Origin of the sequence: Variovorax sp. LjRoot290 (assembly GCF_964253985.1) — a bacterium.
Taxonomy (GTDB): domain Bacteria; phylum Pseudomonadota; class Gammaproteobacteria; order Burkholderiales; family Burkholderiaceae_C; genus Variovorax.
This window is the reverse complement of record NZ_CAXURW020000001.1, coordinates 5,400,880-5,843,969: the sequence shown is the minus strand read 5'-3', so window position 1 is coordinate 5,843,969 and position 443,090 is coordinate 5,400,880. Positions and strand designations below refer to the sequence as shown.

Below are 443,090 nucleotides of genomic sequence, written 5' to 3'. Positions count from 1 at the left end.
GGGTGCTCTGAAATGTGGTGTGTCCCTCGGCCATTTTTCGTTTTGTGTTTGTGGATAGTCGCACCCGTGATGGGTCGTCGATTCTAACTTGTCAAAACCTTATCCACACCGTTGCGGCGAGCACGAAAACGGCGTGAAAGCGGCCTCGGATTGTTGTTCGGCAGAATGTTTGCGATAATCGCGGGTTTCCCTGAAAACCTCTTTGTGTGTTTCGGGGTATGAGCTGCGACTAGCAGCACTTTGCAGCACCACCCCGGACCCCTGGATCGGAAAACCGGCCTCCGGGTCAAGCAGGAAAACCATCATGAAACGCACTTACCAAGCATCCAAAGTCCGCCGCGCCCGTACCCACGGCTTCCTGGTCCGCATGAAGACCCGCGGCGGCCGCGCCGTCATCAACGCGCGCCGCGCCAAGGGCCGCAAGCGCCTCGCCGTCTAACGGCGACTGTAGTTACCGTTGCCAGTCGTAGCGCTGCCGCCGTCATCGTCCGTCGGCGCTTTGCGCTTGGCTCCCATGCAGCGGCTCAAGACCCGCGCGCAATTCCAGGCCGTCCTCGCAGGTGCTACCGTGGCGCGCACCGCCCACTTCGCATTGCACCGTTGCGCGCTCGATGCGCAGCCGGGTGCCGCGCCACTGTTTGAAACGCAGGACGTCTGGCTCGGCGCAATGGTCCCCAAACGCTGGGCCCGCCGTGCGGTCACCCGCAACGCCATCAAGCGCCAGATCTATCAAGTGAGCGCCGCCTCCGAAGCTTTCTTGCCGCCCGCAGCGCATGTCGTGCGCCTGCGTTCTGCTTTCGATCGCAAGGAATTCGTGAGCGCGACCTCCGACAAGCTCAAGGCCGCCGTCCGCGCCGAGCTCCAGCAATTGCTGGAGCGGGCCGCCGCGGCGCGCGCATGATGCGGCGCCTGTTGATCGGCCTCGTGAAGGCCTATCGCCTGTTGCTGAGCCCGTGGCTTGGGTCATCCTGCCGCTTCGAACCCACCTGTTCCGTCTACGCCATCGAGGCGCTCGAGCAGCACGGCGCAGCCGCCGGCAGCTATCTCACCCTGCGCCGCCTCGTCCGCTGCCAGCCCTGGTGCCAGGGCGGCCACGATCCGGTTCCCCCCAAGGCGCAGCGCCAGACCCCGGCTTCGGGCTCGCTGTTCTCCTTTCTCTCTTCCGACGACAAGAAGTCTTCTTCATGAACGATATCCGCCGCACCATCCTGTGGGTGATTTTTGGCTTCTCGCTGGTGCTGCTGTGGGACCAATGGCAGGTCTACAACGGCAAGAACCCCACCTTCCTGCCGTCGACCAAGCCTCCCGTGAGTGCGACGGCACCGGCAGCCCCGCCCGCCGGCGCGGCTTCCGGTGCGGTGCCGCCGGCCAGCGTTGCGGCGGCCGGCAGCAACAGCACCGGCGCCGCAGCCGTTCCGGGCGGCACGACGACGGCGCCTGCGGCGGGCGAGAAAGTCGTGGTCAGCACCGACGTGCTCAAGCTGACCTTCGATACCGAAGGAGGCTCGCTGGCGCAGAGCGAGTTCATCCAGCACGACGACCTGACGGAGAAGGACAAGCCTTTCGTCCTGCTCGACCAGAGTCCGAACCGCTTCTATGTGGCGCAGACCGGCCTGATCGGCGGCGCCTTCCCCACGCACAAGACACCGATGGCCTTCACCGGCGAGCGCGCGCTGAAGGACGGCGCCAATGAACTGGTGCTGCGCTTCGAATCGCCCGACCTGGGCGGCGTCAAGCTGATCAAGACCTGGACGCTCAAGCGCGGCGCCTACGACATGACCGTGCGCCACGAGATCGTCAACACCGGCACGGCGCCGGTGTCGCCGCAGCTCTATCTGCAGCTCGTGCGCGACGGCAACAAGCCGCCGGGCGAGTCGTCCTTCTATTCGACCTTCACCGGTCCGGCCGTCTATACCGAGGCCAAGAAGTTCCAGAAGATCGAGTTCAAGGACATCGAGAACAACAAGGCCGACTTCGTGAAGGAGTCGACCAACGGCTACGTGGCGATGGTGCAGCACTACTTCGCCAGCGCCTGGCTGCTGAAGGACGGCGTCCAGCGCGACCTGTTCGCGCGCAAGGTCGACACCAACCTTTACGCGGTCGGCATGATCACTTCGGCCGGCCCGGTCGCGCCGGGCGCCAGCAAGGCGATCGACGCTGACTTCTTCGTTGGTCCGCAGGCCGAGAAGACGCTCGAGGCCGTCGCGCCGGGGCTGGAGCTGGTCAAGGACTACGGCATCTTCACGATCATTTCCAAGCCGCTCTACTGGCTGCTCGACAAGCTGCACGGCATGCTCGGCAACTGGGGCTGGGCGATCGTTGCGCTGGTGGTGCTGCTCAAGGCCGCGTTCTACTGGCTCAACGCCAAGGCCTACGCCAGCATGGCGAAGATGAAGGCCATCAATCCCAAGATCATGGAAATGCGCGAGCGGCTCAAGGACAAGCCGCAGGAGATGCAGCAGGAGATGATGCGCATCTATCGCGAGGAAAAGGTCAACCCGATGGGCGGCTGCTTCCCGATCGTGGTCCAGATCCCGGTGTTCATCGCGCTCTACTGGGTGCTGCTGTCCTCGGTCGAGATGCGCCACGCGCCGTGGATCGGCTGGATCCACGACCTGTCGGCACCCGACCCTTGGTTCATCCTGCCGATCGTGATGACCGCGACCTCGCTGTTCCAGACCTGGCTCAACCCGACGCCGCCCGATCCGATGCAGGCCAAGCTGATGTGGATCATGCCGTTGGCGTTCAGCGTGATGTTCATCTTCTTCCCGGCCGGCCTGGTGCTGTACTGGATCACGAACAACGTGCTGTCGATCGCGCAGCAGTGGTTCATCAACAAGCGCCTGGGCGTGCTGGGCAAATAGCCGCTGCCGAGCGCCGATTTCGAACAAGGGCCGCGGAAGCGGCCCTTTTTGCTGAAAGAATCCTCACCCATGCTTGCGCGCACCACCGATCCGATCGTCGCCGTCGCCACGGCTTCGGGCCGCGGCGCGGTCGGCATCGTTCGCGTGTCCGGCGCACGGGTGGCGCCATTGATCGAGGCCGTCTGCGCGAGAAGCCTCAAGCCGCGCGAAGCCACCTACCTGCCCTTCCGCGATGCCGGCGGCGCGGCCATCGATCACGGGCTGGCCATCCACTTTCCGGCACCGCACTCCTTCACCGGCGAAGACGTGCTCGAACTGCAGGCACATGGCGGGCCGGTGGTGCTGCAACTGCTGCTCGCGCGCTGCCTGGAAGCCGCCACCGAAACCGATCCCGCGACTGGCCGGCCGCGGCTGGCGGGCCTGCGGGTCGCCGAGCCGGGCGAGTTCAGCCAGCGCGCCTTCCTCAATGGAAAGATCGACCTGGCGCAGGCCGAGGCCATCGCCGATCTGATCGATGCGAGCACCGAGGCGGCGGCGCGCAGTGCGGGTCGCTCGCTCTCGGGCGCGTTCTCGATGGAGATCCATGCGCTGCGCGATGCGTTGATCCGCCTGCGCATGCTGGTCGAGGCGACGCTCGATTTCCCCGAGGAAGAAATCGACTTCCTGCAGAAGGCCGATGCCCAGGGCCAGCTGGTGTCGCTGCAGACGCAGCTGAGCGTGGTCCAGCAGCGTGCGCGCCAGGGTGCGCTGCTGCGCGAAGGGATCAAGGTCGTGATCGCGGGTCAGCCTAACGCGGGCAAGAGTTCGTTGCTCAACGCGCTGGCCGGAGCCGAGCTCGCCATCGTGAGCTCGATTCCGGGCACCACGCGCGACGTGGTATCGCAGACCATCCAGATCCAGGGCGTGCCGCTGCACGTGGTCGACACGGCAGGCCTGCGCGACAGCGCCGACGAGGTCGAGCAGATCGGCGTCGCGCGCGCGTGGGGGCAGATCGAGGGTGCCGATGCCGTGCTCTTCCTGCATGACCTGACGCGCGCCGAGCGGCCGGAATACGCGCAGGCGGACGCCGAGATCATGCGCCTGCTGAGCGAGAAGCTGCCTGCGAGCGTGCCGGTGCTCGATGTATGGAGCAAGCAGGACGCGGCGCCTTCGGCCGCAGCGCATACCGGCATCAGCCTTTCTGCCAGGACAGGGTTCGGCATCGAGACGCTCAGGCGCCGCCTGCTCGAGGTCGCGGGTTGGCAAGCCGTGCCTGAAGGCGTCTACCTCGCTCGGGCACGCCACGTGCAAGCGCTGTCGCGGGTCGAAGAACATATCGCCGTGGCGGCCGAGCATCTGGCGGCGCGCGCGCAGGCGCTGGATCTTCTGGCCGAAGAGCTGCGTCTTGCGCAGAATGCGCTCAACGAAATCACTGGGGAATTCGGCGCGGATGACTTGCTGGGCGTGATTTTTTCCCGGTTTTGTATCGGAAAGTAGACGAAAAGTGTTAGTGCTTGTGACTTCTGTCACCGCAAATTAGAGCGATCGCAGATACTCCAGGACGCACAGCAGGGTTTGCAACATGTCATCGAGCATTCAGGATCTTTGCCGCGCCATTGCGCAGAACACCAGTTACGACGCTTTTGCGCCGGCTTTCAACCCGCAGCAGTGGGAAACGCTGGCCAGCTATCTGCAGCCGTTCGACTTGGCCGCCGGCCAGGTGCTGATCGACCAAGGCGCCAACGATCGCACGCTCTTCTTCATCGAGAGCGGCGCGCTCAGCGTGCACCTGATCGGCGACAAGGGCCAGATGCGGCTCGCGATCCTCAATCCGGGATCGGTGGTCGGCGAAGGAGCCTTCTTCTCCAGGCTGCCGCGCTCGGCCAACGTGGTGGCCACGGGCGCCGCCCGCGTCTGGCGGCTGACGCCCATCCGCTTCTCGGAAATGTCGAATCGCCAGCCCAACCTCGCGCTGGAAATGGCATTGGCGCTCGGCGCCGTCATCGCCAGGCGGATGGTCAACCGGCCCAAGCGCGTCGCGGTGACTTGAAGCTTTTCGCATCGGAGTCGCTGTAGATGGCCGTGGTGTGCGCTTCCTGTCATACGGAAAACCGTGACGGCGCGAAATTCTGCAAGGGTTGCGGCCACAGGCTGGTCTCGCAGCCGGCGCCCGGTGCACCCGCACCCGCCGAAGAGCGTCCCTCCGGCAATGACGGGTGGCCCATCACCGAGCGCATGCCGCTGTCGCCGGCGCCCGCGGCGGATGAAGTCACGGTCGTGATGGGCACGGTGGCCTCCTCGCCGCCGCCGCCTGCGCCCAAGGCCGCGCCCAAGCCCAAGCCAAAGCCTATCCCGCGACCACCACCCGCCGTGCGGGCAAGCGCGCCGAAGGCGGCGCTGCATGCAGCCGCACTCCCCGTCGCGCGCAAATCCAAAGGCGTCTGGATGGGTGTCTTCGGTGTGCTGATGGTGGCCGTGCTTGCGGCAGGCGGCTGGTACGCGTACGGCCAACGAAACGCCAGCTCGCCGCCTGCGACGCAGCAGGCCGCCGCGCCGACGCCGGTCGTCGTGCCGTCCCCCGCGCCCGCGCCTGCGCCCCCGCCTGCGCCCCCGCCTGTATCCGCGCCCGTCGCCGAGGCGCCGGCGGCCGAGCCCTCACCGCCGGCTGCTCCCGTTCCGCCGCTGGTGGAGCAAGCCGTGCCAACTCCGCGGGCCGAACCGGCCAAGCCCACGGCCACCGCTGCACCCAGGGCACGCAAAGCTGCGCCGATTGCACCGGTTGCCGCGCCGCCGTCCGCTGCCGTCGCGCCTGCACCCGTCGTGGCGGCAGCACCGGTTGAACCCACTGCACCCGCGAGCCCGGAAACGGCATGCGCAGGCCAGGGCTTCTTCGGCCGTGCGCGCTGCATGGTCGCGCAGTGCGCCAAGGCCGAATACAGGGCAAGCGCCCAGTGCGATGCCGTGCGGCGCCAGCAGCGGATCGACGAAGAGAAGCGCAATCCGAGCCTGCTCAACTGAAGGCCGGCCTGCGCGGGCAGTGTTCTCAGCCCTTCTGCAGCATCTCGATCGCCACGGCGAGCGCGCCCGGCTTGCCCGAGAGCACCAGCGTGTCGCCGTCCGCCAGCACCGTGTCGTCGCGCGCCTCCTCGGCCTTGCCGTCGCGCCGCCGCAAGCTGGCCACCCGCACGCCCACCGCCTGCAGTGCTGCCCGATCCAGCGGCTGGCCCACCGCGCGCGCGCCGGCGGTGAGCGTGAAACTGTTGAGCCGCTCGTGGTCGAGCTCGTCGGCGTTGTCGTCGTCGGCGCCGTGGAAGTAGCCGCGCAGCAGGTTGTAGCGCGCGTCGCGCTGGTCCTGCACCACGCGGATCACGCGCCGCATGGGTACGCCGACCAGCGCCAGCGCGTGGCTTGCCAGCATCAGAGAGCCTTCGATCGCTTCGGGCACCACCTCGGTCGCGCCGGCGGCCTGCAGCTTTTCGAGATCGCGATCGTCCTGCGTGCGCACGATCACCGGCACCTGCGGCGCATGCGCGCGCGTGTTGGCCAGCACCTTGAGCGCGCCCGGCACGTCGAGATAAGTCACGACCACCGCGCTGGCGCGCGCCAGGCCGGCCGCCATCAGCGCCTGCAGCCGTGCCGCGTCGCCGAAGACCACCGAGTCGCCGGCCGCGGCGGCCTGGTGCACGCGATCCGGGTCGAGGTCCAGCGCCAGGTACGGAATGCCCTCGCGCTCCAGTACGCGCGCCAGGTTCTGCCCGCAGCGCCCATAGCCGCAGATGATCACGTGCTTCGCGGTGTTGATGGTCTTGCGCGCGATCGTCGTCATCTGCAGCGACTGCTGCAGCCAGTCGCTCGCCACCAGCTTTCGCACGATGCGATTGCTGTACATGATGATGAAGGGCGTTGCGAGCATCGACAGCACCATCGACGCGAGCACCGGGTTCGCGAGCCACGACGGCAGGAGCTCCTGACCCTGCGCCAGCGTCAGCAGCACGAAACCGAACTCGCCCGCCTGCGCAAGGTAGAGCCCGGTGCGCAGCGACACGCCGGCCGTCGCCCCGAGTACGCGCGCCAGCAACGTGACCAGAATCAGCTTGAAGGCCAGCGGCAAGACGAGCAGCCCGGCGACCAGGGCCCATTGCTCCACCACGATGTGCCAGTCGAGCGACATGCCGATCGTGATGAAGAACAGCCCCAGCAGAACGTCGTGAAAGGGCCGGATGTCGGTTTCGACCTGGTGCTTGAATTCGGTTTCCGACACCAGCATGCCGGCGACGAAGGCACCCAGCGCCAGGCTCAGGCCCGCAAGCTCGGTCAGCCACGCCAAGCCCAGCGTGACGAGCAGCAGGTTGAGCATGAACAGCTCTTCACTGCGCCGGCGCGCGACGATCGTGAGCCACCAGCGCATCACGCGCGGACCGCCGTAGAGCAGCACGGCGACCAAGAAGCTGGCCTTGAGCCAGGCGAAGGCGAGCGCCTTCAGCATCGTCTCCGGCGGCGCCCCGAGCGCCGGAATCAGCACCAGCAAGGGCACCACCGCGAGATCCTGGAACAGCAGCACGCCCACCACGCGCTTGCCATGTTCGCTCTCGAGTTCGAGCCGCTCGGCCATCAGTTTCACGACGATCGCAGTGCTGCTCATGGTGAGCGCGCCCGAAAGCGCCAGCGCCGTCTGCCAGCCCAGGTGCCAGGCCGGCGGCAGCCAGGTGGCGAGCCACAACGCGCCCACGGTCGCGATCGCCATCGTCAGCATCACCTGGAGCAGCCCGAGGCCGAACACGTGCTTGCGCATGGCACGCAGCTTGGGCAGGTTGAACTCCAGCCCTATGACGAACATCAGGAAGACGACGCCGAACTCGCCCAGGTGCCGGATGCCCTCCGAGTTCTGCGCGAATGCCAGGGCGTGCGGTCCGATCAGCACGCCGGCCCCCAGGTAGCCGAGCATCGGCGGCAGCCTGAGGTACCGGCAGACGACCACGCCGATTACCGCAGCCAAGAGGTACATCAGCGTGAGATCGAACGAGGACATGGGCCGATGCTACTGAATGTGAACCCCTCAGTTCAGACTGGCGAAGCCTTGACCGATAAAATCCCGCGATGAGCTCCCGCCCCGACCTGGCCTCTGCGGCCGAACCCGACGCGATGCTCGCGCGGGCGCGCATTACTTTCGATATCGAAGCAGAAGCCGTGCTCGGCCTCAAGCAGCGCGTGGGCGCGAGCTTCGTCGACGCCGTTCGAAAAATCCTCGAAGTGCGGGGCCGCGTGGTCGTCATGGGCATGGGCAAGAGCGGCCATGTCGGCCGCAAGATCGCGGCCACGCTCGCCTCGACCGGCACGCCGGCGATGTTCGTGCATCCGGCGGAAGCGAGCCACGGCGATCTCGGTATGATCAAGGCGGTCGACCTCGTGCTCGCGATTTCGAACAGCGGCGAAGTCGAGGAGCTCACCACCATCCTGCCCGTGGTCAAGCGCCAAGGCGTGCCGCTGATCGCGATCACCGGACGGGCCGACTCGACGCTGGCGCGCCATGCCGACATCGTGCTCGACAGTGGTGTCGAGAAAGAGGCTTGCCCGCTCAATCTGGCGCCCACCGCCAGCACCACCGCGCAGATGGCGCTCGGTGACGCGCTCGCCGTCGCCTTGCTCGATGCGCGCGGCTTCGGCACCGAAGACTTCGCCCGTTCGCATCCGGGCGGCGCGCTCGGCCGCAAGCTGCTCACCCACGTGGGCGACGTCATGCGCTCCGGCGACGACGTGCCGCGCGTCGGGCCCGGCGCCAGCCTCAGCGAGATCATGCGCGAGATGAGTTCCAAGGGCCTCGGCGCGACGGCCGTGGTCGATCCCGATGGCCGCGCGATCGGCATCTTCACCGACGGCGATCTGCGCCGGCAGGTCGAGACCGGCGCGGACCTGCGCGCCATGACCGCGGCCGATGTGATGCATCGGGGCCCGCGCACGCTGCGTGCCGATGCGCTGGCGGCCGAGGCGGCCGAGCTGATGGAGCAGCACCGCATCACGAGCGTGCTGGTGGTCGACGCCGGCGGCATTCTGATCGGCGCGCTCAGCATCAACGACCTGATGCGCGCGAAAGTCATTTGATGGCGCTCGAATTCAAGGCGGAGGCCTTGCTCGCCGCGCAGGACATCCGCGTCGCCTTCTTCGACGTCGACGGCGTGCTGACCGACGGCGGCGTCTACTTCAGCGAGCAGGGCGAAACCCTCAAGCGCTTCAGCATCCTCGACGGTTACGGCCTCAAGCTGCTGCGTGCCGCGGGCATCACGCCGGCGGTGATCACGGGGCGCGACTCGAAGCCGCTGCGCGTGCGCCTGCAGGCGCTGGGCATCGAGCACGTGCGCTACGGCACCGAAAACAAGCTGCCGGCCGCCGAGGCCATGCTCGCAGCGCTGGGCCTCGACTGGATGCAGACCGCCGCTATCGGCGACGACTGGCCCGACCTGCCCGTGCTGACCCGCGCCGCATTCGCCGCCGCGCCTGCCAACGCCCATGCCGAGGTGCGCGCCATCGCGCACCACGTGACCGCGGCGCGCGGCGGCGAAGGTGCGGCGCGCGAATTCTGCGACCTGCTGCTCACGGCGGGCGGCCACTACCGGCGGCTGCTGGACGGCGCACGGGGCCCGGCGGCATGAAGGCGAAGGTAGTCTGGAATCTGCTGCGGGACGGCTTCGATCGCCTCACCATCTACCTGCCGATCATCCTGACGGCCACGCTGGCTCTGGGTACCTATTGGCTGGTGCGCAACGCGCCGAAGCTGCTCGAGCCGGCGGCCAAGGAGGCGCCCAAGCACGAGCCCGACTTTTTCATGCGCGGCTTCGTGATCAAGAATTTCCTGCCGAACGGCGAATTGCGCAGCGAGCTGTTCGGCACCGAAGGCCGACACTATCCGGACAACGACACGATGGAGGTGGACCAGGTCCGGCTGCGCTCCGTTTCCCCCGAGGGACTGACGACCCGAGCGACCGCCAACCGTGGCTTGTCGAACGGCGACGGCAGCGAGATCCAGCTCTTCGGCAATGCGATCGTGGTGCGCGAGGCTGCCGTCTCGGCCGGCGGCAAGCCCATACCGCGCCTGGAATTCCGCGGCGAATTCCTGCACGCCTTCCTGGACACGGAGCGCGTCAAGTCGCACAAGCCGGTCACCCTGATACGCGGTGCCGACCAGTTCACGGCCGACTCGCTGGACTACGACAACCTGACGGGCGTCGCCAACCTGCAGGGCCGCGTGCGAGGCCTGCTGATGCCTTCGGCGGCAGCGCCCGGGGCGAAGCATTGACGCGGCTGGCTTTCATCACCGGTGCGTCGAGCGGCATCGGCCAGGCGCTGGCCGCGCGCTTCTACCAAGCTGGCTATAGCCTCGCGCTGGTGGCGCGGCGCACGGCCGAGATCGAAACCTGGGCCGGCTCCGCCAAGATCGATGCCCAGCGCTACCGGATCTACGGTGCAGACGTCGCGTGCACCGACAGCATCGTCGCAGCGGGCGCTGCCTGCATCGCGCACCAAGGTGTCCCGGATGTGGTGATCGCGAATGCCGGCATCAGTGTGGGCATCGACACCGAGGACCGCGGCGATCTCGACGTGCTCGCGCAGACATTTGCGATCAACAACGTCGGCCTGGCCGCGACCTTCCATCCCTTCATTGCCGCGATGAGGGCGCGCGGCAGCGGCCGGCTGGTCGGCATCGGCAGCGTCGCGTCGATTCGCGGCCTCCCCGGCCACGGCGCGTACTGCGCCAGCAAGGCGGGTGTGGTGGCCTACTGCGAGAGTTTGCGCGGTGAGCTGCGCGCCGGCGGCGTCAAGGTCGTCACCCTTTGCCCTGGCTACGTCGACACCCCGCTGACGCAAGGCAATCGCTACGGCATGCCCTTTCTGATGCGAGCCGACGACTTCGCCGATCGGGCCTTTCGTGCGATCGAGGCCGGCGCCAGCTACCGGGTGATTCCGTGGCAGATGGGTGTGGTCGCCAAGCTCATGCGCCTGCTGCCCAACGCCTTGTTCGACCGCGCGGTGCAGGGGCGCGGGCGCAAAAAGCGGCGTGGCGAATGAGCCTGGAGCTGTCTGTCGCATCACCATCAAAAAAGGCTCCCGAGGGAGCCTTTCTTCTGCTGCTTGTGGGGCGCGGAATTCAGTAGCCGCTGTTGCCACCGTTGCCGCCGCCACCACCGCCCCCGCCGTAGCCGCCGCGACCACCGCCGCGCGGACCGGCGCCGTACGGGCTGCGGAAACCGCCATCGCCGCCGCCACCACCACCACCGCTGCGGCCACCGCCGCCGTAACCACCGCCGCCGCCGCCGTAACCGCCACCACCGCTGCGACCGCCGCCACCACCACCGTAGCCGCCACCGCCGCCGCCATATCCGCCGCCACCACCACCGCCGTAGCCGCCGCTGCGCGGCGGACGGGCTTCCATCGGACGCGCTTCGTTCACGACGACGCTGCGGCCGCCCATGTCCTGGCCGTTCATGCCCTTGATGGCCGCTTGCGCTTCTGCATCGCTGCCCATTTCAACAAATCCGAAGCCCTTGGAACGCGGGGGGCTGGAGTCGCGCTCCATCATGACCTTGGCGCTTGCCACGGTGCCGAACTGGCTGAAGGCGTTGTGGAGATCATCGTCGCGTGCCGAATAAGGCAGGTTACCGACGTACAGTTTGTTGCCCATCAAGGGACTCCTATAAACACATCAAGAAAAGCGATGGAGTCCCGAGAGCACCACCCAAACGAAATCCGTCGAGCCGCGCGAAACTGACCGATCACCGAATCACCGCCCCGAAATCTGAAGGGAGGCTCGTGCATTATGTGTGAAATGCTTCGAGCGCAAGTAGGAATTTGCCCGCAACCGCGCCGCGCTCGAAATTTTTCGAAAGCTAGCGCACGCTTACAAGCATCCTCGGTGCTGCACTACAATCGCGCGGTCATTGGGGAGTAGCCGCCTTCCATCGCGAGAAGGGTTTGCGTCAACAGACTTGTCCTGCCCCGTGCAGGACATGGCGCAGGCAGTGTTCCACCTGGCGAGACCTTTGACCGTGCAACTTCGGATATGGCCGAAGGCGTTGCACGGTCAATTGCGTCCTCGTCCTTCGGCCCAAGGAACCCCTTTCTCGTGGAAGCTTTTCTCGTTGCGACCGGCGTGGTCGCGCTCGCCGAAATGGGCGACAAGACCCAATTGCTCTCGCTCGTGCTCGCCGCACGGTTCCGCAGGCCCTGGCCGATCGTGCTGGGGATCTTCACCGCGACCGTGCTGAACCACGCACTCGCGGGCGCGGTGGGCAACTGGGTCACGCACACGCTCGGGCCCGATGTGCTGCGCTGGATTCTGGGCGGCTCTTTCATCGCGATGGCGCTCTGGATGCTGATCCCCGACAAGCTCGACGAGGACGATATGCCGAAGGCTTCGCACTTCGGCGTGTTCGGCACCACCGTGACGGCCTTCTTTCTCGCCGAGATGGGCGACAAGACGCAGATCGCGACCGTCATGCTCGCCGCGCGTTACGTGAGCGCCTATGTCTGGGTGGTTCTGGGCACCACGTTCGGCATGATGCTGGCGAATGCGCCGGTCGTATGGCTCGGCGAGCGCATCGTGAAGCGCGTGCCGATCCGCCTGGTTCACGGCGTCTCCGCCGTGCTGTTCCTCATGCTCGGCGCTGCCGCGTTGATAGGCTGGGGCTGAGCCGCATATACTCGTCGGACGCGCCGATTTGCTCCAGCTTGCGGGCGCTTAACAAATGCAGCTAAAGACGGATGCCGGACCCGGCTCGTTTTTGGCGAGGCCGGGTCTTTTTCATTCATGTCGTTGGTCGTCTCCTCGCAATCGATGCCGTTCGCAGGCCCGCTGCCTCTCAGCAGCGGCGCATCGATTGCCAACTACATCTTGGCCTACGAAACCTACGGCACGCTCAATGCCGAGCGCAGCAACGCGGTGCTCGTCTGCCATGCGCTGAACGCTTCGCACCATGTCGCGGGCGTCTACGCGGGCCAGGATAAATCCGAGGGCTGGTGGGACAACATGATCGGCCCCGGCAAGCCGGTCGACACCGACCGCTTCTTCGTGATCGGCATCAACAACCTCGGCTCCTGCTTCGGCTCCACCGGGCCGATGCATGTCAACCCTGCGACCGGGCGTGTCTATGGCGCCGATTTCCCGGTGGTCACGGTCGAGGACTGGGTGCGCGCGCAGGCTGCACTGCTCGATGCGCTCGGCATTCGGACGCTCGCTGCGGTGATGGGCGGCAGCCTCGGCGGCATGCAGGCGCTGTCGTGGGCGCTGCAATATCCCGAGCGCGTGCGCCATGCGGTGGTGATCGCCAGCGCGCCCAGCCTGACGGCGCAGAACATCGCGTTCAACGAAGTCGCGCGCCGCGCGATCGTGACTGACCCCGACTTCAACGGCGGTCACTTCTACGAGCATGGGGTGATCCCCAAGCGCGGCCTGCGCATCGCCCGCATGATCGGTCACATCACCTACCAGAGCGACGACCTCATGAACGAGAAGTTCGGTCGCGCGCTGCGCAGTGCGGTCGAGGGCGAAGTGTCGAGCGCGGACTTTCTCTACTCGACCCAGGAGGTCGAGTTCCAGATCGAAAGCTACCTGCGCTACAACGGCGACAAGTTCAGCGAGTACTTCGACGCCAACACCTACCTCCTGATCACGCGCGCGCTCGACTACTTCGATCCTGCGCGTGCGTATGGCGGCGATCTGCGCGCCGCGCTGGCGCAGGCCACGGCCAAGTTCCTGCTCGTGAGCTTCAGCACCGACTGGCGCTTCGCGCCGGCACGCAGCCGCGAGATCGTGAAGGCCCTGCTCGACAACCGCCGCAACGTGAGCTACGCGGAAATCGATGCGCCGCACGGACACGACGCCTTCCTGCTCGACGACGTGCGCTACATGAGCGTGGTGCGCTCCTACTTCGAGCGCATCGCGAAAGAGGGAGCGGCCGCATGAGCCGCCGGGCCGTTCCCAAGGCGAATACCGCAGCGCGCAGCGCGGAGGTTTTCCAATGAGCGATCTGGACACCCAGCGCGTGATCGCCCGGCTCGTCCCCGAGGGCTCGCGAGTGCTCGACCTCGGCTGCGGCGACGGCGCGCTGCTCGACCTGCTGCAGCGCGAACGCGGCTGCAGCGGCTACGGCGTGGAGATCGCCGACGGCAACGTGCTGCAATGCATACGGCACGGCGTCGACGTGATCCAGCTCAACCTCGACGAAGGCCTCGCGATGTTCGACGACGCCTCCTTCGACGTCGTGCTCCAGATCGATACGCTGCAACACCTTCGCAATGCCGAAGTGATGCTGCGCGAAACCGCGCGCGTCGGGCGCATCGGCATCGTCGCCTTCCCCAACTTCGCGCACTGGCCGAACCGCATCAGCATCGCCCGCGGCCGCATGCCGGTCACGCGACGCCTGCCTTACCAGTGGTACGACACGCCCAACATCCGCGTCGGTACCTTCAAGGATTTCGAGGTGCTCGCGCGCAAGAACCGGCTGCGGGTGCTCGATGCCTTTGGCCTGCAGGAGGGCGCCGAGGTGCGCTGGCTGCCGAATGCGCGCGCCAGCACGGCGGTCTTCAAGTTCGAACGCGAACGCTAGCGGGCGAACGATGCCCTTCACGCTCGCCGCGCCGCAGCACAGCGAGCTGCTCGTCAAGAAGAGCCGCTTCATCGGCTGCGTCCAGCCGGTCGCCGATCGTGCCGCGGCGCAGGCGGTCGTCGATGCACTGCGCAGCGCGCATCCCGGCGCGACCCATGTTTGCTGGGCACTGATGGCCGGAGGGCAATCCGCGGCCAACGACGACGGCGAGCCCGGTGGCACCGCCGGCCGGCCGATGCTGGAAGTGCTGCGACATCACGAACTCGAAGGTGTGCTCGCGACGGTCGTTCGCTACTTCGGCGGCATCAAGCTCGGCGCGGGCGGGCTGGTGCGTGCCTACACCGACAGCATCGCGCAGGCGCTCGCCGGTGCAGTGCTGGTGCCGCTGGTGCGCCAGTGCGGCTTGCAGTGCGCCGTGCCGTACGCGCTCGAAGGCGCGCTGCGCCGCGAGATCGCGGCGGCCGGCGCCACGCTGGTCGAAGTTCGCCACGACAGCATGGTGCACTTCTCGCTCACGCTGCCCGAGCCCCAAGCCGCCGGCTTCATCGCCAGGGTCGACGATGCTGCGCAAGGGCGCGCCGTCTGGCAGCGGGCGATCACGCCATAGAAGTTCGTCGCGCGAGGATGACGACCGTCACGCTCGTGACAATCACGGCGATCAAGATCAGGTCGAACAGCCGTCCTGCGCGCGATTCAGAGTCTGAAGTGAGGAGCGCTGACATTGTCGAGGCGCCCTTCACGCAGACGAAAGTTCCCAACGACGCGTGTTCGAGACGTATTCAGTTACGCTTCTTGCGCAATGAAGTGCGAAGCGCCGTAAGCGCCTTCTTACGATAGCCCTTTTGAGGAGCTCCCCATTGGCCACACAGTCCCCCTTCTTCGGCAAGCGTGATCGCGACGCCGACTCCCTCCCCTCCCGTCCCGCGCCGCTGATGGGTTCCGGCACCAACCTTTCGGGCACGCCGGTCAATCCTTCGAACCTGTCGGCCCAAGCGGCCAATGCGGCAGCGAGCACCGCCAAGGAAGGCGGAAGCAAGCTCACCGTCGGCCCCAACATCAAGCTCAAGGGTGTCGAGATCACCGACTGCGACACGCTCGTGGTCGAAGGCCTGGTCGAAGCGACGATGGATTCGCGTGTCATGCAGATCGCCGAACAAGGCGCGTTCAAGGGCTCGGCCGAAATCGACATCGCCGAGATTCGCGGCCTCTTCGACGGCAATCTCACCGTGCGCGAGAAGCTCGTCATTCATTCCACCGGCAAGGTCACCGGCAAGATCCGCTACGGCAAGATCGTGGTCGAAGAAGGCGGCCAGCTGTCCGGCGAGATCAGCTTCGGCGCATCCGCCGGCAGCAGCAGCAGCAGTGCCAAGCCGGCACTGCAAGCCGCCGCCTGACGCGACTTCAGTTCAGCCCAGGCGCTGAATCAAGGCACCTGCTGCGGCCGGTGCCTTTTCTTTTGCGCCGTTGATGAAGTAGATGAACACGTCGCGCGCCGCGGCAGCCTTCGGCGCGGCCTTCTCGACGCGCGGCAACGCAGCCGGTGAACCGCCCTCGGCCCAGGTCTTGGCTGCCTCGGCCCATGCATCGAGCGCCTTCGGTGCATAGCCGCTTTTCAGTTTGGCGTCGCTCATCATCAGGCGCGCATAGACGAACTCGCCGGTCAGGTCGGCGAAGGACGGAAACTTGTCGGCGTCGGTGAAGACCGTCGCGGCCTCGTACTTGCGCGCGAGCGCCAGGTACTCCGGCGTCATGAAGCTCTCGTGCCGGACATCGAGCACGTGGTGCAGCGTGCGGCTGCCCTCCTTCTTCGGAAGCAGCGCGAGAAAGCCCTCGAAGTCCTCCGCATCGAAAGCCTTGGTGGGCATGAACTGCCAGACGATCGGCCCCAGCTTGTTGCCCAGTTCGGCGATGCCGCTCTCGACGAAACGCGCGATCGACTCGCCGGCCGCCGACAGCTGCTTGCGGTTGGTCGCGAAGCGCGATGCCTTGAGCGAGAACATGAAATCGTCGGGCGTCTCGTCATGCCACTTCTTGAAGGTCGGCGGCTTGAAGCTGCTGTAGTAGGTGCCGTTGACTTCGATCGCCGTGAGCTGCCGGCTGGCGTAGCTCAACTCCTGGCTCTGCGGCAGCCCGGCGGGATAGAAATTGTTGCGCCAGGGCTCGTAGGTCCAACCTCCGATGCCGACGCGGATGCGCTTGTTCGTACTGCTCAAGATCTCGCCTTTCGAAAAAGCTGCCACTCTGAAGCAGCGGCGAGATTAGCCCAAGGCCTGCGGGTTTGGCGAGCTGCGCCCATAATTCGCCACTCCCCTTCTCACACGCGGAGACCCCATGAACGCTCCCCTGCACCGCGAAATGCCCTCTGGCCTGCTCGATGCCGAGCGCGCCTTGTCAGATGTCTCGTCCAAGTGGGACCAGGACATCCTCAGGCAACTCACCGGCTACATCGCGATTCCGGCCAAGTCGCCCGGCTTCGACAAGGACTGGGTGCAGAACGGCTATCTCGAAACCGTTCTTCAGAACGCGGCCAGATGGGTCGAGGCGCAAAAAGTCGAGGGCCTGAAGTTCGAGATCGTGCGACTCGAAGGCCGCACCCCGGTGCTCTTCTTCGAAGTGCCGGCCACCGGCACCGAGATGAAGGAAACCGTGCTGATGTACGGCCACCTCGACAAGCAGCCCGAGTTCACCGGCTGGCGCAACGACCTCGGGCCGTGGACGCCGAAATACGAAGACGGCCTGCTCTACGGCCGCGGCGGCGCCGACGACGGCTACGCGGTGTATGCGAGCGTGGCGGCGCTGCAGGCGCTCAAGGCGCAGGGCGTGGCGCATCCGCGCATCGTGGGCCTGATCGAAACCTGCGAAGAATCCGGCTCCTACGACCTGCTGCCCTACATCGACGCGCTGCGTCCGCGCCTCGGCGAAGTGGGCCTCGTGATCTGCCTCGATTCGGGCGCCGGCAACTACGATCAGCTGTGGCTCACCACCTCGCTGCGCGGCATGGCGAGCGGAACGCTGAAGGTGGAGATCCTGACCGAGGGCGTGCACTCCGGCGATGCCTCCGGCCTCGTGCCCTCGAGCTTCCGCATCATGCGGCAGGTGCTGGACCGCCTCGAAGACAGCAAGACCGGCCGCCTGCTGCCGGAGAGCTTCCATTGCGAGGTGCCGGCCGAAAGGCTCGCGCAGGCGCAGGCCACTGCAGCCATCCTCGGCGACGAGGTCTACAAGCGCTTTCCGTGGGCGCACTACGACTGCGGCGGCGCGACCGCGTTCGCGTTGCCGACCACCAGCGACCCGGTGGAGGCGCTGGTCAACCGCACCTGGAAGCCGACGCTCTCGGTGACGGGTGCCGAAGGCTTCCCGGCATTGAAGGATGCGGGCAACGTGCTGCGTCCTTACACCGCCTTCAAGCTTTCGCTGCGCCTGCCGCCGCTGGTCGATGCCGATCAGGCGGTGCAGCAGCTCAAGACACTGCTCGAAGACAACGCGCCCTACCAGGCCAGGGTCACCTTCGACAGCAACGGCGGCGCCACTGGATGGAACGCGCCCGGCACCGCACCCTGGTTCGAGCGTGCGCTCAATGCCGCGTCGCAGGCGCACTTCGGCGCCAATTGCGGCTACATCGGCCAGGGCGGCACCATCCCGCTCATGAACATGCTGAGCGTCGGCTTCCCGAAGGCGCAGATGATGGTCTGCGGCGTGCTGGGGCCCAAGAGCAATGCGCACGGCCCCAACGAATTCCTGCATGTGCCCTATGCGAAGAAGCTGACCGCGGCGGTGGCCGAGGTGATCGCCGCGCTGCCGGCGGCGCACGCCCTCGCCGCTTGAAGCCGCAGCCCACGCAGAACAGCACGCTGCGCACGCCGGACGGCGAAACGTTGGCCGTCCACGAGTGGCCGCTGCCCTCCGACCTTCCTGCAAAGGCCATCGTCCTGCTGGTGCACGGCATCGGCGAGCATGCGGGCCGTTACCGGCGCGTGGCCGAGCGGCTCAACGACTGGGGCTTCGCGGCGCGTGCCGCCGACCACCACGGCCACGGCGCATCGAGCGGCCCACGCGGCGGCTTGCCCAGCGTGATGCGGCTGGTCGACGATCTCGCGCTCGTGGTCGACGACACGCGGCGCAGCCATCCCGGCCTGCCGCTGGTGCTGCTGGGCCATAGCCTCGGTGGATTGGTCGCCGCAAGCTTCGTGGCGCGGGCGGTCCGCAAGGTCGATGCGCTGGTGCTTTCATCGCCGGGGCTGGATCCGGGCCTCGGCGCATTCCAGAAATTCCTGATCGCGCTGCTGTCGCGCGTGGCGCCCGATCTGCGCGTGGGCAACGGGCTCGACGACCACTACCTCTCGCACGACCCGGCCGTGGTGCAGGCCTACCGCGACGATCCGCTGTGCCACGATCGCATCGGCGCCCGGCTCGCGCGCTTTCTGGCCGACGAAGGTACGGTCGTTCAGGCGGCCGCGCCGCGATGGCAGGTGCCGACGCTCCTGATCTACGCGGGCGACGATCGCCTCGTGAAGCCTGCGGCCAGCCGCGCCTTCGCGGCCGCCGCGCCGGCTTTGGTGCTCAGCGCCACCTGCTTTCCGGCGCTCTATCACGAGATCTTCAACGAGCGCGATGCGACGCCGGTGTTCGAGACGCTGGAGCGCTGGCTCGGCGAGCGCTTCCCGTCTGCCTAGACGGTCGCCGCCGCGGCTGTACTCCGCTGTCGACGTGCAAGCCACAGCAGCGCCGCACCCGTCAGCACCACCGGCACCAGCGAGCCGAAGTTCAGCAGCCGCCAGCCTTGCGTGGTGACCAGCACGCCCGAGGCGAAGGAGCTCAGTGCCAGTGTCGCGAATATGCAGAAGTTGAGTGCGCCCTGGGCGCGGTCCTTTTCTTCGGCCGTGTAGGCCGACAGGGACAGCGTCGTGCTTCCGGTGAAGAGGAAGTTCCAGCCCACGCCGAGCATGAACAGCGCGATCAGGAACTGATGCAGATCCACGCCCGAGAGTGCCACTGCGATGCAGCCGAGGTTCAGCGCGAGCCCCACGCCCATCACGGGCAGCGCGCCGAAGCGGCGGATCAGGTGGCCGGTGAAGAAGCCCGGCGCGAACATGCCGATCACGTGCCATTCGAGCACCAGCGCGATGTCGCCGAAGGGCAGGCTGCAGATCTGCATCGCGATCGGCGTCGCGGCCATCAGCAGGTTCATGACGCCGAAGCCGAGCGCACCCGACACCGCCGCGACGATGAACACCGGCTGGCGCGCGATCTCGGCCAGCGAGCGGCCGCCGGTGGTCGTGCTCTTGGGCGGCGGAGCGGCAAAGTCGATGAAGTGCATCAGGCCCATCGCGAGCAGCGCCACCGCTGCGAGCGCCAGATAGGCGCCCGCGAAGGGCACCGGGAACCAGTCGCGCGTGACGGCCGCGAGGTTCGGGCCCGCCACGGCGCCGAGCAGCCCGCCTGCCATCACCAGCGAGACCGCCTTTTCGCGCCCGTCAGGAGCGGCCAATTCGGCGGCGGCAAAACGGTAGAGGCTGGCGTTCGCGTTGTAGTAGCCGGCCACCACCGTGGCGAAGCACAGCAACCAGAAGTCTTTCCAGACCGCGGCTTGCGCGCACAGCAGAGCCGAGCCCAGCGCCACCGCAAGGCCGATCTGGAACGAGTGGCGCCGCCCGAAGCGCTGCTGCGTGCGCGCCACCAGGCCGGTAGCGAGTGCGCCGCCAACCACGTAGCCCATCACGGGCAGCGTGGCCATCCAGCCGCGCGGTGCGAGCGCCAGGCCCACGAGGCCGTTGATCGCGATGAAGGTGACGTTGTTGGTCAGGAACAAGCCCTGGCAAACGGCGAGCAGCCAGAGATTGCGCTTCATCGAGATCTGTTCAACCCTTCTGCAGCAGGCCGCTCAACGAGGACAGCAGGTCGTCCTGGTTGCCCAGCCCCTCGGCCGGCACCTGGCCCTTCGGCGTGAGCTGATCGATCAGCGTGGGCAGCAGCGTGGCCAGCATCGGCAGCAGCGTCGCCGCGTTGATGCCGAGCTTTTGCGCGATGCTCGAGATCACGTCACTGCCCAGCACGTCCTGCAGCTGCCCGCCCGAGATCGGTGCGTTCTCCCCCTTGCCGACCCAGGAGCCGATCACGTCGCCCATGCCGGCCTGCTCGAACTTCGAGACCAGGCCGCCCAGACCGCCCTGCTCGCCATTGTTGGCGAGCAGCCCGCCGAGCGCACCCGCGAGGCCGCCGAGATCACCGAGTCCGCCGCCCATGCCGCCGCGGCTGCCTATGCTGCCGTCCTGGGCCTGTGGCTGTGCACCGCCGAGCACCTGTCCGAGTACCGAATCGAGCAATCCCATGGTGGGCTCCTGAAGTAATGGGGGAGATGGCCTACTTCGACCGCGGCGCACGCTTCGGCAGCAGGGGCTCGCTCACGCCTTGCACGCCGACCAGCCCCAGCACGGTCGCCAGGGAATTCTGCGCGCCCTTCCACCCGTCTGTCACGTCGATCCATTCGGAGAGCGCGTGAAAGCCGCCGGTCTTGCCGCCGCCGCCGATGATGATGGCCGGGATGCCGAGCGACATCGGCACGTTGGCGTCGGTGCTCGCGCCGCTCAGCAGGGTCTTGTGGCCGAAGGCGCTGTTCGAGCGGATGGCCGCTTCGACGATCGGCGAATCCGAGGGCGTGCGCCCGCCCGGCCGATCGCCGATCATCTTGTTGGACACGGCGAGCGTCGTCACATTCCAACGCTTGTTTTCCTCCGCCACCGCTTCCTCGAACGCGGCCAACACCTTCTTCTCGGTGTCGAGCAGCGCACCCATCTCGTCGGAGCGGATGTCGACCGCCATGCGCGCGTCGGGTGCAATGGTGTTGACCGACGTCCCGCCGCCGACGGTGCCGACGGTGAAGGTGGTCTTCGGAAAGCTGGGCGTCTTGATCTCGGCGATCTTGGCGATCGCGCGGCCCATGCCGTGGATCGCGCTGGGCACCTGGCCGAAGGCGGCATAGCTGTGGCCGCCGGGTCCCTTGAAACTCACTTCGTAGCGATGACTGGCGGTGCCGAGGACCAGCACGGTGCCGTCGGGCGCGGGCTCCACGCCCACCATGCCGTCGATGTCGAGGTGGTCGCGGAAGATGGCCTTCATGCCGCGCAAGTTGCCCAGCTCCTCTTCGCCGACGTTGCCGACGAAGAGCAGGTCGCCCACGGTCTGCACCTTGTTGTCGTTGAGCACCTTGAGCCACGACAGGAGCACCGCGAGGCCGCGCGTGTCGTCCGAGATGCCGGGCGCGTGGAGCTTGCCGTCGCGCTCCTTCACCTTGACGTCGGTGCCGGCGGGAAAGACCGTGTCGAGATGGGCCGAGACCAGGAGCTTGGGGCCGTTGCCCGTGCCCTTGCGCAGGCCCACCACGTTGCCCTCGCTGTCGATGCGCGCATCCGCGAGCCCCAGCGCCTTCATGCGGGCGAGGAAGGCCTCGGCGCGCTTCTGCTCCTTGAAGGGCGGCGCTTCGATTTCGGTGAGCAGCTTGAGGTCCTCGATCGAACGCTCGTGGTCGGCCTTGACCGCATCGAGCAGCTGTTTGACGGCGGGCGCGGCCAGGAGTTGCGTGTAGGCCTGGTCGACGGCCGGCTTCACCTGCGTGGGCGTCGGCGCCACGGCCGTGCCTTGCGCATGGACGGCGCCGGCGGCGCAAAGGGCGGCAAGCAGAACGGGCGCGAGGCGCGACGGAACGGAATGGAGGGAAGACATGCGTTGGCGGCCTTGGGCTCGATGGGGTGATGGGGTGATGGGGTGATGGGGGAAAGGAAGAAATTCTGGTCACTGGCTCGCAAGCAATGCAAGCGCCGCGAGGGCCGCAGTCTCGGCGCGCAGCACGCGCGGCCCGAGCGTGAGCGGTGCGAAGCCGCGCGCGATCGCATCCTGCTCCTCGGCGGCGCTCAGGCCGCCCTCGGGGCCGCTCAGAACGCATGCGCCGCGAAGCGCGGTGACCGACGCCCGCTCGCGGATCTCGCGCATGTCGCAGGTGCCCTCGGCCAGGCTCAGGACGAAGCGCTCCGCATCGTCGATCGGCGGCGTGTCGATCCAGCCGGCCAGGGCGCGCACCGGGTGGATCAGCGGCAAGCGGTTGCGGCCGCATTGTTCGCAGGCGGCGATGGCGATCGCCTCCCAGTGCGCGCGCTTCTTGTCGGCGCGCTCGCCAGCCAGGCGCAGCACGCCATGGGCGGTCATCAGCGGCTGGATGCTCGCCACGCCGAGTTCGGTGGCCTTCTCGACCAGCCAGTCCATGCGCTCGTTGGCCGGCATGCCGATCGCCAGGTGCACGGCGCGCGGCGCCTCCCGCTCGACGGCGATGTGATTGTCGACCTGGACCGTCACTTCGCTGCGGCCCATGCGCTCCACCGTGGCGGCGTACTCGCCGCCGCTGCCGTCGAACAGCGTCAGCGCATCGCCCGGCTGCATGCGCAGCACCTGCACGTGGCGTGCGGCGCCGGGCGGCAGCGCCAGCGCGCTGCCGGCGGCCAGGGTCACGGCGCAATGGAAGCGCGGCGTCACATCCGCCCGTACGCAAAGCCGGTGGCGGCCTGCGTGCCTTCGACCTCGTCGATCACGCGCAAGAGCGGCGTGAGTTCGCGGTAGCGGCCGGCGGTCGCGCGGATGTAGGCGATGAAGCGCGGGGTGTCGGCCAGGTACCTCGGCTTGCCGTCGCGCAGCGTCAGCCGCGCGAAGATGCCGGCGACCTTCAGGTGGCGCTGCAGGCCCATCCACTCGACTGCGCGGTAGAAGGCGCCGAAGTCCTCGTCGACCGGCAGCCCGGCCTTGCGCGCCTGTTCCCAGTAACGCACCGTGATGTCGAGAACGAAGTCTTCGTCCCAGCTCAGGAAGGCATCGCGCATCAGGCTCGCGATGTCGTAGGTGATCGGGCCATGGACCGCGTCCTGGAAATCCAGCACACCCAGCGTGGGGCCACCGGTGATCATCAGATTGCGCGGCATGAAGTCGCGGTGCACGTAGACGCGCGGCGCGGCCAGGTTGTTCTCGACGATCAGCTTGAAGCTGCGTTCGAGGCGCTCCTGCAGCTGGCCTTCCACGCGCAAGCCGCGGTGCCGCGCGATGTACCACTCCGGAAAGAGCGCCAGCTCGCGCTCCAGCAACGCCCGGTCGTAGGGCGGCAGCACGTCGGGCCTGGACGCCAGCTGCCAGCGGATCAGCGCATCGATCGCCTGGGCGTAGAGCGGCCGTGCCGCATCCGCATCGGCCGGGTCGATCACCTCGAGCATGGTCTGCCGGCCGAGGTCGTCGAGCAGCAGGAAGCCCTGGGCCTCGTCCCATTCGAGCACCTGCGGTGCGGTCAGGCCGGCCGCGCGCATCAGCTTGGCGACGTGCACGAACGGGGCGCTGTTCTCCTGGGCAGGGGGCGCGTCCATCACGATCCGCGTCATCGCGGCGTCGCTGGTGTCGATCCTGAAGTAGCGCCGGAAGCTCGCGTCGGCCGAGGCGAGGCGCACGGTCGCGGGCAACAGCCGATGCCGCTCTGCGATGTGTTCAAGCCATTGCGCGAAAGCCTTGGCGCGCTCCGGATCGCTCCAGCTGAACGGGTAGGAAGGCGTCGCGGCGCCGCTGGCCGGGGGCGGGGAAGCTGTCATGGATAATCGATTCTACAAATCCGCCCGGCGCGGACCTCCGCAACCCGCCAGCCGCTGGCGCCAATTCCCCGAAGACCTCTCCGTTCCGTACCGATGCCTGACCTGACCCGAGCTGCCTGGCGCCGGTGCCGCCCGCCTTTGCCGCTGGCCGTGCTGTCGCTGGCACTGCTGCAAGCGCACGGCGCGTCGGCACAGGACGCCGGTCTGGACGCGCCGCTCACTCTCAAGCGCACCCCGCAACTCGTCGAGACCATCCCGCAGGCGCAGCGCGGCCAATTGCCGAGCTTTGTCGACGGCGACCGCATTTCCGGGCGGCCCGATCTCGAAACGGTGGTCGAAGGCAACGCCTCCCTGCGCCGCGGCGAGACCGTGATTCATGCCGACCGGCTCGAGTACTACCAGCCCGACGACCTCGCCAAGGCGCGCGGCAACGTCCGCGTCAACCAGGCCGGCAACGTCTACGAGGGGCCCGAACTGGAGCTCAAGCTCGAGACCTTCGAAGGCTTCTTCAACAACGTGCGCTATCGCTTCCTGGCGACGGGCGGGGGGGGCGATGCCGAGCGTATCGACTTCGTCGACAGCAATATCTCGGTCGCCCGGCGCGCCACTTACACCACCTGCCGGCGCGAAGACTATCCTGGCTGGATGCCTGCCTGGCTGCTGAGCGCCGCGACCCTCACGACCGACACCGAAGAGAACGTCGGCGTCGCCACCGATGCGCGCCTGAGCTTCATGGGCATCAGCACCCCGCCCTTTCCGTCGCTGAGCTTTCCGCTCGGCAACGACCGCAAGAGCGGCTGGCTGCCGCCGACCATCGGCATCGACAGCGTGAACGGTGTCGACATTACAGCGCCGTACTACTGGAACATCGCGCCCAATCGCGACGCGACCTTCTACCCGAACCTGATGAGCAAGCGCGGCGTGAATCTCGGCACCGAGTTCCGCTACCTCGAGGAGAAGTACAGCGGCGAGGCCCGCGTCGACTACATGCCGACCGACAGCCTGCGCAACCGCAAGCGCTGGGGCATCTGGACGCACCACCAGCAGACCTTCGATGCCAAGTCCTACGGCCTGGACTCGCTGGGCGCCACGATCAACTTCAACCGCGTGAGCGACGACGATTACTGGCGCGACTTCACGCGCACACCCTCGCTGACGCAGCGCCTGCTGTCCAACGATGCCTCGCTCAACTGGAGCAAGGGCGACTGGAGCGGCGCCGCACGCACGCTGAGCTACCAGACGCTGCAGTACGCGCCCTCGCCCATCCTCCCGCCCTACGACCGGCTGCCGCAAATCACTGCCAACTACAACAAGTACGACTGGCACGGTTTCGATTTCTCGCTCAACACCGACTACACGCGCTTCCGCGCCGACCCGGTGCAGCAGGGCCAGCCCAACGGCGAGCGCGTCTTTGCGCTGGCGTCGCTGAGTCGGCCCTTTCTCACGCCCGGCACCTTCGTCATCCCGAAGGTGCAGCTGCATACGACCTCCTACCAGTTCGAGGCACCGCTCGCCAACGGCGCGAGCTCGGCCAGCCGGACGGTGCCGACCTTCAGCCTCGACAGCGGCATGATCTTCGAGCGCGACGCCAACTTCTTCGGCCGCGCGTTCCGCCAGACGCTGGAGCCGCGCGCGTTCTACGTCTACACGCCCTACCGTGACCAGAGCCTGCTGCCGAATTACGACTCGGCGTCCAACGACTTCAACTTCGCGACCGTCTACACCGAGAACGCGTTTTCCGGCAACGACCGCATCTCGGACAGCAACCTGCTCACGCTGGGCGTGACGACGCGCCTGATCGATCCCGAAAGCGGCGCCGAAGCCGCGCGCTTCGGCATTGCCCAGCGCCTGCGCTTCAGCGACCAGCGCGTCACGCTGCCCAATACCACCGCCGTGACCGACCGGCTCAGCGACGTGCTGCTCGGTGCCCAGATCAACTGGACGCCGAAATGGAGCGTGGACACCACGCTGCAGTACAACCCTGACGACCACAAGTCGACGCGGACGGCGATCAGCGCGCGCTACAACCCCGGCTCGTACCGCAACATCAGCGCGGCCTACCGCTACCAGGCGAACAGCACGCCGACCGCGACGGACGGCAACAAGTCGATCGACGTGAGCTGGCAGTGGCCACTGAACGACCTGTGGGGCGACAAGGGCCAAGACCTCGGTCCGGGCCGCGGCCAGGGCGGCGGGCGCTGGTACGCCGTCGGCCGTCTCAACTACAGTCTGCAGGACCGCAAGCTCACCGACGGCGTGCTCGGCTTCGAATACGACGGCTGCTGCTGGATCGGACGCGTGGTGCTGGAACGCATCAGCACTGGCCAAATCACGGCCGCGACGCGCATCATGTTCCAGCTGGAGTTCGTCGGATTCGCCGCCATCGGTTCGAGCCCGAAGCGCACGCTGACACAGAACATCCAGCGCTACCAGCCCCTGCGTCAACCGGTGGCTGCACCGAGCCGCTTCACCAATTACGACTGAGCTTCTTGCCATGAACCACATCCGCTCCATCCTCACCCTGGCGTGCCTCGCAACGCTGGCCGCGGCGGCCGGCGCGCAAGGACAAGGGCAGCGCCCCGGCCTCGGCATCACGGACATCATGCGCGCAGGTCCGCGCCTCGCACCGGCGCCCGCCGCACCGCGCACCGCCCCGCCGGCAGCGCCGGCAGCGCCGGTGCAGCGCTCGGCCGAATACATCGTGGCGTTGGTCAATTCGGAGCCCATCACCAACACCGAAGTGCAGACGCGGGTCGAGCGAATCCTGAAGGAAAACGCCGAGGCGCAGCGCGTGCCGCGCGCCGAGCTCACGCGCCTGGTGCTCGAACGGCTCATCGCCGAACGCGCCCAGCTGCAACAGGCCAAGGAAGCCGGCATCAAGGTCGACGAACTCGCGATCGACCAGGCCGAACAGACGGTGGCGCGCCAGAACCAGATGAGCCTGGTCGAGCTGCGCAGCCGCGTCGCGGCCGAGGGCATCTCGCCGCAGACCTTCCGCAACGACCTGCGTGACCAGCTCCTGCTCACGCGCCTGCGCGACCGCGAGGTCGAGGCCAAGGTCAAGGTCAGCGATATCGAGGTCGACCAGTTCATCCGCGACCAGCGGACCTCCCCCAATGCCGCGACGCAGAACATCAATATCGCCCAGGTACTGGTCGCCGTGCCCGAGAGCGCGAGCGACGCGCAAGTCGCTTCGCTGCAGCAGCGTGCGCAGGGCGTCGCGCAGCGTGCCCGCGCCGGTGAAGACTTCGCCAAGCTCGCGCAGGAATTCTCCGATTCGCCGGATCGCGCCGTCGGCGGTGCGTTGGGCATGCGCAGCGCCGACCGCTACCCGAGCCTGTTCGTCGACGCGACGCAATCGACGGCGGTCAACGGCATCGCAGGGCCTATCCGCTCGGGCGCCGGCTTCCACGTGCTCAAGGTGCTGGCCAAGAGCCAGCCCGGCGCCGCCGATGCCGTCGTCACGCAGACCCAGGTGCGCCATATCCTGCTGCGCAGCGATGCCAAGCGCAGCACGGCGCAAGCCGTCGCCCAGCTGGCCGAGTTCAAGGAGCGGATCCAGAAGGGCACCGGCGACTTCGCCGGCCTGGCGCGGGACAACTCGCAGGATGCCAGCGCCAAGGAGGGCGGCGACCTGGGCTGGTCGCGCCCCGGCCAGTTCGTGCCCGAGTTCGAAGAGGCGATGAACCGGCTGGCGCCGGGCCAGGTCAGCGATCCTGTCGTTTCGCGCTTCGGCGTGCACCTGATCCAGGTGGTTGCGCGGCGCGACGCCAAGCTGAGCCAGGCCGAGCAGCGCGAAGCCGCCCGTGCCGTGCTGCGCGAGAAGAAGGTCGAGGAAGCCTTCGAAACCTGGGCGCAGGAAATCCGGGCGCGGGCCTACGTCGAATACCGCGAGCCGCCGCAGTCCTGACGCGGTGACGCCCTGAGGTGAAACACATCGCGCGCAAGCGCTTCGGGCAGCATTTCCTGTCCGACGCGGGCATCATCGACGCGATCGTGCGCGAGATCGCACCTGAGCCGGGCGATGCCATGGTCGAGATCGGGCCGGGCCTCGCGGCGCTCACGCAACCGCTGGTGGAGCGCCTGGGGCGGCTCACAGTGATCGAACTCGACCGCGACCTGGCGCAGCGGCTGCGCGCCCATGGCCAGCTCGAGGTGATCGAGTCCGACGTCCTGAAGGTGGACTTCGCTGCCCTGGCGGCCAGCCTGGTCAAGCCCCCGGCAGCGGCCCTGCGCGTGGTGGGCAATCTGCCCTACAACATCTCGACGCCGATCCTGTTTCATCTGCTGGGCTATGCGCACCTGATTGCCGACCAGCATTTCATGCTGCAGAAGGAAGTCATCGACCGCATGGTCGCGAAGCCGGCCACCTCGGACTACAGCCGCCTCAGCGTGATGCTGCAGTGGCGCTATGCGATGGACAACGTGCTGTTCGTGCCGCCGGAGAGCTTCGAGCCGCCGCCGCGCGTTGACAGCGCGGTGGTGCGCATGGTGCCCTTTGCTGCGCCGCCGCAGGTCGATGCGGCGCGGCTCGGCGAGATCGTGCAGGTCGCTTTCAGCCAGCGCCGCAAGCTGCTGCGCCACACCTTGGGCAAGTGGCTGGAGCAGCACGGCTTTGCCGGCACCTTCGACACGCAGCGTCGCGCCGAGGAGGTCCCAGTGGATGAATACGTTGCGCTCGCACAGGCCGTCCCGCCATGAAAAAAGCCCGTCGAAGACGGGCTTTTTCTTGGCGTGGTGCGGTCAGGCTGCGGCGAGCCAATAGCCGGCGTTGAAGGGGCTGCTCATGCGCAGCGCCAGGGGGGACACGTCGACCAGTTTGTCGGTCGGCATCTTTTCGGCCGCCGGGTCGGTGGGTGGGAGATCGATGCCGGAAACCGGAGCGGCAGCGTTCTGTTGAGCCTCGTTAGCCCGTTCTGCTTGGCTGGTGTGTGCAGAACGGGCTACAGAAAAGAATAGAAGCACCTGAACGGTATCTTCCGGTCCCCCCAGTAGTCGGCGGCGTCGCGGAAGATGTCGAGCAGTTGCTCGCGGGCTTCCTTGTCGAACTTGGCATTGGCCGGAATCTGCTCGAGCACGATGACGAAGCCGGGCTGCGGGCCCGATTTATGCAGCGGGTCGGTCATGCAGTCGTACAGCGCGTCGAAGTTCTTGCCGAAATGCTGCGGAAAGGTGAACTGCTGAGCGATCAGATCGAGCACGTCCTGCTTGGTCTGGGCATTGCCCAGGTTGGCGTAGAGGAAGTGCTGGCCCGCCGCATGCGCCGCCTCCTGCAGGTCGCTCACGCGAAAGGCGCGAATCGACTGCACGATGTTAGGTCGCACGGAACGAAGGGATAGGGTCATCTCCGCTGGTCTTTCCATAGTTGTCGTCGTCATCATTTCTTCTGAGCGCTTGGGTGCGCCGCTCCAATCCAATTCATTGCTCATGGCACGATCCGTCTGAAACTTGCATAGTGGTCTGCCGTGTACCAGCACATCGCCGGCGCCGTGCGCTCGCCTCCGCAGACGATGCGCCGTGCACCACGATCGCGCGAGCCGGGTGTATCGACCGTGTACTCTCGGTAGTGGCCTCGTCGCTCTCGCGGCAACAAGCGTTCGCGGTTGCCGAACACCGTGCCGTCTTTCTCATGCCGGAAGGGACCACCGTTCAATATGGCCCCATAAGTGCGCTGGCCCTGCACCGGCAATTCGGCCAGAGCGACCGTTTCCTGTGCCGGCTGAACGGCGTGGGTGCCGGACCATTCACGGGCCTGGGCTCCGGCAGTGAGGGCTACGAGCATCAAGCTAGTGAGCACAAACTTGGAGACACGGGACGTGATCGAGGCGTAAGCCGCCATGGGGCACCAGAAGGAAAAGAGCGAGGGCCGAATCGGGGGGCAACCTTCGGGTTAACCCGCAAATTCAAGGCCGCAAGTGTGCACCAGGGGCGCACAAATAGCAAGCGCCTGCTCAATCTTTGAGCAGGCGCCAGGGTCTATGCGGGTCTTTGAAGTTAGCGACCGCTGTCGCGTTTGCGCCTATCGTTCGGCGTTTGCGTCGGCAACTGTGAGGGCTGTCATATTCACGATCCGGCGAACAGTCGCGCTCGCCGTGAGAATGTGCACAGGTTTGGCCGCGCCGAGCAGGACCGGGCCGATGGCGATGTTGCCGCCTGCCGCCGTCTTGAGCAGGTTGTAGGAAATATTGGCCGCATCGATGTTCGGGAAGACCAGCAGGTTGGCGTTGCCGGCCAGCGCGCTGTGCGGCATGACGGCGGCACGCTGCTTGCCGTCCAAAGCGACGTCGCCGTGCATTTCGCCGTCGACTTCCAGCCATGGCGCTTGCACACGCAGCAGATCGAGGGTCTGGCGCATCTTGACCGCGCTGGGCTGGTTGCTGCTGCCGAAGTTGGAATGCGACAGCAGCGCCGCCTTCGGCTTGAGGCCGAAGCGCATCATTTCCTCGGCCGCCATGGTGGTGATCTCGGCGAGCTCCTCGGGCGTCGGGTCGTAGTTGACGTGCGTATCGACCAGGAACACCTGCCGGTCGGGCAGGAGCAGGCCATTCATGCAGGCATAGATCGGCACGTCCTGCGGCGTGTTGGGACAGCCGCCCGGGCGCTTGCCGATCACCTGGTCGATGTAATGCAGGTGGATGGCGGTGGTGCCCCAGGTGCCGCAGATCATGCCGTCCACGTCGCCCTTGTGCAGCAGCATGGCGCCGATCAGCGTCAGGCGGCGGCGCATCTCGATCTTGGCGGTCTGCACCGTCGTGCCCTTGCGCTCGGTCATGCGGTGGTAGGTCTGCCAGAAGTCTCGGTAGCGATGGTCGTGCTCGACGTTGACGATGTCGTAGTCCAGCTCTTCCTTGAGGCGCAGGCCGAACTTCTCGATGCGCTGGGCGATGATGGCCGGCCGGCCGATCAGCGTGGGACGGGCGAGGCCTTCGTCCACCACGATCTGTGCCGCCCGCAGCACGCGCTCTTCCTCGCCCTCGCAGTAGGCGACGCGCTTCTTCGGCGCGCGCTTGGCGGCGTCGAAGATCGGCTTCATCGTGGTGCCCGAGGCGTAGACGAAGCTCTGCAGCTTGTCGCGGTAGGCGTCCAGGTCCGCGATCGGGCGCAGTGCGACGCCGCTCTCGGCCGCGGCCTTGGCCACGGCCGGCGCGATTTTCATCATGAGCCGCGGGTCGAAGGGCTTCGGAATCAGGTACTCGGGACCGAAGCTGAGCTTTTCGCCGACATAGGCGGCAGCCACGCGCTCGCTCTGCTCGGCCTGCGCGAGTTCGGCGATGGCATGCACCGCTGCGACTTCCATCTCGTCGGTGATGGTGGTCGCGCCGCAGTCGAGCGCGCCGCGGAAGATGTAGGGGAAGCACAGGACGTTGTTGACCTGGTTCGGGTAGTCGGTGCGCCCGGTGGCCATGACCACGTCGCTGCGCACGGCATGCGCGTCCTCGGGCGAGATCTCGGGGTTGGGATTGGCCAGCGCGAAGATCACCGGCTTGGCCGCCATCTTCGCCACCATCGCGGGCTTGAGCACGCCGCCGGCCGAGAGGCCGAGGAACACGTCGGCGCCTTCGATCACCTCGGCCAGCGAGCGCGCCGAGGTCTTTTGCATGTACTGGCGCTTGTCGTCGTCCATCAGCTCGGTGCGGCCTTCGTAGACCACGCCGGCGAGATCGGTCACGAACACGTTCTCGCGCTTCAGACCGACCTTCAGCAGCAGGTTCAGGCAGGCCAGCGCCGCGGCGCCGGCGCCCGAGGTGACGAGCTTGACCTGCGAGATGTCCTTGCCCACCACCTTCAGGCCGTTGAGCATGGCGGCCGCCACCGTGATCGCCGTGCCGTGCTGGTCGTCGTGGAAGACCGGGATCTTCATGCGCTTGCGCAGCTCGCGCTCGACGTAGAAGCAGTCCGGTGCCTTGATGTCTTCGAGGTTGATGGCGCCGAAGGTCGGCTCCAGCGCGGCGATGACCTCCACCAGCCTGGCCGGGTCCTTCTCGTCGATCTCGATGTCGAACACGTCGACGCCGGCGAACTTCTTGAACAGGACGCCCTTGCCTTCCATCACCGGCTTGGCGGCCAGCGGCCCGATGTCGCCGAGGCCCAGCACGGCGGTGCCGTTGGTGATGACCGCGACGAGGTTGCCGCGCGCGGTGTACTTGAAGGCGTTGACCGGGTCCTTGACGATTTCCTCGCAAGGTGCCGCCACGCCGGGCGAGTAGGCCAGCGCCAGGTCACGCTGGTTGAGCATCTGCTTGGTCGCCGCGATCGCGATCTTGCCCGGGACCGGAAGCTCGTGGTATTCGAGCGCGGCCCGGCGCAATTCGGCGCGCTTGTCTTCGGGCGTGGAAATCGGGGAGGTCAGATCTGACATGTGCCTTGGCTCCGTGCAACGCTTCTTGTGAGGGGCGCCGATTGTAGACCTCGGGCTCCAAGGGCACAGCCCGAGGCGCAGGGCGGCAAAAAGCGCCGAGGCGTCAAGCCGATGTGGCAATATGCCCAGCTCAGAAAAACCTGACGAGGAGCGACCATGGCGCTGATGGATTTCATCAAGAAACAGTTCATCGACATCATCCAGTGGACTGAGACCGGCGACGGAACGCTGGCCTGGCGCTTCCCGATGGCTGAGATGGAAATCCAGAACGGCGCCTCGCTCACCGTGCGCGAGTCGCAGATCGCGGTGTTCGTCAACGAGGGCCAGGTGGCCGACGTGTTCGGTCCGGGCATGTACAAGCTCACGACACAGACGCTGCCCGTGCTCACCTACCTCAAGAACTGGGACAAGCTCTTCGAGTCCCCGTTCAAGAGCGACGTCTACTTCTTCAGCACGCGCCAGCAGGTCGACCAGAAATGGGGCACGCCCCAGCCGATCACGATCCGCGACAAGGATTTCGGCGCCGTGCGCCTGCGCGCCTTCGGCAACTTCAGCTTCCGCATCGGCGACGCCAAGCTGTTTCACACCGAGATCTCGGGCACGCGCGACATCTATTCGGTGGCCGATCTCGACGGCCAGTTGCGCGGCCTGGTGCTGCAGAACATCAGCAACGCGATCGCTTCCAGCGGCGTGCCTTTTCTCGACCTGGCAGCCAACCAGATCCAGTTCGCGCAGGCGCTCGCGGCGCAACTGGTGCCCGAGTTCGCCAAGATCGGCATCAAGCTCGAGGCCATCACGGTCCAGAACGTCTCGCTGCCGGAAGAGCTGCAGAAGATCCTCGACCAGAAGATCGGCATGGGCATGGTCGGCAACGACATGAGCAAGTTCATGCAGTACCAGACGGCGCAGGCCATCCCGAAGTTCGCCGAGGGCGCCGGTGGCGGCAGCGGCATCGCGGGCGACGCGATGGGTCTGGGCGCCGGCGTGGCGCTGGGCCAGGTGCTGGCGCAGAACCTCGCGCAGGGCCTGAGCCAGGGCGCGCCTGGCGCACCGGTCGCTGCGCCGGCGCAAGCCGCGGTCGCGGTGGTCAGCCCGGCCGACGTGATGACCACACTCGAGAAGCTGGGCGAACTGAAGACCAAGGGCATCCTCACGCAGGAAGAATTCGACGCCAAGAAGGCGGATCTGCTGAAAAAGCTGGTCTGAGCCCGTTCCGTTCGGGCTGAGCTTGTCGAAGCCTCTTCGACGAGCTCGCAGCGAGCGGGCCCCTGCCGTCGCCTTTCGTGGCCACCGACTCCTCCCAGCAGCGTTACTACCGCGCGCCCTGCCCGGGCTGCGGCGCGCCGGTCGAATTCCGTTCGGCGCAGTCGACGCACGCCGTCTGCCCCTATTGCCAGAGCACCGTGGTGCGCCAGGGCGACACGCTCGCGCGCACCGGCAAGATGGCGGAGCTGTTCGACGACTTCAGCCCGCTGCAGCTGTTCGCCGCCGGCCGCATCCAGGAGCAGCCCTTCACGCTGGTCGGGCGCCTGCAATACAGCTACGACGGCGGGCGCTGGACCGAGTGGATCGCGGCACTCGACGGCGACCGCACCGGCATCCTGAGCGAGGACAACGGCGCCTTCGTCTTTTCGCTGCCCTTCGAGCTGCAGCGCGAGGCCCCGGATCCGGCCGAGCTGCGCGTCGGCGCCACCACCGCCTTCAACGGCCAGAGCTACACGGTGGCCTCGAACGAGCAGGTCAGGCTGGTCTCGGCGCAGGGCGAGCTGCCACGGCTGCCCGAACTCGGCCGGCCCTTCGCGGTGGTCGAGCTGCGCAGCGACAAGGGGCTGGTGCTCAGCCTCGACTACGACACCCAGCCGCCGGGCGCCTACCTCGGCCGCGCGGTGCAGCTCGAAGACCTGCAGCTCACCGGCTTGCGCGACGAATCGGCCAAGGACGAGAAGGGCCGCAGCTTCAATTGCCCGAACTGCGGCTCGCCGGTCACCGTCAACCTGGCGGACAGCAAGAGCATCACTTGCCGCGCCTGCAACAGCATCATCGACCTGACGCAGGGCATCGGCGGCGAGCTCAAGCATGCCGTACAGGACGAGCCGGTCCAGCCGCTGATTCCGATCGGCACCGTGGGACAGTTCCAGGGTGCGCAGTGGCAGGTCGTCGGCTTCCAGCACCGCATGGGCGTGGCACCCGGCGACGACGAGCATTTCGGCTGGAACGAGTACCTGCTCTACAACAAGAAGCGCGGCTTCAGCTTCCTGGTCGATGCCGAAGACGGCTGGAGCATGGTCAAGCCCACCACGGGCGCGCCGACCATGGCCGAGAACGGCGCGCGGGCCACCTACCTCGGCAAGGTCTATCAGCAGCAGTACGCCTACAACGCCGAGACCGGCTACGTGGCGGGCGAGTTCTACTGGCAGGTCGAGCGCGGACAGAAGAGCTTCAATCGCGATTTCGCCAGCGGCAGCGCGCTGCTGTCGATGGAGCGTTCGGCCAAGGAGCTGACCTGGTCCTCGGGCAGCAAGGTCGACAGCGCGGCCGTGGCCGCCGCGTTCAAGCTCGACGGCAAGAAAGACATGTTCAAGCGCAGCGATGCGCTGCCCGTGAGCGCAGCCTCCAGCCTCGGCTGCGGCACGATCATCCTGATCATCGTGGTGATCATCATCCTGTTGATCATCCTGAGCACCTGCAGCAGTTCGAGCGGCGGTTCGCGCAGCTCGGGAGGCTCTTTTGGCGGCTATTCAAGTGGCGGCGGCCACAAATGACGTTTTTTTCCGGAGGTCCTCATGTTGGGAATTGAATGGTTACGGCCCGCGGCCTTCCTGGGCTCGCTGCTCTACGCGGTCGTCGGCGTGCTGGTGTTCTGGGTCACCTTCCTGATCATCGACAAGCTCACGCCTTATGACCTGTGGCAGGAGATCGTCGAGAAGCAGAACGTGGCGCTCGGCTTGGTGGTGGCCGCGATGAGTCTCGGCATCTGCGTCATCGTGGCCGCAGCGATCCATTGAGCCCCCCGGCTTGCCACAACGTGTGCTTCGCCACCCCCCGCGGGGGAGGCTCGGCCGCCTTGGGGCGGCCCGGCGGCGACCGATGAACGAAGCGCCCATGTCCGCGCGCCCCGCTGCGGGGAGTGGCCCGCAGCCCGTCGAAGTCGCGCTGCTCGCCAGCGTGTTCGTGGTCGCGGCCTGCGGGCTGGTCTACGAGCTGAGCGCGGCGGCGCTGAGCTCCTACCTGCTCGGCGACTCGGTGCTGCAGTTCAGCACCATCATCGGCACCTACCTGTTCGCGATGGGCGTGGGCTCCTGGCTCTCGCGCTACTTCGAGCGCCAGCTGCCAGCGCATTTCCTGCGCATCGAGCTGATGGTGGCGCTCGTCGGCGGCGCGCTGCCGGCCCTGCTCTTCATCGCCAACGCCTACGTCCCTGGCGCCTTCCGCCTGCTGCTCTACGGGCTGGTGCTGGTGGTCGGCACGCTGGTCGGGCTCGAGATCCCGCTCGTGATGCGCATCCTGCGGCGCAACGTGATGCTCAAGGAGCTGGTCTCGCAGGTGCTGACCTTCGACTACCTCGGCGCGCTGGCGGTGTCGGTCGCCTTCCCGTTGGTCCTGGTGCCGCAGCTCGGCATGATCCGCACCGGCCTGCTCTTCGGCCTCATGAACGCGGCGGTGGCGCTGTGGGCGCTCTGGCTGTTTCGCCATGAGCTGCGCCGCGTCGGCGCGCATGCGCTGGCCTGCGTGCTGGCGCTGGCCGCGCTGGCCGGCGCCTTCGTGTTCTCCGAGCACATCACGACGCTGGCGGAAGACAAGTTCTACCAGGATCGCATCGTGTTCAGCGCGAGTTCGCCCTACCAGCGCATCGTGGTCACGCGCGGCGCCGCCGGACATCGCCTGTTCCTCAACGGCAACCTGCAGTTCGCGGAGCGCGACGAGTACCGCTACCACGAGGCGCTGGTGCATCCTGTGATGGCCGCGCACGGTGCGCCGAAGAAAGTTGCCGTGCTCGGCGGCGGCGACGGCATGGCGGTGCGCGAGATCCTCAAGTACCCCTCGGTGGAAAGCATCACGCTGGTCGAGCTCGATCCCCACATGACGCGGCTTTTCAGCGAGCACGAGACCCTGGCGGCGCTGAACGGCGGTGCGCTGAAGTCGCCGAAGGTCCGCATCGTCAACACCGACGCCTTCCAGTGGCTGCAGCAGAACAGCGAGATGTTCGACGTGATCGTGGTCGATTTTCCCGACCCGACCAACTTCGCGATCGGCAAGCTCTACACCAACTCCTTCTATGCGCTGCTCGACAAGCGGCTGTCCGCGAGCGGCTATGCCGTAGTCCAGACCACCTCGCCGCTGGTGGCGCGCAAGAGCTTCTGGACCGTGGCCGCCACCGTCGAATCGGTCGGCCTGCTGGCGACGCCCTATCACGCCCATGTGCCGAGCTTCGGCGAGTGGGGCTACATCATCGCGAGCCGGCGGCCCTACCGACTGCCCGATGCCTTGCCCGAGGGGCTGCGCTTTCTCGCGTTGTCCGCGGTGCCGCAACTGTTCGAGTTCCCGCGCGACATGGCGCGCGTGCCGGCCGAGGTGAACCGGCTGTCGAACCAGACGCTGGTCACGACCTACGAGCAGGAATGGGGCAAGGTCACGGGTCACTGATGGAACCCACCCCCAGGCTTGCCCACTTCGTGTGGCCGCCAACCCCCTTTCAGGGGGCAACACCAGCGGCCCGGCAAAGCCGGTTGCGCGGTGTTCCCCGAACAGGAGCTGCTGGATGAAGCGCCGCGAATTCCTTGCAGCTACGGCTGCCGGGGCCGCAGCCCTTGGAGGCTGCGAGGCGCCACACGTGATTGAAGGCGGCTTCACCGGCATCGATGTAGAGCGCGGCCACGCGTTGCGCGATGGCGCCTGGCGCGCCGGCGCGCCTGCCGGCGTGCGCCGTGCGCGCGTCGTCATCGCCGGCGGCGGCGTGGCCGGCCTCGCCGCCGCACGGGCGTTGCGGCTCGCCGGCATCGAGGACTTCGTGCTGCTCGAACTCGAGGACACGGCCGGCGGGAACAGCCGCGGCGGCCAGGTCGGCGGCATCGCTTGCCCGCTCGGCGCGCACTACCTGCCGGTGCCGGGCGACGAGGCGCATGAAGTGCAGGACCTGCTCGAAGAACTGGGCCTGCGCCGGCGCGTGGCGGGCCGCTGGGAATACGAGGAGCGCCACCTGTGCCATAGCCCGCAGGAACGCCTGTTTTTCCAAGGCACGTGGCAGGACGGCCTGTTGCCCGTGCAGGGCGTGGGCGAGGCCACGCTGACGCAGTACCGCCGGTTTTCGCAGCGCGTGGAGGCCTTGCGGCACACGGCGCGTTTCTCGATACCCGTGCTGCGGGCGCAACCTGCGCCGCTCTTGCTGGCGCTGGACGCCGTCCCCTTCGGAGTCTGGCTCGATCGCGAAGGCTTTACCGATCCGCATCTGCGCTGGTACCTCGATTACAGCTGCCGCGACGACTACGGCGCCGGCATCGCCCAGGTCTCGGCCTGGGCCGGCATCCACTACTTCGCCAGCCGCCATGGCTTCCATGCGCCGGGAGACGATGGCGCCGAGCGCGATGCGGTGCTGACCTGGCCCGAGGGCAACGGCTGGCTCACGCGCCGGCTCGCCGACCCGCTCGGCGATCGCTTGAAGGCGGGCCATGCCGTCGTGCGCATCGCGCACACCCGTTCCGGGGTCGAGGTCGATGCCTTCGATGTCGCCACCCGGTCGCGCGTGCGCTGGCAGGCCGAGCGCTGCATCGTTGCGTTGCCGATGTTCATCGCCGCGCGCGTGGTCGAGAACCCGCCCGAGCTGTTGCGCCACGCGGCCGCGCACCTGAGCTACGCGCCGTGGCTGGTCGCCAACGTGCATCTGCGAGCTCCACTGGCCGACCGGCCCGGCGCGGCGCCGAGCTGGGACAACGTGATCTACGGCACGCGCGGGCTCGGCTATGTCGACGCGCGCCACCAGGCGCTGGACCCCACGCCGGGTGCCACCGTGCTGAGCTGGTATCGCCCGCTCGGCCCCAGTGCCTACGATGGGCCGGACGGCCGCCGCCGGCTGCTCGATCGCCCATGGACGGCCTGGCGCGACGACCTGCTGGCCGAACTCTCGCGGCCCCATGCGGACCTCGCCGGGCTCGCCACCCGCATCGAGATCACGCGCTACGGCCATGCGATGGCGATACCGGCGCCCGGCCTGCTCGGCCAGCTCGGCGCGCGTGAGCGCGTCGCCGCCGGCCGGCTCGCCTTCGCGCACAGCGACTGGTCGGGCTATTCGATCTTCGAAGAAGCGTTCACGCGCGGACATCTGGCAGCGGCCGGTGGAGCCGCTGCGTGACGTGATTTTGCGGATTGGCGCAAAATGCGCCAATCAGGAGTGAAACCATGTCCACGGCAACCCCCTTTGCTTCCGTCAAGCTTCCGGCCGCGCTGGTCGACAAGGCGCGCAATGCGGCGCAGCCCATGCGCCGGTCGGTGGCCAGCCAGATCGAGTACTGGGCCACCCTGGGCCGCGCGCTGGAGCAAGCGGGCCTGTCCACGCAGGACAGCCAAGCGCTGATTGCGCGCGAGGAATCGGCGGCCTACGCTGTCGAGGTCAACGTGCAGCCCGCCCTCTCACCCGAACTCGACGCCTTGCACGGCCACGTGCTGGCTTTGGCGCAGTCCGGCGCGTTGGCTGAGCGCGCCAAGGTGGCGGTGGCCGAGAACCGCGCCAAGGCAGCGCCTCGTGCGCGTGGCCGCAACGCGGCCTGATGCCGGTTCTCCACCTGATCGCCGGCCCCAACGGCGCCGGCAAGTCGACGCTCTACCGTTATCTGATCCAGCCGCGCTATCCGCAGCTGCCCTTCATCAACGCCGATCTGTACGAGCGCGAGCAGCTCGGCCATGTCCGTCATGCGGTCCGGCGCTCCGAGGCCGCCCGGGCCTGGGCCGATGCGCAACGCGAGGCGCATCTGCGCGCCGGGCAGTCCTTCGTCAGCGAAACCGTCTTTTCGCACCCTTCCAAGCTGCAGCTCATCGCCAACGCACGCGCGCTCGGCTTCGAGGTGGTGCTGTACATCGTGTGCCTCGACGAGCCGCGCCGGCTGCTGGAACGCGTGCGGCAGCGCATTCACGAAGGCGGCCACAGCGTGCCCGCGGACAAGATCCTGGCGCGCTATCCGCGCACGCTCGAGAACCTGCGCCAGGCCGTGCGCGAGGTGCAGCTCGCGATGCTGTTCGATGCGACGGACACCGACGCGGGCGGCCCGCACCTCGTGGCCTCGGTGGTCGCGGGCCAGCTCCAGCCGCATGGGCCGTGGCTGCCCGGCTGGGCGCGCAAGGTGCTGAGCCCGCTGGGCGATGCGGCTTAGGGCGGCTTAGGGCCGCATCAGCGCCTCGATCTCGTCGGCCTTGACCGGCACGCCGCGTGAGATCAGCTCGCAGCCGGTCTCGGTGACGATTGCGTCGTCCTCGATGCGAATGCCGATGTTGTGGAACTGCTCCGGCACGCCCTCGCCCGGACGCACGTAGATGCCCGGCTCGATGGTCAGCACCATGCCCGGCTTCAGGATGCGGCTGGGCCGGTTCTTGATGACTTCGTTCGACAGCGGGTCCTTGCGTTCGCTCACCTCGCCCACCTGGGTCGGCTCGACGTAGCTGCCGCAGTCGTGCACGTCCATGCCCAGCCAGTGGCCGGTGCGGTGCATATAGAAAGGGAAGTAGGCGCGCTGCTCGATCACGTCGTCGACGCTGCCCACCTTGTTGGCGTCCAGCAGGCCCAGGTCCAGCATGCCCTGCGACAGCACCTTCACGGTGGCCTCGTGCGGATCGTTGAAGCGCTGCCCGGCCCGGGTGGCCGCGACTGCCGCGTCCTGGCTCGCCAGCACCAGGTCGTACAAGGCGCGCTGCGGGCCGGTGAACTTGCCGTTGGCCGGAAAGGTCCGCGTGATGTCGCTGGCGTAGCCGTCGAGCTCGCAGCCGGCGTCGATCAGCACCAGTTCGCCGTCGCGTACCGGTGCTGCGTCGGCACGGTAGTGCAGCACGCAGGCATTGGCGCCCGCGGCCACGATCGAGCTGTAGGCCGGGTATTGGGAGCCGCCGAGGCGGAATTCGTGCAGCAGCTCGGCGTCGAGGTGGTACTCGCGCACGTCCTTGCCCTCGCGCAGCATGCGCGCCGACAGCTGCATGGCGCGGATGTGGGCCCGGGCGCTGATCTGCGCGGCGCCGCGCATGGTGTCCTGTTCGCGCGCGTCCTTGACGAGCCGCATCTCGTCGAGCGGCCCGCACAGGTCGCGCTGCTCTTCGGGGCACAGCGCACCGTAGCGCACCCGGGCGCGCACTGCCGACAGCCAGCCGTCGATGCGCGATTCCAGCCCCTTGTGCGTCGCGAAGGGGTACCAGACGGTCGACCTGTTCTCCAGAAGCCGCGGTAAACGGGCGTCGAGTTCGTCGATCGCAAAGGCCTCGTCGACGCCGAGCGCGGCCGGCGCTGCCTCCGGCCCCAGCCGGTAGCCGTCCCAGATCTCCCGTTCCAGATCCTTGGGCGCGCAGAACAGCGTGGCACGACCTTCGCTTGTGAGTACCAGCCAGGCATTCGGCTCGGGGAAGCCCGTCAGGTAATAGAAATAGCTGTCGTGGCGGTACAGGAAGTCGGTGTCCCGATTGCGTGGCCGCTCGGGCGCGGTGGGAATGATGGCGATGCCATCGGCGCCCAAATAAGTAGAAAGATGTAATCGGCGGGCGGCTTGATGATTTGCGGTCATAACGTCACTATGCAATACCTTTGTAACTTCACTAGGGGAGAGTGGAAACACATAAGGAAAAGATTTGCAAGAAGGGTTGCCCGGTAGGACTGCACCCACGTACAAACGCACATCTTTGTCATATTGGAGGTGTTTTTGTTGAAATTTATCCATAAAAGCGCGCTTCTCCTGGTTGTTGCCGCAGGCGCGTTATCAGCTTGTGGAGGTGGGGGTGGTGGTGGCGGTGGTGGCTTTGCGGGCCTCGCCGCCGTGAGTGACCCGGGTACGGGCACGACGACCGGCAGCACGCCGATTCCGAATGATGTGGTCGACAGCTCCGGCAATCTGGCTGCCGACGCCTACAAGGCGACTGCCGCCCAGTTCGCGAAGGATGCAGGCATTGCTTATCGCTATGGCAACGCGCCGGCCGTGAACAACACCGGCATCCCGACCCTGGCAACCCGGCCGGACCAGACGATGAGCTATCACGCCGGTACTTGGCAGGTTGGTGGCCCGCTTCTCGGCGAGGCTGGCCTGTATTCGACCAACCAGGCGCACGTCGGCTTCGTCGCCGACAACACGGCTGCGCGCGTTGGCGTGGGCGATCTGCAGATTTCCGCGATCGATCACAACACCTTCGCGCAAGCGCCGCAGCTGCCCTGGCAGGAAGCGGCAGCCTGGGATGGCAGCGCCGGACGCGACAACTACAACATCAGTACCTACAAAGCTGCCGGGCAGGTGACGGGCGAACCGGTGGCGGTGGCGCGTTGCGGTGGTCGCACCGGCTTCTGCGCGACTTCCCTGGTGGCTTTCCAGAACGGCTTGATCGGCACCGCCGGCACCAACACCGCCAACAATCGCGTCTCGGTGAAGCTGCCCGCCAACAAGGTGCCCACCGGCATGGCCGTCACCAACACCAGCGAATACGCACTGGTGACCGTGTGGGACACGACGGCGCTGAAGGGCCAGGTGGCGGTGATCTCGCTGGCGGGTCTGTGCAACAACTGCGACCCCTACAACCCCAATGGCGGAAACGCGACGGGCATTCGCGATACGAAGTACAGCGCCTGGTACGACTGGTGGCATGAGTGGATGGGCGTGTACCCCGGCCTGCCTAACATGGGCAACACCGCCTTCATGAAGGTGCTGGGCTACATCGACCTGCCGGGCATGAACGCCCCGACGGAAATCGCCGTCACTACCGGCTTCGATCAGTTCCAGACTTCCTTGCCGGAGAAGAACGGCGAGTTCATGGGGCAGACCTATTCGCCGCTGACGGACGCGGCCAAGCGCGCCAGCTTCAGCAGCTCGGGCAGCAATGCCAACCGGTACGCCAAGGCGGGTGTGGCGGTGGTCATCTCCAAGTCGGAGAAGAAGGCCGCCTTCATCGACCTGAAGCCGCTGTTCAGCTACGTCAACAGCGTCTACTTCGGTACCGGTCCGACGGAGTTCACCAACCTGGGTCAGGCCGACAACCAGTGGCCGTACACCTTCGCCAACAAGCCGCAGCAGACGCCGACGGTGATCTCGACGGTGGCGCTGGATGACCGGCCGACAGCGGTCAGGACCACGCTGTTCGGCAGTGTGCACCGTGCCTGGATCGCCACCGAAGCAGGCTCGCTGCGCATCTACGGCCTGGGCAATGTGCCCACCGGCACCACGGCCGCGGATATCACTGAGAAGAGCCGCGTGGCCATCGGCAAGAATCCGACTTCGCTCGCCATATCCAAGATCGATCCGGACGACACCAGCTTCGAACCGCTGAACCGTCAGGTGCTCGTGGCTTCACGCGGCGATCGCAAGGTCCAGTGGGTAAGGTTCGCGGCCGATGGCAACAGCGGCAGCGTGGTTCGCGAATTGGCGGACAGCCGTATCGTCGACCCTATCTCGGTTGAAGACGCCGACAACTTCTCGAACGTGGGCCATGTGCTGACGATTGCGGACTACACCGGCAAAAAGGTATCCAACTACCGCTATGGCCCGGTGTTCTTCTCTGATCGTGGTGGCTCCTGGACCTGCCAGCCGCCGGGCGGATGCCCAGTCCAAGCGACTGGAGACGTCAAGATCGAGTTCGGCGGCAGCTATACGATGGAAGGCAAACCCTTCCAGCTCAAGACTGCCAACGTGCCTTGATCGGCTGAGAACTGCGCTCAATTGAACTGCGGCCCGCTCCATGCGGGCCGCTTTTTTTGCGCTCCAGTCTGGCGGCCGCAGCGTCCAGGTCCTTTTGACCGCCCATATGACAGTAAGAAGTAAGACAACACCGGAGTGCCTGGATTTGCGTTGAAGTCGTCACCAAGCACAACCTTGGTAACACCGCCCTAGGGAGCCGGAAACACACAGGAAAGGAAGTGCAAGAGAGGTTGCTCGCACCGGCCAACCCCCGTAAAAACCCCAACTTAACCAATTTGGAGGGATTTGCGTGAAAGTCACAGATAAAAGCGCGCTTCTGCTGTTTGTTGCGGCAGGAGCGCTCGCTGGTTGTGGAGGTGGGGGAAGTGGCAGCAGTGGCGGGGGAGGCTTTGCTGCCCTGGGCGCTGAAACATCGACTGCTCCGGCTGCTGCCGCGCCGGCAGAAACTACCGCGACCAAGGAAGCAGCGCCGATCAGCAAGCTCGATTCGAGCTGGACCAAGGTCGCGGACGAAAATCAAAGCTTCGTGCTGAGCTCGGCGCAGGTCGTGCAGTACGGCGCGAACGACACCTACACGAACAAGTCGCTGTCGGGCACGGTTGCCTGCAGCAATGCGACCTTTGGCGACCCGCTGCCATACGTGGCGAAAGCGTGCTACGTGCAGACCGCGACGGCACCAGCGCCGGCACCCGCACCCGCACCCGCCCCCGCCCCCGCCCCTGCAGCAGGAACGCGGCTCGCCGGTGAGGGTTCATCATTCAGTGTCGCCTCTGCAACCTTGGTGCAGTACGGATCCGGATCCTCGTGGGTTCAAAAGACGGTCACCGGCACCGGCAACTGCACGAATGAATTCTTCGGCCGCGATCCTGTGCCCTTCGTCGTGAAGGCTTGTTATTCGCTCGGTGCGGCAACCGCACCGGCTCCCGCGCCGGCTCCGGCTCCGGCGCCCGCCCCGGCGCCGGCACCCGCGCCTGCTCCGGCGCCCGCCCCGGCCCCTGCGCCGGCTCCGGCTCCGGCTCCGGCTCCGGCTCCGGCACCCGTCTCCGGCGACGTCGTCGACAGCGCCGGCAACGTGCAAGCCAGCGCGTACCGCGCCATGGCACCGGTTCTCGCCAAGGCAGAAGGCATCGCCTACCGCTATGGCAACGCCCCGGCGGTGAACAACACCGGCATCCCGACGCTGTTCAAGCGCGCGGACCAGACGATGAGCTACCACGCCGGCACCTGGCAGGTGGGCGGTCCGGTCCTCTCCGACGCAGGGCTTTACTCGACCAACCAGGCGCACGTGGGCTTCGTCGCCGACAACACGACGGTGCGCATGGGCGTGGGCGACCTTCAGGTCTCCGCGATCGACCACAACACCTTCGCGCAAGCGCCGCAACTGCCCTGGCAGGAAGCGGCCGCGTGGGACGGCAGCGCCGGACGCACGAACTACAACGTCAGCACCTACAAGGACGCCGGCCTCACGACCGGCGAGCCGGTGGCGGTGGCGCGTTGCGGCGGGCGCACGGGCTTCTGCGCGACCTCGCTGGTGGCCTTCAACAACGGCCTGATCGGCACCGCCGGCAGCAACACGGCGAACAACCGCGGCTCGGTGAAGCTGCCTGCCAACAAGGTGCCGACCGGCATGGCCGTCACCAACACCAGCGAATACGCGCTGGTGACGGTGTGGGACACGACGGCGCTCAAAGGCCAAGTGGCGGTGATCTCGCTGGCGGGGCTGTGCAACAACTGCGACCCGTACAACCCCAATGGCGGAACGCCCACCGGCATCCGGAGCACGACTTACGACCGCTGGTATGACTGGTGGCATGAGTGGATGGGCGTGTACCCCGGCCTGCCGAACATGGGCAACATCGCCTTCATGAAGGTGCTGGGCTACATCGACCTGCCGGGCATGAACGCACCGACCGAGATCGCCGTCACCACGGGCTTCGACCAGTTCCAGACGGCACTGCCGGAAAAGTACGGCGAGTTCATGGGCCAGACCTACTCGCCGCTGACCGATCCGGCCAAGCGTGCGACGTTCTCGGGTTCCGGCACGAACGCCAATCGGTACGCCAAGTCGGGTGTGGCGGTGGTCATCTCCAAGTCGGAGAAGAAGGCCGCCTTCATCGACCTGAAGCCGTTGTTCAGCTACGTCAACAGCGTCTACTTCGGTACCGGTCCGACGGAGTTCACCAACCTGGGTCAGGCCGACAACCAGTGGCCGTACACCTTCGCCAACAAGCCGCAGCAGACGCCGACGGTGATCACCACGGTGGCGCTGGACAGCAAGCCGACCGCGGTGAAGACGACCATCTTCGGCAACGTCCACCGTGCCTGGATCGCCACCGAAGAAGGCTCGCTGCGCATCTTCGGGCTGGGCAACGTGCCCACCGGCACCACGGTCACGGACGTCGTCGAGAAGGGCCGTGTCGCGATCGGGAAGAACCCGACCTCGCTGGCGATCTCGAAGATCGATCCGGAGAACAAGACCATCGAACCGCTGAACCAGCAGGTGCTCGTGGCCTCCCGCGGCGATCGCAAGATCCAGTGGGTGAGGTTCGCAGGCGACGGCAACAGCGGCAGCGTGGTTCGCACCCTGCAGGACTCGCGCATCGTCGACCCGATCGCGGTCGAGGATGCCGACAACTTCGCCAGCGACAACATGGTGCTGAGCATTGCGGACTACACCGGCAAGGCGGTGTCGAACTACCGCTACGGTTCCGTGGTCTTCGCGGGCGGCGGGGCCTGCTCGGCGTCATCGGGCGGCTGCCCGGTGCAGGGCACCGGTGGCATGAACATGGAGTTCGGAGGCAGCTTCACGATGGAGGGCCGGCCCTTCACGCTCAGGTCGGCCAACGTGCCCTGATCGCCCAGACCGTGATCTAGCCTGTCTACGGCCCGCCTCGTGCGGGCCGTTTTTTTTGATTCAGCGCAGCCAGGCGCTCGGGCGTGCCGACGTCGGTCCAGTTGCCGGCGTAGAGCTCGGCGCCGACTTGCTCATCCTTCATGGCGGCGCGCAGGATGGGCGCGAGCGGCGCCTTCGCGCCGTCGGGATTGCCGGCGGCAATGGTGCAGTACGGCGGCGCGAACAGCGCCGCGCGGTACAGGCCGATGGTCGAGAAGGTGTGCTTCAGCGGCGCGTCGTTCAAGGCCAGCCCGGCCGGCGAAATCCCGAAGTCCCCGCGCAGGTTGTGCGGCGGATTCGGCACCAGCCACAGGTGGGCAAGCCGTCCGCTGGCCGCGAAGCGGTCGACCGCTTCCCGCGTGAACGCGAACTGCGGCGCGAACACGTCGCCCGCCAGCACCCAGAAGATGTCGCCCAGAAGCGGCAGCGCACGCACGATGCCGCCCGCCGTCTCGAGTGCACCACCAAAATCGCGGCCCTCGTGCGAGTAAGAAATGGCGGAAGCCGCATGGCGGTGCCCGAAGCGAAGCGGGATCTGCTCGCCCAGCCAGTCGGTATTGACCACGAGCTCGGTGAAGCCGCCCGCCGCCAGCGCCTCGATCGGCCACTGCATCAGCGGCTTGCCTTGAACCTCGAGCAATGGCTTGGGCGTGACATCGGTCAGCGGCCGCATGCGCACGCCGCGCCCGGCGGCGAGGATCATTGCCTTGATGCTCACGCTGCCTCGGCCTTCTCGATCGCGCCGCGCTTCAATGCGTGCCTTTCCGCGTGGCCCGGCACGAACAGCGCCTCCAGGGCCTCCATCACCGCCCTCGCCTTGGCCGAGTGGTCGGCGCCAAAGTTGCACACGTAGACATCGAGCGTCACGCCGCGCTGTTCGGGCCAGGTGTGGACGCACAGGTGCGACTCCGCCAGGAGCACGGTCGCTGTCACGCCGCCCGGACCCAGCGGCGTGGCCGCAAAGGTGTGCAACAGCGTGCCGACCGCCTGCAGCCCGGCAGCCTCCACGGCCTTGACGCAAGCCGCGCCGATGGCCTGGGCGTCCACCAGCCAATGCGTCCCGCAGCGGCAGTCGTGGAGGTCGGCGGTGAGATGCAAGCCATGCATGGGCGGCACTCTAGCAGCCCGACCTCTGCCCCGGACGGCCCCCCCGAAGCTCGCCCGTTAAAATACCGGATTCCCCCTAACCTGCCCCCCAGAAAGCCGATCAGATGGCCAACCAAGCCTTGATGGCCAACGCGATTCGCGCGCTGGCAATGGATGCCGTACAACTTGCAAACTCGGGGCATCCGGGCGCGCCGATGGGCATGGCCGACATGGCGGTTGCGCTGTGGGGCGAGCACCTCCAGCACAACCCCGTCAATCCGCACTGGTTCGACCGCGACCGCTTCGTGCTGTCCAACGGCCATGCCTCGATGCTCATCTACGCCGTGCTGCACCTCACGGGCTATGCGTTGCCGGTCGAGGAGCTCAAGCGCTTTCGCCAACTGCACAGCAAGACCGCCGGCCATCCCGAAACGGGCGTGACGCCCGGCGTCGAAACCACCACCGGTCCGCTGGGCCAGGGCATCACCAACGCGGTCGGCTTCGCGCTGGCCGAGAAGCTGCTGGCCTCCGAGTTCAACCGCAAGGATCACGCGATCGTCGATCACTACACCTACGCCTTCCTGGGTGACGGTTGCCTGATGGAAGGCATCAGCCACGAGGCCGCGGCGCTGGCCGGCGCCTGGAAGCTGGGCAAGCTGATCGCGCTGTACGACGACAACGGCATCTCGATCGACGGGCGGGTCTTGCCCTGGTTCATCGACAACACCGAAGAACGCTTCAAGGCCTACGGCTGGAACGTGATCGGCCCGATCGACGGCCATGATGTGAAGGATGTGTCCAAGGCCATCGAGAAGGCGAAGAAGCACACCGACCGCCCGACGCTGATCATCTGCAAGACGCAGATCGGCAAGGGCAGCCCGAACCGCGCCAACACCGCCAAGGCGCACGGCGAACCCCTGGGCGCCGACGAGATCGGCCTCACGCGCACGGCGCTGCAATGGGCGCACGAGCCCTTCGAACTGCCGCACGCCGTGTACGAAGAGTGGGATGCCAAGGCCGCCGGCGCCCAGCGCGAAGCCGCGTGGAACGACAAGTTCGCCGCCTACGCGAAGCAGTACCCCGACCTGGCAGCCGAGTTCACGCGCCGCATGAAGGGCGAGCTGCCGAAGAACTTCCATCAGACCGCCTTCGACACCGTGGTCGCCGCCCACACCAAGGGCGAGACCGTGGCTTCGCGCAAGGCCTCGCAGCTCGCGCTCGAAGCCTTCACCGCCGCCCTGCCCGAACTGCTGGGTGGCAGCGCCGACCTGACCGGCTCGAACCTCACCAACACCAAGAGCACGCCCGCCCTGCGCTTCGACAAGGACGGCGCCGTGGTCCGCACCGAAGGCAACGAACAGGTCCCCGACGGCCTGCCGGGCCGCCACATCAACTACGGCGTGCGCGAGTTTGGCATGGCGGCCATCATGAACGGCGTGGCGCTGCACGGCGGCTTCATTCCCTACGGCGGCACCTTCCTCACCTTCAGCGACTACAGCCGCAACGCGATCCGCATGGCGGCGCTGATGAAGCAGCGCGTGATCCACGTCTTCACGCACGACTCCATCGGCCTGGGCGAAGACGGCCCGACGCACCAGTCGATCGAGCATGCCGCCTCGCTGCGCCTGATCCCGAACCTCGACGTCTGGCGCCCCGGCGACACCGCCGAGACCGCGGTGGCCTGGGCCGTCGCGCTGCAGAACGCCGACCGCCCCACCGCGCTGCTGCTGTCGCGCCAGAACCTGCCCTACTCGCCCAAGAAGGACCTGAGCGACATCAGCAAGGGCGCCTACGTGCTGGCCGAGCCCGAGGCCGTCGGCCTCAAGAACAAGAAGCTCAAGGCCGTCATCATCGCCACCGGCTCCGAAGTGCAGCTCGCGCTCAAGGCCCAGGAGCTGCTGGCGGCAAAGAACATCGGCGTGCGCGTGGTCTCCATGCCGTCCACCACCACCTTCGACCGCCAGGATGTGGCGTATAAAAAGAGCGTGCTGCCCAAGGGAACGCCGCGCATCGCGGTCGAAATGGGCGCCACCGACGGCTGGTGGAAGTACGGCGTCGCAGCCGTCGTCGGGATCGACACCTACGGCGAATCGGCACCCGCCGGCGTGCTGTTCAAGCATTTCGGATTCACGGCAGAGAACGTCGCTGCCACGGTCGAAGCGGCGCTCAAGCGCTGACATCGACTGCATCACCCAGTTTCAACCCTCCAGGAGCAAGGCACATGGCTATCAAACTCGGCATCAATGGCTTCGGTCGCATCGGTCGCAACGTTCTCCGCGCGGCGGTGCAGAACTTCAAGAACGACATCGAGATCGTTGCCATCAACGACCTGCTCGAGCCCGACTACCTGGCTTACATGCTCCAGTACGACTCGGTGCACGGCCGCTTCCAGGGCGAGATCAACGTCGAGGGCAACACCCTCATCGTCAACGGCAAAAAGATCCGCCTGACGCAGGAACGCGATCCCGCGCAACTCAAGTGGAGCGACGTCGGCGCCGACATCGTGCTCGAATCCACCGGCCTCTTCCTGACCAAGGAAACCGCGCAGAAGCACATCGACGCGGGTGCCAAGAAGGTGATCCTGTCCGCGCCCAGCAAGGACGACACGCCGATGTTCGTCTACGGCGTGAACGACAAGAAGTACGCCGGCGAGGCCATCATCAGCAACGCCAGCTGCACCACCAACTGCCTGGCGCCGCTGGCCAAGGTGCTGAACGACAAGTGGGGCATCAAGCGCGGCCTGATGACCACCGTGCACGCCGCCACCGCGACGCAGAAGACCGTCGACGGCCCGAGCAACAAGGACTGGCGCGGCGGCCGCGGCATCCTGGAAAACATCATTCCCTCCAGCACCGGCGCTGCCAAGGCGGTGGGCGTGGTGATCCCCGAGCTCAACAAGAAGCTCACCGGCATGAGCTTTCGCGTGCCGACCTCCGACGTGTCGGTGGTCGACCTCACGGTGGAACTGGTCAAGGAAGCCACCTACAAGGAGATCTGCGCCGAAATGAAAGCGCAAAGCGAAGGCGCGCTCAAGGGCGTGCTCGGCTACACCGAGGACAAGGTGGTCGCCACCGACTTCCGCGGCGACCCGCGCACCTCGATCTTCGACGCCGAGGCCGGCATCGCGCTGGACGGCACCTTCATCAAGCTCGTGAGCTGGTACGACAACGAGTGGGGCTACTCGAACAAGTGCCTGGAAATGGTGCGGGTGGTGGCGAAGTAAATCGCTTCAACCTCAAGCAATGGCGCGCCTTCGGGCGCGTTTTTGTTATCAAGCCGCTTGCAACAGTCGCTTGATCGTTTGCCGCGTCGTCGACGCCACGAATCACCGACCCGTCGTGCCGCGCGGCCGCACCACCACCTCGAGGCCGAGCAGTTGCAGCACGTCGAGTGCCTTCTGCAATTGCACAGTCGGCTTGCCTGCCTCCAGATCCACGATGAAGCGGTTCCCCGTGTTGCCCAACCCGGCGATATCGAGCTGATTCAGTTGCAGAGCGCGGCGACGTTGGCGGATCAGCTCGCCCAGTTCGGTGGTGGAATGCACGACGGTGCCGTTCAAATTACCGACAGGTAAGTTCGAGGCTGATTCGGTCATGGATCTCTCGGTAATTTTGTGTCTTGAGCCAGAAAGTCAAGAAATAATGACCGCTCGGTAATTCAAGGTGTCACACCGGCTCCAACACGTGGATGACCCGGTTCTCGGTCCACTCCTTCACCTGGGCGCCGTAGGCCGCCATGTGCGGCGCGGCGGCATGGGCCTGCAGCGCAGCCAGCGTTTCCCACTTCTCGATGACGACGAAGGTGTCCGGGCCGAAGGAGCCGCGTGAGGGCGGCATGCCGGCTGCGTCCACGGTGGCGTTGTATTCGATGCAGCCCTGTTCGGCCAGCACCGCGGGTCGGTTGGCGCGGAAGGCTTCGAGGATCCGATCGCGTTGGCCGGGCTTGGCCGTGATGACGGCGACGACGTGAATCATGGGCAGGTGCTCCTCTTGGAATGGAGCATCGAATTTAGAGCCAAGAAGCCGTTCGCGCCTGTCGCGTCGGGAGCGGCCCTCGTCAAGCCCTGGCGCCCACCGGCCCGGCCGGGCGCCACCCGCGCTCGGGCATGTCGTGGGCGTGGTGGAGTTGCATGCCTTGCGTCACGAAGTTCATGACGCCGCGGCGCCGAAGGGCGTCGGTCACGATCTTGTGGTCGAAAGGCGTCGTGTCGCGGCCCGCGGAAATGAAGGCGGACTTCGTGTCGCCGCGCTGGTCGCGGGGCTGGCGCTCTCCCACGATCCGATCCAGCACACGGCTCGAGAGGTTGTCGGGCCTGCCCTGGTGGGGCACTCTGCGCCGCATGACGCCCTACGCGCCGGCCCGCGCCGCCCAGCGGCCGACCTGCTCGGCCAGCCAGGGCCCGTCGTCCAGCGGCAGGTCATGGCCGGCCGTGGGATGTTCGACCAGCTCCACGCCCCACTGCCGCGCCAGGCGCCGCGAGCAGCGCACGTCCACCAGGGCGTCGCGCGCGCTGCCGAGCATCAGCAAGGGCACGGCCGGCGCCTGCAGCGGCGCACGGTAGCGCGCCGCGGCCAGCAGCTGCCGCAAGGCGTTGGATGGCGACACCGGCCGGGCTTCGCGCAGCGCCGTCCAGTCCTCGATCACGGCCGCGTCCGGCTGCAGGTGGCGGCTGGTCAGGCGCAGGATCGTTTGCTCGCGTCCGCGCGCGGCCTGGCGCGCGAACAGAAGACCGAGCAAGGCACCGTAATTCGCCGGACGCAGGCGCCGATACCAAGGGCTGAAAGGGCGCAGGCTGGTGTTGATCAGCACGCAGCCGGCGAGCTCCTGGGGATGCTTCGCGGCCCAGTCCACCGCGACCATCGCACCGAGCGACATCGCGAGCAGATGCCAGGGCGGCCCGACCCCAAGGGCTAGCAGCTGCCGACGGCAGTCTTCCATCGTCGCCTCGATCCGCGCCGGGCTGCGTGCCTGGTTCAGGCGCCCGTTGCCGGGGAGGTCGAGCGCCACGATCCGAGCCCCCGGCAGCCGCTCCCGCAGAAGCTCGGGGAAGTGCCCCCAATGGCCGCTCTCACGCGTCAACCCGCGCAGCAGGACCCAGGTGCTCATAAGGGCTGTCGTCCGTACCACCTGGCCATCGCCTGCTGCCGGTGATGCGCTCTCTGTTCGCCGCCAGGCAGCCATCGTTCGTAGCTGCACACGGCCCGGGTGATGAAGTCAAGCCAGCCGATGTGCCGGCGCAGCACGCGCTGCTGCCGGTGCTCGATCATCGGATTGAAGATGCCGTGGCGCGAGAAGATCTGGCGCGGGTTCTTCTTGATCCACAGCCACGAGCCCATTTCCAGCGTCACCGGCAGGAACACCGTGTCCGGCCGGTTGGTGGCGCCGAGGTACAGGTGGTCCCACAGGTCGCCGTGGGCCAGGTACTGGCGGCTCTGCGGTTCCAGCACGTAGCGGTGATGCAGCAGCGTCTGATCGAGGATTTCGCACAGCGCATGCATCTCGGGAAGATGCGCGATCGGGCGGGAGGTGTGCGCGTAGGGAAACCAGATGCGGTCGGTCAGGCCGAAGCCGGAGTGGCAATCCACCGCGACGCTCAAGGGCCGGCCCAGCAGCTCGGTCTCGACCAGCGCGCACAGCGCGGCGCTCTCGCATTCCATCGGCTGGCCCTGCGCGCCGCGGTACCACGGCAGGCCGGCGCTGATGCGCTGGCCGCCGACCAGGTAGGGCACCCGCTCCTTCGACTCGACCGGCGCATTGCGCATCAGGTCGACGCCGTTGGGGTTGGCGCGCGTGCCGAGCCACAGCCCGCCCGGATTGACCAGCGGCATGAACACCAGGCGCATGGCTTCCAGTTGCCGGTGCAGCGTCTCGTCCCACGCGAGCCGCATCACGATGCTGCGCAGGTAGGCGATCGTCACCTCGGCGCCGATGCGCTCCAGGCCGTGCACGCCGCCGAAGAAGCCGACCGCCGGCGCATCCGCTCGCGCGCTGCCGAGCACGAAGGCGTGGACCGGAAAGCGCTGCTCGCCGGCCACGACCTCACACAGCACGCGCTGCTCCATCAGCGGGCCCGCCAGCTGGGCGAGCCTCTGCAGCGCCAGCAGTTCAGGCAGATCCGTCGGATTCACTCGTCAAATGGAAGTCGGGTGAACCCAGGATAGCGGCATTGCATGCCATCAACGTGTCATATGACGCTCTTAGGGTGGGACCATGCCTCACATGCTCTGGCCCACCACGACTCATTCCATCCGCGCACTCGGCGGCGCCCTCGTCTGGGGCGTGGTCGAAGTGGTCGCTCTGGCGCGCTCGCGCTGGAGCGCCCGCAGGCACACCAGCCACTAGCGCCGGATTGCCCTAGTCCGCCAGCACCATCCACGACACGCCGAAGCGGTCGGCCACCATGCCGAAGGCCGGCGAGAAGAAGGTCTTGGCCATCGGCATCTGCACCTGGCCGCCTTCGCTCAGGGCCGCGAAGAGGCGCCGGGCTTCGGCTTCGTCCTTTGCGGTGAGCGCGAGCGAAATGCCCTCGAACTTGGGTTGTCCCGCGGCCATGCCGTCGGAGGCCAGCAGCTCGGTCTCGCCGATCTGGAAGGACGCGTGCATCACCTTGTCCGGCGAGATGGGCGCGCCGGAGCCGTTGCCGCATCCTTCGGCGCCGGCCGGGTCGGGGTTGTCCTTGAAGCGCATCAGATCTTTCACCTTGGCGCCTAGCTTGCTGCTGTAGAACTCGAGCGCCTCTTCGCAGCGGCCGTCGAAGAAGAGATAGGACTGGACTTTCATTTCGGATCTCCTTGGGGGTGGGTGGGGGGATATCGCCGATTCCGGCTTCAGCTCTTGGGAAAAGCGCTCATGTCCATGTACGCCAGCTCCCAGAGATGACCGTCCAGGTCCTCGAAGCCGTGCTGGTACATGAAGCCGTGGTCCTGCGCCTTGTTGGGCGTGCTGCCGCCGGCGGCCACCGCCTTGGCGACCTGCGCATCGACCTCGGCGCGGCTGTCGCACGAGAGGCACAGCAGCACCTCGGTGCTCTTCTTGGCGTCGGCGATGGCCTTGGGCGTGAAGGTCTTGAAGTAGCTCTCGACCAAGAGCATCACGAAGATGTCCTCGCTGACGATCATGCAGGTGGCGTTCTCGTCGGTGAACTGCGGGTTGAACTTGAAACCGAGCGCTGTGAAGAACGCGACCGATTTGTCGAGGTTCTTGACCGGCAGGTTCACGTAGATCTGGGTCGCCATGCGTGTCTCCTTTGGAAAGTGCGGTGGGGTCGGGGGAAAAAAGTCACACGTTGTGTACAACGTCCACAAGAAAGATAGCAGACATAATGGACGCTGTCCACATGGAATTGAAAATGAGTGTTCCCAGCCCCGTCCCGCCTGCACGCAGCACCTATCGCCATGGCGATCTGCGGCGTGCGCTGCTGGAGGCGGGGGTCGAGTTGGCGCGCAGCGGCGGGCCCGAAGCGGTGGTGCTGCGCGAGGCCACGCGGCGCGCCGGCGTGGTTCCCAATGCGGCCTACCGGCACTTCGCGAGCCGCCAGGCGCTCTTGCAGGCGGTGCGCGCCGCCGCGCTGGCGGCGGTCGCGACCGCGATGGAGGCCGAGCTCGCGGCGCAGCGCACCGATGGTGACCCTGCCGAAGCCGCCCGCGCTGCGGTGCGCGCCATCGGCGCCGGCTACCTGCGCTTCGCGCAGACCGAGACCGGGCTGTTCCGCACCGCCTTCGGTGCGCCGGTGGATGTGGAAGACGCGCCGCCCGAGGCCAAGAGCGGCCAGAGCGGGCTGAATCCCTTCGAGCTGCTGGGCGCCGCGCTCGATCAGCTGGTCGCGGCCGGGGTGCTGCCGCCCGAGCGCAGGCCCGGCGCGGAATTCCTGGCCTGGTCCGCGGTGCACGGCCTCGCGCTGCTCATCATCGACGGGCCGCTGCGCGGCATGCCGCGCGAGCAGACGGACGCGCTGGGTCAGCAGCTGCTGGACATGGTCGAAAAAGGTCTCTAGCGACCATGACCGGGATGCGCCGCGTGAAGCCCCATCGCCCGCTTGCCGCGGCTGCCGCCATCGACTTCGCCGCGCCCTCGCATGAGGTCGCGCGCCTGTTGATCGGCGTCACGCTGCTGGTCGACGGCGTCGGCGGCCGCATCGTCGAGACCGAGGCCTACGATCGCGACGACCCGGCCTCGCACAGCTTCGGCGGCCCGACCCAGCGCAACGCCGCGATGTTCGGGCCGCCGGGGCGCGCCTACGTCTATCGCTCCTACGGCATCCACTGGTGCCTCAACTTCGTCTGCCGCGAGGAAGGGCATGGCGCCGGGGTGCTGATCCGCGCGCTGGCGCCGGCGATGGGGCTCGAACTCATGCGCGAGCGCCGCGGGCTCGAGGACATCCGCCTGCTCTGCGCCGGCCCCGGCCGCGTCGCGCAGGCGCTGGGCATCGACGGCGCCTTCAACGGCCGTGCGCTGGACCGCCCGCCCTTCGTGCTGCTGGCCGCGGCGCACGATCATCCGGCCGTGATGGTCGAGACCGGGCCGCGCATCGGCATCTCCAAGGCGCCCGACGTGCCATGGCGCTTCGGCGAGCGCGGCTCGCGCTTTCTCAGCAAGCCCTTCCGTCGGGCAGCGCGAGGCGCGATCAGTGCGCCCCCAGGTTCTCCTCGCGGGCGACCTGCTGCAGGCTCTCGTAGATGAGCCGGCGCGGCGCGACCTTCCACCCCAGCAGCGCCTCGATGGCCGCCACCGAGCGCATGGCCATGAGCGAGTGCCCGCCGAGATCGAAAAAGTTGTCGGTGCGGCCGATCTTCTCGACCCCCAGCAACTCCGACCAGATGCCGGCGATGACTTGCTCGCTGTGGGTGACCGGCGGCACGTAGCTGCGCCCGTCGGCCAGCACGATGTCGATGACCGGCGCCGGCAGCGAAGCGCGGTCGACCTTGCCGTTCGGCAGCATCGGCATCGCGGCGAGCGCGACGAAATGCTGCGGGATCATGTAGTGCGGCAGGCGCGTGCGCAGGTGCTCTCTGAGCAAGAAGGGCGTCGGCGCCGTGCCGATGCGCGCCACGCTGTAGGCCACCAGCCGCACGTCTTCTTCGCTCTGCGCGTGCGTCACGGTGACGCAATGCGCAAGATCCGGATAGTCCAGCAGCGCGGACTCGATCTCGCCCATCTCGATGCGGTAGCCGCGCAGCTTGACCTGGTGATCGGCGCGGCCCAGGTGCTCGAGCACGCCGTCATGGCGCCAGCGGCCGAGGTCGCCGGTGCGGTAGAGCTGTGCCTCCGCGTCTTCGCTGAAGGGGTCGGGCACGAAGCGCTCGGCCGTCAGTGCGTCGCGGTGGTAGTAGCCGAGGGTGACGCCGGCGCCGCCGACGTACAGCTCGCCCGGCACGCCGATCGGGCAGGCATGGCCATGCTCGTCGAGCACCCAGACCGTGGTGTTGTCGATCGGCCGCCCGATGGCGATGCCATCGCGCGGCGACTCCACCTTCCAGGCCGTGGTCCAGACGGTGGTTTCGGTCGGTCCGTAGATGTTCCAGAGCTCGGCGCTGCGCTCCATCAGCCGCTCCGCCAGGATCGGCGGCAGCGATTCGCCGCCGATCAGCGCGCGGAAGCCGGGCGATCCGGCCCAGCCGGTTTCGATCAGCCCGCGCCATCCCGAGGGCGTGGCCTGCAGCAGCGTGACGCCATGCCGTTCGAGCAATGCGCGCAGCGCAGCCGGCTCGTGCACCTGCTGCTGCGAGGCGATGACCACCTTCGCGCGCACGACCAGCGGCAGCAGCAGGTCGAGCACCGAGGGGTCGAAGGACGGGCTGGTGATCGCCAGCACACAGTCATCGGCCGCGAGCCCCGGCATCTTCACCATGCCGGCCAGGAAATTGACCACGCCGCGGTGCGGCACGCGCACGCCCTTGGGCTGGCCGGTGGAGCCCGAGGTGTAGATCAGGTAGGCCTCGTCGGCCGGCGTGGCATCGAGCTCGGGCTGCGGCTCGAGCGCGTCGCCTGAGCTGCCGGCCGTCAGCCGCTCGTCGTCGACCCGCAGCATCGGCACGTTCAGCCCGTCGAGGATGGCGCTCGCGCTGCGCTGCGTGAGGATGGCAGACAGGTCCGCGTCGGCCGCCATGAAGCGCAGCCGTTCCACCGGATAGTCGGGGTCCAGCGGCACGTAGGCCGCGCCGGCCTTCATCACCGCCAGCTGCGCGATCAGCATCGCGGGGCTGCGCTCGATACACAGGCCGACGCGCTGGCCGCGCGCGATGCCGCGCGCGCGCAGCACGCGCGCCAGCATGTTCGACTGCGCTTCGATCTCGCCGTAGCCGAGCGTGTCGCCATCGGCGTCGATGACGGCCACGCGCGTGCGAATTTCGGGCGCGCCCAGGTCCAGGTAGCGGTGCACCAGCTGCTGCGCGGGCAGCGGCGCCCTGGCACCGTTCCAGCCGTGGCGCAGCAGGCTCATCTGCGCCGGCGAGAGCATCTCGTGCTCGGACAGGTGGCGCTCGGGCTGCGCGAGCAGCCGCTCGACCAGCGACAGGTAGTTCTCGAGCATGCGCGCGGCGCTGGCCGCGCTGTAGAGGTCGGTCGCGTATTCGAGGTGGATGCGATGCGCGAACTCGGTGTCGATGTGCATCGACAGATCGAACTGCGCGGCCGTGCGCTCGAAATCGAACTCGTCGACCTCCAGGCCGAACAGCTCCGGCTTGCCCACCGGCGCATTCAGCACGTTGAAGAGCACGCGCACCGGGCCTTCGGGACGCAGCGCGCGGTCGTGTCCCAGCGCATCGATCAGCTCGTCGAAGGGCGCCTCCTGGTGCGTATAGGCCTCGAGCGCGTTCCTGCGCACGCGGTGCACGAGTTGCGTGAAGCTCGGGTCGCCCGCGAGGTCGGTGCGCATCACCAGCGTGTTGACCAGCGTGCCGACCAGCTGCTCCGCGGCGAAGCGATGCCGGTTCGCGATCGGCATGCCGATCGCGACGTCGTCGCTCTTGGCCTGCCGCGACAGCATCAGCACGAAGGCCGACAGGTAGATCACGAAAGGCGTGACGGCCTCGCGGCCACCGAATTCGCGCATCGCCTCGCGCAGCCGCAGCGGCAGCTCGGCCGAGACGCGCGCGCCCTTGGCGCTGGCCTTGGCCGGACGCGGGAAATCGGTGGGCAGGTCGAGCTCCGGCAAGTCGCGCAGGCGTTCGAGCCAGTACGCCAGGTGCGGGCGCCGCGCCTCGACCGATTCGGGCCGGCGCTGCCAGGCGGCGTAGTCGGCATAGGCAATCGCGGGCGGCGCCGATTCCGGCCTGCGACCGGCCGCCAGGGCGCCGTACGCCGCCAGCGCTTCGCGCATCAGCAGCGCGCCGGCCCAGTTGTCGGTGATCGCGTGGTGCAGCAGCCAGAACAGCACATGCTCGCGCTCGCCGAGCCGGATCAGGGTCGGCCGGTGCAGCGGCGCCTGCGAGAGATCGAAGGGTTGCGCAATGCGATCCGCCAGCAGCGCGCGCGCCTGCTCGTTGCCCTCGCGGCCGGGCAGATCGCTCAGGTCGATGAACTCGATCGGCACCGCGAGCTTCGGCGCGATGGATTGCATGGGCTCGTCCTCGCCCATCACGAAGGCCGTGCGCAGGCCTTCGTGCCGCTCGACCATGAGGTCGAGCGCCTGCTGGCACAGCGCCGGGTCGAGCGCGCCGCGCAGCCGGATCGCGATTGGCACGTTGTAGGCGGTCGATGCCGGGTCGAAGTGCTGGATCACCCACATGCGGCGCTGCGAGAGCGAGGCCGGCAGCGGCCCGCTGCGCGGCACACGCTCGATGCCGCCGTCATGCGCGGCGGCTGCCCCGCCGCCCGATGCGGCCTGCCGCGCCACCTGCGCCGCCATCGCGGCGACGCTCGCATGCTCGAACAGCTCGGCGAGCGGCAGCTCGACGTCGAAGCGCTGCCGGATGCGCGAGAGCACCTGCGTCATCCGCAGCGAGTTGCCGCCGAGCTCGAAGAAGCTCTCGTGCACGCCGAAGGCGCGCGTGCCCAGCACTTCGCGCCAGATGTCCCAGACGGCCTGCTCGCGCGCGTCGCGCGGCAGCACGGCGCCGGGTCGCTCCTCGGGGGTGGCCAGTGCCTCCTCGTCCAGGGCCATCGCCTCGTCGCCGCCGGTATCGAGCGGCGCCGCCAGCGGCAGCTCGTTCGCAAGAAAGGCCTCGCGGCAGCGGTGCCGCTGGATCTTGCCGCTCGAGGTGCGCGGCAAGGCGCCGGCGCGCACCAGTGCCACTGCGTGCACCGGCAGCCCGTGCTCCACCGCGATGGCGCGGCGCACCGCGCTGAAGACCGCCTCGGTGTCGGTGGGGACCGGGCGCCGCTGGAGTTCCAGTGCCAGCACCACCGCTTCTCCGCCCGGCGTATCGACCGGGAAGGCGGCGCCGTGGCCCACGCGCAGGTCGGGATGGGCGCGCTCGGCGCTCCATTCCAGGTCTTGCGGATAGTGGTTCTCGCCGTGGACGATGACCAGGTCTTTCAGTCGCCCGGTAACGAACAGCTCGCCGCGGTCGAGAAAGCCCAGGTCGCCGGTGCGCAGGAAAGGCCCGGCGCCATTGGCCAGGTGGCCGCCGAAGACGGCTTCGCTGGCCTCGGGCTGCATCCAGTAGCCTTCGCCGATGCTCGGCGAACCCACCCATATCTCGCCGACCTCGCCGTCGGCACACGGGCGCCCGGCTTCGACGACCAGGAGCTCGGTGTCGGGCATCGCCCGCCCGCAGCCGACCAGTCGGCGCGCGTCGCGCGATGTGTCCGCGGCGGGTTCGAAGCGATGGGCCAGCAATGCGGCCGCATCCGCCGAAACGATGCGAGGCGGCGTGCCCGGCGTCGTCGAACTCACGCCCAGCACGGCCTCGGCGAGGCCATAGGACGGCGCGAACGCATCGGGGCGCAGGCCGGCGGCGCCGAAGACCGCCAGCACGCGCTCTACCGTGGCGGCGCGGATCGGCTCGGCACCGCAGGTCAGCGACACCAGGCTGTCGAGGCGCATGCCGAGCGCCTTGTCGCCCAGTGCCTGCAGGCAGGCGGCGTAGGCCGACTCGGGTGCGCCGCTGTGCGTGATGCGATAGGCCGCGATGGCTTCCAGCCAGCGCAGCGGCCGGCGCAGAAAAGCCACGGGCGACATCAGGTAGCCGGTCGCGCCTGCGATCACGGGCGCCAGCACGCCGAACACCAGCCCGTAGTCGTGGAAGTGCGGCAGCCAGCTGAGCGCCCGGCTGGCGTTGTTTCCATGATTTGACGCGATCACCGCGCGGATGTTGGCAATCACGTTGGCATGCGTCAGCCGCACGCCGCGTGGCGCCGAGGTGGAGCCGGAGGTGTATTGCAGGTAGGCGAGGCTGGCGGGCTCGAGCGCCGGCGACGCGAAGGCTGGCGTCTCGGCGCTGTCCAGCGACGCCGAATCGGGCAGCGCCATCCAGCGCGCCATCGCGAAGGTGGCCGGGTCCAGCGTGGCGGCCGCCGCATCGAGCAGCGATGCGCTGGTCAGCACCAGCGCGGCGCGCGAATCGGCGATCAGGCTGCGCAGGCGCGGCGCCGCATGGTGCAGCCGCACCGGATCGGGCGCGGGAACCGGCACCGCCACCCGGCCCGAGAGCACGCAGGCCCAGAACACGCGCACGAAGTCCAGCCCGGGCCCGAAGGCGAGCAGCACGCGGTCGCCCGCGTGGGTCTGGGCCGACAGCCAGGCGGCGATGCCGTGGACATCGGCCTGGAGCCGGCCATAGCTGCTCTCCTGCGCGACGCTCAGGTCATCCTTGAGAAAGCCGTAGGCCAGCTTGTTCGCATGCGCTTCGCACTGCACGTCGAACAGCGATGCAAGGGTGTCGGGCAACACGCGGGGAACAGCGGCGGACAAGGCGGTCTCGGTCGAAGAATGAAACATGGATGGACTTGCCCCTGAGAAGACATCACGCCGGTTAGAACCAAAGCCTTCGCCATTATGTTGCGGTGCAGCGGAATGTCTTTCCTTGCGATCCCGTCGCGGTGTAGGCCAACGCCTATCCGGCACGGGGTCCCGGGTGCGGGTCAAGCGCGATCGAGCACCCGCAGCACACGGCCGTCGCCGACGAAGGACTCGTCGACCAGCATCCGGAACACGGCGTCCCGCGGGAAGCGCGGCAGCGCGAGCGCCGGTGCCAGGAACTCGACTTCGAGCGCCTGCGCCGTTCCGCGCCGGAACGCGCGGCCCGGTGCCACCAACCATCGAGCCGAGAAGCCTTCGTTGTCCACCACCAGCGCGCAGCGGTGCTCGCCTTCCGCAATGGGCACGTCCTGCGAAGGCAGTTGCGACGCGCGCATCGTGAGTTCGACCAGGGCGTGGGGATGGAATGCGCTTCGGGCCTCGAAACCCGACGAATCGGCGGCCCCGGGCGCCGTACGCCGCAGCTTCGCGAAGAGCCAGGCGACGACGCTGCCGATGACCGGCAGCCACAGCACCATCAGCAGCGTGCCGACGTCGCGCGCGGTCGATCCCGGCGCCGCGAAGTGCCGCAGCAGCGCGCCGCCGGCGGCCACGCACAGCAGCACGATCACGATCAACCTGCGCCGTGCCTGGATGGTCGTCATGGCGCGGCCGAATCGGGGCCGGCGGCCGGCGCGTCCGCGGGCCGGCTGCGGCGATGGCCGGGCTTGGCCAGGATCTCGGCATAGAACTGCGCGCCGCCCTCTTTCGCCACGCCGTCGACCAGCGCCGTGAGCGCGGACAGGTGAACCGGTTCGGCCGCTTCGGGCGTCGGGCCGAACTTGCAATCGAAGTCCCAGAAGTCCGCGCCTTCGGGCAGATCGCGCCGCCGTTCGCGCTTGACGTATTTGCGAAGCTCGTGCTTGACGGCATCCAGAACCCGGTCGGGGTTCTTGCCTTCGATATGGAGCTGGAATGTCTTTTTCATGGGCGATCCTAACGCGCCGGCGGTGCCGTACGCCCTCCGACGCAGTGACATCGCGGCGCGAAATGCGCGATCATTCGCGCCATGGAACCCATCACCTCCATCGATCGCTACGTACCCGACTACGCGCACGCCTGCGAGGTGTGCGGTACCACGCCGGTGGTGGCCGGCATGAAGGCCGAGAGGCTGGTCTATCTCGCCACCATGTGCGGCCCCTGCCTGTGGAACGAGCCCAAGGCGGTGGACCCGGCGACCTGGAACGAAGCGCCTCCCGATTGATGCGCGGCGCGCACTGAATGGACATCAGGATTCGCACCCTGCGGCGCGGCGAGATGCCCGTCGTCATCGAATTCGCGGCGCGCGAAGGCTGGAACCCCGGGCTGCATGACGCCGACCCCTTCCACGCGGCGGACCCCGGCGGCTTCCTGGTCGCGGAGCATCAGGGGCAGGCGGTAGGCTGCATCGGCGCCGTCTCCTATGCGGGGCGCTTCGGCTTCATCGGTCTGTACATCGTGGCGCCGGACTGGCGCGGGCGCGGCATCGGGCGCCGGCTCTGGGCCAAAGGCATGGCGCGACTGGCGGGCCATGTGGTCGGGCTCGACGGCGTGCCGGCGCAACAGGACAACTATCGCAAGAGCGGCTTCTCCCTGGCATGGCAGAACATCCGCTTTGCCGGTACGGCTCGGCGCAGCGGGCGCACCGGCGACGCGCCGATCGTGCCGCTTCGCGACGTCGACTTCGCGGCGCTTTGCGCCGACGAGCGCCGCATCTTTCCCGCGCCGCGCGAGGCCTTTCTGCGCGCCTGGATCGCGATGCCGGAGGCGACGGGTCTGGCCTGGATGGATCAGGGCCGGCTCGCCGGATGGGGCCTGATCCGGCGCTGCCGCGAGGGCCACAAGATCGGCCCGCTGGTGGCGGACCGCCCGGAGGTAGCGAGCACTCTCTACGCCGCGCTGTGCGACAGCGTCCCCGAAGGCGACCGCGTCTACCTCGACGTTCCCATGCCCAACGCCGACGCATTGGCGCTGGCGCGGGCGCTGGGCTTGCGCAGCGTGTTCGAGACCGCGCGCATGTACGCGGGCACGGCACCGGCCTGCGAACTTCAGCGCCTCTACGGCATCACGAGCTTCGAGCTGGGCTGAACAATGCGGCCTCGGCGCGACCGATGCCGGGAAACTCGACCACCACAGCCTCCCCGCGCGCGACCGGCAGCACGCCGACCCAGGAACCGGTCGTGACCACGGTGCCGGCCGGCACGACGGCGCCGTTGCGCGTCGCATGCCGCAGCCAGGTCGGCAGCAGCCAGGCCGGGTCGCCCAGCGGATGCGTGCCGGTGCGCAGCACGGGCTCGCGCGAACCGATGCGCGTCTCGCAGCGCTGCGAGGCCCAGTCGCGCGCGGCATAGGGCACCCATGCGCCCAGCACCAGCGCGCCGTGCGACTGCTGGTCGGCGAGGCGCAACCAGGCCGACGCAAGCGCCGCGTCTTTCCAGCGCGAATCGACGATCTCGATGGAGACGGCCATGGCATCGACCAGCTTGCCGGCGGTCTCCGGCGTCAGTGCGGCGGCCTGCGCCGGCGTCACGCTTTGGCCCAGCCGCAGCGCGATCTCGGCCTCGATGCCCGGTGCGTTGAAGCGCACGTCGCCGAAGTCCGCGGGGCTCGCCCGCACGCCGGCCGGCGGCAGCGGCGCATGCGTGAGCACCGCCTCGCGCGACGGGCCGCCGGACTTCCAGTGCTTGGGTACGGGCGTGCCTTCGAACCATTCCATCGCTGCCGCCACGCGCTCCTGCACCCGGTAGGCCTCTGCCGCGTCGCCCACCTTGTCTTGCCATGCGGCGGCGTCGAGCGCGCGGCCCTCGCGCCAGGCCGAGGCCAGCGCCTGCGTCACGTCCGTCATGCGTCGACCTTCACCTTGCCGTCCTTGACGACCTTGGCCCACTTCGTGATTTCGCTGGCGATGAATTGCCTGAACTTCTCGCGCGAGCCGCCGCCGTCCTCGGCGCCGTAGGTGTCGAGCCGTTCCTGCACGTCGGGCATCGCGAGCACCGTGTTGACGTCGCGGTTGATCTTGTCGGCAATGCCGGCCGGCAGCTTGCCGGGGCCCGCGAGGCCGTACCAGGTGGTGGCCTCGAAGCCGTCGAAGCCCTGCTCCTGCATCGTCGGTATGGCCGGGTGGCCCTTGGCGCGCTTCATGCGGGTCTGCGCCACGCCGATCACCTTGCCGCTCTTCACGTGCGGCGTGGCCGCGGTCATGGTCTCGAAGCTGTACTGGATCTGGCTGCCCATGAGGTCGGCCAGGAGCGGCCCGCTGCCCTTGTAGGGCACGTGCAGCGCATCGACCTTGGCCTGCAGCTTGAACATCTCCAGCGCCAGGTGCTGCGCCGAGCCGGCGCCGGCCGAGCCGAAGCTCACCTTGCCGGGCTCCGCGGCGCACAAGGCCACGATGTCCTTCACCGTCACCGCCTTCTGCGTCGGGCTCGCGATCAGCAGGTTGGGCGTCACGCCGACCAGCACGATGGGCACGAAGTCGCGCTCCACGCTGTAGCGCAGCTTGGGCTGCAGGCTGGGCGCGAGCGCGTGGCTATTGATGTGCGCCATCAAGAGCGTGCTGCCGTCGCTCGGCTGCGTCGACACGTACTCGGCCGCGAGCACACCCGCCACGCCGCCCTTGTTCTCGACGATCACCGACTGGTTCCACATCGTCGACAGCTTCTGCGCCACCACGCGCGCCAGCGCATCGGTGCCGCCGCCCGGCGGAAAGCCGACCACGATGCGCACCGGCCCGTTGGGCCATTCCTGCGCGAACACGCGCGGCGCGCCGAGCGTGACTGCCGCCGCCGCGCCCGCGGCCTGGATGAGGGAACGTCGTTGCATGAGTCGCGGTCTCCTTGTTGGTGTATGAATGGGCTCAGGCGGCCTTCTGCAATGCCGCCGGCGCCGCGTGGCTCGCGAAGTGGTCCATCGTGGCCTGCACGCCGCTCGCGGCGAGCTTCACGCCCGAGAGCTTGAGCCCCATCTCGACGCCGGCCACCATCGCGACCAGCGTGAGGTCGTTGCTGTCGCCCAGGTGGCCCATGCGGAACATGCGGCCCTTGAGCTTGCCGAGGCCGGTGCCGAGCGAGAGATCGAAGCGCTGGTGAATGAGGCGCCGCACCGCATCCGAATCGACGCCCTCGGGCGTGATCACGCCGGTCAGCACCGGCGAGTAGACGGCCGGGTCGGCGCACTGGATCGGCAGGCCCCAGGCCTCGACCGCGGCGCGCACGCCGGCGGCCCAGCGCTGATGCCGCGCGAACACCTTGTCCAGGCCCTCGCCGAGCAGCATGTCCAGCGATTCGGCCAGGCCGTAGAGCAGGTTGGTGTTGGGCGTGTAGGGCCAGTAGCCGTCCTTGTTCATCTCGACGATCTCGTCCCAGGCCCAGAAGGCGCGCGGCAGCTTCGCGCTCTTCGATGCTTCCAGCGCGCGCGGCGAGAGCGCGTTGAAGCTGATGCCCGGCGGCAGCATCAGGCCCTTCTGCGAGCCGCTGATGGTCACGTCCACGCCCCACTCGTCGTGGCGGAAGTCGGCGCTCGCGAGGCCCGAGATGCTGTCCACCATCAAGAGCGCCGGATGGCCCGCCGCATCGATGGCCTTGCGGACCGCGGCGATGTCGGAGGTGACGCCGGTCGAGGTCTCGTTGTGCACCACGCACACGGCCTTGATCTTCTTCTCCGTGTCCTTGGCGAGGCGCGCCTCGATCAGGTCGGCCTGCACGCCGCGGCGCCAGCTCGGCGCATGCGGCAGCTGCTCGTCGCTGCCCGACCAGGCCAGGAACTCGGTCGACAGGCCCAGGCGCGCGGCCATCTTCTGCCACAGCGCGGCGAAGTGGCCGGTTTCGTACATCAGCACGAGGTCGCCGGGGCTCAGCGTGTTGGCAAGCGCCGCTTCCCAGGCGCCGGTGCCCGAGGACGGGTAGATGACGACCGGATGCTTCGTCTTGAAGATCTTCTTGATGCCCGCCAGCACCTGCAGCCCGAGGGCGCCGAACTCGGGGCCGCGGTGGTCGATGGTGGGCAGGCTCATGGCCCGCAGGATGCGGTCCGGCACCGGGCTCGGGCCGGGGATCTGCAGGAAGTGCCTGCCGGTGGGATGGAAGTCGAGTTGAAGCATTCGGGACCGTCCTTTCTTTTTCAGTTTTGCATGCAAAATTCGATCTGTCGTGCTCGTTAACCCCTAGTCTCCTCGATTGAGCGGGCCACTATTTGCATTCAAAATGCATTCCATGGCGGAAATCATTGAAATCTCTCGGCTCGCGCTGCATGACCAGGTGGCGTCGCGGCTGCGCACCATGCTGGTCGAAGGCCAGATCGCACCCGGCGCCAAGCTCAACGAGCGCGAGCTCAGCGCGCAGCTGCGCGTCTCGCGCACGCCGCTGCGCGAGGCCATCAAGCTGCTGGCGGCCGAAGGCCTGGTGGACCTGCTGCCGAACCGCGGCGCGGTGGCCGTCAAGCTCACCGAGGCGGACGTGGTCAACACCTTCGAGCTGCTCGCCATGCTCGAAGGCATGTCGGGCGAACTGGCGGCCCAGCGCATCACCGAGGAGGAGCTCGCCGAGCTGCGCGCGCTGCACTACGAAATGATGGCCTGCTTCGCACGCCGCGATCTCTCGGGCTACTACCGCATCAACGCGCGCATCCACACCGCGATCAACGACGCGGCCAGGAACCCCGTGCTCGCGAGCACCTACCGCTCGATCAATGCCCGCGTGCAGTCGCTGCGCTTTCGCACCAACCAGAACGAGGCCAAGTGGAAGAGCGCGGTGGCCGAGCACGAGCGCATGGTCGAGGCCCTGGCCGCACACGACGCGGCCGCGATGCGCACGCTGATGATCGAGCATCTCAACCGCAAGCGCGACACCGTGCTGGAGCTGCTGCGCGCCGGCGAGATCTATCCCGCCAAGGCCCAGGCGGCCAAGAGCTGAATCGACGAGAACCCATGCGCATCGAGCCCGCGAGCCATCTCCAGCCAGCCGGTACCGTCTTGCCGCCCAACGAAACCTGCGAAGCGCTGGCACGGCGCCTCGCCGCCGAGACCGAGGGCGAGGTGCTGTTCGACGCCGCCTCGCGCGGCCGCTATGCGACCGACGCTTCGATCTACCAGATCATGCCGGCCGGCGTGCTGGTGCCGAAGACCGAGCGCGACATCGCGACCGCCATCGACATCGCGCGCGACCTCAAGGTGCCGGTGCTCGCGCGCGGCGGCGGCACCAGCCAGTGCGGCCAGACCACGGGCGCGGCGCTCGTCATCGACAACAGCAAGCATTTTCGGCGCGTGCTCGATCTCGACGTCGAGGCGCGCCGCGCCACGGTGGAGCCGGGCATCGTGCTCGACCACCTCAACGCGCGGCTCAAGCCGCACGGGCTCTGGTTCCCGGTCGACGTGTCGACCAGCGCGCAGGCCACGCTCGGCGGCATGGCCGGCAACAACTCCTGTGGCTCGCGCTCCATCGCCTACGGCAACATGGTCCACAACGTGGCGGGCGCGAGCGCCTGGCTGTCCGACGGCGAGCTGGTCGACTTCGGTCCGGTCTCGGAGCTCGGAGCGCGCGCGTCCGACATCGCGCTGCACGTGCAGCAGCTCGCCAGGCAGCACCGACACGAGATCGCCGAGCGCTGGCCCAAGGTGATGCGGCGCGTCGCCGGCTACAACCTCGACATCTTCGACAACCAGAGCGAGAAGCCCTACACCGCCGACGGCAGCGTCAACCTCGCGCACCTGCTGATCGGCGCCGAGGGCACGCTGGCCTACACGCGCAGCCTGACGCTGAAGCTCGCCGAGCTGCCGCGCGCCAAGGTGCTCGGCATCGTCAACTTCCCGAGCTTCCATGCGGCGATGGACGCGGCGCAGCACATCGTGAAGCTGGGGCCGACGGCGGTCGAGCTGGTCGACCGCACGATGATCGAGCTGAGCCTCGCCAACCCCGCGTTCAAGTCCACCGTCGAAACCGCGCTGATCGGCCGGCCCGCGGCCATCCTGCTGGTCGAGTTCTCGGGCAGCGAGAAGGCCTGGCTGCTGCCCAAGCTGAAGGACCTGGCCGACCTCATGGGCGACCTCGGCCTGCGCGGCAGCGTGGTCCAGATGCCCGACGACGCGGCGCAGAAGAACCTGTGGGAAGTGCGCAAGGCCGGCCTCAACATCATGATGAGCCTCAAGGGCGACGGCAAGCCGGTGAGCTTCATCGAGGACTGCGCGGTGCCGCTCGAGCACCTGGCCGAGTACACCGATGGCCTCACCGCCGTGTTCGCCAAGCACGGCACCCGCGGCACCTGGTACGCGCACGCGTCGGTCGGCACGCTGCACGTGCGCCCGATCCTCGACATGCGCACCGACGGCGCCGCGAAGATGCGCGCCATTGCCGAAGAGGCGAGCGAGCTGGTGCGCAAGTACAAGGGCGCCTTCAGCGGCGAGCATGGCGACGGCCTGTGCCGCGGCGAATGGATCGAATGGCAGTTCGGCCCCGCGATCAACGAGGCCTTCCGCGCCATCAAGAACAAGCTGGACCCGCTCAACCTCTTCAACCCCGGCAAGATCATCGATCCGCCGAAGATGGACGACGGTGCCCTGTTCCGCTTCGCGCCGCCCTCGGCGCCGAGGCCCTACAAACGCATCCCGCTGGTGCCCGTGCTCGACTGGTCGGCCTGGAACGTGCAGGCCGACCCGGTGACCGAGGAGACCACCGCGCCCGGCACCGGCGGCGACGTCAGCGGCGGCTTCGCCAAGGCCGTCGAGATGTGCAACAACAACGGCCACTGCCGCAAGTTCGACGCCGGCACCATGTGCCCGAGCTACCGCGTGACGCGCGACGAGAAGCACCTCACGCGCGGCCGCGCCAACACCTTGCGCCTCGCGGTCTCCGGCCAGCTCGGGCCCGAGGCCTTCACCAGTGAGGCCATGTACGACACCATGGACCTCTGCGTCGGCTGCAAGGGCTGCAAGCGCGACTGCCCGACCGGCGTCGACATGGCGAAGATGAAGATCGAGTTCCTGGCCCACTACAAGAAGAAGCACGGCCACACACTCAAGGACCGGCTGATCGCCCGGCTGCCCGACTACGCGCACGCCGCGAGCCGCTTCCCCTGGCTCATGAACCTGCGCAACAGCGTGCCGGGCGCGGCCTGGCTCGGCGAGCGGCTGCTGGGCCTCTCGGCCAAGCGCTCGCTGCCCGCATGGCGCAGCGACACCTTCTGGCGCGCCGGCGATGCCTCGATGTTCGTGAATCGCGACATGGCCATCGCCGCCGCCTGCGTGGGACGCAAGGTCGCGGTGCTGTTTGTCGACACCTTCAACGGCACCTTCGAAAGCGAGAACGCATTCGCTGCGGCGCGCGTGCTCAAGGCCGCGGGCTACATGCTGCACACGGTCGAGAAGGACGGCGGCCACCACTGCTGCGGCCGCACCTACCTCGCCAATGGCATGGTGGATGAAGCCAAGGCCCGCGCCGGCGCGCTCGTCGATGCGCTGCTGCCGCTGGCCGAAGCCGGCATCGCGATCGTGGGCCTCGAGCCTTCGTGTCTGCTGACGCTGCGCGACGAAACGCTGGTGATGGGCTTGGGCGCGAAGGCCGAGACGGTCGCGAAAGAAGCGCTGCTGTTCGAGGAGTTCATCGCGCGCGAAGCCAAGGCCGGCCGCTTCAAGCTGGGGCTCAAGCCTGCCGGCAAGCCGATCCTGCTGCACGGCCACTGCCACCAGAAAGCCTTCGGCGCGGTGAGCCCGATCCTCGATGTGCTGCGGCTCATTCCCGACGCGAAACCGGAGTTGATCGAAAGCTCCTGCTGCGGCATGGCCGGCAGCTTCGGCTATGAAGCCTCGCACTACGAGGTGTCGATGCAGATGGCCGAGGCCAGCTTGCTGCCGGCAGTGCGCGAGAACCCCGACGCGATCATCGTCGCCGACGGCACCAGCTGCCGGCACCAGATCGCCGACGGTGCGCAGCGCGAAGCGGTGCACGTGGCGCGGCTGCTCGACGCGCTGAGGGGCTGACCCGACGGCTTAGCGGACGGTCGACATGACCGTGGCACGGCACCTGGGTTGTTCACGCGGCGCCAGCAGGACGCAGTTGTCCAGCGCGCGTCGCTGCATGTCGCTCAGCCTTGGCCGCTCCACGGGGCGTGGACCATACCGATAGTCCGGCTCGTAATAGACCGGCGGTGGCGGTCCGTAGTACCTCGGCGCCGGACGGTAGTAAGCGGGCGGCGGCGGCGGCTCGTAGTAAGTGGGGGGCGCTGGTTGATAGTAGACCGGCGGCGGGCTCGAGTAGACGGGTTCCGGCTCGTAGTAAGTCGGGGCGTCGATCCCGATGGACCAGCTCACCTCGGCATGGGCCGCAGCGGAAGCCGAGAGTGCGGCGGCCACCACGGCGGTTGAAAAGGCGCCTTTGACAAATGCACAGCGATTGAAGCTCACGGGATTCTCCGAAAGAAGGGCGAAAGCGCCTGCGGCAGTCCCAAACGCTCCATCCGCAGGCTTCGTGGACACGATGATGCTCCTGCAACCGCTGTTCGAGCGGCGTCAGCGCGCGCCCTGAAGGGACGTCGTCGAAGCCTGCGGGCTCAGTAAGTAACCTCCGCGCTGCGCGCTGCGGTATTCGCCTTGGGAACGGCCCGGCGGCTCATGGCCCATTGCACGGCGAGAATGCTGACCGGCACCGCGACCAGCCCCACGAGCGACAGCCCGCGCATCGCCTGGCCCAGTAAGGCCCAGCCGAAGATCACTGCCGTGAGCGGGCTCAGCAGGCCGAGCGAGGACACCGCCACCGGCGACAGGCGCGCGATGCCGCGGAACCACAGCGCATAGGCCAGCAGCGCGCCGACGATCGAGAGATAGGCATAGGCCGCGACTTGCGTGCCGGTCAGCTGCGGGAGCGGCGGATCGATGGCCCAGGTCATGGGCAAGAGAATCAGCCCGCCCAGCAGCAACTGCCAGCCGGTGAGCGCCAGCACCGGCATCGCGGGCTGCCAGCGCCGCGTCAGGTAGGTGCCGGCCGCCATGCAGGCGGCGCCGGCCAGGGCCGCGGCGATGCCGACCGGATCCCACACCGAACCCGGCGACAGCAGCAGCGCCGCCATGCCGGCGATGCCCAGCACCGCGGCGCCGACCGCCAGCTGCGGCGGCCGGCGCTGGTCGAGCGCCCAGGCAAGACCCATCACCAAGAGCGGCTGGATCGCACCGACCACCGCGGCCAGTCCGCCGGGCAGCCGGTAGGCCGCGACGAAGAGCAGCGCCTGGAAGAAGCCGATGTTCAACGCCGACAGCACGATCAGTCGGCCCCATTCGCCGCGCGCCGGCAGGCGCCGGCAGTACAGCGCCAGCAGCAGGCCGGCCGGCAGTGCGCGCAGCAGGGCCGCGGTGAAGGGCCGGTCGGGCGGCAGCAGCTCGGTCGCGACGATGTAGGTCGAGCCCCAGATGGCGGGGGCGAAAGCGGTCAGGAGGACGTCGGTCCAGGCAATCGAGCCTTGTGTGTTGCGCATCGCATTTATCTCTACGTCAAGATAAATGGAGCCTAGCAGATAATCTTGACTTCAAGATAAATGGGTTTTGCCGATGGGTGCGAAGAAGCGACCGGCGGATGCGGTGGACGCGATCCTCGATCAGTGGCGCCGCGAGCGCCCGGACCTCGACGTGGGCGCGATGGGCACCATCGGCCGCATCAAGCGCTGCGCGGCGCTGCTGCAGCGCGAACTGGACCGATGCTTCTCGGACTTCGGCATGACGCGCTGGGAGTTCGACGTGCTGGCCACGCTGCGGCGCTCCGGCGCGCCCTACTGCCTGGCGCCGACCGCCCTCTTCTCGTCATTGATGATCAGCTCGGGCACCATGACGCACCGCCTCAAGGGGCTGGAGTCGCGCGGCCTCGTGAAGCGCGTGGCCAACCGCGAAGACGCGCGCAGCATGCTGGTGCAGCTCACGCCCGCCGGCTTGAAGCTGATCGATCGCGCGGTGGGCGCGCATGTCGAGAACGAGCAGCGGCTGCTCGCCTCGATCAAGTCCGCAGACCTCGCCGCGCTCGATGCGCGGCTGGCCTTGCTGCTGGCCGCGCTGGAGCCTCGGGAGTGATCGATGCTGCTCGATGACACACTGCGTGCCCTGATCGCCGGCCGGCTTGGCGGCTTCGAGCGGCAGGCGCTGAGCGCCCCCGGCTCGAAGCGTGCGGCCGTGGCGTTGGCGCTCGTCGAGGAAGGCTTCGGCGCAGCGCTGCCGGGGCTTCGCACACCTGCGGCTTGGAGTCAGGACGCCGCCGTGCTCCTGACCCGACGCCCGTCCCACATGCGCAACCACCCGGGGCAATGGGCGCTGCCGGGCGGCAGCATCGACGGCGCCGAGTCGCCGGAAGAGGCCGCGCTGCGCGAACTGCACGAAGAAGTCGGCCTTGAGCTCGACGAGGGCGCGATCCTCGGCCGCCTCGACGATTTCGTGACCCGCTCCGGCTTCGCGATCACGCCGGTCGTCGTCTGGGCAGGCGCCGCACGCGCGCTGGTGCCGAGCGAAGCCGAGGTCGCCAGCATCCATCGCATTCCCCTCACCGAGTTCATGCGCGCGGATGCGCCCCTGCTCGATCCCATCGAGGACAGCGAGCACCCGGTGCTGCGCATGCCGGTCGGAGACACCTGGATCGCGGCGCCGACGGCGGCCTTCCTCTATCAGTTCCGCGAGCTGTGCATCGCCGGGCGCACCGTGCGCGTCGCGCATTTCGAGCAGCCCTTGTTTGCGCGCAAGTAGGGGCTGCGCAGCGATGGACGAATGCAGGCGCACCGCCCACAATCGACCGATGAACAAACGACACTTCCTTGGCACCGCCACGCTCGCCGGGCTGTTGCCTGCAATTCACGCATCGGCTGCGGAGCCGACCCGCAAGAGTCCGGGTCTGTTGACCGTCAGCGGAGCGATAGCCAAGTCCAACCGAGGCCCCGTCGATCCGGCGCTCGACCAATTGATGGCGAAGCACGGCGTCAAGTTCGACAAGGCCTATGTGTTCGACTCCGAGGCATTGCGCCGCCTGCCGGTCGTTCGAATCAAACCGACGCTCGAGTACGACGCCAAGGCGCATTCGCTCGCGGGCCCGCTGTTGACCAGCGTGGTGGAGGCGGCGGGTGTGGCCGGCGACGCGATGCTGGCCCTTCGTGCGGTGGACGGCTACGTCGTACCGCTGCGCATGGCCGACGCGCGCAGCTATCGGATGATCGTTGCCACCGAGATCGACGGCGCTCCGCTCGCGCTGGGAGGGCTGGGCCCGCAGTGGGCGATCTATGAGGCCGATACGCTCGCCGCGTTCAAGGACAAGCCGCTCAAGGAACGATTCGCCCTCTGCCCCTGGGGGCTCTACAGCATAGAGGTCACGCGCGGTTGATTGTTGGCGAAGGTGCGTGGGCTTCGGTGTCGGCCGTGGAGAAAAGAAGCGTACTCAATGCAAGAGCAAAGCATGCGAGCAGCACGGGCCAGCCAAAGGCAAGGACCAATGCCAACGTCGCAAGGGGGCTGAAAAGGAGGGCGGCAGATCGCATACGTGTCTCCGAATTTGATTCCTACTGACAGACCCGTCGCGTCAATTCGAGTGGCGGGCCTTGCCTGGGGCCTCAATGTAGGCGTGAAGGCAAACGTGGACATGAGCGCTGCGCCCTTGTTTGAGGAGGACAGAACGCTTGTCTTCGTGCTGCTTCAGGCATGACAAAACGCTTACCAAGGTGCTCGCTGCCTTCGGCGAGCGGCCGGCACCACGCGCGGGCCGCTAGGCCGCGTGTTCCTTGCGCAGCACCCTGGCCGCCGCGACCATCGCGCGCAGCTTGCCAATGGCCGCGTCGCGCGGCAGGTACTTCATGCCGCAGTCGGGCGCGAGGATCACGTTCTCGGGTTTCACGTAGGGCAGCGCGCGCTGGATGCGCTCGACGATGGTGTCGACCGATTCGACCTCCGGCGTCGAGAGGTCGACGCAGCCCACCATCACGCGCTTGCCGTCCAGCGCGGCCAGGGCCGAGCAGTCCAGGTGCGACTGCGCGGTCTCGATCGACACCTGCTTGCAGCTGCACTGCGCGAGCTCGGGCAAGAAGGAATAGCCGCTCGGCCGCTCGTGGATGATGGCCGCGTAGCCGAAGCAGATGTGCACCGCGGTCGTGCCGGTGATGCCGTCGAGCGCGCGGTTCAGCGCGTTCAAGCCGTACTGGCGCGCCTTCTCGGGCCGCGCCTGCATGTAGGGCTCGTCGATCTGCACCACGTCGGCGCCGGCGGCGAAGAGGTCGCGGATCTCGGCGTTGACGGCCTCGGCATAGTCCATCGCCGCCTCTTCCTCGCTGCCGTAGAAATCGTTCTGCGCCTGCTGCAGCATCGTGAACGGCCCGGGCACGGTGATCTTCACCTGGCGGTCGGTGTGGGCGCGCAGGAACTTCAGGTCGTCGACCTCCACCGCATGGCGGCGGCGGATGCGGCCCACGATGCGCGGCACCGGGTTCGGATGGCCCGAGCGGTCCAGCGCCGTGCCGGGGTTGTCGAGGTCGATGCCGTCGAGCGCGGTCGCGAAGCGGTTCGAATAGCTCTCGCGCCGGATCTCGCCGTCGCTCACGATGTCGAGGCCCGCCTCTTCCTGCGCGCGGATCGCCATCAGCGTGGCGTCGTTCTGCGCCTCCTCCAGGTACTGCGGCGGAATGCGCCACAGCTCGCGCGCCCGCACCCGCGGCGGAAAGCGCCCCGCCAGCTTGGCGCGGTCGATCAGCCACTCGGGCTGCGGGAAACTGCCGACGATGGTGGTGGGGAACAGCATGGGTTTCTCCAGTTGAAAGGGGTTCAAACGCCCAGGTAGGCGCGCTGGATCTCGGGCCGCGCCAGCAGCTCGTCGGGCACGCCCTCGGCCACGACGCGGCCTTCCTCGAGCACGTAGGCGCGCTGCGAGACCTCCATCGCCATCGCGACGTTCTGCTCCACCAGCAGCACCGACATGCCGTCCGCATTGATGCGCCGGATCGCCGCGAACATGTCGCCCACGATGCGCGGCGACAGGCCGAGCGACGGCTCGTCGAGCAAGAGCAGCCGCGGCCGCGCCATCAGCGCGCGCGCGATCGCGACCATCTGCTGCTGGCCGCCCGAGAGTTCGCCCGCCGGACTGGCGAGCTTCTCGCGGATCACCGGGAACAGCTCGATCACCTGCGCCAGCGTCTCCTGCCGCTTCGCCTTGGCATGCGGCAGGTAGCTGCCGAGCTCGAGGTTCTCCTGCACGCTCATGCCGGTGAAGAGGCGCCGGCCCTCGGGCACCAGCGCGATGCCGGCCTCGCAGAAGCGGTGCGCGGGCAGCTGCGTGATGTCCTGCCCGTTGAGCACGATGTGCCCGCTGCGTGCACGCAGCATGCCGGCGATGGCATTGATCAGCGTGGTCTTGCCGGCGCCGTTCGGCCCCACCACGCACAGCAACTCGCCGGGCCGCACCTCGAGCGACACGCCCCACAGCGCCTGCGCCGCGCCGTAGGCCACTTGCAGATCGCGTACCTCAAGCATGGGCGGCCTTTCCCAGGTAGGCGGTCATCACCTCGGGCCGCTGCATCACGTCGGTGGCCGCGCCTTCGGCCAGCAGCTCGCCGTGGTTGAAGACCACGATGCGGTCGGTCAGCGCCATCACCGCGCGCATCACGTGCTCGACGAAGACGATGGTGGAGCCCTGCTCGCGGATGCGCCGGATCAGCGCCACCGCGCCGTCGATCTCGTGCGGCGTCAGGCCGCACAGCACTTCGTCGAGCAGCACCAGCCGCGGCCGCGAGGCGAGCGCGCGGGCGAGCTCGAGGAACTTGCGCTGGTGCAGGTTGAGGTCGTCGGGCCGGGCATGCGCCTTGTCCTCGAGGCCGGTGAATTCCAGCCAGGTCCGCGCCTGCTTCGCGGCCGCCGTCGGGTCGCGCACCGCGCCGCCGAACATGGTCGCGATCGCCACGTTCTGCAGCACATTCAGGTGGCCGAAGGGCCGCGGGATCTGGTAGGTGCGCGCGATGCCGCTGCCCGCGATGCGGTGTGCCGGCAGCCCGTTCATGCAGCGGCCCTCAAACCAGATCGCGCCGCCGGTGGGCGCGTAGTGGCCGCTGACGACGTTGATGAAGGTCGACTTGCCCGAACCGTTGGGCCCCAGCAGGCCGAGGATCTCGCCGCGCCGCACGTCGACGTCGACGCCGCCGAGCGCGCGCACGCCCTTGAAGGCCTTGCTCAAGCCCTGCACGCGCAGCAGCACGTCGCCCTGCGCGACCGCGGTTGAAGTGCGGACCGGCACTTCGGCCGCTGCAGGCAAGGCCGGCTTCGCGGCCGGTGCGCGCCGCAAAGTGCGTCCCAAGATGCGCCGCAAGCGTTCCAGGATGCCGTCGGGCATGAACAGGATCGCCGCGATCAGGATGACGCCGATCAGCGCCTTGCCGGCCACTGCATGGTCGGCGGCCGTGAAGCTGTAGAGCAGCCCGGTGATCGCGACCGCGCCGATCGCCGGCCCGGCCCAGTGGCGCGTGCCGCCGAGCACGCTCATCAGCACCACCGTCAGCGGCACCGTGATCGTGAACACCTCGCCCGCCGTCACGTACGAGAGGAACAGCGCGTGGATGCCGCCCGCCACGCCGGCCAGCGCGCACGAGACGGCCAGCGCCATCAGCTTGTAGCGGTAGGTCGGCACGCCCATCACCTCGGCCGCGTCCTCGTCGTCGTGGATCGCGAACAGGCCGGCGCCGAACTTCGACACCTGGATGCCCCACGCGATCAGCAGCGTGCCGATCGCTGCAGCAAGCGCGAGCAGGTAGAAGGTCGACGACGGCGTCGGCCCGATCTTCGGCACCGGCACCGCGGCAAGCGAGACGCCGTTGCCGCCGTCCAGCGGTGTGTTGACCACGATGGTGCCGATCACGAAGGTGATCGCCAGCGTGAGCAGCGCGAACAGCTCGCCGCGCACGCCCTTGACGCGGAACACCACCGCACCCAGCGCCACGCCCAGCACCGCGGCCACCAGCGCAGCCGCGGGCAGCGTCCACAGAAAGGGCCAGTCGTAGCGCGCCATCAGGTTCGCGCTGGTGTAGATGCCGGCGCCGAAGAAGGCACCGTGCCCGAAGGAGAAGTAACCCGAGTAGCCCGACAGGATGTTCCACGAGGTCGCGAGCACGATCCAGTGCAGCATCAGGTAGAGCAGCGAGTCGTAGAAGGCCGGCAGGCCGAGCTGCGGCACGACGGCCAGCGCCACGCCCGCGGCGAGGATGATCAGTGGAGTGCGTTTCATCAGCCTGTCTTCCCCGGCCTGAAGATCAGGATCACGATCAACAAGGTGAACGAGACGATCGGCGCCCACGAGGGCGCGGTCACCGCCATCGTGATGGCCTCGCTCACGCCGATCAGCGTGCCCGCGACCAACGGCCCGAGCGCGCTGCCCAGCCCACCGAGCATCACGGCCGCGAACACCACGCCGACCCACGCGTACATCTGCGAAGGCGCGAGCGTGAAGCTCAAGGCCAGGCACACGCCGGCCACGCTGGCCAGCGCGGCGCAGGTGCCGGCCAGCACCAGCCCCAGCGCCTTCTGGTTGACGCCGAAAGCGGCGGCCACCGGCGCGTCTTGCGCGGCGGCGCGCATCGCGCGGCCCAGGTCGGTGAAGCGCAGCACCGCCCACACCGCGAAGGCGAGGCCCACGGCCAGCACCAGCGTGATGAGTTCGGGCACCGGCAAGAAGAGCCCGCCGATCCTGAACTTCTCCTCCCCGTAACTCGATTCGAGCTTGCGGAAGTCGGCGGTCCAGATCGACTGGATCACGCTCTCGGCGATGCCGGTGAGCCCGAAGGTCAGCAAGAGCGAATTGAAGGGCGTCACCTTGAAGCGCACCATCACCCAGTGCAGGCCGGCGCCGAGCGCGAAGAAGAATGGCACGATGACGACGAGCGTCAGCAGCGGGTCCATGCCCATCGTCGCCATCTGGTAGCAGAGGTAGGCGGCGAGAAAGGCAAAGGCGAAGTGCGCGAGGTTGATGAGCCGGAGCAGGCCCCAGCTCAGGCTGAGGCCCAGGCCCATCAGCCCGTACAGCGCGCCGACGAAGATGCCCGAGAGGATGGACTGGGACAGCAGCGAGATGCTGGGCAGCGTGAAGCCCGACATGTCAGTGCGTGATCAGCTTGGCGCCGCCGGAGGTGACCTCCTTGGGCCACACCACCACCCACTTGCCGCCCTGGATCTGCTTGATGCGCATCAGGTCGTCGCCGAAGTTGCCGGTGCCGTCGAAGCGCAGCTTGCCTTGCAGCGTGTCGACCTTGTTCGCCTTCAGCCAGGTGCCGATCGCCTTGTCGTCCAGGCTCTTGGTCGCGACCACGCCGGCCTCGAGGATCTGCCACGCGGTGTACGAGGCAGCGGCCTGGGTCTCGACCGAGGTGTCGGTGAAGCCGGCCTTCGCGGCTCGCTCGGCGTAGAGCTTGACGAATTCGGCCGCGCCGAAGTTGGAAGTGAAAGGCGGCTGCGCCTCGAAGATCGTGGCCGAGAGCGCGTTCTTCGCATCCGGCGACGCGAGCAGCGGCCCGGGCGCGGGGTACAGGTAGAAGTGCTGCGGCGGCGAATAGTCGATCTTCTTCATCGCGTCGAGCAGCAGGTTGCCCTCCAGGCCGATGGCGCCGACCCACACGAAGTCGGGCTTGGCGTCCTTCACGCGGTTGGCGATCGGGCCGAAGTCGCGGTTGCCGAAATCCCATTCGAGGAACAGCACTTCGGTCAGGCCGCGCTTCTTGATCACCTCGCGCGCACCCGCGCTCATGAACTGGATCGAGGGGAACTTGCTTGTCACCACCGCCACCGTCTTCGGCGGCTTGGGCGAGGCGGCGAGCGCGTCGAACAAGGTGTTGGGCACGGTGGTCGCCGGATCGGAGCCGATCGACCAGGCGGGGAACTGCATGTCGTACTTGGCGAGCGAGGGAATGCCCAGCGTGTGGTGCACCAGCACCTTGTTGTAGCGCTGCGCCACGCCCATCGCCGAGAGGATCGCGCCGGTGGCGTAGGGCCCCATCAGCAGGTCGACCTTGTCGGCGGTGACGAGCTGCTCGTACAGCGTGCGTGCCAGGTCGGGCTTGGACTGGTCGTCCTTCACCACCCACTCCACCGGCCGGCCCAGCAGGCCGCCGCGCTTGTTGAGCTGCTCGATGTAGATGTCGCCCACCACCTTGTGGATCTGGGCCGTGGCCGAGAGCGGCCCGGTCAGTGCCAGCGTACTGCCGATGCGGATCGGCGCACCCGTTGGCTGCTGTGCCAGCGCGAAGCCGGCCGCGGCCAGTGCGATGGCGCCCATGGCGGTGCGCCGCCCGATGCCTCTGAGGTTCTGCGTCTTCATGGTTCCTGTCTCCTTTGGGTTCTTGTGAGCGAAACGAACGAAAGCTGTCAGTCGACTTGCGCACCCGAGCGCTTGACCAGCCCGGCCCATTTGCCGAGCTCGGTCTTGTTGAAGGGCTGCATCTCCTCGGCGCGCATCGGCCGCGACTCGATGCCCTGGTCACGCAGGCGCGCCATCACATCGGGTTGCGCGAGCGCGGCGGCGCTGGCCGTGCGCAATTGCGTCAGCGTGGCGGCGGGCGTGGCGGCCGGCGCGTACAACATGAACCACGCAACGAGGTCGAAGTCGGCGATGCCCTGCTCCATCAGCGTCGGCACATCGCTCGCCGCCGCGCTGCGCACCGCACCGCTGGAACCCAGCGCGCGCAGCTTGCCGGCCTTGATCTGCGGCATCACCGCGGCCGGGTGATAGAACATGAAGTCGACCTGCGACGAGATCACGCCCGTCAGCGCCATCGCGCCTTCCTTGAAGGGCACGTGGAGCATCTTGCCGCCCAGGCGCTGCGCCAGCAGCTCGCCCGCGAGGTGCCCCGAGGTGCCGTTGCCGGCCGAGGCGAAGGTCACGCCCTGCGGCCGCGCGGCGGCCTGGGCCAGGTCCTTCAGCGACTTGAGCGGCGACTCGGCCGCCACCACCAAGAGCGTGGGCGTATAGCCGATGAAGGCCACCGGCGCGAAGTCGCGCATCGGGTCGTAGGGCAGCTTGCTGAAGAGCGCGGCGTTGATGGCGTGCGTGCCCACCGTGCCCATCACCAGCGTGCGGCCGTCGGGCGCCGACTTGGCGACCATGTCGCTGCCGGTCGAGCCGCCCGCGCCCGCGCGGTTGTCGACGATCACCGTCTGCTGCAGCGCCTTGCCCAGCCCCTCGCCGACCACGCGCGCCACCGTGTCGGTGGTGGTGCCGGCGCCGAAGGGCACGACCATCTTGATCGGCCCCTTGTCTTGCGCCTGAGCCGTGCCCAGCATGAGCAGCACGCCCGCGGCGAGCAGGGTGCGCATCGTTGTCTTGATCGTCATCGCTTGTCTCCGTTGTCTCTATTTATCTACTTGCGTTTCAGCGCGGCACGTATCTCGTCGCTGTGCTCGCCCAGCATCGGCGGCGGCCGCACCTCGAGCGCGCGCTCGCCATCGAAGCTGACCGGTGAACGCACCGTGCGAAACAGCCCCATCACCGGATGCTCGGCCGAGGTCATCAGCTGCAGATGCTTCGCCTGCGGGTCTTCGAGCGCCTCGCTGGTGTCGTACATCGGCGCGTTGGGCACGTCCTCGCGCTGCAGGCGGCGGCACCATTCGTCGCGCGTCCGCGTGCGGAAGCGCTCGCCCAGCAGCGCGATCAGCGCCTCCTGGTTGTCGATGCGCGCGTCGCGGGTCGCGAAGCGCGGGTCCTGGAAGATGTCGGGCTGCTCGATCGCCACCGCCAGGCCTTGCCAGAACTTCTCGGGCGAGGACATGTGCAGCGCGATCCACTTGTCGTCCGCGCAGCGCAGCACGTAGGACTGCGACACGCTGGGCCGGCTGTACGGCCCCATCACCTCGTCGACCTGGAAGAAGTGCGTGAAGGCATCGAGGTTGAAATGCGCCATCGCCTCCAGCATCGACACCTCGACCTTGCGGCCGATGCCGGTGCGGCTGCGCTCGTACAAGGCGCCCAGCACGCCGTAGGCCGCGTAGAAGCCGGTCAGCGAATCAGCAATGGCAGGGCCGACCACGCGCGGGTTCTCGGGGTTCACCAGCAGATTGAGAAACCCGCTCGCCGCCTGCGCGACGGTGTCATAGGCCGGCCGGTTGGCGGCAGGCCCGGTGGCGCCGAAGCCGCTGATCGCCACGTAGATGAGCTTCGGGTTCAGCGCCTGCAGCCGCTCGGCGCCGACGCCCAGCTTCTCCGCCACGCCGGGCCGGAAGTTCTGGATGTAGACGTCGGCATCGGCAATCAGCGCGTCGAGCACTTCACGATCGGCGCTGTCCTTGGTATCGAGCGTGATGCTGCGCTTGTTGCGGTTGTAGGTCTGGTAGTGTGGGCTGTACAGCCCGTTCTTGAAGGCGCGGAAGGGGTCGCCCGTCTTCGGCTGCTCGACCTTGATCACGTCGGCCCCCAGGTCGCCCAGCAGCATGCCGGCCGCCGGCCCCGTGATGAAGGTGCCCTGCTCGATGACCTTGAGGCCTTTCAATACAGGGATCATTCGTGCTTCCCGAAGCCCGGAGGCAGCTCGCCGTCGTATTCCATCTCGCGCGTCGCCTGGTAGGAGAGCGCGAAGCCGATCGGCTGGCGGATCTCCTCGACCATGTGCGCGATCAGCCCCGCGGTGCGCGCAAGCATCGGCACGCCCTTGAGCCCTTCGACCGGAAAGCCCGCGCCCAGCAGCACCGAGGGGATCGCGCCCGACACGTTGAGCTTGAGCGGCTTGCCCAGCACCTCGGGCAGCAGCCTTTCGCATGCTTCCGCGATCTCGACGAAGCGCAGGTCGGTGCCCGCCGCCTTGGCCACATCGAACAGCGCGCCCACGCGCTCGTCGCGCTCCTTGTGCAGCGGATGGCCGTAGCCGGGAATCGAACGGCCCGCCGCGCGCCAGGCCTTCATCACCGAAAGCGCCGCCTCGTCGAGCGCGCTGCCGGCCTGTACCTGCTCATCGATCTCGACATACATGCGCCCCGCCGTCTCCGACGAGCCCAGGACCACCGAGCCGCAGCCGAGGATGCCCGCCGCCACCGCGCCCTGCATCGCATCGGGCGCCGCGGCGAAGGTCATGCGCGCGGCCTGCACGCTGGGCACCAGCCCATGCTCTGCGATCGCGACCAGCGTGGCGTTGAGCACCGCGGCCTGGCCCGGTGTCGGCATCTCCCCGGTGAGCAGCAGGAAGAAATGGTCGACGAAGGAGAGCTTGCCGATCAGCTCCTTCGACAGGTCATGGCCGCGAATGACGATGGTGTGGGCGTCCGAAGTGCAGATGGACGTGCGCGGCACGGTGGCCTTGCCGATCTTCATAAAAATCCTTGTAAAAAAAGAAGAGAAGTGGAGTTCAGGCCGACACCGGCGCAAGCCGCACATCGAAGCTCGCCGAGTGGTACGGCACGCGCATCTCGCGCCCGTCCACCGCCTTGCCCGGCGCATGCGTCTCGAAGTCGACCACCAGGCTGTCGCGCTTGCCGAAGACCGCGTCCTGGTCGATGTAGGGGCTGCCGCCCACGAACACCTGCGTCGTCAGCGTCACATGGCCCGGCGCCGAGACCTGCAGGTGGATGTGGCCGGGGCGGTAGATGCTGCGCTCAGTGGCATGCATCATCTGGCCCACCGGGCCGTCGTCGGGAATCGGGTAGTAGGCGGGCCGGATCGACCAGAACCAGTAGCGCCCCTGCGCATCGGTGCGAAAGCGCCCGCGCGCGGCCATCGTGGGCTCGCTGCTCAGCTGCACGTCGTACTTGCCCTCGCCGTCGCCCGACCACACGTCGAGCAAGGCGCCTTCCAGCGGTGCGCCGTGCACATCGGTCACCCGACCCATGTAGAAGGTCGGCTCGCCGCGCGCGCTACCGCTGATGTCGGCGCCCAGCGGCATGTCGGGCGCGCCGGGCCAGTAGAACGGGCCCTCCACCGTGGCCTCCGTCGCCTCGGTCGCGCCCTGTGCGCCGCCGCTGGCGCGCGCCTGATCCAGCGCCACCACCATCATCGACAGGCCCAGCGTGTCGGAGAGCAGGATGAACTCGGGCCGCTTGTCGGCCGAGATCTGCCCCGTGGCTTCGAGAAACTTCATCGCCGCCAGCCACTCGTCGGGCTTCAGGTCGACCTCGCGCGCAAAGGCGTGAATGTGCTTGACCAGCGCCGTCATCAGCTCGCGCAGGCGCGGGTCGGGCGTCGCCGCGAAAGCCTCGAGCACGTCCTGCGTGATGCTGTCTTGGTTGTAGTCCGCCATGTCTTGTCTCCTGGTTCTGGCCGGACGATAGGCCGCGCAGGTGGCCCCGACAAATGATGAATTTCCATGGATATGATCGATGGCATCGATCATTCGCGGGGGTTTGTATGGAGATGAGGCATCTGCGCTACTTCGTCGCGCTGGCCGATTGCCTGAGCTTCACGCGCGCGGCCGAGCGCGTGCACGTGACCCAGTCGACCCTTTCGCACCAGATCAAGCAGCTCGAGGACGAGCTGGGCCAGCCGCTCTTCGAGCGCATCGGCAAGAAGGTGGTGACCACCGAGGCCGGCGAGCTGCTGCGCGGCTACGCCTCGCGCGCATTGAAGGAGGTGGACCAGGGCGTGGCGCTGCTCAAGCCCGGCGCCGGCAACCTCACGGGCAAGGTGCGCATAGGCGCCACGCACACCTTCAACATCGGCCTCATCCCCGAATGCGTGGCGCAGTTCCTCGCGCGCCATCCGACCGTGCGCATCAGCGTGGAGGAACTCGCCGCGGAAGTGATCGCCGCACGGCTTAGGGACGGCGAGATGGACCTCGGCATCTCCTACCGACCGCAGGACTCGGCCGGCCTGTGGTTCGAGCCGCTCTACAACGAGGAGATGGTGCTGGTCGTCTCCACTCACCATCCGCTCGCCGGCCGCAAGCGCATCCGCATGGTGGAGCTGCACCGGCAAGACCTGGTGCTCGTCTCATCCGCCTTCTCGACCCGCACCATGCTCGACGAGTGCTTCCACGCCTGCGGCGCCGAGCCGACCGTGGTGGCCGAGATGTCGACCGTGGCGCCGATGCTCGCGCTGGTGGCGCGCACGATGATCGGCTCGATCGTGGCGATCAACGCGGTGCCGGAGGCGATGGCGGGGCTGAAGGTGATTCCGCTGGAGAGCCCGACGCCGATACGCACGCCAGGGATCTTGTGGCGGCTGAAGGAGGCGAAGCCGGCTGCCGTGCAGTCGTTTGCTGTGATATTGAGGAAGACGGCGTTGAGTAACAGCCTCAGGCGCGAAGGGCCGGGGTAAGGGAGGCTGCCGGTGACGAGCTAGATGGAATCCCTTTGCTTCTCGATTGGGATGACGTGCGGCAGGCTCTAGTGCGATTCCGCCCCGGCGCGCTTACTCCGGCAAGGGGTTTGCAAGGCGCTTGTATTCGTTGCGCTTCATGGCGAGATAGTCGTCCCGCTCCACTTCGTGCAGTTGTCGCGCATAGCGCTCCGTGCTGTCGAACCATGCCGCGAGGCGCGGCGCCAGTTGTTTGGGGGCGTCCATGTAGGCGTCGATGGCGAGGTAGTAGCGCATGGTGTTGCGCTCCACCACGCCGCGCACGCCGCCCACGTATTCCGGCTGGCCCGCCGAGTCCTTGCCCATCGCGGTGAATCCCACCTTGTCTGCGCCGATGGTCGCGAGGTAGCCCCGCATCGCGATGCGCGCTGCCACCCCGTAGGCATAGGCGTAGCCGAGATGAATGAAGGTCTTGCCGTTGCCGAGCGGCGTCGCCTCGAGTTCGATGCGGTAGTCGCGGGTGGACAGCGGCCCCTTGTCGGCGCTCAATCGCACGCTGAGGTAGTCGTCGGTGATGGTCGGCGGCTGCCAGACGAAGTTGACGCGCTGCGCCTCCGAAAGCGGCTGGTCGAATTTGCGGCCGACCGAGACGACGAGTGTCCTGGCACTTTCTGTCCCGCGCACCACACAGTACTTGGTGTTGAGGTGCAGCATCAGCACATCGCACCAGACGACGGGCTGGCTCAGCGAACTGTTCACCTGGTCGACCGGGTGATTCAACACTGCGAAGATATCGCCGCTCAATTGACCGGCGGCTTCCGTCGATTCGAGCACCAGCGGTCGCCCAAAGGCGTTCTGGTCGAACTGCGACTGAACGGCGTCATATTTGGCCCGCAAGGCAGCGGCGCTTCCGAGCTGTGCCTGCGCCTGGGCGAGCACCGGCAGGATCAGGAGCCAGACCCACAGCGCCAGGCGGCGAAGTGTTGTCGCGCGTTTCATGATGTTGCACATTGTCATCCCGCATCGGGAGCCTGGCTAGTTGTTGAGTTGCAATAGGTTGTTCGCGCTGGGTCATCGCATGATCAGGTGACCAGCGATTCGGCCGCGAGCCGGTCTTCCAGGCGCTGCCGGTCAGCCAGGAGCCGTCCAGCCACCAAGGTCACCACCTCGAATCCAAAGGCCGGGTTCTGGAAATAGAGCGACTTGAAAGTCATCTCGTCCATCTGCAGCACGGTGCAGTTCGTGGCGCAGCGGGCGGTCAGCGTGCGTTGCTTGTCCGGCGCAAAGAACCCAATCTCGCCGAACAAGCGGCCAGGCTCCATGGTCTGCCCGATCTCGACAAACTCGATCTGCCCTTCAGCGAGGAAGTACAGGCGCTTTGCCGCATCGCCTTTGCGGAACAGGATTGCATCTTTCTTCAGTCGCCGCCGGCGCATGTAGGGGCGCAGCCAGACGCCGGAAAAGTCGCTCGACGCCGCCGCGACCTGCACGCGGCGCGTGAGGCGGACCATCTGGGCTGCGCGGAAAATGTTGATCGGCAGCAGTGCGCCGTGCAGGAGCACCAGGATCAGCGACGGATGCAGTGCGCCGTAGATCAGAAAGCCCAGGTTGCCACCGATCGCAAGGCAGCGCAGGGGGATCATGGTCTTTACGAAGGAACTCACGATCACCAGCGTGCCGGCGGCCCCAGCCGAGCAGAGCGCAACGATGCCGGACGGAGTGGCCAAGGCCGAGGTCAAGCCGGCAACCGCGGTGTCGAACAGTGCGAGCGTTGACATGAGCTTTCCCTCTCGGTGCGGTCCTGGACGGTGTGATGATGAACCAACTGAGCGTTGGTGGACGTTCAATTGCAATCCGAACTCACCCCGAGCTCTTCACACCCACTGCTGCAGCCACTTGAGGCCGAACGCGCCGGGAGCCAGGATGCCGGTCGCCCACACGATAGCTGAAGCGATGTTGGCAATCTGAAACGTAGACGCGGGCATTTCGCAGATGCCTGCCACCAATGGCACAGACGCGCGAAGGGGGCCGAGGAAGCGCCCGAAAAATACGCCGACCACTCCCCAGCGTTCGAAGAGCCTATGACCGCGCGGGATCAGGTCCGGATGGCGAGACAGGGGCCAGTGGTTGCCGACATTGCTCTTCAGCCGTCCGCCGATCCAGAAGGACAACCAGTCCCCCAGGACGGCCCCGACGACGGCCGCGCACCACAGCGGCCAGAACGCAATGCCGCTCCCCCCGATGAGCCAGCCGACACCAAACAAGATCACGGTCGCCGGCAACAACAGGGAAATGAACGCCAACGATTCCCCGAAGGCGAGGGCCAGCACGATAGGAGCGCCCCAGGCCTCATGCGCGCGGATGAAGGCGATGGTTGCCTGAGTGATTTCGTCAAGACTCATTGGCCGCACGGCACCGCGAATACCTCGACCGGTGATGCCTTGCCAATCTGGTCGCTTCGCAGCTTGACGTTCTTCGTCGCCATTCTCAGACTTCCTTCTGCCTCTCAATGTCTGGTCTTGGCCGCGCCCTGCCTTCAGCCCGACACGGCGGCCAGCGCCGCGTTGAACGTTGCGCTCGGCCGCATCACCGCATCGGTCTTGCGCACATCCGGCAGGTAGTACCCGCCGATGTCGGCCGGCTTGCCTTGCACGGCGGCGAGCTCGTCCACGACCTTCTGCTCGTTGGCGGCCAGGGCATCGGCGAGCGGCTTGAAATGGGCGGCCAGTTCCTTGTCTTCGGTCTGCTCGGTCATGGCCTGGGCCCAGTAGAGCGCCAGGTAGAAGTGGCTGCCGCGATTGTCGAGCTGACCGGTCTTGGGCGAGGGGCCCTTGTTGTTGTCCAGCAGCTTGCCGGTGGCGGTGTCGAGTGACTTGGCCAGCAACTTGGCCTTGGCGTTGCCGGTCTTGATGCCCAGTTCCTCCAGGCTCACGGCCAGCGCGAGGAACTCGCCCAGCGAATCCCAGCGCAGGTGGTTCTCCTCCACCAGCTGCTGCACGTGCTTGGGTGCCGAGCCGCCGGCGCCCGTTTCGTACATGCCCCCGCCAGCCATCAGAGGGACGATGGACAGCATCTTGGCCGAGGTGCCCAGCTCCATGATGGGGAACAGGTCGGTCAGGTAGTCGCGCAGGATGTTGCCGGTGGCGCTGATGGTGTCCAGCCCGCGGATCACGCGCTCCAGCGTGTAGCGCATGGCGCGCACCTGGCTCATGATCTGGATGTCCAGTCCGGCGGTGTCGTGCTCGTGCAGGTACATCTTGACCTTGGTGATGAGCTGCGCCTCATGTGGGCGGTAGGCGTCGAGCCAGAACACCACCGGCATGCCCGAGTTGCGCGCGCGCGTGACGGCGAGCTTGACCCAGTCGCGGATGGCGGCGTCCTTGACCTGGCACATGCGCCAGATGTCGCCCGCTTCCACGTTCTGGCTGAGCAGCACCTCACCCGTATCGAGATCGGTGATGTTGGCCACGCCGTCCTCGGGGATCTCGAAGGTCTTGTCGTGTGAGCCGTATTCCTCGGCCTGCTGCGCCATCAAGCCGACGTTGGGCACGGTGCCCATGGTCTTGGGGTCGAAGGCGCCGTGCCACTTGCAGAAGTTGATGATCTCCTGGTAAATGCGGGCAAAGGTGCTCTCGGGCATCACGGCCTTCACGTCCTTCAGCCGGCCGTCGGCACCGTACATCTTGCCGCCGTTGCGGATCATCGCGGGCATGGAGGCGTCCACGATCACGTCGTTGGGCGAATGGAAGTTGGTGATGCCCTTGGCGGAATCCACCATCGCCAGCTCGGGGCGATGCTCGTGGCAGGCGTGCAAGTCGCGCCTGATCTCATCCTGCGTACTTTCAGGCAGCGTGGCGATCTTGTTGTACAGGTCGACCATGCCGTTGTTGACGTTCACGCCCAACTCCTCGAACAGCTTGGCGTGCTTTTCGAAGGCGTCGCGATAGAAGATCTTGACGCAGTGGCCGAACACGATGGGGTGCGACACCTTCATCATGGTGGCCTTCACGTGCAGCGAGAACATCACGCCTGTCTTGTGCGCGTCCTGGATCTGCCGCTCGTAGAAATCGAGCAGGGCCTTCTTGCTCATGAACATCGAGTCGATCACCTCGCGCTCGAGCAGCGAAACCTTCGGCTTGAGCACGATGGCCTTGCCGCTCTTGGTGATCAGTTCCATTTTCACGTCGCGCGCCTTGTGCAGCGTCATCGACTTCTCGCCGTGGTAGAAGTCGCCGTGGTGCATGTGCGAGACGTGCGAGCGCGACGCCTGACTCCACTCGGCCATGTGATGCGGGTTCTTGCGCGCAAATTCCTTCACTGCCTTGGGCGCACGGCGATCGGAGTTGCCCTCCCGCAGCACCGGGTTCACCGCGCTGCCGATGCACTTGTTGTAGCGCGCGCGGATATCCTTCTCCTCGTCCGTCTTCGGGCTTTCGGGGAAGTCGGGAACCTTGTAGCCCTTGTCCTGCAGTTCCGTGATGGCGGCCTTCAGCTGGGCCACCGAGGCGCTGATGTTGGGCAGCTTGATGATGTTGGCTGCGGGCCGCAGCGTCAGCTTGCCCAGCTCTGCCAGGTTGTCCGGCATCCGCTGCGTTTCGGTCAACACCTCAGGAAACTGACCCAGGATGCGGGCCGCCACCGAGATGTCGCTGGTGGCGACGTCGATGCCCGCCGGCGCGGCGAAAGCTTGGATGATGGGCAGAAGCGAGGCCGTGGCCAAGCGCGGCGCCTCGTCGGTGAGGGTGTAGATGATTTGGGAGTTTCCGGCGGTCATGGTGGCTTTCGGGCGGGCTGAACAACAAGGCAATGCCACGAGATTGACGGCGTGGCGAACGGGCGCAAACTTTAACAAGTTGAGGCGCGGCGCGCACGGCATTGTGGGGGCTTGGGCCGTGTCGCCGGTGCCGGGCAACTGTTGAGGCGCCGCCGTTCAAGCCGGTGTATAGGCCAGGTTCACGGTGGTGAAGAACTCCTGCGCATGACTCGCCTGGCCGCGCCCGCGGCGATAGCGTGAAGGTGCTTGGTCAAGAGGACGGCTGCAACTTCAGAGAGGTGGGCAACAACGATGGCCCGCTGCGGATAGCTCGTCTTGAGCACGCCACCGACCGACCGGTCTTGGGTGAATTCTGCGGCGTCATCGAAGGCCTGGTCCTGGCCGACAGCAGAAGTCTAAGTGTGGGGCCCCGGGCCTGCCCGAGACAGACAGCAGGTCCGGCGCGCGAGGTGGCGTTCTCAGATCTGGTTGCTCCAGGCCTGCTGCTGATGGGTCTTCAGCATGTCCTCAATGGCCTTCGGCACGACATTGCGGAACTTGCCGGTGTCGGCGGGGACGATCTCGATCATGCAATCGATCATCTCCCGCGGGTCCATGCGGCCCTCGGGTGTCGCGAAGAAGTCGTCGAAGCCCTTGCGCAGTTCGGCCCGCTTGGTGAAGTTCTTGCTGTCGCCCAGCCAGCGGAAAGCGTTGTCGGCCATGGTTTCGTTGTAGCCGGTGTAGTACGCGCCCGGATTGATCGTCTGGACCTTGATGCCGTAGGGACTCAGTTCCTGTTGCAATGCCTCGGCGATCGACTCCAGCGCGTGCTTGGTAGAGACGTAGGTGCCCCAATTGGCCGGCGTGAAGAGTCCTCCCATGGACGAGGTGAACACGACCTTGCCCTTCTTCTTGTTCGCAATCCACTTTTGAACCACGCCCTGCGTCAGCAGCAGAGGCAGGAAGACGTTGATCTCATAGTTGCGGCGAACGAGATCGATGGGTATCTCCCAAACCGGCCCACTCTCTCCCTGGCCGGCGTTGTTCCACAGAACGTCAAAGTCCCACGTCTGGGCCTGGGCGATGTCGTAGGGGTCGGTCAGGTCGAGGCGCTCGACCCGGAAGTTGCTGAGGCCGAGCTCCTTGGCCTTCGCGCGCAAAGGCATGACCTGCGGAGATACCTGCACTGTCGCAATGACGTTGTGGCCATTCTTGGCAATGCCGATGGCGGCGGCCTCGCCGAAGCCGGAGCCGGCACCAGTGATGAGGATGGTCTTGGGCATGGTCTGCGTCCTTAGGGAGTGGCCGATTCGGCCGGTTGAGAAAACGATCAGCGCACCAGCGCGGCGACGGCGGCCTCGGCGATCTCGACATCCTGCGAGACCGCACCGCCGGAAATTCCCACTGCGCCCATGAGTTCGCCCGCGGGACTGCGCAGCGGGATGCCGCCGCCGAAGGGGGCGAGGCCGCCATTCGTGAGTTCGAGTCCCGGGGCCGGTGCGCCTGGCTTGCAGTACTCCCAGACCACATCGCTGTTGCACTCGAAAAGGACAGCGGTGCGAGCCTTGCGCATCGCCACGTCGATCGACCCGAGTACCGCGCCGTCCATACGCACGAAAGCCTTGAGGTTGGCGCCGGCATCGAGCAGGGCAATGTTGACGGCAATGCCAAGGCCCGCGGCCCGCGTCTTGGCGGCGGCGACGACATCTTCGGCTTGGCGGGAGGTGATCATGCGGTGCTCCGATTCATTTCGCTGTCGATGCCACATGTTCATTGGGCGCGGAACGTTGGTCCAGTTAATCCGCATCAATCGTTGTATACGGGGGCGCTTAACGCCGCGGATCGTCCAGGAAGGCAACCGCATCGACTGCGCCACTCGCGATGGCCTCGCGCGCGCTGTCCGCATCGAAGCCGCCGGCAGCGATCACCGCGCCTCCAAAGCTGGCGCGAACCAACTGCGCCATCCGCGCCATGCCGTCGCCGGCACTCGGCACCACCACATGCACGTAGGCGAGCTGCTCGTCATGCATCCTGGCGAGCACGTGTGAAAGCAGATCGTCGGGCACCGAGCCGTCCATGCGCACCCCGATCCTGGCCGGCCCCCAGACCGCGCAAAGCGCCTGCACCGCGTCGACAAGGAACCGGACACGGTTCTCGATCGAACCGCCGTACCGATCCGTCCTGATGTTCGACCACTCCTGAAGGAACTGATCCGCCAGGCACCCATAGGCACAACTCATCTCGACGCCGTCGAATCCCGCGTCGGCGGCGTTCTCTGCCGCACGACGGTATTGGTCGATCACGTCGTCGATTCCGTCATCGTCCAATGCCGACGCACTGATGGGTTGCGTCCCGGCCTGTGCCGATCGTGTAAAACGGCCGGCATGCCATAGCTGCGCGACGATCAACCCTCCGCGCCGGTGGACCTCATGGGTGACGAGGCTCCAGGCATTCACGTGCTTCGATTCGAAGATGCCCGCGGTCCCGGCCTGCGCGATGCCCAGGGGCGACACGGCAATCGACTCGGCAACGATGAGGCCGCCATCGGTCGTGCGCAACGCATAGTGCTCGATCGTCCTCTTCGACGGCACGCCGTCTGCGGCAGTTGCCAGCAAACGGTTGAGCGGTGCCATCACGACGCGATGGTTGAGCATCCATGCGCCGACTTTCAACGGTGTGTGCAAACCGGGCTCCGCCGGATCCGCGCCTGATGAGAGGGTGGCCAAGAATTCTGCCTTTGCCTGATTCCCTCTCAGGTTGCTTGCGCGCTGCTCCATATTCAAGTTATGCGGCGGCTAGACTGCAACGATTGACAAGGATTAACGCGCCATCGCGCAATGACGAACGATCATTGAGATCCATAACGGCCCGGAGTCATCGTGACAGGGGATGCGACACACGAGTTCGTTCGCCGGCTTGCTCGCAGTCTGGCATTGCGTTGGCTGGCGCTGGCCTTCGCCGCGTCAGGCACGGCCGGTTGCGCATCGTTGCCGGCGCCGGCGGGCGTGGAGCCATCCTTCGCCATACCGGCAAGCGCTGAGACCTTTCTCGGGCGACTGGCGAAGAATTCGAGCCCCGATCCGACGCTGACCGGCGTGCGACTGTTGCCGACCGGGCCGTATGCGCTGAGCACCCGCATCGCCCTCGCCGCTCGTGCCGAACGCACGCTCGACGTCCAGTACTACTTGCTGCAGAACGACGCCACCGGGCGCTATTTGCTGCGGCTGATGAGAGACGCCGCGGCGAGAGGCGTGCGCGTGAGACTTCTGCTGGATGACATGTACACGGCAGGCATGGACGACATGCTCATCGGACTCGCCGCGCATCCGAACATCGAGGTACGTCTGTTCAACCCGTTCTCGGCAGGAAGAGGCCATGTGCTGACACGCTTTGCCGCCTCGGCGCTCGATTTCTACCGCGTCAACCACCGAATGCACAACAAGCTCTTTGTCGCGGATGGCGCGATGGCGATCGTCGGCGGGCGCAATATCGCGGACTCCTATTTCACGCGAGACCCGAACCAGAACTTCGCGGACGTCGACGCACTGCTGGTGGGGGCGGTGGTCGAGCAGTTGTCGAGCGCATTCGACGACTACTGGAACAGCGAGTTCGCGATTCCGCTCGCCTACTTCGCGCCCACATCAACGTCCGCCGAGGAGCGCCGGCGAGCCTTCGACGACGTCACGGCGCGAGACGCCCTGCCGACGGAGGTCGTCGAGGAGAAAACGGACGTGCTGGGCTATGGGCCCATCGTCGAGGAAATGAGCGATCCACGGATCGGACTGATCTGGGGCGTTGCCAGTGCATGGGTCGATCCGACGGCCAAGGTCTGGAACTGCCGGCCGGTTCCGGAAGGGAGCACTGCGCCGCACCTGCACACGGCCCGTCTGCGCGTAGAAGGCCTGCTGCGAAATGCGCGAAGAGAAGTCACGTTGAGTTCGCCGTACTTCGTGCCTGCGGAGGACGGTATGGCCATCTTCGGGCAAGGCGTTCGCGAGGGTGTGAGCTACAAGGTGCTTACCAATTCGCTCGCCGCGACCGACGAGCCGCTGGTCCACTGGGGGTACATGCGCTATCGCAGGCGGATGTTGCTCATGGGAATGGAACTCTACGAGCTCAGTCCGACCCGGGCCAGTCGAGATCGCGGATTCGGACTGTTCGGAAGTCGAACGCTCGGCACCCTGCATGCCAAGACGGCCGTGATCGACAGGTCGACGGTGTTCATCGGATCCATGAACTTCGATCCCCGATCGGATGCTCTCAACACCGAGATCGGCATCGTGATCGAGAGTCCCCAGCTCGCCAGGGAGATGCTGCGCCTGATGAACCTGGACAAGCTCCAGAGTTCGTACCGCGTGCGCCTTTCGCCGGAGCATGGCAGGCTCGAATGGATCGGCATCGACGATTTCAATGAAGTCGTCCACAACGACGAACCCGATGCGGACTTCCGCACGCGCATGTACCTTCGCCTGGTGGCGCCCTTCGTGTCCGAGGGGATGCTCTGACTTCCAGCCGATTGGAAAACGGCGCACGACTCACTAGACTTCGTGGCCTTGTCCTTTTCCGGAGCGACCATGATGTCCCAGTGCGGCCATTGCCCATCATCGGCGGCGATCTTCCTGCTCGCCTTGGGAGCTGGGTCAGCTGTTGCTGCGGCGGACGGTTTCCCCAACAGGCCGATCAGGCTCATCGTTCCATTCGCTCCAGGTGGAACCACCGACATCGTGGCGCGCCAGCTCGCGGACAAGATGGGCGCAGCGCTCAAGCAACCCATCCAGGTGGAAAACCGCAGCGGCGCTGGAGGGGCGATCGGTGCCGATGCCGTTGCGAAGGCCAGGCCGGATGGGTACACCGTCGGCGTTGCGACGGCATCGACGCACGAATTCACGCCTGCGTGCAACAAGGATTCGCCCTATCACCCGGTGAACGACTTCGAGATGATCGGGCTCGTCTCCACGTCGCCGGCGATGGTGTACGTCAAGGGCGATTCGGCACTCACCAGCTTTGCCGAGATCCTTGCGGCATCCAGGAAAGAGCCGGGCGCCTACACCTGGGGTACGCCAGGCGTTTGCAGCAACACGCATTTCCTGGTCGAGCTCGTCAATAGAAGCGGTGGAGGCAAGATCACGCCGGTGCCGTATCGCGGCAATAGCGCGGCCACCGCAGACCTCATCGCAGGACGCCTCACGCTGGCGAGCGATGCGGTGAACCCCGCATCGGTCGGCTTCGTCAACTCGGGCGTCATCCGACCGATCGCGATGATCGGCAAGTCCGACGTTGTTGCACTCAGGAACGTGCCGACCTTTCGCGACCAGGGTCTGGACGTGGGGGCGTTCAACGTCTGGCAGGGGCTGGTCGCCCCGGCGAAGACGCCCTCGGCCATCGTCGCCGCGCTGAACGCCGCGCTGCGCGATGCGCTTGCCGATCCGGACCTGCGACGACGCTGGCTGGACGATGGCATCACGCCGTCCCCCGACACCGGTCCTTCCAGGATGAGAGCGCAAGTGCAGGCAGGCTACGAGAGTTCGCGCAAGCTGGCGGAGGAAATGGGTCTCTCGCCCAGGTGAGTGGGGTCAGCCTCCGCCACGCAGAGCCATCGCTTCGAGGAAGGCCGCGCGGGCGGCAACGACATCGCTGGAGTCAAGGCCCTCACTCGCCAGGGCCAGAATCTTCTCGAGCAACCGGACTGCATCGTCCGCCTTGCGCTGCCCGGTCCAAAGGCGAGCCAGGCTTGTTGTCGCTCGCAAGGCCCAAGGCAGGGTTTCGTCATGCAATGCCAGCTCCAGCGCACGGGTCAGGAGTCGTTCGCTGCCTTCGGGATCCGATTCGCGCACTCGCTCTGCACGTACCCGCAGCAGCTCGGCCCGACACCAGCCTGCCATGCCGGCTTCGCCGATTTCAAACACGCGATTCGTCACATAGTCCGGATGAAAGGTGGCCATCAACTGGGACAGCTGCGGCAGCACTGCGACCGAAGGCGGCAGCGGCGGCGGATGTCCAGGCGCACCGGACTCGTGCCATCTGATGTGCGCTTCAAACGCAAGACCGTAGTCCCGCCATACCGTCAGGGCACGCTCGGCCGTCAGTCGAAGCAGACGGTCCACCCGCTCGCGAGCCAGTTCAACCCTCCCTGCCCAGATGGCGAGCGGGCATGCGCTGAAGGCCAGCGCAGTCGCAAGCGCCACAGGCTCCTGCTCCCGCTCCGCCGCCTCGATGGCCCGGAGAACGGCGCGCTCGGCCTGCTCCGCCAGGCCGAGCAGCCAGAGCACGCGCGCGTGGATGCAACCCATGGAGACGCGCCGGTCGATCCTGACGCCCATCAGGAAGGGGACGCGAATCACGGCCGGGTCAGCAAGGCCGCGCTCGCAGCAGGCGAGCGCTTCGCGTTGGCTGCCCAGGAGATGCCATGTCGGGGCGAGGATGCGGTCCCGATGGAGGGCGCACGCCAGATCTGCGGTGCCCGATGTGAGTGCAGCGTACTGCTGTGCATGCACCAGCATGAGCTTGGGATTGGAGGTCTGGTAGGCACCCATCCATTGCGCGCTGCTTGCCATGGCCATCAGCTGGGCATCGCCAATCCGATCCGCAAGCTCCGCCGCCTTGACGAAGACGCGATCGCGTGACGGATGCAGGCCGTGCGCATTGAAGATGATGATGCCGGCGACGGCGCTGAGTTCGAATTCCAGCCGCGGGTCGATCTCGATGTCCGGCGCCGCACTGTATGCCAGCGCCCGCTCGATGTACTGGCGATGCTCGTCCGTGAACGACATCTGGAAGAACAGCGGCGCCGCCTTGGCAACCAGCGCCACGCCGAGCGCACCGTCGCCTTCTGCGCCGAAAGCCCAGTCCAACGCTGCACGAATGTCATCGATGCAGCGGCCGAAAGCGGAGATGAATTCGGGTACTGGCATCGATCGCCACGCGATCTCCGCGCGTTCGAGCAAGGACAGGAAGTACTTGGCGTGGCGACGGTGCAGCCTGACGGATTCTTCGCCGAGCGCGGCGAGGTGCCCCGCCGCATACGCTCGCGTCGTGTCGAGCAGCCTGAAGCTGAGTTCTTCCCCACTCGGGTCGGAGTTGAGCAACGATTTCGAGATCAGCTCCGAGACCGCATCCACCGCCTGGTCCGAAGGCAGGTCGTCGCTGACGGCGACGGCTGTCATGGCATCGAGAGTGAATGCGCCTGCGAACGCGGACAGCCGCACCAGCAGCCGCCGCTCGGTTTCCGATAGCAGCTCGAAGCTCCAGTCGAGCGTCGCACGAAGCGTCTGGTGCCGTGGCAGCGCCGTTCGCCGCCCCTTGTTGAGCAAGGCAAAGCGGTCGTCGATGGCCTCCGCCACCCCCTTGAGTCCGAACGAGCCGACGCGCGCGGCTGCCAGTTCGATGGCCAACGGCATGCCGTCGAGCCGCCGGCAGATGACGCCGACCGCTGCCGCATCGGAGTCGTGCAGGCTGAACTGGTCGACCAAGGCCGCACAACGATCCACGAAGAGCTCCACGGCGGAGAACTGCATCAGCTCCTGCGCGGTCAGCCTGGCGCCCGCGGGAGGCACAGCGAGCGGCTGCAGCCTCTGGATCCATTCGCCCTCCGCGCGCAGCGGCTCGCGGCTCGTCGCCAGCACGTGCACGCCGGGTGCTGCCCGAAGAATGCTTTCGATCAGGACCGCAAGAGGGGCGACCAGGTGTTCGCAGTTGTCTAAGACGATGAGTGCGCTCTTGTCGTGCAGAAAAGCGATCAGGCTGCCCGAGGCGTCGCCCACCACGGACCCGAGGCCCAAGGCCAAGGCCAGGGCCGCGGGGACCAGGCTCGGGTTGGTATGCGATGCCAGATCGACGAAGTGAATGCTGCTCCAGCGCGAATGCATCTCGCCGTTCGTCGCGGCCCCCACGGCAGCCAGCGCGACCGTCGTCTTGCCGATGCCGCCGGCGCCGACGAGCGTCACCAATCGCCTGCTCGCAATCCGCCGGCCCAGGGTGTGGATGGCGTCCTCCTGCCCGATGACCCGGATCAGCGGCGTGGGTATCCAGGCGCCCGCAGCCGGCCGCGGCGCGCGGTCGGGAGGCGCTTGCACGACGGCGAGTTCGACGCTCCGCGTGGTGACCTCGCCGACGAAGCTGTAGCCCCGATTGGGTGCGTTGACGATGTACCGACGGCCTTCCTGGCCATCCCCGAGCGCCTTGCGCAGGCCCGCGATATGAACTCTGAGATTGCCGTCCACGACGACGTTTCGCGGCCAGACTCTTTGAACAATCTCGGCGTTGCTCACGAACCTGCCGGCGTTCTCTACCAACAACAACAGGATCTCGAGCGCACGGCTGCCGAGCCGCACCGGCCGCCCCGCATCCTGGAGGATGTGTGTGGTGGGCGACAGACTGAACGGACCGAAGTGGATCAGATCCTCCGAAGAGGTGCCGGCGGGCGCGTGACGCCGTTGCAGCGGGCTGAGGGCATCGGCCGATTCGACGGGCCACATTCTCACGTTGCTCATCTCGGTTTCTCCGCGACGCCCGCATCGCCGTTGATACGGGCAGAAACGCAATTAAACCTCAGCCATCGGACATTGCCGTGGAAGCGAAGCGGACGCTCGCATCACCGCATCGAACGTCCGCCCGCTACGTATTTCCCCTCACGGGCTGGTCAGATTCCGATCAGTGGCAAGGCAGGACCATTCGCGCCGGTCAGCAACTGCCACACCGGAGACAAACATCCCATGATCGATCGAAACCTCGCCCGAGGGCTCTTCCTCATCGCGATCTCGCTGGCCTTCGGGCTCCAGTCCCTGCGCTACCCGATCGGCGATTTCAGCCGCGCGGGGCCGGGCCTCTTCCCTGCCCTGGTCAGCTCCCTGCTGTTCCTCGTCGGCCTGGCGACCGTGATCCGTTCGCGTTTTGTCGAACGCGTGCAGCTGGACCTCAACCTCAAGAACATTGCCATCATCCTCACGAGCCTCTGCGGACTGGCCGTGATCTCGATGTACGTGAACATGATCGCGGGCATCGTCTTCATGGTGTTCTGCTCCACCCTGGCCGGCACCTCCTACTCATGGGTGCGCAACGTCAAGATCGCCGCCGGCCTGGTCACGATGGCCTTGGTCCTCCAGAAACTGCTCGGCCTGAACCTGCCGCTCTACTGATGGACGTCCTGCACAACCTGGCGTTCGGCTTCTCGCACGCCCTCACCCTCCAGAACCTGATGTTCTGCGCCCTCGGCTGCACCGTGGGCACGCTCGTCGGCCTGCTGCCCGGCCTGGGCCCGCTGGCCACCATCAGCCTGCTGCTGCCGCTGACCTATTCCATCCCCACGGGTGGCGCGCTCATCATGCTGGCCGGCATCTACTACGGCGCGCAATACGGCGACAGCGTGAGCGCCATCACGATGAAGATCCCGCACGCCAGCAGCATCGTGGCCTGCATCGACGGCTACGCGATGACGCTCAAGGGCAAGACCGGCCTGGCCCTGTTCACCGCCGGCGTCTCCAGCTTCATCGGCGGCACGATCGCCATCGTGGTGCTCGCATGGCTTGCGCCCGTGCTCGGCGAAGTGGCCTTCCTCTTCGGCCCCGCGGACTACTGCGCCATGATGATGGTCGGCTTCGTGTGCGTGAGCTTCGTCACCACGGGCAGCCTGCTCAATGGCCTTGCCATGTGCCTGATCGGCGTGCTGCTCGGCCAGATCGGCACCGACGTGAATAGCGGCACCGCGCGCTTCACCATGGACCTGCCCTTCCTGATGGACGGCGTCGGCATTGTGAGCATCGCGCTCGGCTGCTTCGGCATCGCCGAGATCACCAAGAACCTCGACGCCCGCGAGGAGCGCTCGCCTTTCAACGGCAAGATCAACCTGATCCCGACGTGGGCCGAGTTCAAGCGGATCATCCCCAGCGCCTTGCGCGGCGGCGCGATCGGCTCCTTCCTGGGCATCCTGCCCGGCGGCGGCCCCACCATCGCGCAGTTTGCCGCATATGCGATCGACAAGAAGGTCAGCAAGTACAAGCACGAGATCGGCACCGGCTGCATCGAGGGCGTGGCCGGTCAGGCCGCGGCCGACGAAGCGGCAGCGCGCACCAGCTTCATCCCGCTGATGAGCATCGGCATCCCCGAGAACGCGGTGATGGCGCTGATGCTGGCCGCCTTCGTCATCAAGGGCATCCAGCCCGGGCCGAACATGATCGCCAGCCACCCCGACCTGTTCTGGGGCCTGGTGGCCAGCATGTGGGTGGGCAACGTCTTCCTGCTCGTGCTGAACGTGCCGCTGGTGCGCTACTGGCTGTCGGTGTTCAAGATCCCGTACAGCGTGCTGTTCCCGTCCATCCTGTTCTTCTGCTGCATCGGCACCTACAGCGTGAACAACAGCATGGAAGACATCTTCATCACGGCTGCGTTCGGCTTCGTCGGCTACATGTTCATGCGGCTGGAGCTGGATGCCGCCCCGCTCATGCTCGGCTTCATCCTCGGCCCCATGCTGGAAGAGAACTTCCGCCGCTCGCTGCTCCTGAGCCGCGGGAGTTTCACCATGTTCTTCACCCGGCCCATCAGCGGCACCCTGCTTGCGTTGATCGGCGTGTTCGTCGCGTGGCAGGTGGTGGCGTTTGTGTTCCATGCGCGCAAGCGGGGTGTGCTTCAGCAGCCGGTTGCGTAGTGGACTTTGAATCGAGAAAGCTGGTAAGCATGTCGTGCGTTCAGTCGTCTTCGTGCTGCTGCTTCCTCCACATCAACAACGAGGCGCAAGACGAGGCATTTCACTCAACGCCCGCGTCGAGAGTCATGCCTGGTGACGAAGCGCTCGTAGAGCAACTGCAGCGTCGCGGCCAGCGGACCGCCGATGCATGAGCCAGTAGGCGACCAGTGGAGTGCGCTGTCTTCCAACGGCAGCACGCAACGGATCAATCCCTCGATGGACATGCCTTCGCGGGCGCGCACCTCGGAACACCGGGCGGCATCGATAGCGTCGAAGCACGCCTGCAGGCGCGTCATGCGGGCGAGAAGGATCTCGGTTTCCAGAGACGGAAAGGCACCCTTGGCGCGGCGGTAGTCGGTGTTGAACTTCGCCGCAACGCAGGGCGCATCGCACGAGGCGACAACGACACCGACGTTGATGAACTCGGCCGTGCCGACGTCGTGCACGTAGCGGAGGACTCTGTAGGTGTAAGGGCCTTCCATCACTCGATCGTGGACGAGCGCCAATGCGTTTGCTCTACGAATAACGTAGACAAGCTACGGGACCAAAACCTCAACTAAAGTTGAGGCCGAGAGGTCCCGATGAAATCCAAGCCAGAACCCATAGATCGTTCCGCCACGCTTTCCGTCGGCGAGGTCGCGCAACGCAGCGGCGTCCCGGTCTCCACCCTTCATTTCTACGAATCCAAAGGCCTCATCGCGAGCCATCGGGCGCCGAGCAACCACCGTCGCTATGCGCGTGAGGTGCTCCGGCGTGTGGCGTTCATCCGTGTCGCGCAGCGGGTGGGCATCGCGTTGGCCGACATCTCCGATGCCCTGGCGACCCTCCCCACCTCGGCGGCGCCCAGCCGCGCGGACTGGGCGCGGCTTTCCGCCGGCTGGCGCGCGGAGCTGGACGAGCGCATGGCTCAGCTCAAGAAGCTGCGCGACACCTTGGACGACTGCATCGGCTGCGGCTGCCTGTCCATCGACCGCTGCCGGCTGCGCAACCCTGGCGACAAGCTGGCATCGCAAGGACCCGGCGCACGCCGCCTGGTGGTCATCCAGCGCGCGGAGGGCTGAGGGCCTGCTGTCACCCCGCGTCGATGGGGAGCAGCAGCGACATCAGCTCGCTCTTCTCCACCGAGTTCATCGCGCGCGCCAGCCGGCCGAGCTGGGCCTGGTAGCAAGGCAACATCAACGCCGCGGTCAGCGCGTGGACATCGTTGTTCCGCGTGAGATGGTCACTGCACGCGGCAATGCTGCGATGGATTTCGAGCGCGTGCGCGACGCGGCCTGAGGGTTGGGAATCACAGTTCATGCGCCGCACTGTGATCCCTCAACCTAACTTGAGGTCAAGCGGAAATTTAATCAGAAGGCAAGAAGACAGAGCCCGCCACGTCGTGGTGGCTGGCCGCCGCACTTCGAGTTCAGGCGGCTGCCGGGCGCCGGTCGCCGATGCAGTGCGAAACCGTAAGGCCACGCTGACCGAGAAGCGCGGTGAGAAATGCGACGCCACCGGCTACGACTGAAGCCCAGAATCCCTGGCCAGGGCCGAATGCGTCGATGACCCAGCCGGAGGCGAACGAGCCGATGGCCATGCCGATGCCGATCCCGGTCATCACCCAGGTGATGCCTTCGGTGAGCTTGGCGGCCGGGACGAGCCGTTCGACCAGGCCGAAGGCCGTGATGAAGGTTGGCGAGATCGCTGCGCCGCTGATGAACAGGGCGAGTGCCAGCATTCGAACGTTGCCTACGAACAGCAGCGGCACGGTCGTCGCCGCCGCGATGGCGATCGCGATGGCGAATTGGCGCGAAAGCGGCATTCTGGGCTTCAAGGCGCCGAACACCAGGCCGACGAACATGGAGCCGAGGGCATAGCCGCCAAGCACCAGGCTGGCCGCGGCCGCGTTGCCGAATTCGGCCGTGAGCGCAATGACGGTCACCTCCGCCGTACCGAAGATCGCGCCGATGGCCACCATCGCGAAGGTCAGGATCTGGACCGGGCGCAGTTTGATGGTCGGCGCGCCGCCGCTCTTGGCCGTCGGCTGCACCTTGGGCTCGGTACCCTTCTGCAGGACGAAGGCTGCGGAGCCGACGGCCAGGAACAGGGTCGAGGCGAGCGGGCCGGCCTCCGGGAACAGGGAGACGCTGAGACCGACGGCCAGGGCCGATCCCGATATATAGACAAGCTCGTCTGCGACCGACTCGAAGGCGAAGGCCGTGTTGAGCTGGGGTGTGCCGCGGTACAGCTGCGTCCACCGCGCCCGGACCATGGCCGGCATGCTGGGCATCGCGGCGGCGAGCAGCGCGAATGCGAACAGCGTCCAAGCCGGCCCGCCGAAATGCGTCGCGACCAACAGACCGATGAAGCCCGCCACCGAAAGCGTCGTCGCCGGCGTCAGGATGCGACGTTGGCCGAGCCGGTCCACGAGACGGGAAATCTGCGGCGCGACGAGCGCGTTGGTCAGCGCGAACGTGGCGGCGACCGCACCCGCGAGCCCATACGCGCCGTGCGTCTGGGACAGCATGGCGACGATGCCGATCGTGGACATGGCAACCGGCAGGCGGGCGATGAAGCCGGCCGCCGCAAAGCCCTTGGCTCCCGGCGGCTTGAAGATCTCGCTGTAGAGGTTGAGCATCGGGAAACACCTCGCAAATGAGCAGTGGCACAATGACATACGCAGTGTATGTCAAAAACATACGCCGCGTATATGAAAGGAAAAGCAATGGCACACAGACCGCGCAAGGAGATGCTTGCCGAGACACGGGCAAAGCTCGTGGATGCGGCGCGCCAGGCGTTCGGTTCGGTCGGCTACGCGGCCGCGTCGATGGACGACTTCACGGCCGCAGCCGGTCTGACGCGTGGCGCCCTCTATCACCATTTCGGTGACAAGAAGGGGCTGCTTCAGGCGGTCATCGCCGAGATCGACGAGGAGATGTCGCAACGTCTGCGCGCCATCGCTGCCAAGGCGAAGGACCCGTGGCGCGGCTTCGTCGATGAAAACATCGCCTACATCGAGATGGCCCTGGAGCCCGAGATCCGGCGCATCGTCATGCGCGACGGCCCCGCGGTGCTCGGTGATCCCTCGACCTGGGCGAGCCAGAGCGAATGCAACCGCTCGATGACCGAGAGCCTCAAGGCGCTGAAGATAGACGGCTACATCATCGACGTCGATCCGGAGGGTGCCGCCCGTCTGCTCAGCGGCGCCGCGCTGCACGCGGCGCAATGGATCGCCAATGCGGACGATCCGGCCGCCACGTCCAAGCGCGCGGTGAAGGCGTTCAAGGCGTTGCTGAACGGGCTTCTCGTCGAGGGCGCGAAAATGTCGCGGCGGCGGGTCAGTAGGACGTGCTGACGGCGGCGGAGTTTCTTCGCAGTGCTATTCAAACCGTATCTCGGCCACCGTCGGGGCATCGGGCCCCTTGGTATTTGAGTTCGCGATGGCGCCGTCTTTCGTGAACCAGTAGCGGCAGCCGGTTCGCATCACCATCGTGACGCACATATAGCCATCGGCGTTGAGGATCCACGTGCCCGACGCGCTGCCGGGGCCGCTTCGATTGACGAAGTCGACGTGGCCGTCCGAATGGAATTCCCAGCGCGAGATCATTCCGGTCGCAAGATTGTTTGAAACTATGGCCCTGCCGATCAAGGTTCTCTCGATCTCGTCCTTGCTCAGAAACACGCGATCCTGGGCTGGCATCGGCTCTTCGGAGATGGCGGGCATGGCCGCGATGGCGGCGATGCACAACAGCATGCGGACGATGCAACGGGTGAACATGACGGCCCTCGGCGCCTATTCATAGGGGTTACACCGCAGTAACCAAAAAGTTCTACTTCTCTGCGTCCCAGGCGCGAGCCATGCACGCGAATCCAGCCTGCTCTGTCCAGCGACGGCGGTGCTCTCTTCGAGCCCGTGAACGTCAGGCGGCTTCCCTGATACCAGCTGGCCAGAAATGCGTAAGGACACGATCTGTGCTCCGGTTGCCTCTCTGCGAGTGGCCGAGAGACGGCGTGAGATCACTCTGCCTGCCCCTTCGACGTCGCATGTACTCCGGATGTAAGCAGCAAACATCGTCCTCCGAGCGTTGTGCCGAAAGTGCAATCTCTCGTCCGCACTGCTCCTACGTCGCGCATCCCTCGGCGCTGACACGCGAGCTGGGGCGCTGTCGGGAGGATCTGTTCGCTGTCTCTGCAGTTTCAAGCGAAGGGACTTTGATGAATCCGAAGAACCCCGATGACGCGACCCCAACCGTCGCGGATGAAGCCAGTGCCGTTGTTGACGACGAGCAGGTGATATCGAAAACGCTGCCTTGCACACCGATACCGGTGGGCGCAGCGCCACTCAAGGCCCATGTCGATCGAGCGCTGGGCGTGACGCGCGAATTCGTGATCGAGCAGCCCGTGCGAGCGGTGCTGATCGCTGCTGCCGCAGGTGCTGCGCTGTCCGCCTTGGCGAGCGTCTGGTTGCGCGACGACCTGGATCGCTAGAGCTGAACCTCGGTGATCTTCGCGCCGTGGAGCGAAACGCCGGCCTCCAGGCCCACATTGGTCAACACGAAGCCGACCACCGGTTGGCGGATCGTGTTGGTATCGATTCTGCCGTTGGCCCCGATGGTCGCGGCGGCTACCGTGGCGTCCGCCCCAGCCGTCCAGCCCTTGCTGTTGCGGAACTTGTCCAGCGCTTCCTGGGTGGTGAACAGATAGATCATTGCCTTCGACTGCGCGCCGGCCTGGAAGCCGATCGAGCCCGCCGTCGTGCTGTAGTAGGCCTGGGTGCGGCCGCCGACGCGCAGCGCGCCCCGGCCGTACTCGGCGCCGATCCCCAGCTTCGCGCCAACCACCGACGGGAACACCAGCACGCCCCTGGACTTGGCCACCAGCTCGCGTGAATCCGGTACGGCGTCGTAAAGCTTGGACAGGGAGGCGTCGACCTGCGCGTCGATGGACGTCCGCGAAGAAGCGGTGCTTGCACGGTCGTCGGGACGTGTCGTGGTGCAGCCGACGAAGGCAACGCTGCAGGCGGCAAGAGCTGCCGCGGTGCAGAAGGTTCGGAGATTGATGGCGTTCATGGCTCGCTCCTTTCCAGCATCAAAAGTGCGAGCCCTGATTCCTGATGGTGCAAGCCTGTTGCGCATGACGATGTAGGACGACCCTCCACGCGGGCATGCGTTGAGACGGCGCAACGTCATTCCGCGCCTCGACCGCTGTCACGGTCTTCCCGGGCCATGCGCGCGACCTCTTCGGCGAAGGCCATGAGTTCGTCCGACAGCGTCTCGCCGGGCGCCAGCACACCGAAGCGCTCGGCCAGAGCTTGGTAAACCGCCCGCTGGGACGCCAAGCCGGGTGGAAGTGGAATATTGGGGTTTTCGGGCATCGTGGGCTCCTGTGGAGTGGTCAAACTTTCTTCGCGCGCTCGCCTGGCGCGGGTTTCTACGCTTGATTGGATACGAGCCATTCATCCACGCAAGCCCCGAACAGCGCGATGTTCTCGTCGACTTCGTCGTGCAGGAACCGTCGCGCTCCGGCCTGGGCCGCCGTGTCGGCAGCGATCCAGGCTTCCTGCGCATCGACGCTCGCGGGAGGATCGGAAGCGCCCCACACCTGCGCGAAGATCGCGAGGGTTTCGGCGGCCGACAGATCGACCCAGATCATTCCTACCTTGGAGAGGATGCCCGGGCCGTCGCTCAGATCGATGCCGGTGAGTACGTGGCCGCCCTCTTCGACGATCACCGGGCTCAGGCCACCGCGCAGCATGACGCGCAGCAAATCTCTCGGCTCGGCGCGGCGAATCCACTCGTCCGCTCGCCGGACCAACTGCGCGGCGATGTCTGCCTTGTCGGGATGCGCGTGCTTCAGCATGTCGTTGCGATGGCGGGCGGGTCCTTTCCCATTTGCCTGCGTTCCATGGTGCATATCGCGCGCTCGATGACCGGTAGGCAAAGCTGCTTGCGCTTCGAAGTCCTGTTCCTGCAAACAGGCCGCGGCGCGGGATCAGAGGTGGGGTAGCCTGTCGTCATGGACTCCCTGATCGCCGCCTCCGCGCGTGCCCTCGCCGCCGGCGACGCGCTCGGCGCCCTCAAGCGGGTCGCCCTGCGCGACGACCCGCCGGCGCTGGCCCTGCGCGGCATCGCCATGGCCCAGCTCGGCGAGCACCCGCGCGCCCGCGAGCTCCTGCGGCTCGCCGCCCGCGGCTTCGGCGCCCACGAGGCGCTGGCGCGCGCTCGCTGCGTCGTTGCGGAGGCCGAGGTGGCGCTGGCCATGCGCGACCTCGGCGGCTCGCCGCGCTCGCTGGCGGCAGCCTCGGCCACGCTCGAGGCGCACGCCGACCATGCCAACGCGCTGCAGGCGCGGCTGATCGCGGCGCGCCGGCTCCTGCTGCTCGGCCGCCTCGACGAGGCCGCGGCCACGCTGGCGCCGCTCGATGCGCGCGGCCTGCCGCCGTCGCTGGCGGCGGTGGCCGAGCTTGCCGCGGCCGAGCTCGCGCTGCGCTCGCTGCGCCCCGGCCCGGCGCAGGCGGCGCTCGCCCGCGCGCACGAGGCGGCCGATCGTGCACGCGTGCCGGCGCTCCTGGCCGAGGTGGCGGAGGCGCGGGCTGCGCTCGATCGTCCCGCCGCCCGGCGCCTCTCCAACGGCGGCGAGCAGGCGCTGCGCCTCGACGAGGTCGCAGCGCTCCTGGCCTCGGACGCGCTGGTGGTCGACGCCTGCCGTCGCGGGGTGGGTGCCGGCGACGCGTGGCGGCCGCTGGCGCGCCGGCCGGTGCTGTTCGCGTTGGCGCGTGCGCTCGCCGAGGCGTGGCCCGGCGATATCGATCGCGAAGCCTTGATCGCGTGCGCGTTCCGCACCCGCCACCCCGACGAGACGCATCGAGCGCGCCTGCGAGTCGAGATCGGCCGCCTGCGCGCGCTCGTCGCAGCGCTGGCGCAAGTCGAGGCCACCGCGCGCGGCTTCGTCCTCAGGCCGCGCGACGCGCGCGATGTCGTCGTCCTGGCGCCGCCCATCGACGGCGAGCAGGCATCGCTGGTGGCGCTGCTCTCCGACGGCGCGGCCTGGTCGACCTCGGCCCTGGCGCTGGCCCTGGGCGCCAGTCAGCGCACCGTCCAGCGCGCGCTCGTCGAGCTCGAGGCAGAGGGGAGGGTGCGCGCTATCGGGCGGGCGCGGGCGCAGCGCTGGCTCGCGCCGCCGCTGGCCGGATTCACGACGATCTTGTTACTCCCCGCTGCGCTCGCGCTTGATTAGAGTTGTCTCCAGGCGCCGATCCGAGGCGCACCACAAGGAGCAACGATGAGCAGCAAGACCAGCAAGGACAGACCTCAGGCAACGGCGCGTGCGGCCGAGATCGTGCGCGAGTACGGTCCCTTCCCTGGGGCCGACAGCGTGCACGGCGTGACCCACGATGGCCAGCGCGTCTGGGCCGCCACCGGGGCCAGCCTGATCGCCTTCGATCCCGAGAGCGGCGCGCCCACGCGCACGCTGGCCCACGCCTGCGACGCCGGCACTGCCTTCGACGGCACGCACCTCTATCAGATCGCCGAGGCACGCATCGACAAGATCGATCCGGCCACCGGCGACGTGGTGGCCTCCATCCCGGCGCCCGGCAAGGGGAGCGACTCGGGGCTCACCTGGGCCGAGGGCAGCCTGTGGGTGGGCCAGTACCGCGATCGCAAGATCCACCAGATCGATCCAGCGACCGGCGCAGTCATTCGCACCATCGAGTCCAACCGCTTCGTCACCGGCGTGACCTGGGTCGACGGCGAGCTGTGGCACGGGACGTGGGAAGGCGACGAGAGCGAACTCCGCCGCATCGACCCGAAGAGTGGCACCGTGCTCGAGCGGCTGGAGATGCCGCACGGCATCGGCGTCAGCGGGCTCGAGTCCGACGGGGCCGATCTCTTCTATTGCGGCGGCGGCGCGAGCGGAAAGGTCCGCGCCGTGCGGCGTCCGAAAGGCCTCAGGTCATAAGGCAAAGGGGCACACCATGAACACCACCGAAACAAGCACAGTGAACCATCCCGTCGTGTCGAAGGAGCGATGGGTTGCCGAGCGCAAGACGCTGCTGGCCCGCGAAAAGGAGCTGACGCACCTGCGCGACCAGATCGCCCGCGAGCGCCGCGCGCTGCCGTGGGAGCGCATCGAGAAGGACTACGTCTTCGACGCGCCCGAAGGCCGCCGCGCGCTCGCCGACCTCTTCGAGGGCCGCCGCCAGCTGCTGGTGCAGCACTTCATGCTCGGCCCGGGATGGGAGCAAGGGTGCCCGAGCTGCTCCTACATGGCCGACCACACCGACGGCATGAACGTGCACCTGGCGCATCGCGACGTCACGTTCGTGGCCATCTCGCGCGCGCCGCTGGCCGAGATCGAGCGCTTTCGCCGGCGCATGCGCTGGCAGTTCAAGTGGGTGTCCTCTAACGGCAGCGACTTCAACTACGACTTCGGCGTCAGCTTCACGCCGGAGGAAGTGGCCAAGGGCAAGCTCCACTACAACTACGGCGAGTGGCCCCTCGCTGGGGAGGAGTGGCCCGGCATCAGCGTGTTCTACAAGGACGACGCGGGCGATGTCTTCCACACCTACTCGACCTACGGGCGCGGCGTGGAAGTGATGATGGGCACCTACAACCTGCTGGACCTCACGCCCAAGGGCCGCGACGAAAACGCGGGCCAGGGCATGGCATGGGTGCGCCACCACGACCGCTACGAGCCGGCACCGGCCGCGAAGCCGGCCGCTGCGGCCGGATTGTCCTGCCACTGACATCGAGCATGCGTCATGGCAAGCCTTTGGCCATGGCTGGCGGTCGCAGGGGTCGGCGCCCTTCACGGGCTGAACCCTGCCACCGGCTGGATGTGGGCCGCCGCCTGGGGCCTGCGTTCGCGCGATCGGGCGCAGGCGCTGCGGGCCTTGATGCCCATCGCCGTTGGGCATGCCGTGTCGGTTGCGATCGTGGCCTGCGCTTTTGCACAGGGCATGTCGATGGACCGCACGCTGGTCCAGGGCCTGGCCGGCGCACTGCTCGTCGGCGCGGCGGCCTACCGTTGGCTGCGCGGCGCCGGGCAGCGCACGCCCATCAGCAAGCAGGCCGGCCACGCCGGCATCGCGCTCTGGTCCTTCCTGATGACCACCGCGCACGGGGCCGGGCTGATGCTGGTGCCGGCGCTCGTGCCGCTGTGCCTTAGCGACAATCCGGCGCGCGAGATCACCGCGTCGGGCTCGCTGGTCCTGGCACTGGCGGCCGTCGGCGTGCACACGGCTGCGATGCTGGTCACGACCGGCGTCATCGCCACCGGCGTATGCCGCGGCGTCGCCATGCACCCTCGCCTGCTGAGCGGCACGGCGCCGCGCCAGGCCTGGACCGCGGCCCTGGCCCTCACCGGTGTGCTGTTGATGGCGCTTCGCTAGCAAGCAGATTCGACATGCGCCGGCAATCCGCTCTGGCCGACGGCGACATGGCTTGCCAGCACATGGCCGTCCGGATAGTCCCCGCCGTTCTGCCGCCGGAAGGGAATGGGTGCGTCCTCGAAGAGGCCCGCTAGACGCGAACGCCAGGCTTCCTTCGTCGCGCTCAGCGCTTCCCCGCTCATGCGCCCGGCGCCATAGGCCGCAAAGGTCGGCAGCACGTCGAAGCCAGGGAAGTAGAGCGAGCCGTGCGTGATGGGGAAGAGCAGCTGCTCGAGCGGCCCGTTGATGCCTCGCGGCGAATAGTCCTTCGCCGGCCCGCCGGCCGCGACGCACAGCATGGCCCGCTTGCCCTTGAAGGCGCCATCGCCGTAGCGATATGTGTTGCCGGCGTTCTTGTAGCCATACGCGAGGCCGTAGGCCCACACCCGGTCCAGCCAGCCCTTCATGATGGCCGGCATGCCGTACCACCAGAGCGGAAACTGAAAGATGACTGCGTCCGCGGCAAGCACCTTCTGCTGCTCCGCGGCGATGTCGGCGGCCTGGCGTCCGCTGGCATAGGAATGCCCGGACTCGTCCACGAAGGACAGCCGCTCCGAATCGGCACGGGCGGGGAAGTCGTGTTCGTCGAACACGGCTTTCCAGCGCATGCCGTACAGGTCCGACTGCAGCACTTCATGCCCTTGCTGCCGAAGCGTCTGCCGGGAGACCTCGACCAGCTGCCGGGTCAGCGATGTGGGCTCGGGGTGGGCATGGACGATCAAGACTTTCTTCATGCACGCAAGTCTCGCTCGCTCGCAGCCATCCGTGAAATCGCAAGATTGTTTGGCTACCATCCATCCAATGGATAGCAAACGCCTCGACCTCAATCTGCTGGTCACGCTGGAGGCCTTGCTGGTGGAGCAGAACGTGACGAAGGCGGCCGCCCGCCTGCACCTGAGCCAACCAGCGGTCAGTGCCCAGTTGAGCCGTCTGCGGGATGTCTTCGATGACCCGCTGCTCATTCCCGCACAGCGAGGGATGACACCGACTGCCAAGGCGGTCGACCTGCTCGACCCGCTGCGCCAGGCCCTCGATCAGCTTCGTGCCACGGTCGCCGCCCATAGCAACTTCAACCCTGCCAAGGCCAGGCTGACCGTCGCCATCGCCTGCACGGACTACCTGCACGCCGCGGTGGTCAAGCCGCTCGTCGTGCAACTCAGGACGAAGGCGCCCGGGGTGCGTGTGGCGCAGCGCAATCTGGACATCCCCGAGTTGGAAGCACAGATGGCGCGCGGCGATGTCGACCTGGCGCTCATGACGCCGCAAGGCGCGCCGCCCAGTCTTCGCACCCGGCATCTGTTCGACGAGCGCTATGTGCTCATCGGCCGGCGAAAGCACCCGCGGCTGCGGGCCGGGATCACTGTCGAGGAATTTGCCCGGCTGGAGCATGTCGTCGTGTCCCTTCACGGAGGCGGCTTCGTTACGCCGGTGGACGACGCCCTGGCTGCCTTCGGACTCAAGCGCAACGTGGTGCTGTCGGCGGCTTCGTTCCTGGTCGTCCCAGATATCGTGTCCCAGTCGGACTTCGTGGCCCTGGTCCCGGAACGGCTGGTACGCGACCGTGCCGACCAGCTGAAGTTGATCGACTGTCCGTTCCCGGTGGAAGGCTTCGCGGTGGGGATGGTGTGGCACGAGCGCAGCCACGGGCACAGCGGCCAACGCTGGATCCGGGAGACCGTCGCCTCTCTGATCGGTCAATCCTGAGCGTGCATCCCGCCTTCTGGCGAGCGCTGGAATCTCGCATAAACAGAAACCAAAGGCGTATCCTCGCAAGTTCGCTCCAGAGGGTGGCGAACAATGCAAACAATTGTCCAGTGGCTTGCTGAGATCGGCATGGAGCGCTATGCGCCGATGTTCGAGGCGCAGCGCATTGAACTGGACGTCGTCGCCGGCCTCACCGACGCAGACCTCAAGGAAATCGGCATCGCGGCGCTGGGCGATCGCAAGCGGATCCTGTCGGTGATCGCGCAGGGTATCCAAGAGGTCCCCACGAGCCACATCACGCAGGCTGCGGCTAGCCTGCCTGCGTCAGCGCAAGTCGCCGAGCGGCGGCAACTGACGGTGATGTTCTGCGACCTGGTCGGTTCGACCCAATTGGCCGGCCTGCTCGATCCCGAGGATCTGCGGGCCGTCATCGGCGACTACCATGCCGCGGTGACGGCGGCGGTGGCTGCACACCAAGGCTACGTCGCACAGTTGCTCGGCGACGGGGTGCTCGTGTATTTCGGCTACCCGCACGCCAACGAGGACGATGCAGCGCGGGCGATCCATGCAGCACTGGACGCGATCGCTGCAGTCGGCCGACTCGCAGCGGGTGGCCAGCACGCCTTGCACACCCGCATCGGCATCGCGACGGGCCTCGTCGTCGTCGGCCAGATCGGATCCGGCACGCCGGCGGCCGAGTTGAGCGCCAGCGGCGAAACGCCGAGCCTGGCGGCCAGGCTGCAGAGCCAGGCAGCGCCTGACTGCATCGTCATCGCAGATCGGACCCGGCGGCTCATCGGTGAAGAGTTCGAACTCGACTCGCTGGGTCTGTTGGAGCTCAAAGGCTTCGAAGCGCCGGTGCATGCGTGGCAAGTGCTGCGCGAGCGCCGGACCGCAAGCCGTTTCGAAGCCATTCACACACAACAACTGTCCCAGTTGATCGGACGCGACAGCGAACTGGCGCTGCTGCTCGAGCGGTGGAACACCGCGTGCGAGGGCGAGGGCCAGATCGTGCTGCTCTCCGGCGAACCGGGGATCGGCAAGTCGCGGATCACCCAGGCCCTGCGGGAACGCACAGCCACCGGAGCCCGCGAGACGATGGTGCTGCAATGCTCGCCCTCTCACAGCAACAGCGCCCTCTATCCGCTGGTGCGCGGTCTGGAAAACGCGGCGAACCTGACACCGGCCGATCCACCGGCCCAACGCGCCGCGAGCTTCGAACGGTATCTGAGCGACCATGGGGTATCGCTCGTGCCCGATGCGCTGGGTTGCCTGCTCAGGCTGATGATGCTGCCGGATGGAGGCCGGCCGGCCCCGGCCGGCCAGACGCCGCAGCAACAGAAAAGCGCGACCTTGCAGGCGGCGATCGACGTCATCGACGGTGTTTCCCGTCGGGCGCCGCTGCTCGTGCTGGTCGAGGACGCGCACTGGATCGATCCCACGACCGAGGAATGGATCGGCCTGGCCGTCGACGGCCTGCGCGACGCGCGCGTCCTGATGCTCTTGACCTGCCGTCCGCAATACGTGCCGTCCTGGGGCAACCCTTCGACCCGGTTGACGATGAACCGGCTGAGTCACCGGCAGTCGGCGGCGCTGATCGAAACCGTCACCGCCGGCAAGTCGCTGCCTGTGGAGTTGATCGACGAGATCATCCGCAAGACCGACGGCGTACCGCTGTTCGTCGAGGAGCTGACCAAGACCGTGCTGGCCTCCGCGCTCGTCGAGGACACACCGGCAGGCTACCGGCTGCACGGTCCTCTGCAGACGCTGGCGATTCCGTCGACGCTGCAGGATTCATTGATGGCGCGGCTTGACCGGCTGGCTCCTGCCAAGGAGATCGCACAGGTCGCAGCAGCCATCGGACGCGATTTCAGCCATGCGCTGCTCGCACAGGTGCTGCAGATGCCGCCCGCGCAGCTCGACCAGGCGCTGGATGAGCTGCTTCGTGCCGAGCTGGTGTTTCGCCGCGGCACGCCTGCGGACGCGGGCTATGCGTTCAAGCATGCGCTGATCCGGGACACGGCCTACAACAGCATGGTCAGGAGCCAGCGCGCGCTGCGGCATGCGCAGATCGCGGACGCACTGGAGCGCAGCGAGCCGCAGACCGTCGCTGCGCATCCCGAACTGCTGGCTCAGCATCATCAGGAAGCCGGCCACGGCAGCGAAGCCCTCCGGTACTGGACGGCGGCCGGCGACCTGGCGCAGCGCCGATACGCCAGCCGCGAAGCAGCGAGCCACTACAACGCCGCCATCGCACTCGTGTCCCGCTTGCCTGCCGGGCCGGCGCGCAGCGAGCTCGAGCTGGCTCTCCAGCTGAAACTCGGCAATGCGCTGACGGTCTCGGAGGGCTACGCCTCCAGCGCGACGTACCAGAGCTACGCGAGGGCGCGCGAACTGGCGCGAGAACTCGGACGGGTCGAGGACTACGTGAGCGCGTGGGTCGGCTCGGCGCCGACGATGAACTCGGTCAGCAACAGCGAGATCATCGAAAGCATCCGCGAGATCGAACCGGCGCAGCTGGCGTCGCTGCAAGCGCGGTTGCGCGTCAGCGTATCGATCGTCCTCGGTAGCGCCCGCTATCTGCGCGGCGAGATCGGCGAGGCGTGGGCGCACCTGGAAGAGGCCAAGGCGCTCGACGACAGCGTGCAGCTCACGCATGAACACCCCATCGCGGGGGCGGATCCGGCGGTCATGATTCGCGCCATCAGCATGAGAGTGCGCGGGATGCAGGGCTATCTGGAGCAGGCCGAAGCGCTCGCGGCGCAAGCGTTGCAGATCGCCGAAGCCAGAGGTCATCCCCCAACGATCGCAATGGCCAGGCAAACCTGGATCAGGGTCCTGCTGGCTAAAGGCGAGCCGGCGCAGGCAGCTTCGGAAGCAAAGCAGATGCTGGAGCTGTCCGAACGTTTCGGCATCCAGACGCGGGTTGCCAACGCCTTGATTTTCCTCGGACGGACCAGCGTTGCGCTGGGCGATGTCGAGGCCGGGATCCTTCTCCTCAGGAAGGGCTATGACCTCTGGAGGTCCGCCGGCGGAAAGCAACAAGGCTCGCAGTACGGGGCGCAGGCGGCAGACGTGCTGTTGCGGGCCGGGCGAAGCGACGAAGCACGGCGATTCATCGCCCAGGCGCAGGCTGCCCAGGGCGAGACCGACGAGCGCTTCTACGAGACCGAACTGCTGCGGCTTTGCGGCCGGTTTCTGGAGATCGACGGCGACGACACCGGCGCCGAAGCGCACTACCAGAACGCCATCGCCATCGCCGAGGAGCGCGGCGCCAAGCTCTTTTCATTGCGCGCGGCCCGCGACCTGGCGGGGTTCTGGCAGCGTCAGGGGAAAAGCACCGAGGCGCGGCAGATGCTGCAGCCGCTCTACGGCTGGTTCATCGAAGGGTTCGGGTTCAGCGATCTTCGCGAAACGAAGGCGTTGCTCGACTCGCTGCAGAAAGGGCAGACGAAGCTCGACCGTTGAGGCAGTGGTTCGCCCCTCAGTACTTGAGCTTCGGATACCAGTCGGTCCCGCGTCCGTCCGGAGTCAAGTCCAGCATGGACCAGAGCGAGGCGATGTCGGGCGCGTCGCGCGGGTCCTGGCCGGGGTCGGCCATCTCGCCGGTCATCTCGCTCGCCCAGAACAGCCGGACCTTGCTGTCATGATCATTTATGCATGACCGCAATAATGCGAACTGCGGTGTTATGCGAACTCGACGCCGGAGTGGGATGAGTCTTCTCTCGGCGAGCGGTTGCGGCGACGCTGCCACCGCTTCGCATGATCACAGCGACTGCAGGAACTGCATCAATCCCTTCGGCGGCCGGTATCGAGCCAGCTTGGCCTCTGGCGGCTTCAGCCGAGCAAGAGTTCGCTCCTTCATTGCGAGGTCGGCCTCGACGTACATGTGGGTCGTTGACGGGCTCTCGTGCCCGAGCCACAGAGCGATGTCGGTGGCATTGGTTCCCGCCTGCAGCAAACCCATTGCGGTCGAATGTCGAACCAGGTGAGGCGATACCGCCAGCTTGCCAAGTTCCGGGTGCGCGGCGGAGGCCGCGACGACGGCGCGCTTGAGCCGCTGCGCGACGTTGGCCCGCGTCATCGGTTCGCCGTCACGCCGCGGCAGCAGCGCGGAGCGTGCCTCGAGTTGCGGGTTCAGACGCAGCCAATCACGCACCTCACGGGAGGTTGTCTTCCACAACGGCAGCGAGCGCTGCTTGCGCCCCTTGCCCTGCAGACGGACGCATGAGGTCGAGCCGAGGGTCACGTCTGCGACCCTTATGCCAATCATCTCCGACACCCTGGCGCCGGTGTTGAACATCAGCGTGAGCAGCAGGTGATCGCGTTGACCCAGCCAGGTCGCGGTTGGAACGTCGATCACCGCCAGCATCTGCTCGCGCGTCAGGAATCCCACCATCTTGCGATCGAAGCGCTTCATCGGCACCGCCAGCGCCTGTTCGATGACGCTCAGGTTGGCGATGTCACGCCGGGCGGCGAACTTCAAGAACGAACGCAGCGCTGCCAAGCGGATGTTGCGGCTGCGCGGCGAGTTGCCCCGGTCACGCTCCAGGTGGTCGAGGAAGCTCGCGATGAACTTCGGTTGGAGGTCCGACAGCTCAACGGCAGCGGCCGGCTTGCCCAGAGTCTGTTCCGCAAAGCGCAGTAACAGCACGAAGCTGTCTCGGTAGGAGGCGACTGTTTGCGGGCTGAGCGACCGCTGCCGCGTCATGTAATCGGTGAAGAATTCCTGCACTAGCGACGCGAAAGAGGGCGAGATCAGCTTACCCACGGCCAGCCCCCTGCAGCACAAAGCGCTCAAACCGCGCCCCCACCAACTGCATCAACTCAGGCGTGCCGGTGAGGTACCAATACGTGTCGGAGATCCTGGCGTGGCCCATGTAGGTGCATAGCCAGAACATCGCGTGGTCGATCGACACACCATCCTCATGCCACCGTTGAACGCGCCGGACCACCATGGAGTGGCGTATGTCATGAATGCGCGGCCGGGCATGGTCGCCGCGGGCGCGCCATCCGAGTTGATCGCGAAGCCGGGCGAACACCTTGTGGACTCCGCTCGACGACAGCGCGCGGCCCGACGGGCCGGCGAAGACCGGCGAGTCGCTCGCGCGGCCGACGAATCGCTGACGCGCACGAAGGTATTCGGACAAGGCCTGCACGGCACTGGGATGCAGGGGCAAGCAGCGCGACTTGTGGAACTTCGTCTGGCGCACCGTGACCGTGGCGCCCGACAGATCAATGTCCGCGACTTGCAACTTCAAGGCCTCGGAGATTCTGAGCCCGGTCGCGGCGATGAGCCCGAATAGCGTCTTGTATGTCAAGGGGCGCAAGCCGTTCTGCGGCGTCATGCGGCCGGCCACTTCCAGCAGATCGACGATCTCCTGTTCGGTATAGATGTGAGGAGCCAGCCGTCGATGTCCGCGGCCGAGAATGAACGGCGGTGGCACCTCGGTGGCGGGCTCGAACTGGCGGTGGTGGGCTGCAAAGGGTCGGACGATCTCGAGCCGGCGCGCAGCCGTGACGGGGCTGGTTCGTGCAACGTGTTCGCGAGCCCAGTCCAATTGCAGCTCAAGCGTCAGAGGCCCTTGATGCCCCCTCGCGTCTGCGAAGCGAGCGAATCGCATCAGCTCGGTGCTCGGGCTCTTCAGCGCGAATCCCAGCCGTCGCCGTTCTTCGAGGTAGCGCTGTACGGCGGTCTGCATCGTATGCCCGGTGTTCATGCCGCGCTCCCTGGCCAAGGCATCGCCACTGCGGCCAGCCGCCCGACGTCGACCTTGGCGTAGATCATCGACGTGTCGAGCGCACGGTGGCGCAGCATGTCGGCCACCTCCTTGAGCGTGCCGCCGGTCTCCAGCAGCCTACGCGCCAGCGTGTGGCGCAGGATGTGGACGCGGGTGTACGGCAGGCCGCAGCGCAGGTACGCCTGCCGCACCGTGTTGCGAACCACATCTGGACGGATCGGCTCCTCTAGCGGCGCCACGTGACGAACGAACACGCATCGGTTGACGGTTGTGGGTCGCTCCGAACGCAGGTATGCCGCAATGGCACCCCCCGTGGTCTGCGGCAGGGGCATCACGTCCACACGGCGCGACTTGCCCTTCCAGATGCGCAGCGTGCCGGCTTCCCAGTCGATGTCGTCGAGCTCCAGGCTGACGACTTCGCGCTCGCGTAGGCCGAGATCGACTAGGCAGCGCACCATGGCGTAGCCGCGCAAGTGCGACGGCAGATCCGGCGGAAAGGCGTCCAGCAGTCGCGTGACCTCGCTCAGCGATAGCGTCTGCGGCAGTGGCGCCAGCCTCCAATGGGCCGGCGGCGCGATGACGGGCAGCAGATGATCGACGCGAGCCCCGCTGAGCGCCATGAAGCGTAGGTAGCCGCGCAGCGCGCCCGCAAGCGAGCCAGCACTGGCGGGACTGACGCGTGAGAGTTCCCGCGCGATGAATCGACGCAGTTCATCGGCGCTCGGTGTGGTCGTCGCGTCGGAGTCGGCGTCACCGGCTATGCAGAATCGCAGCAGAGACCGGACGACGCTCAGCCGTCGAACTCGCGTGGTCTCCGCCAGGCCCCTTGCCTGATGCATGTGGGTGTCGAAGCGCTCAAGCTGGTCCTCGACCGCGTCGGGGCGGCGACTGCCGATCAGAGCGTCGGCATCGTCCAGCATGATCAGCAACTGGCGAAGGGCGGCTCGAACCTGATGACGGCAGCGCTGCACCGGCGATGGGCAGGTGCAGCGTGGTAGGTGTTCTTCAATGAAGCGCTGAACGATCTCATCGGCAAAGTCTCGGACGCCAACGCGGCAGCGGTGTGTCCAGCGCGCGAAGTGCGCTACGCCATACACGTACTGGCGCACCGTGTTGACTGCGTAGTGGCGGTCTACCAAACGACGCACGTAAGCAGATATGAACGGCGCGAGATCGCTGTCGCGAAGCCAAGCGGCCGGCAGCGGATGAATGGACTCGAACGCAAACATGGAGGTCTCCTGAAGTGGGGTTGCCACAGCAGGAGACGCCCGCTCTTATGAGAAGTCCAGACCTCGCTCGCACCGCCGCAAGTCTTGCCACGCCTCGTCGTGCGCAAGATGAACGACGACGAGTTCGCATAAGACCGCAGTTCGCATTATTGCTGCCGTCGCGCCTGAACACGTTCAGCGCCGGGTACTCGCTCCCGTCGGGCATCAGGATGCCGAGGTCGTTGGCGTAGTCGTCGCCGATGGTCTGCACGAAATTCAGGTCACGCCAGCCGCGCTCCTGCGCGAAGGCGTATTGCCGCTCCACGGGCGAGCGCCCCAGGATCTTGAGCGCAACCCGCTGCTTGATGTCGGCGGCATTGCCGTTCACCGCGCCCAGCCAGTTGGTGCACATCGGACACGGCCGTTCACGCTGCGGCCCGTACATCCAGAAGTAGGTGACGAGCGTGTCCTTGTCGCCGAACAGATCGATGAGCCCGACCTCGAAGGCCTGCTCGTCCTTGAAGCGGTAGTCCTTCTCGATCACCGGCCCGGGCGGCAGCGCGCGGCGCTGCTCGCCCAATCGGGTCATGTGGCGACGAAATTCGATCTCTTCCGCCAGCAGCGCTTGGCGCGCGGCGTCGTATTCGGCCGTCGCGCCCGGGAACGGCGTCTTCGCCTTCTTCGCGAGTTCTGCGGCGGGGGTGAGCGGATCTTTCATGTCTTGCTCCTGTGTTCGGTGCCGGCCGAGGCGCGGCGCTCCACAGTGCATGGTGCGCGTTCGACGAGCGGTAGACAAGGCTGCTTGCGCCGCTGCAAAGAAGAGCGGTGCTAGGCTGCGGCCCTATCCCTCATCCCCGGTAGGACAGATGAAAGCCGACGACCACGCCAGGAAATACCGCAGACGCTCCGGCAACAAGGGCTTGAGACCTTACGTTGCACCATTGGTTGCCGTCTTCGCGGTCATCGGCGCATGCCTTCTCTATGCATGGACGCCCGAGCCGCTGCCGGCCTCCGCGGCGTCTGCCGGATCGATCGACTCGGGCAGGAAGCCGATTGAACGAACGGCCGCACTTCCGCCCCTGAACCTGCCGGCCGACGACGCGCCTCATGGGTCCGGCATGGAATGGTGGTACTACAACGGAATCCTCGACGCGAAGACAGGCCATCGCTATGCATTTCACGTTGTTGTCTTCGTAGCCAACGGGCTGGTCAAGCACACGGTCATGCACGCGGCGTTGACCGACCTCCAGACCGGGCAACGCTATTCCAGCCAAACGCGTACCGGCGGCGTTCCTGCGAAGAGCGCCGCAAACGGCCTGGACTTCAGGCAGGACGGCTGGCAAGTCGCAGCTGCGGGTCCATCTCATGCAGTGCACGCCTCTCTTGAAGGAGGTGCTTCGATTGCGCTCGACCTGAGCGATTCGCACCAGCCTGTCCCCCATCGAGCTACAGGTTCGGAAACCCCGGGTCTGCTTGATTTCGGCATGAGCGGGATCAGTTACTACTATTCGCGTCCCCGCATTTCCGCCCAAGGCGAAGTCTCCATCGGAGGGAAGCCGGTCCAGGTCAGCGGCGACGTGTGGTTCGACCATCAATGGGGCGATTTCGATGTGTTGAGCCTCGGATGGAACTGGTTTGCGTTGCATCTGGCGGATGGTTCCGATGTGATGCTCTATGCGCTTTTCGACACGGCTGGCCGGCAAGTCATGACAGCCGGCACGGTCTCGAATGCACGCGGGTCTCATCCATTGAAGCCGGACGAGATCGAGCTGGTGCCCGTCAACAGATGGACGAGTCCGAGCACGAAGATCAGCTACCCCGTCGAATGGCGCATCAGGCTCCCCTCCGGCGAGTTGAGCATCAAGCCCTTCTTTGCCGACAGCGAATTCGATTCGCAGAAAACGACGGCGAACATTTATTGGGAAGGGCCCGTCCAGGTGACGGGAAGTTCCACGGGCGAGGGTTTTCTGGAGCTGAGCGGATACGACCGCTTGAAGATTCGATGACCTGAAGCGCCCACGCGTTGAGCAGGCCTCTCACTCCTTCACCGACCCCGTCAACCCCGACACGTAGTACTCCACGAAGAAGGAGTAGATGAAGGCCACCGGCAGCGACCCCAGCAGCGCGCCTGCCATCAGCGGCCCCCACTGGTACACGTCGCCCTGCACGAGCTCGGTCACCACGCCCACCGGCACGGTCTTGATCTCCGACGACGAGACGAAGGTGAGCGCGTAGATGAACTCGTTCCACGAGAGCGTGAAGGCGAAGATGCCTGCCGAGATCAGGCCGGGCACGGCGAGCGGCAGCACGATCTTCACCAGGATCTGCCAGCGGCTCGCGCCGTCGATCAGCGCGCACTCCTCCAGCTCGAAGGGGATGGAGCGGAAGTAGCCCATCAGCAGCCAGGTGCAGAAGGGGATGAGGAAGGTCGGGTAGGTCAGGATCAGCGCCAGCCGCGTGTCGAAGAGACCGAGGCCGAACACCACGTTCGCGAGCGGAATGAACAGGATCGACGGCGGTACCAGGTAGGCGAGGAAGATCGCGAGTCCCACCTGCCGCGAGCCGTTGAAGCGCAGCCGCTCGATCGCATAGGCCGCGAACACCGAGCAGGCGAGCGAGCAGAAGGTCGACACCACCGACACCAGCAGCGTGTTCCAGATCCACTGCGGGTACGAGGTCTCGAACAGCAGCTTGTGGAAATGCGCCAGCGTCGGCGCCACCACCCAGAACGGGTTGCCCTCGCGCGTCAGCAGCTCGCCATCGGGCTTCACCGAGGTGATCGCCATCCAGTAGAACGGGAACAGCAGCACGATCAAAAAGACCACGAGCGGCAGGTACACGGTCACCACCTTGCGCGGCAGCGATTCGAGATAGCTCATGCCGACCATGTCGGTCGTTGCGGCCTTCGCGTTCATTTGTCAGATCCCCCTTGCTGCCACTTGCGGCGCTGCAAGCCGAAGTAGCTGAACAAAACGCAGGCCAGCAAGAACGGCACCATCGCGATCGCAATGGCCGCACCCTCGCCCAGCGCCCCGCCCGAGATCGCGCGCTGGAAGGACAGCGTGGCCATCAGGTGCGTCGCGTTCAACGGCCCGCCGCGCGTGATCACGTAGATGAGCTGGAAGTCGGTGAAGGTGAAGAGCACCGAGAAGGTCATCACCACCGCGATGATCGGCGTCAAGAGCGGCAGCGTGACGTGCCGGAACTGCTGCCAGGGCGAGGCGCCGTCGATGGCCGAGGCCTCGTAGTACGAGGGCGAGATGGTCTGCAGCCCCGCCAGCAGCGTGATGGCGACGAAGGGGATGCCGCGCCACACGTTGGCCGCGATCACGGACCAGCGCGCATTCCAAGGATCGCCGAGGAAATCGATGTAGGCGTCGATCAGCCCCATCTTCATCAGCGCCCAGCTGACGATCGAGAACTGCGAGTCGTAGATCCACCAGAAGGCGATGGCCGACAGGGCCGTCGGCACGATGTAGGGCAGCAGGATGACGGCGCGGAAGAAGGTCTTGAAGCGGATGTTCTTGTTGAGCAGGAGGGCCAGCCACAGCCCCAGCACGAACTTGAACACGCTGGCCACCACCGTGTAGAGCAGCGTGTTGAAGAGCGCGAGGCGCGTGACCGCGTCGTCCCAGAGAAACTCGTAGTTCTCCAGCCCGATCCACTGGCCGCCGCGGCCGACCTTGGTGTCGGTGAAGCCGAGCCAGATGCCCAGGCCGAGCGGATAGGTGAGAAACAGCAGCAGCAGCCCCGCCGCCGGCAGCATGAAGAGCAGGCCGAGGAAGTTGCGGCTGTCGGCCAGCCGCGCCGTCCACGGACGCGCCGCAGGCGCGTCCGCGGCAGGCTCAGACCTTGTAATAGCGTTCGGCACGCTTTTGCGCCCGTTCGGCGGCTTCCTTCGGCGACTTGGAGCCGCTGGCCGCCTCGGCCACCATGTTCGTCACGATGAAGTCCGCTCCCGCGCCGGCCGACGCATAACCCAACGTGCCGGCATACCCGGTCGGCCGCATGTTCTTCGTGCAGTCGCGGTACGGCGTGTGCTTCGGGTCGACGGTCCAGACGGCGCTCTTCTCGTAGGCTGCGAGCGGCTGCGAGATGTAGCCGCCTGCGGCCTGCAGCCACGGGTCGAACTGCTCCTGTTCCATCATGAAGCGCAGGTACTCCTTGGCCGCCTGCGGGTACTTCGTGTACTTCATGACCATCTGATTGAAGAACAGGTGCGACTCGGTCGGCACGCCCGCCGGCCCGATCGGGTAGGGCGCGTGGTTGATGTCCTGCGCCATCTCCTTGAGCTTGTCGTCCTTGGAGTTCTTCGTCGCGTAGTAGATCGAGATGCCGTTATTGGTAAGGCTGATCTGGCCGTCGAGGAAGGCCTTGTTGTTGTTCGGGTCCAGCCACGACAGCGTGCCGGGCGCGAAGGTGGCGTACATCTCCTTGGCGTACTCGAGCGCCTTGATGGTCTCCGGGCTGTCGATGACGACCTTGTTGCTCTTGTCGACGAGCTTGCCGCCGTGCGACCAGATCAGCCAGTTGGTCCACAGCCCGTCGCCGGTGGCGTTGCCGAGCGCGAAGCCGGCGGGCGTGCCTTTCGCCTTCATCGCCTTGAGCAGCTCGAGGAAGCTGTTCGTGTCCTTCGGGAAGGTGTCGAAGCCTGCCGCCTTCACGTGGCTCTGGCGGTACACCAGCATCGCGCCGGCGGTGCCGAGGGGCACGCCGATCCACTTCTTACCGTCGGGCCGCAGGTAGGCCTCGCACCCCTGGTACCAGCCGCCGTACTTGCGGCCAAGGTAGGTGCACAGGTCGGTGACGTCGAGCAGTTTCTCCGGGTAGAGGTTCGCGTCGTCGTTGGTCGACAGGATGATGTCCGGCCCCGCGCCGGTATTGGCGGCGACCGCGGCCTTCGGGCGCACGTCCTCCCAGGTCTCGTTGTCCACGCGCACCTGGACGCCGGTGGCCTCGGTGAACTTCTTCACGTTGGCCATGTAGGCATCGATGTCGCCCTGCACGAAACGGCTCCAGCGCAGCACGCGCAGCGTGGCGCCCTTCTCGGGCTTGAAAGTCATCGACTGCGCATGCGCGGCGGTGGAGAAGAGCGCGGTGCCGGTGCCGAGCGTGGCTGCGGCGGCGACGCCGGCCGAGCCTTCCAGAAACTTGCGGCGATTGAACTCATTCATTCGTGTTGTCTCCTGTGCTTTTGAACGGACTGCCGATGGAATTCAGGACACCAGCCGTTCGCCGGTGCCTGCGTCGAAAAGATGCGCGCGCTGCAGATCGGGCTGCAGGTGGATCGTGGTGCCGGGCGCGAAGTCGTGGCGCTCGCGGAACACCGCGGAGAGTTCGGCGCCCTCGTGGCGGCACGAGACGAAGGTGTCCATGCCGGTCGGTTCCATCACCGCCACGCGCGCGGGGATGCCGCTGCCGTCGGCGAGCGTCAGGTGCTCGGGCCGGGTGCCGTAGACCACCGACTGGCCGTCGACGCCGCCGGCGTGCACGGGCGCATCGAGCTGCGTGCCGTCCTGCAATTCCACGCGCGCCGTGCCGGCGCTGCGCCTGAGCGTGCCCGGCAGGAAGTTCATGGCCGGCGAGCCGATGAAGCCGGCGACGAACTGGTTGGCGGGGTTGTCGTAGAGGTCGAGCGGGCTGCCGGTCTGCTCGATGCGGCCCTCGCGCATGACCACGATCTTGTCGCCCATGGTCATGGCCTCGATCTGGTCGTGCGTGACGTAGATCGAGGTCGTCTTCAGGCGCTGGTGCAGCTCCTTGATCTCGCCGCGCATCGCCACGCGCAGCTTGGCGTCCAGGTTGGACAGCGGCTCGTCGAACAGGAACACCTGCGGGTCGCGCACGATCGCGCGGCCCATCGCGACGCGCTGGCGCTGCCCGCCCGAGAGCTGGCGCGGAAAGCGGTCGAGCAGAGGAATGAGACCGAGGATCTCGCCAGCGCGCTTGACCTTCGATTCGATCGTCGCCTTGTCCAGCTTGGCGAGCGCCAGCGCGAAGGCCATGTTGTCGCGCACCGTCATGTGCGGATAGAGCGCGTAGTTCTGGAACACCATCGCGATGTCGCGTTCCTTCGGCGGCAGGTCGTTGACGCGCCGCTCGCCGATGCGGATCTCGCCGCCGTTGATCTCCTCCAGTCCGGCGATCATGCGCAGCAGCGTCGACTTGCCGCAGCCCGAAGGCCCCACCAGCACGGTGAAGGAACCGTCCTGGATGTCGATGTCCACGCCATGCAGGATGGGGACATTGCCGAAGCTCTTCTTGACTGCCTGGATCGTGACACTTGCCATGCACTGGAATCCTGAAGTTGCGCGAAGCTCGCGGGCGACGCGGGACCCCTGCATCGCAGACGCGGAGTATCGGCACTGGGTTGCCGGGTCGCTATCAGGGCAAACCGGTACGTGTTAACCCCTCGATGATTTGTATGATGACCTGATCACCGTGCTCCATTCCGCCACGCCCGCGCAGGCGCCCGCCCCCTCCGAACCCCTGCGGTCGGCAGCCGACCGGCTGTCCGACCGCCTGGCGCTGCGCCTCGGTGCCCTCATCGAATCCGGCGAGCTGGCGCCTGGCGACCGCCTGCCCACCGAGCAGCAGCTGGCGGCGACGCACGGCGTCTCGCGAACGGTGGTGCGCGAGGCGTTGCACCAGCTCAAGTCCAGGTCGCTGGTGGTGTCGCGCCAGGGCTCGGGCGTCTTCGTGGCGCCCACGCCGCAGAACCAGCCGCTGGCCTTCGACCCGGCCGTGCTGGGCTCCGTGCAGGCCGTGGTGCACGTGGTCGAAGTGCGGCGAGTGCTCGAAGGCGCGATCGCGGCCCTGGCGGCCGAGCGCGCCACCCGTGCCCACATCGCGGCGCTGCGCCGCGCGCTCAAGGCCATCGACGCCGCGGTGGCCGAGGGGCGCGACGGGGTGGCCGAGGACCTGGCCTTCCACCGCATCATCGGCGAGTCCACGGGCAACCCGCAGTTCCGCCTCCTGCTCGGCTTTCTCGAGCAGTACCTGCGCGAAGGCATGCGCATCACGCGCGGCAACGAAGCGCGCCGCAAGGATTTCATGGAGGCGGTGCAGCAGGAGCACCACGCCATCGTCGAGGCGATCGCCTCGCGCGACCCGGAAGCGGCACGCCACCACGCCACCCGGCACCTGATCCTCGGCGAAGAACGGCTCGTCGAGGGCGGCATCATTCCTAGCCGCAAACGAAGATTGAAGGAGAAGAAATGAAACTGCTGATCACCGGAGGCGGCGGCTTCGTCGGCGCGCGCCTCGCCCGCACCCTGCTCGCGCGCGGCACGCTCGCCGGCGAGCGCATCGACCGCATGGTCCTCACCGACATTGCGCCGCCGCCGGCCGACCTGGTAGCGGATGCGCGCGTCGAGGCGCGCACCGGTCCGCTGCTGGCGCAGACCGACGCATTGCGCACCGAAGCCTTCGACGGCGTGTTCCACCTGGCCTCCGCCGTCTCCGGCGAATGCGAGCTCGACTTCGATCTCGGCCTGCGTTCCAACCTGGACAGCACGCGCGCGCTGCTCGATGCGCTGCGCGCCAACGTCAATGCCGGCGGCAAGGTCACGCGCGTGGTGTTCTCGAGCTCGGTCGCGGTCTTCGGGCCGGATCCGGCCGTGCCGCTGCCGAAACTGGTCGCCGACGACACGCTGCCTGCGCCGCAAACTTCCTACGGCACGCAGAAGCTGATCTGCGAACACTTGATCGCCGACTACACGCGCAAGGGCTACATCGACGGCCGCGCCGCGCGGCTGATGACCGTGACGGTGCGGCCCGGCAAGCCCAACGCCGCGGCCTCGTCCTTCTTCAGCGGCATCATCCGCGAGCCGCTGGCCGGCGTGGAAGCGATCTGCCCGGTCTCGCCCGAGGTCTCGCACCCGATGTCTTCGCCGACACGCACGGTGGACGGCCTGATCGCCGTCTACGAAGCCAGCCGCGAGGCCTTCTGCGGCCGCACCGCGCTCAACCTGCCGGCCCTCAACGTGCGCGTGAGCGACATGCTCGACGCGCTCGAGCAGGTCGCCGGATCCGCCGTGCGCGCGCGCGTGCGCTTCGAGCGCGACGAGCGCATCGCCGGCATCGTGGCCAACTGGCCCACCGGCGCAACGGCCGCGCGCGCCGCGCGGCTCGGCCTGCTGCCGCACGAGAACTTCGCGGACATCATCCGGCAGTACATCGACGATTGCCGCGCGCTCCCGAACGCCAACGAGACCCTGAAGGGAGTGTCCTGATGAAACCGAAGAACAACAACAAGAAGCCGAAGCAGGCCCTCAAGTTGCGCTCCCAGGCCTGGTTCGACAACCCGGCCAATGCCGACATGACGGCGCTCTACCTCGAGCGCACGATGAACTTCGGCCTCGGCTTCGACGAACTGCAGTCGGGGCGGCCGATCATCGGCATCGCACAGACCGGCTCGGACATCGCGCCCTGCAACCGCCACCACCTGGTGCTGGCCGAGCGCGTGCGCGAAGGCATCCGCGATGCCGGCGGCATCGCCTTCGAGTTCCCGATCCATCCGATCCAGGAAACCTGCAAGCGCCCGACGGCGGCGCTCGACCGCAACCTGCAGTACCTCTCGCTGGTCGAGGTGCTCTACGGCTATCCGCTCGACGGCGTGGTGCTGACCACCGGCTGCGACAAGACCACGCCGGCGCAGATCATGGCCGCCGCCACGGTGGACATCCCCGCCATCGCGCTCAATTCGGGGCCGATGCTCAACGGCTGGTACGAAGGCGAACGCACCGGCTCGGGCACCATCGTCTGGAAGGCGCGCGAGCTGATGGCCGCGGGCAAAATCGGCTACCAGGAGTTCCTGAAGCTCGTGGCCTCCTCGGCGCCGTCGACCGGCCACTGCAACACCATGGGCACGGCGTCGACCATGAACTCGCTGGCCGAGGTGCTGGGCATGACGCTGCCGGGCAGCGCCGCGATCCCGGCGCCCTACCGCGACCGCCAGGAGATGGCGTACATGACGGGCAGGCGCATCGTCGAGATGGTGCGCGAGGACCTGAAGCCTTCGGACATCCTCACGCGCGCCGCCTTCGAGAACGCGATCGTCGTCAACTCTGCGCTCGGCGGCTCGACCAATGCGCCGGTCCACCTGAACGCCATCGCGCGCCACATCGGCGTCGAGCTGACGACGGCCGACTGGGAGAAGCACGGCTACAAGATTCCGCTGATCGTGAACCTGCAGCCCGCCGGCGAGTACCTCGGCGAGGAGTACTACCGCGCCGGCGGCGTGCCCGCGGTGGTCGCCGAGCTGATCGCCCAGGGCAAGATCCAGCCCGCCCTCACCGCCAACGGCAAGACGCTGGTGGAGAACTGCGAAGGCAAATTCACGAGCGACCGCAAGGTGATCTTTCCGTACGCCAAGCCGATGAAGAAGAACGCCGGCTTCCTCAACCTCAAGGGCAACCTGTTCGACTCCGCGATCATGAAGACCAGCGTGATCACGCCGGAGTTCCATGCGCGCTACCTCGAGAACCCGAAGGACCCGATGGCCTTCGAAGGCACGGCGATCGTCTTCGACGGGCCGGAGGACTACCACCGCCGCATCGACGACCCGAAGATGAAGCTCGATGCGAACAGCATCCTCTGCATGCGCGGCGTGGGGCCGGTCGGCTATCCCGGCGCGGCCGAGGTGGTCAACATGCGCGCGCCCGACTACCTGCTCAAGAAAGGCATCACCGCGCTGCCCTGCATCGGCGACGGCCGGCAGTCGGGCACCTCGGGTTCGCCGTCGATCCTCAATGCCTCGCCGGAGGCCGCGACGGGCGGTGGGCTCGCACTGCTCAAGTCCGGCGACCGCGTCCGCATCGATCTCAAGAAGCGCACCGCGAACATGCTGGTCTCGGACGAAGAGCTTGCCAAGCGCCGCGCGAAGCTCGAAGCCGCCGGCGGCTATCCGTATCCGCCGAGCCAGACGCCGTGGCAGGAGATCCAGCGCGCCGTCGTCGACGAGCTCTCCGAAGGCATGGTGCTGAAGCCCGCGGTCAAGTACCAGAAGATCCACGCGACCTTCGGCATTCCGCGCGACAACCACTAGCGCCTGTCAGCGCCTAGGCACGCGAAGCCTTGCTTGCCTGTCGCGGCGCTCCGTGCGCCAGGTTGGCGGCAATGAGTGCCGCGGTCAGTGTCACGAGCCACGAAAAATACACCCATAGCAAGAAGACGGGAAAGACCGCGAAGGCTCCGTAGACGGCCTTGTAGGTGGGAATCTTGAGAAGGTAGGTCGCGAAGCCGCGCTTGCCCAACTCGAGAGCGATACCGGCGATCAAGCCACCCGCGATCGCATCACGCCGCCGAACCTTGGTGTTCGGGACGAAGTAGAACAGGCTCGTCACGACCACCATGCAGAGCGCCACCGGGCTCAGGTTCAGTACGAACCTGGCCGAGGGTGGCAGGGTTCCGATCAAACCCATCGACGCACCCAGCACATGCGACGTCGCCCACAGACTCACCCCCAGGGCCGGTGGCCCCACGGCCAGCATCAACAAATACAGGCCCACTCGCTTGTAGAACGGACGATTTCTTTTCACGTTCCAGATCTGGTTGAAGGCGTTTTCCACGGTGAGCATCAGCGCAATCGCCGCCACCAGCAGGAACAATGAGCCCACCAGGGTGAGGCCACTCGCATTGGCGGCGAACTGATGGAGGTACTTCAGCACCGTGCGTGAGATGTCTGCCGGAAGCAGGCTCTTCAACAAGTGCTCTTCGAGCGCATCCTCGAAGCGCTTGAACATCGGGAAGCGCGTGAACAGCGCGAGGCTCACCGCGAGAAACGGCGCGATGGACAGGACCGTCGTGAAAGTCAGGCTGCCGGCGACCTGGGCCAGGCGTTCTTTCCTGGCGCGGCGGATCGTGAGTCGGGTCAGGCTGAGCATGCGTCATTGATGTTTGGGTGTCGGCTGAGATTCTCGCCTGGAGGAGGTGCCGGAGGAGATGGCACGTGGCCGCGAGACGTCCTGAAACAGGAGCATGTCCCGCACGCGCTGCGAGGCACCGTCGTAGAAGCCCTGCGTCGGCTGCTCCTGCGCGGCTGGATTGGAGAAAGTGCCGAAGACGATGTCCCACAGAGGAAGGTCGGCATAGTTGTGCGCATGCACGCCGCGCGCGTGGTGCACGGCATGGCTTTCGGGCCGCTGCACGATATAGCCAATCGGATGGGAGGACGCCGGCATTCGCGATTTCATGCAGTGCCTCAACAGGCGCTTCCGGGTCGTGGTTTTCGACCGCCGCGGCGTCGGGCTGTCCGAGCGGCTCGATGTCAACTCGTCTGCACATGCGACAGCCACCGATATTCGCCTGATTCTTGACGACGCGGGCATCGAACGCGCCTGGCTGTTCGGTTCTTCGGAGGGCGGGCCAGCCGTCATCGATCTGGCAGTGGAGCATTCGACGCGAGCGCTCGGGTTGATCCTGTTCGGTGCAATGGCCAAGGGCTCGTCGTCGTCCGGCTACATTCACGCGATGCCGGCCACGGCATTCGACGTCTGGCTGGACAGGCTCGTGGCCGAGTGGGGAGGTCCAGCGGGCATCGAGACCTTTGCGCCCGGTGCCCGACAAGACCCTGCGGTGCGCGCGTGGTGGGCGCGGATGATGCGTCACTCCACCTCGCCGAGCGCGCTCGCCGCCGCCCTGAAGGCCTTGCGTGACGTGGATGTTCGAAAACAGGCAGAGCAGGTCCGCGTGCCTGCACTCGTTCTGCATCGAGCGGGAGATCGCGCGATTCGCGTTGGGGCCGGCGCCGACCTCGCGAGCCGCATCCCGGGTGCTCGATGGATCGAGCTCGCTGGAGACGACCACTGGTGGTGGCGCGGGGAAACCGGTCCGTTGCTGGCTGCCATCCTCGCCTTCGCCGACGCACATTCCGACGCAGTCGCGCCAGCTATGCCGCTGCGACATATCTAAAAGTGTCCTCCTCAGCTAGCAGGCTGTATGCCGAGTTGAGATAGTTCATGACACCGGGCGAACACCGGCGGTTTGAACAAATATGAGGAGACAAGATGGATATGCGCGATCGCGCCTGGCTTGCTGCGGGCATCGCAACGGCTTCGCTTGGAGCCTTCCCGGCACTTGCACAAAGTCCGTCGGCGAACAGCGTCAGTATTTATGGCGTGCTGGACGAGTATGTGGGTTCGCTTCGCCGAAGCGATCAAGCGGGCCGCACCACCGTATTGAACAGCGGCGGCATGACCACTTCCTACTGGGGGATACGGGGAACCGAAGACTTGGGAGGAGGCTTGCAATCGTTCTTCGCGCTGGAGAGCTTCTTTCAAGCCGACAGCGGGAACTTTGGCAGGACCGCTGCCGATCCCTACTTCTCGCGAAATTCCTATGTCGGGCTCGGCGGAGCCTACGGCCAGGTGAGCCTGGGGCGACAGACCAATGCGCTCTATACGGCAACAGGCAACTTCAACCCCTTTCTGGCGTCTGCCAATCTGAGCCCTGTCATGCTGCAGGTCTGGAACACGGGCTACAACCGTGCGATCCTGGGTGACAGCGTCTGGGACAACACCATCCAGTACGCGTCGCCGGAAGCAACGGGGTTTCGCGTTTCTGCAGCGTACGGACTGGGCGAAGTGGCGGAGCGCACTGGTGAACGCAATTTCAACCTGAGCCTCAACTACGCGAAGGGTCCGTTCGCTGCGGTGGTCTCCGCCCAGCAGGTCAAGGTGGGCCCGGGCCTTTCGGCCCGGATCTCGAGCCAGAAGGCGCAGATGGCCGGGCTCTCGTATGACTTCGATGTGGTGAAGGTCTACGGCCAATACTTTCATACCGATACGCCTGGCATCCGGACCAAGACCCGGACGACCCAGCTCGGCTTCGCGGTGCCCATAGGCGCCGGCCGGGTCATGGCCTCTGTTTCCCGCACGCAGAGAGACATGCCGATCGCCGACTCTCGTCGAACCACAGGTGCCGTCGGCTATGACTACTTCCTCTCCAAGCGCACGGATCTCTACGCGGTCTACCTCGCGGACAAGCTCACCGGATTCGCGCGAGCAGGAAACGTCGCGCTCGGCATGCGACACCGCTTCTGAAAACGCCAGCACGCTTGTCTCGAAGTGAATCGAAATCCCATGAACACCTTCCTGAAAATTGCCCGGCATTCAGCCCTCGTCGTTGCCGCAATCTCCATTTGCGCGAGTGCGAATGCACAACCATCGTCGACGAAGCCGATTCGTCTCGTCGTGCCCTTCGGCCCCGGGGGCGTTGCCGACCTCACGGCACGGACCGTCGCGCAGAAGATGTCGGAGTCCATGGGGCAAAGCATCATCGTGGACAACAAGCCGGGCGCAGGGGGAGTGGTCGCGTCCGATACCGTGGCCAAGGCGCCGCCGGACGGACTCACCGTCCTCTTGATGTCCAACGCCAATGCCGTCAGCGCGGGGCTGTTCAAGCAGCTGCCCTTCGATACCGTCAAAGACTTCGCTCCGGTGTCGACGCTCGGCTATTTCGATATGGCCGTCGTGACCGCCGCGGACTCGAAATTCAAGACGATGCAGGAGCTGTTGACATACGCGAAGACGCACCCCGGTACCGTCAACATCGGGACCATCAACGTGGGCAGTACGCAGCATCTGGCGGCCGAGCTGCTCAAGCGCAGCACCGGCATCGACGCGCAAGTGATTCCCTTCAACGGGTCGCCCGCATTGATCACCGCGCTGCGAGGGGGGCAGATCGATGCCGGCGTCGAAATCCTGGCGCCCATCCTGGGTCAGATCAGCGGGAAGTCGCTGCGCGCCATTGCCGTCATGGGAGCGAAGCGCTCGTTCGCGCTGCCGGAGACGCCGACCGTCGCGGAGAGCGGGGCGCCCAACTTCAAGGTCGCGTCCTGGAACGCCTTTGCGGTGCCAGCCAAGACGCCGCCCGCCATCGTCGCCAGGCTCAACAAGAAGGTCAACGCAGCGCTGGCCGCGCCGGAGATCAAGGAGCGGCTGCGCCAGCTCGGCGTCGAGGCGCAGGGAAGCACTCCGCAGCAACAGGCGGAGCTTCTCAGGGACGAAATTCAGCGCTGGTCCGAAGTCATCCGCCTGGCAGGCATCCCCAAGCAATGAGCGTCCATGTGCCCGTGGCGCATCAAGTCTTTGCGTGTGACGGTGAGCCGCTCATCGTCTGGCTCACCACCTCCTGGATCAACTTGAGGACGGCCTGCTGGGTGAGGGTGGTCGGCCTTTGAGAACTGAGCGCAAGGGCCAGCCGGCTGCGCAGCGGAGGATCCACGATCCGGCGCATCGCAAAGGCCTCGGGGCGAGGCGCAGTGAGAACCGCGTTCGAGGACAAGACAGCCAGTCCCACACCGTCGATCACCAGATCCAGGATGGCGGCCACACCGTCGATCTCCATCGCGATGGTCGGACGGCATCCGATATTCGCCATTTCCGCTTCGACCAGCATGCGAATGGAGTTCGGCTTGGTCGGGATCACCAGCGGCTTCGAAGCCAGCTCTCGCATCGAAACTTCTTCATCCGGTTCGCCGGCGGGCTGCGCCGGGCCGACCAGGTACAGGTCCTCTTCCAGGATGACAACGCTGTCGATCTCCGCGGAAGGCGCAGGGTTGTAGAGCAGCGCCAGGTCGAGGCGGCCTGCGGTCACCGATTCCTGCATGGCGCTTGAAAGCGCCTCGGTGATGGAGAGGCTGGCGTCGGGAAGTTGCTGACGGAAGGCGCGGGTCAAGGGCACGGCGATGCGCTTCGAAATGCTGGGCGGCAAACCCACAGCGACGCGGCCGGCCAGCGCGCCGCGCAACAGCCCGAGGTCCTCCTTGGCGCGTTCGATCTGATGCAGGATGCCTCTGGCGTGTTCCAGCAGCAGCTTGCCTGCATCCGTGACGATGACGCCTCGGCCATTGCGCGTCAGAAGATTCTGTCTCAGCTCCACTTCGAGCTGGCGCACCTGCCGGCTGAGCGCGGGCTGTGCGACATCGATCACGATCGAAGCCCGGGTGAAACTCCCCAGCTCTGCGACGTGAACGAAGTACTCCAGCTGCTTGAGGTCCATGGAGGGTAGTCTAGGCTCGCCCGGGACTACCCCCGACGAGCTCCCCGCCGGCCTCAGGCCCAGTACAGCCGCATCGGGTTGTCCACCAGCAGTTTGCGCTGAAGCTCCGCCGTCCGCGCGATGCGGGGAATCATGTCGACCAGCGTGCCGTCATCGGGCATGTGCGTCTTGAGATTGGGATGCGGCCAGTCGGTACCCCACAGTACGCGGTCCGGGAACTCCTCGACCAGGCGCCGCGCAAAAGGAACGACGTCATCGTAGGCCGGTGGACCGGAGACAGACAGGCGCTCCGGACAGCTCACCTTCGACCAGACATTCGGATGCTCGCGCAACAGTCGCACGAAGCGCTCGAACTGCGGCCCGTCGATCGGCTGGCCGACGTCGGGCCGGCCCATGTGGTCGACCACCACGGTCGTCGGCAGGCGAGTGAAGAAATCCCACAGCTCGGGCAGATCCGGCGCTTCGAAATACACGACCACGTGCCAGCCCAGCGGCGCGATGCGCTCGGCGATGTTCATCAGCACCTCGCGCGGCGTGAAGTCGGCGAGCCGCTTGAGAAAGTTGAAGCGCACGCCGCGCACCCCGGCTTCGTGCAGAAGGCGAAGCTCGGCGTCGTTCACGCTCGGCGCGACCGAGGCCACGCCGCGTGCGCGTCCGTTCGAATGCGCAATGGCATCGATCAACGCACGGTTGTCGTTGCCATGACAGCTCGCCTGCACGATCACGTTGCGCTCGAAGCCCAGGAGATCGCGCAGTGCGAAGAGCTGGTCCTTCGAGGCATCGCAGGGCGTGTATTTGCGCTCCGGCGCGTAGGGGAACACCGCGCCCGGGCCGAAGACGTGGCAGTGTGCATCCACCGCACCGGGCGGTGTTGTGAAGTGCGGCTTCGAGGGGGCAGGATGAAAGCAGAGCCAGTTCTTGTCCATAGCTGTCCATCTTGCGCGGATTCCTCGCGACGAACGAGCCCAAAAATGCGCTAGCAGCTAGCAAGTTTCGGCATGGCTGTACCGGCGCACTAAGCAAGCCATGATGGCGACGGTGAACGCTAGTCGAAAGCTGCACGCGCATCCGCCAGGTCCTGGTGGTGCTCCTCGGGCCCAGCGGTCCCCTCACCAGCGCGGTCTCGATCAGGAGCGCCCACTTATTGCCCACGATCTGAAACGCAGCGCGCGAGGGGCAGTGGAGGTCCAGCAGCACATCGGCGGGCTTGGCGCCGGCGGTCGTCGTCTTTGTGAGCCTCAGCGTGCCAGCCGCTCGAAGGCGTGCAGCAGCTGCGCACCCGCCTCGGCCAGCGCGCCGTCGTTGCGGACCTCGATGGCATGCGCCGGCGGCTTGAACGCCAAGGCACGCCGCACGCGGGCGTCGACCATCTCCGGCGTCTCGCGCCCGCGCGCCAGCAGGCGCTGGCGCAGCACGTCGATGCTGGCGGTGACGTGCACAACAGTCAGATGCGGAAACCTCGACAGCGCCTGCGGCAGGTAGGCGCGCGATCCGTTCACGATCACCCACTTGCCCAGGTGCAGGGGCGAGAGCTCGTCGTGGCGCACGCCGTAGTGCAGGCCGTTGGCCTGCCAGTGGAACGCGAAGGCCTGCGCGTCGCTGAGTTGCTCGAAGGCGTGCGCGCTCACGCTGTGGTGCTGCTCGTCGTCGGCCTTGGGCGGCCGCGTGATCGTGCGGCGCGCCAGGTGCACCGGCATGTGCGGCGGAAGATGGTCCTTGAGCCAGGCCAGCAGGCTGTCCTTGCCGGCGCCGGAAGGCCCCATCACATAGACCAGCCGCCCCTTCATGCGCCAAGCTCCATCTGTTCTACCAGCACGAAGTCGGCACCGGGCTTGGGTTCGGCGAACAGGGAGATGGTGTCGAATCGGCAGGCGGGCAAGGCACCGAAGGCGTGGCGCGCCGCATCCGCCAGCGCGGGGACGATCGAAGGCGCCGCGTCGCGGAGCGTTCCCGTGAGCGAGAGATGGAAGCGGAAGCGCTCCAGCACGAAGGGATAGCCCCAGCGCAGCAGCAGCGCGTCTTCTTCTCGCGTGAGGCCGCCTGCGCGGCGGCGTTCGATCTCGAACGGCGTCAACGGCGCGGCCAGTGCGTGCAGGCGCGTGACGCAGGCTGCGGCCACTTCGTCGATCGCGCGGCTGCCGACCTCCGGCACCAGCGCCAGAAAATCGTCGAGCATCGCGACCTTCAATGCGGGCATCGTGAAGGGCTCGAAGTCCTCGCAGAGGCCGCGCAGGCCGGCGCGCAGCCTCTTGACGTCGACGCCCGGCGCCAACGCGAAAGGCGCCTTGAGCGTCGCATGCCAGCCATAGCGCCGCGGCGCCTTCGTCAGCCGATGCAGTTCGGGCGCGGGCACGCCGGGCAGCGGTGCCTGCGGCAACGGCTCGAGCCGCGAGGCGCAGCGCCCGAGCCAGCGCCTGCCGGCGCGCCACCAGGCGCTGTCGGCGCGGGGCGCGAAGTAGACGGCGTAGCGATGCACGGGATCACTCGTCATGCGTCACCGTGAGCGTGACGCGATCGCCCGCAAACCAGGTCCGCGCGAACTCGATGGGCACGTCCGCGGTGTCCACGTTGACGCTCTCGACGAAGAGCACCGGCCGCGCGGCCGGCTGCCGCAGCTGGGCCGCCACCTCGGCCTCGGGCATCTGCGCCGTGATGCGGCTCTCATGCCGCGTGTAGTCGTCGATGCCATGTGCGGCAAAGGCCGCGGTGATGGAGCCGGTCTCGCGCACCACCGCTTCGAGCTGCTCAAAACGCGGCAGCGGAAAGAAGCGCTCGCTGATGTGCAGCGGCTGCTGCTCGGCCTCGCCCAGCACCTGCAGCCGCAGCAGCGTGCTGCGCGCGGGCACCTGCAGCGCGCGTGCCTGCGCGGCCGTGGCACGCACGGTGCTCGACGCGAGCACGCGCAAGGCGCCGCGCATGCCTGCCAGCGCCATGCTCTGGTGATGACGCGTGCGCTTGGCCAGCACCAGGTCGACCGCGAACTCCTCCACGTAGGTGCCGCTGCCCTGCGTCACGCGCAGCAGGCCCTGGCTGCTCAGGCTGGCGAGCGAACGGCGGATGGTGTGGCGATTGACGCCGAACTGCTCGGCCAGCGCGTGCTCCGAGGGCAGGCGCTCGCCCGGCGGGTAGATGCCGCGGGCGATCGATTCGGCCAGCTCGGCCGCGATGCGGGTCCAGAAACTGTCGCGCGCCGTGCGCGCCGGAAGCGAGTCGGGAGAAGTCGTGATGGCTGTCATGAAAGCTACATGCGTGCGCCCTAAGCTGGCGCCAGTTGTTCGATTTGTCTATACAACTTTCCCAGATTAACACCCACATGTTTCATGCCTTTGACAACCATCCTGCGAGCCGGCCGCCGAGCCGCGCGCAGTGGATGGCCGTGCTGGCGCGGGCGCCGCTCTCGCTGCTGGAGCCGGCGCTCGGCGAGCACGCCCAGCGCACGCCGCAGTGGCTGCGCGCGCCCGAGACGGGCCTCATGATGGTCCAGGGCCGCGCCGGCGGCACGGGCGAGCGTTTCAACCTCGGCGAGGTCACGCTCACGCGCTGTGCGCTGCGCCTGCATGGCGTCGCGCACGAAGGCGCGGCGGTCGGCGTCGCCTATGTGCTGGGCCGTTCGCACCGGCAGGCGCAGCTGGCGGCGGTGGCCGATGCGCTGCTGCAAGACCCGGCGCAGCAGGACGCGCTCGATGCGCAACTGCTCGCGCCCGTGCGCCAGCACCTGGCCCGCGAGCGCGCCGAGCGCCATGCGCGTGCGCAGGGCAGCAAGGTCGAGTTCTTCACCGTTGCGCGCGAAGCCGGCGGTGCCGATGGAGACGAAGAGGAGAACGCATGAGACGCCGGGCCGCTCCCAAGTCGAATAGCACCGCAGCGCACAGCGCGGAGGTTACCCAATGAACAGCACCACAGATCTCTCCAAGGTCGGCGCGGGTTTCTCGGATCTCGCGCTCGGCAGCCAGGCCGTGTTCCGCGCTGCGCTGGAGGCCCTCTCGCACCCGGGCCGCATCGTCGACCTGCCGCACGATGCCGAAGTGCCCAGGCACGGGCATGCGGCTTCGGCCGCGCTGCTGCTCGCGCTGCTCGATCCAGATTGCAAGCTCTGGCTCTCGCCGATGCTGGCCAAGAGCGATGCCGCGGCCTGGCTGCGCTTTCATTGCGGCTGCGTGATCGTCGACGATCCGGGTGAGGCCCAGTTCGCCTGGATCGCCGGCGGCGACGAAGCGCCCGCGCTCGAGCGCTTCGCGCAGGGCAGCGACACCTACCCCGACCAGTCAGCCACCTGCGTGGTGGACGTGCCCTCGCTGGCCGACGGCGCCGACGCCGAAGGATGGACGCTGCGCGGGCCGGGCATCCGCACAGAGACGCGCTTGTGCGTCGACGGCTTGCCGCAGGAGCGCGCCGAAAAGCTGATCGCCCAGCGCGCCGCGCAGCAGGCGGCCTTCCCGCGCGGCGTCGACCTGTTCCTCGCCACCGAGCACCAGATCGTCGGCCTGCCGCGCACCACCCACATCGAGCTGGAGCACTGAGCATGTACGTTGCCGTCAAGGGTGGCGAAGCCGCCATCCTCCACAGCTTGCGCCTGCTGGCCGAGCAGCGCCGCGGCGACCCGGCCACGCCGGAGCTCTCAGTGCAGCAGATCCGCGAGCAGCTCAAGCTCGCGGTCGACCGCGTGATGACCGAGGGCTCGGTCTACGACCCCGAGCTCGCCGCGCTCGCGATCAAGCAGGCCTCGGGCGACCTGGTCGAAGCCATCTTCCTCTTGCGCGCCTACCGCGCCACGCTGCCGCGCCTGGGCACCAGCGTGCCGCTGGACACCGCGCGCATGCAGCTCGACCGCCGCATCTCCGCCACCTTCAAGGACCTGCCCGGCGGGCAGGTGCTGGGCCCGACCTACGACTACACGCAGCGCCTGCTCGACTTCACGCTGCTCGCGAGCGGCGGCGGCGCAACAGGCCAGGCTGCCCCAGCAGCAGCGCCTGCCGACACACCCGCCGTCACGCCGCGCGTGGTCGACCTGCTCAACCACGAAAGCCTGATCGAGACCCGCCCCGTGCCCCCCGGCGATCCGGCCCCGGTGGACCTGACGCGCGAGCCGCTGCGCTTTCCGGCCGATCGTGCGACGCGGCTGCAGAATCTCGCGCGCGGCGACGAAGGCTTTCTGCTTGCGATGGCCTACTCCACCCAGCGCGGCTATTCGCACAGCCATCCCTTCGTCGGCGAGATCCGCTTCGGCAGCGTCGCGCTCGAGATCGAGCCCGAGGAGCTGGGCTTTTCGATCTCGATCGGCGACATGGAGATCACCGAGTGCGAAATGGTCAACCAGTTCGCCGGCAGCAAGACCGAGCCGCCGCAGTTCACGCGCGGCTACGGGCTGGCCTTCGGCCACAGCGAGCGCAAGGCGATGGCGATGAGCCTGGTCGACCGTGCCTTGCGCGCCGACGAGCTCGGCGAGGCGGTCGAATCGCCGGCGCAGATGCAGGAGTTCGTGCTCTCGCACAGCGACAGCCTCGAAGCCTCCGGCTTCGTGCAGCACCTGAAGCTGCCGCACTACGTGGACTTCCAGTCCGAACTGGAACTGGTGCGCCGCATGCGCAGCGCGCCCGCACAGGGAGACGACGAATGAGCGCCGCCCGTCCGCCCGAAGGCGCTCGCCCCCTCCTTCAGGAGGGGGTGCGCGAAGTACACGAAGTGACAAGCCTGGGGGAGGTTGCCCAATGACAGACACGAACATCAACTTCGCCTACCTCGACGAGCGCACCAAGCGCATGATCCGCCGCGCCATCCTCAAGGCCGTGGCCATCCCCGGCTACCAGGTGCCCTTCGGCTCGCGCGAGATGCCGCTGCCCTACGGCTGGGGTACCGGCGGCATCCAGGTCACGGCCGCGGTGATCGGCCCGAAGGACGTGCTCAAGGTCATCGACCAGGGCTCCGACGACACCGTCAACGCGGTCAACATCCGGCGCTTCTTCGAACGCACCACCGGGGTCGCGACCACCACGCGCACGCAGGAGGCCACGCTGATCCAGACCCGCCACCGCATCCCCGAGGCGCCCTTGGCCGAAGGCCAGGTGCTGGTCTATCAGGTGCCGGTGCCCGAGCCCATGCAACGCCTGGAACCGCGCGAGACTGTCACGCGCACGCTGCACGGGCTGGCCGAGTACGGCCTGATGCACGTCAAGCTCTACGAGGACATCGCGCGCTACGGCCATATCGCGACCACCTACGACTACCCGGTGCTGGTGAACGAGCGCTACGTGATGTCGCCCTCGCCCATCCCCAAGTTCGACAACCCCAAGATGCACATGAACCCCGCGCTGCAGCTCTTCGGCGCCGGCCGCGAGAAGCGCATCTATGCCGTGCCGCCCTACACCGCGGTCGAAAGCCTGGGCTTCGAGGACCATCCCTTCGAAGTGCAGCGCTGGGACGCAGCCTGCGCGCTGTGCGGCGCCACCGACAGCTTCCTCGACGAGGTCATCACCGACGACAGCGGCACACGCATGCATGTGTGCTCCGACTCGGACTACTGCCAGTCGCGGCAGCAAGCGCAGAGTCCGGCGATGCCGGCACAGCAATTGGAGGAGGTCGAATGAAGAGCGTCACCCTCCCCCTGCTGCGCGTGCGCGGCATCGGCAAGCGCTACGGAGATCGCGTCGCGCTGCAAGACGCCTCCTTCGATCTCTGGCCCGGCGAAGTGCTGGCCGTGGTCGGCGAGTCGGGCTCCGGCAAGACCACGCTGCTCGATGCGGTCGCGGCCCGCAGCCGGCCCGACGAGGGCAGCGTGCAGTTCCACACGCGCAGCGGCGGCCTGCAGGAGGTCTTTGCGATGAGCGAGGCCGAGCAGCGCCTGCTCGCGCGCACCGACTGGGGCTTCGTGCACCAGAACGCGGCCGACGGCCTGCGCATGGATGTCTCGGCCGGCGCCAACGTCGGCGAGCGCCTGATGGGCCTCGGCGAGCGGCACTACGGGCGCCTGCGCGCTACCGCATCGGAATGGTTGCAGCGCGTCGAGATCGATCCGCAGCGCATCGACGATGCGCCGCGCACCTTCTCCGGCGGTATGCGCCAGCGCCTGCAGATCGCGCGCAACCTGGTCACCCGGCCGCGCCTGGTGTTCATGGACGAGCCGACCTCCGGCCTCGACGTCTCGGTGCAGGCCCGCCTGCTCGACCTGCTGCGCCAGCTCACGCGCCAGATGCAGCTCGCCGCCATTGTGGTCACGCACGACCTCGCGGTGGCCCGGCTGCTCGCGCACCGCATGATGGTGATGCAGAAGGGCCGCGTGGTCGAAGCCGGCCTCACCGACCAGGTGCTGGACGACCCGCAGCATCCCTACACCCAGCTTCTCGTTTCCTCGGTACTGCAACCATGACCGCGCCCCTTCTTCAACTGCGCGGGGTGGCCAAGCGCTTCACCCTCCATCAACAGAACCATCTCGAGCTCTCGGTGTTCGAGGGCCTCGAGCTCAGCGTCTCGGCCGGCGAATGCGTGGTGCTCGACGGCGCCTCGGGCCTGGGCAAGAGCACGCTGCTCAAGCTCATCCATGCCAACTACCGCGCCAGCGCAGGCCGCATCACGGTGCAGCCGCCGGGCGGTGCGCCGGTCGAGGTGACCGAGGCCGATCCGCGGGAGCTGGTGCGCCTGCGCCGCGACACCATCGGCTACGTGAGTCAGTTCCTGCGCGTGATCCCGCGCGTGCCGGCGCTCGACGTCGTGGCCGAGCCGCTGGCCGAGGATGCGGGCGACGACCCCACCGCCCTCGAAGCCGCGCGCGAGGAAGCGCGCAAGTGGCTCACGCGCCTTTCCATTCCCGAACGCCTGTGGCATCTGCCGCCCGCCACCTTCTCGGGCGGCGAGCAGCAGCGCATCAACATCGCACGCAACATGATCAAGCCCAAGCCGCTGCTGCTGCTGGACGAACCGACCGCTTCGCTCGATGCGGCCAACACGCGCACCGTGATCGAACTGATCCGCGAGGCGGCAGCGCGCGGCGCCGCGATGGTCGGCATCTTCCATGATGCGGAGGTCGGCGCCGCCGTGGCGACACGCCGTGTCAACGTCGCCGACTTCAGGAGTCCCGCATGAACACCGTCTTCAAGAACGCGCGCATGGTCCTGCCCGGCGAGGTGGTGCGCGGCAGCCTCTCGGTCGCGGACGGCTGCATCGCGGCGCTGCACAACGGCGATACGGGCGTGGCCACCATCGACCTCGAGGACGACTACCTGCTGCCCGGCCTGGTCGAGGTCCATACCGACAACTTCGAGCGCCACCTGATGCCGCGCCCCAAGGTGCAATGGGCCGAGCTGCCGGCCCTCCTGGCGCACGATGCCGAGGTGGCGGCCGCAGGCATCACCACCGTGTTCGATGCGCTCGGCGTCGGCGAGTCCGACACCGAAAGCCTGCGCGGCAGCACCTGGACCAAGACGCTGGCAACGCTCGACAACTGCACCGCCCAGGACCTGCTGCGCGCCGACCACCACCTGCACGTGCGCTGCGAACTGCCGGCGCCCAACACCATCGAGCTCTTCGAGCCCTTCCATGGCCATCCGCGCGTGTCGCTGATCTCGCTGATGGACCACACGCCGGGCCAGCGCCAGTGGGAAAACCTCGAGGTCGCGCGCATCTACTACACCGGCAAGAAGGGCTGGAGCACCGAGAAGTTCGAGCGCCAGGTCGCGCATGCCGCCACGTTGCAGGCCCAGTACGCCGAGCCGCACCGCCGCCACTTCGTCGACTACTGCCGCGCGCACGGCATCGCGCTCGCGAGCCACGACGACACCACCGTCGCGCACGTCGAACAGGCCCATGCCGAAGGCGCGAGCATGTCCGAGTTTCCGACCACGCTGGCCGCCGCGGGCGCGGCGCGCGAGCGCGGGCTCTCCACCGTGATGGGCGGGCCCAACGTCGTTCGCGGCGGCTCGCATTCGGGCAACGTGGCGGCGGCCGAGCTGGCGCGCCACGGCCTGCTCGACATCCTCTCCTCCGACTACGTGCCGAGCAGCCTGCTCGGTGCCGTGATGCGGCTGGTGGAGGACGAGATCCTCACGCTGCCGCAGGCGGTGGCCACCGTCACCCGCGCACCGGCCAAGGCCACCGGCCTGCACGACCGCGGCGCGATCGAGCCCGGCCTGCGTGCCGACCTGGTGCAGGTGCGCATGGCCGAGCTGGCGGATGGCTCGCGGCACGCGGTGGTGCGCGGCGTGTGGCGCGAAGGGCGCCGCGTGCTTTAGGTGCGATTCGCCGCGCTGCTTCGCGGCGCCACGGCGGCACCTTCGATGCCATGCCGCTCCAGCGCGTCCGCAACGAAGCCGGAGGCCTTCATCTCCTCGATGAAGCCGCTGAGCCAGGCCTGGGCGGCGGTCCGGCCCTTCGGCACGCCCATGGCCTGCTCGATGACCATGAAACGCCCGGGCAGCAGGCGCACGCCACCCACGCGCTTGGCGTCCGCTTCCAGCTGCTGCTTCACGCCCGCGGCCACTTCGAGGTTCTGCGCCAGGAACATGTCGGTGACTGCTGGCGAGGTCGGTGCGCGCACCAGCGTGGCGGTCTTCAGCTCGCGCGTGAGGAACAGGTCGTAGGCGCTGCCGCGGCCCACCACGACGCGGGTGCCCGTGCGGTCGACCTCCGCGTTGCCTTGCAGCGGCGAGCCGTTGCGCACCAGGTAGGCGCCTTCGATGATCACGTAGGGCGCGGTGTATTCCATGTCCGCTGCGCGCACCGGGTCGATCGCCACGAAGGCCAGGTCGACCTGTTGCGCCTTCATGGCTTCCACGACGTTGCCGGCGGAGTTGAACTGCACCAGCTCGACGGCCAGCCCGAGACGGCGTGCCGCCTCGCGCGCAAGGTCCACCGACACGCCGCGCGGCTCGCCGCCCGGGCCGCGGCTGGCCAGGATCGGGTTGCCGAAATTGATGGCGGCGCGCAGCTTGCCGGTGGCGCCGAGCTGCGCGATGGCGCCCGCTGACGGGTTGGACCGGGTGCCGGCGCAGCCGGCCAGCACCAGCGCGCTCGCGGCACAGAAGGCGCGGCGCGTGGCGGCCATCAGAAGTCGACCTTCTGGCCCGGCTCCGGCACCAGCACGCGGGTGGCGGACGCGGCGCCGAGCGCGGAAGAGAACTCGGCGGGCGTGCCGCGAAGCAAAGGGGACGTGCCGTAGTGCATGGGGATCGCGTACTTCGGCTTGATCATGTCGCGCACCGCCGTGGCGGCATCCTGCGGTCCCATGGTGAAGTGGCCGCCGATCGGGATCAGCACGAGGTCGGGCTTGTAGGTCTCGCCGATCAGCCGCATGTCGCCGAACAGGCCGGTATCGCCCATGTGCCAGATCTTGAAGCCGTTCTCCAGTTCGATGATGTAGCCCACCGGCTCGCCGCCGTAGTGCGTCTCGTCCTTGTCGGTGGCGGGGTTCTTCCACGCCAGCTCGGAGGCGTGCTCGGCGTGGACCGCCGTGATCTTCGGGCCCGTGGCGCCGAATGGCGCGACGGTGCCGCCTTTGCCGAAGCGTTGCACCAGCGCCGCAGGCAAGATGCCGAGGGTGATGATGCTCTGGCCCATGCCGCCCGCGTTGTAGACGGGCGCGTTGTGCATCCTGGCCAGCGCGGGGGCATCGGCGAAATGGTCGGCGTGGGCATGCGTCACGAGGATCAGGTCGACCTTGCCCAGCGCGTTCAACTGCTTGTATGGGGGCGGTGTCTTCGGGTTGGTGATGAGCCAGGGGTCGACCACGAGGACCTTGCCGCCGGGCGTGGTGATGCGCATGGTGGACTGCCCGAGCCAGAGGACTTCCGCCTTGCCGGAGGCGATGCTGCCCGGTGCCGTGGGCTGCAGCGCCGGCGGCGCCTGCGTGGAGGTGCCCGCGCACCCGGCGAGGCCGGCTGCGAACGCGGTAGCCAGAAGAAGGGAAACGAATCTTTTCATGTGCTTCTCTCTCTTTCTTTCTTTGACGAATGAACTACCGGTCCACGCCACGAGCGGCCTAGGGGCGCGCCAGGGCCGTGAGCGTGCGAACGTCTCCTGCCTCGCCCAGCGCCCAGCATCCGGCCAGCAGCGTCGAGCTGCGCTGCGCGCCGACGACCGCATCGGCCAGACCGTGGAACTTGCGCGCCAGGTCCTCGTCGCTCATCGGCCGCTGCAGCGAGCCGATCGCGTGTTCGACGAACACGTGCTCGCGCCGGCCATCGGTGAGCACCGCGGTCACGTCGGCGCTCGCCTCGTCGATCTTGTCGTCCACCGTCGCGACCACCTTGCGGCGCAGCGCGACCACGTCGGGGCGCGTCACGATGGCGTCCGCGAACTCTTCCTCGGCCGCGCGCCCGAACAGCAGGCCCGCCGCACACCCGTGATAGACGCTGAACTTGCCCTGCAGGCCGTCGGCCGGCTCCTTCTTGCCGGTGAGTTCGAGCACCAGCGAGTGGACCTTGAGCTCGATGCGCTCGATCTGCTCCGGCGCGATGCCGCGCTCGCGCAGCTGCACGCAGGCGTCGATGCTCGGATGGATCACGATGCCGCAGGCAAAGGGCTTGTAGCTGTTGAAGGAGATCTCGAAGCGTTCGCCCAGTTCGTCCGTGACTTCATTCCATGCGCACTTGGTCGACACCACCTGCGCCCAGCCGCGCGGCGCTTCGATCGCCTTCGGGCTCGCCGTGTAGCCGTGCTTCGCCATCAGCGCGGCCATCAGGCCGGCGCGCGCTGCGCCGCCGGGATGGAAGGGCTTGGTCATGGTGCCGAACTGCTCGCGCAGGCCGACCGGTTGCGAGGCGGCGATGCCGAGTGCCATGGCGGTCTTCTCCGCATCGAGGCCCAGCAGACGAGCACAGCCCGCCGCAGCGCCCAGCATGCCGGTGGTGCCGGTGATGTGCCAGCCGCGGTCGTAGTGCTCGGGGTAGACCGTGTTGCCCAGGCGGCAGGCGACGTCGATGCCGAGCACCAGCGCGTCGAGCACCGTGCGGCCGCTCGCGCCGGTGTGCTCGGCAAGCGCCAGCACCGCAGAGGCCACCGGGCCGGCCGGGTGGATGATGGTCTTCAGGTGCGTGTCGTCGAAATCGAAGGTGTGCGAGCTGATGCCGTTGAGCAACGCGGCGCTTGCGATGTCGACCTTCTCGGCGCGGCCGAGCACGGTGGCCTGGGCAGCGGGCTGCAGCATCTGCACCGCGGCCAGCGCGGCTTCGACGGCTTCGTGGCGCGCCGCGCCGACGGCGCAGCCGAACCAGTTGAGGAAGGTGCGGTGCGCCTCGTGGTCCACCGCGTCGCTCCAGCCGCGCGATGGATGGTTGGCCACGTACTCGGCGAGGATGCGCGTGACGGGCGGGGCGTTGTGGTCGGCGGCGACCTGGGTATTGCGGGCCATGGGTGAAATGTCTTGCGGAGTGGTTGAAAGAAAAAAGGGTAAGCGCGCGCTAGTTGTCGAGCTGGATGTTGCGATCGCGGGCGAGTTTGGTCCAGCGCGCGATGTCGGCGCGGATGTAGTCGCCGAACTGCTGGGCGCTCATGGGCATGGGTTCGACGGCCTCGACCGAGAGCTTCTCCCGCAGGTCCGGCGCCTTCAGTACCGCGTTGAGCGATTCGTTGAGCTGGCGAACGATGTCGGCAGGCATGCCGGCCGGGCCGACCACGCCGTACCACTGCATGGCATCGAAGCCCTTGAGGCCGAGCTCCTCGAGCGTCGGCACGTCCGGCAGCGCCGGGTGGCGCGTTGTACCAGTGACGGCCAGCGGGCGCACGCGCTGCGACCGGATGTGCGGCATCGCCGCGGCCAGGCCCGGGAACATGGCTTGCGTCTGGCCGCCCACCAGGTCGGTGAAGGCCGGCGCGATGCCGCGGTAGGGCACGTGCAGCATGAACGCGCCGACCTGCTGCTTGAAGAGCTCCATGGTCAGGTGGGTGAGCGATCCCGCGCCGGCCGAGCCGTAGCTGATCTTGCTCGGATTGGCCTTCGCGTAGGCAACGAACTGCTTGAAATCCTTGGCCGGCACGTCGGCGTTGACCACCAGCACGTTGGGCGTGCCGCCGATCATGCCGATGGGCGTGAAGTCCTTGACCGCGTCGTAGGGCAGCTTGCGCGTGGCCGGGCTGGTGCCGTGGGTGGCGACGTAGCCCTGCATCAGGGTGTAGCCATCGGCCGGCGCGCGCGCGGTGTTCTGCGATGCGATCACGCCGCCGCCGCCGGCCTGGTTGTCCACCACGAAGGTCTGGTTCAGGGCCTTGCCCCAGCGCTCGGTCACGGTGCGGCCGACCATGTCGCTGCCGCCGCCCGCGGACACCGGCACGATGTAGCGGATGGGCTTGTTCGGGTAGGCCTGGGCATGCGCCAACCGCGGCAGCCCGATCAAGGCCGGCGGGAGGGCGAGGACGAAGGTGCGTCGTTGCATGGTTTGCTCCTTGAGTTGTCTGGGAAAGAGGGTTCGGCGGCTCAGCGCACCGCACCCTGAAGCCGGACGTAGGCATCGCCGACGTGGCGCGCCATGAGCTTTTCGCAGCGCGCGACATCGCCTTCCCGAAGCGCGCGGGCGATCGCCACGTGCTCGGCGATCGATACGGTCATCCCGATGTCCCGCGAAAGGTTCTTCAGCCGCGAGAGGTGCAGCTTCTGCACCACGCCGCGGTAGGTGTTGGCCAGCGCCTGGTTGCCCGCGGCCTCCACGATCGCCCAGTGGAAATGCAGGTTCTCGCGGTAGTAGCGCTGAACGTCCTGCGCGGCAGCGGCGGCATTCATGGCGGCGATGGAGGCATCGAGCGCATCGGCCAGCGCGATGCGCGGCAGGGCGTCGAGTCGCGCCGCGCGCCGCCCTGCAAAGCCATCGAGCAGCCCGCGCATCTCGTAGAGGTCGCGCACCTCGTCCGCGCTCGGCTCGCGCACGAAGACGCCGGCGTGCTTGCGCGCCACCACCAGGCCGGTGCTTTCGAGTTCGCGCAGGGCTTCGCGCACCGGCACGCGAGAAATGCCGAGCCGGCCGGCGACGTCGGGCTCGTTGATGCGCTGACCCGGTAGCAGTTCGCCCCGCAGGATCATGGAAAGCATGTCGTCGCGGGCCAGCTTGGCCAGCGGGATATCGCGCAGGGTCGAGAGGCGGTCAGGGGCCGGATCGGCGAGCCAGGGCAGCATGCAAGGTCCTTCGTAGGTCGGCATATCGTATACGAGTGTCTTTCAATATGTCCACTCTTTCAATAAAAGTGTTGACACTTTATCGATCGATGAAAACAATCCATCCCATTCAAGGCCATCAAATTCCCGCCGAATGCCACACCTGCCTGCTTCCTCCGCCCTGCAACGATTCCGCGTGATCGACCTGACGCAGGTTCGCGCCGGCCCCACCGCCTGCAGGCAGCTCGCCGACTGGGGCGCCGACGTCATCCAGGTCCAGATGCCCGAGCACATGCGCGGCGACGACACCCTGGGCGGGCAGGACGGCTCCGACTACCAGTACACGCATCGCAACAAGCGCTCGATCACGCTCAACCTCAAGGAAGAAGAAGGCGTCGCCACTTTGAAGCGCCTGATCGCCGGCGCCGACGTGGTGGTCGAGAATTTCCGGCCGGACGTCAAGTTCCGCCTCCGCATCGACTACGAGACGCTCGCGGCGGACAACCCGGGCCTGGTCTACGCCAGCATCTCCGGCTTCGGCCAGACCGGCCCGCTGGCGAAACGGCCGGGCTTCGACCAGATCGCGCAGGGCATGGGCGGACTGATGTCGGTGACCGGCCTGCCGGGCGACGGCCCGGTGCGCGTCGGCATCCCGATCGCCGACCTGTGCGCCGGGATCTTCGCGGCGCAAGGCATCCTGGTGGCCTTGCTCGAGCGCGAATCCTCCGGTCGCGGCCAGTGGCTTCACACCTCGCTGTTGGAGTCGATGGTCTACATGCTGGACTTCCAGACCTCGCGTTACCTGATCGACGGCGAAGTCGGCGTGCAGGCCGGCAACTTCCATCCGACCAGCATTCCGACGGGGGTCTACAAGGCACGCGACGGTTATCTCAACATCGCCGTGTTCGGCTCCAAGATCTGGGAGCGCTTCTGCAACATCCTCGGCGCGCCCGAATGGATCAGCGACGAGCGCTACCACGACAAGGCGGGGCGTTCGCTCAACCGCGATGCGCTCAACGCCGAGATCAACCGGCGCCTCGCCGCGCACGACCGCAGCCACTGGATCGAAGAGTTCAATGCCGGCGGCGTGGCCTGCGGCCTCATCAGCGACATGCGCGAAGTCTTTGCGGAGCCGCAGGTCCGGCACCTGGGCATGGTCAAGGAGGTGGTCTCGCCCCGGCTTGGGCCCCAGCGGCTGGTCGGCCAGCCGATGCAGCTGGAGCGCACGCCCAGCACCATTGCCCGCGCTGCCCCGCGGCGCGGAGAACACACGGAGGAAGTCCTGCTCGAACTCGGTATCGGCCGGGACGATCTCGCCCGCATGAAAGCGACCGGAGTCTATTGATGTCGAATCCCGCCTACGAATCCAGCACCGAACGCGTGCAGACCTGGCTCGACGCCAGCACGCTGCACATCCGCTTCAACAACCCGGCGCGGCACAACGCGCTCTCGGTCGACATGTGGGAAGCCGTGCCGAGGCTGCTTCGCATGGCACAGGACGACGACCGGGTGCGCCTGGTCGTCTTCTCCGGCGCGGGCGAGAAGGCCTTCGTCTCGGGCGCCGACATCTCGCAGTTCGAGGACATGCGCGCCGCGCGCGAGGCCGTGGCGCGCTACGAGGCGATGGCCGAAGAGGCGCTGATGAGCATTCACGACTTCGCCAAGCCGACGCTGGCCTGCATCCGCGGCTACTGCATCGGTGGCGGCGTGAACGTGGCGATCAGTTGCGACATCCGCATCGCGTCCGAGGACTCGGTGTTCTCGATTCCGGCGGCGCGGCTGGGCCTGGGCTACCGCTATTCCGCGATGAAGAACCTGGTCGATCTGATCGGCCCGGGCGCGGCCAAGGACCTGTTCTTCACCGCCCGGCGCATCGATGCCGCGGAGGCCAAGTCGCTCGGCCTCGTGACGCGCGTGAGCGCGCCGGCCGCGCTCGACAAGCTGCTGGCCGAGTACACCGGCGCCATCGCCGAGAACGCGCCGCTGACCGTGGCGGCGGGCAAGGCGATCACGCGCGAGATCCTCAAGCCCTCGCCGGCGCTGGACGAGGCCCTGTGCGCGTCGCTGATCCGCGGCTGCTTCGAAAGCGCCGACTACACCGAAGGCCGCACCGCCTTCATGCAGAAGCGCAAGCCGGTCTTCACCGGCCGCTAGCCACCGGCCGCTAGCCGTCCACGAAAAACCAAGGAGACACCATGCAGTCGTACTGGATGCAGATGAGCGATGCGGCAACGCTTCTGGAACTGCGCGAGGTTGCCGTGCCGCAGCCGGGCCCGCAGCAGTTGCTGTTGCGCATGCACGCCGCGTCGCTCAACCGCGGCGAGTTCGTGGCCGGCCATGGCTTGCACGGCGCAGCCGGCAGCTGGAAGGCGATCGGCGGGGAAGGCGCCGGCGAGGTCGTTGCCGTCGGGGCGGAAGTCACCCGCTTCAGGCCGGGGGACCGGGTCATGGGCCGCTGTGCCGGCGCGTTCGCCGAGTTCGCGCTCATGGAGGAGGCCGAGGCGATGGCTGTGCCATCCGGGCTGTCGTGGGACGAGGCCGCCAGCGTCGCGCTGACCTTCCTGGTTTCCTACGACATGCTGGTGCTGCAGGGCCGGCTCCAGGCCGGCGGTTGGGTCCTGATCAATGGCGTGTCTTCGGGCGTGGGGGTGGCAAGCCTCCAGCTGGCCAAGGCGCTGGGCGCGAAGGTCATCGGCACCTCGGGCTCGGCCGACAAGCTGGCCTCGCTGCAGCCGCTCGGCCTGGATGTCGCCATCTGCACGCGCGCGCCCGACTTCGCTGCCGCGGTGATGGAGGCGACGCAACAGCACGGCGCGGACCTGGTCGTCAACACGGTGGGCGGCACGGTCTTCGCAGAGAACATTCGCGCCATGGCTTTCGAAGGCCGGCTCGCCACCGTGGGCTATGTCGACGGCGTGGTGCACGCCGAGCTCGACCTCGCCGCCCTGCATGCGAAGCGGCTCACCGTGTTCGGCGTGTCCAACAAGCTGCGCAGCAAGGCGCAGCGCGCAGCGGCGGTGCCCGCCTTCGTGGCGGAGGTGCTGCCGCACATCGCAGCCGGCCGGATCAGGCCGCGGATCGACCGGGTCTTCGACTTCGCCCGCCTGGAAGAAGCCAAGGCACGCATGGAATCCGGCGGCCATGTCGGAAAGATCGTCCTGCGCATGCCGGCCGCGGCCTGATTCCCAAGAACACAAAGGAGACAAGCAGATGAGAACCAAGAACCTCGTCCTGGCATGGGGTCTGTGCGCGTTCGCGTGCGCCGCCTGGGCGCAGCCCGCGGACTATCCGAGCAAGCCGATTCGCCTCGTGATCGGTTTTGCCCCGGGTGGTGCGGCCGACTACGTGGCGCGCGCCATGAGCGAAGCGCTCGGCAAGGCGCTCGGGCAGCCGGTGGTGGTCGACAACAAGCCGGGCAACGGCTCGAGCATCGCGGCGGACCTGGTGGCCAAGTCGGCGCCCGACGGCTACACGCTGCTGATCGCGAGCCCCAGCAGCATCTCGGTGAATCCGGCGCTCAATCCCAAGTTGCCGTACTCGGCACGCGACCTCAAGGCCGTGACCAAGATGACCACCTCGCCGCTGGTGCTGGCGGTCCACCCGGCGACCGGCATCCGCTCGGTCGCCGACCTCATCGCGGCAGCCAAGAAGGACCCCGGCAAGCTCAACTACTCGACCTCCGGCAACGGCTCGGCACCGCACCTGGGCGCCGCGCTGTTCAGCCAGGTGACCGGCGCGGAAATGACGCACATCCCGTACCGCGGCGGCAGCCTGGCGATCCAGGCGGTGATGGCGGGCGACACGCAGCTGACCTTCGGCACCTCGCCCTCGGTGCTGCCCATGGCCAACGGCGGCCGGCTGCTCGCGCTGGCCGTCAGCACGCGCGATCGTTCGCCGCTGGTGCCCGGGCTGCCGGGCATGAAGGAGGCCGGCCTGCCCGACTACCACCTCGAGTTCTGGTATGGCATGTTCGTGCCGGCCGCGACGCCGCCGGCCATCGTCCGGAAGATCTACGACGCGACCATCAGTGCGATGCAGCAGTCCTCGGTCAAGGCCTCGTTGGCGCGCGACGGCACCGAGGTGTCCGTCTCCGCATCGCCCGAGCAGTTCGACAGCTTCCTCGCCGAGGACGGCAAGTTCTGGGTCAAGCTGGTCAAGAGCGCGAACGTCAAGGTCGAGTGAGAGGCCGCGCGGGGAAGCGTCCACGACCAGGTCAGAAGTTAGGATTGCGCATGCCCCCGCCCTCTTCAAGCACCCGTGGCTCCGCCCTGTCGGAAGCCATCGTCAACGAGCTCAAGCAACTCATCTACACCGGCGAGTTCAAGCCGGGTGAGCGGTTGAACGAAGCGGCCCTGGCCCTGCGCATGGGCACCAGCCGCGGGCCGATCCGCGAAGCCATCAAGGTGCTGGCGGGGCTGGGCATCGTCAATGCCGTCACCAACCGCGGCGTGTACGTGCGGCAGTTGTCGCTGCGCGAGATGGTCGAGATCTACGAGCTGCGCGCGCTCGTGTTCGGCTATGCGGCCGACCGGGCCTGCGAGCATCTGACCGAAGAGCACAAGAAGCAGTTCGAGGACCTGCTCGCGGCGATGGACGCCGCCTGCGATGCGGAAGACGGCACGCTCTACTACGAGCTGAACCTGCAATTCCACGCGCTGATCCTCACGCTTTCGAACAACCGGCGCGCCTACCAGGCCTACGACGACTACGTGAAGGAATTGCACCTGGTGCGGCGCAAGTACTTCAATGCGCCGGGCAACATGCGCCGCTCGAACGTGGAGCACCGCGCGATCTACGAGGCGATCGCGGCATCGAACCGCACGCGCGCGCGCGCGGCGGCGGAACGTCACGTATTGGCCGGGAGGGCGCGGTTGCTGTCGAACTTCGAGGAGCAGCTGCCGGGCGCCTGACGCAGTTCAGGAACGTGCCGCCTTTCGCCCCTTCGCTTCCGCCGCCTGCAGCTCCTTCGCAGTCAGCACGTAGGCCGGGTTGTTGACCAGGCGCTTGAGAGCCAGGTCGATGAAAGCCCTGACGCGCATGGGCTGGGCGGTGCGGCTTCCGTAGTAGATGAAGGTGCTGGAGCGATCGGCCACGTGCCTGGTCAAGAGCGGCACCAGGCGGCCGGCGCGAATGTGCGGCGCAGCGGCGACGCTGGTCAGGAGCCCGAGGACGTGGCCGGCCAGCACGGCTTCGGTCTCCAGCGGCTCATCGTTGACGCACAACGCAGGCACCACGTGGTGCTCGACGATGCTGTCTTCCACCTTGACGTACCAGGGCATGAGCGTGCCGTTGCGCGGACGGCGAAAGACGCTGCAGCGGTGCGCGGCGAGCGCGTCGAGGTTGTCCGGCGCGCCATGGCGGGCCAGGTACGCCGGCGCCCCGCAGATGATGAGCTGCAGCGGAAACAGCTTGCGTGCGATGACGCCCTCGGCCGGCGAGGGCCCGACGCGAAAGCCGACGTCGACGCGGTCTTCCACCCAGTTGCCGATGCGGTCGTCCAACTGCACGTCGGGCTGCACTTCCGGATGCAGCCGGCAGAACTCGTCGAGCACCGGCCACAGCACGGGCGCGAAGACCGAATGCGGGCCGACGATGCGCAGCGGCCCGGCGATCTCGTCCTTGGCCTGACGCGCCATGTGAAGGGCGCGCTGCATGCCGACCAACGCCGGCTGCGCGGCCTCGAGGAACTGCCGGCCCTCGTCGGTGAGCGACAGGCTGCGCGTCGTGCGGTGAAACAGCCGCACGCCGAGGTGCTGTTCCAGCTGTGCCAAGGCCTGGCTCGCCGCCTGCGGCGTCATCCCCTGGGCAGCGGCGGCCTGGCGCAAGCTGCCGAGCTCGGCAGCCTTCGCAAAGGTCGCGATGGAACGCAATTCGTTGATCGGCATGGAGCGCCCTTTCTCCATTGATTATCAACAGCAACTTGTCAGTCCTTCAAGGTTGCGCGGTCTATTCGGCTAGCAGGTGCAGACCTAAAGTGCCTTCATCAAGGAGTGCTACGCCATATGAAAACCCCCGATGTGTTCACGATTTCCCGGCGCGGCCTGCTGAAGGCCGGTGCGGCATCCGCCTCCGTCCCCGCGATGGCGGGGGCGGTCGCCGCCGCGCCCACGCGCGCAGCCAGCGGGCCGAGCCCTTCGACCGTGACGCTGAGCGTCAACGGCAAGATGCGCCGCCTGGTGCTGGACACCCGCACGACCTTGCTCGACGCGCTGCGTGAGCATATTCATCTGACCGGAACCAAGAAGGGTTGCGACCATGGCCAGTGCGGCGCCTGCACGGTGATGGTCGATGGCCGGCGGATCAATTCGTGCCTGACGCTCGCCGTGATGCACGAAGGTGCCAAGGTGACGACGATCGAAGGCCTCGGCACGCCCGCCAAGCTGCACCCGATGCAGGCGGCCTTCGTCAAGCACGACGGCTACCAGTGCGGCTACTGCACGCCGGGGCAGATCTGCTCGGCCGTGGGCATGCTGGGCGAGATCGCCCAGGGCATACCGAGCCATGTCAGCGCCGATCTCACGGCCAGCCCCCAACTCACGACCGTCGAGTTTCGCGAGCGCATGAGCGGCAACATCTGCCGCTGCGGCGCCTACAGCAATATCGTCGAAGCGATCTCCGAAGTCGCGGGGGTGAAGGCATGAGAGCCTTCAGCTACGAGCGCGCGAGCTCGCCTGCGCAGGCGGTGGCGGCGGCTGCGCGCGAACCCGGCGCGCGCTTCATCGCAGGCGGCACCAACCTGCTGGACCTGATGAAGCTGGAGATCGAGACGCCCGGCCATCTGATCGACGTCAACGGCCTCGGCTTCGACAAGATCGAGAGCACGTCCGACGGCGGCCTGCGCATCGGTGCGCTGGTGCGCAACACGGACCTTGCCGCGGACCTGCGCGTGCGGCGCGACTACGGCCTGCTGTCGCGCGCACTGCTCGCGGGCGCATCGGCACAGTTGCGAAACAAGGCGACCACCGCGGGCAACCTGCTGCAGAGAACGCGCTGCCCTTACTTCTACGACACGAACCAGGCCTGCAACAAGCGCCAGCCCGGCAGCGGCTGCTCGGCGATCGGCGGTGTCAGCCGGCAGCATGCGGTGGTGGGCGCGAGCGACGCATGCATCGCGACGCATCCCAGCGACATGGCGGTCGCCATGCGCGCGCTCGATGCGAGCGTCGAGACGATGCGCCCGAACGGGTCGCGCCGGACCATCCCGATCGCGGACTTCCACAAGCTTCCCGGTGCCACGCCGCATGTCGAGACGGCGCTCGCGCCCGGCGAACTGATCACCGCGGTCACGCTGCCCAAGCCGGTGGGCGGCCAGCAGATTTATCGCAAGGTGCGCGATCGGGCTTCCTATGCCTTCGCGCTGGTGTCGGTCGCCGCCATCGTGCAGCGCGACGGCACCGGCCGCGTGGCCCTGGGCGGCGTGGCGCACAAGCCGTGGCGCGTCGAGGCGGCCGAGGCGGAGATGCCACGCGGCGCCCGTGCCGTCGCGGCGCAGCTGTTGGCCGGCGCCAGTCCGACATCCCACAACGAATTCAAGCTCATGCTGGCCGAGCGAACGCTCGGCGCGGTGCTGGCACAAGCAAAGGCTTAAGCGATGAAGTTCGACACGCCCGCAACCACCAACCCGATCGACCAACTCAAGGTCGTCGGCAAGCCCGTCGACCGGATCGATGGCCGCCTGAAGACGACGGGCACCGCCCCCTATGCCTACGAACGGCACGACGTCGTTCCCAACCAGGCCTATGGCCATGTGGTCGGCTCGGCCATTGCCAAGGGTCGGATCGCCTCGATCGACCTGAGCCGCGCCAAGGCAGCGCCCGGCGTGCTCGCCATCGTCACCGCAGACAACGCCGGGAAGCTCGGCAAGGGCAGCTTCAACACCGCCAAGCTGCTCGGCGGTCCCGAGATCGAGCACTACCACCAGGCGATCGCGCTGGTGGTCGCGGAGAGCTTCGAGCAGGCCCGCGCGGCCGCCCAGCTGGTTCGCGTCGACTACGTCAAGGCACAAGGATCGTTCGAGCTCGCGGCCGTCAAGGACGCCGCGGCCAAGCCCCCGCGCATCACCGCCGGCGCGCCGGACACCGCCGTGGGCGACTTCGCGGGTGCATTCGCCGCCGCGCCGGTTCAGCTCGACGAGAGCTACACCACGCCCGACGAGGCCCACGCGATGATGGAGCCGCCTGCGTCGATCGCGGCCTGGAACGGGGACAAGCTCACCCTCTGGACCTCGAACCAGATGATCGACTGGGGCGCGACCGAGATGGCGAAGACGCTCGGCATCGACAAGGCGAACGTCCGCCTCATCTCGCCGTTCATCGGCGGCGGCTTCGGCGGCAAGCTGTTCCTGCGAGCCGACGCGCTGCTGGCTGCGCTCGGCGCGCGGGCCGCGAAGCGCCCGGTGAAGGTTGCGCTGACGCGGCCCTTGATGTTCAACAACACGACGCACCGGCCCGCGACGATCCAGCGCGTTCGCATCGGCGCCACGCGCGACGGCCGGATCACCGCCATCGGCCACGAGAGCTGGTCGGGCGATCTGCCGAGCGGCAAGCCCGACGGCGCGGTCCACCAGACCCGCCTGCTCTATGCCGGCGCCAACCGCATGACGGCCACGCGCCTCGCGGTGCTCGATCTGCCCGAAGGCAACGCGATGCGCGCGCCGGGCGAGGCCACGGGCATGATGGCGCTCGAGATCGCGATCGACGAAATGGCCGAGAAACTCGGACTCGACCCCGTCGAGTTCCGCATCCGCAACGACACCCAGGTCGATCCCGAGAATCCCGAGCGGCCCTTCTCGCAGCGCCGGCTGATCGAGTGCCTGCGCAGCGGCGCCGATCGCTTCGGATGGAGCAAGCGAGATCCGCAGCCGGGCAAGACGCGTGAAGGCCATTGGCTGATCGGCATGGGCGTCGCCGCGGCGTTTCGCGGCAACCAGGTCACGAAGTCGGCCGCGCGCGTGCGGCTCGACCGCCGCGGCGTCGTGACGGTGGAGACCGACATGACCGACATCGGCACGGGCAGCTACACGATCATCGCGCAGACCGCTGCAGAGATGATGGGCGTGCCGCTCGACAAGGTGGTCGTGCGCCTTGGCGACTCTTCCTTTCCGGTGTCTGCGGGCTCCGGCGGGCAATGGGGCGCCAACTGCTCCACTTCAGGGGTGTATGCGGCTTGCGTGAAGCTTCGCGAAGCGGTGGCGCAGGCGCTCGGCCTCGACGCGGCGGATGCGGTGTTCGCTGACGCACAGGTCCGCTCGGGCGGCCGCAGCGTGCCGCTGGCGCAGGCGGCCGGCGAGAAGGGCCTCGTGGCCGAGGACACGATCGAGTTCGGCGATCTCGACAAGAAGTACCGGCAGTCGACCTTCGGCGCGCACTTCGTCGAAGTCGCCGTGGACGCTGCAACGGGAGAGACGCGCGTGCGACGCATGCTCGCCGTCTGCGCCGCCGGCCGCATCCTGAACCCCAAGACCGCGCGCAGCCAGGTCATCGGCGCGATGACCATGGGCGTCGGCGCGGCACTGACGGAAGAGCTCGTGATCGACAAGCGCGTCGGCTTCTTCGTCAACCACGATCTGGCCGGCTATGAAGTGCCGGTTCACGCCGACATTCCCCATCAGGAGGCGATCTTCCTCGATGAGACCGATCCGATCTCGTCGCCGATGAAGGCCAAGGGCGTCGCCGAACTCGGCATCTGCGGGGTGGCCGCGGCCATTGCGAACGCGATCTACAACGCGACCGGCGTGCGGGTGCGCGACTACCCGGTCACGCTGGACAAGCTGCTCGCCAAGATGCCTTCGCTCGCGAGCTGACGACCTGCAAGAAACACCCTCATGAAATCCGTGGCAATGACCGCCATCTCCCTTTCCATGGCCGCATCCGTGCTGGCGCAGGACACCGGCCTGCAGATCGCGCGCAATGGCTCGCAAGCTTCAGCCAGGGGCCCGGCCGACTATTTCACCGGCACAGTCCGGGTCGACCCGCTGTTCCCCAAGCCCAGGGAACCCTCGCGTGCGACGGGCTCGTACGTGACCTTCGAGCCCGGCGCACGCACGGCCTGGCACGCGCACCCGATCGGACAGACGCTGATCGTCACGGCCGGCACGGGCCGTGCGCAGCGCTGGGGCGACCCGGTGCAGGAGATCCGGCCGGGCGACGTGGTCTGGATTCCGCCGGGCCAGAAGCACTGGCATGGCGCGTCGCCGACCACGGCCATGACGCACATCGCCATCACGGAGCAATTGGATGGCAAGGCCGTCGACTGGCTGGAGAAGGTCAGCGACACGCAGTACGGGAGCCGGCCATGAGCGATCACGAAAGAAGAAAAGCCATGAAGAAATCAGTTGCAGGTTCCCTGGCCGGCGTCGCCGTGGCGTTGGCGGGGGCGGTGTCCACGCCCGCCCAGGCACAAGCGACCCCGCCGGCTCCGGCCGCGCGCGGTGCCACCCCGGCCCAGCAGATGTTCGGCGACATCTCGCCCAAGTTCGCGGAGCTCACGGACAACGTGCTGTTCGGCGACGTGTGGGCGCGTCCGGGCCTTTCGCCGCGGGACCGCAGCCTGGTGACCGTCAGCGCGCTGATCGCGATGAACCGTCCCGACCAGCTTCGCCCTCACCTCGTCAGGGCGCGCGACAACGGCGTCACGCAGGAAGAGCTGATCGAATCCATCACGCACATGGCCTTCTATGCCGGCTGGCCGAGCGCGGTGACCGCCATTTCGGTGGCCAAGGAAGTGTTCCAGAAGAAGTGAAAGCCATCTCTCCAGTCCGCACCACCTCCGACAAGGGCATGGTGCTGACCATCATCCTCGCCAGCTACCTGGTGATCGCGCTGCCTGAGCCTTCTAGGCTGTCACGAAGGTGAGCCGCGCCTCGTGCGCCAGCTCATCGCGAACGATGTCTCGGGCATCGTCGTCTGCGAACTGGAAGAGTGCATCCGGGATCTCGTCTTCATCGAGCGCGAAGAGGATCTCGATGGCCTCCTGCTGGGCTTCCGAGAAGGTGCCGACCTGGGTCAAGCGGTTGAACTTCGCAGCGGTCTCCTGAGGCGCCAGCTGGCGCAACTCGAGCAGCTCGAGCACGAGCGTCATCTGCGATGGGGTGAGGGGCTTGGGCGCGACAGAAGGCTTCATGGTGTCTGATCCTTTTCGGTGGAGCTCGGGACTGTTCCTTTGCTGTGGAATCAGTCTCTTCGTCGATCCTTAAGCGTCGCTGAAAAGTCCGCCGGGCTGGCCTCTCCCGATGGCTGAAACCTGGCCTGCGCGTGAGGAAAGTCTCGCGCCATCGCGTTGATCGCGGTCGTCTGGTGCAGCCGGAGAGAAGCGCGTAGCATGCCGACCGGCTTTCCGATCTCGCGTTCTTTCCAGTTTCTTCCATCGTTGTTCATGAGGTGAGTCATGGCGCAAGAAGAGTTCGATCCGAAATTGAATGGTTCGGTATTACGTCGCAAGCTTCTTCGCGGCGTGGGCGCTGCGGTAGGCGCCGCGATGGTCGCCCCGCGCTGGGCACACGCGCAAGCTGCACCGGTTGCACCGCCGAGCACCATCACGCAGCCGCCACGCGACTTCAGCCGGCGAGGGGCTCCGACCACCTACTTCACCGACCCCGACGTGCTCACGATCGACCCGGCCTTCGATGGCCTGCGCCAGCCCAATGCTCCGATCCAGCGGCTGTGGACCGGCGCGTTGTGGGCCGAAGGACCGGCATGGAATTCGGTCGGCCGTTTTCTGGTCTGGAGCGACATTCCGAACAACCGCCAGCTGCGCTGGAGCGAGGACGACGGACACGTCAGCGTGTTCCGCACGCCTTCCAACAACAGCAACGGCAACACCTTCGACTACCAGGGAAGGCAGCTGTCCTGCGAGCACCTCACGCGGCGCGTCGTGCGCTACGAGCTCGACGGTTCGGTGACCGTTCTCGCCTCGACCTTCAACGGCAAGCGACTTAACTCGCCCAACGATGTTGTCCCTCACCCCGATGGCAGCTACTGGTTCACCGATCCGCCGTATGGCGCCCAGCTCTACGAGGGCACGGTCGATGCCCCGGGCGGACCCGCGAACAAATCCGGGCGGCTGAACCCGAAGCTCGGCCAGCCGCCGGAGATCGGCGCGTACAAGCGCGAATTGCCGACCGCGGTCTACCGCCTGGACAAGAGCGGAACGCTCACTCAGGTGGCCGGTGAAGACCTGGTGCCTGACCCGAACGGTCTCTGCTTCTCGCCCGATTTCAAGAAGCTCTACGTCGTCAGCACCGGGCAGGGACCGGGCGACACCATCGCCGGCGGCAAGGGCGACATGTATGTGTTCGATGTCGGGACGGACAACAAGCTCGGCAACGGCAAGCTGTTCAGCAGCTTCATGGTCGACGGCGTGAAGTGCGGGCCCGACGGTGTCCGCACCGACGTGGACGGCAACCTCTGGTGTTCCAGCAATGCAGGCCGCAGCGTGGGCTACAGCGGCGTCACCGTCTGGACGCCGCAAGGCCGGCTCATCGGGCGCATCCGGCTGCCCGAGGTCTGCGGCAATGTCTGCTTCGGCGGCCCCAAGCGCAACCGCCTGTTCATGGCGGCCAGCCAGTCGCTGTATGCCGTCTACACGGCCACGCAGGGTTCAGCGCCGGGCTAGAGGGACAAGGCGCCAACGCGCGAGCCGCTTCATCCATGCAGCAGCGACGTCAAGGCGGAGCGCCTGTCGCACGCCCAGTCCGCCAGCCCGCTCCACATGTCGTGACCGTCCGCTCAGAACGAGACGAGCAATGTCGCGACACCCCATGCGACCAAGAGGGCCCCTGCGCCGCGGCCTATCCAGTCGCCGCCCGGGCTGAGCTTTTCGACCAGCACGAACAGGGCGATGCCCGCGATCCAGGCGAGGTTCATGACGCCACCAATGAAGAGCAACAACATCAGCAACCAGCAGCAACCCACACAGACCGCGCCGTGACGCAAGCCCATCCTGAACGCGCCGCCCGCGCCAGGGCGCCAATGCGTCATGATGAAGTCCAGAGGCGAGCGGCAATACCGAAGGCAGGCGTGCTTCAACGGCGTCCATTGGTAAAGACCGGCGCCGATCAGCACTGCGCCCGAGAGCGCAATGCTGGTTGTCTGCATCATCGGCGACAGCATGGCGACTTTCTCCAGCCCAAACTGAAGGGCTGCCGCTGCCAAGCTGAACGCCGCCCAAACAGCGATGTACCCGATGGCGAAGATGCCTGAAGCAGTCGCGCATTCGCCTCGTTCGCTGCGGCGCTGTGCGATGGTGGCATAGAGCAGGATCATCGGCGCGGCGCTCGGCAACATCATTGCCGCCATCATCACAGCCCACATGACGAGGACGATGACCGCATGGCCGAATGTCCATGGCCCTGAACTCATGGGCATCAGCATTTCGCCCATCTCTTGCATCATCCCGGCGCCGGTCAGCAAATAAGTCCATGACAAGACGACAACGAACAACAGGCAGGAAATGACGAGGAGGCGGTCACGCCGCAGCGCCCCCTGGATCAGTGAGCCGCCATTCACCTGGGCGCCTCCAACGGTCTCTTCACCTCTGCGCAGGCGGAGCCCTCGCTACGCTGCCACACCTTCCGGTGTCTGCACGACGTAGGCAAGTGTGCTGTGTCCACCCTGCGTCTCGAACTTGATGGCCCCGGTGCTGCGGATGTTGGAAGAAGCCACCTCGCCCTCGAGGTTCTCGAACCCCTCCGGACACACGATTTGGACTCGGTGGGGGGCACCGGTCACCGGGTTCTTGATAGGTTCCACCTCGGTTTCGAGCACGCCGGGGATGACGAGGCGTGCGGTCCGGGCGGATTTGTCAAACTGGAACGTGATGGGAGCGAAGATGGGGTCATGCATCTTGGTCACGATGAGGCTGCAGATCTGAAAAAGCGTCCCTTCGGCCGAGTTCTTTCCCGACATGATGTTGAACAGCGCCTCGCGCTGCTCCGCGGTGGCGCGTTCTTCAATGATGGGTTGCAGTTGTCCATTCCCTTCATGCAGCGGGCCGGGGAATGAGACGACCGCGAAGAAGCACAGTCCATCCAGCGTCGTGCTGTCGAAATGCCCCTTCGTGATGCGCATACCTATGAAGCCCTTGCAGTAGCCCTGTGTCGGCTTCGCGTTGAAATCGCAGGGGCAGCCGTATGCGCAGGTGCAGTTCTTGAGCCATTCGCCTTCGAGGCGCCAATTCGCTTGTGCCATGATCTTGTCTCCTGTCAAAGGTTGCGACGATCGCGGCGGGCGTCCCCGTACCGTCCTGCCCCTTTCCCGCTCTCAGCCCGCGTGAAAGCGAGACCTCCAGCTCCACGCTGGCAGCAGATCGGCGCGCCGCGCACGTTGCGTACGGCCAGTTGACTATCTGCCGATTGCAGGCGGAGCGCAACACCTGTTCGAGGCATCAATAGCTATCTCGCCAGTTCCCCGGGGACCGCTTCGACGTAGAAAATGTGCCGCTCAGGCGTCGGGTCGAAAGCGGGGTTGGCAGGCCGCTTTGGGGCGCCAGCACTGACCGGCTGCTCGTGGCCGACTGCCGCATTTGAGGCGTGCTACGACTCGACTGGGCAAGGGGCAAGCTTTGCGTTGTACAACGCTCTGTCGCACGGCTGAGGGCCCTTTATGGCAGAGCACCTTCCGCTCAGCAATGTGTTCACACCCGCGGACGTGTCGGCGTTGCAGAGTCCCTCGCACCGGCTGGTATCGTTGCAGGCTTTCCCACCGTCCTTGGTTGGCCGCAAGCATTGCAAGCTTCCCACCCTGTACATCGTTTCCAGGGTGCCGCCGTCGGACAGGCAACCATCGCGGTCGGCTACAACCTGAGTGGGCGTATCTTTGCAAGGTACAGCACCGAGCTGCGCGGCTGGAGGGTCGTGACGAACTTCCGATCCTGGCCCGAAAACGGGCGCAATCAGCAGTGGATCGTTGCTCGCAACCACTCGAATCTCGACGATCGCTCCTTCGCGCCTGAGACCGGCGACTTCGGCTGGCCGCGCTCCAGCGCTTCGGTCCTCTCTGACCTCTTTGATTCCTGGCCGCGCTCTCATGAGGACGCGGCCGGAACAAGGGACTTGCGATAGAAAATCCGCTCGTACCCACCCTCGGTTCTGCGGTCGTACTCGACGTAGCCGATCTTCGGGTAGAGGATCTGGTTCTCGGTCATTCTGGCGTTGGTGCGCAGGTAGACAGCCTCGAAACCGCGGCGCAGCGCCTCGCTCTCGGCAAAGCGCAAGAGCGCCCGTCCGACTCCCGTGCCCTGACACGCCGGGGCCACGGCCACGGTGTCGACATAGAAGCCATCCTCCGTCTCGTACTGCACGAGCACCCCCGCCACTTGGCCGCTGCGCACCGCGACCCACACCTTGTCTGCACCAATGAGCGCAGGATAGTCGGCCAGCATGGGCGCCGGCGCCTTGCCCATGCGCTCGATGTACAGCTCGAAAGCGGCATTGACGCACGCCGCGGCCACGACAGCATCATCAAGGCCGGCGGCGCGAACAAGGATCTCCGCTGCCGGAACCGGCGCTCCGACAGCGCCCCGCAACAACGCCATCGAATAGCTGTCGAAGTACTCGCCGTCGACCCGGAAAGCGCGGCGCAGGAGCCCTTCGACTTCGAAGCCGAGCCGTTCGTACAGGGCCTTGGCGTTCGTGTTGTCGACGCGCACCGTGAGTTCGATGCGTGTCATGCCCTTCGCCCATGCCGCCGCGATGGTTGCCTGCATCAGCTTCGCGCCGATGCCCAGATGCCGCGCGGATGGAATCAGGCCGATGCCGAGAATGCCCACATGCGACCGGGCCTGGCCATGGCTCGGCAGCACATCGCACCAGCCGGCCACCTGTCCGTCGAGCAAGGCGACCATCTGGCAGCCGTCGTTGGCGATGATGGAGCGGTAGAAGTCGAAGGCCTGCTCCACAGGAGGCGCCTGCGTGAATGCAAGAAATCGCTTCTCGCGCGCCACCGTGTCGAGCGCAGCACGCAGCCCCGCGAAATGCGCTTCGGAAACGGGTTCGATCGACAGGTTCATGTCTCAGCCTAGCAGCGCCAGAGATCGCGCTCACCTCACGATACATGGCCTGCGCCTGAAAGCCATCGGCTGACACACGGGCGTCGTCAAAGCGTCAAGAGGCCGTCACAGCCGGTGATCAGACTCCGGTTGTCTAGACGACTTCGGGACCGACGATGGAAACCGCCCTGCGCATCCACCAGCTCAACAAGCATTTCGCCAACGGCCGGCACGCCCTGCGCGACATCAACATCAGCGTGCAGCGCGGCGAGATGGTGGCGCTCATCGGCGCCTCGGGTTCCGGCAAGTCCACGCTGCTGCGCCATGTGGCCGGCCTGGTGGCGGCCGACGGCGGCAGCGACTCGCTGATCGAGATCGACGGCCGCTGCGTGCAGCAGCGCGGGCGCATCCACCGCGACATCCGCAAGGTGCGCGCGCAGGTCGGCTTCGTGTTCCAGCAGTTCAACCTGGTGGCGCGGCTGCCGGTGCTGGTCAACGTGCTCGTGGGCTCGCTGCATCGCATGCCGTGGTGGCGCAGCTGGACGCGCGCCTTCACCGCCAGGGAGCGCGCGCTCGCGCTCGATGCGCTCACGCGCGTGGGCATCGCCGATTGCCATGCGCAGCGGGCCTCCACGCTTTCCGGCGGCCAGCAGCAGCGCGCCGCGATCGCACGCACGCTGGTGCAGGGCGCCAAGGTGGTGCTGGCCGACGAGCCCATCGCCTCGCTGGACCCCGAATCCTCGCGCAAGGTGATGGAGATCCTCGCGCGCATCAACCGCGAAGACCGCTCCACCGTGATCGTCTCGCTGCACCAGGTCGAGATCGCGATGAAGTACTGCCCGCGCGTGATCGCGCTGAAGCAGGGCGAGGTGGTCTACGACGGCCCCTCGTCGGCGCTCAGCGCGTCGCTGCTGCGCGAGCTCTACGGCGTGGAGGCCGACGAACTCCTGTCCGCCGCCCCTTCCGACAACCCCAACGTTCACGTGCTGCCGCAACCCGCGCTGGTGCCGTGGGCGGCGGCGGCCTGATTTCCTTCTTCCTTCCAACGTGGAACCCACCATGATCAAGAAACTGTGTGCGGCCCTGGCCATTGGCCTCGGCATGACGACCGGCGCCTTCGCGCAGGACATCAACTTCGGCATCATCTCCACCGAGGCGACGCAGAACCTCAAGCAGGACTGGCAGCCGCTGATCGACGACATGAGCCGCCAGACCGGGCTCAAGGTCACGGCCTTCTTCGCGCCGGACTACGCCGGCATCATCGAAGGCATGCGCTTCAACAAGGTGCAGCTCGGCTGGTTCGGCAACAAGTCGGCCATGGAAGCGGTCGACCGCGCCGGCGGCGAAGTCTTCGCGCAGATGGTCAACGCCGACGGCACCCAGGGCTACTACTCGCACCTGATCGTGCACAAGGACAGCCCGCTCAGCACGCTCGACGACGTGCTGAAGAACGGCAAATCCCTGAGCTTCGGCAACGGCGACCCGAACTCCACCTCGGGCTTCCTGGTGCCGAGCTACTACGCCTTCGCGCAGCACAAGGTGGACGCCAAGTCGCTGTTCAAGCTCACGCGCAGCGCCAATCACGAAACCAACGCGCTGGCCGTGGCCAACAAGCAGGTCGACGTGGCCACCAACAACAGCGAGAACCTGGACAAGGTGAAGGAGCGCTCGCCCGAGAAGTTCAAGGAGATCAAGATCGTCTGGACCTCGCCGCTGATCCCGCTCGACCCACTGGTGATGCGCAAGGACCTGCCCGAAGCGACCAAGACCAAGATCAAGAACTTCTTCTACAACTACGCCAAGACCGATGCGCGCGAGAAGGAGATCATCATGAAGATCTCCAAGCTCTCGGGCTTCAAGGAATCGAGCGACAAGCAGCTGATCCCGATCCGCCAGCTCGACCTGTTCGGCCAGCGCACCAAGATCGAGGCCGACGCCGCGTTGAGCGATTCGGACAAGAAGACCCGCCTGGCCGAGATCGACAAGAAGCTCGCTGCGCTGAACTGATTTCTTCTCCGACTCTTTCATGCAACCGACGGTCCTGACACCCCGCCCGCCCTTGCAGACCGTGGCCGTGCCGAAGCGCAGCTTCGCCTGGCAAATCGCGTGGGCGCTGCTGCTGATCCTGCTCGCGGCCTCATGGAAGGGCGCCGACATGCGGCCCTTCGAGCTCCTGCGCGACTCGGGCAACATGGCCACCTACGCGGCCGAGTTCTTCCCGCCCGACTTCACGCAGTGGCGCATGTACGTGGACGAGATGGTCATCACGCTGCAGATCGCGCTGTGGGGCACGGCGCTGGCGGTGCTCACTGCCGTGCCGATGGCGCTCCTGGCCTCGGCCAACATCGTGCCGTGGTGGGTCTACCAGCCGATGCGGCGCCTGATGGACGGCTGCCGCGCCATCAACGAGATGGTGTTCGCCATGCTCTTCGTGGTGGCCGTGGGCCTGGGGCCCTTCGCCGGCGTGCTCGCGCTCTGGGTTCACACCACCGGCGTGCTGGCCAAGCTCTTTGCCGAAGCGGTGGAGGCCATCGATCCGCAGCCGGTGGAAGGCATCCGCTCGACCGGCGCGAGCGCGCTGCACGAGATCGTCTACGGCGTCATCCCGCAGGTGATCCCGCTGTGGATCTCCTACGCGCTCTACCGCTTCGAATCCAACGTGCGCTCGGCCTCGGTGGTCGGCATGGTGGGCGCCGGCGGCATCGGCGTCGTGCTGTGGGAAATCATCCGCGGCTTCAAGTACGCCGAGACCTGCGCGGTGATGCTGATCATCGTCGTCAGCGTCAGCGCGATCGACCTGGTGTCGGCGCGCATTCGAAAGATGCTGGTTTAGCACTGCCATGGCTTTGACCGTCGAAGAGATCACCCGCCTGCTGGGCACCAAAGGGCAACGCCAGTACGGGCGCGAGGCCGTGAGCCAGCTCGAGCACGCGCTGCAGTGCGCGCAGCTCGCCGAAGAAGCAGAGGAAACATCCGAGACCGTGGTCGCAGCCCTGCTGCACGACTTCGGCCACCTGCTCGCAGCGGAACGCGCGGACGAGGTGGCTCGTGCGCAGCAGCAGCGCGACGACCTGCACCAGTACATCGCGCTGCCCTTCCTGCGCGGCCTGTTCGCGCCGGCCGTGCTGGAGCCGATCCGCCTGCACGTGGATGCCAAGCGCTGTCTGTGCGCCATCGACTCCGGCTATTGGGACACGCTGTCGCCGGCATCGAAGCGCAGCCTCGAACTGCAGGGCGGCGTCTATACGCCTGAAGAAGCGCAACGCTTCATGACGCAACCCTTCGCGGCCGAGGCCGTGCGCCTGCGGCGCTACGACGACTCGGCCAAGGTGCCGGGCCAGGCCACGCCGCCGCTCGCCCACTACATGCGCATCGCCCAGGCGCTGGCATCTCAGGCACAGCCTGCGCGCGAGAAGCTCACGGCCTTGTAGACGGCTCGCCGATCGAGCGAGCCGGACGCGCTTTCGGGTGTCAGATATGAGAATAATTCTCATTCTGTCGCCTACAATCGACCGGTCTCAATCTCTCTTTCCTGATGTCGTCGCCGGGATCGTCGCCCGTCGGCTTGCGTTCCCATGCACAAGTTTTTCGTCTCGATGCCGCTCGCGCTGGCGGCGCAGCTGGCCTGCGCGCAGGCCGCCCCCTCTCCCTCGAATACCGGCGACGAACTCCGCGCCGTGACCGTGCAGTCCGACCGCACCAGCGGCTTCGTCGCCAACACCGTCGAAGCCGGCACCTTCCGCGGCGCCAGCATCATGGACGTGCCGGCCACGGTCAACACGGTGACGCGCGAAGTCATCGAGCTGCAGGGCGCGGCCAGCATCTACGACGTGCTGCGCAACACGGCCGGCGTCACGCGCCAGCAGAACGGCGGCGACACCTTCGACCAGCTCGTGATCCGCGGAATCGCGGTGGAGAACCGCACCAACTACCGGCTCAACGGCTCGCTCGCGATTCCCAACGTGTCCGAGATCCCGATGGAGAACAAGGAGCGTGTCGAAGTGCTGAAGGGCGCGTCGGCGCTCTACTACGGCTTCACCTCGCCGGCCGGCGTCGTCAACTTCGTGACCAAGCGCGCCGGCGGCACGCCGGTCGCGACGCTCGGCATGACTTTCGACAACCACGGCACGGCGCAGGGCTTCGCCGACGTGGGCCGGCAGTTCGGCGACCAGAACCAGTACGGCCTGCGCATCAACGCGGCCGGCGGACAGCTGGGCTCGCCGATCGAGGGCGTCGACGGCAACCGCAAGTTCCTGTCGGCGGCATTCGACTGGCGCGTCAACAACCGCCTGACGCTGAAGGCCGATCTCGAGCACTACCGCAAGAGCATCACCGAGCAGGCCGGCATCACGCGCCTGGCCGCCGTCAACGGCGCGATCGCGCTGCCGGCCCTGCCCGACCCGCACAAGCTGATCGGTCCGCCCTGGGCCACCTTCGAAGCCGAAGTCACGAACACCCAGCTGCGCGCCGACTACTCGCTCAGCGACAACTGGGCCCTGATGGTGGAAGCCGGGCATTCCGAGGCCGAGCGCGACCGGCGGCTCGCGATGTTCGGCAACTACAACGTGCGCACCGGCGCCGGCCGCATCACCGGCAACGTGCAGCACCTGGAGCAAAGCTCCGACCTGCTGCGCAGCGAGCTGTTCGGCACCTTCGCGACCGGCGGCGTGCAGCACGAGCTCACGCTGGGCGTCGCGCGCAGCGACAAGACCCAGGACCCGATCTTCCAGCGCAACTACGGCGGCGCCACCACCGCGCAGAACCTGTACTTCCCGCGCGCCATCGGCTTCCTGCCGCTGACCGCACTGCCGACACAGCCGACCACCGGCGCGCAGGACAGCACGGAGCTGGGCCTGTACGCGCTCGACCGCATCACTTTCTCGCCGGAATGGCAACTGGTGGCGGGCGTGCGGCACACGCGCTTCGAGAGCACGCAGTTCGCCAGTTCGACGCTGCCGCAGATCGACTACGACGTGAAGAAGACCACGCCGCTGGCCGCGCTGAGCTACAAGTTCACGCCCGATCTCGTGACCTACGTTTCGTATGCGGAAGGCGTCGAGGAAGGCGAGGTCGCACCCGCCGGCACCGCCAACCAGAACAACCGCATGCCGCCGGGCGTGAGCAAGCAGAAGGAGCTCGGCCTGCGCTGGCTGACCGGCACGGGCACGCTGCTGTCGGCGGCGCTGTTCGACATCGAGCGGCCCGGCGCCTACACCAACAGCGCCAACACCTTCGTCGCCGACGGCCGCCAGAACTACCGAGGCATCGAGCTCTCGGCGCAGGGACGCCTGACGCGCCAGCTGGCCTGGCAGCTGTCGGCGCAAGCCCTCGACGCCGAGTTCCGCGACATCAACGCCCAGTACAACGGCAAGATGCCCGAGAACACGGCCAAGCACACGGCCAGCGCCTTCCTCTCCTACGACATCGCGGCGGTGCCGGGGCTCTCGGTCAACGGCGGCGCCTACTACACGGGCCGGCGCCCGATCGACGACCTGAACCAGGGCTTCATCGGCGGCTACACGATCTTCGCCTTCGGCACGCGCTACGTCACGCAGCTCTTCGGCAAGCGAACGCTGTGGCAGCTCAACGTCGACAACGTCGGCGACAAGCGCTACTGGGCAGCCGCCGGCACACGGCTGGCGGTGGGCGCGCCGCGCAGCGTCAAGGCGACGCTCAAGATCGATCTCTGAAGAAGACGGCGGCTTCTGCGATGGCTCTTCTTCGGCGCATCTGGGTCCAGATCCACTGGTTCATCGGCATCACGGCCGGGACGGTGCTGGCCGTCATCGGCTTGAGCGGCGCCGTGCTTTCGTTCCGCGCCGAGATCGTCGACCTGCTCAATCCGGCGCTGCACCGCGTGCCGGCGCAAGCCGCAGCGATGCCGCTGGTCCCGGCGGCGCTGCTCGACCAACTCCAGGCCGCAGAGCCCGGCCACCGCGTCCTGACGCTGACGCTTTACGCCGAGCCGGGCCGGCCGGCGCGCGTGAACTTCGCACCCCCGCCCGGCGAACGCCGCGGCGAAACGCGCCTGGTCGATCCTTTCAGCGCGGCCTTGCTGCCCGAGCCGCGCGGCGATGCCTTCTTCGAGTTCGTCGAAAGCCTGCATCGCTGGCTCTTGATGCCGCGCGACACCGGCAAGCCGGTCACTGGCACGCTGGCCGCGGCGCTGCTGGTGCTCGCGCTGTCGGGCCTGTACCTGCGCTGGCCGCGTCGGCCGCTCGCGTGGCGCAGCTGGCTGCGGATCGACTTCGCGCAAAGCGGCCGTGTTTTCCTGTGGAACCTGCATGCCGTGGCCGGGACGATCGCGCTCCTGGCCTATCTGGTGTCCGGCCTCACGGGCATCTACTGGGCCTTCGATGGGGTGCGCTCGCTGGTCGACGACGCGGCAGGCGTTGGGCGCGCCGCGCGGACGCAGCGGATGCAGGGCGGCGCCGCCAATGCCGCCGCCCCCGTCCGGCTTGACCTGCAGCGCGTGTGGCTGTCCTTCCAGCAAACGACCGGCGGTGACTGGAGCCAGGTCACGCTGCGCCTGCCGGCGCGCAATGCCACGCAGGTCGAGGCGACCTACCTGCGCGCCGCGCCCGAGCACGAGCGCGCGCGCAACCGACTCTACCTGCATGCCGCCACCGGCGAGGCAGGCCAGCACGAGCGCTATGCCGACACGCCGCTGGCCGGACGTCTCGTAAACAGCATCTATCCGCTGCACATGGGCACCTACTGGGGCCTGCCGGGTCGCATCCTGATGATGCTCGCCAGCCTGGGCCTGGTGCTGTTCGCGATCACCGGCTGGATGCTGTACCTCGGCCGCCGCCGCACAAGCCAAGCGGTGCGCGCCGAGCGCGCGCGGCTCAGCCGCGGCCGAAGCGGCGCCGCGCAGGGCGCGGAGCAGGTGCTGATCGCCTTCGCCACGCAGACGGGCCATGCCGAGCGCGTCGCCCTGCAGACCGCGGCCGCGCTGCAGTCGGCGGGCGTCGGCACCGTGGTCAAGACCCTGGCCGAGCTGAGCGTCGATGCGCTGCTGCACTTCCGCAAGGTGCTGTGGGTCGTCAGCACCTTCGGCGACGGCGATCCGCCCGACAGCGCACGCGTCTTCGCGCGCAAGTTCGCGCAGCAGGCGGGCTCGCAGCTGCGGCACGTGCACTACGGCGTGCTGGCACTCGGCGACTGGCACTACGCCACCTTCTGCGGCTTCGGCCGGAAGCTCGATCACGACCTGCGCAGCCAGGGGGCGCAGGCGCTGTTTCCGATGGTCGAGGTCGACAACGGCAATCCCGAAGCCATCGGGCGCTGGCAGCGGTCGATCGCCGAGGCCTTCGATGTGCGGGGTGCTGCGTGGCCCTCGCATCCGGCCTCTTCTGCCGAGCGTCCCTTCGAAGCCTGGCGGCTCGTGCGCCGCAGCCTGCAGAACGATGGCAGCCAGGGCGATCCGCTGTTCGAGATCGAGCTGCATCGTGCCGGCGCGCCAGCGTGGGCGCCGGGCGCGCTGGTCGAGGTGCTGCCGCCTCATCCGAACGGCACTGCCGATGCCCGTCCTCCTCTTGCGCCGCTGGCACCGCGCAGCTATTCGGTGGCCTCGATCGCTGCCGACGGCTGCGTGCAACTGCTGGTGCGGCAGGTGCGCCACGACAACGGCCTGGGCGTCGCATCCGGCTGGCTGACCGCCGGCGCGCCGCTCGATGCCGGCATCGAGATGCGGCTGGTCGCCAACCCCGGCTTCGCGCTCGTAGACGAGAACCTGCCCTGCATCTTCATCGGCAACGGCTCCGGCTTCGCGGGCCTGCGTTCGCACCTGCGCGAGCGGGTGCGGCGCGGCCACGGGCGCAACTGGCTGGTGTACGGCGAACGCCAGTCCGCGCACGACGCCTTCTGCGCCGCGGAGGTCGCGCAGTGGCAGGCGCTCGGCATGCTGGCGCGCGCCGACCTCGTCTACTCGCGCGACCAGCCCGAGCGCAGGTACGTGCAGGACCGCCTGCGCGAAGCGGCGGACGAACTGCGGCGCTGGATCGCCGATGGCGCGCTCGTCTACGTGTGCGGCAGCCTCGAAGGCATGGCGCCCGGCGTGGACGCGGCTCTCGGGGAAGTGCTGGGAACGGCCGGGTTCGACGAGCTGATCGCGCAAGGCCGCTATCGGCGCGACGTGTATTGAGCCCCTTCAGGCCGGATCCATGCCATGGCGGCGCTTTGATTCGGCGCTGTCCGCCGAGATCATGAAATCGAGCAGCGCGCGCACGGCGGCGGGCTGCGCGGAGCCGATGCCCGGAGCGGCCGAAAAGATCGTGATGATCTGAATCTCCGGTGGCAAGGGGCCGATCAATCGGATCCTTTCGATGCCGATCAGCTCGCTCATTTGCTGGAATCCCAGGGCGGCCTCGCCGCGCGCGATCAGCGAACCGACCGGCACGCCAGGCGGCGCCTGCACCAGTCGGCTCCGGATCTCGCCGGCAATGCCCCAGCGCTCGAACAATGCCATCAATGCGACGCCGCTCGGGCCGGTGGAATAAGCGATGCTCGCGGCGCCCTGCACAGCGCTGCGCAGCGCATCTTCCGTGGAGATGTCGGGTCGCTCGGCGCTCGCGTGCACCGCCACGCCGACGCCCGAGCGGGCCAAGTCGAGCTTGCCGGCCGCGTCGACCTTGCCTGCGGCGACCAGCTTGTCGATGGCGTCGGAGGCAAGCGCCACCACGTCGAAGGGCTCGCCGGCGGACACGCGCCGTACGGCTTCGACACCGCCGACCGGCAGGAAGGAGACCGGCACCCCGGTGAGCCGTGAATACATCGCCGCCAGCTCGTCCAGCAGAGCTCGCGTTGCCATCGAGCAGATGCCTCGGATCGAAGTCGTCATGGTGATGGGTGCCAACGAGCCGGCAGGCGAGAGAACATGTCAATCCGGCTTGATGCCGGCCTCGCGAATGAGCTTCCCGTAGCGAACGGCGTCGCTCTTGAGCAGCTTGTCGAAACGCTCGGTCGCACCGGGCAAGGGAACACCGCCGGCCGCGGCGAGCTGGTCGCGTACTTCCGGCGACTCGAGCGCCTTCTGCACGGCTTCATGCAATTTCGTCAGCACCGGCTTGGGAAGGCCTGCCGGTGCCACGAAGCCGTACCAGACGCTGGCTTCGAAGCCTGGATAGCCCGACTCGGCGACCGTCGGCACGCCGGGCAGCACCGCTGCGCGCTCGGGACTCATCAGTGCCAGCACGCGCAGCTTGCCGGCCTTCGCCAGCGGCGAGGCTTCGAGCGCATTGACCGCGACCACGTCCACATGCCCGCCGATCACATCGGTGATAGCCGGTGCGCCGCCTTTGTAAGGCACGTGGCGCAGCGATACGCCGGCGGTGTGCTGGAACAGCTCCATGGCCAGGTGCGGCGTGGAACCGTTGCCCGGCGTGGCGACGCTGAGGGTACCGGGCTTGGCCTTGGCAGCGCTCACCAGCTGCTGCAGGGTCCTCCACTCCGAGTCCTCGCGCACCGCAGCCACCACCGGCACCCGCGCGACCAAGGACACCGGCGTCACGTCGCGCTCCAGGTCGTAGGGCGCCGGCTGGAACAGCGTGGGGTTCACGGCCAGTGCGTTGGCTGCCAGCATCAGGGTGTAGCCATCGGGCGGGCTGGCGATGAGCGCCTTGACCGCGATGTTGGTGCCGGCGCCCGGCTTGTTCTCAACGATGATGGGCTGGCCGAGGATGGTGGCCATGCGCTGGCCGACCGAGCGCGCGATCAGGTCGACCGCGCCGCCGGCGCTGTAACCGACGATGATCTTGATGGGCTTGGTCGGGTAGGCATCGGCGGCGCCGGCACTGAATGGCGCGCCGATCGCCAGCAGGCCGGCCAGGGCGAGCAGGTGGCGGCGGGAAAGCATCTTCATGACTTGTTCCAGGTTTGGGGCGCCGCGTCCTTGCCGGCCACCGAATACAGTGCGCCAGGCGCGTTGCGGGTTTGCTGGAACGCTTCCAGCGATTGGCCGCGCATGGCGGCGTAGATGTGAAGGTTGGAAACGCCGAGCACGGCGCCGAGCTTCTCGAGCATGAAGAAGATGACGCCGTAGTGGATCAATCCGCGCCAGTCGCGCTGGCGTACGAGTTCGCGCTCTTGCAGGGTCAGCTCGGCCGCTTCGAACGCGCCCTCTTCGTCAGCCAGGAAGCGGGCGCGACGCTCGGGGCGCGTCATGCCGTGCAGGAACTTGTTGAGACGCAAGGCGCGCACGCTGGTCTCCAGCGTGAACGGATAGGTGCCCTCCAGCGCTTCCACGCCGGCCAATTGCTCATCGATGCGGCGACGATGCCGCTTCGCCTCGCCGGCGACCGGCGGGCTCGCCAGGTTCTCGTAGATCGCGGTGGCGATGCCGGTCATCGAAGGCAGGTAGTAGCTCTGGTGCGTCTTGCGGACGTTGGACGAAAGGGCGCCCCGCATGACCAGCCACATGATGACTTCCGCGCCTTCAAGGCCGCCCAGGGTCGCCAGCTCGGCCTGGGTCATCTCGGTGAGCCGGACCGGGTCGTTCTCGATCAGGTCGAGGAACTGCGCATCCCAGGCTGTGTTGTTGAAGCCGGCGCGCTCACCGTGCACCTGATGCGAAAGGCCGCCCGTTGCAACGATGGCCACCTTCAGGTCTTCCGGATAGCTTTCGATCGCGCGCCGCAATGCCTGCCCCAGGCGCCAGCAGCGCCGCGCCGATGGCACGGGCGACTGCAGCACGCCGACCTGCAGCGGCACGACCGGTGTCGGCCATGCCGGCTCGTGGGGGCACAGCAGCGACAGCGGCGAGAACACGCCATGGTCCAGCGGCCGGTCCTGGAAGAAGGACATGTCGAACTCGTCGGCCACCAGCGAGCGCCCGATATGCCGCGCCAGCGCCGCGTGGCCGGCCAGAGCAGGCAGATCGCGCGCGCCGCCACCCTCGTCCGCCACCTCGTGCCGCTCGCCGACGCCGAGTGCGAAGGCCGAATAGTGGTCGAAGAAGAAGGAGCTGACGTGGTCGTTGTAGATGACGAACAGCACGTCGGGTTGGCGCTCTTCCAGCCAGCGTTGCACGGGCTCGAAGGCCTCGAAGATGGGCGCCCAGACCGGGTCCTGCTGCTTGCTCTTGTCGAGAGCGAAGCCGATGGTGGGCGTATGCGAGCAGGCGACGGCGCCGATGATGCGAGCCATGTGTCTGCGCTCAGTCGATGTAGCGCAGGCCGGCCTTGGCCAGCGGCTCGCGCATGGCGTACATGTCCAGGCCGAGCTCGCCGGCGGCGAAACGCGCGCGCTTGCTGCCCTCGTTGGACTCGCGGGCTTCGGCCGCGTCGGCCACCTGCTGCGCGCGCGAAGCCGGCACCACCACCACGCCGTCGATGTCGGCCACCACCACGTCGCCCGGATGCACCAGGGCGCCGGCACACACCACCGGCACGTTGACCGAGCCCAGCGTCGCCTTGATCGTGCCCTTTGCATGGATGGCGCGGCTGAACACGGGGAAGTTCATCCCTGTGAGATCGCGCACGTCGCGCACGCCGCCGTCGATCACCAGGCCCTTGCAGCCACGCGCCTTGAAGGAGGTGGCCAGCAGATCGCCGAAGAAGCCGTCGGTGCTGTCGCTGGTGCAGGCCGCGACCACCACGTCGCCGGGCTGGATCTGCTCTGCCGCGACATGCAGCATCCAGTTGTCGCCGGGCTGCAGCAGTACGGTGACGGCCGGACCGCAGAAGCGCGCGTCGGGATAGATGGGGCGGATGCGCGGTTGCATCAGGCCGAGGCGGCCGAGCGCCTCGTGCACGGTCGAGACGCCGAAGCGTGAGAGCTTTTCGACAGCGGCCGGGTCGGCGCGCGTGACGCTGCGGTGGACAACGCCGAGTTGATGGAGTGTGGTCATGGTCAAAGGCTCTTGGCTTTGAGGGCGCGGTCGAGGCGCGGATACACCCGGCGCGCGTTGGCTTCGTAGATCTGGTGGCGCGCCGCGTCGTCGAGCATGGGCGTGGCGTCGATGTAGCGCCGCGTGTCGTCGTAGGGAAAACCGGTCTCCGGATCGATGCCGCGCACCGCGCCGATCATTTCGCTGGCGAACAGGATGTTGTCGACCGGGATCACGCGCGTCAGCAGATCGATGCCCGGCTGGTGGTAGACGCAGGTGTCGAAGAAGATGTTGTTCAGCAGGTGGTCCTTCAGCAGTGGCTTCTTCATTTCCTGCGCCAGGCCGCGGAACCGGCCCCAGTGGTAGGGCACCGCGCCGCCGCCGTGCGGGATCACGAAGCGCAGCGTCGGGAAGTCCTTGAAGAGATCCGACGTCAGGCACTGCATGAAGGCCGTGGTATCGGCATTCAGGTAGTGCGCACCGGTGGTATGGAAGCAGGCATTGCAGCTCGTGCTCACGTGCACCATCGCCGGGATGTCGTGCTCCACCATCTTTTCGTAGAGCGGGTACCAGTGGCGGTCGGACAGTGGGGGGCTGGTCCAGTGGCCACCCGAAGGGTCGGGGTTGAGGTTGAGGCCGACGAAGCCGTACTCCTTCACGCAGCGCTCCAGCTCCGGGATGCAGGTGCGCGGATCGACCCCCGGCGACTGCGGCAGCATGGCCGCGCCGATGAAGTGATCAGGGAACAACTGGCTGACGCGAAAGCACAGCTCGTTGCATAGGGCCGCCCAAGCGGAAGAAATCTCGAAGTCGCCGATGTGGTGCGCCATGAAGCTCGCGCGCGGGCTGAAGATCGTCAGATCGCTGCCGCGCTCCTTCATGAGGCGCAACTGATTGCCCTCGATCGACTCGCGCAACTCGTCGTCGCTGATCTTCAAATCCGAGGCGCGGGGCTTCAGCGCGGAATCCCTGATGCCCGCGATCTGCTGATTGCGCCAGTTCTCCAGCGCCTTGGGAGCAGTGGTGTAGTGGCCATGGCAGTCGATGATCATTTGCAATCCAGTCGGTTGATGACGTCATTGCGCCAAGTGTGGTTGCCGGCGCCGCTGCGTGGCGTGAATTCGGCTTGCCTTGCCATCAGACTTCTTTATCTGCTAGGGTTTACACCGAGATTCATCAACTCCTTTGGAGAGAGAAGATTTGCCGGTGAAGCCCGACCATCAGAGACACAAAGTTATCGACAGGGCACACAGCGGCGCGCTCGGCATCAACCTGCGGCACCTGCGCGCGTTCTCGGCCGTGGCCGCGGCCGGCAGCATCGCCGGGGCCGCGGATGAGCTGTACCGCGTGGCCTCGGGCGTCACGCGCTCCATCTCTGAACTCGAAAGCGGGCTGGGCAGGCCGCTGTTCGATCGACGCCCGCGCGGAATGGCGCTGAATTCGTACGGCGAGCTGGTGCTGGCGCGTGCGCACCGCATCGAGCGCGAGTTCGAAGACGCACGAGCCCGGCTCGTCGCACGCGGCGGCATCGGCGCGTCCGCCGACCTCCACCCGCTGTTCACGTCGATACTGAACGGCCGACGTCTCGCGGTGGTCGCGAGTCTCGTCGAGAAGCGCAACATGCCTGCGGTCGCGCGCGAGTTCGGGATCACGCAGCCGGCCATCAGCAGCGCGCTGAAGGACCTCGAAGGCGGGCTCGGTGTCGCGCTCTTCGATCGCAAGACGCGCGGGCTGTCGCCGACGCCGGCGGGCGAGATCGTCGCGTTCCACTTCAAGCGGGTGCTTGCGGAACTGCGCCACATCGGCCCGGACATCGCCGCCAGCGAAGGAACGCTGCAGGGGAGCGTGAACGTCGGCGCGCTTCCGCTCGGCCGTACACAGATCCTGCCGCTCGCGATTGCTTCGCTGGTCGTGCGTCACGCGGGACTGCACGTTGCGACGGTCGAGAGCCCATACGACGCGTTGGCAGCATCGCTGCGCAGCGGCGACATCGACTTCATCCTCGGCGCACTGCGCAGCGCCGACGAGGCGAAGGACCTGCAGCAGGAAGCGCTGTTCGAGGATCGCATTTCGGTGATCGCACGCGCCGGCCATCCGCTCGCACGCGCCGCGCGCATCGACTTCGATGCGTTGCGCCAGGCGAGATGGGCGCTCTCGCGGCACGGCTCGCCGTCGCGCGAGTTGCTCGAGCGCTTCTTCTCGGAAGCGCGGCAGGCGCCGCCGATGCCTGCCGTCGAGACCGGCGATCTCGCGGTGCTGCGCGGCTTGCTGCTGGAAAGCGACATGCTGACCGCGATCTCTGCGCACCAGCTGCGTTACGAGATTCGCGACCGCAGCCTGGTCGTACTGAACTTCCCCCTTGACCGGACGCGCCGCGAGATCGGTCTCACGCAGCGTCTGGGCGCATTCCCCTCACCGGGCGCGCGAGCGTTGATGCAAGAGATCAGAGCGGTGGTGGCTCGATCCCCCGATTTCCGCGCTCCGCGTTGATCCGACGCCATGCTCAGCTCGGTTCGTCGGCGTGCGGCCTGCCGAGAACAAGGATGTTGGCCGCCTGCATCAGTGCGGTCTCATACCGCTGGCACTCTTCGGCGATGGCTTCGTCCGTCCAATCCCTGAAACCTTTCTTCGCCTTGACGCCGAAGCGCCCGCGCGTCACCAGATCCGTCAGCGTCTTTCCGGGGGCGCTGTCATTGCAGAGCGACGGATAGATGACGGTTGCCGCCGCGTGCTGGGTATCGAAGCCCGCGAACTCCTTGAGCAACATCGGGCCGGCAGCTGCATAGCGGAATCCGAATCCAAACCGAACAGCGACATCGACGTCCTCGGCCGTTGCAAGCCCCTCGTCGATGACGGCAAAAGCCTCCCGCATCAGCGCGTGCTGGATGCGGTTGGCGAGGAAGCCTGGAACGTCGCGATTCACGCGCACCGGCGCTCTTCCCAGCGAGCGGAACACCTGGTGGAGCGCATCCAATGTCGATGCTTCAGTGCGTTCGCCTTTGGCGATTTCCACCAAGGGGACGAGGTGCGCGGGCTGAAAGAAATGGGTGTTCGCCATGCGCTCTGCGGTTTTCAGGCCCGCACAGATGTCGGTGATGCGCATGCTGGAGCTATTCGACCCCATTGGCACGCCCGCAGGAGCCAGCCTGTCCAGGGTCGAAAAAATCGACTTCTTGATCTCCATATTTTCCGTGACCGACTCCAGCACGATATGGACGTTGGCCCATGAGATGTCTTCGATCCGGGAGTGAAATACCAGTGATCCGGACTCTTGCTCCGAGCCCAGCTGCTGGACAGACTTCGCGACGCGCTCCTGCGCACCCGCCCACTTCGAGGGACTGTGCCCCACGAGCTGCACCGACCATCCGCCGGCCAGGAAGATGGCCGCAATATCGCAGCCCATGATTCCGCACCCGACCACCACCGCGCTTCGATCATTCATGCACACACCTTGATTCTTCGTTGGCCGGATCACGTTCTAGAGTGCATCGCGCGCGGCGACGATCATGTCCAGTTCCACGGCCGCATTCTTCGGCAGGGCGTAGACGCCGACGGAGGTGCGGGTGTGCACGCCGGCCTCGCCGAAGACACGGTGCATCAGATCCGAGGCTGCGTCGGCCACCTCGCTTTGCTGCGTGAAGTCGGCGGTGCATTGCACAAACACGCCGATGCGCAGGATCTTCTCGATCGCATCGAGCGAGCCGAGGGTCTGGCGCAGGATGGCGAGGGCGCGCAGCGCGCAGATCTGCGCAGCCTTCCGCGCCTCATCGAGCGAGACCTGTTCTCCGACGCGGCCGGTCACCATCACTGTGCTGCCGACCCGCGGCACCTGCCCGCTGATGTAGACCGTGCGGCCATCACGCACGGCGGACACGTAGTGGCCGCCGATGCGGATCTCACCGTCGAAGCCATGCCCCAGTTCGGCCGCGATCTGATTGGCAATCTGGCTGCGGGTCAGTGTTGTCATGGAACCTCTCGTTTGAACGGGGTTCCATCTTCGTCGCGCAGTGCGGGGAAGAACAGATACAGAACGTGCGAAGTCGATGCGCAACAGGTGGATGTTCGGTCGTGCGACCGACTTGATCAGTGCGCGCAGGCGGTGGCCGCGACCGAACCCCGTCGCTCACCGCTGCGCAGCCCCGGTAACGGCGCCCGGCTCCCTCCTCCCATCGTCCGCAAGCCGCAGCCCGCGGCGCTCCACGCTCGAAGCGATCTGCGCCACCGACCGGCGTCCCAGTCGCGTCATGACAAACAGCTTCCGGGGCGATACGCGCGTCACGTCGCGGACTGTGTTCAGGTCGTGGCGCCGCAGCACGTTGGAGGCTCGCAAGGAAAGGCCGAGGATCGCGATGTCGGCGTCGAGAAGGGTTTCGCTGGACGGTTCTGCTTGTGGCATGGGCGGGCGGGTGGCAACGGATGCCGCTTGACAGTGCACATGCCGTGCCTGCGCTCGTGCACCCTCCTTTCCCGGAGGCTCGCGAAGGCATGGCCGCACCGTGTTGGAAATGCGGACAAATCAACTGCCTGAAACATCGACAACTGTCTGCTGAATGAGCAGGGTTGTCCCTGAGGCATGCGCGTGCGACCTCACCTCATGTGAACCGTGTCACATGCCACGCGTGCGCTGCTTACTCGTGCCGAAGGAGGCGAATCCCCAAAATTAGCGGCCATGGCGAACCCGATTGCGACACGGGTTGCGATCGACGAAAGGCCGACATCATGCGCAGTTCCTCCTACATCCGGTTCGCCTTCGCCGCACTCGCGACATTCGCCATCCTGCTGCCGGGCGCGGCCTTCGCCGAAGAGCGCACCTACCTGAGCAAGGCCGAGATCGAGGCCAGCCTGCTCGGCAAGACGGTGGTGTCGAAGAACATCGCGAGCGGAAAGCTTTCCCAGTGGGAATTCCGCGCCGACGGAACGGTGGAAGCCGTAGGCGGGCTCGGCCGGGCCGCGGGCACGTGGAGCATCCGTGAGGACGGGCAGACTTGCGTGAAGGTGCTGGGCCGCACCGGATGCCGCTACTGGTTCCGCCAGGGCGGCGCCTACGCCAACGCGGACACCAACCAGGCCGATGCGCCGGTCGTGGCCGAGGTGCGCTATCTTTGATGCGCTTCGCCTGCGCCGGGTTGAGGCCAGCTTCAAGAAGGACCTTGCGTATGTCGCGAGCATCCATGCAGAAAGTACTGATCGCTGTTCTTGCGCTTGGCTTTTCAGTTCTCGTTGGATGCACCCGACATGCTCGCGAGCAAGCTTCAAAAGCAGAAATCGGATTCATAGAGGCGACTTCCGACATCAAGCTCAGGCGGATGGTCGTTCACACTGCAAGGCCGAAAGGCGTCGTGCTTTTTCTGCATGGCTTTCCGGAGACTCTCCATGCCTGGAAGGATATTTCCCTGGTGCTCGGCAAGGACTACGAAGTCCATGCTTTCGACTGGCCGGGCTACGGTCTTTCATCAAGACTGCCGGCGGACAAGTTCTCTTACGCGCCGCAAGACTATGCGCGTGTGCTGAAGGCATACATCGACAAGGCAGGCATCGACAGATCCAGACTGGTCATCTACGCCACGGACATCGGTGCCCTGCCGGCGCTTCTTCTCGCCTTGGAAGAGCCGGGTATCGCGAGGACGATCATCGTGGGCGACTTTGCGCCATTCGACCGGCCTCAGTACATGCACGAGAACCTGCAGGGCCTCAAGTCGAAGCCATCGTCCGATTTGATTCATGCCTCGATGAACAGGAATCGCGACGAGATTCTGGAGAACGCTTTCAGAAGAGGCTTGCCTAAGAATGAGCAGTTCGATCTGTCCCCGGAACTCAAGGACGACATGCTGCGCGGATGGAGTCAAGACGGCCTCACCTCGGCGGATGCCTTCTATCACTACTACTCACACTTCACCAGGGATCAGGAGTATTTCGAGTCCCATCTGGCGAGGCTCAAGACGCCCGTCAAGGTCATCTGGGGTGAGAAGGATTTCTATATCAACAAGGAGATGGGCGTCGAGTTCGCCAAGAAGGCCAATATCGAATTCACTCTTCTCCCCCATCTCGGGCACTATCCGCATCTCCAAGACCCAAAACAAACAATCGAAGAAATTCAGGCCTCCTTCAGCAGCAGGTGAGAAAAGCTCTGAATGTCGCTTCGACCCGGCTCACGCGAGGCCGCGCTCAGCGCGGCGAGCAGACGCTGACGACCACCTTGCAAGGCTCGGTCGGCAGATGGCTGTCGCACTGCCCGGCGGCCGCCTTGCCCGCGGCGGCTGCGGTGGAAGCGATGGCCGTGCCCCATTCGCCAAAGTTGCCCGTCGCGAGAGCGCCGCAGGAGCGATCGAAGTACGCGCGCACGACACAGGGGCCGGAGCGGCCCGCCGCGCGATCGCACTGGGCGCGTGCCGCAAGCTCCGCAGCGCCGCGGGATGGGTGGTTGATCGAGTAGCCGTACCACCCGTGCACGGACGCGATCGCGCCCCAGCTCGGGCCTTGGCCGGGGTTGGCATGCGCCGGAGCGACGGCGATGTCTGTCAGGCCGCAGCACAACGGCAGCGCAAGCGCGCCGAGCATGCGGGCTACGCGTGATGGAAGGCTCATGGAGCAGCGGACCGCTAGCTCGCCGCGGGTTCGTGGCATGCGACGCAGAGCTTGTTTCCATCCGGGTCGCGCAAGTAGGCGCCGTAGTAGTTCGGGTGGTACTGCTCTCTGAGCCCGGGCGGTCCTTCGCAGCTTCCGCCATGTTCCAGCGCTGCCTGATGTGCAGCGTGGACTTTGGCCCGGTCGGCGGCAGCGAAGGCAATCATTTGACCGTTCCCGGCCTCATGCGGCTGGCCGTCGTAGGGTTTGCAGATCACGAAGAACGGCCGCGCGCGCCCGGCGCTGTGCCAGCCCGCCCATGGCTTCTCGCGCTCGCAGAACCGAAGCTCGATGCCGAGGCTGTCCATGACGGCGCTGTAGAAGGTCAACGCGCGCTCGAAATCGGTCACGCTCACAAAGACATGTGAAAACAACAGAGGCTCCTGCGGCACGGGTGATCAGAGAAATGGGAGCTGCATTCTGACGTAGCGGCATGTCGCGGCGCCGATGGTTCTTCGGCCTGCTCGCGATCTCGATCGTGTTCGACGCGGTCGACACCTTCTTGAAGGGGCGCCAGTACTTCGCCGGCTTCGGCCTCGAGTACCCGCTGCACATCGGGGGCTACCTCGCGCTGGCGGGGGTCGCGGCCTATACGGCGAACCGGCGTTTCCACGCGGGGCTCGCGGCGGCGAATCTGGTCTGCCAGCTGTCGTGGATCCTGCGCAGCTTGGACGTTCTCAGCTAGGGCCCGCCCGGGACATCGCCTCGGCCTCCTGCACGATCCAGGCTTCGAAGGCCTGCACGCGCTCGGGCAGCGGCGCTTCGCTGCGGTAGGCCAGGTAGTAGGCGCCCGGCGTTTCCACCTGCAGCGCAAACGGCGCCACCAGGCGGCCCGATGCCAGGTCGTCGCGCACGAAGGCGTGCAGCGCGACCATCACGCCCAGCTGGTCCGCTGCCGCCTGGTAGGCCAGCGCGGCGTTCTCGAACTTGAGGCCGCTGTTGCCGTCGATCTGCGGCGCGCCCGCGGCCGCCAGCCAGGCCGGCCAGTCCTTGGGCCGGTTCATCGAACACAAGAGCACGTGGCGCGCGAGGTCGGCCGGCCGCGCCAGCGGTGGCCCGCGCTGCAGCAGACCCGGCGCGCAGACCGGCAGCAGTGTCTCGCCGAACAGGCGCCGCACGCCCGGCCCCGCGGGCGGGCTCGGCTCGGAATGGATGCTCACGTCCACCTCCTCGCGCGCGAAGTCGGCGCGCTGGTGCGAGGTGGTGATCTGCACGTCGATGCGCGGGTGCAGCGCATGGAAGCGCGCGAGCCGCGGCACCAGCCAGCGGATCGCGAAGGTGGGCGGCAGCTTGATGCGCAGGCAGCGCTCGTCGGGGCTGGCCTGCAACTGGCGCGTGCCGTAGTCGATCTGGTCCAGCGCCGCGCGCACGGTGCCGAAGTAGGCCTGCCCCGGCGGCGTGAGCGCGATGCCATGACGGCCGCGCTCGAAGAGTTGCACCTTGAGCCAGCCTTCCAGCGTCGCGACATGCCGGCTCACCGCGCCCTGGGTGACGCACAGCTCCTGGGCCGCGCGCGTGAAATTGCCGCAGCGGGCCGCGGCTTCGAAGGCGCGCAGGGCATTGAGCGGGGGCAGACGTCGTGACATGGAAGTTGAGGTTGAGGCATGAGTTTTGATCATGCCCCGCATGCCTTAATTGTGATTGCTGCGCCGGGCTGCGGCAAATAGCATGGCCTCCACTACAAAGACAGGAGACCACGCGATGATGAAGAAAGCGCATGTCTGCATGATGGCGGCCCTGCTCGCCGCCGCAGGACTCGCGGCAGCCCAGCAAGGAGCCGCCGGCTACCCGAACCAGCCGATCAAGCTGATGGTGCCCTGGCCCGCGGGCGGCGGCGTCGACACCACCGCGCGCATGATCTCGGAGCCGATCGCGCAGAAGCTGGGCCAGCCGATCGTGATCGACAACCGCGGCGGCGCGGGCGGCAACATCGGTACCGAGCTCGCGGCGCGCATGAAGCCCGACGGCTACAACCTGCTGATGGGCTCGATCAGTCCCAACGCGGTCAACATCCATCTCTATTCGAAGCTGGGCTTCGACCCGATCAAGGACTTCGCGCCGATCGTCTACGTCTCGAACGTGCCCAACATCCTCGTCGTGCCGGCCTCCTCGCCGGTCAAGACGGCCAAGGAGCTGATCGAGATGGCGCGCGCCAATCCGGGCAAGCTCAACTACGGCTCCGGCGGCGTCGGCTCCTCGCAGCACCTGGCGGCGGTGCAGTTCATGAGCGCCGCCAAGATCAACATCGTGCACGTGCCCTACAAGGGCACCGCGCCGGCCGAGGCCGACCTGGTGGCGGGCCACATCTCGCTGATGCTCGACACCACCACCTGCCTGCCCTTCATCGCCAGCGGCAAGATGCGCGCGCTCGCGGTGGCCTCGAAAAAGCGCAATCCCGCGCTGCCCGACGTGCCCACTTTCGACGAAGTGGGCCTCCCCGGCGTCTATGCCTCTTCGTGGTACGGGCTCATGGCGCCGGCGGGCACGCCGCGGCCCGTCATCGACAAGCTCAATGCCGAGGCCAACCAGGTGCTGCAGTCGGTCGACATGAAGCGGCGCATGGCCGAGTTCGGCGCCGAGATCGGCGGCGGCACGCCCGAGGAGTTCGGCCAGTTCATCGTCTCCGAGATCAAGCGCTACGAGTCGATCGTCAAGCTCTCTGGAGCCAAGCTCGATTGATCCAGAACCGATGACATCGAACACGCCCCCACGCACCCTCTTCGACAAGATCTGGGCCGAGCACGTCGTGATGCAGCGCGACGACGGCCAGAGCCTGCTCTACGTCGACCGCCACCTGGTGCAGGACGGCTCGGCGCCGGCCTTCGAAATGCTGCGGCAGAAGGGCCTGACGGTCCGCGCGCCCGAGCGCGCCTTCGCCACGCCCGACCACTACGTGCCCACCGACGCGCGCGCGCTCGGCCGCATCGCCGACCCCGAGAAGCGCGCGATGGCGCAGGCGCTCGAGGACGATTGCGCCGCCGCCGGCATCCGCTTCTTCGGCCTCGACGACGAGCGCCAGGGCATCGTGCACGTGGTCGGCCCCGAGCAGGGCTTGAGTCTGCCGGGCATGCTGATCGTCTGCGGCGACAGCCATACCTCCACGCACGGCGCGCTCGGCGCATTGGCCTTCGGCATCGGCGCTTCGGAAGTGGCGCACGTGCTCGCCACGCAGACGCTGTGGCAGCGCAAGCCGCGCACGCTGCGCGTCAGCGTCGAGGGCCGTCTAGCCGCGGGCGTGACGGCCAAGGACATCATCCTCGCCGTCATCGGCCGCCTCGGCACCGCCGGCGCCACCGGCCACGTGATCGAGTACGCGGGCGAGGCGATCCGCGCCCTCTCGATGGAAGCGCGCATGACGGTGTGCAACATGTCGATCGAAGCCGGCGCGCGCGCCGGCATGATCGCGCCTGACGACACCACCTTCGCCTGGCTGGCCGGCCGGCCCCACGCGCCGCAGGGCGCCGCCTGGGACCAGGCCGTGGCGCGCTGGCGCACGCTGCCCGGCGATGCCGATGCGCGCTTCGACCGCGAGCTCTCGCTGCATGCGGACGACATCGCGCCCATGGTCACCTGGGGCACCAGCCCCGAGGACGTGCTGCCCATCTCGGGCCGCGTGCCCGACCCCGCGAACGCGGCCGGCGCCGAGAAGCGCGAGGCCATGCGCCGCGCCCTCGCCTACATGGGCCTCGAGGCCGGCCAGGCCTTGACCGACATCGCGGTGCAGCGCGTGTTCATCGGCTCCTGCACCAACGGCCGCATCGAAGACCTGCGCAGCGCCGCCGCCGTGGCGCGCGGGCGCCATGTGGCCGAGGGCGTCGAGGCCTGGGTGGTGCCCGGCTCGGGGCTGGTCAAGCGCCAGGCCGAGGCCGAGGGGCTGGATGCGGTGTTCCGCGCGGCCGGCTTCCAGTGGCGCTACGCGGGCTGCTCGATGTGCCTGGGCACCAACGGCGACCAGGTCGCGCCGGGCCAGCGCTGCGCCTCCACCTCCAACCGCAATTTCGTCGGCCGCCAGGGGCCGGGTGCACGTACGCACCTGATGAGCCCGGCCATGGCTGCCGCCGCTGCCGTGACCGGCCGGCTCGCCGACGTGCGCGGCCTGATGCAGAAGGAGCATTGAGCATGGAAGCCTTCAACCGGCTCGATGCCGTGGCCGCGCCGCTCGCGCGCATCAACATCGACACCGACCAGATCGTGCCGGCGCTCTATCTGCAAAAGCCCCGCTCGGCGAACTTCGGCGACTTCCTGTTCCGCGACGTGCGGCGCGATGCAGAGGGCGCGCTGCGCGCCGACTTCCCGCTCAACGACCCCGCCTATGCCGAAGCGCGCATCCTCGTGGCCGGCCGCAATTTCGGCTGCGGCTCCTCGCGCGAGCATGCGGTGTGGGCGCTCGTCGACGGCGGCTTCCGCGCCGTGATCGCGCCCAGCTTCGGCGACATCTTTTTTTCCAACGCGCTCAAGAACGGGCTGCTGCCGGTGCGCCTGGCCGAAGACCTCGTCGGCGGTCTGCTCGCCACCCTGAAAGCCAGGCCCGGCGCGCGGCTTTGCATCGATCTCGCGGCGCAAAGCGTGACGGCGCCGGACGGCAGCCGCGCTTCGTTCGAGATCGATCCCTTCGCGCTCCACTGCCTGCTCGAAGGCCTTGACGAGCTCGACTACACGCTGACGCAGTCCGCGCGCATCGAGGCTTTCGAGCGCGCTCGCGCGGGCGCCTGACCCTCCCTCCTCTCAACGAAAGAAGTGTCCCCAAGATGAAGATCGCAGTGATGGCCGGCGACGGCATTGGTCCCGAGGTGACGGCCCAGGCCGTCAAGGTGTTGAAGGCCGTGCTCGGCCCGACCCAGGCGGTGGAACTGGTGGAGGCGCCCATCGGCCAGGCCGGCATCGACAGCGCCGGCGACCCGCTGCCCGCGGCCACCAGCGAGATCGCGCGCCGTGCCGACGCCATCCTGTTCGGCTCCGCCGGGATGCCCGGCGACGAGGCCATTCCCTTTGCCATGCGGCCGGGCGCAAGCCTGCTGCGGCTACGCAAGGAACTCGGCCTGTTCGCCAACTTCCGTCCCGCCTTTCTCTTCCCCGAACTGATCGGCGCCTCGACGCTCAAGCCGGAGATCGTCGAAGGCCTGGACCTGATGATCCTGCGCGAGCTCACCGGCGACGTCTATTTCGGCGAGCCGCGCGGCAGCGGCACCAACGCCCGGGGCGAACGCGAGGCCTTCAACACCATGCGCTATTCGGAGCCCGAGATCGAGCGCATCGCGCACGTCGCCTTCCGCACCGCGCGGGCGAGGCGGCGCAAGCTGTGCTCGGTCGACAAGGCCAACGTGCTCGAAGTGATGCAGCTCTGGCGCGAGGTCGTCACGCGCGTGGGCGCCGAGTATCCCGACGTCGAGCTCACGCACCTGTTCGTCGACGCGGCCGCGATGCAGCTCATGCGCGCGCCCAAACAGTTCGACGTGATCGTTACCGGCAACATCTTCGGCGACATCCTCTCGGACGCGGCCGCCATGCTTACCGGCTCCATCGGCATGCTGCCCTCGGCCTCGATGGCGGCCGGCAGCAAGGGCCTCTACGAACCGGTGCACGGCACCGCGCCCGACATCGCCGGCAAGGACCTCGCGAACCCGCTCGCGTCCATCCTCTCGATGGCGATGCTGCTGCGCTATTCCTTCGGCCTCGCCGAGCAGGCCGAGCGCGTCGAGCGTGCGGTGCGCGCGGTGCTGGCCGAAGGCCTGCGCACGGGCGACATCTTCCAGCCGGGCTGCCGGCGCGTCGGCACGCGCGACATGGGCGAGGCGGTGGTGGCGGCGCTTCGGCGCGCGGCCGGCTGACTATGGCAGCTTCGCCTTCAACTGCCGGTAGGCGTTCGGATCTTCACGCCTGAGCGCGTCGAGTTCTTTCTGCAGCCGCTCGACGCGCGGCTGCCGCGCGCTCTGCTTGATGCGCTCGACCTCGCGCGCCAGCGTCTCGAAGTCGGCGATGCGCTTGTCGGATTTCTCCTTGGGCGGCAGCTTTTCGGCCAGCGCCGAGACCGCGTCCATCAGCCGGCCGATCTGGCGGCCATAACTGTGCTGCTGGAGCACGTCGCGCTCGATGTCGGGTGCCGACGAGTTGTTGTGGGTCACGCTGACCAGTGACCAGCCCGAGTTGATCGGCTGGCTCAGCTGCTGCGGCGCGCCAGCCGGCCATGGCCACTGCTGCAGGGGCCAGTTCCACCACGAGGAACGCCCCGCGCCGAAGTCCGCGGTGCCGCTGCCATCCGACCTTGCTGCCGTTGCCATACCACCTCCTGCCGAACGCGTGTCGCGCGATGTGGATCGTAGCGCGCCGCCGGCGAGTTGCGCGATGACGACCTTCGGGTGCTCAATGGCTAGCTCGCGCGATGACGACTTTCAAAAGAACAAGGAGACCGCCATGGATTGCGATGTCCTGATCGTCGGCGCCGGCCCCACCGGCCTGATGCTCGCCAATCAGCTCGGCCGGCGCGGCGTTCGCACCGTGATCATCGACCGGCACGCCGGGCCCTCGCTGCAGACCCGGGCGCTCGGCGTGCAGGCGCGCACGCTGGAGATCTACGCCCAGCTCGGGATCGCCGAGCGCGCGCTCGAACTCGGCAAGCGTGGCACCGGCGCCAACATGTGGGCCGAAGGGCGGAAGATGGCGCGCGTGCCCCTGGGCGAAGCCGGCGCACGCGTGACCCCGTACCCGTACATCCTGATCCTCGGGCAGGACGACAACGAACGGATCATGGGCGACCGGTTGAGCGACTGGGGCCTGGCGGTGCACTGGAACACCGAGATGATCGAGCTCGCTCAGGAGCCCGGCCATGTGACGGCGACGCTCCGAGTTGCCGGCGGCACGATCCGCCGCATCGACGCCACCTGGATGGCCGGCTGCGACGGGGCGCGCAGCGCGGTGCGCGAGATGAACCGCATCGGCTTTCCCGGCGCCCCCTACGAACACGTGTTCTTCGTCGCCGACGTGGAGATGACGGGCGGCATGGTCCCCGACGAGGTCAACGTGTATTTGTGGAGGAAAGGCTTCCACCTGCTCTTCCCGATGCGCGGCAAAGACCACTGGCGCATCGTCGGCATCCTGCCGCCCGAGCTGCGCGGCAAGGACGACGCGCGCTTCGAGGACGTGATTCCTTCCTTGCACGCCGAGGCCGGCACCGGGCTGTCTTTCAAGGCGTGCACCTGGTTCTCCACCTACCGCATCCACCACCGCAGCGCGTCGCGCTTCCGGGATCGTCGCTGCTTCCTGCTCGGCGATGCGGCCCATATCCACAGCCCGGTGGGCGCCCAGGGCATGAACACCGGCCTGCAGGATGCCTACAACCTGGCATGGAAGATCGCGCTGGTGGTCGAGGGCAAAGCCGGCGAGACGCTGCTCGACTCCTACGAGGCCGAGCGCCTCCCAGTCGCGCGGCGCCTGCTCGAGACGACCGACCGGGGCTTCAGGGTGGTGGTCTCCGACGCGCCGTTCGCCGGCCTGCTGCGCACGCGGGTGCTGGCCCGGCTCGCCGCCTTCGCGATGGGCCGCGAACGCGTGCAGAAGCTCGCGTTCCGCACCGTCTCGCAAACCGGCATCCACTACCGCGCGGGCCCGCTGTCGGCAGCGCTGGACGCGCTGCCGTCCGATGCGCCGAGCGCCGGCGATCGCTTCCCCTGGCTGTATCTGCGCTTTGCCGCGGACGGGCCGGTCGAGGATTCGTTCGACAAGCTCGCGGACACGCACTTCCATCTGCTCGTGTTCGGACAGGACCTGCCTGCGGGCAGCGCGACGGGCCTCGGCGAGCTGCTGCGGGTGCACGTGATCCCGGCCGATCCGGTCAACGACGCGGAACTGGAGCGCCAGAAGATTGCGCGGCCTTCCTTCTATCTCGTGCGTCCCGACGGCCATGTCGCGCTCTGCGGGCGGCGGCTTGCGCCTGCGGCCGTCGCGCGCTACGCCGAGGAGCGTCTGAAGTTCATGACACCTGCGATGGCGGCGAACTGAACTTCGATCGGCCCTGGCGTGCTGCGGGATTTCACCAAGGATTTGTGCCGTCCTGAGCGGCGCATACTGGCGGCAGACCCGAGCCGGCTCCTCCCCGGGGAGCCCCGGGCGGCAGACAGGAGACACGCTTTGCAGCGAACCAACATTGCCAACCCGGCCTATTTCCACAAGGTCGTCGATTGCCAGTACGCCTGTCCGGCGCACACCCCCGTCCCCGAATACATCCGCATGATCGCGCAGCGCCGCTACGGCGACGCCTACATGATCAACTGGGTCTCCAACGTCTTCCCCGGCATCCTGGGGCGCACCTGCGACCGGCCCTGCGAGCCGGCCTGCCGGCGTGGGCGGGTGGAGGAGAGCAACGCCAGCAAGCCCGAGCCGGTGGCGATCTGCCGGCTCAAGCGCGTGGCGGCCGACATGAAGGACGACGTGCGTTCGCGCATGCCGGCGGTGGCGCCCAGGAACGGCAAGCGCATCGCCTGCGTGGGCGCCGGGCCGGCCTCGCTCACCGTCGCGCGCGACCTGGCGCCGCTGGGCTATGAAGTGACGGTGTTCGACAGCGACGCCAAGGCCGGCGGTTTCATGCGCACGCAGATCCCGCACTTTCGCCTGCCCGAGTCGGTGATCGACGAGGAGACGGGCTACATCCTGGACCTGGGCGTGGAGTTCCGCGGCGGCGAGCCCATCGACTCGATGAAGGCCCTGCTGGCGCAGGGGTGGGACGCCATCTTCGTCGGCTGCGGCGCGCCGCGCGGGCGCAACCTCGAACTTCCCGGGCGCCAGGAGGCGGCGGCCGGCATCCACATCGGCATCGACTGGCTGAACTCCGTCTCCTTCGGCCACGTGACAAGCATCGGCCAGCGCGTGATCGTGCTGGGCGGCGGCAACACGGCGATGGATTGCTGCCGCTCGGCCCGCCGCCTGGGCGGCACCGACGTGAAGGTCATCGTGCGCAGCGGCTTCGAGGAGATGAAGGCCTCGCCCTGGGAAAAGGAGGACGCCCAGCACGAAGGCATTCCCATCATCAACTTCCATGTACCGAAGGCCTTCGTCCACGACAACGGCAAGCTGCTGGGCATGCGCTTCGAGATCGTCCGCGCGGAGTACGACGACAAGGGCCGTCGCACGCTGGTGCCCAGCGGCGAGCCGGATGCCTTCTTCGAATGCGACGAGGTGCTGGTGGCGGTGGGGCAGGAAAACGCCTTCCCCTGGATCGAGCGCGACTGCGGCATCGACTTCGACAACCATGGACTGCCCACGTTGGACAAGAACACCTTCCAGTCCACGGTGCCCCAGGTGTTCTTCGGCGGCGATGCGGCCTTCGGCCCCAAGAACATCATCTGGGCCGTGGCCCATGGGCACGAGGCCGCGGTGTCGATCGACCGGCTGCTGCATGGCCAGCCGGTCACTGTCCGCCCGCCGCCCATGACCAACCTGGTGTCGCAGAAGATGGGCATCCACGAGTGGAGCTACGACAACGACACCTCGAACGACCTGCGCTACAAGGTTCCCTGGGCCAAGGCCGAGAAGGCGCTGGCCAGCATCCGGGTGGAGGTGGAACTGGGCTTCGACGCCGCCACCGCCTTCAAGGAGGCCGAGCGCTGCCTGAACTGCGACGTGCAGACCGTGTTCACCGAGGCCGCCTGCATCGAATGCGATGCCTGCGTGGACATCTGTCCGATGGACTGCATCAGCTTCACCGCCAACGGCGAGGAGAGCGAACTGCGGGCCCGGCTGAAGGCGCCGGCGCTCAACCTGGCGCAGGATCTGTATGTCTCCGGCGGGCTCAAGACAGGCAGGGTGATGGTCAAGGACGAAGACGTCTGCCTGCACTGCGGCCTGTGCGCCGAGCGTTGCCCCACGGGGGCCTGGGACATGCAGAAGTTCCTGCTGAAGATGACGCCCGCAGGGCAGGAGGTGACGGCATGAGCGCCATTCCCGCAGCACGGCCGCCCGAAGGCGGGAAAGCCCCCTCGGGGGGCAGGGAAGCACACGAAGTGGCGAGCGTGGGGGCCATCTCACAAATCGAGGCGGTCAACGATTTCGTCATCAAGTTCGCCAACGTCAACGGCTCGGGTTCGGCCTCGGCCAACGAGCTGTTCGCCAAGGCCATCCTGCGCATGGGCGTGCCGGTGAGCCCGCGCAACATCTTCCCCAGCAACATCCAGGGCCTGCCGACCTGGTACGAGGTGCGCGTGACCGAGCGCGGCCACATGGGGCGGCGCGGCGGCACCGACATGATGGTGGCGATGAACCCGCAGACCTGGGACGCCGACGTGGCCGAGCTGGAGCCCGGCGGCTACCTGTTCTACGACAGCACGCGGCCGCTGCCGCCGTCGAAATTCCGCGACGACATCCGCGTGATCGGCATGCCGCTGACCGAGATCTGCAACGCCGTCTACCACGATCCGCGCCAGCGCCAGCTGTTCAAGAACATCGTCTACGTGGGCGCCCTGGCCATCCTGCTGGGCATCGAGCCGGAGGTGGTCGAGAAGCTGTTCGGCGAGCAGTACAAGGGCAAGGAAAAGCTACTGGCCTCCAATGTCCAGGCGCTGCACCTGGGCTGCGACTTCGCCAGGGAGCATCTGCGCGGCGAGCCCCTCGGGCTGCAGGTGCGGCGCGCCGACCGGGTGGGCAACCGGATCTTCGTGGACGGCAACAGCGCCGCGGCCCTGGGCTGCGTGTATGGCGGCGCCACGGTCGCGGCCTGGTATCCGATCACGCCCTCGTCGTCGGTGGCCGAGGCTTTCCAGAAGTACTGCACCAAATTCCGCGTCGATCCGGCCAACGGCCAGAACCGCTTCGCCATCGTGCAGGCGGAAGACGAGCTCGCCTCGATCGGCATGGTGGTCGGCGCCGGCTGGAACGGCGCACGGGCCTTCACGGCGACCTCGGGGCCGGGCATTTCCCTGATGGCCGAATTCATCGGCCTGGCCTACTTTGCCGAGATTCCGGTCACCCTCATCAACGTGCAGCGCGGCGGACCTTCCACCGGCATGCCCACGCGCACCCAGCAGGCCGACATCCTGTCCTGCGCCTACGCCTCGCACGGCGACACCAAGCACGTGCTGCTGTTCCCCGAGGATCCGCACGAGTGCTTCGAGCACGCGGCGGCGGCGCTGGACCTGGCCGACCGGCTGCAGACGCCGGTGTTCCTGATGACGGACCTGGACATCGGCATGAACCAGCGCCTGTGCGCGCCCTTTGCCTGGGACGACAGCCGGGCCTACGACCGCGGCAAGGTCATGAGCGCCGAAGAGCTGGAGGCAGGCCGGGACTTCGGCCGCTACAAGGACGTGGACGGCGACGGCATCCCCTGGCGCACGCTGCCGGGCACGCACCCGACCAAGGGCAGCTTCTTCACCCGCGGCACGACGCGCGACGCCTACGCGCGGTATTCCGAGCGCGGCCCCGACTACATCTACAACATGGAGCGGCTCTTGAAGAAGTTCGCGACCGCGGCCACCCTGGTGCCGCAGCCGATGCTGCGGCTGGCCGCCGAAAAGACGGACCTGGGCGTGATCTATTTCGGCTCGACCAGCCCGGCCATGCAGGAGGCGCTGGAGGAGCTGGCCGAACGCGGCGTCCACCTGGACGCGCTGCGGCTGCGCGCCTTTCCCTTCCCGGACAGCGTGGCGCAGTTCCTCGCGCGGCACCGCCAAGTGTTCGTGGTCGAGCAGAACCGCGACGGCCAGATGCGCAGCCTGCTGGTCAACGAGCTCGGCATCGATCCGGCCAGGCTGGTCCCCGTGCTGCATTTCGACGGCACACCCATCACGGCGCGTTTCGTGGTCCAGGCGATCAGCGCCCATCTCGCCAAGGAGCCCGCATGACCTACCTCGCCAAGCCCAAGCTGCGCCACCCGACGCTGGCCACCAACAAGGTCGGCTACACGCGGCGCGACTACGAGGGCAAGATCTCCACGCTGTGCGCCGGCTGCGGCCACGACTCGATCTCCGCCGCCATCATCGAGGCCTGCTGGGAGCTGGACATCGAGCCGCATCGCGTGGCCAAGCTCTCGGGCATCGGCTGCAGCTCCAAGACGCCGGACTATTTTCTGGGCGCCTCGCACGGCTTCAACACGGTGCACGGCCGCATGCCCAGCGTGCTGACCGGCGCCAACCTGGCCAACCGCGATCTGCTCTACCTGGGCGTTTCGGGCGACGGCGACTCGGCTTCCATCGGCCTGGGCCAGTTCGCCCACGCCATGCGGCGCGGCGTGCGCATGGCCTACATCGTGGAGAACAACGGGGTCTACGGCCTGACCAAGGGCCAGTTCTCGGCCACCGCCGACCAGGGCTCCAAGAGCAAGAAGGGCGTCGTCAACAGCGACAGCCCGGTGGATCTGGTGGCCATGGCGCTGCAGCTGGGCGCCAGCTACGTGGGGCGCGGGTTTTCGGGCAACAAGGCGCAGCTGGTGCCGCTGATCAAGGGTGCGATCAGCCACGGCGGGGCCGCGTTCATCGATGTGATCAGCCCCTGCGTCGCCTTCAACAACCACCCCGGCAGCACCAAGAGCTACGACTACGTGCGCGAACACAACGAGGCGGTGAGCCGCATCGACTTCATCCATGAGCGCCAGGAAATCACCGTGGACATGGCGCCGGGCGAAGTGATGGACGTGCGCCAGCACGACGGCACGCTGCTGCGGCTGCGCAGCCTGCATCCCGACTACAACCCCGGCGACCGCTACGCCGCCATGGCCTACATGCAGCGGCACCAGGAAATGGGCGAAGTGGTGACGGGCCTGCTCTACGTCGATCCGCTGGCCACCGATCTGCACACGGCGCTCAACACCAGCGAGCGGCCGCTCAACACGCTGGGGCCCGCCGAGCTGTGCCCCGGCGCCGGTGCGCTGGAGCGGCTCAACGCCACCTTGCGCTAAGCGAAGGTCCGTCGCAACATAGCGCGTTCCGCAGGAGGGTGCACCATGGATGAACGTACCGTTTTCCAGTCCATCTCGCGCAAGCATGTGACCTGCTTGGGCCCGCAGGCCAGCGTGCGCGAAGCTGCGGGCGTGATGACGCACGCCAACTGCGGCAGCGTGCTCATCATCGAGCCGCCGGAGACCCTGCTGGGTATCCTGACCGAGCGCGACCTGATGACACGGGTGCTGGCCCGGGGGCTCGATCCGGAGCGCACCACGGCGCGCGAGGTCATGACGCCCAACCCGATCTGCGTGCCGCCGGAAACGCTGGTGTCCGACGCCGTCGTGATGATGCTCGAGCGGGGTTTCCGCCACCTGCCGCTGGTGGCGGGGACGAAGATCCTCGGCGTGTTCTCGGTGCGCGATGCGCTGCCGCGGGAAATCGGCGCGGCGCTGAGCCAGGCCGAATTCAACGAGCAGGTGAACGACGTTCTGGGCTAGGAATGCGCTGGGTCGCCGCCGCCCTCCTGCTGTTGCTCGCCGCGCTGCAGGCCGAGGCCGGCACCACCAGCGCGTTCACGCTGAGCCCGCAAAGCTATTCGGGCTCGCGCGAGCGGCAATACAAGGTCTATGTGCCGGACGGCCTCACGGCCCCGGCGCCGATGGTGATGGCGCTGCACGGCTGCCAGCAGACGCATGACGACGTGCTGCGCGACTGGGGCCTGGTGGCGGCCGCGGACCGCTTCCGCTTCATCCTCGTCGCGCCCTTCATCACCAGCTACGACGGGCTGCGCAACACCAACTGCTGGGGTTTCTGGCTCGACCAGCACCGCCACCAGGGCCGCGGCGAGCCCGAAGACCTGCACCAGATCGCGCGGCAGGTCGAATCGCGCTTTGGCATCGACCCGAAGCGGCGCTACGTCACCGGGCTCTCATCGGGCGGCGCCATGGCGGTGGTGCTCTCGGTCACGCACAACGAGTACTTCGCGGCCGCGGCCAGTGCCTCGGGCCTGCCCTATGGCGAGGACGCGGCCTCGGTGTCCTTCTCGGGCTGCCCCGGCAGCGCCACTTTTCATGCCGTGAGCCAGGTGGTGGCCGACATGCAGCGCGAGCGCAATGCGAGCTACCCGATCCCATTGATGGTGTTGCAGAACAACCAGGACTGCACCGTGATCCAGCCCGCCGGCCGCAACATGCGCGATGCGCAGCTGCTGCTCAACGGCGACGCCTTGCACAACAGCCCGCCCGAAGCACAGGCGCGGGAGCGTGCCTGCACCCCGGTCAACGGCTCCGACTACAACTGCCAGCAGGTCTTCTACACCGTCGACGCCCAGCCGGGCAGCCGCTCGCTGGTCGAGACCGTGTTCTACAACGGTCCCACGGTCACGCCCGACCCCGGCGACACCGACCACGGCCACTACTGGATCGGCGGCCAGAACGGCCGCGACGGCCGATGGGCCTTGCAGCGCGGGCCGAGCTACCCCGACATCGTCTGGGACTTCTTCTCGCGCCATGCGGCCGATACCAGCGGGCCGCCACCCCCACCGCCTCCGCCCCCGAGCTGCAACACCGTGAGCGCTGCGCCGGGCGCCCACGTCTCGGCGGGCCGCGCGACAGCCGGCGGCCTCTTCAGCCTGCGTGCGATCTCGACCGGCGACATGCGCGACATCGGCTTCGCCTGGGATTTCTTCTTTACGCGCGTGGACCTGCACCAAGGGGCAGGCGGGCGCTGGTTCGTGCAGCCGCCGGCGGGTTGCTAAGACTCCAGCGGCTTCTCTTCGCGCCCGTCCGGATGCCGCGCAAAGCGCGCCGGATCGCGCCCGTGCACCGGCGCCATGTCGGGCCAGGGCCAGCCGCCGAACTGCGTGCGGCGGTAGTCGGCCATGGCTTGCGCGATCTCGGTCTGCGTGTTCATCACGAAGGGGCCGTACTGCGCCACCGGCTCGCCGATCGGGCGGCCCTGCAGCAGCAGGAACTCGCTCGGCTCGTCGCCGTTGATCAGCTCCACCCTGGCGTCGGCGTGCAGCTCGATGGCGGCGTGGTTCTCGATCTTCCGGCCCGCCACGCTGACCGAGCGGCCCTTGAAGAAATACAGGTTGCGCCGCGTGTCCTCGCCGTGCGCGGCAGGCAGCATCCAGCAGGCATGGGGTTCCATGCGGATCGTCCAGATCGCGATGTCCGCATCGGCCTCTGCGGCCCACGAATCGGGCGGCGGCGCCAGCGGCCCGCCGGCGCCCGGCTCGCCGTCCACCGGCGCGACACGGCCCGCGACGACCGCGACCTCGGTCGCATGGCCGTCGGCATCCATCGCGGTGAAGCGCGGGATGTCTTCGGCCCAGAACATCGTGAAATGCGGCTCGACCATCTTGTTGCGCGCCGGCAGGTTGAGCCAGATCTGGAACAGCTCCAGCGGGTTGGGCGCGGAAGCATCGAGCAGCGGGAACATCTCCGAATGCACGACGCCCTTGCCGGCCGTGAGCCACTGCACATCGCCGCCGCCGAAGCGCGCGGTCGCGCCGAGCGAATCGGAATGATCGATCAGCCCCTTGCGCACGATGGTCACCGTCTCGAAGCCGCGGTGCGGATGCCCCGGGAAGCCCGGCACGGGGTTGCCGTGGTACATGCTCCAGCCGTCCTTGCGGCTGAAGTCCTGGCCCAGGTCGCGCCCGGCCAGCGAGGCATCGGGCCCCATCTGCGCGTTGGCTTTGGGGTAGGCGTCGTCGTGGTAGGCGCAGAACAGGAAGGGGTCGATGGTCTCCCAGGGGAAGCCGAGGGCCTTGATCTGGACGATGGGGCTGGTGGTGACAGTGGCAGTGGCGGTGGCGGTCATGGCGTGCGTGCTTTCTTGCGGGGCGCTCATTCTGTTCGATGCGAGAGGAGCGATCCCTCACATGTGGGGGTGGCGCCCTGTTCCTGAAGTGCGGCCGGTGGAACGCAGTCGCACCATCTGCGGAACAACAGAAGGGGAAAATCCCGGCTGTTCGTTGGATGGACGCCACGCCGATCCGTTCACAATTCGCGCGGCGGAGCCATCGATCCCCACAAACAACAACGACGTGCATGAACACCGAACAGCAACTGCAGCACAGCTATTTCGAGATGCGCGAGCGGCCTGCAAAGGGGACCGCTGCCAGGCAGCATGCCGAAGTGCCGCTGCCGAGCCTGGCCGCCGCCCAGCGCAAGGCGCGCGGCCCCGTGATGGGATTTGCCGTCCCCTTCCTCGCCGTGATGGGCTACTACGCCCTTGGCATCTGCACCTTCGCGCTGATGGCTGCGTCCAGCGTGCCCGGCGGCGGCGAGGTGTCGCAGCTCGCCTGGTGTGCCACCGAGAGCACCAGCCCCATCGCCCTGGCCACCGCGCTGGCAGCCGGTCGCTGGTGGGTCTGACAACTGCCGGTTTGCGCCCGGCTCCAAACAGTCGCGCGACGACAACCTGACCCTTGCCGGCGCCAGCGAAGCGCGTCTGACGCCGGCTTTCGCCTGATCTCATAGCACCCAGGCCGGCGCCTTGGGCGGCGCTCGCGTGGCCGAGCGCCGGGTTTCATTTCCCGGCCCTTCTTGCCGCCCCTCCAGGGCGCGCGCCACACCCTCCGCAATGTGAAAAATCTCACGAATGCTCGTGGGATCAGCCCTGGTTGCTATCCAAACCATAGCATTTTCGACGCCAAGACACGGTTCTGTAACCGATTGTGTGAACTCCTTCCTTAGAAAATGAATACCTCGGTACTAAAGTCAAAAGTATTCAATTACCGCTTTGGCGGGGGATGGAGGAGACGATATGAACCGCGTTTTCAGGATCATTTGGAATGCCGCCAAGGGTCTTTGGGCTGTGGCATCGGAGCTGGCAACAGGCGTCGGCAAGTCGGCGGCGACCGGCACCCCGGTTCCCGATCTGCAACTCCAAGCGCCTGAGTTTGCGCGGGCCAAGGGGCTGCAGGCTTGTGTGGCGGTGGCGCTTCTCGCCTTCGCAGGTACCGCGTCGGCGGCGAACTGCGGCAACGACAAGGATGTCGGCAACGCCAAGTGCTCGACACCTGCGCCTGCGCCTGCGCCTGCACCTGCACCGGCACCTGCACCGGCACCTGCACCGGCACCTGCACCGGCACCGGCACCTGCACCGGCACCGGCACCGGCACCGGCACCGGCACCGGCACCGGCACCGGCACCGGCACCGGCACCTGCACCGGCACCGGCACCGGCACCTGCACCGGCACCGGCACCAGCGCCTGCACCGGCACCGGCACCAGCACCTGCACCTGCACCTGCACCAGCGCCTGCACCGGCACCAGCACCTGCACCTGCACCAGCGCCGGCACCGGCACCAGCGCCTGCACCGGCACCAGCGCCTGCACCGGCACCGGCACCGGCACCTGCACCCTCAGCTGAAGCCCCAGCGGCGGCCGCCGAGGGCGAGCCGGCGGCCCCAGCGGCCGCAGAGCCCGACAAGAAGGCCATCGCGCCTGCCCCTGTCGCACCCGTCTATCGGAACGAAATGCCGCTCTTCTCCGCCCTCCCGGCGCAACTTCGCCAAGCGGATATCGCCATGCTGGGCAACCTGAACCGCCGGGTCGGCGATTCGGGGCCCAACCGCGATGTCTGGGTGCATGCCGTCTACACCGACCTCGACATCCGCCAGCAAGGCAGCGTCGCCCCGCACAGCCGGGGCCAAGTGAGCGGCCTGCAGGCAGGCGCCGACCTCCTGACCGGCAACAACTGGCGCGCCGGCCTCTACGTCGGCTCGCTGGACGGGGACGTCGACGTGAACGGCAACGCGCGCGGCACCTTCGGCAGAGTCGGCAACACCGATCTCCAGTCGCGCTACCTCGGCGGCTATGCCACCTGGCGCGATGCGAGCGGCTGGTATGTCGATGCCGTGCTGCAAGCCGGCAGGCACCGCTACAGCGTGCGGCCCGACGGCGGTCTCACGGTGTCGGGCAAGGCGCGCAGCTTCTCGGCATCGATAGAAACCGGCAAGTCCTTCGCCCTGACCGAGAGCTGGAGCATCGAGCCGCAGGCACAGCTCATCCGCCAAAGAACACGTTTCGACGACGTGTCGATCGCCGGCGCGCAAGTCCATCAGGACACCAAAGCAGGCTGGATCGGCCGGCTGGGCGTGCGCATCAAGGGCGACATCCCCACCGGCGCGGGCCGGCTGCAGCCCTATGCGCGCTTCAGCGTCTACCGTGCCAGTTCAGGCACCGACGTGGCGACCTTCGTCGGCACCACCGGCAGCACCGTCATCTCCGGTGCGAGCGGCTACACCGCGACGGAAGTGGCGGCCGGCCTTTCGCTGGCGCTGACACCTGCGACCACCGTGTACGGCGAGGTCGGGCGCATCTCCAGCGCCGGCGGCGACGCCCGGGTGAAGTCGTCGGTTCAGGGCACCATCGGCCTGCGCGTGAGCTTTTAGAGCGAGGCTGTGGTCCAGCACGCGGAAGAGCTGCGCTGGCAGCCGGGCGCTGGTGGGTCTGACACGAAGCCAGGATGGCCGCCCGTTCTGACCACGGCGGCTTCCTACAGGTCGCGCAGGCGGGCGAGAGCTACTTTGCGATCAATGCAAAGGAGTCACGCCATGCCCATCGCCATCCCACCCCCCGACATCGACCCCACAGTGATGCCGCCCGTGAGCACGCAGCCGACGGAGGCAGAAACGATGGAGAACGGCATGGCCGCAGCGGATGAGGCCGCGAGCGCCGGGACGCCGCAGAGCCGCGAAAGCGTGGCGGCGGGATTGTCGAAACTCTGGATCGATCCGAATCCGAGAGCGCGCTAGCTCCCGGAGTGAAGCATTTCGCCGATGCGCCGAGGAGCGACGCGCTTCAGTGATGGTGCCCGTGCTCGCCATGCACATGGCGATGGGCAATCTCTTCCTCGGTCGCGGCGCGCACGCCGGTCACCGTCACGCTGAACTTGAGCGCCTTGCCTGCGAACGGATGGTTGCCGTCGAGGATCACTTGCGGGCCCTTGATCTTCATCACGGTGAAGACCTGCGGCTCGCCCTTGTCGTTGCGGCCTTCGAGCTGGCCGCCCACTTTGACGCCCGGCGGAAAGTCGGCTTTCGAGATGGTGCGCACCAGTGATTCGTCACGCACACCGAAGGCATCTTCGGGCTGCAGGTTCAGCGTGGTCTGGAAGCCGGCCTCCTTGTCCTCCAGCGCAGCCTCGACCTTGGGAAAGGTGTTGTCGTACCCGCCATGCAGATAGACCATGGGGTCGCTGCTCTCTTCGATGAGCTTGTTGGTGGCGGCGTCGGCTACCTTGTAGCGGAGGGTGACGACGGAGTCTTTCTGGATTTTCATGAGAAGGTTGTGCTGCGGGTTGAGTGCAAGGTGGGCAGATTTTCGTTCACCTTGATCGGGTGATGCTCGTTGGTGCCGGCAGTCGTGGTCACGGCGTCTGATCGCAGTTGCTGACTTGAGCCGTACATATTTGCTGCGCGCATGTGAGCCGTGCGTTCTGGAAGCCTGTCGAGGGGCATCGCGGCCTGCCCCTGAGGCCATTCTCCGCTCGGGCCGCTGACGGTTAGCCGCGCGCGAGATCGTTGGCGATAGCGCATAGACGCGATTCCCAGCCGCCCTGCGGACGAGAAAAATTCATTTCATCGCGCGTCGCTCCAAAGCGCGATGCCAACACCCGGTAGCGAAAGGAAAGCTGTCATGAACGCAACGGATGCTCTTCGCGCGCGTCCTGTCAGGACCTTGGCGGCCGTCGGTTTTGCGCTGGCCCTTTCGGCCGCGGCGGTGCTGGCCTTGCCGCGCGCGGAGCCGCCGCGGCACGCTCCCGTGGCCACGACGCATTTCGACGGACTTCGCGTCGCCGCGGCAAACGGCGATGCCGACGCCAGCCGGCGGCTGACTTCGGCGCTGCTGGACCAGTACCGCGACCGGCGGAACCCCGAAGCATTGATGGAAGCCATGCAATGGCTGGACCGCGACTGGGACACCTCCGAGTACTTCGCGTCGCGCCTGACCCATCGCGTGTTCGACGATGGGCTGTGCGAGCACCCCGTCGTGCGCTGGCATCCGTTCTGCCACGTGGGGGAATGAATGAGCGCCCGACCGGGCGCTCCAATTCCGCGCCAAGAAAGTAAAACTAAAGTTAAATTAATCGTTGCTTTCCACTGAAACCATATGTATCTTCCCGGTCGGCGCGGAGGGCCACATTCGGTCGCGCCCAAACCACAACGACACGAGGAACTACATGAGGCTTTTGATTTCGTTCGCCTGCGCGGCGACACTGGCGGCTGGGTTGGTCGGCTGCGGGGGAGGTGGCGGCGGAGGGGGCGGGAGCGGTTTCAGTGCGCCGGCGGCCTTGACGGCGACGGTATCGATCAACGGCAGCGCAGCGACAGCCGACGCCAACGGCCAGTTCGCCGTGAAGCCCGGCGACACCGTGGAGATCACACCGAGCCAGAGCGCCGACTGGACGACCAGCGCCTCCAGCGAAGCGGCGGTCAGCTTGCGCAATCCGAGCGTGTCGGGCAGCAAGTGGGCCGCGCAGATTCTCAATGGCACGGCCAGCGCCGTCAGCTACACGGTCTCGGCCAAGGCGAGCGCCAACCAGTCCCTGACCAAGGCCACCGTGCTGAACGTCTCGGCCGGTGATGCGCGCAACGGCACCTACCGCGTCTATGCGGCGAACGCGCTCCAGTACCAGTTGACGCTGGACTTCAACGCCAACGTCTACACCTTCGTTAACCAGGACGGCAGCGCGCCCGTGGCGGACACCTTCAACACGGACAGCTCCGAAGCCGGCACCTACTTCTTCAAGACCGGCCGGGTCACTTCGGTGGCCAACACGTCGCGCTTCCGCATGACGACGGATGCAGTGGTCGGCAACTTTCCGTTCGTCGATCCTTTCGGCACAGGCAGTACCTACGCGGTCAAGCCCTTCATCGGCGCGCGCAACCTGGTCACCGAGCAGGCGCAACTCGATGGCGTGTACAACCGCCTCGGCATCCAGCGGACAGCAGCCGCGGAAACTTCGCAGATCACGCAGACGGAGGTCTCGTCCGGCGGCACGGTCATGAAGCTTTGCTTCGACTCGACCATCTACAGCATCCCGAACTGCCCGCCGGCCTCGGTGGCGACCTACACGGTCAGCGCGACGGAGATTGCGGGCGTCTGGCACATCGTCAACAACGCCAATCCTGCCGAGAACGGCCGCTTCGCGATGGCCCGCATCGGCGACCAGAAGGTCTATCTGTCGGCGGGCGCGGCGCCCTCGACGCCCGGCATGCTCGTGTGGCGGCTTGGCGTGCAAGACACGCCGGTCTGGGCGGCGGCGACAGGCCACGGCGGATCGACCAAGGGAAGCTGGGCCAGCATCAACATGACGGCGACGGGCAACACCCGAATCGTGATCAACGCCGACGGAACGACGGCCGCGCACGCCAACACCTATGGCGGCATGGGCGCCTTCGGTCCTGCCGGCATGCGCCAGTTCCCGGATGGCACGGGTTCCAACTACTTCGCGACCTACAACACGAAGCTCTTCACGATCGTGGGAGCATCCAACGTGACCACTGGCGGATACCTGCAGCTGAACCTGCTCGACTAATCGGTTCTCCACTGGCGAAAGCCCCAGGTCCTTGCGGCCTGGGGCCTTTTTTGATGCCGGCGAGAAGCTCAGAACTCCTGCGACACCGGCCGCAGCACCACCTCGTTGATGTCCACGTTGGCCGGCTGCTCGACGGCATAGACCACCGCGCGCGCCACCGAATCCGCCGGAATCTGGTTCGCGTCGTAGAAGGCCTTCACGCCCGCCGCGCTCTCGGGGTCGCTGCTGCCGTGCTTGAGTTCCGACTCGACGGCACCGGGCGACACGATGGTCACGCGCACGCCGCTGTTGCCGACTTCGACGCGCAAGCCTTCGGAGATCGCCCGCACCGCATGCTTGGTCGCGCTGTACACCGTGCCGATGGGCGTGAACACCTTCAGCCCCGCGATCGAGGCGACGTTGACGATGTGACCGCTGCCCTGCGCCTTCATGCGCGGCAGCACGGCCGCGATGCCGTAGAGCACGCCCTTGATGTTGACGTCGATGGTGCGGTCCCATTCGTCGACCTTGAGCTTGTCCAGCGGCGACAGCGGCATCACGCCGGCGTTGTTGACCAGCACGTCGATGCGGCCGAAGGTTTCGACGGTCTTGGCGGCCAGCTTGTCGAGGTCGGCGTGCCTGGCGACGTCGGTCGCGACCGCGATGGCCTCGCCGCCGGCTTCGCGGATCTCGGCGACGACCTGCTCGAGCCGGTCGGTGCGGCGTGCCGCGAGCACGACCTTGGCGCCGCGTGCGGCCAGGTGGCGCGCCGTCGCTTCGCCGAGCCCGCTGCTCGCGCCGGTGACGATGGCGACCTTGCCTTGGATGTTGTCTTGAACGGATGTCATGGTGTTTTCCTTTAGTGGGTGGTTGAACAGACGCCCTCAGTGTGGAAAATCCTAGCGTTCCCGTAAATGAAACTCTGGCGAGTTCAGAATTCGCCAATCCGGAACACTCCATGTCCAACCGTCTCGAAGCCCTGCGCGTGTTCTGCACCGCCGCCGATGCCGCGAACTTCCGCGATGCCGCGATCCGGCTGTCGGTCTCGCCGCAGGTGGTGACGCGCGCGGTGCGCGAGCTCGAAGAAGAGCTGGGCGAGCCGCTGTTCCACCGCAGCACGCGCGGCGTGCAGCTCACCGACTTCGGCCGCCAGCTGGCCGAGCGCGCACGTGCAGCGGTCGGCGGCGTCGACCAGCTCTTTCATCGCATCGATCGCCGTGCGTTGTCGCAGCACGCGGGCACGGTGCGCGTGGCGGCGCCCAGCGTGCTCGGCCGCCGGCTGATTCCGCAGGCACTGGCGCCGATGCTGGCTGCGCATCCGGGCCTCACGCTGGACCTGCGGCTCTCGGAGCAGCTGGCCGACGTGGTGGGCCAGCAGATCGACGTCGGCGTGCGCGCCGGCCCCTTGCGCGACAGCCGCTTCGTCGCCAAGCCGGTCGGCAGGATGGCGCTGCGGGTGGTCGCGGCGCCTTCGCTCATCGCGCGCACGGGCGTGCCGCAAAGCATCGACGAACTCGCGCGCCTGCCGCTCACGGCGCTGATCGACCGCAGCTCCGGCCGCCCGTGGCCCTGGCCCTTCAGCAGGGGGCGGCAAATGACGGTGTCGGCGCCCGCCTTCTTTACCGACGACACCGACGCCGAATGCGCCGCCGTGCTGGCCGGCCTGGGCTTCGGCCAACTCGTCGCGCCGCTGGCCGAGCCGGGGCTGCAGTCGGGCGCGCTGGTGCCGGTGCTCGATGCGGAGGCGCCGGAGCCCTGGCCGGTCTACGTCTACCGCGTGCAGCGTTCGCCGGTGCCGGCGCGGGTGCGGCTGGTGTATGACGAACTGGTGCGGGTGCTGGGCGGCGTGTCGAAGCACTAGCAGCGACGGCGTGGGGCGTGAGCCGCCGCCTACTCCAAGTCGCAAGCTTGGCGCATGGCGCATCGGCGCGCGGAGAAAGACATTGCGTCCACGACAACAGTCGCCCGCCATGAAAGCCAAGCAGCTCTTCGACCTGTGCCGCAAGGCCGTCATGGCCTGGGTCGACGACTACGCGCCGAGCATGGGCGCGGCCATCTCCTACTACACGATCTTCTCGCTGGCGCCCTTGCTGGTGATCGTCATCGCGATCGCCGGCGCGCTCTTCGGGCGCGAGGCGGCGCAGGGCCAGATCGTGGCGCAGGTCTCGGGGCTGGTGGGGCGCGAGGGCGCCGTCGCGGTGGAGTCGCTGCTGCGCAGCGTCGACGAGCCCGGCAAGGGGCTGGTCGCCGGCCTGATCAGCATGGTCGTGCTGCTGATCGGCGCCACCACCGTCTTCGCCGAACTGCAGAGCGCGCTGGACCGCATGTGGCACGTGCCCGAAAGAGAAAAACCCTCGGGCGTGTGGGCCGTGCTGCGCGCGCGGCTGCTGTCCTTCGGCCTGATCCTGGGACTGGCCTTCCTGCTCATGGTGTCGCTGCTGGTGAGCGCGGCGCTGGCCGCCTTCGGCAGCTGGTTCGGCGGCCTGGTGCCGGGCTGGGAGCTGATGCTGCAGTCGCTCAACGTCCTGATTTCGCTGGGCATCGTCACCGTGCTGTTCGCGATGATCTTCAAGCTCATGCCCACGGCACGCATCGCGTGGCGCGACGTCTGGATCGGCGCCGGCGTCACGGCAGTGCTGTTCAAGCTCGGCAAGCTCGCGATCGGGCTCTATCTCGGCAAGAGCGGCGTCAACGAATCCTTCGCCGCGGCGGGCTCGCTGGTGGTGCTGGTGGCCTGGGTCTACTACGCGGCGCAGATCTTCCTGCTGGGCGCCGAGTTCACCAAGGTCTATGCCAACGAGCATGGTTCCGTCTCGGGCGTCAAGGCGGTGGCGGCCACCGAGGCGAGTGCGGCCGAGGACGCGGCCGGCACCGATCGTGTGGACGGCAGCGCGGCGGTGGCATCGGTCGAAACGCCGCCGCCGCCGCCCGACTATTCGGGGCTGGGCCGCACGGCCGCGGCGCAGGCGGAGATCGACTGGCGCGTGGCGCGCGCCATCGCCGTACTGATCCGCCAGCTGCTGCTGCTCGGCGCCGTGACGCTCGGCAACGTGCTGGCCTCGCGCTGGTACCGGCACCAGCGCCGCGCTAAACCGCGCCCACGCTCCCGGTGATAGGGAGCACGATGCCCGTGATGTAGCTCGCGCAGCACGGTGCCGCGAGGAACACGTAGGCCGGAGACATCTCTTCGGGCTGCGCGGGCCGCTTCATGTCGGTGTGCTTGCCGAAGTTCTGCACCTCCTCGGCCGGTCGATCGGAGGGGTTCAGCGGCGTCCACACAGGCCCCGGCGCGATCGCGTTGACGCGGATGCCGCGGTCCAGCAGGTTGCTCGCGAGCGACTTGGTGAAGGCATGGATCGCGCCCTTGGTGGTGGCGTAGTCCAGCAGCTGCGGGCTGCCCTCCAGCCCGGTGACGGAGCCGGAGTTGATGATCGAGCCGCCCTTGCGCAAATGCGGGACCGCGGCGCGCGCCATCTGGAAGTAGCCGTAGATGTTGGTCTTGAAGGTGAGGTCGAGGCGCTCGTCGGTGATGTCCTCGATGCTCGCCGCATGCAGCTGGAAGGCCGCGTTGTTGACGAGGATGTCGAGCTTGCCGAAGGCCTGCACGGTCTCTTCCACCGCGCGCTTGCAGAAGGCCGGGTCGCGCACGTCGCCGGGGATCAGCACGCAGTGCTTGCCCTCGGCCTCGACGCAGCGCTTGGTTTCCTCGGCATCGACCTGCTCTTCATCGAGGTAGACGATCGCGACCTCCGCGCCTTCGCGCGCATACAGCAGCGCCACCGCGCGGCCGATGCCCGAGTCGCCGCCGGTCACCAGCGCCACCATGCCGTCGAGCTTGCCGCTGCCGAGGTAGCCCGAGGCCTTGAAGCGCGGCTGCAGGTCCATCTCGGCTTCGAGCCCGGGCTTCCTGAGATGCTGCGCCGGCATCGGGTTCTCGGGCTCGGGGCGGTGGCCGGCCTGCACCGGCTTCTTGCTCTTGGGCTTGTCGGGCGCGGCGCGGTCCTTGGCGTCCTGTTCGCGCTGCACCTTGCGCTGTTGCACGGCGACATCGCCGGAATCGGAAGAAGAAGTCATGGCTGTGTGCTCCTGCGGATGAGGGGTTGCTGCAAACCACCGTAGACAGCAGCCGTCCCGCACCTTGTCGTCCAAGGCCGCGTCCACCGCGCAGACTCGACGAAGTCCCACAGCGCGGCGCGGCACCGGCCGATGAAGCTGCTGGGCTGGCTCGCCACGGCCGCGATGGCGCCCGCCTCGCTCGCGCTGCTGGTCGTTTCGGTCGACTGAGCGGAAGCGGCCTTTCTTCTTCAGTGCTTGAAGCGCCGGTGGTAGAGCGCGATGCGCTCCAGCGCGTAGTCCGCAGCGGCCTCGCGGATCTCGTTGCGGCGGCCGATGAAGCGCTGCGTCTCGGTGAAGATCTGCGTGCGCTTGCCTTCGCGGAAGGCCCACGCGAAGCACTGGGTTCCGGGCCTGATCGCCGGGTCGGCATCGTCGGCCACGCCGGTGTTGGCGATGGCCAGGTTCGCGTCGCTGTGCTTGAGCGCGCCGCGGGCCATCTCCAGCGCCACCGGTTCGCTCGTGAGGTTGTAGCGGTCGATGGTCCCGGCACTCACGCCCAGGTAGCGCTGCTTGGCCTTGGGGTCGTACACCACGAAGGCCGACTCCAGCACCTGGCCCGCACCCGGCACCTCGGCCAGGCGCGAGGCGATCAGGCCCGCGGTGCAGGACTCGGCCGTCACCAGCACCAGGCCGTGATCTCCGAGGTACTCCGCGGCGGCCTTGGCCGCTGCAGTGCCGTCACCGTTCGGCATGGCCGGCGCGCTCCGGCTCGCGTGCGCTTCCGGGTTGGGCCAGCTTGCGGTGCTGCTCGGCCAGCGTGTCGGACGGCGTCACATGGGCGAGCGCGGCCTGCATCTTGTTCTTCCAGCCCGCGATCACGTCGGCCTCGCCTTTCATCATGGCCTCGAAGCCAACCTTGGCCACCTCGGCCGGGTCGGCCTTGTCCTCCTGCTGGGCCAGCTTGGTGTCGAGCATGTGGGCGCGCGCGAAGAAGTGCGTGTCGGTCACGCCCGGCATCAGGCAGCTCACCGTGACGCCGGTGTCCTTGAGCTCGTTGCGCAGCGCGAAGGAGAAGGAGTCGATGAAGGCCTTGGTGGCGTTGTAGACGGCCTGGAAGCTGCCGGGCTGGAAGCCGGCGATCGAGCCGGTGATCAGGATGCGGCCCTGGCCGCGCTCCTTCATGTGGCGCGCCACGCGGTACAGCAGGTAGATGGTGCCGGTGATGTTGGTATGGATCACGTGCTGGACCGCGGCGAAGTCCTGGTCGAGAAAGGCGCCGCCGAGGCCGTGCCCCGCATTGGCGAAGAGCGCATCGATGTTGCGCTCCCCGGCGGCGAGCAACAGCTTGTCGACGCCCTCGCGCATTGCGAAGTCCGCCTGCACGCTGGTCACCTCGGCGCCCAGCATGCGCAGCTCGCCCGCGGCCTGCTCGAGCGGCTCGTCGGCACCGATCACGAGGTCGAAGCCGTTCTGCGCCGCCTGCTTGGCCAGATGGAGGCCGATGCCCGAAGAGGCGCCCGTCACGAGCGCGAGGGGGCGAAGGTCTGAGGATTCCATGGCGTATTCCTCGAGATGAAGTGAGCGATGTCCCGGAAGCTACGCAGCGCCTGGGCATGCGGATGTCGGACGGCATCGGGTTCGGGATGCCCGGAAACCCGACGCTTCGACCTACGCATGCGCGGGCGGTGCCCTCACGCGCGCGCCCGAGCCTGGACCGCATCCTCCGTCAGGGCCTCGCGCTTGACTTCTCGAGCGTTTCCCGAGGCCCGCGAGGAGCAATCGGATGATCAAGATCGGCATCGTGGACGACCACGCCATCGTGCGTACGGGGCTGCGCGACTTTTTTTCCCAGCACGTGGACCTGCGCGTGGTCGGCGAAGCCGCCAGCGGGCGCGAGGCGATCGAGCTGGTGCGCACCACGGAGATCGACGTGCTCGTCATGGATCTCTCGATGCCCGGACAGAGCGGCATCGATGCCATCGCGATGATCCGCGCCAAGGCGCCGGGGGTCGGCATCCTCGTCCTGAGCGGCTATCCCGAGGAGCACTACGCGATGAACCTGATCCGCCAGGGCGCGAGCGGCTATCTCAACAAGGAATGCGAGCCGATGGAGATCGTGAACGCGATTCGCCTCGTCTCGCTGGGCCGCCGCTACATCACGCCCGGCGTGGCCGAACTGCTGGCGCGCCAGCTCGATCGCAAGAACGACGCCGCGTCGCACGAGCAGCTGTCGGAACGCGAGTTCCAGGTCTTCCTCAAGCTGGCCAAGGGCGAGACCGCGGGCAACATCGCGAATCACTTGTCGCTGTCGGTGAAGACCGTGAGCACCTATCGCACGCGCATGATGGAGAAGATGAATCTCTCCTCCAACAGCGACCTGACGTACTACGCGCTGAAGAACCGGTTGATCGACTGAGCACCCGGCGATCAGTGCGTCGGCAGCCGCGGATGCTCGAAGAAGAAGCGCAGCATCTCGGCGCTGGCGTCGGGGCCCCGGCCATCCGTATAGGAACCCTTGGCGCTGCCCCCCGACCACGCGTGAGCGCCGCCATGGACCACCCAGTGTTCGGCCACCACGCGCCCGTCGGCCGAGCGGTGCGAATGCCGGGTTGCGCCGCGACCGCCGGTGCTCTGCACATGTTCGACGTCGACGGAGGTCGTTTTCCCCACGCTGGCGGCCATGACCTGAGCGGCGTTGTTCGCGTGGACGGTGGCGTCTGCATCGCCGTGGAAGACGATGGTCGGCACGCCGCTGGCCACATCGCCCTGGATCGCGCCGCCGGCCTTCATCGCCATCAAAGCAGCCGGCAGGTCGGATGCGACACCCGCTGCCAAGCCGGAGTGGACCCCGACTGCCGCGAACAGGTCGGGATACGCTTCACCCAGGATCGCAGCCATCGCGCCGCCCGCCGACAGCCCGGCGACGTAGACACGCTGGGGGTCGATCGCGTGACGCGCCATCACATCGCGTGTCATGCCCGCCAAGAGCGCGGGCTCGCCGCGGCCGCGTTTCTGATGGCTGTGCTTGAACCAGTTCCAGCAACCCTGTGGATTCGCCTGGCGCGACTGCGCCGGATACAGCACGAAGAAGCCCTGCGCCAGCGCAGCCTCGTTCATCGCCGTGCCCGCGGCGAAATCATCGGGATCCTGGGTGCAGCCATGAAGCATCACGACCAATGGCAGCGCGCGTTCGCCGGCCTGCGGCGGGACGAAGAGCTTGTAGTCGCGGCGGCCGGCTGCGTCGGCAAAGCTGCCGGCGATAAAACTGCCCGAAGCGGGTACATCGACGTACGCGGCCGGCGCCTCCAGATCGACGCCCACCGGCTGGCGCTCAGGCACTCGCCGGGCCTCGACGTCGATCACGTCCGGCATTTCGCTCGTCGTCGGCTGCGCGAGTCCCATGCGGCCCAGCGCGGCCTGGATCGCAGCGGTTGCCGCGTGAAGGTCGCCCGCCCGGGTCAGCCGGCTCGCTTCCGCCATCAGATGCTTGAAGTCAGGGTTCATCTTGGTCTTTCAGAGGGGTTGGGGTTCAGCCGATGCGTCCGGCGAGCGCAGCCTTCACGGCCGGACTCGCGTGCAGGGCTCCCAGCACGGTGATGGACTCGATGGTGGCCAGCGCCAGCGCAGGGGTGACGTCGAGAGCGATCGCAGCCAGTCCCAGCACGCGGATTTGCAAGGTCTCACCGGCCGCTTGAACGGCTTGCAGGTCGGCAGCGGAGTAGTGCTGGATACCAAGCACCAGGGCTTTGCGCGAGACGACCTGGCGCACCACGTCGATCTGCGTGGCCAGTTGGTTTCGGATCGCGGTGCGGATCAGGTCGGTGCGGTTGGCATAGAAGCCTTCCTGCACCAGCAGGTCGATCTGCCCGAGATCGACGCAGCCCACGTTGATCGTGATCTTTTCGTCGACGGGCTTTGCGGCGGAGGCCAGGGTGGCGCTTTTTCGTGGCATGGCGCCATCCTAGCACCATCCAAGTGGATGGTTTTTATCTTCCCTTCCAAGGCCACTGTATATTCATCCAGATCACGGCATGCGCACCGAACCCGCTTCTTCCACTGCCACAGCGCCGACCCTTGCGGTCTCGGTGAAATCGCTGTGCGCCTTCGCCGCGAAGGCGGGCGATCTCGATCTGCGCTTCGTGCCCGCGCCGACCGCGCAGGAAGGCATTGCCGGGCATCGCCTGGTGCAGGGCCGGCGCGATGCCGACTACGAGAGCGAGGTGGCGCTCGCCTCGCGCTTCGGCCGGCTGCAGGTGCGCGGGCGCGCCGACGGCTACGACGCCGGGCGCTGCAGGCTGGAAGAGATCAAGACCTTTCGCGGCGAGTTCGCGGTCATCCGCTCGAACCATCGCGCGCTGCACTGGGCGCAGGCCAGGGTTTACGGGTGGATGCTGTGCGAAGAGCGTTCGCTGCCCGACATCGAGGTCGCGCTGGTGTACCTCGAACTCGCGACCGGCGAGGAGTTTGCGCTGGCCGAGAGCTGGACGCGCGAGGCGCTTTGCGAGGACTTCGAGGCGCTGTGCGGGCGCTACCTCGCATGGGCCGAGCAGGAGGCCGGCCATCGCGCGGAGCTCGACGAAGCGCTCGCCGGGCTGGCCTTTCCGCACGCCGGCTTCCGGCACGGTCAGCGCGAGCTGGCGCAAGCCGTCTACCGCTCGGCCGCCTCGCGGCGCTGCCTGCTGGCGCAGGCGCCCACCGGCATCGGCAAGACGGTGGCCACCCTGTTCCCGCTGCTCAAGGCGCGCCCTTCGGAGCACATCGACAAGATCTTCTTCCTCACGGCCAAGACCTCGGGCCGGGCGCTCGCGCTCGACAGCCTGCGCCTGCTCGCGGGCGAACGCGTGCCGCTGCGCGTGCTCGAACTCGCGGCGCGCGAGAAGGTCTGCGAGTACCCGGGCCGCGCCTGCCACGGCGAGGCCTGCCCGCTCGCGCGCGGCTTCTACGACCGCCTGCCCGCGGCGCGCGCCGAAGCCGCGCAAGCGGGTTGGCTGGACCGCGAGGCCACGCGCCGCATCGCGCTGTCGCACCAGGTCTGTCCCTACTTCCTGGCCCAGGAAATGACTCGCTGGAGCGACGTGATCGTGGGCGACTACAACTACTACTTCGACAGCAGCGCCTTCCTCTACGCGTTGACGAAAGAGGAAGAGTGGCGCGTGGCGCTCCTGGTCGACGAGGCGCACAACCTGCTGGGCCGCGCGCGCGGCATGTACAGCGCAGAGCTGGAAACCGGGGCCTTGGCGGAGGCGCGGCGCCATGCACCGGCCGGCCTCAAGCCGGTGCTGGGCAAGCTGCAGCGCGAGTGGACGCTGCAGCAGCGCGACCAGGCCGTCGCCTACCAGGCGCAGGAGGCCATTGCCGAGCGCTTCGAGCGCGCCTTGCAGGAGGCGGTCTCGGCCATGGCCGAGCACTTCGCCGCCCGCCCCGACGAAGCGGAAGGTCCGCTGCAGCGCTTCTTCTTCGATGCGCTGCACTTCCTGCGCCTGACCGATTCCTTCGGCACGCATTCGGTCTTCGAATCCACTCTCGGCGAAGGCGGCGCCGCGGCGCTCGCCATCCGCAACCTGGTGCCGGCGCCCTTCCTCGAACAGCGCTTCGCCGATTGCGCGTCGGCTGCCTGCTTCTCGGGCACGCTCGCGCCTTTTTCCTTCTACCGCGACACGCTGGGCCTGCCGCAGGACACGGCCACGCTGGACGTCGACTCGCCCTTTCGCAGCGAACAATTGACGGTGCGCGTGGCCATGCACGTCTCGACGCGCTTTCGCGACCGCGGCCGCTCGCTCGCGGCGCTCATCGACATCATCGGAGGCCAGTTCACCGAGCGCCCGGGCAACTACCTGGCCTTCTTCAGCAGCTTCGACTACCTGGACAGCGCCTTGCAGGCCTTCGCGGCGCGGCACCCCGGCGTGCCCGTGTGGGCACAGTCGCGCGGTATGCGGGAGCCCGAGCGCGAGGCCTTCCTCGCGCGCTTCGCGCCCGGCGGCCAGGGCATCGGCTTCGCGGTGCTCGGCGGCGCTTTCGGCGAGGGCATCGATCTGCCGGGCGATCGGCTGGTCGGTGCCTTCGTCGCCAGCCTGGGCATGCCGCAGCACAACGAGGCCAACGAGATCATGCGCGAGCGCATGCAGGCGCTGTTCGGCGACGGCTACGAGTACACCTATGTCTATCCGGGGCTGCAGAAGGTGGTGCAGGCCGCCGGACGCGTGATTCGAAGCGAAGAGGACGCGGGCGTGCTGTACCTGCTCGACGACCGCTTCGCGCAGCAGGAGATCCGCGCGCTGCTGCCGGGCTGGTGGCATGTGCAGCCCTTGTTCGGGCGCGTCGAGCCCGGTGAGCCATCGCCTACGCAGAGGCGGTAAGCCGGCCTGCGCTACCGGTGATTCGTGAAGCGCAGCCTTGCCGTATTCCAGGTCTTACGAAAGGAATCGTCATGCCAAGAGGTGACAAGTCGTCCTATTCGGACAAGCAGAAACGCAAGGCCGAGCACATCGAGGAAGGCTACGAGAAACGCGGCGTCGCAAAGGGTGAAGCCGAGCGGCGCGCATGGGCCACCGTGAACGCGGAGACCGGCAGCGGCAAGAAGAGCGGCTCGGGCCGCGGCAAGGCCGAGAACCATGCGCCCTCGCGCAAGGGCGGCCACATCGGCGGTTCGGCTTCCGCCAGCCGGAGCGCCGCGGAGCGCTCGGCCTCGGCGAAGAAGGCCGCCGCCACGCGCAAGCGCAACGCCGCACGCGCCTGAGCGCGACGCTCAGGGTTCCGGCTGCGGCAGGCCGCCCTTGCCGAGTTCGGCCAGCTGCAGCTCGATGGCGAACAGGCGCTCGTTGAGGATCGCGGTCTGAAGCCGCAGGGCCTCGATGATGGCGCGCGTCTGGGGGTCGGGCGCGTTGTTCGACAGCTCCTGCAGCTCGTGCAGTTTTCTGCGCAGCTCGTTGCTCATGGCGGGCCTTCATCGGATCGGTGATGCGCCATCCTAGGCCGGGACGCGCGCCGGGCCAAGCTGCGTCAGAATCCGTGGCTTCTTCCCCACGACCGCCGCTATGAACCTCGCCGATTCCTTCGCAGACGTCAGCCGCTTCGTCGACATTCGCCGCGACATCCACGCGCATCCCGAGCTGGGCTTCGAAGAGCACCGCACCTCCGAGAAGGTCGCCAAGCTGCTCGCCGAATGGGGCATCGAGGTGCACCGCGGCATCGCCGGCACCGGGCTGGTGGGCGTGCTGCGCCAGGGCACAGGCACGCGCAGCATCGGCCTGCGTGCCGACATGGATGCGCTGCCGCTTGCCGAGGCCAACGAGTTCGCCCACAAGTCCACCCACGCGGGCCGCATGCATGCCTGCGGCCACGACGGCCATACGACGATGCTGCTGGCGGCCGCATGGCACCTGGCGCAGAAGGGCGGCCGCTTCGACGGCACGGTGAACTTCATCTTCCAGCCGGCCGAAGAGATGGGCAAGGCGGGCGCCAAGAAGATGATCCAGGACGGGCTCTTCGACCGCTTCCCCTGCGACGCGGTGTTTGCGCTGCACAACTTTCCCGTGGGCGAGGTCGGCCGCTTCGCGCTCAACGAAGGCGCGCTCATGGCCTCGAGCAACACCTACAAGATCACGATGCGCGGCCGCGGCACGCATGCCTCGATGCCGCACACGGGCATCGACCCGGTGGGTGCCGTCGTCGCGCTGGCGCAGGCGCTGCAGACCCTGGTGCCGAAGACCATCGCGAGCACCGAGCGCGCGCTGCTCGCGGTCACGCAGCTGCAAGGCTCCGACGCGCCGAACGTGATTCCCGACGTCGCCACGCTGGGCGGCACGGTGCGCACCTTCTCGATTCCCGCGCTGGACCGCATCGAGGAGCGCCTGCGCACGCTGGCCCAGGGCATCGCGCAGGCGCACGAGTGCACGGCCGAGGTGAGCTTCGTGCGCGCCTCGCCGCCGGTGGTCAACCACAAGGCCGAGGCGCAGTTCGCGGCGAGCGTGATGCGCGAGGTGGTGGGTGAGAACATGGTGACCGACGACTTGCCCGCAGTGATGGGCGCCGAGGACTTCGCCCACATGCTGCTCGCGCGGCCGGGCTGCTATGCCTTCCTCGGCAACGGCGACGGCGACCACCGGCTCGAAGGCCACGGGCCCGGACCTTGCATCATCCACAACACGTCTTTCGACTTCAACGACGAGATCATTCCGATCGGCGCCAGCTACTTCGTGAAGCTGGTGGAGCGCTGGCTTCCGGCCGGCACCTGAACTTCCAGAACAACCATGACGAAAGCGGCCGCTGCGATGTCCCACCTGTTCACCCGACGTTCCCTGGCCGCCTTCGCCGCGGCCGGCCTGCTGGCCCTGGCGGCCGCGGCGCCCGCGCATGCGCAGCGCGTGATCCGCGTCGTGGTGCCCTTCGGCACCGGCGCCGTGCAGGACACGGTGGCGCGCGCCTTCAACAACGAGCTGGGCACGGCGCTCAATGCCAGCGTGATCGTCGAGAACCGCGCGGGCGCGGGCGGTACGGTGGGCGCGGCGATCGTCGCCAAGGCGCCGGCCGACGGCAACACGCTGGTGTTGGCGGCGGCCAGCCACCACATCGCGGGCCATCTCTACAGCAAGCTGCCCTACGACCCGCTCAAGGACTTCGTCGGCGTGGCCAGCATCGGCAATGCCGGCTACGTGGTCGCGGTGTCGAGCGACATGAAGGTGTCGAACACGGCGGAGTTCATTCGCGAGGTGAAGGCGAATCCGGGCAAGTACAACTACGCCTCGGCCGGCAACGGCAGCGCCACGCACCTCGCGATGGCCTCCTTCCTCGCCAAGGCCGGTCTGCAGATGACGCACATCCCGATGAAGTCCACCGGCGAGGCGGTGAACGAGGTGCTGGCCGGCCGCGTGCAGGCGGTGACTTCGTCGAGCATCGGCGTGATCGGCCTGCAGGGCGACGCGCGCATCACGCTCTTGGCCTCCACCGGCAAGGTCCGCAGCCCCTTCCTGCTCAAGCTGCCGACCGCCATGGAGAGCGGCCTGCCGGGCTACGAGTTCGATTCGTGGATCGGCCTGCTCGCACCGGCCGGCACGTCCAGGGCGGAGGTCGACAAGATCAATGCGGCGCTCAACAAGGTGATCTCCGAGCCGGCGATGCAGGAGCGCCTGATGCGCCTCGGCGTCGAGCCGCGCAGTTCCGGCGCCGAGGATTTCCAGAAGCTGCTGCGCGCCGACTGGGACGCGATGGGCGTGGTGGTCAAGGCCTCGGGCGCGAAGATCGATTAGGGCGTGAGCTCGACGTGGTGCGCGCAGTGCGGCACCACGATGCGGCCGAGGTGCGTCAGGCCCGGCTTGCCGGCATCGCCCACGCGCCAGACTTCGATGCCGCCGGCGGGCGTGCTGCCGTCCGCGTATTCGAAGACCGTCGCCAGAAAATGCCGGCCGGCGGCATCGAAGCTGCCGCCCTCCGGCAGCATGCCCTCGAAGGGATAGTCGCCCACCTTGGCGAGTGCGCTGCGGCCGGGGTCGAAGCTGAAATAGCTGATCGAAGCCTGCTTGGTGTAGCGCGGCGAATCGGGTGCGAAGGCGGTTTCGCGCATGTTCACCGTCGCGATGTGGCGGCCGTCGCGACTGATCGCGAGGCCCTCGGACGACCGGTCGCGCTGTCCACACTGGCCACGACTTCGTGCCGGGCCGCGGGACCCGTGCGCTCGCGCGGTGCGAGCTTGATCAAGGACAGGCGCGACGGCGTTGCAGGCAAGCGGCCTTCCACGTCCCTGGCTTCGCGAGGCGCTCGCGGGACGCTAACCCTGCGGACTGGGCGGCAGGCTCTTCAGGTACAGGAAGAGCGCGCGCACGTCGGTGTCGTTCATCTGGCCGAGCGATCCGAAGGGCATGACCTTGATCGGCGTGCCGTCGGGCCGGTTGCCGGTCTTGAACATGCGCGCGAAGGCATCGGCGTCGGCATAGCGCGTCATGGACGTGCCTTCGCCAGGCGTCAGGTTGGCCGCGGCCGGCCAGTCGGGCGGGCCGCCGGGAATCTTGCCGCCGTTGAGCTTGACGCCGTGGCAGCCCAGGCACATGTTGGCCACGTAGGCGCCGTGCGCAACGCTCACGCCGTCGGGCACCGGCTGCGCGGGCGGCAGCGTGTGATCGATCTTCGAGGCGGCGTCGTGCATCAGTCCGAAGCCGTAGAAGGCGCGCACCGGCAGCGGCAGGTCGAGTACCGCCGCACCGCCCGCGGCGGGCTCCATCTTGCGGATGTAGCCGACCAGGGAGGCGAGGTCTTCGTCGGTGAAGCGGTTGTAGTCCTCGCTCGGCATCACCATCAGCACGCGGCCCTTGGGGTCGACGCCGTGGCGGATGGCGCGCACCCAGTCTTCCGGCGCGTAGCCCGCGACCACGCTGCCGGGGCCGGGGCTGATGTTGGGCCCGGCGATGCGCATGCCCTTGCCGTCGTCGAGGAACATCCTGCCGTTGCCCTGGGCGCCGTGGCAGTCGACGCAGCCGCGCGAGGCGTAGAGATAGCGACCGCGTTCGAGCGCGGCCGCGTCTTCGCGGACGGGCACGGCCTTCACCGCGACCTCGAGCTTGCGCTGCATCTTGTGGCGGGCCAGCTGGTCGCCGGCGAACAGGGCGGCGGCGGCGAGGGCGACGAGGATCAGCAGGGCCAGGGCGCCGCGCTTGAGCCAGCGCTTGGTCGTTGTCGTCATGCGAGCTCCTTCGCCTGGCGCGGTGCGCCGGACATCTTCTGCGTGATCAGCCCGGCGGCCATCTTCAATTGCAGGCGCAGCTTCGGCTTGTGGCCCCAGGCGCTGGTGACATCGGTGTGCTGTGTTTCCCAGCCCGTGGGGTCAATGGTCTGCGTGCCGGCGCCGATCTCGAAGTCGAAGCCCGAGGGCGTGGCGCCGTAGAAGGAGAAGGTGCCGTCGGGATCGGGATGCTGGCCGAGTTCCAGCGAGAGCGGCACCTTGTGGCGGCGCGCTCGCTCGAAGGCGATGCCGATGTCGCTGAGCCGCTCGGCCTGCAGCATGAAGTGGTGGATGCGCTTGGACAGCGGCATGTCGAACAGCGCGATCGAGTGATGCCTGCGGTTGCAGTGCAGGAACACGCCGCGGATGTCCATCGGGCCGACACGTGTTGCGAGCCGCTCCGTCACGCCGAAGCCCAGCAGGCCGACGTAGAAGGCCTCCATCGCCGCCAGCTCGTGCGACACCAGCACGGCATGGCCCAGGCCCAGCTCGCCGGTGCGGAAACCTTCGGGAAAGACCGGCGAGGCGAAAGGCTGCGCGGCGGCGGCCAGGCCGGTGAACAGCTCGACGCTGTTGCCGCAGGGATCGGTGCAGCGATGAAGCCGCTGCACGCGGCGCGCACTGCGAAGCGCCGCGTCGGCTGCCGTCACTTCGATGCCGCCCTGGCGAAGGCGCTGCAGCAGGCTGTCTAGCACCTCGTCGTTCGCGCATTCGAGGCCCAGCGCCGCCAGGTCGTCGGTCGGGCCTTCCTGAACGATCAGCCGCTGGCAGGCTTCGTCGATCTGCCAGCCGAGGCTGCCGTCGATGTTGGCCGCAGGCGCGGCGAGGCCGAGCATGTGTTGGCAGAACGCCTCCCATCGAGGAAGACGGCGCGCTTCGAAGACCAGATAGCCGAGGCGGAGATCGGGAGGCATGGCAAACTCTCTATAAATGAAGATTGGGGGCAAAAATGACGGATGCGTCTAAAAATGAATGATGTCCTGAATTTGGGCGACCCGTCCATACCACTTTTGCCAGAGGCCCTGGCCGAAAGTGTGTGGCGGCCCCAGCTGGGCCTGGCGAAGCGCGAGCGCACGCGGGTGCAGCTGGTGCAGGCGGCGATCCGGGTCTTCACGGCGCGCGGCTTCGCCGGCGCCACCATGCAGGAACTGGCGGCAGTCGCGGGCATGACGACCGGCACGGTCTACAACCACTTCAAGACCAAGGAGGAAGTCGCGAGCGCCGTCGCGCTGCTGCTGGCCGACACGCTGTGCCGCCGCATCGCCGACAGCCAGCAAGGGATCGCCGAGGGCGCGCAGCGCATGGCGATCGGCAACCAGCGCTACATCTGGCTGGCCGAGCAGAGCCCGCAGTGGGCGCTGATGATGCTGGACGTGGCGGCCGCGGCGCCCGAGCTGCTGCTCGAGATCCGCGACTATGTGCTGGCCGACCTGCGCCTGGGCGTGAAGCAGAAGGCTTTTCGCATTCCCAACGAGGCGGCGGCGATGGACCTGATCAACGGCACCGTCGCACAGGCCATGCGCAGCGTGGCGCTGGGGCTGGCGCCGCCGAACCATGGCCGCGAGGTCGCGACCTGCGTGTTGCGCGGACTGGGCATGGAGCACGCCGCGGCCAAGGAAGTGGCGCATCGGCCGCTCCCGCCCTTTCCACTCATGGGCGAGGCGCCGGTTGCGCGCCACCGTTCCCCCTGAGCTTGTCGAAGGGTTTTCTTCGACAAGCTCAGGACAGGCCTCGACGGGCTCAGCCCGAACGGTGGGTGTGATGGTCGAGCGGCGGACAGTTCCAGCCGAGCAGCTCGGCCAGCCGCTGCACGATCCAGCCAGCCTCTGCCGCGGACACGCCGGCCTCGGGCGAGTTCAGCCCGGCATGGATGCGCAGGAGGATTTCTTCTTCCGACGGCACCTCGACGTGATGCAGCAGCTGCGCGTGCTGCACCAGGTGGTTGGCGAGGTCCTCGCACACTTCGTAGCGCGCCCGCACGGTGGCCAGCGGCTCACGCAGGCGCTGCCTCGCGTCGGTGTAGATCGCGAAGAAGGAAGGCGGGATGTGGATCTGGTAGTCGTCGGACATGAAAAACGCGCCCGAGGGCGCGTATTCCGGAGCTTGGACAATGAAGCGCGAGGCGCGTTCAGCCGCCCTTCTTGGCCCGCTTGCCCGGGTTCTTCTTGCTGCGGGTCGCGGTGCCGCGCTCGAGGCTGACCTTCTGGCCGCCACCCATCTTGGGCAGGCTGTAGCCGGGCATCGGAACGGGCTTGGGAGTGGCAATGCGATCTGCCTCGGTGCGGATTTTCTTGGTCATGGAAAGCTCGGATAAAAAAGGTCGAAGGGCGTAATTAAGCCACATCGTCGAGCAACCGTACCTTGACGGTCTTGCCCTTGACGCGGCCGGTGGAAAGCTTGTGCACGGCCTCGCGCGCGATGCGCCGATCGACCGCCACATAGGTGGAAAACTCGTTGACGTTGATCTTGCCGACCTGGTCGCGCGTGAAGCCGGCCTCGCCGGTGAGCGCGCCCAGCACGTCGCCGGCGCGGATCTTCTCCTTGCGCCCGCCGACGATCTGCAGCGTGGCCATGGCCGGCTGCAGGGGTTCGGCCTGCGCACTCGAGAGCTCGGCCAGCGGATGCCATTCGGATTCGCGGCTCTGCAACTGCTCGATCTTCCCGACGCTGCCCATCTCGTCCATGCTGGCCAGGCTGAGCGCCAGGCCTTCTGCGTCGCCGCGGCCGGTTCGGCCGATGCGGTGGATGTGGATCTCGGGGTCGGGCGTGACATCGACGTTGATCACGGCTTCGAGCTGCGCGATGTCGAGCCCGCGCGCGGCCACGTCGGTGGCGACCAGCACCGAGCAGCTGCGGTTGGCGAACTGCACCAGCACCTGGTCGCGCTCGCGCTGCTCGAGTTCGCCGAACAGGGCCAGCGCGCTGAAGCCCTGGGCCTGCAGCACCTGCACCAGGTCGCGGCACTGCTGCTTGGTGTTGCAGAAGGCCAGCGTGCTCGGCGGGCGGAAGTGGTTCAGGAGCAGGCTCACGGCGTGCAGCCGTTCGCTGTCCTTCACCTCGTACCAGCGCTGGCGGATCTTGCCTTCCTCGTGCTGCACCTGCACCGTGATCTGCTGCGGGTTCTTCATGAACTGCGCGCTGAGCTGGGCGATGCCTTCGGGGTAGGTCGCGGAGAACAGCAGGGTCTGGCGCTCCTTGGGGCACAGGCGCGCGACCTTGGCGATGTCGTCGAAGAAGCCCATGTCGAGCATGCGGTCGGCCTCGTCGAGCACCAGCGTGTTGAGCGCTTCCAGATCGAGGCTGCCGCGCTCGAGGTGATCCATGATGCGGCCCGGCGTGCCGACAACGATGTGGGCGCCGTGCTCGAGGCTGGCGAGCTGCCCGCGCAATGCGACGCCGCCGCAGAGCGTGACCACCTTGATGTTCTCTTCGGCGCGCGCCAGGCGGCGGATCTCGGTCGTCACCTGGTCGGCCAGCTCGCGCGTCGGGCACAGCACCAGGGCCTGCACCGCGAAGCGGCGCGGATTGAGATTGGCCAGGAGCGCCAGCGCGAAGGCGGCGGTCTTGCCGCTGCCGGTCTTGGCTTGCGCGATCAGGTCACGGCCGAGCAGCGCCGGCGGCAGGCTGGCCGCCTGGATCGGCGTCATCTGCAGATAGCCGAGCTGCTTCAGGTTCGCGAGCGTCTGCGGCGTCAGCGGCAGCGCGGCGAAGTCGGTGGCGGGACCCGTCACGGCAAGAGGATCAGCGGCGCTGCGAGTTGTTGCCGCTGTTGACCGGCGGCGGGCCGCGGCGTTCCAGGTGGCGGAAGGTGATGCGGCCCTTGGTCAGGTCGTAGGGCGACAGCTCCAGCGACACCTTGTCGCCGGCCAGGATGCGGATGTGGTGCTTGCGCATCTTGCCGCCGCTGTAGGCGATCAGCTGGTGACCGTTGTCCAGGGTCACGCGGTAGCGGGAATCGGGCAGCACTTCCGTGACTGCGCCGTTCATTTCGATCAGTTCTTCCTTGGGCATGAGGACTCCGAATAGTGTGTGTAGATGGTTCGAATCGGGCGCCTGCGCATTGCGACGCCGCAATGCGCGAACAAACAGTGAAACGGGCGCAGGCCGGGCCGGAAATGGCGCCCACCGGAGCGGACAGCGCGCTGTTCGCTTCAACGGTACGAAGGCAGTGGTGGCAATCATGGGCGCCCGGTCTGGCGCACCAACACACTGTGTGAGCCGGCTTGAGAGTGAAGGGCCTGGTATTCCAGGTCAGCCGGCTGAGTGACGAAATACTTCGTCGGGTATCGAAACGAACTCCGCATTCTAACCGAGATGGTATGACTGTTGCTTGGCAATGCACCGTCGGATCGAGGCGAAGGGCGGCAGATGCCGCCCTTCCTGCGTGAAGTGCTATCGAAAATGTAGCGAGCTCAGCGAGCGGAACGCGCTGCGCGCATCAGCAGCATCAGGCCCGCGAACTGGCAAGCCGAGCCGACCCAGCCGAGCGCGCCGACGCCGATCGCATCGATCGCCAACCCGCCGAGCGCGGAGCCGGACGCGATGCCGAGGTAGATCGCCGAGGCATTGAGCGAGAGCGTCATCGGCGCCTGCGCGGGTGCCAGGCGGATCAGCCGCATCGCCTGCGCCGGGCCGAAACCCCAGCCGGCAAAACCCCAGAGCGTCGCGAGCATGACGATCGCCGGCACGGCGGCCGAGCGCGGCAGGGCCTGCGCCGCCAGGGAGAGGCCGCCGAGAATCAGGACCAGCATCAGCGCGAAGGCCCGGGCGACGCGGTCGGCGTCGAAGCGGTCGGTGGCCCAACCGCCGGCAGCGGTGCCGACGGCCGCGGCCACGCCGATCGCGCAAAGCACCGCGCCCACGCCTTCGGCGCCGAAGCCCAGCGTCTGCGTGAGGAAGACCGAGATGTAGGTGTAGAAGCTGAAGCCGCCGGTGGCCCACAGCACCGTGGTCAGCAGCGCGGGCAGCAGGCCCGGCTGGCGCGCCGCGGCGAGGGCCGGCGAGCGGACTTCATTGTCTTGGGCTTCGCGCGGCAGTTGCCTCGGCAGGCCGTTGGCGAGGCCCAGTGCGCCGAGTGCCGCGAGGATGGCGACCAGCAGATAGGTCATGCGCCAGCCGCCCCAGCCCGCGATCCAGGCGCCGAGCGGCACGCCGAGCGCGACGGCGACGGTGCCGCCGCCGGTCACCACGGCCAGTGCGCGGCCGCGCAGGCTCGGAGCGGTCAGCGAGGCCGCGACCGCGCTTGCGGTCGGCAGGAACACGCCGGCCGTGAGCCCGAGCGCAACGCGCACCAGCGCCAGCTGCGCGAAGCTCTGCGCCAGCGAGCCCGCGAGCGCGATCGTCGCAAAGGCGGCCAGGCCCGCGATCAGCAGCCGGCGGCGCTCGACGCGCGCGAACAGCGCCGCCATCAGCGGCGAGCCGATCGCATAGCTCAGCGCGAACAGCAGGACCAGCTGGCCGGCGCGGGCCGCGCTCACTTGCAGATCGGCGGCCAGCAACTGCAGCAGGCCCGCGATCATGAAGCTCTCGGTGCCGATCGCGAAGGCGCCGAGCGCGAGCCAGGCGAGGCTCCATGGCAGGCGATGGGCGGGCGTTGTTGCCGGTGCGGCGAGGGGCTGGGTGGCGCAGAGTTCGGGCATCTCGTACTCCTGGTGAGGTTCTCGATGGCTTGAGAATAGGATTGAAAGTGGACCAAAAAAAGATCCACAATCGACGAACTTCATGGAGCCAATTTTCGAACTGGCCATCGGCTTGCCGCCCGAGGGATCGCGCGATCTGCTGCGCGCGGTGCACCGGCAGCTGCGCGCCGCCATCCTCGACGGCCGGCTGCAGCCCGGCCTGCGCCTGCCGGCCTCGCGCGCGCTCGCGGCCACGCTTGGCATCTCGCGCAACACCGTGGTCGCGGCCTACGATCTGCTGCTGAGCGAGGGCTATCTGCTGGCGCGGCCGGGCGCCGGCACCTATGTGGCCGACACGCTGCCGCGTCCGCGGCGCGCGCCGGCTGCTGTCGCCGGCCGGCCCGAGCGGCCCGATGCGCGGCTGGTTTCCCTGCGCAGCCCGCGCATGGCGCGCGAGCCCGTGCTGCACACCGCGCCGGCACGCGACGACTTCCGCGTCGGCCTGCCCGAGGCCGGCGCCTTCCCCTTCGACATCTGGCGGCGGCTCTCCGACCGCGCGCTGCGCGCGATCACCCGCGTGCCGGCCGACTACGCCGATCCACAGGGGCAGCCCGCGTTGCGCGAGGCGATCGCGCGGCATGTGTCTTTCACGCGGGCGGTGGCCTGCGCCGCGGCCGACGTGGTCGTCACCGCCGGCGCGCAGCAGGCCTTCAACCTGCTGGCGCGCATCCTGGTTGTGCCGGGCCGCACGGTGGTGGCGGTCGAGCAGCTGTTCTATCCGCCGCTGGGCCAGGCCATGACGGCAGCGGGTGCCAGGCTGGTGGCGGTGCCGCTCGACGGCGAGGGCTTGCGCGTCGATCGGCTGCCGTCGGATGTGCGCGTGATCTGCGTGACGCCTTCGCACCAGTTCCCGCTCGGCACCGTCATGTCGCCGCGCCGCCGCGCCGAGCTGCTCGCCTTCGCGCGCGAGCGTCGCGCGGTGGTGATCGAGGACGACTACGACAGCGAGTTCCGCTTTGCCGGCCGACCGCTCGACGCGCTGCAGACGCTCGACCGCGCCGGCTCGGTCTTCTACGTCGGCACCTTTTCGAAAAGCCTCTTCCCGGCGCTGCGCCTGGGCTTCGTGGTCGCGCCGCTGTGGGCGCGCGCGGCACTGGTGCAGGCGCGCGAACTGGCCGACTGGCACAGCCCGGCGCTGGCCCAGGATGCGTTGGCCGCCTTCATCGCCGAAGGACACCTGGCGCGCCACATCCGCAAGATGCGCCGCGTCTATGGCGAGCGGCGCACCGTCCTGCTGGAGGCCCTTTCCAGGCATGCAGCCGGGCGGCTCGAGCTGATTCCGTCGGAGGCCGGGCTGCATCTGTCGGCCTGGCTGCGCGGGCGCGGCCGTGCCGAGACGGTGGTGGAACGCGCGGCCGGCGCGGGCATCGCGCTGTCTTCGCTGGGGCGCTATGCGCTGGCGGGAACGGGCACGAACGGGCTGGCGTTCGGCTATGGGTTGATCCATGCGCAGCGGATCGAGGAGGCTGTCCAGCGCCTGGTGGGGTTGATGTAGTCGGCCACTTGCGAGCTGGTCGCTTGCGGCGCACCATCACACTCAACTTCGTTCCAAGGAGCGCGGCCATGAAGACTCGAGAATCGCCCCGACGGTTGTGGGCGTTGGTCGCCAGCGCCCTCTGGTTGTTCGCTCTGTCCGTGCTCTCTGCGGCGCATGCCGCCACCCCCGGCGCGCCGCGCCAGACCGAAGCCGTGTCCCCGCAGGTCCAGGCCCTCCAGCGCGCGGGCGACGCGGTCGTCGCACTGCGCATCACCGCGACCGAGGGCGCCACCTCGGCCGACACCCTCGGGATGCGGCGATCGGGCTCCGGCGTGGTGATCGGGCCCGAAGGCCTGATCCTCACCATCGGCTATCTGCTGCTGGAAGCCGAGACCATCGAAGTCATCACGCAGGACGATCGCACGCTGCCTGCGCGCCAGGTCGCCTACGACCTCGCGACCGGATTCGGCCTGCTGCGCCCGCTGGTGCCGCTGCGCGGCGTCGAGCCGGTGCCGCTGGCAGGCGTCGCCGGCCTGACGCTGGGCGAGCCGCTGCTGGTTGCCACCGGCAGCAGCAGCGGCACCGAAGTGGGCTTCACGCGCCTGATCGCGACGCGGCCTTTCTCGGGCTATTGGGAATACCACATCGAATCGGCGCTCTTCACCAGCCCGCCGGTGGCCAACCACAGCGGCGCACCGCTCTTCAACCGCAACGGCGAGCTGGTCGGCATCGGCAGCCTGTTCGTGCTGGAAGCCGCGGGCGCCGATCGCACGCTGCCGGGCAACATGTTCGTGCCGGTCGAATTGCTGCGCCCGGTGCTGGCGGAGATGCAGTCCACCGGCCGCACGCGGGCGAGCATCCGGCCCTGGCTCGGCCTCTCGTCCTCGGAACGCGACGGGCATGTGCAGATCGTGCGCGTGGACCGGCAGGGGCCCGCGCTGGCGGCGGGGCTTCAGCCCGGCGACGTGGTGCTGGAGGTCGACGGCATCGAGGTCGCCACGCTCGAGGCCTTCTACAAGCAGCTCTGGAAGCGGCCGGCACCCGATGCGGAGGTGGTGCTCACGGTGCAGCAGGGCTCGGAGACGCGCAAGATCCGGATCCAGGCGGTCGACCGCATGCAGACCCTGCGCAAGCCTTCCGGTATCTAGGGATTTAAGGCGCGATCCCCAGCATCCCCTTGTTGGCCACGGTGTCGACGCCGCCGGCCGCGAAGTCGTCGAAGGCCCGGTCGGCCACGCGGATGATGTGGTCGGCGATGAATTTCGCACCCTCGCGGGCGCCGTCCTCGGGGTGCTTGATGCAGCACTCCCATTCGAGCACCGCCCAGCCCGGGAAGTCGGAGGCCGCCATCTTCGAGAAGATCGCCCTGAAGTCGACCTGGCCGTCGCCCAGCGAGCGGAAGCGCCCTGCTCTGTTGATCCATGACTGGAAGCCGCCGTAGACGCCCTGCTTGCCGGTCCGGTTGAACTCCGCATCCTTCACGTGAAAGATCTTGATGCGCTCGTGGTAGTGGTCGATGTAGGCCAGGTAGTCGAGTTGCTGCAGCACGAAGTGGCTCGGGTCGTACAGCAGGCAGGCGCGCGGGTGCTGGCCCACGCGCTCGAGGAACATCTCGTAGCTCACGCCGTCGTGCAGGTCCTCGCCCGGATGGATCTCGTAGCAGACGTCGACGCCGGCATCGTCGAAGGCATTGAGGATCGGCAGCCAGCGCCGCGCGAGTTCGTCGAAGGCCTCTTCGATCAGTCCCGGCGGGCGCGGCGGCCACGAATAAAGATAGGGCCAGGCGAGCGCGCCGGAGAAAGTCGCATGCGCCGTGAGCCCGAGATGGGCCGAGGCGCGGGCCGCCAGGTGCAACTGCTCCACCGCCCACTGCTGGCGCCGGGCCGGGTTGTTCCGCACCTCTGGTGCGGCGAAGCCGTCGAAGCCGGCGTCGTAAGCCGGATGCACGGCCACCAGCTGGCCCTGCAGATGGGTCGAGAGCTCGGTGATCTCGATACCGTGCCGCTCCAGCATGCCCTTCACTTCGTCGCAATAGGTCTTGCTTTCCGCGGCCGTCTTGAGATCGAAGAGGCGGGCGTCCCAGCTCGGGATCTGTACCCCCTTGTAGCCGAGGCTCGCCGCCCAGGCGGCAATGGTGTCGAGCGAATCGAAGGGTGCGCTGTCACCCGCGAACTGGGCCAGGAAGATGGCCGGGCCCTTGATGGTCTTCATGGGTATCTCCTGGGGTCACGAACAGAAAAGAGGCGATCCTATCTCCGCGGCGCTGTCCGACGCAGCTGCGGGTGGCTGTCGTCTGCGCGGGCCTTTCGAACGTTTCACAATACTCTTCTGTTCACCAAGGGCGGCGCGGCCCGCGCGGCGCCAGCCTTGATTGCGATGCCACAAACCGTTTCCGGACGCCTCAAGATCGGCCTGTCTGCCTGCTTCTCCCACGCCGACCCGGAGCGTTCGCTGTTCACCAACAAGACGCTGCAGTATGTCGAGCAGTCCATCGCGCACTGGCTGATGTCGGCCGGCGCGATGGTGGTGATGGTGCCCTGCCCGACCGGCGAAACGGCGCGCGGCGACACCAAGCTCTCGCACTATGCGGAGTGGCTCGACGGCGTGGTGATGCATGGCGGCGCCGACGTCTGGCCCGGCAGCTACGGCGAGGTGCCGCTGAAGGACGCCTGGATCGGCGACCGCGTCCGCGACCTTTACGACCTTGCGCTGGTCGAGGCCTTCGAGGAAGTCGGCAAGCCGATCTTCGGCGTCTGCCGCGGCCTGCAGCTCATCAACGTGGCCTTCGGCGGCACGCTCTACCAGGATATCGAGGCGCAGCATCCCAGCGGCATCCGGCATCGCGACCCGGTGGCCTACGACCAGCACTTCCACGACATCCGCATCACGCCGGGCTCGCGCCTGTCGAAGCTCTATCCGGGCATGGAGACGGCGCGCGTCAACAGCATCCATCACCAGGGCGTGAAGGACATCGCGCCCGGCTTCGAGGTCGACGCTTGGAGCATCCCCGACCACGTGCCCGAAGCCATCCGCCGCCGGGTCGACCGCGGCCGCAGCTACATCGCCGCCACCCAGTGGCATCCGGAGTTCCACAAGTACGGCAGCACCGAGACCGTGGACGACACGGCCATCCTGCAGGACTTTCTCTGGGCCTGCGCGACCGCGAAGGTGAGCCCCCGGGGGCCGCTGCGCAGCGCGCCGGGCCGCATCCGCAACCGCGCGGCGCGGCTGCTGCGGCAGGCGCTGCTGATGCGCTAGTTGCTGCTTATCGGTTGCGGCTTCCGCTGACGGCCGCGTCGATGGTGCCGAACACCGTGATGCCGCTGCCGCCGGTGGTGGCCGAGCGGTCGCCGTCGGCAACAGCTCGCGATGCGCAACCGGCGACGGTGCCGAGCGCGATCGCGACGAGGAGCATGGAAACGAGCTTCTTCACAGGAATCTCCTTCTTGGTCAGCCGAGGTGCTTGCCCACGATACCCGCGAGCTCGAACATCGTCACCTGGTCCTTGCCGAACACCGGCTTGAGCTTGGCGTCGGCGTTGATGGCCCGCTTGTTGGCCGCATCCTGCAGGCCGTTGGCCTTGATGTAGTCCCACAGCTTCTTGATGACTTCGGTGCGCGCCACGGGTTCCGCGCCGATCACCGCGGCCAGGGCCTCGCTGGGCTTGAGTCCGGCGCCCGGCTTGCGTGGCGCCTTGGGCGCGGCGGCCTTCTTCGCGGGCGCGGCCTTCTTGGCTGCAGGCGTCTTCGTCTTCGCGGCAGCCACCTTTTTTGCGGCCGCGGGCGCCGCCCTGGCAAAGGTCTTGCGCGGCGGGAACTTGCTGTCGCGCGGCGCGAACTCGAAAGTCACCTTGCCTTCGTCCTTGTTCCAGGCGAGGAAGGCCTTGAACGGACGGCGCGTGCGCATCGAGACGAACTTGTCGAGCAGGTCGGTCTTGCCGGTGGCGAGCAGCTTCTCGACCTGGGCGCGCTCCACCGGCTGCTGCAGGATGATCTTGCCGGTCTTGAAGTCGCAGCTCGGCGTCGGCTGCTCGGTCGTCGGCACCGACTTCTCGCAGATGTAGTTGCTGCCGTTCTCGAACACGCGCGCGCCGCACTTCGGGCACGGGCCCAGCGACTGCTGGCCGCTGAAGTCGATGATCTCGCCGCTCTCGGCATTCTTGTCGTCGCCGAAGTCGAACTCGAGCTTCCAGTTCTTCGCCTCCTCGTCGTACTTGAGCACGATCTCCGAGACGAAGGGCCAGCCGGCCTTGGAGCGAAAGCCTTCGAGCGGGCCGATGTGCTTGTCGCGCAGCAGCGCCTCGGCCTCGGCCACTTCGAAGGTGCGGCCGGCCGGTGACTTGCCGAAGGAGAAGCCGCAGGGCTCCTGGCCCAACTTGCCGGTGCAGGCATAGCGGCGGTAGTTCTCCTTCACCACGCCGCCGCAGTTGGGGCACGGCGTCGCCAGTGTCGCGTAGTCGCCGGGCACGGTGTCGCGGTCGTACTCCTTGGCCTTCTTGACGATGTGCTCCGTCATCTCGGCGATCTCGCGCATGAAGGCTTCGCGGCTGAGCTTGCCGTGCTCCATCTGCGCGAGCTTGTGTTCCCATTCGCCGGTGAGCTCGGCCTTGGAGAGTTCTTCCACGCCGAGGCCGCGCAACAGCGTCATGAGCTGGAAGGCCTTGGCGGTCGGAATGAGTTCGCGGCCTTCGCGGTGGATGTACTTCTCGGCCAAGAGCCCTTCGATGATCGCGGCGCGCGTGGCCGGCGTGCCCAGGCCTTTTTCCTGCATCGCCTCGCGCAGCTCGTCGTCGTCGATGGTCTTGCCCGCGCCTTCCATGGCGCCGAGCAGCGTGGCTTCGGAATAGCGCGCGGGCGGACGGGTCTTGAGTCCCTTGGTCTCCACCGATTCGGCGCGCACCATCTCGCCGGGCTTGACCGGCACCAGCCGCTTGCCGTCCTTGTCGTCTTCCTTCTCGTCGTCCTGCGCTTCCTTGCCGTAGATCGCGAGCCAGCCCGGCTTGACCAGCACCTTGCCGTCGGTGCGGAACGGGTACTTCCTGCCGCCCTGCTCCACCGTGCTGATGCGCGTGGTCACCTGGTACTCGGCGCTCGGGAAGAAGACCGAGAGGAAGCGCCGCACCACGAAGTCGTAGAGCCGCTGCTCGGCGTCCGACAGGCCGCTGGGCGCCTGCAGCGTGGGGATGATCGCAAAGTGATCGCTGACCTTGGCGTTGTCGAAGACGCGCTTCGAGGGCTTCACGTAGTTGTCGTCGAGCGCCTGCTTCGCAAAGGGCGCGAGATGCTTCATGCCGCTGTTGGCGAGCATGCCCATGGTCTGCTTGACCACCGGCAGGTAGTCCTCGGGCAGCGCGCGCGAGTCGGTCCGCGGATAGGTCAATGCCTTGTGGCGCTCGTAGAGGCTTTGCGCGAGCGCGAGCGTGGTCTTGGCGCTGAAGCCGAAGCGGCTGTTGGCTTCGCGCTGCAGCGAGGTCAGGTCGAACAAGAGCGGCGAGGCCTGCGTGGTGGGCTTGCTTTCCTCGGTGACGCTGGCGGGCTTGCCGCGCGCGGCCTCGGCGATGGCCGTCGCGTCGCGTTCGTTCCATACGCGATCGGCGCGCTGCTCGGGATCGGGCGCGCCGTCGGGGCCGGGCGGCGGCTTCTTCCAGTTCGGATCGAACCACTTGCCGGGGTACTCGCCCGCCTCGGCGGCAAAGCTGCCGTGCACCTCCCAGTAGTCGCGGCTCACGAACTTGCGGATTTTTTCTTCGCGCTCGACTACCACCGACAGCGTCGGCGTCTGCACGCGGCCGACGGTGGTGAGGAAGAAGCCGCCGTCGCGCGAATTGAACGCGGTCATCGCGCGCGTGCCGTTGATGCCGACCAGCCAGTCGGCCTCGGAGCGCGAACGCGCCGCATCGGCCAGGCCCTGCATCTGCTGCTCGTTGCGCAGCTGGTCGAAGCCGTCGCGAATGGCCTGCGGGGTCATCGACTGCAGCCACAGGCGCTTGACCGGCTTGCCCAGCGGCGCCTTGCCGCCGGCGTACTGTTCGATCAGGCGGAAGATCAACTCGCCCTCGCGGCCCGCGTCGCAGGCGTTGATGAGCTGGGTCACGTCCTTGCGCTTGGCCTGCTTCACCACCGCGTTGAGGCGGGTCTTGGTCTTGTCGACCGGCTTCAGGTCGAAGCGCGGCGGGATCACCGGCAGGTTGGCAAAGCTCCACTTGCCGCGCTTCACGTCGAACTCCTCCGGCGCCTGGATCTCGACCAGGTGGCCCACGGCGCTGGTGACGACGTACTTCTCGTTCTCGAAATGTTCCTCGTGCTTGTCGAACTTGCCGGCCACCGGCGTGAGCGCGCGCACGATGTCCTGGGCCACCGATGGCTTCTCTGCAATTACCAAAGTCTTCATTAACAGTTCCTCGTATTCAGGCCGGCGCCGGGCCGCCAGCGCGGCGAAGTCCGCGCTTCGCACGGACGGGCGGCCTGCCGCCCCCTCGGGGGCAGCGACGACACGCAGTGCGGGAGCGTGGGGGTCACATCTACAATCTGGCGCTTCTCGCGTGCGTACGCGCACGCGCATGCGTACATATTCAAACTAACAGACTTCGGCGATGCCTTCCAAATCCCCTATTTCCGGCGGCCGCCGCATCCAGACTCGGCGCTCCGGCGTTCACGGCAACGGCGTGTTCGCCGTGCAGGACCTCGCCGAGGGCGAGACGCTGATCGAATACAAGGGCGAGCTCATCACCTGGAAGGAGGCCTTGCGCCGCCATCCGCACGACCCGGCGCAGCCGAACCATACCTTCTACTTCCACATCGATGACGGGCGTGTGATCGACGGCGGCGTGAAGGGCAATGCCGCGCGCTGGATCAACCATTCCTGCGAGCCCAACTGCGAGGCCGACGAAACCGACGGCCGGGTCTTCATCAAGGCACTGCGCAACATCGCGGCCGGCGAGGAGCTCAACTACGACTACGGGCTGATCATCGACGAGCCCTACACGAAGAAGCTCAAGGCCGACTTCCCCTGCTGGTGCGGCTCCGAAAGCTGCCGCGGCACCCTGCTGGCGCCCAAGTCCGACGACAAGAAAAAAGACAAGAAGAAAAAGAAGGACAAGAAGAAGGCCAAGAAGAACGGCAAGGACGACAAGCGCTGACCATGGCCGCCCCCTGGTTCGAAGACGAGCTCGCCGCCGCCCTGGCCCCGCTGCTGCCGGGGCTTTCGGTCGAGGTCGTTGCCGAGATCGATTCGACCAGCAGCGAGCTGATGCGGCGCGCCCGCGACGGCCGCTCGTCGCCGGTGCTGCTGGTGGCCGAGCGGCAGACCGCCGGCCGGGGCCGCATGGGGCGCCTCTGGCAGAGCGCACAGCAGCCAGGCGAACCCGCCTCGCTGACCTTCTCGCTCGGCCTGCCGCTCTTGCCCAGGGACTGGTCGGGGCTTTCGCTCGCGGTCGGCGTCAGCGTGGCGGAAAGCCTGGACCCGTCGAAGGCAGGGGGCATTGCGCTCAAGTGGCCCAACGACCTGTGGGTCGAGGACCGCAAGCTCGGCGGCATCCTGATCGAAACCGCCCTGCCCCAGAACGGCACGGCCGAGCGCTACCTGGTGATCGGCATCGGCCTCAACATCGGGCCGCGCGAGGCCGCGGGCCTCAGCACCGCGCCGGCATGGATCCGGCAGTGGCGCCCGCGTGCCACCGCGCCCGAGCTGCTGCGCGAGATCGTGGTGCCGCTGGTGGACGACGTGCTGCTGTTCGGCGAGCGTGGCTTCGTGCCCTTTGCCGAGCGCTTCGCGGCGCGCGACATCCTGCGCGGCCGCGAGGTGCAGCTCAGCGACGGCACCGTGGGCCGCTGCGAGGGCGTGGGCTGGGGCGGCGAGCTCCTGGTCCAGACGGCCTCGGGCATGAAGACGATCACCAGCGCCGAAGTCAGCGTGCGGCCGGTGCAGTAGGCATGTTGCTGCGCGCACTGGTTCTTCTGCTGCTGGTGGCCAATGTGGGCTACTTCGCGTGGACCCGCGGCGGTCTCGCCATGTTCGGCACGACACCGGCGCGCTTCAGCGAGACCGAACCGGAGCGGCTGGCGCAACAGCTGCGGCCGCAGCTGCTGCAGATACGCAAGGACGAGGCGCCTGCTGCGCTGAAGCCTTAGGCGTTGTCGCCCCCGTCGGCGTCGAAGCGCAGGCTGAAGCGCGTGCCCGGTGGGCGCTGGCCCGGATGGGCGTCTTCCAACTGCACCGTCGCATGGTGCTGCCGCGCGATCTCCCGCACGATCGGCAGGCCCAGCCCCGAGCCGTCGGCCTCGTTGCCGAGCACGCGGTAGAAGGGCTCGAACACCAGTTCGCGTTCGTGCTCGGCGATGCCGGGGCCGTTGTCCTCGATCTGCAGCACGATGATGCGGCCGAAGGGATCGCCCAGCACGCGGGCCGTGATCACGCCCGGCCGCTCGGGCACCGAGGGCGTGTAGTTGATGGCGTTGTCGACCAGGTTGCGCACCAGCTCCTTGAGCAGCGTCGGGTTGCCCTCGAGCACGACGCCCGGCGCGCCCGCCTCGGCGCCGTCGTAGCCCAGGTCGATGCGCTTCTCGATCGCACGCGGCACCGCTTCGCGCACCACCTCGATGGCGAGGCGCGCCAGGTCGCAAGGCTGGCGCGCGATGCTGGCGCCGCTGCCCTCCGCGCGCGCCAGCGACAGCAGCTGGTTCACCGTGTGCGTGGCGCGCATGCTCGCGCGGCCGATCTGCTTGAGCGACTGCTTGAGCTCGTTCGCATTGGCGCCCTCGCGCTGCGCCAGGTCGGCCTGCATGCGCAGGCCCGCGAGCGGCGTCTTGAGCTGGTGCGCCGCGTCGGCCAGGAAGCGCTTCTGCGTGCCGATGGAATCGTTGAGCTTGCTCAGCAGGTCGTTGACCGACAGCACCAGCGGCACCACCTCGAGCGGCACCGAGGATTCGTCGAGCGGGCTCAGGTCGCCGGGCCGGCGCTCGCGGATGCGCGCCTCCACCACCGACAGCGGCTTGATGCCGCGCACCAGCGCGAGCCAGATCAGCAGCACCGCGAGCGGCAGGATCGCGAACTGGGGCAGCAGCACGCCGCTGATGATCTCGGCGGCGAGCACCGACTGCTTCTCGCGCGTCTCGGCCATCTGCAGCAGCACCGGGGGTTCGTCGGCCGTGGCGCCCGCCACCCAGAGCGAGGCCACGCGCACCGGCTTGCCGTGCATCTCGCCGTCGCGCAGGTACACGGTGCCCGTCACCGGCGGCTCGTCGGTATGGGGAAAAGGGACATCGCGCTCGCCGCTCAGCAGCTCGCCATGCCCGTCCAGCACCTGGTAGTACACGCGGTCGGCGTCGTCGCCGCGCAGGATCTCCCGCGCCGCCTGCGGCAGCACGAACTGCGCCGCGTCCTGCTGCAGGTTCACCAGCTTCGCCAGCGTGCGGAGGTTGTGTTGCAGTTCGCGGTCGAAGGGCGCGTTGGCGATGCCCTGCGCGACCAGCCAGGTGACGCCGATGCTGACCGGCACCAGCAGCAGCAGCGGCGTGAGCATCCAATCGAGGATCTCGCCGAAAAGGGAGCGCTGTGCGCGCTGGAAGAGCTTCACCGAAGGCTCAGGGGAATCACGGGATCTTCTCGAGGCAGTAGCCGAGGCCGCGCACGGTGGCGATGTGGATCGGGCCCTTCTCGATCTTCTTGCGCAGCCGATGGATGTAGACCTCGATCGCGTTGAGGCTCACTTCCTCGCCCCATTCGCACAGCCGCTCGACCAACTGGTCCTTGCTCACCAGCCGGCCGGCGCGCTGCAGCAGCACCTCGAGCAGGCCGAGTTCGCGCGCCGAGAGCTCGATCATCTTGCCGTCGATGGTCGCCACGCGGCCGGCCTGGTCGTAGACCAGCGGGCCGTGCTTGATCGCATTGCTGGTGGCGCCCATGCCGCGCCGCGTGAGCGCGCGCACGCGCGCCTCGAGTTCCTGCAGCGAGAAGGGCTTGGCCATGTAGTCGTCGGCGCCGTAGTCCAGGCCCTTGACGCGTTCCTCGACGCTGTCGGCCGCCGTCAGCACCAGCACCGGCAGCTGCGAGCCGCGGGCGCGCAGCCGCTTCAAGATTTCGAGGCCGTGCATGTTGGGCAGGCCGAGGTCGAGGATCAGCAGATCGAATTCGCTGTTGGTCATCAGCGCGGCATCGGCCTGCGAACCGGTCGCCACATGGTCGACGGCCGAACCCGAGGTGCGCAGACTGCGCAGCAGGGCATCCGCCAGCACCTGGTCGTCTTCCGCAATCAGTATTCGCATGGCGTGTCTCCAGACGCTGGGATTCTAGGCCGCGGCATAGGCTTCGAGACCGATGGTTACCACGGTGGCGATCTCGTCGCCGACGCTGGCGCGGAACTCTTTTTCTGCCTGCGCCACGGCATGGCGGAAGGCTTCCAGCCAGGCGAGGCCGTCGGCCGTGAACAGCACGCGCCGCGCGCGCGCATCGAGCGGGTCGGGGCCGCGCGTCACCAGGCCCCAGGCCTCGCACTGGTCGACCAGCGTGCCCATGGCCTGCTTGGTCATGCCGGCGCGCTCGGCGAGTTCGGTCAGGCGCGAGCCTTCGCGCGACAGATGGCGCGTGATGTGGATGTGCGCCGCGCTCACCTGCGCGCGCGCCGCGAGGTTCGACAGCGCCAGCGGCACGTCGGCATCGTGCGCCATCAGCGCCAGCACGCGCTCGTCGAAGCGGCGCATGGCATGGCCCAGCAGGCGGCCCAGGTGGGTTTGACGCCAAGCGTCGGGGTCGATCGGAAATGCAGGGTCCGTCACGGCTCATCGATAGTAAAGCAAACTGACTAAAAAATGGGTTTACTCGAATCCATCAACCCCTACACTACTGTTCAAGCATCCAGCCTGTGATTAAAAGCAGATTGAATGAACCCAACACAACCCGTTGATATTCAAGGAGATTTCCACATGGACGCACTCGTCAAAGGCACCAGCATCTCGGTCGCAGGCAGCGAAAAGGCCAAGGCCCTGCAGGCCGCGCTGGCCCAGATCGAAAAGCAGTTCGGCAAGGGCACGATCATGCGGCTGGGCGAGGGCGAGGCGCTGGAAGACATCCAGGTGGTCTCCACCGGCTCGCTCGGCCTCGACATCGCGCTCGGCGTCGGCGGCTTGCCACGCGGCCGCGTGATCGAGATCTACGGTCCGGAATCCTCGGGCAAGACCACGCTCACGCTGCAGGTCATCGCCGAGATGCAGCGCCAGGCCGGCACCTGCGCCTTCGTCGATGCCGAGCACGCGCTCGACGTGCAGTACGCGCAGAAGCTCGGCGTCAACCTGTCGGACCTGCTGATCAGCCAGCCCGACACCGGCGAGCAGGCGCTGGAAATCGTCGATTCGCTGGTGCGCTCCGGCGCGGTCGACCTGATCGTGATCGACTCGGTCGCCGCGCTCACGCCCAAGGCCGAAATCGAAGGCGAAATGGGCGACTCGCTGCCCGGCCTGCAGGCCCGCCTGATGAGCCAGGCGCTGCGCAAGCTCACCGCCACCATCAAGAAGACCAACTGCATGGTCATCTTCATCAACCAGATCCGCATGAAGATCGGCGTGATGTTCGGCTCGCCCGAAACCACCACCGGCGGCAATGCGCTGAAGTTCTACGCCTCGGTGCGCCTGGACATCCGCCGCATCGGCACCATCAAGAAGGGCGACGAGGCGATCGGCAACGAGACCAAGGTCAAGGTGGTGAAGAACAAGGTTTCACCGCCCTTCAAGACGGCCGAGTTCGACATCCTGTTCGGCGAGGGCATCAGCCGCGAGGGCGAAATCATCGACATGGGCGTGAACGCCAAGATCGTCGACAAGTCGGGCGCCTGGTATGCCTACAACGGCGAGAAGATCGGACAGGGCCGCGACAACGCGCGCGAGTTCCTGCGCGAGAACCCGGCGCTCTCGCGCGAGATCGAGAACAAGGTGCGCGAATCGCTGGGCATTCCGCTTCTGGCCGAAGCGGCAGACGTCACGCCCGCCGAGAAGTAAGCCTCGTGCAATGGCTTTCAGCGCTCCTTCTCTCAAAGGCCGCGCCCTGCGTCTCCTGAGCCAGCGCGAGCATTCGCGCAGCGAGCTCGAACGCAAGCTGGCCAGGTACGAAGAAGAGCCCGGCACGCTGGCGCGTGCGCTCGACGAGCTGGCCGCCAAAGACTTCATCAGCGAGGCGAGGGTGGTGCAGTCGGTGCTGCACCAGCGCGCGGCACGGCACGGCGCCGCGCGCGTGCGCCAGGAGCTGCTGCACAAGGGCGTTGCGCCCGAAGCCGTGGCCGAGGCGCTCGCAAGCCTCTCGGGCAGCGAGTTCGACCGTGCGCTCGAAGTGTGGCGGCAGCGCTTCGGCACGCTGCCGCATGACGCGGCGGAGCGCGCGAAGCAGACGCGCTTTCTGCTGGCGCGTGGATTTGCCGGCGCCGTCGTGGCAAACGTCTTGCGGTACGACCCTAACGAGTGAGGGTCAGCCGCGAAATGCAGCTGCGCGGGCTTACAGCCCCAGCATCAGCTTGAGGTTCTGCACCGCGGCGCCGCTGGCGCCCTTGCCCAGGTTGTCCAGCCGCGCGATGACGACGGCATGGCGGTGGTCCTCGTTCGGGAACACGCGGATCTCGAGCTCGTTGGTGTCGTTGAGCGCGAGGGCGTCGATCTTGCCGTCCTCGGTGGGCGGCAGCACCTTCACGAACTTTTCGGGCGTGTTGCTCTTCGCGTAGTGCGCGGCCAGCGCCTCCTGCAGGTCGCCCGCCTTGGGCCGGCCGGGCAGCTCGTCCAGGTGCAGCGGCAGCTGCACCAGCATGCCTTGCTTGAAATTGCCGACCGAGGGGATGAACACCGGCCGGCGCGTGAGGCCGGTGTACTTCATGATCTCGGGGATGTGCTTGTGCTTGAGGCCCAGCGCGTAGGTCTCGAACAGCGGTGCCTTTCCGCCCTCGTAGGCCTCGATCATGGTGCGGCCGCCGCCCGAGTAGCCGCTGACGGAGGGCAGGGCGATCGCATGGTCGGCCGGCAGCAGGCCGGCATCGACCAGCGGGCGGACGATCGCGATCGCGCCGGTCGCGTAGCAGCCGGGGTTGGCCACGCGCTCGGCCTTGGCCACGGCCTCCTTCTGGCCGGCCACCAGTTCGGGGAAGCCGAACACCCAGCCTGCGGCGGTGCGGTGCGCGGTCGAGGCGTCGATGATCTTGGGGCGGCGGCCCTGGCCTTCGAGCTGGTCGATGAGCGCCACCGACTCGCGCGCGGCATCGTCGTGCAGGCAGAGCACCACCAGGTCGACGCCGGCCATCAGCTCGCGCTTGGCGGCCACGTCCTTTCGCAGCTCCGGCGCGATGCTCACGAGTTCGATCTGCGGCATCTTCTGAAGCCGCTCGCGAATCTGGAGGCCGGTGGTGCCGGCTTCGCCGTCGATGAAGACCTTGGGCATGGTGGAAGCCTCGGATTGCCTGGGAAGTCGCGTAAGAAGAAATTACGTATTGGCCGCAGCCACGGCGGGCCGTTGGTGCGGCGCACCATGATACAGTCGCCTGCTGTCCGCCGCCCGATTCCCCAATCGCCGTGGCCCGCGGACAACAGCCAAATTCTCCCGTTCTCAACCTCGTTCCGAGAGACACCCTCATGAAGATTCACGAGTACCAAGGCAAGGAAATTCTTGCCAAGTTCGGCGTGCCTGTGCCGCGAGGCATTCCGGCATACACGGTGCAGGAGGCGGTCGAAGCCGCCCAGAAACTCGGCGGCCCCGTGTGGGTGGTCAAGGCCCAGATCCACGCGGGCGGCCGCGGCAAGGGCGGCGGCGTGAAGGTCGCCAAGAGCATCGACGACGTCAAGAAGCTCGCCGGCGACATCCTCGGCATGCAGCTCAAGACCCACCAGACCGGCCCCGAAGGCCAGAAGGTTCGCCGCCTCTACATCGAGGACGGCGCCGACATCCAGAAGGAATACTACGTCTCGGCCGTCACCGACCGCGCGACGCAGAAGGTGGCCTTCATCGCTTCCAGCGAAGGCGGCATGGACATCGAGGAAGTCGCGCATTCGTCGCCCGAAAAGATCATCACCGTCTTCGCCGACCCCAAGGACGGACTGACCGACGCACAGGCCAAGCAGATCGCCGACGGCATCGGCATCCCGGCCGATTCCACCGCGCAAGCCGTGGACATCTTCAAGAAGCTCTACACCTGCTACATGGAGACGGATGCCTCGCTGGTCGAGATCAACCCGCTCAACCGTGACAGCAAGGGCAACATCATCGCCCTGGACGCCAAGTTCAACTTCGACAGCAACGCGCTGTTCCGCCACCCCGATATCGTGGCCCTGCGCGACCTCGACGAAGAAGATGCGGCCGAAGTCGAAGCCTCGAAGTTCGACCTCGCCTACATCTCGCTGGACGGCAACATCGGCTGCCTGGTGAACGGCGCCGGCCTCGCGATGGCGACCATGGACACCATCAAGCTGTTCGGCGGCGAGCCGGCCAACTTCCTCGACGTGGGCGGCGGCGCCACCCCCGAGAAGGTGACCGAAGCCTTCAAGATCATGCTGAAGAACAAGAACGTCGAGGCCATCCTCGTCAACATCTTCGGCGGCATCATGAAGTGCGACACCATCGCCACCGGCGTGATCGCAGCCTGCAAGGCCGTGAATCTGCAAGTGCCGCTGGTGGTGCGCATGAAGGGCACCAACGAGGTCGAGGGCAAGAAGCTGCTGGCCGATTCGGGCCTGCCCATCATCAGCGCAGACACCATGGCGGAAGCGGCCCAGAAGGTCGTGGCAGCAGTGAAGAAAGCCTAAGGAAACGCCATGTCGATCTACATCAACAAAGACACCAAAGTCATCACCCAGGGCATCACCGGCAAGACCGGTCAGTTCCACACCGAGAAGTGCCAGGAATACGCGAACGGCAAGAACTGCTTCGTGGCCGGCGTGAACCCGAAGAAGGCCGGCGAGTCGATCTTCAACATCCCGATCTTCGGCTCGGTGAAGGAAGCTGCGACGCAAACCGGCGCCACCGTGTCGGTGATCTACGTGCCGCCGGCCGGCGCTGCCGCCGCGATTTGGGAAGCCGTCGAGGCCGACCTCGACATGGCGATCTGCATCACCGAAGGCATCCCTGTGCGCGACATGCTCGAAGTGCGCAACAAGATGAAGGCCAAGGTCGCCGCGGGCGGCAAAGAGACGCTGCTGCTGGGCCCGAACTGCCCTGGCCTGATCACGCCCGACGAGATCAAGATCGGCATCATGCCCGGCCACATCCACAAGAAGGGCCGCATCGGCGTGGTCAGCCGCTCCGGCACGCTGACCTATGAAGCCGTGGCGCAGCTCACCGAGATCGGCCTCGGCCAGTCGAGCGCTGTCGGCATCGGCGGCGACCCGATCAACGGGCTGAAGCACATCGACGTGATGAAGGCCTTCAACGACGACCCCGACACCGACGCCGTCATCATGATCGGCGAGATCGGCGGCCCCGACGAAGCCGACGCGGCGCGCTGGTGCAAGGACCACATGAAGAAGCCGATCGTCGGCTTCATCGCCGGCGTGACGGCCCCTCCGGGCAAGCGCATGGGCCACGCAGGCGCCTTGATTTCAGGCGGCGCCGACACGGCGGATGCCAAGCTCGCCATCATGGAAGAGTGCGGTTTCACGGTCACACGAAACTTCTCGGAGCTGGCCAAGCGCCTCAAGGCGCTGCTCTAAAACTTCCGCGTTCCTCGACCACACAAGAACAAAAGCGCTCGCAATTCACGTTGCGGGCGCTTTTTCAATACATAACAGTGGATATGAGACATGGATTATTTGCAAACTGCCGATTTCTGGATCGGGCTCGTCAAAATTGTCTGGATCAACATCATTCTTTCGGGAGACAACGCGGTGGTGATCGCGATGGCTGCCCGTTCGCTGCCGCCGCAGCAGCAGCAGAAGGCCGTGCTGTTCGGCTCGGGCGCGGCCGTGGTGCTGCGCATCGCGCTCACCGTGGTTGCTGCCAAGCTGCTGGCGCTGCCCTACCTGCAGATCCTCGGCGGCGCGCTGCTGCTGTGGATCGGCGTGCAGCTGCTCGGCGATGAGGAAAACGACAACGGCGAGGAAAAGGAATACGGCAGCATGCTCGCCGCGGTGCGGACCATCCTGCTGGCCGACCTGGTCATGAGCCTGGACAACGTGATCGCGGTCGCCGCCGCGGCGCAGGGCAGCATGGTGCTGCTGGTGCTGGGCTTGGCCATCAGCATCCCGTTGGTAATTTTCGGCAGTACCCTCATGATCAAGCTCATGGAACGTTTCCCGATCATCATCATGCTGGGCGCCGCGCTGATCGGCTGGGTCGGCGGCGAGACCATCGTGAGCGACGTCGCCTTGCGCGGCGCCCTGGCGGCCAACCCCTGGTTGCACTATGTAGGCGCCGCGGCCGGCGCATTCTTCGTCGTCGCTGTCGGCCGCTGGCAGCAAAGGCGCGCGGCCGCCGCCGCGCACTGAGCGAGCGGCCCCTCTCAACCACACTGATTCATGGCGAACCTGGGCGTATCCGCTTCTCCTGACACCGGCTCGCTGACCTGGGACTTCGCCGCGCTCACCGACCCTGGCCGGGTGCGCGCCAACAACGAAGACACGATCGCCTTCGACGCCTCGCTGGGCCTGGTTCTCCTGGCCGACGGCATGGGCGGCTACAACGGCGGCGAGGTGGCCAGCGGCATGGCCATCGCCTTGCTGCAAGCCAGTTTCGGCCGCTGGCTGGCCCACGCCGGGCCGACCGCCAACCCGCGGGCCGTGCGCCGCGCGCTGCAGGCCGGTACCGACGAGGCCAACGCGGCCATCCTCGAAGCCGGCGTCGCGAACATGCAGCTGCAGGGCATGGGCACCACGCTCGTGCTGGCCGCCTTCGGGTCCAAGCGCGCGATCGTCGGCCACATCGGCGACTCGCGCTGCTACCGGCTGCGCAACGAAAAGCTCGAACAGCTCACGCGCGACCATTCGCTGCTGCAGGAGCAGCTCGACGCTGGAGCGATCACGCCCGAGCAGGCCATCCAGTCGCCGCACCGCAACCTGGTGACGCGGGCGCTCGGCATCGAACGCCATGTCGAACTCGAAATGCACGAGCACAACGTGAAACCCGGGGACCTTTTCCTGCTATGTTCCGATGGGCTGAGCGAGATGGTCCCCGACGCGCAGCTTTTCACGCTTTTGTTACAAGATATCGGCCTTTCGGAGAAAGCAACACTTTTGGTTTCAACTGCGAATGACAATGGGGGCAGGGACAACATTTCGGTTGTCCTCGCCCGGGCAGGCTCAGGTGAAGCGCTCGAGGCATCCGGATAGCCCAAAAAAATGAGATCCAGGAGTCGGCCATGCCGAAAATGATCGTTTCGATCGACGGTGTCGTCATCAAGGAGGTGACGCTCGCCAAGGACCGCACCACGCTGGGACGGCGGCCGTACAACGACATCGTGATCGACAATCTGGCGATCAGCGGTGAGCACGCCGTGCTGCACATGATCGGCGGCGACGTCTACCTGGAAGATCTCAACAGCACCAACGGCACCTACATCAATGGGCGTGCCGTCAAGAAGCAGGCGCTCGAGCACAACGACGTCGTCGAGGTCGGCAAGTACAAGATCCGCTACCTGGTGGCCAGCGGCGCCCCCGAAGGGGCCGGGCCGGCGCCGCACATCGCGCCGGCACCGTCGGGCCCGATTCCCCTCAGTTCCGCACCCACGGTGCATCAGCCCTTCGGCGGCGGCACCGGCGTGGCTGTCATGCGCGTCCTGTCGGGCAGCGGCGCCGGGCGCGAACTCTCCCTGCAGAAGGTCGTCACCACGATCGGCAAGCCCGGCGTGGCCGTCGCCGCCGTCACGCGGCGCCTGCACGGCTACGTGGTGGCGCCCATCGACGGCGGCACCGAGCTCAACGGCGAACCGCTCGGCAACGAGGCCGTCGCCCTGCAGGACGGCGACGTCCTCGAACTCGGCGGCACGCGGATGCAGTTCGTCGCCGGCTGAGCGACGGCCGGCCGCGCCGAGGCTTTGGTACGGGCCAGAGGCTTGACCCCACTGCCGGCTGTAGATGCCAAAAAATTCCTTTACCAGCTGTACGCGCAGCGTTTAGCCTCGATAGCGTTGCAGCCCAAAGACCAGAACTGGGATGGTGCAACCCGGTTCGAAACCAAATAGAAAACAAAAGGCCTCGCATATGCAGGTGCGCGTGTTGGGTTGCTCGGGCGCCATCGCCAAGGACTGCCGCACGACGTCATTCCTGGTCGACAGCGACCTGCTGGTCGACGCCGGCACCGGCGTCGGCGACCTGAGCTTGGACGAAATGGCCGCCATCGACGATGTGGTGCTCACCCATTCGCACCTGGACCACATCGCCGCGCTGCCCCTGATGATCGACGCCGTGGCCAGCTGCCGCAACAAGCCGCTGCGCGTGCATGCGCTGCGCGCAACTATCGAGGCGCTGCGCGCCCATGTGTTCAACAACGTCATTTGGCCGGATTTCGCGAGCATTCCAAGTCGCGAGGCGCCGTTTGTGAGCTTTCATGACATCGTGGTTGGTCAGCAGTTCGAGTTGGGAACCCGGGCGCTCAAGAACATCGAAGTGCTGCCGGCCGTGCACACCGTACCGGCCTGCGGCTACGCGGTGCGCTGCGCCGAGGGCGGGCCGAACTGGGTTTTCAGCGGGGACACCGAGCGTAATCCGGCCTTCTGGCTGCGGGTGAACCAGCTTGATGTGGGTATGCTGGTCATTGAAACGGCTTTTAGCAATCGGGAGCAGGCTTTGGCGCAGCGCAGCTTGCATTTGTCGCCCGCGACTTTGGCCGACGAACTGGCCCATATCGCCCCCGGCAAGAGTTATCCGATCTACATCACGCACACCAAGCCGGCTGAAACCGAAGAAATCATGAGCCAGATCGACATGCTGGCCGACGGCTCGCAGACGCATGGCACGAAGGGGTGGGACATTCGGTGGCTGGAGGCGGCGGGGGTGCTGCAGGTCTGACCACTGTGGGTGGTTGACTGACAAAATTTGTCATCCCGCGTGTGGCATATGCAACAGGTTGTGTCACCTGTTGTAACTCCGGCGTGAACAAATGCACACCAAGGTTTGCTTCAGAGGCGAGCAGCCGGGATGGCACAGATGCTGCGGAGGTTGAACGCACCGGGGGCCTTCCTCGGGTCCTTCAACCAACTGGAGTTTCTTGAAATGAACCGTCGTTCCATCGCACGCAACGTGCAAAAGGGTTTCACCCTTATCGAATTGATGATCGTTGTGGCGATCATCGGTATCTTGGCTGCTGTGGCGCTGCCGGCGTATCAGGACTACACAGTGCGTGCGCGTGTGACTGAAGCACTGGTTATCGCATCTGGCGCAAAATCGACCATTGGTGAAAATGCTGCCAATGGCGCTTCTCTCAATGCTGGCGTCGACGACATCGCACTTGGATCGGGGCTGAAAAATCTCGAAGTCATGTCCACAGCTATCGGTACGGGCGTTATTTCGCTCACAACCACTGCTAATGCAGGAGCTTTGAGCATCACGCTGACCCCGACCGCCAATGGCGTAGCTTTGGTCAACGGTACCCTGCCGTCAGGCCCCATCAAGTGGGTGTGCAAAGTGTCGGCTGCTGCGAAGAACAAATACGTCCCCAATGAATGTCGCATCTAAGCTGACTTGACAAAAAAAGCCCCAATCGGGGCTTTTTTTTATGGCGAAGTTCAAATATCGCCTAGCTTGATGAATCGACTGTCCCAAACCTCACTCGCGCCCGTCTGGGCAGCCATGGCCTCCGCCTCGCTCTCGTTGGCTTGGTTGTTGCCCAATCACTCGAAGCCATGGACTTCGTTTCATTGCGACGCTTGGATTGCGACGGTGCTGGCGCTGATCGGGCTGGTGGTCATGGTGCGGGCGCGGCAGGTCGTCATTTGGGACGGCTTGGTACTGATCGTCGCGCTTCTGGTTCCGCTGCCTTTTGCGCAATATGCTTTCGGGCTTTTGCCGTTTGCTGGGCAGGCCTGGATCGCCAGCGCGTATATAGCGGGATTCCTGCTGGCTCTGATGGTAGGCCAGCGGTGGCAAGGCTGGCGACCCGTCTGGATGGGCGATATCTTGTTTTCGGCCATTGGTATCGCCGCGATCATTTCGGTGGCACTGCAACTCCAGCAATGGCTGGGATCGGCCGACCGCGGCACCCTGGATGTCTGGACGGTCGGTTCAGATGGCGCTCGCCCCTATGCCAATATGTCGCAGCCCAACCAACTTGCCACCTTGCTCCTCTGGGGCTTGCTGGCCTGCGGCTGGGGTGTTTGGCGCAGGCAGTTGGGGCTCGCCGCAGCTTTGCTCGCCGCGGCGTTTTTGCTGATTGGTCTGGCGTTGACGCAATCGCGCGCCGGCATGCTGGGGTTGCTGGTCATGGTGCTGGCCGCTTGGTGGTGGAGGAAGCTGTGGGGCGCGCGGCCTGTCCACCGATATGCCCTCGGCTTGGCTGCGTTCTATGGTGCGGTGTTGCTGCTACTGGAACCGCTTCGGCGGGCCTTGATGCTCAACGTACCCGGATCGATGGTGGAGCGTCTTGGTCATGAATTGAGGCCCGAGTTGTGGCGAATGTTGTTGGGTGCGGCTTGGCAGCGACCCTGGGCGGGCTACGGCTGGAATCAGGTGCTGCCGGCCCAAGCGGCTGTGGCCGAGCGCCATCCGGCTCTGCATATTCCGTTTTTTCAGTCGCACAATCTATTTCTCGACTTCGTGCTGTGGGCGGGAATTCCTCTTGGCGTCCTGTTGACGGGTTGTGTGCTGGCTTGGTTGATAACGGCCGTGCGTCGGGTGCGTCGACCGGAGGAAGCTTTGTATCTACTGATGGTGTTGGTGGTCGGGATACATGCGATGCTGGAATTACCGCTGCACTACGCCTACTTTCTCTTGCCAACCGGACTGGCGATGGGTGCCTTGAATGCGGGCTTGAAGATTTGCCCCTTGGGGCAGCCCTCACGGTGGACTGGGCGTTGGGTGCTGTTCGGAACCTGGTGTTTGGGGGCAATTGTGCTGGGGCTAGTCGTGCGTGATTACTTCCGGGTGGAGGCGGCGTATGCAGCCTTGCAATTGGAGAGAGCACAGATTCAGAACAGCCGTGCGGCGGAGGCGCCAGAGGTACTGTTGCTAACCGATTTGCGCGAGGTACAGCGTTTTATGAAGTTCGAGCCCGTTGCAGGGGCTTCCTTGCCTGAGCTCCAGTGGGCGCGAGAGGTTACTGTCATATGGCCAAGTTCCCGCAATTTCATGACGCTAGCAATTCTGCTTGGGCTGAACCAGCAGCCGCGTGAGGCGCGCGACTGGCTGATAAAGATGTGCCACATCGTTCCGCGGGAGCAGTGTGCGTCCGGCCCTTCAAGATGGGAACAAGCACAGAAGTTGCATCCACAATTGGCAGGCATCGAATGGCCCGCTGCAGTCCAGTCGACGCAGGCCGTCAGTCCCTAGCGATCGGCTACACGGCCATTTCGAACCACGTCGATCCAAGTCAAACGCAGCCTGAAGGCAAAGTGCAAGAAACCATCCTCGGTTGGCCCCGTTCCCGCAAGCGGATGGTTGTGGTTGGGCTCGACCTGTGCTTGGCATTGATGGCGACCTGGCTCGCGTTTACGCTCCGGCTGGACACTTGGCACCGGCCCGTGGGAATGGAATGGGCGGTGTACGCGATCGCTCCCTTGCTGTCGATTCCCGTCTTTGTGAAGTTTGGTCTGTACCGCGCGATTTTTCGCTACACCGGTTTGGCCGCGATCCTTGCAACGAGCAAAGCCGTTACGATTTACGGCCTGCTCTTTCTTCCCGCCGTGATTGCGCTCTATCTATGGGAGGGCATACCCCGCAGCCTGAGCGTTCTGCAGCCGCTCATTCTTCTGCTGCTGGTCGCCGGGAGCCGGACGTTGGCCTGGCACTGGCTGATGGCCAACACCGCTCGTACGTCAAGCCGCTTGTTGATCTACGGCGCAGGAAGCGCCGGTGCGCAGACGGCGGCCGCCCTGGCCAGCGCTCAGCAGTACACCCTGCTCGGCTTCGTCGACGATGACGAGCGCAAGGCGGGTCGTACCATCAACCGCGTGCCGGTCATGTCGCCGGCCGCCGTGCCGGCTTTCGCGAGCAAGTTCGCGGTGACCGACATTTTGCTGGCGTTGCCCAGCGCCAGCCGCGAAAGGCGCAACCAGATCATCGAACGTCTGTCCGCGCTGCCGGTCCGCATCCGTACACTTCCGGGTCTGGCCGACTTGGCCAGTGGCCGCGTCACGGTGCAGGACTTTCGCGATCTGGATATCGAAGACTTGCTGGGCCGGCCGCCGGTTGCGCCAGACCTTGAGTTGCTGGCGCGCAAGCTCGCGCACAAGGTGGTGCTGGTCACGGGTGCCGGCGGCAGCATCGGCAGCGAGCTGTGCCGTCAGATCGTGCAGCAGGGTCCGAGTCAGATCCTGTTGATCGATCACAGCGAATTCGCCCTGTATCGAATTCATCAGGAACTGGAACTTCTGATAGGACGCAGCGGGCTCCAGGTGCGCACCATCCCGCTGCTCGCCAGCGTGTGCAACTTCGAGCGCATCTCCGAAATATGCGTCACGTACAAGCCCGCGTCGATCTACCACGCCGCAGCCTACAAGCATGTGCCGATGGTCGAAGCCAACCCCGGCGAAGGCGTACTCAACAACGTCTTCGGCACGCTGAACGTAGCCCGCGCAGCGCTGGCCGCCGGCGTGGATCATTTTGTCTTGGTTTCCACCGACAAGGCCGTTCGCCCGACCAACATCATGGGTGCGACGAAGCGGGTTGCAGAACTCGTGCTGCAGGCGCTGGCAAGCTGCGGCGGGGCGGTGTTCGAAGAGGTCCGCACGGGTGAGGGTGGTGCCATGCTCCCCACGACTCGCTTTTCGATGGTGCGATTCGGCAACGTGCTGGGATCAAGCGGCAGCGTGGTGCCGCTCTTCCGCTCGCAGATCGCAGAAAGGAGGCCACTCACGGTGACCCATCCCGAAGTGACGCGCTACTTCATGACCATTCCGGAAGCGGCCCAACTGGTATTGCACGCCGGAGCCATGGCGGATAGCGGCGACCTGTTCGTTTTGGATATGGGAGCGCCGGTGAAGATCCTCGATCTCGCAAAACGAATGATCGCCCTCGCCGGGTTGACAGTTCGTAGCGAGACACGCCCCACCGGAGATATCGACATAGCCTATAGCGGGCTGCGCCCCGGCGAAAAACTGTTCGAAGAACTGCTCATCGGGGAGAATCCTCTGCCCACCAGTCACCCCCGCATCATTCGCGCCAGAGAAGACTTCATGGCTTGGCCTGACCTCAAAGTTCATTTGCAGACTTTGCTGAGCGCCGCGCGCAACGACAACGTCGCGGCAATGAAGGATCTTTTGCGTTTGCTGGTACCCGGCTACAAGCCGAAAACGCCATCGATTGAATAAGACATGAACTTCACAGAGATCAAGCTTGCCATCGTCGGACTCGGGTATGTCGGCCTTCCCTTGGCAGTGGGATTCGGCAAGTTGATGTCCGTCGTCGGCTTTGACACCAATCAGCGCCGAATCGAAGAGCTCAAGGCCGGTCATGATAGAACGTTGGAGACCGACCCTGCAGATTTGCGAGACGCGAACCGGTTGACATACAGCGCGGATGCGGCCGATCTGCGCGACTGCAATGTGTTCATCGTGACCGTGCCGACCCCAGTCGACAGCGCGAATCGCCCCGATCTCACCCATTTGCTGAGCGCCAGCGAAACGGTGGCAAGGGTCATGCCCCAAGGCGCCGTCGTTATCTACGAATCGACGGTTTATCCCGGTGCGACCGAAGAAGTCTGTGTGCCCGCCCTGGAGAAGTATTCGAACAAGGTGTTCAACGAGGACTTCTTCTGTGGCTACAGCCCAGAGCGCGTGAACCCAGGTGACAAGGTCAATACGCTGGCGAAGATCAGGAAGATCACCAGCGGGAGCACGCCCGAGGTGGCCGAAGCGGTTGACCGCCTCTATAACAGGATCGTCACGGCAGGCACGTACAAGGCGAGCAGCATCAAGGTGGCCGAGGCCGCCAAGGTCATTGAAAACACGCAGCGCGACCTGAACATCGCGCTAATGAATGAGCTTTCCGTCCTGTTCGAAAGGCTTGGGATCGACACGCTCGACGTGCTGGAGGCGGCGGGAAGCAAGTGGAACTTTCTTCCGTTTCGGCCCGGTCTTGTCGGAGGGCACTGCATCGGCGTCGATCCGTACTACCTCACCCACAAGGCGGAGCAGGTCGGCTACATCCCGCAGATCATTTTGGCGGGGAGGCGCATCAACGACAACATGGCGCGCTATGCAGCGCGCAACACCATCAAACTGATGCTGCAGGCCGGCATGGATGTGCCACGTTGCAAAATTGGTGTACTAGGCATCACGTTCAAGGAGAACTGCCCTGACATCCGCAACAGCAAGGTGGTCGACCTGGTGCGCGAGTTGCAGGCATGGGGCGCGCAAGTCGTGGTAAGCGACCCCTGGGCCAACGCAGAAGAAGTGCAGCACGAATACGGCCTGGAATTGGAGGTCATCGACGAAAGCAGCCCGGTCGATACTCTGGTGGTGGCGGTGGGACATACCGAATACCGAACGCTCTCGCCCGAAGTGCTGCGCGGCTACTGCCGCCACGCCGCACCCGTGCTCGCTGACGTGAAGTCGCTCTACGATCGACATGACGCAGCGAACGCCGGCTTCACCGTATTCAGACTTTGAAGAGATGAAGAACTTTGCACTGATCGGCGCAGCCGGCTACATCGCACCGCGACACATGCGCGCGATCAAGGACACCGGCAACAGGCTCTCCGTGGCCTATGACATCAACGATTCGGTCGGCATCATCGACAGTCTTGCGCCGAGCGCCGAGTTCTTCACGGAATTCGAATCGTTCTACGAGCACGGCCACCAACTCAAGCGATCACCGTCGTCCGCCCTGGACTACGTGTCCATTTGCTCCCCCAATCATCTTCACCATCCGCACATCGCAGCGGGCCTGCGCCTCGGTTGTGATGTGATTTGCGAAAAGCCGCTGGTGCCAACACCTGATCTGCTTGACGAGCTGGAGCGGGTTGAGCGTGAAAGCGGGAAACGCGTGTTCACCATTCTTCAGTTGCGTCACCACGAAGCTATTCTCCGGCTGCGCGAGAAGGTCGCCAATGCGCCCGCCGACACCAAGTTTGATGTGGACCTGACCTACATCACGTCGCGCGGCAGATGGTATGCGGCGAGCTGGAAGGGCGATCCGCGCAAGTCCTTCGGCGTGGCTACCAACATCGGTGTGCATTTCTTCGACATGCTGCATTTCATCTTTGGGCGGGTGCGGAGCAATGTGGTGCACCACTCCAGCGACGACAAGGCTGCAGGTTTCCTTGAGTACGAGCGGGCTCGCGTGCGCTGGTTTCTTTCCATCGATGCAGGCGATTTGCCGGATGAGGTCAAGGGCAAGAAGACGACCTATCGATCGATCGTCGTAAACGAAGAGGAACTGGAGTTTTCCGAAGGGTTCACGGACCTTCACACCGTGAGCTACCAGGAAATTCTGGCCGGGCGGGGCTACGGTTTGGCAGATGCGCGCCAAGCCGTTGAAACCGTACATGTCATTCGCACGGCTCAACCGAGCCCTGCGCACTCTGACAGTCACCCCTTTCTGAAACGATTGAGTTCGTGAGCGCCGTGGTCCACGAAACAGCCATCATCGATCCGGGTGCCCGTATCGGAGAAGGAACCCGTGTCTGGCACTGGGTACATGTGAGCGCGGGCGCGACCATTGGCGAGAACTGCTCGCTGGGCCAAAACGTTTATATCGGCAACGACGTTCGCATCGGCAGCAACGTCAAGATCCAGAACAACGTCAGCGTCTACGACGCCGTGATGCTCGAAGATGATGTGTTCTGCGGGCCCAGCATGGTCTTCACCAATGTCTACAACCCCAGGTCCACCGTGAGTCGGAAAGACGAGTACCGGCCCACGCTCGTACGTCAGGGCGCGACATTAGGGGCCAACAGCACCATCGTCTGCGGCGTGACGGTGGGGCGCTATGCTTTTGTGGGCGCTGGCGCCGTCGTGAATCGCGATGTGCCGGACTTTGCGTTGATGCTCGGCGTGCCTGCTAGGCTTGCGGGCTGGATGAGCCGGCACGGCGAGCGGTTGGAATTTGCCGGCGGGCAGGCGACGTGCCCAGTCACTGGCGAACAATACATCTTGCGCGACGGCGTCTGTGCACTGGTGGCCGAGGTGTCGACATGAGCGACAAGCTGGAGTTCGTTGACCTCAAGTCGCAATACGCGGCACTGAAGGACAAGATTTCCGAGCGCATGCAACGGGTGCTGGATCACGGCCAGTACATCATGGGGTCCGAGGTCAAGGAACTGGAAGACAAGCTCGCGGCGTACACCGGCGCGAAGCATTGCATCACGGTTGCCAGTGGCACCGAGGCTTTGTTGATTGCGCTGATGGCGATCGATCTGAAGCCGGGCGATGAAGTCATCACCACGCCGTTCACCTTTGCGGCCACTGCAGAGATGATTTCGTTGCTCGGCGGCGTGCCTGTTTTCGTGGATATCGAAGCCGACACCTGCAACATCGACGCATCGCTGATCAAAGCAAAGATCACGCCCCGCACTCGCGCGATCATGCCGGTGAGCCTGTATGGTCAGGTTGCCGATATGGACGCGATCAACACCATCGCGACACGGCACGGCTTGGCCGTGATCGAAGACGCGGCGCAGAGCTTTGGCGCCAGCTACAAGGGCCGTAAGAGCTGCAACTTGAGCACTATCGGTTGCACCAGCTTCTTCCCAAGCAAGCCGCTCGGGTGCTATGGGGACGGGGGGGCGCTCTTTACGGATGACGATGCGCTGGCCCAGGCTAGCCGCGAGATACGCATTCACGGGCAGAGCGCGCGCTACACCCACACCCGCGTCGGCGTCGGTGGGCGTATGGACACTCTGCAATGTGCTGTCGTGCTCGCGAAGCTGGAGCGTTTTCCATGGGAGCTTCAGCGTCGCCAACAGATCGCTATTCGCTATCATGAGCTGTTGGCCGGTCTGGGCGTCGACACGCTCGAGGTGCGAGCTGATCGCGACTGTGTCTGGGCCCAATACACGGTGTTCGTCGAACAGCGAGATCAACTTCAAGCGATGATGAAGGAGTTCGGAATTCCGACCGCGGTGCACTATCCCGTACCCTTGCATCATCAGCCCGCTTACGCGAGATACGGAAACTCCGACGAATGCCCTGAAAGCGTATTGGCTGCGTCGCGCGTCGTGAGCCTGCCGATGAGCGCAGACCTATCGTCGACGCAGCAGGATACTGTGATCGATGCGCTGGCCCGATCTTTGCCGCGCCACAGGTCAACAACGTAATGCCTTCTTAAGGACACTCCAGGATGATTGAAGGTAAGACGATTTTTATAACAGGTGGCGCAGGGTTCATCGCAAGCACATTGATTGCCCGGCTTGCTGAATCGAACCGCATCGTCGTGTACGACAACTACACGCGCAACACGCTGAAAGACACCCCATATGCCGAGCATCCGAACGTCTCGCAGATCGAGGGTGACGTGCTCGATTTCGAGCGGCTGAAAGACGCGATGCAGGGCGCGCAGATCGTCGTTCACGCCGCAGCCATCGCCGGCATCGAGTCGACTGTTCGGAACCCTGTTTCGACGATGCGCGTGAACATGATCGGCACAGCCAATGCCCTCGAAGCGGCGCAGCAGGTCGGCGGCATCGACCGTTTCCTGGAATTCTCGACTTCTGAAGTTTTCGGCTCTCAGGCATTCAAGGTCAGCGAGCTCTCGGACACCGTGACCGGTGCTGTGGGTGAGGCGCGCTGGACCTACGCAGTTTCAAAACTGGCGGGTGAACACCTCGCCCACGCCTACTACAAGCAGTACAACCTTCCAACAGTTACTGTCCGACCATTCAATGTCTACGGACCTGGCCAGACCGGTGAAGGTGCGCTGTCCATTTTTATACGCAAGGCGCTGAAGAACGAAGACCTTCTCATCTTCGGCGACGGCAGCCAGATTCGCGCCTGGTGCTTTGTCGACGATATGGTGAACGGCGTGCTCTGCGCCTTGGAGCATCCCGCAGCTGTAGGCGAGTCCTTCAACATTGGCAACGCGCGGGCCGTGACAACCATCTACGGCCTCGCCGAATCAGTATGTCGCATCGCAGGCGCGCGCTCCCGAATCCTCTTTAGGCCAGCGCTATCGGCCGATATCGAACTTCGCATACCGAGAGTCGACAAGGCGAAAGAAATGATCGACTTTGAGGCGGCGGTTGACCTCGACGAGGGCCTGCGACGCACCATGCAGTGGATCGCGGCAAACGAGGGGCAACTTCCACCGCTTGCTTCCATCTTCAACACCTGAGCGCAAGAGGTCATGCCCCAGTCAATATTGCGCCTCTCCATACCCAATCTGCCACAAGAGGCGATCGATCGCACAGTGGCGGTGTTGCGTAGCGGGCAACTGGTTCATGGAGCTGAAGGCGAAGCATTCGAAGCTGAACTCGCCCAGCACCTGGGGGCTCGCCATGCCGTTCTGGTGTCGTCAGGTACCGCTGCATTGCACCTGGCGCTGATGGCGCTTGGCATCGGGGCGGGTGATTCAGTACTGGTGCCCAACTTCACCTTCCCCGCAACTGGCAACGTTGTGAAACTGGTGGGCGCACAGCCGGTTCTCGTTGACGTGGACCCGTCGTCGTATTGCATCACCCCGGCAAGCGCCAGTGCGGCTTTGGGGCGCTGGCGCTCACGACGCGACGGAACGCGCCTGCGCGCAGTGATACCGGTTCACGAGTTTGGCCACCCTGCGGACATGGTTGAGCTATCAGCGTGGGCTGAGAAAGAAGGCTTGGTGGTCATCGAAGATGCTGCCTGCGCGATAGGAGCGCAGAGCGGGGGACGTCCGGTGGGCACGTTTGGCGCTGTTGGCTGCTTCTCGCTGCATCCGCGCAAGACGCTGACCACGGGTGAAGGCGGCCTGTTGATATCCGACTCCGGCGACTTGGTGCGCCGCCTCCGGCGGCTGCGGAGCCACGGCATGGAGCGCACCAGTGCAGGCATGGTTTTCCACGAAGCCGGATACAACTATCGACTCACCAACTTGCAATCAGCGCTCGGGAGGGCACAGTTGCCGCACCTGGGTGACTGGATCGCAGCGCGACGCGAGCTCGCCACGTCATACCACGAAGCCCTCCAATCGTTCGCCGCTTCGGGGTATCTCATCAGGCCGGCCTCTTGCGAGGGGCACAGCTGGCAGACTTATATGGTCGTGCTGGCTGATTGGCTGGATCGAGCGGCAGTTATCAAGGCACTGGCCGCTGACGGCATTGAAGGAAATCTGGGTGCTCAGTGTTTGTCCGAGCTACCGCCGTTTCACGGGCTTGCCGCGTCGGAAGACGACATGCGCCATGCTCGACGTCTGTATCGGCAGGGGTTGGCCCTGCCGTTCTGCGAACAGTACGGTTCAGAAGAAGTTGGTCGCGTCGTCGCCGCACTCGGTCGCGCCATTGAACTTAGCCAGAGGTCCGCTTGATGATGGACTTTCTAAAGAAGATCTATCCAGACGCAGATCGTCTGCTTGTCGAAGTATCGGCTGCAATGCTCGACACGGATCGTAATCGGGGTCTGCGCGAGGATATCGTGCGCCGCTTTATGGCGCAGTTGTTGACCGACGACGAGCGTGCGCGTCTGTTCGGGCTACCTGCTAGCTGCCGCGTCCGGGAGAACACGAAGATCCTCCAAGCAGAAAAACTAAAGTGCGGTGAACACGTTTGGATCGGTGAGAACGCTTACCTCGATGCGTCAGGCGGCCTCAGCATCGGCGACCACAGCACCATCGGTGTTGGCGTCTATGTTTGGACGCATACAAGCGTACTGGCCAATTTGCTTCACGAGAATCGACCTGGCGGGGCGCATGTCGTTCGACGTCCAACGCACATCGGCGCAGGTTGCTACATCGTGGGCCACAGCGTGATCAATCCCGGTGTGCGCATCGGCGATGGTGCGGTGGTGTTGCCGATGTCGTGCGTCAGCGACGACGTTCCTGCCGGCGATATCGTTGCCGGCGCACCCGCGAAGAGTGTTGGGAGCGTCACTGAAGCATTCGTGGCGCGCTTGAAAGAAGAACTGCGCCGGCAGCGTGATGAGCCCGGCACTGATGCCTAGCCCGATGAGCATTCGATGAAAGTGTTCATCGGCCCCACAGAAGTGGCTGGCATAGCGCAGGGGTTACGAGCGGGTTTTGAGCGCATCGGGGTGACCGCGGAAATAGTGCTGGAAGCGGCGCATCCTTTCGGCTACGGCGCAACGGAGCCGGATGCACTGCTGGTGCGCTGTTGGAAGTGGACGGGCACACTATGCCGCCGCCTGCCAATGCGGCACCTGTGGCTAAAAGCGCCATTGGCGCTCGTTCATCTGACGCTGGGCTGGCCGGTGCTGTGTTGGGCGCTTTGGCGTTATCAGGCATTCGTGTTTCTGGCTGGCAAGACATTGACCAACACCAAGTTCGAACTGTGGTTGCTGCGGCTGCTGCAGAGACCGGTCGTTGTTATCTTCGTCGGTTCCGATGCTCGGCCTCCATATATCAACGGTACCTACCCAGCGTCGACGCCACGGGCAATGAAGCGTGCCACGCGGCGCCAGAAGCGCAAGGTGCGCCGTCTGGAGCTTGGTGCGACTGTCTGCGTCAATGCTCCGGGCACGGCTCATTTCCACGAGCGACCGGTCGTCAATTGGTTTGCGCTTGGTTTTCCGCGTAGTCTCGAAGCGCAGGTAGATGGCGCCTCAACCACCAACGGTGATTCGCACGGTTCGCCGGCCGACGCGCCGCGCACCGGAACGACGGTGTACCTGTTGCACAGCCCATCTCATCCTGCGGTCAAAGGCACAAGACGCATCGAGGCCGCGGTGCAAAGTTTGAAGGCGCGAGGATTCGCTGTCGAACTGCTGACACTGAACGGGGCAAACAATAGCGCGGTGCTCGACGCGCTGCAGCAGTGTGACCTGGTCGTTGACCAGCTCTTCTCCGACACGCCGATGGCGGGCCTTGCCACGGAAGCAGCCCAGCTTGGCAAGCCCGCACTCGTTGGGGGATTTTTCTCGCGTGAGCTGCGTCAGGCGTTGAATGGCCTGCCGCAACCGCCGACGCGATTCGTGGATCCTGATTTCTTCGAGGTGGCATTGGAAGAACTCGTTGCGGATGCCGATGCACGCCATGCGCTGGGCCAGGCGGCGAAGAACTTTGTTCAGACCGAATGGGCCTGCGAGCGAGTGGCGGAGCGACTGCTGCGCATTCTGCTCGGAGATGTGCCGCCAGCCTGGTGGCTGGATCCTTCATCAATACGCTATCTAGCCGGATGCGGTTTGCCCGAGGACAAGGCGCGGGAGCGCGTTCGCGAACTGGTCCAGCATGGAGGGATTGCGGCGCTTGCACTTACCGACAAGCCGAAGCTGGAGTCTGCGTTTGCGGCGTGGGCCGGAGTCAATTTGCCATGCTTAGAGGGCACCACCCGGGGGGCCATTTGATCCGCGAGTTGATGCGCGATGGCGCAATCTACGCACTTGCCGCCATCGCGTCGCGCGGGCTGTCGTTCCTGCTCGTGCCGTTGTACACGCGGTTGTTGGCCCCGGCGGAGTACGGCGCTCTCGATCTGGTCTTCACTTTCGGGCTGCTCGTCAATCTTGTCGTAGCGCTCGAAGTTGGCCAAGGCATGGCCCGAGACTGGGCCGAAGAACCGGAAGCGACGGCACGTCGGCGATTGGCGAGCACTGCCTTGCTGTTCACATTGCTTGTCCACGCCGCGTTTCTGATCGTCGCACTTTTCGCTGCCGCGTCGCTCGCGAAGGGCCTGCTTGGCAGCACTGAACTCGAGCCGGTGATGCGGGCTGGCCTGCTGTTCATCGCCCTGAACGCCGTATTTCTGCAACTGCAAAGTCAGTTTCGCTGGGAGCTGCGGCCAGGCGCCTATGCGGTCGTCAGCATGCTGTATGCAGGGCTGACGCTGATTCTGGGCGCGGTTTTGGGAAAGTGGGGCGGTCTGCAAGGTGTTTTGTGGGGGCAGGCTGCGGCAGCTGCGGTGGCCAGCCTGACCAGCCTGGTGCTGCTACGGCGCAGTCTTGAGCTGACCTTTGATGGCAAGAGACTGGCCCGAATGTTGAGGTTTTCGCTGCCGCTCATGCCGGCTGGCTTGGCAATTTTCTGCAGCTTCTATTTGAACCGCTTGATGCTCAACGCCCTGTCGTCATTGGACGAAGTCGCTGTGTTCGGCGTCGCTTCCCGAATCGCCGGCCTGACTACTTTGCTCATCGTTGGGTTCCAGGGTGCGCTGACGCCCCTCATCTATGTCCACCATCGCGAGCAGGGTGTGCCGCGACAGCTTGCACGCATTCTCGAGGCCTTCATCGCGGCAGCTCTCGTGGCCTGTTTGGCTTTCAGCGTCTACGCGCGTGAAGTCTTGAGCTGGATCACGACGCCCGACTATGCCGCTTCTGCCGTACTGCTTCCGTGGTTGGCTCCGGCGGCGTTGATGACCCAGATGTACATCTTTCTGCCGGGTATCGCGATAGAGCGGCGTACAGGTTGGCAGCTGATGCTCACGGCGATCAGTGCGGCGGTGTCAATCGGCCTCAATGCGCTGCTGATCCCCCGCTGGGGTGCATTGGGTGCAGCAGTGGCCACCTGCGCGGCAGCGATCGTGTTTCTCATGTTGTGGCTTCGCGCCAGTCAGCGGCTTTATTCCCTGCCGCTGCGCATGCGGGCGGTGGTAGCAGCCATTGTTGCCTATGGAGTGTGTATCGCGCTTGACCTACTGTTGGAAAGATCGCCATGGGGCGCAGACGCCGTATTGGCACTCAAAGCACTGCTCGTAGCATTGCTGTTGGGTACAACGCTGTTCGTGGGGCTGGTTCGTCGAGACGATCTGGCACGATGGGGTTTGATGTTGACACGATCAAGCGCTCGCGAGCAGTCTGCTGCGGCAGAGGAACCAGTGAAGGAACACACAGCGTGCCAACACCTCCGCTCCGACAGGTGATTTTTTGCATTAGCGACCTCTCCTGCAGCGGGGCGAAGATGCGCAAGCACAGCAAGCTGGGCTGCATTGCGTCGCTGATTGAAGCTAGAAGCGATTCGTCATGAATATCATCACCATCGTTGGCGCGCGCCCGCAGTTCATAAAGGCCGCGACTTTGAGCGCAAGGTTGCTGCAGTCTGCTGGGGTACAAGAGCGTTTGCTACACACCGGCCAACACTTCGACGACAACATGTCGAGCGTGTTCTTCCGAGAGCTCGGAATTCCTGCCCCCGATTGGAATCTCGGCGTAAGCGGCGGTCTCCACGGCGCGATGACCGGGGCACAGCTCGCAGGCATCGAAGAGGTGCTGGTGTATGAGCGGCCTGATACCGTGCTGCTGTATGGCGACACCAATTCGACCTTGGCCGGAGCCCTCGCCGCGGCAAAACTGCATATCCCGGTGGCGCACGTCGAGGCTGGCTTGCGCTCGTTCAATCGACGCATGCCCGAGGAAATCAACCGCGTGCTGACCGACCATGTCTCGCATTGGCTGTTTGCCCCGACGGAAACTGCAGCGGTCAATCTTCAGCGTGAGGGAATCGCTGGCTCGCAGGTCCACCTTGTTGGGGATGTGATGTACGACGCTGCGCTGTACTTCGCCGCGGTGGCGCTCGCTCGCAGCGAGCGTCCCTTGGCGCTTGCTGCTTTGTCGAGGCGTCCGTTCGTGCTGGTAACCATTCACCGTGCCGAGAACACCGACGAGCCGCTGCGGCTGCGCGCGATCGTCGAGGCGTTGAGCGTGCTGTCCGGCGAGATCGATGTGGTGTGGCCGCTGCACCCGCGCACGCGAGGCGTGCTTGCGAAGCTCGGCCTGGACGTGAACGCAAAGACGGGACTGCATTGTGTCGAACCCCTGGGTTATCTCGACATGATCGAGATGGAGCAGTCGGCGGAGATGGTGATCACCGATTCAGGCGGCGTGCAGAAGGAGGCCTTCTTCTTCCAGAAGCCGTGCGTCACGCTGCGTGACGAAACCGAATGGGTCGAACTGGTCGATGCTGGATGGAATCGCCTGGCGCCGCCTACCTCGGCAGCGGCATTGCGGGCTGCTTTCCGCTCGGCCCTGGGCACCTCGGGCGAGCCGGTGCGCCCTTATGGGGAGGGCGATGCCGCTCGGCGCATTGCAGACATCTTGCGAGGATCGCAGGGGTGAAGATCCTGCTCATCAACCACTACGCGGGTTCCTTGCAGCATGGCATGGAGTATCGGCCCTACTACCTGGCGCGCGAATGGGTTCGGTCCGGCCATGCCGTGTGCATCGTGGCGGCTTCACACTCGCACGTGCGCAGCGTCCAGCCGGAACTCTGTGAACGTACGCACCGGGAGTCGATCGACGGCGTGGACTATCTTTGGTACCGGACTTCCCGGTACCGCGGAAACGGGATCGCTCGGGCGCTGAACATCGCCTCCTTTTGCTCTCAACTCATGTGGAATGCCAAGCAGCTCGCACGCGACTTTCAGCCTGATGTAGTGGTGGCGTCCAGCACTTACCCCATGGATATCTGGCCGGCACATCGCATCGCACGGCTGGCTTCGGCGAAGCTGGTCCACGAAGTGCACGACCTGTGGCCGCTCTCGCCGATGGAGCTCAACGGCATGTCGGCTCGGCACCCGTTCATTGCGATATGCCAGGCAGCCGAAGATTTCGCCTGTAGGCGAGCTGATGTGGTGGTGTCCATGCTCCCCAAAGTCCACGACCATCTGGCCGCGCACGGGCTTGATCTGGCCAAGCTGCACATCGTGCCCAACGGTGTGCAGACCGAAGAGTGGGATCAGGCCGGCGAAGCTCTTGCGCCGGAACTTGCGCAGCACATTCGGCAGGTTCGCGGCGAGGGGCGGCTGGTGGTGGTGTACGCCGGCGCGCATGGATTGGCAAACGCGCTGGATTCGCTACTCGACGCTGCTGCGCTGTTGACCAAAGAGCGGTTCAGCTTTGTGCTCGTGGGGGACGGAGCCGAGCGTGAAAGGCTGTTGCGGCGGCTGGCATCCGAAGGGCTGACCCAGGTGCGCATGTTCGCGCCCATTCCGAAGCGTCAAATTTCTTCGCTGTTGGCCGCTGCGGATGTGGCCTACATCGGCTTGCAGCGCGTTCCGCTGTTTCGCTTTGGCATTGCCCCCAACAAGCTGATGGATTACATGATGGGCGGCTGTGTGGTGCTCAGCGCCATCGAGGCAGGCAACGATCCGGTCCAGGAGGCCGGTTGCGGGCTGTCGGTGTCAGCCGAGTCGCCGACTGCGATCGCCGACGGGTTGCGCGCCTTGGCGAAGATCGATGTCGAGGCGAGGCATGCAATGGGGCGCAGGGGCCGAGAGTACGTGCGGCGTCATTACACTTGGCCAACTTTGGCGAAGCGCTTCGTGGAGGCGTTGGCATGACAGAGGACTCGGCGGAAATTGCTGCGGTTCGCCAGCGCTATGCCCGGCGACCAGTCCACGGTGTCGACTGGCGCTACAACCCGCTGAACCCGTCGGTATGGCAGTCGGTTCACGAGCGCCAGCGGAAGATGCTGCGGCTGTTTCGTCGTTTGGGTTGGCAAGATCTTTCCACGATCGCGCTGCTGGAAGTTGGCTCCGGTTCAGGCGGCAATCTGCTCGAGTTGCTACGCTTCGGTTTCGACCCTCACAAGCTTCAGGGGGTAGAGCTCTTGGAAGAGCGTCACGCGCAAGCCAGAGACGTGCTGCCGCCGGGGCTTCGCCTCACCTGCGGCGACGCTTGCGAAGTCGATGTGCCATCAGTGAGCCAGGATGTCGTGCTGCAGTCCACGGTGTTCTCCTCGCTGCTCGACGACGCGTTCCAGCAACGCTTGGCCGACGCCATGTGGCGATGGGTGAAGCCCGGCGGCGGCGTGCTGTGGTACGACTTCACCGTCAATAACCCCGGCAATTCCGACGTGCGCGGTGTACCACTCAAACGCGTTCGTGAGCTCTTCCCGCAGGGGAAAATGCAGGCCCAGCGCATCACACTGGCTCCGCCGATCGCGCGGCGCGTAGCTGCTGTGCATCCTTCTCTCTACACCTTGATCAATACTGTTCCCGTGCTGCGCACGCATGTGCTCGCGTGGATCGCCAAATCCTGAAGCCATGCCAGAAGAAGCCCCATTCCTGCCGTTCGCACTGCCCGAACTCGGCGATGAGGAACTCGCCGAAATCGCAAGCGCGCTGAAGTCAGGCTGGGTCACGACCGGACCGAAGACCAAGCGTTTCGAAGACGCATTTGGTGCGTTTCTCGGTGACCCGGCGCTGCATTGCCTGGCAGTCAACTCGGCCACGGCTGGCCTTCACCTTGCGCTCGAGGCACTCGATATCGGCCCGGGGGACGAGGTGATCACGACCACGCACACTTTCACTGCCACCGCGGAAGTGGTTCGTTACCTCGGTGCCGACGTGGTGCTGGTGGATGTCGACCCCGTCACACTGTGCATCGACCCGCGACTTGTCGAGGCGGCGATCACGCCACGCACCAAGGCCATCATGCCGGTGCACTACGCAGGTCTTGCCGCGGACATGCCTGCGCTGCTGGCGTTGGCGCAAGCTCACAAGTTGAAGGTGGTGGAGGATGCGGCGCATGCGTTGCCTACCACCTCCGCTGGCCAGCTGGTCGGAACTCTGGGCTCCGACGTCACCGTCTTCAGCTTCTACGCCAACAAGACGATCACCACCGGCGAAGGCGGCATGGTCGTCACCCGCGGCAGTGCGCTTGCCGAGCGCATGAAAGTCATGCGCCTGCACGGTATCAATCGCGATGCCTTCGATCGTTTCCAGTCGAAGACGCCCGCCTGGTACTACGAGGTGATTGCCCCAGGTTTCAAGTACAACCTCACGGACATTGCCGCAGCGATCGGACTGGTGCAGTTGACCAAGTTGCCGCGGTTTCTCGAGCGCCGGCAATACCTGGCAGCGCGCTACCGCGAGGCGCTGAGCTCTTTGCCGCTGATCTGTCCTGCAGGCCCTCCGGCGGGTGAGGTGCACGCCTGGCATCTCTATGTAATTCGCCTCGCCCCAACTGCCAAGGTGACGCGAGACGAACTGGTGCAGGCGCTGTCCGACTGCGGCATAGGCACCAGCGTGCACTATGTGCCGCTCCACCGGCAGCCTTACTGGCGCGATCGTTACGCGCTCACCCCTGCGATGTTCCCGTACTCCGATGCGGCCTATCAATCGATGGTGAGCATTCCCTTGTTCACCGCGATGTCCGACGGCGATCAGGACCGGGTGATTGCTGCCTTGCGCGAGGTACTCGGCTGATGCTCAAGCGAGTGTTCGATATCGTCTTTGCGCTGTGCGCATTGCTGATATCCGCACCCGTACTCGCGGCCACTGCCCTGTGGATCAAGCTCGATTCGCGAGGGCCGGTTCTGTTTCACCAGGAGCGCGTCGGTTTACGGGGTCGGCCTTTTGCGATCTACAAGTTCAGAACGATGCGGGTCGGTGCTGCCGAACAAGGCCCTCAGATCACGGTCGGGGCCGATTCGCGCATCACGCGAGCGGGAGTTTTCCTGCGTCGATACAAACTCGACGAGCTTCCTCAATTCGTTAATGTGCTGATCGGCGACATGAGCGTCGTGGGCCCGAGACCCGAGGTGTCCCGCTACATCGCGCTGTATCCGCGCGAAGCGCGGGATCTCATCTTGAGCGTGCGACCCGGCATCACTGATTTTGCCTCGATTGCCTACCGAGACGAGAGTGCGGTGCTCGCCGCCGCGGAAGACCCGGAAGAACTCTACATTCGGGAGATCCTGCCGGCCAAGCTAGAGCATTGCTGCCAGTACGTCCGTAAGCGAAGCTTGTGGCTTGATCTGGTTATTGTCTGGCGCACAGCGCGAGTCGTTCTGAGCCGAACGGCCCAAGGAGAAGCTCGGGCCCAGCGCAAGGGTGCGGAGCGCTGAGGCAGTAACGATTTGCGGCGCTAACTAATGCCTTGCTCGCCGTGCCCCGGGGTGCCTCCAAGCGGTGCTCGCAATCCCGGGTGCACGCCGCATGCAAACTCGCCGATCAACCGCTGCTTGGCGCCAGTGCTCCGGTATGCATCAGCCAACGTTGGGTCGAAGCGGCGCCCCGAAGCTGCACTCCATCTGATTCGAAAGCAGCGTACAGGTCATCATGCGCCCGAGGCGTGACGCGCCGAGCACGCCACTTCAATCCACCGTCGGCACTTCACGCCAGTTGAGCAGCCGCAACGATTGGCTCGGCGGCGGCATGAAGCGCTGGTTTGTCACCTTGCCGGTCGAGTCGCCGGCTACCAGCCGCACCTTGTTGCCCACCTTGACGAACTCCAGGTCGGTAATCGCCGAGGCGGTCTCGATGTAGGAAACAATGGCGTCGCTGGTGTTTAGCAGAGTCGACTTGCCGTTTCCAATATCGATGGCGTAGATCCGGCTGATCCCCGAGGGGCTGCACGGATTGCCGGCGGTCATGAAGGCCGCGAAGGCCACGATGCCGCGGCTGTAAGTGGGGTGGTTGTTCGGCACCAGTCGCCAGGCGGAGGTCGTGCTGGTGCCCAGCTCGGTGTACCAGCCCATCGAGGTATTGGTGAGGGTGATGCCCGCCGTCAGGTCGCTGACTTTGGTAAGCATGGAGCGTGTCAGCGGAAACGATGCGCTGGCCGGCAGGTCGCTTGCGCTGTTGAAGGTGTTCACGCCGCCGTCCATGATGGCGTAGAAGCTCTGCGGCGCGGTCGACTCCACGTCCGAGATGTCGAGCAGACGCCCGGTACCCACCAGCACGAAGCGCTTGCGCGTGAGCGGCTGAATTTCGATCAGCGGCAGCGTGGTGATGGGTTGTGCGGTGCCGTCGTCGCTTTTGAGCGTTGCCAGCAGCAGGGGAGCGGGGTAAGCGGTAGTGGTAGTGGTGTCCTTGGCCGCCGTCACATCAAAGCGCCAGAGCTGACCGTTGAGATCGCCCACATAGAGGGCATCGACGGTACCGTCGTTGAACTCCTTCATGAAGCCGGTGACCTGAGTCAAGCCGTCCGAAGCGCTGCCGGTACGCACCTTCTCGAGCAGAGCGCCATTCGTGGGGTTGACGAAGTAGACGTAGCCGTAGCCGTCGCTATTGTTATAGCCCGAGGTCAGTATGGCTACCCAGCCGTACTTCTTGGTCTTGACCACCAGCGGTGCGCCGTAGCTGTAGCCCATGGTCGAATCGGTGAACTCCCACTTTACCTTGGAGGCCACCTTGGTTTCGTCGGTCATGGACGCCGGGTCGGTGACATCGATGGCGTAGTAGCCCTTGCCGCCCTTGCCGAGCCCGCCGATCAGCAGGGTGCGCCAGTCGGAATCCGATGCCTTGGTGGTCTTGAAGGCGCCGCCGGCATTGTTGAAGTCGAGGTCATAGGCGATCGGCGTGGCGTCCACATAGTACTTGTGGGAGTACAGCGGGTTGCCCAACTGGGCCAGCAAGCCGTCGGCATCCGAACTGCTGGACTTTGCGAACAGCGCGCTCGGCACGTACGCAAACACTTCCTTGCCGGCATTGGCATCGGTGCTGCTGTCGAGCGAGCCGTTGAAGCCGTGCAGCATGCCGTCATTGGCCGCCACGTAGACCATGGTGAGGCGATCTTTCCAAGTGGTCTTGAAGTTGCTGTAGCCGACGTTGACGGTCTCCGAGAAGGTTCGCGACGGCACTGCCACCGGCGTGACCTTGGCATTGACCACATCGCCCAGCAGCGTCTTGCGGAACCGGTAGGGCTTAGTGGTGGTGATTTCGGTGCGTTCATTGCTGCGGTCACCGCGCAGCCAGTTCAGGTAATTCTCGCTGTCGTCGGTACTCACATAACTGGTGTCCAGGGCTGCCAGCTGTGTGCTGCTGAGGTTGGCTTTTCGAAACGGGATTCCTGCCGAGCCGCTCCAGGTGGCGACTCGCCGATCCGTGTTCCAGCCAGTGCCGGCGAGCTGCGTTTCGAGGGTGGTGCTGGTGCTCCACTTGGCGGTGGCGGTGGGGGTGCCGTCGGCGGCAAAGGTCAGTTCGCTGGCCGACAGGACGCCGCTCCAGTACTTGGCGTTGAACTGGGCGCCATAGGAAGCCGACCCGCTGGAAGCGAACTGGAATGTCGATGGCGAGAACGAGGTGGTAAAGGTTTCGATCGCGTTGGCGATGGCTGCAAAGGCCTTCTTGAGGCCCGAGATCATGTCGTCGGGGTTGCCGGCTGTGAAGTAGTTGTCGGGCTTCTTCTGGGTGGCGTCTGTGGTGAGACGGGTATCTGTCAGCGTATCGCCGCTGGTGGACCACCAGAGGTCCGGGATGGCCTGGTCGAATGTGTAAGGGTCGAAGCCGCCGGGCACGTTGAGGCCGCCGAACTTGGCAGTCAGGTAGAACTGGTTGTTCTTTTGAAACGACTGTTCCAGCACGTCAACCCAATAGGTCTGCACGGTCTGCTTGCCGTCCACGTCGGAACGGATGTCCTTGGCGTTGGCGTCGTAGGCCAAGCCGGCCATGTAGGCGGAATTACCCCGGCCGGGGGCGCCCCATCCGGTGTTGTTGGTGCCGATGGCGCCAAGTCCTTGCAGTGCCCCGACCTTGTCGGTCGCCTTCACGGCGTCGACCGTGGTGTCCGTGCGCACCATTTCCGGCGGGGTGGTGTTCACCAGGTCGGAAGGATCGGCCGTATTGCCGGGTACGTTTCTGTCGGCATGGGTGTAAATGTCGCCGATGCCCAGCACAAAGTTGCGTTGGCAGGTGTACTGGATTGGATCTTTCCAATCGGTGGCGATGACGGGGAAACCATCCACCCAGGTCTTTACCATGGCCGTGGACGCTCCGCCGGTGTTGGTCCATTCGGGCACATTGCCAAGATTGCGGTAATAGCGCAGAACGGCGTAGTACATCTCGCTGACCGGATCACGCGATTTGTAGTCGCCCGGGGTCAGTTGACCGAACTTGTTGAGGTAGTTGATAACACCGCTATCCGCGATGGTCACGCCCAACGCCGAGGTGATTTGATCGGGGTTCTGCACAAGCGTCCCGTCAGTAGCATTCCACTCCCCTACCGTATTGGTCTTCGCCGATTTCAGCGGTACTGGCTCGCTCGGGCCAACAAACTTCTGCTGCGCACGCAACACGCCGCCGTCGCGCGCGTTGCCATTGCCTGTGCCATCTGCGGCGGTGGACTGGTTGAGGTAGCCAAAGGCGCTGAAGCGCATCTTTTGCGCGTATTGCTGTACCAAACCCTCGGGCTTGTAGTTGCTGCCGTAGGCCTTGCAATTGGATTCGACGCCGCCGGCGCCGGCTGAGGTGTCGCACACCCTCGTGCGCATCGTGAGGTCGTAGACGCCGCTGCCGGTTTCGTTGTTGTAGTCGGTCGCCGTTGTGCTGCCGGCCGTGCCGCCAAAGGCGCTGAACACCGTCGGCGACGAGGGCGTTGCCCATTGCAGCTGTATTACGGCATCGGCTCCACTGTCGAAATATTCGAGCTTGACGGTGAAGCTGCTGCCTTTGGTCAGCGTGACCGTTGCGTCGTTGGTGGTGGGTGAGTGGTTCGTCCAGTTGTCAATGCGCAGCACATCATTGACGTACAGGCGCACGCCATCGTCGGAGATGGTGCGGAAGGTGTAGGTTCCGGTCTCTTGCGCGACGAAGGTACCGGTGTAACGCGCCGAGAAATTGTCGGCGTTGATGTTCGAAAACGGCTTGGCCGAACCCCAGTTGTGATCGGCCGAATCGGCCGCCACGGTGCGATCCGGGCTGCCGCTGAGCGCGGTGTTGTTGTAGTACTCGCCCTTGAGTGTGCGCGGGTTGGCGGTCAGGCGCATCTTGAAGCCCATGCCATTGATCTTGATGGTCAACTGGTTGGCGCTGGTGAAGGGTGTGGCACCGGCGATCTCGCTCACGGGCAGGTCTCGGTCGTCAAACAGGCCCTGGCCCGAATGCCAGCCTTTTTCAAGAATGGTCTCGGCGGTGGTGTCGAGCACGCGGCGCCCGCCGGTCATGGCCCAGCGAAAGGGGTCGATGGTGGCGGTGGCGGCCCAGTTCAGGAAGTTGCCGCTCCACTTGCTGTCGTTGCTGCCGGTGCACGTATGGCTGGTGGCCGCGCCGGCCGGCTGAAAGTAGCTCTTGTTGCCGGTGGCGCTGCCGTCAGCCTTGGTCACGCCGTTGCTGGTGGCGTCATAAACGTAGGTGTAGCACTTGTTGGGATCGAAGTAGCCCTTGAACTCGCTGGCGCTCGAATAGGCGGCAGTGTGGGCCGTGCGCGAGGCCGTGGGCCACTCGACCGAGAGCGCCAGCGCCAGATTCCCGGGCACGTCGGCGGTAGCGGCCCAGGGTTGGTCGGCCAGGCTGGCGGCAGGAATCGGATTCTGCATGCCGAGCAAGGCCGCGCAGACGATGGTGGTGCGCGCGGCGCGGCGCAGGCCCGGGTGCGACGACAAAGAGTGATTCATGGCGCGTTGCCCCGGCTATTCGAGAGGATTGGTAAAGGACGATTGCAGGAACACCTGCGTGTCGCGCGGTCCGCTCACGCGGACCGTCAGGCGATAGACCAGCGCCAACGCATTGCCCAGGTCCTTGCCGGCGCGTCGCGCATCGCCGCCGATCAGGTCGGTGCTGGATGGAACGGAGACGCAGTGGACGTCGGCGCCGCCTGAAGCGGGTGGCGTGTTGGTGGTGGTGATGGTGGGTTCGCCGGTGGCGCTGCACAGGCGGTCGATCACGTAGCGGATGGTGACGCCTGCGGCGACGTCCCCGATGTCGGCACTGGTTGGCGAAAAATCGGCGCCGGCGACGTTCTTGCCGGTAGGAGTAGCGCCCGCTTTGAGCAGCACCAGCGGAATGCCCCGGTCATTGGCCACCAACTGCACGGCGCTGTAGTTCCTGGCTGGTATGTTGTTGTAGGTGTCGGCGACCGTGGCCAGCGCACCACTCTTGAATTGCGTCAGCACCGTCGAGGCCGCAAGTTCGCCCCGATTGACGAGGTCGCGCTTGAAGGCGAGGTTGCCGGAGCTGAACAGGGAACTGTTCATCGATCGCACCACGGCGACGCCGCCAGACAGCAGTACCACCAGCACGATCAGGCAGAACAGCAGTACCACGCCGCGCTCGCGCGATGCCTTGGGAAGGGATTGCTTGGTGGTCATGTGGTTGGCAGCAACAGCATGTTGCGCAGCGGAACGGTGAATTCGACGACGCGGTGGCGGTAGTGCCGGTCGGTGACCGGTACGTCCTGTTGGAAGGTCGCGTCCAGGCTGGTGAACAGGGTGAGCTTTGATGGGGCGACATAGCTCGCGTCCGCCTCCCCGTCCACCTTGACGTTGGTGGTGCTGCTCTTTTCATAGAGGGTGCTGCGCATCACCAGCGCCACGCGCACGGCCACGATCTGGCGCGCGGTGGCGGGCGTCTTCATCACGGTGGCGATGTCCCAGCCGGTAGCGTCGGGCGCGGCCCAGGTGTCGAGCTTGCCGTCGAGATTGGTGTCCAGTCCGTAGCGCGCGTAGAGGCCGTAAACGCCTTCGGCGATCGGCTGCGGCGTGTCGGTGCCGCCGGAGCGCAGCAGGTCATAGCTGAAGAGCGTGTGGTTGTCGCCCACACCGAAGAGCAGGAACTGGATGTTGTCGGGCTTGCCCAGTGCCGAGAGATAGCCCGAGCCGTCTGCCACGCTCAGGAGCGCCGTAGTGTTCGAGGCGTTGTGATAGTTGCCGGCCAAGGGCAGGCTGCCTCGGCCGAACTCATGGCTGATTCTGTCGGTGTAGTTGTCGTCGAAAGTCGAAGCCGAGGAAACCTGTTCCAGCCGGCAGTCCGTCTTGCCGCTCTGGCTGACGAGCACCAGATCGTTCTTCAGCAGGCCGATGGTGGTGTTCAACGTGAGTTGGTCGCCGCCGGCGTTGCCGACGCTCGGGCGTGCCACGTCGCCGGCCGCACCGTTGCTGCCCATGACCATCAACACGTCCGAGCCCGACTTGGATTGACTCTTGCCAATCAGCACCGGTGCCACGCGCAGGTCCTTCTGCCCGGCGAGATCACCCAGAAACCCGGCGAAAGGGGCCTTGAAGGCGCCATCGGCATCCGTGCGCGGCAGGATTGCCGCGTTGGAGCGATCGGCACTGAGCTTGCAGCCGAACACTCCGCCCGCGCTCCATGCCTGCGTGAAAGCCGAACCGGCGCTGCGCAGCGCGCGGTCGAGCACGCTGGCCGAATAGGCGCCCGCTTGGCCGATGTCGTTGTTCGAGGTGGTGGTGCGCTTGTGCGCCTCGCCAATGGTGATGGTGCTGGTCACGGCCAGCGTGACCACCAGGCCGATGATCACGGCGACCAGCAGTTCCACCAGGGTCAGGCCGCGTTGCGACCGCTGCAACGGATCGCGGCGGAAGGAGGGGCGCGTGGATTTCATGGCAGCACCACCTGGGTCGTGAGCCTGCTGTCAGCTGCCGAGGCGGCGCGGTTCGGCGCGCGCCAGCTAATGCTGATGGTGGCTGTGTCGCCGCTGGGGGTCACGCTCGCGCTGGCGCCGGGCAGAGCGCTTTCCACCTTGTCTTCCCACTTTTCCTTTTCCGCGCTGGGCAGATCGACTGTCTTGTTGAGCCACATGGTGCTGGCCAATTCGTCGGCCAGCAGCGCAGCGCGGTTGCGATCCTCGGCATCGACCGAGAAGTTGATGGCGCGCGCCTGCAGCCCGATCAGGCCCAGGATGCCGAGCGAGAACAGCAGGATCGACACGAGTACCTCGATCAGGGCGATACCGGCCTGGCTGTGCGCGGCGGGGTTGCGAGGAGCGGGTTTCATGAGGCGGTGCAGCCATCGGGCTGAGTGGCGGAAAGATTCTTGGCCGGGTCGCACATGCGCACCTGGCCGCCGAGCTTGATCTGCACGTACAGCGGCCGGTCGGCGCCGGCGAGTTCTACCTTGTAGGTGGAGTCGCCGGCTGTGCAACTGGCGCTGGTGACGCCGGGGGACGCATTGGTCACCAGTCGGCCCAGGGAGTTGAAGCAAACCGCCACCGGGCCGGTGATGGTGACGTTGGCGCCGGAGGCTGCGAGCACGCCGGCCTCCACGAAAGCTGCGGTCTCGCCGCTGTCCGTCAGCGTGATGGTGTTGATGGCCCAATACTTGCCGTTCTCCTTGGCGGTGTAGCCATCGCTGGGATTGCTGTCGTCCGTCAGCGCAAACACCACTTGGCGGCTGCGGCGCGTGGCCTCGGTCTGTGCGGTGCGCAGACCATCCTGCAAGGCGTTGGCGATGGTGCGCACCTTGCTGTTGGCAATCCAGGTCGAGAATGCGGGCATAGCCAGCGTTGCCAGAAGCGCCATGATGGAGATAGTGACCAACAGCTCGATCAGCGTGAAGCCGGTCGCTCGTTGGTTGCGTACCGGGAGAGCGTGCATCAGCAACCGCCCTTCTTGGCGACCCAATCGTTGGCGCAGCCGCTCCAGCCCGATACACCGGTGACTGTCGAGGTACGGTTGTTCTGCTGGTCGACGGTGAAGGTGAAGCCACTGGTCGTGGCGCTGCCCTCCGCCTTTAGCTTGAACGCGGTGGTGGTGGGATCGCCGTCACAAGACAGCGTGAAGGTGCCGACCTTGCGCTTGGTTTCATCGACCTTGCAGGGCGAAATGAAGGTGGTGCCAACCGAGGCGTAGGTGCGGTTGTCTTGGTAGAAACGCTCCATGTCCGCCCGCATGGCGGCCAAGCCGTTGTGCGCGTCGACAAGCCGGCCGCGCAGCACATAGTCCCGGTAACTGGGCAGGGCGATCGCGGCAAGTATTGCGACGATGGCGACCACGATCATGACTTCGATGAGTGTGAAGCCCGACTGACGGCAACGAGGCTGGGAAGCGTTTTGCACTGTGATGACCTTTGATCGCAACGTTTACGATGGTCACAAATTGTCACCAATACAACGATTTTTGACTTGCCGTTTGTCAGCAACCCGATTCCGTTCGTCGACTCTGAACATGCGATTCGCGTACTTTTTCCTGCAGGCACAATTCCGCGCATGACGCCAGCTGCCGCTCGCGCAGACGCGCCCGCACCCGATCTCATCTCGGCCGTTGCCCTTGCTGCGCTGATCGGGCTGTCTTTTCTTTTCCCTTTTGCCGCCGGTCCGTCGGCCAACGTCTGGCAGCAACTGGCGGCATGGAGCTGTGCGGCGCTGTTGTTGGTGGTGGCTGGGCCAGTAGCACTGCCGGCGCGGGGCGTGGTGCTGTGGTTGGCGCTGGCTGGGGTGTTGATCCTCGTGAGGCGATCGGACAACCCGACACTCGATATTTCCGCGGTCATTGCCGTAGCGGTCGTCGGCCTGGCGGCCTGCGTGGGTGCCGGGCTGGCCCGCGCGCCGGCGTCACGGCTGTCGGCGCTGGCCTGGGGCCTACTCGCCGCCGGCCTCCTCAGCGCCATCCTCGGCCTGCTTCAGTACTATGGCCTCGCCGAGCCGCTCGCTCCGTGGACGACCTCACCCGATCTCGGCCAGGCCTACGGCAACCTGCGCCAGCGCAACCAGTTCGCCACGTTGATCAGCATGGCCTTGATCGCAGGGCTTTGGCTGCATGCGGCAAGCGGCCGCCGCGTACGCGCTGCGCTGCTGCCGGCCGGGCTGCTGCTGATCCTCGCGGCCGCCGCCTCTACCTCGCGCACCGGTCTGCTGCAGCTTCTGCTGATCAGCGGCACCGCCGCTTTTCTTGCCTGGCGCGAACGGCATCGCTCGAACGCGGGAACCGCGGACTGCAAGCTGCCGCACCCCTTGCTGCTGCTGGCCCTGATCCCTGCCTACTTCGCCGCCGCCTGGCTGCTGCCCCTGGTCGCCGGCCCCGAGGTCGAAAGCATGATGCACCGCCTGCGGGAAGGCGCCCCCGACGCACACAGCCGCCTCGTGCTTTGGCGCAACGTCCTCGACCTGATCGGTCAGCATCCCTGGACCGGCTGGGGGTGGGGAGAACTGAGCGTCGCGCACTACAGCACGCTCTATGACGGGCCGCGCTTCACGGAGATCCTCGACAACGCCCACAACCTGCCACTCCACCTCGCAGTCGAACTCGGCATTCCGGCGGCGCTGCTGATCTGCGGCGGCTTCGGCTGGCTGGTGCTGGCGGCGCGGCCCTGGCGCGAGATCGATCCGGCGCGGATCATGGTGTGGGGCGTGCTCGGCGCGATCGTGCTGCACAGCCTGCTCGAGTACCCGCTCTGGTACGGGCCCTTCCAACTCGTCTTCGGGCTCTGCCTGGGCTTTCTGTGGCCCGGATCGCAGGAAGCACGGTTGAAGCGGAAGGCAGCGCCTTCGCTGGCTGCTGCGGCGATCCTGATGGCGATGGTCGGCTACGCCGCCTGGGACTACACCCGCGTCAGCCAGATCTACCTCGCGCGCGAAGATCGCCTGCCAGCCTGGCGCGACGACACCGTGGCCAAGCTCCAGGGCTCGTGGCTGTTCGCCAACCAGGTGAAGTTTGCCGAGCTCACGCTGACGCCGGTCAGCGCCGCCAATGCGGCCGAGGTGCACGCGCTGGCGCAGCATCTTCTTCACTTCTCGCCCGAGCCGCGGGTCATCACCAAGCTGATCGACAGCGCCATGCTGCTCGGTCTGAAAGACGAAGCGCTGACCCAGGCGATGCGCTTCAAGAAGGCGTTCCCACGCGAGTACGCCCGCTGGCTGGACAACCAGCCGGTGGACGATCCGTCCGAATAGGGCTGCTTCAGCCCGCCGAGGGTTCGGCGGCCGTATAGCTCCCCGACTTCCCCCCATGCTTCTCCAGCAGATGCACACCGTTGATCGTCATCCCCCGATCCACCGCCTTGCACATGTCATAAATCGTGAGCAGCGCCACCTGCACCGCCGTCAACGCCTCCATCTCGACCCCGGTAGGCCCGACGGTCTCGACCGTGGCCGTGCAGGCCACCTGCGGCACCCCGCCCTCGGCAATCGCGAAAGCCACCGCCACCCGAGTCAGCGCCAGCGGATGGCACAGCGGGATCAGGTCGCTGGTCTTCTTGGCGGCCTGGATGCCGGCGATGCGCGCGATGCCGAGCACGTCGCCCTTCTTCGCGGTGCCCGATTCGATCAGCGCGAGGGTCGAGGCCTGCATCTCGATGCGGCCGGTCGCCACGGCCACGCGGTGGGTGGCGGGCTTGCCCGCCACGTCGACCATGTGGGCCTGGCCTTGGGCGTCGAAATGGGTGAGTGGACTCATGGATGAACGTTCCGTAGAGTGACGCATCATACGAGGCCGAGCCATTGACGAGGAATGCCGCGCTTGACTCTTTTTCTCCACCCGATTCGACTGCCGAGGCCTCGGCTGCGAACCCTGTGCGCTACGCTTTTGATAGCGTCCCAGCTCGCCCTGCCGCCCCTGGCGCAGGCCCAGCTCTTGCCGGGGATGGGCGACGGCGGCGAGATGACGGCCAGCGCCGAGCGCCGGCTCGGCGACCAGATCGCGCGCGAGCTGTACCGCGACCCCGACTACATCGACGACCCGGTCCTGGTCGAGTACGTGCAGGACATCTGGCAGCGCCTGCTGGCGGCGGCGCGCACCCGCGGCGATCTCACGCCTGAGCTCGACGAGCGCTTCGCCTGGACGGTGCTGCTGGGACGCGACCGCAGCATCAATGCCTTTGCCCTGCCGGGCGGCTATCTCGGGCTGCACCTGGGGCTGATCTCGGCCACCGGCAGCCGCGACGAGCTCGCCACCGTGCTCGGGCACGAGCTCTCGCACGTCACGCAGCGCCACATCTCGCGCATCATGGCCAAGCAGAGCCGGCAGATGCCGCTGCTGCTCGCCGGCATGATCCTCGGCATGATCGCGGCCGGCAAGAGCCGCAATCCGGATGCCGGGCAGGCGGTGATGATGGGCAGCCAGGCCGCCTTCGTGCAGAGCCAGCTCGGCTTCTCGCGCGACATGGAGCGCGAGGCCGACCGCGTCGGCTTCGGCGTGATGACGCAGGCCGGCTTCGCGCCGCAGGGCGCGGCCGCGATGTTCGAAAAGCTGCAGTACGCCTCGCGCCTCAACGACAACGGCTCCTATCCCTACCTGCGCAGCCACCCGCTCAACAGCGAGCGGATCTCGGACATGCAAGGCCGCTTCCAGTTCAAGCCGGGCGCGGAGCACACGATGCCCCTGGTCATGGACCACGCGATGATCGCCGCCCGCGCCCGGGTGCTCTCGCGCCCCGGCGTCGACGTGCTGCGGCTGTGGGTCAACGCCGCCGGGGCCGGCGAATTCGCGCGCAGCTCGCCGGCCCAGCAGGCCGGCACGCTCTACGCGGCGGCGCTGTCGGCCAACGAGCTGCGCGATTTCAAGGCCGCACGCGCGCTGGCGCAGCGGCTGGTCGCGCGGACGTCGGAGGATGCGGCGGCGTCGCGCCTGGCGCGCCTGCTGTCGGCCGAAATCGAGCTCGCCGCGAACGATGCCCCCAAGGCGGCCGCGCTGCTGGACACCAAGGCCAAGGACCGGCCGGAGATGCTGCTCGCCGCGCAGGCGGCCGTCGCCACCCGCAATCCGGCGCCGATGGTCGCGCCGCTGCGCGACTGGGTGGCCGGGCATCCGCGCGATGCGACCGCCTGGCGCACGCTGGCCAATCTCTACGGGGCGCAGAACGACACGCTGCGCGCGGTGCGCGCCGATGCCGAGGCCAATGTCGCCGTGCTCGACTACGCGGGCGCGCGCGACCGGCTCAAGGCTGCGCAGGAACTGATGCGAAAGAGCGCGGAAGGACAGGGCGGCGTGCCCATCGATCACTACGAGGCGTCGATCATCGACACGCGCGCCCGGGCGGTCGAGGCGCTGGTCAAGGAGCAGGCGGCCGAACCGCCGCTCAAATGATTCGCTTGGAGAACAGGCCGCCCAATGCCGCCTCGATGACGATACCGAGCAGCGAGTAGATCAGGGAGCCGATCAGCGCGGCCACGAAGCCGTTGACATGGAAGCCCCCGAGCAGCCCCGAGGCGGCCCAGAACAGAAGCGCGTTGATCACGAACAGAAAAAGCCCCAGCGTCACGATGGTGACCGGCAGCGTGAGCACCACCAGCACCGGCCGCACGAACATGTTGAGCAGGCCGATCACTGCGGCGGCGATCAGTGCCGAGGTGAAGTTCGGCACCTGCACGCCGCTGTAAACGTACGTGACTGCGAGGAGCGCGAGCGCGCTCAGCAGCCATTTGAGGAGAAGTCGCATGCGCCGGACGCGGGACGACGAGCCCTATTCCGACAGCTCGTTGGCCAGCACCAGCAACGCGCCCATGCCCAGCACCGCGCCGGGCAAGGCCCAGCCCGACTGGCCGGGCGAGGGCACATCCGGCGCCACGGGCTCGAGGTCGACGCCGATCTTCGGCCGCCGCGCATCGACGACCTGGGCCGCGCCGTGCTCCAGCTTCAGCCGCTGGGTCAGCTCGGCGAGGGGGCCCTTGGCCAGGACCGGGGTGACCTCGCCGCCTTCCAGCCGCAGCGCGGGCAGCAGTTGCTCCTGCACCTTGGCGAACCATTTGCTGCGCCAGTTCTCGCGCGCACTGTGACTCACCCATTTGCTGATGCGATGCGTCATGCGCGGCGCGCAAGCCACCAGCACCCAATGCCGGGCACCCGTGCCGACCGCTTCCGGCGACAGCTTCGCGAGAAACTCGCGCGCATAGGCCGCATCGTCGACATACAGAATGATCTTTTCCATGGGTGCTCCTTCTTTCTTGCGAGATCAGGCGGTGGCGGTGCTTTCGGGCTTCGGCTTGCGCATGGCAACCCACCTTCCGATGGCCAGCACCAGCAGCGCGCCACCGATACCGGCAATGTAGCGCACCGTGTCGGTCTGCGGGAGCTTCGGCACCCAGGTCCAGGCGGCAAGATTGCTGACGGCCGGGTCGGTCACGGCCATCGTGCCCGCGATCCAGCCCAGGAGCATGCCGCCCAGCGTGATGATGATCGGGAAGCGGTCCATCAGCTTGATGACAAGCTGGCTGCCCCACACGATGATCGGGATGCTGACCAGGAGGCCGAAGATCACGAGCGGCATCTGGTGGCCCTGGCCCGCACCCTGAGCGGCGCCGGCGATCGCAATCACGTTGTCCACGCTCATCACCAGGTCGGCCACGATCACGGTCTTGACGGCGGCCCACAGCTTGTCGCTGGCGGCGATGTTGCCGTGCGCGTCATCGTGGTCGGGCGCGAGCAGCTTGACGCCGATCCACACCAGCAGCAGGGCGCCGACCACCTTCAGGAAGGGGATCGCGAGCAGCGTGAGCGCAAAGAAGATCAGGATCACGCGCAGCACGATGGCGCCGGCCGTGCCCCAGAGAATGCCCTTGGTGCGCAGCGCCGGCGGCAGCTTGCGGCAAGCCAGCGCGATCACGACGGCGTTGTCGCCGCCGAGCAGGATGTCGATCATGATGATTTGACCGACGGCGACCCAGAATTCGGGGGCCAGTAACTGTTCCATAAAGTCCTCTGTTCGTTTTGCTCTATCCCGAGCAGCTCGGATGAAGCGACTGAATGAGGACCGGGTGGCCCCGGGAACTTGCAATCGCTTCGATCAAACCTGCACGGGTTCAAATCGAAGGTCTTGCTCGGCAGCGCGTATGGCTGCCCGTCAGGCCGGAAGCGTTGTGTGCTTCGTATTGACGACCTGGCGATATCCGCCTTCGGAAAAGCGGACGGGAGCTACTCCCCTTCGTGGCCTGAATTAAAGCATCGAGACCCCCGGCGTGGCAACTGGAATTTCCCCGGGCTTCAAAGAGAAAACGTCTGCATGCGCCGTTGTTCGGCCATCCGATGCTATGGATTTTGTAGCGCCGCATAACCTTCGATCGCCTCGGGACTTTGCGGGACTATGATGCCCGCTCGCTTTTTTCCGACCTCATGGCCGCCATACACATCACCGACATCGAGGCCGCCATCAACTTCTGGCGCGAGCAGAAGCCCTCGCCCGATGGCATCACCCTCGCGCCCGAGCTGCGCGCGCTGGCCGAGGTCTATGCGCTGATGGTGTTTCACCACGAAGACGAGGTCGACGAGGTCGGCTTCCCCGCACCGGCCTGGGATGCCTGGCTGGCGTGGTACCTCAGCACGCCCGACACGCCCTGCATCGCCATCTGCTCCACCAGCCAGGGCGACGACGAGTGCAAGGGCTGCGGACGCAGCTTCGACGAGGTGCAGCACTGGCCCGCCATGACCCCGGGCGAGAAACGCTCGACCTGGCGCCGCATCACGATGCAGGACAGCGCCTGGCGCTTCAACAAATACGCCGAGCGGGCGCGTGAGGCCGAGCATGTCTGGCCCGAGGACCCGGTTCCGGCGGACGCGCCGAGCTGAAAGAGGATCCATGCGCCGCCTCGTGCAAGCCCCCAACCTGGCGATCGCCACGCTGTGGGTGCATGCGCTGCGCGAAGACGGGGTCGCGGCCTCGGTGCAGCGCGAATACCTCGGCGCCGCGGCCGGGCAGTTGCCGCCCGATCAGTGCCTGCCCGAGATCTGGATCGAAGACGAATCCCAGTTCGCGCTGGCCGAACGCCTGCTCCACGAGTTGCAGCATCGGCCGCAGCGGCGCTGGCAATGCAGCTGCGGCGAACTCATCGAAGGCGGGTTCGAGCAATGCTGGCACTGCGGCGCGATGATGCCGGCCGCCTGAATCGAGACCCGCCTACTTCAGCCGCACGGGCTCGATGTCGATGTTGTGCGTGCCGTCGCCCAGCATCAGCGCACCTTCCTGGATCGTGGCCTGCAGCTGCATGGAGCGCTGCGCGAGCGCGGCGAGCGACTGCGAGGCGGCCGTCGGCACGCGGAACACGCTGAGGTTCTGCGGCCGCGTGAGCTTGTTCTCGATGCCGCGCCACCAGATCTCGGCCGCGTGATTGAAGCAGTAGACGATGACTTCGTCGGCCTTGCCGCAGGCCTTGATGATCGGCTTGTCCTCGGGCTGCCCGACCTCGATCCAGAGCTTCACCTCGCCGGTGAAATCGCGCAGCCAGACGTCGGGCTCGTCGGGGTTCGACAGGCCGGCGCCGAAGGCCAGCGTGCCGTCGCCGTTGCACACGTCCTGCAGCTTGTGGGCGTTGAGCGCCAGCGCCACCAGCCGGATCATCATCCGCTCGTCGGTCTCGCTGGGATGGCGCGCGAGCGTCAGTGCGTGGTCGGCGTAGTAGCCGTGGTCGATGTCCGCAACCGCAACGTTCGCTTTGAAGATCGTGGATTTCAGCGCCATCAGATCCGCCGGGCCAGCTCGGCGGCCTTGCCGATGTAGCTGCCCGGCGTCATCGCCAGCAAGCGTTCTTTCTCGGCTTGCGGAATCTCTAGCGAGCGGATCAGGCCGTGCAGCGCCTCGGCCGTCACCGTCTTGCCGCGCGTGACTTCTTTCAGCTGCTCGTAAGCGCCCTGCACGCCGAAGCGCCGCATCACGGTCTGGATCGGCTCGGCCAGCACTTCCCACGAGGCGTCGAGGTCCTCGGCCAGCGCTTCCTCGTTGAGTTCGAGCTTGCCCAGGCCGGTCGCGAGGCTCGCGTAGGCCAGCACGGCATAGCCGAAGGCCACGCCGATGTTGCGCAGCACGGTGCTGTCGGTGAGGTCGCGCTGCCAGCGGCTGATCGGCAGCTTCTCGCTCAGGTGGCGCAGCACCGCGTTCGCGAGGCCGAGGTTGCCCTCGGCATTTTCGAAGTCGATCGGGTTGACCTTGTGCGGCATGGTCGAGGAGCCGATCTCGCCTGGCTTGAGGCGCTGCTTGAAGTAGCCCAGGCTCACGTAGCCCCAGATGTCGCGCGAGAGGTCGACCAGGATGGTGTTGGTGCGCGCCACCGCATCGAAGAGCTCGGCCATGTAGTCGTGCGGCTCGATCTGGATGCTGTAGGGCTGGAAGCTGAGCCCCAGGCCCAGCGGTGCCGGCGTCTCGACCACCTTGCGGCTGAAGGCCTCCCAGTCGAACTCGGGCCAGGCCGCCATGTGCGCGTTGTAGTTGCCGACGGCGCCATTCATCTTGGCCAGCAGCTGCACGCCGGCGATCCGTTCGCGCGCCTTGGCCAGGCGCACCGCGACGTTCGCGAACTCCTTGCCGACGGTGGTGGGGCTCGCCGTCTGTCCATGCGTGCGAGAGAGCATGGGCACGGCGGCGAACTTGGTCGCCATCTCGCGCAGGGTCGCGATCAGGCCGTCGATCGCCGGCAGCACCACTTTCTCGCGGGCCGCCTGGATCTGCAGCGCATGGCTGGTGTTGTTGATGTCTTCGCTGGTGCAGGCGAAATGCACGAATTCGGAGGCCGCGAGCAGCTCGGGCCGCGCCTCGAATTTCGACTTGATCCAGTACTCGACCGCTTTCACATCGTGGTTGGTGGTCTTCTCGATCTGCTTGATCGCGATCGCGTCGGCCTCGGAGAAATTGGTGACCAGGCCCAGCAGGTACTTGCGTGCGCCGCCTGTGAGCGGCTTGAATTCGGGGAAGCCGCAGTCGGACAGGGCGATGAACCACGCCACCTCGACCTGCACCCGCCGGTGCATATAACCCTGTTCGCTCATCAGCGGGCGCAGCGCCGAGAGCTTGGCCGCGTAGCGGCCGTCAAGGGGGGAAAGGGCGGAGACGGTAGAGAAACTCATGGGCCAATTTTAGGTGGCGCCCCGCCGCTATCAATTTCAGTTCTCCGCCGCCTCCTTGAAAAAGGCGATCCGCTCGGCCGTGGCCGGATGCGAGGAGAAGGCCAGGCCGATGGTGTCGTCGTCGAGGCCGGCGCGCTTCTGCTCGCCGCGCCAGCGCTCGACGGCCTCGAAGAAGCCGACCATCGTGCGCGGCGAAATGCCCACGGCGCGCATCAGGCGCACCGATTCCGCGTCGGCTTCGCGTTCGGCATCGCGCGAGTAGCCCAGCGCGGCCAGGAGCACCGGCGCGCTGCCGATCAGCGTGCCGTAGTCGCCGAAGGCGACCGACACCGCGAAGCCGACCGCCGAGACCTGCACCAGCTGCCGCATCGCGTGGCGCAGGCGCACGTGGCCGAACTCGTGACCCAGCACGCCGAGCACGGCCTCGTCGTTGCCGGGCGTCAGCTGTACCAGCTCGTCGGTGAGGATGATGGTGCCGCCCGGCAGCGCCAGCGCATTGGGGCCCAGCTTCTTGTCGCGGCCGCGCCGGAACTCGAGCTTCCAGGCCGGGGCGCCCTCCGGGTGGGCCGTCTGCACCATCCGCGCGAAGGCGCGGCGGATGCGTTCCTGGTCGGCAGGCGGCAGGGCGCTGGGCTGCAGCAGCGACTCGTCGATCGAGGCCAGCACCTCGGCGCCGATCAGGGTGTCGACACTCAGCGGCACCGCCGCGGTGACGCCGCGCGCCACCCAGGGCAGGCCCCACTGGTACATGGCCGCGGTGGCGGCCAGCAACAGCACGAAGGCGATCGCGACGCCGCGCCAGTTCTGCTGGGCGCGCACCACCCAGCTTTCGGCGCGGCCCTGCTGGGCGGCCCACTCGTCCCAGGCTGCGACGTCGAGCGCCTGCACGCTGGCGCCCTGCGGCAATTGCGCGATGCGCCCGCCGTGCCGCGTGCGTTCGGGCCAGCGTACCTGGGCCAGCGGCACCGTGAGCGCCTCGAAGGCTTCGCCGGGCGCCGGGGCGATCGTCAGCAGGTCGCCCTGGACGTGCAGGCGCGCCGCGTGTGGCCGGCTGCTGCGGCCGTCGAAGAAACGGGCGTCGAGCGCCGTGCTCACATCCCGATGTCCAGGCCGAACAGGTCGGCCGCCATGTCGCCCGTCGCGCCCGGGTCTTCGCGCCCGGCCACCTGGCTGATCTGGTCCAGCCCGATGCGGGTCTGCAGCTCGACCGCCTCGATCTGCGCGCGCCGCGTGTTCACCACGGCGAAAGGCCAGTAGAGGCCGAGGGTCAGGAAGATCAGCAGGTAGTTCTTGCACTGCAGACCCAGGTAGCGCTTGAGCAGCAGGCGACTGTCGAAATGCATCAGCTCGTTGCCGGTGGTCGACCACAGCAGGTTCTGCAGCCGCACCTGCAGATAGGACTTGGGCAGGATGTTGAACAGCAGGATGCCGCCGAAGCCCAGCACCACGGCCAGCACCACGAAGGCCGCGCCCATGCCGCTCTTGCGGCCGGCGAAGGTCAGGCCGCCGAACACGACGATGGCGATCACGAAGGCCGCGAAGCTCAGCCCGATCAGCTTGATGAAGATGCCGTAGAGCACGCCCACGTCGGCCTTGAGCCGCGTCTGCAGTCCGCCGATGGCGTAGTTGCCGTGCTGGTAGCGCTTCACGCGCCAGAGGAAGTAGGGCAGGCCCACCATGAAGGCCGTCATGCCGATGCCGATCACGCCGGCCGCGACCGCCGGCAGCGCCTGGGGCGCCTCGCCGCCGGTGCCGGCCATCGCACCGGCGAGCGCCACCGGCAGCAGCGCCAGCGCGAGCGGCGGCAGCATGCAGGAATAGGCGCCGGCCGTGTCGCCGGCGAAGTGGAAGCGCAGGCCGCGCCAGCTGGTGTTGGCGAGCCGGAAGCGCATCGCGGCACGGAACAGGGCCGGCCACAGCACGACGAAGGCCAGGGCGGCCACCAGCGCGGCCCAGCCGGAGAAGTTGCTGCCCACCGAATAGGCGATCAGGAAGCCGGCGGCGATCAGCGTGCCGCGCAGCATCTTGACCGGCTCGCCGTGGAAGTCCAGCGCGTCGCCGCCGACCCAGGTGTTGCTGTAGAAGTACTTGAGCTTGCGGACCTTGGCCCAGGGCAGGTAGATGCCGAGGGTGACGATGATCAGCAGCAGGTTCACGATCCAGATGCGGAAGTACTCGCTGCCGCTGGCCGTGAACTCGATCGGATGGCGTTCCGGGGTGGCGTCGACAGGCGCTTCGATGTCCATGCTTTCCTACCTTCTCCCTCGTTGGTATGTAGCCGGATTCTGCACTGCGCGCGTTCACCTAGAATCAAATCGCTACAACGACGACCCCGGAAGGGAGAGAGCCTGCATGAAACTGATCGGATCCGCTGCCAGTCCCTATGTGCGCAAGGTGCGCGTGGTCATGGCCGAAAAGCGGCTCGACTACCAGTTCGTGATCGAAGACGTCTGGTCTGACGACACGACCATCGCCAGTTCCAACCCGCTGGGCAAGGTTCCCTGCCTGATCATGGACGCCAGCGAGGCCATGTTCGACTCGCGCGTGATCGTTGAGTACCTCGACACCCTCTCGCCGGTCGGCAAGCTGATTCCGCAGCAAAGCCGCGAGCGCGCCGAGGTGAAGACCTGGGAGGCGCTGGCCGACGGCGTGATGGACGCCGGCATCCTCTGGCGCCTCGAGGCGACCTGGGCGCGCCGGGCCGACGGTGAGCGCAGCCAGGCCTGGATCGACCGCCAGCGCGCCAAGGTCGAGGGCGGCATCCGCGCGATGGCCAAGGGCCTGTCCGACAAGCCCTTTTGCAGCGGCATCCACCTGAGCCTGTCGGACATCGCGGTCGGCTGCGCGCTCGGCTGGGTCGGCTATCGCTTCCCCGAGATCGACTGGCGCGGCGAGCACGCCAATCTGGCCCGCTTGTACGACAAGCTGATGCTTCGGCCCAGCTTCGCCGATACCCAGCCTTGACTCCAGCCCTGACAAAAGAAAAGGCGCCGCAAGGCGCCTTTTTTCTTCGACCCGGAGGTGGAATATAAAAATGCTGCGAGGCGCCCCGAAACGAAGGAGGGAGGGAGGGAGGAGGAGAAGAATCGCCTCGGGATTTCGACCGAACGGCAAGCGCCCAGAAGACCTCGCAACATGAAAATGGCCGGGCTTTACGTGCCCGAGACCGGTATGAGCCCAGCCCGCGGGAGCCGGTTCCCGGGGCAGTGGTAAGCATTTGTGACGAATGCCGAAGGCGGCGCGTCAGTTGGGCCCGAGCTGCTTTTCCAGGTCGCGCACGAAGCCGCGATCGTCCGGCGAGGTCATGCTCGAATAGGACTCGACCACCTTGCCGTCGCGACCGATCAGGTACTTGTAGAAGTTCCATTTCGGCGTGGTGCCCGAGACTTGCGCCAGCTCCTTGAACAGCGGATTGGCATCCGCGCCGCGGACCGAGGACTTGGCGAACATCGGAAATTTCACGCCGAAAGTGCTTTCGCAGAACTCGGCAATCTCCTTGTTCGTACCCGACTCCTGCGAGAAATCGTTGGAGGGGAAGCCCAGCACCACCAGTCCGCGCGAGCGGTACTTGCTGTCCAGCGCCTCCAGGCCCTTGTACTGCGGGGTGAAGCCGCAAAAGCTCGCCGTATTGACCACCAGCACCACCTTGCCCGCATACTGGCACAGCGCCTGGGGTTTTTCGTCTTGCAGCCGCGGGAAGGTGTGCTGCAGGATGGGTGGGCAGCTGGCCGGGGCGCCCGTGGCCTGGGCGCTGGCGCTGGCCGGCAGAAGAAAGGCGGCAGCCGCGAGCGCCGAAAGAAAGAGCGCTGGGCGTCGGATCGAGATTCGCATGGCGGGTTTCCGGTGTGAAAAAGGGGGGCATCCGCGTCGCGGCGGGGGTACGCAGCCGCCATCATCGCGCGCTTGTCACGAGCGCGCCAAAGCAGCCGACTAAAATCCGCCGGCTTAAGAAAGACATTGATGCTTTATCCGGAACTCTTCAGACAGCTCGAATCCGTCCGCTGGGACATGGACAAGGATATTCCGTGGCAGTCTTTCGATGCAAGCCGCCTGTCCGAAGAACAGGCCCAGACCATCAAGATGAACGCGATCACGGAATGGGCGGCGCTGCCGGCCACCGAGATGTTCCTGCGCGACAACCGGCATGACAGCGACTTCTCGGCTTTCATGTCGATCTGGTTCTTCGAGGAACAGAAGCATTCTCTGGTGCTGATGGAGTACCTGAAGCGCTTCAGCCCCCAGCATGCGCCCACCGAGCAGGAGCTGCACGACGTGCGCTTCGACTTCGACCCCGCGCCGCCGCTCGAAACCCTGATGCTGCACTTCTGCGGCGAGATCCGCCTGAACCACTGGTACCGCCGCGCGGCCGAGTGGCACACCGAGCCGGTCATCAAGCACATCTACACCACGCTGAGCCAGGACGAGGCCCGCCATGGCGGCGCCTACCTGCGCTACATGAAGCGCGCGATGGAAAAGTTCGGCGACGAGGCGCGCGCGGCCTTCACCAAGGTCGGCGTGCTGATGGCCAGCGCCAGGCGCACCGCCCAGGCGCTGCATCCGACCAACCTGCACGTCAACAAGGCGCTGTTCCCGCGCGACACCATCCAGAGCCGCGTGCCCGATCCGGACTGGCTCGAGCACTGGCTGGACAAGCAGATCAAGTTCGACGCCGTCTGGGAGAACAAGGTCGGCGAGCGCATCCTGCACAACCTGAGCCTCTTGATGAACCGCAGCTTCAAGACCGTGCAGGAGCTCAACCGCTACCGCAAGGAACTGGCGGCCTCGCTGGGGCCACAGCCCGCGTACCAAGGCGCCTGAGCGTTTGTGCAGAGCCCGTCACAAGACGGGCAGTTCGTCCGTCTTGCTTGCATATGGACGCTTCCACCCAAACTTTCGACCGTCATCGCCGGCGCCTGCTGGGCATCGCCTATCGCATGCTCGGCTCTTCCGCCGATGCCGAAGACGTGGTGCAGGACGCCTGGCTGCGCTGGAACGATGCCACCGTCGATGCGCTGAACAACCCCGAGGCCTGGCTGGTCACGGTGGTCACGCGCCTGTCGATCGACCGGCTGCGCGCCGCCAAGCAGCAGCGCGACCATTACGTCGGCACCTGGCTGCCCGAGCCGCTCGTGACCGATGCGCCGGCCTCGCCCGAGCAGATGCTGGAGCGCGCCGACGACGTGTCGATGGCTTTCCTGGCCGTGCTCGAGCGGCTGGCGCCCGAGGCGCGCGCTGCCTACCTGCTGCGCGAGGTGTTCGATGCCGACTACGAGGACGTGGCCCGCACCCTCGGCAAGAGCGAGGCAGCCTGCCGCCAGCTGGTGCATCGCGCCAAGACCCAGATCAAGGACCAGCGTCCGCGCTTCGCGGTGGAGCGCGAGGCTCACCAGCGCCTGCTGGAGGGGTTTGCGCAAGCGGCGGCCAGCGGCGACATGCAGCGGTTGAAGGCGCTGCTGGCCGAAGACGTCGAGCTGATCGGAGACAGCGGCGGCAAGGTGCCCGCCTTTCGCGAGATGCTGCGCGGCGCCCAGCGCATTGCGCAGTACTACTACGCGGTCGTGCGGCTGCTCGGCATCGGCCTGCGCCTGCAGGTGGTGGAAGTCAATGGCGAACCGGGCCTGCTGCGCTTCTTCAACGGCGCGCTGGAGTCGGTGCAGACCATCGAGACGGACGGCGAGCGCATCCTGCGCATCCGCACGCAGCGCAATCCCGAGAAGCTGCAACGCATTGCCGCGCAGTTCTCGTCGCGGGCCATCACGCGCGAGGAACTGATGGCGCTGAGGACGCCCGCGCCCTGAAAGGTCAGCGGCGCTCGACGATCATCGGCGCGAGCTGCAGCCCGTTGCGCACCTGCTCGGCCGTGTCGCGCGCCAGCTCGCGTGAGGCATAGGGCCCGAGCTGCAGCCGGTAGGTGCCGCGCTCCGCGAACACGTTGAGCGCCGGCGCGAGCGTGGGCAGGCTGCGTGCCACCTGCTGCTGGAAGCGATCGACGCCGTCGCGCTGGCTGAAGGCGCCCAGCTGCACCCAGAAGCCCGAGCTCGGCGATGAGGCCGATGCAAGCGTGGCCTCGGGCGCTGCTGCCGGCAACGGCGCGGCTTCGGCCGTGAGTGGCGGCAGCGCGGCGAGCTCGCGCACCTCCGCGCGCGGCGCGGCGAGCACTGGGCTGGTGAGGGCCGCAGGCACGGCCACGCTGTCGGGCGCAAGCGGGCGTGGCGCCACGGGGGCGGCCGACGCCAGCGCTGAAGTGCCCGTGTCGCCACGCCGCCATGTACCCGCGCGGATGTCCTCGTTCGTGATGCGCTCGATCTCCACCGGCGCGACGCCGCGCAGCAGGTCGAGCTTGAGGGCCGCGGTGTAGCTCAGGTCGATGATCCGGTCGTCGTGGAAAGGGCCTCGGTCGTTCACCCGCACGACGGCTTCTCGTCCGTTGGCCGGGTTGCGCACGCGCACGTAGCTCGGCAGCGGCAGCGTCTTGTGCGCGGCCGTCATCGCGTACATGTCGTAGGGCTCGCCGCTGGCGGTGGACTGATTGTGGAATTTGCGGCCGTACCAGGAGGCGAGGCCGGTTTCGCGCCACGGCCGGTCGTCGGTGATCGGCACATAGGACCGGCCCAGCACCACATAGGGCTTGCTGGTGCCCCCGCTGCCGCGGATCGCTTCCACGCGCGGCTCCGCATCGGGAACCTGGCCGAGGCCCGCGGGCGGATTGGCATCGGGACCGTCGCGTCCGATGCCGGGGCCGCCACGCGGCCCACTGGCGCAACCGGCCAACAGCAGCAGCACCGCGCCGGCGACCAGCGCGAGGCTGCGTGCACTGGCCGGCCTAGCCAAACACCACCTTCCACAAGGCCAGCATGGCCTCGCGCTCGGCCACCAGCGAACTCATCGGCACCTGCGTCGGCTCTTCGTTGAGCCGCGCCCGGTGCTGTACGCGCCGCAGCTCGCGGTAGGCGGCGGCCGCGTTCGCACCGATCCCTTCGGGCAGCAGGCCGGCTTTCTCGGCGCGCAGCAGCAGCGCGATGTTGCCCACGTTGGGAATCAGCTCGGGATGCGCCTTCGCTTCCGACAGCACGAGGAACTGCACCGTGAACTCGGCATCGACCATGCCGCCCGCGCTGTGCTTGACGTCGAAACGGTCGGCCTTGACGGGACGCGCGGCGCGCACCTTGTCGCGCATCGCGACGATCTGCGCCTTGAGCGCGTCGCGGTCGCGCGGCGCGGTGATCACCGCCTCGCGGATGCGGTCAAAGCGTTTGCCCAGCGATGGATCCCCCAGCACGAAGCGCGCGCGCGTCATGGCCTGGTGCTCCCAGGTCCACGCGGTGTTGCTGCCGCGGCCGAGCTGGTACTTCTCGTAGGCCTCGAAGCTGGTCGTGAGCAGGCCCGAGTTGCCGTTGGGCCGCAGCGCGGTGTCGATCTCGAACAGGTCGCCCTCGCGGGTCTTGACCGTGAGCCAGTTGATCAGCTTGCGCACATAGGCCGCGTAGACCTCGCCGGCGCGCTCGTCGTCGTCGTCGTAGACGAACACGATGTCCAGGTCGCTGCCGTAGCCGAGCTCCTTGCCGCCGAGTTTTCCGTAGCCGATGATCGCGAACTGCGGCGCCTCGCGGTGCGGGTTGCGCACATGGGGCCAGCACCAGCGCGCCGTCACGCGCAGCACCGCATCGGCCAGGGCGCTGAGATCGTCGGCCACCTGCTCGACCGTGATGCGGCCGTCGACGTCGCGCGCCAGCGTGCGGAACACCTCAGCGTGGTGCGCATGGCGCAGCAGGTTCAGCAGGCGCTCCTCGTCGGCCTCGCCGGTCTGGCGCAGCGAGAGATGGCGGGCTTCCAGCTCGCGCTCGAACTCGGTGGCCGAGAAGCGCCCGGCCAGCATCTCGTTGCTGGCCAGTTCGTCGATCACCCCGGGATGCTGCATCAGGTAGCGTGCCGGCCACTTGGCCGAGCCCAGCAGGCGCAGCAGGCGCTCCTGCACCGCCGGCCGCTCGACCAGCAACGCGATGTAGTTGTCGCGCCGGAGCAAGGGTTCGATCCAGTCGGCCCAGCGCAGCGCGGCCTCGACATGGTGGCCGATCTGCCCCGGGGCTTCGCTGTCGGGTTCGCGCAGCCACTGGCCGGTGCGCTGGACGAGCTGGCGCAGGCGCGCGCGGGTTTCGTCGCGCAAGGCGGTCACCCGCGGGTTTTCGCACCAGTCCCGGATGCGTTCGGCAAAGGCCGGCGGCAGCTCGTCGATCAGCTCGCTCAGGTCGACCGGTGCAGGGTTGGCGCTGCCGCTGTTGCAGCGCGAGCAAGGCTTCTTGCCGCCCAGCAGCTTGTCGAATTCCTGCGCAACGAATTCGCGGTGCGCATCGAGCTGCGACAGGAAGAGGCAGCAGTCGGCATAGCCGAGCGTGTGCGCGATCCAGCGCAGGTCTTCGTCGTGGACCGGCAGCACGTGGGTCTGCTGGTCGTCCAGGTACTGGATGCGATGCTCCACCCGGCGCAGGAATTCGTAGGCCGCGGCCAGCGCATCGGCCGTTTCCTGCGGCATCAGGTTGGCGCGCGCCAGGCGCTGCAGCGCATCGAGCGTGGGCCGGGTGCGCAGCTCGGGGAACTTGCCGCCGCGCACCACCTGCAGCAGCTGCACCGTGAACTCGATCTCGCGGATGCCGCCGCGCGAGAGCTTGACGTCGTTGGCGCGCTCGGGCCGTCCGGCGCTGCGGCGCGCGGCCTGCTCGCGGATCTGCCGGTGCAGCGTGCGCAGCGAGTCGAACACGTTGTAGTCCAGATAGCGCCGGAACACGAAGGGCAGCACCACGCCGCGCAGCGCCCGGGCCGAGCAGTCGTCGACCACAGACTGCGGCGCCACCACACGGCTCTTGAGCCAGGCGAAGCGCTCCCACTCGCGGCCCTGCACCTGGAAATACTCTTCGAGCGCATCGAGCGACACCGCGCTGGGCCCCGAATTGCCGTTGGGGCGCAGCGCCAGGTCGACGCGGAACACGAAGCCGTGCGCGGTGGTGTCGCCCACCAGCGCATAGATGCGCTTCACGGCGCGCGCGAAGTACTCCTGGTTCGCGAGGCGCGAGCGCCCGTCGGCATCGCCCGCGGTCTCGCCGTCCTGGTCGTAGAGATAGATCAGGTCGATGTCGCTCGACACGTTGAGCTCGCGCGCGCCGAGCTTGCCCATGCCCACCACCCAGAGCTGGGCGCGCTGGCCCTCGGGGCCGAGGGGCGCGCCGTGCTGGGCGTCGAGTTCGGCGCAGGCTTCGCGGCAGGCGTCATCGAGCGCGAACTCGGCCAGCTGGGTCACGGCGGTGGTGACCACGGCCAGCGGCGCATGATGGTCGCAGTCCAGCGTGATGAGCCGCTCCATCACCAGCTGCCGCACGGTGCGCAGCGCATCGGCCACGTTGTCGCCGCGCTCGCGCAGCGCCCGGAAGGCCTGCGCCATGTGCTCGCGCAGCGGCTCGCCAGGCGGCAGCAGCGCGAGTTCGGACGCGTAGCGGCGGCGCAGGCGCTGCACGAAGCGCGAGTAGTCGGACAAGGAGGGTGCCGCGATGACTTCGGCTTCGGTGGAACCCGGGTGGGAGCTGGCGGTCATAATTCCTGACACAGCGCGATCCTCAATGAACGACACGACGTCTTCCCCTTCACGTCTGCTTCTCAAGATCACCGCTGTGACGGCGCACTGGTTGTTGGGTTTGCTGATAGGTGCATGGCTGCTGCTTGCGCTGTCAGTCGTAGTCCTACACGTCTGGATTGTGCCGCGAATCGGCGACTACCGTGGCGCGCTCGAAGCGCAGGCCAGCAAGGCCATGGGCGTGCCGGTGCGCATCGGTTCGATCACGGCCCAGTCCGGCAGCCTGTTCCCGAGCTTCGAGCTGCGCGACGTGGTGCTGCTCGACGAGCGCCAGCGCGAGGCGCTGCGCCTCGCGCGCGTGGTGGCCAGCGTCTCGCCGCGCTCGCTCTGGCGCCTGAGCTTCGAGCAGCTCTATATCGAGCAGCCGCAGCTGGAGGTGCGGCTGGACGTGCTCGGCAAGCTGCACGTGGCCGGCCTCGACATGTCGACCGACACCACCGGCGAAGGCCGCGGGGCCGACTGGTTCTTCGCTCAGAGGGAATTCGTGATCAAGGGCGGCACCGTGCGCTGGACCGACGAGCGCCGCGGCGCCGCGCCGCTGCTTTTGACCGACGTGCAGTTCGTGGCCCGCAACAGCAGCCGCCGCCATGCGATGCGGCTCGACGCCACGCCGCCGGCCGGCTGGGGCGAGCGCTTCACGCTGCGCGGCCAATTCCGCCAGCCGCTGCTGTCCGTGCGCAGCGGCAAGTGGCAGAGCTGGCACGGCCAGGTCTATGCCGAGCTGCCGCACATCGACGCCACGCGCCTCGGCCAGTACGTGGCGCTCGACGCCCGCATCCGCGAGGGCAACGGCGCCCTGCGCGTCTGGGCCGATGTCAACGAGGGCAAGGTCATCGGCGGCGCCGTCGACCTGGCGCTGACGCGCGTCGACACCTCGCTCGGCAAGGGGCTCCAGCCGCTGGTGCTGCGCGCCGTCACCGGGCGCCTGGCCGGCCGCATGACCGACGAGACCCTGGAGTTCTCCACCACGAATCTGCAGTTCGATACGGCCGATGGCATGCGCTGGCCGGGCGGCAACCTGTGGTTCCAGCACACGCCGGCGAAGGGCCGCACGTCCGAACGCGGCGCCTTGCGTGCCGACCGGCTCGATCTCGCGGCGCTGGCGCTGATCGCGGATCGCCTGCCGCTCGGCGAGGCGACGCACAAGCTCATCGGCGGCCTGGAGCCGCGCGGCCTGGTCGAGCGCATCGACGCGAACTGGCAGGGCTCGCTCGGCGCGCCAGACAAATACCAGGCGCGCGGCCGGGTCAGCGGCTTCGGCGTCGCCTCGCAGCCCGGCACGCCGAGGGCCGCTGTTCCCGCGGCACCGCGTTCCGCCGCTGCCGCGCCGACGCAGCCACTGCCGCCGGTCGGCGCGCCCGGCCTGCGCGGCGCGACCATCGACTTCGATGCCAGCCAGGCCGGCGGCAGCGCCGCGTTCTCGATCGCGAACGGCGCGCTCGAGTTTCCGGGCGTGTTCGAGGATCCGATGATTTCGATCGATCAGCTGTCCACCCAGCTCACCTGGAAGGTCGACGGCGAGAAGACCCAGCTGCAGCTCGCCAACCTGAAGTTCGCCAACGCCGACGCCGAGGGCGAGGCGCAGGCCAGCTGGCGCACCAGCGACCCGGCCGTCTCGCGCGGGCGCTCGCGCTTTCCGGGCGTGCTCGATCTGCAGGGCAAGCTCAACCGCGCCGACGGCACCCGCGTGTTCCGCTACCTGCCGCTGCACATCCCCAAGCACACGCGCGACTACGTGCGCGACGCGGTCACCAAGGGCAGCGCCAGCGTGGTCGATTTCAAGGTCAAGGGCGACCTGTGGGACATGCCCTTCACCGACCCGCGGCACGGCGACTTCCGCATCGCCGCGCGCGTGGCCGACGTCACTTACGCCTACGTGCCGCCTGCGGCGGGCGAGGCGAAGGTATGGCCCGCGCTCAACGGCCTCTCGGGCGAACTGGTCTTCGAGCGCGCCGGCATGCTGGTGCGCAACGCGCGCGGGCGCGTCGTCGGCGCGCCCGGCATCGAGATCGCCAAGGCCGAGGCCCAGATCGCGGACATGGCACATCTCGCACCGCTGCTCAAGGTCGACGCCCAGGCCAAGGGCCCGCTCGGCGAACTGCTGCGCGCCGGATCACCGCTCGCGGGCGAGGCCGGGCCGACGCTGGCGCACGCGCGCGCCACCGGCAACGCCGACTACCGCCTGCGCCTGGAACTGCCGCTCGCCGCGATGGACAAGGCGAAAGTGCAGGCCAGCGTCGCCCTGGCCGACAACGAGCTCCAGATCGCCCCCGAGATGCCGCCACTCACCCAGGCGCGCGGCACGCTGAGCTTCACCGAAAGCGGCTTCTCGCTGGCCGGCGTGCAGGCCCGCGCGATGGGCGGGGCGCTGCGCATCGAGGGCGCCGGCCGCTATGCCGGCGCCGCCAACGAGCTCAGCCTGCGCGCCCAGGGCACGGCCACCGCCGACGGCCTGCGCGCGGCGCGCGAGGTCGACTGGCTCGCGCGCCTGGCGAAAAACACCAGCGGCAGCACGCCCTACACGGCCTCGTTCACGGTGCGCGAGGGCGCCTCCGAGTTCTCCTTCGTCAGCAGCCTTCAGGGCCTCGCGCTGCAGCTGCCCGCACCGCTGGCCAAGCCGGCCGACGAGGCGATGCCGCTTTCGATCGAGAAGAAGGTCGTTCTGCGCGAGGCACGCCCCGGCGCTGCGGCGCTGCTGCAGGACCGGCTCTCGATCGAACTGGGCCGCGTCGGATCGGCCTCCTACGTGCGCGACATCTCCGGCAGCGAGCCGCGCGTGCTGCGCGGCGGCATCGGCATCGGCCTGGCCGCGGGCGAATCCGCGGCGGCGCCGGAGCGCGGCGTGCTTGCGAACATCCAGCTCGCGCGCATCGACGTGCCGGCCTGGCAGGCGCTCTTCAGCGAAACCACCGGCAAGCCGGCAGAGGCGACCGGCAGCGACGCCGCTGCCGACGACGCGTCCGCCTACTTGCCCACCATCCTCGCGGTGCGCGCGAAGGAGCTCGCGGTCGGCGGCCGCACGCTGCACAGCGTGGTGATGGGCGGCACGCGCGACGGCGCGCTGTGGCGCGCCAACATCGATGCCACCGAGTTGAGCGGCTATGCGGAGTACCGCAGCGCGCAGGCCGGGCGCCTGCATGCGCGGCTCGCTCGTCTCAAGATCGCGCCCAGCGAGGCCACCGCGGTCGAGTCGCTGCTCGACGAGCAGCCCGGCACGCTGCCGGCGCTCGACATCGTGGTCGACGACTTCGAGCTCCTGGGCCGGCGCCTCGGCCGCGCCGAGATCGACGCGGTGAACCGCGGCGGCGCGGTCCGCGAATGGCGGCTCAACAAGCTGGCTTTCAGCATGCCCGAAGCCACCTTCACGGCCCAGGGCAGCTGGGCCGCGGTGCCGGGCAGCACGGCCGCACGCGGACGCGGCGAGCAGCGCCGCACCACCATGGACTTCAAGCTCGAGATCGCCGACGCCGGCGAGCTGCTCGGGCGCTTCGGCATGAAAGACGTGGTGCGGCGCGGCCGCGGCCGGCTCGAGGGCGAGGTCCACTGGAGCGGCTCGCCCTTCTCGCTCGACTACCCGAGCCTGGGCGGGCAGCTGCAGGTCGATGTCGAACAGGGTCAGTTCCTCAAGGCCGATCCGGGCATCGCCAAGCTGCTCGGCGTGATGAGCCTGCAGGCGCTGCCACGGCGCCTTACGCTCGACTTCCGCGATGTGTTCAGCCAGGGCTTCGCTTTCGATTTCGTGCGCGGCGACGCCAAGATCAGCCAGGGCGTGGCCAGCACCAACAATCTGCAGATGAAGGGGGTCAACGCCGCCGTGCTGATGGACGGCTCGGCCGACATCGCGCGCGAAACGCAGAAGCTGCGCGTGGTGGTGGTGCCCGAGATCAATGCCGGCACCGCGGCGCTGGTGGCCACCGCCATCAACCCCGCGATCGGCCTGGGCACTTTCCTTGCGCAGATGGTGCTGAGCCGGCCGCTGATCGCGGCCGCCACGCAGGAGTTCCAGATCGACGGCACCTGGGCCGACCCGAAAATCGCCAAGGTGCCGCGCCGGCCGCTGCCCGAAGCCTTGAGCGCGCCGGTGGCGCCCGCGCCGCGCTGAAAGAGGAAGAACAACGGAGATCCGCACATGAAAGTCGCAGCCATCCAGATGGTGTCGGCCATCGCCCGCGAAGCCAACCTGGCGCGCGCCCACGCGCTGCTGGGCGAAGCCGCCGCCGCCGGCGCCGAGCTCGCCGTATTGCCCGAGTACTTCTGCATGATGGGCGCGCGCGACACCGACAAGCTGGCGTTGCGCGAGACCGCCGGCGCCGGCACGGTGCAGGGCTTCCTGGCGGACGCGGCGCGCGCGTTCGGCCTGTGGATCGTCGGCGGCACGCTGCCGCTCGAGAGCGGCGACGAGACCCATGTGTTCAACAGCTCGCTCGCCTACGCGCCGGACGGCGAGCGCGTGGCCCGCTACGACAAGATCCACCTGTTCTTCTTCGACAACGGCCGCGAGCGCTACGACGAGCGCCGCGTGATCGCGCCCGGCGCGCAACCCGTCTGCTTCGATCTGCCCTCGCGCGACGGCCACCGCTGGCGCATCGGCATGAGCGTGTGCTACGACCTGCGCTTTCCCGAGCTCTACCGCGCGCTCGCGCGCCAGGGCGCCGAACTGCTGCTGGTGCCCAGCGCCTTCACGCGCACCACCGGCGCCGCGCACTGGGAGGTGCTGCTGCGCGCCCGCGCGATCGAGAACCTGGCCTGGGTGGTCGCGCCGGCACAGGGCGGCACGCACGAGAACGGGCGCCAGACCTGGGGCCAGTCGATGGTGGTGGACCCCTGGGGCACGGTGGTGGCCGAGCGCGCCGTCGACGAAGGCGTGGTGCTCTTCGAAGTCGACGCGCAGCAGATCGAACGCGCACGCGCGCAGCTGCCCGCGCTCTCGCATTGCGTGCTCTGAGCTTCCGAACGGTGTCGTCGACCACGCTGCCCGCCGCCCGCACCCTTCGCCACGCCTTCGCGTGGCTGCGCTTCCTGCGCTCCGTCTGGCGGCGCTGGTTCCTCTGGGTGCTGCTGGCCGTTCTGGTGCTGGCGCTGCTGGTCACCGTGGTGTGGCTGGCGGGTCGCCACGAAGTCGAGCAGGTCCAGACCGCGCTGGATCGCGACACCGCCGATGCGGTGTCCGACCTGCGCAGCGGCCTGCAGCGCAACGCGCAAAGCCTGCGCGCCTCCCAGGCCAGCGGCATGGACCGGGAGCACTGGCCCATCGAAGCCGCGGCGCTGCTGCGCGAGCACCGCGAGTGGCTCAGGCTCGAGTGGCGCGACGCCGCGCTGCGCCCGCTGGCCGCCGTCGACACGCCCTACCGCCGGCGCGTGTTCGAGGAATCGAGCCGCAGCGTGGACCAGTCCGACGTCGCGCTCGCCTGCGCCGCCGCACGCAAGCTGGGCGCGCCGGCCTACTCGCCGAGCCACTACGTCCCCTTCGTGCCGAGCGGCGGCCTCGAGGTGATGGAGCTGTGTCTGCCGGTCGACGGCGGCGGCTACCTGGTGGCCACCTATTCGCTGCGCGACACGCTGGTCGAACTGGTCGCGCCGACGCTGACGCGCGGCCAGGAGGTTGCCTTCACCGAGGCCGACGGCACCCGCCTGGTGGCCGTCGGCGCGGCGCGCCGCCTGGGCACGCGCGTGTTCACTTCGCAGCAGCTCGTGGACCTGCCCGGTACCACCCTGATGCTGCGCGTCGACGGCTGGCGTGCCGCGCCCGATCTCTTTCCCAATCTGCTGACCGCGCTGGTCACCGCGATCTCGATCGCGCTGGTGTCGGTGCTGGTCCTGCTGGCGCGCGACACGCGCCGGCGGCAGCGCGCCGAACGCGACCTCGCCGACGCGCTGGCCTTCCGCAAGGCGATGGAAGACTCGGTCATCACCGGCCTGCGCGCGCGTGACCTGCAGGGGCGGATCACCTACGTGAACCCCGCCTTCTGCGAAATGGTGGGCTTCAGCGCCGAGGAGCTGCTGAACCATGCCGGCGAGGCGCCGTACTGGCCGACCGAGCTGGCGCACGAGTACCGCCGGCGCCAGGCCGCGCGGCTGACCGGTGGGCCGCCGCCGCGCGAAGGTTTCGAATCGGTCTTCATGCGCAAGGACGGCACCCGCTTCCCGGTGCTGATCTTCGAGGCGCCGCTGATCAACGCGCAGGGCGCCCAGACCGGCTGGATGAGCGCCTCCATCGACCTCAGCGAGCAGCGGCGCATCGAGGAACTCTCGCGCGCCAGCCAGGAGCGCCTGCAGGCCAGCGCGCGGCTGGCCACCGTCGGTGAGATGGCCTCGCTGCTGAGCCATGAGCTCACGCAGCCGCTGGCGGCGATCGCGAGCTATGCGAGCGGCTCGCTCAACCTGCTGCACGGTGCGGGCCAGGCGCAGCAGGGCAGCGACCATGGCGAAGTCGCGATGGCGGTGCGCCGCATCGCCGAGCAGGCCGACCGCGCCGGCAAGGTGATCCGCAGCGTGCACGACTTCGTGCGCCGGCGCGACCGCACGCGCGAGGCCGTCGCGCCGCAGGCCTTGCTCGATGCGGTGCTGCCGCTGGTGCGGCTGCAGGCGCGCAAGCTCGCGGTGCGCGTCGAGGTCAGCTTCGAGGAGCGCCTGCCGCGGGTGCAGTGCGATCGCACGCTGGTCGAGCAGGTGCTCCTGAACCTGGCGCGCAACGCGATGCAGGCCATGGACCTGCCGGAGCTCAGCGACCGCGTGCTGCGCCTGCGCGCGGCACGCGCCCGCGCGGTCGGCGAAGCCAGCGATGCCGGCGACAAGGCCGACACGCGGCGCTGGATCGAATTCTCGGTGGCCGACCTCGGCTGCGGCATCAGCGAAGAGGTGGCGCAGCACCTCTTCACGCCCTTCTTCACCACGCGGCCCGACGGCATGGGCCTGGGCCTCAGCCTTTGCCGCACGGTGGTCGAGCAGCACGGCGGCGCGCTGGTGTTCGAGCCGCAACGGCCCCGCGGCACGGTGTTCCGATTCACTTTGCCTGCGGCCTGAATCAGTCGATGGACCTTTCCTGATGCAACCCTTGATCGATGCCCTCATCTTCATCGTCGACGACGACGCCAGCGTGCGCGAGGCGCTGGCCTGGCTGCTGCGTTCGCGCCGGCTGGTGAGCGAACATTTCGCGAGTGCCGAAGCCTTCGAATTGCGTTTGATGGAGGAGCCGCTGGCCGATCAGCCGCACTGCCTGCTGCTCGACGTGCGGATGCCCGGCACCAGCGGGCTGGTGCTGTTCGACCGGCTGGCCGAGCGCGGCCTGCTGGAAGTCATGCCAGTCATCTTCCTGACCGGCCATGCCGACGTGCCCACGGCGGTGGACGCGGTGAAGCGCGGCGCCTTCGATTTCTGCGAGAAGCCCTTTTCCGACAACGCGCTGGTCGACCGCATCGAGCATGCGCTCGGCGCCTCGTTGCGCGCCATCGAGGCGCAGCGCGCGCGGCGCCTCCTGATGCGCCGTGTCGAGGAACTGACCGAGCGCGAGCGCGAGGTGATGCGGCGCGTGGTCGAGGGCCTGCCCAACAAGCTGATCGCCGAGCAGCTCTCCATCAGCGTGCGCACGGTGGAGGTCCACCGTGCGCGCGTGTTCGAGAAGATGGAAGTCAAGTCGGCCGTGGAACTGGCCAACCTCCTGCGCCCTTAGCCTTGCGGGCGTTCGCCCACATAGATCTCAACGCGCCGGTTCTGCGCCCGGCCGGCATCGCTGTTGTTGTCGGCGACCGGTTCGCGCGAGCCGCGGCCTTCGATGCGGAAGGCCTGCTGCGGCACGCCGCGCGCGATCAGGTAGTCGCGCGTGCTGGCGGCGCGGTCGACCGACAGCGGGTTGTTGATCGCGTCGGTGCCGGTGCTGTCGGTGTGGCCGATGATGCGGACCTCGGCGTTCGGGTTGTTGCGCAGGCCGTTGGCGAACTGGTTGAGGATCGGCGCGAAGTTCGGCTTGATGGCAGAGCGGCCGGTGTCGAAAGAGACGTCGCTCGGGATCGCGAGCTTGAGCTCGTTGTTGGGGGTCTGGGTGACGGCGATGCCGGTGCCCTGCGTGGCGGCCTGCATCTCGCGCTTCTGCGCTTCCATGCGTTGCGACCAGAGATAGCCGCCCAGCGCGCCTGCGGCCGCACCGACCGCAGCGCCCGTGCCGATGGCGCGGCTGTCGCCGCCGGTTGCCGATCCGATGACCGCGCCGCCAAGGGCGCCGATGCCGGCACCGATGCCCGTATTGCGCTGGGTGTCGCTCATGCCGGCGCAGCCCGAGAGCACGAGGGCGGCTGCGGTGGTGGCGAGTACGAGTTTTTTCATATGAATTCCTTTTAGACGCTGGATTCAGCGAGGAGGAATTATGTGGAGCCCCCCGGCGGTGGCTCGTCGGACGAAGACTCTTTTTCAGAATCACCCGCATCGTGCATTTCGCCGCGCTTGCGCCCTGAGAACATGGTCCACCAGACGATCAGCACCAGCACGATTCCGGCGCCCAGCGCTTCAAGCAAAATCAAACCCATGACAAAAGGACTCCAGTGGCTGGTCGGGCTCGCGATCGTAGCAACGCTCGCCGGCTGTTCGGTCGGCACCTTGCAGCCCGAAGCAGCGACAACGCCCGCGGCCGTGCCGGGCACCAGCGCGCAGCGCGAGCTGGGACCGCTCACCGGATCGCTCGCGCATCCCAAGAGCCGCTGGGTGCCCGTGTCCTGGTCCGAGCTGCCGGGCTTCGGCGACGACGCGCTGCATGAAGGCTGGGGTGCACTGATCGCGAATTGCGCGCGCCCCAACGCGGCCTTCGCGCCGCTGTGCCGCGAGGTGCGCCAGCTGGCGCTCGCCGAGACTGATGAACAGCGCGAATGGATGCAGCAGAGGCTGCAGCCCTACCGCGTCGAATCGCTCGCGGGCGGCCAGAACGAAGGCAAGCTCACGAGCTATTACGAGCCGGTGTTCGACGCTTCGCGGCGGCCGACCGCCACCCACACCGTGCCGCTCTACCAGGCGCCCGCCGGTCTGGTGGCGCGCCGTCCCTGGTACACGCGGCAGGAGATCGACACCCTGCCGCAGGCCCAGGCCGCACTGCGCGGCCGCGAGATCGCCTGGCTGGCCGATCCGATCGACGTGCTGATGCTGCACATCCAGGGCTCGGGGCGGCTGCGCATCACCGAGGCCGACGGCTCCCAGCGCACCGTGCGCGTGGCCTTCGCGGCCACCAACGAGCAGCCGTACAAGAGCGTTCAGCAATGGCTCCTGAGCCAGGGCGCGACGAAAGTCAGTCTGTGGCCGGACGACACCAAGCAGTGGGTGGCGCAGAACCCGCAGCGCCTGTCGCAACTGCTGTGGAGCAATCCGCGCTACGTGTTCTTCCGCGAGGAGCCGCTTTCCGAGACCGATGCGGCCTCCGGCCCGGTCGGTGCGCAGGGTGTGCCGCTCACGGCCGGGCGCTCGATCGCGGTCGACCGCGAGAGCATCCCTTACGGCACGCCGGTCTGGCTTGCCTCGCCCGGGCCGGTGGTGCCGCTCGCGAAGCTGGTGGTCGCGCAGGACACGGGCAGCGCGATCGTCGGCGCAGTGCGCGCCGACTACTTCGCCGGCACCGGCGCCGAAGCGGGGCGCCTGGCCGCGCGCGTGAATCAGCCTCTGCGTTTGTGGGTCTTGTGGCCGAAGTAACGGGTGCCAGGGCATGATCCTTGCCTTCGACGGGCAAGGATCTTCATGAATCTCCAGACCTTTTCGATCATCTTCGCGGGCGTGCTGCTCAACTCGGCGGCGCAGCTGATGCTCAAGGCCGGTGCCAAGACGCTGGGCACGGTGGCCATGGGCAGCGGCGCCTCGCTGATGGCGGCCGCATGGAACGCGGCCACGCAGCCGTGGATCCTGCTCGGCCTGGTCTGCTATTTCCTCAGCGCAGGGCTGTGGATCCTCGCACTGACGCGCGTGGACGTGACCGTCGCCTATCCCATGCTGTCGATGGGCTACGTGATCGCGGCCCTGCTCGCGTGGCAGCTGTTCGGCGAGCCGCTGACCGCCGGCCGGGTGTTGGGCATCGCCATCATCATGGCGGGCGTCGTGGTGCTGGGCCGGAGCTAGGGTCCTGATGACAGGCCTCAATACCATGCGCCCGCTCTACGTCGATCTCGATGGCACGCTGATCGCCACCGACCTGCTGCACGAATCCCTGCTGCAGCTGGTGCGCGCTTCGCCGCTCTCGCTGCTCTCCCTTCCGCTGTGGCTGCTGCGCGGCAAGGCGGCGTTCAAGGACGAGGTGGCGCAGCGCGCCACCGTCGATGTCACGACCCTGCCCTACCGGCCCGAGGTGATCGAGTTGGTGCGCAGCGCGCGCGCCGCCGGCCGCCGCACGGTGCTGGCCACGGCAAGCGACGCCAAGCTCGCGCACGCGGTGGCGCGGCACCTGGACCTTTTCGATGCGGTGCTCGCCTCCGACGGCGAGCGCAACCTGCGCGGCGCGGGCAAGCTGGCGGCGATCGAGGCCGACGCCGGCGGCCGCGCCTTCAGTTATGCAGGCGATCGCAGCGTGGACCTCGCGGTCTGGCGCGGCGCCGAGGCCGCGGTGGTGGTCAGCCGCTCCGAATCGCTGGCCCGGCGCGCGGCCGGCGCGACCACGATCGAGGCACGGATCGTGCCGCCGCGCACCTCCTTCAAGCGCTATCTGTACGGCGCCCGTTTGCATCAGTGGCTCAAGAACCTGCTGATCTTCCTGCCGCTGATGCCGGTGCTGCACGATCTCACGCAGTCGCTGGTCGTCAACGCTGCGCTCGCCTTCCTGGCCTTCGGCCTCATGGCCTCGGGCATCTACGTGCTCAACGATCTGCTCGACCTCGAAACGGACCGGCGGCATCACCGCAAGCGTACGCGGCCCTTCGCCGCCGGGGAGATCTCGGTGCCGGCGGGCCTGGTCATGACAGGCCTTCTGTGTGCGAGCTCGCTCGCGCTGTCGCTCGCGCTGCTGCCGGATGCCTTCGTGGGCGTGCTGCTGCTCTACATGGCGCTGACCACCGCCTACTCGCTGCATCTCAAGCGCCGTGCGGTGGTCGACGTGTTCTCGCTGGCCGCCCTTTACACGATCCGGGTGGCGGCCGGCACGGCGGCCACCGGGCAGCCGCTGTCCTTCTGGATCCTCTCGTTCTCGCTTTTCATCTTCCTGAGCCTGGCGCTGGCCAAGCGCTATGTCGAGTTGACCGGCCCGCCCGCCGAGGTGCGCCAGATGAAGCGCAACCGCGGCTACGTGGCCACCGATGCGCCTTTCGTGCTGTGCACCGGCGTCGCAGCCGGGCAGATGGCGGCCCTGCTGCTGGGCCTCTACCTGCACGACCAGCAGATGGTGGCGCGCTACGAGAACCCCCAATATCTTTGGGTGCTGATCCCGGTCTTCCTGTTCTGGACCATGCGCATCTGGCTCAAGGCGATCCGCGGCGTGCTGCACGACGACCCGGTGGTCTTCGCCGCGCGCGATTGGGTCAGCCGGCTGGCCGTGGCGATCGGCGCCGTCGCGCTATGGATGGCAGGCTGAATGTGACCCCATCCACGACGACACGCAGCCTAGCCTGGGATGCGCTGCTCGCCGCCTTGCTCGCGGCGCTGGCCCTGATGCTGCTGGCGGCGCTGTCGCGCCAATTGCCGCCGCAGCTCTTCAAGCCCGAGGGCCTCGACGCCTGGTTCCAGGCCGACCTGCCGCGCGCGCTGGCCAACATGGTGGATTCGCAGAGCAACCACTACCGCACCAAGGTCCATCCGATCGCCTCGATCCTCATCCATCCGCTGGTCGCCGGCCTGCGCGTGCTGTGGCCGGGCAGCGATCTGCAGGTGGCGATGCGTTTCGCGGCGCTGGTGGCGGCGCTGTGGGTGATCTCTTTCTATGCGCTGTGCCGGTTGCTCGGCACCGGCCGCTTCGTTGCGCTCGGCTTTTCCCTGCTGGCCATCGCAAGCGCCGGCTTCCAGTTCTGGTTCTCGGTGCCTGAGACCTTCAGCGTCGGATCGCTGACCCTGCTGTGGGTGCTGCTGGTCGCGGCGCTGGCGGTGCATCGGCCGGTGAGCGACCGCCTGCTGATCGCCGCCAGCATCGCGAGCCTCAGCATCACGGTCACCAACTGGGTCGTGGGGCTGGCGCTGGCCGTGGTCCAGCGGCCCTGGCGGCGTGCGTTCGCCATCAGCGCGATCGCTTTCGTGGTCGTCGCCGTCGTCTCGGTGGCGCAGCGCTTCCTCTACCGCTTCGCCAAGTTCTTCTTTCTCGGCAGCCGGGAAGAGACGGACTACGTGAACCTGGAGCAGTCGGGCACCGTGCTGCACAAGCTCGCCGGCATGTTCTGGCATCCGATCAGCGTGCCCGAAGTGCTGCTGGCCAAGGCCTCCGAAGCGCCCAAGCTGAACTGGCTCACGGTGCAGCTGAGCGCGCCCGGTTCGGGCAGCTGGGCCGGCATGCTCGCGCTCGGCCTGTGGACCCTGCTGCTGGCGGCCGGCGTGCACGGGCTCGTGCGTTCGCCGCAGTGGCATGCCTTCGGCAAGGTCCTCGGGCTCACGCTGGCGGCGCAGGTTGCGCTGCATCTGATCTACGGCGAGGAGACTTTTCTCTACGCCGCGCACTTCCTGCCGCTCTTGATGGCGCTCGCGGTGTTTGCCGCGCGTTCGCTGCCGGGCCCTGTCGCCGCGTGCATCGCGCTGCTGACGGCCGGGCTCGCGGCCTTCAACAACGCCGCGATGTACGAGACGGCGGCGCGCCTGCTGCAGCACGCGCGCTGAGAGAACGACCGCCGGCGGCGGAGGAGGCCGCGCGTCGCGGATCTGACCCATGCCTGACTTCCGGGCGTCACATTGAACTTTTAGCGTACCGGGCTGAGTTTTTCTACAACCAGTCCCCACTGAAAGTTCTGCGAATGACCGCCAAGACCCATAACGAAATCGCTGCGATCGACCCCGACGACATCGGCCACAACTCAAGCCCCAACCCCTCCTTCAACGACCTGATCGCGTCGCGCCTGAGCCGTCGCCATCTGTTCGGCCTGGGCGTCGGCACCGCCGGCGCCGCGCTGTTGCAAGCCTGCGGCGGTGGCGGCAGCGGCGGCGGTTTCCCGGTGCTGCCGGCTGCGCCGGCACCCGCTCCGGCCCCTGCGCCCGCACCGGCGCCGGCCGCACCCAAGCTGGGCTTCACGGCCGTCGCCAAGAGCCTGGACGACGTGGTCAGCGTGCCGCCCGGCTATACCGCCACCGTGCTGTACCGCCTCGGCGATCCGATCGCGGCCGGCGTGCCTGCCTATGCGAACGACGGCACCGATGCGCCGGCCACCTACGACAAGCGCGCCGGCGACCACCATGACGGCATGACCTTCTTCGGCATCAATGCTTCGAACAAGTGGGACCCGGCCAATGCCTCGCGCGGCCTGCTCGCGATGAACCACGAAGCCATCACGCCGCTGTTCCTGCATCCCACCGGCCAGACCATCGTCGGCACCGGCAACGCCGCCGTCCGCAGCGTCGCCGACGAAGTGCAGCGCGAGTTCTTCCTGCACGGCGTGAGCGTGATCGAGGTCAACAAGGGCGCGAGCAGCTGGAGCTACAAGCAGGACTCGAGCTTCAACCGTCGCGTCCACACGCTGACCGAGATGACTTTCTCGGGCCCGGCTGCGAACGCCGACTACCTGAAGACCAAGTTCAGCGCCGACGGCAGCAAGACCCGCGGCACGCTCAACAACTGCGCCAACGGCACCACGCCCTGGGGCACCTACCTGACCTGCGAAGAGAACTGGGCCGGCTACTTCCGCCGCATCACCGCGACCGACAACCCCAGCCGCAGCGCCAAGGAGATCGCCGCCTTCACGCGCTACGGCGTCGCCGGCACCGGTCGCGAACTCTGGTCCACCGTCACGCCCGACACGGCCGACAACATCTACGGCCGCTGGAATGCCCAGGTCACCGGCGCCACCGCCACGGACGACTACCGCAACGGCGCCAACACCTACGGCTGGGTGGTCGAGATCGATCCCTTCACGCCCGGCAGCACGCCGAAGAAGCGCACCGCGCTCGGCCGCATGGGCCACGAAGGCGCCTGCCTCGGCCCGGTGGTGGCCGGCAAGCCCCTGGTCTGGTACATGGGCGACGATTCGCGCAACGAGTACATCTACAAGTTTGTGTCGACCAAGGCCTGGGATGCGGCCGACATCAACGGCGGCCTGGCGGCCGGCGACAAGTACATGGACGACGGCAAGCTCTACGTCGCCAAGTTCAATGCCGACGGCACGGGCGTGTGGCTGGAGCTCAAGCTCGGCGTCAACGGCATCACGGCGAGCAATCCCGCCTACGCCTTCGCCGACGCGGCCGACGTGGTGATCAACGTGCGCCTCGCGGCCGATGCGGCCGGCGCCACCAAGATGGACCGCCCCGAGTGGACGGCCGTCAATCCGAAGACCGGCGAGGTCTATGTGACCCTCACCAACACCAACGCCGCCTCGCGTCCCATCACGGCCACCGATGCGGCCAACCCGCGCTTCTACAACGACCCCAAGGGCGTGGCCGCAACGGCGCAGACCGGCAATCCCAACGGCCACATCGTGCGCTTTGCGGACGACGGCGCCGACCCGGCGGCCCTGAGCTTCAAGTGGGACGTGTACCTGTTCGGCGCGCGCGCCACGGCTTCGGCGGACGTCAACCTCTCGGGCCTGGTCGCCGACAACGACTTCTCGAGCCCCGACGGCCTGTGGTTCAGCAGCGTGACCAGCGGCTTGCTGTGGCTGGAGACCGACGACGGCGCCTACACCGACGTCACCAACTGCATGCTGCTGGGCGCCGTGCCCGGCAAGGTGGGCGACGGCGCTGCCAAGACCATCACCAACGTCGACGGCGCGACCACGCGCACGCAGGCCACCTTCGTCGGCAAGGCGCCGGGCACCGACGGCCTGCGCCGCTTCCTCGTCGGCCCGAAGGACTGCGAGATCACCGGCATCGCCGAATCGGGCGACGGCCGCTCGCTGTTCGTCAACATCCAGCACCCGGGCGAGACCACGGCGGCAGCGAACATCGGCAACCCGGCGCTCTTCGGCAGCCACTGGCCGGAAGGCGGCAATGCGCGCCCGCGCTCGGCCACGGTCGTGATCACGAAGAACGACGGCGGTCTGATCGGCTTGTAAGGCCCGAGCGATTCAGGACGGCGCTGCCGGCAGCGGCAGCGCCGTTTTGTAGCGCACCTGCTTGAGCGCAAAGCTCGAGCGGATCTTCTCGATGCCCGCAATGGGCGTCAGCTGCTCGAGGATGAATTTCTCGAGCGCCCCGATGTCGGGCAGCGCCACGCGGATCAGGTAGTCGCTGTCGCCGGTCATCAGGTAGCACTCCATCACCTCGTCGTGCTCGGCGATGCGCTGTTCGAAGTCGGCCAGCGACTTCTTGCTTTGCGTCTTGAGGCTGATCGAAATGAACACGTTGAGCCCGAGCCCCAGCACGGCCGCGTTGGCCAGCGCCACGTAGCGCTGGATCACGCCGCCCGTTTCGAGCGCCTTCACGCGCGCGAGGCAAGGCGAGGGCGAGAGGTGCACGCGTCGCGCGAGCTCCACGTTCGAGAGTGCGCCGTCGCGCTGCAGCTCGTCCAGGATGCGCAGGTCGATCGCGTCCAGTTGCATGAAATGCTTCAAAGTGGCTGAATGGCGGCATTCTATGCCGTGATAACCTTGAAAGAGCCGCTGGAACGGCAGCCCATTCCATCGGAGGCGGCCTAAAGTGCGGTTCATGAACGCCCCGATTTCTTCCGGTCAGCTGCGCGCACTGATCGACATGCCCTTGAACGATCCCGACCCGGTCGAAACCGCCGAATGGCGCGAGGCCTTCGCCTCGCTGGCCGAGGCGCACGGGCCGGAACGCGCGCGCTGGATGCTCGACGAACTCGCGCGCATCGCACGTACGCAGCGCATCGGCTGGCAGCCCGAGCTGTCGACGCCCTACGTCAACACCATCGCGGTCGAGGCGCAGCCCGCGTTCCCGGGCGACCTCGCGATCGAAGAGCGGCTGGCTTCGCTGATGCGATGGAACGCGCTCGCGATGGTGGTGCGCGCCAACCAGGCCTATGGCGAGCTCGGCGGCCACATCGCGAGCTATGCGAGTGCGGCCGACCTGTTCGAGACCGGCTTCAATCATTTCTTCCATGCGCGCGACGAGAAGCAGCGCGGCGACCTCGTGTTCTTCCAGCCGCACAGCGCGCCGGGCGTCTACGCGCGTGCCTTTCTCGAAGGGCGCTTGAGCGAGGAGGATCTCCGGCACTATCGCCAGGAACTCACGGCGCCCGCCCACGGCGCACGCGGCCTTTCCAGCTATCCGCACCCGTACCTGATGCCGGACTTCTGGCAGTTCCCGACCGGCTCGATGGGCATCGGTCCGATCAGCTCGATCTACCACGCGCGCTTCATGCGCTACCTCACGCACCGCAACCTGCTCGATTGCGAGGGACGGAAAGTGTGGGGTGTGTTCGGCGACGGCGAGATGGACGAGCCCGAATCGATGAGCGCGCTCACGCTCGCTGCGCGCGAGAAGCTCGACAACCTCGTGTGGGTGGTCAACTGCAACCTGCAGCGCCTCGACGGCCCGGTGCGCGGCAACGGCCGCATCATCGACGAGCTCGAAAAACTCTTCGCCGGCGCCGGCTGGAACGTGATCAAGCTGGTGTGGGGCAGCGACTGGGACGGCCTGTTCGCGCGCGACAGCGGCGGCGCGCTGGCGCGCGCCTTCGCCAACACGGTGGACGGCCAGATGCAGACCTTCGCGGCCAAGGACGGGCGCTACAACCGCGACACCTTCTTCGGCCAGAACGAGGAGCTCGCGCGCCTCGCGGAAGGCATGACCGACGAGCAGATCGATCGTCTCAAGCGCGGCGGCCACGACCTGGTGAAGATCCATGCCGCCTATGCAGCCGCCGCCGCGCACCGCGGCCAGCCGACGGTGATCCTGGCCCACACCAAGAAGGGCTACGGCATGGGAAGCGCGGGGCAGGGCAAGATGACCACGCACTCGCAGAAGAAGCTGGACGAGCACGACCTGCTCGAGTTCCGCAACCGCTTCGATCTGCCGCTCACCGACGAGCAGGCCGCGCAGGCCGCCTTCTACAAGCCGGCCGAGGACAGCCCCGAGATGCGCTATCTGCGCGAGAAGCGCGCCGCACTCGGCGGCAGCATGCCCAAGCGCGAGACCGCGTGCGAGCCGGTCGCCAAGCCGGAAATCGCGGCCTACGCGCAGTTCGCGATCGCCGCCGCCGGCAAGGAGATGAGCACCACCATGGCCTTCGTGCGCATGCTGGGCAACCTCATGAAGGACCAGACGCTGGGCCCGCGCATCGTGCCCATCGTGGCCGACGAGGCGCGCACCTTCGGCATGGCCAACCTGTTCAAGCAGGTCGGCATCTATTCGAGCGTGGGCCAGCGCTATGCGCCGGAAGACATCGGCTCGGTGCTCTCCTATCGCGAGGCGACCGACGGCCAGATCCTCGAGGAGGGCATCAGCGAAGCCGGCGCCATCGCGAGCTGGACCGCGGCGGCCACCAGCTACAGCGTGCATGGCCTGGCGATGCTGCCCTTCTACATCTACTACTCGATGTTCGGCTTCCAGCGCGTGGGCGACCAGATCTGGGCCGCGGCCGACCAGCGCTCGCGCGGCTTCCTGCTCGGCGCGACCTCGGGGCGCACCACGCTCGGCGGCGAGGGGCTGCAGCACCAGGACGGATCGAGCCACCTGATCGCCGCCACCGTCCCGAACTGCAAGGCCTACGACCCGGCGTTCGCGGGCGAGATGGCGGTGATCGTCGATGCCGGCATCCGCGAGATGATGGCCCTGCAGAAGGACGTGTTCTATTACGTCACGCTGATGAACGAGAACTACGCCCAGCCCGACCTGCCGGCAGGCGCGGAGGCCGATGTGCTGCGCGGCTGCTATCGCTTCGCGGGCCCGGAGCGCGCGTCAGCCAAAGTGACGCTGCTCGGCTCCGGCGCGATCCTGACCGAGGTGATCAAGGCGGCGCAGCTGCTGGCCGCGGAAGGCATCGAGGCCGAGGTCTTCAGCGTCACGAGCTGGAGCGAGCTCGCGCGCGACGGCCGGGCTTGCGAGGCGCGTGCGCTGGCCGGCGATGCGGCGCCGGGCACACCCTTCATCGCACGGCAGCTAGCGGGCGGCAGGGGGCCGGTGATTGCCGCGACCGACTATGTGCGCGCCGTGCCCGAGAGCGTGCGCGCCTTCCTGCCCGAAGGCCGGCACTACCTCACGCTGGGCACCGACGGCTTCGGCCGCAGCGACACGCGTGCGGCGCTGCGCCGGTTCTTCGGCGTGGATGCGGCGAGCATCGTAGGCGCAGCGCGCCACGCACTGCGCTGATTTGTTTCTCATTCTTGACAAGTCACTGATTTTGTCAAGAATGAGAAACACTTATGCCCGATCCAGGCCCTGAGCTCACTCCCCAATCCGCCGAGGCCCTGGCCGCCATCGGCGCCACGGTGCGCCGGCGCCGCAAGGACCTGGGCATCAGCGCCGTGGCCGCGGCCGAAGCTGCCGGCATCTCGCGCGTCACCCTGCACCGGATCGAAAAGGGCGAACCTGCGGTCACCATGGCCGCGTACCTGCGGGTGCTGGTGGCGCTGGGTCTGGCTGTGGCGATCCGGCCGCAGGAGGAAGCTGCTGCGCCCGCCGAAACGCATCGCCGAGGCTGGCTTCCCGCGCGCGTGCGCATCGCCGACTACCCTGGCCTCAAGGAACTGGCGTGGCAGGTCCACGGCCCGCAAGAACTCACGCCGCGCGAAGCCTTGGGCATCTACGAGCGCAACTGGCGGCACCTCGACCCCACGACACTGTCTCCGGCCGAGCGGGACCTCGTCGATGCCCTGCGGTTGGCACTCGGGAGCGACCCTGTTGTTTGAGCGGCCGCACCACCGCCGCGTCGCGCGGGTACTCCAGGCGCTCGATGGGCCGCGGCTACGCGAACGGGGCTGCCTGTTCGGCGGCGGCACCGCGATCGCGCTGCGCTTCGGCGAGTACCGCGAGTCGGTGGACATCGACTTTCTCGTGTCGGACCTTGCGATGTACCGTCAGCTTCGGCAGGAGATGACCGGCATCGATGGACTTGCGACCGTGACGCGGGCCGATGCCGTGCCGCTGACGCAGGCCGGCGAACTGCGCGCCGACCAGCACGGCATCCGCACGCGCGTGCAGCTCGACGACCAGCCGATCAAGTTCGAGATCGTGTTCGAGGCCCGCATGGCGCTGCAGGTACCCGGCAAGGCCGACGAGCTGTGCGGCGTGCCAACGCTCACGTCCTTGGACATGGCCGCGAGCAAGTTGCTCGCCAACTCCGACTGCTGGGCTGATGACGGCGTATTCAGCCGCGACCTGATCGACCTGGCGATGATGAAGCCGAGCCTGGCGCTGCTGCGCGATGCCGTTGCCAAGGCCGAAGGCGCCTACGGTGCCGCCGTGCGCCGCGACCTGCAGCGCGCCATCGAACGCATGCGCGAGCGCACCGGCTGGCTGGAGCGGTGCATGCAGGTCATGGGCGTCGCCGGTACGCAGGCGCAGGTGTGGCAACAGATCCGAGCGTTGAGGCGGGTGCTCACCTGAGCTGAATACCCACCGGCCTTGGCCGGGCGCGCTCAGCGCAGGCCGACGCGCGAGGCCTGCCAGCGCAACGCGGCAGCGCGCGCCGGGTTGCTGGCTTCGACCTTGTTCGCGTCCAGGTGCAAGGCGCGCATCTGCTCGACTTCTTCGATGATCTTGCCCGGATTCAGCAAGGCATGGACCAGCACGCTGGCTTCATCGGCCAAGGCCTTGAACGCGCCGGCCAGGCCGCCGAAGGCGTTCGCACGGGACGATTGGTCGAGGGTGGACATAGGGAACTCCTGGATTGCAAAGTCGAGTTCCGGTCATCTTATAGGGTTTACCCGATTAGGGGGTAAACCCTAGATTTGTCTCGAAGGGCTGGCGGCGCAGGGCGCGGGCTTACCCGCATACGGAATCTCCGAAAAGTTGACCATGGTCAAGCCGGCTTTGGGCGACGGCGCGCAGCATTCGCTTCACTGGGATTTCGACTGAGATTCCAAGCAAAAAGAGCACAGCCTACCTAGGAGACAACATGATCGGGAATCTCATTTCGCGCACCCGGGCCTGCGGAGCCAGCCTGTCCACCGCGGCCGTCATGGCGCTGGCGGTCACGACACCTGCCTTCGCCGCATGGGAGCCCACCAAGCCGGTGGAATTCGTGATCCCTGCCGGCACCGGCGGGGGCGCCGACCAGATGGCGCGGCTGATGCAGGGCATCATCATCAAGCACAAGCTGATGAAGGAGCCGCTCATCGTCGTCAACAAGTCGGGCGGCGCCGGCGCCGAGGGCTTCCTCGCGGTCAAGGAAGCCAAGGGCGATCCGCACAAGATCATCATCTCGCTGTCGAACCTGTTCACGACGCCGATGGCGACCGGCGTGCCCTTCAACTGGAAGGACATGACCCCGGTCGCGATGATGGCGCTCGACCAGTTCGTGCTGTGGTCGAACGCCGAGGAGCCGTACAAGAGCGCCGCCGAATACATCGCCGCGGCGAAGGCGGCGGGCCCGAGCAAGTTCAAGATGGCCGGCACCGGCTCGAAGCAGGAAGACCAGATCATCACCGTGGCCCTCGAGAAGGCCACCGGCACGAAGTTCATCTACGTGCCCTTCAAGGGCGGCGGCGAGGTCGCGGTGCAGCTGGTGGGCGGCCATGTGCATTCCACCGTGAACAACCCGATCGAGGCGGTTGCCCAGTGGCGCGCCGGCAAGCTGCGCGCGCTGTGCGTGTTCGACGACGAGCGCATGCCCTTCAAGGCCAAGGTCACCGACACGCAGTCGTGGAACGACATCCCGACCTGCAAGGAATCCGGCGTCCCGACCAAGTACACCATGCTGCGCGGCATCTTCATGCCCGCTGGCGTGACGCCCGACCAGCTCAAGTTCTATGTGGACCTGCTGACCAAGGTCGCCGCAACGCCCGAGTGGAAAGAGTACATGGAGAAGGGTGCGTTCAATCCGACCTTCATGACCGGCGACGCGTTCGCGAAATGGCTGGCAGGCGCAGAGGCCACCCACCGCACCCTGATGACCGAAGCCGGCTTCCTGGCCGCCAGCAGCAAGTAACCGGGCGCCGAGCGGCGAACGCGACAGCCATCACCCCGCGCGGGGGATGGCGAGGGCGCCGCATTGGTTTTCATCACACACACACACGATGGGGGCTCCATGGAGCACGACGAGAAATCCGGCGACGCCGCGGCGCGCACGGGCGTTGCCACCAACCTGGTCGAAGCGGTGGTTGCGGCGGTCCTGTTGATCATCGGCCTGGGCGTGATCTTCGAAAGCCGCAGGCTGGGCGCCGGCTGGACCACCGACGGCCCCGGGGCGGGCTACTTTCCCTTCTACATCGGCCTGATCATCACCATCTCGGGCGCCGGCATCCTGTATCAAGCCCTGCTCGGCAAGAACAGGAAGACCGAGGTCTTCGTCGATTCGGAGCAGCTGAAGCGCGTGATGTCGGTGCTGGTTCCGGCGACGGTGTATGTGCTGGCCGTTTCCTTCCTGGGGCTGTACATCGCATCGGCGCTCTACATCGCGCTGTTCATGATCGTTCTGGGCAAGTACTCGTGGGTCAAGAGCGTCCTCATCGCGCTGGCCGTCAACACGCTCTTCTTCTTCATGTTCGAAGTGTGGTTCAAGGTGCCCCTTTTCAAAGGCGCGCTGGATCCTCTTCGCTTTCTCGGCTACTGAATCTCTGGGAGCGAACGCGAAATGGAAGAAATCAGTGCCCTGATGCAGGGCTTTGCAGTGATCCTGACGCCGATGAACATCGGCCTGATGTTCGTCGGCATCATCCTCGGCGTGCTGATCGGCGTGCTGCCGGGGCTGGGCGGGGCGAACGGGGTGGCCATCCTGCTGCCCCTCACCTTCACGATGTCGCCGACCTCGGCCATCATCATGCTGTCGTGCATCTACTGGGGTGCCTTGTTCGGCGGCGCCATCACCTCCGTGCTGTTCAATATCCCGGGCGAGCCGTGGTCGGTGGCCACCACCTTCGACGGCTATCCGATGGCCCAGCAGGGCAAGGCCGGTGCGGCGCTGACCACCGCCTTCACCTCGTCCTTCGTGGGTGCCTTCCTGGCGGTGGTGATGATCACCTTCCTGGCGCCGCTGGTGGCCAAGTTCGCGCTCAAGTTCGGCTCGCCCGAATTCTTTGCGGTGTACCTGTTGACCTTCTGCAGCTTCGTCGGCATGGGCAAGGGCTCGCCCTTCAAGATCCTGGCGTCGATGGCGCTCGGCTTCGCGCTGGCCAGCGTCGGCATGGACACCGTGACCGGCCAGCTGCGCCTCACCTTCGGGCAGCCCGAGCTGATGCGCGGCTTCGACTTCCTGATCGCGGTCATCGGCCTGTTCGGCATCGGCGAGATCCTGCTGTCGATGGAGGAAGGCCTCAAGTTCTCCGGCAAGAGCGCGAAGATCGATCCCAAGGTAGTGCTGCAGACCTGGAAGCAACTGCCGCAGTACTGGGTGACCTCGCTGCGCAGCTCGCTGATCGGCATCTGGATGGGCATCACGCCCGGCGGCGCCACGCCGGCCTCGTTCATGAGCTATGGCCTGGCCAAGAAGATGTCGAAGAACGGCACTAAGTTCGGCACCGGCGAAATGGAAGGCGTCGTGGCGCCCGAGACCGCTGCGCACGCCGCCGGCACCAGTGCGCTGCTGCCGATGCTGGCGCTCGGCATTCCCGGTTCGCCGACCGCTGCGGTGCTGCTCGGCGGCCTGCTGATCTGGGGGCTGCAGCCGGGTCCGCTGCTCTTCGTCGAACAGAAGGACTTCGTCTGGGGCCTGATCGCCAGCATGTACCTCGGCAACATCGTCGGCCTCATCGTGGTGCTGAGCACGGTGCCGCTGTTCGCCTCGATCCTGCGCATTCCGTTCTCGATCATCGCGCCGGTGATCATCGTGATCTGCGCGATCGGCGCCTATACCGTGCACAACGCGATGCTCGACATCTGGTTCATGCTCGGCTTCGGCGTGGTGGGCTACATCTTCAAGAAGCTCGACTTCCCGCTGGCGCCGCTGGTGCTCGCGCTGGTGCTCGGCGACAAGGCCGAAGACTCGTTCCGCCAGGCCATGCTGGTCTCGCAGGGCGACGTCATGATCATGTGGTCGAACCCGCTGGTCGGCGGCATCACCACGCTGGCGCTGACCATGCTGTTCTGGCCGCTCATCTCGAAAGTGATGGCGTTGATCAAGCCAAAAAAGTCTGACGAGTTCGCCGTCGAGCGGCCGGTGGACTGAAAGCGCAGAGGAGGCCACATGCCCGTCATCGCAATGACCCAGGAGATGGGTTCCCTCGCCAAGGATGTGTCGCTGCGGCTCGCCGAGTCGCTCGGCCTGGCCGTCATGCGCCACGAGGCCATCGAGCGCGTGGCCGACCGGGCGCAGGTGTCCACCAGCCTGATCGGCCGCCTGCGCGACGGCAAGGCGGGGCTGGTGGAGCGGCTCACCACCGACCGGCGCAGCGTCGCCCTCTACACCGCGGAAGAACTGTTCGCGCTGGCCGACCGCGGCAATGTCGTGCTGCGCGGCTGGGGCGCCACCTGCCTGCTGCGCCCCGTGCCGCACGTGGTGTGCGTGCGCATCACGCGCTCGTTCAAGAAGCGGGTCGAATGGCTGATGGGCCACTTGGGCACCGACGATGTCGAATTCGCGGAAGCCGAGCTGCGCCGCAGCGACCAGGCGCATGCCTCGCGCATGAACGACCAGTTCGGCGTCACCTGGGGCGACCCGGTGCTCTACGACCTGGTGCTCAACACGGACCGCGTGTCGGTCGAGAGCTGCGTGGAGCAGATCTGCCTGTTGGCGAGCCGACCGGAGTTCGCCGAGACGCCCGAATCGCGCGCCATGCTCGCCAACATGGCGCTGGAAGCGCGCGTGCGGGCTGCGTTGAAGGAGCATGAGGCGACGCGCGACATCAACATCACGATCAACGCCAGGCAAGGGCAGGTCGCGCTGCGCGGGATCGTGCTCGACAACGAGGAACGGGAGCAGACCGAAAGCGTCGCTGCCGCGGTTGCCGGCGTGCACAGCGTGGACAACCAGCTGAGGCTGATGACCAGCTCGCGGCTGTTCGCCTCATCCAAGCAGACCTGAGTTAGATCTTTCCGCGCTTTTTGAGGCGGCTCAGGGTTTCCGCGGAGAGATTGAGATAGGAGGCCAGTTCCTTGCTCGGAATGCGATCCACCAGTTCCGGATGCTTGCGCATGAAGCGGTGCACGCGGCCGGGCGCGTCCAGCAGGTGCAGCGTGATGGTGTGCGCCATGATCTCGCTCATCCCGCGCATGACGCTGAACTCGAACAGCTCCTTGGCTTCCGCATGCCGGTTCAGGAACGCGATCCATTCCTTCAGCGGCAGGCTGGCCACGCGCGCCTTGGTCACGCACACGATGCCGTACGGCGTGGGCGTCCCCAGCCGCAGCGCGGCATAGCTGGTCTCCATGTCGTTCTCGTCGGCGAAGCGCAGGATCATTTCCTTGCCCTCCGGATTGCTCACCACCCGCTTGAGGATGCCGTCGAGGATGAAGTACTGCTCCATCTCGCGCACGCCCTGGTGCAGCAGGAAGTCGCCTTTGTTGCCGTCCACCACGGAGAGATGGGTTTCCAGTTCGGCGCGGTCGCTCTCGCTCAGATCCTTGAGAAGGATGTTTTGCCGGAGCTGGGCTCGGATGATGTTTTTTTCCGGGTGGTTTTCCAACAACGTCATGGTTCCCGTCTTGCTCGATTTCGCAACAACCGCCGGTATCGGTACGGCGAACGTTTTCCGGAAAGTTGACCGCGGTCAACAGCTGAAAGCCTGGGCCCGAATCATAGTCTTGGCTCGGCCCCCGGCCATTCATCCAAAGCAAAAGGAGAGACATGTCTTCAGTTAGCACAGACAAACAGGCAGCCCTGGCGGCCGACGACACGCTCCAGCGCGCGCTCAAGAACATGACCGACGACGCGCCGGCCCGCGAAACGACCGATGGCTTCCACCTGGTGATCGACGCGCTGAAGCTGAACGACATCGACACCATCTTCGGCCTGCCCGGCATCCCGATCACCGACCTCACGCGCATGGCGCAGGCCGAAGGCATGCGCGTGATCTCGTTCCGTCACGAGCAGCACGCCGGCAACGCGGCCGCGGCCGCCGGCTTCCTGACGCAGAAGCCCGGCATTTGCCTGACGGTGTCGGCGCCCGGCTTCCTCAACGGCCTGACCGCGCTGGCCAATGCCACCACCAACTGCTTCCCGATGATCCTGATCAGCGGCTCGAGCGAGCGCGAGATCGTCGACCTGCAGCAGGGCGATTACGAGGAGATGGACCAGCTCGCGATCGCCAAGCCGCTGTGCAAGGCGGCCTTCCGCGTGCTCCATGCCGAGGACATCGGCGTCGGCATCGCGCGGGCGATCCGCTCGGCCCTGTCGGGCCGCCCGGGCGGCGTGTACCTCGACCTGCCGGCCAAGCTGTTCGCTCAGACCATGGACGCGGCTGCCGGCAAGCGATCGCTGATCAAGGTGGTCGATCCGGCGCCGCGCCAGATTCCGGCGCCCGACGCGGTGAAGCGCGCGCTCGATCTGCTCAAGAGTGCCAAGAAACCGCTGATCCTGCTGGGCAAGGGCGCGGCCTATGCGCAGGCCGACGCCGACATTCGGGCGCTGATCGAGAAGACCGGCATCCCCTACCTGCCGATGTCGATGGCCAAGGGCCTCCTGCCCGACACCCATGTGCAGTCGGCCGCGGCCGCGCGTTCCTATGTGCTGCAGGAAGCCGACGTCGTGATGCTGGTCGGCGCGCGCCTCAACTGGCTGCTGTCGCACGGCAAGGGCAAGACCTGGGCCCAGGAGAAGGGCGCCAAGCAGTTCATCCAGATCGACATCGCGCCGACCGAGATCGACAGCAACGTCGCGATCGCCGCGCCGGTGATCGGCGACATCGGCTCCTGCGTGGCGGCGCTCCTGGCCGGCGTCGACGCCAAGTGGGCCAAGCCGCCGGCCGACTGGACCGGCGCCATCGCCGAGCGCAAGGACAAGAACCTGTCGAAGATGGCAGCCACGCTGGCTGCCCGGCCCTCGCCGATGAACTTCCACAGCGCGCTCAGCGTGATCCGCGATCAGGTGAAGGCGCGGCCCGATGCCATCGTTGTCAACGAAGGCGCCAACACGCTGGACTTCGCGCGCAGCATCGTCGACATGTACGAGCCGCGCAAGCGCCTCGACGTGGGCACCTGGGGGATCATGGGCATCGGCATGGGCTTCGCGGTCGCCGCGGCCGTGGTCACCGGCAAGCCGGTGATCGCCATCGAGGGCGACAGCGCCTTCGGCTTCAGCGGCATGGAAGTCGAAACCATCTGCCGCTACAACCTGCCCATCTGCATCGTCGTCTTCAACAACAACGGCGTCTACCGCGGCACCGACGTGAACGTGAGCGGCACGCCCGACGTGGCGCCGACCGTGTTCGTCAAGAACGCGCGCTACGACAAGCTGATCGAAGCCTTCGGCGGCGTCGGCGTCAACGCCACCACCGCCGACGAGCTGGAAAAGGCCCTCGCCGAGGCCGTCGCCTCCGGCCGGCCGACCCTGATCAACGCCGTGATCGACGAGACCGCCGGCACCGAAAGCGGCCGCATCACCAGTCTGAACCCGGCGACGGCGAAGAAGAAGTAATCCCAGGCAACACAGGAGATATCCCATGAGCAGCAGCAACAAACCACTCAACGGCATCAAGATCATCGACTTCACCCATGTCCAGGCCGGTCCCGCCTGCACGCAGATGCTGGCCTGGTTCGGCGCCGACGTCATCAAGGTCGAGCGCCCGGGCTCCGGCGACGTCACGCGCACCCAGCTGCGCGACATCCCCGACGTCGACGCGCTCTACTTCACCATGCTCAACAGCAACAAGCGCTCGCTGACGCTGGACACCAAGCAGCCCGAGGGCAAGGTGGTGCTGGAGAAGCTGATCCGCGAATCCGACGTGCTGGTCGAGAACTTCGGCCCCGGCGCGCTCGACCGCATGGGCTTCACCTGGGAGCGCATCCAGGAACTGAACCCCAAGATGATCGTCGCCTCGGTCAAGGGCTTCAGCGACGGCCACCACTACGACGACCTCAAGGTCTACGAGAACGTCGCGCAGTGCGCCGGCGGCGCCGCCTCGACCACCGGCTTCTGGGACGGCCCGCCGACCGTCAGCGCCGCCGCCCTGGGCGACAGCAACACCGGCATGCACCTGGCGATCGGCATCCTGACCGCCATCATCGGCCGCCAGCAGACCGGCAAGGGCCAGCGCGTGGCCTGCGCGATGCAGGACGCGGTGCTCAACCTCTGCCGCGTGAAGATGCGCGACCAGCTGCGCCTGGACAAGCTCGGCTACCTGGAAGAGTACCCGCAGTACCCGCATGGCACCTTCAGCGACGTGGTTCCGCGCGGCGGCAATGCCGGCGGCGGCGGCCAGCCGGGCTGGGTGCTCAAGTGCAAGGGCTGGGAAACCGACCCCAACGCGTACATCTACTTCACCGTGCAGGGCCACGCCTGGGCCCCGATCTGCGACGCCATCGGCAAGCCCGAATGGAAGACCGACCCCGACTACATGACGGCCAAGGCACGCCAGCCGCACATCACCGCGATCTTCGCAACCATCGAGGACTGGCTGGCCGACAAGACCAAGTTCGAGGCGGTCGACATCCTGCGCAAGTTCGACATTCCCTGCTCGCCGGTACTGACGATGAAGGAACTGCTGCACGACGAATCGCTGCGCAAGAGCGGCTCGATCGTCGAGGTGAAGGGCCACAAGGAGCGCGGCAACTACTTCACCGTCGGCAGCCCGATCAAGTTCTCCGACCTGAAGCCCGAGATCACGCCTTCGCCGCTTTTGGGCGAGCACACCGACGATGTGCTGGCCGAGCTGGGCTACAGCAAGGAACAGATCATCAACTTGCGCGAGTCCAAAGCGGTTTGAGACTGGAAAGAGGGAGCGGCGCCTTGCAATCGAACGTGGATTTGAAACAGCTCGTCGCCGGTGCCGGCGACGCCATCATGGTCGCGGATGCGCAAGGCGCGATCACGCTCTGGAACCAGGCAGCCGAGCGCATCTTCGGCTACGCCGAAGCCGAGGCGCTGGGCAAGTCGCTCGATCTGATCATCCCGGAACGCCAGCGCGGCCGGCACTGGGACGGCTATCAAAAGACCATGGACACGGGCATCACCAAGTACGGCGCCGACCTGCTGCGCGTGCCCGCCCTGCACAAGGACGGGCACACGCTGTCGATCGCCTTCACGGTATCGATGCTGTTCTCCGAAGATCGGAAGGTCACGGGCATTGTCGCCATCGTGCGCGACGAGACCGCCCGCTTCGCCGAGGAGCGCAAACTGCGCGCCCGTCTGGTAGAAGTCGAGGCCAGATCCAAGGAGACACAATGAGCAAGGCACTCGAGGGCGTTCGGATTCTCGATTTCACCCATGTGCAGTCCGGCCCCACCTGCACCCAGCTGCTGGCCTGGTTCGGCGCCGACGTGATCAAGGTCGAGCGCGCCGGCGAAGGCGATGCGACGCGCGGCCAGCTGCGCGACATTCCCGGCGTGGACAGCCTCTACTTCACGATGCTGAACCACAACAAGCGCTCGATCACGCTGGACACCAAGAAGCCCAAGGGCAAGCAGGTCCTCGACACGCTGATCAAGACCTGTGATGTGCTGGTCGAGAACTTCGCTCCCGGTGCGCTGGACCGCATGGGCATCACCTGGAGCCACATCCAGGACTTGAACCCGCGCATGATCGTGGCCTCGGTCAAGGGCTTCGGGCCGGGCAAGTACGAGCACTGCAAGGTCTACGAGAACGTCGCACAGTGCGCCGGCGGCGCCGCGTCGACGACCGGCTTCGACGACGGCCCGCCGGTCGTGACCGGCGCGCAGATCGGCGACAGCGGTACCGGCCTGCACCTGGCGCTCGGCATCGTCGCCGCTCTATACCAGCGCAACAGCACCGGGCGCGGGCAGCAGGTGCTGGCGCCGATGCAGGACGCGGTGCTCAACCTGTGCCGCGTGAAGATGCGCGACCAGCAGCGGCTCGAACGCACCGGCACCATGCACGAGTACCCGCAGTACCCCGACGGCAAGTTCGGCGACGCCGTGCCGCGCGCCGGCAACGCCTCCGGCGGCGGCCAGCCGGGCTCGATCCTGCGCTGCAAGGGCTGGGAGACCGACCCGAATGCGTACATCTACTTCATCACGCAGGGCGCAGTCTGGCCGGCGGTGTGCAAGGTCATCGGCGAAGAGGGCTGGATCGACGACGAGGCCTATGCCACGCCGGCCGCACGCCTCTTGCACCTGAAGCCGATCTTCGCGCGCATCGAGCAGTGGACCATGACCAAGGACAAGTTCGAGGCCATGGAGATCCTCAACAAGTACGACATTCCCTGCGGGCCGATCCTGTCGATGAAGGAGATCGCAGCGGACGAGTCGCTGCGCGAGAGCGGCACCATCGTCGAGGTGGACCACCCGACGCGGGGCAAGTACCTGACGGTCGGCAACCCCATCAAGATGTCCGACAGCCCGACCGAGGTGACGCGTTCACCGCTGCTCGGCGAACACACCGAGGAAGTGCTGCGCCAGCTCGGCTACAGCGCGGACGACCTGGCGATGCTGCGCGAAGAGCGCGTGATCTGAGCTGAGCGCGGACGAGGGCGCACAACGGATTCTGGCGCCCTCAACCCATAACTCATAGCAAATACATTCAATAAAATACTTTCACTATTAATTATTGATCGACCACTCTACATTTTGAATATGCCGAGCGCATTCGATTCACCACCGCGGCATTCAAATTTGAAGGAGAAGCTCATGGTCAACGATTTGCCAATCCAGTACCGGAACGACGAAATCGAACGGAACGCCTACAACGCGGCGTTCTATGAATTGGGATTCAGGTGGCATTGGGACAGCCATACCTATTACGAATTGCTGAGCCAAAGCCAGAACGAGGCGGAACGGATCGGCCATTACCTGAAGACTCACCAATCGCACCTTCTCAAATCCTACGAGGCTGAATTCCTCGTCGAAGTCATCCGGCAAAAGAAGGCCGAGCACATGCAGCGCGGCATTGCGCCCGGCGCGATGCCGGCCAGGTATTTCGACTGGGCGCAAATGCCCGGTTGCGAACTCGGCGCCTAGGCCCTGCCCGTCCCCTAAAAAACCGCCAAAGCCATGAATATCCACGAATACCAGGGCAAAGAGGTATTGCGGAAATACGGCGTGGCTACGCCGCGCGGCTTTCTCTGCATGTCGCCTGAGGAGGCGGTGGATGCGGCCACTCGGCTCGGCGGCGCGCGCTGGGTCGTCAAGGCGCAGATCCACGCCGGCGGGCGCGGCAAGGGCGGCGGCGTGAAACTGGCGAGATCCATGGCGGAAGTGCGCCAGCATGCCGAGCAGATCCTCGGCATGCGCTTGAGAACGCATCAGACCGGGCCCGAGGGGCGCCTGGTGAAGCGGCTCCTGATCGAGGAGGGCGCCGACATCGCGAAAGAGTTCTACCTGGCGCTGGCGGTGGACCGCGACACCCAGCGCGTCGCGCTGATGGCCTCGAGCGAAGGCGGCATGGACATCGAAGAGGTGGCGGCCCGCACGCCCGAAAAGATCCACAAGGTGGCCATCGATCCGATCGCGGGCCTGACGGTGGGCCAGGCGGACGACGCCGCACGCCGGATCGGCATCCCCGCGAAGTCGATTCCAGAGGCGCGCAGCTTCATGCAGAACCTGTACCGCGCCTTCGACGAATGCGATGCATCGCTGGCCGAGATCAATCCGCTGGCCCTGACCAGCGACGGCCGCGTGATCGCGCTCGACGCCAAGTTCGACTTCGACCCGAACGCGCTCTTCCGCCATCCGGAGATCGTCGCGCTGCGCGATCTCGACGAGGAAGACCCGGCCGAGGTCGAGGCCTCGAAGTTCGACCTCTCCTACATCCCGCTCGACGGCAACATCGGCTGCCTGGTCAACGGCGCGGGCCTGGCCATGGCGACGATGGACGTGATCAAGCTGTACGGCGGATCGCCCGCCAACTTCCTCGACGTGGGCGGCGGCGCGACGGCCGGGAAGGTGACGGAGGCCTTCAAGCTGATGCTGCGCAATCCGAAGCTGGCGGCCATCCTGGTCAACATCTTCGGCGGCATCATGAAGTGCGACCTGATCGCCCAGGGCGTGATCGCCGCCGCGCGCGAGGTGCGGCTCCAGGTGCCGCTGGTGGTGCGCATGAAGGGTACCAACGAAAAGCTGGGCCGGATCATCCTTGCGCAGTCGGGCCTTCCCATCATCAGCGCGGACGACATGGCGGATGCGGCCGCGCGCGTCGTCGCAGCGGCGAGGGGCTGACCCCACCATGTCCATCCTCATCAACAAGAACACCCGCGTGATCACGCAGGGCATCACCGGCAAGACCGGGAGCTTTCACACCGCGATGTGCCGCGACTACGGCAACGGCAGGAAATGCTTCGTCGCCGGCGTGAACCCGAGCAAGGCAGGCAAGTACTTCGACGGCATCCCGATCTTCGGCAGCGTCAAGGACGCCAAGGCCGAGACCGGCGCGACCGTCTCGGTGATCTATGTGCCGCCGCCCTTCGCGGCCGCCGCCATCGACGAGGCGGTCGATGCCGAGCTCGACCTGGTCGTCTGCATCACCGAAGGCATCCCCGTGCGCGACATGATCCGCACCCGCCACCGCATGCAGGGCCGCAAGACGATTCTGCTCGGCCCCAATTGCCCGGGCCTGATCACCCCGGACGAAATCAAGATCGGCATCATGCCGGGCCACATCCACCAGAAGGGCCGCGTCGGCGTGGTGTCGCGCTCCGGCACGCTGACCTACGAAGCCGCCCACCAGCTCGCCAGCTTCGACATCGGGCAGTCGACGGTGGTCGGCATCGGCGGCGATCCGGTCGGCGGGCTCAGGCATATCGACGTGCTGAAGATGTTCAACGACGACCCGCAAACCGACGCGGTGATCATGGTCGGCGAGATCGGCGGCAACGAGGAAGAGATCTGCGCGCGCTGGATCAAGGAGCACATGCGAAAGCCCGTGGTCGGCTTCATCGCCGGCGCCACCGCGCCGCCGGGCAAGCGCATGGGCCACGCGGGCGCCATCATTTCCGGCGGCAAGGGCACGGCGGAGGCCAAGCTGTCGGTGATGCAGGAATGCGGCATCCACGTGACGCGCAATCCGGCGGAGATGGGCAAGCTGCTCGCATCGCTGGTCATTCCCGACTACCTACCCTTCGATTGAGAGAGACATGCAACAACAGCGATGGATCCGTTTCGAACGCGCCGGCAAGACGGGCTTCGGCGCGCTCGACGGCAACAAGGTGCGCGAACACCAGGGCGACATGTTCGGCAGCCCCGAAGCGACGGGTAGCGTCTTCGCGCTGGACGAGCTCAAGCTGCTGACGCCGACCCGGCCGACCAAGGTCATCGCGCTGTGGAACAACTTCCACGCGCTCGGCGAGAAGCTGAACCTGCCGGTGCCGGCCGAGCCGCTCTACCTGCTGAAGGCGCCCAACTCCTTTCTCGCCGCCGGCGAGCCCATTCGCAAGCCGCTGTGCGAGGGCAAGGTGGTGTTCGAGGGCGAGCTCGGCATCGTCATCGGCAAGACCTGCACGGCGGTGGCCGAGGAAGCGGCGCTCGACCATGTGTTCGGCTACACCTGCGCCAACGACGTGACGGTGGCCGACATCCTGAACCGCGACGCCTCCTTTGCGCAATGGGCGCGCGCCAAGGGCTTCGACACCTTCTGCCCGATGGGCCCGGTGGTCGCCACCGGCCTCGACCCCGCGACGCTCACCGTGACCACCCTGCTCGACGGCGCGGCCCGCCAGCACTACCCCATCAGCGACATGCGCTTCTCGGTGCAGCAGCTGGTCAGCCTGATCTCCTTCGACATGACGTTGCATCCGGGCGACGTGATCCTGTGCGGCACATCGGTCGGCGTCGGCTCGATGAAGCCCGGCAGCCTGGTCGAGGTCGAGATCAACGGCATCGGCAAGCTGAGCAATCGCTTCGGCTAGGGCCTGCCGCGCAAGAGATTCAACACTTCAAGGATCGACATGAAGATAGCAGTCATCGGCGCAGGCGCCATCGGTGGCTTGGTCGGAGCAAAGCTCGCGCTGGCCGGCGAGGACGTGACGTTCATCGTGCGCGGAGCCAACCTCGACGCCATCGCCACCAACGGCTTCAAGCTGATCGCGGCCGACGGCGAGGAGCAGGTGGCGCGAAACGTGAAGGCCACCGATCGCTACGACCAGGCGGGCGTGCAGGACATCGTCATCCTCGCGATGAAGGCGCACCAGGTCGAAGCGGTGGCGAACGAAGTGCCCAAACTCTTCGGCCCCGCGACCGTGGTGGTGACGATGCAGAACGGCATCCCGTACTGGTACTTCCACAAGCACGGCGGGCCGCTCGATGGAAGCACGGTGAAGAGCGTCGATCCGCATGGCGTCGTGGCCGCGAAGATTCCTGCGGAGCGCGTGATCGGCTGCGTGGTTTACCCCGCCTCCGAGCTGGTGGCGCCGGGCGTGGTGAAGCACATCGAGGGCGACCGCTTCCCCGTCGGCGAACTGGACGGCACCTCGAGCGAGCGCGTGAACCGCGTCGCGGCCTGCTTCGCCAACGCGGGCTTCAAGGCGCCCGTGCTCGACAACATCCGCGCCGAGATCTGGCTCAAGCTGTGGGGCAACCTGACCTTCAATCCGATCAGCAGCCTGTCGCATTCCACGCTGGTCGACATCTGCCAGTACCCGCCCTCGCGCGACCTTGCCGCCGCGATGATGCGGGAAGCCCAGGCCGTCGCGCACAAGCTGGGCATCGAGTTCCGCGTGTCGCTGGAAAAACGCATCGCCGGTGCCGAGAAGGTGGGCAAGCACAAGACCTCGATGCTGCAGGACGTGGAAGCCGGGCGTGCCCCGGAGATCGATGCGCTGGTGGGCGCGGTGGTCGAGCTGGCGCGGCTGACCGACACGCAGACGCCGCACATCGACACCGTCTACTCGCTGGTCAAGCTGCTGGCTCGCACGATGGAGGACCAGCGCGGACGGGTCCGCCTTCACGAGATGGCTTGAGGCCCTCACCATGAGACGCGCCCGCAGCGCCAAGATCGTCGCCACGCTCGGCCCGTCCACTTCGGACGAGCAGGCCATCCGCGCCCTGTTCGAGCGCGGCGTGGACGTGTTCCGGCTCAACTTCAGCCACGGCACGCAGTCCGACCATGCGCGGCGCCTGGAAACCATCCGCGCGCTGGAGAAGGAGTTCGGCCGGCCGATCGGCGTGCTGCTCGACCTGCAAGGGCCGAAGCTGCGCCTGGGCACTTTCGAAGGCGGCAGGACGCAGCTCGAAGCCGGTGCGCGACTGCGCCTCGACATGGACAGGACCCCCGGCGATGCCCGCCGCGCGCCGCTGCTGCATCCGGAGATCTTCGCGGCGCTGCAGACCGGCACCGAGCTGCTGCTCGACGACGGCAAGCTGCGCCTGCGCGTGGAAAGCCACGGCGCAGATTTCGCCGAGACCACCGTCCTCGTCGGCGGACCGATCTCGGACCGCAAGGGCGTCAACGTGCCGAGCGTGCTGCTGCCGATCTCGCCGCTGACCGCGAAAGACCGCGACGACCTGGCCTTCGGGCTCGCGATGGGCGTGGACTGGGTTGCGCTCTCCTTCGTGCAGCGGCCCGAGGACATCGAGGAGGCGCGCGCCCTCATCGGCACACGCGCCTGGATCATGGCCAAGCTCGAGAAGCCGGCCGCGATCGAGCACCTGGACGGCATCGTCGCCTTGTCCGACGGCATCATGGTCGCGCGCGGCGACCTCGGCGTCGAGCTGCCGCCCGAGCAGGTGCCGGAACTGCAGCGCCTCATCGTGCGCGCCTGCCGCAAGGGCGGCAAGCCGGTGGTGGTGGCGACGCAGATGCTCGAGTCGATGATCGCGTCGCCGGTGCCCACCCGCGCCGAGGTCTCCGACGTGGCGACCGCGATCTACGACGGCGTGGACGCGGTGATGCTGTCCGCCGAATCCGCGTCGGGCCAATACCCGCTGGAAGCGGTTGCGATGATGGACCGCATCGTCGCCCGCGTGGAAGCGGACCCGTCCTACCGCAGCGGCATCGACGCCACGCATGCCGCGGCCGAGGCGACCACCGCCGACGCGGTCTGCGCGTCGCTGCGCAACGTGGCCGGGCTGCTCTCTCCGGCCGCCACCGTGACCTACACCTCCTCGGGCTTCACCAGCCTGCGCGCCGCGCGCGAGCGGCCCGCCGTGCCCGTGTTGAGCCTGACGCCCTCCGTCGCCACCGCGCGCCGCATGGCCATGGTCTGGGGCGTGCATGCGGTGCTGGTGGACGACGTTCACGATGTCGCCGAGATGATCGAGTGCGCCTGCCGCAGCGCGCGCGACGAGGGATTCGCGAACCCGGGCGACGACGTGGTGGTCGTCGCGGGCCTGCCCTTCGGACAGTCCGGAACGACGAACCTGCTGCACGTCGCGCGCATCGCGCGCTGAGCCGGTCAGATCTTTCTGGCCTCCGTGCCCGCGGCCTGCCGCAGGCCCGCCAGCGCGGGATCGATGATCGCGGGATCGGCGCCCACCGCGTAGACCGCATAGGCCGGATAGAGAAACTCCGGCGTGTGGGGCACGCGGCGCAGATGCCCGGATTCCAGGTGGCCGCGCACCACGTCGAGCCGGAAATAGCCGGTGCCGCCGGCGGCCAGCAGGTACTCGCGGCCGAGCGGCCCGAGCCCGGCCATCACTGCCGCGCTCGACAGTTCGGGAAAAGCCAGCCCGTGCTGCGCCGCGAACTCGGGCCCCCAGTCGACGTACACATAGTCCGCCGGGCGCGGCACGCGCGGACGCTTCGCCGTCGTGACCATGACGAGCTTTTCCTCGATCAGGAGCTCCACGCGCAGCCCGGGCCGCTGCTGCGGCGCATAGGCGATGGCGACATCGAGCACGCCCGCGGCCACCTTGTCGAGCAGGTCCTGCGGGTAGCCGACTTCCGTGCGCAGCGCGAGCTGCGGGTGCCTGGCGCGCATCCACAGCAGCCAGCGCAGCAGCAGCGGATCCCACAGGCTGATCTCGCAGCCGGCCGCGAGCACGGCGCGGCTGCCGGTCGGCACCGCCACCTGATCGCGCGCACGCGCCCAGACCTGCACCAGCGTGGTCGCGTGCGGCAGGAAGCGCTCGCCGGCCGCGGTGAGCGCGGCGCCGGCCTTGTTGCGCACGAAGAGCCGGCGGCCGAGCAGCTCTTCGAGCGTTCGCACGCGCGCGCTGACCGAGGTTTGCGTCACGTGCAGCCGCTCGGCGGCGCGCTGGAAGCTGCGGGTCTCGACGATCTCGAGGAAGGTGCGGGCCAGGTTGATGTCCACGATGGCAGCTCGTTTTGAATGCAGTATTTTTGCATTCAATTGGCAATAAATCTCGTTTTACTTGGAGCCAAGTCCGTCCGAACATGGAGGCATCGCAACCCGCTGCAATCAGGAACTCACCATGTCCATCCTTCAACGATCATTCGTCTCGAGCCCCGCCGGCGCCCGGGCCCGTGCGCTCAGGACCTTGGCCGCCGAGGCCGGTGCGCTCGTCAAGGCCTTGCTGAATCCGAACCAGGTCATCGAGGAAGTCGAGCAGATGCGCGCCTTGCACGCCGCCGCGAATCGCGTCGAGGCCAGCAACGCGGCGCGCGCCGCCTGGCTGCGGTCGCGTGCCTCGCGCATCGGCCTGCGCTGATGAGCGATGGCCGCCTAGGAGTGCTGCTGGCTCTGCGCGATGTGCTTGCGCCGCATCGGACGCAACACGAACCACGCCATCAGCGCCGCGGCGGCGTTGACCGCGCTGGCGGCGATGAAGACGGCCTGCCAGCTGCCGGTGGCCGCGGCGAGCACGCTCGAGAGCGGCACCAGCAGCGCCGCCGTGCCCTTGGCGGTGTAGAGCATGCCGGCGTTGGATGCTGCGTACCTGGAGCCGAAGGTGTCGGCGCAGGTCGAGGGGAAGAGACTGTAGATCTCGCCCCAGGCGAAGAACACGATGCCGGTCAGCACGACGAAGAGGATCGGGTTCTGGCCATAGTGGTAGAGCATCAGGATGCCCACCGATTCCAGCGCGAACGCGATGAACATCGTCTGCTCGCGCCCGATCTTGTCGGAGACCCAGCCGAAGAAGGGCCGCGTCAGGCCGTTGAGCACGCGATCGATCGCGAGCGCGAAGGTCAGCGCGGGCAGCACCAGGCCCATGATGTTGACCGGCACGTCCATGATCTTGAAGTCCTTGGCGATCGGCGCGAGCTGGGCCGTGGCCATCAGGCCGCCGGCGGCCACCATCACGAACATCGCGTACATGACCCAGAAGACAGGCGACCTCAGCACTTCGGAAGGGGCGTAGTCGCGGCGCGACTGCTGCACGTTGCGGCTGTTCGACGCCTTCGCATGATCGGGTGCCCGGGTCAGCGCCCAGGCCAGCAGGAAGACGATCAGCCCCTGCCCGATGCCGAAGTAGAGGAAGGCCGCCTCGTAGCCGTGCGAGTGGATCATCGCGGAGATCGGGACGATCGTGAGGGCCGATCCGGCCCCGAAGCCGGCCGCGGTCATGCCCGCGGCGAGGCCGCGCCGGTCGGGGAACCACTTCAAGGCATTGCCCACGCAGGTGCCGTAGACCGCGCCGGCGCCGATGCCGCCGATCGCCGCCGCGATGTAGAGCACCGGCAGCGAGGAGGCCACCGAATTGAGCACCCATCCGAGACCGCACAGCACGCCGCCGACCAGCACCACCGGGCGCGGGCCGAAGCGATCGACGAGGTAGCCTTCGATCGGCACCAGCCAGGTCTCGGTGAGCACGAAGATCGTGAAAGCCACCTGGATTGCGGCGCGGCTCCAGCCATGCTTGTCGGCGATCGGATTGACGAAGAGGGTCCAGCCGTATTGCAGGTTGGCGATCATCGCCATGCACACGATGCCGATCAGCAACTGTCCCCATCGGTACGTCTGCGATCGGTTCGCGGCTGCGTCATAGCTTGCCGCCTGGGAATACATCGCCGGGCTGGAACCCGCGATCGTGGTCGTTGGCCGAGTCATGGAGTCTCCTGTTGTCGTAGAGGTCCGGCGGCATCGGAACGCCGGACCCGTTTTGGGAGTGAAGGACTGTCGGACGGCGCGGCGCAAACGCTCTTGACCGCAGTCAAGTTCCCATCAACCAAGGGTAAACCCTTAAAATCGACAACTCCTCATCGCCACGCATCGGCCACGCAACATGAACCACACCGCATTGAATTCCACCTCGATCAAGACCCAGTCGCCATCCGGCGCGGGCGCGCTTCTGCGCGAGCTGATCGCCGCCATGCCCATCGTGATCTTCTTCAAGGCGGCGCGCGCCGCTCTGCAGCGGCCCTAAGCTGCTGAATCGAAGGGGACGATCTGCGCAATCAGCGACGCGCCGTCGCTGAGCAGAAAGTCCTTGAAGGCCTGCGCCACCGGCGGCAGGCGCTTGGTGCGCCGACGCACGACGTACCAGTTCAGCATCAGCGGGAAACCCTCGACGTCGAGCACGCTGAGGCTGCCGGCCTTCAGCTCCTGGCTGATGGTGTGCGCCGACACGAAGCTCACGCCCATGCCCGCGATCACCGCCTGCTTGATCGTCTCTGTGCTCGGGATCTCCATCGCGATGTTGATGTCGCGCAGGTCGCCGCCGAAGCCTTCCTCCATCGAGTTCCAGGTGTCGGTGCCTTTCTCGCGCACGACGAAGGGCTCGCGCATCAGCCGGGCCCGCGGGATCTTCCGCTCGCCGACCAGCGGGTGGCTCGGCGCCGCGACGATCACGTAGGGATGCGGCGCGAAGGGCTGATTGACCGTGTCCATGTCGGTCGGCGGCCGCACCATGATCGCGAGGTCGGTGAGGTTCTCGGCGATGTGGGTCAGAAGCCCCTCGCGGTTGTGGACCGTGAAGTTCAGCGTCACGCCGCGATGGCGGCTCGCGAACTCCACCAGGAGGCGTGGAAAGAAGTAGTCGCCGGCGCTGATCACGCCCACGTTGAGCTTGCCGCCCGAGACGCCCTTGAACTGCGTCATTGCGTTCTCGGCCGCCTCGAACTGCTGGATGATGGCGCGGCTGATCTGCAGCAGCTCCGCGCCGGCCGGGGTCAGGTAGATCTTCTTGCCGAACTGCTCGAACAGCACGTTGCCGGCGTGCTCCTCGAGCTTGCGCACCTGCGTCGAGACGGCCGGCTGGGTCAGGTGAAGCTCTTCGGCCGCGCGCGAAAAGCTCAGGAGGCGAGCGACCGCCTCGAAGACTTTCAACTGGCGCAGGGTCGCGTTCTTCATCGTGAACTCATCGTACCGTGCGCCTTGCGGCGGACTTCGATTTAGTAATCGCATCGGCCCATTCGCCGGATAAATTGGACAGCCGTTTCCCCGCTGTCGACACTGCGCCCCACACGGTGTTGCGACAAACAAGGAGAACAGCATGTCGGCGCTTCAGGATGAAGGAACGGTCTCGCATCGCAGCAGCAGCGTCGATGCGCTGGCGACCGTGCGCGGCGTGCTGGCGCAACGGGCCGAAGAGCCGGGCGCGCTGCTGCCGATCCTGCATGACGTGCAGGACGCGCTGGGCTATGTGCCTGCCGATGCCGTGCCGGAGATCGCCGCTGCGCTGAACTTGTCGCGTGCCGAGGTTCACGGCGTCCTCACCTACTACCACCACTTCCGCGCCGAGCCGGCCGCACGCCACGTGGTCCAGATCTGCCGCGCCGAGGCCTGCCAGGCGATGGGTGCCGAGGCCTTGCTCGCGCATGCGCAGCAGCATCTGGGTTGCGCGGTGCATGGCGATTCGAAGGACGGCGCCTTCACCCTCGAGCCGGTCTACTGCCTCGGGCTGTGCGCCTCCTCGCCCGCCATGATGCTGGACGACGAGCCGCATGCGCGCATCACGCCGCGGGTCTTCGATGCACTGATGGCGCAGGCCCGGAGCGAATCATGAGCATCACCGTTTACGTGCCGCGCGACTCCGCGGCCCTGGCCGCCGGCGCCGACCGCGTGGCGCGGCGCATCGCCGGCGAGGCCGCAGCGCGTGGTGCGGACATCCATCTGGTGCGCAACGGCTCGCGCGGCATGTTCTGGCTCGAGCCGCTTGTCGAGGTGGCCACGCCGGCCGGGCGCATCGCCTACGGGCCGGTCGCGCCCGAGGACGTGGCGAGCCTGTTCGACGCCGGTTTCCTCGAGGGCGCGGCCCATGCGCTGCATCTCGGCCCGACGGAGGAGATCGCCTACCTGAAGAAGCAGGAGCGCCTCACTTTCGCGCGCATGGGCATCACCGATCCGCTGTCGCTCACCGACTACCAGGCGCACGAAGGCTTCGCCGGCCTGCGCCGCGCGCTGGCGCTGGAACCCGCGCAGATCGTGCAGCAGGTGCTGGACTCGGGCCTGCGCGGGCGCGGCGGCGCGGCCTTCCCGGCCGGCATCAAGTGGAAGACGGTGCTGGCGACGGCGGCCGCGCAGAAGTACATCGTCTGCAATGCCGACGAAGGCGATTCGGGCACCTTCTCCGACCGCATGACGATGGAGGGCGACCCCTTCATGCTGATCGAAGGCATGACCATCGCAGGCATCGCGACCGGCGCGAGCATGGGCTACGTCTACGTGCGCTCCGAATACCCGCATGCGATCGCGGCGATGAACGAGGCCATCCGCCGCGCCGAGGCGGCGGGCTTCCTCGGCGACGACATCCTTCGATCGGGCCGCAGCTTCCGGCTGCAAGTGCGCAAGGGCGCCGGCTCCTACGTCTGCGGCGAAGAAACGGCGCTGCTCGAAAGCCTGGAGGGCAGGCGCGGCATCGTGCGCGCCAAGCCGCCGCTGCCGGCCATCGAGGGCCTGTTCGGCCAGCCCACGCTGATCAACAACGTGATCACGCTGGCCAGCGTGCCGCTCATCCTGGCGCGCGGGGCCGAGTTCTACCGCGACTTCGGCGTCGGGCGTTCGCGCGGCACCTTGCCGATGCAGCTGGCCGGGAACATCAGGCACGGCGGCCTGGTCGAGAAGGCCTTCGGCGTCACGCTGCGCGAGCTGCTCTACGACTACGGCGGCGGCTCCGCATCCGGCCGGCCGATCAAGGCGGTGCAGGTGGGCGGGCCGCTGGGCGCCTACCTGCCCGAATCGCAATGGGACCTGCCGCTGGACTACGAGGCCTACGCCGCCGTCGGTGGCACGGTCGGCCACGGCGGCATCGTGGTCCATGACGACACCGCCGATCTTTCGAAGCTCGCGCGCTACGCGATGGAGTTCTGCGCCATCGAGTCCTGCGGCAAATGCACGCCCTGCCGCATCGGATCGACCCGCGGCGTCGAGGTCATCGACAAGATCCGGGCCGACCAGAACCGGCCGCAGCAGGTGATGCTGCTGCGCGACCTGTGCGACACCATGGTCCACGGCTCGCTGTGCGCGATGGGCGGGATGACGCCGTTTCCGGTGCTGTCCGCACTCAACCATTTCCCCGAAGACTTCGGGCTGGTCGTGCCCGATCGCAAAGCAGCCTGAGAAAAGAAGAGGAACAAGCCATGCTCGACCACCTGAAAGAAACCGACTACGGCACGCCCCGCCGCGAGTCCGAGCGCGAGGTGACGCTCGAGATCGACGGCTACGCGGTGACCGTGCCCGCGGGCACCTCGCTGATGCGCGCGGCGGTCGATGCCGGCATCCAGGTGCCCAAGCTGTGCGCGACGGACAGCCTCGAGCCCTTCGGCTCGTGCCGGCTGTGCCTGGTCGAGATCGATGGCCGCAAGGGCTTTCCGGCCTCGTGCACCACGCCCGCCGAGGCCGGCATGAAGGTGCGCACGCAGACGCCGAAGCTCCAGGAGCTGCGCAAGGGCGTGATGGAGCTCTACATCTCCGACCATCCGCTGGACTGCCTCACCTGTTCGGCCAACGGCAACTGCGAGCTGCAGGACATGGCGGGCGTCACCGGCCTGCGCAACGTGCGCTACGGCTTCGACGGCGCCAACCACCTGAAGAGCGCCAAGGACGAATCGAATCCGTACTTCACCTACGACCCGTCGAAGTGCATCGTCTGCAACCGCTGCGTGCGCGCCTGTGAAGAAACGCAAGGCACCTTCGCGCTCACGATCAGCGGGCGCGGCTTCGAGTCGCGCGTCTCGCCGGGCCAGGACCAGGCCTTCATGGAATCGGAGTGCGTGAGCTGCGGCGCCTGCGTCGAGGCCTGCCCGACGGCCACGCTGCAGGAGAAGTCGGTGATCTGGCTCGGCCAGGCCGAACACAGTGTCATCACCACCTGCGCCTACTGCGGCGTGGGCTGCGCCTTCAAGGCCGAGATGAAGGGCAGCGAGGTGGTCCGCATGGTGCCGTGGAAGGACGGCAAGGCCAACGAAGGGCACTCCTGCGTCAAGGGTCGCTTCGCCTGGGGCTACGCGACGCACCAGGACCGCATGCTGAAGCCGATGATCCGCGCGAAGATCAGCGACCCGTGGCAGGAAGTGAGCTGGGAGGTCGCGTTGAACCATGCCGCGAGCGAGTTCAAACGCCTGCAGGCCAAGTACGGCAAGGATTCGATCGGCGGCATCACCTCCTCGCGCTGCACGAACGAAGAAACCTACCTGGTGCAGAAGCTCGTGCGCGCCGCCTTCGGCAACAACAACGTCGACACCTGCGCGCGCGTGTGCCACTCGCCCACCGGCTACGGCCTCAAGCAGACGCTGGGCGAATCCGCGGGCACCCAGACCTTCAAGTCGGTGGAGAAGGCCGACGTGATCATGGTGATCGGCGCCAATCCGACCGACGGCCATCCGGTGTTCGCCTCGCGCATGAAGAGGCGGCTGCGCGAAGGTGCGAAGCTGATCGTGGTCGATCCGCGCCGCATCGACATCGTGAAGTCGCCGCACGTGAAGGCCGCGCACCACCTGCAGCTCAAGCCCGGCACCAACGTGGCGGTGGTCACTGCGCTCGCGCACGTCATCGTCACCGAAGGCCTGGCGGCGGAGGACTTCATCGCCGAGCGCTGCGACACCGCATCGTTCAACGAATGGAAGGCCTTCGTCGCCCGCCCCGAGCAGTCGCCCGAGGCCACGGAGGAGGCGACCGGCGTGCCGGCGGCGCAGCTGCGTGCCGCGGCGCGCCTGTTCGCCACGGCCGGCAACGGCGCCATCTACTACGGCCTCGGCGTGACCGAGCACAGCCAGGGCTCGACCACGGTGATGGGCATCGCGAACCTGGTCATGGTCACCGGCAACGTGGGGCGCGAGGGCGTCGGCGTCAATCCGCTGCGTGGCCAGAACAACGTGCAGGGCGCCTGCGACATGGGTTCTTTCCCGCACGAGCTGCCCGGCTACCGCCACGTCTCGGACAGCACCACCCGCGCGAGCTTCGAGGCCGCCTGGGGCGTTCCGATCAACCCCGAGCCGGGGCTGCGGATTCCCAACATGTTCGACGCCGCGCTCGGCGGCGCCTTCAAGGGCCTCTACTGCGAGGGCGAGGACATTGTGCAGTCCGACCCGAACACGCAGCACGTGGCGGCGGCGATGATGGCGATGGAGTGCGTGGTGGTGCAGGACATGTTCCTCAACGAGACCGCGAAGTACGCGCACGTGTTCCTGCCCGGCTCGTCCTTCCTGGAGAAGGACGGCACCTTCACCAATGCCGAGCGCCGCATCTCGCGCGTGCGCAAGGTGATGCCGCCGAAGGCCGGCTATGCGGACTGGGAGATCACCGTGAAGCTGGCGCAGGCGCTCGGCTACCCGATGGACTACAAGAGTCCGGAGGACATCATGGCCGAGATCGCCACGCTGACGCCGACCTTCCGCGGCGTGAGCTACAAGCGCCTCGACGAGCTCGGCAGCATCCAGTGGCCCTGCAACGATGCCGCGCCCGAAGGCACGCCGACCATGCACATCGACAGCTTCGTGCGTGGCAAGGGCCGCTTCATCGTCACGCAGTACGTGGCGACCGACGAGAAGGTGACGCGCAAGTTCCCGTTGCTGCTCACCACCGGCCGGATCCTGTCGCAGTACAACGTCGGCGCGCAAACTCGCCGCACCGACAACAACCAGTGGCACAGCGAGGACCGGCTGGAGATCCATCCGCACGATGCCGAGGAGCGGGGCATCAAGGACGACGACTGGGTCGGCATCCAGAGCCGCGCGGGCGAGACGGTGCTGCGCGCCACGGTGTCGGAGCGCATGCAGCCGGGCGTGGTCTACACGACCTTCCACTTCCCCGAGTCGGGCGCCAACGTCATCACCACCGACAACTCCGACTGGGCCACCAACTGCCCCGAATACAAGGTCACCGCGGTGCAGGTCATGCCGGTGATGCAGCCCTCCGCGTGGCAGCAGGAGTACAGCCGCTTCAACGAAGTCCAGCAGGGCTTGCTGACGGCGGCGCAGGCCAACGAAACGGTGCCCGCAAAGTGACGGCCGTTGTCGCACCCCCGCTTTTCGAAGGCGCCCGCCTGCTGCCGGTCAACGGCGTGCGCGGCGGGCTGGACTTCGCGGTGCAGGACTGGGTGGCCGAGGAAGTGCCCGTCGCGCTCGAGTTCAACGGCATCTCGCACGCGGTGATGCTCGCCACGCCCGCGGACCTGGAGGACTTCGCGCTCGGCTTCTCGCTCAGCGAGGGCATCCTGGACCATGCGCGCGAGCTCTATGCGGTGGAGGCCGAGCCCTCGACGCTCGGCATTACCGTGCATCTGGAAGTGGCCAGTGCCGCGTTCGCCCGCCTGAAGCAGCGGCGCCGTTCGATGGCCGGGCGCACCGGTTGCGGCTTGTGCGGCACCGAAAGCCTGGCGCAGGTCTCGCGCCAGCTGCCTGTGCTTATCGATGCCGCGCGCCTGGATCGGCGCGCGATCGCCCGCGCCATGTCGCAGTTCCACGCCTTGCAGACGCTGCAGCAGGCCACCGGCGCCGTGCATGCGGCCGCATGGTGCACCGCGAAAGGCGAAGTGATGTGCTTGCGCGAGGACGTCGGGCGCCACAACGCACTCGACAAGTTGATCGGCGCGCTGGCATCCAGCGGGGTCGATGCGTCGGCCGGCTTCATCGCCGTCACCAGCCGCGCCAGCTTCGAGATGGTGCAGAAGACCGCCATGGCCGGCGTGTCGCTGCTCGCCGCGGTGTCCGCGCCCACCTCTTTCGCGGTCGAGACCGCGCAGCGGGCCGGCCTCACGCTGGTCGGCTTCGCGCGCAAGGAAGACCTGGTGGTCTATTGCCAGCCGGAACGTACTTCGGCCAACCCGGCGTCCGGCGCAAGCCGCGCGCACTGACATCCAATTCGAGAGGCAGCATGCACGATCCCGGCGCACAACTGGTCAAGATGGCCAACCAGATCGGCACCTTCTTCCAGGCCCAGACACCCGCCGACTCCGTCGCGGCCAGGCAGGCGATCGCCTCGCACCTGAAGTCGTTCTGGGCGCCCAGCATGCGCGCTCAGCTGCTGTTCCAGCTTGACGAAGGAGGTGCCGGCAACCTGCTGCCGATCGTCGCCTCGGCAGTGCGCAGCCATCGGACGACGCTGCTTCCCGGCGAGGCCGGCTAGGGCCTGTTAACAGGCCCTAGGCGCCCTGGAGCAGCCTGGCGTGCGCCACGCGCTCCTCGTGCACCTTGAGCAGCAACTCGTAGTACATGCACAGCGGCATGGCGACGAACACCATGCCGGCGACGTAGATGATCAGGCTCATCACCGGAAAGTCGGCGCTGCCCCAGTAGGGAATCGACGCGGCGGCCGCGCCGATGGCAATGATGGCGATCACCGCCTTCAATGCACGGCCCATGAAAGCAGCCCGCAAGTGGCCGGGCCGGTCGTCGCCCTTGTCTCCATCGTGATCCATGGTTTTCCTTGGTTGAGGCGCTACCGCTTCTTATCATGTGGGCCGGACCGGGGCAATGCTGAAGTCCCGCAGTGCGCGCGCTGCACCATCCCAACTCTCAGGAATCTCCATGAAAAAAGCAGGACTCGTCGGCCTGGGCGCCATGGGCGCCGGCATCGCGGCCACCTTGCGCAGCAAGGGCTACGAGATGCATGTGTGCGATGCGCGCCCCGGCGCTGCGCTCGCCTTTGCCGAACAGGGCGGCGTCGCCTGGGCCACGCCGGCGCAGGTCGCGGCCGAATGCGAGCGCGTCGTCTCGGTCGTGGTCAATGCGCAGCAGACCGAGGCGGTGCTGTTCGGCGAAGCGGGCGCGGCCGCGGCGATGAAGCCCGGCAGCGTGTTCGTGATGTGCTCGACGGTGGATCCCAACTGGTCCATCGCGCTGGAGGAACGCCTCGGCGCCGCCGGCATCCACTACATCGACGCGCCGATCTCCGGCGGCGCGGCCAAGGCCGCGAGCGGCCAGATGACGATGATGAGCTCGGCAAAGCCCGAGGCCTATGCCAAGGCCGATGCGCTGCTCGATGCCATGGCCGGCAAGGTCTACCGGCTGGGCGACCGCGCCGGCGCGGGCAGCAAGGTGAAGATCATCAACCAGCTCTTGGCCGGCGTGCACATCGCCGCCGCCGCCGAGGCCATGGCGCTGGGCCTGCGTGAAGGCGTGGCGCCCGAGGCGCTGTACGAGGTGATCACGCACAGCGCCGGCAACAGCTGGATGTTCGAGAACCGCATGGCCCATGTGCTGGCCGGCGACTACACGCCGCTGTCGGCGGTCGATATCTTCGTCAAGGACCTGGGCCTGGTGCTCGACACCGCGCGCGCGAGCAAGTTTCCGCTGCCGCTTGCATCCACCGCGCACCAGATGTTCATGCAGGCCTCCACCGCGGGCTTCGCGAAGGAAGACGACAGCGCGGTGATCAAGATCTTTCCCGGCATCGAACTGCCTTCCACTCCCAACAAGGACAAGCCATGACCGTCCTGCTCGGCTGCATCGCCGACGATTTCACCGGCGCGACCGATCTCGCCAACAACCTGGTGCGCGCCGGCATGCGCGTGGTGCAGACCATCGGCGTGCCCGCAGGGCCGCTGACCGCCGAAGTCGACGCGGTGGTGGTGGCGCTCAAGTCGCGCACCATCGCGCCGGCCGAGGCGGTGGCGCAATCGCTCGAAGCGCTGCGCTGGCTGCAGGCCGAGGGCGCGCGGCAGATCTACTTCAAGTACTGCTCCACTTTCGACAGCACGCCCGAGGGCAACATCGGGCCGGTGACCGAGGCGCTGATGGATGCGCTGGACACCGACTTCACCATCGCCACGCCAGCCTTCCCCGACAACAAGCGCACCGTCTTCAAGGGCTATCTGTTCGCGGGCGAGGTGCTGCTCAACGAGAGCGGCATGCAGAACCACCCGCTCACGCCGATGACCGATGCCAACCTGGTGCGCGTGCTGCAGGCGCAGACGCGGCGCAAGGTGGGGCTGATCGATCATGTGGCCGTGGCGCAGGGACCGGCCGCGATCGGCGAGCGCATCGCACAGTTGCGCGCGCAGGGCGTGGGCATCGCGATCGTCGATGCGGTCTCGAACGACGACCTGCTGCGCCTCGGCCCGGCGCTGGCGCAGATGCCGCTGGTCACGGCCGGCTCGGGCGTCGCGATCGGGTTGCCGGGCAACTTCGGCATCGCACCGTCATCCGCCGCGAGCGCGCTGCCTGCGGCTTCGGGGCGCGGGGCCGTGGTGTCGGGCAGCTGCTCGCTTGCCACCAACCGGCAGGTGCAGCACTTCATCGCATCGGGCCGCCCGGCGCTGGCGATCGATCCGTTGCGCATCGCGGCAGGTGTCGACGTCGTGGCCGAGGCGCTGGCCTGGGCCGCGCCGCTCGTCGAATCCGGCCCGGTGCTGGTCTATTCGACGGCCGAGTCCGGCGCCGTGAAGTCGGTGCAGGGCCGGCTCGGCGTCGAGGAGGCCGGCGCGATGGTGGAGCGCACCATCGCCGCGATCGCGCGCGGGCTGGTCGCGCAAGGCGTGCGCCAGCTCGTGGTGGCGGGCGGTGAAACGTCGGGCGCCTGCGTGCAGGCGCTCGGCATCGCGCAACTGCAGATCGGCGCGCAGATCGACCCCGGCGTCCCGTGGTGCTATGCGGTGTCCGAAGCGGCCGGCGGCGCGGGTCTGCATATCGCGCTCAAGTCCGGCAACTTCGGTACCGACGATTTCTTTTCGAAAGCCTTTACAGTCATCGGATGAAAGAGAGCGAATCGCGCGAAGAGATCTGCCGCATCGGCCGCAGCCTGTTCGAGCGCGGCTATGTGCATGCCACGGCGGGCAACATCAGCGTGCGGCTCGATGACGACGGCTTCCTGATCACGCCCACCGATGCCTGCCTCGGATTTCTCGACCCGGCGAAGCTCGCGCGCCTCGATGCCGGCCTGAACCAGACCGCCGGCGATCGCGCCAGCAAGACCATCGCGCTGCATGCGCGCATCCACGCCGCGGCCACGCGATTCGATGCCGGCACGCGTTGCGTGATCCACACCCATTCCACGCACTGCGTCGCGCTCTCGCTGCAACAGCCAGGCGAAGAACTGCTGCCGGCCCTCACGCCCTATTTCGTGATGAAGGTCGGCCATGTGCCGGTGATTCCGTATCAGCGCCCGGGCGCGCCCGAAGCGGCCGAGCTGGTGGCACAGGCCATCGAACGCTACGGCGCGCAGGGCACGCCGATCCGCGCCGTGATGCTCGAACGCCTGGGCCCGAACGTGTGGCACGAGACGCCCGCCGCCGCCATGGCCGTGCTCGAGGAACTCGAGGAGACCGCGAAGCTCTGGCTATGGAGCGGCCAGGCGATCGAGCGCCGACCGCAAGCCCTGGGCCCGGCCCAGATCGATGAACTGCGCCGCAGCTTCGGCGCTCGCTGGTAGAGGTTTCTTGTCATGCCCCGATTCGCCGCCAACCTCTCGATGCTCTATCCGGAGCTCGATTTCCTCGACCGCTTCGAGGCCGCCGCCAAGGACGGCTTCGAAGCCGTCGAATACCTCTTTCCCTACCCCTACGAGCGCCGCGAACTCGCGGCCCGCCTCTCGGCCCACGGCCTGCAGCAGGTGCTGTTCAACGGCCCGCCCGGCGACTGGGACCGCGGCGAGCGCGGGCTGGCCTGCCTGCCGGGCCGCGAGGCCGAATTTCGCGAAGGCCTCCTGAAGGCGCTGGACTATGCCGAGGCGCTCGATTGCTCGCGCGTGCACGTGATGGCCGGCCTGGTGCCCGAGGGCGTGGAGCGCGAGGCCGTGCAGCCGGTCTACATCGAGAACCTGCGCTGGGCCGCCGCCGAGGCGACCAAGGCCGGGCGCAATCTGCTGATCGAGCCGATCAACACGCGCGACATTCCGCGCTTCTTCCTGAACCGGCAGGACCATGCGCACGAGATCGTCGAGATGGTCGCCGCGCCCAATCTCCAGGTGCAGATGGACCTCTACCACTGCCAGATCGTCGAGGGCGACGTGGCGATGAAGATCCGCAAGTACCTGCCGAGCGGCCGCGTCGGCCATTTCCAGATTGCGGGCGTGCCCGAGCGGCACGAGCCGGACATCGGCGAGCTCAACCATCCCTATCTCTTCGACGTGATCGACGAGGTGTCGGCCCAGTGCGGCTGGCAAGGCTGGGTCGGCTGCGAATACCGGCCGCGCCGCGGCGCCGTGGCGAGCGGCACATCGGACGGCCTCGGCTGGCTGCGGGCGCTGCCGCGCACACAGGCCGCATGAGGCTCGAAGCCGTGCGCATCCCGCCGCGCCTGCGGGGCTTTGCGGCGCGCGATGCAGAGGTCTTCGATGTCACGCTGGTCGGCGCGCAGGTTGCGACCATCGAAGCGAGCGAACTGCCGGCGCGCGGCACCCTGCTCAGCGCCATGGTCGATGCGCATGCGCACATCGACAAGAACTACACCGTGCGCGAGGTGGGCGCGGCCGAGGGCAATCTGTTCGCGGCCATCGGGCGCATGGCCGCGCACCGCGCGCACTGGACCGGCGACGCGCTGCGCGCGCGCATGGAACGCGCACTGCACGAAGCCTGGCGTGCCGGCACGCGCGCCCTGCGCACGCACCTGGACTGGAACAGCGCCGAGGCGCCGGCCTCGCTCGCGGTCTTCGAGGAGCTGCGCTCGCAGTGGCACGGCCGCATCGAGCTGCAGTTCGTCGCGCTCGTGCCGCTCGATCTGTTCGCCGATCGCGAAGCCGGCGAGCGCATCGCCCGCGCCGTGCAGCGCGCGGGCGGCGCGCTCGGCGCCTTCGTCTATCGCAACGAGGGCATCGTGTCCAAGCTGGGGCGCGTGCTCGACCTCGCGCAGGACCACCAGCTCGCGCTCGATTTCCATGTCGACGAAGGGCTGGACGCGGAGGCGACCGGCCTGCGCACCATCGCACAGCTCGTGATCGCGCGCGGGCTGCATGGCCGCGTGCTCTGCGGCCATGCTTGCTCGCTGTCGGTACAGGAAGACGCGGCCGCCAGGGACACGCTCGGCCTGTGCGCGAAGGCCGGCTTGCACCTCGTGGCGCTGCCCACCACCAACCTCTACCTGCAGGGCGCCTGGGACCGCACGCCGGTGCCGCGCGGCATCACGCGCATCCGCGAAGCCGCCGCGCTGGGCCTGCGCGCGAGCCTGGCCACCGACAACGTGCAGGACTCCTTCTATCCCTACGGCGGCTACGACCTGCTGGAAACCTTCGGCCTCGGCGTGCAGATGGCGCACCTGGCGCCGGCATCCGACTGGCTCGACGCGATCACCGTCAGTCCGGCGACGGCGCTGGGCCTGGGCTGGGACGGCCGCATCGCGTCCGGCTGCCCCGCGGACCTGGTGCTGCTGGCCGCGACCGACGAATACGAACTTCTGGACCCGCGCGGACGGCGGCGCACTGTCATCCGCGCGGGTCGGACCCTGGAGAACGGCGAATGAGCATGGGCAAACCGATGGCCAACTACGCGGCCGCCAAGCGCGTGGGTGATTTCGTCTTCATGAGCGGCGTGGTCGCGGTCGATCCGTCGACGCGCCGCGCGGTGGCCGGCTACGACGACATCCCCGAAGAAGCGCGCCAGGGCTTGCGCACGCTCGGCTACGCCACCGGCCAGATGTCGGTGGACGTGTTCGAGGCGGCCATCGTGGCGCAGAGCTGGTTCGTGCTGGAGCGCATCCGCCAGATCGCGGCCGAGCACGGCGGCACGATGGACGACGTAGTCAAGCTGGTGCAGTACTTCCGCCAGCTGCCGCACTACGCCTTCTACAACCGCGTGCGCGGCCTGTTCTATCCCGGCGAGCCGCCGGTCAGCACGGTGGTGGAGGTGTCGCGCTTCCTGCCGGGGGACGAGGTGCTGGTCGAGGTGGAAGCGACGATGTATTTGCCGCAGCACTGAGGGCGCGCCTCTGACCGGCGCAGCGCCGGTCCTCGAAGATTTTTTGTGATCTTCCGCACAACCGGAACGGATTTCCCTGCGTATCTCCTGCAAAAGAAGCGGCGTCGGTCGTTACGTAGAGAGCCTGGCACGGTGGATGCAAGGCCATCGGCGAGCGGGCTTCACGCCATTTTTTTGACATTCCATGTCTTGCCGATTGCAGGAGACGATCATGTTGCAAAGTTCTTCGATGCAGACTTCAGCCGCGTTCGAGATCCGGTTCCAGTCCCTGTTTCAACAAGGCCGCGCGCTGGCCTTCCCCTGCGACCGCACGGGCCTGGTCGACCTCGACGCCATGAGTGAAACTGCCAGAAACAACTACTTGTTCGCTCGAGGCATGATCGGCCGCGAGTACGCGATGCCCTTCGTCCAGGCCTGCGAACGTCATTGATCCGGCGTTGACATCGTGTTGCCGATCATTGGCTGCGCATCGCGATGTCCATTTCTCTTGTCCTGTTCGACCTCGACGGCGTGCTTTGCGACTACGACCGTTCGGCGCGGGTCGCCCACCTGGCCGCGCTGACCGGGCAGAGCGTCGACGCCGTGCGGCGTGCGATCTGGGATTCCGGGCTGGAAGCGCGGGCCGATGCGGGCCTCATGAGCGGCAAGGACTATCTCAGCGAACTGGGCCTGCTGCTGGGCCATCGCATCACGCTCGACGATTGGCTGGCCGCGCGGCGTGCCGCGACGACGCCGAAGGCCGAAGTGCTCCGGATCGCGAAGGCCGTTGCCTCGAGCCGGCGCGTCGCGGTCCTCACCAACAACGGCCGCCTGCTCACCGAGCACATGGATCGCGTGTGTCCCGAGGTCGGCGAGCTCTTCGATGAGGGCACGATCCTTTCCACGGCGTCGTACGGCGCCACCAAGCCTGCCCCCCAAGCCTACTTGCGCTGCCTGGAGGAATTGGATGCAATGCCTGCCGGAACGCTCTTCATCGACGACGTCGATTCGAATGTCGCTGGCGCGATCCAGGCCGGCCTCCATGCCTACATGTTCATCGGCGCCGAGGCCATGGCGCAGGAGCTGGCATCGCGCGGGTTGATCTAGTTCACTCGGTTGTCACGAAGGGCGCATACCGTCCGTTCGCCACATCAACGAGGAGAACTTTCGTGAACCATTCGAAGAAATTTTGGGCTGCGCTGCTGGGCATGGGCATGCTGTTCGCAGCCGCCGCGCCTGCCGCCGCGCACGAAGAAAAGGCACGCCGGCGCGCCGACAACGCGCCGCTGGTGATCGGACACCGCGGCGGCGCCAACGGCTATCTGCCCGAGCACACGCTGGAAGCCTATGCCCTCGGCATCGCCCTGGGCGCCGACTACATCGAGCCCGATCTGGTCGCCACCAAGGATGGCCAGCTGATCGCGCGCCACGAGCCCAATCTGATAGACACCACCAACGTCAAGGACCTGCCGCAGTTCGCCAGCCGCCGCAAGACCGTCATGGTCGACGGCATCGCCACCGACGGCTTTTTCGCCAGCGACTTCACCCTGGCCGAGATCAAGCAGCTGCGCGCCGTCCAGTCCTTTCCCGAGCGCGACCAGGGCTTCAACGGCAAGTTCCAGATTCCGACGCTGGCCGAGGTGATCGAACTGGCCAAGCGCAAGTCGCGCGAGGAGGGGCGCCGCGTCGGGATCTATCCGGAAACCAAGCACCCGACCTACCACCAGGGCATCGGCCTGCCGCTGGAAGACCGGTTGCTGGGCGTGCTGAGCGCTGCCGGCTGGAACCACCGCAACGCCCCGGTCTTCATCCAGTCCTTCGAGACCGCCAACCTGCGCTACCTGCGCAGCAAGACCAGCGTGCGGCTGATCCAGCTGGTCGATGCCAACGACGTCAAGCCCGACGGCTCGCTCGACTTGAGCAAGCCCTACGACAAGCCCTACGACTGGGTGGTCTCGAACCGCGCTGGCCTGTTCAGTGATCTGGTGACGCCGCGCGGCCTGCAGGAGGTGAAGGGCTACGCCGACGGCATCGGCCCGTGGAAGCCTTATCTGATATCGAGCGCCTGCAAGACGGTGCAGAACGGCGCCTGCGCCGACGTGACGGGCGACGGCGCGGTCGACGAGCGCGACCGCGTGTTGCTGCCGCCCACCGACGTGATCGCCAATGCGCACCGGCTGGGCCTGCTGGTCCATCCGTACACCTTCCGCAGCGAACAGAAGCGGCTGACCGGCAGCTTCGGCGGCAACCCGGTCAATGAATACCTCGCGTTCTACGAGGCCGGCGTCGACGGCTTGTTCAGCGACTTCGCCGACACCGCGGTCGCTGCGCGCGCGATGTTCCTGCTCAAGCACGATCCCGACTACGCCGGCTGTCTGGTCAATGCACGCCGGTGCGAGAGAAACAATGACTGAGCGGGTGCTCGCGCGGATCCTGGGGGCGGTCCTGGCTGCCGCGGCGCTCGCGCAGCCGGCCCATGCCGAGGGCGGGTTGCCCGGCTCGCCGGCTGCGGTCGGGCAAGGCCCGGGCGCCGCGACGACCGCGGCGCCCGCCCAGCCGGAGAGTCTGGGCGGCGCGATCTTCAACCCGTTTGCTGCGCCGGCATGGGCGTCTGCGCGGCGCCCGGTCGCGGTCGAACGCGACTCCGGGTCTCGCAGGCCCGACTACGTCCTTCGCTCCGGCGCGGCAGCGCCGACCACCACGAACTCTCCCGGCACCCGGTAGCCCGCACCCTGCCGCCACGCATCGATCGCTTCGAGGTAGCGCGCGCGGACCCGCGTGCGAACCTCTTCGCCGAAGCGCGACCAGGCCAGCGCCACGGGTCCGCCGGCAAAGGCCGCGTTGCAGGCCTCGTCGCCGTCGGCATAGCGCAGCGTCGTCGCGATGCGGCGCTGTTCGACGGCCTCGAAGCCGGCCTCGGCGCACAGGCGTGCCAGCGTGTCCTGCTGCCCGAGCCGGAAGAACAGCGGGCAGACCTCGCTGGCGACCTCGGCGTCGACGATCGGGAACACGGCCGACCAGCCGCAGCGCGATCGTTCTCCCCACACGGCAAGCGCCATGCGGCCGCCCGGGCGCAGGACCCGCCGCATTTCCCGCAAGGCGCGTTCGGGATCGGGCAGGTACATCAGGCCGAGTGCGCACAGCGCGAGGTCGAAGCTCGCGTCCGGCAGTGCCAGGCTTTCGGCATCCATGCGCGCAAAGCCCACGTTCGACAGCGCCTTGTTCGAGGACTGAAGCCGGGCGGCGTCGACCATCTGCCCGGACAGGTCGATGCCGAACACCCGGCCATCCGGACCGACCGCACGCGCCGCCTCGAAGGCGACCAGCCCGGTGCCGCAGGCCACATCGAGCACGCGCTCGCCCGCTGCCGGCGCCGCCATGGCCAAGAGCCCGGCGCGGGCGTCGGCGAGCTGCGCCTGCCACAGCGCTTCGTAGTCGCCGGCCGCCAGGTCCCAGCCGTAACGCTGGACGCGCCGCTGCAGCCTGGCATCCATGGCTCAGCGCCGCGTGACCACGATTTCGAGGTAGTCGCTGGGCACGACCAGCGATGCCGGGCCGGCCCGGTTGCTGCGGTCCAGCAGCTCCGTCAGATCGCGTTCCAGCGCGGCGGCGCCGTCGGCGGGCAGGGCCGCGAAGGCCTTGTGGACCGGCCCGTACCAGGTACGGAACACCTCGATGAAATGCGCGGCCGAACGGTAGCGGAAGTTGAACTGCCGCTGCGTGATCGCGATCGACGCGGCGCGTTCGCCGAAGAGTTCTTTCAGGTGCGCCTCGGTGCCCCACAGCGAAGGCGGCTGCACGCCCGCCGGCGGCGGCAGATGGCGTCCCAGCACCTTGAACAGCTGGCCGATGAAGCCCTCGGGCGTCCAGTTGGCGAGGCCGATGCGGCCGCCGGGGCGGCACACGCGCGCCAGTTCGGAGGCCGCCTTCGCGTGGTCGGGCGTGAACATGACGCCGAAGGTCGACAGTACGGCGTCGAAGCTGGCGTCCTTGAAGGGCAGCGCCTCGGCGTCCGCGGTCTGGAACTCCACGTTCAGGCGTTCTGCACGCGCGCGCTCGGCGCCGCGGTCGAGCAGCGCGGCCACGTAGTCGGTCGAAGTCACCTGGCAGCCGCGCCGCGCTGCGGCCAGCGTGACATTGCCGTTGCCGGCCGCGACGTCGAGCACACGCTCGTCGCAGCGCAGGTCGCAGGCCTCGGCCAGCTGCTCGCCCACCAGCTGCAGCGTGGTGCCGATCACGGCGTAGTCGCCGCTGGCCCAGGCGGTCATCTGGCGGCTCTTGATGGCGTTGAAATCGACGGGTGCATTCATGGCGCTGGTCTCCTTGGGGTGTTGAAGTGGGGGAAGGCCTGAACTGTCGCGCGCCGCCGCGGCGGCGTCCTGCCTGCGCGTCGGCCTGGCCTGCCCCATCGTCCGCAATGCGGCCGTCGGCATGCCGAGCGTCCGGGCCGGTTGCCCATTCATCCGTCCGAGCGGCATAGTCCATATCTCCTCTAGGCGCCGCGCGCCGACGCGCCCAGAATGGCTGTATCCAGTTCGATGCGGAGAGCAACCTATGGCAGCAGAAGACATCGCGGCGGCATTGCAGCGGGTGGAGGCGGTGCTGCGGCGGCGCCCCGAGGCCGGCCTTCACGAAGACTCGCAGGCCGTGGCGCGTTGGACAGGCGCTTTGGGGGTGATCGCCAGCCATGCGAACGGGACCGAGGTGGCGACCGACATGCCGGGCGAATTCGGCGGTGGCGGCGATCGGGTCACGCCGGGCTGGCTGCTGCGCGCCGGATTCGCATCCTGCGTCGCCACCCGCATCGCGATGGGCGCTGCCACCGAGCGAATCGAACTGGAGCAACTCGAGGTGCGGGTCGACAGCCATTCGGATGCGCGCGGCATGCTGGACGTGGCGGAGGCCGACGGCACGCCGGTGATCGCCGGGCCACTGGACATGCAACTGTTCGTGCGGATCTCCGCACCCGGCGTGGCGCCGCAGCGCTTGCGAACGCTGGTCGAAGAGAGTCATCGCTGTTCGCCGATGTCTTGGGCGATCCAGCTCGCGGTGCCGGTGACCCTGCGCATCGAGGTGGGTGACAGCTGATGGATGCCCTGTCCGAGACCCTTCGCGTCGTGCGGCTGGTCGGCGCCATCTTCATCAACGCCCGGTTCACCGCGCCCTGGTGCTACCAGTCGCCGCGCGCCGATACGGTGGCGCCGATCCTGGAGCCCGGCGCCGAGCGCGTGGTGATCTTCCACCTGATCACCGAGGGCGAGTGCTATGTCGAGCTCGCCGGCGAGCCGCCGGTGCACCTGATGGCGGGCGACGCCATCATCTTTCCGCAGGGCGATGCGCATCGCATGACTTCGCAGCCGGGGCTGCCGCCGGCCACCGGGGGGCGGCTCGCCGAGGTGCTGACGCGCCGGCCGCGCCAGCTGGCCTACGGCGGCGGCGGTGCGACCACGCGCCTGGTGTGCGGCTATCTCGCCTGCGATGCCCGCCTCGCGGGGATGCTGCTGGCGGGGCTGCCTGCGCTGGTCCGGGTCAATGTGCGCGGATCGAATGCCGGCACCTGGCTGGAGGCCTCCGTTCGCTACGCGCTGGCCGAGGCGCGGTCGCCGCGGCCGGGCGGCGCCGGCGTGCTGGCCAAGCTGTCCGAGGTGCTGTTCATCGAAGTCCTGCGCCTGTACATGAACGAGCAGGGCGAGGGACGCACCGGCTGGCTGGCGGGCGTGGGCGACCGGATCGTCGGCGCCGCCCTGAACGCGCTGCACAAGAGCCCGGCCCATGCCTGGACGCTGGACGAGCTCGCTCGCACGGTCGGCAGTTCGAGGTCGGTGCTGGCCGAGCGCTTCCAGCAGCTGGTGGGAAGCTCGCCGATGCAGTACCTGACGCAGTGGCGCATGCTCTTGGCCGCGAATCTGCTGTGCCGCAGCAATGCCCCGCTGGCCAGCATCGCGGAGGACGTGGGCTACCAGACCGACACGGCCTTCAGCCGCGCCTTCCGGCGCGAGTACGGCGCGCCGCCGGCGGCCTGGCGCCGCAGCCGGTCGATGCGCGACCAGGTCGCGCAAGTCCGACACGCAGCTTGACCATGCTCAATGCTTGCCCTCGAGCGTCGCCTTCAGTTGCCGCACGGCCTGCGCCGACTCGGCATCGATGCGCGCGCGCAGGCTGAAGCGGTTCAGCAGCGCGAACAGCAGATTGGGTGCGCGGTATTCGAACTCGCGCACGAAGTGCGTGCCGCCCGCCGCGGGTGCGAGCGAGTAGCTGACGACGCCGGCCGCGCGGCCGTCGATCTCGCCGGCGATGCGCCAGAGCCGTTCGGGCTCGCGCGCCGTGACGCGCCAGGTCACGCGCCCGCGGCGCCCGGCGACCTGGAAGTCCTCCACAACCGACTCGCCGACCGTGAGCGGATGATCGGCATCGCCGCTGACGGCGAGCGAGGACGGGTGCCAGCGCGGCCAGTTGGCCGGCGTCGTGACGTAGGCGAAAACTTCCGCCGGCGGCCGCGCGATGTCGGCCTCGGTGACGATGCGGGTGCGCCCCGCGTTCATCGGCACGAACAAGGCGGCGACCAGCACCGCGAGCACGAGAAGGGCGAAGGCCCATCGCTTCCACGTACGATGCGTCGAGCGTTTCATCGTTGACCTCCATGTCGCCATGACGATGCATTCTGTCCCTGCTTCGTGCGAGGTGCTCGTGGTTGGCGCCGGGCCGGCCGGCAGCGCCTGCGCGCAGATGCTCGCGCGCGCCGGGTTCGATGTCGTGCTCTGCGACCGGCACGACTTCCCGCGCGACAAGGTCTGCGGCGACGGCCTGATTCCCGATGCGCACCGCGCGCTCGCGCGGCTCGGCGTGCTCGACGAAGTGCTGGCACGCGCACGCAGCGCAAGGCATGTCGGCTGCATCGCGCCGCACGGCGGACGGGTCGAGGTGCCGGCCCAGCTGGCTGTGCTGCCGCGCCGCGAACTCGACGACATCGTGCGCCGGGCCGCGCTGGCGGCTGGCGCGCGCTGGCTCGCGCCGGCGTGCTTCGATGCACTGCTCTTCGATGCCGGCCAGCGCGTGGTCGGAGCACGGCTCAGGCTGGCCGGCAGCAGCATGCACGAGCTGCGCGCGCGCTGGACCGTGCTCGCCACCGGCGCGGCGACGGTTCCTTTGATTGCGGCAGGCGTCTGCGTGCGGCGCGCGCCGAGCGGCTTCGCGCTGCGCGGCTACGTGAAGAACGAGGCGATGGCCGCGCGCATCACCGGGCTCGAAGTCGTGTGGCACCGCGCGCTGCGCGGCGGCTACGGCTGGATCTTTCCTTGCGGCGCCGGCATGTTCAATGTCGGTGTCGGGCTCATCACCCACGGCCAGGATCAGGCAGCGATGCCGGAGCGCAACCTGCGCGAGCTCTTCGCCGCCTTCGCGCACCTGCATGCGCCGGCCCACGAGCTGCTGCAGGGCGGCACGCAGGTCGGCGCGCTGAAGGGCGCGCCGCTGCGCTGTTCGCTCGAAGGCGCGCGCTGGTCGCGGCCCGGGCTGCTGGTGGCGGGGGAGGCGGCGGGCAGCACCTATCTGTTCACCGGCGAGGGCATCGGCAAGGCGCTGGAGACCGGCATGCTCGCTACAGAAGCGCTGGTCGAAGGCCGCGAACCAGGGCCGGGCGAGGATGCGGCGGTGCGCTCGCATTACGAAGCCGCGCTCGCCGCGCTGAAGCCGCGCTTCGCCGCCTACGCGCAGGCCAATCGCGTCAACGAACACCCGTGGCTGGCCGATCTCGTGATCTGGCGTGCGCGCCGCAGCGCGCGCATCGTCGGGCGCCTCGCCGGCGTGCTCGAGGAAACCCACAATCCCGGCAAGCTCGTGAGCGCCAAGGGACTGGCGCGGCTGTTCCTTCCGCTCGGCTGATTGCCCCGGCGTCGCCTTTAGAGGCGGCGTGGGGTTGCTAACGGCCTCCCCCTGGCCTATAAGTCATCTATGGTTTCTTTGTCTCGTCGCAAGACGAGGAAGGAGAGCGCCATGAAGAGACGCATTTACTGGCTGATGCCGGATCCGGCGAGTGCCAGGCGGGCGATGCACGATCTTGTGCAGGCGCGCGTCGACGCTGCGCACATTCATTTCGCCGCTGCCGAAGGCATGGACATGACCGGGCTCCATGCGGCCAACGCGCTGCAAACCTCGGACGTCGTTCATGCCGCAGAAAGCGGTCTGGTGATCGGCGGCGCCGTCGGTACCGCGGTCGGGCTCGTGGCCGCGCTGCTGTTCCCCGTCGTCGGGGAGGCACCCGAATGGGAAACGGCTGCGCTGCTGGCCGTGCTCGGAGGCCTGATCGGTGCCTGGTCGGCCAGCATGATCGGCATCTCCATTCCCAGTCCGCGGCTTGCGCGCTTCGAAGGCGCGATCGGGCGCGGGCAGATTCTTCTGATGGTGGACCTGCCGCCGTCGCGCGTGCAGGCCATCGATGCGCTGTTGCGAACCGCCCATCCGGAGGCCCGTTTCGAGGGCGAGGAGCGGCTGGTCCCCGCGCTGCCCTGAAGCGCGTGGACTGCGAATCGCCGATGACGAGTCGAGGTGCCACACATGATCATGGCCATCGCGCTCGCAATCATCGTCGTCGCATCGGTGCTTTTTCACATTGTCAATCCGTGGTGGATCACTCCCCTGGCATCCAACTGGAAGCCGATGGACGACACCCTGACCATCACGCTGGTGATCACGGGCCTGTTCTTCGTCGTCATCAACCTCTTCGTCGTCTACACGCTGGTGCGCTTTCGCCACCGCGAGGGCGTGCGCGCGGTCCGGCAGCCCGAGAGCAAGTCGCTGGAGCGCTGGCTGATCGGCGTCACCACCGTGGGCATCATCGCGCTCCTGGCGCCCGGCCTGGTGGTGTACGCGAACTACGTCAAGACGCCGCATGACGCCCTCACGCTGGAAGTGCTGGGCCAGCAGTGGCAGTGGCGCTTCCGCTTCGCCGGCGCGGACGGCAAGCTGGGGCTGACCGAGACGCGCTTCGTCAGCGCGACCAATCCCTTCGGCCTCGACCCCGCCGACGCGGCCGGGCAGGACGACATCCTGATCGCGGCGGACGAGGTGCACCTGCCGCTGGGCAAGCCGGTGAACGTGCTGCTGCGTTCGCACGATGTGCTGCACGACTTCTACGTGCCGCCCTTCCGTGCCCGCATGAACACGGTGCCGGGGCAGGTCAGCACCTTCTGGTTCACGCCGACCGTGACCGGCCGCTACGAGGCGCTGTGCTCGCAGCTGTGCGGCGTCGGCCATCCCAACATGCGCGCCCACGTGGTGGTGGAGGACGCGGCGAGCTTCCAGGCCTGGCGCGACGCGCTGCCGACCTTCGCCGCGATGCAGGCCAACGTGCGCGCCGCTGCCGCAGCGGGTGCCGGCGCCGGTTCGTTGGCCGAGCGGGGCCGCGCGCTGGCGGACGCCAAGGGCTGCGTGGCCTGCCACACGATCGACGGCAGCCCGCGCGTGGGGCCGACATGGAAAGGCCTGTACGGTAAGACCGAAAGCCTGCGCGACGGCTCCACCGCGAAGGTCGATGAAAAATTCCTGCGCGACTTCGTCCGCGATCCGCAGGCGCGCGGCATCAAGGGCTTCGCGCCGGTGATGCCGAAGATCGAGCTGAGCGACGAAGAGCTGGCCGCGCTGGTGGCCTACATCCAGACCCTCGGCGGCCCGCCGGCGCAGGCTGCCGGTGAACAGAAGGCGCAAAGATGAGCGCGATTCCCACCCCCACCGGCGATATCGCCGACACTGCCGGCCACCACGCGCCGCAGACCTTCCTGACGCGCTACGTCTGGAGCCAGGACCACAAGGTGATCGCGATCCAGTACGCCTGCACGGCCATCACGGTGGGCGTGATCGGCGTGGTGCTGTCCAACCTGATGCGCCTGCAGCTGGGCTTCCCCGGCGTGTTCGAGTTCATCACGCCCGAGCGCTACTACCAGTTCGTCACCATGCACGGGATGATCATGGTGATCTACCTGCTCACGGCGCTCTTCCTCGGCGGCTTCGGCAACTACCTGATCCCGTTGATGGTGGGCGCGCGCGACATGGTGTTCCCGTATCTCAACATGCTGAGCTTCTGGGTCTACCTGCTGTCGGTGATCGTGCTGATGGCGAGCTTCTTCGTGGCCGGCGGACCCACCGGCGCGGGGTGGACGCTGTACCCGCCGCAGTCGATCCTGCCCGGCACGCCGGGGCACGACGGCGGCATCATCCTGATGCTGATCTCGCTCGTGATCTTCATCGTCGCCACGACGATGGGCGGCCTCAACTACGTGACCACCGTGCTGCAGGCGCGCTGCAAGGGCATGACGCTGCTGCGCATGCCGCTGACGGTATGGGGCATCTTCGTCGCCACCATCCTCGCGCTGCTCGGTTTTCCGGCGCTGTTCGTCAGCGGCGTGATGCTGCTGCTCGACCGCGTGGCGGGCACCAGCTTCTTCATGCCGGCGCTGCTCTCGATGGGGAAGGCGACCCAGTACAAGGGCGGCAGTCCGCTGCTGTTCCAGCACCTGTTCTGGTTCTTCGGCCATCCCGAGGTCTACATCGTGGCGCTGCCGGCCTTCGGCATCGTCTCCGACCTGATCAGCGTGCATGCGCGCAAGAGCATCTTCGGCTACCGCATGATGGTCTGGGCCATCGTCGCCATCGGGGGCTTGAGCCTCGTGGTGTGGGCGCACCACATGTTCGTCGCCGGCATGAACCCGTACTTCGCCTTCTTCTTCGCGACCACCACGCTGGTCATCGCGGTGCCGACTGCCATCAAGGTCTACAACTGGCTGCTCACGCTGTGGCGCGGCGACATACACCTGTCGGTGCCGATGCTGTTCTCGCTGGCCTTCATCTGCACCTTCGTCATCGGCGGGCTGACCGGCCTCTTCCTCGGCAACGTGAGCGTCGACATCCCGCTCTCGGGCACCTACTTCGTGGTGGCGCACTTCCACATGGTGATGGGCGTGGCGCCGCTCTTGGTGGTCTTCGGCGGCATCTATCACTGGTATCCCAAGGTGACCGGCCGCATGCTCAACGACTGGCTCGGGCAGCTGCATTTCTGGATCACCTTCATCGGCACCTACCTGATCTATTTCCCGATGCACTACCTCGGCGTGCAGGGCATGCCGCGGCGCTACTACAACTTCGACAACTACGCGTTCATCCCGCCGTCCGCGTACAGCCTGAACACCTTCATCACCGTGGTGGCGCTCGTCGTCGGCGCGGCGCAGCTGCTGTTCATCTTCAACCTCGTCTGGAGCCTGCGCTACGGCCGGCGCGCCGATGCCAACCCCTGGCGCGCCGCCTCGCTGGAATGGCAGACGCCGCAGACGCCGCCGGTGCACGGCAACTGGGGGCCGGAGCTGCCGGTGGTCTACCGCTGGGCTTATGGCTACGGCGTGCCGGACGGTCCGAAGGACTACGTCGCGCAGAACGAGCCGCCCGAGGCGGGCGGCATGGAACCCGAGGCCTACAAGGGCAAGGACGACGAGGTTCGGGGGGCACCGACATGAACGCGATCGCCGCGCTGCCTTTTGCAGAACGTGATCACGCGGCCGCCGCGAGCATCGGCCTGTGGGTGTTCATGGGCGTGGCCACCGCGCTGTTCTCGCTCTTCGCCACGGCCTATGTGATGCGCATGAGCGCCAGCGATGCCGTCGCGCTCGCGCTGCCGTGGCAGCTGTGGCTCAGCACCGCGCTGTTGTTCGCGGGCGGCGTGGCGCTTTCGAAGGCCGGCGCGACGGCGCGTGGCGGCCACGGCATGGCGCGGACGCGCCGTCTGCTGCTCGCCGGCGGCCTCTGCGCGCTGGCCTTTCTGGCAGTGCAACTGTGGGCCTGGCAGGCGCTGCTCGCCGCGCAGGTGATGCCGGCCGGCAATCCGGGCGGCAGCTTCTTCTATCTGCTGACCGCCATGCACGGGCTGCACGTGGCGGGCGGCCTCGCCGGCTGGGCGTGGACGGCACGCGCCGCATGGCGGCCGGCGGCGCGCCTTGCCGATCTCGCATGGCGCATCGGGCTCGTCGCGCGCTACTGGCACTTCATGCTGGCGGTGTGGCTATTGTTGTTCGCCATGCTGGGCTGGCTGACGCCGGAGGTGGCACGCTTCATCTGCGGCACCGCCTGATCGATAGAGGAAGCTTGCCATGAACACTGCCGCATCGATCGCGCAAATGCCCGTTGTGCCCGTTGTGCCCGTGGCCCCGGCCGCCGCAGCCGAAGGCCTGCGCGGGCTGATCGCCGACTGGTCCTCCGACCGCGAAGCCTTCCACGTCTCGTGGGGCAAGGCGATGATGTGGATCTTCCTCTTGAGCGACACCTTCATCTTCAGCTGCTTCCTCGTCGGCTACATGACGGTGCGCGTCTCGACCGTCGTGCCCTGGCCCAATCCGAGCGAGGTGTTCGCGCTCCATGTGGCCGGCGCCGACGTCCCGCTGCTCCTGATCGCGATCATGACCTTCGTGCTCATCAGCAGCAGCGGCACGATGGCGATGGCCGTCAATTGCGCTTACCGCGGCGACAAGGTGAACGCCGCCACGCTGATGCTGGTGACCGCCACCTGCGGCGAGATCTTCGTCGGCATGCAGGCCTTCGAATGGTCGAAGCTGATCATGGAAGAGGGCGTGCGGCCCTGGGGCAACCCGATGGGCGCGGCGCAGTTCGGCTCGGCCTTCTTCATGATCACCGGCTTCCACGGACTGCACGTGTCGGGCGGCGTGGTGTTCCTGTTCATCATCGCCTTCAAGCTGCTGCGCGGCGACTACGACCGCGGCGGCAACTACCAGATCGTCGAGATCGTCGGCCTGTACTGGCACTTCGTCGATCTGGTGTGGGTGTTTATTTTTGCGCTCTTCTATCTCTGGTGAGGACTTCGACCATGAACCCCGGCACCGGCCAGCAACATCCGATCAGCCTCTACCTCAAGATCTGGGGGCTCCTGTTCGTGCTCAGCACGATGTCCTACCTGGTGGACTACCTCCATGTGCAGGGCTATCTGCGCTGGGGCCTGATCCTCACCTTCATGCTGCTGAAGGCAGGCCTGATCGTCGCGGTCTTCATGCACATGGCCTGGGAACGGCTGTCGCTGGTCTACGCCATCCTGCTGCCGCCGCTGGCCCTGCTGGTGCTGGTCGGCCTGATGGCGGCGGAGGCCGGCCACACCTTGCTGGCGCGGCTGCTCTTCTTCAATTGACGGCTTGCGCTCAGCGCCGCACCACGTAGCGCGTCACCACCGGCACCGTTTCGCCCTGGTGGAAGGCCAGGCGCCGCTCGCGCAGCGCCATGTCGGCCGCGGTCGCGCGGTGGAAGCGGCGCAGATGCTCGGTCCACGATTCGTCGACGATCTCCTCGACGTAGCGGCCTGGCTCGGCGATGTCGTGCAAGAGCTCCCAGCCGATCGCGCCCTGGCCGAGGCGCGCGCGGCGCGTCTGCTGCATCACGATGTGGAAGGCGGCGGCGCGCGCGGGGTCGATCATGTATTCGACGGTGATCACTACCCGCCCTTCCTCGCCCGGTGCCTCCGCCGGCGGGCCCGCGGCCCAGCCCTTGCGCGCGGGGCTGGTGTCGTCTTCCTCGCCGACGCCGTCGGTCACGTAGCGCAGCGCGACCAGCATGCACGCCGTGCCGCTCACGGCCGCGATCCCGAGGCTGATGTAGAGCGAGGAGAGCTCGGCCACCTGGCCCCAGAGCGCGGCACCGAAGGCGCTCGCGCCCATGATGGCCATCTGGTACATCGACATGCCGCGCGCACGCACCCAGTCGGGCAGCGCGAGCTGGGCCGAGACCGAGAGCGAATTGGCGACCGTGATCCAGGCCATGCCGCCGAGGAACATCGCCGGTACCGCGATCCAGGCGTTGGGCGCCACCGCCATCACGGCCGTGGCGCCGGACTGCAGCATGGCGCCGCGGATCACCAGCTGGTCGCGCGCGAGCGCCTGGCGCAGCCGCGGCAGGAACAGCACCGCCACGATCGCGCCCGAGCCCATGGCCGCCAGCAGCAGCGTGAAGGTGCCGGCCCCGCCGCCTTGCAGGTTGCGCGCCAGAAGCGGCAGCAGTGCGAGCAGCGCGGTCGAGTGCAGGAAGAAGATCGAGATGCGCGTGAGCACCGCGCGCATGCGCTGCGACTGGCGCACGAACTGCACGCCGACGCGCATCGCGCTGATCAACCGTTCGCGGCCCAGCGGATTGGGCTTGTGCTCGCGCCGCCAGCGCAGCACGATGAAGCCCGAGGCCACGCACAGCACGGCGTTGAGCCCGAACACCCAGACGCTGCCGGCGCTCGCGATCAGCGTGCCGGCCAGCAGCGGCCCGACGATGCGCGAGGCGTTCATCGCCAGCCCATTGAGCCCGAGCGCGGCCGGCAGGTGGGTGCGCGGCACCAGCTCGGGCACGATGGCGGAGAACACCGGCCAGCGCAGCGCCAGGCCGATGCCGTTGGCGAAGGTCAGAGCCAGCAGCAGCGGCGCGCTCATGAGGTCCAGCACCACGGCGCCGCACAGCACGATGGCGGCGCCGGCGAGCCAGAACTGGGTCGCGACCAGCCAGCGCCGCCGGTCCAGGATGTCGGCCAGCGCGCCGCTCGGCAGCCCGAGCAGGAACACCGGCAGCGTGGAGGCCGATTGCACCAGCGCAACCCAGATCGGCGAAGTGGTCAGCGAGGTCATCATCCAGGCCGCCGCCACGTCGTTCATCCACATGCAGATGTTGGCGACCAGCCAGGTGCTCCACAGCATGCGGAACACCGGCTGCTTGATGAGCGGTTCGAAGGGGCCGATGCGCGGCGGCTGCGCGCGCGTCGGGGCGACGGGGGTTTCCTCGGTCGAGATCGGTGGCATGAGCCGCTATTGTCCCGCGCCCGGCTTCCCGGACTTCGCCGGCTTCTTCGCCAGGTGGCCCAGCGGCAGCGCGCGGCTGGCCTTGACCTCGCCGAGCGAGAAGCTGGTGTGCAGGTCTTTCACGTTGGGCAGGTGCATCAGGCTGTTGAGCGCGAAGCGCGAGAAGCCGTCCAGGTCCTCGGCCACCACCTGCAGCTCGAACATGCCGGTGCCGCTGATGTAGTGGCAGGCCACCACCTCGGGCAGCTTGCGGATCGCCTCCTCGATCTTGCGCGTGACCTCGCCGGTGGCGCGGTCGGTGTCCAGGCGCACGAAGGCGAGCACGCCCAGGCCGATCTTGTGGCGGTCGATCTCGGCGTGGTAGCCGCGGATGTAGCCGGCGGTTTCCAGCGCGCGCACGCGGCGCCAGCAGGGCGCCGCCGAGAGCCCCACGCGCTGCGCCAGCTCGGCGTTGGTGAGCCGGGCATCGGCCTGCAGTTCTTGCAGGATCGCGAGGTCAAACTTGTCAATGCTTTCCATGAAGGCCTAGTTTAAGCAAGATCCTTCCAAAAAGCCTGCTTGAACGGGCAAAGAACGCAAACACCTATCAAGGCGGCAGGCATACACTTTGCGAGCATGATGGCTGCGGGGAGTGTTCCTACCCGGACGCCTCGCTCCCCACCCAACCGCCACGCCCACAAGGCACAGCCAACGGAGACAACGAAGATGAACGCACCGCTGCCGGAGCACATCCGCAAGGCCCTAGAAACGGTCACGCTCGACGATAAATATTCACTCGACTACGGCCGCGCCTTCATGTCCGGCGTGCAGGCCCTGGTCAAGCTGCCGATGCTGCAGCGCCTGCGCGACAAGCAGGCCGGCAAGAACACGGCCGGCTTCATCAGCGGCTACCGCGGCTCGCCGCTCGGCGGCTACGACCAGGCGCTCTGGAAGGCCAGCAAGTACCTGAAGGAACAGCACATCGTGTTCCAGCCGGGCGTGAACGAAGAGCTTGCGGCCACCGCGCTCTGGGGCACCCAGCAGCTCGGCTTCTCGCCCGCGGGCACCAACAAGTACGACGGCGTGTTCGGCATCTGGTACGGCAAGGGCCCGGGCGTGGACCGCTGCTCCGACGTCTTCAAGCACGCCAACATGGCCGGCACCACGCCCTGGGGCGGCGTGATCGCGGTGGCCGGCGACGACCACATCTCCAAGAGCTCGACCGCGGCGCACCAGAGCGACCACATCTTCAAGGCCTGCGGCACGCCGGTGTTCTTCCCGACCAACGTGCAGGAGATCCTGGACCTCGGCATCCATGCCTTTGCGATGAGCCGCTTCGCCGGCATCTGGTCGGGCATGAAGACGATCCAGGAGATCGTCGAGTCGAGCGCCACCGCGATGATCGACCCGGAGCGCGTCGAGATCGTGATGCCCACCGACTTCCAGATGCCGCCCGGCGGCCTGCACATCCGCTGGCCCGACCATGCGCTGGAGCAGGAAGCGCGGCTCATGCACTACAAGTGGTATGCCGCGCTGGCCTACATCCGCGCCAACCGGCTCAACCACAACGTGATCGAAGGCCCGAACGACCGCTTCGGCATCATGGCCAGCGGCAAGGCCTTCAACGACACGCGCCAGGCGCTGATCGACCTGGGCCTGGACGACGCGGCCTGCCGCCAGCTCGGCATCCGGCTGCACAAGGTGGCGGTGGTGTGGCCGCTGGAGGCGCAGCTCACGCGCGCCTTCGCGACCGGCCTGCAGGAGATCCTGGTGGTCGAGGAGAAGCGCCAGGTCATCGAATACCAGCTCAAGGAAGAGCTCTACAACTGGCGCGCCGACGTCCGGCCCAACGTGGTCGGCAAGTTCGACGAGGGCGAGGTGTACGAGGTCGAGGGCTACTCCGGCGGCGAATGGTCGATGCCCAATCCGACTTCGCACACGCTCTTGCGCTCCAACGCCGACCTGAACCCGGCACTGATCGCCAAGGCGATCGCCCAGCGCCTGAAGAAGAGCGGCCTCCTGGCTGCCGCCGGCGCCGACATGGCCGCGCGCATCGATGCGCAACTGGCCATCCTGGAGGCCAAGGAGCGCGCCATGGCCGCGCCACAGGCCACCGGCGTCTCGGACGCGGGCCGCCAGCCCTGGTTCTGCTCGGGTTGCCCGCACAACACCAGCACCGTGGTGCCCGAGGGCTCCCGCGCGATGGGCGGCATCGGCTGCCACTTCATGGCGACCTGGATGGACCGTTCCACCATCGGCTTCACGCAGATGGGCGGCGAGGGCGTGCCATGGGTCGGCCAGCAGCCCTTCACGACCGACCAGCACATCTTCGCCAACCTGGGCGACGGCACCTACTTCCACAGCGGCCTGCTCGCCATCCGCCAGAGCATCGCGGCCGGCGTCAACATCACCTACAAGATCCTCTACAACGACGCGGTCGCCATGACCGGCGGCCAGCAGGTCGGCGAGCGGCCCGAGGGCCATTCGGTGCTGCAGATCGCCGAGAGCCTGCATGCCGAAGGCGCGGTCAAGGTGGTCGTGGTCACCGACGAGCCGGAGAAGTACGAAGGCGTGAACGTGCCCGGCCAGGACGTGAAGGTGCGGCATCGCGACGAGCTGGACGAAATCCAGCGCGAGTTCCGGGAGATCAAGGGCACCACGGCCATCATCTACGACCAGACCTGCGCCACCGAGAAGCGCCGCCGCCGCAAGCGCGGCACGGCCGTCGATCCGGCCAAGCGCGTGGTCATCAACGAGCTGGTCTGCGAAGGCTGCGGCGACTGCAGCGTGCAGAGCAACTGCCTGTCGGTGGAGCCGCTGGAGACCGAGTTCGGCCGCAAGCGCACCATCAACCAGAGCACCTGCAACAAGGACATGAGCTGCCTGAAGGGCTTCTGCCCGAGCTTCGTCACCGTCGAAGGCGGCCAGCTCAAGAAGAAGGCGAAGGACAAGTCCGCCACGCCCGCCGAGCTGGGCGCGCTGGCCGAGCCTGCACTGCCTTCGCTTGCCGGCGGCAAGGTCTGGGGCGTGGTGGTGGCGGGCGTCGGCGGCACCGGTGTCATCACCATCGGCCAGCTGCTGGGCATGGCGGCCCACATCGAGGGCAAGGGCATCGTCACGCAGGACGCGGCCGGCCTGGCGCAGAAGGGCGGCGCCACCTGGAGCCACGTGCTGGTCGGCGACACGCAGGACGACATCCGCACCACGCGCGTGGGCACCGCGGCGGCCGACCTGGTGCTGGCCTGCGACCCGCTGGTCAGCGTCAATGCCGAAACCATGGCGCGCATGCGCGAAGGGCGCACCCATGTCGCGCTCAACAGCCACAGCACGCCGACGGCCGCCTTCGTGCGCAACGCCAACTGGCAGAACCCGCAGGAAGCCTGCGCCGCCGAGATCGCGCGCGCGGTGGGAGCCGAAGGTGTCGGCGCCTTCGACGCGGATGCGGCCGCGACTTCGCTGATGGGCGACACCATCTACGTCAACCCGATGATCCTGGGCTATGCCTGGCAGAAGGGCTGGATCCCGCTCGAGCATGCCTCGCTGATGCGCGCGATCGAGCTCAACGCGGTGGCGATCGAGAACAACAAGGCCGCTTTCGAATGGGGCCGCCAGGCCGCGCAGCGCCCCGAGGCGCTGCAGAAACGCGTCTCGCCCGGCCAGGTCATCGAGTTCAAGAAGCGCGACACGGTCGAGAGCCTGGTCGAGCGCCGCACCGAGTTCCTCACCGGTTACCAGAGCGCGGCCTATGCCGGGCAATACAAGGCCTTCGTCGCCAAAGTGCAGCAGGCAGAGTCGGCGCTCCCCAAGACCAGCCTGACCGAAGCGGTGGCACGCTACCTGTTCAAGCTCATGGCCTACAAGGACGAGTACGAAGTGGCGCGCCTGCACACCGACCGCAGCTTCCTCGACCGCGTCGAGGGCATGTTCGAGGGCGACTTCAAGCTCAACTACCACCTGGCCCCGCCGATCATCGCCAAGCGCAACGCCAAGGGCGAATTGCAGAAGCAGAAGTTCGGCCCCGCGATGCTGACCGGCTTCCGGCTGCTCGCCAAGCTCAAGGGCCTGCGCGGCACGGCGCTCGACGTCTTCGGCCGCACCGAAGAGCGCAAGACCGAGCGCGCGCTGATCGCCGAATACCGCGCCAGCATCGACGAAGTGCTGGCCGGGCTGAACGCCGGCAACCACGCGCTCGCCCTGGAGATCGCCAGCCTGCCCGAGCAGATCCGCGGCTACGGCCACGTCAAGGAGCGCAACCTGGCCGCGGCGCGCACGCGCTGGGCCGAGCTCGTGGCCAAGTGGCGCGACCCGCGGTCGCAGCGCGCCGCGGCCTGAAGGCCGGCGCCGGCAGGTCGCCGGTCCTTGCCCTGAAAGCCCCGAACGCCCCGCCGGGTTAGCCCCGGCGAGGTGAGCGCCGCCGAATACAATGTTCGATGCTGTGCGCGGCCAGGCGCTGCGCGGCTGCGTCATGCGGCCGCGGAAGCGTGAACCCCGGCTGGGGTTCGCGCTCTTATCACTTCCCTCTGCTGGAGACTTCCTTGTTCATTTCCTCTGCTTTCGCCCAGACCGCGCCTGCTGCTGCTGCCGGCGGCGGCGACATGATGTCCTCGCTCGGCAGCATGCTGCCGCTGGTGCTGATGTTCGTGGTGCTGTATTTCGTGATGATCCGCCCGCAGATGAAGCGCCAGAAGGAAGCCCGCACCATGATCGACGCCCTGGCCAAGGGTGACGAGGTGGCGACCGCCGGCGGCCTGCTCGGCAAGATCACCCAGCTCGGCGACCAGTACCTGACGGTCGAGATCGCCAAGGGCGTCGAAGTGCAGCTGCAGCGCAGCGCGGTGGTCCAGGTCCTGCCCAAGGGCGCAATCAAATAGGGCGGAAACGTGGGTGCTGCGCACCCCCGTCCTTGAGGTTTCAATAGATGAACCGTTACCCGGTCTGGAAGTACGCGATCATCGTGATCGTGCTGCTCGTGGGGCTGATCTACGCCCTGCCCAATTTCTTCGGCGAGGCGCCTGCGGTGCAGGTGTCCGCGGGCAAGTCGACCGTCAAGGTCGATGCCGGCACCCAGGCCCGCGTGGCCGAGGCGCTGAAGGCCGCCGGCCTCACGCCCGATCTGTTGACGCTGGACGCCACCTCGATGCGCGCGCGCTTCGCCAGCACCGACGACCAGCTGAAGGCGCGCGACGTGCTGCAGCGCGCGCTGGTGCCGGATCCGAGCGACCCGCCCTACATCGTGGCGCTCAACCTGGTGTCGCGCTCGCCGGCCTGGCTCGCCGCGCTGCATGCCTATCCGATGTACCTGGGCCTGGACCTGCGCGGCGGCGTCGACTTTCTCCTGCAGGTCGACATGAAGGGCGCCATCGATAAGCGGGCCGAGTCCTTCGCCAACGACCTGCGCTCCGGCCTGCGCGACAAGAACGTCCGCGGCACCTCGGTCACCCGCAACGGCCAGACCATCGAAGTGCGCTTCCGCGATGCCGCCGGGCTGGAAGCGGCCAAGGCGCTGATCCAGGACCAGTTCGCCGACCTCGCGACGACCGACAGCCAGGAAGGCAGCGAGTGGAAGCTCGTCGCCACCATCAAGCCCGAGGCCGCGCGCCGGCTGCAGGACGCGGCGCTCAAGCAGAACATCACGACCCTGCACAACCGGATCAACGAGCTCGGCGTGGCCGAGCCGGTGATCCAGCAGCAGGGCCTGGACCGCATCGTGGTGCAGCTGCCGGGCGTGCAGGACACGGCCAAGGCCAAGGACATCCTGGGCCGCACCGCCACGCTCGAGATGCGCCTGGTGGACGAGTCCGCCGAAGGCCGCGCGGCCGAAACCGGCAGCGGCCCGGTGCCCTTCGGCTCCGAGAAATTCCTCGACCGCGAAGGCCGCCCCGTCATCGTCAAGAAGCAGGTGCTGGTGACCGGCGAGAACCTTACCGATGCGCAACCCGGCTTCGATTCGCAGACCCAACAGCCCAAGGTCGACCTGACCATGGACGCCAAGGGCGGCCGCATCATGCGCGATGTGAGCCGCGAGAACTTCCGCAAGCGCATGGCGATGCTGATCTTCGAAAAGGGCAAGGGCGAAGTCCTGACCGCACCGTCGATCAACGGCGAGCTCGGCAACCGCTTCCAGATCTCGGGTTCGATGACCGTGGTCGAGGCCAATGACCTCGCGCTGCTGCTGCGTGCCGGCTCGCTGGCCGCGCCGATGGAAATCATCCAGGAACGCACCATCGGCCCGAGCCTGGGCGCCGACAACATCCAGAAGGGCTTCGACAGCGTGATGTACGGCTTCGCCGCGATCATGGTGTTCATGTGCCTCTACTACGCGCTGTTCGGCGTGTTCTCGTCGATCGCGCTGGCGGTCAACCTGCTGCTCCTGGTGGCGGTGCTGTCGATGCTGCAGGCCACGCTCACGCTGCCCGGCATCGCGGCCATGGCGCTCGCGATCGGCGTGGCCATCGACTCCAACGTGCTGATCAACGAGCGCGTGCGCGAGGAGCTGCGCGGCGGCGCCTCGCCGCAGGCGGCCATCCATGCGGGCTACGACCGCGCCTGGGGCACGATTCTCGATTCCAACGTGACCACCCTGATCGCGGGCATCGCGCTGCTGGCCTTCGGCTCGGGCCCGGTGCGCGGCTTCGCCGTGGTGCACTGCATCGGCATCGTCACCTCCATGTTCTCGGCGGTGTTCTTCTCGCGCGGCCTGGTGAACTTCTGGTACGGCAGCAAGAAGAAGCTCAAGAGCCTGTCGATCGGTACGGTCTGGAAGCCGGACGCCAGCAAGGCCACGGCCGACGCCAAGTAAGGGAACAGAAAAATGGAGTTCTTCCGAATCCACCGGACCATCCCGTTCATGCGCCATGCGCTGGTGCTGAACGCGATCTCCGTCATCACCTTCCTGCTGGCGGTGTTCTTCCTGTTCCATCGCGGGCTGCACTTGTCGGTCGAGTTCACCGGCGGCACCGTGATGGAGGTCGCCTACCAGCAGTCGGTCGACGTCGGCAAGGTGCGCGAAACCATCGGCAAGCTCGGCTACCCCGACGTGCAGGTGCAGAACTTCGGCACCTCGCGCGACGTGCAGATCCGCCTGCCGGTGCAGAAAGGCCAGACCTCGGCCCAGCAGAGCGAGCAGGTGATGGCCGCCCTCAAGGCGGTCGACCCATCGGCCACCCTGCGCGGCAACGAATTCGTCGGCCCGCAGGTGGGCGAGGAGCTCACCACCAACGGCCTCAAGGCGCTGGGCATGGTGGTGGTCGGCATCATGATCTACCTGGCCTTCCGCTTCGAATGGAAGTTCGCGCTCGCCACCGTGCTGGCCAACCTGCACGACGTGGTGATCATCCTGGGCTTCTTCGCCTTCTTCCAGTGGGAGTTCTCGCTGGCGGTGCTGGCGGCGGTGCTGGCGGTGCTGGGATATTCGGTCAACGAGTCGGTGGTCATCTTCGACCGGGTGCGCGAGAACTTCCGGCGCTACCGCAAGATGACGACGCGCGAAGTCATCGACAACGCGATCACCTCGACCATCAGCCGCACCATCATCACGCACGGTTGCACCCAGCTGGTGGTGCTTTCGATGTTCTTCTTCGGCGGCCCGACGCTGCACTATTTCGCGCTGGCGCTGACCATCGGCATCCTGTTCGGCATCTACTCGTCGGCTTTCGTGGCGGCGGCGATCGCGATGTGGCTGGGCGTCAAGCGGGAGGACCTGGTCAAGGGGCCGGTCAAGCGCGAGGGCGATCCGGACGATCCGAACGCAGGCGCCACCGTGTGAACGGCGCGCCCTCGGCCCCGACTTTCGTCTGTTGGGGTTGCTGCCGAGCGGGGCCTGCTCTTGTGCGGTTACGCTTCCCGAGGCAAGCTCGCGCCTGAAACGTTTTTAATTAGCCGTCGCTACTGTCCATGATCTCGCGGTCTCCAGCTTCCTCCCAGCAACTCGCTCGCGAGACGCGCGAACGCTTCGTCGCCGCCACCGAAGGTGCGATCCCGCCGGTCGCCCACGCGATCCGCGAGCGGCTGGCCGCCCTCGCCGGAATGACCGGCAACGTGCGCCAGATGCAGGAGAACCGCGACGACTACATCGCTTTCCAGGCCCAGGGGTCGAGCTGGGTGCCGCTGTCGCAGACTGCATGGCGCAAGGCGTTGATCGTCAGTACCGGCAGCGGGCCTTCGGTCAACTCGCTGTCGCGCCTCGAACTGATCGGCGACGAGGTGGTGGAGACCGGCATCCTGTACTCCCGCCTGGCCCAGGCGATCCAGGACAAGGCCAGCTTCGAGCTCAACGACCTGCGGCTGCGCATCCAGCATCTCGAAGGCACGGCCGAGCTCAACGCCAAGGACATCCTCAAGCCCGAAGCGCTGGCCAAAGTGCTGGTCGACCAGTGGCTGGCCGCCGGCCTGAGCCGCAGCCTCTGGACCAAGGTGCAGGACGTGGTGCAGCACCAGCTGGTCGACGTGATCGTCAAGGCCTACAAGGAATCCAATGCCTTCCTGATCGAGAAGGGCGTGATGCCCGAGATCGATCTCAAGAGCTTCGTCAAGCGCACGGGCAGCGTCAATTCCGGCACGGCGACGCTCGGGACCAGTTTTGCCCATGCCGGCAGCGCGCCGATGGGCGTGGGCGGCCCGCCCGTTGCCTTCGGGGCGCCCCCGGGCAGCTTCGCGCCGGCGGCGATCGGCGTCGGCCGCGGACCGGGCACTGCCGGCGGCGACACGCTGGTCGCGACCGGCGGTTCGCCGCTGGTCCTTGCACGCCAGCGGGCGCAGGGCGTGCTGCTCAATCTCAAGCGCTTCGTGACCGCGCGCATCGGCGGCGATCTCTCCCAGCAGCGCGCAGCGGCGGCGGGCAGCATGGCTGCAGGCGGCGGTCACGGCGGTCACGGTGGTGGCGGTGGTGGCGGGGGCGGGGGCGGCGGTGTGGGCCTCGGCGCACCAGCCTTCGCCGCCGCGATCGCTGATGCGGAAGCGGCCTACCAGATGATGTCCTCGCAGTACGTGGTCGGCGACGAGGCCACGGCGATTCACCAGACCGCGGCCGAAATGCGCCGGCGCACCAGCGAACTCAAGAAAAAGGCGCCGACCACCGCCGACAAGGCCACGGTCGAGATCGTGGCGCTGATGTTCCAGGCCATTCTTGCCGAGGAGCGCATCCCGTTCTCGGCGCGCGTGTGGTTCGCGCGGCTGCAGATGCCGGTGCTGCGCGTCGCGATCGCCGAGCCGGAATTCTTCGGCACGCTGCAGCACCCCGCGCGCATGCTGATCGACCGCATGGGTTCCTGCGTGATGGGCTTCGACGCCGCCGCCATTTCGGGCAGCGCACTGGAGGGCGAGATCCGCCGCGTGGTCCAGGTGATCGAGCAGTACCCCGAAACCGGCCAGCGCGTGTTCAAGCTGGTGTTCGACGAATTCGTTGCCTTCCTCAACAAGTACCTGACGCAGAGCGATGCCACCCAGCGCCTGATGAGCGTGGCGCAGCAGGTCGAGCAGAAGGAGACGATGGCGATCCAGTACACCATCGAGTTGCGCAAGATGCTCAACGACATGCCGGTGCGCGAGGAGATCCGCGAGTTCCTGTTCAAGGTCTGGGCCGAGGTGCTCGCGATCGCGGCGCTGCGCCACGGCGCCCAGGACGAGCAGACGGTGACGCTCAAGCGCGCCGCTTCCGACCTGGTGTGGGCCGCGAGCGCCAAGCCCAACCGCAACGACCGCGCCCGCGTGATCCAGGACCTGCCCCAGCTGCTGCAGCGCCTGCGCCAGGGCATGAGCCTGCTGGGCATCGTCGGCGATCCGCAGGAGGCGCACATCAAGACCATCGGCGCCACCTTGTCCGATGCCTTCCTGTCGAAGACCGAGGCCATTCCGCCGGCCAAGATCGAGGCCATGGCCAAGCGCCTGGCCAACCTCGAGGATTTCGTTTCCGACGACGATGGTGCGACCGACCTGCCGCTGGACGCCGCGAGCATCGAGCTGCTGCTCGGGGTCGACGCGGCTTCGCTCGAGATCGTGCCCGACACAGGCACCAAGGTCGGCGAGGACATGCTCGCGTGGGCGCGCGAACTCCAGGTCGGCACCTGGTTCATGCTCGACCACAACGACCGCGTGAGCCAGGTCCAGTTCGTCTGGCGCAGCGAGCGCAAGCAATTGCACCTGTTCGCGTCGAGCGACGGGCGCAGCTTCCTGGTCCAGGTCGGGCGCTTGGCGTCCTATCTGCAGGCGGGTCTTCTGGTGCCGGCCGAGGAGGAAACGCTCACGGTGCGGGCCACGCGCGAGGCGCTGGCCAAGCTGGATGCCAATCCGGAGCGGCTGCTGAACTAGCCGGCTTCAGTGCGCGACGCGGCCTGTCGTGTCGTCGCAAAGCTCGTCGAGCACCAGCGCATCGGGCTCGACGCCGGTGCTCCAGTGCACCATCAGCACGATGATCTTGAGCTCGTCGAGCGCCAGCGGGTCGCCCGATGTGGCCATGGCGCGATCGATCACGATCTCGCGCATGCCGGGGGGCAGCACGCGCGCGGACTCGAGGAAGCTGATGAAGCCCAGGCATTCGGCGCCCAGGTGTTCCTGCTCGGCGGTCGAATAGACGCGCATCGAACCCGGCGATTCGGGCAAGGCGGCATCGTTCGGGCTGCGCGCGCTCACCGTGGCGCTGCTCCCGTCGGCGTGCCGGGTCAGTTGCACGCCCTGGGTGGCGAGGCTCAGGCCGTCGAGCCAGCGCAGTGCGTCGCGGATCTCTTCCGCATCGAAGCCCTGCGCGCTGAGCTTGCGGCCCAGTTGCTCGGGCTCGGGACACGCATCGCCGCGCCAGTAGTTTTCGTAGACATACACGAGCACTTCGAACATGGGGCCAATATAGCCCACTCGGCGCGCCTGGCCCGCTGCGTTGTTCGAACGCGACGCCGTCAGCCCTGCGCAACGCGCTGGAACAGGCCGCCGGGCAGGCGGGCGACGCTACCGGCGAGTTCGAGCTCGAGCAGTTGCGCCTGCAGCTCGGCGGCGCTGAAGCGGGTGCGTGCGCACAGCGCATCGAGGCTCACCGGGTCGTAGCCCATGTCGTGCAAGAGCCCGTGTGCCGCGTCGGCATCGGCGTCCTGCGCCGTCGGATTCGCAGCAGCAGAAGCCGTGGCGCCGTCCAGGCGCAGCTCTTCGAGCACGTCGCCCACCGTCTCGACCAGCTTCGCACCTTGGCGGATCAAGGCATGGCAGCCGCGCGATGGCGGCGAGTGGATCGAGCCGGGAATGGCGAACACCTCCTTGCCCTGCTCCAGGCCGCGGGCTGCGATGCGGTGCGCCAGCTCTCGGTGCCTGGCCGGGTAGACGCGGTCCAGTCCCGTGCCGACCACGGCCAGCGTCGCCGGGCGGCCCGGGTCATCGGGTGCATCGAGCGCGCCCTCGTGGGCCGCGCCGTCGACGCCGAGGGCAAGCAAGCCCCGACACCACCGGAATGCCGGCCTCGCCGAAGGCCCGGGCGAAGGCGCGCGCATTCGACGCACCCTGCGGCGCCGGATTGCGGCTGCCGACCATGGCGACGCTGTTCCCGAGCTGCGTGAGATCCAGCGCCGGCGCGCCCAGCAGGTAGAGCATCAGCGGCGGGTCCGCCATCTCGAGCAGCGAGGCGGGATAGCCGGGATCGCCCAAGGTCAGGATGCGCCGCGTGGCGCCTTCTTCGGTGCCTTGCAGCCATTCGAGGGTCTGGTCAAGCAGTGCCGGGAGTTCGTGCGGTGCGCGAAGCAGGGCCTGCGCCTGCGCGTCCGTCACGAGCTGCTGCAGCGCCGCCGGCGACTGCACGAAAACGCCCGAGGGCAGCCCGAAGGCCGCGAGCAGCTTGCGCGCTGCCGTGTTGCCGATGCCCGGCGTCAGCGTGAGCCGCAGCCAGCCCGCGAGTTCTTCACGTTCCACGCGAAGGAGGAAGAGGAGGCGTCAGGGATTGACCAGCAGATCGCCGATGCGCGGAGCGTCGTTGATTTCGAGCACCAGCGCGTACGAGACCCGCTCGAACGGACGGAATACCATCAGCAGGCCGATGCGCTCGTTGGGCAGCTTCAGCGTCTCCTTGCCCGATCCGGTCTTGTCGATGATGGTTTCGCCGTTCTTGAGGATGGCCAGCACGTGGCCGTTCTCGATGCCGTCGAGGGTGCCCTTGTTGATCGCGACCACCTGGTTCTGGGCCGCGAACTGCACCGCGTTGCCGTAGACCGAGACGATGCGGCCTTCCTCGATGGGCTGCTGGGGCGCGCGCGGCACGTAGCTCAGCAGCTGGCGGGGCGGTTCGGGCAGCAGGCGGTCGCCGGCGCGCATTTCCTCGCGCGCCGCCACGATGTCGACGGTCGCGGGCACCACGCTCTTGAGCTCCTTGCCTTCCACCATCTCGGTGACGCTCGACTCGCCGCGCTGCAGCTGGGCCTTGCCGAGGTACTGCGCCTCGTAGCCGAGGATCTCGCCGGTGCCGGGGTCCTTCAACGGCGTCGCGTTGCGGAAGATGCGGAAGGTCTTGATCGGGCCGGCGGTTTCCACCAGCGGCGAGTTGACCTCGCCCCGCGCATAGGCGCGGTCGCCGCGCGCGAGCAGCACGCGGCTGTCGTTGCCCGCCACGATGCGCGGCGCCGTGAGCAGGGTCTCCTGGTCGACCACGATCGGCTCGCTCAGGAAGGGTTCGATCAGGCTGGGGTTGAGCGTCGGCAGCGCCATGCCTGACAGCGATTCGAAACGTGTGCGGGGCGTCAGCTTGATGGTGCCTCCGTCGGCCACGCTCGAGCCGCCGCGGCGGGTGCTCAGGCGGGCGCGGCCGCCGGTCTTGTCGAGATAGAGCACCTGACCGGGATAGATGAGGTGCGGATTGCGGATCTCGCCCATGTTCATGCCCCAGAGCTCGGGCCAGCGCCAGGGGCTGCGCAGGTAAAGGCGGGAAACGGCCCACAGCGTATCGCGGGGCTTGATCGTGTATTCGTCGGGCGCGTTCGGCGCCAGCTCGCTGAGCGGCACGCCGGTCTGCGCCGTCTGCTGGGCCGTGGCGCGCTGCTGCGGCGTGACGGGGTAGTTCTGCGCGAGGGCCGTCGTGCCGCTGCCCACCATGGCGATCATCGCCAGCGTGGCGAAGATGTTCGGACGCAGGCAGTCGTTGATTCGGAGTTGTTTCATGGTTTGATGGTGTGCACGCACTACGCCCAGGGGGACGTACGAATCCTCACAATTTGCAACGAATTTTGCGCTGAAGCCCTTGAAGGGGCAACGTTTATCAGGTCGCAGCGCGTCGTACCGTCGCGGAAATGGCGAAAATAACGACAATTTTTCCTCGCATTCATGGCCAAAAGAACCATCCTGAGCTATCCCGACAAGCGCCTGCACACGGTCGCCAAGCCGGTGCAGGGCGTCGACGCGCGCATCAAGACGCTGGTCGCCGACATGATCGAAACCATGTACGAGGCGAACGGCATCGGCCTGGCCGCCACGCAGGTCGACGTGCACGAACGGCTGGTCGTGATCGACATCTCCGAGGAGCGCAACGAGCCGCTGGTGCTGATCAATCCCGAGATCGTCTGGGCGAGTGAGGAAAAAGTACTCAACGAGGAGGGATGCCTCTCGGTGCCCGGCATCTACGACGGCGTCGAGCGTGCAACCGCGGTGCGCGTGACCGCCCTCGACGCCAACGGCGAGCCCCAGACCATCGAGGCCGAGGGCCTGCTGGCAGTCTGCATCCAGCACGAGCTCGACCACCTGCTCGGCAAGGTGTTCGTCGAGTACCTCTCCCCCCTCAAGCGCAATCGCATCAAGAGCAAGCTGCTCAAGCAGCAGCGCGAAGACCAGAAGCTCGAACAACGGGAAGGACGGCGGTGAGCGTCGTCGCCCGCGCCTGGCCCGCCGCGCTACTTGCTGCGGTGCTGGGGTTGGCGGGCTGTGCGGGCGAGCCGACGCGGATCGCGCCGGGCACCTTGAAGGCCGACGCGCTGCAACAGCTCGGTGCGCCCACCGCCGCGTACCCGCTGCCGGGGGGCGGCGAGCGGCTCCAGTATTCCCGTGCGCCGGCCGGCTTCGAGGTGAACAACGTCGATCTCGACGCCGGCGGCCGCGTGGTCTCGATCCGTCAGGAACTCGACGATCGCCTGTTCGACCGCACCATCCAGCCCGGCGTCGGCGTCTGGCGCGAGGCCGACGTGCTGCGCATCTACGGCCGCCCGTTCGAGATCACGCGCGTGAGCGCCTTCGACGGCGTGATCTGGAGCTGGCGCTACAAGATGATGAACGCGCCCCGCCTGCTCTACATCTATGTCGACCCTGCCGGTGTGGTGCAGCGCTACCACACGGGCGACGACCTGATGCGCGATCTCTTCGAACGGATGTGAGGGTCGCATGAGGGTTGCGTTTGCGGGCACGCCCGAGTTCGCCCGCGTCGCTCTGGAGGCGATCGCCGCCGCGGGCTTCGAGATCGTGCTGGTGCTGACCCAGCCCGACCGCCCCGCCGGCCGGGGCATGAAGCTGCAGGCCTCGCCGGTCAAGCAGTTCGCCACAGCGCACGGCTGGCCGGTGGCGCAGCCGCGCAGCCTGCGACTGGACGGCAAGTACCCCGAGGATGCCGCCGCGGCGCGCGCTGCCATCCTCGAGGCCAAGCCCGACGTGATGGTGGTCGCCGCGTACGGCCTGATCCTGCCGCAGTGGGTGCTCGATGCGCCGCGGCTCGGCTGCCTCAACATCCATGCGAGCCTCTTGCCGCGCTGGCGCGGCGCAGCGCCGATCCATCGGGCGATCGAGGCCGGCGATGCCAAGACCGGCGTCACCATCATGCAGATGGATGCCGGGCTCGACACCGGCGACATGCTGCTCGCCGAATCGCTCGCGATCGGCGAGGACAGCACCGCGCAACTGCACGACCGGCTCGCCGCGCTCGGCGGGCGGCTGATCGCCGACGCCTTGAAGCAGGCCGAGGCCGGCACGCTGCACCCCGAGCCGCAGCCGGGCGAAGGCGTGACCTATGCGCACAAGGTCGAGAAGCACGAGGCGCAGGTGGACTGGACGCAGGATGCCGCCACCATCGTGCGCCGCATCCGCGCCTTCGATCCCTTTCCCGGCGCGAGCAGCGCGCTCGACGGCGAAACCATCAAGCTCTGGGCGGCGCGGGTTCAGCCCGGGACGCCTGCGGACGCAGCGGGCACGGTGCTGGTAGCCGGCGCGCCGGGCATCGCCGTCGCTGCCAGGGATGGCGTCGTCGTGATCACCGAGCTGCAGCGGCCCGGCGGCAAGCGCCTGGCCGCGGCCGATTTCCTGCGCGGCTTCGACATCAAGCCGGGGCAGGTCTTCGGCTGATGTTTTTTTCTCCTTCCATCCGCCGCCAGCCGGAGTTCCGCCAAGGCGCGACCGAAATGTCCTCGGTCGCCGTCGGCATCGGCGCCTGGGGCCTGATGACCGGTGTGGCCATGGTCAAGTCGGGCATGAGTGTCTTCGAGTCGGTCGCGATGACCTTGCTGGTCTATGCCGGCAGCTCGCAGCTGGCCGCCATTCCGCTGCTGATCGCGGGCGCGCCGGCCTGGGTGGTCCTGGCCACGGGCTTCTGCGTCAACCTGCGCTTCGTGGTCTTCAGCCTGCATCTGCGGCCCTACCTCATGCACATGCCGCGCTGGCGCCGCCTGACGCACGGCTACCTCACGGCCGACATGAGCTATGCGATGTTCACCGGCCGCTACCCCGAACCGCCCGCGAGCGAGCCCGAGAAGCGGGCGCAGGAGGCCTACCTGACCGGCAATTACTTCGTCACCTGGTCCTCATGGATGGGCATGAGCCTGCTCGGCATTGTGCTGGCCAACCTGATTCCGCAGAGCTGGGGGTTGGGCTTCGCCGGCGTGCTGAGTCTGGTGGCCATCGTCTGCTCGATGGCGACGACGCGCTTGCGCATCCTGGCCGCGCTGATCGCCGGCGCCACGGCGGTGGCGGCCTACGCGCTGCCGCTCAAGCTCAACATCGTGGCCGGCATCGGCGTCGCGGTGCTGCTGTGTTTCTGGCTCGAGAAGCAGTTCGGGCTGGACCCCGACGCGGAGGACGACAAGTGAGCATCGGCAACGGCGGCGCCACCGACTTCTGGACCCTGGCGGTGATCGTCGGCCTGGCCGGCGTTACGGTGCTGACGCGCTGCTTCTTCTTCATCCTCGACCGGCCCTGGGGCTTGCCGGACTGGGCGCACCGCGCGCTGCACTATGCGCCGGCGGCCGCGCTCGCAGCCGTGATCGTGCCCGAGATCGTGATGTCGCAGGGGCACCTGATCTCGACCTGGAAGGACGCGCGGCTCTATGCCGCAGCGGCCGGCGCCGCTTATTACTTTTGGCGCCGCGGCGTGTTGGGCACGATGCTGGCAGGCATGGTGGTCTACCTGCCGCTTCACTTGGGGCTCGGCTGGTAGCTAGTCGAGTTGTACGCCGGCCGACTTGATGACCTTGCCCCAGCGCTCGCTCTCGGCGCGCGACAGCTTGTAGAAGTCCTGCGGCGTGCCGGGCAGCGCCTCGAAGCCGAAGTCCGCGAACAGCTTGACCACCTTCGGCGCCTTCATCGCCTTGTGCAGCTCGCCGTTGATCCGGTTCACCGCTTCCTGCGGCATGCCGGCCGGGCCGATCAGGCCGTGGAAGGCATAGGCATTGACGTCCTTGAAGCCGACTTCCGAGGTCGGCACATCCGGCAATGCGCTCGCGCGCTGCGGCAGCGCGATCGCGAGCACGCGCACCTTGCCCGACCGGATGATCGGCAGGCCCGAGGCGAGGTCCAGCATCATGGTCGGCACCTGGCCGCCCATGATGTCGGTCATGGCCGGTGCGGCGCCCTTGTAGGGCACGTGGACGATGCCGAGGCCGGCCTTCTGCTTGAAGAGCTCCATCGCCATGTGGTGCGGCGTGCCGTTGCCGGGCGAGGCATAGCTCACCTTGTCGGGATTGGCCTTCACGTAGCTCACGAACTCGGCGACCGTCTTGGCCGGAAAGTCCGGATGCACCACCAGCGCGACCGGGAAGCGGCCGATGGTGCCGATGTAAGTGAAGTCGCTCGCCGGCTTGTAGGGCAGCTTGGCGAACATGTGCTCGTTGAACAGCAGCGCCGCGTTCTCGGCCTGCATGATCGTGTAGCCGTCGGGCTTGGCCTGCATCAGCACCGACACGCCGATGTTGGTGGAGGCGCCCGGGCGGTTGTCGATGACGATGGGCTGGCCAAGCGAAGGCTGCATCGCGTCGGCCAATGCCCGCGCGAGGTTGTCGGTGCCGCCGCCCGCGGGGTACGGCACGATCCAGCGCAGCGGCTGACTGGGGTAGGCGCTCTGGGCCGGCGCATGGCTGGTTGCGGCCAGCGCGAGGCCGGCGGCGGCCAGCAGTTGCAGGAATCGTTTCATCGCTTTTGTCTCCGGGTTAGAAAAGAAATCAGCCGCGCAAGGCTTGCCATAGCTCGCGGTCGCGCTCCGCCGTCCACACGACCGGGTGCTCGATGCCGCGCAGCTCGTCATAGGCCCGCGACACGTCGAAGGGCAGCACGTGCTGGAACACGGGCCATTCGCCGAAGCGCGGCTTCATCGCTTCTTCGGCGCGGTCGAAGCAGCCGCGCAGGCTCTCGCCCGCTTCGATGCCCGAGCGCACGCTCGCGAGCAGCGTCGACAAGAAGGCCTTGGTGAGCGCGATCGCCTCGGCGCAGGCGTCGGGGCCCTGCAGCACCGCGCCGCGTCCCGGCACCAGCACCGCGGGCTCGAGCGCGGCCACGGCGTCCAGCGTGCCGGCCCAGTCCTGGATATAGGCGTCGCCGGCGTACACGCCGCAGCGGTTTTCCACCACGTCGCCCGAGAACAGCACGCCGCAGTCGGGCAGCCAGGCGACGCTGTCGCCGCCCGAGTGGCCGCGGCCCAGGCACATGAGCCGCACCTCGCGCGCGCCGCCCAGCCACAGGCTCATCTCGCCCTCAAAGCTCATGCTCGGCACGGTGAGGCCGGGAATCTCTTCCACGCCGGCGAAGAGACGCGGGAAGCGCCCGACCTCGGAATCGCGTGGGCCGAATCGCCGATGAAGAACATGCGGCCGTGGCGGAAGCGGTCTAGCAGATGGTCGCGGTAGCCGTAAGGGCCGATCCAGACGAATTCGAACTCCACGCCCGGCCCGAGCTGCTCGCGCAGCCGCGCGCCGGCCACCTCGGGCTTGCTGATGTGGGCGGTGTCGCAGTCCTCGGGCATCTGGTAGTCGATGCGCCAGACGCCGTCGGCCATCAGGTGCTGCCAGACCGCGCGGCCCTCGTTGAAGGGCGCGTCGACCCAGGTCCAGCGCTCGACAGGCAGCGGCTTCTTGAAGCGCACGTCGCTGATGCACCAGCGGTCGGTGCTGCGCGAGCTGTGGGCGTCGAGCCCGAGCTGGGTGCGGATCGCGCTGTTGGCGCCACTCGCGTCGATTAGGTAGCCGGCCTCCATCGCGTAGGGGCCGGCGGGCGTCTCGACCTCGACGCGAACACCGTCGCCGCCGGGCACGATGCGCGTCACGCGGTTCTTCCATCGCAGGTCCGTGAAGCCGAGTTCGAGGATGCGGTCGACCAGGAACCACTCGAGGTAGAACTGCTGCAGGTTGATGAAGGGCGGCTGTGCGGAGACGCTGTCGGTCTTCAGGTTGAAGTTGTAGACCTCCTCCTCGCCCGAGAAGGTGCGGCCAAAGGACCAGGTGACGCCCTTGTCGGCGATGCGCCGGTAGATGCCGAGCCGCTCGAAGATCTCCAGGCTCTTCTGCGCGTAGCAGATGCCGCGCGAGGAGGCGCCGCGCACGCCTACCGTGTCGTCCTCGTCCAGCAGCACGGCGCGCACGCCGCGCTGCGCGAGGTCGCAGGCCAGCGTGAGGCCGGCCGGACCGGCGCCGACGATGACGATCGGATGGCGCACGAGCGTATCGCTACCCAGCTCGGGCGGCGGCTGGAAGGGCCAGCGCGGCAGCTCGTAGTCGGGCGCGAAGTGGAAGCTTTCCATCGCGGCGCTCACAGCGCGTGGGCCCACTCGGCGATGGCATCGGCCGCGCGCGGCACCAGCTCGGACTGGCCCGCCAGGTAGTGGTTGCCGCCGACGATGTCGACGTTGCGGATGCGCGCGCCGCCGGCCTGGAGCCAGGCATCGCGCGTGCTCGGGAAGGTGGACTGGTCGGCCGTGTAGGTCAAGAGCAGCTTGGGCGCCGTGGTGTGCGCCAGGTTCGAGGGCCCATCGGCCTGCGAGCGCGAGGACCACTGCGAGAGAAAGGCGGTCAGCGAGGTGGTGCGGCCCATCGCGTTGGCCGAGTAGTTCACCTGCCGCGCATCGCCCCAGACGCTGCCGGGCGCGCGGTCGTTGCGGTCGATCGAAAGGTCCACGCAGCGCGGATCGGCGTGCGTGCGGTAGACGATGAAGGCCTGGTCGCGCGGCGCGCCCGGCGTGCTGCGCAGCAGGCGCAGGCGCTCCACGGCCCAGTTCTCGAGCCGGTCGAGCCTGGCCTTCTGGGCGGCGCTGAAGCGCGCGAGGAATTGGGCGCTGTAGGGCAAGCCGTGGCGCGCGTCGTACATGTCGAGCTCCGGGTCCACCGACAGCGGATCGTGCTCATCGGTGACGGAGGGGTCGATCCAGTCGCGCATCAGCTTCGAGCGGCCCTGGTGCGCCGCGCACAGGGCAATGCCATCCGCTGGCGGCAGGTCGTCGGGATGCAGGTGAGTCGGGTCGCCGTCCGGGAAGTGATGTGCCGTGAGCTTCTCGGCCTGCGCCTGGTAGAAGCTCGCCAGCGCGGCGCCGCCCGAGTTGCCGATGAGCAGCACCTTCTCGTAGCCCGCGGCGCGCAGGAATTGCACGCCGGCACCCAGGTCCTGGATCGCGCGCTCCATCAGCAGCACCGTGTCGTTGCCCATGTAGCGCGAGTTGAGGCCCATGCAGCAGATGCCGCGCTCGGCCAGCGGCGCGATCAGGTAGTGCCCCATGAAGTTGCTCGTGGGGTGCATCACGATGGCCGCGATCTTCTTCGGGCCGGCCGGCGCGCGGTACGCGCCGTAGATGCGCGGGCGCAGCATCTGGAGGCCCGACTGGCTCTCCATCGCGGCGCCGGGCTTGACGTCGATGACGGCGAGTTGGAGCTCAGGCATGCGCCGCTTTCCTCCGCAGTTCGGCCTTGCGCTCGGTCCAGGCATCGAGGTCGGCATGGGCGCGCTTCGCATGCGCGTCCATCTCGCCCTGCGGCACGGTGGGCGTGGTCAGCTCGACGCGGATGCCGTTGGGGTCGAAGAAGTAGATCGATTCGATGATGTGGTGGTCGGTCAGGCCCAGAACCTCGACGCCGGCCGCCTCGAGCCGTGCCTTGGCGGCCAGCAGGTCGGCCACCGAATCGACGCGCAGCGCGATGTGGTTGACCCAGGCCGGCGTGTTGGGCGAAGGCAGCGCGGCCACGTCGTCGCCGAGGTCGAAGAAGGCGATGTAGGAGCCGTCGCGCATCTGGAAAAAGATGTGGACGTAGGGGCAGAACTCGCCGGTGCTCGGCACATGGTCGCTCTTGATCACGTGCACCAGCGGCAGGCCCAGCAGGTCCTCGTAGAAGCGGCGCGTCTCCTCGCTGTCGCGGCAGCGCCAGGCGAAGTGGTGCAGTCCGCGCACTGGCACGGGCGAGGGGGTCATGGCTTGTCTCCGGTGAAGGCTCGGAAACGAATTGGGCCGCCGTTCTTCTTATGATTCAATCGAAATAAATTCATTGATTGATGAACTGAGGCCATGAATCTGACCCTGCGCCAATTGCGCGCCTTCGACGCCGTGGCCGACACCGGCAGCTTCACCGCCGCGGCCGCCCGGCTGCACCTGACCCAGTCGGCGCTCAGCGTGCTGGTGCGCGAACTGGAGCGCGAAATGGGCGTGCAGCTCTTCGACCGCCACACGCGGCGGGTGCTGCTCTCGGAGGCCGGACGCGAATTCCAGCCCTCGGTGCAGCGCCTCTTGGCCGATCTCGCGGGCGCGGTGGCCGGCGTGACCGAGCTGCGCGACCAGAAGAAGGGCGTGCTGCGGCTCGCCGCGCCGCAGCTCATGGCCTGCACGCTGATGCCGCGCGTGATCGCGGCCTACAGCGCGCGCTACCCGGACATCGACGTGCGCCTGGCCGACACGCTGCCCGAGCACCTGCTGGCCGGCGTGCTCTCGGGCGAGGTGGAGTTGGCGGTGGGGCAGGACGTGGCGGTAGATCCCGCGGCAATCGAACGCCGCACGCTCTTTCGCGACCGCCACTGGCTGATCTGCCCGCCCGACCATGCCTTCGCGCGCCGGCGCCAGGTGCGCTGGAGCGAGCTCGGGCCCTACACCTTCATCGCGCCGACGCGCGATTTCCGCCAGCGCGTGCTGCCCGAGCTGGACGCCGACGCGCGCGAGCTGATGCTGCGCGCCACGACGCAGGAGGTCTCGTACATGACGACCGCGTTGGGCATGGTCGCTTCGGGCCTGGGGCTCACGGTCTGCCCGACCTACTCGGCCTCGCTGGTCAAGGCCCACGGGCTGCAGATGGTCAAGCTCGACCGGCCCGATTTCCATCGCGAGGTCTGCGTCTACGCCGCATCGCGGCGCTCGCTGTCGCCGGCGGCCGCCGGTTTCGTCGAGATGCTGGAGCAGTTCGTGCGGAAGCCGGGCCTTGGCGGTTGATCGACACCAGGGCGTCACCGGCGAAACCTACAAACCTACAATGGCCTCTCGCCTTTTTTCAAGGCAGTCCCCTCCGCTTCTCATCACGCCCATCCCATGAACGTTCTTCGATTCACCGACCTGTGTGCGCAAGGCAAAGTCGCCGGCCAGCGCGTGTTCATCCGAGCCGATCTCAACGTGCCGCAGGACGATGCCGGCCGCATCACCGAGGACACGCGCATCCGCGCCTCGGTGCCCTGCATCAAGCTGGCGCTCGACGCGGGGGGCGCGGTGATGGTCACCTCCCATCTCGGCCGTCCGACCGAGGGCGCATTCAAGCCCGAGGATTCGCTGGCGCCGGTCGCCAAGCGCCTGGGCGAGCTGCTGGGCCGCGAGGTGCCGCTGGTGACCGACTGGGTCGACAGCGTCCAGGTGGCGCCCGGTCAAGTCGTGCTGCTGGAGAACTGTCGTCTCAACAAGGGCGAGAAGAAGAACGACGAGACGCTCGCACGCAAGCTCGCCGCGCTGACCGACATCTACGTCAACGACGCCTTCGGCACCGCGCACCGCGCCGAGGCCACGACCTACGGCATCGCCCAGTACGCCAAGGTGGCCTGCGCCGGCCCGCTGCTGGCGGCCGAGATCGACGCCATCACCAAGGCACTGGCACAGCCCAAGCGCCCGCTGGTCGCAATCGTTGCGGGCTCCAAGGTCAGCACCAAGCTCACCATCCTGAAGAGCCTGGCCGACAAGGTCGACCAGCTGATCGTCGGCGGCGGCATCGCCAACACCTTCATGCTCGCGGCCGGCCTCCGGATCGGCAAGTCGCTGGCCGAACCCGACTTGCTCGATGAAGCCAAGGCCGTGATCGAAGCGATGCGCGCGCGCGGCGCCGCGGTGCCGATCCCGGTCGACGTGGTCACGGCCAAGACCTTCGCGGCCGATGCCGCCGCCACGGTCAAGGCCGCCGACCAGGTTGCCGACGACGACCTGATCCTCGACATCGGCCCGAAGACCGCCGAGATCCTGGCCGCGCAGCTGCGCGAAGCCGGCACCATCGTGTGGAACGGCCCGGTGGGCGTGTTCGAGTTCGACGCCTTCGCCAAGGGCACCGAGGCCATCGCGCGCGCCATTGCCGAGAGCAGCGCCTTCTCGATCGCGGGCGGCGGCGACACGCTGGCCGCCATCGCGAAGTACGGCATCGAGGACAAGGTCGGCTACATCTCGACCGGCGGCGGCGCCTTCCTCGAAGTCCTGGAAGGCAAGACCCTGCCGGCCTTCGAGATCCTGGCCAAACGCGCAGCCGGCTGAATACCCTCTATCGGTCGGCCGAGAAAGTGTATACAGTATGGAATACAAACCGGAGACCTGAATGAGCACGCCCCGCCTTCCCCGCCACGCCACCAAGATCGTCGCCACGCTCGGCCCGGCATCGAGTTCGCCCGAGCTGCTCGAGCAGATGATCCATCACAAGGTCAGCGTGGTCCGGCTCAACTTCAGCCACGGCACGGCGCAAGACCACATCAACCGCGCCGTCATGGTGCGCGAGGCGGCCCGCCGCACGGGGCGCGAGGTGGCGATCATGGCCGACCTGCAGGGCCCGAAAATCCGGGTCGGCAAGTTCGCCGAAGGCAAGGTCTGGCTGGAGGCCGGTGCGAAGTTCGTGCTCGACGCCTCGCGCACCGAGCTGGGCGATGTCAGCGAAGTGGGGCTGGACTACAAGGACCTGCCGCGCGACGTCAAACCCGGCGACAGTCTGCTGCTGAACGACGGGCTCATCGTGCTCACGGTCGAAGCCGTCAAGGGCGACGCGGTCCACACCACGGTGCGCCTGGGCGGCGAGCTCTCCAACAACAAGGGCATCAACAAGCAGGGCGGTGGCCTCACGGCGCCGGCGCTGACGGCCAAGGACATGGAGGACATCAAGACCGCGATGAGCTTCCAGGCCGACTACGTGGCGGTGAGCTTCCCGAAGAACGCGACCGACATGGAAATGGCGCGCCAGCTGTGCAACGTGGCGGCCGCCGAGTTCGGCCACAAGCCGGGCCTGATCGCCAAGATCGAGCGCGCCGAGGCGATCCCCAAGCTGGAGGAGATCCTGCGCGCCAGCGACGGCATCATGGTCGCGCGCGGCGACCTGGCGGTCGAGGTCGGCAACGCGGCCGTGCCGGCGCTGCAAAAAAAGATGATCCGCATGGCGCGCGAGATGGACAAGGTCGTCATCACCGCCACGCAGATGATGGAGTCGATGATCACCAACCCGGTGCCGACGCGCGCCGAGGTCAGCGACGTGGCCAATGCCGTGCTCGACGGCACCGACGCCGTGATGCTCTCGGCCGAGACCGCTTCGGGCCGCTACCCACTCGAGACGGTGCAGGAGATGAGCCGCATCTGCGAGGCGGCCGAAGCCGCCGAAGACCTGCAACTCGACGCCGACTTCAGCGGCCAGTCCTACGCCCGCATCGACCAGTCGATCGCGATGGGCGCGCTGTTCACCGCGCACCATTTGGGCGCCAAGGCGATCGTCGCGCTGACCGAATCGGGCTCGACCCCGCTGTGGATGAGCCGCCACCGCGCCCACATCCCGATGTATGCGCTGACCTCGCGCCTCGCCACGCAGCGCCGCATGGCGCTCTACCGCAACGTGCGGCCGCTGCTCATGGACCCGGAAAGCGACCGCGACACGGCACTGCTGCAGGCCGAGGCGCACCTTAAGAAGCGCGGCATCGTGCAGACCGGCGACGTCTACGCGATCACCTGCGGCGAGCCCATGGGTGCGCCCGGCGGCACCAACATGCTCAAGATCTGCAGGGTGGGCTGAGGGGCGGCGCCGTCCCGGCGCGGGCGTCGGTCCTGTCCGACAGGGGTGCTCGGTAGAATTGACGCAGTCTTTTTTCTTCTTCCATCCCAACATTCCCGCGAGGTACACCCATGGCTCTCGTTTCGATGCGCGAACTGCTCGACCACGCCGCCGCCAACGGCTACGGCATTCCGGCCTTCAACGTCAACAACCTCGAGCAGGTGCAGGCCGTCATGTCGGCGGCCGACGAAGTCGGTGCGCCGGTCATCCTCCAGGCGAGCGCAGGCGCGCGCAAGTATGCGGGCGAGCCCTTCATCAAGCACCTGATCGAAGCCGCGATCGAAAGCTGGCCCAAGGTGCCGCTGGTGATGCACCAGGACCACGGCCAGAGCCCGGACGTCTGCAAGGGTGCCATCGACCTCGGCTTCAGCTCGGTCATGATGGACGGCTCGCTGCAGGCCGACGGCAAGACCATCGCGAGCTACGACTACAACATCGAGGTCACCAAGAAGGTGGCGGACATGGCGCACCGCGTGGGCGTCACCGTCGAAGGCGAGCTGGGTTGTCTCGGCTCGCTCGAAACCATGAAGGGCGATAAGGAAGACGGCCACGGCACCGACGCCACGATGACCATGGAGCAGCTGCTGACCGACCCGGAGCAGGCCGCCGATTTCGTCAAGCGCACCCAGATCGACGCGCTGGCCATCGCCATCGGCACCAGCCACGGCGCCTACAAGTTCACGCGCAAGCCCACCGGCGACATCCTGGCGATCAACCGCATCAAGGAAATCCACCGCCGCATCCCCAACACCCACCTCGTGATGCACGGCTCCTCGAGCGTGCCGCAAGACCTCCTGGCCGAGATCCGCAAGTACGGCGGCAACATGAAGGAAACCTACGGCGTGCCGGTCGAGGAGATCCAGGAAGCCATCAAGCACGGCGTGCGCAAGATCAACATCGACACCGACATCCGCCTCGCGATGACGGCCGCGATCCGCAAGTTCTTCACCGAGAACCCCGAGAAGTTCGATCCGCGCGAATACCTGAAGCCCGCGCGCGAGGCCGCAAAGCAGATCGCCAAGCAGCGCTACGTCCAGTTCGGCTGCGAAGGCCAGGGCCCGAAGATCAAGGGCGAGACCCTGCAGGTCGTCGCCGCCAAGTACGCCAAGGGCGAGCTCGCGCAAGAAGTGGTCTGATATTTCCGCTGGCGCGCAGAAGCCACCCTCGCGGTGGCTTTTTTCTGCGCGCACAATCTCCGTCGTCCTTCGCCTATCCGACACAGTCACCCCGTCATGACCACCGTCCACACCTCCTCCATCCAGAGCCTTCCGCTGCTCGCGCGCGGCAAGGTGCGCGACAACTACGCGGTCGGCGAGGACCGCATCCTGATGGTCGCGAGCGACCGCCTCTCGGCCTTCGACGTCATCATGGGCGAGCCGATCCCCGGCAAGGGCGTGATCCTCACGCAGATGGCGCTGTGGTGGTTCGACCGGCTGGGCCACCTGTGCCCCAACCACCTGACCGGCGATGCGCCCGAAAGCGTGGTGACGCCGGAAGAGGTGCCCCAGGTCAAGGACCGCTCCATGCTGGTCAAGCGCCTCAAACCGATCCCGGTCGAGGCCGTGGTGCGTGGCTACCTCGCCGGCAGCGGCTGGAAGGAATACCAGGAGAACCGCGCCGTCTGCGGCGTGCCGCTGCCCGAGGGCCTCAGCAACGCGAGCAAGCTGCCGCGGCCGATCTTCACGCCCGCGGCCAAGGCAGCGGCGGGCGCGCACGACGAGAACATCAGCTACGACAAGGTGGTCGAAGTCGTCGGCCCGGCGCTCGCGCAACAGATCCGCGAGACCAGCATCGCGATCTACGAGGCGGCCGCGGCCATCGCGCTGGCCAAGGGCATGATCATTGCCGACACCAAGTTCGAGTTCGGCCTCGACGACGCCGGCACGCTGGTGCTGATGGACGAGGTGCTGACGCCCGACAGCTCGCGCTACTGGCCGATCGAAGGCTACGAAGCCGCACTCGCAGCCGGCACGAATCCGCCGAGCTACGACAAGCAGTTCGTGCGCGACTGGCTCGAGGCCACCAAGATCAACGGCAAGCCCTGGGACAAGACGCCGCCGTCGCCGCGCCTGCCGGCCGAGGTGATCGAGAAGACGGCAGCCAAGTACCGCGAGGCGCTGGAGCGGTTGACGGGCTGAGCGGCAGCGCGCCTGAGGTGAATAGTTCACAAATCCGGCGGCAATAGTCCCCACCCGCCGGGGGCGCGATTTAGGACACTTTCCTCACCAAAACGGATGAGGAAAGCACCATGACCCCCGAAGCCGACCCGGACATTCAGAAGGTCCGAAGCCAGATCGCCGCGCCCGTGCCCGACGCTCTGCAGGCCGCCATGCTGGCACGCGTGCTCGACGAGATCGACCACGGTCTGCTGCTGGTCGACCTGACCGGCCGCATCCTGCATGCCAACCATCCGGCGCGGCGCGAACTCGCCGCCGGGCGTATGCTGCGCAGCGTCGAGGGGATGCTGTGCACCGGCGAGATCGCCTCGCAGTCGAAGATCCGGCGCGCGCTCAAGGATGCGGAGCACGACTGCCGCAGCATCGTCGAGCTCGAGCATGCGGGCGAGCCCTTGTCGCTGGCTTTTATCCCCTTGGCCATGCTGCACGGCGCCGCGTCGGTCGACACCGTGCTGATCATGTGCGGCCGCCGCTCCGGCTGCGAAATGCTCACGATGCAGATGTTCGCTCGCGCCAAGCGCCTGACCCGCACGGAGCAGAACGTGCTGGCGCAGTTGTGCGCCGGGCGCAGGGCCGAAGAGATCGCCTGCCTGCAGGGCATCTGCCTGTCCACGGTGCGCACCCACATCAAGAACGTGCGGCAGAAGACCGGTCGCGGCAGCATCCGGCAGGTCGTCAACGACGTTTCGCGCATGCCGCAGATCGTGTCGGCGCTGCGGCTGACGGCGCAAGACTGAAAGACCTTGGGGCGGCACCGCGCGGACCGTATAGTCCGCGCATGCCGCCCAAGCCCGCTGCAGCCCGCGCCGAAGACTCGCCTGCCGATGCGCTGCCGGCAGAGCTGCGCAAGCTCGCGGCGCTGGGGGTGCAGCGCCGCTACCGTACTCACACCGTGCTGATCGAAGAGGGTGATCAGGGTGACTCGATCTACATCGTGCTCTCGGGCCGGCTGCGCGCCTTTGTGTCCGATGCGCGCGGGCGCGAGGTCACCTTGGGTCTGCATGGGCCGGGCGAGTACGTCGGCGAAATGTCGCTCGATGGCGGTCTGCGCTCGGCGAGCGTGCAGGCGGTGGAACCCACCGTCTGCGCCGTGGTCGCGCGCGAGACGATGCTGCGGCACATCGCGGACGAGCCGGAATTCGCGCTGGCGCTCATCGTGCGATTGATACGGCGGGCGCGGCTGGCGACGGAAAGTGCGCGCAGCATGGCGTTGCTCGATGTCTACAGCCGGTTGCGGCGCCTGCTCGAAGAACGGGCCGAGACGCAGGCCGACGGCACGCGCGTTGTCGCCGAGCGTCTCACGCACCAGGCCATTGCCAGCGAGATCGGGTGTTCGCGAGAGATGGTGAGCCGCCTGCTGAAGGATCTTGAAACCGGCGGGTACCTGTCGGTCGCGAGACGGCAGCTGGCCCTCCAGCGAGAGCTTCCGGCACGCTGGTGAAGCGTTGCGTCAACGCAAGCCCGCGCCCGCCCTTGCCTTGAGCCACGGGGGTGGCGCCGGCGGCGAAGGAGGCGTCGGAGTCGGCGGCGGGAGGGCGTTGGAACCGGGCATGGCCGCCAGTTCCCGGACGTACTGCGGCGCGGCGATGCTGGTGCCCGTCAGCCGCAGTACCGTCGCGCTTCGATTGCCGGCCGCGAGCAGTCCGGCCAGCACGCGGCTTTCTTCCGTGGGGTAGGCCCAGTCGGGCCCCTTGCGATTACCGCGGGTCGGGCCACCGGCGCTGTAGGGCGCCGGTTGGCCATCGGAAAGGCGGTAGCCGGCCGCCACCAGGCTGTGGGTGCCCGTGCCGATGCCATTCATGGCGCCGCTCGCGACCACTTCCGCCGGTGCATTCTCGCGCCCGACATCCAGTTGTTCGTCCGCACGCGAGAACCGCTTCGGATCGTAGCCGGGGCTGTAGAGGTAGCCGCTGCGGCCCCGGCGAGCGCGACCCATGTTGGCGTCGCTGCGACCCAGGTAGGCATGCGCAACACCCGGGACCGTCTTCCCGGCTTTCGGTTCGACGGTGACGCGCCATATGCCGGGTGTGGCCAAGGCGAACGCAGCTGCGCCGCTCCCGGCGGAGGGCCGCGCGGTCGGCGCGATCCCGATGATCACCTCGATGCGGTTGCCCGGCGGAGGGCCTTCGATCGCCACGATGAGCACCTGCGTGTCGTCGGGAACCGTGAGAGGTTTGGGAGGCTCGGGAAGGATGTCGCTGGCCACAATGTGCTCGTCCGCCGGCGTTTCGACGGCGACTTCGACATCGTCCAGCGTGACGCCGTCCGGTAGCCAGATCTCCAGGAGCGAGGGCACCTGGGAGTCCGGCGAGACGAACCAGTCGATGGTTCCTCCACGACGCGCCAGGTCGAATTCGGCGTGCGCTCGCAGCTGATGGTTGTTGCCCGTGGGGACCACGACGAGGAACTGGTAGTTCTCCTCTATCGCCGTTGACGTCATCTCGTCGATCGCGCGTTCCAGGACCGACGTCCCGTCATGCGGACCTGTCTGGGGGCCGTAGCTCAGGTTCACGATGACTTTCTTCGCGGAGGTCTTGTGGGTGTGGCGTGCGTAGAACCGGATCGCCTGCAAGGCGTCCAGACCATAGTGCTCCAGCCATCCGCCCGAGGGATCGTCGAGCGCGTCCGGAGGCAGTTGCACGAAAGCCAGATCCGTCCTGCCGATCAGAGGCTTGGGTTGCTGGCGGCCATCGATCTTGCGTGCGAACCCGGCGGCATGGCTCATCACCTGTGCACCGTGGCTCGTTGCGCCGCGAAGGCTGGGCAATTCGGTCAGGCCGTAGGCTGCGTCTTCATCGACAACCCCCTGCAAGGTTGCGCGAGACAGGATTTCCTCCAGCTGGTCGTGGCCGTAGGTCGCCCCATAGGCAAAGGGCGTCGTGGACGGCGGCACGGCACCGGATGGGGCGCTGCCGCCCTGGTCCCATATGTAGCGCACGCGCAGGGAGGGGTCGTCCGGCCGCCGGTAATGCCGATGGGCAAACGGGCAACCGTCGTCGATGATGCCGATCACCGTGGCGGGGCCGTTCTGGGCGATTCGGGGGGCAGGACCTTCATCCTGGGTGGGTGGCGCGACGGGCGCCGCGAGCTCGCAGTATTCGGCACCGAGGCGCTTCAAGTCGCCCAGTTGCTGATCGAGGTTGGGAATGCTCGCGGTCACCGTCGCGCAGCTGTACCCGACGTAGAAGTCGCAGAGCCAAAGCCCGGCGTTTCGCAGCGCCCTGAGCGTTGTCGCGTCGAGGCGCTTGTCGAACTTCACGAGCAGGACCGTCTTTCGCGACTCGCCGATATCGAAATAGCGGAAGCCGGTGTAGAGGGCCCACAGCAGGTAGGCGTCCATCTTCAATTCGGACGAATGAGAGAGCAGCATCGAGGCGCCTTTCTTGAATTCGAGGAGCGGCGCAGACTACACGCTGAGCGCGGCGCGCTCCCCTGCGCCCAGCTTGAAAAGCTCGACCAGCATCGAGGAGGGCGCCGCCGCCGCGGAAACGGGCACCACGCCCCCGATCGTGTAGCCCATCGAAAGAACCGTGGGAGGGTCCGTGGGAAGAGCCGTCTTTGGTCGGTCAATGATCTGCCCGGTGAGGTCCAGGTCCAGGGTCTTGCCGTTGACGCTCGTCGTGTCGAAGCCGCGCACGCACACATCGCTGCGGACGCCGAGCCGGGCAAGCACGTACTCGGCGATGACGTGCCCGAGCAGGCGTCCGGCAATGCTGTCGGCCGGAAAATGCACGCCGGCCACCACGCGATTGGTGGCGATGCGCGCGGCTTGCCGGTAGAGCTGCAGCGCTGTTGCTGGGACCCTCGATGACAGGTCCAGCAAGCCATCGAGCAGCCGGGCGAGCATGAAGGCCTGCGTGGCGTGACCGCTGGGAAAAGCCCCGTGGCCCGGCGTCGTGATCATCGGTTGCACCTGCGGTGAAAACTGGTGTGGCCTCCAGCAGGCGAGCGCGTGCTTGAACTGCATCTCGACCAGCACCGTGAACTGGATGGCATTCACCAACAGCTCGATGGTGAAGCGGTGTCGTTCGGGATGCAGCCCGATCACGGCCGCGACGAACGGGGACTGGTTGTCGATCTGCGCGAGGATCTCCGCGGTGCGGTCGAGCCGCAACTCGCCCCACGCCTGCACGAGACCCATCTGGTCCTTGAAGAATGAAACGGCGGGTCTTGCCAGGGTTGCGACGGGGGTGTTGTTGATCTTGAGCTCGCAGACATGAGGGGTCCCGGGCGGGGCGGAGATCGAGATCTCCTGGCAAAGCTCCCACTGCAGCACATGCGAGCGCACCCACGTCTCCCATCGCGTGAAGTTGACGGAATCATTGAACGGAGGCTCCGGCCGGGCCCGGGGGGGATCGGTCGGATTCGACGTGGCGTCGCGACTCGCAACCAGCGCGGTGGTCACCAGGGGGTTGGCGAAAGCGTCGGCGAGCGTCGTGCCGCCTGACCCGCCGTAGCCGCCGTAGCCGCCGTAGCCGCCGTATCCCCCGTATCCCCCGTATCCGCCGTATCCGCCGAGTTGTGCCATTTCATCCTCCTAGGTTGGATTGACCCGCCCTGACCACGATAGCCGCCGAGATGCGCGAATTCATCCCCCTTTGATGGGTTGAATCGCATGCACTCTCAGCGTTCTTTCGCGCCTGCAGCGCGCAGCGCGTCCTTGAGCCGCTCCAGATAGGCCGGCACCCGCTCGCGCGAGGGATAGCCGCGTTCGAAGCGCGCAATGCTGAACTCGGGATCCCGCTGCATCAGGAGCGCCATGTTCTTGCGCGCGGCATCGATCTGTCCTGAAAAGGCCTGTGCCAGGATCAAGGCGCGGTAGCTCGACAGATGCGCGGCATTGACGCGCAACGACTGTTCGGCATAGGAGACGGCCAGTGCATACTCGCCGGCGGAAATGGCAATCGAGGCCATCAGTGAGTCGTAGTAGTACTTCAGCGGATCCAGGGGGGACAGCTCGAGCGCCCTTTGGCCTGCCGGAAATGCCACTTCGCCGTCGCCGTCAAACGCGTGCACCATGGCTTTGAAAAGCCAGGCCAGCGATTCGTTCGCATTCCATTCGAGCGCCTGGTCGCAGCTATGAACGGCGCTGTCGATGTCCTTGGCCAGATGGCAGTACACGAAGCCTTGCATGGCCCACGCAAGCGCATTGCCGGGCTCCGCATCCAGTGCGCGCCGCGTCTCGTTCAGGGCGATCTGCGCTTGCGATCGGGGGTCGCTTACCAGCCCGCGCGTCGTGCAGAGCACATACCACTTGGCCAGCCAGACGCGAGGCAGGGCACACCGGCTGTGACGTTCGATCAGCGCGTCCAGAACCTCGCGCGTCTTGAGAAACTGCGCCGCGGCGCTGCGATGCATGAGTCCGATTCCTCCGAGCAGCAGGCTGTAGCTTTGCAGCGTCGGAAGAGGCTGGGTGAGCGCGACTTGCGCTTCCTTTTCGAGAAGCGCGCGGTGACAGCCGCACGCGATGCCGTCGCACAGCTCGCTGCGTGTCTGAAAAAGATCGACCACATCGCCTGTGATCCTGTCAGCCCATACGATGGTGTTTTTCCGCGTGTCGGCCAACTCCACGCTCACCAGCATCTTTCCCTGGCTGACCGCATAGCTTCCGGAAAGAACGTAGTGAGCGCCCAGATGCGTGTGGGCATCGCTGATGTCGGTAAGCCGCCCGCGAAAGAGCGAGGTGGAGAGGCGTGAGATCACCTTCAATTCGCGCGTGCGGCTGAGCTGGCCGATCACGCCGTCGGCCAGCAGTTCGCCGAGTGCGAACTGACCGGGATCGACATTTCTGCATTCAAAAGGAATCACCGCGATGGTCGGCTGCAGTGGTGTGGCGTAGTCCCGCTGCGCGATCACGACGGGCTGTTGCCCGGCGGCGCCAATCCGCCAAACGCGCACAGGGGCGTCAAGGTGTTTGAGATAGCACTCCCCGAGATCCTCGAGGGTGCCATCCAGACCGTCGGTCAAGCTGTCTCGAATCTGCGTGGTCACCACCGTTTCTGCCGGGCCCGCCAGGGTCGCGATGCGCGCCGCGAGGTTGACGCCCGTGCCATAGATGTCGTGCTCATCGGCATAGACCTCGGCGCTGTGCAGACCTATGCGCAGGGACATGGAGGTCTGCATTGCGCTGCACTCTGCCTTCATCCACGCGTGCATGGCCAACGCCGCGGCTACACCCCGTTGCGCACTGTCGAACTCCAGCATCAGGCCGTCGCCCAGGCTCTTCACCATGCGCCCCTTGGTCTCGGGAACGATGATGTGGTCGACGTGCGCCACGAACGCCAGCCAGCGCGAAATGGCACCGGCTTCATCGTTTTGCATCAGGCTCACCGATTCGACCAAATCCACCACCAGCACCACTGTTGAGTGGTGCGGCAGTCCAAGGTCTGCGTCCGGCGCGGCGGTCGTGGGTGGATTCGCGCTCAAGTTCATCCTCGATGGGGTACAGAACCTGCTGGAGCGAGCCCCAGGCGGACCGGCGTACTAAAAACGAAGCGTCGGCGCTCGATGTTACGGCGAGGAAGCTATAAGCACTACATGTTTTCGGCGCGCGCTGCCGAAACTGGCAAAGCTCGCAGCTAGCGCGCTGCGCTGCCGCTGCTCAACGTCGCCACGGTCCGTCCGGCCGCGTCCAGCAGCGAGAGCCGCGAGCTCCCCTGCAGCCGGTAGCTGGCCGTGGCCTGCAGCGCGGCGAAGAACTGGGTCTCGTTGATGTTCACCGCCTCGCTCGGGCAAGCCATGCGCGTCGCACCCAATTGGCGCAGCCTGAGCGTGCTGCCGCTGCGCTCATAGGTGCCCGACACGCGGTTGCAGCCGCCCGAACCGCTGACCCGGCCGCTGTTGCGGTCGAACTGGATCTGTGCGTTGCGCCGCGGATCGCTGCTCGGCTCTATCAGCTCGCTGCCGAGCTGCTCGAGCTGCCAGACCGGTCCTTCGATCGGCTCGTCGAGACTGATGCCGCTGCCGCAACCGGCCGCGAGAGCGGATGCGAGCAATGCAGTCGTGAAGAACAAGGAACGCATGGCCGGACTTTCCTTTGGCAACAAATTGAAATACGCGCCAATCGTATGCGAGCGCGTTCAGCGCGCCAACGCGACCCCGCCCGCGAGCCGGGATTGGATGCAGCGCTGCACGCTGCCCGGCGCGTCGCGCAGGAGCGCCGGCCAGTCGGCCTGCGCCTGGCGCACGGTGTTCTTCGCGATCGCGACGAGCCGCGCCGGCCGCAGCAGGCCGGCGTTGCGCAGCAGCGCGTCGAAGGCCGGCCAGTCGAAGGCGGCAAGCTTGGCATCGATGGCGCGGTTCACGCCGTAGTCGGTGGCCGGTACGCCCTCGAAGAAGGCAGCCACGCACACCGGGTCGTAGAGCGGCGCCAGGGTGGGCGTCACGCCGTCGGGATAGCGCAGCGCCCAGTTCTTCAGGTGCGCGTCGCTGTTGCCGAGCAGGATGAAAGCGACGATGCGGCGCACGCACTCGCGCACGTCGGCCACGGGCTCGGGCGACAGGCGGTCGAGCACGCGCAGCATCTGCGGCCAGTCGACCTCAAGGCCGCGGCCGTACTTCTGGCGCGGCTCGTACTGGAGCACCTGCGCGAACTCCTCCATGTGCACACGACCGCCCTCGGTCGTGCGGTCGAAGCGACGCACCGCGAGGATCTGGTCGTAAGGGATCTGCTCGGGCAGCTCCGCGTCGGCGCGCGAAATCACGCTTGCCTCGGCGCAGTTGAGGCCCAGCGCGCCGCAGAGACGGTAGCCCGCGAACTCGTTGGCCACCAGATCGGGATGGTGCACCGTCGGCAGCTTGAGGATGAAGGAACCGGCCGCGCCATGGCGCCGCACCGCGTAGCGCCGGCCCTCCTGCACGGCGGAGAACTTGACGACCACACCGGGGATCGAGGCCGCGTCCTCGACCGGCGCCTCGACGAAGCCGGGCTGCAGCACGTCGAGCCCGAGCGCGGTGTGCCAGTGGCGCACGGTGTCGGGAATGCCTTCGGCCGGCGGTACTGGCTCGACCTCGATCGCGCCCACCAGATCGTGGCCAGCGGCAGCCAGCAGCTCGAATTCGTCGTCTGCGCTACAGCCGCGATGTTGCGCGAGGCGCTCGCGGTTGTGGCCTTCGGGCAGCAGATTCTGGAAGTAGGTGGGCCAGTGGCCGTCGCTGCGCGACAGCCGGACGTCGCGTGCCGACGAGAGAATGGCCCGGGTCGCCGCCTCGTCCGCCCCGCGGTAGGCCAGCGACAGGGCCGGCCGCGCCGGATCGGCCACGTAGTCGGCGTCGAAGGAGACGCGCAGGATGTCGCCGTACTGGGACAGGTAGCCGATTGTTCGCCTCCCGCCGCCGGGCAGGTGCAGCGACATCCGCAGGTAGCGGATCCTGGTGGTGAAGGTTGAGCTTGTGCTCACTTGGCTTCAAGAGTCTGTGTGATGGAGGGCGGCGCCCCGACACCCGCCGGCTGGCCCAGCACGCGGCCACCCGAGCGCACGAAGTCCTCGAGTTGCGGGCGCAGAGCGGCCGGCACAGGCATGAGCTCGAGGCCCAGCGCGCGTGCCATTTCGAGCAGCGTCGAAAGCCGGGGATCGATCTGGCCGCTTTCGGTGCGCTGCACGGTCATGCGGGAAAGGCCGGCGCGTTCCGCCAGGGTTTCCTGGCTCCAGCCGGCCGCTTTGCGGGCTTTTTCCAGTTCGTCGATGAGCATCAAACTACTCAAAACCTAGAAATTGAGTAGTGATAGTAGCTACCTCAGGGTTTGGTAGGCAACAAAAAAGCCACTCGAAAGTAGCTTTTTGATAAATATGAGTAGTTTGATGATCTTTTGAGGCGTTTGGTCCTCAGCTCAGCACCACACTGCTCAGGCGGCGCCGGTAGCTGGCCACGGTCGGATCGTCCGGCGGAATCTGGCCGTCCGCCACCTTGGGCTTGGGCGGCTCGATGATGTCGAGGATCGCGATGTAGGTCTTGCGGGCCAGTTCGTCGTTCCAGCCCTTGTCGCGCATCAGGATGTCGAGCAGTTCGTCCATGGCCTCGGTCCATCGCTGCGCGCTCATCAAGAGGCGCGCGCGGTCGAAGCGGGCTTCGAAATCGCGCTTGTTGGCCGCGATGCGGGCTTCGGCGCCGGCGAGCGTCGGCGCCGTGCCGGTGGCCGGCGCTGCGAAGTCGATCGCGTCCATCCAGCGCTGCAGTGCGTCGAAACGGCGCACCAGCGAGGTCTTGGCGATCACCGGCGCGAAGGCGACCTTGGCATCGTCGAGGCGGCCCTCTTGCAGCAGCAGCTTGATGTAGTCGAAGCGCGCGTCGTCGTTGGCCGGGTCGGTCGCGACCGCGTGCTGCAGCCGCTCGAGCGCGCCTTCGGTATCGCCCTCGGCCAGCGCTTCCTGGGCAGCTTCTTCCTGCTCGGTGGCCGCAGCCTCGTCGGCGCCCGGCACATGTTTGTCGAGGAAGCTGCGGATCTGGTCGGCGGGAATCGCGCCGACGAAGCCGTCGACCGGCTGGCCGTCCTTGAATATCACGCAGAAGGGAATGCTTCGCACGCCGAACATCTGGCTCAGCTGCTGCGAAATCTGCGGCACCTTGTCGGCATCGAGCTTGGCCAGCGTGAAGCGGCCGGCATACTCGAGTTCAAGCTTTTCGAGCACCGGGCCGAGCTGTTTGCAGGGGCCGCACCACTCGGCCCAGATGTCGAGCAGCACCGGCGTGGTCATCGAGCCGTCAATCAGCTCGGTCTGGAAGTTTTCGAGGGTGATGTCGATCATCGCGGGAACCTGGGGGTGAAACGTAAAATTGAAACCATGAAGCAAGCAATTCAGGTCGGCGTGGTGATGGGCTCGAACTCCGACTGGGAGACGATGCGCAACGCGGTCGAGATTCTCCAGCAATTCGGCATCGCCCACGAGGCGCGGGTGGTCTCGGCCCACCGCATGCCCGACGAATTGTTCGCTTATGCCGAAAGCGCGGCGCCGCGCGGCCTCGCGGCCATCATCGCCGGCGCGGGCGGGGCGGCCCACCTGCCGGGCATGCTGGCGGCCAAGACCACCGTGCCGGTGCTCGGCGTGCCGGTCGCGAGCCGGCACCTGCAGGGCGTGGATTCGCTCTACAGCATCGTGCAGATGCCCAAGGGCGTGCCGGTCGCGACCTTTGCCATCGGCAACGCCGGGGCGGCCAATGCGGCGCTGTTCGCGGTTGCGATGCTGGCCGTGGCCGATCCGGCGCTGCGCGCCCGGCTCGACGCCTTCCGCGCGCAGCAGACCGAGGTGGCCCGGTCGATGGCCCTGCCGCCGGTCGATCCGCCGGTGATATCGCCTTTCTCGCCCCAGGGCGGAGGCGCGCTGTGAGCGCGATCCTGCCGGGTGCCACGCTCGGCGTGCTCGGGGGCGGTCAACTCGGCCGCATGTTCGTGCATGCGGCGCAGCGCATGGGCTACTTCACGGCGGTGCTCGACCCCGATGCCGACAGCCCCGCAGGGCGCGTGAGCCACCACCACATCCACACCGACTACACCGATGTCGACGGCCTCGCGCGGCTCGCGGGCCTGGCCGATGCCATCACGACCGAATTCGAGAACGTGCCGGCGCCCTCGCTGGAACATCTCTCGGTCGCGCGTCCGGTATGGCCGGCGGCGACCTCGGTGGCGATCGCGCAGGACCGCATCCGCGAGAAGAGCCACTTCGTCGGCTGCGGCGTGGACTGTGCGCCCTACGCGATCATCGAGTCGGCCGACCACATGGCCGTGCCGCCGAATCTGCTGCCCGGCATCCTCAAGACCGCGCGGCTCGGCTACGACGGCAAGGGGCAGCAGCGCGTCGGCACGCGCGAGGAACTCGCAGCCGCCTGGAGCGCGATGGGCGGCGTGCCCTGCGTGCTCGAAAAGCTGCTGCCGCTGGATTTCGAATGTTCGGTGATCGTCGCCCGCGGCGAAGATGGCCAGGTCGTGCACTTCCCGCCGCAGCGCAACCTGCACCGCGACGGCATCCTCGCGGTGACCGAGGTGCATGCCGGCAACATGGGCGAAGCGCAGGCGCGGCGCGCCGTCGATTCGGCCGTCGCCATCGCGGAGGGCCTGGACTATGTCGGCGTGCTGTGCGTCGAGTTCTTCGTCCTGGCCGACGGATCGCTGGTGGTCAACGAGATGGCGCCACGCCCGCACAACAGCGGCCACTGGACCATCGAGGCCTGCGACATCTCGCAGTTCGAGCTGCAGGTGCGCACCCTCGCCGGCCTGCCGCTGAACGCGCCGCGCCAGCACAGTCCCGCGCTCATGCTGAACCTGCTGGGCGATCTGTGGTTTGCCGATGCCGAGGCCTCGGGCGGACCCAGATCGTCGGAGACGGCGGTCGAGCCCCGCTGGGCCGATGTGCTCGCGCTGCCTGGAACGCATCTCCATCTCTACGGCAAGATCGAGGCGCGCCGCGGCCGCAAGATGGGCCATCTCACGATCACGGGCGAGAACATCGACACGGTTCGCAGCACCGCCGACTTCGCGGCTGCGCTGCTCGGACTGCCGATCCCTCTCTCGGAGTGAGCGCCATGATTCGCGACGGCCAGTCGCCCGCTGCCATCGACGAGGCCGTGCGCGTGCTGCGCGCCGGCGGCCTTGTCGCCTTCCCGACCGAAACGGTCTACGGTCTGGGCGCCGATGCGACCAGCGACGCGGCCGTGGCCGGCATCTTCAAGGCCAAGGGCCGGCCCAGCAACCATCCGCTGATCGTGCACGTGGCGGCCGGTGTCAAAGGGACCGAAGCGTTGTCCCGCTTTGCCCAGCCGCTGCCGGCCTTCGCCCAGAAACTCGTGCTTGCCTTCTGGCCCGGCCCGCTGACGCTGATAGTCACGCGCCAGCCCGGCGTGGCCGCGGCGGCGGCCGGCGGCGAGGACACCATCGGCCTGCGCTGCCCCGCGCACCCGGTGGCGCAGGCGCTGCTCGCGGCCTGCGCCGAGCAGGGCGTGCCGGGCGTGGCGGCGCCGAGCGCGAACCGCTTCGGCCGCGTGAGCCCCACCACCGCGCAGCACGTGCAGCAGGAGTTCGGCGACGAGCTGCTGGTGATCGACGGCGGTCCCTGCGAGGTGGGCATCGAATCGACCATCGTCGACTGCAGCCGCGGCGCGCCGGTGCTGCTGCGGCCGGGCGCTATCACGCGCACCCAGATCGAGGCGGCCTGCGGCGAGGCCTTGCGCGACAAGCACGAGCTGGCCGCCCCCGATCCGCGCGCCTCGGGCACGCTCGAGGCGCACTACGCGCCGAGCGCCAAGCTGCGGCTGATGGATGCGAAGGCCATGCAGACCGGCCTCGACGTGCTCGGCGCCAACGCGGCGCACATCGCGGTCTGGTCGCGCAGCGTGCTCAAGAGCCGCTCGCAGCGCATCGTGCAGCGGCGCATGCCTGACGACGCCGCCACCGCCGCGCAGCAGCTCTTCGCGGTGCTGCGCGCCTTCGACGCCGAGGGCGTCAAGCTGATCTGGGTCGAGACGCCGCCGGCCGGTCCCGAATGGGAAGGGGTGCGCGACCGCCTGCAACGGGCCGCTGCGGCCTGATCGCCTCCGTTACTTGACTGTGTCGAACAAGGCCCGCGCCCGCGCGTGGCAGAACGGCGGCTCGTAAGTGCCGTGATAGGCGGCAAAGTAGGTGGCGTAGGCAGCCGTCGTCGGATCGGTCGGCGCCGTGCCGCCCGGCCCATAGGTCGCCTGAATCTGTGCGTCGACATCCACCGTCGACACGGTGGTCACGCCGCGCGCATCGAAGTCCGCCTTCATGGGCACCATGTGCACGGCCGGCGGCACCGTCGGATCGCCGGCGCCGGCGCACAGCAGCGTCTTGGCGCGCGGGCTCCAGCCGAACAGGTCGTTCTTCTTCGCGTCGAGGAAGAGCGTGTTGTTGGGGTTGGTCTGCAAATCCGTCAGGAACGCGCTGTGGAACAGCGCGTCGCGTGCCTGGGCCGGCGTCTCGCCGTTGGCACCGGGCAGCGCGCCGCTCGTCACCAGCGTGGTGAAGTTCAGCGTCGGGCTCGGCAGCAGGTTTTCGATGGTCGCTGCGTAGGGTGCCTTGAAGACCGTGTTGACGTCGGTGTAGACGTCGCCGTAGATCTTTTGATAGGAGGTGACGATGAACGGAACGAAGAACTGGTAGCCCGCGATCGCCGTCGTGAGCTTGAACGATCCCGACATGTTGTACGGACCTGCCAGATGCGCCCCGGCCACCACGTTGAATTCGAGCGGGCTGTCGCGCTCGGCCGCCCGGTGTGCCGCCATCGACGAGTGCCCGCCCTGCGAGTAGCCGGTGAACATCACCTTGCCCGAGAAGGAGCCGCCCGTCGCCACCAGCGCCGTGCGCGCGGCGCGGATCGAATCCAGCACCGAGCGGGCCTCCGAATCGGCATGCAGGTAGGGGTGGTACGAGAAGCTCGACTTGGCATAGCCCAGGTAGTCGGTGGCGACCACGGCGTAGCCCTGGGCTGCGTACATCGCCGTCAGCAAGAAGGTTTCCGGATCCTGCGGATTGGCCAGCGTGCGCGGCTTCTGCACATCGGTGCCCTTGGCGTAGGCCACCAGCGGCGCGTTGTTGGCGCAGCTGCCCGCGGGCATCAGCAGCACGCCGGAGGCGTTGGTGGCCTCGCCCTTCGGCCCCACCGTGCTGTAGTTGAGCGCCACCACGCTCACGTCGCACTTGGCCTTGCCGCTGATCGGCTGCAGGCCGTTCTGCGCGGTGCCGGCATCGATCTGCGCGGCCGACAGCGTCGTCACGGTCACGGCCGGTTCCTGGAGCGCGCCGGTGCCGGTCCCGCCGCCGCCGGCTCCGAAGTTGAAACCGGGGCCGTCGCCGCCGCCGCCGCAGGCGGCCAGCAGGCTGGCCATGGCGACGGCGCTCAGAAGATGCAGACGCTTCATGGATGTCTCCGGGAGTCTTGTTGTGAAGGGCGCACCGATCCTAGGCTTGCGATCTGCAAAGCAAGACAAGGGAAACCCGGAGCCGGAACGGCGTGGAAGTCGCGTTGGCGACGCTCGGTTAGTTGTCCTGCGCGGCCCAGTCCACGAGCGCATCGAAGGCCGGGCGCGCCGCCCCGGCATTGCCGTTGTTGGCGATCGCGACCACCACCCAGCGCCGGCCGCTGGCGCCGTGCACGTAGCCCGCAACGCCGGCCGCATCGCGCAGCGTGCCGGTCTTGAGATGCGCCGCGCCGCCCGAGCGCAGAGCGCGCTTGCGCAACGTGCCGTCGACGCCCGTGGCGGGCAGCGAGGACACCAGCTCGGGCATCACCGGCGAGCGCCAGGCCACCTGCAGCATCCTCGCGAGCGCGGCTGCGCTGATGCGCTCCTCGCGCGAGAGCCCCGAGCCGTTGTCGAACACCGGCTGGCCTTCGCCGGTGCCTATGCGCTCGTTCCACCACTGGCGCATTGCGGCGCGCGCACCCTCGAGCGTGCCGCGCTTGTTTTGTTGCAGGCCGAGCGTGAGGAACAGCTGCTGCGCCATCACGTTGTTGCTGTACTTGTTGATGTCGCGGATCACTTCGGCCAGCGGCGGCGAGACGGCTTCGAATGCGGGCTTGAGACCCGCCGGCACCTGCCCCTCGCGCACCTGGCCCCGGAGCTTGGCGCCCATCTCGGCCCACAGCCCGCCGACCGCGCGCACTGCGTAGCTGCGCGGGTCCGCATACGCCACCGGCCACACCTTCTCGCCGCAGGCGGCGGGGTAGCTGCCGGCAAAGCTCACGCGCGCCGGATCGGTGAAGGCCGGCGCCAGCGCGGCGCGCCAGTCGCCGCATTCACCGGCCGACAACGGCACCGTGGCCTGCGTCGCCACGCCGGCCAGGTAGGGCTCGAAGTTGACCTGCGCCGTCTGGCTGTCGCGGTTCGGCACGAAGGTCATCACCACCGACTTGAAGTTGATCAGGAGCGCATCGGGCGCGACGTTGTAGGGGCGCAGGCCTTCGCCGTCGAAGGCGGCCGGATCGGCATCGGGAACCTCGAAGGCGCTGCGGTCCAGCACGATGTCGCCGTTGATGGTGTGGATGCCCAGCCCCTGCACGCGGCGCAGCAGCAGCCACAGGCGCTCGAGCACCAGCTTCGGATCGCCCTGGCCCTTGATGTAGAGGTTGCCGGCCAGCACGCCGTTCTGGATCGGACCGTCGACGTACACGGGCGTGGTCCAGGTGAAGGCCGGGCCGAGCAGGTCGAGCGCGGCGTAGGTGGTGACCAGCTTCATGACCGAGGCCGGGTTGACCGGCACCTGCGCCCGCCACGCGAGCCGCGGGGCGTGGGTGGCGTCGGCGTCGGCCACCAGCATCGTCACCGCATCGCGCGGCACCTTGGCGCGGGCCAGTGCGGCCTCGACCTCGGGCGGGAGGTTCTGGGCGATGGCGGGGACCGAACCCAGCGCCGCCAGCGCCAGAACCAGGGACAGCATGCGAACGGCGCGGCGCGCGGTAAGGGGCAGGGCAAAAGGCATCGCGCGATTATCCCGGCCGGCAGCGTCATGGGCCCATCGCAGCGCGGTGCATGGCCGTCCCTCGATAATCGCGTGATGCCCGCCGCACCCCGCTTCTCCGCTCGCACCATCGGCATCGGCGCGGCCGTCGTCACCGTCCTGGTCTGGACCGCCTTCATCGTGATCGCGCGGGCCTCGGCCGGGCGCTCGCTGACCCCCTTCGACATTGCCTTCGCGCGCATCTGCGGCGCGAGCCTGGTGCTCATGCCCTGGGGCGCCTGGCTGGTGATGCAACAGGCGCGCCGGAGCGATCCGTCGGCGGGCTCGCTCTTCGGCCTGTCGCCCGCTTCACTGCGCATCACCGCGACCGCAGGCGCTTTCGGCGGCCTGGCCTATGCCCTGCTCGCCTACACCGGCTTCTTCTACGCGCCGGCCACCCATGCCGCCGTGCTGATGCCGGGCAGCCTGCCGCTCTGGACGGCGGTGCTCGCGGCCATCGTGCTGCACGACCGCATCACTACAGCCCGCGCGCTCGGCCTCGCGCTGATCGTCGTCGGCGACCTGCTGGTCGGCGGCGCCAGCCTGCTGCATGCCCTCGAGGGCGGCCAGATCTGGAAGGGCGACCTGCTCTTCATGAGCGCGGCTTTCTGCTGGGCCTGCTACAGCGTGGTGGTGCGGCGCCACGGGCTCGACGCGGTGCGCGCCACCATCGCCATCACCGTGTTCGCCTTCGTGACCTACGTGCCGGTCTATGCCCTGCTGGCCGCCGCCGGCGTGGTCGCGAGCCGGCTCGACAGCGCGCCGGTGGGCGAGATCGTGTTCCAGATGCTGTTCCAGGGCGTCGGCTCGGTCGTCATCTCCGGCATTACCTTCACGCGCATGATCCAGTACTTCGGGCCGGTGCGTTCGACCATGATCACGGCCGTGGTGCCGGGCCTCTCGGCCCTCGCTGCCGTGGTCTTCCTCGGCGAGCCGCTGCACTGGAACCTGATCGCCGGACTGCTGCTGGTTACGGCCGGCATCCTGTTCGGCGTGCAGCGCGTTCGCGCCGCGGCAGCAGCAAGGCCGGCCGCCGCGCCGGCGCGCGGATGACGGCCATGGCGACGGCGCTCAAGCTCCTGGCCTTCGACACCAGCACCGAAGCGCTTTCGGTCGCGGTGCGCCACGGCGACCGGCTGTTCGAACACAGCGGCGCCGGCGGCGCGCAATCCTCGACCACGCTGATCCCGCTGATCCAGCAACTGCTGGCCGAAGCCGGCCTCGCGCTGGCCGAACTCGATGCGATCGCGTTCGGGCGCGGGCCCGGTTCCTTCACCGGCCTGCGCACCGCCTGCTCGGTGGCGCAGGGCCTGGGCTTCGGCGCCGGCCTGCGCCTGCTGCCCATCGACACGCTGCAGGCGGTGGCCGAGGAGGCGCATCACCGTTTCGGTGCCATGCACGTGGTCGCCGTGCTCGATGCCCGCATGGACCAGGTCTATGCCGCGCGCTACGAGTTCGGGAGCGCAGCGGCGCTCGCCGGCGAAGCGGAATTGCTGGCGCCCGAGCAGGTCGAGGTGCCGTCCGGTTGGGCGCTCGCCGGCAATGCCTTCGCGGCCTATGGCGAGCGCCTTCCCGCAGCCGTGGCGCGCCACGAGGTGCTGCCCACCGCGGCCGCGATGCTGCGCCTGGCCCCCGAATTGCTTGCAGCCGGCCGAACGGTCGCACCCGCCGAGGCCTGGCCGCTCTATGTTCGCGATAAAGTGGCGCAGACCACCGAAGAGCGTGCCGCCCTCAAGGCGGCAATGACCGATTCATCATCATCATCATGAGCGCAGTCCTGCAACAGCCGCGTGAAGCCCGTCTCGAGCCGATCACGATCGAGCGGATTCCGGCTGTCTGCGCGATCGAGAAAACCGCCTTCACCCACCCTTGGACGCCGGCCAACTTCAGCGACTCGCTGGCCGCCGGCTACCACTGCCAGTGCCTGGTCGTTCCTTCCGCACTCGGCACCGAGCCCTCGCCCCCGCCCGCGGGCGGACCGCGCGCGCTCTGGGGGCGGCCTGCGGCCCGGACCGGCGACGAAACCATCATCGGCTACTTCGTGGCCATGAAAGGCGTCGACGAAGTCCATCTGCTCAACCTCACGGTCGCGCCGGCCTTCCAGGGCCAGGGCTGGGCGCCGCTGATGCTCGAGGCGCTGGCCGGCTGGTCGCGCGGCCAGAACGCCCAGTGGCTGTGGCTCGAAGTGCGCGCGAGCAACCTGCGCGCGCTTGCCATCTACGAGCGCCAGGGCTTTCGCCGCGTGGGGGTGCGCAAGGGCTACTACCCGGCGGAGGGCAACGCACGCGAAGACGCGGTGGTGATGAGCCTGCGGCTCAACGAATCGACCAGCGCATGGGGTGCGTTGAAATGAGCGCCGGCACGCTGAATCTCGACGCGCGGCAGCGCGCGATGCTCGACGAGATGGGCGTCAAGGTCTGGTGGCCGGTGGCGGAGCCTGCCGAGGCGCCGGCGGTCGAGGTGGTGGTCGCGGTGCCGCGCGTCGAAGCCGAAGCCGTGCCGGCGGCGCCGCGTGCGCCGGTGCCTGTGTCCGCTCCTCCTGTCCGTCCGTCCGCCGCGCCGTCCCACGGTGCGACCGTGCTGATCGATGCGCCGCGTCGTCTCTACGGCGATGAAGAGAAGGCCGTGCAAGGCGGGTGGCTGATCGTCGCCGACATGCCGCCCGAGCTCGACGGGCGCCACGGCGAACCCTTCGCGGGCGATGCCGGCCGGCTTTTCGACAACATGCTGCGCGCGCTGCAGTTGCATGGCGCAGCGACGCCCGTGCATCTGATGCGCACGCACCGCGGCGTGGCCTCGGGCCAGCCGGGCAGCCCGCGCCCGATCGCCGAGGCCTTTGCGGCGCCCGCCGCCGCCCTGGCGCCGCGCGTCGTGCTCGCGATGGGCCCGCTGGCGGCGCAGAGCCTGCTGCAAAGCAGCGAGCCGCTCGGCAAGCTGCGCGGCCGCGCGGTGCGGCTGGCCATCCCGGATCTGGAGGGCGTCGCGGTCGTCGCGACCTACCACCCGGCCTACTTGCTGCGCAATCCGGCCGACAAGGCGCGTGCCTGGGCCGACCTGTGCCTGGCGGCCGAGCAACTGCTGCGCTCGGGCTGAGCGCTGCCGGTGGCGGCCTAAAATTCCGCCCCATGACCTTCCTGGACAAGCTGCGCGCCGCCGAGCGCCAAAACGGCTCGCTGCTGTGCGTGGGCCTCGACCCCGAGCCCGCGAAATTCCCCGCCCATCTGAAGGGCGATGCCGGCAAGATCTACGACTTCTGCGCGCGCATCGTCGATGCCACCGCCGACCTGGCGATCGCCTTCAAGCCGCAGATCGCCTACTTCTCCGCCCACCGCGCCGAAGCCCAGCTCGAACAGCTCATGGAGCACATGCGGCGCAACGCGCCGCATGTGCCGGTGATCCTCGATGCCAAGCGCGGCGACATCGGGTCCACGGCCGAGCAGTACGCGCGCGAGGCCTTCGAGCGCTACGGCGCCGACGCCGTCACGCTGTCGCCTTTCATGGGCTTCGATTCGGTCGAGCCCTACCTGCGCCACTACGGCAAGGGCGCCTTCCTGTTGTGCCGCACCAGCAACCCGGGCGGTGCCGACCTGCAGGGCCAGCGGCTCGCGGGCCTGGAAGGAGAACCTTTTTTGTATGAACACGTTGCAAGACTCGTCCAGGGGCCTTGGAACCTGAACGGCCAGCTCGGCCTCGTGGTCGGTGCCACCTACCCGGCTGAGATCGAGCGCGTGCGCGCGCTGGCGCCCACCGTTCCGCTCCTGATTCCCGGCGTCGGCGCCCAGGGCGGGGATGCGGTCGCCACCGTGCGTGCGGGCTGGCGCGCCGATGCGCCGATCGTGGTCAGTTCGTCGCGCGCCATTTGCTACGCCTCGGCCGGCGCCGACTTCGCCGAAGCCGCTCGGCGCGAGGCGATCCGCACCCGCGACAGCCTCGAAAAAGCCAAGCCCTGAGCGACTTTTCGCGTCGCCGCAAGGGCGCGGTTGTATCGGAGTGACGGAAAAAGTCACATTTCAGAACAATTGTTGTCGTAGTCACCGCCTTTACACCGCCTTTAGAGTCCTCGCAGCCCGGCCTGCGTCCGGCATGGCACTTGCCTTGAGAAGAACGGCGCGAGGGCGCCGAGGAGCGAGGAACTCATGGTGGAAGATATTGCGACCGGTCGCTCCGAGGCGACCGACGAAGTGCTGCGCGTGTCCGAAACGCACGCAGCTTCCGAGGCGCCGGCGGCGCACAACAATCCCCTGCCCCTGGCTGCCGCGCTGGCTGCCGCAGCGGCGCTCGCTGCCTGCGGCGGTGGCGGCGGCGGAGGCGGCGGCAGCAGTTTCGCCGGCATGGGCGGCGGCGACGTCCAGGCCGGCTCCCTGACGCCCCTGGCCAGTACGCCGACCGGCCAGACCTACATCTACACGCAGGCCAAGACCGACGACGAGGCCGCGCGCTTCCTGCTGCAGTCGCAGTTCTCGGCCTCCGAGGCCGAGATCGCCGCGGTGCGCGCCAAGGGCTACCTGCCCTGGCTCGGCGAGCAGGTCGATCGGGCGCCCACGCAGACCGGCTGGGACTGGATCGCGAGCAAGCCCTACAACACCGTCTACACCGACGACATGATCTGGAACCAGCTCATGACCGCGCCGGACGGGATGCGCAAGCGCATGGCGCTGGCGTTCACCGAGATCTTCGTGGTCTCGGCCAACGACCTCAGTTCCAACTGGAACGACCACATGATGGCCCAGTACTGGGACATGCTGGTCGCTGGCGTCACCGGCAACTTCCGCAAGCTGCTGGAAGACGTGACGCTCAACCCGGCGATGGGCTACTACCTCAACACCCGGGGCAACCAGAAGGAAAACGCGCAGGGCCGCCAGCCGGACGAGAACTACGCGCGCGAGGTCATGCAGCTCATGACCATCGGGCTCTACCAGCTCAATGCCGACGGCACGGTCAGGACCGGTGCCGACGGCGCGCCGCTGGACAGCTACACGCAGGACGACGTGACCAACCTGGCGCGCGTGTTCACCGGCTACGACCTCGACATCCCCGCCGCCGAGCGCAACACCTTCACGCCGCCCGGCGCCAGCTACACCATCGAGAGCAACGCCTGGACCAAGCGGCCGATGGCGCTCACGGCCTCCCGCCACTCGATGCTCGAAGCCAAGTTCCTCGGCGCCACCGTGCCGGCCAACACCGAGGGCAAGGCGGCGCTCAAGATCGCGCTCGATACGCTGTTCAATCACTCGAACGTCGGTCCCTTCATCAGCAAGCAGCTGATCCAGCGCCTCGTGACCAGCAACCCGAGCGCGGCCTACGTGAAGCGCGTGGCGGACGTGTTCGCCAACAACGGCGCCGGCGTGCGCGGCGACATGAAGAGCGTGTTCGCCGCCGTGCTGCTCGACAACGAGGCGCGCAGCCCGGCCGGCCTCACGGACCCGAACTTCGGCCGCCTGCGCGAGCCGATGCTGCGTCTCGTGCAGTGGGGCCGCACCTGCGGCATCGGCTCCACGCTGGACACTTGGAAGATCGGCAACCTCTCCCGCCCCAACGACCAGCTGGGCCAGAGCCCGCTGCGCTCGCCCTCGGTCTTCAACTTCTTCCGGCCCGGCTACGTGCCGCCCTCGACCGCGATAGCCAGCGCCAAGCTGGTGGCACCCGAGTTCCAGATGGTCAACGAGACCAGCGTCGGCGGCTACCTGAACTTCATGCAGAACGTGGTGCCCAACGGTTTCAACAGCAAGGATGTGATCCCGAGCTATGCGGCCGAGAAGGCGCTGGTGCTCGATCCGGCCGCGCTGGTGCGGCGGCTGAACCTGCTTTTCACCGGCAACCAACTCACCGCCGCCACGCAGGCGCTGGTCGTCAATGCGCTCGCCACGCCGGCGGTCACTTCGACCAGCAGCGACGGCGTCAAGAACAACCGCGTCTATGCCGCGGTGCTGATGGTGATGGCGTCGCCGGAATACCTGATCCAGAAATAAGGAAGCGCGCGATGTACCTGATCAATCCCGCAGCCCACACCCGCCGCGCCTTTCTGCGCCGCTCCGGCCAGCTCGCCATGGCGGGCACCGCACTGCCCTTTGCGCTCAACCTGGCCGCGATGGGCGAGGCCGCCGCGCAGGCGGCCGGCGACGATTACAAGGCGCTGGTCTGCGTCTTCCTGTTCGGCGGCAACGACTATGCCAACACTGTCGTCACTTACGACGATCCGAGCTACAACGCCTACAGCACGATTCGCGGCGGGGCCGCCGGCCAGGCCGCTGGCGGCGTGGCGATCGGCAAGGCCGAACTGACGCCGACGCTGCTCGTCCCGACCACGGCGCTGTCCGACGGACGCCAGTACGCGCTGCACCCGGCGATGACCGAGCTGGCCACGCTGTTCAATACCGATGCCAAGATGGCGGTGCAGCTCAATGTCGGCCCGCTGGTGGTGCCGCTCACGCGCGCCCAGTACAACAACAGCAACAAGAAGCTCTATCCGCAGCCGCCGAAGCTGTTCTCGCACAACGACCAGCAGTCGACCTGGCAGTCGTCCTCGCCCGAGGGCTCGACCGTCGGCTGGGGCGGCAACATCGGTGACCTGATGCTCACGCAGAACACCAACTCGCTCTTCACCTGCATGTCGGTTGCGGGCAACGCGGTGTTCCTCTCGGGCGATACCGCGCTGCAATACCAGGTGAGCACGGGCGGCGCGGTCGGCATCAACAGCGTGAAGAACGCCAACGTGTACGGCTCCAGTTCGGTCAAGGCCGCGATGGCGCAGCTCGTGCAGCAGGCGCGCGGCCATGTGCTGGAGAACGAATACAACAAGGTCACCAAGCGCGCGGTCGAGGCCGAGGGCTCGGTCACTTCGGCCATCGGAACTGACTTCGCGGCCGGTACCTTTCCGGCCACCGGCCTGGGCAACCAGCTCAAGATGGTCGCGCGGCTCATCCGCGGCCGCAGCACGCTGGGCACCAAGCGGCAGGTGTTCTTCGTCTCGATGGGCGGCTTCGACCTGCACGACAACCTGATCGCCAACCAGCCCGGCCTGATGAAGCAGCTGAGCGATGCGATGGCCGCGTTCCACCGGCAGATGGTTGCGCAAGGTCTGGCCGACAAGGTCACAGCCTTCACCGCCTCCGACTTCGGCCGCACGCTCGCTTCCAACGGCGACGGCTCCGACCACGGCTGGGGCGGCCACCATTTCATCGTCGGCGGCGCGGTGAAGGGCAAGCAGATCTACGGCACGCCGCAGGTGGTCAGCATCAACAACGACTCGAAGCTGGCCGGCTACGAAGGCCATGTGGGGCAGGGCCGGCTGATTCCGACCACCTCGGTCGACCAGTACGGCGCCACGCTCGCGAGCTGGTTCGGCGTGCCGGCGGGCAATCTGGAAAGCATCCTGCCGAACCTCAAGAACTTCGGCGGCAACGTCAACGGCATCGACTACCCGAAGAACGTGGGCTTCATGGCCTGAGGGCGCCTGCCTACATCGGAAGCGGGGCGCGGTCTGCATACTCTGCAGTCCGCGCTTTTCTTTTCAGGAGACTCCGATGAAGTACAGAGGCAGCTGCCATTGCGGCCGGATCGCCTTCGAGGTCGAGGGCGAGATCAAGGGTGCGATGGCATGCAATTGTTCGATGTGCCAGCGCAAGGGTTCGCTGCTCTGGTTCGTGCCGCGCGACAGCTTCACGCTGCTCACCCCGCGCGAGGACATGGGCACCTACCTGTTCAACAAGCATGTGCTCGAGCACCACTTCTGCCCCACCTGCGGCATCCATCCCTTTGCCGAGGGCAGCGACCCCAAGGGCAACAAGATGTCGGCAGTCAACATCCGCTGCATCGAGGGCATCGAGCTCGAATCGGTGCCGGTGACGCATTTCGACGGGCGTTCGCGGTGAGCCCCGGCGAACTGCAGGACTATTTGCACGCGCACATTCCCCTGTCGAAGGCGATGCAGGTCGCGGTGCTCGCGCTGCATGAAGACGAGGTCCTGCTGAGCGCGCCGCTGGCGCCCAACATCAACCATCGCGAGACCGTGTTCGGCGGCAGCGCCTCGGCCGTCGCCATTCTGGCGGCCTGGTCGCTGGTGCATACGCGGCTGCAGCGCGCCGGGATCTCGAGCCGGCTGGTCATTCAGCGCAATACCATGGACTACGACCTGCCGATCACCGGGGAATTCACTGCGCGCTCGCTCATTGCCCAGCCGCAGGCATGGCCGGCCTTCCTGCGCATGCTCGATCGCAAGGGCCGGGCCCGCATCGCCGTCGCCGCCATACTCGAACAAGGGGGCCGGACGGTGGGCCGCCTCGAGGGCGAGTTCGTGGCGCTGGGGGCGGCCGCGGCCTGAGAACGCCCGCGTTTGCGTTTCGGGCGCGGCCGCGCCAAAGTTCGGCGCACCATGAGCGCCATCCCGACCGACCCCGACCCCTTCCCGCTTGAGGGCGGCTGCACCTGCCGCGCGGTTCGCTACCGCATGACGACGCGACCGCTCTTCGTGCACTGCTGCCATTGCCGCTGGTGCCAGCGCGAGACGGGCTCGGCCTTCGCGCTCAACGCGATGGTCGAGGCCGAGCGCGTGCAACTGCTCCAGGGCGAGATCGAGCTCGTCGTGACGCCGTCGGAAAGCGGCAAAGGGCAGAAGATCGCGCGCTGTCCGCACTGCCGCGTCGCGCTGTGGAGCCACTATGCGGGTGCCGGCGATGCCGTGTGCTTCGTGCGCGTGGGCACGCTCGACGCGCCGGACCACCTGCCCCCCGACATCCACATCTTCACGATGTCGAAGCAGCCATGGGTGCTGTTGCCGCCGGGCACGCCGGCCGTGGCCGAGTACTACAGCCGCGCCGAGCACTGGCCGGCCGAGAGTCTGGAACGCGCCAGGGCGCTGAAGGCCTCGCGCCCGCCCGCCGGGCCGACGGCCGGTTGATTGCCAGCTCCGACGGCCGCTGATACCCTGCACCCGGCTCCGTCGCGTTCCCCATCCGGCATTCGCGAACGAATTCTGCAATCCGGAACCCGGAGAGATGGGCTTGCGCTCTTGACAGGATCAAGCCATATCAGCCGCCCGGATCAGCCGCCCGGATCTCTCAGGCGCGTGCGGCGCCGAGCCGCTGCGACACCTCGCCGGCGCATTGCTTCAGTGCGCGGGCGACGGGCCCGTCCCATTTCGCATCGAAAACGCCCGCGGGCCCGATCGCGGTGATCGCCAGCGCGATCGCGCCGGTGTGGTCGAACACCGGCGCGGACATCGCGCTCACGCCCGGCACGATCTCCCCTTCGGAGCGGCTGATGCCGCGCGCGCGCACCTCGTGCAGTTGCTCCTCGAAAGCCTTCCAGTCCGGCAGCGGCGGGGGCGGCGGCATGCCCACGTGCGGCGCCGGCGCCGTGCTGCTCTTCTCGCGCTGGCGCTCCTTGTCGAGCAGGCGCTTGACGATCGCGCCATCGAGGTAGGCGGCGAAGAGGCGGCCCGAAGCGGTGCTGGTCAGCGAAAACACCGTGCCGTGCCGCATGCTCACGTGCAATGCCGCCGGCGACTCGGCCACGCGCACGATGGTGGCGCCGCGGTCGCCCCACACCGCGATGGCCGCGGTGTGCCCGATTTGCTGCGCGAGCTCGGCAACCAGCGGTGTCGCGATGTGGACCGGATCGGCCTGCTGCAGGCTGATCAATCCCAGTTGCAAAGCCAGCGGGCCGAGCAGATAGTGACCGCTGCTGCGGTCCTGTTCGATCAATCCGAGGCGACCGAAGCTGACCATGTAGGGATGCGCCTTGGCGGCCGACATGTCGGCCTCGCGCGCGAGGTCCTTCAATGCCATCGGCCGGCCGTGGTGCACCAGGGCGCGCAGCAGCTGGCCGCCCACTTCGATGCTCTGGATGCCGCGCTGCGCGCGATCGTTGCCGTCAGCGGCCATTTCCGTCTCTTTGTTCGTTCATGCAGAAGACATTAGACATTAACTGATCTCCGGTTTACACTCCGTTTAATTCGTTCCCTGCGAATTCGTTCGTGTTAGACAAATCACCAGGAGACCCCGATGAGCCAGACCAAGGTTTTCGCCAGCCAGGCCGATCTCGAAGAAAAGAAGATCACCTTCAGCCAGATTTCCGAGCATGCCTGGGCCTACACGGCCGAGGGCGACCCCAACACCGGCATCGTGATCGGCGACGACTGCGTGCTGGTGGCCGACACCCAGGCCACGCCCGCGATGGCGGCCGACGTGGTGCGACGCATCCGCGAAGTGACCGACAAGCCCATCAAGTACGTGGTGCTTACGCACTACCACGCGGTGCGCGTGCTGGGCGCGACCGGCTACAAGCCCGAGCACATCATCGCCAGCCAGGATACGCGCGACCTGATCGTCGAGCGCGGCGAGGAAGACAAGGCGAGCGAGATCGGCCGCTTCCCGCGCCTGTTCCAGAACGTCGAGACCGTGCCGCCGGGCCTGACCTGGCCGACCATGACCTTCACCGGCAAGATGACCTTGTGGCTGGGCAAGCTCGAAGTCCAGCTGCTGCAGCTCGGCCGCGGCCACACCAAGGGCGACACTGTGGTCTGGCTGCCGGGCGAGAAGACCCTGCTGTCGGGCGACCTGGTCGAGTTCGACGCCACGCCCTATGCCGGCGACGCCTACTTCAAGGACTGGCCCAAGACCCTGGACAACATCGCCGCGCTCAAGCCGAAGGCCCTGGTGCCCGGCCGCGGCGCCGCGCTCACCACGCCGGAAGAAGTGGCCAAGGGTCTCGCCGGCACGCGCGACTTCATTGCCGACGTGTACGCCAGCGTTTCGGAAGGCGCCAAGTCCGGCAAGGACCTGAACGCGGTCTACAAGGAGACCTACGCGAAGCTCAAGCCCAAGTACGGCCACTGGGTCATCTTCGACCACTGCATGCCCTTCGACATCACGCGCTGCTACGACGAGGCCACGCAGTACGCCGACCCGCGCGTGTGGACCGCCGAGCGCGACGTCGAGATGTGGAAGACCCTCGAAGGCTGAACCGGGAGGAGCAAGACAAAGATACGGAGACAGGAACGTGAACGCCATTGCTGCTTCAGCCGCCGCGCCCATCGACTACCAGAACCTGCGCTACGACTACAGGCACCACCCCGACCAGGACGCCGCCACGCCCGCCCGGCACCCCGTCGTCGTGGTCGGCGCCGGCCCGGTCGGCCTGGCGCTGGCCATCGACCTGGCGCAACGCCAGGTGCCCGTGGTGCTGCTGGACAACGACAACAAGCTGTCTACCGGCTCGCGCGCCATCTGCTTTGCCAAGCGCTCGCTGGAGATCTTCGACCGGCTCGGTTGCGGCGAGCGCATGGCGGCGAAAGGCGTGTCCTGGAAGCTGGGCCGCGTGTTCCTGCAGGACGCGCAGATCTACGAGTTCGACCTGCTGCCCGAAGAGGGCCATCAGCGCCCGGCCTTCGTCAACCTGCAGCAGTACTACGTCGAGGGCTACCTGGCCGAGCGCGCGGCCGAGCTGCCGCTTTTGGACATCCGCTGGAACCACAAGGTGGTCGGCGTCGAGCAGCACGAGGACCACGCGCTCCTGACCGTCGAGACGCCGGACGGGAGCTACCGGCTGCAGGCCGACTGGCTGCCCGCGTGCGACGGCTCGCGCTCGACGGTGCGGCAGCTGATCGGCCAGGAAAGCAAGGGCCGCATCTTCAAGGACCGCTTCCTGATCGCGGACGTGAAGATGAAGGTCGACTTCCCGGCCGAGCGCTGGTTTTGGTTCGATCCGCATTTCCACCGTCACCAGAGCGTGCTGCTGCACATGCAGCCCGACAACGTGTGGCGCATCGACTTCCAGCTCGGCTGGGAGGCCGATCCGGAGGCCGAGAAGAAACCCGAGAACATCATTCCGCGCGTCAAGGCGTTGCTGGCGGCCTCGCCCTTCAGGGACGCGGAGTTCGAGCTCGAATGGGCCAGCGTCTACACCTTCGCCTGCCTGCGCATGGAGGCCTTCCGCCACGGCCGCGTGCTGTTCGCGGGCGATTCGGCGCACGGCGTCTCGCCCTTCGGTGCGCGCGGCGCCAACTCGGGCGTGCAGGACGCCGACAACCTGGCCTGGAAGCTGGCCGCGGTGCTGCGCGGCGAGGCGCCGCAGGCGCTGCTCGACAGCTACGCCCGCGAGCGCGAGTACGCGGCCGACGAGAACATCCGCAACTCCACCCGCGCCACCGACTTCATCACGCCCAAGAGCGAGCTGAGCCGGCTGTTCCGCGATGCGGTGCTGCAGCTGGCGAGCAGCCACCCCTTCGCCCGTACGCTGGTCAACAGCGGGCGGTTGTCTGTGCCGGCCACGCTGCATGGCTCGACGCTCAACACGCCGGACAGCGGGGACTTCGAAGGGCGCATGGTGCCCGGCGCGGTGGCGGCCGATGCACCCTTCACTGCGAGCGGCGGCCAGCGCAACTGGCTGTTGCGCTCGCTTGGCGCCGACGGCCGCTTTGCCGCGCTGGTGTTTGGCGACGGCGCCGCCGCCGAGACCAGCCTGCGCGCGCTGGCCGAGGCCGAAGCACCGGTCAGCGTCGTACGCATTCCGCTCGACGACGCCCATGCCCTGGCCGCGCAGCGCTACGACGCCCGGCCCGGCACCACCTACCTGCTGCGGCCCGACCAGCACGTGTGCGCGCGCTGGCGCAGCCCCACGGCCGCCGCCATCCGCGCCGCCCACGCGCGTGCGCTCGGCAAAACCTGAGACCCCAGGAGACCACGACCATGCCGAACGACCACCTGATCCTGACGCCCCACCTGGATGCTCCGGACGACTTCTACGAGGCCCTGCTCGACGCGCACCAGGGCCTGTCCACCGAGGAGAGCCACGCCTTCAATGCCCGCCTGGTGCTGGTGCTGGCCAATCACATTGGCTCGCTGCCGGTGCTGCGCAAAGCCCTGGAGGCGGCGCGCGCCTGACGATCCGGCAATGCATCACACGAAGTTTCAATCTACTGGAGACAAACCCATGATCCGCAAGACCCTCGCCGCCCTCGGCCTGGCTGCCCTGTCCCTCGCTGCCATCGCCCAGGACAGCAAGCCCATCGAATGGGTGGTCGGCTACGCCGCCGGCGGCGGCTCCGATTCGGTGGCGCGTGCGACCGCCGAGACCATGAGCAAGAGCCTGGGCGCGCCCATCGTCATCAACAACAAGCCGGGCGCCGCCACCAACATCGCGGCCGAGTACGTGGCGCGCGCCAGGGACGTGGAGCACACCCTGCTGACCGCCGACTTCGCGACGCTGGCGGCCAATCCCTTCCTCTTTTCCAAGCTGAGCTACGACGCCGAGAAGAACCTCAAGCCGGTCGGCCTGCTGGCGCGCTTCCCGCTCGTGCTGGTGGTCGGCCCGCAGGTGCCGGCGAGCAACTGGAAGGAGTTCGTGGCCTGGGCCAAGGCCCAGCCGGGCGGCGTCAACTACGGTTCGGCCGGCGTCGGCAGCCCGCATCACCTGGCCACCGAGCTGCTGCGCGAGAAGGCCGAGCTCAAGCTCACCCACGTGGCCTACCGCGGCGCGGCACCGGCCATGCAGGACGTGCTGGGCGGGCAGGTGCCGTTCATGCTGGTCGACACCGCCAGCGGCAACCAGTTCGTGCAGGCGGGCAAGGTCAAGGCCATCGGCGTGGCGAGCGCCAAGCGCATCGCCTCGCTGCCCAACGTGCCGACGCTGATGGAGCAGGGCCTGGCCGGCTACGAGGCCTATGCCTGGCAGGGGCTCACCGTGCCCTCCGGCACGCCCGAGCCCACGGTGGCGCGCTATGCCAAGGCCTTGCAGGAGGCGCTGGCCTCGCCGGCCGTCAAGGCGCGCTTCGACGCACTCGGCGTGGAAGGCCTCCCCGGCTCGCCGGGCGACATGGCAAGCTACGTGAAGGCCGAGCGCGAACGCTGGGGGCGCCTGATCAAGGCCAACAACATCCGCGTGGATTGAAAGGATCCCCATGAGTACCGACGCATTGCGCTACCAGAGCGGCTTCGGCAACGAATACGCGAGCGAGGCCGTGGCCGGCGCCCTGCCGCAGGGCCGCAACAGCCCGCAGCGCGCGCCCTTCGACCTCTACCCCGAGCTGATCTCGGGCACTGCCTTCACCGCGCCGCGCCACGAGAACCGGCGCAGCTGGATGTACCGGCGCCAGCCCTCGGTGGTCTCCGGGCGCTACCAGGCCTATGCGCAGCCACACTGGCAGACCGGTGCCGACCGCGACATCGCGCTCGCGCCCGAGCCGATGCGCTGGCATCCGCTTCCGCTCGACAACGCCGATGTCGATTTCATCGACGGCATCCATACCTTGGCCGCCAACGGCGACGCCGAGGCGCACAGCGGCGTCGCTGCGCACGTTTACCTCGCGAGCCGTTCGATGGAGCGCCGCGCCTTTGTCAATGCCGACGGCGAGATGCTGCTGGTGCCGCAACAAGGCCGGCTGGTGATCACCACTGAGATGGGCGTGCTCGAGGTCAAGCCCGGCGAAATTGCGCTCCTGCCGCGCGGCATCGCGTTCAAGATCGCGCTGCCGGATTCGGATCAGGGTCCTTCTCGCGGCTACATCTGCGAGAACTACGGCGCCCAGTTCCGCCTGCCCGAGCTGGGCCCGATCGGCTCCAACGGCCTGGCCAACGCACGCGACTTCCAGGCGCCGGTGGCTGCTTTCGAGAGCGAGGCCGGCGGCTACGAGATCGTCAAGAAATTCGGCGGCCGCTTCTGGCGCGCGCCGACGAAGCAGTCGCCCTTCAACGTCGTCGCCTGGCACGGCAACCTCGCGCCGGTGAAGTACGACACCGCCAACTTCATGACCATCGGCTCCATCAGCTTCGACCACCCGGACCCGTCGATCTTCACCGTGCTCACCTCGCCCTCGGACACGCCCGGCACCGCCAACTGCGACTTCGTGATCTTCCCGCCGCGCTGGCTGGTGATGGAAGACACCTTCCGTCCGCCCTGGTACCACCGCAACCTGATGAGCGAGTTCATGGGCCTGGTCTACGGCGAGTACGACGCCAAGCCCGGCGGCTTCAAGCCCGGTGGCGCCAGCCTGCACAACGCGATGGTGCCGCACGGCCCCGACGAGGAAGCTTTCGAGAAGGCCAGCCGTGCCGACCTCAAGCCGCAGAAGCTGGACAACACGCTGGCCTTCATGTTCGAGAGCCGCTTCCGCTTCATTCCCACGGCCTGGGCGCTGCAGAGCCCGGCGCTGGACACCGACTATGCCGACTGCTGGGCCGGCCTCAAGGATCAATTCAAGCCATGAACAACGAACTGAACGCCACCCACGATCCGAAGCTGCGCAGCTGGGTTGCTTCGGCCAACGAGGCCGGCTGCGATTTTCCGATCCAGAACCTTCCTTTCGGCCGCTTCCGGCCTGCCGGCAGCGGCGAGGCCTTTCGCATCGGGGTTGCGATCGGCGATCAGGTGCTCGACTTGAAGGCGACCGGCCTCGTCCATACGGACGACATGAACGTGTTGATGGCGAAGAGCCCGACGGAGCGCCAAACCCTGCGTGCCGCGATCTCCGCCGGCCTGGCCGAAGGGAGCGAGCAGGCCCCCGAGTGGGCCAAGGCCCTGCTGGCCCAGTCGGCCGCCGAGATGACGGTGCCCTGCCGCATCGGCGACTACACCGACTTCTACACCGGCATCCATCACGCCCGCACGGTCGGCAGCCTGTTCCGTCCCGACCAGCCGCTCCTGCCCAACTACCAGTGGGTGCCCATCGGCTACCACGGGCGCGCCTCGTCGATCGGCGTCAGCGGCCAGCGCTTCAAGCGCCCGCAAGGCCAGACCAAGGCACCCGATGCCGCAACGCCTTCCTTCGGCCCTTCGAAGCGGCTCGACTACGAGCTCGAACTCGGCTTCCTGGTCGCCCAGGGCAATGCGCTCGGCGAGCCGGTCGCCATCGCCGAAGCGGAAGCGCACCTGTTCGGCGTCACCCTGCTCAACGACTGGTCGGCCCGCGACATTCAGGCCTGGGAGTACCAGCCGCTCGGGCCCTTCTTGTCGAAGAACTTCGCCAGCACGCTCTCGCCCTGGATCGTGACGATGGAGGCGCTCGCGCCCTTCCGCGCCGCCTTCGAGCGCCCGGCCGGCGATCCGCAGCCGCTGCCCTACCTCGATGCACCCGCCAACCGCGAAAGCGGCGCGCTCGACATCACGCTCGAGGTGTGGTTGCAGACGGCGAAGATGCGCGAAGCCGGCGAGGGCGCCGTGCGCCTCACGCGCGGCAACGCCCGCGACGCCGCCTACTGGACGGCCGCGCAGCTCGTCACGCACCACACGGTGAACGGCTGCAATCTGCAGCCGGGCGACCTGCTCGGTTCGGGCACGCTCTCGGGCCCGAAGCCCGATGAGGCCGGCTCGCTGCTCGAGCTCACGCTGGGCGGCAAGCAGCCGATCCTGCTTCCCAACGGCGAGCGCCGCAGCTTTCTCGAAGACGGCGATACGCTCAGCCTGCGGGGCTTCTGCGAGCGCGAAGGCGCGGTGCGCATCGGGCTGGGCGAAGTCAGCGCGACGGTCGAAGCGGCCGGCGCCTGAGCGCTCACTGCCTCGGTTCGGACGAGGCACGCTCCTACGCGGCGTTCCGCGACCGGCCCCGATACTGCAAACCCTTGTTTCAGGGGTATTGCCGTGAACGTGCTGATCGTCGACGACAACAAGGCCGCGGCCGATCTGCTGCGGGAACTGCTGGCGCTGCAGGACCATGAGGCGCATTGCACCTACACCGCGCAACAGGCGATCGCCGCCGCCGCCGAGAAAGCCTTCGATGCGGCGCTGGTCGATCTGGTGCTGCCGGATCTCCCCGGCGCCGAGCTTGCGCGGCGCATGCGTGCAAGCGCCGGGAACAAGCCGCTGTTGCTGATCGCGATCTCGGGCTTCGGCGCCGACGAGGCCGGCGGCACGACCACGCCGGGCCTGTTCGACCATCATCTGCAGAAGCCGATCGACTTCGAAGATCTGGATCGCATCCTGGCGCCACCTGCCGCACGATGAAGGCAACCCCCGGAGCCCGCAGTTGGATGGCTGCCGGCGTGCGCCACGAACTGCTCACGCGCGTCTTCCCGGCGCTGCGCCACGACCTGGCTTCTCCGGTGTCGGTGATCCGGATGGCCATGCTGATGTTCAAGCGCCAGGCGACGGTGAAGCCCGTCGACACCGCGGCCTGGCAGGAGAGAGTGGCGCTGGTGGAAGGCCAGGTCGGTGCGCTGGCGACCGGCGTGCGTTCCCTGCGCGACTGGGAGCTGGCCGTCAGCGACGAGGGCGTGACCCGCAGCGCGCTGGTGGCCCAGTGCACCGGGCTGATGCGCGCCGCCTTCGAACTGAACGGCATCCGGCTGCATGTCGGCGAGGGGCTGGCGCCCGGAGAGGGCGAGCAGCGCTTTCCGGCCGGCGCCGCGCTGCGCTACATGTGTCTCGGCGTCCTGAGCTATCTGCAGGACGGCGCACCGCAGCTCGGCGCGGTGCACATCGAACCCGAAGGCCGCGACATCGTGCGCTTCAGCGCGACACGCGGGGCAGCCGAGCTCGCGGAGCTGGCGGATCCGCACCGGGCGCCACGCAAGCTGGCGATCGATGCCGTCGCGCTGCAGTTGCTGGCCGAAGACCTGGGCTACTTCGTGGCGCTGGACGGTGATACGGTGCGCCTCTCGCTGGTGCGCCGCTCGAACCAGTGATGGATGCAGGCCAGGAGCGCATTCGGCTCCGCGGGCTTGACGAAGTGGTGATCGAAGCCGGCGCCGAGCGCGGCCTGGCGGTCTTCGTTCTGGCCATAGCCGGTCAGCGCGATCAGCAGCGCGTCTTCGGTCTCGGGCATCTTGCGCATCCGGCGCGCGACCTCGTAGCCGTCGAGCAGCGGCAGTCCGATGTCCAGCACGACGACGCTGGGCCGGTACGCCGCGACGATCGCGAGCGCCTCCTCGCCATCGCCCGCCGTGCGAACCTGGTGTCCTTCGAGCTCGAGGACCGCCGCGACGCCTGCGGCCGCGTCCCGGTTGTCGTCGACGATCAGGATGCGCTGGGGCTCGAGGCGCGGCGCTGACGGGAGCGCGGACGCGATCTGCCCGGCTTCGGGCACCGCCGCAACGCGCGGCAAGCGGATCTTGAACTCGGAGCCCCGGTCCCGCCCCTCGCTGAAGACCTCGATCTGGCCGCCGTGCATCTCCGTCAGGCGCCGTGCCAGCGTCAGCCCGACGCCCAGCCCGCCCTGGGCGCGGTCGAGGCCGCGCTGCCCTTGCGCGAAGAGGTCGAAGATGCGCGTCAACAGTTCCTCGTCGATGCCGATGCCCTGGTCGCGCACCGAGACGACGATGTCGTCGTCCTCGAACCAGGAGGCGAGCGCAATGTCGGTTCCCTCCGGGCTGTACTTGGCAGCGTTGTGCAGCAGGTTGGCGATCACCTGCGTGAGCCTGGCCACGTCGCCCAGAAGCCATGCCGGCTCTTCGGGTAGCGCGACGCTCAACACCTGGCGACGGCTGTCGATGAAGGGCTGCACCGTTTCCACGCCTTGAACGATCACCGTGTTGAGATCCATCGTCTCGCGCTTGAGCGCGATCTTGCCCTGGCTGATGCGGGCCACGTCAAGCAGCTCTTCGATCAGACGCGTCATCTGCCGCAGTTGCCGATCGGCAATGTCGAGCGCCCACGTGACCCTGGGGTGCGGCGCGGCGACGCGGCGGATCACCTCGACGGCGGTATGAATGGGCGCCAGCGGATTGCGCAGCTCGTGCGACATCATCGCGAGGAACTCGTCCTTGCGCTGGTTGGACTGCTGCAGCTCTTCCTGCGCCGCCTGCCGCTCGAGGATTTCGCGCTGCAGGATGCGGTAGAGGCGCGCGTTCTCGAACGCCGTCGCGGCCCGGGCCGCCAACTCGCCGACCATCCCGGCTTGGGCGCCGGCGCTCGCGTCGTCCGGATTGCCGGATGCGACCAGAACCGCGCCCAGAACACGTTCCCCGAAGACCATCGGCACGGCCGCGGCCGAGCGCAGCAGCGGGAACTCGGCGTCCGCCGGAGCGAGGCCGAACGATGCCGCCGTGAGCGGCTTCAGCGCTTCTTCCGCCACGGTGGTTCGCCGCCCGCGGTTCGCCGCGGCGTGCAGCGCGGCGCGGATGCCCGGGGCGAGCGCCGTTTCGGGGCCTGCGAACCATTGAAGCCTCGCGTGGCCCGGCCGCACCGCCGCGGCAAGCATCTCGCCCGCGCCGAGCTCGGGGTCGATCAGGAGCAGCACGGCGAGCGGGGCCAGGCTGGGCACCAGCAGTTCGACCAGCTGGTTCATCGCGACCGTGATCTCCAGCGAGCTACTGAGCGCGCGACTCGCATGGGCGAGAAATGCGGAGCGCCTGTCGTTCTCCTCCGCGACGCGGCGAGCCGCATGCGCCGCCATCATTGCGGCCCGCGCATCGGCTTGGCGCCGGACCTGGCGCCGCATCAGGTACAGCGAGACGAAGACGCTCACCTTGCTGCGCAGGACCTCCGGCACCACGGGGGAGAGGATGTAGTCCACCGCGCCGAGCGAGTAGCCGCGCGCGGTCTGCATCTCGTCGGCGTAGGAGGTGATGAAGATGATCGGCGTATGGGCGCTTCGCCGATGCTGGCGGATCAGCGTCGCCGTCTCGAACCCGTCCATGCTGGGCATGTTGACGTCCAGCAGGATGACCGCGAACTCGCGCTGCAGGATCTCCCGCAGCGCATCGGTGCCCGAGCGCACCAGCACCAGGTTCTGGCCGAGGTCCTCGAGCACGGTCCGGAAGACCAGCAGCTTCTCGGGCAGATCGTCGACGACCAGGATGTCGGCCTTCTCGTCGAACGGCCCCCCGTCGGGGCCCCGTTCCTCGGGCAGTGCAGGAGGCTCTTCTACTTGCACAGCCACCCCCGCAGAACGGCGAGCAGATAGGTCGTGTCCACCGGCTTCGACAGGTAGTCCCAGGCCCCCGCTTCGATGCATTTCTCGCGGTCGCCCTTCATGGCCTTCGCCGTCACCGCCACCAGCGGCAGCTGCTTGCCGCGCGGCAGGCGGCGCAGCTCGCGCATCGTCTGCATGCCGTCCATCTCCGGCATCATGATGTCCATGAGGACGATGTCGATGCCGGCATCCTCCTGCACCAGCCGGATCGCATCGCGGCCGTTCTCCGCCGACACGATGAGCATTCCCTGTGCGTCGAGGATGGTCGCCAGCGCAAAGATGTTGCGCATGTCGTCGTCGACGATCAGCACCTTCCTGCCGGCCAGCGTGCCGGCGCCGGCGTTGACCGCTTCGACCGCTCTCCGTTCCTGCTCGGACATCGAAGCCAGGCCCCGATGCAGGAAGAAGGCCGTTGCGTCGATCAGCCGCTCCAGCGAATCCGCGACGCGCATCGCCGAGCCGCCGTGGCCGTGCTCCCACCCCGGCACGCGGCCGCCCGGAACCGCGCTGTACAGGACGACCGGCAGTTGCCGCGTCGCCGGGCGGGCCTCGACAAACTCGGCGGCATCCGCGCGGCCGAAGCCGGCCACCATGCCGTCGGTCACGAGGCAGTGCACGTCGTTGCGCGCCAGCGCGTCCCTGGCCGCCTCGGCGGTTTCCACGACCACGCTGTCGATCTCGCTGCCGGCCAGGGTCGCGACATAGCGATCGCGCAGCGACGAGGGGCGCATGGCGACCACCAGCTTCCTGGCGTCCGCCTGAACGAAGCCGTAAAGATGCCCGAGCCCCGCATCGATTTCGTCGATCGATTGCAGCGGCTTGGCCAGAAAGCCGACGGCGCCGGAGTTCAGGGCCCGCTCCCGCGAGTCGTCCGTCGAGACCACGCAGACCGGAATGTGCCGCGTGGCAAGGTCGGCCTTCAGGCGCTCGAGGATGCGCCAGCCTTCCATGTCGGGCAGGAAGATGTCGAGCGTGATGAGTGCCGGGCGGTAGTCGCGCGCGAGCGCCAATGCGCCGGCGCCGCTGGGGCTGACCAGGCCCTTGAAGCCGCTCTTGCGCCCGGCATGCAACAGCATCTTGGCGAAGGCGAGGTCGTTCTCGACGATCAGGAGCACCTTGTCCCCGGAAAGAATGCTGTCGCGGTCGTCGTCGGCGATGTTGAGCGACGGGAGCATGTCGGCTGCATCGCCGCGTTCGGCGGCCTTGGCCCCTGCGGCAACGATGCGCCGGGCCGGCTTCTGCGGACCGGGACCGGGCCGCAGTTCCGCGACCCGGTTGCGTTCGGCGCGGCGAGGAACTTCCGCCCGCGCCGCCGCCGTGCGGCCCAGCCGTGCACTGCGCGGCGAGCTGTAGCTTTGCGGCAGGTACAGCGTGAACGTGCTGCCCTGCGCGGGCGTGCTCACCAGGCGGATCTCGCCGCCCAGAAGGCGCGCCAGTTCACGGCTGATCGCGAGGCCGAGGCCGGTGCCGCCGTATTTTCTAGAGGTCGAGCCGTCCGCCTGCTGGAAGGCCTCGAACACGATCTGCTGCTTGTCGGCGGAAATCCCGATGCCGGTATCGGACACGGCGAAGGCCATGACCTGGCCGGCCCGGTTGAGCTCTTCGTTGTCGCGCGACCAGCCGCTGTCCACGGCCTCGACCGTCAACGCGACCGAACCCTGGTGCGTGAACTTGAACGCATTCGACAGCAGGTTCTTGATGACCTGCTGCAGGCGTTTGACGTCGGTCACGATCGTCTCGGGCAGCGGCCCCGACGCGTGGATGTCGAAGCCGACGTGCTTGGCCTCGGCGACGTGGCGGAAGCTGCGCTCGACCGAGCGCTGCAGGTCGTCCAGCCGCAGTTCGCTGACCTCCACCGCGACCGTTCCGGATTCGATCTTCGACAGGTCCAGGATGTCGTTGATCAGCATCAGCAGATCGTTGCCCGAGAGGTGAATGGTCTTCGCGAACTCCACCTGCTTGGCCGTCAGGTTGCCCTCACTGTTCTTGCACAGCTGGTCCGACAGGATCAGCAGGCTGTTGAGCGGCGTGCGCAGTTCGTGCGACATGTTGGCCAGGAACTCGGACTTGTACTTGGAGGTGAGCGCGAGCTGCTCCGCCTTTTCCTCCAGCGCCTGGCGCGCCTGCTCCACCTCCTGATTCTTGCGCTCCACCTCCTGGTTCTGGTGCACCAGCAGCCGGGCCTTCTCCTGCAGCGCCTCGTTGGTCTGCTGAAGCTCGAGCTGGCGGTTCTGCAGCTCCTCGGCCAGCGACTGCGACTGGGTCAGCAGGTCCTCGGTGCGCATGTTGGCGGCGATGGTGTTGATCACGATGCCGATGGATTCGGTCAATTGGTCCAGGAGGGCCTGGTGCGCGGGGTTGAAGCGCTCCAGCGAGGCCAGCTCCAGCACGCCCCGCACCTCGCCCTCGAAGATCACCGGGAGCACGATCACGTCCATGGCCGCGCCTTCGGAGAGGCCCGTGACGATCCGGAAGGCCGTGCTCGGCACGTTGGTCAGAAGGATCTTGGACTTCTCGACCGCGCACTGGCCGACAAGGCCCTGGCCCAGCTCGATCTCCTTGCCGTGCGAAGTCTGGCCGCCGGAGGCGTAGCTGGCGAAGAGCTTCAGCTTCGGCGTGGCCGTGGCGGTGTTCAGCACGTAGAACTCCGCCTGCTGCGCACCCACCACCGGCGCCAGTTCGGACAGGATCAGCTGCCCCACCGTGAGCAGATCCTTCTGGCCCTGAAGCATGCGGCTGAACTTGGCGAGGTTGGTCTTGAGCCAGTCCTGCTCCGTGTTCTTCTGCGTCGTGTCCTTCAGGTTGCGGATCATCTCGTTGATCGTGTCCTTCAGCGCCGCGACCTCGCCCTGAGCCTTCACGGTGATGGAGCGGGTCAGGTCGCCCTGCGTCACGGCGGTGGCCACCTCCGCGATGGCGCGCACCTGGGTCGTCAGGTTGGCCGCCAGCTGGTTCACGTTCTCGGTCAGGCCCTTCCAGGTGCCGGCGGCGCCGGGCACCTTCGCCTGGCCGCCCAGCTTGCCTTCGACGCCGACCTCGCGCGCGACGGTCGTCACCTGGTCGGCAAAGGTGGCAAGCGTCTCGGTCATGCTGTTGATGGTCTCGGCGAGCGCCGCGATCTCGCCCTTGGCCTCGACCGTGAGCTTCTGTTGCAGATCGCCGTTGGCCACCGCGGTCACCACCTTCGCGATGCCGCGCACCTGGCCGGTCAGGTTGCCGGCCATGGAGTTGACGTTGTCCGTGAGGTCCTTCCAGGTCCCCGAGACATCGCGCACCTGGGCCTGGCCGCCGAGCCGGCCCTCGGTGCCGACCTCGCGCGCCACCCGCGTCACTTCGGCGGCGAAGGACGAGAGCTGGTCCACCATCGTATTGATGGTGGCCTTCAGCTCCAGGATCTCGCCCTTCACGTCGACCGTGATCTTCTTGGAGAGGTCGCCGGTCGCCACTGCCTTGGTCACGTCGGCGATGTTGCGCACCTGCGATGTGAGGTTCGATGCCATCAGGTTGACCGAGTCGGTCAAGTCCTTCCACGTGCCGGCCACGCCTTGCACATCGGCCTGCCCGCCCAGGATGCCCTCGGTGCCGACCTCGAGCGCCACCCGCGTCACCTCGGCGGCGAAGGAGCGCAGTTGGTCGACCATCGTGTTGACCGTGTTCTTCAGTTCGGAGATTTCGCCCTTCACGTCCACCGTGATCTTCTTGGACAGGTCGCCGGCGGCCACGGCCGTGGTCACCTCGGCGATGTTGCGCACCTGGGAAGTCAGGTTGCCGGCCATGAAGTTGACCGACTCGGTCAGGTCCTTCCAGGTGCCGGCCACGCCCTGCACGTCGGCCTGTCCGCCCAGGATCCCTTCCGTTCCGACCTCGCGCGCCACGCGCGTGACTTCGGCCGCGAAGGAGCGCAGCTGGTCGACCATGGTGTTGACCGTGTTCTTCAGCTCGAGGATCTCGCCCTTCACGTCGACGGTGATCTTCTTGGAGAGGTCGCCGGCCGCCACCGCCTTGGTCACGTCGGCGATGTTGCGCACCTGGCTGGTCAGGTTGCCGGCCATCGAGTTCACCGAATCGGTCAGGTCCTTCCAAGTGCCCGAGACGCCTTCGACCCGCGCCTGCCCGCCCAGGGATCCTTCCGTTCCGACCTCGCGCGCCACCCGCGTCACCTCCGATGCGAAGGAGCGCAACTGGTCGACCATGGTGTTGATCGTGTTCTTCAGGGTCAGGAATTCGCCCTTGACGTCGACATCGATCTTCTTCGACAGGTCGCCCTTGGCCACCGCGGTTGTCACGTCGGCGATGTTGCGCACCTGGTCGGTCAGGTTTCCGGCCATGGAGTTGACGGAATCGGTCAGGTCTTTCCAGGTGCCGGCCACGCCTTTCACCTTGGCCTGGCCACCGAGCTTGCCCTCGGTGCCGACCTCGCGCGCCACGCGCGTGACCTCGGCCGAGAAGTTGCCGAGCTGCTCGACCATCTTGTTGATGGTCTTGGCCGTGCGAAGAAACTCGCCTTCGAGCTTGCACCCGTCGACCTCCAGCGCCATGCTCTTCGACAGGTCGCCCTGGGCCACGGCGCCGATCACGCGAGCCACTTCGGTGGTCGGGTGAACGAGATCGTCGATGAGCGCATTCACGCATTCGACCGATTCGCCCCAGAAGCCGCGCGTTTCGGAAAGCACCGCACGCTGCTTGAGCTTGCCTTCCTTGCCGACCACCTGGCGCAGGCGCACCAGCTCGGCGGCCAGCGTGGCGTTCTGCTCGACCAGGTCATTGAAGACGTCGGCCACCTTGCCCGAAAGCCCGGTCCAGTGCACGGGCAGCCGGACCTTGGCATCGCCTTTGCGGAACCGGGTCAGCGCATCCAGAAGCGTTGCCATCTCCTCCAGTGAGCTGGTCGCCACGGATTTGTCCAGAACGTTCATCTCTTGCCCCTCTCGGAGTGAGGAAAAAGTGCCTTAGACGAAAGCGGCGTGCCTCGGCACGCCGCAGTGTAGCCAGGGAGCGCCCGCTGCGGCATAGGCAGCCGGAGCGTTTGCGGCTAGCCGCCGCCCGAAGCGGCGCGCGAAGCCTCGAGGTGTGTGCGTGCCCGCTCCGCCAGCGCCATCTCGCCCGGGGTTCCCGGCGTGAAGCTGTCGACCGGCAGCGGCCGGCCGTGCGAGTCGACCGAGACGAAGACGACCAGGCACTCGGTGGTCTTCTGCATTTCGCCGCCCTTCATGTCGCCGCTGCGCACCTCGACCGAGATGTTCATGCTGCTGCTGCCGGTGTAGGCGAGCCGCGCCTCGACCTCGACCAGGTCGCCGATCATGATCGGCCGGTGGAAGCGGATGCTGCCGATGAACACCGTCACGCAGTAGCGCTTGGACCAACTGGTCGCGCAGGCGTAGCCGGCCTCGTCGATCCACTTCATGACGGTGCCGCCGTGGACCTTGCCGCCGAAGTTGACGGTGCTGGGTTCGGCCAGGAAACGCAGGGTGATCGAGCTCATAGAGTGCCTGGGCGATGAGTTGATGTCGTGGAGCGCCCGCGGCGATTATGTGAGCGGCGAAGCGGTTTGGGCGCCGAAAAGTTGAGCCACCGTGCGCCTGAGCCACGCATTGCCCGGATCGGCGTGGAAGCGCTCGTGCCAGTGCTGCTTGACGGCATAGGACGGCAGCGCGAAAGGCGGCTCCAGCAGCTTCACCGGCTCCTGCGTGGCCAGTACCTCGCCGAGGATGCGCGGCACGATCACGACCAGCTCGGTGTGGGCGACGATGCGCGCCACGCTGAGAAAGCTCGACAGGCGCACGACCACGTTGCGCGCCAGGCCGAGGCGGGCGATAGTCTTGTCGACGATCGCATGGCCGGTGCCCGAGGACGAGATCACCGCATGCGCCTCGGCCTCGAAGCGCTTCTTCGTGAGCCGCTCGCCGATGCGCGGATGGTTCCGCGCCACCAGGCAGACGAAGTTCTGCATGAAGAGCGTCTGCTGGTAGAAGCCGGCATCGAGCTGCGGCATGAAGCCCACCGCCAGGTCGACCTCGCCGTCTTCCAGCCGGCGGCCGCTTTCGGTCGAGATGATTTCGGTCTCGATGTGCACGCCGGGCGCCGTGCGGCGCAGGTGGTCGAGCAGCCCGGGCAGGATCACCACCTCGCTGATGTCGGTCATGCAGATGCGGAAGTTGCGACTCGCCGCGCCGGGGTCGAAGCTGCTGCGGCTGCCGCGCGCCTGCTCGATCTGCGCGAGCGCCTCCCGCACGTGGGTGTAGATGCGCTGGGCATAGGGCGTGGGCTGCATGCCTTGCGCGGTGCGCGCGAACAGCCGGTCGTCGAAATGCGCGCGCAGCTTGTTGAGCATGGTGCTGGCCGCGGCCTGCGCCATGTCGAGGCGCTCGGCCGCCTTCGAGACGCTGCCGGTCTTGTAGACCTCGTCGAAGACCGCGAGCCATTCGAGATCGAGCTTGGACATGGAATTTCCTTCGCAATGCAGCCACCATTATCGAAAATCGAGATTCCGAGTATTGAGTGCACGTCTTGAACAAATAGTGGTGCGGACAAACAATGCAGTCACCCCTCGGAGACATGCCCAGATGAACACCGCCCCCCAGGCCGCGCGCGCCGACGCCGCCGAGCGCCGCGACTACTACGAGCGCATCCGCCCGCTGCACCTCACGCCGCTGTGGGAATCGCTGCATGCGCTGGTGCCGCGCGAGCCGCAGACGCCCTGCGTGCCCGCGCTCTGGCGCTACGACGAGATCCGCCCGCTCCTGATGGAGTCGGCCGCGCTGATCACGGCCGAGGAGGCGGTGCGCCGCGTGCTGGTGCTGGAGAACCCGGCGATCCCGGGCCGTTCGTCGATCACGCAATCGCTCTATGCCGGGCTGCAGCTCATCATGCCGGGCGAGGTCGCGCCCTCGCACCGGCATGTGCAGTCGGCGCTGCGCTTCATCGTCGACGGCAAGGGCGCCTACACCACGGTGGGCGGCGAGCGCACCACCATGTACCCGGGCGACTTCATCATCACGCCCTCGTGGGCCTGGCACGACCACGGCAACGAGGGCATCGAAGGCGTGGCCGAGCCGGTGGTGTGGCTCGACGGGCTCGACATCCCGATGCTGCGCTTCTTCGACGCCGGCTTCGCCGAGAACGACGACGCCAAGGTGCAGCACGTCGCGCGGTCCGAGGGTCACAGCCTGGCGCGCTTCGGCCACAACATGGTGCCGGTGCGCCATGACCACAGCGCGCCCACCTCGCCGATCTTCAACTACCCCTATGCACGCAGCCGCGAGGCGCTGGCGCAGCTGCAGAAGCAGGAGGCGCCCGACGCCTGGCTGGGCCACAAGCTGCGCTACATCAACCCGCTGACCGGCGGCTCGCCAATGCCGACCATCGCGACGAACCTGCAACTGCTGCCGAAGGGCTTCGCGGGCAAGACGCACCGCGCGACCGATGGCGCGGTCTACAGCGTGGTCGAAGGCCGCGGCACGGCCGAGATCGGCGGCCAGCGCTTCGACTTCGGTCCGCGCGACACCTTCGTCGTGCCTTCGTGGGCGCCGCTGCGCTTGTCCGCTGCCGACGAGGTGGTGCTGTTCAGTTTCTCCGACCGGCCCGTTCAACAGGCGATGGGCGTGCTGCGCGAAGCCTTCCTCGACAACGCCTGACCCGCGCTGCCCCGGCAGCCTTCTCTTTTCTCGATCCCCATGCGCCGCATCGCGGCAGGAGCCCTCATGTCTTTCGTCCTCACTCCCCCGGCCGTCGTCGGCCTTCCCGTCGCCGGCTCGTCCGATCTGTTCCCGGTGCGCCGCGTCTACTGCGTCGGCCGCAACTACGCGGCGCATGCGCGCGAGATGGGCTTCGACCCCGACCGCGAGCCGCCCTTCTTCTTCTGCAAGCCGAACGACGATGCGTCGATCGTGCCGGTGCCCGCGGGTGAAACGGTGGGCATTCCGTACCCAGGCCAGACCGTCAACTACCACTATGAAGCCGAGCTCGTGGTGCTGATCGGCGAGGGCGGCCGCGACATCGCGGTCGAGGACGCGGCGAAGCACATCTACGGCTATGCGGTCGGCCTCGACATGACGCGCCGCGACCTGCAGATGAAGATGCGCGAGCAGGGCCGGCCCTGGGAGATCGGCAAGGCCTTCGACTTCTCGGCGCCGGTCGGCGTGGTGCGTCGGTTCGCCGAGTCGGGCGAGATCGCGGCCGGCGCGATCACGCTCGAAGTGAACGGCGAAACGCGCCAGAAGAGCGACATCCGCAACCTGATCTGGTCGGTGAACGAGGTCATCGCGAACCTGTCGACGCTGTTCACGCTGCAGCCCGGCGACCTGATCTTCACCGGCACGCCCGAAGGCGTGGGTGCGGTGCAGCGCGGGCAGACCATGCAGGTGCGCATCGACGGCCTCGAGCCGATCGCAGTGCGAGTGGAATGAGCAAAACGCAGAACTCCAAGCCTTCGGTGCTGCTGGTCGGCGGCGGCATCGGCGGCATGGCGGCGGCGCTGGCGCTGGCTCGGCTCGGCATTTCGATCGACCTGCTGGAGCAGAGCGCGGCCATCGGCGAGATCGGCGCCGGCCTGCAGCTGGGCCCGAATGCCTTTGCCGCCCTCGATGCCCTGGGCGTCGGCGAAGCGGTGCGGCGCGGCTCGGTCTTCACCGACCGGCTGGTGATGATGGATGCCGTCGACTGCAGCGAGGTGGCCTCGGTGCCGGTGGGCGAGGCCTTCCGCGCGCGCTTTCGCAATCCGTATGCGGTGAGCCACCGCGCCGACCTGCATGGCGCGATCCACGAGGCGGTCAAAGAGCATCCGCTGATCCGCTTCCACACCTCGGCGCAGGTCGAGCACCTGGACATCGGCGGCAGCGGCGTGACGGCGGTCACGCGCGACGGCCGGCGCTTCCATGCCGATGCGATCGTCGGCTGCGACGGCGTCAAATCGGTGGTGCGTGCCAAGCTCATCGGCGATGCGCCGCGCGTCTCGGGCCACGTGGTCTACCGCGCCGTGGTGCCGGCCGCCGACATGCCCGAAGACCTGCGCTGGAACGCGCCGGTGGTCTGGGCCGGCCCCAACTGCCACCTGGTGCACTACCCGCTGCGCCATGGCGAGCAATACAACCTGGTCGTGACCTTCCACAGCCGCGAGCAGGAAGAGTGGGGCGTGACCGAAGGCAGCAAGAAGGAAGTGCTGTCCTACTTCGACGGCGTGCATGCGCGCCCGCGCCAGCTGCTGGACCGGCCCACCTCGTGGCGCCGCTGGAGCACCGCCGACCGCGATCCGGTCGCGAACTGGAGCGAAGGCCCGGCCACGCTCTTGGGCGATGCGGCCCATCCGATGATGCAGTACCTCGCGCAGGGCGCCTGCATGGCGCTCGAAGACGCGGTGACGCTCGGTGCGGCGGTCGAGGCCTGCGAGTTCGACCTGCCTGCCGCCTTCCAGCTCTATGCGTCGGCCCGCGTGGCACGCACGGCCCGCGTCGTGCTGTCGGTGCGCGAGATGGGCCGGCTCTACCACGCCAAGGGCATTGAGCGCCTGGTGCGCAACAGCCTGTGGACCGGCCGCACGCCCGAGCGCTTCTACGACGCAGTCGAATGGCTCTATGCGTGGGATCCGGCGCAATGCTTGGCCGACGCGCCGCGCACCGCGGCCTGAGACGGCCCACCTTATTTCAACGACACACCACGGAGACAAACTGCATGAAACCCATCCTCCCGCTGATCGCCGGCCTCGCCGCCGCCTTCTTCACCGTCGGCGCCGCGGCGCAATCGGCCGCCGACTACCCGAACAAGCCCGTCACCCTGATCACACCCTTCGCCGCCGGCAGCGGGCCCGACGCGGTGCTGCGGCTGGTCTCCGACAAGCTGGGGCGGCTCTGGAACCAGCGCGTGGTGGTGGACAACAGGCCCGGCGGCGGCGGCTTCATCGCGATCGACCAGGCCCGGCGCGCGGCGCCCGACGGCTACACCCTGCTGCAGCTCGACAGCGAGCATGTCGCCGCGCTGCCGCATCTATACAAGTCGCGCAATTTCGTGACGCTGCAGCACTTCGACCCGGTGGCCTCGCTGTTCCGCACGCCCTTCTTCGTCGCCGTGGCCAGCGACTCGAAGTGGAAGAACATGAGCGACCTGGTCGCTGCCGCCAAGTCCAACCCGGTGAGCTACGGCTCCTGGGGCGTCGGCAGCGCCGGCCACCTGGGCGCGCAGCAGCTCGAGTCCCTGACCGGCGTGCACATGCAGCATGTGCCCTACCGCGAAGTCTCCCAGCTCTACGCCAACGTGGGCTCGGGCGATGTGCCGTGGAGCTTCGCGACCATCCCCTCCAGCCAGGGCGTCTACAAGGCCGGCAAGCTGCGCTACATCGCGATTGCGGCGCCCCAGCGCATTCCGCAAATGCCCGATGTGCCCACCATGGCCGAGGCCGGCGGCCCGGCGAGCCTGTACGTGAGCTCCTTCGTCTCGCTGCTCACGCCCAAGGGCGTGCCGCCGGCGATCAGGGCCAGGATCCATGCCGACGTCGCCAAGGTCATCGCCGACCCCGAGATCCGCGCGCGCTTCGACACCTTCGCCTTCGAGCCGCTGGCCTGGTCGCCGGAGGAGATCCAGCGGCAGGCCGAGGCCAAGTCCAAGGTCTATGGGGAACTGGTTCGCCGGGGCAATATCAGCCTCGAGTAACGCCTGGTCACAACTCAGCCTTATCCTTCGTTTCTCTTTCCATTCCCGCTTCACTCCCATGCAGTTTTCCAAGAGAGCTCTTTTGATCGCCGCCTGCGCGCTGCCGCTGGCCGCCGCGGCGCAGAACGGCGCCTGGCCCACCAAGCCGATCCGCCTGATCGTCGGCTTCCCCGGCGGCTCGACGCCGGACATCGCGGCGCGCACCATCGCCGAGCCGCTGGCCAAGGCGCTGGGCCAGCCCGTGGTGGTCGACAACAAGCCGGGGGCCTCGGGCAACATCGCGGCCGACCAGGTGGCCAAGGCGACCGACGATCACACGCTCGGCGTGGTCATCAACGGCAACCTGACCTCGTCGAAGATGCTCTATTCCAGGCTGCCCTACGACCCGGCCAAGGACTTCACCTACCTCTCGCTGCTCACCACCGCGCCGCTGGTGCTGGTGGCGCAGAACAGCCTGCCCAGCGGCGCAGCCTTCGTCGACGCGGCGCGCAAGAGCGACGACAAGTGGAGCTACGGCTCGGTGGGCGTCGGCTCGGTGGGCCACCTGGGCATGGAGCTGCTCAAGGGCCGCGTGCCGGGCCTGAAGGCCGTGCACGTGCCCTACCAGGGCAATCCGCAGGTCATGACCGACCTGATCGGCAACCAGATCCAGATGGCCCTGATCCCGCCCGGCGTGGCCATGCCCCAGGTCAAGGCCGGCAAGGTCAAGGCCATCGGCATCACAAGCGGGCGCAGCACCCTGGTGCCCGAACTGGCGCCGTTGGCGGATGCCGGCGTGAAGGACTTCAACCTCGAGGTGTGGACCGCGCTGCTCGGCCCGGCCAGTCTTTCCAAGGCCGCGCAGGAGCGCATCTCGCGCGAGCTCGCCGTCATCATGAAGGCGCCCGAAGTGCGGCAGAAGCTGTTTGAGCAGGGCTGGCAGGCGGTCGGGACCTCGCCGGACGGCATGCGCACGCGCGTGAAGGAGGAGGCGGCGATCATGACCAAGATCATTTCGACCAACAACATCAAGCTGCAATGAGCGCTTCCATCGTCGAGCCTGAGCGCAGTCTGCCGGTCTTCGGCGAATACGACGTCGTCGTGGTCGGCGGCGGCCCGGCCGGCATCGCGGCGAGCGTGAGCGCCGCGCGCCATGGCGCGCGCACGCTGCTGGTCGAACGCTATGGCTTCCTCGGCGGCATGGGCACGGCCGGCGGCGTGACCAACTTCGCGGGCCTCTACGGCAAGCGCAACGGGGAGATGACGCAGCTGGTGCACGGCGTGGTCGACGAGCTGCTCGCACGCATGGATGCGATGGGCGGCCTCAACAAGCCGCAGGACGGCATGCAGGGCCGCATCCGCGTGCGCTCCTACGACACCTCGATCTACAAGTGCGCGGCCGATCAGCTGCTGCTCGATGCGGGTGTCGAGCTGCTGTTCCACGCCTGGGCCGCGGCCGTGGTGATGGAAGGCCCGCGCATCGCCGCGCTGGTGGTCGAGACCAAGTCGGGCCGGCAGGCGATCCGCGCCAATGCCTTCATCGACGGCAGCGGCGATGCCGATGTCGCGGTCTTCGCGGGCGTGCCTTTCGCGGTCGGCGACGGCCATGGCAGCGGGCTTTTTCCGTCCACCATGTTCCGCGTCGGCCACGTCGATGCGCAGCGCGCGCTGGCCGCGGTTGGCGAATTCAAGGCCATCAACGATCTCATGGCGAAGGCGCGCGAGCGCGACCCCGAGGCCTACCGCTTCCCGCGTGAAGGCGCGATCCTGCGGCCGCAGATCGATCCGCGCGAATGGCGCGCCAACGTCACGCAGATCCGCAACGCCAAGGGCGACGCGATGAACGGAGTGGACGCGCGCGAACTCAGCGACGGCGAGGTCGAGGGCCGCCGCCAGATCGGCGAGTACTTCCGCTTCTTGAAGGCCGAGGTGCCGGGCTTCGAGCAATCGGCCATCGTCGAGATCGCGCCGCAGGTCGGCATCCGCGAGACGCGGCGCATCGAGGGCCTCTATGCGCTCACCGGCGAAGACATCCTCTCGTCGGCGCGTTTCGACGACAGCATCGGCATCAACGCCTGGCCGATGGAGATGCATGCCGCCGGCAAGATCGAATGGGCCTTTCCGCGCGACGAAACGCGCACCTACAACCAGCTGCCCTGGCGCATGCTGGTGCCGCGCGGCGTCGACAACCTGCTGGTGGCCGGGCGCTGCGCCTCGATGACGCACGAGGGCCAGTCGGCCGCGCGGGCGAGCGGCGGCTGCTTCGTGATGGGGCAGGCCGCGGGGACGGCTGCGGCCACGTTGGGTGCCGAAAGCTTTGCCGGCGTCGATGTGCCGGCCTTGCAGCGCAAACTGATCGCCGACGGCGTCGACCTCGACCGAAGCTAAGCCCACCCCCAGGCTTGCTCGCGTCGCGTAGCCGCCAACCCCCTTGCAGGGGGCGACGCCAGCGGCCCGACAAAGCTGGTTCCGCGGCGTCTCCCGAATGGGGCGCGCCGTGCGCGACAGCGCAGTGGCGGGGTGTTTGCTATCGTCGTCGGATGACCGATCCCGCCACCGCCGCCCGCCTCGTCAACCAGCTCGTCGACCTGATGCACCTCGAACCCCTGGGCGATGACCGCTTCAGGGCTCAGAGCGAGGACATCGGCACCCCGGCCGTGTTCGGCGGCCAGGTGCTGGGCCAGGCGCTGGTGGCGGCGAGCTGCACGGTCGCCGCCGACCGGCCGGTGCACTCGATGCATGCCTACTTCCTGCTGCCGGGCGAACATGCACCGATCGAGTACGCGGTTGACCGCGTGCGCGACGGCCGCAGCTTCACCACCCGGCACGTGGTGGCGCGCCAGCGGGAGCGCATCATCTTCGAGATGTCAGCCTCCTTCCAGAGTGTGGACGAGGGCATCGAGCACCAGCTCGCGATGCCCGAGGCGGCCGGGCCGGAAGGCTTGCAAAGCGAACTGGAACAGCGCCGCGCGCTCGGCGAGCGGCTGCCCGAACGCTGGCGCAACAACGCGCTGGCGCCGCACGGCATCGAGTACCGCCGCGTTGATCCCGACGACCTGCTCACGCCCGCGCCGCGTCCACCGCACAGTGCGCTCTGGCTGCGCGCCATCGCGCCGCTGCCCGACGATCCGATCGTGCACCGCGCGCTGCTGGCCTACGCCTCCGACCACGGGCTGCTGCGGGCCGCGATGCTGCCCCACGGCCTGAGCTTCATGAGCGGCCGGGTGCGCCCCGCCAGCCTCGACCATGCGATGTGGTTCCACCGCGATTTCCGCATGGACGACTGGCTGCTCTATGTGCTCGATTCGCCGAGCGCGGGCGGCGCCCGCGGCCTGTGCCGCGGCAGCCTGTTCACGCGCGACGGGCGGCTTGTGGCCTCGACCGCGCAGGAAGGCATGCTGCGTGTGCTGCCCGAAGGAAGTCCCTTGTCGAGCGCCGGCGGCGCGGCGCCGATATAGCACTCAGTGCCGCGTGCCGGCCAGCGCCGCGCGCAGGCCGCCGAAGCGCCGCCGGTACTGTGCCGGACTCAGGCTCACCGCGCGGCGGAACATGCGACTGAAGAAGGCCGCGTCGTCGTAGCCCACCTCTCCCGCGATCGCCTCGACCGGCGCTTCCGTGGTCTCGAGCAGGTGCTTGGCTTCCTCGATGCGCAGGGTCTGCACGTATTCCATCGGCGTCATGCCGGTCGCGAGCTTGAAGCGGCGCTGGAACGAGCGCTCCGCCAGCCCGCTCAGCGCGGCCATCGCGGCCACCGGCGCGGCTTGCGCATAGTGGTCGCCAATCCAGGTCTGGCAGCGGCCGATGACCGCGTCGTCCGCCTGCCGCGTGCTCGCCAAGCGCGCGAAGGGCTGCTGGCCCACGTGGTGCCAGTCGATCAGGTTGAGCTTGGCGACCTGCATCGCGGCCTCGATGCCGACATAGCGCGCGATCAGGTAGAGCGCCAGGTCCATCCATGAACTGCCGCCGCCGGTCATCACCAGGCGCTGGCCCTCGCCGGAGGTGATCAGCGCGCAATGCGGTCGCACGCGCGCGAGCGGATAGCGGCGCTGCAGCACCTCGCAGAATGCCCAGTGCGTGGTGGCGTCCTCTTCGTCGAGCAGGCCTGCTTCGCCCAGCAGCATGGCGCCCGAGCAGGAGGCGGCGACCAGCGAGCCGGCCGCATGGCAGCGCCGCATCCACGCGACCTCCCGGGCGAACAGTCCGTCGAGCGGCCCGTAGGGCGAGATCATGAGTTCGGGCACGCAGACCACCGCCGGCGCAATGACCTCGTCGAAGCTGCGGTGCGCCTCGATGGGCACGCCGTTGGCGGCACGCACGATGCCCGGTTTCGCGGCGACCAGCACGGGTTCGAGCAGCTCGGCGCCCGGCCGGCCGTCGACCACCATCGGCCAGTCGCGGCCCGCACACTTCAGGAGGTCGAACATGCCGTAGACCACCGAGGCTGCGCTCTCGGCGGTGACGAGGATGGCGATCACGGGCCGATCGCCGGAAGAAGCAACTGCGGAACTCATCGATTGGCGGAATCGTCAGCCTTGTTGCGGGAATCGCTGCGGGGGTTTCAGCCGGGCGAACTTACGCTTCTTGCGTCTTTCGTACAAGGAGCCACCATGACCCAACACGACGCGCGCGGCCTGGCGCTTTCCACCGACCAGCCGGCTTCCGTGGCCGCCTACGAGCAGGCGCTCGACCTCTTCAACAGCCTGCGGCTCGATCCGGTCGCGGCGCTGCAGCCGGCGCTGGAACAGGATCCGGACTTCATTTCCGGCCACCTCCTGATGGCCGGCTTCATGCTCAGCGCCATCGATGGCCAGGCGCTGCCCGCCGCGCGCGAGAGCCTGGCGGCCGCGGCCACGAGCCGCCGACGGCCGAACGAGCGCGAGCAGTCCTTCCAGGCCGCCCTGCAGGTCTGGGCCGACGGTGACATGGGCCGCGCCAACCGCCTGCTCGACCGCCATCTGATCGACCATCCGCGCGACCTCTTCGCGCTGCAGCTCACGCACATGGCAGACCTGGTGCTCGGCCAGTCGACCATGCTGCGCGACCGCATCGGCCGCGCGCTGGACCAATGGAGCGAGGACGACGTCGGTTACAGCTACGTGCTGGGCATGCATGCCTTCGGCCTCGAGGAATGCAACGAATACGCGCGCGCCGAGGCGCTGGGCATGGAGGCGCTGGCGCGCAATCCGCAGGACGCCTGGGCCGTGCATGCAGTGGCCCACGTCTACGAGATGCAGGGCCGCGTGGCCGAGGGCATCCTCTGGCTCACGACCGACACCTCGCTCTGGCAGCAGGACAACGCGCTCGCGGTGCACAACCACTGGCATCTGGCGCTGCAGCATCTGCGCAACGACGACCACGCCTCGGCACTGGCGCTCTACGACCGCGCGATCGCGCCCGGGCCGGCCTCGATGGCGCTGGACCTGGTCGATGCGAGCGCGCTCTTGTGGCGGCTCGGGCTGCGCGGCGTCGATGTGGCCGGGCGCTGGCAGGCCCTGGCGCCGCGCTGGCGCGACCAGGCCGCCTGGGGCTGGTCGGTCTTCAACGACGTGCATGCGATGCTGGCCCTGGTCGGCGCCGGCGAGCCCATACAGATCGAGGCCGGGCAGCGCGCGATCGCCGCCGTGCCGGCCACGGCGCCCGCGCCGTGGTGGCGCGAGGCGGGCACCGTCTGCGAGGCGGTCATGGCTTTCGGCGAAGGCCGCTACGGCCACTGCGCGCAGCTGCTGCTTCCCTTGCTGCCCGTCGCCCACGGCTTCGGCGGCAGCCAAGCGCAGCGCGGCTTGATCTTCCTGACCGCGATGGAGGCCGCGCGCCGGGCCGGCGATGCCGCGCTGTGGGAGGCGCTGCAGAGCGAAGCGGCGGCGCGCACGGCAGCGGCGGTTCCGGAGCGGCCGTACCGCGAGATCGAACTCAAGGCCGCTTGAGCCCGCACCTCAACGGAAGGGGTTGGCAGTCGCGAACCAGAGGCCGATGCCGGTCGCGATGATGAAGGCACCGTCGGTCACGCCCGCGATCAGGAAGAACAGGGTCTGCAGCGTGTCCTTGAGCTCGGGCTGCCGCGCCGTGCCTTCCAGCAGCTTCGACCCGACGATGCCGATGCCGATACAGGAACCCACGGCGGCGATGCCGATGAGAAACGCGACGGCGAGGGGGAGGATGTCGAAACCTGAGGTCATGGTGCTCTTTCGCGGCCTTTGAAGTTCGGCCTGGTGGCTGCCGGAACCACCCCGGTTCCGGCTTGCATCCAATGTCTCAGAGCGGGTGCGCGGCGTCGATGACCTCGCAGGTCATGGCCGCTGGCCGGGCCTCAGGGGCGCGGAGCGTCATGGCGCAGATCGAACTCGCGCAGCATCACGGGTTCGGTGGAACCTTGTGCGACACGGCGCCGCACGGCGTCATCGATGTCCTGCGCGTGCAGCGCATAGGTGTCCAGTGCGTCGTCGTCGGTGGCGGTCGACCGATAGCGGTAGTGCAAGGTTTCCTTGCCGACGCTGGCGCCGACGAGCTGCCCCTCGACCTCGACCCAGAAACGGACGGTGCCGGAAGCCTCATGAAAGAAGGGCGGCTGCGACATCGCTGCTCCTGGAATGCGTTCCGCGGTCATCGATCCAAAGGGTGGCCTTGCGCTCGATCGCGCGGATGGCGTCGCGCCCGTGGGCGAACTGCTTGCACGACACGAGGTGGCACATGCAAACGTCGTCGACGAAGAGTTCCGCACCGGCCGCCACGGTGCCCTCCAGGGAAACATGGGTGAGGCGGCTGCGCACCTCCCATCCTTGGTACGGAAGGCGTTTGGAGGCGAAGTCATAGTCCATGCCCCCTTGTAGGCGATCGGGTGCGCCCTGTCTGTTCGCGACCGCACATTCAGAGCAACTCGGCGTAGGCTCTCTTGTCTGCGGCATAGCAGGCGCATGCCATCGCTTCGAGCCCGGGGCGGTCCAGCACCTTCAGATCGCCACGGCTGTATTGGATCAATCCGTCACGCTGCAAGGCGCCGGCAGCCTCCGTGATGCCGACGCGGCGCACGCCCAGCATGTAGGCCAGGAACTCCTGCGTCACGCGGAAGCTGTCCGAATGGGCGCGGTCCTGGCTCATCAACAGCCAGCGCGCCAGGCGTGGGCCGATCAGGTGAAAGCGAAGGCACGCGGCCGAATCGGCCAGCTGGGACATCAGGACGTGGATGTAGCGGTGCAGGCCGCGCTGCAGGCCCGCGTTGCGCGCCAGTTCGCGCTGGAAGTCGGGGGCGGCGATGCGCCATGCAGCACCCGGGCCCTGAACCACCGCATGCAGGGGCGTCGTCGCCACGCCCAGGGCCAGTTGCGTCCCCAGCATGCCTTCGCGGCCCACCATGCCGACTTCCAGGCCCGGATGGCCGTCGATCCGTGCGATCAGCGAAATGAAGCCATCGACAGGGAAGTAGACATGCCGGGTCGGCTCGCCGGGCTCGCACATCACCTCGGCCAGCACCAGCTGGACCGGCTCGCAGATGGCGAGCAGACTCTGGCGGTCGCTGCGGGAAAGCAGCTCGATGAGGTGGTTTTCGGCGGCAGGCAAAGGCACTCCGGTGATGGAAGGGCTTCCAGTCTGCGCGCCGCGCCGCGGCGCGACTGTCTGCTAGCGCACAGAGCAGCCGCGGGATCAGGCCGCCAAGCGCTCCGGAAGCAGCCGGTCGTACTCCTTCTTGACCACGGCGTAGCATTCGCAAGTGCGCTTCTCCAGTCCCTCGCGGTCCAGCACCGTGATGCGCCCGCGCGCATACCGGAGCAGCCCTGCCTTCTGCAGCTTGAGGGCGCCCTCGGTCACGCCCTCGCGGCGCACGCCGAGCATGTTGGCGATCAGCTCCTGCGTCATCACGAGCTCGTTGCCTTGCAGGCGATCCAGGCTCAGCAGCAGCCAGCGGCACAGCTGCTGGTCCAGCGAATGGTGGCGGTTGCACACCGCCGTCTGCGCCATCTGCGTGATCAGCGCCTGGGTGTAGCGCAACAGCAGATGCAGCACCGCACCGGCACGGTTGAATTCGTCCTTCATCATCTGCGCCTTCAGGCGCCAACCCTGGCCCGCGCTTTGCACCACGGCGCGGCTGGGCGTGGATTCGCCGCCCATGAAGAGGGAGATGCCGACGATGCCCTCGTTGCCGACGACGGCGATCTCGGCCGAGGCGCCGTTCTCCATCACATAGAGCAGCGAAACGATGGCGGTGGTCGGAAAGTACACGTGGCTGAGCGTGCTGCCCGACTCGTAGAGCACCTCCCCGAGCGGCATGTCCACCCACTCCAGTTGCGGCAGCCAGCGCTGCCACTCGGCGTCCGGCAGCATGGCGAGCAGGTGGTTCTTGCGGGGGTCGGGGGGTGTGGCCATTGCGCAGTATGTTCGATATCGCACAAAGCTGCGAGGGCGCCCGAAGCGCGGATTCTCAGGAGGCTTTGATGAAGCGCGCAGGGGCGTTGGCCTCGCTGTCGACGTCTCTGCAGAGGTCCTGATCGAGCACCGGCAGCGTGCCGTCGACGAGCCGTGCTTCGACGATGCTCACCACCCTGCGGTGCACGAGCGTCGGCATCGTGCGGCCGTTCAGGTAGTCACGAACGAGGCATTCGGCGGCAAACAGGAAAAGGGCGATGAGATGGCTCCGTGCATCGAGGGCATGCCAGCGTATTCCGAACCTGCCGTTTTTTCAGTGCGATAGCGCACGGATGGGCCGTCCGCCGGCGCGCGATCGTCAGGGAAAGAAGTGAGCGACGCCTGCCAGAAACAGAAGCACCAGCAGCATGAGCACGCCGAAGACGATCCAGGCGGCTGCAAATGCCGATGCCTCCGTCTGCAGCTCGTCCGGTGCCTCGGGGCCTGAGTCAGGAGGAGTGGTTTGGGTCATCGCCGACTGTAGCCTGTCAGGGCAGCAGCCGCTTCAGATATCGACCGGTATGGCTCGCCTCGTTCGCCGCGATCTCTTCAGGCGTGCCCACGCCCACCACCGTGCCGCCGCCCGCGCCGCCTTCGGGACCCATGTCGATCAGCCAGTCGGCGGTCTTGATGACGTCGAGGTTGTGCTCGATCACGACGATGGTGTTGCCGGCGTCGCGCAGCTGGTGCAGCACTTTCAGCAGCAGCTCGATGTCGGCGAAGTGCAGCCCGGTGGTCGGCTCGTCGAGGATGTAGAGCGTGCGGCCGGTGTCGCGCTTGCTGAGTTCGAGCGCGAGCTTCACGCGCTGCGCCTCGCCGCCCGACAGCGTGGTCGCGGCCTGGCCCAGCTTGATGTAGCTCAAGCCGACGTCGAGCAGCGTGCGCAGCTTGCGTTCGATGGTCGGCACGGCCTTCAGGAACTCGTGTGCGGCCTCGACCGTCATGTCGAGGATCTGCGCGATGTTGCGGCCCTTGTACTGCACCTCCAGCGTCTCGCGGTTGTAGCGCTGGCCGTGGCAGACCTCGCAGGGCACGTAGACGTCGGGCAGGAAGTGCATCTCGACCTTGACCACGCCGTCGCCCTGGCAGGCCTCGCAGCGGCCGCCGGCGACGTTGAAGCTGAAGCGCCCGGGCCCGTAGCCGCGCTCGCGTGCGGTGTTGGTCTCGGCCATCAGCTCGCGGATCGGCGTGAAGAGGCCGGTGTAGGTGGCGGGATTGCTGCGTGGCGTGCGGCCGATCGGCGACTGGTCGACGTTGATGACCTTGTCGAAGTACTCGATGCCCTCGACCGCCTCGTGCGCGGCCGGCTCTTCGTGGGCTCGGTAGAGGGTGCGCGCCACGGCGCTGTAGAGCGTGTCGTTGACCAGCGTCGACTTGCCCGAGCCGGAGACGCCGGTCACGCAGGTCAGGAGGCCGACCGGAAAGGCCACGCCCACGTTCTGGAGGTTGTTGCCGGTGGCGCCGATCACGCGGATCTCCTGCAGGTCGGTCTGCGATGCGAGGTGCGCCGCCTCGCGTGCCGCGCGCCGTTCGGCCGCCGGGCTCTGCGGAAAGCGCGAGGCCTTCTTGCCCTCGTTGAAGGCCGGCTTGGCGACCGCCGGCAGCCAGGGCGTGCGGCGCTTGGGCACCGCGATCTTCTTCGCGCCCGACAGGTACTGGCCGGTCAGCGAATCCGGATGGGCCGCGACCTGGGCATAGCTGCCCTGCGCCATCACGCGGCCGCCGTGCACGCCGGCGCCCGGGCCCATGTCGATCACGTGGTCGGCGGCGTGGATCATGTCCTCGTCGTGCTCGACCACGATCACGCTGTTGCCGATGTCGCGCAGATGCCTGAGCGTGCCGATCAGCCGGTCGTTGTCGCGCTGGTGCAGGCCGATGCTGGGCTCGTCGAGCACGTACATCACGCCGGTGAGGCCGGAGCCGATCTGCGAGGCCAGGCGGATGCGCTGCGCCTCGCCGCCCGAGAGCGTCTCGGCGCTGCGGTCCAGGCTCAGGTAGTTGAGGCCCACGTCGTTGAGGAACTTGAGGCGCAGCCCGATCTCGCGCACCACCTTGTCGGCGATCTCGGCCTTGGCGCCGCGCAGGTGCAGGCCCTGGAAGTAGGCGAGGCTTTCGCGCAGCGTCGCGCGGCTGATCTCGAAGATCGCCATGCGCCGCGGCTCGGGGCCCGACTCGTCGAGCAGGAACACGCTGCGCGCCTCGCGCCGAAGCCGCGTGCCGCCGCAATCGGGGCAGGGCTGCATGTTGCGAAAGCGCGCGAGGTCTTCGCGCACCATCGCCGAATCGGTCTCGCGGTAGCGCCGCGCCATGTTCGGGATCACGCCTTCGAAGGGGTGCTTGCGCACCAACTTCTTGCCGGCCTGCTGGCCGCTGTCCATCACGTAAGAGAACTTGATCTCTTCCTGGGCCGAGCCGTGCAGCACGGCCTGCTGCACCGAGGCGGGCAGCTCTTCGAAGGGCGTGTCGACGTTGACCTTGTAGTGCTTTGCCACGCTCTCCAGCATGCTGAAGTAGTAGCCGTTGCGCCGGTCCCAGCCCTTGATGGCGCCGCTCGCCAGGCTCAGCGACGGAAAGGCGACCACCCGCGCCGGATCGAAGACTTCGCTGTGACCGAGGCCGTCGCAGCTCGGGCAGGCGCCCACGGGCGAGTTGAAGGAGAACAGGCGCGGCTCGAGTTCGGCCAGCGAGTAGTGGCAGATCGGGCAGGCGAACTTGGCATTGAAGAGGTGCTCTTTGGTGCTGCCGTCCTCGTGCATCTCCAGTGCGATCGCGCGGCCCTCGGCCAGGCGCAGCGCGTTCTCGAAGCTCTCGGCCAGGCGCTGCTGCATGTCGGGCCGCGCGCGCAGCCGGTCGATGACGACGTCGATGTCGTGCTTCTCGGTCTTCTTGAGCTTGGGCAGGTCGTTGTATTCGAAGGTCTCGCCGTTGACGCGAAAACGCACGTAGCCCTGCGCCTGCATCTCGGCGAAGAGCTCGAGGAACTCGCCTTTCTTCTCGCGCGCGACCGGCGCCAGGATCATGAGACGCGGCTCATCCGGAATCGCGAGCACGGCATCCACCATCTGGCTCACGGTCTGGGCCTGCAGCGGCAGGTCGTGGTCGGGGCAGTAGGGCGTGCCGGCGCGCGCATAGAGCAGCCGCAGGTAGTCGTGGATCTCGGTCACCGTGCCCACGGTGGAACGCGGGTTGTGGCTGGTCGCCTTCTGCTCGATGCTGATCGCGGGCGACAGGCCCTCGATCACGTCGACGTCGGGCTTGTCCATCAGCTGCAGGAACTGGCGCGCATAGGCCGACAGGCTCTCGACGTAGCGGCGCTGGCCCTCGGCATAGAGCGTGTCGAAGGCCAGGCTCGACTTGCCCGAGCCCGACAGGCCGGTGATCACCACCAGCTTGTTGCGCGGGATGTCGAGGTCGACGTTCTTGAGGTTGTGCGTGCGTGCGCCGCGGATGCTGATGCGCTGCTGCGCGAGCACGGCGCCGAGGTAGGCATCGTCGTTGGGGGAATTCACGGGGCGGTCGGTCTTGGGCAACCGAGCATGATAAGTCCCCGGCGATTTCAGGGCACGCGGCGGGATTCGGCGGACTTTCTCGGCTCCTCGGCCGGCGCGACCGGCTGCGGCACAATCTCCGCTTTCCTCCTCTTCCATCCATTCATCAGGGGCAGTGCATATGGCATCGGTCAACAAAGTCATCCTCGTCGGCAATCTCGGGCGCGATCCGGAAACGCGCACCTTTCCCAGCGGGGACCAGATCTGCAACGTGACCCTCGCCACCACCGACAAGTGGAAAGACAAGCAAAGCGGCGAGATGCGCGAAGCCACCGAGTGGCACCGTCTCGTGTTCAACGGCCGCCTGGCCGAGATCGCCGCCCAGTACCTGCGCAAGGGCTCGCAAATCTACGTCGAGGGCCAGATCCGCACCCGCAAGTACAACGACAAGGACGGCGTCGAAAAATACGCCACCGACATCCGCGTCGACCAGATGCAGATGCTCGGCAGCCGCCAGGGCCAGGGCGGGCCTTCGGGCGGCGACGACGACGGCGGCTACTCGCAAGGGGCGCAAGGTGGTGGCTATTCGCGTCCTCCCGCGGCGGCACCTCGCGCTGCGGCACCGGCACCACGGCAGGCGCCGGCCAAATCCTCGTCGGGCTTCGACGATATGGACGACGATATTCCATTCTGACGAAATCTTTCAGAGGTCTCGAAAAGAGGCGCAGGGCTTGACGGCCTTGCGCCTTTTTTGTTGCACCTCGATATGCCCATGACGCCAAGCACGAGAGGCGAAGGTCAGCGGTATATCAATTGACTGCGCATTTGTTGCGACCAGCAAGTCTTTGGGACGAATCCTGCGGTGCCCAGAACACGCGTGCAAATCTGTTTTTTCCTGACGAACTGCCTAAACAGACCACATCGCTCGATTAGTCCGTCCAGCCGGCACTTTCCGTAGAACGACCTCGTTCTCACCTGGCGCGCCTCGCTCACCCTCTCACAGGGCAGTCAGCAGGTGGATTGCACAAGAAGTGTGAAGTAAGTCGCAAGAACTACTTCTTGGCCTGAGCCAATTCTGATGAATTGTCGCGGCAATTCTGTCGCGCCAACCCTCCCCCCGCACCATCCGCACCCGCTGACAAGAGCGCAAAGCGTTGCGTCGCCTGTCAATTATTCCTTTTGGAATTGCTGTCCTTTTTGCAGTCCTGCGGTCCGGGTTTCTCTATTCATGCGTGAGGGAGTTCGGACCTTGAGAAAAGTCCGTCCGTCATGATGAAACGCAACGCAATTGAGGTTTTCCGCCGCAGCGCCCTTTGGTTTCTGTGGATATGGCTTGCCTATGCCGGTGCCCAAGCGTTTGCGGCGACCACGGCAGTTAATACCGCAACCATTGCGCCGCCGGCGGGGGTGACGGATACGGTAGGCGGTTGCGACTCGGCAACGCCGCCGAACTGCACGGGAAACAACACGTCGACCGCCACGATCGGTGTGTGGGCGATGACGGTGGTGAAGAGCGCCAACCCTGCGAGCGGCAGCGCGGTGCTGGCGGGCCGGACGATCACGTACACGTACACGGTGACGGCGACGGTGACGGGAGGGGCGACGACGCAGCCGGTGGTGCTGACGGACACGCTGAGCACGGGCCTGACGTTTGGAACGGTGAGCGCGCCGGGCGCGTTCGTGGCCGTGCTGCCTGCCGGCGGCGGCGTGGTCGTGACGATGCAGTGCACCGTCACGGCAAGCGGTCTCCCATGAACCTGGCTTGATCGAGCTCGCCTAGCAGAGCGGCTGCAAGGCTGCAATGGCCCTTCGCGTTCGCGGGCCCCGCACTTCGGTCCAAGATGCCGGCCCTGCTTTGTTCGCTCCGGCCGATCCATGACCCCACTTTCCATCCTCGACCTGTCGCCCATCACCGAGGGCAGCACCGCCGCGCAGTCCTTCCGCAATTCGCTCAGCCTGGCGCAGCATGGCGAGAAGCTTGGCTACCGGCGCTACTGGCTGGCCGAGCACCACGGCATGCCGGGCATCGCGAGCGCCGCGACGGCCGTGCTGCTGGCGTATATCGGCGCCGGCACCTCCACCATCCGCATCGGCGCCGGCGGCGTGATGCTGCCCAACCATTCGCCGCTGGTGATCGCCGAGCAGTTCGGCACGCTCGAGTCGCTCTATCCCGGCCGCATCGATCTCGGCCTCGGCCGCGCACCGGGCTCGGACCAGCGCACCGCGCAGGCGCTGCGGCGCGACCTGCAGTCCGATGCCGACCAGTTTCCGCAGGACGTGGTCGAGCTGATGGATTTCATGTCGAAGGAGCCGAAGCAGCCGGTGCGTGCGGTGCCGGGCATGGGACTCGAAGTGCCGATCTGGATCCTGGGCTCGAGCACCTTCGGCGCGCAGCTTGCGGCTCACCTCGGGCTGCCCTACGCCTTTGCTTCGCATTTCGCGCCGCAGCAGCTGATGCAGGCGATCCGGATCTACCGCGAGACCTTCAAGCCCTCGAAGCAGTTGGACAAGCCCTACGTGATGCTCGGCTTCAACGTGTTCGCGGCCGAGACGGATGAAGAGGCGGTGTTCCGTTCGAGTTCGTGGCAGCAGGCCTTCGTGAACCTGCGCAGCGGGCGGCCGGGGCGCCTGCCGCCGCCGGTCGAGAACTACCGCCAGCGTGTCGGGCCGGCCGAGAACGCCTTGCTCGATTCGGTGCTCTCGTGTTCAGCCGTGGGATCGCGGGAGACGGTGCGGACGGGGATGCAGGCGTTCATCGATCGCACCGGCGCGGACGAGCTGATGATCACCTCGCAGGTGTTCGACCACGAGGCCCGGTTGCGGTCCTACGAGATCCTGGCCGAGCTGCGCGAATAGGCAAGTCCTCAGTTCAACGCGGCAGCGCGCTTCGCTGCAGCTGCCTTGCGCGGCGCACGCGTCCCGGCAGCGCGCACCGCCTTCGCAACGACCTTCTTCTTCGGCGCTGCCCGTTTCTTCGCTGCCGGTGCCGCCACTGGCGCAGCGACAGCAGCAGCAACAGGCGCCGCCGCCGCCTGCCCCACGATCAGCCCGAACAGCTTCTTGTGCTCCGCGACCACATAGTCGCCCAGATCGGCGATGTCCGGCACCGCGCGCCGGCAGGCCGTGAGCCCGAACTCGAGCGAGCCGTTGTAGCTCTGCACCGTCATGTTGAGCGCCAGCCCGTGCCCCGGAATCGACACCGGGAAATAGGTTGCCAGCTTGGCACCCGCGAAGTAGAGCGGGAACGACGGGCCGGGCACATTGGAGATCGCCACGTTGGCCATCGGCGGCAGCTTGTCCGCGAGGCCGGAGCGGCCGTAGAGCGAGGCCAGGCCCGACATCAGCGATGGCACGCCGAGCGACGGGAAGTCGGTCGGGATCGCGGCTTTCACGTTGCCGGTGAGCTTCTTGCCCTCGCTCGACGATTCGTGGATGGCCGCGAGCCGTTCCAGTGGATCTGAAATGTCGGTGGCCAGGCTGACCAGCATCACCGACACCTGGTTGTTGAGATCGGTGTTGCCCTCGCTGCGCAGCGATACCGGCACGCCGGCCATGAGCGGCTTGGCGGGCTTGCAGCCGTAGTCGGCCAGATAGCGCTTGAGCGCGCCGGCGCAGATGGCCAGCACGATGTCGTTGAGGCTGGTGTTCGTGGCCTTGGCCATCTGCTTGACCTCGGCCAGCGGCACCGAGCGCCCGGCGAAGGAACGCTGGTTGGTGA

The 443,090-nt window shown here is 67.2% G+C and carries 429 protein-coding genes, 1 tRNA gene, 5 pseudogenes and 1 riboswitch (1 of these 436 running past the window's edge); of the genes and pseudogenes, 253 read left to right on the top strand and 182 right to left on the bottom strand.

From position 1 onward, the window contains the following. Positions 1-304 precede the first annotated feature (304 nt). The 7 genes from rpmH to ACSQ9A_RS28815 all read left to right on the top strand — a co-directional run bounded on the left by rpmH (position 305) and on the right by ACSQ9A_RS28815 (position 5,861). Positions 305-439: a 50S ribosomal protein L34 gene (rpmH, locus tag ACSQ9A_RS28845; protein WP_007834827.1), complete on the top strand. Its 135-nt coding sequence runs from the start codon at positions 305-307 to the stop codon at positions 437-439. 75 nt (positions 440-514) lie between these two features. Beyond that, on the top strand, positions 515-901 hold the full coding sequence (locus tag ACSQ9A_RS28840; RefSeq protein ID WP_093107055.1) for a ribonuclease P protein component: 387 nt from the start codon (positions 515-517) through the stop codon (positions 899-901). Further along, a complete protein-coding gene (yidD, locus tag ACSQ9A_RS28835) occupies positions 898-1,188 on the top strand; it encodes a membrane protein insertion efficiency factor YidD (protein WP_093107057.1) in 291 nt (96 codons plus the stop codon). The genes ACSQ9A_RS28840 and yidD overlap by 4 nt, the downstream gene beginning before the upstream one ends. Continuing rightward, positions 1,185-2,864 carry a membrane protein insertase YidC gene (yidC, locus tag ACSQ9A_RS28830; protein ID WP_436306225.1) on the top strand — a complete coding sequence of 560 codons (1,680 nt, stop codon included), beginning with the start codon at positions 1,185-1,187 and terminating at the stop codon, positions 2,862-2,864. Before yidD ends, yidC begins: the two co-directional genes overlap by 4 nt. 69 nt (positions 2,865-2,933) lie before the next feature. Next, positions 2,934-4,340 (top strand): tRNA uridine-5-carboxymethylaminomethyl(34) synthesis GTPase MnmE, encoded by a 1,407-nt coding sequence (gene mnmE / locus ACSQ9A_RS28825; protein ID WP_436306224.1) that lies wholly within the window; start codon positions 2,934-2,936, stop codon positions 4,338-4,340. 85 nt (positions 4,341-4,425) lie between these two features. Beyond that, positions 4,426-4,893 (top strand): Crp/Fnr family transcriptional regulator, encoded by a 468-nt coding sequence (locus ACSQ9A_RS28820; RefSeq protein ID WP_436306223.1) that lies wholly within the window; start codon positions 4,426-4,428, stop codon positions 4,891-4,893. Positions 4,894-4,919: 26 nt separating this feature from the next. After that, positions 4,920-5,861: a zinc ribbon domain-containing protein gene (locus tag ACSQ9A_RS28815; protein WP_436306222.1), complete on the top strand. Its 942-nt coding sequence runs from the start codon at positions 4,920-4,922 to the stop codon at positions 5,859-5,861. A 25-nt stretch (positions 5,862-5,886) separates the two neighbouring features. On the opposite strand, the gene ACSQ9A_RS28810 is transcribed toward ACSQ9A_RS28815, so the two are convergent. After that, complete coding sequence (locus tag ACSQ9A_RS28810) at positions 5,887-7,872, bottom strand: cation:proton antiporter domain-containing protein (protein ID WP_436306221.1); 1,986 nt, start codon at positions 7,870-7,872, stop codon at positions 5,887-5,889. A 68-nt stretch (positions 7,873-7,940) separates the two neighbouring features. Here ACSQ9A_RS28810 and ACSQ9A_RS28805 point away from each other — a divergent pair, with 68 nt between their 5' ends. Genes ACSQ9A_RS28805 through ACSQ9A_RS28790 form a run of 4 tightly spaced genes read left to right on the top strand, consistent with a single transcriptional unit; the run spans position 7,941 to position 10,904 of the window. Next, positions 7,941-8,942 carry a KpsF/GutQ family sugar-phosphate isomerase gene (locus tag ACSQ9A_RS28805; RefSeq protein ID WP_093107070.1) on the top strand — a complete coding sequence of 334 codons (1,002 nt, stop codon included), beginning with the start codon at positions 7,941-7,943 and terminating at the stop codon, positions 8,940-8,942. Next, positions 8,942-9,490 (top strand): KdsC family phosphatase, encoded by a 549-nt coding sequence (locus ACSQ9A_RS28800; RefSeq protein WP_436294837.1) that lies wholly within the window; start codon positions 8,942-8,944, stop codon positions 9,488-9,490. The genes ACSQ9A_RS28805 and ACSQ9A_RS28800 overlap by 1 nt, the downstream gene beginning before the upstream one ends. After that, the gene (gene lptC, locus ACSQ9A_RS28795) at positions 9,487-10,134 is read left to right on the top strand and encodes an LPS export ABC transporter periplasmic protein LptC (RefSeq protein ID WP_436306220.1); all 648 of its coding nucleotides are present in this window, start codon (positions 9,487-9,489) and stop codon (positions 10,132-10,134) included. Before ACSQ9A_RS28800 ends, lptC begins: the two co-directional genes overlap by 4 nt. Next, on the top strand, positions 10,131-10,904 hold the full coding sequence (locus tag ACSQ9A_RS28790) for an SDR family oxidoreductase (RefSeq protein ID WP_436306219.1): 774 nt from the start codon (positions 10,131-10,133) through the stop codon (positions 10,902-10,904). Before lptC ends, ACSQ9A_RS28790 begins: the two co-directional genes overlap by 4 nt. Before the next feature lie 79 nt (positions 10,905-10,983). Here the strand turns inward: ACSQ9A_RS28790 and ACSQ9A_RS28785 are convergent, their stop codons facing one another. Beyond that, complete coding sequence (locus ACSQ9A_RS28785) at positions 10,984-11,517, bottom strand: RNA recognition motif domain-containing protein (protein WP_436306218.1); 534 nt, start codon at positions 11,515-11,517, stop codon at positions 10,984-10,986. 246 nt (positions 11,518-11,763) lie between these two features. After that, a riboswitch (yybP-ykoY riboswitch) is annotated at positions 11,764-11,952 on the top strand. 6 nt (positions 11,953-11,958) lie between these two features. Here ACSQ9A_RS28785 and ACSQ9A_RS28780 point away from each other — a divergent pair. The 5 genes from ACSQ9A_RS28780 to ACSQ9A_RS28760 all read left to right on the top strand — a co-directional run bounded on the left by ACSQ9A_RS28780 (position 11,959) and on the right by ACSQ9A_RS28760 (position 15,834). Beyond that, positions 11,959-12,525, top strand: coding sequence for a TMEM165/GDT1 family protein (locus ACSQ9A_RS28780; protein WP_436306217.1), 567 nt, complete (start codon positions 11,959-11,961; stop codon positions 12,523-12,525). A 117-nt stretch (positions 12,526-12,642) separates the two neighbouring features. Continuing rightward, the gene (metX, locus tag ACSQ9A_RS28775; RefSeq protein WP_436294842.1) at positions 12,643-13,797 is read left to right on the top strand and encodes a homoserine O-succinyltransferase MetX; all 1,155 of its coding nucleotides are present in this window, start codon (positions 12,643-12,645) and stop codon (positions 13,795-13,797) included. Between the two features lie 55 nt (positions 13,798-13,852). After that, positions 13,853-14,440: a methionine biosynthesis protein MetW gene (gene metW / locus ACSQ9A_RS28770; protein WP_093107082.1), complete on the top strand. Its 588-nt coding sequence runs from the start codon at positions 13,853-13,855 to the stop codon at positions 14,438-14,440. A 10-nt stretch (positions 14,441-14,450) separates the two neighbouring features. Continuing rightward, positions 14,451-15,047, top strand: a complete 597-nt coding sequence (locus tag ACSQ9A_RS28765) for an IMPACT family protein (protein ID WP_436306216.1) — start codon at positions 14,451-14,453, stop codon at positions 15,045-15,047. Between the two features lie 250 nt (positions 15,048-15,297). After that, positions 15,298-15,834, top strand: coding sequence for a bactofilin family protein (locus ACSQ9A_RS28760; protein ID WP_436294844.1), 537 nt, complete (start codon positions 15,298-15,300; stop codon positions 15,832-15,834). 12 nt (positions 15,835-15,846) lie between these two features. Here the strand turns inward: ACSQ9A_RS28760 and ACSQ9A_RS28755 are convergent, their stop codons facing one another. Further along, positions 15,847-16,656, bottom strand: a complete 810-nt coding sequence (locus ACSQ9A_RS28755; RefSeq protein ID WP_436306380.1) for a DUF72 domain-containing protein — start codon at positions 16,654-16,656, stop codon at positions 15,847-15,849. A 115-nt stretch (positions 16,657-16,771) separates the two neighbouring features. Here ACSQ9A_RS28755 and ACSQ9A_RS28750 point away from each other — a divergent pair, with 115 nt between their 5' ends. Together ACSQ9A_RS28750 and ACSQ9A_RS28745 are read left to right on the top strand one after the other, a co-directional pair. Next, positions 16,772-18,265 (top strand): M20 family metallopeptidase, encoded by a 1,494-nt coding sequence (locus tag ACSQ9A_RS28750; protein ID WP_436306215.1) that lies wholly within the window; start codon positions 16,772-16,774, stop codon positions 18,263-18,265. After that, positions 18,262-19,113, top strand: coding sequence for a lysophospholipase (locus tag ACSQ9A_RS28745; protein ID WP_436306214.1), 852 nt, complete (start codon positions 18,262-18,264; stop codon positions 19,111-19,113). Before ACSQ9A_RS28750 ends, ACSQ9A_RS28745 begins: the two co-directional genes overlap by 4 nt. On the opposite strand, the gene ACSQ9A_RS28740 is transcribed toward ACSQ9A_RS28745, so the two are convergent. From ACSQ9A_RS28740 to ACSQ9A_RS28720, 5 genes are all read right to left on the bottom strand, one after another. Then, positions 19,110-20,288, bottom strand: a complete 1,179-nt coding sequence (locus tag ACSQ9A_RS28740) for an MFS transporter (protein ID WP_436306213.1) — start codon at positions 20,286-20,288, stop codon at positions 19,110-19,112. The two genes, ACSQ9A_RS28745 and ACSQ9A_RS28740, sit on opposite strands and share 4 nt — an antisense overlap. Before the next feature lie 10 nt (positions 20,289-20,298). Further along, positions 20,299-20,769: a YidB family protein gene (locus tag ACSQ9A_RS28735; protein WP_093107094.1), complete on the bottom strand. Its 471-nt coding sequence runs from the start codon at positions 20,767-20,769 to the stop codon at positions 20,299-20,301. Positions 20,770-20,800: 31 nt separating this feature from the next. Beyond that, positions 20,801-22,159, bottom strand: coding sequence for a M20/M25/M40 family metallo-hydrolase (locus ACSQ9A_RS28730; RefSeq protein WP_436306212.1), 1,359 nt, complete (start codon positions 22,157-22,159; stop codon positions 20,801-20,803). 69 nt (positions 22,160-22,228) lie between these two features. After that, a complete protein-coding gene (locus tag ACSQ9A_RS28725; RefSeq protein WP_436306211.1) occupies positions 22,229-22,963 on the bottom strand; it encodes a 16S rRNA (uracil(1498)-N(3))-methyltransferase in 735 nt (244 codons plus the stop codon). Continuing rightward, positions 22,960-24,054 carry an aminoglycoside phosphotransferase family protein gene (locus ACSQ9A_RS28720; RefSeq protein ID WP_436306210.1) on the bottom strand — a complete coding sequence of 365 codons (1,095 nt, stop codon included), beginning with the start codon at positions 24,052-24,054 and terminating at the stop codon, positions 22,960-22,962. Before ACSQ9A_RS28720 ends, ACSQ9A_RS28725 begins: the two co-directional genes overlap by 4 nt. 93 nt (positions 24,055-24,147) lie before the next feature. Between ACSQ9A_RS28720 and ACSQ9A_RS28715 the strand changes: the two genes are divergently transcribed. Genes ACSQ9A_RS28715 through rsmA form a run of 3 tightly spaced genes read left to right on the top strand, consistent with a single transcriptional unit; the run spans position 24,148 to position 28,755 of the window. Further along, positions 24,148-26,538, top strand: a complete 2,391-nt coding sequence (locus ACSQ9A_RS28715; protein WP_436306209.1) for an LPS-assembly protein LptD — start codon at positions 24,148-24,150, stop codon at positions 26,536-26,538. Positions 26,539-26,548: 10 nt separating this feature from the next. Next, a complete protein-coding gene (locus ACSQ9A_RS28710) occupies positions 26,549-27,964 on the top strand; it encodes a peptidylprolyl isomerase (RefSeq protein ID WP_436306208.1) in 1,416 nt (471 codons plus the stop codon). Between the two features lie 17 nt (positions 27,965-27,981). Beyond that, a complete protein-coding gene (rsmA, locus tag ACSQ9A_RS28705) occupies positions 27,982-28,755 on the top strand; it encodes a 16S rRNA (adenine(1518)-N(6)/adenine(1519)-N(6))-dimethyltransferase RsmA (RefSeq protein WP_093107105.1) in 774 nt (257 codons plus the stop codon). A 242-nt stretch (positions 28,756-28,997) separates the two neighbouring features. On the opposite strand, the gene ACSQ9A_RS28700 is transcribed toward rsmA, so the two are convergent. From ACSQ9A_RS28700 to ACSQ9A_RS28690, 3 genes are all read right to left on the bottom strand, one after another. Then, positions 28,998-29,432 carry a barstar family protein gene (locus ACSQ9A_RS28700; RefSeq protein WP_093107358.1) on the bottom strand — a complete coding sequence of 145 codons (435 nt, stop codon included), beginning with the start codon at positions 29,430-29,432 and terminating at the stop codon, positions 28,998-29,000. A 47-nt stretch (positions 29,433-29,479) separates the two neighbouring features. Beyond that, the gene (locus ACSQ9A_RS28695) at positions 29,480-29,893 is read right to left on the bottom strand and encodes a ribonuclease domain-containing protein (protein WP_436306207.1); all 414 of its coding nucleotides are present in this window, start codon (positions 29,891-29,893) and stop codon (positions 29,480-29,482) included. A 180-nt stretch (positions 29,894-30,073) separates the two neighbouring features. After that, on the bottom strand, positions 30,074-32,413 hold the full coding sequence (locus tag ACSQ9A_RS28690) for an NADP-dependent malic enzyme (RefSeq protein WP_436306206.1): 2,340 nt from the start codon (positions 32,411-32,413) through the stop codon (positions 30,074-30,076). A 156-nt stretch (positions 32,414-32,569) separates the two neighbouring features. On the opposite strand from ACSQ9A_RS28690, the gene ACSQ9A_RS28685 reads away from it, so the two are divergent. The 7 genes from ACSQ9A_RS28685 to ACSQ9A_RS28655 all read left to right on the top strand — a co-directional run bounded on the left by ACSQ9A_RS28685 (position 32,570) and on the right by ACSQ9A_RS28655 (position 39,774). Further along, complete coding sequence (locus ACSQ9A_RS28685) at positions 32,570-33,619, top strand: SPFH domain-containing protein (protein WP_436306205.1); 1,050 nt, start codon at positions 32,570-32,572, stop codon at positions 33,617-33,619. 77 nt (positions 33,620-33,696) lie between these two features. After that, positions 33,697-35,175: a DUF4178 domain-containing protein gene (locus ACSQ9A_RS28680; protein ID WP_436306204.1), complete on the top strand. Its 1,479-nt coding sequence runs from the start codon at positions 33,697-33,699 to the stop codon at positions 35,173-35,175. A gap of 21 nt (positions 35,176-35,196) precedes the next feature. Then, complete coding sequence (locus ACSQ9A_RS28675) at positions 35,197-35,418, top strand: DUF350 domain-containing protein (RefSeq protein ID WP_093107114.1); 222 nt, start codon at positions 35,197-35,199, stop codon at positions 35,416-35,418. 97 nt (positions 35,419-35,515) lie between these two features. Next, complete coding sequence (locus ACSQ9A_RS28670) at positions 35,516-37,057, top strand: polyamine aminopropyltransferase (RefSeq protein WP_436306203.1); 1,542 nt, start codon at positions 35,516-35,518, stop codon at positions 37,055-37,057. A 115-nt stretch (positions 37,058-37,172) separates the two neighbouring features. Then, entirely contained in the window at positions 37,173-38,759 is a 1,587-nt protein-coding gene (locus ACSQ9A_RS28665; protein ID WP_436306202.1) for an FAD-dependent oxidoreductase, read from the top strand. Positions 38,760-38,806: 47 nt separating this feature from the next. Further along, positions 38,807-39,175, top strand: coding sequence for a TA system antitoxin ParD family protein (locus ACSQ9A_RS28660; protein WP_436306201.1), 369 nt, complete (start codon positions 38,807-38,809; stop codon positions 39,173-39,175). Then, entirely contained in the window at positions 39,175-39,774 is a 600-nt protein-coding gene (locus ACSQ9A_RS28655; RefSeq protein ID WP_436306200.1) for a zeta toxin family protein, read from the top strand. The genes ACSQ9A_RS28660 and ACSQ9A_RS28655 overlap by 1 nt, the downstream gene beginning before the upstream one ends. A gap of 6 nt (positions 39,775-39,780) precedes the next feature. Here ACSQ9A_RS28655 and ACSQ9A_RS28650 read toward each other — a convergent pair whose 3' ends face one another. Continuing rightward, a complete protein-coding gene (locus ACSQ9A_RS28650; protein WP_436306199.1) occupies positions 39,781-41,166 on the bottom strand; it encodes an aminopeptidase P N-terminal domain-containing protein in 1,386 nt (461 codons plus the stop codon). A gap of 129 nt (positions 41,167-41,295) precedes the next feature. On the opposite strand from ACSQ9A_RS28650, the gene ACSQ9A_RS28645 reads away from it, so the two are divergent. Both ACSQ9A_RS28645 and ACSQ9A_RS28640 read left to right on the top strand, forming a co-directional pair. Further along, positions 41,296-43,278, top strand: coding sequence for a hypothetical protein (locus tag ACSQ9A_RS28645; protein WP_436306198.1), 1,983 nt, complete (start codon positions 41,296-41,298; stop codon positions 43,276-43,278). Positions 43,279-43,804: 526 nt separating this feature from the next. Next, positions 43,805-46,132 (top strand): hypothetical protein, encoded by a 2,328-nt coding sequence (locus ACSQ9A_RS28640; protein WP_436306197.1) that lies wholly within the window; start codon positions 43,805-43,807, stop codon positions 46,130-46,132. Between the two features lie 25 nt (positions 46,133-46,157). Here the strand turns inward: ACSQ9A_RS28640 and ACSQ9A_RS28635 are convergent, their stop codons facing one another. Beyond that, positions 46,158-46,874 (bottom strand): nucleotidyltransferase family protein, encoded by a 717-nt coding sequence (locus tag ACSQ9A_RS28635; protein WP_436306379.1) that lies wholly within the window; start codon positions 46,872-46,874, stop codon positions 46,158-46,160. An 11-nt stretch (positions 46,875-46,885) separates the two neighbouring features. After that, positions 46,886-47,278 (bottom strand): S-adenosylmethionine decarboxylase family protein, encoded by a 393-nt coding sequence (locus tag ACSQ9A_RS28630; RefSeq protein ID WP_436306196.1) that lies wholly within the window; start codon positions 47,276-47,278, stop codon positions 46,886-46,888. Positions 47,279-47,382: 104 nt separating this feature from the next. Here ACSQ9A_RS28630 and tkt point away from each other — a divergent pair, with 104 nt between their 5' ends. Further along, positions 47,383-49,434: a transketolase gene (gene tkt / locus ACSQ9A_RS28625; protein ID WP_093107135.1), complete on the top strand. Its 2,052-nt coding sequence runs from the start codon at positions 47,383-47,385 to the stop codon at positions 49,432-49,434. A gap of 44 nt (positions 49,435-49,478) precedes the next feature. Further along, positions 49,479-50,480, top strand: a complete 1,002-nt coding sequence (gene gap / locus ACSQ9A_RS28620; protein WP_093107137.1) for a type I glyceraldehyde-3-phosphate dehydrogenase — start codon at positions 49,479-49,481, stop codon at positions 50,478-50,480. Between the two features lie 102 nt (positions 50,481-50,582). Here the strand turns inward: gap and ACSQ9A_RS28615 are convergent, their stop codons facing one another. The 5 genes from ACSQ9A_RS28615 to ACSQ9A_RS28595 all read right to left on the bottom strand — a co-directional run bounded on the left by ACSQ9A_RS28615 (position 50,583) and on the right by ACSQ9A_RS28595 (position 53,385). Continuing rightward, entirely contained in the window at positions 50,583-50,852 is a 270-nt protein-coding gene (locus ACSQ9A_RS28615; RefSeq protein ID WP_436294134.1) for a helix-turn-helix transcriptional regulator, read from the bottom strand. Positions 50,853-50,922: 70 nt separating this feature from the next. Continuing rightward, complete coding sequence (locus ACSQ9A_RS28610; RefSeq protein WP_093107141.1) at positions 50,923-51,231, bottom strand: putative quinol monooxygenase; 309 nt, start codon at positions 51,229-51,231, stop codon at positions 50,923-50,925. A gap of 82 nt (positions 51,232-51,313) precedes the next feature. Beyond that, entirely contained in the window at positions 51,314-51,598 is a 285-nt protein-coding gene (locus ACSQ9A_RS28605; RefSeq protein WP_436306195.1) for a hypothetical protein, read from the bottom strand. Positions 51,599-51,604: 6 nt separating this feature from the next. After that, positions 51,605-52,363, bottom strand: a complete 759-nt coding sequence (locus tag ACSQ9A_RS28600; RefSeq protein ID WP_436306194.1) for an alpha/beta fold hydrolase — start codon at positions 52,361-52,363, stop codon at positions 51,605-51,607. Beyond that, on the bottom strand, positions 52,360-53,385 hold the full coding sequence (locus tag ACSQ9A_RS28595; RefSeq protein ID WP_436306193.1) for a M14 family zinc carboxypeptidase: 1,026 nt from the start codon (positions 53,383-53,385) through the stop codon (positions 52,360-52,362). Before ACSQ9A_RS28595 ends, ACSQ9A_RS28600 begins: the two co-directional genes overlap by 4 nt. Positions 53,386-53,467: 82 nt before the next feature. Between ACSQ9A_RS28595 and ACSQ9A_RS28590 the strand changes: the two genes are divergently transcribed. Continuing rightward, on the top strand, positions 53,468-53,599 hold the full coding sequence (locus tag ACSQ9A_RS28590) for a hypothetical protein (protein WP_436306192.1): 132 nt from the start codon (positions 53,468-53,470) through the stop codon (positions 53,597-53,599). 12 nt (positions 53,600-53,611) lie between these two features. On the opposite strand, the gene ACSQ9A_RS28585 is transcribed toward ACSQ9A_RS28590, so the two are convergent. Both ACSQ9A_RS28585 and ACSQ9A_RS28580 read right to left on the bottom strand, forming a co-directional pair. Further along, positions 53,612-54,037, bottom strand: a complete 426-nt coding sequence (locus tag ACSQ9A_RS28585; RefSeq protein WP_436306191.1) for a VOC family protein — start codon at positions 54,035-54,037, stop codon at positions 53,612-53,614. A 47-nt stretch (positions 54,038-54,084) separates the two neighbouring features. After that, positions 54,085-54,492, bottom strand: a complete 408-nt coding sequence (locus tag ACSQ9A_RS28580; protein ID WP_436306190.1) for a VOC family protein — start codon at positions 54,490-54,492, stop codon at positions 54,085-54,087. Positions 54,493-54,605: 113 nt separating this feature from the next. Between ACSQ9A_RS28580 and ACSQ9A_RS28575 the strand changes: the two genes are divergently transcribed. Then, positions 54,606-55,250, top strand: a complete 645-nt coding sequence (locus tag ACSQ9A_RS28575) for a TetR/AcrR family transcriptional regulator (RefSeq protein WP_436306189.1) — start codon at positions 54,606-54,608, stop codon at positions 55,248-55,250. Here ACSQ9A_RS28575 and ACSQ9A_RS28570 read toward each other — a convergent pair. From ACSQ9A_RS28570 to ACSQ9A_RS28550, 5 genes are all read right to left on the bottom strand, one after another. Then, positions 55,247-55,555 carry a hypothetical protein gene (locus tag ACSQ9A_RS28570; protein ID WP_436306188.1) on the bottom strand — a complete coding sequence of 103 codons (309 nt, stop codon included), beginning with the start codon at positions 55,553-55,555 and terminating at the stop codon, positions 55,247-55,249. The genes ACSQ9A_RS28575 and ACSQ9A_RS28570 overlap by 4 nt on opposite strands. A gap of 25 nt (positions 55,556-55,580) precedes the next feature. Further along, positions 55,581-55,654: transfer RNA gene (locus tag ACSQ9A_RS28565), tRNA-Arg, on the bottom strand. A 226-nt stretch (positions 55,655-55,880) separates the two neighbouring features. Then, positions 55,881-61,136, bottom strand: a complete 5,256-nt coding sequence (locus ACSQ9A_RS28560; protein ID WP_436306187.1) for an amino acid adenylation domain-containing protein — start codon at positions 61,134-61,136, stop codon at positions 55,881-55,883. 143 nt (positions 61,137-61,279) lie between these two features. Then, entirely contained in the window at positions 61,280-61,819 is a 540-nt protein-coding gene (locus ACSQ9A_RS28555; protein ID WP_436306186.1) for a hypothetical protein, read from the bottom strand. Continuing rightward, entirely contained in the window at positions 61,816-62,142 is a 327-nt protein-coding gene (locus ACSQ9A_RS28550; protein WP_436306185.1) for a DUF6172 family protein, read from the bottom strand. The genes ACSQ9A_RS28555 and ACSQ9A_RS28550 overlap by 4 nt, the downstream gene beginning before the upstream one ends. Before the next feature lie 81 nt (positions 62,143-62,223). On the opposite strand from ACSQ9A_RS28550, the gene ACSQ9A_RS28545 reads away from it, so the two are divergent. After that, positions 62,224-62,418, top strand: coding sequence for a hypothetical protein (locus ACSQ9A_RS28545; protein ID WP_436306184.1), 195 nt, complete (start codon positions 62,224-62,226; stop codon positions 62,416-62,418). 17 nt (positions 62,419-62,435) lie between these two features. Further along, the gene (locus tag ACSQ9A_RS28540) at positions 62,436-63,281 is read left to right on the top strand and encodes a GNAT family N-acetyltransferase (RefSeq protein ID WP_436306183.1); all 846 of its coding nucleotides are present in this window, start codon (positions 62,436-62,438) and stop codon (positions 63,279-63,281) included. Here the strand turns inward: ACSQ9A_RS28540 and ACSQ9A_RS28535 are convergent. The 3 genes from ACSQ9A_RS28535 to ACSQ9A_RS28525 are packed head-to-tail and all read right to left on the bottom strand — an operon-like array spanning position 63,259 to position 66,291. Beyond that, positions 63,259-64,038, bottom strand: coding sequence for a fumarylacetoacetate hydrolase family protein (locus ACSQ9A_RS28535; RefSeq protein WP_436306182.1), 780 nt, complete (start codon positions 64,036-64,038; stop codon positions 63,259-63,261). The genes ACSQ9A_RS28540 and ACSQ9A_RS28535 overlap by 23 nt on opposite strands. Then, on the bottom strand, positions 64,035-65,015 hold the full coding sequence (locus ACSQ9A_RS28530) for a Bug family tripartite tricarboxylate transporter substrate binding protein (RefSeq protein ID WP_436306181.1): 981 nt from the start codon (positions 65,013-65,015) through the stop codon (positions 64,035-64,037). Before ACSQ9A_RS28530 ends, ACSQ9A_RS28535 begins: the two co-directional genes overlap by 4 nt. Before the next feature lie 34 nt (positions 65,016-65,049). After that, positions 65,050-66,291: a pyridoxal-phosphate-dependent aminotransferase family protein gene (locus tag ACSQ9A_RS28525; RefSeq protein ID WP_436306180.1), complete on the bottom strand. Its 1,242-nt coding sequence runs from the start codon at positions 66,289-66,291 to the stop codon at positions 65,050-65,052. 112 nt (positions 66,292-66,403) lie between these two features. Here ACSQ9A_RS28525 and ACSQ9A_RS28520 point away from each other — a divergent pair, with 112 nt between their 5' ends. Together ACSQ9A_RS28520 and ACSQ9A_RS28515 are read left to right on the top strand one after the other, a co-directional pair. Continuing rightward, positions 66,404-67,102: a GntR family transcriptional regulator gene (locus ACSQ9A_RS28520; RefSeq protein ID WP_436294145.1), complete on the top strand. Its 699-nt coding sequence runs from the start codon at positions 66,404-66,406 to the stop codon at positions 67,100-67,102. A 14-nt stretch (positions 67,103-67,116) separates the two neighbouring features. After that, complete coding sequence (locus tag ACSQ9A_RS28515; protein WP_436306179.1) at positions 67,117-70,161, top strand: FAD-binding and (Fe-S)-binding domain-containing protein; 3,045 nt, start codon at positions 67,117-67,119, stop codon at positions 70,159-70,161. 9 nt (positions 70,162-70,170) lie between these two features. Here ACSQ9A_RS28515 and ACSQ9A_RS28510 read toward each other — a convergent pair whose 3' ends face one another. Next, positions 70,171-70,584 (bottom strand): hypothetical protein, encoded by a 414-nt coding sequence (locus ACSQ9A_RS28510; protein WP_093107366.1) that lies wholly within the window; start codon positions 70,582-70,584, stop codon positions 70,171-70,173. A gap of 146 nt (positions 70,585-70,730) precedes the next feature. Beyond that, positions 70,731-71,648 (bottom strand): EamA family transporter, encoded by a 918-nt coding sequence (locus tag ACSQ9A_RS28505; RefSeq protein WP_436306178.1) that lies wholly within the window; start codon positions 71,646-71,648, stop codon positions 70,731-70,733. A 73-nt stretch (positions 71,649-71,721) separates the two neighbouring features. On the opposite strand from ACSQ9A_RS28505, the gene ACSQ9A_RS28500 reads away from it, so the two are divergent. Genes ACSQ9A_RS28500 through ACSQ9A_RS28490 form a run of 3 tightly spaced genes read left to right on the top strand, consistent with a single transcriptional unit; the run spans position 71,722 to position 73,525 of the window. Further along, positions 71,722-72,234: a MarR family winged helix-turn-helix transcriptional regulator gene (locus tag ACSQ9A_RS28500; protein ID WP_436306177.1), complete on the top strand. Its 513-nt coding sequence runs from the start codon at positions 71,722-71,724 to the stop codon at positions 72,232-72,234. Between the two features lie 3 nt (positions 72,235-72,237). Then, positions 72,238-72,897 carry an NUDIX hydrolase gene (locus ACSQ9A_RS28495; RefSeq protein ID WP_436306176.1) on the top strand — a complete coding sequence of 220 codons (660 nt, stop codon included), beginning with the start codon at positions 72,238-72,240 and terminating at the stop codon, positions 72,895-72,897. A gap of 49 nt (positions 72,898-72,946) precedes the next feature. Continuing rightward, positions 72,947-73,525: a molybdopterin-dependent oxidoreductase gene (locus tag ACSQ9A_RS28490; RefSeq protein ID WP_436306378.1), complete on the top strand. Its 579-nt coding sequence runs from the start codon at positions 72,947-72,949 to the stop codon at positions 73,523-73,525. Positions 73,526-73,903: 378 nt separating this feature from the next. Here ACSQ9A_RS28490 and ACSQ9A_RS28485 read toward each other — a convergent pair whose 3' ends face one another. Genes ACSQ9A_RS28485 through ACSQ9A_RS28445 form a run of 9 tightly spaced genes read right to left on the bottom strand, consistent with a single transcriptional unit; the run spans position 73,904 to position 83,381 of the window. Further along, positions 73,904-74,929 (bottom strand): uroporphyrinogen decarboxylase family protein, encoded by a 1,026-nt coding sequence (locus ACSQ9A_RS28485; protein WP_436306175.1) that lies wholly within the window; start codon positions 74,927-74,929, stop codon positions 73,904-73,906. A gap of 23 nt (positions 74,930-74,952) precedes the next feature. After that, positions 74,953-75,657: an ABC transporter ATP-binding protein gene (locus tag ACSQ9A_RS28480; RefSeq protein WP_436306174.1), complete on the bottom strand. Its 705-nt coding sequence runs from the start codon at positions 75,655-75,657 to the stop codon at positions 74,953-74,955. After that, positions 75,650-77,398 carry a branched-chain amino acid ABC transporter ATP-binding protein/permease gene (locus ACSQ9A_RS28475; RefSeq protein WP_436306173.1) on the bottom strand — a complete coding sequence of 583 codons (1,749 nt, stop codon included), beginning with the start codon at positions 77,396-77,398 and terminating at the stop codon, positions 75,650-75,652. The genes ACSQ9A_RS28480 and ACSQ9A_RS28475 overlap by 8 nt, the downstream gene beginning before the upstream one ends. Continuing rightward, positions 77,398-78,264: a branched-chain amino acid ABC transporter permease gene (locus tag ACSQ9A_RS28470; protein ID WP_436306172.1), complete on the bottom strand. Its 867-nt coding sequence runs from the start codon at positions 78,262-78,264 to the stop codon at positions 77,398-77,400. The genes ACSQ9A_RS28475 and ACSQ9A_RS28470 overlap by 1 nt, the downstream gene beginning before the upstream one ends. Position 78,265: 1 nt before the next feature. Next, complete coding sequence (locus tag ACSQ9A_RS28465; protein WP_436306171.1) at positions 78,266-79,480, bottom strand: amino acid ABC transporter substrate-binding protein; 1,215 nt, start codon at positions 79,478-79,480, stop codon at positions 78,266-78,268. Positions 79,481-79,527: 47 nt separating this feature from the next. Further along, the gene (locus ACSQ9A_RS28460; RefSeq protein ID WP_436306170.1) at positions 79,528-80,493 is read right to left on the bottom strand and encodes a Bug family tripartite tricarboxylate transporter substrate binding protein; all 966 of its coding nucleotides are present in this window, start codon (positions 80,491-80,493) and stop codon (positions 79,528-79,530) included. 26 nt (positions 80,494-80,519) lie between these two features. Beyond that, positions 80,520-81,656: a CaiB/BaiF CoA transferase family protein gene (locus ACSQ9A_RS28455; RefSeq protein WP_436306169.1), complete on the bottom strand. Its 1,137-nt coding sequence runs from the start codon at positions 81,654-81,656 to the stop codon at positions 80,520-80,522. Further along, positions 81,653-82,459, bottom strand: a complete 807-nt coding sequence (locus ACSQ9A_RS28450) for a citryl-CoA lyase (protein WP_436306168.1) — start codon at positions 82,457-82,459, stop codon at positions 81,653-81,655. Before ACSQ9A_RS28450 ends, ACSQ9A_RS28455 begins: the two co-directional genes overlap by 4 nt. Before the next feature lie 34 nt (positions 82,460-82,493). Next, positions 82,494-83,381 (bottom strand): dioxygenase, encoded by an 888-nt coding sequence (locus ACSQ9A_RS28445; protein WP_436306167.1) that lies wholly within the window; start codon positions 83,379-83,381, stop codon positions 82,494-82,496. Positions 83,382-83,488: 107 nt separating this feature from the next. Here ACSQ9A_RS28445 and ACSQ9A_RS28440 point away from each other — a divergent pair, with 107 nt between their 5' ends. Further along, positions 83,489-84,397 carry a LysR substrate-binding domain-containing protein gene (locus ACSQ9A_RS28440; protein WP_093107189.1) on the top strand — a complete coding sequence of 303 codons (909 nt, stop codon included), beginning with the start codon at positions 83,489-83,491 and terminating at the stop codon, positions 84,395-84,397. 93 nt (positions 84,398-84,490) lie between these two features. Here ACSQ9A_RS28440 and ACSQ9A_RS28435 read toward each other — a convergent pair whose 3' ends face one another. The 7 genes from ACSQ9A_RS28435 to ACSQ9A_RS28405 all read right to left on the bottom strand — a co-directional run bounded on the left by ACSQ9A_RS28435 (position 84,491) and on the right by ACSQ9A_RS28405 (position 91,855). Beyond that, complete coding sequence (locus tag ACSQ9A_RS28435; protein WP_436306166.1) at positions 84,491-85,375, bottom strand: hypothetical protein; 885 nt, start codon at positions 85,373-85,375, stop codon at positions 84,491-84,493. Positions 85,376-85,458: 83 nt separating this feature from the next. Beyond that, positions 85,459-86,223, bottom strand: coding sequence for a Crp/Fnr family transcriptional regulator (locus tag ACSQ9A_RS28430; protein WP_436306165.1), 765 nt, complete (start codon positions 86,221-86,223; stop codon positions 85,459-85,461). Positions 86,224-86,250: 27 nt separating this feature from the next. Then, complete coding sequence (locus ACSQ9A_RS28425; protein WP_436306164.1) at positions 86,251-86,778, bottom strand: DedA family protein; 528 nt, start codon at positions 86,776-86,778, stop codon at positions 86,251-86,253. 134 nt (positions 86,779-86,912) lie between these two features. Next, complete coding sequence (locus ACSQ9A_RS28420; protein WP_436306163.1) at positions 86,913-89,150, bottom strand: NADP-dependent isocitrate dehydrogenase; 2,238 nt, start codon at positions 89,148-89,150, stop codon at positions 86,913-86,915. Between the two features lie 458 nt (positions 89,151-89,608). Further along, the gene (locus ACSQ9A_RS28415; RefSeq protein ID WP_436306162.1) at positions 89,609-90,412 is read right to left on the bottom strand and encodes an SDR family oxidoreductase; all 804 of its coding nucleotides are present in this window, start codon (positions 90,410-90,412) and stop codon (positions 89,609-89,611) included. Between the two features lie 47 nt (positions 90,413-90,459). Further along, the gene (locus ACSQ9A_RS28410) at positions 90,460-90,861 is read right to left on the bottom strand and encodes a GlcG/HbpS family heme-binding protein (protein WP_436306161.1); all 402 of its coding nucleotides are present in this window, start codon (positions 90,859-90,861) and stop codon (positions 90,460-90,462) included. Between the two features lie 97 nt (positions 90,862-90,958). Continuing rightward, complete coding sequence (locus tag ACSQ9A_RS28405) at positions 90,959-91,855, bottom strand: alkene reductase (RefSeq protein ID WP_436306160.1); 897 nt, start codon at positions 91,853-91,855, stop codon at positions 90,959-90,961. A 261-nt stretch (positions 91,856-92,116) separates the two neighbouring features. Between ACSQ9A_RS28405 and ACSQ9A_RS28400 the strand changes: the two genes are divergently transcribed. Next, complete coding sequence (locus ACSQ9A_RS28400) at positions 92,117-93,634, top strand: phospholipase D family protein (RefSeq protein WP_436306159.1); 1,518 nt, start codon at positions 92,117-92,119, stop codon at positions 93,632-93,634. A 219-nt stretch (positions 93,635-93,853) separates the two neighbouring features. Next, the gene (locus ACSQ9A_RS28395) at positions 93,854-94,696 is read left to right on the top strand and encodes a Bug family tripartite tricarboxylate transporter substrate binding protein (protein ID WP_436306158.1); all 843 of its coding nucleotides are present in this window, start codon (positions 93,854-93,856) and stop codon (positions 94,694-94,696) included. A gap of 6 nt (positions 94,697-94,702) precedes the next feature. On the opposite strand, the gene ACSQ9A_RS28390 is transcribed toward ACSQ9A_RS28395, so the two are convergent. Further along, entirely contained in the window at positions 94,703-97,618 is a 2,916-nt protein-coding gene (locus ACSQ9A_RS28390; RefSeq protein WP_436306157.1) for an ATP-binding protein, read from the bottom strand. A gap of 222 nt (positions 97,619-97,840) precedes the next feature. On the opposite strand from ACSQ9A_RS28390, the gene ACSQ9A_RS28385 reads away from it, so the two are divergent. After that, positions 97,841-98,263 (top strand): tripartite tricarboxylate transporter TctB family protein, encoded by a 423-nt coding sequence (locus ACSQ9A_RS28385; protein ID WP_436306156.1) that lies wholly within the window; start codon positions 97,841-97,843, stop codon positions 98,261-98,263. After that, complete coding sequence (locus ACSQ9A_RS28380) at positions 98,263-99,768, top strand: tripartite tricarboxylate transporter permease (protein ID WP_093107201.1); 1,506 nt, start codon at positions 98,263-98,265, stop codon at positions 99,766-99,768. Before ACSQ9A_RS28385 ends, ACSQ9A_RS28380 begins: the two co-directional genes overlap by 1 nt. A gap of 104 nt (positions 99,769-99,872) precedes the next feature. On the opposite strand, the gene ACSQ9A_RS28375 is transcribed toward ACSQ9A_RS28380, so the two are convergent. Next, complete coding sequence (locus tag ACSQ9A_RS28375) at positions 99,873-100,313, bottom strand: DUF3037 domain-containing protein (protein WP_436306155.1); 441 nt, start codon at positions 100,311-100,313, stop codon at positions 99,873-99,875. 75 nt (positions 100,314-100,388) lie between these two features. Here ACSQ9A_RS28375 and soxR point away from each other — a divergent pair, with 75 nt between their 5' ends. Continuing rightward, positions 100,389-100,868 carry a redox-sensitive transcriptional activator SoxR gene (gene soxR / locus ACSQ9A_RS28370; protein ID WP_093107205.1) on the top strand — a complete coding sequence of 160 codons (480 nt, stop codon included), beginning with the start codon at positions 100,389-100,391 and terminating at the stop codon, positions 100,866-100,868. A gap of 10 nt (positions 100,869-100,878) precedes the next feature. Here the strand turns inward: soxR and ACSQ9A_RS28365 are convergent, their stop codons facing one another. Beyond that, the gene (locus ACSQ9A_RS28365) at positions 100,879-101,106 is read right to left on the bottom strand and encodes a hypothetical protein (protein WP_093107207.1); all 228 of its coding nucleotides are present in this window, start codon (positions 101,104-101,106) and stop codon (positions 100,879-100,881) included. Between the two features lie 109 nt (positions 101,107-101,215). After that, the gene (locus ACSQ9A_RS28360; RefSeq protein ID WP_436306154.1) at positions 101,216-102,427 is read right to left on the bottom strand and encodes an MFS transporter; all 1,212 of its coding nucleotides are present in this window, start codon (positions 102,425-102,427) and stop codon (positions 101,216-101,218) included. An 87-nt stretch (positions 102,428-102,514) separates the two neighbouring features. Between ACSQ9A_RS28360 and ACSQ9A_RS28355 the strand changes: the two genes are divergently transcribed. Beyond that, positions 102,515-103,144 carry a TetR/AcrR family transcriptional regulator gene (locus ACSQ9A_RS28355; protein WP_436306153.1) on the top strand — a complete coding sequence of 210 codons (630 nt, stop codon included), beginning with the start codon at positions 102,515-102,517 and terminating at the stop codon, positions 103,142-103,144. Positions 103,145-103,168: 24 nt separating this feature from the next. On the opposite strand, the gene ACSQ9A_RS28350 is transcribed toward ACSQ9A_RS28355, so the two are convergent. Then, positions 103,169-103,567: a hypothetical protein gene (locus ACSQ9A_RS28350; protein ID WP_436306152.1), complete on the bottom strand. Its 399-nt coding sequence runs from the start codon at positions 103,565-103,567 to the stop codon at positions 103,169-103,171. A 437-nt stretch (positions 103,568-104,004) separates the two neighbouring features. Here ACSQ9A_RS28350 and ACSQ9A_RS28345 point away from each other — a divergent pair, with 437 nt between their 5' ends. Continuing rightward, positions 104,005-104,277, top strand: coding sequence for a hypothetical protein (locus tag ACSQ9A_RS28345; RefSeq protein ID WP_139191689.1), 273 nt, complete (start codon positions 104,005-104,007; stop codon positions 104,275-104,277). Here ACSQ9A_RS28345 and ACSQ9A_RS28340 read toward each other — a convergent pair. From ACSQ9A_RS28340 to ACSQ9A_RS28330, 3 genes are all read right to left on the bottom strand, one after another. After that, positions 104,274-104,858, bottom strand: coding sequence for a BPSL1445 family SYLF domain-containing lipoprotein (locus tag ACSQ9A_RS28340; protein ID WP_436306151.1), 585 nt, complete (start codon positions 104,856-104,858; stop codon positions 104,274-104,276). The two genes, ACSQ9A_RS28345 and ACSQ9A_RS28340, sit on opposite strands and share 4 nt — an antisense overlap. A gap of 116 nt (positions 104,859-104,974) precedes the next feature. Beyond that, positions 104,975-105,163, bottom strand: a complete 189-nt coding sequence (locus ACSQ9A_RS28335) for an aminoglycoside phosphotransferase (protein WP_436306150.1) — start codon at positions 105,161-105,163, stop codon at positions 104,975-104,977. Positions 105,164-105,219: 56 nt separating this feature from the next. After that, on the bottom strand, positions 105,220-105,648 hold the full coding sequence (locus tag ACSQ9A_RS28330; RefSeq protein WP_436306149.1) for a hypothetical protein: 429 nt from the start codon (positions 105,646-105,648) through the stop codon (positions 105,220-105,222). Positions 105,649-105,804: 156 nt separating this feature from the next. Between ACSQ9A_RS28330 and ACSQ9A_RS28325 the strand changes: the two genes are divergently transcribed. From ACSQ9A_RS28325 to ACSQ9A_RS28310, 4 genes are read left to right on the top strand one after another with little or no spacing between them, the layout of a single operon-like run. Continuing rightward, entirely contained in the window at positions 105,805-107,025 is a 1,221-nt protein-coding gene (locus ACSQ9A_RS28325; protein ID WP_093107221.1) for a helix-turn-helix domain-containing protein, read from the top strand. 45 nt (positions 107,026-107,070) lie between these two features. Further along, on the top strand, positions 107,071-107,748 hold the full coding sequence (locus ACSQ9A_RS28320) for a Vgb family protein (protein WP_436306148.1): 678 nt from the start codon (positions 107,071-107,073) through the stop codon (positions 107,746-107,748). Between the two features lie 16 nt (positions 107,749-107,764). Next, the gene (locus ACSQ9A_RS28315; RefSeq protein ID WP_436306147.1) at positions 107,765-108,535 is read left to right on the top strand and encodes a DUF899 domain-containing protein; all 771 of its coding nucleotides are present in this window, start codon (positions 107,765-107,767) and stop codon (positions 108,533-108,535) included. Positions 108,536-108,550: 15 nt separating this feature from the next. Next, positions 108,551-109,180, top strand: coding sequence for a hypothetical protein (locus ACSQ9A_RS28310; RefSeq protein WP_436306146.1), 630 nt, complete (start codon positions 108,551-108,553; stop codon positions 109,178-109,180). Here ACSQ9A_RS28310 and ACSQ9A_RS28305 read toward each other — a convergent pair. Next, a complete protein-coding gene (locus ACSQ9A_RS28305) occupies positions 109,177-109,953 on the bottom strand; it encodes an NAD(P)H-dependent oxidoreductase (RefSeq protein WP_436306145.1) in 777 nt (258 codons plus the stop codon). The two genes, ACSQ9A_RS28310 and ACSQ9A_RS28305, sit on opposite strands and share 4 nt — an antisense overlap. 67 nt (positions 109,954-110,020) lie before the next feature. Here ACSQ9A_RS28305 and ACSQ9A_RS28300 point away from each other — a divergent pair, with 67 nt between their 5' ends. Together ACSQ9A_RS28300 and ACSQ9A_RS28295 are read left to right on the top strand one after the other, a co-directional pair. Beyond that, complete coding sequence (locus tag ACSQ9A_RS28300) at positions 110,021-110,923, top strand: LysR family transcriptional regulator (RefSeq protein WP_436306144.1); 903 nt, start codon at positions 110,021-110,023, stop codon at positions 110,921-110,923. A 93-nt stretch (positions 110,924-111,016) separates the two neighbouring features. Beyond that, a complete protein-coding gene (locus ACSQ9A_RS28295; protein ID WP_436306143.1) occupies positions 111,017-114,391 on the top strand; it encodes an adenylate/guanylate cyclase domain-containing protein in 3,375 nt (1,124 codons plus the stop codon). A gap of 16 nt (positions 114,392-114,407) precedes the next feature. On the opposite strand, the gene ACSQ9A_RS28290 is transcribed toward ACSQ9A_RS28295, so the two are convergent. From ACSQ9A_RS28290 to ACSQ9A_RS28270, 5 genes are all read right to left on the bottom strand, one after another. Beyond that, complete coding sequence (locus ACSQ9A_RS28290; protein WP_436306142.1) at positions 114,408-114,536, bottom strand: hypothetical protein; 129 nt, start codon at positions 114,534-114,536, stop codon at positions 114,408-114,410. Positions 114,537-114,689: 153 nt separating this feature from the next. Further along, positions 114,690-115,694 (bottom strand): tyrosine-type recombinase/integrase, encoded by a 1,005-nt coding sequence (locus ACSQ9A_RS28285; RefSeq protein ID WP_436306141.1) that lies wholly within the window; start codon positions 115,692-115,694, stop codon positions 114,690-114,692. Next, the gene (locus ACSQ9A_RS28280) at positions 115,687-116,643 is read right to left on the bottom strand and encodes a tyrosine-type recombinase/integrase (protein ID WP_436306140.1); all 957 of its coding nucleotides are present in this window, start codon (positions 116,641-116,643) and stop codon (positions 115,687-115,689) included. Before ACSQ9A_RS28280 ends, ACSQ9A_RS28285 begins: the two co-directional genes overlap by 8 nt. After that, positions 116,640-117,773 carry a tyrosine-type recombinase/integrase gene (locus ACSQ9A_RS28275; RefSeq protein WP_436306139.1) on the bottom strand — a complete coding sequence of 378 codons (1,134 nt, stop codon included), beginning with the start codon at positions 117,771-117,773 and terminating at the stop codon, positions 116,640-116,642. The genes ACSQ9A_RS28280 and ACSQ9A_RS28275 overlap by 4 nt, the downstream gene beginning before the upstream one ends. Beyond that, on the bottom strand, positions 117,691-118,590 hold the full coding sequence (locus ACSQ9A_RS28270; RefSeq protein ID WP_436306138.1) for a DUF899 family protein: 900 nt from the start codon (positions 118,588-118,590) through the stop codon (positions 117,691-117,693). The genes ACSQ9A_RS28275 and ACSQ9A_RS28270 overlap by 83 nt, the downstream gene beginning before the upstream one ends. 148 nt (positions 118,591-118,738) lie before the next feature. On the opposite strand from ACSQ9A_RS28270, the gene ACSQ9A_RS28265 reads away from it, so the two are divergent. Continuing rightward, positions 118,739-119,878 (top strand): lipocalin family protein, encoded by a 1,140-nt coding sequence (locus tag ACSQ9A_RS28265; protein WP_436306137.1) that lies wholly within the window; start codon positions 118,739-118,741, stop codon positions 119,876-119,878. A 30-nt stretch (positions 119,879-119,908) separates the two neighbouring features. Here the strand turns inward: ACSQ9A_RS28265 and ACSQ9A_RS28260 are convergent, their stop codons facing one another. From ACSQ9A_RS28260 to ACSQ9A_RS28245, 4 genes are all read right to left on the bottom strand, one after another. Continuing rightward, a complete protein-coding gene (locus ACSQ9A_RS28260; RefSeq protein ID WP_436306136.1) occupies positions 119,909-120,787 on the bottom strand; it encodes a carbohydrate ABC transporter permease in 879 nt (292 codons plus the stop codon). After that, positions 120,784-121,638, bottom strand: a complete 855-nt coding sequence (locus ACSQ9A_RS28255; protein WP_093107241.1) for a carbohydrate ABC transporter permease — start codon at positions 121,636-121,638, stop codon at positions 120,784-120,786. The genes ACSQ9A_RS28260 and ACSQ9A_RS28255 overlap by 4 nt, the downstream gene beginning before the upstream one ends. Before the next feature lie 79 nt (positions 121,639-121,717). Then, positions 121,718-123,046 carry an ABC transporter substrate-binding protein gene (locus ACSQ9A_RS28250; protein WP_093107243.1) on the bottom strand — a complete coding sequence of 443 codons (1,329 nt, stop codon included), beginning with the start codon at positions 123,044-123,046 and terminating at the stop codon, positions 121,718-121,720. 42 nt (positions 123,047-123,088) lie between these two features. Then, positions 123,089-124,162 (bottom strand): ABC transporter ATP-binding protein, encoded by a 1,074-nt coding sequence (locus ACSQ9A_RS28245; RefSeq protein ID WP_436306135.1) that lies wholly within the window; start codon positions 124,160-124,162, stop codon positions 123,089-123,091. 151 nt (positions 124,163-124,313) lie between these two features. Between ACSQ9A_RS28245 and ACSQ9A_RS28240 the strand changes: the two genes are divergently transcribed. Genes ACSQ9A_RS28240 through ACSQ9A_RS28230 form a run of 3 tightly spaced genes read left to right on the top strand, consistent with a single transcriptional unit; the run spans position 124,314 to position 127,920 of the window. Next, positions 124,314-125,093, top strand: a complete 780-nt coding sequence (locus ACSQ9A_RS28240) for a FadR/GntR family transcriptional regulator (protein ID WP_244503872.1) — start codon at positions 124,314-124,316, stop codon at positions 125,091-125,093. Continuing rightward, a complete protein-coding gene (gene denD / locus ACSQ9A_RS28235; RefSeq protein WP_436306134.1) occupies positions 125,090-126,106 on the top strand; it encodes a D-erythronate dehydrogenase in 1,017 nt (338 codons plus the stop codon). The genes ACSQ9A_RS28240 and denD overlap by 4 nt, the downstream gene beginning before the upstream one ends. Next, on the top strand, positions 126,106-127,920 hold the full coding sequence (locus ACSQ9A_RS28230) for an IlvD/Edd family dehydratase (RefSeq protein WP_436306133.1): 1,815 nt from the start codon (positions 126,106-126,108) through the stop codon (positions 127,918-127,920). The genes denD and ACSQ9A_RS28230 overlap by 1 nt, the downstream gene beginning before the upstream one ends. 13 nt (positions 127,921-127,933) lie before the next feature. Here the strand turns inward: ACSQ9A_RS28230 and ACSQ9A_RS28225 are convergent, their stop codons facing one another. Both ACSQ9A_RS28225 and ACSQ9A_RS28220 read right to left on the bottom strand, forming a co-directional pair. Further along, positions 127,934-128,758: a YihY family inner membrane protein gene (locus ACSQ9A_RS28225; RefSeq protein WP_436306132.1), complete on the bottom strand. Its 825-nt coding sequence runs from the start codon at positions 128,756-128,758 to the stop codon at positions 127,934-127,936. A 3-nt stretch (positions 128,759-128,761) separates the two neighbouring features. Continuing rightward, positions 128,762-129,067 carry a sterol desaturase family protein gene (locus tag ACSQ9A_RS28220; RefSeq protein ID WP_436306131.1) on the bottom strand — a complete coding sequence of 102 codons (306 nt, stop codon included), beginning with the start codon at positions 129,065-129,067 and terminating at the stop codon, positions 128,762-128,764. Between ACSQ9A_RS28220 and ACSQ9A_RS28215 the strand changes: the two genes are divergently transcribed. The 3 genes from ACSQ9A_RS28215 to ACSQ9A_RS28205 all read left to right on the top strand — a co-directional run bounded on the left by ACSQ9A_RS28215 (position 129,066) and on the right by ACSQ9A_RS28205 (position 131,932). Beyond that, positions 129,066-129,785 (top strand): alpha/beta fold hydrolase, encoded by a 720-nt coding sequence (locus ACSQ9A_RS28215; RefSeq protein ID WP_436306130.1) that lies wholly within the window; start codon positions 129,066-129,068, stop codon positions 129,783-129,785. The two genes, ACSQ9A_RS28220 and ACSQ9A_RS28215, sit on opposite strands and share 2 nt — an antisense overlap. A gap of 95 nt (positions 129,786-129,880) precedes the next feature. After that, positions 129,881-130,915 (top strand): porin, encoded by a 1,035-nt coding sequence (locus ACSQ9A_RS28210; protein WP_436306129.1) that lies wholly within the window; start codon positions 129,881-129,883, stop codon positions 130,913-130,915. A gap of 39 nt (positions 130,916-130,954) precedes the next feature. Then, positions 130,955-131,932 (top strand): tripartite tricarboxylate transporter substrate binding protein, encoded by a 978-nt coding sequence (locus ACSQ9A_RS28205; RefSeq protein ID WP_436306128.1) that lies wholly within the window; start codon positions 130,955-130,957, stop codon positions 131,930-131,932. 22 nt (positions 131,933-131,954) lie between these two features. On the opposite strand, the gene ACSQ9A_RS28200 is transcribed toward ACSQ9A_RS28205, so the two are convergent. From ACSQ9A_RS28200 to phnF, 5 genes are all read right to left on the bottom strand, one after another. Continuing rightward, positions 131,955-132,875 carry a LysR substrate-binding domain-containing protein gene (locus tag ACSQ9A_RS28200; protein WP_436306127.1) on the bottom strand — a complete coding sequence of 307 codons (921 nt, stop codon included), beginning with the start codon at positions 132,873-132,875 and terminating at the stop codon, positions 131,955-131,957. Positions 132,876-132,928: 53 nt separating this feature from the next. Further along, on the bottom strand, positions 132,929-133,801 hold the full coding sequence (locus tag ACSQ9A_RS28195; protein WP_436306126.1) for an amidohydrolase family protein: 873 nt from the start codon (positions 133,799-133,801) through the stop codon (positions 132,929-132,931). 312 nt (positions 133,802-134,113) lie between these two features. Further along, a complete protein-coding gene (gene phnN, locus ACSQ9A_RS28190; RefSeq protein WP_436306125.1) occupies positions 134,114-134,662 on the bottom strand; it encodes a phosphonate metabolism protein/1,5-bisphosphokinase (PRPP-forming) PhnN in 549 nt (182 codons plus the stop codon). Continuing rightward, positions 134,659-135,366 (bottom strand): DUF1045 domain-containing protein, encoded by a 708-nt coding sequence (locus ACSQ9A_RS28185; protein ID WP_436306124.1) that lies wholly within the window; start codon positions 135,364-135,366, stop codon positions 134,659-134,661. The genes phnN and ACSQ9A_RS28185 overlap by 4 nt, the downstream gene beginning before the upstream one ends. Beyond that, a complete protein-coding gene (gene phnF / locus ACSQ9A_RS28180; protein ID WP_436306123.1) occupies positions 135,356-136,111 on the bottom strand; it encodes a phosphonate metabolism transcriptional regulator PhnF in 756 nt (251 codons plus the stop codon). Before phnF ends, ACSQ9A_RS28185 begins: the two co-directional genes overlap by 11 nt. A gap of 77 nt (positions 136,112-136,188) precedes the next feature. Between phnF and phnG the strand changes: the two genes are divergently transcribed. The 7 genes from phnG (at position 136,189) to ACSQ9A_RS28145 (ending at position 142,096) form a co-directional block, all read left to right on the top strand. Further along, positions 136,189-136,704 (top strand): phosphonate C-P lyase system protein PhnG, encoded by a 516-nt coding sequence (gene phnG, locus ACSQ9A_RS28175; protein WP_436306122.1) that lies wholly within the window; start codon positions 136,189-136,191, stop codon positions 136,702-136,704. A 58-nt stretch (positions 136,705-136,762) separates the two neighbouring features. Then, on the top strand, positions 136,763-137,395 hold the full coding sequence (gene phnH / locus ACSQ9A_RS28170) for a phosphonate C-P lyase system protein PhnH (RefSeq protein WP_436306121.1): 633 nt from the start codon (positions 136,763-136,765) through the stop codon (positions 137,393-137,395). A gap of 2 nt (positions 137,396-137,397) precedes the next feature. Beyond that, positions 137,398-138,492 carry a carbon-phosphorus lyase complex subunit PhnI gene (locus ACSQ9A_RS28165; protein ID WP_436306120.1) on the top strand — a complete coding sequence of 365 codons (1,095 nt, stop codon included), beginning with the start codon at positions 137,398-137,400 and terminating at the stop codon, positions 138,490-138,492. 91 nt (positions 138,493-138,583) lie between these two features. Beyond that, on the top strand, positions 138,584-139,459 hold the full coding sequence (locus ACSQ9A_RS28160; RefSeq protein WP_436306119.1) for an alpha-D-ribose 1-methylphosphonate 5-phosphate C-P-lyase PhnJ: 876 nt from the start codon (positions 138,584-138,586) through the stop codon (positions 139,457-139,459). Next, positions 139,456-140,238, top strand: a complete 783-nt coding sequence (gene phnK / locus ACSQ9A_RS28155; protein WP_436306118.1) for a phosphonate C-P lyase system protein PhnK — start codon at positions 139,456-139,458, stop codon at positions 140,236-140,238. Before ACSQ9A_RS28160 ends, phnK begins: the two co-directional genes overlap by 4 nt. Beyond that, on the top strand, positions 140,235-140,951 hold the full coding sequence (gene phnL / locus ACSQ9A_RS28150) for a phosphonate C-P lyase system protein PhnL (RefSeq protein ID WP_436306117.1): 717 nt from the start codon (positions 140,235-140,237) through the stop codon (positions 140,949-140,951). Before phnK ends, phnL begins: the two co-directional genes overlap by 4 nt. Continuing rightward, entirely contained in the window at positions 140,948-142,096 is a 1,149-nt protein-coding gene (locus ACSQ9A_RS28145) for an alpha-D-ribose 1-methylphosphonate 5-triphosphate diphosphatase (RefSeq protein ID WP_436306116.1), read from the top strand. Before phnL ends, ACSQ9A_RS28145 begins: the two co-directional genes overlap by 4 nt. Here ACSQ9A_RS28145 and ACSQ9A_RS28140 read toward each other — a convergent pair. From ACSQ9A_RS28140 to ACSQ9A_RS28120, 5 genes are read right to left on the bottom strand one after another with little or no spacing between them, the layout of a single operon-like run. Beyond that, on the bottom strand, positions 142,093-142,908 hold the full coding sequence (locus ACSQ9A_RS28140; RefSeq protein WP_436306115.1) for an ABC transporter substrate-binding protein: 816 nt from the start codon (positions 142,906-142,908) through the stop codon (positions 142,093-142,095). The two genes, ACSQ9A_RS28145 and ACSQ9A_RS28140, sit on opposite strands and share 4 nt — an antisense overlap. Then, complete coding sequence (locus tag ACSQ9A_RS28135) at positions 142,908-143,783, bottom strand: metal-dependent hydrolase (protein WP_436306114.1); 876 nt, start codon at positions 143,781-143,783, stop codon at positions 142,908-142,910. The genes ACSQ9A_RS28140 and ACSQ9A_RS28135 overlap by 1 nt, the downstream gene beginning before the upstream one ends. Before the next feature lie 58 nt (positions 143,784-143,841). Next, on the bottom strand, positions 143,842-145,212 hold the full coding sequence (locus ACSQ9A_RS28130; RefSeq protein WP_436306113.1) for an MmgE/PrpD family protein: 1,371 nt from the start codon (positions 145,210-145,212) through the stop codon (positions 143,842-143,844). A gap of 49 nt (positions 145,213-145,261) precedes the next feature. Then, positions 145,262-146,233 (bottom strand): Bug family tripartite tricarboxylate transporter substrate binding protein, encoded by a 972-nt coding sequence (locus ACSQ9A_RS28125; protein WP_436306112.1) that lies wholly within the window; start codon positions 146,231-146,233, stop codon positions 145,262-145,264. Between the two features lie 41 nt (positions 146,234-146,274). Next, a complete protein-coding gene (locus ACSQ9A_RS28120; RefSeq protein WP_436306111.1) occupies positions 146,275-146,967 on the bottom strand; it encodes a GntR family transcriptional regulator in 693 nt (230 codons plus the stop codon). 133 nt (positions 146,968-147,100) lie between these two features. Between ACSQ9A_RS28120 and ACSQ9A_RS28115 the strand changes: the two genes are divergently transcribed. Genes ACSQ9A_RS28115 through ACSQ9A_RS28095 form a run of 5 tightly spaced genes read left to right on the top strand, consistent with a single transcriptional unit; the run spans position 147,101 to position 151,856 of the window. Then, positions 147,101-148,291, top strand: a complete 1,191-nt coding sequence (locus tag ACSQ9A_RS28115) for a CaiB/BaiF CoA transferase family protein (protein ID WP_436306110.1) — start codon at positions 147,101-147,103, stop codon at positions 148,289-148,291. Beyond that, positions 148,291-149,100: an enoyl-CoA hydratase gene (locus ACSQ9A_RS28110; protein WP_436306109.1), complete on the top strand. Its 810-nt coding sequence runs from the start codon at positions 148,291-148,293 to the stop codon at positions 149,098-149,100. The genes ACSQ9A_RS28115 and ACSQ9A_RS28110 overlap by 1 nt, the downstream gene beginning before the upstream one ends. 41 nt (positions 149,101-149,141) lie before the next feature. Further along, positions 149,142-150,128, top strand: a complete 987-nt coding sequence (locus ACSQ9A_RS28105; protein WP_436306108.1) for a zinc-binding dehydrogenase — start codon at positions 149,142-149,144, stop codon at positions 150,126-150,128. A gap of 28 nt (positions 150,129-150,156) precedes the next feature. Continuing rightward, on the top strand, positions 150,157-151,128 hold the full coding sequence (locus tag ACSQ9A_RS28100; protein WP_436306107.1) for a Bug family tripartite tricarboxylate transporter substrate binding protein: 972 nt from the start codon (positions 150,157-150,159) through the stop codon (positions 151,126-151,128). Positions 151,129-151,178: 50 nt separating this feature from the next. Continuing rightward, a complete protein-coding gene (locus ACSQ9A_RS28095; protein ID WP_436294204.1) occupies positions 151,179-151,856 on the top strand; it encodes a GntR family transcriptional regulator in 678 nt (225 codons plus the stop codon). Between the two features lie 6 nt (positions 151,857-151,862). On the opposite strand, the gene ACSQ9A_RS28090 is transcribed toward ACSQ9A_RS28095, so the two are convergent. Further along, positions 151,863-152,831, bottom strand: coding sequence for a LysR family transcriptional regulator (locus ACSQ9A_RS28090; protein ID WP_436306106.1), 969 nt, complete (start codon positions 152,829-152,831; stop codon positions 151,863-151,865). 117 nt (positions 152,832-152,948) lie between these two features. On the opposite strand from ACSQ9A_RS28090, the gene paoA reads away from it, so the two are divergent. Genes paoA through ACSQ9A_RS28065 form a run of 5 tightly spaced genes read left to right on the top strand, consistent with a single transcriptional unit; the run spans position 152,949 to position 157,686 of the window. After that, the gene (paoA, locus tag ACSQ9A_RS28085; protein ID WP_436306105.1) at positions 152,949-153,587 is read left to right on the top strand and encodes an aldehyde dehydrogenase iron-sulfur subunit PaoA; all 639 of its coding nucleotides are present in this window, start codon (positions 152,949-152,951) and stop codon (positions 153,585-153,587) included. Further along, positions 153,584-154,534 (top strand): FAD binding domain-containing protein, encoded by a 951-nt coding sequence (locus ACSQ9A_RS28080; protein WP_436306104.1) that lies wholly within the window; start codon positions 153,584-153,586, stop codon positions 154,532-154,534. Before paoA ends, ACSQ9A_RS28080 begins: the two co-directional genes overlap by 4 nt. Positions 154,535-154,537: 3 nt before the next feature. Continuing rightward, positions 154,538-156,748, top strand: coding sequence for an aldehyde oxidoreductase molybdenum-binding subunit PaoC (gene paoC / locus ACSQ9A_RS28075; protein ID WP_093107277.1), 2,211 nt, complete (start codon positions 154,538-154,540; stop codon positions 156,746-156,748). A 21-nt stretch (positions 156,749-156,769) separates the two neighbouring features. After that, positions 156,770-157,243, top strand: coding sequence for a (R)-mandelonitrile lyase (locus tag ACSQ9A_RS28070; protein ID WP_436306103.1), 474 nt, complete (start codon positions 156,770-156,772; stop codon positions 157,241-157,243). 23 nt (positions 157,244-157,266) lie between these two features. Beyond that, on the top strand, positions 157,267-157,686 hold the full coding sequence (locus ACSQ9A_RS28065) for a carboxymuconolactone decarboxylase family protein (RefSeq protein ID WP_436306102.1): 420 nt from the start codon (positions 157,267-157,269) through the stop codon (positions 157,684-157,686). A gap of 93 nt (positions 157,687-157,779) precedes the next feature. Here ACSQ9A_RS28065 and ACSQ9A_RS28060 read toward each other — a convergent pair whose 3' ends face one another. Continuing rightward, entirely contained in the window at positions 157,780-158,067 is a 288-nt protein-coding gene (locus ACSQ9A_RS28060) for a hypothetical protein (protein WP_093107283.1), read from the bottom strand. A 50-nt stretch (positions 158,068-158,117) separates the two neighbouring features. Next, positions 158,118-158,321 (bottom strand): hypothetical protein, encoded by a 204-nt coding sequence (locus ACSQ9A_RS28055; RefSeq protein WP_436306101.1) that lies wholly within the window; start codon positions 158,319-158,321, stop codon positions 158,118-158,120. A 10-nt stretch (positions 158,322-158,331) separates the two neighbouring features. Between ACSQ9A_RS28055 and ACSQ9A_RS28050 the strand changes: the two genes are divergently transcribed. Continuing rightward, positions 158,332-159,558: an SMP-30/gluconolactonase/LRE family protein gene (locus ACSQ9A_RS28050; RefSeq protein WP_436306100.1), complete on the top strand. Its 1,227-nt coding sequence runs from the start codon at positions 158,332-158,334 to the stop codon at positions 159,556-159,558. Positions 159,559-159,671: 113 nt separating this feature from the next. On the opposite strand, the gene ACSQ9A_RS28045 is transcribed toward ACSQ9A_RS28050, so the two are convergent. From ACSQ9A_RS28045 to ACSQ9A_RS28035, 3 genes are all read right to left on the bottom strand, one after another. After that, positions 159,672-160,451, bottom strand: coding sequence for a DUF2182 domain-containing protein (locus tag ACSQ9A_RS28045; protein ID WP_214698817.1), 780 nt, complete (start codon positions 160,449-160,451; stop codon positions 159,672-159,674). Positions 160,452-160,499: 48 nt separating this feature from the next. Beyond that, a complete protein-coding gene (locus ACSQ9A_RS28040) occupies positions 160,500-161,132 on the bottom strand; it encodes a DUF1326 domain-containing protein (protein ID WP_436306099.1) in 633 nt (210 codons plus the stop codon). Between the two features lie 835 nt (positions 161,133-161,967). Further along, positions 161,968-162,951: a GNAT family N-acetyltransferase gene (locus tag ACSQ9A_RS28035; protein ID WP_436306098.1), complete on the bottom strand. Its 984-nt coding sequence runs from the start codon at positions 162,949-162,951 to the stop codon at positions 161,968-161,970. Between the two features lie 155 nt (positions 162,952-163,106). On the opposite strand from ACSQ9A_RS28035, the gene phnC reads away from it, so the two are divergent. From phnC to ACSQ9A_RS28005, 6 genes are all read left to right on the top strand, one after another. Then, positions 163,107-163,958: a phosphonate ABC transporter ATP-binding protein gene (phnC, locus tag ACSQ9A_RS28030; protein ID WP_436306097.1), complete on the top strand. Its 852-nt coding sequence runs from the start codon at positions 163,107-163,109 to the stop codon at positions 163,956-163,958. A gap of 31 nt (positions 163,959-163,989) precedes the next feature. After that, a complete protein-coding gene (gene phnD, locus ACSQ9A_RS28025; protein WP_436306096.1) occupies positions 163,990-164,937 on the top strand; it encodes a phosphonate ABC transporter substrate-binding protein in 948 nt (315 codons plus the stop codon). Positions 164,938-164,956: 19 nt separating this feature from the next. Next, positions 164,957-165,763, top strand: coding sequence for a phosphonate ABC transporter, permease protein PhnE (gene phnE / locus ACSQ9A_RS28020; RefSeq protein WP_436294214.1), 807 nt, complete (start codon positions 164,957-164,959; stop codon positions 165,761-165,763). 7 nt (positions 165,764-165,770) lie between these two features. Further along, a complete protein-coding gene (locus tag ACSQ9A_RS28015; protein ID WP_436306095.1) occupies positions 165,771-166,361 on the top strand; it encodes a phosphonate degradation HD-domain oxygenase in 591 nt (196 codons plus the stop codon). Positions 166,362-166,505: 144 nt separating this feature from the next. Then, a complete protein-coding gene (locus ACSQ9A_RS28010) occupies positions 166,506-168,620 on the top strand; it encodes a TonB-dependent siderophore receptor (protein WP_436306094.1) in 2,115 nt (704 codons plus the stop codon). Positions 168,621-168,640: 20 nt separating this feature from the next. Then, positions 168,641-171,076: a PepSY domain-containing protein gene (locus ACSQ9A_RS28005; RefSeq protein ID WP_436306093.1), complete on the top strand. Its 2,436-nt coding sequence runs from the start codon at positions 168,641-168,643 to the stop codon at positions 171,074-171,076. Between the two features lie 6 nt (positions 171,077-171,082). Here ACSQ9A_RS28005 and ACSQ9A_RS28000 read toward each other — a convergent pair whose 3' ends face one another. The 5 genes from ACSQ9A_RS28000 to ACSQ9A_RS27980 all read right to left on the bottom strand — a co-directional run bounded on the left by ACSQ9A_RS28000 (position 171,083) and on the right by ACSQ9A_RS27980 (position 175,809). Next, positions 171,083-171,742 (bottom strand): substrate-binding domain-containing protein, encoded by a 660-nt coding sequence (locus ACSQ9A_RS28000; protein ID WP_436306092.1) that lies wholly within the window; start codon positions 171,740-171,742, stop codon positions 171,083-171,085. Positions 171,743-171,811: 69 nt separating this feature from the next. Continuing rightward, positions 171,812-172,792 (bottom strand): Bug family tripartite tricarboxylate transporter substrate binding protein, encoded by a 981-nt coding sequence (locus ACSQ9A_RS27995; protein ID WP_436306091.1) that lies wholly within the window; start codon positions 172,790-172,792, stop codon positions 171,812-171,814. Then, entirely contained in the window at positions 172,789-174,075 is a 1,287-nt protein-coding gene (locus ACSQ9A_RS27990; RefSeq protein WP_436306090.1) for a gallate dioxygenase, read from the bottom strand. Before ACSQ9A_RS27990 ends, ACSQ9A_RS27995 begins: the two co-directional genes overlap by 4 nt. A 10-nt stretch (positions 174,076-174,085) precedes the next feature. After that, positions 174,086-174,778, bottom strand: a complete 693-nt coding sequence (ligK, locus tag ACSQ9A_RS27985; protein ID WP_436306089.1) for a 4-carboxy-4-hydroxy-2-oxoadipate aldolase/oxaloacetate decarboxylase — start codon at positions 174,776-174,778, stop codon at positions 174,086-174,088. A gap of 2 nt (positions 174,779-174,780) precedes the next feature. Next, entirely contained in the window at positions 174,781-175,809 is a 1,029-nt protein-coding gene (locus ACSQ9A_RS27980) for an amidohydrolase family protein (protein WP_436294222.1), read from the bottom strand. 154 nt (positions 175,810-175,963) lie between these two features. Between ACSQ9A_RS27980 and ACSQ9A_RS27975 the strand changes: the two genes are divergently transcribed. After that, entirely contained in the window at positions 175,964-177,247 is a 1,284-nt protein-coding gene (locus ACSQ9A_RS27975) for a LysR family transcriptional regulator (RefSeq protein WP_436306088.1), read from the top strand. A gap of 13 nt (positions 177,248-177,260) precedes the next feature. Here the strand turns inward: ACSQ9A_RS27975 and ACSQ9A_RS27970 are convergent, their stop codons facing one another. The 3 genes from ACSQ9A_RS27970 to ACSQ9A_RS27960 all read right to left on the bottom strand — a co-directional run bounded on the left by ACSQ9A_RS27970 (position 177,261) and on the right by ACSQ9A_RS27960 (position 179,153). Continuing rightward, on the bottom strand, positions 177,261-178,199 hold the full coding sequence (locus ACSQ9A_RS27970; RefSeq protein WP_436306087.1) for a 3-hydroxyacyl-CoA dehydrogenase family protein: 939 nt from the start codon (positions 178,197-178,199) through the stop codon (positions 177,261-177,263). A gap of 36 nt (positions 178,200-178,235) precedes the next feature. Next, positions 178,236-178,724, bottom strand: coding sequence for a RidA family protein (locus ACSQ9A_RS27965; RefSeq protein WP_436306086.1), 489 nt, complete (start codon positions 178,722-178,724; stop codon positions 178,236-178,238). A gap of 156 nt (positions 178,725-178,880) precedes the next feature. After that, positions 178,881-179,153: a DNA-directed RNA polymerase subunit alpha C-terminal domain-containing protein gene (locus ACSQ9A_RS27960; protein ID WP_139191690.1), complete on the bottom strand. Its 273-nt coding sequence runs from the start codon at positions 179,151-179,153 to the stop codon at positions 178,881-178,883. Positions 179,154-179,476: 323 nt separating this feature from the next. Between ACSQ9A_RS27960 and ACSQ9A_RS27955 the strand changes: the two genes are divergently transcribed. After that, positions 179,477-179,863, top strand: coding sequence for a hypothetical protein (locus ACSQ9A_RS27955; RefSeq protein ID WP_436306085.1), 387 nt, complete (start codon positions 179,477-179,479; stop codon positions 179,861-179,863). 65 nt (positions 179,864-179,928) lie between these two features. After that, the gene (locus ACSQ9A_RS27950) at positions 179,929-180,876 is read left to right on the top strand and encodes an alpha/beta fold hydrolase (protein WP_436306084.1); all 948 of its coding nucleotides are present in this window, start codon (positions 179,929-179,931) and stop codon (positions 180,874-180,876) included. A gap of 46 nt (positions 180,877-180,922) precedes the next feature. Here the strand turns inward: ACSQ9A_RS27950 and ACSQ9A_RS27945 are convergent, their stop codons facing one another. Together ACSQ9A_RS27945 and ACSQ9A_RS27940 are read right to left on the bottom strand one after the other, a co-directional pair. After that, positions 180,923-181,342: a DUF4189 domain-containing protein gene (locus ACSQ9A_RS27945; RefSeq protein WP_436306083.1), complete on the bottom strand. Its 420-nt coding sequence runs from the start codon at positions 181,340-181,342 to the stop codon at positions 180,923-180,925. Between the two features lie 14 nt (positions 181,343-181,356). Further along, the gene (locus ACSQ9A_RS27940) at positions 181,357-181,755 is read right to left on the bottom strand and encodes a VOC family protein (RefSeq protein ID WP_436306377.1); all 399 of its coding nucleotides are present in this window, start codon (positions 181,753-181,755) and stop codon (positions 181,357-181,359) included. Between the two features lie 59 nt (positions 181,756-181,814). Here ACSQ9A_RS27940 and ACSQ9A_RS27935 point away from each other — a divergent pair, with 59 nt between their 5' ends. Next, the gene (locus ACSQ9A_RS27935) at positions 181,815-182,066 is read left to right on the top strand and encodes a hypothetical protein (protein WP_436306082.1); all 252 of its coding nucleotides are present in this window, start codon (positions 181,815-181,817) and stop codon (positions 182,064-182,066) included. Here the strand turns inward: ACSQ9A_RS27935 and gcvA are convergent. Continuing rightward, positions 182,059-182,967: a transcriptional regulator GcvA gene (gene gcvA, locus ACSQ9A_RS27930; RefSeq protein WP_436306081.1), complete on the bottom strand. Its 909-nt coding sequence runs from the start codon at positions 182,965-182,967 to the stop codon at positions 182,059-182,061. The two genes, ACSQ9A_RS27935 and gcvA, sit on opposite strands and share 8 nt — an antisense overlap. Before the next feature lie 115 nt (positions 182,968-183,082). Between gcvA and ACSQ9A_RS27925 the strand changes: the two genes are divergently transcribed. From ACSQ9A_RS27925 to leuB, 4 genes are read left to right on the top strand one after another with little or no spacing between them, the layout of a single operon-like run. Beyond that, positions 183,083-184,060, top strand: a complete 978-nt coding sequence (locus tag ACSQ9A_RS27925) for a Bug family tripartite tricarboxylate transporter substrate binding protein (RefSeq protein ID WP_436306080.1) — start codon at positions 183,083-183,085, stop codon at positions 184,058-184,060. A 10-nt stretch (positions 184,061-184,070) separates the two neighbouring features. Continuing rightward, positions 184,071-185,498 carry a 3-isopropylmalate dehydratase large subunit gene (gene leuC / locus ACSQ9A_RS27920; protein ID WP_436306079.1) on the top strand — a complete coding sequence of 476 codons (1,428 nt, stop codon included), beginning with the start codon at positions 184,071-184,073 and terminating at the stop codon, positions 185,496-185,498. Between the two features lie 2 nt (positions 185,499-185,500). Beyond that, entirely contained in the window at positions 185,501-186,094 is a 594-nt protein-coding gene (leuD, locus tag ACSQ9A_RS27915; RefSeq protein ID WP_436306078.1) for a 3-isopropylmalate dehydratase small subunit, read from the top strand. 35 nt (positions 186,095-186,129) lie between these two features. After that, positions 186,130-187,209 carry a 3-isopropylmalate dehydrogenase gene (gene leuB / locus ACSQ9A_RS27910; RefSeq protein ID WP_436306077.1) on the top strand — a complete coding sequence of 360 codons (1,080 nt, stop codon included), beginning with the start codon at positions 186,130-186,132 and terminating at the stop codon, positions 187,207-187,209. Here the strand turns inward: leuB and ACSQ9A_RS27905 are convergent, their stop codons facing one another. Continuing rightward, on the bottom strand, positions 187,210-187,659 hold the full coding sequence (locus ACSQ9A_RS27905) for a hypothetical protein (RefSeq protein WP_436306076.1): 450 nt from the start codon (positions 187,657-187,659) through the stop codon (positions 187,210-187,212). A 133-nt stretch (positions 187,660-187,792) separates the two neighbouring features. Here ACSQ9A_RS27905 and ACSQ9A_RS27900 point away from each other — a divergent pair, with 133 nt between their 5' ends. From ACSQ9A_RS27900 to ACSQ9A_RS27875, 6 genes are all read left to right on the top strand, one after another. Beyond that, entirely contained in the window at positions 187,793-189,376 is a 1,584-nt protein-coding gene (locus ACSQ9A_RS27900; RefSeq protein ID WP_436306075.1) for an FAD-dependent monooxygenase, read from the top strand. 129 nt (positions 189,377-189,505) lie between these two features. Beyond that, positions 189,506-191,305 carry an FAD-dependent oxidoreductase gene (locus tag ACSQ9A_RS27895; protein WP_093107330.1) on the top strand — a complete coding sequence of 600 codons (1,800 nt, stop codon included), beginning with the start codon at positions 189,506-189,508 and terminating at the stop codon, positions 191,303-191,305. 86 nt (positions 191,306-191,391) lie between these two features. Next, on the top strand, positions 191,392-193,209 hold the full coding sequence (locus ACSQ9A_RS27890; protein WP_436306376.1) for a 2-oxoacid:acceptor oxidoreductase subunit alpha: 1,818 nt from the start codon (positions 191,392-191,394) through the stop codon (positions 193,207-193,209). After that, positions 193,206-194,261, top strand: a complete 1,056-nt coding sequence (locus ACSQ9A_RS27885) for a 2-oxoacid:ferredoxin oxidoreductase subunit beta (protein WP_436294239.1) — start codon at positions 193,206-193,208, stop codon at positions 194,259-194,261. Before ACSQ9A_RS27890 ends, ACSQ9A_RS27885 begins: the two co-directional genes overlap by 4 nt. A gap of 45 nt (positions 194,262-194,306) precedes the next feature. Then, positions 194,307-194,744: a CBS domain-containing protein gene (locus tag ACSQ9A_RS27880; RefSeq protein ID WP_093107334.1), complete on the top strand. Its 438-nt coding sequence runs from the start codon at positions 194,307-194,309 to the stop codon at positions 194,742-194,744. A gap of 2 nt (positions 194,745-194,746) precedes the next feature. Further along, a complete protein-coding gene (locus ACSQ9A_RS27875) occupies positions 194,747-196,003 on the top strand; it encodes an extracellular catalytic domain type 1 short-chain-length polyhydroxyalkanoate depolymerase (RefSeq protein ID WP_436306074.1) in 1,257 nt (418 codons plus the stop codon). Here the strand turns inward: ACSQ9A_RS27875 and ACSQ9A_RS27870 are convergent. Beyond that, on the bottom strand, positions 196,000-197,073 hold the full coding sequence (locus ACSQ9A_RS27870) for a pirin family protein (RefSeq protein WP_436306073.1): 1,074 nt from the start codon (positions 197,071-197,073) through the stop codon (positions 196,000-196,002). The genes ACSQ9A_RS27875 and ACSQ9A_RS27870 overlap by 4 nt on opposite strands. A gap of 230 nt (positions 197,074-197,303) precedes the next feature. Here ACSQ9A_RS27870 and ACSQ9A_RS27865 point away from each other — a divergent pair, with 230 nt between their 5' ends. The 5 genes and pseudogenes from ACSQ9A_RS27865 (at position 197,304) to ACSQ9A_RS27845 (ending at position 200,016) form a co-directional block, all read left to right on the top strand. Beyond that, positions 197,304-197,630 carry a hypothetical protein gene (locus ACSQ9A_RS27865; RefSeq protein ID WP_436306072.1) on the top strand — a complete coding sequence of 109 codons (327 nt, stop codon included), beginning with the start codon at positions 197,304-197,306 and terminating at the stop codon, positions 197,628-197,630. 391 nt (positions 197,631-198,021) lie between these two features. Then, a pseudogene (locus tag ACSQ9A_RS27860) lies at positions 198,022-198,108 on the top strand (ESPR domain-containing protein); the annotation flags it as partial. A gap of 158 nt (positions 198,109-198,266) precedes the next feature. Next, on the top strand, positions 198,267-198,629 hold the full coding sequence (locus ACSQ9A_RS27855) for a hypothetical protein (RefSeq protein WP_436306385.1): 363 nt from the start codon (positions 198,267-198,269) through the stop codon (positions 198,627-198,629). Between the two features lie 43 nt (positions 198,630-198,672). Beyond that, positions 198,673-199,653 (top strand): annotated as a pseudogene (locus tag ACSQ9A_RS27850) (autotransporter domain-containing protein); the annotation flags it as partial. Positions 199,654-199,815: 162 nt separating this feature from the next. Next, complete coding sequence (locus ACSQ9A_RS27845; protein WP_436306071.1) at positions 199,816-200,016, top strand: hypothetical protein; 201 nt, start codon at positions 199,816-199,818, stop codon at positions 200,014-200,016. A gap of 46 nt (positions 200,017-200,062) precedes the next feature. Here ACSQ9A_RS27845 and ACSQ9A_RS27840 read toward each other — a convergent pair whose 3' ends face one another. Beyond that, entirely contained in the window at positions 200,063-200,542 is a 480-nt protein-coding gene (locus ACSQ9A_RS27840; protein ID WP_436306070.1) for an FKBP-type peptidyl-prolyl cis-trans isomerase, read from the bottom strand. Positions 200,543-200,899: 357 nt separating this feature from the next. On the opposite strand from ACSQ9A_RS27840, the gene ACSQ9A_RS27835 reads away from it, so the two are divergent. Together ACSQ9A_RS27835 and ACSQ9A_RS27830 are read left to right on the top strand one after the other, a co-directional pair. Then, on the top strand, positions 200,900-201,289 hold the full coding sequence (locus ACSQ9A_RS27835) for a hypothetical protein (protein WP_436306069.1): 390 nt from the start codon (positions 200,900-200,902) through the stop codon (positions 201,287-201,289). Positions 201,290-201,554: 265 nt separating this feature from the next. Beyond that, positions 201,555-202,802, top strand: coding sequence for a hypothetical protein (locus tag ACSQ9A_RS27830; RefSeq protein WP_436306068.1), 1,248 nt, complete (start codon positions 201,555-201,557; stop codon positions 202,800-202,802). Between the two features lie 68 nt (positions 202,803-202,870). Here the strand turns inward: ACSQ9A_RS27830 and ACSQ9A_RS27825 are convergent, their stop codons facing one another. Next, the gene (locus ACSQ9A_RS27825) at positions 202,871-203,629 is read right to left on the bottom strand and encodes an SDR family oxidoreductase (protein ID WP_436306067.1); all 759 of its coding nucleotides are present in this window, start codon (positions 203,627-203,629) and stop codon (positions 202,871-202,873) included. Positions 203,630-203,739: 110 nt separating this feature from the next. Here ACSQ9A_RS27825 and ACSQ9A_RS27820 point away from each other — a divergent pair, with 110 nt between their 5' ends. Both ACSQ9A_RS27820 and ACSQ9A_RS27815 read left to right on the top strand, forming a co-directional pair. Next, complete coding sequence (locus ACSQ9A_RS27820; protein ID WP_436306066.1) at positions 203,740-204,642, top strand: LysR family transcriptional regulator; 903 nt, start codon at positions 203,740-203,742, stop codon at positions 204,640-204,642. 109 nt (positions 204,643-204,751) lie between these two features. Further along, positions 204,752-205,894 (top strand): YihY/virulence factor BrkB family protein, encoded by a 1,143-nt coding sequence (locus tag ACSQ9A_RS27815; RefSeq protein WP_436306065.1) that lies wholly within the window; start codon positions 204,752-204,754, stop codon positions 205,892-205,894. Here the strand turns inward: ACSQ9A_RS27815 and ACSQ9A_RS27810 are convergent. The 3 genes from ACSQ9A_RS27810 to ACSQ9A_RS27800 all read right to left on the bottom strand — a co-directional run bounded on the left by ACSQ9A_RS27810 (position 205,869) and on the right by ACSQ9A_RS27800 (position 208,394). Beyond that, on the bottom strand, positions 205,869-206,855 hold the full coding sequence (locus tag ACSQ9A_RS27810) for an SDR family oxidoreductase (RefSeq protein WP_436294249.1): 987 nt from the start codon (positions 206,853-206,855) through the stop codon (positions 205,869-205,871). The genes ACSQ9A_RS27815 and ACSQ9A_RS27810 overlap by 26 nt on opposite strands. A gap of 230 nt (positions 206,856-207,085) precedes the next feature. Further along, positions 207,086-207,589 carry a CinA family protein gene (locus ACSQ9A_RS27805; RefSeq protein WP_436306064.1) on the bottom strand — a complete coding sequence of 168 codons (504 nt, stop codon included), beginning with the start codon at positions 207,587-207,589 and terminating at the stop codon, positions 207,086-207,088. Beyond that, positions 207,576-208,394, bottom strand: a complete 819-nt coding sequence (locus ACSQ9A_RS27800) for an SDR family NAD(P)-dependent oxidoreductase (RefSeq protein ID WP_093108517.1) — start codon at positions 208,392-208,394, stop codon at positions 207,576-207,578. The genes ACSQ9A_RS27805 and ACSQ9A_RS27800 overlap by 14 nt, the downstream gene beginning before the upstream one ends. A gap of 226 nt (positions 208,395-208,620) precedes the next feature. Here ACSQ9A_RS27800 and ACSQ9A_RS27795 point away from each other — a divergent pair, with 226 nt between their 5' ends. Next, positions 208,621-209,253 (top strand): response regulator, encoded by a 633-nt coding sequence (locus ACSQ9A_RS27795; protein WP_093108518.1) that lies wholly within the window; start codon positions 208,621-208,623, stop codon positions 209,251-209,253. A gap of 11 nt (positions 209,254-209,264) precedes the next feature. Here the strand turns inward: ACSQ9A_RS27795 and ACSQ9A_RS27790 are convergent, their stop codons facing one another. Both ACSQ9A_RS27790 and ACSQ9A_RS27785 read right to left on the bottom strand, forming a co-directional pair. Further along, positions 209,265-210,341, bottom strand: coding sequence for an extracellular catalytic domain type 1 short-chain-length polyhydroxyalkanoate depolymerase (locus ACSQ9A_RS27790; RefSeq protein WP_436306063.1), 1,077 nt, complete (start codon positions 210,339-210,341; stop codon positions 209,265-209,267). Between the two features lie 25 nt (positions 210,342-210,366). Continuing rightward, complete coding sequence (locus ACSQ9A_RS27785) at positions 210,367-210,789, bottom strand: CopG family transcriptional regulator (RefSeq protein WP_093108520.1); 423 nt, start codon at positions 210,787-210,789, stop codon at positions 210,367-210,369. A gap of 79 nt (positions 210,790-210,868) precedes the next feature. Between ACSQ9A_RS27785 and ACSQ9A_RS27780 the strand changes: the two genes are divergently transcribed. After that, positions 210,869-213,193, top strand: coding sequence for an ATP-dependent DNA helicase (locus tag ACSQ9A_RS27780; protein ID WP_436306062.1), 2,325 nt, complete (start codon positions 210,869-210,871; stop codon positions 213,191-213,193). 71 nt (positions 213,194-213,264) lie between these two features. Then, entirely contained in the window at positions 213,265-213,573 is a 309-nt protein-coding gene (locus ACSQ9A_RS27775; RefSeq protein ID WP_436306061.1) for a plasmid stabilization protein, read from the top strand. 9 nt (positions 213,574-213,582) lie between these two features. Here ACSQ9A_RS27775 and ACSQ9A_RS27770 read toward each other — a convergent pair whose 3' ends face one another. Next, entirely contained in the window at positions 213,583-213,771 is a 189-nt protein-coding gene (locus ACSQ9A_RS27770) for a hypothetical protein (protein ID WP_436306060.1), read from the bottom strand. A gap of 100 nt (positions 213,772-213,871) precedes the next feature. On the opposite strand from ACSQ9A_RS27770, the gene ACSQ9A_RS27765 reads away from it, so the two are divergent. Next, on the top strand, positions 213,872-215,071 hold the full coding sequence (locus ACSQ9A_RS27765) for a M20 aminoacylase family protein (RefSeq protein WP_436306059.1): 1,200 nt from the start codon (positions 213,872-213,874) through the stop codon (positions 215,069-215,071). Between the two features lie 15 nt (positions 215,072-215,086). Continuing rightward, entirely contained in the window at positions 215,087-216,082 is a 996-nt protein-coding gene (locus ACSQ9A_RS27760) for a tripartite tricarboxylate transporter substrate-binding protein (RefSeq protein WP_436306058.1), read from the top strand. On the opposite strand, the gene ACSQ9A_RS27755 is transcribed toward ACSQ9A_RS27760, so the two are convergent. From ACSQ9A_RS27755 to ACSQ9A_RS27745, 3 genes are all read right to left on the bottom strand, one after another. After that, on the bottom strand, positions 216,079-216,396 hold the full coding sequence (locus tag ACSQ9A_RS27755; RefSeq protein WP_436306057.1) for a hypothetical protein: 318 nt from the start codon (positions 216,394-216,396) through the stop codon (positions 216,079-216,081). The genes ACSQ9A_RS27760 and ACSQ9A_RS27755 overlap by 4 nt on opposite strands. A gap of 204 nt (positions 216,397-216,600) precedes the next feature. After that, positions 216,601-217,509, bottom strand: a complete 909-nt coding sequence (locus tag ACSQ9A_RS27750) for a c-type cytochrome (protein WP_093108527.1) — start codon at positions 217,507-217,509, stop codon at positions 216,601-216,603. Continuing rightward, a complete protein-coding gene (locus ACSQ9A_RS27745) occupies positions 217,506-218,462 on the bottom strand; it encodes a VOC family protein (RefSeq protein ID WP_093108528.1) in 957 nt (318 codons plus the stop codon). Before ACSQ9A_RS27745 ends, ACSQ9A_RS27750 begins: the two co-directional genes overlap by 4 nt. Positions 218,463-218,516: 54 nt before the next feature. Here ACSQ9A_RS27745 and ACSQ9A_RS27740 point away from each other — a divergent pair, with 54 nt between their 5' ends. Then, positions 218,517-219,239, top strand: a complete 723-nt coding sequence (locus ACSQ9A_RS27740) for a TetR/AcrR family transcriptional regulator (RefSeq protein WP_436306056.1) — start codon at positions 218,517-218,519, stop codon at positions 219,237-219,239. A gap of 49 nt (positions 219,240-219,288) precedes the next feature. On the opposite strand, the gene ACSQ9A_RS27735 is transcribed toward ACSQ9A_RS27740, so the two are convergent. From ACSQ9A_RS27735 to ACSQ9A_RS27715, 5 genes are all read right to left on the bottom strand, one after another. Further along, on the bottom strand, positions 219,289-219,618 hold the full coding sequence (locus tag ACSQ9A_RS27735) for a hypothetical protein (protein ID WP_436306055.1): 330 nt from the start codon (positions 219,616-219,618) through the stop codon (positions 219,289-219,291). Between the two features lie 58 nt (positions 219,619-219,676). Then, positions 219,677-219,847 carry a hypothetical protein gene (locus ACSQ9A_RS27730; RefSeq protein ID WP_170855639.1) on the bottom strand — a complete coding sequence of 57 codons (171 nt, stop codon included), beginning with the start codon at positions 219,845-219,847 and terminating at the stop codon, positions 219,677-219,679. Positions 219,848-219,881: 34 nt separating this feature from the next. Next, entirely contained in the window at positions 219,882-221,279 is a 1,398-nt protein-coding gene (dbpA, locus tag ACSQ9A_RS27725) for an ATP-dependent RNA helicase DbpA (RefSeq protein ID WP_436306054.1), read from the bottom strand. 10 nt (positions 221,280-221,289) lie between these two features. Next, positions 221,290-221,559, bottom strand: coding sequence for a translation initiation factor IF-1 (gene infA / locus ACSQ9A_RS27720; protein ID WP_028249914.1), 270 nt, complete (start codon positions 221,557-221,559; stop codon positions 221,290-221,292). Positions 221,560-221,960: 401 nt separating this feature from the next. Next, the gene (locus ACSQ9A_RS27715; protein WP_436306053.1) at positions 221,961-223,187 is read right to left on the bottom strand and encodes an MFS transporter; all 1,227 of its coding nucleotides are present in this window, start codon (positions 223,185-223,187) and stop codon (positions 221,961-221,963) included. 82 nt (positions 223,188-223,269) lie between these two features. Here ACSQ9A_RS27715 and ACSQ9A_RS27710 point away from each other — a divergent pair, with 82 nt between their 5' ends. After that, positions 223,270-224,721 (top strand): PLP-dependent aminotransferase family protein, encoded by a 1,452-nt coding sequence (locus tag ACSQ9A_RS27710; RefSeq protein ID WP_436306052.1) that lies wholly within the window; start codon positions 223,270-223,272, stop codon positions 224,719-224,721. A 68-nt stretch (positions 224,722-224,789) separates the two neighbouring features. After that, a complete protein-coding gene (locus ACSQ9A_RS27705; RefSeq protein ID WP_436306051.1) occupies positions 224,790-225,851 on the top strand; it encodes a S1C family serine protease in 1,062 nt (353 codons plus the stop codon). Between the two features lie 4 nt (positions 225,852-225,855). Here the strand turns inward: ACSQ9A_RS27705 and ACSQ9A_RS27700 are convergent, their stop codons facing one another. Then, entirely contained in the window at positions 225,856-226,914 is a 1,059-nt protein-coding gene (locus ACSQ9A_RS27700) for a sugar phosphate isomerase/epimerase family protein (RefSeq protein ID WP_436306050.1), read from the bottom strand. Positions 226,915-227,079: 165 nt separating this feature from the next. On the opposite strand from ACSQ9A_RS27700, the gene ACSQ9A_RS27695 reads away from it, so the two are divergent. Beyond that, positions 227,080-227,961, top strand: coding sequence for a gamma-glutamyl-gamma-aminobutyrate hydrolase family protein (locus ACSQ9A_RS27695; RefSeq protein WP_436306049.1), 882 nt, complete (start codon positions 227,080-227,082; stop codon positions 227,959-227,961). Between the two features lie 7 nt (positions 227,962-227,968). On the opposite strand, the gene ACSQ9A_RS27690 is transcribed toward ACSQ9A_RS27695, so the two are convergent. Both ACSQ9A_RS27690 and ACSQ9A_RS27685 read right to left on the bottom strand, forming a co-directional pair. Continuing rightward, entirely contained in the window at positions 227,969-228,136 is a 168-nt protein-coding gene (locus ACSQ9A_RS27690; protein WP_170855640.1) for a hypothetical protein, read from the bottom strand. Positions 228,137-228,153: 17 nt separating this feature from the next. After that, on the bottom strand, positions 228,154-231,093 hold the full coding sequence (locus tag ACSQ9A_RS27685) for a DNA topoisomerase III (RefSeq protein WP_436306048.1): 2,940 nt from the start codon (positions 231,091-231,093) through the stop codon (positions 228,154-228,156). Between the two features lie 202 nt (positions 231,094-231,295). Here ACSQ9A_RS27685 and ACSQ9A_RS27680 point away from each other — a divergent pair, with 202 nt between their 5' ends. The 3 genes from ACSQ9A_RS27680 to ACSQ9A_RS27670 are packed head-to-tail and all read left to right on the top strand — an operon-like array spanning position 231,296 to position 232,832. Continuing rightward, a complete protein-coding gene (locus ACSQ9A_RS27680) occupies positions 231,296-231,841 on the top strand; it encodes an SET domain-containing protein (protein WP_436306047.1) in 546 nt (181 codons plus the stop codon). A gap of 2 nt (positions 231,842-231,843) precedes the next feature. Then, positions 231,844-232,632 carry a biotin--[acetyl-CoA-carboxylase] ligase gene (locus tag ACSQ9A_RS27675; RefSeq protein WP_436306046.1) on the top strand — a complete coding sequence of 263 codons (789 nt, stop codon included), beginning with the start codon at positions 231,844-231,846 and terminating at the stop codon, positions 232,630-232,632. 2 nt (positions 232,633-232,634) lie between these two features. Continuing rightward, complete coding sequence (locus ACSQ9A_RS27670) at positions 232,635-232,832, top strand: sporulation protein (RefSeq protein WP_093108540.1); 198 nt, start codon at positions 232,635-232,637, stop codon at positions 232,830-232,832. On the opposite strand, the gene ACSQ9A_RS27665 is transcribed toward ACSQ9A_RS27670, so the two are convergent. From ACSQ9A_RS27665 to ACSQ9A_RS27655, 3 genes are read right to left on the bottom strand one after another with little or no spacing between them, the layout of a single operon-like run. Then, entirely contained in the window at positions 232,829-234,277 is a 1,449-nt protein-coding gene (locus ACSQ9A_RS27665; RefSeq protein ID WP_436306045.1) for a sensor histidine kinase N-terminal domain-containing protein, read from the bottom strand. The genes ACSQ9A_RS27670 and ACSQ9A_RS27665 overlap by 4 nt on opposite strands. A 16-nt stretch (positions 234,278-234,293) precedes the next feature. Next, positions 234,294-234,965, bottom strand: coding sequence for a response regulator (locus tag ACSQ9A_RS27660; RefSeq protein WP_086920396.1), 672 nt, complete (start codon positions 234,963-234,965; stop codon positions 234,294-234,296). A gap of 24 nt (positions 234,966-234,989) precedes the next feature. Beyond that, positions 234,990-235,475, bottom strand: coding sequence for a MarR family winged helix-turn-helix transcriptional regulator (locus tag ACSQ9A_RS27655; RefSeq protein ID WP_436306044.1), 486 nt, complete (start codon positions 235,473-235,475; stop codon positions 234,990-234,992). 147 nt (positions 235,476-235,622) lie between these two features. Between ACSQ9A_RS27655 and recA the strand changes: the two genes are divergently transcribed. Continuing rightward, on the top strand, positions 235,623-236,690 hold the full coding sequence (recA, locus tag ACSQ9A_RS27650; RefSeq protein WP_436306043.1) for a recombinase RecA: 1,068 nt from the start codon (positions 235,623-235,625) through the stop codon (positions 236,688-236,690). 10 nt (positions 236,691-236,700) lie between these two features. After that, positions 236,701-237,150, top strand: coding sequence for a recombination regulator RecX (gene recX / locus ACSQ9A_RS27645; RefSeq protein ID WP_436306042.1), 450 nt, complete (start codon positions 236,701-236,703; stop codon positions 237,148-237,150). 30 nt (positions 237,151-237,180) lie between these two features. Here recX and argC read toward each other — a convergent pair whose 3' ends face one another. Continuing rightward, positions 237,181-238,110 carry an N-acetyl-gamma-glutamyl-phosphate reductase gene (gene argC, locus ACSQ9A_RS27640; protein WP_436306041.1) on the bottom strand — a complete coding sequence of 310 codons (930 nt, stop codon included), beginning with the start codon at positions 238,108-238,110 and terminating at the stop codon, positions 237,181-237,183. Between the two features lie 191 nt (positions 238,111-238,301). Between argC and sucC (ACSQ9A_RS27635) the strand changes: the two genes are divergently transcribed. The 23 genes from sucC (ACSQ9A_RS27635) (at position 238,302) to ACSQ9A_RS27525 (ending at position 262,667) form a co-directional block, all read left to right on the top strand. Next, positions 238,302-239,468, top strand: coding sequence for an ADP-forming succinate--CoA ligase subunit beta (gene sucC / locus ACSQ9A_RS27635; RefSeq protein WP_214694938.1), 1,167 nt, complete (start codon positions 238,302-238,304; stop codon positions 239,466-239,468). A 9-nt stretch (positions 239,469-239,477) separates the two neighbouring features. Continuing rightward, complete coding sequence (sucD, locus tag ACSQ9A_RS27630) at positions 239,478-240,371, top strand: succinate--CoA ligase subunit alpha (protein WP_214694940.1); 894 nt, start codon at positions 239,478-239,480, stop codon at positions 240,369-240,371. A 90-nt stretch (positions 240,372-240,461) separates the two neighbouring features. After that, entirely contained in the window at positions 240,462-241,145 is a 684-nt protein-coding gene (locus ACSQ9A_RS27625; protein ID WP_436306040.1) for a TerC family protein, read from the top strand. 30 nt (positions 241,146-241,175) lie between these two features. After that, the gene (locus ACSQ9A_RS27620) at positions 241,176-241,985 is read left to right on the top strand and encodes a Stp1/IreP family PP2C-type Ser/Thr phosphatase (protein ID WP_436306039.1); all 810 of its coding nucleotides are present in this window, start codon (positions 241,176-241,178) and stop codon (positions 241,983-241,985) included. 29 nt (positions 241,986-242,014) lie between these two features. Next, the gene (locus tag ACSQ9A_RS27615; protein ID WP_436306038.1) at positions 242,015-242,665 is read left to right on the top strand and encodes an FHA domain-containing protein; all 651 of its coding nucleotides are present in this window, start codon (positions 242,015-242,017) and stop codon (positions 242,663-242,665) included. A 190-nt stretch (positions 242,666-242,855) separates the two neighbouring features. Further along, the gene (locus ACSQ9A_RS27610; RefSeq protein ID WP_436306037.1) at positions 242,856-243,662 is read left to right on the top strand and encodes a 3',5'-cyclic-nucleotide phosphodiesterase; all 807 of its coding nucleotides are present in this window, start codon (positions 242,856-242,858) and stop codon (positions 243,660-243,662) included. 204 nt (positions 243,663-243,866) lie between these two features. Then, the gene (locus tag ACSQ9A_RS27605; protein WP_436306375.1) at positions 243,867-244,328 is read left to right on the top strand and encodes a pilin; all 462 of its coding nucleotides are present in this window, start codon (positions 243,867-243,869) and stop codon (positions 244,326-244,328) included. Positions 244,329-244,442: 114 nt separating this feature from the next. Beyond that, positions 244,443-246,137, top strand: coding sequence for a Wzy polymerase domain-containing protein (locus ACSQ9A_RS27600; protein ID WP_436306036.1), 1,695 nt, complete (start codon positions 244,443-244,445; stop codon positions 246,135-246,137). A 62-nt stretch (positions 246,138-246,199) separates the two neighbouring features. Further along, positions 246,200-248,116 carry a polysaccharide biosynthesis protein gene (locus tag ACSQ9A_RS27595; protein WP_436306035.1) on the top strand — a complete coding sequence of 639 codons (1,917 nt, stop codon included), beginning with the start codon at positions 246,200-246,202 and terminating at the stop codon, positions 248,114-248,116. A 3-nt stretch (positions 248,117-248,119) separates the two neighbouring features. Further along, a complete protein-coding gene (locus ACSQ9A_RS27590) occupies positions 248,120-249,415 on the top strand; it encodes a nucleotide sugar dehydrogenase (protein WP_436306034.1) in 1,296 nt (431 codons plus the stop codon). 4 nt (positions 249,416-249,419) lie between these two features. Beyond that, positions 249,420-250,367 carry a Gfo/Idh/MocA family protein gene (locus ACSQ9A_RS27585; protein ID WP_436306033.1) on the top strand — a complete coding sequence of 316 codons (948 nt, stop codon included), beginning with the start codon at positions 249,420-249,422 and terminating at the stop codon, positions 250,365-250,367. Continuing rightward, positions 250,364-250,945, top strand: a complete 582-nt coding sequence (locus ACSQ9A_RS27580; protein ID WP_436306032.1) for a DapH/DapD/GlmU-related protein — start codon at positions 250,364-250,366, stop codon at positions 250,943-250,945. Before ACSQ9A_RS27585 ends, ACSQ9A_RS27580 begins: the two co-directional genes overlap by 4 nt. Before the next feature lie 8 nt (positions 250,946-250,953). Next, positions 250,954-252,063 carry a DegT/DnrJ/EryC1/StrS family aminotransferase gene (locus tag ACSQ9A_RS27575; protein ID WP_436306374.1) on the top strand — a complete coding sequence of 370 codons (1,110 nt, stop codon included), beginning with the start codon at positions 250,954-250,956 and terminating at the stop codon, positions 252,061-252,063. Between the two features lie 23 nt (positions 252,064-252,086). Then, the gene (locus tag ACSQ9A_RS27570; protein WP_436306031.1) at positions 252,087-253,076 is read left to right on the top strand and encodes an NAD-dependent epimerase/dehydratase family protein; all 990 of its coding nucleotides are present in this window, start codon (positions 252,087-252,089) and stop codon (positions 253,074-253,076) included. Between the two features lie 12 nt (positions 253,077-253,088). Beyond that, positions 253,089-254,243 carry a DegT/DnrJ/EryC1/StrS family aminotransferase gene (locus ACSQ9A_RS27565; protein ID WP_436306030.1) on the top strand — a complete coding sequence of 385 codons (1,155 nt, stop codon included), beginning with the start codon at positions 253,089-253,091 and terminating at the stop codon, positions 254,241-254,243. Beyond that, entirely contained in the window at positions 254,243-254,875 is a 633-nt protein-coding gene (locus tag ACSQ9A_RS27560; protein WP_436306373.1) for an acyltransferase, read from the top strand. Before ACSQ9A_RS27565 ends, ACSQ9A_RS27560 begins: the two co-directional genes overlap by 1 nt. Positions 254,876-254,890: 15 nt before the next feature. Then, complete coding sequence (locus ACSQ9A_RS27555; protein WP_436306029.1) at positions 254,891-256,234, top strand: glycosyltransferase; 1,344 nt, start codon at positions 254,891-254,893, stop codon at positions 256,232-256,234. Further along, positions 256,231-257,742 carry a lipopolysaccharide biosynthesis protein gene (locus ACSQ9A_RS27550; RefSeq protein WP_436306028.1) on the top strand — a complete coding sequence of 504 codons (1,512 nt, stop codon included), beginning with the start codon at positions 256,231-256,233 and terminating at the stop codon, positions 257,740-257,742. The genes ACSQ9A_RS27555 and ACSQ9A_RS27550 overlap by 4 nt, the downstream gene beginning before the upstream one ends. Before the next feature lie 100 nt (positions 257,743-257,842). Further along, complete coding sequence (gene wecB / locus ACSQ9A_RS27545; RefSeq protein ID WP_436306027.1) at positions 257,843-258,934, top strand: non-hydrolyzing UDP-N-acetylglucosamine 2-epimerase; 1,092 nt, start codon at positions 257,843-257,845, stop codon at positions 258,932-258,934. Continuing rightward, positions 258,931-260,157, top strand: a complete 1,227-nt coding sequence (locus tag ACSQ9A_RS27540) for a glycosyltransferase family 4 protein (protein WP_436306026.1) — start codon at positions 258,931-258,933, stop codon at positions 260,155-260,157. The genes wecB and ACSQ9A_RS27540 overlap by 4 nt, the downstream gene beginning before the upstream one ends. Beyond that, on the top strand, positions 260,154-260,858 hold the full coding sequence (locus ACSQ9A_RS27535) for a class I SAM-dependent methyltransferase (RefSeq protein ID WP_436306025.1): 705 nt from the start codon (positions 260,154-260,156) through the stop codon (positions 260,856-260,858). The genes ACSQ9A_RS27540 and ACSQ9A_RS27535 overlap by 4 nt, the downstream gene beginning before the upstream one ends. Before the next feature lie 4 nt (positions 260,859-260,862). Beyond that, on the top strand, positions 260,863-262,026 hold the full coding sequence (locus ACSQ9A_RS27530) for a DegT/DnrJ/EryC1/StrS family aminotransferase (protein WP_436306024.1): 1,164 nt from the start codon (positions 260,863-260,865) through the stop codon (positions 262,024-262,026). Beyond that, a complete protein-coding gene (locus ACSQ9A_RS27525; RefSeq protein ID WP_436306023.1) occupies positions 262,026-262,667 on the top strand; it encodes a sugar transferase in 642 nt (213 codons plus the stop codon). Before ACSQ9A_RS27530 ends, ACSQ9A_RS27525 begins: the two co-directional genes overlap by 1 nt. Positions 262,668-262,916: 249 nt before the next feature. On the opposite strand, the gene ACSQ9A_RS27520 is transcribed toward ACSQ9A_RS27525, so the two are convergent. The 6 genes from ACSQ9A_RS27520 to ACSQ9A_RS27495 are packed head-to-tail and all read right to left on the bottom strand — an operon-like array spanning position 262,917 to position 270,493. Beyond that, positions 262,917-267,155, bottom strand: a complete 4,239-nt coding sequence (locus ACSQ9A_RS27520; protein ID WP_436306022.1) for a PilC/PilY family type IV pilus protein — start codon at positions 267,153-267,155, stop codon at positions 262,917-262,919. A 15-nt stretch (positions 267,156-267,170) separates the two neighbouring features. Continuing rightward, positions 267,171-267,848 (bottom strand): pilus assembly PilX family protein, encoded by a 678-nt coding sequence (locus tag ACSQ9A_RS27515; protein WP_436306021.1) that lies wholly within the window; start codon positions 267,846-267,848, stop codon positions 267,171-267,173. Beyond that, positions 267,845-269,098: a PilW family protein gene (locus tag ACSQ9A_RS27510; protein ID WP_436306020.1), complete on the bottom strand. Its 1,254-nt coding sequence runs from the start codon at positions 269,096-269,098 to the stop codon at positions 267,845-267,847. The genes ACSQ9A_RS27515 and ACSQ9A_RS27510 overlap by 4 nt, the downstream gene beginning before the upstream one ends. Next, the gene (gene pilV / locus ACSQ9A_RS27505) at positions 269,095-269,490 is read right to left on the bottom strand and encodes a type IV pilus modification protein PilV (RefSeq protein WP_093108568.1); all 396 of its coding nucleotides are present in this window, start codon (positions 269,488-269,490) and stop codon (positions 269,095-269,097) included. Before pilV ends, ACSQ9A_RS27510 begins: the two co-directional genes overlap by 4 nt. After that, positions 269,487-270,089 (bottom strand): GspH/FimT family pseudopilin, encoded by a 603-nt coding sequence (locus ACSQ9A_RS27500; protein ID WP_436306019.1) that lies wholly within the window; start codon positions 270,087-270,089, stop codon positions 269,487-269,489. Before ACSQ9A_RS27500 ends, pilV begins: the two co-directional genes overlap by 4 nt. Next, complete coding sequence (locus ACSQ9A_RS27495) at positions 270,089-270,493, bottom strand: type IV pilin protein (protein WP_436306018.1); 405 nt, start codon at positions 270,491-270,493, stop codon at positions 270,089-270,091. The genes ACSQ9A_RS27500 and ACSQ9A_RS27495 overlap by 1 nt, the downstream gene beginning before the upstream one ends. Positions 270,494-270,700: 207 nt before the next feature. On the opposite strand from ACSQ9A_RS27495, the gene ACSQ9A_RS27490 reads away from it, so the two are divergent. Next, complete coding sequence (locus tag ACSQ9A_RS27490) at positions 270,701-272,383, top strand: Wzy polymerase domain-containing protein (RefSeq protein ID WP_436306017.1); 1,683 nt, start codon at positions 270,701-270,703, stop codon at positions 272,381-272,383. 7 nt (positions 272,384-272,390) lie between these two features. Here ACSQ9A_RS27490 and moaC read toward each other — a convergent pair whose 3' ends face one another. Then, complete coding sequence (gene moaC / locus ACSQ9A_RS27485; protein WP_436306016.1) at positions 272,391-272,885, bottom strand: cyclic pyranopterin monophosphate synthase MoaC; 495 nt, start codon at positions 272,883-272,885, stop codon at positions 272,391-272,393. 54 nt (positions 272,886-272,939) lie between these two features. Here moaC and ACSQ9A_RS27480 point away from each other — a divergent pair, with 54 nt between their 5' ends. After that, entirely contained in the window at positions 272,940-274,514 is a 1,575-nt protein-coding gene (locus tag ACSQ9A_RS27480; RefSeq protein WP_436306015.1) for a M48 family metalloprotease, read from the top strand. Here ACSQ9A_RS27480 and ACSQ9A_RS27475 read toward each other — a convergent pair. Genes ACSQ9A_RS27475 through ACSQ9A_RS27465 form a run of 3 tightly spaced genes read right to left on the bottom strand, consistent with a single transcriptional unit; the run spans position 274,507 to position 276,117 of the window. Continuing rightward, on the bottom strand, positions 274,507-274,866 hold the full coding sequence (locus ACSQ9A_RS27475; protein ID WP_093108574.1) for a phage holin family protein: 360 nt from the start codon (positions 274,864-274,866) through the stop codon (positions 274,507-274,509). The two genes, ACSQ9A_RS27480 and ACSQ9A_RS27475, sit on opposite strands and share 8 nt — an antisense overlap. Positions 274,867-274,890: 24 nt before the next feature. Further along, positions 274,891-275,355: a hypothetical protein gene (locus ACSQ9A_RS27470; RefSeq protein WP_093108575.1), complete on the bottom strand. Its 465-nt coding sequence runs from the start codon at positions 275,353-275,355 to the stop codon at positions 274,891-274,893. Between the two features lie 24 nt (positions 275,356-275,379). After that, a complete protein-coding gene (locus tag ACSQ9A_RS27465; RefSeq protein WP_436306014.1) occupies positions 275,380-276,117 on the bottom strand; it encodes a TerC family protein in 738 nt (245 codons plus the stop codon). A 419-nt stretch (positions 276,118-276,536) separates the two neighbouring features. On the opposite strand from ACSQ9A_RS27465, the gene ACSQ9A_RS27460 reads away from it, so the two are divergent. Both ACSQ9A_RS27460 and ACSQ9A_RS27455 read left to right on the top strand, forming a co-directional pair. Next, positions 276,537-276,989, top strand: coding sequence for a DUF3717 domain-containing protein (locus tag ACSQ9A_RS27460; protein ID WP_093108577.1), 453 nt, complete (start codon positions 276,537-276,539; stop codon positions 276,987-276,989). Between the two features lie 10 nt (positions 276,990-276,999). Beyond that, positions 277,000-277,305 carry a DUF2007 domain-containing protein gene (locus ACSQ9A_RS27455; RefSeq protein ID WP_436306013.1) on the top strand — a complete coding sequence of 102 codons (306 nt, stop codon included), beginning with the start codon at positions 277,000-277,002 and terminating at the stop codon, positions 277,303-277,305. Positions 277,306-277,317: 12 nt separating this feature from the next. Here ACSQ9A_RS27455 and ACSQ9A_RS27450 read toward each other — a convergent pair whose 3' ends face one another. The 4 genes from ACSQ9A_RS27450 to ACSQ9A_RS27435 are packed head-to-tail and all read right to left on the bottom strand — an operon-like array spanning position 277,318 to position 281,503. Continuing rightward, positions 277,318-277,878, bottom strand: coding sequence for a YaeQ family protein (locus ACSQ9A_RS27450; protein ID WP_436306012.1), 561 nt, complete (start codon positions 277,876-277,878; stop codon positions 277,318-277,320). Next, positions 277,878-279,257, bottom strand: a complete 1,380-nt coding sequence (gene purB / locus ACSQ9A_RS27445; RefSeq protein ID WP_436306011.1) for an adenylosuccinate lyase — start codon at positions 279,255-279,257, stop codon at positions 277,878-277,880. The genes ACSQ9A_RS27450 and purB overlap by 1 nt, the downstream gene beginning before the upstream one ends. A 36-nt stretch (positions 279,258-279,293) precedes the next feature. Continuing rightward, positions 279,294-280,352, bottom strand: coding sequence for a M48 family metallopeptidase (locus ACSQ9A_RS27440; RefSeq protein ID WP_436306010.1), 1,059 nt, complete (start codon positions 280,350-280,352; stop codon positions 279,294-279,296). Next, complete coding sequence (locus tag ACSQ9A_RS27435) at positions 280,349-281,503, bottom strand: YjgN family protein (RefSeq protein WP_436306009.1); 1,155 nt, start codon at positions 281,501-281,503, stop codon at positions 280,349-280,351. Before ACSQ9A_RS27435 ends, ACSQ9A_RS27440 begins: the two co-directional genes overlap by 4 nt. Positions 281,504-281,609: 106 nt before the next feature. On the opposite strand from ACSQ9A_RS27435, the gene ACSQ9A_RS27430 reads away from it, so the two are divergent. Next, complete coding sequence (locus tag ACSQ9A_RS27430; RefSeq protein WP_436306008.1) at positions 281,610-282,221, top strand: glutathione S-transferase N-terminal domain-containing protein; 612 nt, start codon at positions 281,610-281,612, stop codon at positions 282,219-282,221. Between the two features lie 279 nt (positions 282,222-282,500). Here the strand turns inward: ACSQ9A_RS27430 and ACSQ9A_RS27425 are convergent, their stop codons facing one another. Then, positions 282,501-283,088 carry a glutathione peroxidase gene (locus tag ACSQ9A_RS27425; protein WP_436306007.1) on the bottom strand — a complete coding sequence of 196 codons (588 nt, stop codon included), beginning with the start codon at positions 283,086-283,088 and terminating at the stop codon, positions 282,501-282,503. 129 nt (positions 283,089-283,217) lie between these two features. Here ACSQ9A_RS27425 and ACSQ9A_RS27420 point away from each other — a divergent pair, with 129 nt between their 5' ends. Together ACSQ9A_RS27420 and ACSQ9A_RS27415 are read left to right on the top strand one after the other, a co-directional pair. Beyond that, positions 283,218-284,075 carry a ferritin gene (locus ACSQ9A_RS27420; protein WP_093108585.1) on the top strand — a complete coding sequence of 286 codons (858 nt, stop codon included), beginning with the start codon at positions 283,218-283,220 and terminating at the stop codon, positions 284,073-284,075. Positions 284,076-284,128: 53 nt separating this feature from the next. After that, positions 284,129-285,055, top strand: a complete 927-nt coding sequence (locus ACSQ9A_RS27415) for an RNA polymerase sigma-70 factor (RefSeq protein WP_436306006.1) — start codon at positions 284,129-284,131, stop codon at positions 285,053-285,055. A 4-nt stretch (positions 285,056-285,059) separates the two neighbouring features. Here the strand turns inward: ACSQ9A_RS27415 and ACSQ9A_RS27410 are convergent, their stop codons facing one another. Both ACSQ9A_RS27410 and glnE read right to left on the bottom strand, forming a co-directional pair. Then, a complete protein-coding gene (locus ACSQ9A_RS27410) occupies positions 285,060-286,088 on the bottom strand; it encodes a septal ring lytic transglycosylase RlpA family protein (protein WP_436306005.1) in 1,029 nt (342 codons plus the stop codon). Next, on the bottom strand, positions 286,081-288,840 hold the full coding sequence (gene glnE, locus ACSQ9A_RS27405; RefSeq protein WP_436306004.1) for a bifunctional [glutamate--ammonia ligase]-adenylyl-L-tyrosine phosphorylase/[glutamate--ammonia-ligase] adenylyltransferase: 2,760 nt from the start codon (positions 288,838-288,840) through the stop codon (positions 286,081-286,083). Before glnE ends, ACSQ9A_RS27410 begins: the two co-directional genes overlap by 8 nt. Positions 288,841-288,865: 25 nt before the next feature. On the opposite strand from glnE, the gene ACSQ9A_RS27400 reads away from it, so the two are divergent. The 4 genes from ACSQ9A_RS27400 to ACSQ9A_RS27385 are packed head-to-tail and all read left to right on the top strand — an operon-like array spanning position 288,866 to position 296,548. After that, the gene (locus tag ACSQ9A_RS27400) at positions 288,866-292,981 is read left to right on the top strand and encodes a YhdP family protein (protein WP_436306003.1); all 4,116 of its coding nucleotides are present in this window, start codon (positions 288,866-288,868) and stop codon (positions 292,979-292,981) included. Positions 292,982-293,008: 27 nt separating this feature from the next. Next, a complete protein-coding gene (locus ACSQ9A_RS27395; RefSeq protein WP_436306002.1) occupies positions 293,009-293,824 on the top strand; it encodes a carbon-nitrogen hydrolase family protein in 816 nt (271 codons plus the stop codon). 26 nt (positions 293,825-293,850) lie between these two features. Beyond that, on the top strand, positions 293,851-295,902 hold the full coding sequence (locus ACSQ9A_RS27390; RefSeq protein WP_436292203.1) for a two-component system sensor histidine kinase NtrB: 2,052 nt from the start codon (positions 293,851-293,853) through the stop codon (positions 295,900-295,902). Positions 295,903-295,924: 22 nt separating this feature from the next. Further along, positions 295,925-296,548 (top strand): response regulator transcription factor, encoded by a 624-nt coding sequence (locus ACSQ9A_RS27385; protein ID WP_436292027.1) that lies wholly within the window; start codon positions 295,925-295,927, stop codon positions 296,546-296,548. Here the strand turns inward: ACSQ9A_RS27385 and ACSQ9A_RS27380 are convergent. After that, positions 296,545-297,198, bottom strand: coding sequence for an OmpA family protein (locus tag ACSQ9A_RS27380; protein ID WP_093108592.1), 654 nt, complete (start codon positions 297,196-297,198; stop codon positions 296,545-296,547). The two genes, ACSQ9A_RS27385 and ACSQ9A_RS27380, sit on opposite strands and share 4 nt — an antisense overlap. Before the next feature lie 38 nt (positions 297,199-297,236). Next, entirely contained in the window at positions 297,237-297,398 is a 162-nt protein-coding gene (locus ACSQ9A_RS27375) for a hypothetical protein (RefSeq protein ID WP_185878812.1), read from the bottom strand. On the opposite strand from ACSQ9A_RS27375, the gene mltA reads away from it, so the two are divergent. From mltA to ACSQ9A_RS27350, 5 genes are all read left to right on the top strand, one after another. Then, positions 297,397-298,545: a murein transglycosylase A gene (gene mltA, locus ACSQ9A_RS27370; RefSeq protein WP_436306001.1), complete on the top strand. Its 1,149-nt coding sequence runs from the start codon at positions 297,397-297,399 to the stop codon at positions 298,543-298,545. The genes ACSQ9A_RS27375 and mltA overlap by 2 nt on opposite strands. A 45-nt stretch (positions 298,546-298,590) precedes the next feature. After that, the gene (locus tag ACSQ9A_RS27365; RefSeq protein ID WP_093108594.1) at positions 298,591-298,965 is read left to right on the top strand and encodes an SMR family transporter; all 375 of its coding nucleotides are present in this window, start codon (positions 298,591-298,593) and stop codon (positions 298,963-298,965) included. Between the two features lie 7 nt (positions 298,966-298,972). Beyond that, positions 298,973-300,406, top strand: a complete 1,434-nt coding sequence (locus ACSQ9A_RS27360; RefSeq protein ID WP_436306000.1) for a UbiA family prenyltransferase — start codon at positions 298,973-298,975, stop codon at positions 300,404-300,406. Between the two features lie 2 nt (positions 300,407-300,408). Further along, positions 300,409-301,632 carry a hypothetical protein gene (locus tag ACSQ9A_RS27355; protein ID WP_436305999.1) on the top strand — a complete coding sequence of 408 codons (1,224 nt, stop codon included), beginning with the start codon at positions 300,409-300,411 and terminating at the stop codon, positions 301,630-301,632. A gap of 134 nt (positions 301,633-301,766) precedes the next feature. After that, positions 301,767-304,013, top strand: coding sequence for a PhoX family protein (locus ACSQ9A_RS27350; RefSeq protein WP_436305998.1), 2,247 nt, complete (start codon positions 301,767-301,769; stop codon positions 304,011-304,013). A 12-nt stretch (positions 304,014-304,025) separates the two neighbouring features. On the opposite strand, the gene ACSQ9A_RS27345 is transcribed toward ACSQ9A_RS27350, so the two are convergent. Further along, positions 304,026-304,499: an Lrp/AsnC family transcriptional regulator gene (locus tag ACSQ9A_RS27345; protein WP_093108597.1), complete on the bottom strand. Its 474-nt coding sequence runs from the start codon at positions 304,497-304,499 to the stop codon at positions 304,026-304,028. 106 nt (positions 304,500-304,605) lie between these two features. On the opposite strand from ACSQ9A_RS27345, the gene mdeB reads away from it, so the two are divergent. Genes mdeB through ACSQ9A_RS27330 form a run of 3 tightly spaced genes read left to right on the top strand, consistent with a single transcriptional unit; the run spans position 304,606 to position 308,466 of the window. Beyond that, positions 304,606-307,230, top strand: coding sequence for an alpha-ketoglutarate dehydrogenase (mdeB, locus tag ACSQ9A_RS27340; RefSeq protein WP_436305997.1), 2,625 nt, complete (start codon positions 304,606-304,608; stop codon positions 307,228-307,230). Between the two features lie 53 nt (positions 307,231-307,283). Beyond that, positions 307,284-307,769: a helix-turn-helix domain-containing protein gene (locus tag ACSQ9A_RS27335; RefSeq protein ID WP_436305996.1), complete on the top strand. Its 486-nt coding sequence runs from the start codon at positions 307,284-307,286 to the stop codon at positions 307,767-307,769. Further along, positions 307,762-308,466 (top strand): nucleotidyl transferase AbiEii/AbiGii toxin family protein, encoded by a 705-nt coding sequence (locus tag ACSQ9A_RS27330; protein ID WP_436305995.1) that lies wholly within the window; start codon positions 307,762-307,764, stop codon positions 308,464-308,466. The genes ACSQ9A_RS27335 and ACSQ9A_RS27330 overlap by 8 nt, the downstream gene beginning before the upstream one ends. A 32-nt stretch (positions 308,467-308,498) precedes the next feature. Here the strand turns inward: ACSQ9A_RS27330 and ACSQ9A_RS27325 are convergent, their stop codons facing one another. Continuing rightward, positions 308,499-308,735, bottom strand: coding sequence for a hypothetical protein (locus ACSQ9A_RS27325; protein WP_093108600.1), 237 nt, complete (start codon positions 308,733-308,735; stop codon positions 308,499-308,501). A gap of 242 nt (positions 308,736-308,977) precedes the next feature. Here ACSQ9A_RS27325 and ACSQ9A_RS27320 point away from each other — a divergent pair, with 242 nt between their 5' ends. From ACSQ9A_RS27320 to ACSQ9A_RS27305, 4 genes are all read left to right on the top strand, one after another. Further along, positions 308,978-310,009 carry a Bug family tripartite tricarboxylate transporter substrate binding protein gene (locus ACSQ9A_RS27320; protein ID WP_436292035.1) on the top strand — a complete coding sequence of 344 codons (1,032 nt, stop codon included), beginning with the start codon at positions 308,978-308,980 and terminating at the stop codon, positions 310,007-310,009. A 99-nt stretch (positions 310,010-310,108) separates the two neighbouring features. Continuing rightward, on the top strand, positions 310,109-310,633 hold the full coding sequence (locus tag ACSQ9A_RS27315; protein WP_436305994.1) for a tripartite tricarboxylate transporter TctB family protein: 525 nt from the start codon (positions 310,109-310,111) through the stop codon (positions 310,631-310,633). Between the two features lie 21 nt (positions 310,634-310,654). Continuing rightward, on the top strand, positions 310,655-312,184 hold the full coding sequence (locus ACSQ9A_RS27310) for a tripartite tricarboxylate transporter permease (RefSeq protein ID WP_436305993.1): 1,530 nt from the start codon (positions 310,655-310,657) through the stop codon (positions 312,182-312,184). An 18-nt stretch (positions 312,185-312,202) separates the two neighbouring features. Continuing rightward, positions 312,203-313,039 (top strand): cytidylate kinase family protein, encoded by an 837-nt coding sequence (locus ACSQ9A_RS27305; RefSeq protein WP_436305992.1) that lies wholly within the window; start codon positions 312,203-312,205, stop codon positions 313,037-313,039. A gap of 1 nt (position 313,040) precedes the next feature. On the opposite strand, the gene ACSQ9A_RS27300 is transcribed toward ACSQ9A_RS27305, so the two are convergent. Beyond that, complete coding sequence (locus ACSQ9A_RS27300) at positions 313,041-313,649, bottom strand: Crp/Fnr family transcriptional regulator (RefSeq protein WP_436292204.1); 609 nt, start codon at positions 313,647-313,649, stop codon at positions 313,041-313,043. A gap of 152 nt (positions 313,650-313,801) precedes the next feature. Here ACSQ9A_RS27300 and oxc point away from each other — a divergent pair, with 152 nt between their 5' ends. From oxc to pyk (ACSQ9A_RS27250), 10 genes are all read left to right on the top strand, one after another. Continuing rightward, positions 313,802-315,589: an oxalyl-CoA decarboxylase gene (oxc, locus tag ACSQ9A_RS27295; protein WP_436305991.1), complete on the top strand. Its 1,788-nt coding sequence runs from the start codon at positions 313,802-313,804 to the stop codon at positions 315,587-315,589. A gap of 25 nt (positions 315,590-315,614) precedes the next feature. Then, positions 315,615-316,877, top strand: a complete 1,263-nt coding sequence (gene frc / locus ACSQ9A_RS27290) for a formyl-CoA transferase (RefSeq protein WP_093108607.1) — start codon at positions 315,615-315,617, stop codon at positions 316,875-316,877. 23 nt (positions 316,878-316,900) lie between these two features. Beyond that, positions 316,901-317,338, top strand: a complete 438-nt coding sequence (locus tag ACSQ9A_RS27285; RefSeq protein ID WP_436305990.1) for a PAS domain-containing protein — start codon at positions 316,901-316,903, stop codon at positions 317,336-317,338. Beyond that, the gene (gene frc / locus ACSQ9A_RS27280; RefSeq protein ID WP_093108609.1) at positions 317,335-318,582 is read left to right on the top strand and encodes a formyl-CoA transferase; all 1,248 of its coding nucleotides are present in this window, start codon (positions 317,335-317,337) and stop codon (positions 318,580-318,582) included. Before ACSQ9A_RS27285 ends, frc (ACSQ9A_RS27280) begins: the two co-directional genes overlap by 4 nt. A gap of 174 nt (positions 318,583-318,756) precedes the next feature. Then, on the top strand, positions 318,757-319,086 hold the full coding sequence (locus ACSQ9A_RS27275; protein WP_436305989.1) for a hypothetical protein: 330 nt from the start codon (positions 318,757-318,759) through the stop codon (positions 319,084-319,086). A gap of 33 nt (positions 319,087-319,119) precedes the next feature. After that, on the top strand, positions 319,120-320,283 hold the full coding sequence (gene sucC, locus ACSQ9A_RS27270; protein WP_436305988.1) for an ADP-forming succinate--CoA ligase subunit beta: 1,164 nt from the start codon (positions 319,120-319,122) through the stop codon (positions 320,281-320,283). Positions 320,284-320,290: 7 nt separating this feature from the next. After that, on the top strand, positions 320,291-321,190 hold the full coding sequence (sucD, locus tag ACSQ9A_RS27265) for a succinate--CoA ligase subunit alpha (protein ID WP_436305987.1): 900 nt from the start codon (positions 320,291-320,293) through the stop codon (positions 321,188-321,190). 7 nt (positions 321,191-321,197) lie between these two features. Next, positions 321,198-321,968, top strand: a complete 771-nt coding sequence (locus ACSQ9A_RS27260) for a fumarylacetoacetate hydrolase family protein (RefSeq protein WP_436305986.1) — start codon at positions 321,198-321,200, stop codon at positions 321,966-321,968. Positions 321,969-322,007: 39 nt separating this feature from the next. Then, complete coding sequence (locus tag ACSQ9A_RS27255; RefSeq protein ID WP_436305985.1) at positions 322,008-323,018, top strand: 2-dehydropantoate 2-reductase; 1,011 nt, start codon at positions 322,008-322,010, stop codon at positions 323,016-323,018. A gap of 10 nt (positions 323,019-323,028) precedes the next feature. Then, a complete protein-coding gene (gene pyk / locus ACSQ9A_RS27250) occupies positions 323,029-324,447 on the top strand; it encodes a pyruvate kinase (RefSeq protein WP_093108615.1) in 1,419 nt (472 codons plus the stop codon). Between the two features lie 5 nt (positions 324,448-324,452). Here the strand turns inward: pyk (ACSQ9A_RS27250) and ACSQ9A_RS27245 are convergent, their stop codons facing one another. Then, on the bottom strand, positions 324,453-325,310 hold the full coding sequence (locus ACSQ9A_RS27245; RefSeq protein WP_436292046.1) for a LysR family transcriptional regulator: 858 nt from the start codon (positions 325,308-325,310) through the stop codon (positions 324,453-324,455). 121 nt (positions 325,311-325,431) lie between these two features. Here ACSQ9A_RS27245 and ACSQ9A_RS27240 point away from each other — a divergent pair, with 121 nt between their 5' ends. Beyond that, positions 325,432-325,668 (top strand): hypothetical protein, encoded by a 237-nt coding sequence (locus ACSQ9A_RS27240; protein WP_093108617.1) that lies wholly within the window; start codon positions 325,432-325,434, stop codon positions 325,666-325,668. Positions 325,669-325,682: 14 nt separating this feature from the next. Here the strand turns inward: ACSQ9A_RS27240 and oxlT are convergent, their stop codons facing one another. Next, positions 325,683-327,008, bottom strand: a complete 1,326-nt coding sequence (gene oxlT, locus ACSQ9A_RS27235; RefSeq protein WP_436305984.1) for an oxalate/formate MFS antiporter — start codon at positions 327,006-327,008, stop codon at positions 325,683-325,685. A gap of 175 nt (positions 327,009-327,183) precedes the next feature. On the opposite strand from oxlT, the gene ACSQ9A_RS27230 reads away from it, so the two are divergent. Next, a complete protein-coding gene (locus tag ACSQ9A_RS27230) occupies positions 327,184-327,324 on the top strand; it encodes a hypothetical protein (protein ID WP_436305983.1) in 141 nt (46 codons plus the stop codon). On the opposite strand, the gene ACSQ9A_RS27225 is transcribed toward ACSQ9A_RS27230, so the two are convergent. Further along, positions 327,321-328,250, bottom strand: coding sequence for a LysR family transcriptional regulator (locus ACSQ9A_RS27225; protein ID WP_436305982.1), 930 nt, complete (start codon positions 328,248-328,250; stop codon positions 327,321-327,323). The two genes, ACSQ9A_RS27230 and ACSQ9A_RS27225, sit on opposite strands and share 4 nt — an antisense overlap. A 142-nt stretch (positions 328,251-328,392) precedes the next feature. Here ACSQ9A_RS27225 and ACSQ9A_RS27220 point away from each other — a divergent pair, with 142 nt between their 5' ends. Genes ACSQ9A_RS27220 through ACSQ9A_RS27200 form a run of 5 tightly spaced genes read left to right on the top strand, consistent with a single transcriptional unit; the run spans position 328,393 to position 334,463 of the window. After that, on the top strand, positions 328,393-328,905 hold the full coding sequence (locus ACSQ9A_RS27220; RefSeq protein WP_436305981.1) for a formate dehydrogenase subunit gamma: 513 nt from the start codon (positions 328,393-328,395) through the stop codon (positions 328,903-328,905). After that, entirely contained in the window at positions 328,902-330,458 is a 1,557-nt protein-coding gene (locus ACSQ9A_RS27215; RefSeq protein ID WP_436305980.1) for a formate dehydrogenase beta subunit, read from the top strand. Before ACSQ9A_RS27220 ends, ACSQ9A_RS27215 begins: the two co-directional genes overlap by 4 nt. 20 nt (positions 330,459-330,478) lie before the next feature. Continuing rightward, on the top strand, positions 330,479-333,343 hold the full coding sequence (gene fdhF / locus ACSQ9A_RS27210; protein ID WP_436305979.1) for a formate dehydrogenase subunit alpha: 2,865 nt from the start codon (positions 330,479-330,481) through the stop codon (positions 333,341-333,343). Continuing rightward, positions 333,340-334,191 carry a formate dehydrogenase accessory sulfurtransferase FdhD gene (gene fdhD, locus ACSQ9A_RS27205; RefSeq protein WP_436305978.1) on the top strand — a complete coding sequence of 284 codons (852 nt, stop codon included), beginning with the start codon at positions 333,340-333,342 and terminating at the stop codon, positions 334,189-334,191. Before fdhF ends, fdhD begins: the two co-directional genes overlap by 4 nt. A gap of 20 nt (positions 334,192-334,211) precedes the next feature. After that, entirely contained in the window at positions 334,212-334,463 is a 252-nt protein-coding gene (locus ACSQ9A_RS27200; RefSeq protein WP_436305977.1) for a formate dehydrogenase subunit delta, read from the top strand. Positions 334,464-334,479: 16 nt separating this feature from the next. On the opposite strand, the gene ACSQ9A_RS27195 is transcribed toward ACSQ9A_RS27200, so the two are convergent. After that, complete coding sequence (locus ACSQ9A_RS27195; protein WP_436305976.1) at positions 334,480-334,755, bottom strand: hypothetical protein; 276 nt, start codon at positions 334,753-334,755, stop codon at positions 334,480-334,482. 55 nt (positions 334,756-334,810) lie between these two features. Here ACSQ9A_RS27195 and ltnD point away from each other — a divergent pair, with 55 nt between their 5' ends. The 9 genes from ltnD to ACSQ9A_RS27150 all read left to right on the top strand — a co-directional run bounded on the left by ltnD (position 334,811) and on the right by ACSQ9A_RS27150 (position 342,578). After that, complete coding sequence (gene ltnD, locus ACSQ9A_RS27190) at positions 334,811-335,767, top strand: L-threonate dehydrogenase (RefSeq protein WP_093108623.1); 957 nt, start codon at positions 334,811-334,813, stop codon at positions 335,765-335,767. After that, positions 335,764-337,032, top strand: a complete 1,269-nt coding sequence (gene otnK, locus ACSQ9A_RS27185; RefSeq protein WP_436305975.1) for a 3-oxo-tetronate kinase — start codon at positions 335,764-335,766, stop codon at positions 337,030-337,032. The genes ltnD and otnK overlap by 4 nt, the downstream gene beginning before the upstream one ends. Beyond that, positions 337,029-337,706: a class II aldolase/adducin family protein gene (locus tag ACSQ9A_RS27180; RefSeq protein ID WP_093108625.1), complete on the top strand. Its 678-nt coding sequence runs from the start codon at positions 337,029-337,031 to the stop codon at positions 337,704-337,706. The genes otnK and ACSQ9A_RS27180 overlap by 4 nt, the downstream gene beginning before the upstream one ends. Positions 337,707-337,718: 12 nt before the next feature. Continuing rightward, positions 337,719-338,543, top strand: coding sequence for a 2-oxo-tetronate isomerase (gene otnI / locus ACSQ9A_RS27175; RefSeq protein WP_436305974.1), 825 nt, complete (start codon positions 337,719-337,721; stop codon positions 338,541-338,543). After that, a complete protein-coding gene (locus ACSQ9A_RS27170; protein ID WP_436305973.1) occupies positions 338,540-339,730 on the top strand; it encodes an amidohydrolase family protein in 1,191 nt (396 codons plus the stop codon). The genes otnI and ACSQ9A_RS27170 overlap by 4 nt, the downstream gene beginning before the upstream one ends. After that, positions 339,727-340,185, top strand: coding sequence for a RidA family protein (locus tag ACSQ9A_RS27165; protein WP_093108628.1), 459 nt, complete (start codon positions 339,727-339,729; stop codon positions 340,183-340,185). The genes ACSQ9A_RS27170 and ACSQ9A_RS27165 overlap by 4 nt, the downstream gene beginning before the upstream one ends. Before the next feature lie 211 nt (positions 340,186-340,396). Continuing rightward, a complete protein-coding gene (locus ACSQ9A_RS27160) occupies positions 340,397-340,615 on the top strand; it encodes a hypothetical protein (RefSeq protein ID WP_093108629.1) in 219 nt (72 codons plus the stop codon). Between the two features lie 44 nt (positions 340,616-340,659). Continuing rightward, complete coding sequence (locus ACSQ9A_RS27155) at positions 340,660-341,271, top strand: HAD family hydrolase (RefSeq protein WP_436305972.1); 612 nt, start codon at positions 340,660-340,662, stop codon at positions 341,269-341,271. A 101-nt stretch (positions 341,272-341,372) separates the two neighbouring features. Beyond that, positions 341,373-342,578, top strand: a complete 1,206-nt coding sequence (locus tag ACSQ9A_RS27150; RefSeq protein ID WP_436306372.1) for a glycerophosphodiester phosphodiesterase — start codon at positions 341,373-341,375, stop codon at positions 342,576-342,578. Positions 342,579-342,827: 249 nt separating this feature from the next. Here the strand turns inward: ACSQ9A_RS27150 and ACSQ9A_RS27145 are convergent, their stop codons facing one another. Together ACSQ9A_RS27145 and ACSQ9A_RS27140 are read right to left on the bottom strand one after the other, a co-directional pair. Beyond that, a complete protein-coding gene (locus ACSQ9A_RS27145) occupies positions 342,828-343,658 on the bottom strand; it encodes a class I SAM-dependent methyltransferase (RefSeq protein ID WP_436305971.1) in 831 nt (276 codons plus the stop codon). A 3-nt stretch (positions 343,659-343,661) separates the two neighbouring features. Further along, the gene (locus ACSQ9A_RS27140; RefSeq protein ID WP_436305970.1) at positions 343,662-344,474 is read right to left on the bottom strand and encodes a class I SAM-dependent methyltransferase; all 813 of its coding nucleotides are present in this window, start codon (positions 344,472-344,474) and stop codon (positions 343,662-343,664) included. A 244-nt stretch (positions 344,475-344,718) separates the two neighbouring features. Here ACSQ9A_RS27140 and ACSQ9A_RS27135 point away from each other — a divergent pair, with 244 nt between their 5' ends. Then, on the top strand, positions 344,719-345,252 hold the full coding sequence (locus ACSQ9A_RS27135) for an OsmC family protein (RefSeq protein ID WP_436305969.1): 534 nt from the start codon (positions 344,719-344,721) through the stop codon (positions 345,250-345,252). Then, positions 345,252-346,241 carry an AraC family transcriptional regulator gene (locus ACSQ9A_RS27130; protein WP_436305968.1) on the top strand — a complete coding sequence of 330 codons (990 nt, stop codon included), beginning with the start codon at positions 345,252-345,254 and terminating at the stop codon, positions 346,239-346,241. Before ACSQ9A_RS27135 ends, ACSQ9A_RS27130 begins: the two co-directional genes overlap by 1 nt. A gap of 6 nt (positions 346,242-346,247) precedes the next feature. On the opposite strand, the gene ACSQ9A_RS27125 is transcribed toward ACSQ9A_RS27130, so the two are convergent. Continuing rightward, positions 346,248-346,793 (bottom strand): SRPBCC family protein, encoded by a 546-nt coding sequence (locus ACSQ9A_RS27125; protein ID WP_436305967.1) that lies wholly within the window; start codon positions 346,791-346,793, stop codon positions 346,248-346,250. Positions 346,794-346,818: 25 nt separating this feature from the next. On the opposite strand from ACSQ9A_RS27125, the gene ACSQ9A_RS27120 reads away from it, so the two are divergent. The 7 genes from ACSQ9A_RS27120 to ACSQ9A_RS27090 all read left to right on the top strand — a co-directional run bounded on the left by ACSQ9A_RS27120 (position 346,819) and on the right by ACSQ9A_RS27090 (position 353,341). Next, on the top strand, positions 346,819-348,045 hold the full coding sequence (locus ACSQ9A_RS27120) for an NAD(P)/FAD-dependent oxidoreductase (RefSeq protein ID WP_436305966.1): 1,227 nt from the start codon (positions 346,819-346,821) through the stop codon (positions 348,043-348,045). 111 nt (positions 348,046-348,156) lie between these two features. After that, positions 348,157-348,672, top strand: a complete 516-nt coding sequence (locus tag ACSQ9A_RS27115) for a DUF1269 domain-containing protein (RefSeq protein ID WP_436305965.1) — start codon at positions 348,157-348,159, stop codon at positions 348,670-348,672. A gap of 45 nt (positions 348,673-348,717) precedes the next feature. Then, the gene (locus ACSQ9A_RS27110; RefSeq protein WP_436305964.1) at positions 348,718-349,872 is read left to right on the top strand and encodes a cytochrome c oxidase subunit II; all 1,155 of its coding nucleotides are present in this window, start codon (positions 348,718-348,720) and stop codon (positions 349,870-349,872) included. After that, positions 349,869-351,665, top strand: coding sequence for a cytochrome c oxidase subunit I (gene ctaD / locus ACSQ9A_RS27105; RefSeq protein WP_436305963.1), 1,797 nt, complete (start codon positions 349,869-349,871; stop codon positions 351,663-351,665). The genes ACSQ9A_RS27110 and ctaD overlap by 4 nt, the downstream gene beginning before the upstream one ends. Beyond that, on the top strand, positions 351,662-352,276 hold the full coding sequence (locus ACSQ9A_RS27100) for a cytochrome c oxidase subunit 3 (RefSeq protein WP_436305962.1): 615 nt from the start codon (positions 351,662-351,664) through the stop codon (positions 352,274-352,276). The genes ctaD and ACSQ9A_RS27100 overlap by 4 nt, the downstream gene beginning before the upstream one ends. Before the next feature lie 19 nt (positions 352,277-352,295). After that, complete coding sequence (locus ACSQ9A_RS27095; protein ID WP_436305961.1) at positions 352,296-353,015, top strand: heme-copper oxidase subunit III family protein; 720 nt, start codon at positions 352,296-352,298, stop codon at positions 353,013-353,015. 11 nt (positions 353,016-353,026) lie between these two features. Beyond that, positions 353,027-353,341 (top strand): cytochrome C oxidase subunit IV family protein, encoded by a 315-nt coding sequence (locus ACSQ9A_RS27090; protein ID WP_093108644.1) that lies wholly within the window; start codon positions 353,027-353,029, stop codon positions 353,339-353,341. A 10-nt stretch (positions 353,342-353,351) separates the two neighbouring features. Here ACSQ9A_RS27090 and ACSQ9A_RS27085 read toward each other — a convergent pair whose 3' ends face one another. Next, positions 353,352-354,983 (bottom strand): MFS transporter, encoded by a 1,632-nt coding sequence (locus ACSQ9A_RS27085; RefSeq protein ID WP_093108645.1) that lies wholly within the window; start codon positions 354,981-354,983, stop codon positions 353,352-353,354. Positions 354,984-354,989: 6 nt separating this feature from the next. Continuing rightward, positions 354,990-355,502 carry an Lrp/AsnC family transcriptional regulator gene (locus ACSQ9A_RS27080; RefSeq protein ID WP_093108646.1) on the bottom strand — a complete coding sequence of 171 codons (513 nt, stop codon included), beginning with the start codon at positions 355,500-355,502 and terminating at the stop codon, positions 354,990-354,992. A 186-nt stretch (positions 355,503-355,688) separates the two neighbouring features. Between ACSQ9A_RS27080 and ACSQ9A_RS27075 the strand changes: the two genes are divergently transcribed. From ACSQ9A_RS27075 to ACSQ9A_RS27055, 5 genes are all read left to right on the top strand, one after another. Then, entirely contained in the window at positions 355,689-359,294 is a 3,606-nt protein-coding gene (locus ACSQ9A_RS27075) for an indolepyruvate ferredoxin oxidoreductase family protein (RefSeq protein ID WP_436305960.1), read from the top strand. Between the two features lie 203 nt (positions 359,295-359,497). Then, a complete protein-coding gene (yajC, locus tag ACSQ9A_RS27070; protein WP_436305959.1) occupies positions 359,498-359,833 on the top strand; it encodes a preprotein translocase subunit YajC in 336 nt (111 codons plus the stop codon). Positions 359,834-359,880: 47 nt separating this feature from the next. After that, positions 359,881-361,761: a protein translocase subunit SecD gene (gene secD / locus ACSQ9A_RS27065; RefSeq protein WP_436305958.1), complete on the top strand. Its 1,881-nt coding sequence runs from the start codon at positions 359,881-359,883 to the stop codon at positions 361,759-361,761. Between the two features lie 12 nt (positions 361,762-361,773). Then, positions 361,774-362,727, top strand: coding sequence for a protein translocase subunit SecF (gene secF, locus ACSQ9A_RS27060; protein WP_214695092.1), 954 nt, complete (start codon positions 361,774-361,776; stop codon positions 362,725-362,727). 128 nt (positions 362,728-362,855) lie between these two features. Then, positions 362,856-365,267 carry a DUF1631 family protein gene (locus ACSQ9A_RS27055; protein WP_436305957.1) on the top strand — a complete coding sequence of 804 codons (2,412 nt, stop codon included), beginning with the start codon at positions 362,856-362,858 and terminating at the stop codon, positions 365,265-365,267. Between the two features lie 6 nt (positions 365,268-365,273). Here the strand turns inward: ACSQ9A_RS27055 and ACSQ9A_RS27050 are convergent, their stop codons facing one another. The 3 genes and pseudogenes from ACSQ9A_RS27050 to ACSQ9A_RS27040 all read right to left on the bottom strand — a co-directional run bounded on the left by ACSQ9A_RS27050 (position 365,274) and on the right by ACSQ9A_RS27040 (position 368,084). Next, positions 365,274-365,789 carry a DUF494 family protein gene (locus tag ACSQ9A_RS27050; RefSeq protein ID WP_436305956.1) on the bottom strand — a complete coding sequence of 172 codons (516 nt, stop codon included), beginning with the start codon at positions 365,787-365,789 and terminating at the stop codon, positions 365,274-365,276. A gap of 59 nt (positions 365,790-365,848) precedes the next feature. Next, positions 365,849-366,845: pseudogene (locus ACSQ9A_RS27045) on the bottom strand (DNA-processing protein DprA). A 21-nt stretch (positions 366,846-366,866) separates the two neighbouring features. Beyond that, complete coding sequence (locus ACSQ9A_RS27040; RefSeq protein ID WP_436305955.1) at positions 366,867-368,084, bottom strand: LysM peptidoglycan-binding domain-containing protein; 1,218 nt, start codon at positions 368,082-368,084, stop codon at positions 366,867-366,869. Between the two features lie 162 nt (positions 368,085-368,246). Here ACSQ9A_RS27040 and def point away from each other — a divergent pair, with 162 nt between their 5' ends. The 5 genes from def to ACSQ9A_RS27015 are packed head-to-tail and all read left to right on the top strand — an operon-like array spanning position 368,247 to position 371,331. After that, on the top strand, positions 368,247-368,780 hold the full coding sequence (gene def, locus ACSQ9A_RS27035) for a peptide deformylase (protein ID WP_436305954.1): 534 nt from the start codon (positions 368,247-368,249) through the stop codon (positions 368,778-368,780). Then, positions 368,777-369,286, top strand: a complete 510-nt coding sequence (locus ACSQ9A_RS27030) for a hypothetical protein (RefSeq protein ID WP_436305953.1) — start codon at positions 368,777-368,779, stop codon at positions 369,284-369,286. The genes def and ACSQ9A_RS27030 overlap by 4 nt, the downstream gene beginning before the upstream one ends. Before the next feature lie 7 nt (positions 369,287-369,293). After that, complete coding sequence (gene fmt / locus ACSQ9A_RS27025) at positions 369,294-370,244, top strand: methionyl-tRNA formyltransferase (protein ID WP_436305952.1); 951 nt, start codon at positions 369,294-369,296, stop codon at positions 370,242-370,244. After that, complete coding sequence (locus tag ACSQ9A_RS27020; RefSeq protein WP_093108657.1) at positions 370,244-370,984, top strand: AzlC family ABC transporter permease; 741 nt, start codon at positions 370,244-370,246, stop codon at positions 370,982-370,984. The genes fmt and ACSQ9A_RS27020 overlap by 1 nt, the downstream gene beginning before the upstream one ends. After that, on the top strand, positions 370,981-371,331 hold the full coding sequence (locus ACSQ9A_RS27015; protein WP_436305951.1) for an AzlD domain-containing protein: 351 nt from the start codon (positions 370,981-370,983) through the stop codon (positions 371,329-371,331). The genes ACSQ9A_RS27020 and ACSQ9A_RS27015 overlap by 4 nt, the downstream gene beginning before the upstream one ends. Here the strand turns inward: ACSQ9A_RS27015 and ACSQ9A_RS27010 are convergent, their stop codons facing one another. The 5 genes and pseudogenes from ACSQ9A_RS27010 to ACSQ9A_RS26990 form a co-directional block, all read right to left on the bottom strand. Beyond that, positions 371,332-372,303, bottom strand: a complete 972-nt coding sequence (locus tag ACSQ9A_RS27010) for a Bug family tripartite tricarboxylate transporter substrate binding protein (protein WP_436305950.1) — start codon at positions 372,301-372,303, stop codon at positions 371,332-371,334. Between the two features lie 28 nt (positions 372,304-372,331). After that, positions 372,332-372,943: pseudogene (locus ACSQ9A_RS27005) on the bottom strand (MBL fold metallo-hydrolase); the annotation flags it as partial. Further along, positions 372,925-373,902: pseudogene (locus ACSQ9A_RS27000) on the bottom strand (FAD-dependent oxidoreductase); the annotation flags it as partial. The pseudogenes ACSQ9A_RS27000 and ACSQ9A_RS27005, both read right to left, overlap by 19 nt. Before the next feature lie 8 nt (positions 373,903-373,910). Beyond that, positions 373,911-375,032 (bottom strand): alpha/beta hydrolase family protein, encoded by a 1,122-nt coding sequence (locus ACSQ9A_RS26995; RefSeq protein ID WP_436305949.1) that lies wholly within the window; start codon positions 375,030-375,032, stop codon positions 373,911-373,913. After that, entirely contained in the window at positions 375,025-375,558 is a 534-nt protein-coding gene (locus ACSQ9A_RS26990; RefSeq protein WP_436305948.1) for a VOC family protein, read from the bottom strand. The genes ACSQ9A_RS26995 and ACSQ9A_RS26990 overlap by 8 nt, the downstream gene beginning before the upstream one ends. A gap of 93 nt (positions 375,559-375,651) precedes the next feature. On the opposite strand from ACSQ9A_RS26990, the gene ACSQ9A_RS26985 reads away from it, so the two are divergent. The 7 genes from ACSQ9A_RS26985 (at position 375,652) to ACSQ9A_RS26955 (ending at position 383,020) form a co-directional block, all read left to right on the top strand. Next, a complete protein-coding gene (locus ACSQ9A_RS26985; protein ID WP_436305947.1) occupies positions 375,652-376,563 on the top strand; it encodes a LysR family transcriptional regulator in 912 nt (303 codons plus the stop codon). Between the two features lie 96 nt (positions 376,564-376,659). Then, a complete protein-coding gene (locus ACSQ9A_RS26980; RefSeq protein WP_436305946.1) occupies positions 376,660-377,853 on the top strand; it encodes a phosphoglycerate kinase in 1,194 nt (397 codons plus the stop codon). Between the two features lie 61 nt (positions 377,854-377,914). After that, positions 377,915-379,363 carry a pyruvate kinase gene (gene pyk / locus ACSQ9A_RS26975; RefSeq protein WP_436305945.1) on the top strand — a complete coding sequence of 483 codons (1,449 nt, stop codon included), beginning with the start codon at positions 377,915-377,917 and terminating at the stop codon, positions 379,361-379,363. A gap of 110 nt (positions 379,364-379,473) precedes the next feature. Continuing rightward, positions 379,474-380,538, top strand: a complete 1,065-nt coding sequence (fba, locus tag ACSQ9A_RS26970) for a class II fructose-bisphosphate aldolase (RefSeq protein ID WP_436292082.1) — start codon at positions 379,474-379,476, stop codon at positions 380,536-380,538. 96 nt (positions 380,539-380,634) lie between these two features. Further along, positions 380,635-381,540: a phosphoribosylaminoimidazolesuccinocarboxamide synthase gene (locus tag ACSQ9A_RS26965; protein ID WP_436305944.1), complete on the top strand. Its 906-nt coding sequence runs from the start codon at positions 380,635-380,637 to the stop codon at positions 381,538-381,540. A 110-nt stretch (positions 381,541-381,650) separates the two neighbouring features. Further along, on the top strand, positions 381,651-382,316 hold the full coding sequence (locus tag ACSQ9A_RS26960; RefSeq protein WP_436305943.1) for a helix-turn-helix transcriptional regulator: 666 nt from the start codon (positions 381,651-381,653) through the stop codon (positions 382,314-382,316). A gap of 41 nt (positions 382,317-382,357) precedes the next feature. Beyond that, complete coding sequence (locus ACSQ9A_RS26955) at positions 382,358-383,020, top strand: Crp/Fnr family transcriptional regulator (protein ID WP_436305942.1); 663 nt, start codon at positions 382,358-382,360, stop codon at positions 383,018-383,020. Between the two features lie 9 nt (positions 383,021-383,029). On the opposite strand, the gene ACSQ9A_RS26950 is transcribed toward ACSQ9A_RS26955, so the two are convergent. From ACSQ9A_RS26950 to ACSQ9A_RS26920, 7 genes are all read right to left on the bottom strand, one after another. Continuing rightward, a complete protein-coding gene (locus tag ACSQ9A_RS26950) occupies positions 383,030-384,919 on the bottom strand; it encodes a hypothetical protein (RefSeq protein WP_436305941.1) in 1,890 nt (629 codons plus the stop codon). Between the two features lie 66 nt (positions 384,920-384,985). Next, entirely contained in the window at positions 384,986-386,107 is a 1,122-nt protein-coding gene (locus ACSQ9A_RS26945; protein ID WP_436305940.1) for a phosphatase PAP2 family protein, read from the bottom strand. A 95-nt stretch (positions 386,108-386,202) separates the two neighbouring features. Beyond that, positions 386,203-388,005 (bottom strand): adenylate/guanylate cyclase domain-containing protein, encoded by a 1,803-nt coding sequence (locus ACSQ9A_RS26940; protein WP_436305939.1) that lies wholly within the window; start codon positions 388,003-388,005, stop codon positions 386,203-386,205. A gap of 152 nt (positions 388,006-388,157) precedes the next feature. Beyond that, positions 388,158-388,601, bottom strand: a complete 444-nt coding sequence (locus ACSQ9A_RS26935; protein WP_436305938.1) for an META domain-containing protein — start codon at positions 388,599-388,601, stop codon at positions 388,158-388,160. Between the two features lie 57 nt (positions 388,602-388,658). Next, complete coding sequence (locus tag ACSQ9A_RS26930; RefSeq protein ID WP_436306371.1) at positions 388,659-389,933, bottom strand: type II toxin-antitoxin system HipA family toxin; 1,275 nt, start codon at positions 389,931-389,933, stop codon at positions 388,659-388,661. Between the two features lie 41 nt (positions 389,934-389,974). Beyond that, positions 389,975-390,271 (bottom strand): helix-turn-helix domain-containing protein, encoded by a 297-nt coding sequence (locus tag ACSQ9A_RS26925; RefSeq protein ID WP_436305937.1) that lies wholly within the window; start codon positions 390,269-390,271, stop codon positions 389,975-389,977. A gap of 133 nt (positions 390,272-390,404) precedes the next feature. Further along, a complete protein-coding gene (locus tag ACSQ9A_RS26920) occupies positions 390,405-391,325 on the bottom strand; it encodes a tetratricopeptide repeat protein (RefSeq protein ID WP_436305936.1) in 921 nt (306 codons plus the stop codon). Positions 391,326-391,361: 36 nt separating this feature from the next. On the opposite strand from ACSQ9A_RS26920, the gene purE reads away from it, so the two are divergent. Genes purE through ACSQ9A_RS26905 form a run of 3 tightly spaced genes read left to right on the top strand, consistent with a single transcriptional unit; the run spans position 391,362 to position 394,098 of the window. Further along, positions 391,362-391,904, top strand: coding sequence for a 5-(carboxyamino)imidazole ribonucleotide mutase (purE, locus tag ACSQ9A_RS26915; protein ID WP_436305935.1), 543 nt, complete (start codon positions 391,362-391,364; stop codon positions 391,902-391,904). Beyond that, a complete protein-coding gene (locus ACSQ9A_RS26910; RefSeq protein WP_436305934.1) occupies positions 391,901-393,091 on the top strand; it encodes a 5-(carboxyamino)imidazole ribonucleotide synthase in 1,191 nt (396 codons plus the stop codon). The genes purE and ACSQ9A_RS26910 overlap by 4 nt, the downstream gene beginning before the upstream one ends. A gap of 5 nt (positions 393,092-393,096) precedes the next feature. Continuing rightward, positions 393,097-394,098 carry an L-threonylcarbamoyladenylate synthase gene (locus ACSQ9A_RS26905; protein ID WP_436305933.1) on the top strand — a complete coding sequence of 334 codons (1,002 nt, stop codon included), beginning with the start codon at positions 393,097-393,099 and terminating at the stop codon, positions 394,096-394,098. Between the two features lie 9 nt (positions 394,099-394,107). On the opposite strand, the gene ACSQ9A_RS26900 is transcribed toward ACSQ9A_RS26905, so the two are convergent. Both ACSQ9A_RS26900 and dacB read right to left on the bottom strand, forming a co-directional pair. Next, a complete protein-coding gene (locus ACSQ9A_RS26900; RefSeq protein ID WP_436305932.1) occupies positions 394,108-395,448 on the bottom strand; it encodes a lipase family protein in 1,341 nt (446 codons plus the stop codon). A 118-nt stretch (positions 395,449-395,566) separates the two neighbouring features. Further along, complete coding sequence (dacB, locus tag ACSQ9A_RS26895; RefSeq protein WP_436305931.1) at positions 395,567-397,006, bottom strand: D-alanyl-D-alanine carboxypeptidase/D-alanyl-D-alanine endopeptidase; 1,440 nt, start codon at positions 397,004-397,006, stop codon at positions 395,567-395,569. Positions 397,007-397,081: 75 nt separating this feature from the next. On the opposite strand from dacB, the gene ACSQ9A_RS26890 reads away from it, so the two are divergent. The 10 genes from ACSQ9A_RS26890 (at position 397,082) to ACSQ9A_RS26845 (ending at position 405,920) form a co-directional block, all read left to right on the top strand. Further along, a complete protein-coding gene (locus tag ACSQ9A_RS26890) occupies positions 397,082-398,077 on the top strand; it encodes a DMT family transporter (RefSeq protein ID WP_436305930.1) in 996 nt (331 codons plus the stop codon). 5 nt (positions 398,078-398,082) lie between these two features. Then, positions 398,083-398,793, top strand: coding sequence for a tRNA (adenosine(37)-N6)-threonylcarbamoyltransferase complex dimerization subunit type 1 TsaB (gene tsaB, locus ACSQ9A_RS26885; RefSeq protein ID WP_436305929.1), 711 nt, complete (start codon positions 398,083-398,085; stop codon positions 398,791-398,793). After that, positions 398,790-399,377, top strand: coding sequence for a ribosomal protein S18-alanine N-acetyltransferase (rimI, locus tag ACSQ9A_RS26880; protein ID WP_436305928.1), 588 nt, complete (start codon positions 398,790-398,792; stop codon positions 399,375-399,377). The genes tsaB and rimI overlap by 4 nt, the downstream gene beginning before the upstream one ends. Beyond that, positions 399,359-400,117, top strand: a complete 759-nt coding sequence (locus ACSQ9A_RS26875; RefSeq protein ID WP_436305927.1) for a uracil-DNA glycosylase family protein — start codon at positions 399,359-399,361, stop codon at positions 400,115-400,117. The genes rimI and ACSQ9A_RS26875 overlap by 19 nt, the downstream gene beginning before the upstream one ends. A 32-nt stretch (positions 400,118-400,149) precedes the next feature. Then, positions 400,150-400,974, top strand: a complete 825-nt coding sequence (gene pyrF / locus ACSQ9A_RS26870) for an orotidine-5'-phosphate decarboxylase (protein ID WP_093108684.1) — start codon at positions 400,150-400,152, stop codon at positions 400,972-400,974. A 186-nt stretch (positions 400,975-401,160) separates the two neighbouring features. Continuing rightward, positions 401,161-402,993: a DUF1800 domain-containing protein gene (locus tag ACSQ9A_RS26865; protein ID WP_436305926.1), complete on the top strand. Its 1,833-nt coding sequence runs from the start codon at positions 401,161-401,163 to the stop codon at positions 402,991-402,993. Positions 402,994-403,004: 11 nt separating this feature from the next. After that, the gene (locus ACSQ9A_RS26860; protein ID WP_436305925.1) at positions 403,005-404,471 is read left to right on the top strand and encodes a DUF1501 domain-containing protein; all 1,467 of its coding nucleotides are present in this window, start codon (positions 403,005-403,007) and stop codon (positions 404,469-404,471) included. Between the two features lie 76 nt (positions 404,472-404,547). Then, positions 404,548-404,895: a GFA family protein gene (locus ACSQ9A_RS26855; protein WP_093108687.1), complete on the top strand. Its 348-nt coding sequence runs from the start codon at positions 404,548-404,550 to the stop codon at positions 404,893-404,895. Continuing rightward, on the top strand, positions 404,892-405,344 hold the full coding sequence (locus ACSQ9A_RS26850; RefSeq protein WP_436305924.1) for a thioesterase domain-containing protein: 453 nt from the start codon (positions 404,892-404,894) through the stop codon (positions 405,342-405,344). Before ACSQ9A_RS26855 ends, ACSQ9A_RS26850 begins: the two co-directional genes overlap by 4 nt. A 60-nt stretch (positions 405,345-405,404) precedes the next feature. Beyond that, complete coding sequence (locus ACSQ9A_RS26845) at positions 405,405-405,920, top strand: GFA family protein (RefSeq protein WP_436292206.1); 516 nt, start codon at positions 405,405-405,407, stop codon at positions 405,918-405,920. 160 nt (positions 405,921-406,080) lie between these two features. Here ACSQ9A_RS26845 and ACSQ9A_RS26840 read toward each other — a convergent pair whose 3' ends face one another. After that, on the bottom strand, positions 406,081-406,905 hold the full coding sequence (locus tag ACSQ9A_RS26840; protein WP_436305923.1) for an IclR family transcriptional regulator: 825 nt from the start codon (positions 406,903-406,905) through the stop codon (positions 406,081-406,083). Between the two features lie 120 nt (positions 406,906-407,025). Between ACSQ9A_RS26840 and ACSQ9A_RS26835 the strand changes: the two genes are divergently transcribed. The 8 genes from ACSQ9A_RS26835 to ACSQ9A_RS26800 all read left to right on the top strand — a co-directional run bounded on the left by ACSQ9A_RS26835 (position 407,026) and on the right by ACSQ9A_RS26800 (position 414,639). Beyond that, positions 407,026-407,985, top strand: a complete 960-nt coding sequence (locus tag ACSQ9A_RS26835) for an MBL fold metallo-hydrolase (RefSeq protein WP_093108692.1) — start codon at positions 407,026-407,028, stop codon at positions 407,983-407,985. Between the two features lie 37 nt (positions 407,986-408,022). Further along, positions 408,023-409,690 (top strand): FAD-dependent oxidoreductase, encoded by a 1,668-nt coding sequence (locus ACSQ9A_RS26830; protein ID WP_436305922.1) that lies wholly within the window; start codon positions 408,023-408,025, stop codon positions 409,688-409,690. A 20-nt stretch (positions 409,691-409,710) separates the two neighbouring features. Beyond that, positions 409,711-409,905 carry a DUF2783 domain-containing protein gene (locus ACSQ9A_RS26825; protein ID WP_214695168.1) on the top strand — a complete coding sequence of 65 codons (195 nt, stop codon included), beginning with the start codon at positions 409,711-409,713 and terminating at the stop codon, positions 409,903-409,905. A 49-nt stretch (positions 409,906-409,954) separates the two neighbouring features. Next, complete coding sequence (locus ACSQ9A_RS26820) at positions 409,955-410,911, top strand: Bug family tripartite tricarboxylate transporter substrate binding protein (protein ID WP_436305921.1); 957 nt, start codon at positions 409,955-409,957, stop codon at positions 410,909-410,911. A 10-nt stretch (positions 410,912-410,921) separates the two neighbouring features. Further along, positions 410,922-412,226 carry a homogentisate 1,2-dioxygenase gene (gene hmgA, locus ACSQ9A_RS26815; RefSeq protein WP_436305920.1) on the top strand — a complete coding sequence of 435 codons (1,305 nt, stop codon included), beginning with the start codon at positions 410,922-410,924 and terminating at the stop codon, positions 412,224-412,226. Then, complete coding sequence (gene fahA / locus ACSQ9A_RS26810) at positions 412,223-413,503, top strand: fumarylacetoacetase (RefSeq protein ID WP_436305919.1); 1,281 nt, start codon at positions 412,223-412,225, stop codon at positions 413,501-413,503. Before hmgA ends, fahA begins: the two co-directional genes overlap by 4 nt. Before the next feature lie 93 nt (positions 413,504-413,596). Further along, positions 413,597-413,959, top strand: a complete 363-nt coding sequence (locus ACSQ9A_RS26805) for a response regulator (protein ID WP_093109907.1) — start codon at positions 413,597-413,599, stop codon at positions 413,957-413,959. After that, the gene (locus ACSQ9A_RS26800; RefSeq protein ID WP_436305918.1) at positions 413,956-414,639 is read left to right on the top strand and encodes a hypothetical protein; all 684 of its coding nucleotides are present in this window, start codon (positions 413,956-413,958) and stop codon (positions 414,637-414,639) included. The genes ACSQ9A_RS26805 and ACSQ9A_RS26800 overlap by 4 nt, the downstream gene beginning before the upstream one ends. On the opposite strand, the gene ACSQ9A_RS26795 is transcribed toward ACSQ9A_RS26800, so the two are convergent. The 4 genes from ACSQ9A_RS26795 to ACSQ9A_RS26780 all read right to left on the bottom strand — a co-directional run bounded on the left by ACSQ9A_RS26795 (position 414,576) and on the right by ACSQ9A_RS26780 (position 423,309). Further along, the gene (locus ACSQ9A_RS26795) at positions 414,576-416,834 is read right to left on the bottom strand and encodes a response regulator (protein WP_436305917.1); all 2,259 of its coding nucleotides are present in this window, start codon (positions 416,832-416,834) and stop codon (positions 414,576-414,578) included. The genes ACSQ9A_RS26800 and ACSQ9A_RS26795 overlap by 64 nt on opposite strands. Continuing rightward, the gene (locus ACSQ9A_RS26790; RefSeq protein WP_436305916.1) at positions 416,819-421,783 is read right to left on the bottom strand and encodes a HAMP domain-containing protein; all 4,965 of its coding nucleotides are present in this window, start codon (positions 421,781-421,783) and stop codon (positions 416,819-416,821) included. The genes ACSQ9A_RS26795 and ACSQ9A_RS26790 overlap by 16 nt, the downstream gene beginning before the upstream one ends. Before the next feature lie 116 nt (positions 421,784-421,899). Next, positions 421,900-422,349, bottom strand: coding sequence for an acyl-CoA thioesterase (locus tag ACSQ9A_RS26785; RefSeq protein WP_093109911.1), 450 nt, complete (start codon positions 422,347-422,349; stop codon positions 421,900-421,902). Between the two features lie 45 nt (positions 422,350-422,394). Continuing rightward, positions 422,395-423,309, bottom strand: coding sequence for a LysR family transcriptional regulator (locus ACSQ9A_RS26780; protein WP_436305915.1), 915 nt, complete (start codon positions 423,307-423,309; stop codon positions 422,395-422,397). A 121-nt stretch (positions 423,310-423,430) separates the two neighbouring features. Between ACSQ9A_RS26780 and gtdA the strand changes: the two genes are divergently transcribed. From gtdA to ACSQ9A_RS26745, 7 genes are all read left to right on the top strand, one after another. After that, positions 423,431-424,501 (top strand): gentisate 1,2-dioxygenase, encoded by a 1,071-nt coding sequence (gene gtdA, locus ACSQ9A_RS26775; RefSeq protein WP_436305914.1) that lies wholly within the window; start codon positions 423,431-423,433, stop codon positions 424,499-424,501. A gap of 66 nt (positions 424,502-424,567) precedes the next feature. Further along, the gene (locus tag ACSQ9A_RS26770; RefSeq protein ID WP_436305913.1) at positions 424,568-425,272 is read left to right on the top strand and encodes a fumarylacetoacetate hydrolase family protein; all 705 of its coding nucleotides are present in this window, start codon (positions 424,568-424,570) and stop codon (positions 425,270-425,272) included. Then, the gene (locus tag ACSQ9A_RS26765; RefSeq protein ID WP_436305912.1) at positions 425,269-426,489 is read left to right on the top strand and encodes a 3-hydroxybenzoate 6-monooxygenase; all 1,221 of its coding nucleotides are present in this window, start codon (positions 425,269-425,271) and stop codon (positions 426,487-426,489) included. Before ACSQ9A_RS26770 ends, ACSQ9A_RS26765 begins: the two co-directional genes overlap by 4 nt. Positions 426,490-426,533: 44 nt before the next feature. Then, on the top strand, positions 426,534-427,508 hold the full coding sequence (locus ACSQ9A_RS26760; RefSeq protein ID WP_436305911.1) for a Bug family tripartite tricarboxylate transporter substrate binding protein: 975 nt from the start codon (positions 426,534-426,536) through the stop codon (positions 427,506-427,508). 58 nt (positions 427,509-427,566) lie between these two features. Next, the gene (locus ACSQ9A_RS26755) at positions 427,567-428,529 is read left to right on the top strand and encodes a Bug family tripartite tricarboxylate transporter substrate binding protein (RefSeq protein WP_436305910.1); all 963 of its coding nucleotides are present in this window, start codon (positions 427,567-427,569) and stop codon (positions 428,527-428,529) included. After that, complete coding sequence (locus ACSQ9A_RS26750; protein ID WP_436305909.1) at positions 428,526-429,875, top strand: FAD-dependent oxidoreductase; 1,350 nt, start codon at positions 428,526-428,528, stop codon at positions 429,873-429,875. The genes ACSQ9A_RS26755 and ACSQ9A_RS26750 overlap by 4 nt, the downstream gene beginning before the upstream one ends. A gap of 152 nt (positions 429,876-430,027) precedes the next feature. Beyond that, positions 430,028-430,945 carry an acyl-CoA thioesterase gene (locus ACSQ9A_RS26745; protein WP_436305908.1) on the top strand — a complete coding sequence of 306 codons (918 nt, stop codon included), beginning with the start codon at positions 430,028-430,030 and terminating at the stop codon, positions 430,943-430,945. 3 nt (positions 430,946-430,948) lie between these two features. Here the strand turns inward: ACSQ9A_RS26745 and ACSQ9A_RS26740 are convergent, their stop codons facing one another. Further along, complete coding sequence (locus ACSQ9A_RS26740; RefSeq protein ID WP_436305907.1) at positions 430,949-431,998, bottom strand: GlxA family transcriptional regulator; 1,050 nt, start codon at positions 431,996-431,998, stop codon at positions 430,949-430,951. Between the two features lie 96 nt (positions 431,999-432,094). Here ACSQ9A_RS26740 and ACSQ9A_RS26735 point away from each other — a divergent pair, with 96 nt between their 5' ends. Then, the gene (locus ACSQ9A_RS26735) at positions 432,095-433,411 is read left to right on the top strand and encodes a tetratricopeptide repeat protein (RefSeq protein ID WP_436305906.1); all 1,317 of its coding nucleotides are present in this window, start codon (positions 432,095-432,097) and stop codon (positions 433,409-433,411) included. Between the two features lie 9 nt (positions 433,412-433,420). Here ACSQ9A_RS26735 and atpE read toward each other — a convergent pair whose 3' ends face one another. The 8 genes from atpE to uvrA all read right to left on the bottom strand — a co-directional run bounded on the left by atpE (position 433,421) and on the right by uvrA (position 439,393). After that, a complete protein-coding gene (atpE, locus tag ACSQ9A_RS26730) occupies positions 433,421-433,663 on the bottom strand; it encodes a F0F1 ATP synthase subunit C (RefSeq protein ID WP_093109922.1) in 243 nt (80 codons plus the stop codon). 131 nt (positions 433,664-433,794) lie between these two features. After that, positions 433,795-434,061 carry a DUF1488 family protein gene (locus ACSQ9A_RS26725; protein ID WP_436305905.1) on the bottom strand — a complete coding sequence of 89 codons (267 nt, stop codon included), beginning with the start codon at positions 434,059-434,061 and terminating at the stop codon, positions 433,795-433,797. Further along, complete coding sequence (locus ACSQ9A_RS26720; protein WP_436305904.1) at positions 434,036-434,254, bottom strand: hypothetical protein; 219 nt, start codon at positions 434,252-434,254, stop codon at positions 434,036-434,038. The genes ACSQ9A_RS26725 and ACSQ9A_RS26720 overlap by 26 nt, the downstream gene beginning before the upstream one ends. Positions 434,255-434,351: 97 nt before the next feature. Further along, entirely contained in the window at positions 434,352-435,047 is a 696-nt protein-coding gene (locus ACSQ9A_RS26715; RefSeq protein WP_436305903.1) for a Crp/Fnr family transcriptional regulator, read from the bottom strand. A gap of 78 nt (positions 435,048-435,125) precedes the next feature. Continuing rightward, positions 435,126-435,845, bottom strand: coding sequence for a Crp/Fnr family transcriptional regulator (locus tag ACSQ9A_RS26710; RefSeq protein WP_436305902.1), 720 nt, complete (start codon positions 435,843-435,845; stop codon positions 435,126-435,128). A 55-nt stretch (positions 435,846-435,900) separates the two neighbouring features. Continuing rightward, positions 435,901-436,044 (bottom strand): hypothetical protein, encoded by a 144-nt coding sequence (locus ACSQ9A_RS26705; protein ID WP_436305901.1) that lies wholly within the window; start codon positions 436,042-436,044, stop codon positions 435,901-435,903. 159 nt (positions 436,045-436,203) lie between these two features. Further along, positions 436,204-436,356: a hypothetical protein gene (locus tag ACSQ9A_RS26700; RefSeq protein WP_436305900.1), complete on the bottom strand. Its 153-nt coding sequence runs from the start codon at positions 436,354-436,356 to the stop codon at positions 436,204-436,206. A 16-nt stretch (positions 436,357-436,372) separates the two neighbouring features. After that, positions 436,373-439,393, bottom strand: a complete 3,021-nt coding sequence (gene uvrA, locus ACSQ9A_RS26695; RefSeq protein WP_093110034.1) for an excinuclease ABC subunit UvrA — start codon at positions 439,391-439,393, stop codon at positions 436,373-436,375. A 160-nt stretch (positions 439,394-439,553) separates the two neighbouring features. Between uvrA and ssb the strand changes: the two genes are divergently transcribed. From ssb to ACSQ9A_RS26680, 3 genes are all read left to right on the top strand, one after another. Then, on the top strand, positions 439,554-440,066 hold the full coding sequence (gene ssb, locus ACSQ9A_RS26690; protein ID WP_436305899.1) for a single-stranded DNA-binding protein: 513 nt from the start codon (positions 439,554-439,556) through the stop codon (positions 440,064-440,066). Positions 440,067-440,641: 575 nt separating this feature from the next. After that, positions 440,642-441,127: a DUF7507 domain-containing protein gene (locus tag ACSQ9A_RS26685; RefSeq protein ID WP_436305898.1), complete on the top strand. Its 486-nt coding sequence runs from the start codon at positions 440,642-440,644 to the stop codon at positions 441,125-441,127. Between the two features lie 120 nt (positions 441,128-441,247). Continuing rightward, complete coding sequence (locus ACSQ9A_RS26680) at positions 441,248-442,228, top strand: LLM class flavin-dependent oxidoreductase (protein WP_436305897.1); 981 nt, start codon at positions 441,248-441,250, stop codon at positions 442,226-442,228. 8 nt (positions 442,229-442,236) lie between these two features. On the opposite strand, the gene ACSQ9A_RS26675 is transcribed toward ACSQ9A_RS26680, so the two are convergent. Next, positions 442,237-443,090, bottom strand: partial view of a WS/DGAT/MGAT family O-acyltransferase gene (locus tag ACSQ9A_RS26675; protein WP_436305896.1) — the 3' portion only. It continues 727 nt past the right edge of the window; the window shows 854 of its 1,581 coding nt (coding positions 728-1,581); its start codon lies beyond the right edge, outside the window; its stop codon occupies positions 442,237-442,239.

What these genes read in the sequence shown, in the direction of transcription:
- rpmH (WP_007834827.1), top strand. Translation starts at nt 305, where the DNA reads ATGAAACGCACTTACCAAGCATCCAAAGTCCGCCGCGCCCGTACCCAC.
- ACSQ9A_RS28840 (WP_093107055.1), top strand. Translation starts at nt 515, where the DNA reads ATGCAGCGGCTCAAGACCCGCGCGCAATTCCAGGCCGTCCTCGCAGGT.
- yidD (WP_093107057.1), top strand. Translation starts at nt 898, where the DNA reads ATGATGCGGCGCCTGTTGATCGGCCTCGTGAAGGCCTATCGCCTGTTG.
- yidC (WP_436306225.1), top strand. Translation starts at nt 1,185, where the DNA reads ATGAACGATATCCGCCGCACCATCCTGTGGGTGATTTTTGGCTTCTCG.
- mnmE (WP_436306224.1), top strand. Translation starts at nt 2,934, where the DNA reads ATGCTTGCGCGCACCACCGATCCGATCGTCGCCGTCGCCACGGCTTCG.
- ACSQ9A_RS28820 (WP_436306223.1), top strand. Translation starts at nt 4,426, where the DNA reads ATGTCATCGAGCATTCAGGATCTTTGCCGCGCCATTGCGCAGAACACC.
- ACSQ9A_RS28815 (WP_436306222.1), top strand. Translation starts at nt 4,920, where the DNA reads ATGGCCGTGGTGTGCGCTTCCTGTCATACGGAAAACCGTGACGGCGCG.
- ACSQ9A_RS28810 (WP_436306221.1), bottom strand. Translation starts at nt 7,872, where the DNA reads ATGTCCTCGTTCGATCTCACGCTGATGTACCTCTTGGCTGCGGTAATC.
- ACSQ9A_RS28805 (WP_093107070.1), top strand. Translation starts at nt 7,941, where the DNA reads ATGAGCTCCCGCCCCGACCTGGCCTCTGCGGCCGAACCCGACGCGATG.
- ACSQ9A_RS28800 (WP_436294837.1), top strand. Translation starts at nt 8,942, where the DNA reads ATGGCGCTCGAATTCAAGGCGGAGGCCTTGCTCGCCGCGCAGGACATC.
- lptC (WP_436306220.1), top strand. Translation starts at nt 9,487, where the DNA reads ATGAAGGCGAAGGTAGTCTGGAATCTGCTGCGGGACGGCTTCGATCGC.
- ACSQ9A_RS28785 (WP_436306218.1), bottom strand. Translation starts at nt 11,517, where the DNA reads ATGGGCAACAAACTGTACGTCGGTAACCTGCCTTATTCGGCACGCGAC.
- metX (WP_436294842.1), top strand. Translation starts at nt 12,643, where the DNA reads ATGTCGTTGGTCGTCTCCTCGCAATCGATGCCGTTCGCAGGCCCGCTG.
- metW (WP_093107082.1), top strand. Translation starts at nt 13,853, where the DNA reads ATGAGCGATCTGGACACCCAGCGCGTGATCGCCCGGCTCGTCCCCGAG.
- ACSQ9A_RS28765 (WP_436306216.1), top strand. Translation starts at nt 14,451, where the DNA reads ATGCCCTTCACGCTCGCCGCGCCGCAGCACAGCGAGCTGCTCGTCAAG.
- ACSQ9A_RS28750 (WP_436306215.1), top strand. Translation starts at nt 16,772, where the DNA reads ATGAACGCTCCCCTGCACCGCGAAATGCCCTCTGGCCTGCTCGATGCC.
- ACSQ9A_RS28740 (WP_436306213.1), bottom strand. Translation starts at nt 20,288, where the DNA reads ATGAAGCGCAATCTCTGGCTGCTCGCCGTTTGCCAGGGCTTGTTCCTG.
- ACSQ9A_RS28735 (WP_093107094.1), bottom strand. Translation starts at nt 20,769, where the DNA reads ATGGGATTGCTCGATTCGGTACTCGGACAGGTGCTCGGCGGTGCACAG.
- ACSQ9A_RS28730 (WP_436306212.1), bottom strand. Translation starts at nt 22,159, where the DNA reads ATGTCTTCCCTCCATTCCGTTCCGTCGCGCCTCGCGCCCGTTCTGCTT.
- ACSQ9A_RS28720 (WP_436306210.1), bottom strand. Translation starts at nt 24,054, where the DNA reads ATGACAGCTTCCCCGCCCCCGGCCAGCGGCGCCGCGACGCCTTCCTAC.
- ACSQ9A_RS28715 (WP_436306209.1), top strand. Translation starts at nt 24,148, where the DNA reads ATGCCTGACCTGACCCGAGCTGCCTGGCGCCGGTGCCGCCCGCCTTTG.
- ACSQ9A_RS28710 (WP_436306208.1), top strand. Translation starts at nt 26,549, where the DNA reads ATGAACCACATCCGCTCCATCCTCACCCTGGCGTGCCTCGCAACGCTG.
- ACSQ9A_RS28700 (WP_093107358.1), bottom strand. Translation starts at nt 29,432, where the DNA reads ATGACGACGACAACTATGGAAAGACCAGCGGAGATGACCCTATCCCTT.
- ACSQ9A_RS28695 (WP_436306207.1), bottom strand. Translation starts at nt 29,893, where the DNA reads ATGGCGGCTTACGCCTCGATCACGTCCCGTGTCTCCAAGTTTGTGCTC.
- ACSQ9A_RS28690 (WP_436306206.1), bottom strand. Translation starts at nt 32,413, where the DNA reads ATGTCAGATCTGACCTCCCCGATTTCCACGCCCGAAGACAAGCGCGCC.
- ACSQ9A_RS28685 (WP_436306205.1), top strand. Translation starts at nt 32,570, where the DNA reads ATGGCGCTGATGGATTTCATCAAGAAACAGTTCATCGACATCATCCAG.
- ACSQ9A_RS28675 (WP_093107114.1), top strand. Translation starts at nt 35,197, where the DNA reads ATGTTGGGAATTGAATGGTTACGGCCCGCGGCCTTCCTGGGCTCGCTG.
- ACSQ9A_RS28670 (WP_436306203.1), top strand. Translation starts at nt 35,516, where the DNA reads ATGTCCGCGCGCCCCGCTGCGGGGAGTGGCCCGCAGCCCGTCGAAGTC.
- ACSQ9A_RS28665 (WP_436306202.1), top strand. Translation starts at nt 37,173, where the DNA reads ATGAAGCGCCGCGAATTCCTTGCAGCTACGGCTGCCGGGGCCGCAGCC.
- ACSQ9A_RS28660 (WP_436306201.1), top strand. Translation starts at nt 38,807, where the DNA reads ATGTCCACGGCAACCCCCTTTGCTTCCGTCAAGCTTCCGGCCGCGCTG.
- ACSQ9A_RS28655 (WP_436306200.1), top strand. Translation starts at nt 39,175, where the DNA reads ATGCCGGTTCTCCACCTGATCGCCGGCCCCAACGGCGCCGGCAAGTCG.
- ACSQ9A_RS28650 (WP_436306199.1), bottom strand. Translation starts at nt 41,166, where the DNA reads ATGACCGCAAATCATCAAGCCGCCCGCCGATTACATCTTTCTACTTAT.
- ACSQ9A_RS28635 (WP_436306379.1), bottom strand. Translation starts at nt 46,874, where the DNA reads ATGATCCTCGCCGCCGGGCGCGGCGTGCGCATGCGGCCGCTGACCGAT.
- ACSQ9A_RS28630 (WP_436306196.1), bottom strand. Translation starts at nt 47,278, where the DNA reads ATGCATGGCTTGCATCTCACCGCCGACCTCCACGACTGCCGCTGCGGG.
- tkt (WP_093107135.1), top strand. Translation starts at nt 47,383, where the DNA reads ATGGCCAACCAAGCCTTGATGGCCAACGCGATTCGCGCGCTGGCAATG.
- gap (WP_093107137.1), top strand. Translation starts at nt 49,479, where the DNA reads ATGGCTATCAAACTCGGCATCAATGGCTTCGGTCGCATCGGTCGCAAC.
- ACSQ9A_RS28615 (WP_436294134.1), bottom strand. Translation starts at nt 50,852, where the DNA reads ATGACCGAATCAGCCTCGAACTTACCTGTCGGTAATTTGAACGGCACC.
- ACSQ9A_RS28610 (WP_093107141.1), bottom strand. Translation starts at nt 51,231, where the DNA reads ATGATTCACGTCGTCGCCGTCATCACGGCCAAGCCCGGCCAACGCGAT.
- ACSQ9A_RS28605 (WP_436306195.1), bottom strand. Translation starts at nt 51,598, where the DNA reads ATGCGGCGCAGAGTGCCCCACCAGGGCAGGCCCGACAACCTCTCGAGC.
- ACSQ9A_RS28600 (WP_436306194.1), bottom strand. Translation starts at nt 52,363, where the DNA reads ATGAGCACCTGGGTCCTGCTGCGCGGGTTGACGCGTGAGAGCGGCCAT.
- ACSQ9A_RS28590 (WP_436306192.1), top strand. Translation starts at nt 53,468, where the DNA reads ATGCCTCACATGCTCTGGCCCACCACGACTCATTCCATCCGCGCACTC.
- ACSQ9A_RS28585 (WP_436306191.1), bottom strand. Translation starts at nt 54,037, where the DNA reads ATGAAAGTCCAGTCCTATCTCTTCTTCGACGGCCGCTGCGAAGAGGCG.
- ACSQ9A_RS28580 (WP_436306190.1), bottom strand. Translation starts at nt 54,492, where the DNA reads ATGGCGACCCAGATCTACGTGAACCTGCCGGTCAAGAACCTCGACAAA.
- ACSQ9A_RS28575 (WP_436306189.1), top strand. Translation starts at nt 54,606, where the DNA reads ATGAGTGTTCCCAGCCCCGTCCCGCCTGCACGCAGCACCTATCGCCAT.
- ACSQ9A_RS28570 (WP_436306188.1), bottom strand. Translation starts at nt 55,555, where the DNA reads ATGCCCTTCCTCGCGGCAGACGAAGTTGAGGCACCAGTGGATGCCGTA.
- ACSQ9A_RS28560 (WP_436306187.1), bottom strand. Translation starts at nt 61,136, where the DNA reads ATGTTTCATTCTTCGACCGAGACCGCCTTGTCCGCCGCTGTTCCCCGC.
- ACSQ9A_RS28555 (WP_436306186.1), bottom strand. Translation starts at nt 61,819, where the DNA reads ATGACGACCATCCAGGCACGGCGCAGGTTGATCGTGATCGTGCTGCTG.
- ACSQ9A_RS28550 (WP_436306185.1), bottom strand. Translation starts at nt 62,142, where the DNA reads ATGAAAAAGACATTCCAGCTCCATATCGAAGGCAAGAACCCCGACCGG.
- ACSQ9A_RS28545 (WP_436306184.1), top strand. Translation starts at nt 62,224, where the DNA reads ATGGAACCCATCACCTCCATCGATCGCTACGTACCCGACTACGCGCAC.
- ACSQ9A_RS28540 (WP_436306183.1), top strand. Translation starts at nt 62,436, where the DNA reads ATGGACATCAGGATTCGCACCCTGCGGCGCGGCGAGATGCCCGTCGTC.
- ACSQ9A_RS28535 (WP_436306182.1), bottom strand. Translation starts at nt 64,038, where the DNA reads ATGACGGACGTGACGCAGGCGCTGGCCTCGGCCTGGCGCGAGGGCCGC.
- ACSQ9A_RS28530 (WP_436306181.1), bottom strand. Translation starts at nt 65,015, where the DNA reads ATGCAACGACGTTCCCTCATCCAGGCCGCGGGCGCGGCGGCGGCAGTC.
- ACSQ9A_RS28525 (WP_436306180.1), bottom strand. Translation starts at nt 66,291, where the DNA reads ATGCTTCAACTCGACTTCCATCCCACCGGCAGGCACTTCCTGCAGATC.
- ACSQ9A_RS28520 (WP_436294145.1), top strand. Translation starts at nt 66,404, where the DNA reads ATGGCGGAAATCATTGAAATCTCTCGGCTCGCGCTGCATGACCAGGTG.
- ACSQ9A_RS28515 (WP_436306179.1), top strand. Translation starts at nt 67,117, where the DNA reads ATGCGCATCGAGCCCGCGAGCCATCTCCAGCCAGCCGGTACCGTCTTG.
- ACSQ9A_RS28505 (WP_436306178.1), bottom strand. Translation starts at nt 71,648, where the DNA reads ATGCGCAACACACAAGGCTCGATTGCCTGGACCGACGTCCTCCTGACC.
- ACSQ9A_RS28500 (WP_436306177.1), top strand. Translation starts at nt 71,722, where the DNA reads ATGGGTGCGAAGAAGCGACCGGCGGATGCGGTGGACGCGATCCTCGAT.
- ACSQ9A_RS28495 (WP_436306176.1), top strand. Translation starts at nt 72,238, where the DNA reads ATGCTGCTCGATGACACACTGCGTGCCCTGATCGCCGGCCGGCTTGGC.
- ACSQ9A_RS28490 (WP_436306378.1), top strand. Translation starts at nt 72,947, where the DNA reads ATGAACAAACGACACTTCCTTGGCACCGCCACGCTCGCCGGGCTGTTG.
- ACSQ9A_RS28485 (WP_436306175.1), bottom strand. Translation starts at nt 74,929, where the DNA reads ATGCTGTTCCCCACCACCATCGTCGGCAGTTTCCCGCAGCCCGAGTGG.
- ACSQ9A_RS28480 (WP_436306174.1), bottom strand. Translation starts at nt 75,657, where the DNA reads ATGCTTGAGGTACGCGATCTGCAAGTGGCCTACGGCGCGGCGCAGGCG.
- ACSQ9A_RS28475 (WP_436306173.1), bottom strand. Translation starts at nt 77,398, where the DNA reads ATGAAACGCACTCCACTGATCATCCTCGCCGCGGGCGTGGCGCTGGCC.
- ACSQ9A_RS28470 (WP_436306172.1), bottom strand. Translation starts at nt 78,264, where the DNA reads ATGTCGGGCTTCACGCTGCCCAGCATCTCGCTGCTGTCCCAGTCCATC.
- ACSQ9A_RS28465 (WP_436306171.1), bottom strand. Translation starts at nt 79,480, where the DNA reads ATGAAGACGCAGAACCTCAGAGGCATCGGGCGGCGCACCGCCATGGGC.
- ACSQ9A_RS28460 (WP_436306170.1), bottom strand. Translation starts at nt 80,493, where the DNA reads ATGACGATCAAGACAACGATGCGCACCCTGCTCGCCGCGGGCGTGCTG.
- ACSQ9A_RS28455 (WP_436306169.1), bottom strand. Translation starts at nt 81,656, where the DNA reads ATGATCCCTGTATTGAAAGGCCTCAAGGTCATCGAGCAGGGCACCTTC.
- ACSQ9A_RS28450 (WP_436306168.1), bottom strand. Translation starts at nt 82,459, where the DNA reads ATGAAGATCGGCAAGGCCACCGTGCCGCGCACGTCCATCTGCACTTCG.
- ACSQ9A_RS28445 (WP_436306167.1), bottom strand. Translation starts at nt 83,381, where the DNA reads ATGGCGGACTACAACCAAGACAGCATCACGCAGGACGTGCTCGAGGCT.
- ACSQ9A_RS28440 (WP_093107189.1), top strand. Translation starts at nt 83,489, where the DNA reads ATGGAGATGAGGCATCTGCGCTACTTCGTCGCGCTGGCCGATTGCCTG.
- ACSQ9A_RS28435 (WP_436306166.1), bottom strand. Translation starts at nt 85,375, where the DNA reads ATGAAACGCGCGACAACACTTCGCCGCCTGGCGCTGTGGGTCTGGCTC.
- ACSQ9A_RS28425 (WP_436306164.1), bottom strand. Translation starts at nt 86,778, where the DNA reads ATGAGTCTTGACGAAATCACTCAGGCAACCATCGCCTTCATCCGCGCG.
- ACSQ9A_RS28420 (WP_436306163.1), bottom strand. Translation starts at nt 89,150, where the DNA reads ATGACCGCCGGAAACTCCCAAATCATCTACACCCTCACCGACGAGGCG.
- ACSQ9A_RS28415 (WP_436306162.1), bottom strand. Translation starts at nt 90,412, where the DNA reads ATGCCCAAGACCATCCTCATCACTGGTGCCGGCTCCGGCTTCGGCGAG.
- ACSQ9A_RS28410 (WP_436306161.1), bottom strand. Translation starts at nt 90,861, where the DNA reads ATGATCACCTCCCGCCAAGCCGAAGATGTCGTCGCCGCCGCCAAGACG.
- ACSQ9A_RS28390 (WP_436306157.1), bottom strand. Translation starts at nt 97,618, where the DNA reads ATGAGCAACGTGAGAATGTGGCCCGTCGAATCGGCCGATGCCCTCAGC.
- ACSQ9A_RS28385 (WP_436306156.1), top strand. Translation starts at nt 97,841, where the DNA reads ATGATCGATCGAAACCTCGCCCGAGGGCTCTTCCTCATCGCGATCTCG.
- ACSQ9A_RS28380 (WP_093107201.1), top strand. Translation starts at nt 98,263, where the DNA reads ATGGACGTCCTGCACAACCTGGCGTTCGGCTTCTCGCACGCCCTCACC.
- soxR (WP_093107205.1), top strand. Translation starts at nt 100,389, where the DNA reads ATGAAATCCAAGCCAGAACCCATAGATCGTTCCGCCACGCTTTCCGTC.
- ACSQ9A_RS28365 (WP_093107207.1), bottom strand. Translation starts at nt 101,106, where the DNA reads ATGAACTGTGATTCCCAACCCTCAGGCCGCGTCGCGCACGCGCTCGAA.
- ACSQ9A_RS28360 (WP_436306154.1), bottom strand. Translation starts at nt 102,427, where the DNA reads ATGCTCAACCTCTACAGCGAGATCTTCAAGCCGCCGGGAGCCAAGGGC.
- ACSQ9A_RS28355 (WP_436306153.1), top strand. Translation starts at nt 102,515, where the DNA reads ATGGCACACAGACCGCGCAAGGAGATGCTTGCCGAGACACGGGCAAAG.
- ACSQ9A_RS28350 (WP_436306152.1), bottom strand. Translation starts at nt 103,567, where the DNA reads ATGTTCACCCGTTGCATCGTCCGCATGCTGTTGTGCATCGCCGCCATC.
- ACSQ9A_RS28345 (WP_139191689.1), top strand. Translation starts at nt 104,005, where the DNA reads ATGAATCCGAAGAACCCCGATGACGCGACCCCAACCGTCGCGGATGAA.
- ACSQ9A_RS28340 (WP_436306151.1), bottom strand. Translation starts at nt 104,858, where the DNA reads ATGAACGCCATCAATCTCCGAACCTTCTGCACCGCGGCAGCTCTTGCC.
- ACSQ9A_RS28335 (WP_436306150.1), bottom strand. Translation starts at nt 105,163, where the DNA reads ATGCCCGAAAACCCCAATATTCCACTTCCACCCGGCTTGGCGTCCCAG.
- ACSQ9A_RS28330 (WP_436306149.1), bottom strand. Translation starts at nt 105,648, where the DNA reads ATGCTGAAGCACGCGCATCCCGACAAGGCAGACATCGCCGCGCAGTTG.
- ACSQ9A_RS28325 (WP_093107221.1), top strand. Translation starts at nt 105,805, where the DNA reads ATGGACTCCCTGATCGCCGCCTCCGCGCGTGCCCTCGCCGCCGGCGAC.
- ACSQ9A_RS28320 (WP_436306148.1), top strand. Translation starts at nt 107,071, where the DNA reads ATGAGCAGCAAGACCAGCAAGGACAGACCTCAGGCAACGGCGCGTGCG.
- ACSQ9A_RS28315 (WP_436306147.1), top strand. Translation starts at nt 107,765, where the DNA reads ATGAACACCACCGAAACAAGCACAGTGAACCATCCCGTCGTGTCGAAG.
- ACSQ9A_RS28310 (WP_436306146.1), top strand. Translation starts at nt 108,551, where the DNA reads ATGGCAAGCCTTTGGCCATGGCTGGCGGTCGCAGGGGTCGGCGCCCTT.
- ACSQ9A_RS28305 (WP_436306145.1), bottom strand. Translation starts at nt 109,953, where the DNA reads ATGAAGAAAGTCTTGATCGTCCATGCCCACCCCGAGCCCACATCGCTG.
- ACSQ9A_RS28300 (WP_436306144.1), top strand. Translation starts at nt 110,021, where the DNA reads ATGGATAGCAAACGCCTCGACCTCAATCTGCTGGTCACGCTGGAGGCC.
- ACSQ9A_RS28295 (WP_436306143.1), top strand. Translation starts at nt 111,017, where the DNA reads ATGCAAACAATTGTCCAGTGGCTTGCTGAGATCGGCATGGAGCGCTAT.
- ACSQ9A_RS28290 (WP_436306142.1), bottom strand. Translation starts at nt 114,536, where the DNA reads ATGACCGGCGAGATGGCCGACCCCGGCCAGGACCCGCGCGACGCGCCC.
- ACSQ9A_RS28280 (WP_436306140.1), bottom strand. Translation starts at nt 116,643, where the DNA reads ATGAACACCGGGCATACGATGCAGACCGCCGTACAGCGCTACCTCGAA.
- ACSQ9A_RS28270 (WP_436306138.1), bottom strand. Translation starts at nt 118,590, where the DNA reads ATGAAAGATCCGCTCACCCCCGCCGCAGAACTCGCGAAGAAGGCGAAG.
- ACSQ9A_RS28265 (WP_436306137.1), top strand. Translation starts at nt 118,739, where the DNA reads ATGAAAGCCGACGACCACGCCAGGAAATACCGCAGACGCTCCGGCAAC.
- ACSQ9A_RS28260 (WP_436306136.1), bottom strand. Translation starts at nt 120,787, where the DNA reads ATGAACGCGAAGGCCGCAACGACCGACATGGTCGGCATGAGCTATCTC.
- ACSQ9A_RS28255 (WP_093107241.1), bottom strand. Translation starts at nt 121,638, where the DNA reads ATGCTGCCGGCGGCGGGGCTGCTGCTGCTGTTTCTCACCTATCCGCTC.
- ACSQ9A_RS28250 (WP_093107243.1), bottom strand. Translation starts at nt 123,046, where the DNA reads ATGAATGAGTTCAATCGCCGCAAGTTTCTGGAAGGCTCGGCCGGCGTC.
- ACSQ9A_RS28245 (WP_436306135.1), bottom strand. Translation starts at nt 124,162, where the DNA reads ATGGCAAGTGTCACGATCCAGGCAGTCAAGAAGAGCTTCGGCAATGTC.
- denD (WP_436306134.1), top strand. Translation starts at nt 125,090, where the DNA reads ATGAAACTGCTGATCACCGGAGGCGGCGGCTTCGTCGGCGCGCGCCTC.
- ACSQ9A_RS28230 (WP_436306133.1), top strand. Translation starts at nt 126,106, where the DNA reads ATGAAACCGAAGAACAACAACAAGAAGCCGAAGCAGGCCCTCAAGTTG.
- ACSQ9A_RS28225 (WP_436306132.1), bottom strand. Translation starts at nt 128,758, where the DNA reads ATGCTCAGCCTGACCCGACTCACGATCCGCCGCGCCAGGAAAGAACGC.
- ACSQ9A_RS28215 (WP_436306130.1), top strand. Translation starts at nt 129,066, where the DNA reads ATGCAGTGCCTCAACAGGCGCTTCCGGGTCGTGGTTTTCGACCGCCGC.
- ACSQ9A_RS28220 (WP_436306131.1), bottom strand. Translation starts at nt 129,067, where the DNA reads ATGAAATCGCGAATGCCGGCGTCCTCCCATCCGATTGGCTATATCGTG.
- ACSQ9A_RS28210 (WP_436306129.1), top strand. Translation starts at nt 129,881, where the DNA reads ATGGATATGCGCGATCGCGCCTGGCTTGCTGCGGGCATCGCAACGGCT.
- ACSQ9A_RS28205 (WP_436306128.1), top strand. Translation starts at nt 130,955, where the DNA reads ATGAACACCTTCCTGAAAATTGCCCGGCATTCAGCCCTCGTCGTTGCC.
- ACSQ9A_RS28200 (WP_436306127.1), bottom strand. Translation starts at nt 132,875, where the DNA reads ATGGACCTCAAGCAGCTGGAGTACTTCGTTCACGTCGCAGAGCTGGGG.
- ACSQ9A_RS28195 (WP_436306126.1), bottom strand. Translation starts at nt 133,801, where the DNA reads ATGGACAAGAACTGGCTCTGCTTTCATCCTGCCCCCTCGAAGCCGCAC.
- phnN (WP_436306125.1), bottom strand. Translation starts at nt 134,662, where the DNA reads ATGAAGGGGCGGCTGGTCTATGTGATGGGGCCTTCCGGCGCCGGCAAG.
- ACSQ9A_RS28185 (WP_436306124.1), bottom strand. Translation starts at nt 135,366, where the DNA reads ATGACGAGTGATCCCGTGCATCGCTACGCCGTCTACTTCGCGCCCCGC.
- phnF (WP_436306123.1), bottom strand. Translation starts at nt 136,111, where the DNA reads ATGACAGCCATCACGACTTCTCCCGACTCGCTTCCGGCGCGCACGGCG.
- phnG (WP_436306122.1), top strand. Translation starts at nt 136,189, where the DNA reads ATGTTTCATGCCTTTGACAACCATCCTGCGAGCCGGCCGCCGAGCCGC.
- phnH (WP_436306121.1), top strand. Translation starts at nt 136,763, where the DNA reads ATGAACAGCACCACAGATCTCTCCAAGGTCGGCGCGGGTTTCTCGGAT.
- ACSQ9A_RS28165 (WP_436306120.1), top strand. Translation starts at nt 137,398, where the DNA reads ATGTACGTTGCCGTCAAGGGTGGCGAAGCCGCCATCCTCCACAGCTTG.
- ACSQ9A_RS28160 (WP_436306119.1), top strand. Translation starts at nt 138,584, where the DNA reads ATGACAGACACGAACATCAACTTCGCCTACCTCGACGAGCGCACCAAG.
- phnK (WP_436306118.1), top strand. Translation starts at nt 139,456, where the DNA reads ATGAAGAGCGTCACCCTCCCCCTGCTGCGCGTGCGCGGCATCGGCAAG.
- phnL (WP_436306117.1), top strand. Translation starts at nt 140,235, where the DNA reads ATGACCGCGCCCCTTCTTCAACTGCGCGGGGTGGCCAAGCGCTTCACC.
- ACSQ9A_RS28145 (WP_436306116.1), top strand. Translation starts at nt 140,948, where the DNA reads ATGAACACCGTCTTCAAGAACGCGCGCATGGTCCTGCCCGGCGAGGTG.
- ACSQ9A_RS28140 (WP_436306115.1), bottom strand. Translation starts at nt 142,908, where the DNA reads ATGGCCGCCACGCGCCGCGCCTTCTGTGCCGCGAGCGCGCTGGTGCTG.
- ACSQ9A_RS28135 (WP_436306114.1), bottom strand. Translation starts at nt 143,783, where the DNA reads ATGAAAAGATTCGTTTCCCTTCTTCTGGCTACCGCGTTCGCAGCCGGC.
- ACSQ9A_RS28130 (WP_436306113.1), bottom strand. Translation starts at nt 145,212, where the DNA reads ATGGCCCGCAATACCCAGGTCGCCGCCGACCACAACGCCCCGCCCGTC.
- ACSQ9A_RS28125 (WP_436306112.1), bottom strand. Translation starts at nt 146,233, where the DNA reads ATGCAACGACGCACCTTCGTCCTCGCCCTCCCGCCGGCCTTGATCGGG.
- ACSQ9A_RS28120 (WP_436306111.1), bottom strand. Translation starts at nt 146,967, where the DNA reads ATGCTGCCCTGGCTCGCCGATCCGGCCCCTGACCGCCTCTCGACCCTG.
- ACSQ9A_RS28115 (WP_436306110.1), top strand. Translation starts at nt 147,101, where the DNA reads ATGCCACACCTGCCTGCTTCCTCCGCCCTGCAACGATTCCGCGTGATC.
- ACSQ9A_RS28110 (WP_436306109.1), top strand. Translation starts at nt 148,291, where the DNA reads ATGTCGAATCCCGCCTACGAATCCAGCACCGAACGCGTGCAGACCTGG.
- ACSQ9A_RS28105 (WP_436306108.1), top strand. Translation starts at nt 149,142, where the DNA reads ATGCAGTCGTACTGGATGCAGATGAGCGATGCGGCAACGCTTCTGGAA.
- ACSQ9A_RS28100 (WP_436306107.1), top strand. Translation starts at nt 150,157, where the DNA reads ATGAGAACCAAGAACCTCGTCCTGGCATGGGGTCTGTGCGCGTTCGCG.
- ACSQ9A_RS28095 (WP_436294204.1), top strand. Translation starts at nt 151,179, where the DNA reads ATGCCCCCGCCCTCTTCAAGCACCCGTGGCTCCGCCCTGTCGGAAGCC.
- ACSQ9A_RS28090 (WP_436306106.1), bottom strand. Translation starts at nt 152,831, where the DNA reads ATGCCGATCAACGAATTGCGTTCCATCGCGACCTTTGCGAAGGCTGCC.
- paoA (WP_436306105.1), top strand. Translation starts at nt 152,949, where the DNA reads ATGAAAACCCCCGATGTGTTCACGATTTCCCGGCGCGGCCTGCTGAAG.
- ACSQ9A_RS28080 (WP_436306104.1), top strand. Translation starts at nt 153,584, where the DNA reads ATGAGAGCCTTCAGCTACGAGCGCGCGAGCTCGCCTGCGCAGGCGGTG.
- paoC (WP_093107277.1), top strand. Translation starts at nt 154,538, where the DNA reads ATGAAGTTCGACACGCCCGCAACCACCAACCCGATCGACCAACTCAAG.
- ACSQ9A_RS28070 (WP_436306103.1), top strand. Translation starts at nt 156,770, where the DNA reads ATGAAATCCGTGGCAATGACCGCCATCTCCCTTTCCATGGCCGCATCC.
- ACSQ9A_RS28065 (WP_436306102.1), top strand. Translation starts at nt 157,267, where the DNA reads ATGAAGAAATCAGTTGCAGGTTCCCTGGCCGGCGTCGCCGTGGCGTTG.
- ACSQ9A_RS28060 (WP_093107283.1), bottom strand. Translation starts at nt 158,067, where the DNA reads ATGAAGCCTTCTGTCGCGCCCAAGCCCCTCACCCCATCGCAGATGACG.
- ACSQ9A_RS28055 (WP_436306101.1), bottom strand. Translation starts at nt 158,321, where the DNA reads ATGAACAACGATGGAAGAAACTGGAAAGAACGCGAGATCGGAAAGCCG.
- ACSQ9A_RS28050 (WP_436306100.1), top strand. Translation starts at nt 158,332, where the DNA reads ATGGCGCAAGAAGAGTTCGATCCGAAATTGAATGGTTCGGTATTACGT.
- ACSQ9A_RS28040 (WP_436306099.1), bottom strand. Translation starts at nt 161,132, where the DNA reads ATGGCACAAGCGAATTGGCGCCTCGAAGGCGAATGGCTCAAGAACTGC.
- ACSQ9A_RS28035 (WP_436306098.1), bottom strand. Translation starts at nt 162,951, where the DNA reads ATGAACCTGTCGATCGAACCCGTTTCCGAAGCGCATTTCGCGGGGCTG.
- phnC (WP_436306097.1), top strand. Translation starts at nt 163,107, where the DNA reads ATGGAAACCGCCCTGCGCATCCACCAGCTCAACAAGCATTTCGCCAAC.
- phnD (WP_436306096.1), top strand. Translation starts at nt 163,990, where the DNA reads ATGATCAAGAAACTGTGTGCGGCCCTGGCCATTGGCCTCGGCATGACG.
- phnE (WP_436294214.1), top strand. Translation starts at nt 164,957, where the DNA reads ATGCAACCGACGGTCCTGACACCCCGCCCGCCCTTGCAGACCGTGGCC.
- ACSQ9A_RS28015 (WP_436306095.1), top strand. Translation starts at nt 165,771, where the DNA reads ATGGCTTTGACCGTCGAAGAGATCACCCGCCTGCTGGGCACCAAAGGG.
- ACSQ9A_RS28010 (WP_436306094.1), top strand. Translation starts at nt 166,506, where the DNA reads ATGCACAAGTTTTTCGTCTCGATGCCGCTCGCGCTGGCGGCGCAGCTG.
- ACSQ9A_RS28005 (WP_436306093.1), top strand. Translation starts at nt 168,641, where the DNA reads ATGGCTCTTCTTCGGCGCATCTGGGTCCAGATCCACTGGTTCATCGGC.
- ACSQ9A_RS28000 (WP_436306092.1), bottom strand. Translation starts at nt 171,742, where the DNA reads ATGGCAACGCGAGCTCTGCTGGACGAGCTGGCGGCGATGTATTCACGG.
- ACSQ9A_RS27995 (WP_436306091.1), bottom strand. Translation starts at nt 172,792, where the DNA reads ATGAAGATGCTTTCCCGCCGCCACCTGCTCGCCCTGGCCGGCCTGCTG.
- ACSQ9A_RS27990 (WP_436306090.1), bottom strand. Translation starts at nt 174,075, where the DNA reads ATGGCTCGCATCATCGGCGCCGTCGCCTGCTCGCATACGCCCACCATC.
- ligK (WP_436306089.1), bottom strand. Translation starts at nt 174,778, where the DNA reads ATGACCACACTCCATCAACTCGGCGTTGTCCACCGCAGCGTCACGCGC.
- ACSQ9A_RS27980 (WP_436294222.1), bottom strand. Translation starts at nt 175,809, where the DNA reads ATGATCATCGACTGCCATGGCCACTACACCACTGCTCCCAAGGCGCTG.
- ACSQ9A_RS27970 (WP_436306087.1), bottom strand. Translation starts at nt 178,199, where the DNA reads ATGAATGATCGAAGCGCGGTGGTGGTCGGGTGCGGAATCATGGGCTGC.
- ACSQ9A_RS27965 (WP_436306086.1), bottom strand. Translation starts at nt 178,724, where the DNA reads ATGACAACACTGACCCGCAGCCAGATTGCCAATCAGATCGCGGCCGAA.
- ACSQ9A_RS27960 (WP_139191690.1), bottom strand. Translation starts at nt 179,153, where the DNA reads ATGCCACAAGCAGAACCGTCCAGCGAAACCCTTCTCGACGCCGACATC.
- ACSQ9A_RS27955 (WP_436306085.1), top strand. Translation starts at nt 179,477, where the DNA reads ATGCGCAGTTCCTCCTACATCCGGTTCGCCTTCGCCGCACTCGCGACA.
- ACSQ9A_RS27950 (WP_436306084.1), top strand. Translation starts at nt 179,929, where the DNA reads ATGCAGAAAGTACTGATCGCTGTTCTTGCGCTTGGCTTTTCAGTTCTC.
- ACSQ9A_RS27945 (WP_436306083.1), bottom strand. Translation starts at nt 181,342, where the DNA reads ATGAGCCTTCCATCACGCGTAGCCCGCATGCTCGGCGCGCTTGCGCTG.
- ACSQ9A_RS27935 (WP_436306082.1), top strand. Translation starts at nt 181,815, where the DNA reads ATGTCGCGGCGCCGATGGTTCTTCGGCCTGCTCGCGATCTCGATCGTG.
- gcvA (WP_436306081.1), bottom strand. Translation starts at nt 182,967, where the DNA reads ATGTCACGACGTCTGCCCCCGCTCAATGCCCTGCGCGCCTTCGAAGCC.
- ACSQ9A_RS27925 (WP_436306080.1), top strand. Translation starts at nt 183,083, where the DNA reads ATGATGAAGAAAGCGCATGTCTGCATGATGGCGGCCCTGCTCGCCGCC.
- leuC (WP_436306079.1), top strand. Translation starts at nt 184,071, where the DNA reads ATGACATCGAACACGCCCCCACGCACCCTCTTCGACAAGATCTGGGCC.
- leuD (WP_436306078.1), top strand. Translation starts at nt 185,501, where the DNA reads ATGGAAGCCTTCAACCGGCTCGATGCCGTGGCCGCGCCGCTCGCGCGC.
- leuB (WP_436306077.1), top strand. Translation starts at nt 186,130, where the DNA reads ATGAAGATCGCAGTGATGGCCGGCGACGGCATTGGTCCCGAGGTGACG.
- ACSQ9A_RS27905 (WP_436306076.1), bottom strand. Translation starts at nt 187,659, where the DNA reads ATGGCAACGGCAGCAAGGTCGGATGGCAGCGGCACCGCGGACTTCGGC.
- ACSQ9A_RS27900 (WP_436306075.1), top strand. Translation starts at nt 187,793, where the DNA reads ATGGATTGCGATGTCCTGATCGTCGGCGCCGGCCCCACCGGCCTGATG.
- ACSQ9A_RS27885 (WP_436294239.1), top strand. Translation starts at nt 193,206, where the DNA reads ATGACCTACCTCGCCAAGCCCAAGCTGCGCCACCCGACGCTGGCCACC.
- ACSQ9A_RS27880 (WP_093107334.1), top strand. Translation starts at nt 194,307, where the DNA reads ATGGATGAACGTACCGTTTTCCAGTCCATCTCGCGCAAGCATGTGACC.
- ACSQ9A_RS27875 (WP_436306074.1), top strand. Translation starts at nt 194,747, where the DNA reads ATGCGCTGGGTCGCCGCCGCCCTCCTGCTGTTGCTCGCCGCGCTGCAG.
- ACSQ9A_RS27870 (WP_436306073.1), bottom strand. Translation starts at nt 197,073, where the DNA reads ATGACCGCCACCGCCACTGCCACTGTCACCACCAGCCCCATCGTCCAG.
- ACSQ9A_RS27865 (WP_436306072.1), top strand. Translation starts at nt 197,304, where the DNA reads ATGAACACCGAACAGCAACTGCAGCACAGCTATTTCGAGATGCGCGAG.
- ACSQ9A_RS27845 (WP_436306071.1), top strand. Translation starts at nt 199,816, where the DNA reads ATGCCCATCGCCATCCCACCCCCCGACATCGACCCCACAGTGATGCCG.
- ACSQ9A_RS27840 (WP_436306070.1), bottom strand. Translation starts at nt 200,542, where the DNA reads ATGAAAATCCAGAAAGACTCCGTCGTCACCCTCCGCTACAAGGTAGCC.
- ACSQ9A_RS27835 (WP_436306069.1), top strand. Translation starts at nt 200,900, where the DNA reads ATGAACGCAACGGATGCTCTTCGCGCGCGTCCTGTCAGGACCTTGGCG.
- ACSQ9A_RS27825 (WP_436306067.1), bottom strand. Translation starts at nt 203,629, where the DNA reads ATGACATCCGTTCAAGACAACATCCAAGGCAAGGTCGCCATCGTCACC.
- ACSQ9A_RS27820 (WP_436306066.1), top strand. Translation starts at nt 203,740, where the DNA reads ATGTCCAACCGTCTCGAAGCCCTGCGCGTGTTCTGCACCGCCGCCGAT.
- ACSQ9A_RS27815 (WP_436306065.1), top strand. Translation starts at nt 204,752, where the DNA reads ATGAAAGCCAAGCAGCTCTTCGACCTGTGCCGCAAGGCCGTCATGGCC.
- ACSQ9A_RS27810 (WP_436294249.1), bottom strand. Translation starts at nt 206,855, where the DNA reads ATGACTTCTTCTTCCGATTCCGGCGATGTCGCCGTGCAACAGCGCAAG.
- ACSQ9A_RS27805 (WP_436306064.1), bottom strand. Translation starts at nt 207,589, where the DNA reads ATGCCGAACGGTGACGGCACTGCAGCGGCCAAGGCCGCCGCGGAGTAC.
- ACSQ9A_RS27800 (WP_093108517.1), bottom strand. Translation starts at nt 208,394, where the DNA reads ATGGAATCCTCAGACCTTCGCCCCCTCGCGCTCGTGACGGGCGCCTCT.
- ACSQ9A_RS27795 (WP_093108518.1), top strand. Translation starts at nt 208,621, where the DNA reads ATGATCAAGATCGGCATCGTGGACGACCACGCCATCGTGCGTACGGGG.
- ACSQ9A_RS27790 (WP_436306063.1), bottom strand. Translation starts at nt 210,341, where the DNA reads ATGAACCCTGACTTCAAGCATCTGATGGCGGAAGCGAGCCGGCTGACC.
- ACSQ9A_RS27785 (WP_093108520.1), bottom strand. Translation starts at nt 210,789, where the DNA reads ATGCCACGAAAAAGCGCCACCCTGGCCTCCGCCGCAAAGCCCGTCGAC.
- ACSQ9A_RS27780 (WP_436306062.1), top strand. Translation starts at nt 210,869, where the DNA reads ATGCGCACCGAACCCGCTTCTTCCACTGCCACAGCGCCGACCCTTGCG.
- ACSQ9A_RS27775 (WP_436306061.1), top strand. Translation starts at nt 213,265, where the DNA reads ATGCCAAGAGGTGACAAGTCGTCCTATTCGGACAAGCAGAAACGCAAG.
- ACSQ9A_RS27770 (WP_436306060.1), bottom strand. Translation starts at nt 213,771, where the DNA reads ATGAGCAACGAGCTGCGCAGAAAACTGCACGAGCTGCAGGAGCTGTCG.
- ACSQ9A_RS27765 (WP_436306059.1), top strand. Translation starts at nt 213,872, where the DNA reads ATGAACCTCGCCGATTCCTTCGCAGACGTCAGCCGCTTCGTCGACATT.
- ACSQ9A_RS27760 (WP_436306058.1), top strand. Translation starts at nt 215,087, where the DNA reads ATGACGAAAGCGGCCGCTGCGATGTCCCACCTGTTCACCCGACGTTCC.
- ACSQ9A_RS27755 (WP_436306057.1), bottom strand. Translation starts at nt 216,396, where the DNA reads ATGCGCGAAACCGCCTTCGCACCCGATTCGCCGCGCTACACCAAGCAG.
- ACSQ9A_RS27750 (WP_093108527.1), bottom strand. Translation starts at nt 217,509, where the DNA reads ATGACGACAACGACCAAGCGCTGGCTCAAGCGCGGCGCCCTGGCCCTG.
- ACSQ9A_RS27745 (WP_093108528.1), bottom strand. Translation starts at nt 218,462, where the DNA reads ATGCCTCCCGATCTCCGCCTCGGCTATCTGGTCTTCGAAGCGCGCCGT.
- ACSQ9A_RS27740 (WP_436306056.1), top strand. Translation starts at nt 218,517, where the DNA reads ATGAATGATGTCCTGAATTTGGGCGACCCGTCCATACCACTTTTGCCA.
- ACSQ9A_RS27735 (WP_436306055.1), bottom strand. Translation starts at nt 219,618, where the DNA reads ATGTCCGACGACTACCAGATCCACATCCCGCCTTCCTTCTTCGCGATC.
- ACSQ9A_RS27730 (WP_170855639.1), bottom strand. Translation starts at nt 219,847, where the DNA reads ATGACCAAGAAAATCCGCACCGAGGCAGATCGCATTGCCACTCCCAAG.
- infA (WP_028249914.1), bottom strand. Translation starts at nt 221,559, where the DNA reads ATGCCCAAGGAAGAACTGATCGAAATGAACGGCGCAGTCACGGAAGTG.
- ACSQ9A_RS27715 (WP_436306053.1), bottom strand. Translation starts at nt 223,187, where the DNA reads ATGCCCGAACTCTGCGCCACCCAGCCCCTCGCCGCACCGGCAACAACG.
- ACSQ9A_RS27710 (WP_436306052.1), top strand. Translation starts at nt 223,270, where the DNA reads ATGGAGCCAATTTTCGAACTGGCCATCGGCTTGCCGCCCGAGGGATCG.
- ACSQ9A_RS27705 (WP_436306051.1), top strand. Translation starts at nt 224,790, where the DNA reads ATGAAGACTCGAGAATCGCCCCGACGGTTGTGGGCGTTGGTCGCCAGC.
- ACSQ9A_RS27700 (WP_436306050.1), bottom strand. Translation starts at nt 226,914, where the DNA reads ATGAAGACCATCAAGGGCCCGGCCATCTTCCTGGCCCAGTTCGCGGGT.
- ACSQ9A_RS27695 (WP_436306049.1), top strand. Translation starts at nt 227,080, where the DNA reads ATGCCACAAACCGTTTCCGGACGCCTCAAGATCGGCCTGTCTGCCTGC.
- ACSQ9A_RS27685 (WP_436306048.1), bottom strand. Translation starts at nt 231,093, where the DNA reads ATGAAGACTTTGGTAATTGCAGAGAAGCCATCGGTGGCCCAGGACATC.
- ACSQ9A_RS27680 (WP_436306047.1), top strand. Translation starts at nt 231,296, where the DNA reads ATGCCTTCCAAATCCCCTATTTCCGGCGGCCGCCGCATCCAGACTCGG.
- ACSQ9A_RS27675 (WP_436306046.1), top strand. Translation starts at nt 231,844, where the DNA reads ATGGCCGCCCCCTGGTTCGAAGACGAGCTCGCCGCCGCCCTGGCCCCG.
- ACSQ9A_RS27670 (WP_093108540.1), top strand. Translation starts at nt 232,635, where the DNA reads ATGTTGCTGCGCGCACTGGTTCTTCTGCTGCTGGTGGCCAATGTGGGC.
- ACSQ9A_RS27660 (WP_086920396.1), bottom strand. Translation starts at nt 234,965, where the DNA reads ATGCGAATACTGATTGCGGAAGACGACCAGGTGCTGGCGGATGCCCTG.
- recA (WP_436306043.1), top strand. Translation starts at nt 235,623, where the DNA reads ATGGACGCACTCGTCAAAGGCACCAGCATCTCGGTCGCAGGCAGCGAA.
- recX (WP_436306042.1), top strand. Translation starts at nt 236,701, where the DNA reads ATGGCTTTCAGCGCTCCTTCTCTCAAAGGCCGCGCCCTGCGTCTCCTG.
- argC (WP_436306041.1), bottom strand. Translation starts at nt 238,110, where the DNA reads ATGCCCAAGGTCTTCATCGACGGCGAAGCCGGCACCACCGGCCTCCAG.
- sucC (WP_214694938.1), top strand. Translation starts at nt 238,302, where the DNA reads ATGAAGATTCACGAGTACCAAGGCAAGGAAATTCTTGCCAAGTTCGGC.
- sucD (WP_214694940.1), top strand. Translation starts at nt 239,478, where the DNA reads ATGTCGATCTACATCAACAAAGACACCAAAGTCATCACCCAGGGCATC.
- ACSQ9A_RS27625 (WP_436306040.1), top strand. Translation starts at nt 240,462, where the DNA reads ATGGATTATTTGCAAACTGCCGATTTCTGGATCGGGCTCGTCAAAATT.
- ACSQ9A_RS27620 (WP_436306039.1), top strand. Translation starts at nt 241,176, where the DNA reads ATGGCGAACCTGGGCGTATCCGCTTCTCCTGACACCGGCTCGCTGACC.
- ACSQ9A_RS27615 (WP_436306038.1), top strand. Translation starts at nt 242,015, where the DNA reads ATGCCGAAAATGATCGTTTCGATCGACGGTGTCGTCATCAAGGAGGTG.
- ACSQ9A_RS27610 (WP_436306037.1), top strand. Translation starts at nt 242,856, where the DNA reads ATGCAGGTGCGCGTGTTGGGTTGCTCGGGCGCCATCGCCAAGGACTGC.
- ACSQ9A_RS27605 (WP_436306375.1), top strand. Translation starts at nt 243,867, where the DNA reads ATGAACCGTCGTTCCATCGCACGCAACGTGCAAAAGGGTTTCACCCTT.
- ACSQ9A_RS27600 (WP_436306036.1), top strand. Translation starts at nt 244,443, where the DNA reads ATGGCCTCCGCCTCGCTCTCGTTGGCTTGGTTGTTGCCCAATCACTCG.
- ACSQ9A_RS27590 (WP_436306034.1), top strand. Translation starts at nt 248,120, where the DNA reads ATGAACTTCACAGAGATCAAGCTTGCCATCGTCGGACTCGGGTATGTC.
- ACSQ9A_RS27585 (WP_436306033.1), top strand. Translation starts at nt 249,420, where the DNA reads ATGAAGAACTTTGCACTGATCGGCGCAGCCGGCTACATCGCACCGCGA.
- ACSQ9A_RS27570 (WP_436306031.1), top strand. Translation starts at nt 252,087, where the DNA reads ATGATTGAAGGTAAGACGATTTTTATAACAGGTGGCGCAGGGTTCATC.
- ACSQ9A_RS27565 (WP_436306030.1), top strand. Translation starts at nt 253,089, where the DNA reads ATGCCCCAGTCAATATTGCGCCTCTCCATACCCAATCTGCCACAAGAG.
- ACSQ9A_RS27560 (WP_436306373.1), top strand. Translation starts at nt 254,243, where the DNA reads ATGATGGACTTTCTAAAGAAGATCTATCCAGACGCAGATCGTCTGCTT.
- ACSQ9A_RS27555 (WP_436306029.1), top strand. Translation starts at nt 254,891, where the DNA reads ATGAAAGTGTTCATCGGCCCCACAGAAGTGGCTGGCATAGCGCAGGGG.
- wecB (WP_436306027.1), top strand. Translation starts at nt 257,843, where the DNA reads ATGAATATCATCACCATCGTTGGCGCGCGCCCGCAGTTCATAAAGGCC.
- ACSQ9A_RS27535 (WP_436306025.1), top strand. Translation starts at nt 260,154, where the DNA reads ATGACAGAGGACTCGGCGGAAATTGCTGCGGTTCGCCAGCGCTATGCC.
- ACSQ9A_RS27530 (WP_436306024.1), top strand. Translation starts at nt 260,863, where the DNA reads ATGCCAGAAGAAGCCCCATTCCTGCCGTTCGCACTGCCCGAACTCGGC.
- ACSQ9A_RS27525 (WP_436306023.1), top strand. Translation starts at nt 262,026, where the DNA reads ATGCTCAAGCGAGTGTTCGATATCGTCTTTGCGCTGTGCGCATTGCTG.
- ACSQ9A_RS27520 (WP_436306022.1), bottom strand. Translation starts at nt 267,155, where the DNA reads ATGAATCACTCTTTGTCGTCGCACCCGGGCCTGCGCCGCGCCGCGCGC.
- ACSQ9A_RS27515 (WP_436306021.1), bottom strand. Translation starts at nt 267,848, where the DNA reads ATGACCACCAAGCAATCCCTTCCCAAGGCATCGCGCGAGCGCGGCGTG.
- ACSQ9A_RS27510 (WP_436306020.1), bottom strand. Translation starts at nt 269,098, where the DNA reads ATGAAATCCACGCGCCCCTCCTTCCGCCGCGATCCGTTGCAGCGGTCG.
- pilV (WP_093108568.1), bottom strand. Translation starts at nt 269,490, where the DNA reads ATGAAACCCGCTCCTCGCAACCCCGCCGCGCACAGCCAGGCCGGTATC.
- ACSQ9A_RS27500 (WP_436306019.1), bottom strand. Translation starts at nt 270,089, where the DNA reads ATGCACGCTCTCCCGGTACGCAACCAACGAGCGACCGGCTTCACGCTG.
- ACSQ9A_RS27495 (WP_436306018.1), bottom strand. Translation starts at nt 270,493, where the DNA reads ATGATCGTGGTCGCCATCGTCGCAATACTTGCCGCGATCGCCCTGCCC.
- ACSQ9A_RS27490 (WP_436306017.1), top strand. Translation starts at nt 270,701, where the DNA reads ATGACGCCAGCTGCCGCTCGCGCAGACGCGCCCGCACCCGATCTCATC.
- moaC (WP_436306016.1), bottom strand. Translation starts at nt 272,885, where the DNA reads ATGAGTCCACTCACCCATTTCGACGCCCAAGGCCAGGCCCACATGGTC.
- ACSQ9A_RS27480 (WP_436306015.1), top strand. Translation starts at nt 272,940, where the DNA reads ATGCCGCGCTTGACTCTTTTTCTCCACCCGATTCGACTGCCGAGGCCT.
- ACSQ9A_RS27475 (WP_093108574.1), bottom strand. Translation starts at nt 274,866, where the DNA reads ATGCGACTTCTCCTCAAATGGCTGCTGAGCGCGCTCGCGCTCCTCGCA.
- ACSQ9A_RS27470 (WP_093108575.1), bottom strand. Translation starts at nt 275,355, where the DNA reads ATGGAAAAGATCATTCTGTATGTCGACGATGCGGCCTATGCGCGCGAG.
- ACSQ9A_RS27465 (WP_436306014.1), bottom strand. Translation starts at nt 276,117, where the DNA reads ATGGAACAGTTACTGGCCCCCGAATTCTGGGTCGCCGTCGGTCAAATC.
- ACSQ9A_RS27460 (WP_093108577.1), top strand. Translation starts at nt 276,537, where the DNA reads ATGGCCGCCATACACATCACCGACATCGAGGCCGCCATCAACTTCTGG.
- ACSQ9A_RS27455 (WP_436306013.1), top strand. Translation starts at nt 277,000, where the DNA reads ATGCGCCGCCTCGTGCAAGCCCCCAACCTGGCGATCGCCACGCTGTGG.
- ACSQ9A_RS27450 (WP_436306012.1), bottom strand. Translation starts at nt 277,878, where the DNA reads ATGGCGCTGAAATCCACGATCTTCAAAGCGAACGTTGCGGTTGCGGAC.
- purB (WP_436306011.1), bottom strand. Translation starts at nt 279,257, where the DNA reads ATGAGTTTCTCTACCGTCTCCGCCCTTTCCCCCCTTGACGGCCGCTAC.
- ACSQ9A_RS27435 (WP_436306009.1), bottom strand. Translation starts at nt 281,503, where the DNA reads ATGGACATCGAAGCGCCTGTCGACGCCACCCCGGAACGCCATCCGATC.
- ACSQ9A_RS27430 (WP_436306008.1), top strand. Translation starts at nt 281,610, where the DNA reads ATGAAACTGATCGGATCCGCTGCCAGTCCCTATGTGCGCAAGGTGCGC.
- ACSQ9A_RS27425 (WP_436306007.1), bottom strand. Translation starts at nt 283,088, where the DNA reads ATGCGAATCTCGATCCGACGCCCAGCGCTCTTTCTTTCGGCGCTCGCG.
- ACSQ9A_RS27420 (WP_093108585.1), top strand. Translation starts at nt 283,218, where the DNA reads ATGCTTTATCCGGAACTCTTCAGACAGCTCGAATCCGTCCGCTGGGAC.
- ACSQ9A_RS27415 (WP_436306006.1), top strand. Translation starts at nt 284,129, where the DNA reads ATGGACGCTTCCACCCAAACTTTCGACCGTCATCGCCGGCGCCTGCTG.
- glnE (WP_436306004.1), bottom strand. Translation starts at nt 288,840, where the DNA reads ATGACCGCCAGCTCCCACCCGGGTTCCACCGAAGCCGAAGTCATCGCG.
- ACSQ9A_RS27400 (WP_436306003.1), top strand. Translation starts at nt 288,866, where the DNA reads ATGAACGACACGACGTCTTCCCCTTCACGTCTGCTTCTCAAGATCACC.
- ACSQ9A_RS27395 (WP_436306002.1), top strand. Translation starts at nt 293,009, where the DNA reads ATGAAAGTCGCAGCCATCCAGATGGTGTCGGCCATCGCCCGCGAAGCC.
- ACSQ9A_RS27385 (WP_436292027.1), top strand. Translation starts at nt 295,925, where the DNA reads ATGCAACCCTTGATCGATGCCCTCATCTTCATCGTCGACGACGACGCC.
- ACSQ9A_RS27380 (WP_093108592.1), bottom strand. Translation starts at nt 297,198, where the DNA reads ATGAAAAAACTCGTACTCGCCACCACCGCAGCCGCCCTCGTGCTCTCG.
- mltA (WP_436306001.1), top strand. Translation starts at nt 297,397, where the DNA reads ATGACAAAAGGACTCCAGTGGCTGGTCGGGCTCGCGATCGTAGCAACG.
- ACSQ9A_RS27375 (WP_185878812.1), bottom strand. Translation starts at nt 297,398, where the DNA reads ATGGGTTTGATTTTGCTTGAAGCGCTGGGCGCCGGAATCGTGCTGGTG.
- ACSQ9A_RS27365 (WP_093108594.1), top strand. Translation starts at nt 298,591, where the DNA reads ATGAATCTCCAGACCTTTTCGATCATCTTCGCGGGCGTGCTGCTCAAC.
- ACSQ9A_RS27360 (WP_436306000.1), top strand. Translation starts at nt 298,973, where the DNA reads ATGACAGGCCTCAATACCATGCGCCCGCTCTACGTCGATCTCGATGGC.
- ACSQ9A_RS27350 (WP_436305998.1), top strand. Translation starts at nt 301,767, where the DNA reads ATGACCGCCAAGACCCATAACGAAATCGCTGCGATCGACCCCGACGAC.
- ACSQ9A_RS27345 (WP_093108597.1), bottom strand. Translation starts at nt 304,499, where the DNA reads ATGCAACTGGACGCGATCGACCTGCGCATCCTGGACGAGCTGCAGCGC.
- mdeB (WP_436305997.1), top strand. Translation starts at nt 304,606, where the DNA reads ATGAACGCCCCGATTTCTTCCGGTCAGCTGCGCGCACTGATCGACATG.
- ACSQ9A_RS27335 (WP_436305996.1), top strand. Translation starts at nt 307,284, where the DNA reads ATGCCCGATCCAGGCCCTGAGCTCACTCCCCAATCCGCCGAGGCCCTG.
- ACSQ9A_RS27325 (WP_093108600.1), bottom strand. Translation starts at nt 308,735, where the DNA reads ATGTCCACCCTCGACCAATCGTCCCGTGCGAACGCCTTCGGCGGCCTG.
- ACSQ9A_RS27320 (WP_436292035.1), top strand. Translation starts at nt 308,978, where the DNA reads ATGATCGGGAATCTCATTTCGCGCACCCGGGCCTGCGGAGCCAGCCTG.
- ACSQ9A_RS27315 (WP_436305994.1), top strand. Translation starts at nt 310,109, where the DNA reads ATGGAGCACGACGAGAAATCCGGCGACGCCGCGGCGCGCACGGGCGTT.
- ACSQ9A_RS27310 (WP_436305993.1), top strand. Translation starts at nt 310,655, where the DNA reads ATGGAAGAAATCAGTGCCCTGATGCAGGGCTTTGCAGTGATCCTGACG.
- ACSQ9A_RS27305 (WP_436305992.1), top strand. Translation starts at nt 312,203, where the DNA reads ATGCCCGTCATCGCAATGACCCAGGAGATGGGTTCCCTCGCCAAGGAT.
- ACSQ9A_RS27300 (WP_436292204.1), bottom strand. Translation starts at nt 313,649, where the DNA reads ATGACGTTGTTGGAAAACCACCCGGAAAAAAACATCATCCGAGCCCAG.
- oxc (WP_436305991.1), top strand. Translation starts at nt 313,802, where the DNA reads ATGTCTTCAGTTAGCACAGACAAACAGGCAGCCCTGGCGGCCGACGAC.
- frc (WP_093108607.1), top strand. Translation starts at nt 315,615, where the DNA reads ATGAGCAGCAGCAACAAACCACTCAACGGCATCAAGATCATCGACTTC.
- frc (WP_093108609.1), top strand. Translation starts at nt 317,335, where the DNA reads ATGAGCAAGGCACTCGAGGGCGTTCGGATTCTCGATTTCACCCATGTG.
- ACSQ9A_RS27275 (WP_436305989.1), top strand. Translation starts at nt 318,757, where the DNA reads ATGGTCAACGATTTGCCAATCCAGTACCGGAACGACGAAATCGAACGG.
- sucC (WP_436305988.1), top strand. Translation starts at nt 319,120, where the DNA reads ATGAATATCCACGAATACCAGGGCAAAGAGGTATTGCGGAAATACGGC.
- sucD (WP_436305987.1), top strand. Translation starts at nt 320,291, where the DNA reads ATGTCCATCCTCATCAACAAGAACACCCGCGTGATCACGCAGGGCATC.
- ACSQ9A_RS27260 (WP_436305986.1), top strand. Translation starts at nt 321,198, where the DNA reads ATGCAACAACAGCGATGGATCCGTTTCGAACGCGCCGGCAAGACGGGC.
- ACSQ9A_RS27255 (WP_436305985.1), top strand. Translation starts at nt 322,008, where the DNA reads ATGAAGATAGCAGTCATCGGCGCAGGCGCCATCGGTGGCTTGGTCGGA.
- pyk (WP_093108615.1), top strand. Translation starts at nt 323,029, where the DNA reads ATGAGACGCGCCCGCAGCGCCAAGATCGTCGCCACGCTCGGCCCGTCC.
- ACSQ9A_RS27240 (WP_093108617.1), top strand. Translation starts at nt 325,432, where the DNA reads ATGTCCATCCTTCAACGATCATTCGTCTCGAGCCCCGCCGGCGCCCGG.
- oxlT (WP_436305984.1), bottom strand. Translation starts at nt 327,008, where the DNA reads ATGACTCGGCCAACGACCACGATCGCGGGTTCCAGCCCGGCGATGTAT.
- ACSQ9A_RS27230 (WP_436305983.1), top strand. Translation starts at nt 327,184, where the DNA reads ATGAACCACACCGCATTGAATTCCACCTCGATCAAGACCCAGTCGCCA.
- ACSQ9A_RS27225 (WP_436305982.1), bottom strand. Translation starts at nt 328,250, where the DNA reads ATGAAGAACGCGACCCTGCGCCAGTTGAAAGTCTTCGAGGCGGTCGCT.
- ACSQ9A_RS27220 (WP_436305981.1), top strand. Translation starts at nt 328,393, where the DNA reads ATGTCGGCGCTTCAGGATGAAGGAACGGTCTCGCATCGCAGCAGCAGC.
- ACSQ9A_RS27215 (WP_436305980.1), top strand. Translation starts at nt 328,902, where the DNA reads ATGAGCATCACCGTTTACGTGCCGCGCGACTCCGCGGCCCTGGCCGCC.
- fdhF (WP_436305979.1), top strand. Translation starts at nt 330,479, where the DNA reads ATGCTCGACCACCTGAAAGAAACCGACTACGGCACGCCCCGCCGCGAG.
- ACSQ9A_RS27200 (WP_436305977.1), top strand. Translation starts at nt 334,212, where the DNA reads ATGCACGATCCCGGCGCACAACTGGTCAAGATGGCCAACCAGATCGGC.
- ACSQ9A_RS27195 (WP_436305976.1), bottom strand. Translation starts at nt 334,755, where the DNA reads ATGGATCACGATGGAGACAAGGGCGACGACCGGCCCGGCCACTTGCGG.
- ltnD (WP_093108623.1), top strand. Translation starts at nt 334,811, where the DNA reads ATGCTGAAGTCCCGCAGTGCGCGCGCTGCACCATCCCAACTCTCAGGA.
- otnK (WP_436305975.1), top strand. Translation starts at nt 335,764, where the DNA reads ATGACCGTCCTGCTCGGCTGCATCGCCGACGATTTCACCGGCGCGACC.
- ACSQ9A_RS27180 (WP_093108625.1), top strand. Translation starts at nt 337,029, where the DNA reads ATGAAAGAGAGCGAATCGCGCGAAGAGATCTGCCGCATCGGCCGCAGC.
- otnI (WP_436305974.1), top strand. Translation starts at nt 337,719, where the DNA reads ATGCCCCGATTCGCCGCCAACCTCTCGATGCTCTATCCGGAGCTCGAT.
- ACSQ9A_RS27170 (WP_436305973.1), top strand. Translation starts at nt 338,540, where the DNA reads ATGAGGCTCGAAGCCGTGCGCATCCCGCCGCGCCTGCGGGGCTTTGCG.
- ACSQ9A_RS27165 (WP_093108628.1), top strand. Translation starts at nt 339,727, where the DNA reads ATGAGCATGGGCAAACCGATGGCCAACTACGCGGCCGCCAAGCGCGTG.
- ACSQ9A_RS27160 (WP_093108629.1), top strand. Translation starts at nt 340,397, where the DNA reads ATGTTGCAAAGTTCTTCGATGCAGACTTCAGCCGCGTTCGAGATCCGG.
- ACSQ9A_RS27155 (WP_436305972.1), top strand. Translation starts at nt 340,660, where the DNA reads ATGTCCATTTCTCTTGTCCTGTTCGACCTCGACGGCGTGCTTTGCGAC.
- ACSQ9A_RS27150 (WP_436306372.1), top strand. Translation starts at nt 341,373, where the DNA reads ATGGGCATGCTGTTCGCAGCCGCCGCGCCTGCCGCCGCGCACGAAGAA.
- ACSQ9A_RS27145 (WP_436305971.1), bottom strand. Translation starts at nt 343,658, where the DNA reads ATGGATGCCAGGCTGCAGCGGCGCGTCCAGCGTTACGGCTGGGACCTG.
- ACSQ9A_RS27140 (WP_436305970.1), bottom strand. Translation starts at nt 344,474, where the DNA reads ATGAATGCACCCGTCGATTTCAACGCCATCAAGAGCCGCCAGATGACC.
- ACSQ9A_RS27135 (WP_436305969.1), top strand. Translation starts at nt 344,719, where the DNA reads ATGGCAGCAGAAGACATCGCGGCGGCATTGCAGCGGGTGGAGGCGGTG.
- ACSQ9A_RS27130 (WP_436305968.1), top strand. Translation starts at nt 345,252, where the DNA reads ATGGATGCCCTGTCCGAGACCCTTCGCGTCGTGCGGCTGGTCGGCGCC.
- ACSQ9A_RS27125 (WP_436305967.1), bottom strand. Translation starts at nt 346,793, where the DNA reads ATGAAACGCTCGACGCATCGTACGTGGAAGCGATGGGCCTTCGCCCTT.
- ACSQ9A_RS27120 (WP_436305966.1), top strand. Translation starts at nt 346,819, where the DNA reads ATGCATTCTGTCCCTGCTTCGTGCGAGGTGCTCGTGGTTGGCGCCGGG.
- ACSQ9A_RS27115 (WP_436305965.1), top strand. Translation starts at nt 348,157, where the DNA reads ATGAAGAGACGCATTTACTGGCTGATGCCGGATCCGGCGAGTGCCAGG.
- ACSQ9A_RS27110 (WP_436305964.1), top strand. Translation starts at nt 348,718, where the DNA reads ATGATCATGGCCATCGCGCTCGCAATCATCGTCGTCGCATCGGTGCTT.
- ctaD (WP_436305963.1), top strand. Translation starts at nt 349,869, where the DNA reads ATGAGCGCGATTCCCACCCCCACCGGCGATATCGCCGACACTGCCGGC.
- ACSQ9A_RS27100 (WP_436305962.1), top strand. Translation starts at nt 351,662, where the DNA reads ATGAACGCGATCGCCGCGCTGCCTTTTGCAGAACGTGATCACGCGGCC.
- ACSQ9A_RS27095 (WP_436305961.1), top strand. Translation starts at nt 352,296, where the DNA reads ATGAACACTGCCGCATCGATCGCGCAAATGCCCGTTGTGCCCGTTGTG.
- ACSQ9A_RS27090 (WP_093108644.1), top strand. Translation starts at nt 353,027, where the DNA reads ATGAACCCCGGCACCGGCCAGCAACATCCGATCAGCCTCTACCTCAAG.
- ACSQ9A_RS27085 (WP_093108645.1), bottom strand. Translation starts at nt 354,983, where the DNA reads ATGCCACCGATCTCGACCGAGGAAACCCCCGTCGCCCCGACGCGCGCG.
- ACSQ9A_RS27080 (WP_093108646.1), bottom strand. Translation starts at nt 355,502, where the DNA reads ATGGAAAGCATTGACAAGTTTGACCTCGCGATCCTGCAAGAACTGCAG.
- ACSQ9A_RS27075 (WP_436305960.1), top strand. Translation starts at nt 355,689, where the DNA reads ATGAACGCACCGCTGCCGGAGCACATCCGCAAGGCCCTAGAAACGGTC.
- secD (WP_436305958.1), top strand. Translation starts at nt 359,881, where the DNA reads ATGAACCGTTACCCGGTCTGGAAGTACGCGATCATCGTGATCGTGCTG.
- secF (WP_214695092.1), top strand. Translation starts at nt 361,774, where the DNA reads ATGGAGTTCTTCCGAATCCACCGGACCATCCCGTTCATGCGCCATGCG.
- ACSQ9A_RS27055 (WP_436305957.1), top strand. Translation starts at nt 362,856, where the DNA reads ATGATCTCGCGGTCTCCAGCTTCCTCCCAGCAACTCGCTCGCGAGACG.
- ACSQ9A_RS27050 (WP_436305956.1), bottom strand. Translation starts at nt 365,789, where the DNA reads ATGTTCGAAGTGCTCGTGTATGTCTACGAAAACTACTGGCGCGGCGAT.
- ACSQ9A_RS27040 (WP_436305955.1), bottom strand. Translation starts at nt 368,084, where the DNA reads ATGAAACAACTCCGAATCAACGACTGCCTGCGTCCGAACATCTTCGCC.
- def (WP_436305954.1), top strand. Translation starts at nt 368,247, where the DNA reads ATGGCCAAAAGAACCATCCTGAGCTATCCCGACAAGCGCCTGCACACG.
- fmt (WP_436305952.1), top strand. Translation starts at nt 369,294, where the DNA reads ATGAGGGTTGCGTTTGCGGGCACGCCCGAGTTCGCCCGCGTCGCTCTG.
- ACSQ9A_RS27020 (WP_093108657.1), top strand. Translation starts at nt 370,244, where the DNA reads ATGTTTTTTTCTCCTTCCATCCGCCGCCAGCCGGAGTTCCGCCAAGGC.
- ACSQ9A_RS27010 (WP_436305950.1), bottom strand. Translation starts at nt 372,303, where the DNA reads ATGAAACGATTCCTGCAACTGCTGGCCGCCGCCGGCCTCGCGCTGGCC.
- ACSQ9A_RS26995 (WP_436305949.1), bottom strand. Translation starts at nt 375,032, where the DNA reads ATGCCTGAGCTCCAACTCGCCGTCATCGACGTCAAGCCCGGCGCCGCG.
- ACSQ9A_RS26990 (WP_436305948.1), bottom strand. Translation starts at nt 375,558, where the DNA reads ATGACCCCCTCGCCCGTGCCAGTGCGCGGACTGCACCACTTCGCCTGG.
- ACSQ9A_RS26985 (WP_436305947.1), top strand. Translation starts at nt 375,652, where the DNA reads ATGAATCTGACCCTGCGCCAATTGCGCGCCTTCGACGCCGTGGCCGAC.
- ACSQ9A_RS26980 (WP_436305946.1), top strand. Translation starts at nt 376,660, where the DNA reads ATGAACGTTCTTCGATTCACCGACCTGTGTGCGCAAGGCAAAGTCGCC.
- pyk (WP_436305945.1), top strand. Translation starts at nt 377,915, where the DNA reads ATGAGCACGCCCCGCCTTCCCCGCCACGCCACCAAGATCGTCGCCACG.
- fba (WP_436292082.1), top strand. Translation starts at nt 379,474, where the DNA reads ATGGCTCTCGTTTCGATGCGCGAACTGCTCGACCACGCCGCCGCCAAC.
- ACSQ9A_RS26965 (WP_436305944.1), top strand. Translation starts at nt 380,635, where the DNA reads ATGACCACCGTCCACACCTCCTCCATCCAGAGCCTTCCGCTGCTCGCG.
- ACSQ9A_RS26960 (WP_436305943.1), top strand. Translation starts at nt 381,651, where the DNA reads ATGACCCCCGAAGCCGACCCGGACATTCAGAAGGTCCGAAGCCAGATC.
- ACSQ9A_RS26955 (WP_436305942.1), top strand. Translation starts at nt 382,358, where the DNA reads ATGCCGCCCAAGCCCGCTGCAGCCCGCGCCGAAGACTCGCCTGCCGAT.
- ACSQ9A_RS26950 (WP_436305941.1), bottom strand. Translation starts at nt 384,919, where the DNA reads ATGGACGCCTACCTGCTGTGGGCCCTCTACACCGGCTTCCGCTATTTC.
- ACSQ9A_RS26945 (WP_436305940.1), bottom strand. Translation starts at nt 386,107, where the DNA reads ATGGCACAACTCGGCGGATACGGCGGATACGGGGGATACGGGGGATAC.
- ACSQ9A_RS26935 (WP_436305938.1), bottom strand. Translation starts at nt 388,601, where the DNA reads ATGCGTTCCTTGTTCTTCACGACTGCATTGCTCGCATCCGCTCTCGCG.
- ACSQ9A_RS26930 (WP_436306371.1), bottom strand. Translation starts at nt 389,933, where the DNA reads ATGTCGCTGCACCTGCCCGGCGGCGGGAGGCGAACAATCGGCTACCTG.
- ACSQ9A_RS26925 (WP_436305937.1), bottom strand. Translation starts at nt 390,271, where the DNA reads ATGCTCATCGACGAACTGGAAAAAGCCCGCAAAGCGGCCGGCTGGAGC.
- ACSQ9A_RS26920 (WP_436305936.1), bottom strand. Translation starts at nt 391,325, where the DNA reads ATGATCGACATCACCCTCGAAAACTTCCAGACCGAGCTGATTGACGGC.
- purE (WP_436305935.1), top strand. Translation starts at nt 391,362, where the DNA reads ATGAAGCAAGCAATTCAGGTCGGCGTGGTGATGGGCTCGAACTCCGAC.
- ACSQ9A_RS26905 (WP_436305933.1), top strand. Translation starts at nt 393,097, where the DNA reads ATGATTCGCGACGGCCAGTCGCCCGCTGCCATCGACGAGGCCGTGCGC.
- ACSQ9A_RS26900 (WP_436305932.1), bottom strand. Translation starts at nt 395,448, where the DNA reads ATGAAGCGTCTGCATCTTCTGAGCGCCGTCGCCATGGCCAGCCTGCTG.
- dacB (WP_436305931.1), bottom strand. Translation starts at nt 397,006, where the DNA reads ATGCCTTTTGCCCTGCCCCTTACCGCGCGCCGCGCCGTTCGCATGCTG.
- ACSQ9A_RS26890 (WP_436305930.1), top strand. Translation starts at nt 397,082, where the DNA reads ATGCCCGCCGCACCCCGCTTCTCCGCTCGCACCATCGGCATCGGCGCG.
- tsaB (WP_436305929.1), top strand. Translation starts at nt 398,083, where the DNA reads ATGGCGACGGCGCTCAAGCTCCTGGCCTTCGACACCAGCACCGAAGCG.
- rimI (WP_436305928.1), top strand. Translation starts at nt 398,790, where the DNA reads ATGAGCGCAGTCCTGCAACAGCCGCGTGAAGCCCGTCTCGAGCCGATC.
- ACSQ9A_RS26875 (WP_436305927.1), top strand. Translation starts at nt 399,359, where the DNA reads ATGGGGTGCGTTGAAATGAGCGCCGGCACGCTGAATCTCGACGCGCGG.
- pyrF (WP_093108684.1), top strand. Translation starts at nt 400,150, where the DNA reads ATGACCTTCCTGGACAAGCTGCGCGCCGCCGAGCGCCAAAACGGCTCG.
- ACSQ9A_RS26865 (WP_436305926.1), top strand. Translation starts at nt 401,161, where the DNA reads ATGGTGGAAGATATTGCGACCGGTCGCTCCGAGGCGACCGACGAAGTG.
- ACSQ9A_RS26860 (WP_436305925.1), top strand. Translation starts at nt 403,005, where the DNA reads ATGTACCTGATCAATCCCGCAGCCCACACCCGCCGCGCCTTTCTGCGC.
- ACSQ9A_RS26855 (WP_093108687.1), top strand. Translation starts at nt 404,548, where the DNA reads ATGAAGTACAGAGGCAGCTGCCATTGCGGCCGGATCGCCTTCGAGGTC.
- ACSQ9A_RS26840 (WP_436305923.1), bottom strand. Translation starts at nt 406,905, where the DNA reads ATGGCCGCTGACGGCAACGATCGCGCGCAGCGCGGCATCCAGAGCATC.
- ACSQ9A_RS26835 (WP_093108692.1), top strand. Translation starts at nt 407,026, where the DNA reads ATGAGCCAGACCAAGGTTTTCGCCAGCCAGGCCGATCTCGAAGAAAAG.
- ACSQ9A_RS26825 (WP_214695168.1), top strand. Translation starts at nt 409,711, where the DNA reads ATGCCGAACGACCACCTGATCCTGACGCCCCACCTGGATGCTCCGGAC.
- ACSQ9A_RS26820 (WP_436305921.1), top strand. Translation starts at nt 409,955, where the DNA reads ATGATCCGCAAGACCCTCGCCGCCCTCGGCCTGGCTGCCCTGTCCCTC.
- hmgA (WP_436305920.1), top strand. Translation starts at nt 410,922, where the DNA reads ATGAGTACCGACGCATTGCGCTACCAGAGCGGCTTCGGCAACGAATAC.
- fahA (WP_436305919.1), top strand. Translation starts at nt 412,223, where the DNA reads ATGAACAACGAACTGAACGCCACCCACGATCCGAAGCTGCGCAGCTGG.
- ACSQ9A_RS26800 (WP_436305918.1), top strand. Translation starts at nt 413,956, where the DNA reads ATGAAGGCAACCCCCGGAGCCCGCAGTTGGATGGCTGCCGGCGTGCGC.
- ACSQ9A_RS26790 (WP_436305916.1), bottom strand. Translation starts at nt 421,783, where the DNA reads ATGAACGTTCTGGACAAATCCGTGGCGACCAGCTCACTGGAGGAGATG.
- ACSQ9A_RS26785 (WP_093109911.1), bottom strand. Translation starts at nt 422,349, where the DNA reads ATGAGCTCGATCACCCTGCGTTTCCTGGCCGAACCCAGCACCGTCAAC.
- ACSQ9A_RS26780 (WP_436305915.1), bottom strand. Translation starts at nt 423,309, where the DNA reads ATGTCCAAGCTCGATCTCGAATGGCTCGCGGTCTTCGACGAGGTCTAC.
- gtdA (WP_436305914.1), top strand. Translation starts at nt 423,431, where the DNA reads ATGAACACCGCCCCCCAGGCCGCGCGCGCCGACGCCGCCGAGCGCCGC.
- ACSQ9A_RS26770 (WP_436305913.1), top strand. Translation starts at nt 424,568, where the DNA reads ATGTCTTTCGTCCTCACTCCCCCGGCCGTCGTCGGCCTTCCCGTCGCC.
- ACSQ9A_RS26765 (WP_436305912.1), top strand. Translation starts at nt 425,269, where the DNA reads ATGAGCAAAACGCAGAACTCCAAGCCTTCGGTGCTGCTGGTCGGCGGC.
- ACSQ9A_RS26760 (WP_436305911.1), top strand. Translation starts at nt 426,534, where the DNA reads ATGAAACCCATCCTCCCGCTGATCGCCGGCCTCGCCGCCGCCTTCTTC.
- ACSQ9A_RS26755 (WP_436305910.1), top strand. Translation starts at nt 427,567, where the DNA reads ATGCAGTTTTCCAAGAGAGCTCTTTTGATCGCCGCCTGCGCGCTGCCG.
- ACSQ9A_RS26750 (WP_436305909.1), top strand. Translation starts at nt 428,526, where the DNA reads ATGAGCGCTTCCATCGTCGAGCCTGAGCGCAGTCTGCCGGTCTTCGGC.
- ACSQ9A_RS26745 (WP_436305908.1), top strand. Translation starts at nt 430,028, where the DNA reads ATGACCGATCCCGCCACCGCCGCCCGCCTCGTCAACCAGCTCGTCGAC.
- ACSQ9A_RS26740 (WP_436305907.1), bottom strand. Translation starts at nt 431,998, where the DNA reads ATGAGTTCCGCAGTTGCTTCTTCCGGCGATCGGCCCGTGATCGCCATC.
- ACSQ9A_RS26735 (WP_436305906.1), top strand. Translation starts at nt 432,095, where the DNA reads ATGACCCAACACGACGCGCGCGGCCTGGCGCTTTCCACCGACCAGCCG.
- atpE (WP_093109922.1), bottom strand. Translation starts at nt 433,663, where the DNA reads ATGACCTCAGGTTTCGACATCCTCCCCCTCGCCGTCGCGTTTCTCATC.
- ACSQ9A_RS26725 (WP_436305905.1), bottom strand. Translation starts at nt 434,061, where the DNA reads ATGTCGCAGCCGCCCTTCTTTCATGAGGCTTCCGGCACCGTCCGTTTC.
- ACSQ9A_RS26710 (WP_436305902.1), bottom strand. Translation starts at nt 435,845, where the DNA reads ATGGCCACACCCCCCGACCCCCGCAAGAACCACCTGCTCGCCATGCTG.
- ACSQ9A_RS26705 (WP_436305901.1), bottom strand. Translation starts at nt 436,044, where the DNA reads ATGCCGACGCTCGTGCACCGCAGGGTGGTGAGCATCGTCGAAGCACGG.
- ACSQ9A_RS26700 (WP_436305900.1), bottom strand. Translation starts at nt 436,356, where the DNA reads ATGACCCAAACCACTCCTCCTGACTCAGGCCCCGAGGCACCGGACGAG.
- ssb (WP_436305899.1), top strand. Translation starts at nt 439,554, where the DNA reads ATGGCATCGGTCAACAAAGTCATCCTCGTCGGCAATCTCGGGCGCGAT.
- ACSQ9A_RS26685 (WP_436305898.1), top strand. Translation starts at nt 440,642, where the DNA reads ATGATGAAACGCAACGCAATTGAGGTTTTCCGCCGCAGCGCCCTTTGG.
- ACSQ9A_RS26680 (WP_436305897.1), top strand. Translation starts at nt 441,248, where the DNA reads ATGACCCCACTTTCCATCCTCGACCTGTCGCCCATCACCGAGGGCAGC.